The organism is Runella aurantiaca (assembly GCF_003339505.1).
GTDB lineage: Bacteria > Bacteroidota > Bacteroidia > Cytophagales > Spirosomataceae > Runella > Runella aurantiaca.
The window spans coordinates 173,015-564,244 of the sequence record NZ_QPIW01000002.1; the positions used below are offsets into that span (position 1 = coordinate 173,015).

General features: G+C 45.9%; 302 protein-coding genes and 2 pseudogenes. 109 read left to right on the top strand and 195 right to left on the bottom strand.

Features of this window, described 5'->3' with window-relative positions:
* Positions 1-95 precede the first annotated feature (95 nt).
* The 3 genes from DVG78_RS03915 to DVG78_RS03925 form a co-directional block, all read right to left on the bottom strand.
* Positions 96-1,211 carry a redoxin domain-containing protein gene (locus DVG78_RS03915; protein ID WP_114459763.1) on the bottom strand — a complete coding sequence of 372 codons (1,116 nt, stop codon included), beginning with the start codon at positions 1,209-1,211 and terminating at the stop codon, positions 96-98.
* A 139-nt stretch (positions 1,212-1,350) separates the two neighbouring features.
* On the bottom strand, positions 1,351-2,649 hold the full coding sequence (locus tag DVG78_RS03920) for a serine hydrolase domain-containing protein (RefSeq protein WP_114459764.1): 1,299 nt from the start codon (positions 2,647-2,649) through the stop codon (positions 1,351-1,353).
* Positions 2,650-2,821: 172 nt separating this feature from the next.
* Positions 2,822-4,372: a S10 family peptidase gene (locus DVG78_RS03925; RefSeq protein ID WP_114459765.1), complete on the bottom strand. Its 1,551-nt coding sequence runs from the start codon at positions 4,370-4,372 to the stop codon at positions 2,822-2,824.
* 118 nt (positions 4,373-4,490) lie between these two features.
* Here DVG78_RS03925 and DVG78_RS03930 point away from each other — a divergent pair, with 118 nt between their 5' ends.
* Entirely contained in the window at positions 4,491-5,495 is a 1,005-nt protein-coding gene (locus DVG78_RS03930; RefSeq protein WP_114459766.1) for a YpdA family putative bacillithiol disulfide reductase, read from the top strand.
* A 96-nt stretch (positions 5,496-5,591) separates the two neighbouring features.
* Here the strand turns inward: DVG78_RS03930 and gmk are convergent, their stop codons facing one another.
* The 11 genes from gmk to DVG78_RS03985 all read right to left on the bottom strand — a co-directional run bounded on the left by gmk (position 5,592) and on the right by DVG78_RS03985 (position 16,717).
* Positions 5,592-6,158, bottom strand: coding sequence for a guanylate kinase (gene gmk / locus DVG78_RS03935; protein ID WP_114459767.1), 567 nt, complete (start codon positions 6,156-6,158; stop codon positions 5,592-5,594).
* A 3-nt stretch (positions 6,159-6,161) separates the two neighbouring features.
* Positions 6,162-6,452, bottom strand: a complete 291-nt coding sequence (locus DVG78_RS03940; RefSeq protein ID WP_229598127.1) for a hypothetical protein — start codon at positions 6,450-6,452, stop codon at positions 6,162-6,164.
* A gap of 138 nt (positions 6,453-6,590) precedes the next feature.
* Positions 6,591-7,220, bottom strand: a complete 630-nt coding sequence (locus tag DVG78_RS03945; protein WP_114067598.1) for a sigma-70 family RNA polymerase sigma factor — start codon at positions 7,218-7,220, stop codon at positions 6,591-6,593.
* Between the two features lie 220 nt (positions 7,221-7,440).
* The gene (locus tag DVG78_RS03950; protein WP_114459768.1) at positions 7,441-7,944 is read right to left on the bottom strand and encodes a hypothetical protein; all 504 of its coding nucleotides are present in this window, start codon (positions 7,942-7,944) and stop codon (positions 7,441-7,443) included.
* The gene (gene mreC / locus DVG78_RS03955; RefSeq protein WP_114459769.1) at positions 7,941-8,789 is read right to left on the bottom strand and encodes a rod shape-determining protein MreC; all 849 of its coding nucleotides are present in this window, start codon (positions 8,787-8,789) and stop codon (positions 7,941-7,943) included. The genes DVG78_RS03950 and mreC overlap by 4 nt, the downstream gene beginning before the upstream one ends.
* Before the next feature lie 93 nt (positions 8,790-8,882).
* Entirely contained in the window at positions 8,883-9,908 is a 1,026-nt protein-coding gene (locus DVG78_RS03960) for a rod shape-determining protein (protein ID WP_013926777.1), read from the bottom strand.
* Between the two features lie 97 nt (positions 9,909-10,005).
* Entirely contained in the window at positions 10,006-11,043 is a 1,038-nt protein-coding gene (locus DVG78_RS03965; protein WP_114459770.1) for a glycosyltransferase family 2 protein, read from the bottom strand.
* Positions 11,044-11,382, bottom strand: coding sequence for a YbaB/EbfC family nucleoid-associated protein (locus tag DVG78_RS03970; RefSeq protein ID WP_114067594.1), 339 nt, complete (start codon positions 11,380-11,382; stop codon positions 11,044-11,046).
* 125 nt (positions 11,383-11,507) lie between these two features.
* A complete protein-coding gene (locus DVG78_RS03975) occupies positions 11,508-13,949 on the bottom strand; it encodes a ribonucleoside-diphosphate reductase subunit alpha (RefSeq protein ID WP_114459771.1) in 2,442 nt (813 codons plus the stop codon).
* Between the two features lie 445 nt (positions 13,950-14,394).
* On the bottom strand, positions 14,395-15,591 hold the full coding sequence (locus DVG78_RS03980; RefSeq protein WP_114459772.1) for a molybdopterin molybdotransferase MoeA: 1,197 nt from the start codon (positions 15,589-15,591) through the stop codon (positions 14,395-14,397).
* Positions 15,592-15,595: 4 nt separating this feature from the next.
* Positions 15,596-16,717: an XdhC family protein gene (locus DVG78_RS03985; protein WP_114459773.1), complete on the bottom strand. Its 1,122-nt coding sequence runs from the start codon at positions 16,715-16,717 to the stop codon at positions 15,596-15,598.
* Positions 16,718-16,847: 130 nt separating this feature from the next.
* On the opposite strand from DVG78_RS03985, the gene DVG78_RS03990 reads away from it, so the two are divergent.
* Both DVG78_RS03990 and DVG78_RS03995 read left to right on the top strand, forming a co-directional pair.
* Positions 16,848-17,435 carry an LOG family protein gene (locus DVG78_RS03990; RefSeq protein WP_114459774.1) on the top strand — a complete coding sequence of 196 codons (588 nt, stop codon included), beginning with the start codon at positions 16,848-16,850 and terminating at the stop codon, positions 17,433-17,435.
* 144 nt (positions 17,436-17,579) lie between these two features.
* Positions 17,580-19,037 (top strand): UDP-N-acetylmuramoyl-L-alanyl-D-glutamate--2,6-diaminopimelate ligase, encoded by a 1,458-nt coding sequence (locus DVG78_RS03995; protein ID WP_114459775.1) that lies wholly within the window; start codon positions 17,580-17,582, stop codon positions 19,035-19,037.
* On the opposite strand, the gene DVG78_RS04000 is transcribed toward DVG78_RS03995, so the two are convergent.
* A complete protein-coding gene (locus tag DVG78_RS04000; protein WP_114459776.1) occupies positions 19,034-19,459 on the bottom strand; it encodes a hypothetical protein in 426 nt (141 codons plus the stop codon). The genes DVG78_RS03995 and DVG78_RS04000 overlap by 4 nt on opposite strands.
* A gap of 522 nt (positions 19,460-19,981) precedes the next feature.
* On the opposite strand from DVG78_RS04000, the gene DVG78_RS04005 reads away from it, so the two are divergent.
* From DVG78_RS04005 to DVG78_RS04015, 3 genes are all read left to right on the top strand, one after another.
* The gene (locus DVG78_RS04005; protein WP_114459777.1) at positions 19,982-22,906 is read left to right on the top strand and encodes an FAD-binding and (Fe-S)-binding domain-containing protein; all 2,925 of its coding nucleotides are present in this window, start codon (positions 19,982-19,984) and stop codon (positions 22,904-22,906) included.
* A gap of 307 nt (positions 22,907-23,213) precedes the next feature.
* Positions 23,214-24,113, top strand: coding sequence for a 1,4-dihydroxy-2-naphthoate polyprenyltransferase (locus tag DVG78_RS04010; protein ID WP_199563189.1), 900 nt, complete (start codon positions 23,214-23,216; stop codon positions 24,111-24,113).
* A gap of 109 nt (positions 24,114-24,222) precedes the next feature.
* On the top strand, positions 24,223-25,563 hold the full coding sequence (locus DVG78_RS04015; RefSeq protein WP_114459778.1) for a tetratricopeptide repeat protein: 1,341 nt from the start codon (positions 24,223-24,225) through the stop codon (positions 25,561-25,563).
* Between the two features lie 83 nt (positions 25,564-25,646).
* On the opposite strand, the gene DVG78_RS04020 is transcribed toward DVG78_RS04015, so the two are convergent.
* Positions 25,647-26,417, bottom strand: coding sequence for an AMP nucleosidase (locus DVG78_RS04020; RefSeq protein WP_114459779.1), 771 nt, complete (start codon positions 26,415-26,417; stop codon positions 25,647-25,649).
* 80 nt (positions 26,418-26,497) lie between these two features.
* Here DVG78_RS04020 and DVG78_RS04025 point away from each other — a divergent pair, with 80 nt between their 5' ends.
* On the top strand, positions 26,498-26,947 hold the full coding sequence (locus tag DVG78_RS04025) for a type I restriction enzyme HsdR N-terminal domain-containing protein (RefSeq protein WP_114459780.1): 450 nt from the start codon (positions 26,498-26,500) through the stop codon (positions 26,945-26,947).
* Between the two features lie 4 nt (positions 26,948-26,951).
* Here the strand turns inward: DVG78_RS04025 and DVG78_RS04030 are convergent, their stop codons facing one another.
* Positions 26,952-28,580: a CotH kinase family protein gene (locus DVG78_RS04030; RefSeq protein WP_158549961.1), complete on the bottom strand. Its 1,629-nt coding sequence runs from the start codon at positions 28,578-28,580 to the stop codon at positions 26,952-26,954.
* A gap of 176 nt (positions 28,581-28,756) precedes the next feature.
* On the opposite strand from DVG78_RS04030, the gene DVG78_RS04035 reads away from it, so the two are divergent.
* The 9 genes and pseudogenes from DVG78_RS04035 to DVG78_RS04075 all read left to right on the top strand — a co-directional run.
* Positions 28,757-29,218, top strand: coding sequence for a QcrA and Rieske domain-containing protein (locus tag DVG78_RS04035; protein ID WP_199563190.1), 462 nt, complete (start codon positions 28,757-28,759; stop codon positions 29,216-29,218).
* 8 nt (positions 29,219-29,226) lie between these two features.
* Positions 29,227-30,276, top strand: a complete 1,050-nt coding sequence (locus DVG78_RS04040) for an AMP-binding protein (RefSeq protein ID WP_114459782.1) — start codon at positions 29,227-29,229, stop codon at positions 30,274-30,276.
* Positions 30,277-30,321: 45 nt separating this feature from the next.
* On the top strand, positions 30,322-31,089 hold the full coding sequence (locus DVG78_RS04045; protein WP_114459783.1) for a hypothetical protein: 768 nt from the start codon (positions 30,322-30,324) through the stop codon (positions 31,087-31,089).
* Between the two features lie 37 nt (positions 31,090-31,126).
* Positions 31,127-32,509: a sensor histidine kinase gene (locus DVG78_RS04050; RefSeq protein WP_114459784.1), complete on the top strand. Its 1,383-nt coding sequence runs from the start codon at positions 31,127-31,129 to the stop codon at positions 32,507-32,509.
* Between the two features lie 30 nt (positions 32,510-32,539).
* Positions 32,540-33,085, top strand: coding sequence for a PH domain-containing protein (locus DVG78_RS04055; RefSeq protein WP_114459785.1), 546 nt, complete (start codon positions 32,540-32,542; stop codon positions 33,083-33,085).
* Positions 33,086-33,166: 81 nt separating this feature from the next.
* Entirely contained in the window at positions 33,167-34,096 is a 930-nt protein-coding gene (locus DVG78_RS04060) for a hydroxypyruvate isomerase family protein (protein ID WP_114067579.1), read from the top strand.
* Between the two features lie 70 nt (positions 34,097-34,166).
* On the top strand, positions 34,167-34,925 hold the full coding sequence (locus DVG78_RS04065; protein ID WP_114459786.1) for a class I SAM-dependent methyltransferase: 759 nt from the start codon (positions 34,167-34,169) through the stop codon (positions 34,923-34,925).
* Positions 34,926-34,969: 44 nt separating this feature from the next.
* Positions 34,970-35,170 (top strand): hypothetical protein, encoded by a 201-nt coding sequence (locus tag DVG78_RS04070; RefSeq protein ID WP_114459787.1) that lies wholly within the window; start codon positions 34,970-34,972, stop codon positions 35,168-35,170.
* Between the two features lie 165 nt (positions 35,171-35,335).
* A pseudogene (locus DVG78_RS04075) lies at positions 35,336-35,599 on the top strand (transposase); the annotation flags it as partial.
* Between the two features lie 88 nt (positions 35,600-35,687).
* Here DVG78_RS04075 and msrB read toward each other — a convergent pair.
* From msrB to DVG78_RS04105, 6 genes are all read right to left on the bottom strand, one after another.
* Positions 35,688-36,092 (bottom strand): peptide-methionine (R)-S-oxide reductase MsrB, encoded by a 405-nt coding sequence (gene msrB, locus DVG78_RS04080; RefSeq protein ID WP_229598128.1) that lies wholly within the window; start codon positions 36,090-36,092, stop codon positions 35,688-35,690.
* 319 nt (positions 36,093-36,411) lie between these two features.
* Positions 36,412-37,026, bottom strand: a complete 615-nt coding sequence (locus tag DVG78_RS04085; RefSeq protein ID WP_114460033.1) for a DUF1684 domain-containing protein — start codon at positions 37,024-37,026, stop codon at positions 36,412-36,414.
* Positions 37,027-37,100: 74 nt separating this feature from the next.
* The gene (locus DVG78_RS04090) at positions 37,101-38,810 is read right to left on the bottom strand and encodes an alpha/beta hydrolase (protein WP_114459789.1); all 1,710 of its coding nucleotides are present in this window, start codon (positions 38,808-38,810) and stop codon (positions 37,101-37,103) included.
* 84 nt (positions 38,811-38,894) lie between these two features.
* Positions 38,895-39,914, bottom strand: coding sequence for a GntR family transcriptional regulator (locus DVG78_RS04095; protein WP_114459790.1), 1,020 nt, complete (start codon positions 39,912-39,914; stop codon positions 38,895-38,897).
* A gap of 21 nt (positions 39,915-39,935) precedes the next feature.
* Positions 39,936-40,742, bottom strand: coding sequence for a tRNA threonylcarbamoyladenosine dehydratase (locus tag DVG78_RS04100; RefSeq protein ID WP_114460034.1), 807 nt, complete (start codon positions 40,740-40,742; stop codon positions 39,936-39,938).
* 70 nt (positions 40,743-40,812) lie between these two features.
* On the bottom strand, positions 40,813-41,478 hold the full coding sequence (locus tag DVG78_RS04105; RefSeq protein WP_158549962.1) for a TatD family hydrolase: 666 nt from the start codon (positions 41,476-41,478) through the stop codon (positions 40,813-40,815).
* A 49-nt stretch (positions 41,479-41,527) separates the two neighbouring features.
* On the opposite strand from DVG78_RS04105, the gene DVG78_RS04110 reads away from it, so the two are divergent.
* On the top strand, positions 41,528-41,986 hold the full coding sequence (locus DVG78_RS04110) for a GNAT family N-acetyltransferase (RefSeq protein WP_114459792.1): 459 nt from the start codon (positions 41,528-41,530) through the stop codon (positions 41,984-41,986).
* Here DVG78_RS04110 and DVG78_RS04115 read toward each other — a convergent pair.
* The 10 genes from DVG78_RS04115 to DVG78_RS04160 all read right to left on the bottom strand — a co-directional run bounded on the left by DVG78_RS04115 (position 41,983) and on the right by DVG78_RS04160 (position 52,897).
* Entirely contained in the window at positions 41,983-43,290 is a 1,308-nt protein-coding gene (locus DVG78_RS04115) for a cation:dicarboxylate symporter family transporter (RefSeq protein ID WP_114459793.1), read from the bottom strand. The genes DVG78_RS04110 and DVG78_RS04115 overlap by 4 nt on opposite strands.
* Before the next feature lie 75 nt (positions 43,291-43,365).
* Positions 43,366-44,043: an AEC family transporter gene (locus DVG78_RS04120; RefSeq protein ID WP_114459794.1), complete on the bottom strand. Its 678-nt coding sequence runs from the start codon at positions 44,041-44,043 to the stop codon at positions 43,366-43,368.
* A gap of 15 nt (positions 44,044-44,058) precedes the next feature.
* Positions 44,059-44,286 (bottom strand): hypothetical protein, encoded by a 228-nt coding sequence (locus tag DVG78_RS04125; RefSeq protein WP_114459795.1) that lies wholly within the window; start codon positions 44,284-44,286, stop codon positions 44,059-44,061.
* 45 nt (positions 44,287-44,331) lie between these two features.
* Positions 44,332-45,345 carry a polysaccharide deacetylase family protein gene (locus DVG78_RS04130; protein WP_114459796.1) on the bottom strand — a complete coding sequence of 338 codons (1,014 nt, stop codon included), beginning with the start codon at positions 45,343-45,345 and terminating at the stop codon, positions 44,332-44,334.
* Positions 45,346-45,352: 7 nt separating this feature from the next.
* Positions 45,353-46,183: an alpha/beta hydrolase gene (locus tag DVG78_RS04135; protein WP_114460035.1), complete on the bottom strand. Its 831-nt coding sequence runs from the start codon at positions 46,181-46,183 to the stop codon at positions 45,353-45,355.
* Between the two features lie 111 nt (positions 46,184-46,294).
* Positions 46,295-47,206, bottom strand: coding sequence for a sugar phosphate isomerase/epimerase family protein (locus tag DVG78_RS04140; RefSeq protein ID WP_114459797.1), 912 nt, complete (start codon positions 47,204-47,206; stop codon positions 46,295-46,297).
* A gap of 258 nt (positions 47,207-47,464) precedes the next feature.
* Positions 47,465-47,791, bottom strand: a complete 327-nt coding sequence (locus DVG78_RS04145; RefSeq protein ID WP_114459798.1) for a DUF5615 family PIN-like protein — start codon at positions 47,789-47,791, stop codon at positions 47,465-47,467.
* Positions 47,775-48,005, bottom strand: coding sequence for a DUF433 domain-containing protein (locus tag DVG78_RS04150; RefSeq protein ID WP_114459799.1), 231 nt, complete (start codon positions 48,003-48,005; stop codon positions 47,775-47,777). The genes DVG78_RS04145 and DVG78_RS04150 overlap by 17 nt, the downstream gene beginning before the upstream one ends.
* A 148-nt stretch (positions 48,006-48,153) precedes the next feature.
* Positions 48,154-49,668 carry a DUF1501 domain-containing protein gene (locus tag DVG78_RS04155; protein ID WP_114459800.1) on the bottom strand — a complete coding sequence of 505 codons (1,515 nt, stop codon included), beginning with the start codon at positions 49,666-49,668 and terminating at the stop codon, positions 48,154-48,156.
* 16 nt (positions 49,669-49,684) lie between these two features.
* Positions 49,685-52,897: a DUF1553 domain-containing protein gene (locus DVG78_RS04160; protein ID WP_114459801.1), complete on the bottom strand. Its 3,213-nt coding sequence runs from the start codon at positions 52,895-52,897 to the stop codon at positions 49,685-49,687.
* A gap of 200 nt (positions 52,898-53,097) precedes the next feature.
* Here DVG78_RS04160 and DVG78_RS04165 point away from each other — a divergent pair, with 200 nt between their 5' ends.
* Both DVG78_RS04165 and DVG78_RS04175 read left to right on the top strand, forming a co-directional pair.
* Positions 53,098-53,979 carry a helix-turn-helix domain-containing protein gene (locus tag DVG78_RS04165; protein ID WP_114459802.1) on the top strand — a complete coding sequence of 294 codons (882 nt, stop codon included), beginning with the start codon at positions 53,098-53,100 and terminating at the stop codon, positions 53,977-53,979.
* 797 nt (positions 53,980-54,776) lie between these two features.
* The gene (locus DVG78_RS04175; protein WP_114459804.1) at positions 54,777-55,031 is read left to right on the top strand and encodes a transposase; all 255 of its coding nucleotides are present in this window, start codon (positions 54,777-54,779) and stop codon (positions 55,029-55,031) included.
* An 857-nt stretch (positions 55,032-55,888) separates the two neighbouring features.
* Here DVG78_RS04175 and DVG78_RS04180 read toward each other — a convergent pair.
* The 7 genes from DVG78_RS04180 to DVG78_RS04210 form a co-directional block, all read right to left on the bottom strand.
* On the bottom strand, positions 55,889-59,365 hold the full coding sequence (locus DVG78_RS04180) for an efflux RND transporter permease subunit (RefSeq protein ID WP_114459805.1): 3,477 nt from the start codon (positions 59,363-59,365) through the stop codon (positions 55,889-55,891).
* 7 nt (positions 59,366-59,372) lie between these two features.
* Positions 59,373-60,509, bottom strand: coding sequence for an efflux RND transporter periplasmic adaptor subunit (locus tag DVG78_RS04185; RefSeq protein ID WP_114459806.1), 1,137 nt, complete (start codon positions 60,507-60,509; stop codon positions 59,373-59,375).
* Positions 60,510-60,578: 69 nt separating this feature from the next.
* Positions 60,579-61,940, bottom strand: coding sequence for a TolC family protein (locus DVG78_RS04190; protein ID WP_114459807.1), 1,362 nt, complete (start codon positions 61,938-61,940; stop codon positions 60,579-60,581).
* A gap of 64 nt (positions 61,941-62,004) precedes the next feature.
* Positions 62,005-62,655, bottom strand: coding sequence for a TetR/AcrR family transcriptional regulator (locus tag DVG78_RS04195; protein ID WP_114459808.1), 651 nt, complete (start codon positions 62,653-62,655; stop codon positions 62,005-62,007).
* 421 nt (positions 62,656-63,076) lie between these two features.
* Positions 63,077-63,547 carry a MarR family winged helix-turn-helix transcriptional regulator gene (locus tag DVG78_RS04200; protein ID WP_114070280.1) on the bottom strand — a complete coding sequence of 157 codons (471 nt, stop codon included), beginning with the start codon at positions 63,545-63,547 and terminating at the stop codon, positions 63,077-63,079.
* A 138-nt stretch (positions 63,548-63,685) separates the two neighbouring features.
* Positions 63,686-64,387 (bottom strand): DUF2306 domain-containing protein, encoded by a 702-nt coding sequence (locus tag DVG78_RS04205; RefSeq protein WP_114460036.1) that lies wholly within the window; start codon positions 64,385-64,387, stop codon positions 63,686-63,688.
* Positions 64,388-64,532: 145 nt separating this feature from the next.
* On the bottom strand, positions 64,533-65,627 hold the full coding sequence (locus tag DVG78_RS04210; RefSeq protein ID WP_114459809.1) for an aminotransferase class I/II-fold pyridoxal phosphate-dependent enzyme: 1,095 nt from the start codon (positions 65,625-65,627) through the stop codon (positions 64,533-64,535).
* A gap of 353 nt (positions 65,628-65,980) precedes the next feature.
* On the opposite strand from DVG78_RS04210, the gene DVG78_RS04215 reads away from it, so the two are divergent.
* From DVG78_RS04215 to DVG78_RS04225, 3 genes are all read left to right on the top strand, one after another.
* Positions 65,981-67,213: a sulfite oxidase gene (locus tag DVG78_RS04215; RefSeq protein WP_114460037.1), complete on the top strand. Its 1,233-nt coding sequence runs from the start codon at positions 65,981-65,983 to the stop codon at positions 67,211-67,213.
* Positions 67,214-67,331: 118 nt separating this feature from the next.
* Complete coding sequence (locus tag DVG78_RS04220; RefSeq protein ID WP_114459810.1) at positions 67,332-67,727, top strand: hypothetical protein; 396 nt, start codon at positions 67,332-67,334, stop codon at positions 67,725-67,727.
* A gap of 67 nt (positions 67,728-67,794) precedes the next feature.
* Entirely contained in the window at positions 67,795-68,943 is a 1,149-nt protein-coding gene (locus DVG78_RS04225; RefSeq protein ID WP_114459811.1) for a cysteine desulfurase family protein, read from the top strand.
* A 31-nt stretch (positions 68,944-68,974) separates the two neighbouring features.
* Here the strand turns inward: DVG78_RS04225 and DVG78_RS04230 are convergent, their stop codons facing one another.
* From DVG78_RS04230 to DVG78_RS04305, 16 genes are all read right to left on the bottom strand, one after another.
* Positions 68,975-69,283, bottom strand: a complete 309-nt coding sequence (locus DVG78_RS04230) for a helix-turn-helix domain-containing protein (RefSeq protein WP_199563191.1) — start codon at positions 69,281-69,283, stop codon at positions 68,975-68,977.
* Between the two features lie 6 nt (positions 69,284-69,289).
* Entirely contained in the window at positions 69,290-69,787 is a 498-nt protein-coding gene (locus DVG78_RS04235; protein WP_114459812.1) for a hypothetical protein, read from the bottom strand.
* A 340-nt stretch (positions 69,788-70,127) separates the two neighbouring features.
* Positions 70,128-70,343 (bottom strand): hypothetical protein, encoded by a 216-nt coding sequence (locus DVG78_RS04240; RefSeq protein ID WP_114459813.1) that lies wholly within the window; start codon positions 70,341-70,343, stop codon positions 70,128-70,130.
* Between the two features lie 168 nt (positions 70,344-70,511).
* A complete protein-coding gene (locus tag DVG78_RS04245) occupies positions 70,512-71,120 on the bottom strand; it encodes a Uma2 family endonuclease (protein WP_158549963.1) in 609 nt (202 codons plus the stop codon).
* A 273-nt stretch (positions 71,121-71,393) separates the two neighbouring features.
* Positions 71,394-72,380, bottom strand: coding sequence for an HNH endonuclease (locus DVG78_RS04250; protein ID WP_114459815.1), 987 nt, complete (start codon positions 72,378-72,380; stop codon positions 71,394-71,396).
* Positions 72,381-72,405: 25 nt separating this feature from the next.
* Complete coding sequence (locus DVG78_RS04255; RefSeq protein ID WP_114459816.1) at positions 72,406-73,410, bottom strand: 4-hydroxyproline epimerase; 1,005 nt, start codon at positions 73,408-73,410, stop codon at positions 72,406-72,408.
* A 58-nt stretch (positions 73,411-73,468) separates the two neighbouring features.
* A complete protein-coding gene (locus DVG78_RS04260; protein ID WP_114459817.1) occupies positions 73,469-73,885 on the bottom strand; it encodes a DUF1801 domain-containing protein in 417 nt (138 codons plus the stop codon).
* 367 nt (positions 73,886-74,252) lie between these two features.
* The gene (locus tag DVG78_RS04265; RefSeq protein WP_114459818.1) at positions 74,253-75,146 is read right to left on the bottom strand and encodes an RluA family pseudouridine synthase; all 894 of its coding nucleotides are present in this window, start codon (positions 75,144-75,146) and stop codon (positions 74,253-74,255) included.
* Positions 75,147-75,348: 202 nt separating this feature from the next.
* Entirely contained in the window at positions 75,349-78,951 is a 3,603-nt protein-coding gene (locus DVG78_RS04270) for a family 78 glycoside hydrolase catalytic domain (protein WP_114459819.1), read from the bottom strand.
* Between the two features lie 17 nt (positions 78,952-78,968).
* Positions 78,969-80,426, bottom strand: a complete 1,458-nt coding sequence (locus DVG78_RS04275) for a sulfatase family protein (protein ID WP_229598129.1) — start codon at positions 80,424-80,426, stop codon at positions 78,969-78,971.
* A gap of 135 nt (positions 80,427-80,561) precedes the next feature.
* Complete coding sequence (locus tag DVG78_RS04280) at positions 80,562-82,040, bottom strand: RagB/SusD family nutrient uptake outer membrane protein (RefSeq protein WP_114459820.1); 1,479 nt, start codon at positions 82,038-82,040, stop codon at positions 80,562-80,564.
* A 15-nt stretch (positions 82,041-82,055) separates the two neighbouring features.
* Complete coding sequence (locus tag DVG78_RS04285) at positions 82,056-85,523, bottom strand: TonB-dependent receptor (RefSeq protein ID WP_114460039.1); 3,468 nt, start codon at positions 85,521-85,523, stop codon at positions 82,056-82,058.
* A 162-nt stretch (positions 85,524-85,685) separates the two neighbouring features.
* Entirely contained in the window at positions 85,686-86,696 is a 1,011-nt protein-coding gene (locus tag DVG78_RS04290) for a FecR family protein (RefSeq protein ID WP_114459821.1), read from the bottom strand.
* Positions 86,697-86,728: 32 nt separating this feature from the next.
* On the bottom strand, positions 86,729-87,286 hold the full coding sequence (locus DVG78_RS04295) for an RNA polymerase sigma factor (protein WP_114459822.1): 558 nt from the start codon (positions 87,284-87,286) through the stop codon (positions 86,729-86,731).
* Positions 87,287-87,483: 197 nt separating this feature from the next.
* Positions 87,484-90,327 carry a family 78 glycoside hydrolase catalytic domain gene (locus tag DVG78_RS04300; RefSeq protein ID WP_114460040.1) on the bottom strand — a complete coding sequence of 948 codons (2,844 nt, stop codon included), beginning with the start codon at positions 90,325-90,327 and terminating at the stop codon, positions 87,484-87,486.
* Between the two features lie 192 nt (positions 90,328-90,519).
* Complete coding sequence (locus tag DVG78_RS04305; RefSeq protein WP_114459823.1) at positions 90,520-91,632, bottom strand: fatty acid desaturase family protein; 1,113 nt, start codon at positions 91,630-91,632, stop codon at positions 90,520-90,522.
* Between the two features lie 733 nt (positions 91,633-92,365).
* Between DVG78_RS04305 and DVG78_RS04310 the strand changes: the two genes are divergently transcribed.
* The gene (locus DVG78_RS04310; protein ID WP_114459824.1) at positions 92,366-92,623 is read left to right on the top strand and encodes a hypothetical protein; all 258 of its coding nucleotides are present in this window, start codon (positions 92,366-92,368) and stop codon (positions 92,621-92,623) included.
* A 215-nt stretch (positions 92,624-92,838) separates the two neighbouring features.
* Here DVG78_RS04310 and DVG78_RS04315 read toward each other — a convergent pair whose 3' ends face one another.
* Both DVG78_RS04315 and DVG78_RS04320 read right to left on the bottom strand, forming a co-directional pair.
* Entirely contained in the window at positions 92,839-93,588 is a 750-nt protein-coding gene (locus tag DVG78_RS04315; RefSeq protein ID WP_114459825.1) for a glucosamine-6-phosphate deaminase, read from the bottom strand.
* Positions 93,589-93,628: 40 nt separating this feature from the next.
* Positions 93,629-95,071, bottom strand: a complete 1,443-nt coding sequence (locus DVG78_RS04320) for a Gfo/Idh/MocA family protein (RefSeq protein ID WP_114459826.1) — start codon at positions 95,069-95,071, stop codon at positions 93,629-93,631.
* A gap of 155 nt (positions 95,072-95,226) precedes the next feature.
* On the opposite strand from DVG78_RS04320, the gene mutS reads away from it, so the two are divergent.
* Genes mutS through DVG78_RS04335 form a run of 3 tightly spaced genes read left to right on the top strand, consistent with a single transcriptional unit; the run spans position 95,227 to position 99,580 of the window.
* Complete coding sequence (mutS, locus tag DVG78_RS04325) at positions 95,227-97,947, top strand: DNA mismatch repair protein MutS (protein WP_114459827.1); 2,721 nt, start codon at positions 95,227-95,229, stop codon at positions 97,945-97,947.
* A gap of 47 nt (positions 97,948-97,994) precedes the next feature.
* The gene (locus DVG78_RS04330; protein WP_114459828.1) at positions 97,995-98,963 is read left to right on the top strand and encodes an AAA family ATPase; all 969 of its coding nucleotides are present in this window, start codon (positions 97,995-97,997) and stop codon (positions 98,961-98,963) included.
* Positions 98,963-99,580, top strand: a complete 618-nt coding sequence (locus DVG78_RS04335; RefSeq protein ID WP_114459829.1) for a DUF3226 domain-containing protein — start codon at positions 98,963-98,965, stop codon at positions 99,578-99,580. Before DVG78_RS04330 ends, DVG78_RS04335 begins: the two co-directional genes overlap by 1 nt.
* 9 nt (positions 99,581-99,589) lie before the next feature.
* Here the strand turns inward: DVG78_RS04335 and DVG78_RS04340 are convergent, their stop codons facing one another.
* From DVG78_RS04340 to DVG78_RS04355, 4 genes are all read right to left on the bottom strand, one after another.
* Positions 99,590-99,781 (bottom strand): C1orf53 family protein, encoded by a 192-nt coding sequence (locus tag DVG78_RS04340; RefSeq protein WP_114459830.1) that lies wholly within the window; start codon positions 99,779-99,781, stop codon positions 99,590-99,592.
* Between the two features lie 161 nt (positions 99,782-99,942).
* Positions 99,943-101,190, bottom strand: a complete 1,248-nt coding sequence (locus tag DVG78_RS04345) for an MFS transporter (protein WP_114459831.1) — start codon at positions 101,188-101,190, stop codon at positions 99,943-99,945.
* Positions 101,191-101,265: 75 nt separating this feature from the next.
* On the bottom strand, positions 101,266-102,417 hold the full coding sequence (locus DVG78_RS04350) for a LacI family DNA-binding transcriptional regulator (protein ID WP_114459832.1): 1,152 nt from the start codon (positions 102,415-102,417) through the stop codon (positions 101,266-101,268).
* A gap of 164 nt (positions 102,418-102,581) precedes the next feature.
* Entirely contained in the window at positions 102,582-103,454 is an 873-nt protein-coding gene (locus DVG78_RS04355; protein WP_114459833.1) for an AraC family transcriptional regulator, read from the bottom strand.
* A gap of 188 nt (positions 103,455-103,642) precedes the next feature.
* On the opposite strand from DVG78_RS04355, the gene DVG78_RS04360 reads away from it, so the two are divergent.
* The 18 genes from DVG78_RS04360 to DVG78_RS04445 all read left to right on the top strand — a co-directional run bounded on the left by DVG78_RS04360 (position 103,643) and on the right by DVG78_RS04445 (position 134,707).
* On the top strand, positions 103,643-106,771 hold the full coding sequence (locus DVG78_RS04360) for a SusC/RagA family TonB-linked outer membrane protein (protein ID WP_114459834.1): 3,129 nt from the start codon (positions 103,643-103,645) through the stop codon (positions 106,769-106,771).
* 40 nt (positions 106,772-106,811) lie between these two features.
* Positions 106,812-108,341: a RagB/SusD family nutrient uptake outer membrane protein gene (locus tag DVG78_RS04365; protein ID WP_114459835.1), complete on the top strand. Its 1,530-nt coding sequence runs from the start codon at positions 106,812-106,814 to the stop codon at positions 108,339-108,341.
* 253 nt (positions 108,342-108,594) lie between these two features.
* Positions 108,595-110,883 carry a glycosyl hydrolase family 95 catalytic domain-containing protein gene (locus tag DVG78_RS04370; protein ID WP_114460041.1) on the top strand — a complete coding sequence of 763 codons (2,289 nt, stop codon included), beginning with the start codon at positions 108,595-108,597 and terminating at the stop codon, positions 110,881-110,883.
* Positions 110,884-110,934: 51 nt separating this feature from the next.
* Positions 110,935-112,608: an alpha-L-fucosidase gene (locus DVG78_RS04375; RefSeq protein WP_114459836.1), complete on the top strand. Its 1,674-nt coding sequence runs from the start codon at positions 110,935-110,937 to the stop codon at positions 112,606-112,608.
* An 87-nt stretch (positions 112,609-112,695) separates the two neighbouring features.
* A complete protein-coding gene (locus DVG78_RS04380) occupies positions 112,696-114,207 on the top strand; it encodes a sulfatase (RefSeq protein WP_114459837.1) in 1,512 nt (503 codons plus the stop codon).
* 54 nt (positions 114,208-114,261) lie between these two features.
* Positions 114,262-115,659: an alpha-L-fucosidase gene (locus DVG78_RS04385; RefSeq protein WP_114459838.1), complete on the top strand. Its 1,398-nt coding sequence runs from the start codon at positions 114,262-114,264 to the stop codon at positions 115,657-115,659.
* A gap of 34 nt (positions 115,660-115,693) precedes the next feature.
* Entirely contained in the window at positions 115,694-116,920 is a 1,227-nt protein-coding gene (locus DVG78_RS04390; RefSeq protein ID WP_114459839.1) for an enolase C-terminal domain-like protein, read from the top strand.
* A gap of 12 nt (positions 116,921-116,932) precedes the next feature.
* A complete protein-coding gene (locus tag DVG78_RS04395) occupies positions 116,933-117,697 on the top strand; it encodes an SDR family NAD(P)-dependent oxidoreductase (RefSeq protein ID WP_114459840.1) in 765 nt (254 codons plus the stop codon).
* A gap of 5 nt (positions 117,698-117,702) precedes the next feature.
* Positions 117,703-118,059, top strand: coding sequence for an L-rhamnose mutarotase (locus tag DVG78_RS04400; RefSeq protein WP_114459841.1), 357 nt, complete (start codon positions 117,703-117,705; stop codon positions 118,057-118,059).
* On the top strand, positions 118,056-119,291 hold the full coding sequence (gene fucP / locus DVG78_RS04405; protein ID WP_229598130.1) for an L-fucose:H+ symporter permease: 1,236 nt from the start codon (positions 118,056-118,058) through the stop codon (positions 119,289-119,291). The genes DVG78_RS04400 and fucP overlap by 4 nt, the downstream gene beginning before the upstream one ends.
* Positions 119,292-119,307: 16 nt before the next feature.
* Positions 119,308-121,026 (top strand): alpha-L-fucosidase, encoded by a 1,719-nt coding sequence (locus DVG78_RS04410; protein ID WP_114459843.1) that lies wholly within the window; start codon positions 119,308-119,310, stop codon positions 121,024-121,026.
* Positions 121,027-121,446: 420 nt separating this feature from the next.
* Positions 121,447-124,464, top strand: coding sequence for a SusC/RagA family TonB-linked outer membrane protein (locus tag DVG78_RS04415; RefSeq protein ID WP_114459844.1), 3,018 nt, complete (start codon positions 121,447-121,449; stop codon positions 124,462-124,464).
* 26 nt (positions 124,465-124,490) lie between these two features.
* Positions 124,491-125,978, top strand: a complete 1,488-nt coding sequence (locus tag DVG78_RS04420; protein WP_114459845.1) for a RagB/SusD family nutrient uptake outer membrane protein — start codon at positions 124,491-124,493, stop codon at positions 125,976-125,978.
* Positions 125,979-126,053: 75 nt separating this feature from the next.
* The gene (locus tag DVG78_RS04425; protein ID WP_199563192.1) at positions 126,054-127,214 is read left to right on the top strand and encodes a hypothetical protein; all 1,161 of its coding nucleotides are present in this window, start codon (positions 126,054-126,056) and stop codon (positions 127,212-127,214) included.
* A 1-nt stretch (position 127,215) separates the two neighbouring features.
* Complete coding sequence (locus DVG78_RS04430; protein ID WP_114459846.1) at positions 127,216-129,018, top strand: FAD-dependent oxidoreductase; 1,803 nt, start codon at positions 127,216-127,218, stop codon at positions 129,016-129,018.
* Positions 129,019-129,128: 110 nt separating this feature from the next.
* Positions 129,129-130,118, top strand: coding sequence for an FAD:protein FMN transferase (locus tag DVG78_RS04435; RefSeq protein ID WP_114459847.1), 990 nt, complete (start codon positions 129,129-129,131; stop codon positions 130,116-130,118).
* A 41-nt stretch (positions 130,119-130,159) separates the two neighbouring features.
* Positions 130,160-132,067 carry a cellulase N-terminal Ig-like domain-containing protein gene (locus DVG78_RS04440; RefSeq protein ID WP_114460042.1) on the top strand — a complete coding sequence of 636 codons (1,908 nt, stop codon included), beginning with the start codon at positions 130,160-130,162 and terminating at the stop codon, positions 132,065-132,067.
* A gap of 129 nt (positions 132,068-132,196) precedes the next feature.
* Positions 132,197-134,707 (top strand): glycoside hydrolase family protein, encoded by a 2,511-nt coding sequence (locus DVG78_RS04445; RefSeq protein ID WP_114460043.1) that lies wholly within the window; start codon positions 132,197-132,199, stop codon positions 134,705-134,707.
* Between the two features lie 11 nt (positions 134,708-134,718).
* Here the strand turns inward: DVG78_RS04445 and DVG78_RS30000 are convergent, their stop codons facing one another.
* Both DVG78_RS30000 and DVG78_RS30005 read right to left on the bottom strand, forming a co-directional pair.
* Positions 134,719-134,856 carry a hypothetical protein gene (locus DVG78_RS30000; RefSeq protein ID WP_158549964.1) on the bottom strand — a complete coding sequence of 46 codons (138 nt, stop codon included), beginning with the start codon at positions 134,854-134,856 and terminating at the stop codon, positions 134,719-134,721.
* Between the two features lie 122 nt (positions 134,857-134,978).
* A complete protein-coding gene (locus DVG78_RS30005; protein WP_158549965.1) occupies positions 134,979-135,125 on the bottom strand; it encodes a hypothetical protein in 147 nt (48 codons plus the stop codon).
* A 134-nt stretch (positions 135,126-135,259) separates the two neighbouring features.
* Between DVG78_RS30005 and DVG78_RS04450 the strand changes: the two genes are divergently transcribed.
* The 7 genes from DVG78_RS04450 to proB all read left to right on the top strand — a co-directional run bounded on the left by DVG78_RS04450 (position 135,260) and on the right by proB (position 148,266).
* Positions 135,260-136,975: a sodium:solute symporter family protein gene (locus DVG78_RS04450; RefSeq protein WP_114459848.1), complete on the top strand. Its 1,716-nt coding sequence runs from the start codon at positions 135,260-135,262 to the stop codon at positions 136,973-136,975.
* A gap of 131 nt (positions 136,976-137,106) precedes the next feature.
* Complete coding sequence (locus DVG78_RS04455; RefSeq protein ID WP_114459849.1) at positions 137,107-139,116, top strand: glycoside hydrolase family 2 protein; 2,010 nt, start codon at positions 137,107-137,109, stop codon at positions 139,114-139,116.
* A 197-nt stretch (positions 139,117-139,313) separates the two neighbouring features.
* Positions 139,314-141,626 (top strand): FAD-dependent oxidoreductase, encoded by a 2,313-nt coding sequence (locus DVG78_RS04460; RefSeq protein ID WP_114459850.1) that lies wholly within the window; start codon positions 139,314-139,316, stop codon positions 141,624-141,626.
* A gap of 138 nt (positions 141,627-141,764) precedes the next feature.
* Positions 141,765-142,367 (top strand): peptidylprolyl isomerase, encoded by a 603-nt coding sequence (locus DVG78_RS04465; RefSeq protein WP_229598131.1) that lies wholly within the window; start codon positions 141,765-141,767, stop codon positions 142,365-142,367.
* A gap of 85 nt (positions 142,368-142,452) precedes the next feature.
* Positions 142,453-145,620, top strand: a complete 3,168-nt coding sequence (locus DVG78_RS04470; RefSeq protein ID WP_114459851.1) for a SusC/RagA family TonB-linked outer membrane protein — start codon at positions 142,453-142,455, stop codon at positions 145,618-145,620.
* Between the two features lie 33 nt (positions 145,621-145,653).
* Positions 145,654-147,066, top strand: a complete 1,413-nt coding sequence (locus DVG78_RS04475; protein ID WP_114459852.1) for a SusD/RagB family nutrient-binding outer membrane lipoprotein — start codon at positions 145,654-145,656, stop codon at positions 147,064-147,066.
* 168 nt (positions 147,067-147,234) lie between these two features.
* Positions 147,235-148,266 (top strand): glutamate 5-kinase, encoded by a 1,032-nt coding sequence (proB, locus tag DVG78_RS04480; RefSeq protein WP_114459853.1) that lies wholly within the window; start codon positions 147,235-147,237, stop codon positions 148,264-148,266.
* 118 nt (positions 148,267-148,384) lie between these two features.
* Here proB and DVG78_RS04485 read toward each other — a convergent pair whose 3' ends face one another.
* Entirely contained in the window at positions 148,385-148,816 is a 432-nt protein-coding gene (locus DVG78_RS04485) for an Hsp20/alpha crystallin family protein (protein WP_114459854.1), read from the bottom strand.
* 525 nt (positions 148,817-149,341) lie between these two features.
* Between DVG78_RS04485 and DVG78_RS04490 the strand changes: the two genes are divergently transcribed.
* The gene (locus DVG78_RS04490) at positions 149,342-149,851 is read left to right on the top strand and encodes an RDD family protein (protein WP_114459855.1); all 510 of its coding nucleotides are present in this window, start codon (positions 149,342-149,344) and stop codon (positions 149,849-149,851) included.
* Positions 149,852-149,945: 94 nt separating this feature from the next.
* Entirely contained in the window at positions 149,946-150,956 is a 1,011-nt protein-coding gene (locus tag DVG78_RS04495; protein ID WP_114459856.1) for a threonine aldolase family protein, read from the top strand.
* Between the two features lie 365 nt (positions 150,957-151,321).
* Here the strand turns inward: DVG78_RS04495 and DVG78_RS04500 are convergent, their stop codons facing one another.
* Positions 151,322-152,638 (bottom strand): hypothetical protein, encoded by a 1,317-nt coding sequence (locus tag DVG78_RS04500; RefSeq protein ID WP_114459857.1) that lies wholly within the window; start codon positions 152,636-152,638, stop codon positions 151,322-151,324.
* Between the two features lie 295 nt (positions 152,639-152,933).
* Between DVG78_RS04500 and DVG78_RS04505 the strand changes: the two genes are divergently transcribed.
* A complete protein-coding gene (locus DVG78_RS04505) occupies positions 152,934-153,527 on the top strand; it encodes a DUF502 domain-containing protein (RefSeq protein WP_114460045.1) in 594 nt (197 codons plus the stop codon).
* Positions 153,528-153,556: 29 nt separating this feature from the next.
* On the opposite strand, the gene DVG78_RS04510 is transcribed toward DVG78_RS04505, so the two are convergent.
* From DVG78_RS04510 to DVG78_RS04525, 4 genes are all read right to left on the bottom strand, one after another.
* Complete coding sequence (locus DVG78_RS04510; protein ID WP_114459858.1) at positions 153,557-154,771, bottom strand: MraY family glycosyltransferase; 1,215 nt, start codon at positions 154,769-154,771, stop codon at positions 153,557-153,559.
* Positions 154,772-154,872: 101 nt separating this feature from the next.
* The gene (locus tag DVG78_RS04515) at positions 154,873-155,637 is read right to left on the bottom strand and encodes a glycosyltransferase family 2 protein (protein ID WP_114459859.1); all 765 of its coding nucleotides are present in this window, start codon (positions 155,635-155,637) and stop codon (positions 154,873-154,875) included.
* Positions 155,638-155,718: 81 nt separating this feature from the next.
* The gene (locus DVG78_RS04520; protein ID WP_114459860.1) at positions 155,719-156,294 is read right to left on the bottom strand and encodes a WcaF family extracellular polysaccharide biosynthesis acetyltransferase; all 576 of its coding nucleotides are present in this window, start codon (positions 156,292-156,294) and stop codon (positions 155,719-155,721) included.
* Positions 156,236-157,171: a glycosyltransferase family 2 protein gene (locus tag DVG78_RS04525; protein WP_114459861.1), complete on the bottom strand. Its 936-nt coding sequence runs from the start codon at positions 157,169-157,171 to the stop codon at positions 156,236-156,238. The genes DVG78_RS04520 and DVG78_RS04525 overlap by 59 nt, the downstream gene beginning before the upstream one ends.
* 170 nt (positions 157,172-157,341) lie before the next feature.
* On the opposite strand from DVG78_RS04525, the gene DVG78_RS04530 reads away from it, so the two are divergent.
* Both DVG78_RS04530 and DVG78_RS04535 read left to right on the top strand, forming a co-directional pair.
* A complete protein-coding gene (locus DVG78_RS04530; RefSeq protein WP_114459862.1) occupies positions 157,342-158,577 on the top strand; it encodes a 3-phosphoshikimate 1-carboxyvinyltransferase in 1,236 nt (411 codons plus the stop codon).
* A gap of 18 nt (positions 158,578-158,595) precedes the next feature.
* Complete coding sequence (locus DVG78_RS04535) at positions 158,596-160,362, top strand: ABC transporter ATP-binding protein (protein ID WP_114460046.1); 1,767 nt, start codon at positions 158,596-158,598, stop codon at positions 160,360-160,362.
* A gap of 70 nt (positions 160,363-160,432) precedes the next feature.
* Here DVG78_RS04535 and DVG78_RS04540 read toward each other — a convergent pair whose 3' ends face one another.
* The 8 genes from DVG78_RS04540 to DVG78_RS04575 form a co-directional block, all read right to left on the bottom strand.
* Positions 160,433-161,275, bottom strand: a complete 843-nt coding sequence (locus tag DVG78_RS04540) for an endonuclease/exonuclease/phosphatase family protein (protein ID WP_114459863.1) — start codon at positions 161,273-161,275, stop codon at positions 160,433-160,435.
* Between the two features lie 33 nt (positions 161,276-161,308).
* Positions 161,309-163,081 carry a RagB/SusD family nutrient uptake outer membrane protein gene (locus DVG78_RS04545; RefSeq protein ID WP_114459864.1) on the bottom strand — a complete coding sequence of 591 codons (1,773 nt, stop codon included), beginning with the start codon at positions 163,079-163,081 and terminating at the stop codon, positions 161,309-161,311.
* Between the two features lie 21 nt (positions 163,082-163,102).
* The gene (locus DVG78_RS04550) at positions 163,103-166,630 is read right to left on the bottom strand and encodes a TonB-dependent receptor (RefSeq protein ID WP_310589112.1); all 3,528 of its coding nucleotides are present in this window, start codon (positions 166,628-166,630) and stop codon (positions 163,103-163,105) included.
* Positions 166,631-166,856: 226 nt separating this feature from the next.
* Positions 166,857-167,918, bottom strand: coding sequence for a FecR family protein (locus DVG78_RS04555; RefSeq protein ID WP_114459866.1), 1,062 nt, complete (start codon positions 167,916-167,918; stop codon positions 166,857-166,859).
* Between the two features lie 102 nt (positions 167,919-168,020).
* Positions 168,021-168,638 (bottom strand): RNA polymerase sigma factor, encoded by a 618-nt coding sequence (locus DVG78_RS04560; protein ID WP_114459867.1) that lies wholly within the window; start codon positions 168,636-168,638, stop codon positions 168,021-168,023.
* Between the two features lie 241 nt (positions 168,639-168,879).
* Complete coding sequence (locus DVG78_RS04565) at positions 168,880-170,337, bottom strand: M20 family peptidase (RefSeq protein ID WP_114459868.1); 1,458 nt, start codon at positions 170,335-170,337, stop codon at positions 168,880-168,882.
* A 171-nt stretch (positions 170,338-170,508) separates the two neighbouring features.
* Positions 170,509-171,003, bottom strand: a complete 495-nt coding sequence (locus tag DVG78_RS04570) for a dihydrofolate reductase (RefSeq protein ID WP_114459869.1) — start codon at positions 171,001-171,003, stop codon at positions 170,509-170,511.
* A gap of 37 nt (positions 171,004-171,040) precedes the next feature.
* The gene (locus tag DVG78_RS04575; protein WP_114459870.1) at positions 171,041-171,622 is read right to left on the bottom strand and encodes a Uma2 family endonuclease; all 582 of its coding nucleotides are present in this window, start codon (positions 171,620-171,622) and stop codon (positions 171,041-171,043) included.
* A 64-nt stretch (positions 171,623-171,686) separates the two neighbouring features.
* Between DVG78_RS04575 and DVG78_RS04580 the strand changes: the two genes are divergently transcribed.
* Together DVG78_RS04580 and DVG78_RS04585 are read left to right on the top strand one after the other, a co-directional pair.
* A complete protein-coding gene (locus DVG78_RS04580) occupies positions 171,687-172,493 on the top strand; it encodes an FkbM family methyltransferase (protein ID WP_114459871.1) in 807 nt (268 codons plus the stop codon).
* Positions 172,490-173,734 carry a glycosyltransferase gene (locus tag DVG78_RS04585; RefSeq protein WP_114459872.1) on the top strand — a complete coding sequence of 415 codons (1,245 nt, stop codon included), beginning with the start codon at positions 172,490-172,492 and terminating at the stop codon, positions 173,732-173,734. Before DVG78_RS04580 ends, DVG78_RS04585 begins: the two co-directional genes overlap by 4 nt.
* A 159-nt stretch (positions 173,735-173,893) precedes the next feature.
* Here the strand turns inward: DVG78_RS04585 and DVG78_RS04590 are convergent, their stop codons facing one another.
* Positions 173,894-174,703, bottom strand: coding sequence for an SDR family oxidoreductase (locus DVG78_RS04590; protein WP_114459873.1), 810 nt, complete (start codon positions 174,701-174,703; stop codon positions 173,894-173,896).
* Positions 174,704-174,793: 90 nt separating this feature from the next.
* On the opposite strand from DVG78_RS04590, the gene DVG78_RS04595 reads away from it, so the two are divergent.
* A complete protein-coding gene (locus DVG78_RS04595) occupies positions 174,794-175,777 on the top strand; it encodes a hypothetical protein (RefSeq protein ID WP_114459874.1) in 984 nt (327 codons plus the stop codon).
* Here DVG78_RS04595 and DVG78_RS04600 read toward each other — a convergent pair.
* Together DVG78_RS04600 and DVG78_RS04605 are read right to left on the bottom strand one after the other, a co-directional pair.
* The gene (locus tag DVG78_RS04600; protein ID WP_114459875.1) at positions 175,767-176,639 is read right to left on the bottom strand and encodes a CPBP family intramembrane glutamic endopeptidase; all 873 of its coding nucleotides are present in this window, start codon (positions 176,637-176,639) and stop codon (positions 175,767-175,769) included. The two genes, DVG78_RS04595 and DVG78_RS04600, sit on opposite strands and share 11 nt — an antisense overlap.
* A 609-nt stretch (positions 176,640-177,248) precedes the next feature.
* Positions 177,249-178,238, bottom strand: a complete 990-nt coding sequence (locus tag DVG78_RS04605; RefSeq protein WP_114459876.1) for an aldo/keto reductase — start codon at positions 178,236-178,238, stop codon at positions 177,249-177,251.
* Positions 178,239-178,277: 39 nt separating this feature from the next.
* On the opposite strand from DVG78_RS04605, the gene DVG78_RS04610 reads away from it, so the two are divergent.
* Positions 178,278-178,778 carry a DUF1003 domain-containing protein gene (locus DVG78_RS04610; protein ID WP_114459877.1) on the top strand — a complete coding sequence of 167 codons (501 nt, stop codon included), beginning with the start codon at positions 178,278-178,280 and terminating at the stop codon, positions 178,776-178,778.
* 56 nt (positions 178,779-178,834) lie between these two features.
* Here DVG78_RS04610 and acs read toward each other — a convergent pair whose 3' ends face one another.
* From acs to DVG78_RS04655, 9 genes are all read right to left on the bottom strand, one after another.
* Positions 178,835-180,724, bottom strand: coding sequence for an acetate--CoA ligase (gene acs / locus DVG78_RS04615; protein WP_114459878.1), 1,890 nt, complete (start codon positions 180,722-180,724; stop codon positions 178,835-178,837).
* Between the two features lie 142 nt (positions 180,725-180,866).
* Positions 180,867-182,795 carry a propionyl-CoA synthetase gene (locus DVG78_RS04620; protein ID WP_114459879.1) on the bottom strand — a complete coding sequence of 643 codons (1,929 nt, stop codon included), beginning with the start codon at positions 182,793-182,795 and terminating at the stop codon, positions 180,867-180,869.
* Positions 182,796-182,819: 24 nt separating this feature from the next.
* Positions 182,820-183,203, bottom strand: a complete 384-nt coding sequence (locus tag DVG78_RS04625; protein ID WP_114067296.1) for a response regulator transcription factor — start codon at positions 183,201-183,203, stop codon at positions 182,820-182,822.
* Positions 183,204-183,311: 108 nt separating this feature from the next.
* Positions 183,312-186,008 carry a sodium:solute symporter family transporter gene (locus tag DVG78_RS04630; RefSeq protein ID WP_114459880.1) on the bottom strand — a complete coding sequence of 899 codons (2,697 nt, stop codon included), beginning with the start codon at positions 186,006-186,008 and terminating at the stop codon, positions 183,312-183,314.
* Positions 186,001-186,204, bottom strand: a complete 204-nt coding sequence (locus DVG78_RS04635) for a hypothetical protein (RefSeq protein ID WP_114459881.1) — start codon at positions 186,202-186,204, stop codon at positions 186,001-186,003. The genes DVG78_RS04630 and DVG78_RS04635 overlap by 8 nt, the downstream gene beginning before the upstream one ends.
* A 103-nt stretch (positions 186,205-186,307) precedes the next feature.
* Complete coding sequence (locus DVG78_RS04640; RefSeq protein ID WP_114067293.1) at positions 186,308-186,532, bottom strand: DUF6814 family protein; 225 nt, start codon at positions 186,530-186,532, stop codon at positions 186,308-186,310.
* A gap of 72 nt (positions 186,533-186,604) precedes the next feature.
* Entirely contained in the window at positions 186,605-188,203 is a 1,599-nt protein-coding gene (locus DVG78_RS04645; protein WP_114459882.1) for an MFS transporter, read from the bottom strand.
* Positions 188,204-188,276: 73 nt separating this feature from the next.
* Positions 188,277-189,653 carry a porin gene (locus DVG78_RS04650; RefSeq protein WP_114459883.1) on the bottom strand — a complete coding sequence of 459 codons (1,377 nt, stop codon included), beginning with the start codon at positions 189,651-189,653 and terminating at the stop codon, positions 188,277-188,279.
* Between the two features lie 409 nt (positions 189,654-190,062).
* A complete protein-coding gene (locus tag DVG78_RS04655; protein ID WP_114067290.1) occupies positions 190,063-190,485 on the bottom strand; it encodes an IS1/IS1595 family N-terminal zinc-binding domain-containing protein in 423 nt (140 codons plus the stop codon).
* A 251-nt stretch (positions 190,486-190,736) separates the two neighbouring features.
* On the opposite strand from DVG78_RS04655, the gene DVG78_RS04660 reads away from it, so the two are divergent.
* Positions 190,737-191,153 carry a GNAT family N-acetyltransferase gene (locus DVG78_RS04660; protein ID WP_114459884.1) on the top strand — a complete coding sequence of 139 codons (417 nt, stop codon included), beginning with the start codon at positions 190,737-190,739 and terminating at the stop codon, positions 191,151-191,153.
* 110 nt (positions 191,154-191,263) lie between these two features.
* Here DVG78_RS04660 and DVG78_RS04665 read toward each other — a convergent pair whose 3' ends face one another.
* From DVG78_RS04665 to DVG78_RS04700, 8 genes are all read right to left on the bottom strand, one after another.
* Complete coding sequence (locus tag DVG78_RS04665) at positions 191,264-191,791, bottom strand: YciE/YciF ferroxidase family protein (RefSeq protein ID WP_114460047.1); 528 nt, start codon at positions 191,789-191,791, stop codon at positions 191,264-191,266.
* 294 nt (positions 191,792-192,085) lie between these two features.
* Complete coding sequence (gene accC, locus DVG78_RS04670; protein ID WP_114459885.1) at positions 192,086-193,429, bottom strand: acetyl-CoA carboxylase biotin carboxylase subunit; 1,344 nt, start codon at positions 193,427-193,429, stop codon at positions 192,086-192,088.
* Between the two features lie 121 nt (positions 193,430-193,550).
* The gene (gene accB / locus DVG78_RS04675) at positions 193,551-194,024 is read right to left on the bottom strand and encodes an acetyl-CoA carboxylase biotin carboxyl carrier protein (RefSeq protein WP_114460048.1); all 474 of its coding nucleotides are present in this window, start codon (positions 194,022-194,024) and stop codon (positions 193,551-193,553) included.
* Positions 194,025-194,100: 76 nt separating this feature from the next.
* Positions 194,101-194,664, bottom strand: coding sequence for an elongation factor P (efp, locus tag DVG78_RS04680; protein ID WP_114459886.1), 564 nt, complete (start codon positions 194,662-194,664; stop codon positions 194,101-194,103).
* A 134-nt stretch (positions 194,665-194,798) separates the two neighbouring features.
* Positions 194,799-195,788, bottom strand: a complete 990-nt coding sequence (locus DVG78_RS04685) for a beta-ketoacyl-ACP synthase III (protein ID WP_114459887.1) — start codon at positions 195,786-195,788, stop codon at positions 194,799-194,801.
* A gap of 100 nt (positions 195,789-195,888) precedes the next feature.
* Positions 195,889-196,827: a phosphate acyltransferase PlsX gene (gene plsX, locus DVG78_RS04690; protein ID WP_114459888.1), complete on the bottom strand. Its 939-nt coding sequence runs from the start codon at positions 196,825-196,827 to the stop codon at positions 195,889-195,891.
* Between the two features lie 150 nt (positions 196,828-196,977).
* On the bottom strand, positions 196,978-197,169 hold the full coding sequence (gene rpmF / locus DVG78_RS04695; RefSeq protein WP_114067282.1) for a 50S ribosomal protein L32: 192 nt from the start codon (positions 197,167-197,169) through the stop codon (positions 196,978-196,980).
* 52 nt (positions 197,170-197,221) lie between these two features.
* Positions 197,222-197,824 (bottom strand): YceD family protein, encoded by a 603-nt coding sequence (locus DVG78_RS04700; protein ID WP_114459889.1) that lies wholly within the window; start codon positions 197,822-197,824, stop codon positions 197,222-197,224.
* Between the two features lie 245 nt (positions 197,825-198,069).
* Between DVG78_RS04700 and DVG78_RS04710 the strand changes: the two genes are divergently transcribed.
* Entirely contained in the window at positions 198,070-198,753 is a 684-nt protein-coding gene (locus DVG78_RS04710; protein WP_114459891.1) for a hypothetical protein, read from the top strand.
* Positions 198,754-198,823: 70 nt separating this feature from the next.
* Here the strand turns inward: DVG78_RS04710 and DVG78_RS04715 are convergent, their stop codons facing one another.
* Positions 198,824-200,287: an MFS transporter gene (locus DVG78_RS04715; protein ID WP_114459892.1), complete on the bottom strand. Its 1,464-nt coding sequence runs from the start codon at positions 200,285-200,287 to the stop codon at positions 198,824-198,826.
* A gap of 219 nt (positions 200,288-200,506) precedes the next feature.
* Between DVG78_RS04715 and DVG78_RS04720 the strand changes: the two genes are divergently transcribed.
* A complete protein-coding gene (locus DVG78_RS04720; RefSeq protein WP_114459893.1) occupies positions 200,507-200,929 on the top strand; it encodes a DUF2141 domain-containing protein in 423 nt (140 codons plus the stop codon).
* A 46-nt stretch (positions 200,930-200,975) separates the two neighbouring features.
* On the opposite strand, the gene DVG78_RS04725 is transcribed toward DVG78_RS04720, so the two are convergent.
* The 5 genes from DVG78_RS04725 to DVG78_RS04745 all read right to left on the bottom strand — a co-directional run bounded on the left by DVG78_RS04725 (position 200,976) and on the right by DVG78_RS04745 (position 209,021).
* A complete protein-coding gene (locus tag DVG78_RS04725; RefSeq protein WP_114460049.1) occupies positions 200,976-203,120 on the bottom strand; it encodes a chitobiase/beta-hexosaminidase C-terminal domain-containing protein in 2,145 nt (714 codons plus the stop codon).
* A 107-nt stretch (positions 203,121-203,227) separates the two neighbouring features.
* Positions 203,228-204,484 (bottom strand): ApeA N-terminal domain 1-containing protein, encoded by a 1,257-nt coding sequence (locus DVG78_RS04730; RefSeq protein ID WP_114459894.1) that lies wholly within the window; start codon positions 204,482-204,484, stop codon positions 203,228-203,230.
* Between the two features lie 10 nt (positions 204,485-204,494).
* The gene (locus tag DVG78_RS04735) at positions 204,495-205,949 is read right to left on the bottom strand and encodes a DUF1501 domain-containing protein (RefSeq protein WP_114459895.1); all 1,455 of its coding nucleotides are present in this window, start codon (positions 205,947-205,949) and stop codon (positions 204,495-204,497) included.
* A gap of 49 nt (positions 205,950-205,998) precedes the next feature.
* Positions 205,999-208,368 carry a PSD1 and planctomycete cytochrome C domain-containing protein gene (locus tag DVG78_RS04740; protein WP_229598132.1) on the bottom strand — a complete coding sequence of 790 codons (2,370 nt, stop codon included), beginning with the start codon at positions 208,366-208,368 and terminating at the stop codon, positions 205,999-206,001.
* A 77-nt stretch (positions 208,369-208,445) separates the two neighbouring features.
* The gene (locus DVG78_RS04745; RefSeq protein WP_158549966.1) at positions 208,446-209,021 is read right to left on the bottom strand and encodes a Uma2 family endonuclease; all 576 of its coding nucleotides are present in this window, start codon (positions 209,019-209,021) and stop codon (positions 208,446-208,448) included.
* Between the two features lie 121 nt (positions 209,022-209,142).
* Here DVG78_RS04745 and DVG78_RS04750 point away from each other — a divergent pair, with 121 nt between their 5' ends.
* The 3 genes from DVG78_RS04750 to DVG78_RS04760 are packed head-to-tail and all read left to right on the top strand — an operon-like array spanning position 209,143 to position 211,550.
* Positions 209,143-209,376 (top strand): DUF433 domain-containing protein, encoded by a 234-nt coding sequence (locus tag DVG78_RS04750; protein WP_114067273.1) that lies wholly within the window; start codon positions 209,143-209,145, stop codon positions 209,374-209,376.
* On the top strand, positions 209,373-209,726 hold the full coding sequence (locus DVG78_RS04755; protein WP_114459897.1) for a DUF5615 family PIN-like protein: 354 nt from the start codon (positions 209,373-209,375) through the stop codon (positions 209,724-209,726). Before DVG78_RS04750 ends, DVG78_RS04755 begins: the two co-directional genes overlap by 4 nt.
* On the top strand, positions 209,727-211,550 hold the full coding sequence (locus DVG78_RS04760) for an ABC transporter ATP-binding protein (RefSeq protein WP_114459898.1): 1,824 nt from the start codon (positions 209,727-209,729) through the stop codon (positions 211,548-211,550).
* A 221-nt stretch (positions 211,551-211,771) separates the two neighbouring features.
* Here the strand turns inward: DVG78_RS04760 and DVG78_RS04765 are convergent, their stop codons facing one another.
* From DVG78_RS04765 to DVG78_RS04790, 6 genes are all read right to left on the bottom strand, one after another.
* Positions 211,772-214,240 carry a DUF5686 and carboxypeptidase regulatory-like domain-containing protein gene (locus DVG78_RS04765; protein WP_114459899.1) on the bottom strand — a complete coding sequence of 823 codons (2,469 nt, stop codon included), beginning with the start codon at positions 214,238-214,240 and terminating at the stop codon, positions 211,772-211,774.
* Between the two features lie 144 nt (positions 214,241-214,384).
* Complete coding sequence (locus DVG78_RS04770; protein ID WP_114459900.1) at positions 214,385-215,062, bottom strand: zinc metalloprotease; 678 nt, start codon at positions 215,060-215,062, stop codon at positions 214,385-214,387.
* 75 nt (positions 215,063-215,137) lie between these two features.
* Positions 215,138-215,827 carry a pirin family protein gene (locus DVG78_RS04775; RefSeq protein WP_114460051.1) on the bottom strand — a complete coding sequence of 230 codons (690 nt, stop codon included), beginning with the start codon at positions 215,825-215,827 and terminating at the stop codon, positions 215,138-215,140.
* 47 nt (positions 215,828-215,874) lie between these two features.
* Positions 215,875-216,606 (bottom strand): dioxygenase family protein, encoded by a 732-nt coding sequence (locus DVG78_RS04780; RefSeq protein WP_114459901.1) that lies wholly within the window; start codon positions 216,604-216,606, stop codon positions 215,875-215,877.
* 281 nt (positions 216,607-216,887) lie between these two features.
* Complete coding sequence (locus DVG78_RS04785) at positions 216,888-217,589, bottom strand: LytR/AlgR family response regulator transcription factor (RefSeq protein ID WP_199563193.1); 702 nt, start codon at positions 217,587-217,589, stop codon at positions 216,888-216,890.
* 5 nt (positions 217,590-217,594) lie between these two features.
* Entirely contained in the window at positions 217,595-218,704 is a 1,110-nt protein-coding gene (locus DVG78_RS04790; protein ID WP_114459903.1) for a sensor histidine kinase, read from the bottom strand.
* Positions 218,705-218,883: 179 nt separating this feature from the next.
* Here DVG78_RS04790 and DVG78_RS04795 point away from each other — a divergent pair, with 179 nt between their 5' ends.
* The 4 genes from DVG78_RS04795 (at position 218,884) to DVG78_RS04810 (ending at position 222,272) form a co-directional block, all read left to right on the top strand.
* Positions 218,884-219,456 (top strand): helix-turn-helix domain-containing protein, encoded by a 573-nt coding sequence (locus DVG78_RS04795; protein WP_114067265.1) that lies wholly within the window; start codon positions 218,884-218,886, stop codon positions 219,454-219,456.
* 84 nt (positions 219,457-219,540) lie between these two features.
* A complete protein-coding gene (locus DVG78_RS04800) occupies positions 219,541-219,789 on the top strand; it encodes a GlsB/YeaQ/YmgE family stress response membrane protein (RefSeq protein WP_114459904.1) in 249 nt (82 codons plus the stop codon).
* 138 nt (positions 219,790-219,927) lie between these two features.
* Positions 219,928-220,866 carry a M20/M25/M40 family metallo-hydrolase gene (locus DVG78_RS04805; protein ID WP_114459905.1) on the top strand — a complete coding sequence of 313 codons (939 nt, stop codon included), beginning with the start codon at positions 219,928-219,930 and terminating at the stop codon, positions 220,864-220,866.
* 110 nt (positions 220,867-220,976) lie between these two features.
* A complete protein-coding gene (locus DVG78_RS04810) occupies positions 220,977-222,272 on the top strand; it encodes a PQQ-dependent sugar dehydrogenase (protein ID WP_114459906.1) in 1,296 nt (431 codons plus the stop codon).
* 168 nt (positions 222,273-222,440) lie between these two features.
* Here DVG78_RS04810 and aac(6') read toward each other — a convergent pair whose 3' ends face one another.
* From aac(6') to DVG78_RS30190, 7 genes are all read right to left on the bottom strand, one after another.
* Entirely contained in the window at positions 222,441-222,878 is a 438-nt protein-coding gene (aac(6'), locus tag DVG78_RS04815) for an aminoglycoside 6'-N-acetyltransferase (RefSeq protein ID WP_114459907.1), read from the bottom strand.
* A gap of 700 nt (positions 222,879-223,578) precedes the next feature.
* Positions 223,579-223,998: a DUF6326 family protein gene (locus tag DVG78_RS04820; protein WP_114459908.1), complete on the bottom strand. Its 420-nt coding sequence runs from the start codon at positions 223,996-223,998 to the stop codon at positions 223,579-223,581.
* A 10-nt stretch (positions 223,999-224,008) separates the two neighbouring features.
* Positions 224,009-224,632: a hypothetical protein gene (locus DVG78_RS04825; protein ID WP_114459909.1), complete on the bottom strand. Its 624-nt coding sequence runs from the start codon at positions 224,630-224,632 to the stop codon at positions 224,009-224,011.
* A 204-nt stretch (positions 224,633-224,836) separates the two neighbouring features.
* Positions 224,837-225,454: a hypothetical protein gene (locus tag DVG78_RS04830; protein WP_114459910.1), complete on the bottom strand. Its 618-nt coding sequence runs from the start codon at positions 225,452-225,454 to the stop codon at positions 224,837-224,839.
* Between the two features lie 84 nt (positions 225,455-225,538).
* Entirely contained in the window at positions 225,539-226,117 is a 579-nt protein-coding gene (locus DVG78_RS04835; RefSeq protein ID WP_114460052.1) for a Crp/Fnr family transcriptional regulator, read from the bottom strand.
* Positions 226,118-226,306: 189 nt separating this feature from the next.
* Entirely contained in the window at positions 226,307-226,540 is a 234-nt protein-coding gene (locus DVG78_RS30185) for a hypothetical protein (protein ID WP_199563194.1), read from the bottom strand.
* A gap of 18 nt (positions 226,541-226,558) precedes the next feature.
* Positions 226,559-226,861: a hypothetical protein gene (locus tag DVG78_RS30190; RefSeq protein ID WP_199563195.1), complete on the bottom strand. Its 303-nt coding sequence runs from the start codon at positions 226,859-226,861 to the stop codon at positions 226,559-226,561.
* A 339-nt stretch (positions 226,862-227,200) separates the two neighbouring features.
* On the opposite strand from DVG78_RS30190, the gene DVG78_RS04845 reads away from it, so the two are divergent.
* Entirely contained in the window at positions 227,201-229,084 is a 1,884-nt protein-coding gene (locus tag DVG78_RS04845; protein ID WP_114459911.1) for a sialidase/neuraminidase family protein, read from the top strand.
* A gap of 142 nt (positions 229,085-229,226) precedes the next feature.
* On the opposite strand, the gene DVG78_RS04850 is transcribed toward DVG78_RS04845, so the two are convergent.
* A complete protein-coding gene (locus tag DVG78_RS04850; protein WP_229598133.1) occupies positions 229,227-231,917 on the bottom strand; it encodes a permease prefix domain 2-containing transporter in 2,691 nt (896 codons plus the stop codon).
* Between the two features lie 8 nt (positions 231,918-231,925).
* A complete protein-coding gene (locus DVG78_RS04855) occupies positions 231,926-232,297 on the bottom strand; it encodes a PadR family transcriptional regulator (protein ID WP_114459912.1) in 372 nt (123 codons plus the stop codon).
* A gap of 276 nt (positions 232,298-232,573) precedes the next feature.
* Here DVG78_RS04855 and DVG78_RS04860 point away from each other — a divergent pair, with 276 nt between their 5' ends.
* Both DVG78_RS04860 and DVG78_RS30010 read left to right on the top strand, forming a co-directional pair.
* Positions 232,574-234,022, top strand: coding sequence for a Gfo/Idh/MocA family protein (locus DVG78_RS04860; protein WP_114459913.1), 1,449 nt, complete (start codon positions 232,574-232,576; stop codon positions 234,020-234,022).
* Between the two features lie 252 nt (positions 234,023-234,274).
* Positions 234,275-234,442 (top strand): hypothetical protein, encoded by a 168-nt coding sequence (locus DVG78_RS30010; protein WP_158549967.1) that lies wholly within the window; start codon positions 234,275-234,277, stop codon positions 234,440-234,442.
* Between the two features lie 11 nt (positions 234,443-234,453).
* Here the strand turns inward: DVG78_RS30010 and DVG78_RS30610 are convergent, their stop codons facing one another.
* From DVG78_RS30610 to DVG78_RS04885, 5 genes are all read right to left on the bottom strand, one after another.
* Entirely contained in the window at positions 234,454-234,693 is a 240-nt protein-coding gene (locus tag DVG78_RS30610) for an integrase core domain-containing protein (RefSeq protein WP_147276992.1), read from the bottom strand.
* 31 nt (positions 234,694-234,724) lie between these two features.
* Positions 234,725-235,309 (bottom strand): DDE-type integrase/transposase/recombinase, encoded by a 585-nt coding sequence (locus DVG78_RS04870; protein WP_114459915.1) that lies wholly within the window; start codon positions 235,307-235,309, stop codon positions 234,725-234,727.
* Positions 235,306-235,590, bottom strand: a complete 285-nt coding sequence (locus DVG78_RS04875; RefSeq protein ID WP_114459916.1) for a transposase — start codon at positions 235,588-235,590, stop codon at positions 235,306-235,308. Before DVG78_RS04875 ends, DVG78_RS04870 begins: the two co-directional genes overlap by 4 nt.
* 163 nt (positions 235,591-235,753) lie before the next feature.
* Positions 235,754-237,973: a ligand-binding sensor domain-containing protein gene (locus DVG78_RS04880; protein ID WP_114459917.1), complete on the bottom strand. Its 2,220-nt coding sequence runs from the start codon at positions 237,971-237,973 to the stop codon at positions 235,754-235,756.
* A gap of 65 nt (positions 237,974-238,038) precedes the next feature.
* Positions 238,039-240,285: a ligand-binding sensor domain-containing protein gene (locus DVG78_RS04885; RefSeq protein WP_229598134.1), complete on the bottom strand. Its 2,247-nt coding sequence runs from the start codon at positions 240,283-240,285 to the stop codon at positions 238,039-238,041.
* 352 nt (positions 240,286-240,637) lie between these two features.
* Here DVG78_RS04885 and DVG78_RS04890 point away from each other — a divergent pair, with 352 nt between their 5' ends.
* From DVG78_RS04890 to DVG78_RS04920, 7 genes are all read left to right on the top strand, one after another.
* Complete coding sequence (locus DVG78_RS04890) at positions 240,638-241,180, top strand: RNA polymerase sigma factor (RefSeq protein WP_114459919.1); 543 nt, start codon at positions 240,638-240,640, stop codon at positions 241,178-241,180.
* A 293-nt stretch (positions 241,181-241,473) separates the two neighbouring features.
* Positions 241,474-244,755 (top strand): SusC/RagA family TonB-linked outer membrane protein, encoded by a 3,282-nt coding sequence (locus DVG78_RS04895; protein WP_114459920.1) that lies wholly within the window; start codon positions 241,474-241,476, stop codon positions 244,753-244,755.
* Between the two features lie 29 nt (positions 244,756-244,784).
* Positions 244,785-246,473 (top strand): SusD/RagB family nutrient-binding outer membrane lipoprotein, encoded by a 1,689-nt coding sequence (locus DVG78_RS04900; protein WP_199563196.1) that lies wholly within the window; start codon positions 244,785-244,787, stop codon positions 246,471-246,473.
* 347 nt (positions 246,474-246,820) lie between these two features.
* Positions 246,821-250,234 (top strand): SusC/RagA family TonB-linked outer membrane protein, encoded by a 3,414-nt coding sequence (locus DVG78_RS04905; protein ID WP_114459922.1) that lies wholly within the window; start codon positions 246,821-246,823, stop codon positions 250,232-250,234.
* A 22-nt stretch (positions 250,235-250,256) separates the two neighbouring features.
* Complete coding sequence (locus tag DVG78_RS04910) at positions 250,257-251,894, top strand: SusD/RagB family nutrient-binding outer membrane lipoprotein (RefSeq protein ID WP_114459923.1); 1,638 nt, start codon at positions 250,257-250,259, stop codon at positions 251,892-251,894.
* 86 nt (positions 251,895-251,980) lie between these two features.
* Complete coding sequence (locus DVG78_RS04915) at positions 251,981-253,225, top strand: hypothetical protein (RefSeq protein WP_114459924.1); 1,245 nt, start codon at positions 251,981-251,983, stop codon at positions 253,223-253,225.
* Positions 253,226-253,368: 143 nt separating this feature from the next.
* The gene (locus tag DVG78_RS04920) at positions 253,369-254,715 is read left to right on the top strand and encodes a PhoPQ-activated pathogenicity-related family protein (protein ID WP_114460054.1); all 1,347 of its coding nucleotides are present in this window, start codon (positions 253,369-253,371) and stop codon (positions 254,713-254,715) included.
* A 106-nt stretch (positions 254,716-254,821) separates the two neighbouring features.
* Here the strand turns inward: DVG78_RS04920 and DVG78_RS04925 are convergent, their stop codons facing one another.
* Positions 254,822-255,523, bottom strand: a complete 702-nt coding sequence (locus DVG78_RS04925) for a hypothetical protein (protein WP_114459925.1) — start codon at positions 255,521-255,523, stop codon at positions 254,822-254,824.
* Between the two features lie 174 nt (positions 255,524-255,697).
* Between DVG78_RS04925 and DVG78_RS04930 the strand changes: the two genes are divergently transcribed.
* The 5 genes from DVG78_RS04930 (at position 255,698) to DVG78_RS04950 (ending at position 261,875) form a co-directional block, all read left to right on the top strand.
* Positions 255,698-256,555, top strand: coding sequence for a glycerophosphodiester phosphodiesterase family protein (locus DVG78_RS04930; RefSeq protein WP_199563197.1), 858 nt, complete (start codon positions 255,698-255,700; stop codon positions 256,553-256,555).
* Positions 256,556-256,684: 129 nt separating this feature from the next.
* Positions 256,685-256,879 (top strand): hypothetical protein, encoded by a 195-nt coding sequence (locus tag DVG78_RS04935; RefSeq protein WP_114067239.1) that lies wholly within the window; start codon positions 256,685-256,687, stop codon positions 256,877-256,879.
* An 84-nt stretch (positions 256,880-256,963) separates the two neighbouring features.
* Complete coding sequence (locus tag DVG78_RS04940; protein ID WP_114459926.1) at positions 256,964-258,604, top strand: glycerophosphodiester phosphodiesterase family protein; 1,641 nt, start codon at positions 256,964-256,966, stop codon at positions 258,602-258,604.
* A 91-nt stretch (positions 258,605-258,695) separates the two neighbouring features.
* On the top strand, positions 258,696-260,465 hold the full coding sequence (locus DVG78_RS04945) for a purple acid phosphatase family protein (protein WP_114459927.1): 1,770 nt from the start codon (positions 258,696-258,698) through the stop codon (positions 260,463-260,465).
* 81 nt (positions 260,466-260,546) lie between these two features.
* Entirely contained in the window at positions 260,547-261,875 is a 1,329-nt protein-coding gene (locus DVG78_RS04950; RefSeq protein WP_114459928.1) for a DEAD/DEAH box helicase, read from the top strand.
* A 368-nt stretch (positions 261,876-262,243) separates the two neighbouring features.
* Here the strand turns inward: DVG78_RS04950 and DVG78_RS04955 are convergent, their stop codons facing one another.
* The 6 genes from DVG78_RS04955 to DVG78_RS04980 all read right to left on the bottom strand — a co-directional run bounded on the left by DVG78_RS04955 (position 262,244) and on the right by DVG78_RS04980 (position 267,591).
* A complete protein-coding gene (locus DVG78_RS04955) occupies positions 262,244-262,531 on the bottom strand; it encodes a hypothetical protein (protein WP_114459929.1) in 288 nt (95 codons plus the stop codon).
* 144 nt (positions 262,532-262,675) lie between these two features.
* Positions 262,676-262,927, bottom strand: coding sequence for a hypothetical protein (locus DVG78_RS04960; protein WP_114459930.1), 252 nt, complete (start codon positions 262,925-262,927; stop codon positions 262,676-262,678).
* A 232-nt stretch (positions 262,928-263,159) separates the two neighbouring features.
* The gene (locus DVG78_RS04965) at positions 263,160-263,915 is read right to left on the bottom strand and encodes a WGR domain-containing protein (RefSeq protein ID WP_114459931.1); all 756 of its coding nucleotides are present in this window, start codon (positions 263,913-263,915) and stop codon (positions 263,160-263,162) included.
* 175 nt (positions 263,916-264,090) lie between these two features.
* Entirely contained in the window at positions 264,091-265,476 is a 1,386-nt protein-coding gene (locus DVG78_RS04970; protein ID WP_114459932.1) for a purple acid phosphatase family protein, read from the bottom strand.
* Between the two features lie 195 nt (positions 265,477-265,671).
* The gene (locus tag DVG78_RS04975; RefSeq protein WP_114459933.1) at positions 265,672-266,652 is read right to left on the bottom strand and encodes a Gfo/Idh/MocA family protein; all 981 of its coding nucleotides are present in this window, start codon (positions 266,650-266,652) and stop codon (positions 265,672-265,674) included.
* 114 nt (positions 266,653-266,766) lie between these two features.
* The gene (locus DVG78_RS04980; protein ID WP_114459934.1) at positions 266,767-267,591 is read right to left on the bottom strand and encodes an HpcH/HpaI aldolase family protein; all 825 of its coding nucleotides are present in this window, start codon (positions 267,589-267,591) and stop codon (positions 266,767-266,769) included.
* 211 nt (positions 267,592-267,802) lie between these two features.
* Between DVG78_RS04980 and DVG78_RS04985 the strand changes: the two genes are divergently transcribed.
* The 3 genes from DVG78_RS04985 (at position 267,803) to DVG78_RS04995 (ending at position 272,324) form a co-directional block, all read left to right on the top strand.
* Positions 267,803-269,404 carry a sodium:solute symporter family protein gene (locus DVG78_RS04985; protein ID WP_114459935.1) on the top strand — a complete coding sequence of 534 codons (1,602 nt, stop codon included), beginning with the start codon at positions 267,803-267,805 and terminating at the stop codon, positions 269,402-269,404.
* Between the two features lie 132 nt (positions 269,405-269,536).
* On the top strand, positions 269,537-270,508 hold the full coding sequence (locus DVG78_RS04990) for a glycosyltransferase family 2 protein (RefSeq protein WP_114460056.1): 972 nt from the start codon (positions 269,537-269,539) through the stop codon (positions 270,506-270,508).
* Positions 270,509-270,950: 442 nt separating this feature from the next.
* On the top strand, positions 270,951-272,324 hold the full coding sequence (locus tag DVG78_RS04995) for an amidohydrolase family protein (RefSeq protein ID WP_114459936.1): 1,374 nt from the start codon (positions 270,951-270,953) through the stop codon (positions 272,322-272,324).
* A 14-nt stretch (positions 272,325-272,338) separates the two neighbouring features.
* Here the strand turns inward: DVG78_RS04995 and DVG78_RS05000 are convergent, their stop codons facing one another.
* From DVG78_RS05000 to DVG78_RS05010, 3 genes are all read right to left on the bottom strand, one after another.
* On the bottom strand, positions 272,339-274,894 hold the full coding sequence (locus DVG78_RS05000; RefSeq protein WP_114459937.1) for a M1 family metallopeptidase: 2,556 nt from the start codon (positions 274,892-274,894) through the stop codon (positions 272,339-272,341).
* Positions 274,895-275,124: 230 nt separating this feature from the next.
* Positions 275,125-275,703 (bottom strand): Crp/Fnr family transcriptional regulator, encoded by a 579-nt coding sequence (locus DVG78_RS05005; protein ID WP_114459938.1) that lies wholly within the window; start codon positions 275,701-275,703, stop codon positions 275,125-275,127.
* A 58-nt stretch (positions 275,704-275,761) separates the two neighbouring features.
* Complete coding sequence (locus tag DVG78_RS05010) at positions 275,762-276,337, bottom strand: Crp/Fnr family transcriptional regulator (RefSeq protein ID WP_114459939.1); 576 nt, start codon at positions 276,335-276,337, stop codon at positions 275,762-275,764.
* A 378-nt stretch (positions 276,338-276,715) separates the two neighbouring features.
* On the opposite strand from DVG78_RS05010, the gene DVG78_RS05015 reads away from it, so the two are divergent.
* A complete protein-coding gene (locus tag DVG78_RS05015) occupies positions 276,716-277,756 on the top strand; it encodes an alpha/beta fold hydrolase (RefSeq protein ID WP_158549968.1) in 1,041 nt (346 codons plus the stop codon).
* 79 nt (positions 277,757-277,835) lie between these two features.
* On the opposite strand, the gene DVG78_RS05020 is transcribed toward DVG78_RS05015, so the two are convergent.
* From DVG78_RS05020 to DVG78_RS05050, 7 genes are all read right to left on the bottom strand, one after another.
* A complete protein-coding gene (locus DVG78_RS05020; protein ID WP_114459941.1) occupies positions 277,836-278,846 on the bottom strand; it encodes an aspartate-semialdehyde dehydrogenase in 1,011 nt (336 codons plus the stop codon).
* A gap of 331 nt (positions 278,847-279,177) precedes the next feature.
* Complete coding sequence (locus DVG78_RS05025) at positions 279,178-279,756, bottom strand: 5-formyltetrahydrofolate cyclo-ligase (protein ID WP_114459942.1); 579 nt, start codon at positions 279,754-279,756, stop codon at positions 279,178-279,180.
* A gap of 4 nt (positions 279,757-279,760) precedes the next feature.
* Positions 279,761-281,230, bottom strand: coding sequence for a peptide MFS transporter (locus DVG78_RS05030; protein ID WP_114459943.1), 1,470 nt, complete (start codon positions 281,228-281,230; stop codon positions 279,761-279,763).
* Between the two features lie 156 nt (positions 281,231-281,386).
* Positions 281,387-282,838: a TolC family protein gene (locus tag DVG78_RS05035; protein ID WP_114459944.1), complete on the bottom strand. Its 1,452-nt coding sequence runs from the start codon at positions 282,836-282,838 to the stop codon at positions 281,387-281,389.
* Positions 282,831-285,983, bottom strand: a complete 3,153-nt coding sequence (locus DVG78_RS05040) for an efflux RND transporter permease subunit (protein WP_114459945.1) — start codon at positions 285,981-285,983, stop codon at positions 282,831-282,833. Before DVG78_RS05040 ends, DVG78_RS05035 begins: the two co-directional genes overlap by 8 nt.
* A 45-nt stretch (positions 285,984-286,028) precedes the next feature.
* Positions 286,029-287,150, bottom strand: coding sequence for an efflux RND transporter periplasmic adaptor subunit (locus DVG78_RS05045; protein ID WP_114459946.1), 1,122 nt, complete (start codon positions 287,148-287,150; stop codon positions 286,029-286,031).
* Between the two features lie 114 nt (positions 287,151-287,264).
* Complete coding sequence (locus DVG78_RS05050) at positions 287,265-287,609, bottom strand: hypothetical protein (RefSeq protein ID WP_147276993.1); 345 nt, start codon at positions 287,607-287,609, stop codon at positions 287,265-287,267.
* A 373-nt stretch (positions 287,610-287,982) separates the two neighbouring features.
* On the opposite strand from DVG78_RS05050, the gene pckA reads away from it, so the two are divergent.
* Positions 287,983-289,593, top strand: coding sequence for a phosphoenolpyruvate carboxykinase (ATP) (pckA, locus tag DVG78_RS05055; protein ID WP_374755709.1), 1,611 nt, complete (start codon positions 287,983-287,985; stop codon positions 289,591-289,593).
* Positions 289,594-289,788: 195 nt separating this feature from the next.
* Positions 289,789-290,679 carry a S1 family peptidase gene (locus tag DVG78_RS05060; RefSeq protein ID WP_114459948.1) on the top strand — a complete coding sequence of 297 codons (891 nt, stop codon included), beginning with the start codon at positions 289,789-289,791 and terminating at the stop codon, positions 290,677-290,679.
* A gap of 6 nt (positions 290,680-290,685) precedes the next feature.
* On the opposite strand, the gene DVG78_RS05065 is transcribed toward DVG78_RS05060, so the two are convergent.
* Positions 290,686-291,489, bottom strand: a complete 804-nt coding sequence (locus DVG78_RS05065; protein ID WP_114459949.1) for an SDR family oxidoreductase — start codon at positions 291,487-291,489, stop codon at positions 290,686-290,688.
* A gap of 91 nt (positions 291,490-291,580) precedes the next feature.
* The gene (locus tag DVG78_RS05070) at positions 291,581-292,585 is read right to left on the bottom strand and encodes a helix-turn-helix transcriptional regulator (RefSeq protein ID WP_114459950.1); all 1,005 of its coding nucleotides are present in this window, start codon (positions 292,583-292,585) and stop codon (positions 291,581-291,583) included.
* 202 nt (positions 292,586-292,787) lie between these two features.
* Between DVG78_RS05070 and DVG78_RS05075 the strand changes: the two genes are divergently transcribed.
* Complete coding sequence (locus tag DVG78_RS05075; protein WP_114459951.1) at positions 292,788-294,203, top strand: aldehyde dehydrogenase family protein; 1,416 nt, start codon at positions 292,788-292,790, stop codon at positions 294,201-294,203.
* 326 nt (positions 294,204-294,529) lie between these two features.
* Here the strand turns inward: DVG78_RS05075 and DVG78_RS05080 are convergent, their stop codons facing one another.
* Positions 294,530-296,773 (bottom strand): tetratricopeptide repeat protein, encoded by a 2,244-nt coding sequence (locus tag DVG78_RS05080; protein ID WP_147276994.1) that lies wholly within the window; start codon positions 296,771-296,773, stop codon positions 294,530-294,532.
* Positions 296,774-297,060: 287 nt separating this feature from the next.
* Here DVG78_RS05080 and DVG78_RS05085 point away from each other — a divergent pair, with 287 nt between their 5' ends.
* Positions 297,061-299,184, top strand: coding sequence for an outer membrane protein assembly factor BamB family protein (locus DVG78_RS05085; RefSeq protein ID WP_114459953.1), 2,124 nt, complete (start codon positions 297,061-297,063; stop codon positions 299,182-299,184).
* Positions 299,185-299,281: 97 nt separating this feature from the next.
* Here DVG78_RS05085 and DVG78_RS05090 read toward each other — a convergent pair whose 3' ends face one another.
* Positions 299,282-300,055, bottom strand: coding sequence for an NIPSNAP family protein (locus DVG78_RS05090; RefSeq protein WP_114459954.1), 774 nt, complete (start codon positions 300,053-300,055; stop codon positions 299,282-299,284).
* A 66-nt stretch (positions 300,056-300,121) separates the two neighbouring features.
* The gene (locus tag DVG78_RS05095) at positions 300,122-301,165 is read right to left on the bottom strand and encodes a serine hydrolase domain-containing protein (RefSeq protein WP_114459955.1); all 1,044 of its coding nucleotides are present in this window, start codon (positions 301,163-301,165) and stop codon (positions 300,122-300,124) included.
* A gap of 259 nt (positions 301,166-301,424) precedes the next feature.
* Between DVG78_RS05095 and DVG78_RS05100 the strand changes: the two genes are divergently transcribed.
* Complete coding sequence (locus tag DVG78_RS05100; RefSeq protein WP_158549969.1) at positions 301,425-302,900, top strand: carbohydrate-binding domain-containing protein; 1,476 nt, start codon at positions 301,425-301,427, stop codon at positions 302,898-302,900.
* A 96-nt stretch (positions 302,901-302,996) separates the two neighbouring features.
* On the opposite strand, the pseudogene DVG78_RS05105 reads toward DVG78_RS05100, so the two are convergent.
* From DVG78_RS05105 to DVG78_RS05160, 12 genes and pseudogenes are all read right to left on the bottom strand, one after another.
* Positions 302,997-303,749, bottom strand: a pseudogene (locus DVG78_RS05105) (SDR family NAD(P)-dependent oxidoreductase).
* Positions 303,750-303,772: 23 nt separating this feature from the next.
* A complete protein-coding gene (gene ppsA / locus DVG78_RS05110) occupies positions 303,773-306,145 on the bottom strand; it encodes a phosphoenolpyruvate synthase (protein ID WP_114459957.1) in 2,373 nt (790 codons plus the stop codon).
* Positions 306,146-306,160: 15 nt separating this feature from the next.
* The gene (locus DVG78_RS05115) at positions 306,161-306,547 is read right to left on the bottom strand and encodes a hypothetical protein (protein WP_114459958.1); all 387 of its coding nucleotides are present in this window, start codon (positions 306,545-306,547) and stop codon (positions 306,161-306,163) included.
* 269 nt (positions 306,548-306,816) lie between these two features.
* Positions 306,817-307,689, bottom strand: a complete 873-nt coding sequence (locus DVG78_RS05120; RefSeq protein WP_114459959.1) for an alpha/beta hydrolase — start codon at positions 307,687-307,689, stop codon at positions 306,817-306,819.
* A gap of 122 nt (positions 307,690-307,811) precedes the next feature.
* Positions 307,812-308,264, bottom strand: a complete 453-nt coding sequence (locus DVG78_RS05125) for a DUF4440 domain-containing protein (RefSeq protein ID WP_147276995.1) — start codon at positions 308,262-308,264, stop codon at positions 307,812-307,814.
* Positions 308,265-308,465: 201 nt separating this feature from the next.
* Entirely contained in the window at positions 308,466-309,977 is a 1,512-nt protein-coding gene (locus DVG78_RS05130; RefSeq protein WP_114459961.1) for a choice-of-anchor I family protein, read from the bottom strand.
* 135 nt (positions 309,978-310,112) lie between these two features.
* Positions 310,113-310,679, bottom strand: a complete 567-nt coding sequence (locus DVG78_RS05135; protein ID WP_114459962.1) for a DUF4256 domain-containing protein — start codon at positions 310,677-310,679, stop codon at positions 310,113-310,115.
* Between the two features lie 23 nt (positions 310,680-310,702).
* Positions 310,703-311,086, bottom strand: coding sequence for a DoxX family protein (locus tag DVG78_RS05140; protein WP_114459963.1), 384 nt, complete (start codon positions 311,084-311,086; stop codon positions 310,703-310,705).
* Positions 311,087-311,092: 6 nt separating this feature from the next.
* On the bottom strand, positions 311,093-311,572 hold the full coding sequence (locus DVG78_RS05145; RefSeq protein ID WP_114459964.1) for an SRPBCC domain-containing protein: 480 nt from the start codon (positions 311,570-311,572) through the stop codon (positions 311,093-311,095).
* A gap of 6 nt (positions 311,573-311,578) precedes the next feature.
* Positions 311,579-311,902, bottom strand: coding sequence for an ArsR/SmtB family transcription factor (locus tag DVG78_RS05150; RefSeq protein WP_114459965.1), 324 nt, complete (start codon positions 311,900-311,902; stop codon positions 311,579-311,581).
* A 176-nt stretch (positions 311,903-312,078) separates the two neighbouring features.
* Complete coding sequence (locus DVG78_RS05155; protein WP_114459966.1) at positions 312,079-313,695, bottom strand: restriction endonuclease; 1,617 nt, start codon at positions 313,693-313,695, stop codon at positions 312,079-312,081.
* 160 nt (positions 313,696-313,855) lie between these two features.
* The gene (locus DVG78_RS05160) at positions 313,856-315,163 is read right to left on the bottom strand and encodes a hypothetical protein (RefSeq protein ID WP_114459967.1); all 1,308 of its coding nucleotides are present in this window, start codon (positions 315,161-315,163) and stop codon (positions 313,856-313,858) included.
* Between the two features lie 240 nt (positions 315,164-315,403).
* Here DVG78_RS05160 and DVG78_RS05165 point away from each other — a divergent pair, with 240 nt between their 5' ends.
* Together DVG78_RS05165 and DVG78_RS05170 are read left to right on the top strand one after the other, a co-directional pair.
* Entirely contained in the window at positions 315,404-316,600 is a 1,197-nt protein-coding gene (locus DVG78_RS05165) for a DegT/DnrJ/EryC1/StrS family aminotransferase (protein ID WP_114459968.1), read from the top strand.
* Between the two features lie 115 nt (positions 316,601-316,715).
* Entirely contained in the window at positions 316,716-319,388 is a 2,673-nt protein-coding gene (locus tag DVG78_RS05170; protein WP_114460058.1) for a glycoside hydrolase family 2 protein, read from the top strand.
* Positions 319,389-319,467: 79 nt separating this feature from the next.
* Here the strand turns inward: DVG78_RS05170 and DVG78_RS05175 are convergent, their stop codons facing one another.
* Complete coding sequence (locus tag DVG78_RS05175) at positions 319,468-322,035, bottom strand: glycoside hydrolase family 20 protein (RefSeq protein ID WP_158549970.1); 2,568 nt, start codon at positions 322,033-322,035, stop codon at positions 319,468-319,470.
* 258 nt (positions 322,036-322,293) lie between these two features.
* Here DVG78_RS05175 and DVG78_RS05180 point away from each other — a divergent pair, with 258 nt between their 5' ends.
* The 5 genes from DVG78_RS05180 (at position 322,294) to DVG78_RS05205 (ending at position 326,984) form a co-directional block, all read left to right on the top strand.
* Entirely contained in the window at positions 322,294-324,636 is a 2,343-nt protein-coding gene (locus tag DVG78_RS05180; protein WP_114459970.1) for a hypothetical protein, read from the top strand.
* A gap of 3 nt (positions 324,637-324,639) precedes the next feature.
* Positions 324,640-325,548, top strand: a complete 909-nt coding sequence (locus DVG78_RS05185) for a dihydrodipicolinate synthase family protein (protein WP_114459971.1) — start codon at positions 324,640-324,642, stop codon at positions 325,546-325,548.
* Positions 325,549-325,605: 57 nt separating this feature from the next.
* Entirely contained in the window at positions 325,606-325,839 is a 234-nt protein-coding gene (locus tag DVG78_RS05190; protein WP_114459972.1) for a hypothetical protein, read from the top strand.
* 319 nt (positions 325,840-326,158) lie between these two features.
* Positions 326,159-326,464 carry a hypothetical protein gene (locus DVG78_RS05200; RefSeq protein ID WP_114459974.1) on the top strand — a complete coding sequence of 102 codons (306 nt, stop codon included), beginning with the start codon at positions 326,159-326,161 and terminating at the stop codon, positions 326,462-326,464.
* Between the two features lie 31 nt (positions 326,465-326,495).
* Positions 326,496-326,984 (top strand): hypothetical protein, encoded by a 489-nt coding sequence (locus DVG78_RS05205; RefSeq protein ID WP_114459975.1) that lies wholly within the window; start codon positions 326,496-326,498, stop codon positions 326,982-326,984.
* 74 nt (positions 326,985-327,058) lie between these two features.
* Here DVG78_RS05205 and DVG78_RS05210 read toward each other — a convergent pair whose 3' ends face one another.
* The 7 genes from DVG78_RS05210 to DVG78_RS05240 all read right to left on the bottom strand — a co-directional run bounded on the left by DVG78_RS05210 (position 327,059) and on the right by DVG78_RS05240 (position 337,117).
* Positions 327,059-329,221, bottom strand: coding sequence for a polysaccharide lyase family 8 super-sandwich domain-containing protein (locus tag DVG78_RS05210; RefSeq protein WP_114459976.1), 2,163 nt, complete (start codon positions 329,219-329,221; stop codon positions 327,059-327,061).
* Between the two features lie 176 nt (positions 329,222-329,397).
* A complete protein-coding gene (locus DVG78_RS05215) occupies positions 329,398-331,125 on the bottom strand; it encodes a tetratricopeptide repeat protein (RefSeq protein WP_114459977.1) in 1,728 nt (575 codons plus the stop codon).
* Positions 331,126-331,241: 116 nt separating this feature from the next.
* Positions 331,242-332,294 carry a type II asparaginase gene (locus DVG78_RS05220; protein ID WP_114459978.1) on the bottom strand — a complete coding sequence of 351 codons (1,053 nt, stop codon included), beginning with the start codon at positions 332,292-332,294 and terminating at the stop codon, positions 331,242-331,244.
* 27 nt (positions 332,295-332,321) lie between these two features.
* On the bottom strand, positions 332,322-334,517 hold the full coding sequence (locus DVG78_RS05225; RefSeq protein WP_114459979.1) for a S9 family peptidase: 2,196 nt from the start codon (positions 334,515-334,517) through the stop codon (positions 332,322-332,324).
* 242 nt (positions 334,518-334,759) lie between these two features.
* Positions 334,760-335,125 carry a SusR-related protein gene (locus DVG78_RS05230; RefSeq protein WP_147276996.1) on the bottom strand — a complete coding sequence of 122 codons (366 nt, stop codon included), beginning with the start codon at positions 335,123-335,125 and terminating at the stop codon, positions 334,760-334,762.
* 45 nt (positions 335,126-335,170) lie between these two features.
* Positions 335,171-335,896: a hypothetical protein gene (locus tag DVG78_RS05235; protein WP_114459981.1), complete on the bottom strand. Its 726-nt coding sequence runs from the start codon at positions 335,894-335,896 to the stop codon at positions 335,171-335,173.
* A 63-nt stretch (positions 335,897-335,959) separates the two neighbouring features.
* Positions 335,960-337,117, bottom strand: a complete 1,158-nt coding sequence (locus DVG78_RS05240; RefSeq protein ID WP_114459982.1) for a DmpA family aminopeptidase — start codon at positions 337,115-337,117, stop codon at positions 335,960-335,962.
* A 285-nt stretch (positions 337,118-337,402) separates the two neighbouring features.
* Here DVG78_RS05240 and DVG78_RS05245 point away from each other — a divergent pair, with 285 nt between their 5' ends.
* Positions 337,403-338,611, top strand: a complete 1,209-nt coding sequence (locus tag DVG78_RS05245; RefSeq protein ID WP_147276997.1) for a neutral zinc metallopeptidase — start codon at positions 337,403-337,405, stop codon at positions 338,609-338,611.
* A gap of 445 nt (positions 338,612-339,056) precedes the next feature.
* On the opposite strand, the gene DVG78_RS05250 is transcribed toward DVG78_RS05245, so the two are convergent.
* Together DVG78_RS05250 and DVG78_RS05255 are read right to left on the bottom strand one after the other, a co-directional pair.
* Positions 339,057-339,500, bottom strand: coding sequence for a WG repeat-containing protein (locus DVG78_RS05250; protein ID WP_114459984.1), 444 nt, complete (start codon positions 339,498-339,500; stop codon positions 339,057-339,059).
* Positions 339,501-339,531: 31 nt separating this feature from the next.
* On the bottom strand, positions 339,532-340,047 hold the full coding sequence (locus DVG78_RS05255; RefSeq protein ID WP_114459985.1) for a nuclear transport factor 2 family protein: 516 nt from the start codon (positions 340,045-340,047) through the stop codon (positions 339,532-339,534).
* Between the two features lie 84 nt (positions 340,048-340,131).
* On the opposite strand from DVG78_RS05255, the gene DVG78_RS05260 reads away from it, so the two are divergent.
* Positions 340,132-341,271, top strand: a complete 1,140-nt coding sequence (locus tag DVG78_RS05260; RefSeq protein WP_114459986.1) for an ATP-binding protein — start codon at positions 340,132-340,134, stop codon at positions 341,269-341,271.
* A 151-nt stretch (positions 341,272-341,422) separates the two neighbouring features.
* Here the strand turns inward: DVG78_RS05260 and DVG78_RS05265 are convergent, their stop codons facing one another.
* The 9 genes from DVG78_RS05265 to DVG78_RS05305 form a co-directional block, all read right to left on the bottom strand.
* Complete coding sequence (locus DVG78_RS05265; RefSeq protein ID WP_114459987.1) at positions 341,423-342,331, bottom strand: dioxygenase family protein; 909 nt, start codon at positions 342,329-342,331, stop codon at positions 341,423-341,425.
* Between the two features lie 48 nt (positions 342,332-342,379).
* The gene (locus DVG78_RS30620) at positions 342,380-342,505 is read right to left on the bottom strand and encodes a DUF418 domain-containing protein (protein ID WP_114460059.1); all 126 of its coding nucleotides are present in this window, start codon (positions 342,503-342,505) and stop codon (positions 342,380-342,382) included.
* A 38-nt stretch (positions 342,506-342,543) separates the two neighbouring features.
* Positions 342,544-344,901: a zinc-dependent metalloprotease family protein gene (locus tag DVG78_RS05275; RefSeq protein ID WP_114459988.1), complete on the bottom strand. Its 2,358-nt coding sequence runs from the start codon at positions 344,899-344,901 to the stop codon at positions 342,544-342,546.
* Positions 344,902-345,058: 157 nt separating this feature from the next.
* On the bottom strand, positions 345,059-350,047 hold the full coding sequence (locus DVG78_RS05280; protein ID WP_114459989.1) for a LamG-like jellyroll fold domain-containing protein: 4,989 nt from the start codon (positions 350,045-350,047) through the stop codon (positions 345,059-345,061).
* Between the two features lie 46 nt (positions 350,048-350,093).
* Positions 350,094-352,865, bottom strand: coding sequence for an FG-GAP-like repeat-containing protein (locus DVG78_RS05285; RefSeq protein ID WP_114459990.1), 2,772 nt, complete (start codon positions 352,863-352,865; stop codon positions 350,094-350,096).
* Positions 352,862-353,392: a nuclear transport factor 2-like protein gene (locus DVG78_RS05290; RefSeq protein ID WP_114459991.1), complete on the bottom strand. Its 531-nt coding sequence runs from the start codon at positions 353,390-353,392 to the stop codon at positions 352,862-352,864. The genes DVG78_RS05285 and DVG78_RS05290 overlap by 4 nt, the downstream gene beginning before the upstream one ends.
* 51 nt (positions 353,393-353,443) lie before the next feature.
* The gene (locus tag DVG78_RS05295; RefSeq protein WP_158549971.1) at positions 353,444-353,764 is read right to left on the bottom strand and encodes a LytTR family DNA-binding domain-containing protein; all 321 of its coding nucleotides are present in this window, start codon (positions 353,762-353,764) and stop codon (positions 353,444-353,446) included.
* Between the two features lie 261 nt (positions 353,765-354,025).
* A complete protein-coding gene (locus tag DVG78_RS05300) occupies positions 354,026-355,957 on the bottom strand; it encodes a FlgO family outer membrane protein (protein ID WP_114459993.1) in 1,932 nt (643 codons plus the stop codon).
* 237 nt (positions 355,958-356,194) lie between these two features.
* Entirely contained in the window at positions 356,195-357,526 is a 1,332-nt protein-coding gene (locus DVG78_RS05305) for a DUF418 domain-containing protein (RefSeq protein WP_229598135.1), read from the bottom strand.
* A gap of 360 nt (positions 357,527-357,886) precedes the next feature.
* On the opposite strand from DVG78_RS05305, the gene DVG78_RS05310 reads away from it, so the two are divergent.
* The 3 genes from DVG78_RS05310 to DVG78_RS05320 all read left to right on the top strand — a co-directional run bounded on the left by DVG78_RS05310 (position 357,887) and on the right by DVG78_RS05320 (position 361,288).
* Positions 357,887-358,453 (top strand): RICIN domain-containing protein, encoded by a 567-nt coding sequence (locus DVG78_RS05310; RefSeq protein ID WP_114459994.1) that lies wholly within the window; start codon positions 357,887-357,889, stop codon positions 358,451-358,453.
* Between the two features lie 598 nt (positions 358,454-359,051).
* Positions 359,052-360,593: a tetratricopeptide repeat-containing sensor histidine kinase gene (locus DVG78_RS05315; protein ID WP_158549972.1), complete on the top strand. Its 1,542-nt coding sequence runs from the start codon at positions 359,052-359,054 to the stop codon at positions 360,591-360,593.
* Positions 360,594-360,595: 2 nt separating this feature from the next.
* Entirely contained in the window at positions 360,596-361,288 is a 693-nt protein-coding gene (locus tag DVG78_RS05320) for a LytR/AlgR family response regulator transcription factor (protein WP_114459996.1), read from the top strand.
* Positions 361,289-361,397: 109 nt separating this feature from the next.
* On the opposite strand, the gene DVG78_RS05325 is transcribed toward DVG78_RS05320, so the two are convergent.
* From DVG78_RS05325 to DVG78_RS05410, 18 genes are all read right to left on the bottom strand, one after another.
* The gene (locus DVG78_RS05325) at positions 361,398-363,062 is read right to left on the bottom strand and encodes a sulfatase (RefSeq protein WP_229598136.1); all 1,665 of its coding nucleotides are present in this window, start codon (positions 363,060-363,062) and stop codon (positions 361,398-361,400) included.
* Positions 363,063-363,121: 59 nt separating this feature from the next.
* Positions 363,122-363,316 carry a RagB/SusD family nutrient uptake outer membrane protein gene (locus DVG78_RS30625; RefSeq protein WP_114459997.1) on the bottom strand — a complete coding sequence of 65 codons (195 nt, stop codon included), beginning with the start codon at positions 363,314-363,316 and terminating at the stop codon, positions 363,122-363,124.
* Complete coding sequence (locus DVG78_RS05335; protein WP_114459998.1) at positions 363,280-363,420, bottom strand: sulfatase-like hydrolase/transferase; 141 nt, start codon at positions 363,418-363,420, stop codon at positions 363,280-363,282. Before DVG78_RS05335 ends, DVG78_RS30625 begins: the two co-directional genes overlap by 37 nt.
* A 502-nt stretch (positions 363,421-363,922) precedes the next feature.
* A complete protein-coding gene (locus tag DVG78_RS05340; protein WP_114459999.1) occupies positions 363,923-364,444 on the bottom strand; it encodes a YybH family protein in 522 nt (173 codons plus the stop codon).
* 88 nt (positions 364,445-364,532) lie between these two features.
* The gene (locus tag DVG78_RS05345; RefSeq protein ID WP_114460000.1) at positions 364,533-365,423 is read right to left on the bottom strand and encodes a dioxygenase family protein; all 891 of its coding nucleotides are present in this window, start codon (positions 365,421-365,423) and stop codon (positions 364,533-364,535) included.
* A 54-nt stretch (positions 365,424-365,477) separates the two neighbouring features.
* Positions 365,478-367,907 (bottom strand): outer membrane beta-barrel family protein, encoded by a 2,430-nt coding sequence (locus DVG78_RS05350; protein ID WP_114460001.1) that lies wholly within the window; start codon positions 367,905-367,907, stop codon positions 365,478-365,480.
* Between the two features lie 62 nt (positions 367,908-367,969).
* Positions 367,970-370,399 (bottom strand): TonB-dependent receptor, encoded by a 2,430-nt coding sequence (locus DVG78_RS05355; protein WP_114460002.1) that lies wholly within the window; start codon positions 370,397-370,399, stop codon positions 367,970-367,972.
* Between the two features lie 201 nt (positions 370,400-370,600).
* Entirely contained in the window at positions 370,601-371,407 is an 807-nt protein-coding gene (locus tag DVG78_RS05360) for a hypothetical protein (protein WP_114460003.1), read from the bottom strand.
* Between the two features lie 266 nt (positions 371,408-371,673).
* Entirely contained in the window at positions 371,674-372,396 is a 723-nt protein-coding gene (locus DVG78_RS05365; protein WP_147276998.1) for a hypothetical protein, read from the bottom strand.
* Positions 372,397-372,536: 140 nt separating this feature from the next.
* The gene (locus DVG78_RS05370) at positions 372,537-373,007 is read right to left on the bottom strand and encodes a YybH family protein (RefSeq protein ID WP_147276999.1); all 471 of its coding nucleotides are present in this window, start codon (positions 373,005-373,007) and stop codon (positions 372,537-372,539) included.
* A 100-nt stretch (positions 373,008-373,107) separates the two neighbouring features.
* Positions 373,108-376,671 carry a choice-of-anchor Q domain-containing protein gene (locus DVG78_RS05375; RefSeq protein ID WP_158549973.1) on the bottom strand — a complete coding sequence of 1,188 codons (3,564 nt, stop codon included), beginning with the start codon at positions 376,669-376,671 and terminating at the stop codon, positions 373,108-373,110.
* A gap of 500 nt (positions 376,672-377,171) precedes the next feature.
* Positions 377,172-379,115 carry a helix-turn-helix domain-containing protein gene (locus DVG78_RS05380; RefSeq protein ID WP_114460007.1) on the bottom strand — a complete coding sequence of 648 codons (1,944 nt, stop codon included), beginning with the start codon at positions 379,113-379,115 and terminating at the stop codon, positions 377,172-377,174.
* 145 nt (positions 379,116-379,260) lie between these two features.
* Positions 379,261-380,541, bottom strand: coding sequence for an HlyD family secretion protein (locus tag DVG78_RS05385; protein WP_114460008.1), 1,281 nt, complete (start codon positions 380,539-380,541; stop codon positions 379,261-379,263).
* Positions 380,542-380,634: 93 nt separating this feature from the next.
* Positions 380,635-382,833: a peptidase domain-containing ABC transporter gene (locus DVG78_RS05390; RefSeq protein WP_114460009.1), complete on the bottom strand. Its 2,199-nt coding sequence runs from the start codon at positions 382,831-382,833 to the stop codon at positions 380,635-380,637.
* A 491-nt stretch (positions 382,834-383,324) separates the two neighbouring features.
* A complete protein-coding gene (locus tag DVG78_RS05395) occupies positions 383,325-383,933 on the bottom strand; it encodes a Crp/Fnr family transcriptional regulator (RefSeq protein WP_114460010.1) in 609 nt (202 codons plus the stop codon).
* Positions 383,934-384,097: 164 nt separating this feature from the next.
* On the bottom strand, positions 384,098-385,684 hold the full coding sequence (locus DVG78_RS05400) for a 3-keto-alpha-glucoside-1,2-lyase-like domain-containing protein (protein ID WP_114460011.1): 1,587 nt from the start codon (positions 385,682-385,684) through the stop codon (positions 384,098-384,100).
* 2 nt (positions 385,685-385,686) lie between these two features.
* Positions 385,687-387,306: a M28 family metallopeptidase gene (locus DVG78_RS05405; RefSeq protein WP_114460012.1), complete on the bottom strand. Its 1,620-nt coding sequence runs from the start codon at positions 387,304-387,306 to the stop codon at positions 385,687-385,689.
* Positions 387,307-387,477: 171 nt separating this feature from the next.
* On the bottom strand, positions 387,478-388,281 hold the full coding sequence (locus tag DVG78_RS05410; RefSeq protein WP_114460013.1) for a hypothetical protein: 804 nt from the start codon (positions 388,279-388,281) through the stop codon (positions 387,478-387,480).
* Between the two features lie 244 nt (positions 388,282-388,525).
* Between DVG78_RS05410 and DVG78_RS05415 the strand changes: the two genes are divergently transcribed.
* The 3 genes from DVG78_RS05415 to DVG78_RS05425 all read left to right on the top strand — a co-directional run bounded on the left by DVG78_RS05415 (position 388,526) and on the right by DVG78_RS05425 (position 390,503).
* Positions 388,526-388,864: a hypothetical protein gene (locus DVG78_RS05415; RefSeq protein ID WP_114460014.1), complete on the top strand. Its 339-nt coding sequence runs from the start codon at positions 388,526-388,528 to the stop codon at positions 388,862-388,864.
* Between the two features lie 48 nt (positions 388,865-388,912).
* Positions 388,913-389,311: a hypothetical protein gene (locus DVG78_RS05420; RefSeq protein ID WP_114460015.1), complete on the top strand. Its 399-nt coding sequence runs from the start codon at positions 388,913-388,915 to the stop codon at positions 389,309-389,311.
* A gap of 82 nt (positions 389,312-389,393) precedes the next feature.
* A complete protein-coding gene (locus DVG78_RS05425) occupies positions 389,394-390,503 on the top strand; it encodes an acyltransferase family protein (protein WP_199563199.1) in 1,110 nt (369 codons plus the stop codon).
* Positions 390,504-391,230: the final 727 nt, after the last annotated feature.

The following is a 391,230-nucleotide window of genomic DNA, read 5'->3' on the forward strand; positions in this document are numbered from 1 at the left end:
ATTATTTGAAGAATGATTTGTTTTTTTGGTTTTCAAAATACGCTCTACAAACAAAATCCCCAACGTATTTGGCGTAGGGGATTTTGTTTCTTTGTTCAATAAAATCGCCCTATCGTCGGGCTTTCTACAATCTTCTTTCGGACTTCGAGGGCATTGATTGCTCCCTGTTTGGTATAAATAACTTTGCCGCCAGGCTCAATGATGAGGGTATAAGGCAAGGCTCCTTGCCATTTTGGGTCGACGATTTCGATAAACTGATACACGTCCATGCCGTCCAAAATATAATTGACGTTGGAGGCTTGTTTGGCTTTGAGGAATTTTAGGGCTTTTTCGCGTTGGGCGGGCTTGTCGGTGGTGATGCTCACAAACTCAAAATCGCGCCCTCGGTACATTCGGTTCATGGTCACAAACTCAGGAAATTCTACCACGCAAGGCCCGCACCACGTGGCCCAAACGTTGATGACGCGGAGCTTGTCGGTGTCGTTTTTTAATAGTTTGCGTAGTCCGTCGGGGTTGATGGTTTCGAGTTTTACTTCTTCTTTGGCCCATTCGGCTTTGCCCCGCTCAATCCAATCCGATTTTTCTTTCCATTTGATGGAGCAGCCAAATGATTTGGTTTTGGGGACTGCCACGGGCTTTCCTGCGAGTAAGGCTTCCACGGCGTCGCGGGCATTATTAACCTTGGGTGTTTCGGTGGGTTTCTCAACGTCGTCAAAACGACCCGTGTATTGTAGCTTACGATTTTGGTCAAAAATGAAAACGTGAGGAGTAGCCACGGCGCCGTATGCCAATGACGTAATCTGCGTAGCACCGTCGTAGAGGTAAGGGAAATTATATTTTTTGTCTTTGTACCGAATCTTCATCTCTTCAAATGTATCGCTCAAATCGGTGTAGCCCAGCTCATCCAAACGCACCGCCGACGGGTCGTTGGTAGAGATAGCTACCACTTTTATGCCTTGGGCTTTGTAATCACTGGTGAGGCGAATAATGCGGTCTTCGTAGGCTTGAGCGGTAGGGCAATGATTGCAAGTAAAAACAACAACCAGTACTTTCGCCTTGCTGAAACTCGCCAAACTGTACGTTTTTCCGTCGGTGCCTGGGAGCTTAAAATCGGGAGCTTGCGCGCCAATCTCCAGCGTTTTGGGGTCGATGGCGTAAGAACTCAGCGTAAACCATACAACTGATAAAAGAAAGATGAACGTCGTTTTCATTGCTTTTTTGGGTTTACTGATTGATTTACAAAATTGGCTCATTGCTTAAGATAGAAGTTAGGCGCAGGAGGTATAATGTTAGATTGACTTACCTTAAATTTTACAACAGACCTCTTACTTCGGCACTATTCGTCAACGATTAATCATCAATGGATTGGTAAATCATTTGCCGAAACAGATTATTGAGATTATCACTGCTACTTTGGGTTTGTTTCATAATCACACCGATGATTTTTTCTTTGGGGTCGGCAAAATAGTTGGTGTTGAAGTACCCGCCCCATTCAAAGGTGCCTTCGCTGCCTTTAGCTCCTTTTTCGGCCCCTGCTTTGTTTAGCAAACCAAACGCCAATCCGTAAGAAGAGTTGGCTTTGTCGCCGCCCAACAGTTCGCCTACCTGATTGCTGAGAATGGTTTCGATGGTTTTACGACTTAAAAAACGTTTGCCACTTACTTCGCCACCGTTGAGATACATCAACAAAAAAGTTGCGTAATCTTTGGCGGTACTCGATAACCCTGCCCCGCCCGAAAAGAAGGCCTTGGCACCTTTTACGGGGTATTCGGTGTCATAAAAAGTGTTTGGATAACGCACCCATTGGCCGTTTTGGGGTTTTTGAATAACCACTAAGCGAGACGCCTTGGCTTCTGGTAAATAAAAATAAGTGTCATTCATGCCCAACGGGTCAAACAATCTTTTGCGCAAAAACTCATCAAAAGGCATTCCCGACATGATTTCGATAAAATACCCCAACACGTCTAAACCTTCCGAATAAACGTATTTTTCGCCGGGGTGATGGTGCAAAGGCAGTTTTGCGAGCTTCTTGATGTTGTCGCCGATTTTGACGGGTTGGGTCGTAAACAAATCTACGATACCTGCTTTATGATACATGGCCTTGAACCGCTCATCGCCGTCAATGACGCCGTAGCCAAGTCCAGAGGTGTGGGTCAGCAAATGACGAACCGTGATTTCAGACTTGACGGGTTCGGTGGTGTAGGTGCTATCCAAAAACTTAAAATTTTTCAGCACCGTTTGATTCTTAAATTCAGGAATATATTTGGAAATCGGGTCGTCCAATTGAAATTTCCCTTCTTCCCAGAGCATCATCACGGCCGTAGAAGTGATGGCTTTGGTCATAGAAGCGATGCGAAAAATATCGTCGCGCTTAAGCGCACGGTTGGATTCATTGTCGGCCATGCCGAAGGCTTTATGGTAAACAATCTTGCCGTTGCGAACCACAATCGCGGCTACGCCTGGCACCGTTCCTTGCGTGACGGCATTTTGCAAAATACCATCCATACGGCTGAGGCGCTCGGAGGAGATACCCACGGTTTCGGGGGCGGCATCGCCCAAGGCGGGCGAGTTTTTGATGGATTTAGTTTGAGCAGTGGCCTGTGCAAAGCCAATAAAAAGAAATGGAAAAAAGAGTAAAGGGGACTTCATAGTGAATACTGAATAGGTACAACACTATCAAGTAATTACGGGTCAAATTTTACTGATTATGTGGATAAAAGTAGGGATAGTGTGGATAACTATGCAAAACAAAAGAGGCGTGAATTACGCGCCTCTTTTGTAGAATGGTAGGGGCAGGGCTTGCCTCTGCCCAATAGATAGATTAATACTTAGCGGGCTGTCCCGGTTTAGGTAAAGATTGTTTGATAAACTGACGAATGTCTTCGTTGCCCGTTTGAAGGTCTTCCTTGCGGAGGTACATCATGTGGCCGCTGCGGTAGCCTTTCCAGCTCATGCGGTCTTTGAGTTTGCCGCTTGGGTCCATTTGCCACATATTGTACTTGGCGTTGAAGTAATCGCAAGCCCCGTCATAATAGCCCGATTGTACCATTACGTGCAGGTATGGGTTTTGAGCCATGGCCTGACGCAGGTTTTCGGCCGATTGGTCGCCGCTACGATCCCACGGATTCACGGGGCCAAACATGTAGTATTTCATGTCCGTTTTGTAATTCAACTCATTGCGTAAATAGATGTTGATGGCGGGCGTGAAGGAATGTAGCCACGACGTCAGCTCTGAATTAAAATCTGGTCTATCGCCTACATCTTGTCGGTCGATTCCTTTATACCGTGAGTCCAACCGGCCAACGGTAAATCCTTTGTCGCGCAATAGTTCTTTCCAGAAATAACTCGTGGGTACGTCAAAATTACTCTGTAAAATTACTTTTTCGGAAATGCCCGAATACCGCGCCATTTTGGCGGCAATCTCTTTTCGTTTGGCATCTTCCAAAAATCCGCCTTTGCTAATGGCTGGTAGCAACTCATTGATGGTGAAGTTTTCTACTTCTGGCAGCATGTCGGTCAAATCTTTTTGCTGCAAATCAGGACTCAATGCTTTGTGGTACCAAGCGGTAGCGGCATAATACGGTAGTCGCAGCGCGGATTCTGACACTTCGCCGCGTTCGATGCCGAGCGTGGTAGGAGAGACCAGAATCACCCCATTGAGGTACATCCATTGCGAGCTTTGGAGTTCGAGTGCTAATCCAGATACGCGCGTGGTGCCGTAGCTTTCGCCGATGAGGTATTTGGGTGATGCCCAGCGGTTATTGCGGGTTACGAAAGTCCCAATCCATTCGGCGAGGTACTTAATGTCAGCACGAACGCCAAAGAATTTTGAACCGGGAACATCCTTGCTCGTAGGCCGTGAATAACCAGTGTTGACGGGGTTTACAAATACAATATCCGCCACATCCAAAATAGAATAAGGATTTTCTTTGATGCCGTAAGGTTGGACGGGGTAACCTTCATCGTCGATGTTGAGCAATCTCGGGCCAGTGTAGGCAATGTGCATCCAAACGGCCGCCGAACCGGGGCCACCATTGAATGAAATGACCAAAGGCCGCGTGGTGCGGTCTTTGACGTCAGACCTTTCGTAGAAAGTATAAAACAAACCCGCAATGGCTTTGCCGTCTTCGTCCCACACGGGCATGGTGCCGGTGGTGGCTCGGTAAGGAATCTTTTGGCCTTTGATGGTCGTTTCGTGGTCAGTGGCCACGAAAGAATCTGGGTTGAACGTAAGGTTGTTGGATGATTTTTCTTCTTTGGCAGGGGCTGCGGCTGGAGCATTGGTGGGAGCCGGGGCCGAAGGGCGTTGTTGAGCGTTAGTAAGAATACAGCTACACGATAAAACAATGGCAAGGAGCAACGGGTTTTTCATACAGGAATTTAGTTTTGAAGTGAATTTTTCGGGGGAAATAAGGTGTTATGAAATGGAACGGTTTGGACTTAGCGCATTAGTGATGCAATAATACGAACATTTATCATTTTCTTCTTTTATGCAAGTACACGACGTATTGATTATAGGCGCAGGACCGTGCGGATTGGCCGTGGGAATTGAAGCCGCCAAAGCAGGGTTGAGCCATCTCATTTTAGAAAAAGGTAGCATTACGGAGTCGATCAGGCGCTACCCCAAACGGATGCGGTTTTTCTCAACCGCCGAAAATATTGAAATTGGAGGGATTCCCTTTCCTATTTCTGAAGTAAAAGCCAACCGCAGTGAAGCGTTACAATATTACCGTAAGGTCGCGGGTTATTATCACCTGAATTTTAAACTTTTTACGGAAGTTACTCAGGTCGTAAAACAAGACGATTTGTTTGAAGTGCAAACTGTAAAGGGCGAAACCTATCACGCTCGTAAAGTAATTATTGCGACTGGTTATTTTGATTTTCCGCGTCATTTGGGAATTCCTGGGGAAAATTTGCCGCATGTTACTCCTTATTATGACGAACCTTTCTTATATTCGTTCTCCAAAGTTGTTATTGTGGGCGCGGCCAATTCGGCGGTGGAAGCGGCCCTAGAATTGTACCGTCACGATGTCGACGTCACGATTGTACATCGAGGGGAGGATTTTCGCCCAACGGTCAAATATTGGCTCGTGCCGGACGTAAAAAATCGGGTACGGGAAGGTAAAATAAAAACGCGGTTCAACAGCCTCACCACAGCCATTGAGCCCAAGCGCGTTCAAATCGAAAATGTGGAGACGGGAGAATCCGAATGGATTGATGCTGATTTTGTGTTGATGTTGATTGGTTATGTTCCAGATGGCGCCTTGCTTCAACGTTGTGGTATAGAACTAACCCAGCCGAGTATGGTGCCCGTTTATGACCCTGAAACGTTTGAAACCAATGTGGCGGGTCTTTATTTATGCGGTACGGTGGTGGCAGGAATCCATACCGAAAAAGTATTCATTGAGAATGGCAGAGAACATGCAGCGGCGATTATTGACCACATTGCGGGACGTAAAATCCGTCAGGTAAAAGAATTAATTGAAAGAATATAAGTGAAGTTTATTTGTTTGCAACAACACCCCTATTAGTCAGTAACAGGAAAAGCCGGATACTCATCCGGCTTTTCCTGTTATAATCGTTGTTATATTTTATCCTAGAAAGTTTTCTACCAGTTCTTCCGCTTTCGTTAGAGCAGCTTCAAGGTTATCGTTAACCAAAATTACGTCAAAACGGTCTTGAAATGACATTTCAAATTTTACTTTAAAGAGCCGCTTAGAAAGGCTGTCTTCGGTTTCGGTGCCGCGCATCATGAGGCGCTCCTTGATTGCTTCTTCGCTGGGGGCTTTTACAAAAATGGCAAGGGCACGTTCACCAAAGTATTCTTTGAGTTTGAGTCCTCCTTTTACATCCACGTCAAAAATTACGTGTTTTCCTGCGGCCCACAAACGTTCAATTTCTGATTTTAAGGTTCCGTAATAGCCACCGGGATACACTTCTTCCCATTCCACAAACTCATTGTTATCAATGCGTTGTTTAAAATCATCGGGTGTAAGAAAGTAATAATCTTTTCCGTGTACTTCATTCCTACCACGGCGGTCGCGGGTGCAGGCCGAAATCGAAAAACCCAAGTTGTTGTACTTTGAGAGTAAGTGTCGTACGATGGTCGTTTTACCAGAACCAGACGGGGCAGAGAAGATGATGAGCTTTCCTTCCAAAACTTAGGCGGTGATGTTTAATTTTGCTTTGATTGCCTGTACGAGATTATCGGGGCAGAGTCGTTTATCGACCTTCGCCTGAAGGGATTCTTTCACGCACTTTTCGAGGTGGTACATTTTGATGCAGTGAAGGCAATCATCCATGTTTTCCCTGAAGTGTTCCTTCTCGGCTTCTGAAGCTTCTCCATCCAAAACAGCCTGAATTTTTTTCAGACACTCTGCGTGGTGTTCGCAGTACTGTTTTTGAGGCTTCCTCGTTTCATTGTTCTCACTAGCGGAGGCTGACGAATGCATATCCAATAACATTGCAAAGGTTCAATTTTTTCTTTGAATCTTACTATTAAGTTGTCTTTACTTAGAATGAATTTTCATCAAAAAAAGTTCAAAGACATAGCTTGAAAAAATTGGATATTACTCAATGCCGTCCTTAAATCAATCCTCATCGGTGTCGTATCCCATTGAGGAAGCGTACACTTTGAGCTTGTCTTTAAGGAGATTCCGTGCGCGGTGTAAACGAGAACGAACAGTGCCAATCGGAATATCCAGAATCTTAGCCATTTCTTCGTACGTAAATCCTTCAATGTCGCAAAGGATAATGACGGTACGAAAATCGACGGGCAATGAGTTGAGCGCGGTGGCTACTTCATCGCCAATCATGTCTTGAACAGTTTCGACGCGTAAGTCGGTAGTGTGATCGACTTCGGCAGCTTCTTCCGAGTTGTAGGTTGTTTCTACTTCTTGGTAATCTACCTTCGACGGCTCTTTGCTCCGCTTACGATAATCGTTAATAAAACTGTTTTTCAGGATTCTGAACAACCACGCTTTTGCATTAGTTCCCCGCTCAAAGGAAGAAATAAAACGGAAAGCTTTTAAATAGGTATCCTGGACGAGATCGTTGGCGTCATCTTCGTCCATTGTTAGCCTAAAGGCAAAGTTATACATGGAGTTTATGTGGGGCATAAACTCACGATTGAATATATCGTTCTTCTCAGCGTCATTGTAAGACGTTTCTGAGGAGGCTAGGGGTATTTCTTCGATTTCTTCTGACATAATGACTGACATGGCTGCCGTAAATTTACGAATTTTAGCAAACGACCCACCTTCCGCGCAACTCTTCTTTCACCAATCAACAAAAACCCCTCATGAAAGGTTATTTTTTTAGGATTAGCTGTAGAACAACTTGCCCATAATTAGCTGATATAATATACGACAAAAATTATTCCAACGAAAATAAATAATTCAATTTTTAGACAAAATGTCAGAAGTGGGGAGGTATTTTCTCCTAACGGGAAAAAAGCTGCGTGAGCAAAATAGTCAGGGTAGTAAATAAAATACTGCAAACTATCTTTAAAAGGGTGTAAGGCAGTAAGCTGAGGCTACCTGCTTCTACAAAGAACAAAAGTAGGTGGTGAACCGAAACCAGTATGAGGGTATAAGACAAAAAGGCAGGCAGGCCAATCCCCTTCAATGAAAGCTCCAGGCGCCCTTCTGAGAGTTTTTGAGCAAACTGATAGCGAATGATTATCGGGCGTAGATAGGCCACAAAAACGGCAGTGGCCGCATGGAGGCCGAGGGTATTATCAAACGAATCAACGGCTACACCAGTTGCAAAACCGATGAGTAGCAGGCCCGTTAGGTTAATTTCTTGGGGTAAAAACAGGATTGCGCCTACGTAAATAAAACAAAATGCATAGTCAAACAATACCAAGTGGCGGGCTACAAATATATGTAGCAGCACGTACACTAACCATCTTAAGGCACTGCGGACTATTTCGTTTGGATTCATTTACGTTTATTAATAAGGCTTTCCTGAAGGGATTGTTGTTGTTCTGAAAGCTTGTTATCTACCAAATATACATAGGAGACTTTGGAGAAGTCAGTCGCTAGTTGTAAGTCAATCTCAAAAAATGCTTGGTCGGGAGCCACTTTAAAGCTTTTGACATATCCTACGGGTACGCCAGGCGGAAATACGGCGTTGTAGTCAGAGGTGACGGCGGTATCTCGTTTACTGATGGGTTTATAGCGTGAAATATCCTTCAACTGGATGATGGAAGGATTACTGTTGTTTTCCCATTCTGCATTCCCATTTTCACCGCTTCGCAGGAGTTTTGTTGAAATCATGTATTGCGAATGCAAAATGGACGTAATGACCGAAAAGTGTTCGTTACAAGATTTTACTTTTCCTACAATGCCCGTCGATGAAATTACCCCCATACCTACTTTGACTCCGTCGGCGTAACCTTTGTCGATGGTCAGGTAATTGTCGGCGCGGTGGGTGCTGTTGTCGATTACTTTGGCAATCGTTACAAACTTATACCGGGAAGCAAAGGCTGAATCGGCTTTATAGCCCACGGGAGCATTGCTGGGATTGAGTTGTTGCATTGCCGTTACGCGTTCATTCAAGCGTCGGTTTTCTTCGGCCAATGCTTCGTTTACTTGCCTGAGGTTGGTGTATTCTCGTAGGGTGTTTGAAGCTTCTAACGCCCTTGCATTTAGCGAGTTAGCGGTGTTGAAGTATTCTACACTCCAATAGTTATTGTTATTGACGAGCAACCAAAAACTAAACACCTCAAGCAAAACAAAGAGGATAAAGTTTCGATTACGGGCAATAAACTCAAAGAGTTGGAGCATTGTTTACGCAGGAGTGAGAATGTAGAAGCGAGGAGTGAGAATGGAAAAAACTCACCGCAGCAGCGGCCGCTCCTCACTCCTCGCTCCTAACTTCTATTGAATTAATACCGACTTATACAATTCTAGGTTTTTCAGGATTTCACCCGTACCCTTCACAACTGCCTTGAGGGGGTCGTCGGCAACGTGGATTGGCAGCTTTGTTTTAGTGGCCAATCGTTTGTCGAGGCCGTGCAAAAGCGCACCGCCGCCGGTCAGGTGAATACCATTGGTGTAAATATCGGCTGAAAGTTCCGGAGGGGAAATTTCAAGGGCTTTCATCACGGCTTCTTCGATTTTGGAAATCGACTTATCCAACGCATACGCAATTTCGCTGTAAGTAACTTTGATTTCTTTCGGAATACCAGTCATCAAATCGCGGCCCCGAATTTCAAAGTCAGCAGGAGGATTATCCAGTTCGGGTAAGGCCGAACCTACTTCAATTTTGATTTGTTCCGCCGAACGCTCACCAATCAACAGGTTGTGTTCACGGCGCATATAATCAACAATGTCTTTGGTGAAAACATCGCCAGCAATGCGAATGGATTGCTCACACACAATACCTGAAAGGGCAATAACGGCAATTTCGGTTGTTCCACCGCCAATATCCACAATCATGGTACCGTTGGGCTGTGTAATATCGATACCGATACCAATTGACGCCGCAATGGGTTCATGCACCATATAAACTTCCTTCGCGCCTGCGTGTTCTGCCGAGTCTTTTACGGCTCGTTTTTCTACTTCTGTAATACCCGATGGAATACAAATGACCATTCGGTGTGAAGGCGTGAAGAAGCGATTGTTGGGCGTAATCATCTTGATCATCCCACGAATCATTAATTCCGCAGCGGTAAAGTCGGCAATAACACCGTCTTTTAACGGGCGTATGGTTTTTATATTTTCATTGGTCTTTTCGTGCATTTGCATTGCTTTGTGACCAATCGCCAACACCTTCCCGTTATTCTTGTCCAAAGCAATGATAGATGGCTCATCCACAACGATTTTGTCTTTGTGAATAATCAGCGTGTTCGCTGTTCCTAAATCTATTGCAATCTCGCTCGTTAAAAAATCAAATAATGCCATGTTGTTTGCTTTCGCAGATTGACTAAAATTTAATGAGCCGCAAAATTAAAGTATTTTATCGGCTTTTTGACAGAATACAAAGCAAGTATTTTTTTGATTAAAGCCTTGAAAATGAGTCGAAGGTTTTGCACCCTTTTACAAAATACGCCCAAATGATGCTCTTAGAAGAGATTGGGAGTGTTTGATGGCCTTTTGTTTGGGCGATTTTCTGCTGAATTCGACGGCGTTTTTGGGGAAGTTCACCCAAAATCCACCTATAAAATGCAAAATGAGCTCTTACAATGGCCCATATATCTTGCCATTGACCATGCGGCAAATAACGAATTGACGAAACCCCATCTAAAATAAGCCTCAAAAAGAGGATAAACCAGATACGATTGGCTGGCAAATTCTTATAAAGCATGGCCAAGCTGTTGCGATAATTGAGGAAGGTCTTGAAAGGGCTCGAAGGAGGAAGGGTGCCGCCACCTACGTGATAAACCACCGATTGCGGACAGCAATATACGTGATAGCCTGCCGAATGTAGCCGCCAACAAAGGTCAATTTCTTCCATGTGGGCAAAAAAATCCTCGTCAAATCCGCCCATTTCATGAAAAAGCTTGGACCGAATCGCCAAAGCCGCGCCCGACGCCCAGAAGATAGGGACAGTGGTGTCGTACTGGCCCGTGTCGGTCTCGTTGTGGTAAAATATACGGCCGCGACAGTACGTGTACCCCAGCCAGTCGATATAGCCTCCTGCGGCCCCTGCGTACTCAAATTGCGTTTTGTCATGATGGGCCAAGAGTTTGGGTTGGCAGGCCGCAATTTGAGGATTTTGGTCTAGCAGATTGACGAGGGGAGTGAGCCAGTGAGGTGTGACTTCAACATCAGAATTGAGAAGGACATAATACTCAGCAGAGATGTTTTTCAGAGCGCGATTGTAGCCGCCTGCATATCCGTAGTTTTTGGGTAAAATAACCGTTTTTACGGTCGGAAAATTTTGTTCAACCCAACCCACCGAACCATCGGTAGAGGCGCTGTCGGCAACATAAATTGCGGCGGATTCGGTATATTTAACAACAGACGGGAGAAACTTCTCCAAGAAGTTTCTCCCGTTATAATTAAGAATGACGAGGGCTACTTTGTCGATTGGCATTTACTTCATAAACTTACTCAAATCCAATCCCGGGATATTGGGCAAAACGCCTTCCGTAGATTGCTGAATGTGAACTTTGATTTGGTCCTCGATATTTTCTAAAGCCCGATTAATAGCCGCAGTAATCAAATCCTGCAACATTTCGCGGTCTTCTGGCTTCATCAAATCGGGGTCGATGGTAAGGCTTACGACTTGTTTGCGCCCGTTGACCGTTGCTTTTACGAGACCTGCGCCCGTTTCGGCCGACTCGGTCAATTGCCCAAGACCTTCTTGGGCCTCTTTCATTTTGGCTTGGAATTCTTTGACTTTTCCAAGCATTCCCATCATATCTCCAAACATAACTTTTGGGGGCTAAAACGTGTATTTTTTAGGGCGCAAAGATATATAAAAATAACAGCAGGCAATCAATTGTGTACAAAGATACAACGATTGATTGCCTGCTGTTGGGATGTTATTAATAAGAATTATTTCTCGTCTTCTTTCTGCTCAGGCTTATCAAGCACATACTGACTTTCGGCCTGACTGTCGCGGGCGGCTGCCTGAGGGGCATTGTCCTGAGCGTATTTTTCATAGTTCAGTTCTTTCTCCTCAACGGCAGTAGTGACTGGCTCCAGAACGGCTTCGGCGTTTTTCTCCACCGTAATCTTAACCGCGTCAACGGCGGCTTGCGTACGGAGGTAGTACATTCCCGTTTTGAGTCCTTTTTTCCACGCATAAAAGTGCATGGAAGTCAGTTTGCCGTAGTTGGCATTGTCCATGAAAATATTGAGCGACTGCGACTGGCAGATGTAAGCACCTCGGTCGGCGGCCATATCTACGATGGTCTTTTGTTTGATTTCCCAAGCTGTTTTATACAGTTCTTTGAGGTTGGTAGGTACTTCTTCAATTTTCTGTACCGAACCGTTGTGGGCCATGAGTTTGTTTTTCATGGAATCGTTCCACAAACCTTCTTTTACGAGGTCTTTCAAAAGGTATTTGTTGACAACGATAAATTCTCCCGACAATACCCGACGAACGTAAAGATTGGAAGTAAATGGCTCAAAACACTCGTTGTTGCCCAAGATTTGGCTGGTCGAAGCCGTTGGCATCGGAGCCAAAAGCAGAGAGTTGCGTACGCCAAATTTAACCACTTCTTTACGCAATTTGTCCCAATTCCAGCGTCCGCTTTTTGGCGTGACATTCCACATATCAAATTGGAAAATACCCTGTGAAATCGGCGAACCTTTCCATGTTTCGTAAGGCCCCTGCGTTTTGGCCAATTCCATGGAGGCGACTAGGGCACCGTGATAGATGGTTTCGTGAATGTCTTCGTTGAGGCGACGTGCTTCTTCTGATTCGAAAGGCATGCGCATCATCAAAAATGCATCAGCAAGACCCTGAATACCAATACCGATAGGGCGGTGGCGCTTGTTGCTACGCTCGGCTTCCGGCACTGGATAGTAGTTGAGGTCAATGATTTTATTGAGGTTTTTCGTCACTACTTTTGTAATGTCGAACAACTTCTCGTGGTTAAAATGCAAAAATCCGTCTTCTCCTTGTTCCACAAATTTTGGCAACGAGATAGAGGCAAGGTTACAGACCGCCACTTCGTCGGGAGAGGTATATTCCATGATTTCGGTACACAAGTTCGACGACTTAATGGTACCCAAATTCTTCTGGTTTGACTTACGGTTGGCGTGGTCTTTGTAAAGCATGTATGGTGTTCCCGTTTCGATTTGGGACTCCATAATGGCAAACCACAAATCCTGCGCTTTGATGGTTTTGCGGGCTTTACCTTCACGTTCGTATTTTTCGTACAATTGCTCAAATTCGTCGCCGTAAGTATCTGCCAATCCTGGGCACTCATGCGGACAAAGCAACGACCATGTATCATTGGCTTCGACGCGCTTCATGAACAAGTCAGGAATCCACATGGCATAGAACAAATCGCGGGCGCGCAGTTCTTCTTTTCCGTGGTTTCTTTTCAGGTCCAAAAACTCAAAAATATCGGCGTGCCAAGGCTCCAAATAAATGGCAAAAGAACCTTTGCGTTTTCCGCCTCCTTGGTCTACATAACGAGCCGTATCATTGAACACCCGGAGCATCGGCACAATACCGTTTGAAGTACCGTTGGTGCCTTTGATGTAGCTTCCCGTAGCGCGGATATTGTGAATGCTCAACCCAATACCACCTGCCGATTGTGAAATCAACGCGCATTGTTTGAGGGTATCGTAAATGCCATCAATGCTGTCGTCTTTCATGGTAAGTAAGAAGCAGCTCGACATTTGGGGCTTAGGAGTACCTGCGTTGAACAGGGTCGGGGTGGCGTGCGTAAACCAACGTTCCGAAAGGAGGTTGTAGGTTTCAATGACGGAGTCAATATCCTCCAAGTGAATCCCTACCGCCACGCGCATGAGCATGTGTTGGGGCCGTTCGGCAATCTTGCCGTTCACTTTCAACAAGTATGATTTTTCGAGGGTTTTGTACCCAAAATAATCGTAACCATAGTCGCGGTCGTAGATGATGGTTGAATCCAGTAAGGCGGCATGTTTACGAATAATATCGTGTGCTTCTTTTGAAATAAGCGATGCGTTTTCTCCCGTTTTTGGGTCTGTGTACGTGTAAAGCTGCTTCATGGTCGCCGAAAATGATTTCAGCGTGTTTTTGTGAAGGTTTGAAATAGCAATACGGGCTGCCAGAATAGCGTAATCGGGGTGTTTAGTGGTCATAGAAGCGGCCGTTTCGGCGGCTAAAACATCCAACTGTGCGGTTGTGACGCCATCAAAAATGCCTCCTACTACTTTCTTGGCTACTTCAATCGGCTGAACATAAAGTGCGTCTAAGCCGTAGCACAATTTTTCGATGCGAGAGGTGATTTTGTCAAACTTGACCGATTCCCGGCGGCCATCACGTTTTATAACATACATAGACTTAAGAAATTATATGGGGTTAGCGATACCTTAGTTTGTGTTCTTTCTGAAAAATATAGTGCTTATTCGAGGGAGGCGATAGTTGTTTCCCACATTTCTCAAAACGTTAGGTAAAGTCTGCGAAAATACGAATCTTTCCCGGCTCTCCACAACTCGACTTATCTCGTAGGCCGAGGAGAAATTTGAAAAATATAATCGTTATGTCACATTAAGAAATCGTTAACAAATTTGCTATTAGCGGGTTACGCTAAGCGCGGGGACTTGAGGTTCGTTGAATATTTATACGAAAAATTTTTCGAATATTTTTACCCCAAACTTTTCAATCAAGAATCTGATAAATGGAAGAATTGTTTACAATTGTAAACAAAGATTTTGTCCCTTCAAAATTTTCAGGCTACTTTTTTTGAAATAGTTATCAAGCGGTATCTGTTAAAAATCATATTCAATATCCATATCGCCATATTGGGAGTATTTCTCCTTTTTTAAATTCATTTTTTTCTTTGGGGAGCTCCAAAAATCCTTGATTATCAATAAGATTTGCGAAATCGCCAGAGCCGTGACCCGTTAGGGGACGAGCCATCAACGTTGCTCCTTCCTGAAACAATTGTACCTGGAGGAAGTAGGTAAGGGGTGAATTATATACGTAATCGTCACTTAGTGCAGCATAGATATTATCCATTGCCGGAATCCCCAATGACTTGCGTAGCCACGGAATAAAATACCGACGAGCGCAGACAAAAGAAGAGACGGGGTTGCCAGGCAGAGCAAAAACGACGTTGTTGTTTTTGCGGCCAAACCAAAACGGTTTGCCGGGCTGTTGGCTGAGTTTATGAAAATATTTTTCGACCCCTTCGGTTTGCAGTGCTTTAGGAATAAAGTCCTTTTTGCCCTGCGACACTCCCCCGCACAAAATCAGCACGTCGTACTGGGTAAGGGCGTTTTGGATGGCCTGTTGGGTAGCCGACAAATCGTCGGGAATATGAACAAAATCAACGTTGATGCGGTAGTCTTTCAAAAGGGTGGCTATGCAATGCACGTTTGAACTGCGAATTTGGTGGGGCAGGGGTATTTGCTCTACCGCAACCAGTTCGTCTCCCGAAGTAATAATGACCACCGAAGGCAACTTTTTGACCGGAACATGGACCGCCCCGACGCTGGCGGCAATCGCGATTTCGGGTGGACCCAAAAGCGTGTGAGGTTGGATAATAGCAGTGCCCGCTCGGCGGTCTTCGCCTTGATAATGCACGTTTTGTCCTTCTCTAACGTCAGCGTTGAGATGAACAATGCCGTCTTTAATGGTAAAATCTTCGTACCGAATCACTAAGTCGGTGTTGATGGGCAACATTGCACCCGTCATTACCTCAATGCAAGCGTTGGAGTCCGAAAGTGTATGCTGTGTTTCGCCAGCGGTTTGGGTGCTTTCAATTAGGAAAGTCCGTTGCCCATTGGCATAACTTTGCCATTGAATAGCAATACCGTCCATCGTGACGCGGTCAAACGGCGGAAAGTCGCGGTCGGCTACGAGCGGCTCTGCCAACACCCGCTGGTGAGCGTCGGTAAAGGGCACGTATTCCGTACCGTAATCAATGCTGTTTTCTAAAATGATGCGGGTGGCTTCCGTAACGGTGGTTAATTCCATAAAATCAGTCTCTTTCGTGAATGGGGGTTGTGCGTAGGCGCAAAGCCGCGCCAGTACGGTCGGAGAAAACGGCCCGGATTTCGGCGACAATGGACAGGGCAATTTCTTCGGGCGAAATGGCACCTATGTCCAAACCGACAGGGGCGTGGATGCGTTCCATATCGGTTTCTGAAATCTCAATTCCTTCTTGGGCCAGTTCGTCAAATATCTTTTCAGAACGTACGCGTGGCCCCAGCATTCCGACGTACGCGGCGGCCGTTTTCAGGACTTTGGGTAAATTGTATTTATCGGTTTTGAAATCATGCGACATCAAAATGATGGCAGTATGCTCATCGATGAGAATCGAATCAAACTCGGCAGGAGTAACAATGGCATCGGCCACGGAACTGAGCTTCTGCATGATTTTCTGCGGATTGGCCACCACCGTGGCCCGCCACCCGATTTCTTTGACCAGTCGTGCCAACGGCAGCACGTCGTATTGGTGCCCCATCAAAACAAGGTGAACTTCGGGAGGGAGAATTTCAATGAATATTTCTATTTCTCGTCCGTCGGTAAGGCTAAAGGTAGCGGGTCGTGAGCGGCCTTTTTGAGCAAAATTATGAATCGTTTTTTCAATGGTTTGCTGTAAGTCATTGTTCCCAAACACATTCAGGCTTGCTGGCCCAGTATAGCGAACCATGGTTCCCGCGCGCAAATCATTGTATTCATCCTCCAAACCAATGATGGTCAGTAAAATATGCGTTTGACGGCGTTCGGCCATGCAGCTTTTCAGGATTTCAACGGGATTGTTGGGGTTTCCGATTTCTAAAGGCGAAAGCAGTACGTCGATGACGCCATTGCAGCCCAATCCCACGCCGATTTGGTGTTGGTCGTCTTCGGTGGTATCGTAGGTGACCAAACTCGGCCGAGATTTGGCCATGGCCAGCCGGGCGCGTTTGAGGGCGTCGCCCTCCAAACAGCCGCCGCTGATACCGCCCACCCACACGCCATCGTCCATGACCAGCATTCGTGCGCCCGTGCGGCGGTAAGAAGAGCCTTCAACGCGCACCACGGTTGCGATGGCCGCTTTGGTTTTTTTAGGATTTAAGTGATCGTAGGCGTTAATGATTGCTTTCAGCTCTTTCATGCTTTTGTATAAATCTATCTTGTCAGATTCACAACAAAAATAGTTTTTTCGTTCCTTTCAGCAATGACCTCCGTTAGTATTGGTCAAATTCGTTCCCGATATTTGCGCTCAAAAGCATATTCTTTCAAACATGAAATCAATCGTTGTGTATTGTGGTTCCAACGCGGGCAAGCGTCCCGAATATCTCCAATTGGCTGCGGAAGTAGGTCTGGCCATGGCCAAACGGGGCATTAATTTAGTGTACGGCGGCGGCAACCTCGGCCTGATGCGGGCCGTGGCCGACGGCACGTTGGCGGGTGGCGCACAGGTAACGGGCATTATTCCTAATTTTTTGGCAGAATTGGAAGTAGCCCACCAAACGCTGACCGAAATTCATTTTGTGGATACCATGCACGAGCGCAAAGCCAAGATGGTGTCGTTGTCGGATGGCGTTATTAATTTGCCGGGGGGCTACGGAACCCTCGACGAAATGTTTGAGATTTTGGCCTGGGCTCAGTTAAAAATTTTTCATGGGCCGGTAGGCGTCCTTAATTACAACGGTTTTTACAACAACTTGTTGGCGCACCTAGAGGTGATGGTAGAAGAAGGTTTTCTTAAACCTGAAAACCGCGATTTACTGATTGTGGCCGACAATATTGAGGATTTATTGGATAAAATGCAGGCCTTTGTGCGCAAAGAAAGTAAGTTGGAGCTGAAGAATATTCAGCGGGAGAAGTGAGGAGACAGAAGTGAGAATCCAGTAGCGAGGAGTGACGGGCCGCCCCGTGCCGCAAGTTAAGTTAGTGCGGTTGGTTTCTCAAAACCAACCCAGAGGATTCTCAAATCCTCGTTTTTTTTAAAACCATAAAGAACGCAGTTAAACATGTCAAAGACGCTTCAGGAAATATTGGCGGGTGTTCCAGTCATTTCAGTGATTGGAAATACTGGTATCGAACCAACGGGTATTGAGTTTGATTCGCGGCGCGTAGTAGCGGGGTCGTTGTTTGTGGCTCAAAAAGGCACACAGGTAGATGGACATCAGTTTATTCCAAAAGTGATTGAAATGGGAGCGGCGGCGATTTTGTGTGAAGACTTACCCGCTGATTTGGCCGATGGAATCACGTACATTCATGTGGCAGATTCTGCCCGTACGATGGGCCTTTTGGCGGCCAATTTTTACGATAATCCTTCGTCAAAACTCCAGTTGGTGGGCGTAACGGGTACCAATGGTAAAACTTCGACCGTGACGCTTTTGTTCAAGCTATTTCGGCAATTGGGCTATCGTGTGGGGCTGCTTTCAACGGTGCAAAACCAAATTGACGATGACGTTATTCCGTCCACGCACACCACGCCCGACTCGGTCAAAATCAATGAGTTATTGGCCGAAATGGTACGGCGTGGCTGTACGCATTGTTTTATGGAAGTGAGCTCTCACGCCGTGGCGCAGGAGCGCATTGCGGGTTTACTTTTTTCGGGCGGTATTTTTACCAACATCACTCATGATCACCTTGATTTTCATAAAACGTTTGACAATTACATCAAAGCCAAAAAAGGCTTCTTTGACCAGCTGCCCAAACACGCTTTTGCGCTCGTCAATATCGACGACCGCCGTGGCGGGGTAATGGTGCAAAATACCGCCGCCCGCAAAGAAACTTATTCACTCCAAACCATCGCAACTTTCAAAGGAAAGCTGCTTTCCGATAGCCTTTTTGGTCTTCAAATGGAAATCGATGGCAAAGAAGTTTGGTTTAAATTGATTGGTAAATTCAACGCTTACAACCTGTTGGGGGTGTACGGTGCGGCGTTGCTGTTGGGGGAGGACGAAGAGCAGGTTCTTACGGCTTTATCGGCAATTACACCGCCGCCGGGCCGTTTTGAGCAAGTCGTCAGCGCGGATGCCATCGTAGGAATTGTGGATTATGCCCACACGTCCGATGCCCTTCAAAATGTATTGGAAACCATCAATGAACTTCGGGAGGGCGACCAGCAGGTGATTACTGTCGTAGGCTGTGGCGGAAATCGTGATGCTACTAAGCGTCCCGAAATGGCGCGTATTGCGGGAGAATTGAGCACCCGCGTGATTCTTACGTCCGACAATCCGCGCAACGAAGAGCCGATGGAGATTTTGGCGCAGATGGAAGTAGGAATCTCGCCCGTAGATTATAAAAAAATGAAAGTCATCGAAGATCGCCGCGCGGCCATTCGTTATGCGGTATCGTTGGCGCAGCCGCACGACATCATTTTGGTAGCAGGCAAGGGCCACGAAACCTACCAAGAGGTTAAGGGCGTAAAGCACCATTTTGATGATAGGGAGGAGTTGAGGGAGGCATTTGAGGGTTAATCTCTTTCAAACATAAAAGAACTACCCCACCAATCAATAACTAATTGTTTTCTTGAAAGTTCTGAAATAACGCCAAACCTAGGGGTTTTTGGGTCAATAAATGGAATACACCCTGGTTTACCAAATTGAAGATAAATTCGGTTTTTTACTAAGTCATATCTTTCAGCTTTGTTGCACCAGCCTCCATCAAATGGGAAACGTAGATAAAAATTATCTGAGTTTTTATATTGTATGGTACCATTGAGACGAAACTGAATGATGAATTTCTGGTTGTTTTCGGGCCTCCAGCTACTGTCAGGATGAGGTTTGAATTCAGTTAGTTTCCAAGAACCAGTTAGCCAAATTGGGCTAATAGAGTGATTTTCCAGATTACATCCTATCAAAATCAATATACACAGAAAAGTAAAGACAGTCTTTTTCATAGATAAGGAGCTAAGATGATAACAAAAAAGAGATTACTTCATTCTTATGCAAAGGCTTGTTTTAGAACGCTCTGTAAGGTGCTAAAAGTATACTCATAAAAACCGAATACCTATTTGAAAACTCACTTTGCAAATAGCCTATAACGATTTTGGCTCATATGGGGGTAGGAGTCTCACTAAGAAATTTTGATTCCTTTTGTTGCCGAATTAGCGGATAAGCGGTATGCGTATTTTTGCCAAAAAATAGGCGTAATTATCGGTTTTCCGATAATTTATCAGAAATCCTGATAAAAGCGAAAAATTACAAAGCTATTTTTCAAACCTAAAACTATTTCAAAGGCTTCGGCGTTTATGTGTTATATCTGTTCTTGTAAAAGCTTCGATCTTCTAAAGTCGGAGCTTTTGTTTTTTATTCTTCCCCTACTGATGGCATTTCAATTGCCTACGTTTAAAATCAAATTAGCATAACAAAAACAGAGGTCGTAAATTTGTGCTTTCGCTGAAGATTTCGAAAGCTCACCAATGACTCACCTACCACTTTCTGAATTAGCTCAACGCCTCAAAGGCGAACTTCATTACGACAGCACGATGCGTACGCTTTATGCCACTGATGCATCGGCGTACCGTGAAATGCCGCACGCCGTGGCTATTCCCCAAGATATCGAAGACCTCAAAACGCTGATTTCCTTTGCGCGCAAACATCGCACGTCGCTCATTCCGCGCACCGCTGGAACGTCGTTGGCGGGGCAAGTTGTAGGGAACGGCATCGTGGTCGATGTGTCGCGGACGTTTACCAAAATACTGGAAATCAACCCAGAAGAACGTTGGGTTCGCGTGCAGCCGGGCGTGATTAGGGACGAACTCAACATGGCGCTTAAGCCTTATGGCCTGTATTTTGGTCCCGAAACCTCTACCGCCAACCGCGCCATGATTGGCGGGATGGTGGGCAATAACTCCTGCGGCTCCAATTCAGTGGTTTATGGCTCTACCCGCGAACATTTATTGGAAGTGAAGGCATTGCTGGCCGATGGGAGCGAAGTCGTTTTTAACTCTTTGGCTTCTCAAGCGTTACCTAAAGAAGGACTTGAAGGGGCTATTTATGCTAAAACCTTCGATATTCTCTCGAATCCTGAAAATCAAGCGGAAATCCGAAAGAATTTCCCCAAAAAATCCGTTGAGCGCCGAAATACTGGCTATGCCTTGGATATGCTGTTGGATTGTCAGCCGTTTACGGAAGATGGTCCAGCGTTTAACATGTGTCGTTTGATTGCAGGGTCGGAAGGAACGCTTTGCTTTTTGACCGAAATAAAGCTCAACATTATTCCGCCACCGCCCAAAGCCCAGGGCTTGGTGTGTGCGCATTTTAATACCATCGACGAAGCCTTGCGCTCTACCATTACGGCGCTCAAATACAAGCCTCAGGCGGTAGAGTTGATTGATAACTATATTCTGGAATGCGCGGCTGAGAATCCCGAACAGAGCAAAAATGCCTTCTTTGTGAAGCGGAAGACCAATGGTTCGTTTCCCATTATTTTAGTGGTAGATGTCTCGCAAAATACCAAAGAAGAAGTAGAAGCCGTTGCTGCCGAATTGATTGCGGATTTTGAAAAAGAAGGCATCGGGTTTCATTATCCGTTGCTTCATGCCGACGATACCAAGAAAATCTGGACGCTTCGCAAAGCGGGTTTGGGGCTTTTGGCCAACTTGCCCGGCGACGAAAAAGCCGTTGCGGTCATCGAAGATACGGCCGTAGACGTGTACGACCAACCCGCGTATATTCGTGATTTTAACGAGATTCTGCACAAAAATGGCATGTCGGCGGTGCATTATGCCCACGCGGGCTCGGGTGAAATTCACCTGCGACCCATCATTAATCTCAAGACCAAAGAGGGCCACGCGCAGTTTCGGATGATTGCGGAGGAGATTGCGACCTTGGTTAAAAAATACGACGGTTCGCTGTCGGGCGAGCATGGCGATGGGCGTTTGCGGGGGGAGTTTATTCCGCAGATGGTGGGCCCCAAAAACTACGAGTTGTTTAAAGAAATCAAACATACGTGGGACCCTTACAATATCTTTAACCCGAACAAAATTGTAGAAACGCCGCCGATGGATACGTTTCTGCGCTACGAGGCGGGGCAGCAAACGCCAGAGTTTAAGACCTATTTCCGTTATCCCGACCAAAATGTATTACAACACGCCGAGCAGTGTAATGGCTCAGGCGACTGCCGTAAAACGCAGCTCAGCGGTGGGACCATGTGCCCGAGCTTTATGGCAACCCGCAACGAGAAAGATACCACGCGAGCCAGAGCGAACGTGCTGCGCGAATTTTTGACGCGTTCCGACAAAGCCAACCGCTTTGACCATAAAGAAATCAAAGAGGTATATGACCTCTGTTTGGCCTGCAAAGGTTGCAAAGGCGAGTGCCCGTCAAACGTAGATGTGGCGAAGCTAAAAATGGAGTTTTTGCAGCAATATTATGATATCAACGGCGTGCCGATGCGGTCATGGCTGGTGGGGAATTTCTCCAAAATGACGGGTATTGCCAGTTACATTCCGTGGGCGTATAATTTGATTTTTAAGAATGCTCCGTTGCGCCGTATTGCCAATCAAGTGGTTGGTTTTCATCCTGATAGAACCATGCCATTGTTGCATGATACAACCCTGAAGTCATGGTTCAAAGAACACGTTGCAGAGACGCAACCTCTTTCGTCGCTAAAACGACGGGTTTATCTTTTCTGCGACGAGTTTACGAATTATAACGATGTTGAAATCGGTAAAAAAGCCATTCAGCTCTTGGAAAAGCTGGGCTATGAAGTTATCATTCCCGACCATGCGCCAAGCGCGCGCCCTCAGTTGTCGAAAGGTTTATTGAAAGATGCCAAAAAGATTGCGGAGCAAAATGTGCGCCTGCTTAAGGATTTAATCACCGAGCAAACGCCACTGGTGGGCATTGAACCTTCGGCCATTTTGACCTTCCGGGATGAGTATCCTGACTTGGTCAGCGAAGAACTGATTGAGGCGGCGAAGCAATTGGCCCAAAATGCATTGCAGTTTGATGAGTTCATGGCGCGCGAGATGGACGCAAAAAGAATAAGCAGCAAGCAGTTTACAGCCGACAGTAAAAAGATAAAGCTACACGGGCATTGTCAACAGAAGGCGATTGCCTCAATGGTACCGACAAAAAAGATGCTTTCGTTGCCCAAAAATTACGAAGTAACCCTTATTCCAAGTGGTTGCTGCGGCATGGCGGGAAGTTTTGGCTACGAAAAAGAGCATTACGATTTGTCCATGAAAATCGGAGAATTGGTATTATTCCCGACGGTTCGCAATCAACCCGAAGAAGTGATTATTGCCGCGCCCGGAACGAGCTGCCGCCACCAGATTCACGATGGTACAGGGCGAACAGCGCTACATCCTGTGGAGATTTTGTGGGAAGCATTGGCATAAAAAAATGTCGGCAAGGTTTTAAACGGGAGTGCCGAAACCTTGCCGACATTTGCGGAATAAAAACAAAAAATGGCAAACCGAGAATCTCACCGCTACGACCACCTACCCTTGCTTCGGTCAAGACCTGGGGGATTCAGCAGGAGCTGGTAGTTCCGATTTGCCGCTGCAAAATTAGGAAATTGTAAACAACGCACCAAAAAGTGCGGGGGAATTGTTAATAGTTAATTGTTAAACGTTTGACAATTAAGAGTTTAAAATTGAATAAAAACCCCTCGTTGAGGGCAAAAGACTAAAAAGAGTGCATTAAATGATAAAACCTTGGATTGAAGCGGCACGTTTGCGGACGCTGCCTTTAGCGTTATCGAGTATATTGATGGGCTGTTTTTTGGCGGCAGCGCACGAAAAATTCAGTTGGACCATTGCCATTTTGGCCGTGGTAACCACGATTTGTTTGCAGGTACTTTCAAATTTTGCCAACGATTACGGCGATACCGTCAACGGAAAAGACACCGAAGCCCGGCAAGGTCCGCAGCGAACGGTGCAATCAGGAGCAATCTCGGTAGATGCCATGCGAACTGCCATCATCGTTTTCTCCGTAATTTCTCTGGTGAGTGGAATCGGGCTGTTGTATGAAGCCCTCAAAGATGCTACTTGGCAAACGTTTGCGGCTTTTTTGGGATTGGGTGTTTTAGCCATTATTGCGGCAATCACCTACACGGCGGGCAAGCGCCCCTACGGATACGCTGGCCTGGGAGATGTGTCGGTACTGATTTTCTTTGGATGGGTGGGGGTATTGGGCGTTTACTATTTACATACCAAAACGTTCGATTGGATGTTGTTTTTGCCGGCTACGAGTTGTGGCTTGTTTGCCGTGGGAGTCTTAAATATCAATAACATCCGTGATATTGAATCAGATACGTTGACAGGTAAGCGCTCGGTACCCGTCAGGCTGGGGCGGGAGCGGGCGATTGTCTATCATTGGTTGTTGTTGGGGGGAGGAATGTTATGCAGTGTTTTGTATATATTTTTCCATTTCGAGGCCCTTCCTCAATGGCTTTTTTTGTTGAGCTTCCCCTTATTTATTCGTAACGGTTTAGCGGTAAGTCGCTTAAAAAATCCGCGCGAATTAGACCCTTATTTAAAACAAATGGCGCTCTCTACTCTGTTGTTTGTCGTGCTTTTCGGAGTAGGGTATTGGGTCGGTTAGTATGTCTTTTACTGGAAAATAATTTTGATGCCAAGTTGGCAAGACGTTTAAAATTAGGTAGTTTTGACGGCTGAATCCCTGTTCACCTTCTAATTTCACCCCTTTTACGATGAAAAAAAATCCTATTTTGTTATTTGTTTTTTCCCTGTTTCTGGTATTCCCAACTCTTGTAAAAGCCCAAAAAACTGCAGCCGAGTTTTTTGAAGAAGGAGTGACAAAAAGTAAAGCGGGAGATTTTATGTCGGCATTGCAGGCGTTCAATCAGGCGATTTCCATGAGTCCAGAAAATGCCCCCAGCTATTACAATCGCGCTATGGCAAAAGCCAACCTAAAAGACAACCGAGGCGCCATTTTGGATTTTGATCGTTCGATTGAGCTTAACCCTAAATATTCAGACGCTTATTTGTATCGGGGAATCAGCAAGGCAAAGCAAGATGACTTTCGTTCGGCTATTCAGGATTTTTCGAGGTCTATTGAATTAAATCCTGATGACTCTCAGGGATATTATCAGCGAGGAATCAACCGGTCGCGCCTTGAAAATTACCGGGGTGCTTTGCAAGATTTGAACCGCACGGTGGAATTGGAGCCCAACAACGCGGGTGCATTGTACGCCAGAGGAAACGTAAAATTGAAACTCGAAGATTTTACCAGCGCACTAACGGATTTTTCGCGGGTGATTGACCTCACGCCCAAGAGCCCGTCGGCTTTTGCAGGTCGGGGATATGCTCGGATTAAACTGAATGATTTTAATGGCTCCGTCGCGGATTATTCAAAAGCCATTGAGTTGAAACCAGATGAAGCTGAGTCGTTTTATAACCGAGGATTTTCGCGGAGTAAATTAGAAAAATATGAAGAAGCCATTGCCGATTTTGACCAATCTATCACGCTCGATCCTCAAAATTACCGTGCCTACTATGGCCGTGGATTTTGTAAAAGTAAACTGGGAAACCAACGCGATGCTATCAGCGATTTAAACAAAGCGGTTGAGCTTAACAATACACCGACGGACTCGAAAGTAGTGTATGCTGGACGAATTACGCGCGCTATTTTGGATGAATTGCGGGGTGTGGTGCAAGAGCGCAACAAAATCAATGAATTGTCGACAGAACGTTCGGAAGCGCTTTTTGCGAGAGCGGTAGGTAAAAACAAACAAGGAGATGGCAAAGGTGCCATCGTTGACTTAAACCGCGCCATTGAATTAAATCCTACTTACTACGAAGCGTATTTTACGCGGGGAATGGTAAAATCGGCGATGGGCGACCAACGCGGTGCCGTTTTGGATTGTTCAAGTGCTTTGAAACTTAACCCCAAATACGCCGAAGCCTATTATGTACGCGGCCTAATCAAGCATAGCCTTGGCGATGAAAATAGCGGCTGCATGGACCTCTCGAAAGCGGGCGAATTGGGCTACACGCAAGCCTATAAAGTAATCAGCGATTATTGTAATTAATAGCAAAGCTTACGGTTTATATAACAAAAGCGCAATCGGAGTCCCCGATTGCGCTTTTGTTATGAATGGGTCGAACGAATTTTTTACTCAAACCGTAAGTGTTTCACTGATTCACCCGAACTGGCCAATTCAATGAGAGAATCAATACCGATTTGCAGATGGCGTTCCACAAATGTCGAGGTTACTTTTTTGTCGCTTTCTTCGGTTTTTACCCCTTCTGGAACCAATGGATTATCAGAAACTAGCAGCAATGCTCCGTGAGGTATCTGATTGACAAAACCGACCGTAAAGATGGTGGCGGTTTCCATGTCAATGGCCATGGTACGGATTTCGCGCAGATAATCTTTAAACACTTCGTCGTGTTCCCAAATGCGGCGGTTGGTGGTGTAAACCGTGCCCGTCCAATAGTCCAATTCGTGTTGTTTTATTACGGAGGAAACGGCGCGTTGTAAGCGAAACGAAGGTAGCGCCGGGATTTCAGGACGCATGTAATCGTTGCTGGTGCCTTCGCCGCGAATGGCCGCAATGGGGAGCACTAAATCCCCGATTTGCGTCTTTTTCAGGCCACCACATTTCCCTAAAAATAATACGGCTTTGGGCGAAACCGCCGACAGCAAATCCATGACCGTGGCGGCCATGGCGCTACCCATTCCGAAATTGATGATGGTGATATTGTTGGCTGTGGCGGTTTGCATGGCGCGGCCCTGACCCTGTATTTCTACGTTGTATTTGTCGGCAAACATCTGGACGTAGTTGATAAAATTGGTCAACAGGATGTATTCTCCAAACGATTCAAGCGGAGTGCCTGTGTAGCGGGGTAGCCAATTTTCTACGATTTCTTCTTTGGTTTTCATTAGTTTTGTCGTTGATTTCCGGGAGGAATAGGTTAAAAAAAAGATTTGTAAGAATCAATGTCTTACAAATCCCGCAAAATATGGTACAATTAAATTTGCCCGCCTTTGAGTACAAAGTTACAAAAATCGGCGAAAAACCCTACATTTTCGACATCATACGGCGCAAATACGTGGTGATTACGCCCGAAGAATGGGTGCGCCAACACGTCTTGCACTGGCTGATGGGCGAGCATCGTTTTCCAAAAGCCCTCATTCGGACTGAAAGTGGGTTAACCTATCACCAATTGGCCAAACGCACCGATATTTTAATCTATGACCGCGAAGGGATCCCTTTTTTATTGGTGGAATGCAAAGCTCCGCACATCTCGCTCAACGACGTGGTTTTTGAACAGGCGATCCGCTACAATTCCATTTTGAAAGCCCGCTACGTATTGATAAGCAACGGAATGGATTATTTTGTTTTTGAAGTAAAAGACGGGCAGGCTTTTGTGTTGGATGCCATTCCTTCTTATGCGACGGGCATCGAATAACCGTTTATCGTTTCATCAGCTTTTTCTGAACCACTTCTCGGGGCGTATGGATGCGTAAAATGTACGTGCCCGAAGGCCCCGTTACGGGTAACGAAATTTCGTTGTTGGCATGTTCAAGAAAATGAAGTTTGGTATCCAGCAACCGACCGTTTATGTCAAATACTTCCGTCAATATCTCCATCGGTCGTGGGGTTTTTAGCACCAATCGAGCTTGTTCTGAAAAAGGATTTGGGGCTAATTCTACGCTGATTTCGGTAGCCGTCGGGCTAGGGTCGATAGACGTCAGCGTACCGGGCATGGAGGCATCCAGCCACGCTAGTCGGGCTGAAAGCCAGTTTTTTAGTTGATTGATTTCGCCCTGCCAAGTGGTAGGGACAGGCTTGGGGTTGGGCCAAACATATACCCCCAAAACGGGCCACCGCTGAAAATTACGCTGTTGGGAGGATTGTAAAGTAGTGGCTAGTGAGTCGATGTAAGCATTTAGTCGTTCGGTTTTCCATGGGCCTGCGCGCATCCGTTTGTATTCACCGTAAAGGGTATTGACAAAATAAGGGTCTTCCAACATGCGTTTCCACTGAAAAGGCATTAGCCAATTGTCGTCTGGGCAAATATCGCCGTAAAGATAGGCCCAACCGTAAGTTTGGTTGCCCTGGCAATAATCTACGTTGGCAAACGCCAAGTCGTAATCCCAAGCTGGACCCGCTTTGATTTTCCCTTTTTTACTGTCGCGTTCTTTGTGAAAAAAACTGCTGATTCGGTACCCGTCTACGTTTTTGGAAGCTTCATTGATCAGAAATATCTGCGCAAAGGAAAGTGGGTCAAAATAACGCCGATAGCCATTGACGGAATCCCGAAATGTGGCACCGTTGAGGGCTGCTTCGGCGGTGGTGACGTAGTTTCGAAGATAGAGCCGTTGTTCACCCGTCATATCGTCAAACTTCGGGTACTCGTACAAATACAGTGTACGTTGTCCACGACTTGCTTTCAACGGCGGGATTTGAGAGTACCAACCCGCACTTCCTCCCGTGCCGGTGGTTTTGTCGATTTTAAAGATGTAGCCACCCGTTAGGGCATCGCCGCTGTTGTCGGTGGTCGACATTTTGGTGATTCCGAGCCGCCCGTTGCTGCGTTTTATCTTTTCCATCAATACATAAATACCTTCATAACGACCGTTTACGACCAGTTCTACGTAGTGGGTTCGGCTGGCGTACATTCCCAAATCATTAGCCATTTTCATTGCCAACACATTGTGAATAAGGCTTTTCTCGTTGTAAGACGCAAACAAAATCCAATCTTCGTTTTTGGGCATTCCCAACAGCGCCACTTCTTTGTTTTCGCCTTGGGCGTCGCGGAGTTCAAATCCATACGATTTTTTTGGGAACATCTGCGACGAGGAACCACGAAATTCAATACCAGCAAAGCCGTCGTACACGTTGGGGGCGTCGGTGAGGGAGGTGATTTTGTCGGGACCGTTGTAGATGATTTTTATCTTGACGGTTGTTTTGGGTTCATCCACAATGGTTCGTCCTTCCGTCTCAATCACCACAATCGGTAAGTTGGTAGAATAAAAACCTTGGGCATAAATACTGCCTTGAAACAACAGCCAACCGCACAATCCAATCAATTTTTTCATTTTTACAATCTTTTTTGCCCCCTTACGTTTCCATAGGTAATTAGTGAATAAATGTAAGAAAACAACCTTTTGTTTGTTGAAACAGCATCGTTTTTGTTTAAAATAAGTTACTGTTAAACGCATTTAAACAGAGAATGTTTAATTTGAAAACGTGAATGTATAAAACTCATTAACAAATGATTACGCAGCAAAAAACGACGGTAATGGACCGGAAAGAATTTTTTAAACTGGTTGGGGTAAGCGTAGGCGCCATTGTATTACAACAATGTTTGTCGGGGTGCAGTACTGGAGGAACCGATGATCCCAAACCAGGTGATGAAACGCCGACGAGTGATTTTACGCTGAATGTCAACGACCCGAATTATACCGCCCTCCGTACCGCTGGTGGATTTATTCGCTACAAGGGAATCATCATTGCGCGTACCTTGCAGGGAGCCGTCATTGCGGTCTCTCAGGCGTGTACCCACGAAGGAACTCCCGTAAATTATGTAAGTTCAAATAGTACCTTTGTGTGCCCAAATCACGGGTCGGTTTTTACGGATAGAGGGACGGTACAGACTGGCCCCGCCACAAAGCCGCTTACTTCGTATAAAACCTCCTTTGATACCTCTACGGGCGGGATTGAGGTCTTTGTTTAAATGTAAGAATGCATTACGAAATTCATCCCACAAAAATTCTGCACACTCCCGCGCCTAGTGACCCGTATTTTCGGCAGGCGTGGGAGTTTTGTCGTAATTGGGCGTTGGGAGAAACAAAGTTTGTTCTTCATACATCGGGGTCTACTGGGCAGCCCAAGCCCATTACGCTCACGCGCGCTCAAATGCAGGCCAGTGCCCGCATGACTGCGCAAGCACTGGGCTTGCAGGAAGGATATACAGCGCTCGTTTGCTTAAACGTGGCCTACATTGCAGGCACAATGATGCTCGTGCGGGGCATGGAAATTGGCCTGACGATGTACCTTGTGCCACCGTCTTCGCAGCCGTTTGAGGCGTTGCCCGAAGAAATCAACGTTGATTTTGCGGCATTTGTGCCGCTTCAAATCCAAACCCTATTGGAGAGTCAACCGTCACGCCTTGATTCATTGAGGGTGATTTTGGTCGGTGGGGCGGCGATTAGCGGGGCTTTATTGACCAAAATCAAAACCGTGCGCGCTTCGGTATTTAGCACCTACGGAATGACGGAAACCGTGTCGCACGTGGCTTTACAACGCCTAAACGGGGCTAGTGAAGCGGATAAATCGTACCAGTTGTTGAGGGGAATAGAAGCCGAGATTGATGAACGTAACTGTTTACGAATCAGTGGTGATGTGACGAACGGGGAATGGGTGCAAACCAATGATGTGGTCGTATTTACGGGTGAGCGGCAGTTTCAAATTGTAGGTCGAGCCGATAACATCATCAATAGCGGCGGCGTAAAAATTCAGTTGGAGAAGGTAGAAAGGGCGTTTGAACAGGTATGGAATCGCGCAGAGCGGTATTTTGCGTGGTGGAAGCCCGATGAGCGTTTGGGCCAACGATTGATTTTGGTGCTTGAAACCGCGGAAGTGGTGGACGTAGAAGCCTTAAAAAAAGCGTTAACCTCTCTCTTAAGCCCTTACGAAATCCCCAAGGAGCTGATTAGGGTGGAAAAATTTCGCGAAACTCCCACGGGAAAAGTAGATAAACGGGCTACCTTTGCAAGTACCCAATCGTTGTAAAGACTTGAAAAAGCGACGATTATTCACTCAATCAATCCCTGAAAAATGTCATTGTTTCGTCAGCTCATCCTTCATTTTGAAACCTCGGCTCAACTGCCGCCGCCTTATTCATACCAATATGCCTTAACGCTTACTCCCGTGGCGGAGCTTTTACAGGTCGATTTGAAATTAACGTACACACACCGCGACGAACTGGATGCCGATGAGATTGAAGCCGAGGGATTTACGGACAACGATGATTATCATTGGAAAGGGGAGTTGGACAAAGTATGGCGCGGCGAGTTGGAAAAATTGTTGGCTAAAACCCGCCTCTCGGGAGGAATCATGCTCGACGATGAGCAGGATTTTTTGACCTTGGAGTGGCAAATCGAAAAACTCCAGAGGGGCCAGCCCGAAAACCTGAGCGACTGGCATTATTTTGCGCAGGAGCTGTTGCAGGCCATCTTCGAAACGTCGGGCAAAGAGCGCGCTTTTGAATTACACATTCTGGACGTGACCGCGCAGGGAACGGTGGAAGCCATTGTAACGGCTTCTTTCCGGACGCGTAGTGCGCAGATAAAACGCGTGGTGGATGGTGGCAAATCATCGCTCCGGTTTTATCCGTGGCAAGAATTGCCGCATTTGATGGAGGTGCTTTATGCGCCCAATTGGCTCACTGATAACGCCGCTGCCCAGAAGCCTAAACGCAATGGGCTGTATTTTAATCCAGGTGATGAATTGTGGTATGAGTACAATAAACAGGTGGTGGAGCCTGGAAAAGGAGCTTCGACTTTGCCTAAATTAAAAAACCTGATTGGCAAATTATTGAGTTAACCCCTCACTGCCCAACATTCTTTCGGCTGTATTTTTTATGAAAATCCGGACCAAAATAGCGCTTCAGTTTACGGCCATCATCGCGTTGATTTTGGCTACATTCTCAGCGTCGTTTTATTACATTGCCCAACAAAACCGCAAAGATGAGTTTTTTGCGCGGCTGCGCGACCGGGCTTTGACGGATGCCAATTTGCTCATAAAAGTAGGGCCAATCAATACAAAATTGCTGAAACTCATTGATCAAGAAACGCTTTCTAAGCTATACGCCGAGAAAGTGTTGATGTTTAATGCCGACAATAAAGTTCTTTATGCCAGCTACAAGGCGGATAGTTTGGAAATTTATTACTTCTACAATCCTGAATTGTTGAAACTTGTACGTGAGCGGACGTACGTCGAAACCACCCGCGACAGCCTCGATGTGGTGGGCGTGATGTATACAGATGAAGAAAAAGGGGAGTTTGTGGTGATGGCTTCGGCGCAGGATTACATGGGCAAAATTCAGCTCGAAAAACTCCGAGAATCATTGGTCTATAGTTTTTTGTTTGGGGTGCTGATTACCATTGTGTTGGGATTCATTTTTGCGGGGCAGTCGCTCAAGCCTATTTCGGCGATGAACAAGGAAATCAGTACAATCACGGCCTATAACCTTCGAAAACCGCTCAATGAAGGGAATCGACAAGACGAGATTGCCCAATTGGCCATTAATTTTAACCAAATGCTGGAGCGACTCGAAGAGTCGTTTGACTTACAGCGAAGTTTTGTGTCCAATGCCTCGCATGAATTGCGGACACCGCTGGCAGGATTGAAATCCGAAATTCAGGTCTCATTGGAAGAAGAGCGCACGCCCGACGAATACCGTAAAGTGCTGCGCTCGGTGCTGAATGATACCCAACGGCTCATTCAGTTGACCAATGGACTGCTCCAATTGGCGCAATCGGAAAAAAAAGAGCGTTCTATCAGTTTTCAGGAAGTGAGGCTTGATGAGCTGATTTTTGAAACGCAGGAGGAGTTATTGAGCCTTCATAATGATTATCAGATAAACATTGATTTTGACGATATACCTGATTTAGAGCAAGATATTACTGTTTTGGGCAATGGTCCTCTCCTCAAAACGGTCTTCAGTAACCTGATTGACAATGCCTGTAAATATTCCTCCGAAAAACGGGCGGAAGTGCGCATTGGTTTCAACGATAAAAGTTGTTCTGTTCGGGTGATAGACAAGGGAATCGGGATTCCTGACGATGAAAAACAGCGCATTTTTGAGCCGCTTTACCGCGCCAAAAACGCCACTGCTTTTCGGGGGTACGGGATAGGACTGTCGGTTTGCCGGCGGATTGTGGATATGCATCGGGGGTCGATTCGGTTGCAGAGTGAGTTGGATAAAGGCAGTACTTTTGAGGTAGTATTACCGCACGTTTAGCAATAAACTAATTTACTAACCCCTATACTTGTGGAAACTTCTGACAAATCTGTGTTCAAAGCTCAATTCAATGAGCTCGTTAAGCCCTACATGGTGCTTTACGTAGGCTCACTTTTTTTCGTTACTTTTATCGGGATTATTCTACTGCCATTTTGGTTTTTGGGCGTCGGCCAGTGGTGGAGCCGCCACTACTACGACAAGCTGGAATGTGAACTCACCGAAACCGCCATTCGCTTCAAAAAAGGGATTTTGGTACAGGTGGAGAAAACCATTCCGTTGGAAAATATTCAGGATGTGACCTTTGTAGAAGGGCCGTTGTTGAAGTATTTTCATTTGTGTATCCTCAAATTTGAAACGGCTGGTCAAAGCGCAGGTCAGGCCAATGATATGCAACTGGTGGGTATTCTCAACGCACAGGAACTGCGTAACTTGATTTTATCGCAACGCCAAATACGAATGCAGGCCAAAAACACGGCCCCTGCCAATCCCGTTTCCGACAACGCAGTCGTGCTTCAGGAAATCAAAGAATTGTTGGCTGATATTAAAGGCATTATGCAGAGCCAACGCGTTCAATAATTTGTTTCGATTAGAAAAACGCCCTCTATTGCTTTTGCAGTCAAATCGTTTATTCACTCAAACTTCCCAAACGACACAACTATGTTTCGTCGCGACTTTGTAAAATCTGCCCTTACGGCTACGGGAGCCACGTTGGCGGGTGGCACTGCTGCCGCTTTCAATACGGCTGCTCCCAAGGCAAAAAATAACTTTAAATTGGCGTATGCTCCCCACTTTGGGATGTTTAGCAACAGCGCTGGCAAAGACCCCATCGACCAGCTCAAATTCATGGCCGACAATGGCTTCATGGCCTTGGAAGACAACGGCATGATGGGAAAACCCGTAGAACTACAAACCAAAATTGGTGAAACACTGGCCAAATTGGGCATGACAATGGGCGTTTTCGTGGTAGATAAAGGAGGAAATTCTCAGAATACCTTGGCGGCGGGTAAGCAAGCGCACGTTGATATTTTTCTGGATGGTTGCAAACGCGCCGTAGAAACCGCCAAGCGTTGCAATGCCAAATGGATGACGGTTGTACCCGGCGATTTTGAGCGCAATCTCCCCATCGGTATCCAAACTGGCCATGTGATTGACGCTTTGCGTCGCGGGGCGGATATTTTGGCCCCGCACGGATTGACAATGGTGTTGGAGCCGTTGAGCGACAGCCCTAATTTATTCCTGCAAACATCTGACCAGACCTACGAAATTTGCCGCGCCGTCAATAGCCCCGCGTGTAAGATTCTGTTTGACATCTACCACATGCAGAAAACAGAAGGGCACATTATTCCGCACATCGACTGGTGTTGGAGCGAAATCGGGTACTTTCAAATCGGTGACAACCCGGGCCGTAAAGAGCCAACTACGGGAGAAATCAATTATAAAAACGTGTTTAAGCACATTTATACCAAAATGAAGGCCAATAACCAAAACTTCATTTTCGGGATGGAACACGGCAACTCAAAGCCCGGCAAAGAAGGCGAAGAAGCGCTAATCAAAGCATATATTGAGTCGGATAGTTTTACGATATGATTTGCTAACTTTGCGGTCTATACTTCAACGATGGCGAGGCTTTAAACCTCGCCATCGTTAATTTTACTGCATGAAATCACTTCTCAAAAATATTATTGGCCCGACAGGTCGCAAAAAACTTAGGGCCGTTCAGGCTTCTACTCGGGCTGTCATTTATGGATTAGGTAATGAGGTCGAATGTCCGATTTGCGGCAGTACTTATAGTCAATTTCTCCCCTTCAACCGCCCCAATGCGCTGTGCTATACTTGCAAGTCGCTCGAACGGCATCGGTTGGTGTATTTGTACCTGAAAAATAAAACGGATTTTTTTGAGGGGCCCAAAAAAGTGCTGCACTTTGCGCCCGAAAAGTGCCTCCACGACGTCATTCGACAATACTCCAATATCGACTACCAAACCGCCGATTTGATGACGACCTACATCGACGCCATCGGTGTCATGCCCGACCACGTCATGTCGGTGACCGACATCAAATTTCCCGACAATACCTTCGACGTCGTTATCTGCAACCACGTTTTTGAGCTCGTACCCGACGATGCGCTCGGAATGCGTGAGATTTACCGTGTGCTCAAACCCAACGGTTACGCCGTTATTCAGGGAGCGGTTAACAATCACCTTCCCAAAACCATCGAAACCCAAGACCTCAGCCCCGAAGAGCGCAAACGCATTGCGGGGGCGCACCAACACGTACGCCGCTACGGCCTCGACTACCGCCATCGCCTCGCCATTGCGGGCTTCGGCGTAGAAGTAAGCGATTACGTCAAAGAACTTGACTACAAACGCTACGGACTCATGGCCGATGAGGAAGTGTATGTGTGTTGGAAGAAGTAAATTTCAGTATAAACGGTTAATTTGAATAACTTATTGACTTTAAAATGAGCGTGTTTGCTTCTGATGTTAATTCCAAACCCGGTGCAGAGTCTTCATTATTTTTTTGCTTAATAAATAGTGCGTTGGGCAATGTTTTTCTGCTCCCCGACCTGCCTGACGATGTGGTGGCGGCGTACAAAGACCTAACTCTCAAACAGGTTATTTCTATTCCTCTTGATGATACCAGTGTGTTTGTATACGATTAGATGAGGCTCGGTGAAAAACAGAAAATCTACCTTGCTATGCTGATTTTTTAGGCATTTTAACTAAAACGTGTACCTGTCATACCCCTGTAGCTAAGAGACCACTTTTGTAGTAGAAAGCTATCAAAATAGTTTAAACTTTCTAATCAAAAAACAAAGAAAAGCAGCAGATTCAGCGAAACACAACGCAGAGCGATTGTAGATTCCCCAAAGAGTAAAACGGTGGAATTGATTTGTCAGGAACATCAAATTAGTCCTGGGACTTTTTACAAGTGGAAGGAGAGTTTCGGTATCCAAAATAATGAAGATAAAAAACGTCTGAGAGGACTGGAAAAAGCGAACGAACAGCTCAAAAAAATGTTCGTAGAATTAGAGTTGGAAAAGCGAGTCATCAGCGATGCCTTGGAAATCCGAGGCGCATCAGGCTTATAATTTTGATGGACCTCAAAAAACTGATTGACAACTTAAACGTTTAGCAATTCATCTCATCACTTACTTTTCCTACCTTTTCACCTTTTTTCTAATGCTTCTCCACAAACTTCAACGCCAGCGAATTCATACAGTATCGATGCCGCGTGGGTGCAGGGCCATCGTAAAACAAATGCCCCAAATGCCCGCCGCAGCGCCGACAACGCACTTCTATGCGTTCTTCCCGTTCTGAAAAGTCTTTCCGAAAAAGCAGCCGATTCGATTCTACAGGTTGCCAAAAACTCGGCCAGCCCGTGCCACTGTCGTATTTATGGTCCGAACTGAAAAGGAGGTTTCCGCAGGCGGCACAATGGTAATGACCCGTACCTTTAAAATCCCAATACTCGTTGGTATAAGGCATTTCGGTGGAAGATTCACGCGTAACTGTGTAAACACCATCGGTCAAGACGTCCTCCCAAATGCTGTTGGGTAAGCGCAGCTCCGTCGTATCTGTCAACGAAAAATAGTGATTGTGTTTTTTTACCCCGCCTTTGCAGCTTATAAAAAGCACAAAGATTCCAACAAGCCAACATCGGCAATCCATCCTCATTATCATATCAACGGTCTTTGGTATGCCACTTATTTTCCAAAGAATTTGCGTGATAGGCTTCTACGCCTTTAGCTATCAGGAAACGAATCATTACATAAACAACACATACCAAGGGGCTGTGTTGTTAGGGACGCTTAAAATCTACCCCCTTTGTTAAAGTCGTAACTTACTGAATGTCAATATTTTAAATTTGTCATTTTATATTTTTCAGTTTTCTTAACTGCCTCTAACGCTCTCTCCCATAGTTCTTCTCCCCCGCTTCTAGCCGTACCGTTAGGTGATTTTCTCGGGGAGGAATCGGGCAGCTGTATCCATCAGAATATGCACAATACGGATTATAGGCTTTGTTAAAATCAATCGTCACGTGGCCATTTTGAAAATCTCTCAGCCGAAAATCAAGGTAGCGCCCGCCGCCGTAGGTTTCTTTGCCCGAGGTTCCATCCCGAAAAGGAATGAACACATAATCCCTGTAATCAGGCATTTTCATCAGGGCAGGGCTTCGATATACCGACAACTGATACGTTTTGTTGTTTACCTCAAAACTCACAATCCCAAACTTCACATAAGCCGTTCTTTTGCCATCGCTCGTTGCCATCGTGAAGGGCTCGGCATCGGGCGTAAGTTCAAAATGGGCTTGGATTTTAAACTTAGGGTTGGCTTCATAAAACCGCAGAAAGGATAAATCTTCCTGTTTGAGCGGTGAGCCTGCACTCTTTAAGAAATCCTGACGGTAGTTTTCGCGGTGCTTTTCCAAGCTATCGGCATACGTACTGACCTGCTGGGCCATTGCACAGTAACTGACCATTACCCAAAACACCAACCAATGAACCACTGTTTTCATAAGGATTTTTGGCTTTTCTTTAGTATTAAATTTGAGTGGGTTTGCATCGCAAAACACAATCCCACTCACGCAAATCAATACCGCCAGCTCTTCAAATCAGCACCCGCAGGAGCACCCGCTTCAATGCGTTTGAGGATTTTGGGGATATACATTGTATTGTACCGCAGGCGCGTCACGTGGTTAGGCTGATTGGGGTCGCCGTTCCAGCAATGCTCAAAGCGGTCGCCGTATTTTACCTCACCGTCGTAATGCGGATTTTTGGTGGTTTTTAGATAATCTTCCATGAGATAAACAGCGTTATTGAGGTAATAGTTGTCCATATCACCGCAGTAAATGTGGATTTTACCCTGCAATTTCTTCCCAACCGTAGCCCACTGACGTTTCAGAATGTGCATTAAATCGTAGTTTTCTGACCAATATTTCGCCACTGAATGGTCGATTTTGCCCGTTGCCTTGTCCCAAATCGGTTTCGGATACCCATTTTCACCCACGGGTGAGTAAGTAGCCTGCCAAATATCCCATTGGTCGCCAGAGCGTGAATTGTCGCCGATGGCCAGTTCGCGTTGGTTGATTTCTTCAATGGTACATTTGACCTGACCGAGGTAATTACGCATTCCGGGCCGGGGCGTTTTTTTGAAATCCCCAGGCAAAAAATAGGCGTTTTCGTCTTTGTAAATATCGACCACCGTGTAGGCCTCAAACGTAATTGGGTCGGGGCAGGCGGCAAAACAGCCGTTGTATTCATCGGGATAAAATACCTGCGCCGCCAGCGCTTCCCAGCCACCCGTACTTCCACCGTACAGAAACCGCGCCCAACCTTGGCCTATTCCGCGAAACCGTTTTTCAATTTCGGGAATCAACTCGTACGTAATAGCATCACCGTATGGGCCCATATTGGCCGAATTGACCGCGTAAGAGTCGTCGTAATACGGCGTAGCGTGCTGAATCTCAATGATAAGCATACGCGGAAAATCCTTGCTCGTCCATTGCTTATACAAATTATAGGCCTCCTGCCATACAAATTTTTTATAGCCATAAACGCCAAAGCGCGCCACATAATCAGTCGTGTCCATATCGGCAGGTGGCGGCGTTTCTTTGAAACCATCAAAGTCGGCGGGAAAGTGGCCGTGATTGATGCAGAGCGGATATTTGGCTTCGGGATGCTCATCAAACCCATGCGGCAAGAGCACGTGCGCTCCCAGATACATAGGCCGCCCCCAAAACTCCGTCAGCATTTTACTCTGAATCTTGATGTGTTTGATGTATTTGGTGTCTTTGGGCTCAACAATGGGTGGATTTTCCTGATCAAGCACGATTTTTACCACCTGCTTGGCTTTGGGGTCAAACTTGATTTTGAATGGTTTTGAGTACAAGTTTCCGGGAGCCGTGCGGTAGTTTTGGCCTTCTCCACGGTCCATCGGTAGCTTTACGGTGTAGCCCGTTTTGAGTTTAAAGGTCTCGTATTTGTGCAAAAGTGCCTGTACCCAATACTCGCCCGCAGGAAAATCTGCGAGGGATTTGACGGGATACCCAAAAGCCGAAGCACCCATTAAGGTAGGTTTTGCAGCCTGCCAACCGTCCACATTTTGACCGAATAATTGCTGCGAATTGGCATCGTCGCTTACTTGAAAGCGCGGCTCCGATTTGTTGTCTTTTGCCAAAAACAACATCAGACGGCCATCAAATGAAGCGCCTTTGGCCGTTGGGAAAGTAATAGAAAACTGGGTTTGGGCGGAGGCAAAGGTAGCCCAACAAGCACATACGAACAGTAGAAGACGATGCATATTGATAAGTTGTAAGTTGATGATTACTCAATTTTACAACTTATTCGGCACTTTTTGAATGATTTAACCCATAAAATCTTTCCCTTACAATGAGCCTCGACGAATCAACCCAAAGGGGTTTTTGATTTGGGCGGTGTTGCCCTCCAAAATCAACTCCGCCGCCGAGCGGCCCATTTGTTCGTGGTCGGTAGAAATCACCGTGATGCCATCCGCCAGTACTTCTTTGAGCGGCGTATCATTGAAGGCCATGACGCCCACATCTTTGCCCAATATAAGGCCCTGCTGCTTTGCTTTTTTGACCAACTCGGCCAAATCCGAATCTTCCAATACCGCATAGGCGCGGCCTTTTAGTTCGGTTTCAGAAGAGGCACTTTCGATGGTTCGGCCGTTTTTATGAAAGTGGGCGCAAAAATTACGAAATCCACGCACAATTTCGGGTGGATATTTGACATCTTTGGGAAACACTAAAACCAACTCCTTGTACTTGTCTAACAAATCCTGACCCGACTCTAGAGCTCCGTACAAATCATTGGTAAAGTCCTGATAAATGCTGGAATGTGCCTCCGTCAGCTCAGGAATTTCCTTATCCAACAGCACCAATTCGTTGGCAGGAATTTGGCGTAAAGTATCAACAATGGACGAGATATTGACGTCATTGTAAAAGTGAGGCATAACAACGTACGAATGATAATGCCCCACGCTGTCTCTAACAATATCCCTAAAAATACGAAGACTGCCGTGGTGAATGTGCAACGTAACAGTAGCCCGCTCCCCCAATGTAGCCACAAAAGACTCATAAATAGCCTTTTTGTAGGCACTTAGCTTATTCATTACCAACAAAACCCGAATTTGTTTCGGTTTTTCATTGAGGATATAATATCCCTTTCCGCGTACCGAATCAATGATACCTAGGGCTTTGAGTTCTTTGTAGGCTTTTTCGACGGTATCACGGGCCAAGTAATATTCTTCACTCAATTCATTGATTGAAGGTAATTGTTGATGACGCTTTAGAGAACCTCTTTCAACCCCGTCGATAACAGATTTTACAATCTGCTTGTACTTAGGGGTTTTAGCGTCGTGATTCAAGTGAAGGGTAAATGACATACGCCGGTACTTTTTTCAAATTTAGTCTTTTTGTGGCTTCTTCAGCTTCTTTCGTTGTTGTTTTTTCTTGATTTCTTTCAGCGGATTTTTGTGCAACTCCACTTTTTGACCAAGTAATTCACGAATAACGACTGAGGCACAAACACTTCCGAAGGTAGCCGGGATGTACGAAATGGTACCGTAGGCCGAACGTTTAAAATTATTGCCGTCGGTCAGCATGAGCGAATCTTTCTGTATTTTCTCCGTCGAAAACACCACTTTGATTCCTGACTCAATGCCGTATTTTTTTAATCGCTTGCGCACATAATGCGCCAACATACACTCGTAAGTGTCAAATAAATCGGCGACTTTGAGCTGCGTGGGGTCGTACTTTCCACCCGCCCCCATGGAGCTAATCAACGGATAATTATAATTCAATGACGTTGACAGGAGTGTCAACTTGGGCGTAATGCTATCGATACAATCCATGACATAATCATACGGCCCCGTCTCCATAATTTCGCGTACCTTTTCGGGGGTCAAAAACTCTTTCACAACCCGTAGTTTTAATTCAGGATTGATGGCCAAGAGACGCTCAGCCATGAGGTCGGCTTTAGGCAATCCGTGCGTAGTGGCAAGCGCGGGCAATTGGCGGTTTCGGTTGGAAGGGTCTACCACATCGCCATCCACGATGGTCATGGCCCCCACCCCCGAACGGGCAATAAATTCGGCCGCAAAAGAGCCTACTCCGCCCAGTCCAACCACCAGCACATGGGCTCGTTGAAGTTGGGTCAATCCTTCATCTCCCACCAACAAATGCGTGCGTGAAAGCCATGACAAATCAGCCATTTTTTTAAGTAAAATGAATGGGTTAGTAAATAAAGAACCGGCATTTTCCAATAAAAAGGCTAATTATTCTCTACTGGTTGAACACCGTTGCAAAGTTAGTCCAAATTTGATTTTTTAACGCAGAAATTGGGATTTCTAACTGCACAGCCGCCGCTTCGTATATCTTTTCAATGGGCGTATCACGGTCATCATTCTCCAAAAACAAACGTGTTAAAGGGATGGTTTTCAATACCTTTGCGGCATTTGATTCTGGTTTGAGCAAGGCTACCCCGAGCGAAAAGTAAAAACCATGCGCTAATAATTGCTGCATGATTTCGGGCTTATTATTAAATCCGTGGACAATCAACGGCACTGAAGGTTTTATCTGTTTTTTCCATTGTAAAAGCTCGTTAAACGCCCGTACGCAGTGAATGACAACGGGTTTTTGTAGTTGTTCGGCCAACGTTACCTGAGCCTTAAAAATCGTCAATTGCGTCTCTAAAGGAAGCAAAATCCCTCTATCAAGGCCGCATTCACCAATGGCAAGCACGTTTTTATGACCTGCCACCTGCTCAACCACCGTCAGTTGGCTTTGCCAATCTTCAGGATGGGTATACCACGGGTGGATTCCCACAGAAAGCCAGTTGTTTTCGACCTCTCCAAACCGCCCAATGTCTTGTATGAGCAGATTATAAATGCTTTTCTCGTCTGGCGTGGGTGGAAAATTGTGGGTATGAAAATTGAGAAATTGTGTCAACTTTGCAAAAATTTCAGAATAGCCTCTAAGTTATTAAACTTCGTCCTATATGAGTACCGTTGCGTTCCAATGCCTTCCTTTCGACAGCCTGAGTCTCCGCCAATTGTATGATGTGTTGGCGCTGCGAATTGACGTTTTTATAGTTGAACAAAATTGCCCTTTCCACGACGCCGACAAAAAGGACTTTGTCGCGCATCATTGTTTAGGTTACGACGAAGACGGAGAGTTGGTCGCCTATACGCGCCTGTTTGATGTCAACCTGTCGTTTGAAGGCTACACTTCCATCGGTCGCGTGGCCACTTCCAATAAAGTACGCGGACAAGGTATTGGTCAAAAACTAATGTCTTATTCTATCCAACAATGTGAGCAACTCTACGGCCACCACCCCATCAAAATCGGCGCGCAAAAGTATCTTTTGAAGTTTTACGAATCGTTTGGTTTTCAATCTACTGGCGAAGATTACCTAGAAGATGGCATTCCACACACCATTATGATACGGGAAGCCTAATCTAAATTATCAGTTTTGATATCTTCAAAGCGTTCCACGTGCCCAAAAGCATAGTTCATTTTTTTGCGGTCAAACTCTTTTTCGTTGTTGGCAATCCAAATCGTAGCCACGCCGTTTCCGATAAAATTGGTGATAGCCCGGGCTTCCGACATAAATCGGTCTACCCCCAACAGCAACGCCAAACCTTCTACCGGAATCACTTTGATGGCCGACAATGTACTGGCCAATACAATAAAACCGCTCCCCGTTACGCCCGCCGCCCCTTTAGAAGTAATCATCAGAATACCGATGATGGTCAAAATCTGCCCAAGGTCAAGGTGAACGTTAAACACTTGCGCCAGAAAAATCACCGCCATAGAAAGATAAATGGTAGTTCCGTCCAAATTGAACGAATAGCCCGCAGGAACAACTAGTCCAACCACCGATTTTGAGCAACCCATGCGCTCCAATTTTTCCATGAGCGAGGGCAATCCTGCCTCCGACGATGATGTGCCGAGCACAATCAACAGCTCTTCCCGGATGTAGCGCAAAAACTTGAAAATGCTGACCTTGTAATAACGCAACACAAAGTAAAGCACCACAAACACAAACAGGGCCATGGTGACGTATACCGTTAGCATGAGTTTGGCAAGTGGCAACAAGGTTTTGATGCCATACTTGCTGATCGTAAATGCCATACCCCCAAAGGCACCGATGGGCGCCAACAACATGACTTTGTGCAATCCCCAAAAAATGGTTTTGGAAACAGGCGTTAGAAACTCAACGACTTTGTGCCGAATCGAACGACCGCTGATGACGATTCCCGACACGATGGCTACCACTAATACCTGCAACGTAACATTGTCCCAAAAGAACTTCCACCAACTAAACGCTACCGCACTTTTGGTGTATTTTGAAATATCGCCCCCTTGAATAGCCTCGGTCATTACGCCGTCGCCCGGACGAATGATATTGGCTACCAATACCCCAACGATGAGTGCAATGGTAGTCACGACTTCAAAATAGAGCAACGCTTTCGCCCCTACTTTACCCACTTTTTTGAGGTCACCCATGCTGATGATGCCGAGCGTAATGGTCACAAAAATGATGGGGTTGATAAAAAGTTTGACAATACTGATGAAAAGACTACTTAAAAACTCGCTAAAAGTAGTTTTGATTTCAAATTCCGAAATCCATAAGTTGAATTTGATGGGTTTTTCCAAAATGGGTTGCAGTGCCACCGAAGGATAATAATGCCCCAGTAATACCCCCAACGTGATGGCGGTTAAGACCCAGAAAGTAAGATTAGTAAAGAGTTTTTTCATCAGAATTAGGAAGGCTTATATTTCTTCTAAAATGAACAATGGTTTGACAACAATTTTGAACAGAAAGGGCGTTTTTCAAAAATAGCCAATCCACTCCAATATCCAAGCCAATATACTTACCGTAACCAACGACAACGGAATACCGACTCCCACCATTTGAGCAGCCAGCGCAGGATTGAGGCGATAGTTGGACGCAATAATGGCGATGGTATTCATGGGTCCCAACGCCGCTCCCAATACGCACATTTCGGCGATGATGCCCCGTTGTTTGAGAATTATCACAAAAAGCAATGTTATCAGCAGCGGAGCCAAAATCAGTTTATAACCCAGCCCCCAGCCAAGCGCTCGCCAATGAATGTTTTTATCCCGAAAATCAATCTGCATTCCAATCGAAATCAATGCCAACATGCTGAAAGGCGCAGCGAGTTTTTTCAATAAACCAGTTACAATATCTGGCAAACTCAAGCCTGACAAATTGATAATCAGAGCGATACAGAAAGCAATAAACGTAGGAAATCGCAGCACATCAAGGAGGAATGTCCATTTTTTTGTTTGGGCATTGGCATAGTAGGATGCCGTAACAATCCCCACCGTACTGCACACCAAAAACGACCCTGCCTGACTCATCAGCACTCCGATTTTCATGCCTTCTTCGCCGTACAACAAGTCAAAAATCGGAAAACCAACAAACGATACGCTTGGGATTCCTGCCGTCAGGATAAGCACCGCTTGGCTGTGAGGGTGAAACTTCACAAACTTTTTTAAGAGTTAAAAAAATAGCAACGAGCCTCCAAAAGAAATCCAAGGCATCAAAATCGGCAAGGCATAATTGGCATTAAATCGGGTCGTGGAGGTGTAAAGCAATGTAGCAGCGGGCAAACAAACGTACAAAAGCAGGTTGTTAATGACCAATGGAGCATCTTTGCGCAAAACAGGGACTTTTTTGAGCAAGGTTCCTAGTACGAGGCAAAGCAGCAGAAAAAGAATATTTGTCATTTTAAAACCCTTGGTCCCGACATTTCTTAAAATTTAAACAAACCGCTAACGAAACAGAAACTTATAGCCTGACACAATCGCGTGCAAATGCGGCGCATGGGCAATGGGCGGAAAAGCAAAACGCGGCAACGTAAGATGGGGCGTGGAAAGTGAATGATGTTGGACATTCATCAACGCCGTCTGATACCCCGCCTCTTTTGCGGCGCTCACCGTAGTGTTGTCAATTTCGGCCATGCTTCCGTACGGATACACCAAAATATCAATCGATACATTCAGTTGCATTTCGAGGCGTTTTTTTGATTCGGCCAACTCATATCGCTTTTCTTCCGCCGACAAAAATTTCAGCACGCGGTGCGTCATGGTGTGCGAAGCAATGCGGTGACCGCGTTTTGTTAAATCCTGTATTTGCCCCCAATTCATGAATTGATAGCGAAGCGGGTCGTGCATCACTTGGGCATAAGGCCAACCGTTCTTTACGCAAATCTCTCGTACAAGTCCGTAAACATCCGCGATTTGATGTTGGTAAATGTATTTTTTTAACTCCCGGGTGAGGTTATTAAGATTTCGCAAATCTTGCATCACATAAAAAGGCTTTTGGTATTGATTGAGTGGCAAAAAAAAATCCTGACCTTGAGCTTGTTGAAACAACAAAAACAGATGGTCGCGCCAAATGTGCGGGAGTTCACCATCAATCATGGCAGGACAAATCGCAAAGAGCGCAGAGAGCTGGTGTTTTTCAAGAATTGGCGCGAGAATTTCGTAGTTATTCAACATCCCATCGTCGACGGTCAAAAACAGCCCATGCGCTTGCGGATTTTCCAATTCCTGAATGGGCAAGACCCGAAAATGCTTTTTCAGAAAAGTCAATTGCTTATCAAATACCGCCGCCGTAACGTCTACATTATACGTATCAAACGCTGGTAAACTACTTACAGACAGTACATTATGATAGGAAACAATGCCCCGCTTTCGCCCCGCCAACGCATGATATACTTGGCTCAACCCCGTATAATAAGAAGCAGTGAGCCAACTATCGCGGACAAAATGTTTGAAGGCCATACCGACGCTATTTGCTTTTTTGTTTATCAAAATACTGCTTCATAAACAGCAATTGATAACTCACCGCGCTGTTCCAATAGGGCCAGTTGTGCCCGCCCGGGCGGGAAATATAATCGTGGGGAATATTGCGCTCCGCTAGTTTCTCGTGGAGATTGTTATTGACCCGATAGAAGAAATCCTCGCTGCCACAATCGATGATGAGCGCCAACGAGTTGGGCGTCAATAAATGCAGCATATTGATTACCGTATTCTTTTCCCAGTTTTCGGGGGCTTCGGCATATTTCCCCAATCGTTTGGCCATGTCCCAATTATTAGGAAAAGGCCGAATATCGACGCCACCGCTCATGCTGCCCGCCACGCCGAATACATCCTGATGTTTCAGCGCCAAATACAACGCCCCGTGGCCGCCCATGCTCAAGCCCGTAATGCCCCGCCCCGCGCGGCTTTTGATGGTTTTGTATTTACCATCAACCCAAGACACCAACTCGTTGGAAACGTAGGTTTCGTAGCGCATCGTCGGGTCAAGGGGGCTATCCCAATACCAACTTGAAAATCCACCGTCGGGACAGACAATGATGGCTTGATACAAATCGGCCGCCTCACGCATAAAAGGGGCTTTTTTGACCCATCCGTTGTAGCTATCGCCGTAGCCATGCAGCAAATACACCACTGGAAACTCCCTACTCCCGTCGTAGGTATCAGGGGTGATAACGACGGCCTTGATGCTTTTTTTCATGGACGCGCTGTACGTTTCCACGGTGTCAATTTTTACGGCCCAAACCGCCTGACTCAACAAACAGGCCAGGCCCACTATTACTATTTTTCTAAAAAAGGTCATACCAAACAAGGGTTTGTCGGCAAAGTTCAACGATTGTATTTATTTAGACAAGAAAAGCCTTTTCAAGTTATAGAAACTTAAAAAGGCTAACGGGCAACTATCTCCAAAATATTACACTTCCGACATCTGCTGTTTCAACACTTCGATGCTCTTTTTGGCTTCGTTGTCAAAATCTTTCCAGCGGCACTCGATAGATAGTCCGCCTTTATATTTTATTTTTTTCAATGCTTTGAAATATTCCCTAAAATCATCGCCAACCACGCCCGGTGCCGTACGGTTTTGCTTTTCAGCAATGTGGCAATGGGTGATGTATTTACCGTATTTGACAATTTGTTCGGGCCCTTCGTTGTCTTTCATCATGTGGTAAATATCGCACAACAGCCGAAAACGCGGATGATTGACGGCCTCGATGATTTCGACGCCTTCGGCCAAGCTATTAACAAAATTGGTTTCACTGCGGTTGAGCGGCTCAATGGCCAGCGTAACACCATGTTTTTCGGCCAAAAGAGCCATTTTTTTGCTCAACTCGATATGTTGCTGCTTGGCTTTTTCGCGGTCAAATCCTTCGGGAATGAACCGTGAACCACCGCTGCCAAACACAATATTGGCCGAGCCGCACTCTTTGGCGCGTTTCAAGGCCAGGTCAGCGCGTTGTAGAATGGCGTCGTGATGCGTATCATTTCCCACAGATTTGAGCGTTCCTGGAAAGAAACTTACGTACGACCTAACGGGAAAACGCTCGGTCTGAAGGGCGGCGGCGTTTTTTTGGTATTGCTCATCCCCACCTTTATCAGGAATCAGGAATCGCCCGACGTTTTCTTCGATAAACGAATAGCCCAAACTTTTCATCAGCGGCGTTTTGTCGTATGAGGTACAGATACCCAAAGGCAAGGATAATGCCCTGTGCGTATCACCCAAAAAAGCCGCTTCGGCCCAAGTTCCAGACGTGACAATTCCCGCCACGGTTCCAGTGGCTATTTTCAGAAAGTTTCTTCTTGAATTCTTATTTTCGAATGATTCCATCGGATAAAAAGGAGATTTTCATTCAGAAGCACATTTGCCCCCTTTTTTTACTATTCAATGGCCGAAAAACGCGTTATTTTTAATCAGGAAGTGCCTTTTCTCCCTCGTTAGTATTATCAACAAACTTATGTTAAAAACTCCCTTTTGGGGCTGAGTTTACAGGCTTTTGCGCTAAAAATTGAGGCGAAGGTAGATAATTGGTTATAACACCCAACTAGGGCAGAAGTGACTTTGCTCGTTTATTTACAACGAAGCCGTTTACCTTACTACATAAACCTGATTTTCAAGCGATTGCCCGAGCACAATTACAAGAGAAGGATAAATTACTTTTAAACTTGGCAGTACATTCTTATAAATATCTATCACAATAACAGGTAACGCAAGGACAGATAAGTTTTGTTGATAGGGTAAATTTTTATCCACGCAAATGAAAGCATCAAATCCATAATCTGCGGCTAGTTTTAGGAGTTTGCCGTTTTTAACACCGTTCCACTCCATGTCTCGTACCGTTAATACTTCATAGACGTTTGTATCAAAACAAAACTTGAAACGCACATCAATATTCTCATCAAGCAGCAGCTTCATAATGGCGGGTAAAGGTATTTAAAAGACTGGATGCCAATTCAATAACAGCTTCGGCTTGCCCACGACTCACGCTTGGATAACCCTCCAAAAAATCATCTAAAGAGCTAACTTCTAAATAATCGAACAACGTTTTTATCGCTACTCTTGTCCCTCGAAATACAGGTGTACCACCCAATATTTCAGCATCCACTACAATCACATCTCTCTGATTCATAGTCTACGTAATTGCTTAGTTTCTTTAACAAATATATACAATATACCCATTGATAGCATTAATATAAATTTGGTGCAAGATAAGTAGTTGGGGATAACGCCCAACTACGGCCTCAACATTTGGCTTTCCCCGACGGGAAACATAAATTTTACGCCAAAATCCCCTTCACCAATTTTCCGTGTACATCCGTCAAACGAAACCGTCGACCTTGGAATTTATAGGTAAGTCGCTCGTGATCAACGCCCAGCAAGTGCATCAACGTCGCGTGAAAATCATGCACATGAACGGGGTCTTTGATGATATTATAACTAAAGTCATCGGTTTCGCCATAACTGACTCCCGCCTTCACTCCTGCCCCTGCCATCCACATCGTAAAGCAGCGCGGGTGGTGGTCGCGGCCGTAATTATCGGCAGTAAGCTTGCCTTGTGAATACACCGTGCGGCCAAATTCTCCGCCCCAAATCACCAACGTATCATCCAACATACCGCGACGTTTGAGGTCGATAATCAGCGCTGCCGTAGCTTGGTCCACCTGTTTGCACTGATTGGCAATATTTTTGGGCAAACCGCCGTGCTGATCCCAACCTTGGTGGTAGAGTTGCACAAATTTGACGTCTTTTTCGAGCAGTTTTCGCGCCAAAATACAATTGGCCGCGTACGTGCCCGAATCACGGCTGTCGGGGCCGTACAGGTTAAAAACCTCGTCCGATTCACCCGATAAATCCATCACTTCGGGCACCGAAGTCTGCATCCGATACGCCATTTCGTACTGCGCAATTCGGGCATCCACTTCGGGGTCACCGTAAGCTTCGTTTTGGAGTTGGTTGAGTTTGGTCAAATAATCCAGCATCTCCTTGCGGTCGTTGCCTTCGTAGCCTTCGGGGTTATTGAGAAACAAAACAGGGTCTTTTCCCGACCGAAACTGCACCCCCTGATGTTTGGAAGGCAAAAAACCATTGCCCCACAAGCGCGCATACAACGGCTGGTCACGAGGGGCATTTTTAGAAACCAAGACAATAAAAGTCGGTAAATTTTGGTTGTCCGACCCAAGACCATAACTCACCCACGAGCCAATCGACGGGCGCCCGGGAAGTTGATTGCCCGTTTGAAAAAAGGTAATCGCAGGGTCGTGATTAATCGCCTCAGAATGAATGGATTTTACCAAACATAGTTCATCTACCACCTGCGCGGTGTAAGGTAATAGTTCACTTATCCACGTTTGATTTTTACCATGTTGATTGAATTTATAAATAGACGGAACCACCGGCAAAGCACTTTGGTTGGCGCTCATTCCCGTAAGCCGCTGCCCTTTTCGCACCGAATCAGGCAGGTTTTGGCCCGCCATTTCGTAAAGTTTGGGTTTATAATCAAACGTCTCAAACTGCGACGGGCCACCCGCCATAAAAAGGTACACCACCCGTTTGGCTTTAGGGGCAATGTGCGGTAATGCTTTCAGAATTTCTTCCTCCAGATTGGCCGAACTTTCTTCTTTGATCCCCGGTGAAGCGCCAAACAAATGCCTTGTACCAAACAGTGAGCCCACCGCCAATGCCCCCAACCCCAATGAGGTTTTGGTCAAGAAATGCCGCCGGTCAAGCCGCTTATTTAACTCCTGAAAATCAGGCGTATGTAGTCTAAATTCGTCGTCGTGATGATGTGACATGATGGTAGTCGGGCGGTTATCTCTTCGTTAAACTTGCGTCTGAATTCAATATTGTACTCGCAACTACGGCATTGGCCGCAATAAGCGACGCGTCCAATGTCGCATCTGCTTTGTATTGTCCCGCTTGAAGCCACCCGTTGGTTTTTAACTGGTTTTGGCTAAATTTTTGCAGCTGAGCCTTTTGCAAACCCGCCAGCAATTCTACTTCCTTCGGCGACGGCCTGCGTCCAGTCAGTTTTCGATAAACCGCCACAATCGCCTGTTTAACATCGTTGGTTTTGGCCATTTGTTCCCCCAACACTTTGGAGGCTTCCACAAACGTCGGGTCATTGAGCGTGACCAAGGCTTGCAAAGGGGTATTGGTTTTTTGACGACGCACCACACAAAAACTGCGCGACGTGGCGTCAAATGTCGAAAGGGTGGGGTTCGGAACGGCGCGTTTTGCCAGTATGTACAAACTCCGGCGGTACACCGCAGCGCCCGAATCAGGCACGTAATTGGCGCTATTGATGAGCCATAATCCCTCTGGCTGGTACGGTTTCACGCTGCGGCCACCAATTTCAGGATTCAACAATCCACTCGCCATCAATGCGTTGTCCCGAATCATTTCGGCGGTGAGGCGATAAGAAGGCCCGTGCGACAACCAACGATTTTCGGGGTCTTTTTCACGGGCTTGTTTGGTCGTTTGGGAGGCTTGACGGTAAGTAGCCGACATCACGATGAGTTTGTTCAACTCCTTCACATCCCATCCACTTTCTCTGAACGTAACCGCTAAAAAATCCAACAAGCCCAAATGACTCGGCAGTTCTCCCTGATTTCCAAAGTCTTCAGTGGTTTTTACCAAACCCGTTCCGAAGAAATTTTGCCACAAACGATTCACCGCTACCCGCGCCGTGAGGGGATGGTCTTCGTGCGTGAGCCACTGCGCTAATCCGTAGCGATTTTTGGGCAAATCTTTGGGGAAAGCTAAAATCGTTTCAGGCGTATTGGGGAAAACTTCTTCTCCAAATGCATCATAATTACCCCGCAAAAGAACGTGCGCTTTCTTCGGTCTTGGCGACTCCTGCATCACCATCAATTCTTTCACTTTGTCGGTCGAATCGGCCAAGGTTGAGCGCAATTGCTGCAATTTTTGACGCGCCATGAGGGTATTCGGCTCAATGGCTGATAAATAATATTCCTTTAAATCAGCCAATTCAACCACCGAAAGCTGCGCTTTGGTTTTTGTGGCGAGGGCCTTCCAATTGGCTTTTTGGGCCAACTGTTTCAATTCAAACGGTGTCAAAACGCGGTCGTAAAACGTAATATCGTCCACTTTTCCGTCGGTAAATCCCCATCCGCGCCACCATCCGCCTACCTGAATCCCCGACTGCTCCCGCGACCGAAACAAGATGTCTTTTTTGAGTTGGTCCATCGTCGTTTCCATCACTAATTCACTGCCATCCAAGTACAACCGAAGCCCCTGCGCTTGCGCTGAGCCATCATACGTAATGGTCAACTGAATCCATTTATCACGCACAACCGGTTGCGTTGATACGCGCGTAATGGCATTTGACGGCCCAACGTGCGCCATATTGAGTTCAAACTTGTTGTCTTTCAAATACAAATGCCAGCCCCTAAAATTATACAATCGCTCGGCTTGGCTTTTGTGAATAATGACCCCTTCTTTCAGATTTTTGGGGATATTTACCCAAAGGCCTACGCTGAAGGGTTGTGATTTTCGGTAAGCGCCTACACAATCCAAATCCAGCCACACGTCCCCATTAAGGGTCAAGGCTTTAGCGGCTCCTCGGTCGGCAAAAGCGGGCGTTTCCTCGCCCGATTCACGCAACATTCGGCCCAGTTGTTTGGGGTTAAGGCTGTTTTTTAAGTCATTTTCAAAAGCAAAATGGGCCACCAAACCCGTTTGTGGAATCGTTTGTTTGGCCAATTTTTGATGACCGTTTGTCACCAGCCATTGGTCAAAACTTCCTCCGGCCTTTGTTTTGGTTTGGGCTACGACGGCTTCCTGCTGTTTGATTTGGGTATTGATAAATGCTAGCACTTTTTCCTGCTCCGAAGTCGGTAGCAACAACGTGGGTGAAGGCATGGCATCGTCCCAAGAAATCTGCCCCGCTTCCTTCACATTGTTGAAAAAGCTGAACAATTCGTAATAATTCTTCTGTGAAATAGGGTCATATTTATGGTCGTGGCACTTGGCACAGCCCACCGAAAGCCCCAAAAACGCGTCGCCAAACGTATTGGTGCGGTCTACCACATATTCTGTCTGAAACTCCTCTTCAATGATACCACCCTCCAGGTTTTGCTGGTGATTGCGGTTGAAAGCCGTGGCAATCCGCATTTCCTTCGTGGGCTGGGGCATCAAGTCGCCTGCCAACTGCCAATGGATAAACTTATCGTAAGGCATATTTTTGTTGAACGCCCCAATGACCCAATCGCGGTAAGGCGACATATCGCGCAGGCGGTCCACGGTATAGCCGTGGGAATCGGCAAAACGAGCTAAATCCAACCAATCTACCGCCATTTTTTCGCCATAATGCGGCGATTTCAACAAGCGGTCTACCTGTTTTTCGTAGGCATTAGGGGAATTATCTTTCAAAAAGGCGTCGATTTCGGCCAACGTAGGCGGCAACCCTGTCAAATCGAGCGAAAGACGCCGAAGCAAGGTTTCTTTATCGGCCATTTTAGCGGGCGATAATTTTTCCTCTTCGAGTTTTTTAAGGATAAAATTATCTACCGGATTAATGACCCAATCTTCGTTTTCTACGTCGGGAACGTCGGGTTTTTCGGCCGCCACAAACGCCCAATGAGGTTTGTATTCGGCCCCGTCGTTGATCCATTTGACCAATACGGCCTTCTCCTGCGCCGTGAGTTGCAGGTGCGAATTGGGCGTGGGCATCATGTACTCGGGGTCCGTCGAAAGAATGCGGTGAAACACTTCGCTGTCTTCCAAATCCCCGGGGTCGATGGCTACTTTGTTGGGATTCTCGGGAAGATTTGCAAACGCAAAGTCGGCAATATCGAGCCGCAAACCCGCTTTTTGCTTGGCTTTGTCGGGACCGTGGCAGGCAAAGCATTTGTCGGACAAAATAGGTTTGACGTGCAAGTTATAATCCAATTCGTCGGGCAATTCTTTGTACGCCGCCGCCACGTCGTCGGGGAGGTCGGGTGAGCATCCAATCACTGACAAGCACACAATCCCAAAAAGCAGCAAATAATATCGAGGCATGAGGACTTCTAATTTTAGGCTGACAAATTTAAAGTTTAATTATTTATTCGAATTATACAAACAAGACTAAGATTTGCACAAATCCGACTTTTAACGCTTATTTTTATGATTGAATTTATGGAACACTGACTTTTATGCTTATCCTCATTGACGCGCGCTAACAACACAATTATTCTTAACAATCTTATAACCAGTGTTCTATGTTTACGCACAAATTTGCCTTTAACTCCACTTTTTCTTTACTCAACGTGGATTATGTACAGTTGAACAAAAGCTGGAACTATAAGCACATTATCAGTCCTTTTTACCGATTATATCTGATTGATGAAGGTCATGGAACGCTCTCCAATACCACGCAAAACGTTACGCTTGAGGGCCATTTTTTATACCTGATTCCGAGTTTTACGCCGTGCAGTTATTATTGTCCTAGTTATCTGAGCCAATACTATTTGCATATTTTAGAAGCAACCTCCGATGAGGTTTCCCTTTTTATGAGCAACCGAAAAATATTTAAAATTCCCGCCACGAGCGACGATTTTAGGCATTTCAAACGCCTGATTACGTTAAACCCTGAGCGGGGTTTATTCAAATCCACCGACCCAAAAGAGTACGAAAAACGACCCATCATTCAGGAATTTCAGGAGCTCAACAACCGTGTATCGCTGTCGGCTTACGTCGAAACGCAGGGCATTATCTTGCAATTACTCTCCCGTTTTATCGGTACCGAAGACTTTCGTTCTGATTCCGAAACCACGCTCTCCTATAAAGTCTCGGAGACGATACGCTATATTCAACACAACCTTCAAACCCACTTAACCGTGGCGTTTTTGGCCGAAAGAGTCCACCAAAACACTGATTATTTTTCCCGAATCTTCAAAGAAAGTACGGGCGAGCGCCCAGCCACCTACATTCAACTCAAACGCATCGAACGCGCTCAATTTCTGATGATTACCACCGATTTAACGTTCAATGACATTGCCACCGAGACGGGTTTCGAAAGCCTGGCGTACTTCTCCAGAACTTTTAAAAAAGTAACGGGCCAGACGCCCAGTGTGTACAGGAAGAACAATAGGAGGGTGTGACGAATGATTTCTAAATAATAACTCTTAAATTCGTGTCTAATATTTGGATTAACTAATAATTCAACAGACTACAATGAGCAGGGCTTTCTTATAAAAGCATTTCTTGTTTCATGAATTGAATTAGTGTGTGGAATTTATCTGCGAAATTATCAATTTGCGCTGCCATATTTTTTGGTTTTGCCCTCCGTAACAAGTTTATTGTAAGTGTTCTTAAACCACTTATGAGGCGGGTAATAGGTTGATTCTTAGTTCTTAACTCGTCTTCGGCTAAAGTCACGTCTCGCAGATAATGCAGCACCTCGATGCGCCAATGTTGACGAATAGCATCAAATAACTCATTGGCTTGTGTTTGGTTAACGGGTTGGCGATTGCTTAGAAAAAACTTACCTCTTCAGTTAATTGGCTGTCACCCAGACTTTACCGAGTTCGTTTTACTTGAATTAACGTAATTATACCTGCTTGCATCCATCGAGGAGCTAAAGCCGAAGAATTAAGCTTAAAACAGGAGTAAGTGCGCTGTTCAAGCCGGCCATGCCCCCGCTGGATTGCATCAATTCGTTGATAATTCGCTTTATTAACTAAGCTACTACAAATGCAATAACGGTAAAGATGGGTCTGGTTTGCTTTCAGTCCAACCACATAGACACCAAGAGCTCCATGAATACCATTAGTGTCAATGGTACAAGCGGGGTTGCCCGTGCCATGAAGTGCATCCAGTGTCACCTTCTGATTGCATAGTCCATGGTCATTAAGGAGTGAACTTGCTACATTTGATCATATACTTAAATTTGACTCTTATGAAAAGACGTGTTTTTGATGAAACTTTTAGACAAATGGCTGTGGAGTTGTCTTACACAAAAGGCGCCGTTCGTGAAGCAGTTGAAGAACTGGGCATTGATTCGGGCAGAATCAGTAAATGGCGACAACGAGATAACCAACCTGCACCCTCAGGTAAATCACAGACTGAGCTTACTGATGAACAAAAACAAATTCAGCAACTTCAAAAACAACTCAAAGAGGCTCAAACAAATCTAAAGGCCGATGCCGCGTGATATATTAAAAAAGGCGGTCGGCATCTTTTCCAAAGGCGACCGCTGGCGGGCCGTGGGAGATATTCCGATTTATAGAGGAACACGCCAGCCAGTTTCCCGTTGAAAGGATGTGTAAAGTGCTGAAAGTAAGTGTAAGTAGCTATTACTATTGGTTCAAACTACCACTTGGAGTCCGACAACTTAAGACTCAACAGTTGCTAAATTCGGCAGGTTTATAATGAAAGTCAATGCCGCTATGGTAGTCCGCGTATTGCCGTTGACCTTAACAAATCGTGAGTAAAAGTATTTCGTAATCGAGTAGCCAGACTGATGCATAAAGCGAACATAAAGAGCATCATGTATAAAAAATACCGAGTGAAAACAACAGACTCAAATCATGATTGTCCAATAGCTAATAATCTGTTAAACAGGAACTTTTCGGCCGAAAAGCTTGGAAAGAAATGGGTGTCTGACATCACTTATATCCGAACTGGCAAAGGGTAGTTATACTTGACTGCTATTCTGGATTTAGCCGATGGAAAGGTGGCCGGTTGGGCCTTAAGTGATACGCTGAGCGCAGTGGATACCAGTATAGCGGCCTGGCAAATGGCCCTTAAAAATAGGCCATTAAATGGTGAACTACTTTTACACTGCGCCAGCAGCCCGGTCTGATCGGGGTGTTCAATATGCCTGCATCGAGTTTCGCGATCAATTTAAGGACTTACCCGTCTTGCCAAGTATGATGTGGCCGCCTTTAGATTATATAAACGAAAGTATGTTTTTTATATAATATCAAATTCCAATGTGTTTGTCACTAAAAAAGCCGCCCCAACTGGGACGGCTTTTTTTGCCAAGCATCTCTAAACCTTTAAAATTAACTATACTTCTAAGTTCTTTTCCTGCTTTGATTTGGCACCGTTGCCGTTGGCAGATGCTTTTCCATCTACTCCATTGACAACTGGCGCCAAAACGTGACGGTCTTTGCGGCCGAAACGGTCTTTCAAACGCTCAACGATATAATACATGGCAGGAACCATCACCAAGGTTAAGACGGTACTAAACGACAACCCGAAGATAATCGTGAACGCCAGCGAGCCCCAGAATACGGCACTGAATCCACCGATAAAAAACTGCGGGTCAAACTCCGTGAAGAGCGTCACAAAGTTGATATTCATTCCGATGGCAAGCGGCACCAGACCCAAGATACAGGCCGAGGCCGTCAGCAATACGGGCGTAAGACGCGCCGCTCCTGCTTCAATAAGCGCCTGACGTACAGACATTCCTCGTCCGCGTAACTCTTCGGTGAATTCAATCAACAGGATTCCGTTTTTGATTACGATACCCGCCAAGGCAAAAATACCCACACCCGTCATGATGATGGACATGGTTTTGCCCGTAATCATAAATCCTAACAATACCCCAATCAAGCTAAACAATACCGTAAAGAAAATAATGAACGGCTTGCTCATGGAGTTGAATTGCGTTACTAAAATCAAGAATATCAACAGGATAGCTCCTAAGAATGCCACGCTCAAAAACTGCATGGACTTCATTTGTTCTTCCTGCTCTCCGCCCAAGCGTACGTTGTAGCCCTGAGGAATCTCAATGCCATTAACTACTTCCTGAATTTGGGAGTTTACGTCGTTGGCGTTGAATCCGCCCAGTACGTCGGACGAAAGCGTTACTACGCGTTCTTGATTTTTACGATTAATGCCGCTGTAAGTGGTCGAGTAACGAATATTGGTCAACGTGCTCAATGGAACCTGACGCAATACTCCGCCGAGGTTCATGTCGCGGTACACGATGTTCATGCTCAACAACTTTTCAATCTGACCACGGTCGTTTTCTTTTAAACGTACCATGATGGGATAATCGTCTTTGTCGTCGCGGAATTTAGAGACTTCGGTTCCAAACAATGCCCCACGAATTTGCAGCGCGATTTGTGCCGTGCTGATGCCTTCACGAGCGGCTTGTTCGCGGTCGATATCAATCACGATTTCAGGTTTATTCAACACCAAGTCAGACTTCAGTTCTTCAATCCCAGGAACACCTGCTTTGATGATGGCATTTTTTACGTTGGCCGTCAAATTGACCAATTTATCAAAATCTTCACCCGCAATTTCAATCGTAACGGGTTTACCCGTTGGCGGACCGTTGCTTTCTGGCTCGGCCGTTACCTGCGCACCAGGAATTCCTTTTACGCGTTCACGTACTTTGGCCAAAATATCGGCGGTTGAGATTCCGTAATGAATACGTTCTTCCACACTTTTGAAAGCCACCGTGATTTTCCCTTTGTTGGGCACCACCGTACGGTCGGGGTTGAAAGGATCACCAGCATTGATACCAATGTTGGTAATCACCGAAGCCACAATCGGGCTGTTTTTGCCAATAACGCCATATACGCGGTCTTCGAGTGTTTTCATTACTTCGTTGGTCTTGGCGGCGTCTGTACCTTGCGGCATAACGCAATAAACATACACAAAGTCAGGATCTCCCGAAGGGAAAAAGACCGATTTGGGCTGAACAATGCCCGTCAGGATGATAGTGCCAACAAACATCGCAATCACTCCCGCAAACAGCACATACGGCCGAGCACCCGTAATGACCCACGAAATAAGTTTACGATAGCCGTTTTTCAGACGTGGAAACACATTTTCCTGAAAAGGAACAATGATGTGCGGGGTCAGAATATAATGGTTGAAAACGTACAAAATCGTAATCAGCGCGAATAGGTTACCGATACCAAAGTTGATAAAATAACCCACTACCGATAGCCCTATCAATACCAATAACGGCTTCAGGATAGAACGGAATGACTTGTCTTCGTTGGCGTGCTCTTCTACGCGTTTCAGCGATGAAGACGCAAATACTGGGTTCATGACGTAAGCCACAAACAACGACGCAAAAAGCGTGATGATAAGTGTCAGCGGTAAGAATTTCATGAATTCACCCACAATCCCCGGCCAAAACAAGAGCGGTAAGAATGGCGCAATCGTCGTCAGTGTTCCCGTCAATACAGGCACAAATACCTCACCCGCCGCAAATGAAATCGCTTGATTTCGACTGAGTTTCTTGTCGTCATTGTATACGCGGTGGGCGTTTTCGATGACGACAATGGCGTCATCCACCACAATCCCGAGGCCGAGTAAGAAAGCAAAAAGTACGATGGTGTTCAACGTAAACGTGATACCCGTAGCCGAAGCAATCACGGGGAACAGCACGAAAGCAACCAATGTAGAAAGCGGAACCGAAAGCCCCACAAAGATGGCATCCTGAACTCCCATGAAAAACATCAGGACTAATACCACGAAGATAAAGCCCAAGATTACGGTGTTCAACAGATCGTTCAACTCCACTTTGGTACGCTCAGAGCTATCGTTGGTCAGGCTTACTTTCAATCCTTCGGGGAACTTGGTATCCTCGTATTTTTTCAGAATGGTCTTAATCTCATCCGCCGCTGAAATCAAGTTTTCGCCCCCGCGCTTGATGACGTTGAGGGTAATTACCGTTTTTCCATCCAAACGCGCGTAGCTTTGTCTTTCGGCGAAACCGTCTTTTACTTCGGCGATTTCACTCAGTTTGAGTGTTGCGCCGGTCGACGAACGAATGATGATGTTGTTCAGTTGATTTACATCTTTAAACTCACCCACCACGCGGAGGTTGCGGCGTACATTGTCAACATTAAGCTCACCGCCCGATACGTTGATGTTTTCGCCCTGAATGGCGTTCTGAATTTCGAAGAATGAAACCCCCGCAGCCTGCATTTTGTACAGGTCGAGGTTGATTTGAATCTCGCGGTCGAGTGCCCCAACGATGTCTACGCGGGTGATTTCGGGCAGGGATTCTATTTCATCTTTCAACTGTTCGGCGTAATCTTTCAGTTTTTTCAACGAATAATTACCCGCCAAGTTGATGTTCATGATCGGAAACTCCGAGAAGTTTACCTCCTGCACCGAAGGGTCCTGCTTACGGTCGGTAGGCAGGTCGACCAGCGCTTTATCTACGGCGTCGGATACGCGCTGTTTGGCGGCTTGGGCCGTGATTCCCGTCGTAAATTCAACCGTGATGAGTGAAAAATCTTGAATCGAATTTGATTTAATTTTCGTCACCCCACTCGCGGCTTTCAATTGCTTTTCGATGGGTTTTGTGATAATCGTTTCAATGTCCGAAGGGCTGGCGCCGGGGTAAATCGTCGAAACGATGACCGTGGGCACGGCGATTTCGGGAAACTGCTCTTTGGGCATCGTGAAGTACACGAACAAACCCGCCAGTGAAATAATGGCCGTGAAGAGATATACCGTGGTCTTATTCTCTAAGCACCAACGGGTAATTGCAAAGTCTTTTAGGGTTGTCATAAGCGTATTAATAACTGATTACCTGTCCGTCTACCAAATCCTGATAACCTTCCGTTACAATCAAATCTCCCGCGCGGAGTCCTTCCGTGATTTCGATTTCGCCGTTGTAAGATACTCCCGTTTTAATCTTGCGCGACTTCGCTACTTTCTTGTTTCCTTCCATTTCTGCCACGTACACTACATCACCAAACTCAGTGCTTTGGATATAATTTTGCTTGATAACCAAGGCGTTGGATTTATTGATGTCGGCAATGTTCAGAATCGAAAGCATATTAGGCTTGATGTCGCTGGTGGTCGGAATGGTGGCCTCAATTTTGAATGTACGATTGGCTGGGTTGACCAATTTGCTGATAAACGTAACGCGGGCGTTGATTTCACGACCAATGTCGGGTAGATTTACTTTTACGGCATCGCCCATTTTGATGTTGCTCAAGTAGCTGTCGGGCACGTTGGCCGTTGCTTTCAGGCTGCCCAAGTTGACGATGCTCGCCAACGGCATTCCCGGCGCGGCAATTTCACCCGTTTTGACCATTACTCTTTCTACCGCTCCGCTGATGGGCGCGTATACGTTATAGAGGTCAATTTGCGTATTCAGTACCGCGAGGTTTTTCTCCAACGACTCTTTGTTGTTTTTTGCCTGCAAATACTGAATTTCCGTTCCGATTTTCTGATCCCAGAGGGCCTTTTGTTTATCATAAACGGTATTCACCAATTCCATTTGCTGTTTCAAGGCCGCGATTTGGTCACGCAGAATGGCATTGTCAATTTTAGCCAATAATTGCCCTGCTTTTACGGTTTGGCCTTCTTTTACGTAGACCGTGGTGTACGTACCAGCCATTCTTGGGGTAGCAGTAGCGGTGTTTTTGGTTTCGACCGTTCCCTGAATTTCAATGAAGCTTTTGAAACTGCGTGGTTCGAGCGTGGTGGTCACGACCGGCATCACCTTTTCGGCGGCTTTCATGGTTGGGTCAGCGGCTTTGAGTTCGGTTTCGAGCGCCGTGATTTTTTCCGTTAACGTTTTGGCATCGGCTTTGAGTTTGGCCAAGGCTTCTTTTTTCTCCGCTAACGTATTCGGTTTCTTTTCGCCTCCGCAGGCAGTTACGAATAAAGTGGCTGCTAATAAGAAAATGTATTGTGCTTTCATAAAATGTGTTGTTAGATTTCAGGTTGGATAGTGGACCGCGAGGTGAGCCTTGGTCCACTGCCCACTGTCTTAATAGTTTAATTTCCCTTTGGCTTTGTCCAAATCTACTTTTGCTAAAAGCAATTCGTAGAGTGAGGCAAAATAGTTGGTTTGAGATTCTTTCAGGGCCGATTCGGCATTGATTACTTCAATATTAGAGCCTGTTCCCGATTGGTATTTGATTTTAGACACCCGCACTACTTCCTGCGCCAAATCAAGGTTGCGCTTTTGGGTTTTGAGGGTTTCGAGGCCGTTGATGATGGTGATGTTGGCGCTACGAATCTGCAAATCAATGGATTGCTCCACCAAACTCAGGCTTTGCTTCACTTTATCGACCGTAAATTTGGCCTGTTGAATCTTGTATTTCTTGGCAAAACCGTCGAAAACGGGAATGTTGACACTCAAGCCGATGTTGGCGTTGTTGAACCACGGCGAACCCCAAACTTCCCCAAAACCATTTCTACCCGTGTTGTACCCGTAGCCCGCAAAAGCCGAAACGGTAGGATAATAACCTCTTTTGTTGTTCTCAACGTCCATTTCTGACAGTAGCAGGTTGCTTTTCAGAATAGAATAATCAACACGCTGGTCATACTTAAAGTCGTTGGCATCGCTGGCTTTTACTTCTGCCGCAATCTTTTCTACGTCTGTTTCGTTGATGCGGTCGGTCAGTTGGATGGCTTCGTCGAGTTTCATGCCCATCTGAAACTTGAGCATATAATAACTCAAATCCACCATGTTCTGCACCTTGGATCGTTCGGTTTTGAGATTGTTGAGCGATACTTCCAAACGGTCTACGTCCAGTTTTTCGACAAATCCTTTTTTGTTCATTTCCCCCATTTCGCGGGTGAGGCTATCCAGACGCTGAATGTTCAAATCCAGTAGTTTGGCGCGCTCTTCGGCCACCAATACGCCATAATACGCCTTCGAAACGCTTTCGGCAATCTGGATTTTAGATTGGGTTACGTTCTTAACGGCCAATTCCCGATACGCCTGCGCAGCTTTCAAACCCAATAACCATTGGGCGTTGAAAATCATTTGGTTGAGTTGCAGCGCCGCATTCCCCGAGTATTTTACGCCAAACTGAACGGGTACTGGAGGTGCGCCTTCTGGAGCTTGGGGGTCAAAAAAGATAGCTGGTAAAAAAACACGTTGGATGATGAGGTTGTCCATGAGGCTTAACGATGCACTCACTTGCGGTAAACCCACCGACCGAATTTCTCCAATCCGCGACTCCGCGCTTTGGGCGTCGGTTTGCGAATTCTTGACGTTGATGTTGTGCGTCACTCCGTATTGAATGGCCTCCTGAAGTGAATAACGCGTTTGGCTGTAGGTCGGAAAAAGCGGCAGTATGCATAGCACCAGCCATTTCCATTTGCGTTGAATTGATTGCATAGAGTGTGATTGAATGAATAGTTTGGTGGCCGTTTCCGACCGATACGAGTTAAAAAATGGGCTGTTAATAGGTACTTTTGGTGTTCAGCAGTGCTGATAGAGATATAGAGACGGAAAGTTGTGTTTTTGTGTATTCTTCATATAATTCAAGTCCTTCGGGGGTAACAATTCCTCGTAAGAAATGATCGAGTAATTCCAACTGAGTGTCCAACGGATTGAACTGTCCTACGGGGAAAATATAAGGGTCTAAGCCCATTTCAACCTGTTCGAGGCGTAATCTGGCAATGACTTCGGCGTTGACATTGGAGCGATACAACCCCATTTCAATGCCTTTTTTGATGTTTCTCCGAATCAAATCAAGCACAAACTCTTTTTTATACTGCGAAAACAAATCCCAAGCCTGCGGGTAATACTTCTTGATGTCAAAAATGGCCGATGGATTCAATCCCGACATGGTTTGTCGCATCATTTCGGCACCCATCACTGCCTCTGCAATTGGGTTGGGGGCTTCATTGTGGATTTTTTCGGCAATGAAGTGGTCGCATTCAAAATGGTGTTTTACCCCCGCACATACCATTGAATTTTTATCTTCAAAATGTTGGTAGATGGTCTTTTTTGAAATACCCAATTCACGGGCAATATCATCCATCGTAACACTTTTGACGCCGAACCTAAAAAATAGTTCCTGCGCTTTTTCAAGGATTCTTTCTCTCACTATGGTTTTTCACTTTTTAAAGATAGAAACTTTGGAAACTCTATAAAGGTTCATAGTTTCCAAAGTTTTTTATCAAATATTTTTGAGTTCCATGAGAGCGAAACAGGTATTTAAGGCGTTTTTTTTGTAATACAAATTAAATAGTCGGCACTGACAACCCTATGTCAGCAGGGTTGGAGAAAATGAAAATTAAATCGGAATGACTAGAGTATGTCCAATAATCCGTTCAATTTTGTATTATTTAAAGAATAAGTTTTATTAAAACGTATAGATGTCTATCGGCAGAATCTACCAATGGGAATGTAATGTTACGAGAAGGCAAAAGTAAAAACCCAACTCACACGTGGCTAGAAAAAAAGCGCGAAGTGGGTGAAAATGCTGACAAAAGGGAAGATTCAGGGGATAAAAAAAAGAGCAGCGTTTAAATTTCGTCGTTAAGGAAGTTTTCGGCTTTGATTTTGTTGTTTTCCTCTTCCACCAATCGGTTGATTTCCTTGATAACGTCAAAGAAGATGACCAATTTGTCGAGGGGAATTTGGTCACGCAGCATGGTATTGAAAGCTATCACGCCCTCGCGGGCCATTTCGCGTCTTCGTTTTCCCTCTTCGGTCAAAAAGACTTTTACAAAACGTTTGTCTACATCGTCGGTTTCGCGCCGAATCCAACCGCGCTCTTCGAGGGCTTTGAGCGTACGCGTGAGGCTGCGCGGCTCCATGCCGATAGACGGCCCAATGCGGGTGGCTGGGGTGCCGTTTTCCATGTCGATATTCAGCAATACATACCCAATCGCCATCGTCATACCATACCGCCGAGAGGCGTAAGTATTGTACATCCTGGAAATGGCGTGCCAAGCCCATTTGATGTGAAAGTCGACGGTTTTTTCCTTGCGCATTACCTGTTGATTTGATGTCATTTGTAAAACTTCCCAAGTTTTGGAAGAATCCATCTGCCAAAGTCGGGAAGTTTAATATCAGTGTCAGATAGGCAAAGATATACGTTAAAATTGATTATGGTATGTCAGCATACCACATTATTGAACAGACATTTTGAATTTTACCAAATAAAAACGGACGACTCTGCCGATAAGCAGCCCGCCAATCAGGCCGGGCATAATCCAAGTAGCAATATAAATCCCTGCGGGGGCATCAGGAAAAACGTAACGTATATTCACCAGCGCAAAGGCCGTGAAGGTAGCGATGTACGAGCCGCCCATGCGCTCAATGTGGACAAACAACCACTCCCGATTGCCGTATTTGGCGGCGTGAGGAAGGAGGTATTTCTTGAAATCGTAACGGGCATTAGAGCCGCTGAAAATCCCGAAAACTAAAAATAATACCCCGATGGATTCAAATTGGCCCTTCATCAACAACGTAGAGAGGTGATACACGCCATACACAATCATGGCTACGGAGGTAGCCACCATCAATCCCGATATACCCCAATCGTACCACCTCACGGACTCTTCGTCGCGTTGTTGGAGCGAACGCCGCCCCGTAAAGCACAAATAGAAGCTGAAAACTGCAATGCCTGTTAAGAACAAACGCCCGTCGGTAAGGGGAGAAATGAGCACCAAGCCAACCGCCGAAATGGCCACGAAGACCATTGACCAATAATAAATAAGGCCTGTTTTGTTGTGTAAACGGCTCCCTTTTTTGGATAACATAGGAACAAGCCCCACGGCAAGGGCCAGAAATCCGATGGCAACGTGGGTGATGATAAAAAATGTTTTCATGGCAGTTTTATGTTTGATTGAAGGATGGTTTAAGGCCGAACAACGAAACAAATATCTGCGGAAGCCCTTGGGCAAACAGCTCTTTTCCGACGGAGTAACCATCGAAGGGAGTGAAGCGAAGGAAGACAAGGGCAAACGGAAATGTCTAAAGGTACAGGGCGGCGAAGTCGCGGCAGGCCGCGCTGAGTTTTTGAATGTCGTCGGGCGTATGCCAAGCACTCAATACGACGCGGGTATTGGCTTTGTCGGTGGGTTTGGGGTAAGAAAAACTGTAGATAAAGATGCCGCGTTCCAATAAAAAAGGGTACAACTCGTCGCGCCCGCTGTAAAAAACGGGGTAATTGTCCGTAAAACTCAACAAGTTTAAGTCCCGAATGGAATCGGTAAATTGGCGGATATTGGCCTGTAAGCGCTCATAAGCGTCTTGATAAATGGTCTCGGCTTGGACGTATGCGTAAAGATGGTCGGGGGCTACGGGCGAACAGCCCCCAAAGTAGGCGGAATAACGGATACGGTGCAGGCTCGCGGGGTCCGAAAAAATAACGCCACCGGGCAATCCCATGGCTTTAGCTAGCGAAGCCGTGACAATCAAACGCACGTTTTTTCTTTTAGGAATACGTTCCCAAACGCCACGGCCTCCAGTGCCCGTTACGCCCAAACCGTGTGAATCATCCACCAATAAAACTACTTCGCGGTCTTCAGGAATAGATTTAATCCATTCAAAATCGTATAGTTTTCCGCGAAGCGCATCGACGGAGTTGGTGACGAGGGCTATTTGGTGACGGTTCGCCGCGCGATTCGTAGTGTGGAGGGTTGTGAGGGTATTCTCAATCCAGTGTTCAAATGTTTCCTTGGCAATATCCACTTGGGGCAGGTGCCAAACCGCAGGATGGACATCGGGCGAATAACTAAATTCGTAACCTTCGAGCATCAGTTGCCGAATGGCCGCCTGTCCCGCCAACATCCCTGATGATAGCGTGAGTGCGGCATCAGCACCCGCCCAAGAAGCTAGTTTTTGTTCCGCCTGTTGGTAAATAGTCAGTTGTAAATTGCCGTTACGAGAGCTACCGTACACACTTCCGTACTGATGCAAACCTTCCTGAATAAGGTCTTGAAAAGCGGGATTGTGCGGTAGCCCCAAATAGGCCGTGCCGCTAAAATACAGGTATTCTTGGCCGTCAATATCGATACTGCGACCGGGTAAATGGGCTATCTGGTGGAAATGGGTGGGGGTTGGCAAGGGATAAAAAGATTAAAACCGAAAAGCTGAAAAATGTAAAACCGAAAAACATTAAACCGAAAAACTGAAAAAAGTAAAACCGTAAAGTCGGGAATTTTAAAACTGAAAAGATAAAAATGGAATAATTCTTAAATCCTAAACTCGTCCTTCGAATCGGGCAATTTTTTTGTTCAAACATACAGAGAATCTTTCAATTTATGCCTTCTGTCATAAGCCCAATAGGAAGGAATAACGGGTTTCATGCTTTCACCCCAAAATCAGGGCAAAAGAACTTTTCAATTATACATTTTTTGTAGCATCTTTGAAAAATGAAATCATCCACCAATCCCATAGATTATAAAATAGATAGGAAAATGAGCAAAACGCTGCACGACCGTCGCGGTTTTTTAAAGAAAAGTGCCTTGACAACGTTGGCAGGGCTAGTGGGAACCGAAATCGTTTTTGCCGAAAATATGCCCCAAAATCACGTTCCGCTGGCATTTGATGAGGGAATGGCGGGCAAGCATCCCGATATGATCGTGCTGAGTGATAAGCCTTGGAACGTTGAAACGCCACCTCATTTGTTGGATGATGCGGTGACGCCCATTGAACGTATGTTTATCCGTAACAACGGCCTCGCACCCGAAGAAAAGATTGACCCCAAAACTTGGAGCCTGACCATCAAAGGTGAGTCGGTCAAAGCCCCGAAAACGTATAGCCTGAGCGAGCTGAAAACCAAATTCAAGACCTACACCTATCAGCTGGTGCTCGAATGTGGCGGCAACGGGCGCTCCGGATTTGTACCCCAAACCTCTGGCAATCAGTGGGACCAAGGCGCGGTAAGCTGCGCCGAATGGACGGGTGTGCGCCTGAAAGATATCCTCAACGATGTGGGCCTGAAAGACGATGCCGTCTATATCGGGTATTACGGCAAAGACTTACATCCCAGCCGTGACGCAAGCAAGGTGGTGATTTCGCGTGGCGTGCCCATCAAAAAAGCCTTGGAAGACGAAACCCTCGTGGCTTGGGCGGTCAACGGACAAGACCTGCCGCTGATGCACGGCTTTCCGCTGCGATTGGTCATTGGCGGCTGGCCGGCTTCGGTATCGGGTAAGTGGCTGCATACGATTGCGATTCGCAACAAAGAGCACGACGGAGCCAAAATGGACGGACAGAGTTACCGCGTACCGCGTCAGCCGATTTCGCCGGGGGAAAAACTGGCCGAGACCCCCGAAAACTTCCGCATCATTGAGTCCATGCCCGTCAAATCGCTGATAACATATCCTAAATCAGGCGCTATGCTCGACTTGGGCAAAACCCTTTCGCTGCGCGGCCACGCATGGGCGGGCGATGTTGGCATCAAGGAAGTGCAAGTTTCTGTGGATTACGGGGCTACTTGGCAAAAAGCCAACGTGCAGCCTCCCAAAAACCGCTTGGCGTGGCAGCGTTGGTCGGCGCAGATTCAGCTTCCCAAAAAGGGCTATTATGAAGTATGGGCCCGCGCCACAGATGCCAACGGGGTAGCACAGCCGATGGTGATTCCTGCCTGGAATCCTGGAGGATACCTCAACAACGCCTGCCATCGAATTGCCGTAAAAGCGGTTTAGTTAACCGAAAAATGTAAAACAGAAAAATGTAAAATGAAAAAGTAATGATAAAAGGTGTTCTATATTCGTACCTCGTAATTCGCTCATTCATTACTTGAATTATTCGTCATTCGTCAATATGATAAAGAACCTATTGTTAGTAATCTGCGCCGTTGGCCTGTTTGTGGCGGCGATGCAGCGGGAACATACATACGGTGTAAACCCCTCCTCGACGCAAGGATTGGCCGACAGCGTAGATGCCGAAACGGGCTTGGCGCTCGACCCTAACTTTACGATTGTGAAAGCCCAATGCACGGGTTGCCACTCGCCGAAGTTGATCTTACAGCACCGCTTCACCCGCGACGAATGGTTGAGCAAAATTCGCTGGATGCAGCGCAATCATAAGCTGTGGGATTTGGGCGAAACTGAAAAAACGGTACTGGATTATCTTGCCAAGCATTACGCCCCCAATCAAGCGGCCTACTCGCGTAGGGAGGCGTTGCGCAATGTGAAGTGGTATAAATTGGAGAAATAAAGCGTTGATTTGCAGGTGTTATTGCAACGGTAGGTGATATCGATGAAAAAGGAGAGTACGGAAGAACATGATTTATTTAGACAACAACGCTACGACCCGAATAGACCCACGAGTGTTGGAAACAATGATGCCGTTTCTGACCGATAACTTTGCCAATGCGGCTAGTACGCACGCTTTTGGGGTAGGTGCAAGCGAAGCCGTCAAAACTGCCCGTCAACAGTTGGCTGATTTGATAGGGGCCCAAACCCACGAAATCGTGTTTACTTCGGGGGCAACGGAGGCCATCAACTTGGCTATCAAAGGCGTAGCCGAACAATACCAAGCCAAAGGCAAACACATTGTCACGCTACAAACAGAACATTCTGCGGTCTTGGATGTTTGCAAACACCTTGAAACCAAAGGCTTTGAGGTGTCTTATTTGCCAGTACAGCCCAATGGTTTACTCGACCTTGATTTGCTCAAAAATACGCTTCGCAAAGACACGGTTTTGGTGTCGATGATGGCCGTAAATAATGAAATTGGCGTCGTTCAACCTTTAAAAGAAATAGGGCGATTGACTCGTGAAGTTGGCGCGCTGTTTATGACCGATGGCACACAAGCTGTGGGTAAAATGCCGCTGAATGTAGATGAATTGGGTATTGATTTGATGCCTATGTCGGCACATAAATTTTACGGGCCCAAAGGCGTGGGTGCGTTGTTTGTACGGCAGCGACGACCGAATCGCGTCAAACTGGAAGCGCTCCTGCACGGCGGTGGGCACGAAGGCGGCAAACGCTCGGGCACGCTCAACGTGACGGGCATCGTGGGCATGGGCAGGGCGGCAGAACTCGCCCAAAAACAACTGCAATCCGACGCCGAACGCGTAGGGAAACTGCGTGATACGCTCGAAAATGAATTGCTCCAAATTTCGGGAACGCGCATCAACGGCAACCGTGAAAACCGCCTTTACAACGTCACCAATGTACTTTTTGAAGGTTGCGACTCCGACGCGCTCATCATGGGTTTGGAAAACATCGCCGTGTCCAACGGCTCGGCTTGTACTTCGGCCTCTATTGACCCTTCCCACGTTTTGATGGCCTTGGGTATGACCGAAACCGAGGCTTTTTCGTGCATTCGGTTCAGTTTAGGGCGTTTCAATACCGCCGACGAAATCCCGCAGGTGGTAGAAGCGGTAAAGAAAGTCGTGGGGGAGTTGCGGGCGATGAGTGGGGGGTAATAAGAAACTCTCACCTTCTTTCCAAAAGGAATCAGGCAGCCAGAGCTGACTGTGGGGTTTCAACGACAAATAAAGATTCCCCCAAAACACTTTCAATCTTAGCCAATGATCTCAAGGTAAAATTGTGGGTGCCACTTAGCCATTTGCTGATTTCAGGCTCAGTTTTGCCCAGCATCTGCGCCAAATCTTTCTGTTTAAGCCCTTTTTCTTCCAATATGCGTACAATCCGAGTAGCTATTGCCATCGAAAAGTCCACAAACAAGAGCTGTTCTTTAGGCGTCTCCGCCAATAGCTCAGATAGCAGATTGTCAATGTTTTCCTGTTCAAATTGCTTTTTCATACGTTTCTATAGTATAATTTCAAAATTATCGTCTTGTTCTAACTCTTTGTAAAACAGACGTATGTATCCATCTATGATAGCTTCGTCTACTTTCCGGGCCAACCGATTGGCCAGTGTAAAATGCTTCGCGCACAATGGGCAGTCCTGAGCTTTTTGGGTGGTTTTACGGTCACCGTTCAAAAGTATCACTACCGAATCACTCAATCGAATACAGTACAGCCTTACTCCATAATCTTCAATATCAACGTATTGAAAATGAGGCGGAGGCAATGCCGAAGCTGCATTTTCGTGCCGAAAAAAGTGTTTCAATGCGCCGTATTTAGTGCCGATATTTTGAATTATGCGAATGAGTTCACCCAGTTGTCCCAAAGTTTGTTGCTGTGATTTCATTCGTACCAAAAAATCAGCAAACTCGCTGCGGGTGTTTTCTTCGAGCCGGATACTGTAAAAGGTTACTTTCGATAAACGTAAATCCGGGAGTTCGACTAGTTGTGCGTACTTCAACTTAACTTATAAATTAAGTTCAAAGATAAGCATGTTTCAAAACTTCACAAATAACTTTCCAAAAATTATACGGGATTAGCCTATCCTCCTTTGTCACGTAGAGAGCGTCTGGTATCGTTGTGGTAGAAGGCGGCAGGGGGTATAAACGCATCATGTGGAGGTTCGTACCAAAGGCTTTTGGGATAAGCGCAAACCAAAAAGAAGATTGTTATTTCATAGCTTGAACCACTTTTACTGGTCTTTAAGGCTTTCAATAAGGTTCAGAAGTTCGCCTTTCAGTGAAGGAAATTTTTTGATGAGCCTTTTGGCTTGCCTTTGAAAAGGTGAAATGGGTAGTATCTCAAAGCTCATTTAAAAAATCGCTTAGACTAGGTTTGGGTAATTTACCCTTACGTATCCGTTTGACTTCTTCAAATGCTTCGAGCAATTCTTCGCGGTGTAGTTGCTTTGATGTATTGGGCAAATCCAACTTTTTGCGGATGCTTTCCCACTCCTTAATAGGGATAAATACCCCTGTAATATACCCCGTATGGTCGGATAAATAGGGCAAGTTCATGGTACTGGCGTTTTTTGAATGAGTGGTTTCTGTAACGAAGATATATAAAAGCTGATTCTTTCACCAAACCTCCCTCTTGTGTTAAGCCGTAAAGGGTTGAAATCGTTATGGGGGAATACTAGCTTGCGGGATAAACGCAAAGAGCTACGAAATGCCGAAAATTTTAACCTAAATGCCTATTTCTAATCCTCTATAAAGTCTTTTTAAAGGCAAAGGACATTCTTGAATAGCATATAAAATAGCCGTGGCATCGTCGCCGTCGTAGTCACGAACTATCCAGGTATTGTCGGTTTGTTTGGTATAAACCGACACATGTTTAGTGTCTTGGTGTACCAGTACATATTCCTTAAAACTTGGAATCGTACGGTAATATTCATATTTGATGGTTCGGTCGTACTCTTTAGTCGAGTCAGACAACACCTCCACAATGAGTAAGGGATTGGTGATGGTATCCTTACGATTTTGATAAAATTCGGGTTTTTCACAAATGACCACCGCGTCGGGATACACAAACTTGTTGTATTGCTCAATCCTTATTTTGGTGTCACTGTTACTTACAATAAACGCTAATTCATTGCCTTCAACAAAACTATCAATAATAGTGGCTGCTTTTTGAGCTAACCGATTGTGGGGTAGTTGTCCTCCAGCCATTTTTTTGATTAAGCCATTATGGTATTCGTGTTTGTGAATAGATTTATCCTCCGCCCTGAAATAGTCCTCAATAGACACTTTTGGGGTGGGTAGCAGTACTTTTCGACGAATAGGCTTTGTCAGCATGGTTTCCTGATAAGTAGAATCAATTCTCTCACTAATGATAGGGTAAAGATAAATAGAAAAGCACAAAACCCAATAGAGGATAATTGGTGCATCAGCAGAAAATGAGTGCAAAACCCCTCCGCCAAGCCCCATCAAAGGGTCATAAAGTATTCTCCATTGTCACGCTGTGAGCGTCTGAATTTTTGTGGGAAAAGAGTCATGCGTTATAAACGCATAGGTCAGAGGTTCGTCCCGAAGGCTTTTGGAATAAACTTAAACTAACGGGAAGCTTAACTACCTCTTAAACACATTTTTCCGATGCCATTCAAAATTAGCCAACGACGGCCAAAAAACCTTGTCATTTGGCAAGACGATTGTTTTGCCTTCTATTTTTGAAAAACTGTATTCACTTTGAGTGTTTTCTTTAAATGATTGTGAAAGAATGACTTCATAATTCTCATTGACAGAAATTAAGCCTCGGTCAAAAGCGCGATGGAGATTAGGGCAAAGGGCAATGCCATTGTTTAGGGAGTTGTTGAAATCTTTTGAAAAAGGTACAATATGGCAAGCGTCAACCATTGTAATCGTAAACAAAGCCGAAACCCGAAGTTCTGAAATACAACAGGATTCATTGTAAACCTTTACCACTTCTCGCCTGAAAACCGTTCCGCGATTATAAACTTCGATTTGATATGTTTCGGGGTCAAGACGTTTTTTGAGGTTTAGCAACTTGGTTTTGTATTCAGCGGAAGGTTCATAAACTTCGTTCCTTAAATCATCTAAATATCCATCTTCTTGATTTTCAATTGGCTGCGTAGATTTTTGAGGGAAGTACGTTTTTAAAACCATTTGTTTCAGCACATCACGGCTTTCTTTAATCAAAAACAAAGAGGCCAAATTTGGGTCAATTTCAGCATAAGCAACTGCGGCACTCAAATTGCCAAAACTTCGCATGGAGCCTGGGTTTTCAATCCAAATTTCACAACCAACATTAGGAACTAACTGCCACCAATTACCTTTTTCTCCCGACAGGTGATAAAATGGTAAAGCAAAACGTTGGTCATGGTCGGTGTCAACAAGTTGATTCCAAAAAACTGAAAATGAGTGTGTTAGTTCTGGAGTGATGAAGATTTTATTTTTAGAGATTCTGCCTAATTCATATTCATGAATAATGGCAAGAAGTAAAATGGGTTTGTGTGGAGCACCGCCTTTTTTTGAATCACGACGAAGGTGCGTGAAGGCGTGAATGAAATACTCAATTACCCGATTTACTTCCTGCATTATTTTTTCAGTAAGATGTTTTTCTCTATATCACCTGAAACCCATAGGCATACGGATCATCGTCGGGGTCGATGGTGATGGTGTTGAGACCATACACTTTGGCCCAACCTTCCACGCCCGGAATGATGGCGTCGTGGGGGCCTACTTTGGCATAATCTTCGACCGTACCGATGAACTTGCTGCCGATGATACTTTCGTGGATGAACTGGTCGCCTTTTTTCAATTTGCCTTGGGCGGCCCACTGCGCCATGCGCGCCGAGGTGCCCGTGCCGCAGGGCGAGCGGTCAATGGCCTTGTCGCCGTAGAAGACGGCATTGCGGGCCGAAGAGGTAGGGTCAATGACCGCACCCGTCCATTCGATGTGGCTGAGGCCGTTGATGGTGGGGTCGTTGGGGTGAACAAAGGTGTATTTTTCGTTGATGCGTTGGCGCAATACCCGCGCCCAGCCGATGAGTTGCTCGGCTTTGTAATGCTCCAAGCCGGGGAAATTCTCCTGCACATCCACGATGGCGTAGAAATTGCCTCCGTAGGCCACGTCCATTTTGAGCGTGCCGAGGTCGGGGCATTCGGCTTCGATGCCTTCGGCGGCAAGGTAGGAAGGTACGTTGACGAGCTTGACGGATTTGACTTTGTTGCCTTCCTGAACATAACTAATAAGTACCAAACCCGCTGGCGCTTCCATGCGTACAATGCCGGGCGTTTTGGGGCGAATGAGACCATGCTCAATGGCGATGGTGATGGTGCCGATGGTACCGTGGCCGCACATGGGCAGGCAGCCGCTGGTTTCGATAAACAGCACCGCTACGTCGTTTTCGGGGTCGTGGGGCGGGTACAAAATACTGCCCGACATCATGTCGTGGCCGCGCGGCTCAAACATTAGACCTTTGCGAATCCAGTCGTATTCGCGCAGAAAATGCTGGCGTTTTTCGCTCATGTTTTTGCCTTCAAGAATAGGGCCGCCGCCAGCTACGACGCGCACGGGATTGCCGCAGGTGTGGGCATCAATGCAGAAAAAAGTTTTGGATGACACGGGAAAGTATAAATGACGATGTACAATGGTTTATTTTACGATTTTGCGTCAAAACAGGCTAAGCTAATGCTTTTGGGCCTATTTGAACCGACTTTTGAATGATTTCCTCCAGTACCAGAAGGTTGACGTCCGACAATTTGTTGATGTACAGACACGACACGCTGGTTTTGTGTTTGCCCAACCGCTTGAGGTCCTCTTCCAGGTGGTTGATGCCGCAGGTCAGGTAAAGCGTTAGGTTTTGTTTGCGGGGAGAAAAACCCACCAAAAACCAGTCTCCTTCACGACCAGTGGCGTATTTGTAGTGAGTGTCGCCAAAACCGATAATGCTTTCGCCCCACATTCTGGGTTTGCTTCCAGTAGCGCGTTGCATGATTTCTGCAACGATGCGGCTGTCTGTGCGCTGCTGCTCGCGGTCGATGCCGTCAATAAACGCGTCTACGCTTTGGTTGGTAGGTTGGGTTTTGTTTTCAGCCATGAGGTAGGGGGAGTTGAGAGAACCTACCACAAAGTTAAAGAACCCCACCTAAATCCTCCCGTGTAGGGAGGACTTTATTTTAAAACTTCACGGTACCGAACAGGCCCGTGACGGCGTACCATGCCCCAGCCTGTAGGGAGGACTTTATTTTTCAACTGAGTTGAAAGGGCCTAAAAAAAACATCCCCGACACAGGATGCTGGGGATGGTGGCTGACGTTACAAAGTGCTTTTGCTTTTGCCTTCTTTCTTGGCTTTTTTATCAGCTTTTTTTTCTTTGGTGGTTTTTTCTGGCTCTTTTTTCTTTTCCTTGCCGGGTTTATCTTTTGCCATATCGGTAGTTGTTTAAGGGTGAGTAAATAAAGTTAATTATCGGGGAAATAATTCCAAAAACTTTTTTGGAATGGTAGTTTCAAAACGAAGTTTTTCGTGAGTTATTGGATGAACAAAAGCTAAAATCCAAGCGTGTAGGCCCAAGCGCGCAATGGGGTTCGTGACGGCCCCGTATTTTTTGTCACCAACGATAGAATGCCCCAAGTCTTGTAAATGTACCCGAATCTGATTTTTGCGCCCCGTTTCGAGGTTTACTTTTAACAACGAAAAATCGGCGTTTTGTTTCAACACTTCATAATGCGTGATGGCTAATTGCCCCTGAGCGGGGTTTTGACTCGAATACATAATGAGCGCCTTGCTCTCGTTCAGATACGACGTGATGGTGCCCGAAGGCTCTTTGAAAGGCTTTTCGGCCACGGCAATGTAAGTGCGCTCTTTGGTGGTAGGCTCCCAACTTTCCTGCAACAATGCCTTTACCCTTTCGGTTTTGGCAAACACCATCACGCCCGACGTCTCGCGGTCGAGGCGGTGAACGATGAAGATTTTGTTGGCGGGATTCTGCTTCTTGACGTGTGCGCTCAGTGTGTTATAGGCAGTTTGGGAATCTTTATTATTGGCAGAGATGGAAAGGAGCCCTTCCTGTTTTTCAATGACAATCAAATGCGCATCTTCAAACAAAATCGTTAGGCCGCGATACACGCTTTCCTTGGAACCTTGGGTCCAGCGTACTTCAACGCGCTGATTGGGCTGCAACGAATAATTATACTTTGTTTGAACCCGGCCTTCGACCAAAATATGCCGGTCGCGCAGCAGCGTTTTGATGTTGTTGCGGTTTTTATGGGGAAGTTTTGCCAACAGAAAAGCCATCAATTCGGCAGTTTCGGTGACGGTCAATAGGAGCGGCGGTTTCGAGGGTCTTTCTTTGGGCATGTTGGGATAACTTTGTCACTTCTCAATGCTTACAAATAGAATTGTTGAGAAAGTGACAAAGTTATCGGAATTTTTGAGAAAGACAGTTTGTCGAGTAACCCCTCGGACTTTCAGCGTGATTTCAGTTTCTCAAAACCGAAATAGATAACAGCGTTAGCGTTTTGGGAATGTGCTTTTGGTTTTGAGAAACCAAAAGCACTACTCAAAACGTATTGACATTTAACACAACAGTATTGATGCCCGGCGAGAGTCGGAGGGTACCGAAGGAGGTATTTGCTTTGGTTCCGTTGAGCAAAATTGTATCTTCGGGAGAGTACTTTAATGTCAACTCTGCCGATACATTGGCGGGTAATTCAAAGGTGTATTCCTGAAGAACCCTGCTTTTGCGCTGATACGATGCCTTGATAAGTCCCTTCATGGTGGGTACGGTGATTTCGGTAGCAGAAAGCGTGCCTAATTGCGGTTTGATGTTCATGATGCTTCCACCCGCTGTTTTGGGTTGAATACCCCACATATTGCGGGCTACAATATTGGCGGGGGCTGCGCCCCAAGCGTGGTTCCAGTCGAGGTTGGGTTTGTATTTGGTGTCCCAAGCCTCCAGCGTCATGGTTGAGCCGATTTTGATCATGTTCCACCAGCTTCGGTCGTGGGTGGCGGTCATGAGTTGCAAGGCATAATCGGCCTCGTTGGCGTTGTAGAGGGCTTCCAGTAAATATTGCGAGCCATACACGCTGCATGCCATGCCCCGGGATTTGATAAACTTGGCGACTGATTTCTTGTGGCTATCGGGTGTAATGTCAAACGCCAATGCCATCATGTTGGCGTGCAGCGAGGAGTGTTCGGTGCCTTCGCCGTCAACGTACGCCCCCGTTTTTGGGTTAAATAATTTTTCGTTGATGGCATTTTTGGCTTTTATCGCCAAGGTCTGAAATTGTCGCTCATCCTCTGATTTGTGGAGAATACGCGCAAATTCGGCCATGATTTCCATGTTTTTGTAAAAGAAACAGTTCACCATGGTGTTGATGGGCGTAAAAACATAGCCGTCGCGTTCGCCCTCGGCCGTGGCCAATTTCCAACCCGTATCCTTTTGGGCCGGTGGCCAATCGACGATGTCTTTCAGCTGAATTTTAGGGTCTTTAAAGCCCAGTTTTTGCATGAATTCAGGCGTATTTTTGGGCGACGACGAGCTTATCAACCCATCCTCTCGGGCGAGTTCCATGAGGGTTTTGTACTTCAGAGGTTCGTAGTATTTGGCAATGAGCTCGGTATCGCCCGTGTACATGTAATCTTGGTAAAACATCAGCGCCACGTGGAGTTGCCATTCGGTAGGCCAGGTGGGGTGCTCCATAAAATACTCGATGGTTTTGCGGGCAATGCCGTATTCGCGGTCGGTGGCGTAGTGGCTCAGCTGATTGAGGTACGCATCGGCTTCGTACGGGATGCGCTCACGGTCGCCGTCGAGGTAAAATCCTGAAAATGAACTGGCTTTGATGGTGTATTTGCACAGCTCCCAGACCTGATTGAGGGTGGTGTCTGAGCTTTTGAAACGGCTTTGGTCTTCTTCAAAATAACTGAAATACGCCAATTGCGTTAGGTCGTTGGCAGTCAGATTTTCGGTGACATTGTCTATTTCGCAGTACCGAAACGGCAATAAGACGGGAAACGAATCGGGCATTACCACCGCGCCGGCGCTTGATTTGGTGTTTCTTTCGTCGGGTTTGATGTTGAGTCGGTAGGTTTTTTTGCTTTTGGATACCTCCAATTTTACCTCTTGGTACCGAATACTGCCCATGGGTTTGCGGTTTATTTTCCCGTTTTCGAGCTGTTCTCCCAGTCTTACGATGAGGGTTTGGTTCTTTTTGGCGGTGTAATTGAGTTCCAGATTGGCAAAGGCCGCTTTCCCAAAATCAATGAAGTAACTGCCCGGGGCCGTTTTGACGAATTTCGTCGGCTTCTTTTTATCTACCTGAAAAATATTGGTTGTTGAAATTGAATTGTCTGGTGGCCCCACCCGAAACGACTGCGGTTCAGAATAATCGCCCGTGCGATTGTCGGTGTCCCAAATCCTCACTTTCCAAAAGTACTGCACGCCCGTTTGTAGGGGTTTGCCTTGGTAAGCCACATTGGAAGAATGGTTTCCGCGCACTTGTCCCGTGTTCCACACATCGCCGATGTTGTTGTCGATGTTGGCTTTGGAAGAAGCGACCAATAGTTGGTACGACGACTGAAAAACGGCTTCTTTGGGTACCACCCAACCAAATTCGGGCGTAGTATCTTTCAGCAAAACGGTGGCGGGTTGGCGGATAAACTCCACCATCAAGCCCGTCGGTTGGCAGGCATTAGCATCTCGGTGTTGCCGAATGAGTTGTTCGGTTTTTTGCCGCAGGTTGTTCAACACATCTCGGTATTTTTCGTCCCGAACCAAGTTGGTGATTTCGTTGGGGTCGGCTTTGAGGTTGTAGAGTTCTTCGAGGGTTTTGTCGTTGACATAACGAAAATATTTCCACTCGTTGATGCGTACGCCTTCGCTGGGCGGAATGTTTTCAAACTCCCACAAATGTTCAATCAGCACTGTATCGCGCTGCATATTTTGGGCCGTTTGGGCAACCAACGGGAATAAACTTTTTCCGTGATAATTCTTCGGTCGATTTACCCCTGCCATGTCTAAAATCGTGGCAGGCACGTCAATGTTCAACGCCATTTCGTCGCTGTCTAGGTGCTTCCCCTGCCTTGGGTCGTAAATAATCAGCGGAACCCGAATGGAATTGTCGTACATCAGCCACTTGTCGGCCAACTGTCTTTCGCCCAGCATGTAGCCGTTGTCGCCCATCAAAATGATGATGGTATTTTTATCGAGGTTTTTCTTTTTCAGTTCTTCCCGAATTTTGGCAATTTCCAAATCAATCCCCGCAATCATTCGGTAATAGCCCTTGACCATGCGTTGGTATTTTTCGGGCGTATCAAACCGCCACGTCCAGCGCAGGCGACTGAAACCCGCTTTTACTTTTTCAGGTTGTGCGTTAAAGTACTTGTCTTCACCCAAAAGTGGCGGAGCAATGGTTTCATTTTCAAGCCAATGCGCTGTTTGTTCATCGTAAAAATACTGGTCAGGAGCACCGTCATGCGCATGAGGAGCCGAGAAACTCAGCGATAAACAAAAGGGCTTGTCGGTGGGGGCGCTTTCAATAAAATCAATGGCTTTTTGGCCCGTATAGCGGGTTAGGTGGACGGTATCTTTGCCCAAGGTCTTGAAGAAATAGCCCCGTTTGTCGGTGTATCGGTTGTTGCGGTCGTAGTCTTCATACACGTGGAATAATTGGTCTTTTCGGGCATAATTTACCCCAAATTTGCCGTAAAAACCTGTGTAATAGCCCGCCTCTTTCAGTACTTTGGGGTAGGCATTTTCCATGTATTCCTGCTTGATATTGCCAGTCTGAAACGTGTAGCGGTGGGCGCGTTCCTGCATGGCACTCAAAATACTGGCCCTACTGGCGGCACAGATGGGGGTGGTTACCAGTGCTTTCTTAAAATAAACCCCCGTTTGGGCCAATTTATCCATTTCGGGGGTGTGCGCGTACTTATTTCCAGTGTAGCCTAATGCACCCGCTCGGTGGTCGTCGGTCAGGATAAAGATGATGTTGGGCTTGTTGGCGGTGTTTTGGCCTACTGCTTGGTTGAAAAGTGGGAGGAGTGAAGTAAGAAAAAATAGGAGACGTAGGCAATTATCGTGCGCTTTCCGGCTGGAGGCCTTGTAATAGTCGTCGCTCGCGGGACGCGAGCGACTGCGGGAGCTGTTTTGGGACATGACTAAATCGTTTTGGGTTACTCAATAATCGGTTTTCCTTCGTAATTTACTTTTCTGTAAGGCACCGTTTCTGTCTCATCTACTAAGTAATTCCACTGCTTGACATACTCCATGCCGGGCTTAAATTCGTCTTTTCGTTTGCGCAGCTCACCTTTTAAGTCAGCATCCAGTTGAGTCTGAACTTTTTTGTACTCGGCTTTTCCGATTAAATTATTGAGTTGAAGCGGGTCTTTCAGGTTGTCGAACAACAGCCATGGGCCATTCAGGTCGCGGGTGTAGGTGTATTGGTGCGTGAACAAGCCCCGGTATTCTTTGCCGCCCATTTTCCGGGTCCATTGCCCGAAAGGCTGAGTGCAGGAAATCAGCGTATGTTTGACGTTGTCCTTTTTTGTTCCTTTCAACACCCCCGAAAAATCAATGCCTTCCACCGATGCCGGAACGGGAATATTGCACAGGCCCAACAGCGTAGGCATGATGTCGGGGGAGTTTAGCAACGCCTCGGAGGTTTTACCCGTTTTACCAAACAATTTAGGGTAATGAAGCAAAAAAGGTACCTTGATGCTTTCGGCGTAAGGCTGCTGTTTGTTCCATGAACCGTGAGCACCCAATAAATCGCCGTGGTCGGACGAAAACACAATGATGGTATTGTCTTCGATGCCCAAATCTATGAGCGTCTGCCACATTTTTCCGATACAGTCATCAATGGCGGCAATGTGTGAATAATAGCCACGAAGGTCGTTTTTGACCTTTTCGCGTTTCTCCACAGGCACATTTTCGTTGATGATGATGTCTTTGTTTTCAAACATTTTACGGTATTTTTCGGGAGCCGTTTGGTACGGGTCGTGCGGGCTACCGATGGAAATAAACACCATAAAAGGGTTGGTTTCTTTTGACTTAGCGGTCATATAATTACACACATCGTCGGTCTGCGCAATAACATCGTAGCCTTTCCACACCAGTTTTTTATTGGAATCGCCGGCGTAGTAGGCCGAATTGTTGTAATCGTGGGTGCATTCCAAGGCTTTCCAGTACCCAAATCCCTGCTGGCGCGTCGGTGGGATGTAGGTATTTCGGCCGTGCCCGTCGATGTGCCACTTGCCCACAAATCCCGTGGTGTAGCCGTGTTTTTTGTAGACTTTCGCAATTGTCGTGGCGTTGGTGTCCAATAACACATCGTTCATAAAAACGCCGTTGGTGAGTGGGTACTGCCCGGTCATGAGCGAAGCGCGGTGGGGCGTACAAACGGGCGTGCCCGATACGGCATTTTTGACGTTCACGCTTTGGCGTGCCAATCGGTCGAGATTGGGAGCATACACGTTTTTGTCGCCTGCATAACCCGTGGCCTGCGCCCGCCATTGATCCACCAAAATATAGAGAATGTTGGGTTTTTTGGCGGTGTTTTGTGACAAAAGGGTTTGGTTGCTTGTGAGGACAATCAAGGCAATAAAAAACAGATTTATGCTTATTTTTTTCATAAATAGTTTCAGGTAACAGTTAATAAAAAGTAAATCTTCAAATGGAGATTACACAGAGGACCAAAGAGTTTAAAATTGAGAACCACAGAGAAAATATTGATTTTATTTATAATTTCTGTGGTTGTTTGTGATTCGTCAATATCCTGGATTCTGGGTTAACTTATTGATGGAAACCTCATTGACAGGAATCGGCGCAAGTAGTTTATTGGGGGTCAAAGTATAGCCTTCTGGATAAAGAAATGTCTTTTTGGCTTTTTCACGAATGCCGTGGGCGGTCATTACTTCAACGGCCTTGCCGGTACGCTTGAGGTCGTACCAACGTTGGTTCTCAAAACAAAACTCTACCTGACGCTCTTTGGCGATGAGCGTTTTCAGAGCTTCTTTGCCTAGCGCAGCCACCGGGGCGGTGAGACCTGCTCTGGTTCGCACTTGCTGAACGTAAGGAATGGCTTCGCCCGTACGGCTTAGTTCATTGAGCGCTTCGGCGTACATTAACAAGACATCCGAGTAACGTAACACAGGAAAATTGTCACCACAACGGTCGTCAGGCGCAGAAATAGGCGCTTTGTATTTGGCACAATAGGCGATAGGACGCACGACGTTATCCCAATCTAAGCCATTCCAAAAGCCAATCGAAACGGCTTTGCGGGTATCTCCTGCCTCAAAAGCGTTGATCAAATCGTCGGTAGGTTGATTCCACCCCGCTCCTACGATGTTGATATTGGGGCGATTCGTCACGGCTCCTCCCGAAGTATGAGGGGCAAACAGAAAGATGAATCGGTTGGCGAGTTCAGCACTGTTTTCTGAATACTGAACCGCAAATATGGTTTCTTTAAAGTCCTTTTTAGAAGGGTTGAAAACATCAGCGTAATTGGGTAAAAGGGCGTATTTACCCGAATTAATGACGGTTTTCAAGGTTTGTTCGGCTTCGGCATATTTACCAAGGGTAAGATACACTTTGCCCAACAGCGACAGGGCCGACATTTCGTTGGCCCGGCCTGCTTCTTCCACATCCTTGGCTTTGGCAAAACGCTCGGCCGCCTGTTTTAAATCATTGATAATACTATCATAGACCTGCGCTTCCGTTGAGCGTTTGATGTCCACTGCTTCTTGCGAAGTGGTGGGGGCTAAAACCAAAGGCACGCCGCCAAACTGTCGAACAAGATTAAAATAGTATAACGACCGTAAAAAGAGGGCTTCGCTGGCACAACGTTCTTTGAAAGACAATTTAGACCAATTGACACCTTCCCGGTCCAATTCACTCAGCAATTTATTGCAACGCGTAATCCCGTTGTATGAGAGGTTCCAAAAGTTAGCAAAAGCAATATTGTCACCCACCAAAATGAATTGGTCAATGACTCCCCTTGAGGCTTCTCCAGTTCGGACGTTGTTTTGAAAACTTGCATTGTCGGAGATTAACTCTGCCAAAATCCAGTGGTTATTTTTTTCATTATCCCGCAACGGAACGTAACAGCCGTTGGCCAAGAGGGTATATTCTACCTCTGTTTGGTAAAAATTCCCTTCGTTAAGGGTTGATTTTGGATACAGTTCCAGAAACTTGTTGGTGCAGCCCGTCAAAAGAGACAGCGTCAGCACATATATGATTTTTTTCATGTTGAAAGTCGTTTTTTAGAAGGATAAATTCAGACCCACTGAAGTAGTCCGCGAAAGTGGATAGGAGGAAATATCAAAACCCGGAGAGAGCGTATTGTTAATGTCTCGGGACTGTGCTTCGGGATTGGCGCCTGTATAGTTGGTAAACATGGCCAAGTTTTGTACCGTAAAATAAAAACGGCAACTGTTGATAAAACCCGTTTTTTTGACCAAGCCCTCGGGCAGCGAATACCCCAACGAAAGGTTAGAGACGCGCAGGAAAGAAGCATCTTCTACCCAGCGGCTGTTGACCCGGTGGCCCCAACTCGGCGTTAATTTAGGCACGCCGTATAGTGTTCCGTCGCCAGGGTTTTCGGCACTTCTCCAACGGTTTACAAACTCTTTATTTACGTTGAAAAAACCTTGCAGGTTATCGGTTGACTGCCGCAATCCGTTCATTACTTGGCCTCCCTTTTGGCCGTTCATGATGACTCCCAAGGTAAATCTTTTATAAGAGAAGTTGTTTGAGAAGCCAAAAATGAAGTCGGGATGAGGATTGCCGAGCATGGTATAGTCCAAAAAGTCGTTGATAACACCGTCGCCGTTGATATCCTTGTATTTAGAATTACCTTCATATACCTGTGCGGTTTTGATGATATTGGGATTGGCGATGTCTTCGGCGGTATAAACGCCGTCGGCAATAAACCCGAAAAATTGACCGATGGGCTTTCCTACCACCGTAATGTGCGTTGGATTGTTGTCGTTGTTGCCTGACAAAATCCGGTCCCCGTTTTCATTGAGAGAAAGTACTTTGTTACGATTGAAGGCGACATTTAAATTAAAATCCCAGTTTAACGCTCCTTTTATCGGGGTTCCTCCGAGTGAAATTTCGATGCCTCGATTTCGTACATTTCCTTTGTTAACAATCTGCGAGTTGAAACCCGTAATGGCGGGGATGACGTCGTTGAGCAGCATGTTTTTACTTTCTTTGTTGTACAAATCCACAATCAACGAAAGGCGGTTGTTGAAAAATTCAGCATCCAACCCCACATCAATCTGTTGGGATTCTTCCCACGTCAAAAAAGGATTGGATAACCCGACAAAAGATGCCGAAACCTGGGTGTTTCCGAAGACATACGCGCCGGGGTTGATGGCGGCTAAGTGTGAATAATTCCCAATGTTGTTATTGCCGCTTCTACCATAACTGGCCCTTAACTTCAGGTTGTTCAGTACTTTGTTGTCTTTCAAAAAATCTTCTTCTGAAATACGCCAAGCGGCAGCGATAGAAGGGAAGGTAGCATACCTGTTTTTTGCGCCAAAACGAGAAGAACCATCGGAACGGAAAGTGGCCGTGAATAAATATTTATCGTCGAAAGAATAATTGAGTCGTCCGAGGTAAGAAATAATGCTCCATTCCTGTTGATTTTCTCCCCAAGTTCCGATGGCCTGTGCCGCGTTGATGGTCTGAATCAGGTCGTTAGGGTAAGGGCTGGCGTTGAGGTTGATGGCATTGGAGCGATCTTTCTGCGTAGTATAACCTAACAGGGCGTTCAGCCGATGTTTCTGAAACGTTTTGTTATAAGTAAGTGTGTTTTCGAGCAACCAGTTGAAACTGTCGCCCCGCGAATTGCTCGAGCGCCCCGTTCCGGCTACGGGTGGAATATTGGACGCACCTACGGTACTCGGCGTGAATTGGTTGAATTTGGAAGTGGCCCAAATTGTATTGAGCGACGATTTGGCTCTTAAGTCGGGCGTAATCTCCCATTCCAAATAGGCCGAACCGAGATTCTGAAATTGCTGCTGTAATTGGGTCGTTTCTCTCAACACAAAAAGGGGATTGGCAAAACTCCACGCTGAGTGGTATTTGCTTTGCGGAGAGCGAATATAGGGGATAAGCTGCCCGTTGGCATCGTACGGACTCATGACTGGGTTTGCCCAGTTGGCTACCCCAATCACGTCTTCACGACTTGAGTTGGTATTGGTCCGATTTTGATTGATAAGCGTGGGTTGCAGCGATACTCCTACGGTAACCTGCTTGCTCAAATTGGACTCAATTCCCAGATTGGCACTGAACCGCTCGACGCCCGTGTACCGCAAAACGCCTTCCTGTTTGTAATAGCCCAGACTGAAATTCATGCGGGAATCTTGCGTACCTTTTTGAATACTGACGGTATGGTCTTGAATCGGGGCAGTTTGTAATAATAAATCATACCAATCGGTGCCATCACCTACCAGCGAACTTGGATTTTGATATTCAACGGGGTAGTCGTTGATGGTAGCCGCCCTGTTTTCAGCACGTCGAACGGCAATGTCAATTTTATTGCGCTGCAAATCAGCAAATTCCTGCTGATTCATCAAGTTAGGTCTGCCTTTTTGGGGAACTTGCTGGACTCCTCTCATGGAAGATACGTTGACTTGAAGGCGGTTGTATTGGCCTTTTTTGGTCGTAATCATGATTACCCCGTTAGCGCCGCGCGAGCCGTAAATGGCCGTAGAGGAAGCATCTTTCAAGATGGAGATGGACTCAATGTCATTGGGATTAATGAGCAGAAGAGGGTTAAAATTTTGATTCAATCCTGCGGCATAAGGCATTCCATCCACCACGTACAAGGGCTCATTTCCCGCACCCAGTGAGCCACTTCCCCGGATTCTGACGGAAGTACCCCCACCTGGCGCGCCCGATAGTTGCTGTATTTGAACACCGGCTACCTGCCCAATCATTTTTTGATCAATGGTCGATACGGGCAAGTCTTTAATGGTGGTTTGATTAATGGTGGCGACCGAGCCTGTCACATCCTTGGCGCGTTGGGTACCATAACCCACCACCACTACCTCGCCCAATGCCTTGGTATCCGTTTTCAGACTGATATTGATTTGGGTACGGCTTCCCACCACAATTTCCTGCGGTTCGTAGCCTACAAAACTGAATACCAATACGGCGTTATTGTCAGGTACGGCGAGCGAAAACTCTCCGTTGGCGTTGGTGGATGTACCTTTCTGGGTTCCTTTCAACAAAATACTCACGCCCGGCAGCCCTTCGTTTTTCTCAGCGTCGGTTACTTTGCCTTTGATGACCTGTTCCTGAGGTTCGATGGCGTTTGGGACGGGAACGTATATTTCGTCGATGGAGGCTGATTTTTCGGGTAGTTTTTTGCGTAATAAAATGCGCGTTCCGACCACTTCGTACGAAATATTGAGGGGTGTAAGCAACTCTCGCAATACTTCGGAAAGCTTGTTGGTCATACTCAATGACACTTTTTGGTCGGACCGGATAGCATTGGGACTGTAGACAAACTTGATATTTGCCTGTTTCTCAATCGTACTAAAAACCCGCTTGATTTCGACCGATTCGATTTTGAGCGAAACGGAGGTGTTGAGCACTTCTTGGGCTTTTGTGTCGCGGGCACTGGCTAATCCGCAAAAAGCGACCAGCAGCAGAAATTGGGTAACCGTCATTCTCATCGCTTTGAGTAAGAACGCTTTGGTTCGTACATTTTTTTGCATAATTTTAACATGTTTTTGGTTTGAAAAGGGCAAAAACTCCCCCGCAAGGCCGTGTTTCATGCACGCATGAATCATTGCCAACCGAACGTCCATTCGGCTGCGGGTCACTCCAAGCCGATAATGCTCGCAACATTGTCGGCTTTTTTGGTACTCACTCCTAATTTACTTACACCCTTCCCCAATAATAAAAATGCTCGTGCCGCGTTGCTCAAAAGAGGCATTGACCGATTTACAAATCAAATCAAGCTGCGTACGCAGGGGAAGTTCATTCAAATCGGCCGTGAATACGCATTGGTTCAGCATCTGGTTTTCTATGATAATCTGAAGTCCATAGGCATTTTCCAGTTTTTTAAGCACGTTGGGTAATGGGGTTTCATCAAAAATAAAGGTGGTGGGATGCGTCGGAGGCTGAATCACAACGGGTTTTTCTATGATGCTCGGGGTCAGTTTTCGAGAAATTTTGTCAAAGATGATTTTCTGATTGGGCGTTAAAATGAGACCGTTACGTTGTTGGGTCGGTTTGGAAGAGTTTTCGTAGACCGATACGCGTCCTGTGGCCACCAACACTTCAATAGATTGGGCATCTTCGTAGGATTTGACCGTAAAACTGGTTCCTAAAACCTCCGTCACCAGCTCGCCGGCATGAACGACAAAGGGCTTGGTAGGGTCACGTTTGACGTTGAAAAAAGCTTCCCCTTTTAAAAATACACTGCGGCTTTGCTTACCAAAATGCTCCGGATAGGTCACACTGCTGTTGGCTTTCAAAATCACCACGCTCCCGTCTTCCAAGTGGATTTGTCGCGGATTGGTTGCCGTATTTTTGACCTCAATGCCGTGAGGAGTTTGGAGGGTGTGAGTGATAGGACTTTTGTTAAAGTTAGTTTGCTGAGAAAGAAACCATCCACCGCCCAAAACGATGGCAACGGAAGCTGCAACCGCCCATTGAAACCACGGCGTTTTATGGAGAGGTCTTATGGTTGCTTCCTCAAAAACGGCCTCTGTGATGCGTTGCCAAAGGCGTTTTTTGACGCTCACCTGTTCGGGCTCACTCAGGAGTAATACGTTGGTTTTGAGCGTATTTTCCTGCCATTCATGTACCAGTTTTTCTTCTTCGGGGCTGCAATCGCCCGCGAGGTATTTTTCCAGTAATTGATTAAATTCGTATTGGTTCATCGGTTAGTTTATTATGAAGAAATGGGTGGATATTAATTGTCAGAATGATAGGCTTTCAGCTGCTCTTTTAAGACTTTGAGCGATTTGGTGATGTGATATTCCACCGCTTTTTCCGACAGATTTAACTGCTGTGCAATGGCTTTGACGGATTGGTTTTCAAATCGGCTCATCTTGAATATCTCGACACTTTTTTCGGGCAATTTCTTCATTGCTTCTTCCACAGCTTTCGATAAATCGGCAAACTGAACGCTTTCATCGGTGACGTAGGATTGGTGTATTTCGTTGAAAATCAGATACTCTTGAAATTTTCGCTGCGTAATCTGCGACTTGACGTAGTTGGTGGCCAGATACTTGATTGATACCACCAAATAAGCACTCAGATGTCGGATGATGCTCTCTTGGCGCTTATGCCAAATCCGCTCAAACAGGTCTTGCACCAATTCTTCGGCTTCTTCACGGGTTCCCGTTTCGTGGTATGCAATGCCCAATAGCTTATACCAATAGCGGTTATAGATTTCTTCGAAAGCGGCTTGGTCGTCACTTTTTAGAAAATCAACCAATTGCTCATCTGTCAGGTTGCGGTGCTTCATCTTAAAATACGGTCGTACATGTATAGTCAATTAGCTAACCAAAATCCCTAAATGATTTTAAAAATTCTTTAAATAATTTCATATTTTTATTGAAAACAGGGATTTTCTAACCAAAAAAGCGCCTTCGTTCAATCAAAGGCGCTTTGGTGAAAAAGATAAAGGTGTGTCAGGATTCTCAAATCCTGACGCACACTTGATTAAAATCCCGATAATGCCGATTTTTTATAACTGAGAACGTATTTTCCCGAACCTACCACCACCGTGTTCCGCTCACGGCGATTTATCCATTTGGACTTTACGGCCGTGGCGATAAGGGCTTTTCCATTAAAAATAATGTTGTTTGTTGGCGTTGGCGGCAGACAAATGGTTGCAGTTGTGTTGACTGGCACCTCAAGAGTCATCGTAATGATGTCTCCCTTTTTTTGCCAAGCCGAAGTTATCGTGCCGTTGATGGAACGGTGTGCGGCTTTTAATGAATTGATATTGGTATTCATAAGTTCGGGTTGAATAACGAAGTTTTTGAAGCCAGGCGAGGTCTCTTTGATGCCCGCCATGTTTTCAAACATCCATTCACAAATTGACCCGAACGCGTAGTGGTTGAACGAATTCATGCCTGCTGGAAAGCCGCCTTCACGCGTAAAACTGTTCCAACGTTCCCAAATCGTATTGGCCCCGTTGGCAATTTCAAAACCCCACGACGGATATTCTTTTTGAAACAACAATTTGTAGGCTGTTTCACTGTTTCCCGTGGTCGAAAGTGCGGGCAGCATGGGCCGAACGCCCAAGAAGCCGGTGGTCAGTTTATTGTCGTTTTTTACTACCAATTCGTTCAGCCATTTGGCAGCTTTCAGCGTATGGGTACTGTCCAAAAGATTCATAAAAATGGCGTTGGCGTAGGCCGTTTGGGTGTGGCCTTCAAAACCCATTTCTCCGTCAACGTAGCCTTTTCCATTGCCGTAGGCGGCAGCGTTGCAGATAAATTTGCCTTCGGCGTTGGTATAATGTTTGAGGAATGCCGCTTTCACTTTGGCGAATACTTCTTTGAAATGAGCGGCTTCTTTTTCGTCAGCGATGGCGGTGGCCATTTCCTGCATCAAGCTGGCCGAATACGCGTAATACATCGTAGCCAGCATATCGGGTGGTGTTTTTTTGCCCACGCTCAGCCAATCGCCAAACCCGCCTTTAGGGTCCACTTCGGCAAAGGCTGTTTCTTTGAACACGTACTCGCCTTTGCTTTTTGTTTCCAGAAACTGCATAAATTTCTTCATCTCGGTCCAATGTGCTTTGATGATTTTGGTATCACCATACGACCTGAAAATTTGGTACGGATAAATAATCCCCGCTTCCATCCAACCCGGCGAATAGGTATCCGTAACGCGTACCGACGGAGCCGGCGCGTAGACGGGATAGGCGCCATTGGCGAGTTGGGCATCGTTCAAATCCACCACCCATTTGGTGCCAAAGGCTGCAATATCGTTGTTGAGCGTCGCACTTTTGACGTAGGCCTGCGCATCGCCCGTCCAGCCCAAACGCTCGTCGCGTTGCGGACAGTCGGTCGGAACTTCCAGATAATTAGACTGTTGTGTCCAGATGATGTTGTGATACAGTTGGTTGACAAAAGCGTTGTCCGTTTCAAATGTCCCCGCTTTGGGCGTCGCCGACGACAACACAATGCCCAGAATATCCTGCATTCCCGGCGCATATTTCAAGCCTTCGATTTGCACATACTGAAAACCGTGATAGGTAAAATGCGGCTCGTAGATTTCGCCGTTGGGGTCGCCTTTGGCAATGTACAGGTCGGTCCCCCGCGCTTTGCGCAGGTTTTCGGTCATGAGTTTGCCGTCGGGATAGAGCATTTCACCAAATCTGAAAAGAATAGAATCGCCTTTGGCGGCTTTGAAGCGGATGCGAATCAGACCCGCGAAGTTTTGACCCATATCGACTAAATAGGCATTGGGGCCCATTTGCTTAAGGGTTTTTGGCGTTAGCCTGGCCACTTCCCGCACCGGGTCACCGGGATAAACTTGGAGTAGGCGGTCGGTTTTCTCCGCAACGGTCATGACTTTTTTCCACGCCGCCTCATTGTAGCCGGGTTGATTCCAGCCCGTCAGTTCTTTGTTGGCGTCGTAGACTTCCCCGTTCAAAATGTCGGATTCTACGATGGGGCCGTAATTTGCTTTCCACGTATTGTTGGTAGCAATTATTTCCTTTTGGCCGTTGGTATATTCAATTTCCAATTGTGCTTTCAGGGCCGGTACGTCGCCGTAAAAGTTTTTTACGACGGGATTTCTGACCAATAATGCGTAGCCCAAATACCCGGCATACCAACCGTACGAAATCATGGAACCCAAGGCATTTTTGCCGGGGTGCAGTTCTTTAGTTACGTCAAAGGTTTGATAATAAAGACGTTTGTTGTAATCGGTCCAGCCGGGAGTGAGGTAATCTCTCCCGATTTTCTTGCCATTTATTTGAAATTCATACAAACCCAAAGCTGTCACGTACAACCTTGCTTTTTTTACAACACCTTTTATTTCGACGTCTTTTCTTAGATAGGGAGCTGGCGGCAAATGATATTCTTTGCCTTTGCCTAACTGATTCAGATTGAGCCCGATGAAGTCGGCTTCCCAGTCGGTTTTTTGGAGCAGTCCCATTTCCCACATAGCGGGAGCACTCCACGGCCCAGGCTGGTTTTTCTTGTCCCAACTGCGGACTTTCCAGTAACAAATTTGTCGTGATTCCAACGCTTTGCCCCCGTATTCGATTTGCGAAGTAGCGTCGCCAGCCACTTTTTTCGTATCCCAAAAGTCTGCTTTTCCTTCCTCAAGTTGGGTAATAGAAGACGCCACCAGAATTTGATAGCCTGTTTGGTATTGACTATTTACCGCAGAGGTCAATTCCCAACTCAAACGTGGATGAGCCACGTCGGTGACGGGGTTGATTTTGTATTCAGAACGCAGGTAAGTGGCTTTTAAATCGCTTTGGGCAGATACGTAAAGAGAGAAAAAAAAGAACAATAATTGGAGATAAAGCTTCTGAATCATACCAGTTTTGGGGATGTTAGGATGTGTAGTATGAGGCAAATAACCGTGAAATGCCCGCAAAAACTATCCTTTACCAACCTACCTTTTATCCAAAAAAATCATTTTTTGTTCCTGTTGATAGCCTGACTCAGCAGAAAACAAAAAAATCCCCAGCAATACGCTGGGGATTGGATAAATAGTAAGCGTCGTTTTTTAGCCAATCGCCTCATTGAGGTCTGGTAAACCGCCAAAGCGTTTCAGCGTATCTACGTGCGATTGTAGCGCGCTCCAAAACGTTGGATTTTCCATGTAAACCAGCCCAAAATCTTCGGCTGTTTGTTTGACGATAGGTGCGATATTGGGATAATGGACGTGGCAGATTTTGGGGAAAAGGTGGTGCTCAATCTGGAAATTCAAACCACCTACGTACCACGACAGCCACTTATTGCGTGGCGAAAAATTGACCGTTGTTTCTAGCTGGTGAATGGCCCAATCTTTGTTCACAATACCTGTCTCGGGAATCATCGGGTGGGATGTTCCTTCTACGGTATGCGCCAACTGAAAAATAATCGTCAACACCTGTCCAGCAGTGAAGTGCATGACCAGAAAACCAATGATAACTTCTGAAAAAGGAATTGAAAAAACCACCACTGGGAGCACCAAAAAGATGGTGAGATAGGTCGATTTGACAACAATCAAATTAAGCAGCGTCATGGCGTTTTGGGCTTTGGTCTGCTTATTGACGCCGTTGCGGATGTACGAAACAAATTGGATAAAATCTTTCAAAAGTACCCAATACAGGGTGAGAATTCCGTAGAAAAAGAAAGCATAGATCCATTGAAAGCGGTGTACTTTTTTGATTTCAGCGTGGGGAGAAAGTTTGACAATACCACGGTCGCGGATGTCTTCGTCCATCGGTACAATATTGGTGTACGTGTGGTGAAGTACGTTGTGTTGTAATTTCCAATTCAGAACGCCTGCTCCGGCCAAGTAGATAGAATAACCCAGCCATTTGTTGACCCATGTACGGTCAGAATAGGCACCGTGATTGGCATCGTGCATGATGCTCATTCCAATGCCCGATATACCAAATCCCATAATAATCCAGAGCGGTATGCTTGCGGCGAGTGAAGGCTGAAAAGCGAGAATACAGATAAAAGGAAGAATGTAGGCGCTCAATAAAACGACCGTTTTGACGATCATCGTTCGGTTGGCGTGCTTTGGGATATTGTTTTCCTTAAAATAGGCGTCTACTCTTTTTTTTAGGGTTGGGAAAAATTGACTTTTTTCTTGGGCAACAAATTTTACGTTTTCTTTAAGTTTCATTAAAATTAAAGGTTAGATAGGCTAAATGTACGAAGCGAAAAATCAAGAAAAGAGGAACTTTTACGTCCCATTTCTGTTCAGAGAACCGCTTCATCTTAAAAAATAAAAAAGTTGGATTTATAATTATAGATTCAGAAAAAAAATATGGTACAAAACCATAATGACTATCAAATTTACTTAGCAATTCTGTAGTTAGGTGTTACAAATATACTGAAAGTCATGCAGATTGGTAGTAAAAGAATTTTTCTGAACAAAGCAGCAGGACAAACAAAGCTTAGAACTCTCAAATCGCCACTTTATTTCCGCAAATAAGTTTTGGGCAATGCTCAGTTGGGCTTGCGTTTGTCTAGTTTTCACCATATATAACGTACAAAACAATGTTTAATTACAGATTTTCAATTTAATTGGGGGTGTCTGCCATCTTTGTTATATGCTGCAAATATGCTTGTGTGTGTATATCCCAAAATGAACGCTTAATAAATAATAAACAGATTGTACTTCTTTTTGTTTGTGCAATCCAGCCTTTCGTTTATTATTGTAAAAAAACCTGCCAGATCTTTGATCGTCAGGACTCAACGTTAGAGGTGAAATTTCACAACTGTTTCTGCTTGACGCGGTTATAATGTGCCTGTTCATGTCTACAAAAGAGCTGTAATGGTGGAGTCGCCGCATAGAACCCCGCCTATACAGCATATAAAAACGGAATCGTAGTTGAACAGATTTTAATTTTAGTATGGAAAATGAACCAGTATGGATACTGATTACAGAATTGTTGGAGAGCGGATGGGAATATTCTGTTGAGCTTGGCAGGATAGGAAATAAAGATACATGGATACTCAAAAACAAGGAAAAAGAAGTGGTCGCTTATCAAATAGCTGAACCAGAAAAAGCCCCGTTTTATAATGTGTACTGCTTAGTGGAATACGAATCTGAAAATGGAAAGGAATCATCAAGCCCTGAGATAATCGCTTTTTTGTTAAAGGGGAGCTAAATCAGGATAGGAGTAGTTGCTCAACTTTTTCGCCTGATTTTCCAACATCCATCCTGCTTTGTTTGGGTTCAAGGCTGTAAGGGAAAATTTAGTAAAATCAATTGGCAGCCATAGCTATTTGGCAGCCAATTGATTATGTGAAGAATTATTCGGTAAGTTATAAACTGAATTGAGATTGTTTTGGCGGTTATGGGTGTTTTCCCACCAACTATCACCTACCTACTGACCTTGCTCGAAAGCAAACTCGCCGAAAGTTCATCCAAATACAAACTGCAATTGGGGTGTTTTTGTAAAATACTCGCAGGGTAGAGGTTGCTTACTTCATGTTCCAAACAATCTTTGACGGCCTGCGCCTTTCGTAAATCAGGTACGGAGCAAATGAGGTGCGCGGTTTTCATGATTTGTTTTACCGACATACTGATGGCCTGTTTGGGTACATCGTCCAAAGTCGGAAACCATCCTTCATTCATCTGCTGACGGCGGCAGGGCTCATCAAGATTCACGACGATGTACGGATTTTCGGTGTCAAAATCAGCCGGAGGGTCGTTGAAAGCCAAGTGCCCGTTTTCACCGATGCCGACCAACGCCACGTCGATGGGAAATTGCGCGATCAACGCGCCCAATCGTGCGCATTCTTCTTCGGGATCTCCTTCACCGTCAATCAAATGGCTCGCTTTCAGCGGTGGCACCTGTTCCAAGAAACGCTCTTTCAAGTATTTTCGAAAACTAGCGGGATGCGATAGCGGCAGGCCGATGTATTCGTCCAAGTGAAACATCGTGACTTGACTCCAATCAATGGCCGTGTCGGCAATAAGCGCCTGTAACGTACCGAACTGACTCGCACCAGTAGCTAAAATAACGTTGGCAAATCCTTTTGCGGCAATGGCGTTACGGACCAATTCGGCGGCTTTTTGTCCGGAAATTTCGCCTAAATCAGCGGCGTTTTTAGAAAGATGGATGTTCATAAATAAGAAAAAACGAAAAAAGAAGTAAGGAGATAGTTATTTATAGTGAACGTTCTTTGATCTTGGTATTGCCGCCTTTGGTCATGGAAATATCGACGGGCGCGTTATTTTTCCATGAACCGCCCGTGAAATCAGGCACATCGATAGACGTTGAACGGTTGGCCACCGACCACTCGCTCAGGGGCGCAATGGCGCTCCACGAAGCGGCGTCGTAGACGTCTTGGTCGAGCGGTAGACCATTGCGGAGGCAGTCGATGAGCCGCCAGTCCATCAAAAAGTCCATGCCGCCGTGGCCGCCCACTTTCTTGGCCAGATCACCGATGCGTTTGATGATTTCGGGCTGATATTTTTCTTCCAGTTTTTTGTATTCTTCTTCCGAAATCCAGTCGTGTCCCGTGGAGATTTTACCCGGCAGCGGATATTTGAGCGCCGTGGCTTTGGTGCCACTCACCAAATGAATGCGCGAATACGGCCGTGGCGAGGTTACGTCGTGCTGCACCATGATGGTTTTGCCTTTTTGGGTTCGAATCGTGGTCGTGTTCATGTTGCCGCGAAACGACGCATTGGCAAATTGCTTAAAATCGGCATCCGTGGCAGCCAATGCGTGCGCCCTCGGTGCCAGCATAAAATCATTGCTCGCCATCGAAACCAAGTAGTCCATTTTATCACCGCGATTGATGTTCAAAACCTGACAAATGGGCCCCAATCCGTGTGTCGGGTAAAGGTTGCCATTGCGTTGATTTTCTTTCAGTCGCCAAAGGTCGTAGCGTTTGCTTTTGTCGAAAAACGAATCGTAAATGTCGTGAATATAAGCTCCTTCTACGTGAACTATTTCCCCGAAAAACCCCTGACGCGCCATGTTGAGGGTGAGTAGTTCGAAAAAATCATAACAGCAGTTTTCGAGCATCATGCAGTGTTTTCGCGTCCGCTCGGAGGTTTCGACGAGTTTCCAACAGTCTTCCATCGTAGTAGCGGCGGGAATTTCTACGGCCACGTGTTTGCCTTGTTCCATGGCGTAGAGGGCCATCGGGGCGTGGAGGTTCCAGGGCGTGCAGATGTAGACCAAGTCAATGTCATTGCGCTCGCAAAGTTTTTTCCATTCGTTTTCGTTGCCCGAATACAGCGTTGGATTGTGGGGCGTATTTTCCAGTTTCTTTTTGGCTTCTTGTGCTTTTTCGGGCCGGATATCACAAAGGGCTTTCACCTCCACATTTTCGAGGTACACGATGCGGTTGAGCGCCCCAGAACCGCGATTCCCCATACCAATATATCCAATCCTGACGGTCTCGATTTTGGGCGCACCATACCCACTCATGTTAAATTTTTGCGTGTGAGGTTTGAGCGCTTGTTGTTGAATAGGATTGAGGGAAGAAACTGGCTTGGCCGTGGCACAGGCTTGTGTAATGCCCGCAGAGAGCAGGCCAAGGCCCATGGTTCCCGTTAGTTTTAAAAAATCGCGGCGTTCGTCCGATGATTTATGCATAATCTTTCGCAGGTTTAGGCTTTAAGGTTGAAGCAATGAGGGAAAAAGAATGAAAAAACTATCACTTGTTATAAGAGGCAATGAGTAATAAGTATTACTCAAAACTGCGATATTTTGGCTATTTTTGCCCTCTATTTTTTATTTAATATTGACGCATGGCCCGTACTGGAAAAACCTCAACAGAACCCCTTAAACCCAAAGAAACCCCGCTTAACCGCCAATATAATCAGATAAAATCACGCTATCCGGGAGCTATGTTGCTCTTTAGGGTGGGGGATTTTTATGAAACCTTCGGGGAAGATGCCATCCGCGCCAGCCGAATCTTGGGCATTGTGCTTACCCGCCGCAACAACGGCGGCGCGCAGGAAGAATTGGCGGGTTTTCCGCATCACTCGTTGGATACCTACCTTCCAAAACTCGTACGAGCGGGCGAGCGCGTGGCTATTTGTGATCAGTTGGAAGACCCCGCCGTGGCGAAAGGCATCGTGCGGCGTGGGGTAACTGAGCTGGTAACGCCAGGGGTTTCATTCAATGATAATGTGCTGGATACCAGACGGAATAATTATTTGGCTTCGGTTCATTTTGGCAAACAAAACACCTTCGGAATTGCCTTTTTGGATATTTCGACGGGGGAGTTTTTGACCACTCAGGGCAACAAGGAATACATCGAAAAGTTGCTGCAAAGTTTTGCGCCGTCGGAGGTGTTGTACTGTAAAAAATACCGTCAGGAATTCGGAGAACTGTTTGGGGATAAATTCCACACTTTTTGCCTCGAAGATTGGGCGTATACGCACGAGTTCGGCTACGAAATTCTCATCAAGCATTTTCAAACCACTTCGCTCAAAGGATTTGGCGTCGAAACCCTCACCGATGGCATCATTGCGGCGGGCGTGATTTTGCGGTATTTGGCCGATACCGAGCACAAAGACGTCAAGCACATCACGCGGCTGACCCGCCTCGACGAAGAAAAATACGTGTGGCTCGACCGCTTTACCATTCGTAACCTAGAATTGGTCTATCCTCAACAGGAAGGCGGCGTGCCGTTGATTCAGATACTGGACCAAACCGTGACGCCCATGGGCGCGCGATTGTTGCGGAAGTGGCTGGTGCTGCCGCTGAAAGATAAAGCGCCGATTGAAGAGCGCCTCCAAACGGTGGAGTTTTTTCTCCAAAACGAAGAATTATTGGACGAAATCACTTTGCATTTAAAGCAAATAGGTGACCTCGAACGCCTCATTTCAAAGGTGGCGGTTCGACGCATCAACCCACGGGAACTGCTGCAACTGAAGAAGTCTTTGAGTCACATCGCGCCAGTGAAAGAATTGCTGCAGAAGGCGTGGAGCGGAGAGGTAAAAGGAAAGGGCACAAAAGGAGAAGAATCACCAGACGGTAACGAATCCGAAACTCCGTTGTCGGTCTCTCCGTCTTCTTCTCTGACACCGTTACGCAAATACGCCGACCAGCTCAATCCCTGTGAGTTTTTGTTGGAAAAAATTGAGACTGAACTCCGCGAAGACCCGCCCGTGGTGACCAATCAGGGCGGTATGATTAAGAGTGGCATTGATGCTGATTTGGACGTTTTGCACAAACTGGCGTTTTCAGGCAAAGATTATCTGATACAGATTCAAAACCGCGAGATTGAACGGACGGGCATTACTTCCCTCAAAATCGCCTACAATAAGGTGTTCGGCTACTACCTCGAAGTGACCAACTCCCACAAAAACCGCGTGCCGCCCGAGTGGATTCGGAAGCAAACCCTCGTGAATGCCGAGCGCTATATTACGCCCGAACTCAAAGAGTACGAAGATAAAATTCTGAGTGCCGAAGATAAAATCTTTGCCATCGAGCAGCGTATTTTCAATGATTTGGTGATGATGGCCAACGATTACGTGGCGGCGGTACAGCAGGATGCCCGCGTGGTATCGGTGTTGGATGCGTTGGCGTCTTTTGCGCGGGTAGCCCGCAAAAACAATTACAATAAACCCAAAATTACAGAAGATAAGTCGCTGAAAATCAAAGAAGGACGCCATGCTGTGATTGAACAGCAACTGCCGTTGGGCGAAAGCTACGTGCCCAACGACCTGTACCTTGACGACGAAACGCAGCAGATTATTATCATCACGGGCCCCAACATGGCGGGAAAATCGGCGTTGCTGCGCCAGACCGCGCTCATTGTGTTGATGGCCCAAATGGGTAGTTTTGTGCCCGCCGCCGAGGCCGAAATCGGGTTGGTAGATAAGATTTTTACGCGCGTGGGAGCCTCCGACAACCTGAGCCGTGGGGAGAGTACGTTCATGGTCGAGATGACCGAAACGGCGAGTATTCTTAACAACCTCAGCGAGCGGAGCCTCGTGCTGATGGACGAAATCGGGCGCGGAACGAGTACGTACGACGGCGTCAGCATCGCGTGGAGCATTGCGGAGTTTTTGCACAACCATCCGCGCCACCGCGCCAAAACGTTGTTTGCGACGCACTACCACGAACTGAACCAATTGGCCGACGATTTTCCGCGCATCAAAAACTTTAACGTGGCGGTAAAGGAAGTGGGCAACAAAGTGATTTTTCTGCGGAAATTGAAAGAGGGCGGTAGCGAGCACAGCTTCGGGATTCACGTGGCGCAGATGGCCGGGATGCCGCAGGAGATTGTGCTGCGCTCCAACGATATTTTGCACAGCCTCGAAAAGAGCCACCAACGGGCCGAAACCAATAAAGCCGTGAAAGAAATGCCCAAAGTAAACTACCAAATGACCCTATTTGAGCCGCAAGACCCCAAAATAGAAGAGCTAAAAACCAAGCTCAAAGCCTTGGATATCAATACCCTTTCGCCGATTGAAGCCTTACTGAAACTGAACGAATTGCGGCGGCTGGTGGAGTAAGAACAGAATAGGTATTTTTTCTTAACTTTGAAAAAAAGCATCACTTTATGCTACAGAGTATTGAAATAGAAAATTTTCGTTGTTTTGAGAAAACCGCCATCAGCGGCTTTGAGCAGATTAACCTCATCACGGGCAAAAACAACTCGGGAAAAACGGCGTTGTTGGAGGCGCTGTATTTGGCATTAACGACAGATAGTAAAAACTTAACTGAAAATACCAGACAATCTGAAAAAGATACAGAAAAAGAAAAGAATCTATACTTTAATCAAAATGATCGAAAGAAAATAGAGATAGTATCTTACTTTCTTGGTGGGGAGGGGATTTTGTATCAATTTCATCGTTCTAGTTCTAGAACTTTATTTAATAAAATGATAAGAAATAGCGATGGAAGCCGAAGTTTAAACCAAGATTTTCATGCAGAGTTCTTCACCGCATTTATTTTTGATAAAAGTAGACAATTGCCTAATAACCAAGAATTAACTTATCTCTTAGACTCAATTGACAAAAAAGGCGATAAATTCAGAGTTATAGAAGCACTGAAAATTATTGATAAAAGCCTAAGTGACATCAGAACGTTTGCCTCTTTTCCTGAAGTTTTATATCTCCTCAAAGATGGTTTTTCAGAGTATCAGCCTGTTTATTATTTAGGGGATGCCGTTCAGAAAATTGTTCGTTACGTTATAAATATTCTTAGTAGTTACCCCAATAAAGAGGCAGTAAATGTGCTCCTCATCGACGAAATTGAAAACGGCATTCACTACACTGCGCAGGCCGAAGTGTGGCGGATGCTGATAAAGTTATGCAAGTATTATAACATTCAGTTGTTTGCCACTACCCACAGTTTAGAAATGATCAAGGCGTTTCAGCAGGTATGTTCAGAAGAGGAGTTTACGGGGATGGGAGGATATTTTGAACTGGGAAGACAAGCAAAAAGTCAACAGATCATCGCAGTGAAACACGATTTAGAAACCTTAGAGTACGAACTTGCTTCGGGAGATACCATACGCGGCGAATAATGAGAAAAGTAGTTATAGTGGAAGGCAAACAAGATGCCGCTTTTATAAAAGTGTTAGCCCCTGATTTAGAAGTCCGCGAAATTGAGTTGAAAGAGTTGGGAGGTGGTGGTAAAGATCATAAGGATACACTGCGCAAAGTTTTAAAAGCTTTACAAAACGATAGTCAATTTAATCCGATTGATAAGATTGGGATTTTATTGGATTTAGACCCGTCAGACTTCACAGTCAAAAGTCGCCTTGCGTTTGTCAATGAAGGTATTGAAACCGTCTTCGGTGTAAAACTGGAAAGTGTTAATACTTTCCAGCAAGCCACGAACCTCCAACTGGCGTGCCATTTTATTCAACCGAACTTAGATGTGTTGCTCAGAAAAATTGCCGCAAAGCCTTCTCCAAGAGCCAATTGTCTGCACTCATGTTTAGAAAGTCAGGAAAATGCGAAACAAAAGGAAAGAGAAAAGGCGTGGCCGTTGTATTACATGAGGTGGGATATCTGCGGTACGGCTGAGCGTAAAAATGGCGCTAAATATGTAAACTTTTCTCATACGAATACCAAAGGCGCATGGAACTTAGCATCCCCCGTTTTGGGAGAGCTGAAAGCATTTCTATCTCTTTTCTGAAAATTTAGTTCACTTCTCTCCCTTCCGAAATCCATAGGGGCAGTGCCGACAGCCGTTTTTGCAGCAATAGCCGCGTTTGAGGTGATAAGCCGCCGTAAACACTAAAAAACCGTTGGGGTCGGTATAATAGTCCTCTTCTTCTAAGCCGTGGCGCTTAAAAGTGGTTTTTTTGTGAGTAAGGGAGGAACGCTGATTGCTCAAAGCAATGATTGTCTTTGGTATGATGGGGGATAAACAGCAAATGATGCAGGATTGTTTTACATCTTGTTTGCTTATTATCTTTTATTGGCAATATTAAATCAAATAAGTGTTTGGTTATTAGATAATTGACCGATAAATAAGTTGCAAAAATAGTTTATTGTTTAGGTTAATTTTATGCCAAACAACTCTTTGGAACGTAGCCATACCCAGGTCACAATAACCATCGTAAGCCCACCGCCGATCAAAACGGAAGGAACCGTCCCGAACACTTTGGCCGCTACACCCGATTCAAACGCCCCTATTTCGTTGGAAGAACTGATGAAAACGCTGTTGACCGAAAGCACGCGTCCGCGCATGTGGTCGGGAGGAACCACCTGCAAAATCGTCTGACGAATCACTACGCTGATGGCATCAAATGCGCCCGTTAGGAAAAGCATAAACACCGACAGCCAGAAATTGGTGGAAATGGCAAACACCAAGGTGGCCACCCCAAAACCAGCTACTGCAATGAGCATATTTCGCCATGCGTTGCGGGTGGGAGTGTAATAGGCCGTGGCAAAAATGGTTAATACGGCCCCCACAGAAGGCGCGGCCCGCATGATACCGAGTCCTTCGGCGCCTACCTTCAGAATATCTTCGGCAAAAACGGGTAAAATGGCAATCACCCCGCCAAAAAGTACCGCCGCTAAATCAAGCGAGGTGGCGTAAAATAGAATCTTTTTTTCGTACACAAACTTGATGCCTTCTTTGATGCTTTGCCACACGTTTATTTCAGGGCCTGCCACTTCGGGAATCGGTTTTTTCTTGATTAAGGCTAACAGGATTTGACTGACGATAAATAGCCCCACTACCACCCACAGGGTGTTGGTCAAGCCAATGTAAGCGTACAAAAATCCCGCAATGCCCGGCCCGGCGATAGCACCCGTTTGCCAAAAAGTACTGCTCCAAGTGGCCGCGTTTGAGTACACTTCGCGGGGCGTCAAAAAAGCCTTCATGGAAGAAGATGCAGGAGAATAAAATCCTTTGGCAAAACCGATAGCGGCCAAAATTCCGTAGACGGTCAGGAGTAAAGATGTCGTTGAGTACTCAGCGCGGTGCGCTGGATACATGACCCAAATCAACGCCAACGAGCAGCAAAGTATCACGCTTTGGCTGATTTGCATGATGGTACGTTTGTCTTTTCGGTCGGCGTAATGCCCTCCAAATAAGGCAATTGAGATATAAGGGAGCGCTTCGGCCAAACCGATAAAACCCAGCGAAAGGGGGTCATGGGTGAGTTTGTAGAGTTCGTAGCCAATGACTACCTCCTGAATCATGATGGCAGCGGTAATCATGCTGTTGGCAGAAATCAATCGGACAAACTCGGGATACCGCAACGCGGCATAGGGGTCGTTGGTGGAAGTTTTCAAAGTGTTCTAAACTATGTGCGCTGTGTCACTGTGGTTGCATAGAATTTAACCCCATTCATTTAGAGAAAGTTGCCTTTATGACCTTAAATTGACAGAAGAATTTCGGATAATCAATTTGGTGTCGAGCGTATGTGTCACATTATGAGGTGATTCCATTTGTTCTAACAACAGCCGTGCTGCCTGTCGTCCCATCTCCCAAACGGGCTGCTCCACGGTGGTAAGTGACGGTTCAATGATGGCCGAAATGGGGTCATTGCTAAAACCTACAATGCCTAATTCCTGCGGAATTTTAATGCCCCGACTCTTGGCTACGAGCATAATTTCGATGGCGGTGGGGTCATTTATGGCAAATATCGCGTCGGGCGGTTGGGACAAACTCAGTAGATAATTGGCGTAAATCCGGGCTTTTTCTTCCGACAAATCATAATGAATAATGAGTTCATTTTCTACTGGAAAACCGTGCTTTTGTAAGGCATCTAAGTAGCCCTGCATCCGCAATCGACTGACCAGTAACGAAACCGGCCCAGCCAAGTGCGCAATGCGCCGGTAGCCTTGTTCGATCAAATGTTCTACCGCTTGAAAAGCCCCGTTGTAATCGTCGACGATAACTTGGGGGGTATCCAATTCGGGACAAACGCGGTTAAAAAACACCAATGGCACCTCCTTCCGCAGTACGGTTCTAAAGTGGTCGAAGTTATTGGTTTGTGCCGTTACCGAAACCAACAACCCATCCACACGGCTGCTCATCAGTGCTTTGACGTTGGCTACTTCGGTTTCGTAAGATTCATCCGACTGACAAATCATGACGTTATAACCGGCTTTTGACAGTATTTCCTGTGCCCCCATAATGATGGTAGGAAAGAAATAATGCCGAAACTCAGGCACCAAAATACCAATGATATTGGTCCGACTTTTCAGCAGTGCATTGGCCAACGGATTGGGTTGGTACTCTAATTGTTGCGCTAAATCAAGAATTATTTTACGCGTACCTGCATGAATATCGGTATGCCCGCGTAAGGCACGAGAAACGGTCGATTTTGAAATGCCCAACTGCCCAGCAATGTCCATGATTGTAACCTGATGGTGGCGCTTGTTGTCGGGAGGATTATGCGGCTCAGGCAATGTAAAATGATAATTACACGACTTGCAAAAGTACCGTTGTTTTCCTCGGACAATACCCGATTTTTGGACAAATTCAATCTGTTGGCATTTTGTGCATTTGATCATAACAAGGATACTGTTTTTTTAAAACTATCGGGAACATTTAGAAGGTGGAATTCGAGCCGTGAGAAAACGTTGTCGATTTGGTTCTATTACAATAAGAGCATCCCCTTAAAAACGGCCGGATTGATAAGGTTGATCTTTGCGGTTGGAGTTCATGCAAAGGCAATTTAAGGTAAAGTACTCATTTGAGCTCGAAACTCCCTTGGTGTGATTCGGTGTATTTTTCTGAACGAACGGTTGAAATAGGAAATGTTGCTGTAACCACTCTCAAAAGCCACCTGTGTAATCGGCAAATCGGTCTGCTGCAAAAGCTGACAGGCAAAGCCAATTCTTACTTCATTGATAAAGTCAGAAAAAGTACGGTGAGTAAGCGTCTTAAAAAAGCGACAAAAGGAGTGAAGTTGCAGGCCTGCTACCGAAGCGGCTTTCTCTAAGGTAATTTCTGTCCGAAAATTTTGTTGGATAAAATCCATTAATTGTGCCACCCGCCCCTGCGCGTCGTTGGAATAAGCCGACAATAAGGAGGCGTCGTTTAACCACACCAATTCTTCGGAATCTAACAGCAAGTCGAGAATCTGAATAAAAGAAGCCAACAGGGACACATTCTTTTGGTGAATCATATTTTGCAGAAGGTTTGTCATTACCTCTTTTTTTACCCCTACAATACTTAGCCCCCTTGTCGATTGTTGAAAGAAAGATTTCAGTGATTGGGTGTCTACAAAAAATTTCAAATGGTCTACGATCTTGGCGGGGTTTATATAAAGCGCCACTGATACATCTGGGTTGTCAACATCGTTCGGTTTGGGTTTTGAATACCAAACGTGGGGAACCCGTGGCCCCACAAAAGTCAAATCTCCTGTTTCAAAATGTTCGATAGAATCCCCTACGATGCGGGTTCCTGCCCCGGATCTAATGTACACCAATTGACATTCATCGTGAAAATGAAAATCGGTTGCAAAGGCCGGACGAATGATTTCTTTGACCACAAATGGGGTTTGGGAAGTGGCAAAGTCGGGCAAAAGTGCGAAAGTAGGCTTCATGTTTTTGAGACAATTATCAGTTGTGCAAATATAGTACATAAATATATCAACCCATTGTAGGCTTTTTCACTCGACAAGGCCTTGTTTTGCGGATATATTATGCATAATATAACTATTAAACATTTTTTTTATACTATGCAAAGAATAATATCTGTACAAAATTAACCCGTATTAACCTTATCCAATCCATGAAATGTCTTTACCGGTTTAATTCTACGTCAGATGGGGGTTTATATACCACCATCGGCGATTCAAACAGCACGCTCAGATGTACTGCTAAATCAGCACGTACTACAACGTTACTCCTGCTGGTCAGCCTTTGGCTGTTGTTGGGAGGTCAGGGGGTATTTGCCCAAAACCGCCCGGTTTCAGGCACCGTATTTGACTCAGGAGGTGCGCCTTTGCCCGGAGCAAGTGTTCAGATAAAGGGTACTGCCGTAGGAGCCATAACAGACGTAAATGGAAAATACAACGTTCAGGCATCGAGTGGGTCCACTTTGGTATTCAGTTATATTGGTTACACGGCACAGGAGGTGTTGGTGGGGAGCAAAACGTCCATTGATGTTAATTTAGTACCAGCGGCTGAATCACTTTCGGAGGTGGTTGTGGTGGGTTATGGCGTTCAGCAAAAAGCCAATTTGTCGGGTTCGGTCTCAACGGTATCGGGCAAAGAGCTCACGGAGCGGCCCGTACCCAACGTGCAAAACCTTTTGCAAGGTAGGATTGCGGGCTTGGATATTATTCAGTCTACAGGAGAGCCGGGTCGGGACGATGCTTCTTACCAATTAAGAGGATTTGGTTCATTTGGCGCTTCAAATGCCCCTTTGATTCTGGTCGATGGAATCATCGCCTCCATCAAAAACCTTTCACCGCAAGACATTGAGAGTGTTACGGTGTTGAAAGATGCGGCCTCAGCCTCTATCTACGGTGCTCGTGCGGCCAACGGGGTGGTTTTGATTACGACAAAAAAAGGTAAAGCAGGCAAATCAGAAATAGAATATGCCGCAAGCTACGGGATGAGTGAAGCTACGAGAGTGCCTGAACTTATTACTAATTCTCCCATGTACATGGAAATGTACAACTCGGCCAGAGCTCGAAGTGGACAGGCCCCCCTTTATACACAGGCGCAAATTGATTTGTACAAAAGTAATCCCAATAGTGATAAATACCCCAATTTCAATTGGTTAGACTATGTGCTGGACAAAGGGCCCATCGTAAATCACCATTTGGGATTTAGCGGAGGCAATGAAAAAACCTTATACAACATCTCGTTCAACTATTTGAATCAGGATGCCATTACGAAAGGCTACAAATACAAGCGTTACAACGGACTGATTGACTTTTCGAGTCAGGTGCATAAAAGAGTTCGAGTAGGTACCAACATTAACCTTTCCTTTCAGGATGCCAAAGCACCGTGGCTTACCAACGACAACCTTCTTTTGTTGGCCTATGCTACTGCACCCACGTACGCTCCCTTTTTGCCGGATGGCAGCGGAAGAGTAACCAACCGAGATTTTGCGACCAACGGTGGGGTCAATCGAAGTGTAGAAGAAGTATATGCTACGGGTGGCCAATTTACAAAGACCTATAACGTGAACGCGCAGGCTTATGCCGAAGTTGAGATTTTGAAAGGGCTTAAATGGCTAAACAAAGCTGGGTTTACTTTCTTTAATGACCAATACAAAAACCGACAGTTTGGCTCGCCGTCGTACGCTTATCAGCCAGATGCTGCGGGCAACTATGTGCAGGTGGCCAATGGAAACCCAACCTTTTTCGGACTCCAACAAAACGAAAGCCGCAACATCACCAAGACCTATTTCAGTACCTTAAATTACACCAAACAAATTGGAACGGAGCATAATTTAGGGGTTTTGGCAGGCTATGAGCAGCAGAATAATTTTACAGAAAACATTTTGGGCAATCGGTTTGACTTTCCAAATACAAGCATCATGGTGTTGGATGGTAGCGGGGCGGTCAATCAGGCCACTGGCGGAGGTGCTTCGGAATGGGCCTTGCAATCGTTTTTTGGACGGGCCAACTATGACTACAAAGGCAAGTATTTTCTGGAGGGCAATATCCGCCGTGACGGTTCCTCACGTGTGGCACCCGATTATCGCTTTGGGATATTCGGTGGAGGCTCCGCCGCTTGGAGAATATCAGAAGAGGGATTCATCAAAAATTCGCTGTCTTGGGTGGATAATCTAAAATTGAGGGCTTCATATGGTACTTTGGGAAATCAGGAAATCGGGAATTATCCGTATCAGGATGTTTTAAGCCTTACAGCATATCCCTTTAGCGGGCTTAGTTCTGGCGCGGCCGTTACGCGATTGGTAACGAAAGATTTGAAATGGGAAAAAACGTCGATGCTGGATTTTGGTCTGGACATTGATATTTTTAAAGGGCTCTTTGGCGCTACGCTCGACTGGTACAAGCGCAACACCACCGATATTCTTTCTCAACGCGCCGATTTGCCCAATAGCGTAGGTTTGGCCGCTCCTATTGTCAATGCGGGAGCCATGGAAAACAAAGGATTTGAAGTTGAGCTTAGACACAGAAAACGTTTCGGTGATTTCAACTACGGCGCCAGTGTACTTTTTCACAGATACAGAAATAAAGTAACCAAAATCCTTGCTCCAACCTTAGGAACAATCGAAGTCGGCCAACCTTACAACAATTTCTTTGTCTATGAATGGGCAGGTGTGTTCCAAAGTCAGGAAGAAATTAATACGTCTCCTAAGCAACCCAACTCTGGAACGCTCAAGCCGGGTGATTTGAAAATAAGAGATATAGATGGCAACGGCACCGTGGGGCCGGAAGATCGAATTCGTATCAGCCGATTTCCCAATTACAACTACTCCTTTAATCTGAATGCCGGTTGGAAAGGCTTTAGCGTAAGCGCATTTTTTCAGGGTGTGCAGGGAATCAATACGCAAGTATCAGGCTGGGGATACGAGCCCTTCCAGCAAGGTTCGGCACCTCCAGTCAAATTCCTCAATGCGTGGTCTCCTACCAATCCAAGCAATACCGTACCTGCTACTTACCTGACGGGTTATGCGGGGGTATCGGGATATAGCTCTACCTATTTTATTCAGGATGCGTCCTATTTGCGCCTAAAGAACCTGTACCTCTCTTATACCCTTAATGAGCAAATTTTAAGTAAAATTAAATTGAAGGGTTTAACCGTTTATTTATCAGGCGATAACCTAATCACTTGGACGAAATACGAAGGAAATGACCCCGAGCGCGCCGGCTCTGGTAGATTTGCTCAATTCCCACAGTTGAAAATCTATACCGCTGGCCTAAGCATTAAGTTCTAAAAACAGGAGTCAAATTCACTTTCACTAAACTGTTACAAAAATGAAATTCAAAAATAAATACATAGCTTCTGCATTGCTGGGAATAATGGTACTCACTACCCATACTTCCTGCGATAAAGACTTCTTGGATAAAAATCCACTCAATGCTATTTCAGGCCCTACTTTCTGGAAAACAGAAACGGATGTTCAAATGTCGCTTACGGCCGTATATCGGACATTACAAAATAATTTTTACGGCGCCCGCAAGCCTTTTTTAGATGCCTATTCTGACAATGCCTTAGACCGACATACTTTTTTTGGCTTTGGCAATTACACCATTGGGGTTATCAATCCTTCCAATGTCAATGCTGCCTTATACAATGTACCCTATTCGGGAATTGCTCAGTGTAATTATTTTCTGGACAACGTTGATGGTGTAGCCGCTGTATCTCAAGCAAGCAAAGATAACTATAAGGCTGAGGTACGTTTTATTCGGGCCATGTATTATTTTGATTTGGTACAGTTCTTTGGCGATGTAGTGGTTTATAAAACAGCCCCCAAAACCGCCGAAGAAGCCAAAATTGCCAAAACCCCCAAAGCCGATGTGTTGGCCTTTGTGGTGGAAGAATTGGATTTTGCCATCTCAAAATTACCGGCCACCGCTTACTCAGGTCGTGCGGTAAAGGCATCGGCCCAAATGGTAAAAGCCCGGGTAAGGATGTATCAACAAAACTGGGCAGATGCGGCAGCGATTACCAAAGACATTATTGATTCCGGCAAATTTTCAATCTATCAGGGTGGATACGCCAATCTTTTTCTAACGACAACCCAGCAGAATAACCCAGAAATCATTTTTTCTACCAAATTTCTTGCCCCCAACAATCCACAGGGAGGAGAAGGGATGCTCGTGGAACTTGGTTGGTACGGAGCCATTGCCCCGTATCGCAACCTCGTAGATGACTATGAAATGGCCAATGGCAAGCCAATTACGGAGGCAGGCTCTGGTTACGATGCTGCCAACCCTTACGACAACAGAGACCCAAGGCTAAAAATGACCATTTTAGTGCCCGGCGATTCTCACAAAAATCCAGACGGCTCTACCTTTGCCGTTACAGATCCGTTGCTGACCGGTTTTAATCAAAAGAAGTACATGGATACTTCTAAATTGCCTTGGGATAGATCGAAAATTACAGTTACCGACATGAACGTGGTACATACACGCTATGCCGAAGTGCTGTTGGCGTATGCCGAGGCTAAAAACGAAGTTTCAGGCCCAGATGCCACCATCTACGACGCCCTTGATAAAATACGTACCCGCACTAGCGTAAACCTCCCTGCTGTGGACAGAACCAAATACAATTCAAAAGACTTGCTGAGAGAATTTATCCGTCACGAAAGACGCATTGAACTGGCGTTGGAAGGACATCGCTATTTTGATTTGAAACGTTGGGGCGTAATGGCGGCAAAATTATCGGTCCTCAAAAATCCTGCGGGGGTAACGCTATCTTTTGGAGAAAAAAATAATGTGCTTCCCTTTCCCCAAAACGAATTGGATAGAAACAAGAGCTTGGTACAGAATGCTGGCTATTAAAAGCGTGCACCTCAGTTGAAATGAGCGTTGGTGTTGCTGATTTTGGAAGAAGCACCAACGCTTTTATAAATCTTTTTATTTCTTGTAATATCCTGAAAGTAAAGTAAATAGCTCTATTTGGCTTTCCTTGCTGATTTGTCCTGCCGACTCCCATCGGTTTCCTCTCTACGATTAACACCTTTACGGAGTGTTACGACGGATTTTGCCTTTGGTCTACCCAATCCACTACCCACCACATCACCAACGGAACAACATGATGAAGTCAATTATACTAATCTCACTGCAAATACTTCTGTTTTTTAGCGCGTTTGGTCAAATCCAACGCAATCGCATAGGGCTTCAATCTGAAAAAATACCTGTTCGCTGGGACGAAGGTCTGCCCCTCGGTAATGGCCTCATTGGCGAACTGATTTGGCAAAAAGAAGATAAACTGCGTTTTTCGCTCGACCACGCCGAACTCTGGGATATGCGCCCCATGCAGGAACTGCACACCCCCGGCTTTAACTATAAGTGGGTCAAAGAACAGGTGCTTGCCGACAACTACGCAGCCGTTCAAAAAATAGGCGACAAGCCTTACGACCGAGAGCCCGCCCCCAGCAAAATACCCGGTGCAGCCCTTGAGTTTGAGGTCAAAGATTGGGGCGTTGTAAAACAGACCACGCTGAATATTGAGACAGCAGAAGCAACCATCAGTTGGCAAAATGGCGTAAAAATGACCTCGTTCGTTCATGCCAAACAAAACATTGGCTATTTTAGATTTGAGAATCTTAATGATTTGACTCTAAAATTGTTAGCACCGAAGTACGAAGGTAGCTCTGACAATACCGTCGGTGGCCCCGTAGCCGGCGACGACTTGGCAAGGCTTGGGTATAAGCAAGGTGAAGTGACCCAAAGTGGCCAGTCCTATCGCTATATTCAGCAGGGATGGGGAGGATTCTATTATGAAGTGTATGTAAAATGGAAGGAAATTAATCCTAAAACAATTGAGGGACAGTGGGCTATCTCTGCCCATTACCCCAACAAGCCCCAACAGGAAGCCCAAAAAATAGTGGCTTCGGCTCCCAGTTACAGCGCGGCATGGCAGTCGCATCAGAGTTGGTGGACAAACTTTTGGGCAAAATCGTCCGTGTCATTACCCGATCCAATACTCGAAAAACAATATTATCTTGAGCTGTACAAATTTGGAAGCGCCGCCCGAAGCAATACGCCCCCTATTTCATTGCAGGCGGTTTGGACGGCCGACAACGGGCGCATTCCCCCTTGGAAGGGTGACTTTCATCACGATTTAAACACGCAACTCAGCTATTGGCCCGCTTACAGCGCCAATCATTTGGAAGAGGCCATGGGCTATCTCAATCACCTGGATCAAAACCGAGAACAATATAAAAAATATACGCAGTGGTACTTTGGCTCTAACGGTCTCAATGTACCCGGTGTAACCACACTTTTGGGCGAGGAAATGGGCGGTTGGATTCAATATTCGCTTTCGCCCACGGTATCGGCATGGTTGGCGCAACATTATTATTTGCACTGGCGGTACAGCATGGATAAAGATTTCTTGAAAACACGCGCTTATCCATGGTTTAAAGAAGTAGCCCAACACCTCGAAGAAATTACGTACATCGATAAAAATGGCTACCGTCAGTTGCCTTTAAGTTCGAGTCCTGAAATTAATGACAATAAAAAGTCAGCTTGGTTTTTAGAAAATACCAACTACGATTTGGCTCTGATGCGGTTTTTGTTTGCGAAGGCAAACGAACTGGCACTTGAACTGAATCACCCAACCGAAGCCGAGCATTATTCTAAAATTCTGAAGCAATTTCAAGCCTATCATTTATCTGAAAATCAAGAGCTTAATTTTTCAAAAGACCTGCCATATAACCAATCCCATCGCCATTTTTCGCATCTGATGGCCATTCATCCTCTCGGTGAAATTCGTTGGGAAAACGGAGCAAAAGACCAGGGAATTATTACAAATTCACTCAAATTACTGGATAAAGTCGGCCCCGCTTGGTGGTGCGGCTATTCGTATGCGTGGGAGGGGAATCTGAAAGCCCGCGCCAAAGACGGCGAAGGGGCGGCAGCAGCCTTGACCGATTTTGCTACCGCCTTTTGCTCCACTAACTCCTTTCACCTCAACGGTGACCAAACCAAGTCGGGCAAATCGAATATGACGTATCGGCCCTTTACGCTGGAGGGCAACTTTGCCTACGCCGCTGGTATTCAGGAGATGCTCTTACAAAGTTATGCCGGACAAATTGAGGTTTTTCCGGCCATTCCCCAAAAATGGCAGCAAGCCTCGTTCAAAGATTTACGGGCCGAAGGGGCATTTTTGGTAAGTGCCCAAAAAACGAATGGCTTGGTTTCGAGCATTGAAATAAAAGCCGAAAAAGGCGGAAAAGCAAAAGTCAAATTGCCTTTTAAAACCCATTCGATTGAATTCAACAAAGGAGTAAAGGTGATTTCACAAAATACCGAGTTTATGGAGCTGGCATTTGAAAAAAATGGTAGCATAAAAATCAAAAATGAGGCTAAAAAGTAAGTTTTTAACCCACTTTTCAGCTTTGTTAACTTATCCATTATTTTTTTACCAATGAAGAAAATCTTTCTTATCGTTTGTCTATTTGTTCATGTACATTTATCGGGTCAACAATTGGCCAAACCCTCTGATATTCAGTACAAATGGCAGGAGCAGGGGCGTATTATGTTCGTGCATTTCGGGGTGGCCACCTGGCTCGGCAAAGAGTACGACGAGACGGGAGAGTTTGACATTTCGAGAATTAATCCTACCAAACTCGACACCGATCAATGGTGTAGCGTGGCCAAGTCGTGGGGAGCAAAAGAAATCATTTTTGTGGCCAAACATGCCGGCAGTTTTTGCTGGTGGCCCACCTACACCACCGAGTATTGTGTCAGAAATATTCCTTGGAAAAACGGCAAAGGCGACGTCATCAAAGATTTGGCAAATTCTTGCAAAAAGGCAGGTTTGAACCTCGGAATTTATATTTATCCTGGCGATATCAAATGGGGCGCGGGGCTCGGAAGCGGGGGGATTACCAAAGACCCTTCAAAACAGGAAGCCTACAATAAAATTTTCAGACAACAACTCACCGAGGTTTTGGCAAATTATGGCGAGATGCTCGAAGTTTGGTTTGACGGTTCTTGTAAGGTACCGGTCAGCGATATTTTACAAAAATACGCCTCAAAAGCGGTCATCTTCCAAGGCTCAGATGCCACCATCCGTTGGCCCGGTACCGAAAGCGGCATTCTGCATTATCCCGTCTGGAATTCCCTCAAAGGGGAGGTCTTAAAGTCGGGAGTAGCGACCCAATACGATGATGACCCCGACGGGGATGTTTGGGCTCCGCTAGAAGCCGATGTCACTTTGTACAACCATAATTGGTTTTGGGCGCCAAAAAATGAAGCCAAACGCAGAACGGTGGACGAATTGATGAATATTTATTATAAATCGGTTGGGCATGGAGGTACTTTATTGCTTAATTCCAACCCCGACACAACTGGCCTGATACCAGCAGGAGATGTAAAAAGATACGCTGAATTTGGGACAGAAATCAGCCGAAGATTTAAACAGCCTTTGGCCGAAGTGAAAAACAAAACCTCCAACGAAGTAGCATTGGTGCTTACAAAACCCACGAAAATCAACCATGTCATTTTGAAAGAAGACTACCGACAGGGGCACAGAATCAGAAAATACGAACTATGGGGATTGATAAAAAACAAGTGGGAAAAATTGACCGACGGCAGCTCGGTAGGGGTAACAAAAATAGATTATTTCGACGATGTTGAACTTACGGCCATAAAGTTGAAAGTCACCGAACACAAAGGTACGCCCCTCATAAGGAGCATGGAAGCCTATGACGTTACTGATTTTGAACTTCCAAAATCGGAGAAAGAAGCCAAAGAGTACACGATTTTGGAGGAATGGGACACGAAAAATTTCGTTAACGGCAAAGGTCAAATGAGCATTGACTTAGGAAAGTTTATCACCGCACCGGGCCAATACGAAGTAGTTTTTACCAATGCAGTCAGCGTGACGGGTATGTACGTTGAAAAAGCCGAAATCATTTTTGATAAAGACCCCAATACGCTTCAAGAATTTATTCAAAGGAAGCCCAAACAAAACGTGTTTTTTATCAATCGTACCGGCCAAATTGATAAAGGCACAAGCTCAATCCTGAACGTGTTGATGAGTTCAGACAATAGGTCGTTTCAGAATAAAGGTTTTGTGAAAATTAGAAAACGTTGACGAATGCTGTTATTTTAAAGGGCAATAGTATACTAAAAATGGTTTAGTATTGGCGGTATTTTGTCCTCTATTTTAAACAATAAATTGATGTTAAGACTATTAATAATTCTCGGAATGGCTGCTTGCAGTCACTTCGTCATGGCGCAACAACAGCCGAATATCATCATCTTTCTGGTGGATGATATGGGTTGGCAAGATACATCCGTGCCCTTTTGGAAAGACAAAACGCCCATTAATCAGCGCTTCAATACCCCCAACATGGAACGACTTGCCCGTAAGGGTATGAAGTTTACCAATGCCTACGCCAACCCCGTTTGTACGCCTACTCGCGTAAGTCTCATGACGGGCATGAATGTAGCACGTCACAATGTCACCAACTGGACAAACACCCAAAAAGACACCCCCACCGATTACCCCGACAGCCTTCTGAATCCCCCGGGCTGGAACCACAACGGCATGAGTCCCGTGGCGGGTATTGCCAAGACCGTTCATGCTACGCCTTTACCCCAATTGCTACGGCAAGCAGGTTATTTCACGCTCCATTGTGGCAAGGCCCACTTTGCCTCTTACGGAACCCCCGCGGCAAATCCATTAGCGATTGGTTTTGAGAAAAACATTGCCGGCACAGCCGCAGGACATCCAAGCAGCTTTTTGGGCGAAAAAAATTTCAGACGTACCCCTAACGACACCACTTGGGGAGTACGCGATTTAGAAAAGTACCACGGAAAAGACATATTTCTGACCGAAGCACTTACCCAAGAAGCGATTGCCGCCCTGAAAGAAAATCAGGTGAGTAAGAAACCCTTTTTTCTGTACATGTCGCATTATGCCGTTCATTTGCCATTTGACAAAGACGCTCGTTTTTACCAAAAATACCTTGACCAGGGCTTGACCGATACCGAGGCAAGGTATTCGGCTTTGGTGGAAGGAATGGACAAGAGTTTGGGCGATCTCATGGATTATTTGGAAACAAATAACTTGGATAAAAACACGTATATTTTATTTGTTTCTGACAACGGTGGGTATAGCCTTCAGTTACGTAGTGGGGAAGTACACAGCCAAAATCTACCCTTAAAGCAGGGGAAAGGCTCTCTGTATGAGGGAGGTGTGCGTGTACCTATGCTGGTGTCGGGGCCGAAGGTTGAGAAAAACAGCATTTCTAGTCAGTACGTATCCATTGACGATTTCTTCCCCACCGTATTGGGTATGGCGGGCGTGGTCAAATACACTACACTCCAAACCGTAGATGGCCAAAATATTGTGCCATTTTTTGAAAACAAGAACAAACGCGACGACAAAAAAATCCTCCTGTGGCACTATCCCAACAACTGGACCAACGTAAATTTTAAAGGCACGTCGTGGGGGAGTGCCATGCGCCAAGGTGACTGGAAATTGGTCTATTTACATAAAAACCAAACCTTAGAATTATACAATTTGAAGGATGATGTTGGTGAACAGAATGACTTAGCAAAAGCCCAGCCCACAAAGCTGAAACAAATGGCCCGATTGTTTACCGATGAACTCAAAAAACGGAATGCGCATCTCCCTACTTTCAAAGCCACGGGGCAAACTATTCCGTATCCTGACGAAGTAAAGTGATGACAATATAATCGGTTCATTACTGCGCCAATGTTTTCAATCAATCACGAGCCAATGAAAAATATCCTCCTTTTTCTTCTCACTATTTTGGGTTTAACAACGAAAGTTTGGGCTCAAAATAACGACTTTCCAAAACCTACGCTTTCCCAGATGGCTTGGCATGAAGCGGAAATCGGGGCGCTTATTAGTTATGATTTACACGTTTTTGATGGAAAAAATTACAACCAAGCCTATAATCGCATCACGCCCATTGAGGACATAAATATTTTTAATCCAACCCAATTGGATACCGACCAATGGGTCAAAGCCGTGAAAGCAATGGGCGGGAAATTTGCCGTCCTGACCGCCACTCACGAAACAGGCTTTGCACTTTATCAAAGCGACGTCAATCCCTATTGTATGAAAGCCCTGAAATTTCAAGCGGGCAAGGGAGATATCGTGCGTGATTTTGTCAATTCCTGTCGGAAATACGGCATTGCACCGGGTATTTACCTCGGTATTCGGTGGAATTCGTATTTGGGCGTCCATGATTTTAGGATTGAAGGCGAAAGCCAATTTGTTAAAAATCGACAAATAGCCTACAAAAAAATGTGCGAAGGCATGGTCAAAGAACTCTGCACGCGCTACGGCGATTTGTTTATGATTTGGTTTGATGGCGGTGCCGACGACCCCACCAAATATGGGGCTGATGTATTGCCCATTGTTGAAAAATACCAGCCCAAATGTCTGTTTTATCACAATGCGCAGCGGGCCGATTTTCGTTGGGGGGGCTCTGAATCCGGCACGGTGCCTTACCCATGTTGGGCTACTTTTCCGTTCCCTTTTTCACATTCTGCGCAGAAAGAAATCGTTTTTAAAGGCGATTTCAAACTCTTGAAAGAGGGCGATAAAGACGGAAAATATTGGATGCCCGCCATGTCAGACGCGCCTTTGCGTGGTTTTAAAGGTCGCCACGAATGGTTTTGGGAACCCAATGATGACGCGCATATTTTTCCATTAAAAAACTTGATGGATATGTACGAGCGGTCGGTGGGGCACAATTCGACCTTAATCGTAGGGCTTACGCCCGATGATAGGGGCTTACTTCCTGATGCTGATGTAAGACGCCTGACCGAATGGGGTGATGAAATCAAAAGCCGTTTTTCGAATCCCCTCAAAACTACAAGCGGCGAAGGCACTGTTTTTGAGTTGAAATTTGACAAAAAACAGGCGGTCAATTATTTCGTTTTGCAAGAGGACATTACGCAAGGCGAGCGGGTGAGGGCTTTTAAAATGGAGGTAGAAATGAATAAAAAATGGAAAACCATCGCCGAAGGAACCAACATTGGCTACAAACATATTCGACCCGTTGACCTGATTGAAGGCGCAAAATTTCGCCTCACAATTACGCAAAGCACGGCACCGCCACGATTAAAAAACGTTGATATTTTCAATGTTATGACCAAGCAGTAATCGCACTTTATCTGTATGAAATTAACCTAATTCCATGTACATTCATTCTGTTGAAGTCCTTGATAAACGTTTTAAAATGGGCGAAGGAGCGGGTTCAGATGCAACTCACACCAACCCTCAGTATTCTTATGCCGTTTGTGTGTTAAAAACGGATACTGCTGTGCAAGGAATAGGGTTGGCTTTTACGCTGGGGGCGGGCAATGACTTAGTGTGTAAAGCCATTCAATATTTATCCGTAAAATTAGTAGGAACGGAAATCGAAGAGTTGATGGCCGATTTTGGTACAACTTACCGTACATTGGCCGACGAGCCTTCGTTGCGGTGGTTGGGGCCGCACAAAGGCGTGGTTCATTTGGCGTTGGCGGCTATTGTCAATGCTTGTTTTGACCTGTGGGCCAAAGCCCGACAAGTGCCGCTTTGGAAACTGCTTCTGGATTTGTCGCCCGAAGCACTGGTCAATACGCTGGATTTGAGTTACTTAGAAGATGAGCTCACCCGCGAGCAAGCCATTCAATTACTCACGGAGCAATACAAAACAAGAGAATGCAGAAATGCTGTACTGACAACCGGCTACAAAGGCTACGATACATCGGTGGGTTGGTTTAATTTTTCTGACGCGCTTATTGTTGAAAAAACCAAGCAAGCCTTGGACAAAGGCTTTACGGCCTTTAAGCTCAAAGTCGGTTCTGACGACCCCCTGCGTGACCTGCGACGCGCGGCTTTGATTCGACAAACGGCGGGCGATGCCGCCACGATCATGCTGGATGCCAACCAAAAATGGAACGTACCGCAAGCATTGGATATTTGTCAACGGCTGGGCAGCATCAACCCTTATTGGATTGAAGAACCCACGCACCCCGACGATGTATTTGGGCATCGGGCTATTGCTCAAGCCATTGCCCCGTTTAAAGTGGCCACGGGCGAACACATCCCTAATAAGGTGATTTTTAAGAACTTCCTGCAAGCCAAGGCCATGGATTTTTGTCAGGTAGATGTTGTACGCGTAGGGGGTGTCTCTGAGTTTCTGGCCATTAGTTTATTATCAAAAAAGTTTAATGTGCCTGTGCTGCCCCACGTAGGAGATATGGGGCAAATACACCAACATTTGGTGCTTTTTAATCACATCGGTATGGGGCATGAAAATCTGTTTTTAGAGCATATTCCGCACTTGCGACCTTATTTTATGCATCCTGCCAACATCGTTGGAGGCTATTATCAAGTGCCGCAGGAAGCAGGCAGCAGCAGCGATTTGAAAATCTAATTCCCCAAAAACATGACCCTATTGACCCATAAAGTGATTTTTCTCACGGGCGGTGCTTCGGGCATTGGCGAAGCCTGTGCTGATGCGTACGTAAAAGCGGGCGCCCGGGTTTTGGTGATGGATAAAGATGAAGTTTCTTTGAATCAACTCATCAGCCGTTTAGGTAATGAACACGCCGGCTTTGTGGGTGATGTGCAAAAGGAAGCAGACGTAAAATTGGCCATTGAAACGGCCATTGCTCGGTTTGATAAAATAGATGTCATTCACAACAATGCAGGCATTGCCCACCCCTCAAAACCACTCGACCAAACCACCGAAAACGAATGGGATAACCTATTTTCCATCAATCTAAAAAGCGTGTATTGGACTACCCGTTACGGCATCGAAGCCTTAAAAATGACCAAAGGTTGCATTTTAAACACCTCCAGCATGGTGGGGAGCATCGGGCAGGAAAACCACGCGGCTTACGTCGCTACCAAAGGTGGTATGAGTGCCCTAACCAAAGCGATGGCCTTGGATTATGCGCCGTTGGGGATTAGGGTCAACGCCATTTGCCCTGCCGGCGTATGGACACCGATGCTGCGTGAATGGGCCACGCAGCAGCCTAATCCGGAGGCTATTGAAAATTATCTGGACAATATTCACGCTTTGGGGTACTGTCCCGAAGGTGATGTTATTGCGGATGTGGCGGTGTTTTTGGTCTCTGAGGCCGCCCGGTTCATAACGGGTTGTATCATGCCGGTTAGCGGAGGGGCGGAATTGGGCTATAAAAAGTAAATGATATGAAAACACAAAGAACCTGTTTGGCCCTTGATTTGAAAGATGATGATGAACTCATTGCCCAATACGAACATTTCCATCAACCGGAGCATATCTGGCCCGAAATCCCCCAAGGAATTAGGGCGGGTGGGGTGGTAGATATGCAAATCTATCGCATCGGGACGCGGCTGTTTATGATTGTCGAAACCGAAGAAAGCATTGACCTGAATACGGCTTTTGAAGCCATTGGTAAAATGCCTTTGCAAGCCAAATGGGCGACTTTTATGGAGGGATTTCAACAACGATTGACCGAAGCCAAACCCCACGAACACTGGGCTGAAATGAAACCTGTTTTTATGTTAAATGATTGTCTGAAGTGAAAAACCGAAACCAATTTCTGATACCGCTTTTGGTCGTCATGAGCCTGATGTTTATTTGGAATTTGAGTCGAAACATCAACGATGTGCTCATTCCGCATCTCAAAAGAGCGTGTCAATTGACTGATTTTCAGTCATCTTTGGTGCAGTCTGCCTTTTTTGGCGGATATTTTTTGTTGGCTTTGCCCGTGGGTCAATACATCCGACGGTTTGGGTATCGGGCGGGAATGATTACGGGGCTTTTGATGGCAGCGGTGGGGGCATTTTTGTTTTTTCCGGCGGCCGAAACGCGCTTTTACCCCCTGTTTTTGGCCGCTTTGTTTATCATGGCTGCGGGTTTTACTTTCTTGGAAGTGACGGCTACGCCCTACCTCTCCATTTTGGGTGACCCCGAAAAAGCCTCAAGTCGGCTCAGTTTAGCGGCGGCGGTAGGCTCTATTGGTGCCACCATTGGCCCATACGTTGGAGCAGTGTTTTTACTTCATGCCACCGATACTTCCGAAGCTACCGTTCAGCAATTCAGCCCCGGTCAATTGGCAGATTATCTCAACGCCGAAGCCCAATTGGTCAAAATACCCTACCTGAGTTTGGGGGCTTTGTTTGTGGTATTGGGGGCGATGTTATTTTTTATCAAAATGCCTGATATTCAGGAAGAAGGCGAAGAGAATATTCGATTAAAAACCATTTTTAAATATACGCATACGGTGCTTGGAGCACTGGGTGTATTTTGTTATTTGGGGGCCGAGGTGGGTATTGTCAGTTTTTTAATTCGTTATGCCAAGTCATTAGAAATTAATGAATTAGGCGAACAGAAAGCCGCTTTGTTTATCACTCTCTTTATGGCTTTGGTATTGGTCGGACGGTTGGCAGGGGCTTATTTTTTACAAAAAGTAAATCCTTCCAAAATGTTGGCAGCCTGTGCTTTGGGGGCTATGGGGTTGGTGGCGCTCGCCATGTTCAGTACGGGGTATCTTTCGATTTTGTCGCTTTCGGTAGTGGGGCTTTTTACGTCGGTCATGTACCCCATCTTGTTTACGTTGAGCATCAAAAATTTGGGTGCTTACACCAAAACAGGTTCATCGTTGATTATCATGAGCATTGTAGGTGGGGCCATTGTACCACCGCTCATGGGGCTCATCTCTGATATACACAGCATTCGCTTTGCCTTTGTGCTGCCCGTTTTGTGTTACGCTTACATTTTGTATTACGCCCAAAAAGGCCATATTATCAAGTAGTTAAACTCTATTTTCAATGAAAAAGCTATCTATAATTCTTTTGTTTGGCCTGATTGCTTTTCAGGGAATTGGCCAAACGAACAGTTCAAAACAGCAGCGTTTGCAATGGTGGCAAGAGGCGAAAATGGGCCTGTTCATCCACTGGGGGCCTGTTTCGTTGATTGGGAAAGAAATTAGTTGGTCGCGCAATGGCTACGGCAAAAGCAAGTACGATTCGTTGTATTTGAGATTTAACCCCAAGCAATTCAACGCCAAAGAATGGGTTAAGTTGGCCAAAGCAGGAGGAATGAAGTACTTGGTTTTGACTTCAAAACACCACGATGGTTTTTGCCTATTTGATACCAAAACCACGCCTTACAACATCATGAATAGCCCTTTTGGGCGGGATGTTTGCAAAGAGCTTGCTCAAGCTGCCCACGAAGCAGGGATGCCCATTGGCTGGTATTTTTCGGTAGCTGACTGGAAAGACCCCGATTGTCGCAACCCCAAAACGAATGATATTTTTGCCGATCGAGTGGAGCAGCAAGTACGTGAATTGTTGACCAACTATGGCAAAATCAGTTTGTTATGGATAGATTATGAAGGCTCACCAAGCCCGATTCATCCCAAAAGAGTGTTTGATCTGGCGCGTACTTTGCAGCCTGAAATCATCATCAACAATCGGCTCGAACCCTTCAATCCCGACGAATCGCACGCAAGGGTAGGGGCTTATGCCGACTATGCTACACCCGAAGGTTTTGTGGCTGGCTACGGTGCCGTGCCTTGGGAAACCTGCACCAACATGGGGCATCAGTGGGCGTGGCGATTCAACGATACGCCGCGAAGTTTGAAAGAATCGCTGCATACGTTGCTGCGTTGTGTGGGTGGAAACGGCAATCTTTTGTTCAACATCGGGCCCGACAGTTCGGGTGTTTTTCCACCCAATTTTGTGGCCCGTGCCACCGAGATGGGCAATTGGCTGAACAAAAACGCGGAAGCCGTTTACGAAACGAAAGGGGGAATTTATACCCCCTCAAAAGACTACGTCAGCTCATACCGAGGCAATACACTGTATTTGCATTTGTTGAACAATACAGGCGATGAAATCAAGCTCCCGCCTATGGCTGCTAAGGTAAAAAAAGCGTCTTTGTTGAATGGAAACGCTATTTCGTTTACGCAAACCAAGGCAGATGTTACCTTGAAAATACCCCAAAATGGGCGCGACTCCATCGCCACCATTGTAACGATTACGCTGGATAAACCCGCCTCTAAACTTGGCCAAATTATTCCTTTTACCACCACTAATTCATTGGCTTACGGCAAAAAAGCGACGGCTTCGAGCTCGATGGGGGCTTTTTTGCACGACCCTACGGCGGCTTTTGATGACAACCCCGCTACCCACTGGAAAATGGGCCGGCGTACTGATGTGGATTTTGAGCGCTATTACGGGCAGGATGTTCATTATCAATCAGAAAAAGCGTTTGATTTATTTCAAAACAAGGGTTGGATTGAAGTTGATTTGGGAACACTGCAAACCATCAAACAGCTTAAAGTGAGCGAAGCGGTTTATCAAAAGTCTCAAATTAAACGCTTTGAAATTCAGTACGAAAGAGACGGACAATGGCTGACGGTGGCGCAGGATGAAAAAATGGGCAATTGGAGCAAAGATATCAGCCCGGTGGTGGCGCAAAAGTTTCGGTTGGTGATTTTAGATTCTCACGGTTTTGCCGGAATTCGGGAGTTCCAGTTGTTTTAATCGTGGAGCATTGAAAGCAATATTATAAAGCCGGTTAATGATCAAATTGTTGATCCGTTTCGCAGCGCTTTTACCAAGTTGGTAAAAGCGCTGCGATTTTTTGTTATGGGGTATGTTTAAATTATAAAATTGTACTATTCCTGTATTTTTAATTATTCCTATGTTTTATATATAAAAATAATAGAACAAATAGAAATTGTAAAAGGAAATCACTTCTGCAAGTTATCGTTGCTATCGTTACCAGTTTCGGGAAAGTTCCCGATAGTTTTTGTGGGTAAAATTCAATTTTTTCTGTTGATTATTTAAAAACTGCCCCTACTTTCCCTCAAAATTCTGTTGGAAGCATCTTTAAAGGCTTTTACAATGCGGATTTCCAAACCCTCGATAATTGTATATTTTTTATTTTAAACCTCTAATCTAATGCTGGGAAAATTACGAGTATGGATACTGGCGTTTGGTCTCATGACCAACGCGTATGCCCAAGATCTGAACATAAGGGGTAAGATCACCGATGGTGCCGGAGCTTCTCTGCCGGGCGTTAATGTTACCGTGAAAGGCACACAAAAGGGCGCAGTTTCAGACGGTGACGGCAACTACCAACTCAACGGTGTGCCGTCGAAAGCAACGTTGGTCTTTTCGTTTATTGGGTATTTAAAGCAGGAAATTGATATTAATAACCGCAGCGTTATTGATGTGTCGCTCCAAGCCGATGTCAAGGCGCTCAATGAAGTGGTGGTAGTGGGATATGGAACCCAGCGAAAAATTGAAACAACGGGTTCTATCGCTTCAGTGAAAGCCTCTGATTTGGTCCAAACGCCCGTAGCCAACGTAGCGCAGGGCTTGCAGGCGCGGGTATCGGGGATTCAGATCAACCAAAACTCGGGCGCTCCCGGCGGAAACGTCAGCGTTCGGATTCGGGGAACGAACTCCATCAACGGAGCTTCGGAACCATTGTATGTGGTAGACGGAATTCAGATTTCCAACGGCGGCGGTATCAACGATGTCAGCCCGCTTTCGACCATCAACCCCAACGATATTGAAAGTGTAGAAGTCTTGAAAGATGCTTCTGCGTCAGCGATTTACGGCGCAAGAGCTGCCAACGGCGTGGTGTTGATTACGACCAAACGCGGTCGCAGCGGTGGCACGCGGGTGACATTCGACAGTTACTATGGTACCCAAAAAGTATCCAAAACGCTACCCACGCTCAACGCCGCTGAATTTGCCCAATTGGAAAACGAAGTGTTTAAAAACAGCTATTACAAAGACCCGGCTTCCTTGGGCGAAGGTGTCAACTGGCAAAATATCATTTTCCGTCAGGCTCCGATTCAAAATCATCAATTGTCCATCAACGGCGGCAACGACAAAACCCAATTGGCAATGTCGGCCAACTACTTCAATCAGGATGGTATCATTATCAATTCCAATTTTAAACGCTATTCGTACCGCCTGAATTTGGACCACAAGATCAGCAACCGCGTAAAAGTGGGAACCAGTATTTTGGGCAGTTATTCGGTCAACTCAGGCGTACAAACCGGCTCAGCAAGCCAAGGCGATGCCGATGTGGTGACGGGTAGTATTTTGGGGGCGGCCATCGGCGCACCGCCGAATTTGAAACCCTACCGCCCCGACGGCAGTGTATTTCCGTTCGGCGAGCAGGAAGACGGCCGCTACCGCGAGGTAACCAATCCGTTGGGAATCGCTTCGGTGCTCAACCAAACGGCTTTAAAACGGACATTGGTAAACCTCTACGGCGAAGCCACTATTTTGAAAGGCTTAACCTATCGTGCTTCGTTCAATGCTGATTTACAGAACAATATCGCTGATCGGTATTCGCCTCGCTCCATAATCAGCGTCAAAGATTTGAATGATAATTCGGGTTCGGGCTCTAAGTCCAATTCCAACTTTTTGGGCCTTTTGCACGAAAGCATTTTGACCTATTCTCAAACCATTGCCGAAACGCACAGCCTGAAATTTACAGGCGTATTTGCCTCACAGGCGGAATTTGCCAACGCAAACTCCATTGGTGCGTCGGGCTTCCCCAACGATGCTACCCAGAACGAAGCACTTCAATTAGCCCTCAACCGCACCGTTAGCAGTAGCCGAAGCAAACAGCGTTTGGATTCATACATGGGACGGGTTAATTATGGTTACAAAGACAAATATTTTCTGGATTTGACCGCTCGGGTCGATGGTTCGAGCCGCTTCGGAGCCAACAATAAATACGGCTTTTTCCCTGCGGTTTCGGCGGCATGGCGCTTGATTGAAGAACCATTTTTGAAAAATGTTTCGTGGTTGTCTGACCTTAAATTGCGGGCGAGCTACGGAATCACGGGAAATGCCGGCGGTATTTCACCGTACCAGTCTTTGAGTACAGTAGCGGCAACGGGAAGCGACTATATTTTTAACAATGCGTACGTAACGGGTATCAACCCGACGGGCATTGCCAACCCAGATTTGCGTTGGGAAAAATCAACCCAAACCAACATTGGTCTGGACGTGAGCTTACTCAATAACCGCTTTAGCCTGATTGTGGATGTGTATGATAAAGTAACCAAAGACTTGTTGTATATCAAGACTTTACCGCTTTCTTCGGGTTATGGCAGCATTACCGGAAACTACGCTTCATTGGAGAACAAAGGAATCGAATTTGCCGCCAATGCCCGTATTTTAGACGGCCCGTTAAAATGGAACGTTTCGGCTAACCTGACCCGCAATCGTAACAAAGTGCTTGATTTGGATGGCGGAACCACGCAGGAGCGTTTTATTACGAGCTATACCATTTTGAAAGTAGGCGAACCGTTGGGTTTGATAAAATCGTACATTTTTGACGGAATCAACCAAACCGGTGAGGCTATTTTACCGGGCTACGACGGTCGTTTGGGCGGTCATAAAATCAAAGACCTCAATGGTGACGGCACCATTACCTCGGCCGACCAAACGATTACGGGAAATCCCAATCCTAATTTCATCTTCGGGTTTTCGACCAATGTTTCTTACAAAGGCTTCGATTTGAGTGCATTTCTTTCGGGTTCGCAGGGCAATGATATTTACAACCTAAGCCGCCTGTCATTTGAGAACCCACTCGGACAACGTAATTTGTTGAAAGGTGTAGTGAATCGTTGGACACCGACCAACCCGAGCAATCAGTACGTAAGCCCCGCACAGGGCGGACGTTTGCCGGTGAGTAATTATTACGTAGAAGACGGCTCATACATTCGCTGCAAAAACATTACGCTTGGATACACGCTTCCAGCCATTAAAGGCGTACAGAATATCCGGGTGTATGTTTCAGGAAACAACCTATTTACCGTCACCAACTACAGCGGATTTGACCCTGAGGTAAACACCTTTGCGGGTTCAAATACCGTCATTGGGGTAGATAACTTTGTGTATCCGCAGGCGCGCTCCTTCTTGGGCGGTATTCAGGTAACGTTTTAAGCTAAAACCCTTCAAAGAAAATTAAGATGAAAAGATATAATAAACTCATTGGCTTGTGCTCGGCGCTGTTGGTGCTTACAACAAGTTGTGATTTGGAAGAAACGATTTACTCTTCCATCTATACTGAAGCTTTTTATAAAACGGCCGCTGATGCCGAAAAAGGACTCGTGGCCGTGTATGACCCTCTCGGTGATATGGGCGCGGGTCCGGCGCTGACGATTGTGTCGGATTTTAGCGCTGACCAGTGTTATCCACGGGCAGTGGTGGGGCGCAATACGCTGACTCTCTTTGCCTACGATGCCAATTATACCACACAGCGCACCGCGGGTCGCACCAATGAATCTCCTCAACAAATCTGGGCTTCGAGCTACGATGGTATCGAAAAAGCCAACTGGATCATTGAAAAAGTACCCGCGGCCATCATGGATGAAACGCGCAAAAAGCAAATCATCGGGGAAGCGTATTTTATGCGGGCGTTTTATCATTGGACGCTCACCAAAAACTTTGGGGATGTGCCTGTTAAAACAAAACCAAGTACTTCCGAAGCTGAAGCTATGATTGGAAAAAGCCTCAAAGCAGATGTTTATAAGCAGATTTACAGTGATTTAGATATGGCGTTGGCGGCAGGTTTGCTGTCTTATCCCGCCATTGAGAAGGGCCGCCCTTCCAAAGAAGTGGTAAATGCTTTGTACGCCAAAGCGGCTTTGTACAACGAAGATTGGCAAAAAGCCCTGCAAAAAGCGCAGGAAGTCATCAGTTCGGGTAAATATTCGCTCATGCCGGATGTACGCGATGTGTATCGTTACGATAAAGAAGATGCGGCTCGTGTCGAAAATATGTGGGCGTTTGAAGTGGCTCCGGTCTCGCCCGGGCGTGGGCACCAATTGACTGGCCTTTGCGGCCCTCCCGGCAACGCCGGTGTCGATTATGCTCGCACGTCGTTTGGATCAATGTTTGCGTACCAAACCTTTTTCGATTCATTTGACCCCGCCGATAAACGTCGTCAACTGTTGGATACGACCTACGTTAACAGAAGCGGAGCCGTTGTGCCTCAACGCAGTATTACGCCCATTACCACGCAAGGTGTATTGATAAAAAAATACCAAGATCCTAATACGATTGTGGGTCAAATTCCCAATATTCCCATTTTCCGCTTGCCAGATATGTACCTGATCGCGGCCGAAGCCGAAGCTCGTTTAAACGGAGCTACTGCTGTTGCTTATGGTTTTGTAAATGCCATTCGGAAGCGGGCAGGGTTACCGGATCTTAAAGCAGGACTTAGTAAAGATGCCTTTATTGATGCCGTGTTGCAGGAACGTTCGTGGGAGTTTTTTGCCGAGGGTGACCGTTGGTATGATTTGACGCGGACGGGCAAATTTGTCACTGAAGTGCCGAAAGCAGTCAACAACGTCTATCCAACGCGCACGCCTACGGCCAAAAATAAGTATTTTCCGATTCCGCTCGACGAAATCAATGCCAATCCTAAGTTGGAACAAAACCCTGATTGGAAGTAAAATAATAACGTCGGCGAGGTTTGGAATGGGAGCGCCCAGCTCTCGCCGACGTTAGCAAACTGATTGGAAGCAATTGTGCAGAAACCTAAACACATAAAATATTGCCTTTCGTTTCCTGCGCTTTTAAAGAAAGCCTGCTGGAATATTGGTACTCTGTGTTTCTTTTTGTTGGTAACAACTACCGCTTTTGCCCAAACCCCAACGAAGACGAAAGAGTATACGGTGACCATCAACGATACCACCGAATACACCTTGCAATTGGCGTTGGATGAGGCCGGGCAGTCGCTGTATTACTTCAGCAACCTGTTTACGCCGGTATGTCTGACGGGCGAATGCAAACCGGTATACATTAACTTTTACTGGGATTTACTGGGCAACTATACCCGTTTCGATTTTCCGAAAGGCGCGGTGTTGACCCGCATGGATCACAAGCCGTTTAAGCCCGAAGATTACGAAAAGTTACAGGATATTTTGGCCAATACGCACTCGTTGCTGAAAGATGTTTCGATGGAAGACTTGGTCGGAAAAGGCACGGAAAACCTGGCCGATTCCGTCGATGCCAAGGCGGGTGCCACGCTCAAAACCGTCAAAAATGAAGTGATTGACGGAGCGGTGTATACCTGCTATACGCTCTGGCACATCGCCCACGGAAAGGTAGTGACGGAGATGAACCGAATTACTGAATTCTTTAAAACGGACGCACTATTGCACCGATTTCTGAACGATAATAATCATTACTACCAGTATTGGGCAATGGAACGGGTAATGAATGCGGAGGGTACGGTTTTGGCTGATTTTCAATCGGATATACAACAAGTTATTCGAGGAAAAAACATCTTTACCGCCCGCTTTGCGTTGCAAAAAGTCAATAAGGCATTTTTTGCCGACAAGGCGCGACAGCAATGGTTATGGGAAACATACCAATCGGCAGGGTATCCGTTGCAGCTTGTTATTCTGAAAAAGATGGCGACGTTGTCGCTCACGAATTGGATGACGGAACAGGCGGCCCAACAGTTAGCGACCATAAATAGGGAGCAGTCCATTCTGTTGTTGAAAGCGCTGGAGGCTCAACCAAAACTGTCGGAACAAACGCTGCTGACGCTGGCCGGTCAGCTGACCAATGAAAACTGTGCCGCAGAGGTCTATCGGCTGTTGGAAGCACAACGGCCCAAAAACCGAGCGGTACAACAAAAAATGACTCATTATAAACAAACATTCCACCCAAACGACAAATAACATGAAACCGCTGCTCCGAACGCTCCTTTTACTGTTTATATCGCTGAAATTATCGGCACAGGATCACGTTTTTCTGGAAACGGAGTCCTTTACCGATAAAGGTGGCTGGGTCATTGACCAACAATCGTTTGTGGTCATGGGCTCTTCGTACCTCATGGCCCACGGCATGGGCCGTCCGGTGAAAGATGCCGCCACAACCGTTCCCTTTCCCAAAAAAGGAAAATACCGGGTTTGGGTGCGCACCAAAGATTGGGCACCGTTTCCGAAAGGACCGGGCAAATTTCAGGTCGTATTGAATGGAAAACCGCTCAACCAAGTCTTTGGTGAAAGCGGTTCAGACGTGTGGAAATGGTATCCCGGCGGTGAAATTGACGTCCAAAACGAGCAAATGAGCGTGGCATTGCACGATTTGACGGGTTTCAACGGTCGCTGCGACGCGATTCTTTTTACGAATTCAGCTACGTTTAGTCCTCCTGAAAAACTCGACGCCATGACTGCTTTTCGTAAGCAGCAATTGAAACTGGCCGATACACCTACTGAAGCCAATAACTTTGATTTAGTAGTTATTGGTGGTGGAATTGCCGGAACCTGTGCGGCCATCTCAGCTTCACGTATGGGCCTTAAAGTGGCGCTGATTCAAGACCGCCCGGTACTGGGAGGAAACAACAGTTCAGAAATTCGGGTGCATTTGATGGGCGATGTGGACAAAAATCATTACCCAAAACTCGGCCGCATTGTGCGGGAAATGGACAACGGTGACCCCGGAAACGGAAACCCGGACGCCAAAGAATACGGCGATGCCCGCAAAACGGCCATTGTGAAAGGAGAGCGTAATATCTCGCTGTTTTTGAATACCCATGTGTATAAAGTGGAAAAAAGCGGGGATAAAATTGTAGCGGTTGTTGGCCGTGATATTGCCACCAATAAAGAAACCCGCTTTACGGGCACGTTCTTTTCCGATTGCACCGGCGACGGAACCATCGGCGATTTGGCGGGTGCTGAGTTCAGAATGGGCCGTGAAAGCAAAGCCGAAACAGGCGAATCGTTGGCCGCCGACAAAGCTGATAATTTTACTTTAGGAACCTCCAACCTTTGGGCTTCGCTAGAGCGCGACACCGTGTCGTCGTTTCCCGAAACCCCTTGGGCAATACAGTTTTCCGACGAATACCACATCGATGATTCTAAAGCCGACTGGCAGTGGGAAACTGGTTTTGGTAATTTCAACACCATTACTGATGCCGAAAAAATACGTGACCATAACCTGCGCGCCATCTTCGGCAACTGGTCGTACCTGAAAAAGAACAAACCCGCCAAATACGCCAAGCGCGAACTGGCGTGGGTGGCCTACATCGGTGGCAAGCGCGAATCGCGCCGGTTGATGGGCGACCACGTGCTGAACCAAATGGATATTCAGGAAGGCAAACAATATCCGGATGGTACCGTAACCGCTACTTGGACCATTGACCTCCATTTTCCCGACGAGCGCAACAAAAAATATTTTGAAGGGCAGGAGTTTTTTGCCGGCACAAAGCACATTAAAGTAGCTCCTTATACGATTCCGTACCGTTGTTTGTATTCCAAAAACATCAGTAATCTGTTCATGGCAGGGCGAAACATCAGCACCACGCACGTTGCCTTTGGCAGTACGCGGGTGATGCGTACCTGTGGCATGATGGGCGAAGTGGTGGGCTTTGCCGCTTACCTGACCAAAAAATACAACACCTCACCCCGGGGAGTGTACCAGGAGTATCTGCCCGAATTGATGGCGATCATTAAAGACGAAACGCTACCGGGCAAGCCCTAAAACATAGATAAAGCTGCTGAACTCATTGGAAAGTGGCTCGCAAAAACTTTCCAAGTTTACAATAGAGAATCAGTTCTAAACTTGGGAAGTTTCAGTATAAATTACCACATATGAAAGCGCCGTTCCTCCTTTTACTTGTCTTCATTCCTGCTTTTGGGCAGGGGCAGGTGGGTGCGTCTTCGGGGGAGCAGATGATGAGTCTGACGGGAGAGGCACAGGGGACAACCTATCATATCAAATACCGCGACGAACGAAAACGTTCGTTTCAAAAAGAAATGGATTCGTTGCTGGCCGACATTGACAAATCCCTGTCAATCTATCGACCCGACTCCGAGATTTCGCAGTTCAATCGCTCGATGAGTCATCGGTTCATGTCGCCGCATTTTTATGCCGTACTTAAAAAATCAGCAGAGGTATTTCGAGATACAAAAGGGGCGTTTGACCCAACCGTGTTGCCGTTGGTGGAAGCCTACGGGTTCGGGCCGACAAAACGACCGAAAGGAGCGTTTGTAAATGTGGATTCGCTGTTGCAGTATGTTGGTTTTCAGTATATAAGCTTTGATTCGGTTTCGGTGGTAAAACAAAAAGCAAACATTCGATTAGACTTTAATTCCATCGCGCAGGGCTATAGTGTGGACCAAGTGGCGGCCTTGTTGGAAGCACAAAATATTCATCAGTATATGGTGGAAATTGGCGGAGAAGTTCGAACAAAAGGCCAAAAAAACGACGGGCAGCCGTGGGCCATCGGCATCGAAAACCCGCTGCATCCTGCCAAATTGCAAACAAAGTTGACGCTCACTAACCGAGCCATGACTACGGCGGGTAATTACCGAAATCGGTACGAGGCCAACGGGCAGGTATTCAGTCACATTATTAACCCCAAAACGGGCGAAATGGAGCAAAGTTCTCTCCTCAGCGTCACCGTTTTTGCGGAAGATGCCATTACCGCCGATGGCTACGATACTGCTTTTTTTGTGATGGGATTGGAAGCAGTAAAACAGTTTTTAATTACCCGAAAAGATATGGATGTGTATATCCTTTATAGTGATGATGCCGGCCGTTTGAAAACATTCTCAACCAACGGTTTAAAGAATTTGTAATCAATCAGCCGATGAGTCTGGTTGTACTAAATGATAATTCAATGCGCGTATTTTTTATTTTACTCACTTGCTGTATAACGTCATTCGCTCAACAGGAAAAAGTGCCGGTGCTGGTCAACCAAGCCGGCTATAATCTGGGCGAATCCAAACGCTTTGTGTGCGTGGGGGCAAAAGACGGGGCTAAGTTTAAGATTATTAATAACACGACGAATCAACTCGTATTTGAAGGTGAAATCCTTAATCAGGAAGGCTGGTTTACGCGCTTCAATCCTGTCTCTAAAGATGAGTTTCGGGTGGAAGTAGACGGAGTTGGGACTTCTGTTCCCTTTTGGATTGCCGACCATTTGCTTGAAAAAATAGCGTCAAAACTGGGCTATCAATTCTTTATTGATGTACGAGGTTCCGAAGACCCCATCAATGCCAATTTGCCCAAAGTCTACGGCGGCGGGCCTTCGCGGGATGGCGGGGCGTATGGGTTGGAAACCATTTTTGAATGCCTGCAATACGCGTCCAATCCTGCCCTTTATGACCGTTGGAAAACCGAATTTGGTGACAAGAACGTACCTGATTTGATAGAATTGATCCTTTGGCATGCCGAGTTTGCCTACGCTCACGTGGCCTACCAAGGCCCTGTGGCCAATCGTCACGGTTCACTCGGCTACGAAGGACAGCCTCGGATGCAGTACGATTATTGGAATTTGTTGGACCAACTTTCGGTGGTATGTGCGGCCTACCATGATTTTTTGAAGCCGTATTTGCCCCGCGAAAAATACCTAAAATACCGCCAAGTGTGTAATGAAAAATGGATGGTCTATGACCGTCATAAAGTGGTGCGCTACTGGACGTACAGCACTAAATGGGTGGATGCCGGTTTTCAGGAATTCAACGAAATGGGCAATGCCTACGGGCAGTCGGTTTTCAGCAATTTATTCATGTATTTGTGCGAAAAAAATGAGCCCGACGGCAAGCCCCAACAATACCTAAAATGGGCGCAGGAAAGTGCCGCAGATATTATCCAACATTGGGATTTTAATAATCCCCGCCATATGTGGTGGATTCGGAATGCCGAGCACATTACGCCGCAGGCGTTGGCGTATTTTCTGTTGGTCTTGCCCGAACACGCGCCCAAAGGAACCAAAGAAAAATTAAGCGCCTGGGCTACGCACATGCACCAAAAGACCAATAATTTTTGGAAATACCGCGTCCATAGCGAAACGGAGTGGGCGCATCCCAAAACCAAAGAATTGGGCGGAGCACCTGCGTTGGGCGGTTCGATGTTTGCCGTAGCCTATTTGTTAAATGATACCCGACTGCGTGATCTAGGCTGGGCGCAGGTAGATTTTGTATTTGGTGTCAATCCCGTAGGAGCACATTTGAGCAACAAAAGCAAAGACCGCCTCGACATCGGCGGCTATTGGGAAGGTGTGGAGCATGGTTGGCCCGCCGCGCACCCCAACGGTTATGGAATGTTGGGTAAAGTGCGCGGCACACTCGACGGTTCACCGTTGGACAAAGATTTTCAGAAAACAAAAACGGCAACAACGGGTGGCAACGAAAGTCAGGATTTGATTGGAAAAGATGCCTATGCCACCGAAGGCTGGTGCGTATCCAACCGAGGCTGGCAGGCGACGCTGACGTTCTCCACACTCGGCAGTCAACAGGTGAAAATTTTGAGTCGGGATGGAAAAGAACTCAAACAGGCCAAAGCCGGCGAAACGGTTGTTATTGAATTAAAAGCCGCTCTGAATATGGATTGGAATCAGGTGGAGAAAGGGCAAGTCTTCTTGGCGGTTAATGGAAAACCGACCTCTGCCTTAGAAGTAATCGAAACGGGAGAAAATACGGGTATTTTTCGGGCATCGTATACCATTCCTGCGGTATCTCGTTCGCTGCAAGTAGCGTACGGAGCGATGGGATTTGCCCAGAAAGCGGAAGTAATTGTAAAATAATATAGTAGCCTCGAAATGGTCTGCCGCGCAAAGGCAAAAACATTTGTAAAAAGATGAATTTTTTGCCGTTGCCTGTGTCCCACAGGTGACAATTGTCTCATAAAGAATTAACACGTAATGAAAGAAGCAATGTCCAGACTAAGACACAACCTATTCATACTGACCCTTTTGATAGGGTGGAGCAACAGTTGGGCGCAAAAACCTTTGGTGTTGGAAAGTCCGTCCGTAAAAATGCGGTGGGAAAACAGCGCGCAGGGTTGGCAGCTCAAAGCCCTATCGGTCAAAAAAGGTCAAACTTGGACGAATCTAAAAACGCCTTCGGGCGAAAATACGTTGCTCTATGCCGCCGAAAAACCCTCGGATAAACCCGAGCAAATCGTTAAAAGCATTACGGGCGAAGAGTTTCCCGGCCCAAAATATCATTACCAAACCAAATGGTGGGCCGAAAGCATCAGCCCTGTTTCGTTGAATACGGCAGGAAAAGCGTTTCACTTTTTTGCGAAAAACGGCCAACAAACGGCCGCAAATAAGCTGACTTTTAATCACGAAACGGAGAACGCCAAAGTGACGACCGAGTGGGGTTTTGATTCTAAATTCCCCACTGATATTATCGTTAAACAAACCCTAACGCCTAAAACAGCCGGCTACTTTTCATTGGCTACTCCCACAATTGCGCCTGTCAGTGAAGCAGATATGGCTTGGGCGTCGGTGCCCGGCTATTTTCAGGGAAATTATATGCAACCCAATTTTGCCTTGGCTTACGCTTATGGACATGGCGTTCCTGCCCTGCCTGCCGTCTATCGGGAGCGCTCGGCGAGCACGTTAAGTCCGTTGGTTACGACCAAAAGCGGCATTACGATTTCGGTCATTCCTGACCCCGTGCTGTGCCGCGACCCGTGGGAAAAAGACCAAAACACGCACCAAAACTGGAACGTTGGGCTGTCGCACAAAAACCGCAGATCGCAGCTTTCGCCCACGCTCTATTATCCTGTGTTGGGTGAGCCCAAATCTGCGCTGAAAGCGGGTGAGGTGATAACGTATTCGTTTCGTTATAGTCTGATCGACGGCGATTGGTTCAAGGCCATCAACCATGCCGCGTACAATATTTATCAACTCAAAGAAGCCCTCTCGCTGCGTCAAAGCAAGCAATCACTGACTGACCGCATCCAAAAAATGCACCATTACCTGACCGACCCCAAAACGTCGCTTTGGAATATTGAGGAGTACAAAGGCTTGAAAATAGGGGCGCAGTCGTATCTGGGCGGTGTGGTCGGTTCTAACAAAGACGCCATGAAAAATTCTGATTATGGTGCGATGTGGATGTTGGCTAAGGCTACCAACGACAGTTTATTGATAAAAAATGTCTTGCCTTACGCGCTGAATTTCAAGTTTACGCAGCAAATCTCCGACGAAGGTTTTTTCAAAGGTGCCTTGGCGGGTCAATATTATTTGGCCAAATCAAAACGCTTTACCGAAGAGTGGGGCGAGGTGGTGGAACCTATTGCTGTGACGTATTATACGATGTTGGACATTGGTAATATTTTACTCTTTGAACCCAACAATCAACCCCTCAAAGAGCGGTTGCGGGCGGGAGCGGAATGGTTGTTGAAAAACCAAAAAGCCAACGGAAGTTGGGCTGTCGCCTACGACCGCAAAACCGAGCAGGAAGCCTTCAAAGATATTCAGGACGTGCGTCCAACGTTTTACGGTTTGCTGGTGGCGTATCGTATTCTCAAAGACCCCAAATACTTGATTGCTGCCCGAAAAGGAGCCGATTGGTTTGTGAAAAATGCGGTGGAAACGGGCGGTTTTTTGGGTGTCTGCGGGGATGCCCGTTATGCGCCCGATTTTGCCACGGCGCAGTCGGCGCAGGCGCTGCTGGATTTGTACGATTTGACCAATGATTCAAGGTACAAAAACGCCGCCATTACGGCCGCCAAGGTTTATACCGCCTCCATTTATACGCATCCTATTCCGAACCACAGCCTCAAAACCGTCAACGGGACGCAACGTGAAGATTGGGAAATTTCGCAGGCGGGTTTGAGTTTTGAACACGGTGGTATTTTTGGTTCTTCCAACACCCACGGACCGATTCAACTGGCTAGTCATGCGGGGCTGTTTATTCGGATGCATCAACTGACGAAAGAGCCCATTTTTGCCGATATGGCGCGGTCGGTGGCGTGGGGACGTGATGCCTTTGTGGACGCCAAAACGAGCGTGGCTTCGTATTATTGGAACGCCATGAATCGCGGGGCCGGGCCGTATCCGCACCATGCGTGGTGGCAAGTTGGTTGGCTTACCGATTACCTGATGGCCGAAGCCGAACTGCGTTCCAATGGGCAGGTGAAGTTTCCGCGCGGATTTGTGACGCCCAAAGTGGGACCGCACCAAAGCTACGGTTTTGCCTCCGGGACGATCAATGGTGAAAAAGTCAATCTTATTGTGAATGAGGAAATAGTAAAAGTGGACAACCCAACGATTGATTACATTTTGGCAGAATCAGAAAAGAAGGATAGACTCTTTGTAGTATTGCTCAATAATCGCGCGCAAGCTGCTGATTTTCAGGTGACTGTGAAAGGAAAGCTAATGGAAAAACAGCTTCTGGCCGTTGGTTTTGAGGTGATAACGATTGAGAAATGAGCAGAAAAATGTTATTTTTTTCTGCCCGGCAAAGGTGTTTTTTTTAACAACTCATTGGCCTGTTCCAATTTAGGTGCAGTCGCAATTTTAAGAGTTTGGTGGATTTTTCCCCATTCTTTATCGTCAAGAGTTGGCTTGGTTGTTTTCATAAAGCTTAAATTTTATGGGATTGCTTTTGAATAATTCCATTTAGTCCAATGCTTTCAAATAGGTAAATTTAATAGAGTAAGCAGATCAGAAATGAGCCTCAACAACCTAAAGGGCGAGTAAACTATTTCCGCTTTAACACAGACAAGTCTGTTTTAGTCAAGATTTCGTTAGCCTTTGCCAGTTTATCAGAAAATGGAATCTTTCCATCTTTTGATTTAAGAGCAGTCATCGCTCTTTTTTCAATTTTGGAAATGGTCTTGACTTTCATAGAAGGAGAATTTTAAAATAAAGTTAAAGAATTATTTTTCCACTCGTCAGGATTAGTAATGGCAGCAGCAACCGTCCTGACGCTGTCTGATTGGGAGTAAGTATATATTTTTTACAAAACTAAGTAAAACCGTTTTGAACTCAACCATTGATACCGCCGTCATCTTCATCTTCTCGGCCTTTGTGCTGGCCATTGGGATGATGTTTGCCCGAACGGGGCGAAACCTTAAATCCTTTTTTGCAGGAGGCGAGGCCGTGCCCTGGTTCATTGGCGGATTGTCGCTTTTTATGTCTTTTTTCTCGGCCGGAACCTTCGTGGCGTGGGGTTCTATTGCGTATAAACACGGTTGGGTAGCCGTGACGATTCAATGGACCATGTGTCTTGGAGCTATTGTGACGGGGCTGTTTTTGGCACCGCGTTGGCGGGCGACGGGCAATCTGACGGCGGCGGAATTTATCCGTGAACGCCTTGGCGAACGCGTTCAGAAAACCTATATCGGCATTTTTACGCTGGTTTCGGTTTTTATCAAAGGCTCGGTATTGTATCCCGTTGCCAAACTGGTGAGTATTTCACTGGGGTTCCCGTTGGTCGAATCGACCATTGTGTTGGGACTGTTTATGATTGCCTACACCGCCGTGGGTGGGTTGTGGGCCGTGATGGTCACCGATATTCTACAATTCGTCATTCTGACGGCGGCGGTGTTTATTCTGCTGCCGCTTTCTTTGGATAAAGTCGGTGGTTTTGACAAGTTTACGCAATCCGTTCCCGACGATTTTTTTAACTTACTTCACGGAGAATATACCTTGGGTTTTGTGATGGCTTTTGTGTTGTATCACATTGCCTACATTGGCGGCAACTGGACCTTTGTACAACGCTACACCAGCGTCGACAGCACCAAATCGGCTCGGAAAGTGGCCTTTCTTTTTGCGGCTTTGTACCTCGTCAGTCCCATGATTTGGATGCTGCCGCCCATGATCTATCGTGCGCTCAATCCCGGTTTGGTGGGTTTGGATACCGAAAATGCCTACCTGCTGATTTGTAAAGCTGTATTGCCGCCGGGCTTGTTGGGACTGATGCTCACGGGCATGTATTTCTCCACGTCGGCCAGCGCCAATACCACGCTCAATGTCGTTTCTGCGGTTTTTACCAATGACATTTATAAAGGATTCATTAATCCGCAAGCATCTGATAAACAGTTGATTAAAATAGCCCGCCTTTCGTCTTGGGGTTTTGGTTTGGGCATGATCGTTATTGCTTTATTAGTCCCGGCAGCGGGTGGAATTGTGGAAGTGGTGTTGAGTATTTCGGCGATTTCGGGTGGGCCGTTGTTAGCACCGCCGCTTTGGGCGCTGTTCTCCAAACGAATCAACGGGAAGACTACTTTTTTGATTACTGTGATTGGTTTAACGGTCAATTTGTTCTTTAAAGTATTGTCGCCGTGGTTATTGGATTTCAAATTGAGTCGGGCGTTAGAAACCATCATTGGCATCGGTTTGCCTTTGGTGTTGTTGCTTGCTTATGAATTATACGCCCGTTCCAAAGGGCTGATTTCTGAAGAATATGAACAATACTTAGCCACCAAAGCCACGCGCAAAGCCGCTAAATTGGCCGAAACAGAAGAAGAAGCCATCGAAATCAAACGTCAAAACCGTTTCGGAATGCGGGTCATTGCCGGTGCCTTGGTTTTTGTCGCGGTTATGTTGTTGGGATTGAGTGCTTTTGCCACATCGGGAGGCATGGTAACGGCAGGAATTGCGGTCGTGATTCTTTTGGGAGCAATTATTCCGTGGTACGCCGCGCAAAAAATAGACCTATCGAAGCAAAGTGCTGTATCTGTGGACATAAAATAGAATTTCCCTGAATTGAATTGCTCCGCCCTGAATTGCTCCGCCCTGAATTGCTCCGCCCTTTAGGGCGGTGAAAGAAGAAAATAAACTGTAAAGAGTAGGCTTTAGCCCTGACAATCAATTAAAAAACCTCTATGAAATTAAGTGCTTTATTCTTTCTTGTTTCTATTACTGCTTTTGGACAATACACCCTTCGGCAGTCGGAGGCTATTCCGCTGCACGGACAGTGGTCGTTTGCCATGGATACCCGCGAAGTGGGTGCGGCAAGAGGTTGGTATAAAGATAGTTACAATGTGAACGGTTTGGACAAAGTAACCGTACCCCATTGCTTTTCGGTTGACCCGCGTTATCAATTTTATACGGGAACGGTGTGGTATCGGAAGTCATTCCCTTGGCAACCTCAGGCGGGAAAGCGGGTCATTTTACATTTTGACGCAGCTTATTATAAATCGGAAGTTTGGCTCAACAACCAAAAAGTAGGCACGCACGAAGGCGGCTATACGCCTTTCGATTTTGATATTACCGACTTCCTGAAATCAGGTGATAACGTTTTGGCTATTTCTATTAACAACGATACGTGGCAAACCGGCTCCATTCCGGGCGCGAAAGACAATGGAAATGCCAACGACCCATTTCCGGGTTGGATCAACTACGGAGGTCTGATTCGGCCTGTGTATTTGACCACGGAATCGGAAGTCTATTTGGAAAATCTGAAAGTGGAAGCTATGCCTGATTTGGCCAAAGGCACAGCCCATGTGCGCCTCAAAGCCCGCGTTCGCAATGCATCGAAACAGGATGTTACGCCCAAATTGACAACGGTGATTTCATTGGAAAATCAACCCTTAAAATTGATTTGGAAAACATCTTCATCGTCTATTGCCGCCGGACAAACGGCGATTTTGGAAGCAGAAGCTTCGCTGAAGACAACCGAAGTGAAATTATGGAATCTCGACGAACCTACCTTATATCAACTTCAGGCTTCTATCAACGGTGATACGCTGTCGACGAATTTCGGCATTCGGAAAGTGGAAGTACAGAATGCACAATTGTTACTCAATGGTCAACCGATTCGTTTGGCGGGCGGAAATCGAGTCGTTGATTATCCCGGATTAGGCTCTCTTGAGCCGGATTGGTTGGTCGAGAAAGACTTTCGACTAATGAAAGAAGCGGGAATGGAATTTCACCGCCTGACCCACTATACTCCGAGTGAGACTTTTTACGATTTAGCCGACCGCTACGGAATGCTCATCATTACCGAGCCGGGAAACTGGCAACTTACGCCTGCCCAAATGGACAATGACACCATTCGCCGCAAATTTCAGCAGCAGTTTCGGGAAATGATGGAGCGCGACTGGAATCACCCGAGCGTGATTGCGTACAGTGTGGGCAATGAGTATTTGTCTGAGACCCCATCGGGTCAACGTTGGACCAAAGACATGATGATTTATGGACGTAGTCTTGACCCTACACGTTTGTACACCTTTGCGTCCATGCGCCTCAATATCTTGCCCGCGAAACCCGAAGACGAAGCAACCCAATACTGTGATTTTGTTTCCACCAACACCTACGGAAATCACGCCAAAGTATTTGACCATATTCACGCGCTGTATCCAGATAAACCTATTTTGATCAGCGAGTGGGGAACCCGCGCCGATAATGCGGCAGGCGAAGTGGGTCAAGTGTCTCATTTAGAAAGTGTAATAGCTGAAATTAGAAAGCGACCTTACATTGTCGGCGCTTCGTGGTGGTCGTATAATGATTACCAAAGTAGGCACGTAGGAACGGCCGCCAATGGCTATCGGCCGTGGGGATTGGTGGGACCCGAACGTAATCAACGACCATTGTATGCCGCCCATCGCCGCGAAATGTCGCCTGTTACACTCGAAAAAGTAAGCTATCAGGCAGGTGGTCAGGGGCAACATCAATTGGTGATTCGAGTAAAAGCCCGGAATGATTTTCCTGCGTATGCCATTAAAAAATACGTGCTTAAAACCGACGGAAATACGGTCGTAATTCCTGATTTACAGCCTGGTCAAAGCATGGAAATCAAGGTTCCTGTACGTGGGTTTGAGAAAAATATAACATTGGAAATACTGAAACCTACAGGCTTTTCGGTGGTTACCGAAACGTTTGAATTGAAATAAGCAGACTTTCCAAGTCTTTGAGACGGGCTGCTCAAGCGGGGGCGCCCAGACTTGGAAAGTCTAAACAGCAATTTGAATTGAAATAAGCAGACTTTCCAAGTCTTTGAGATGGGGCTGCCTAAGCGGGGGCGCCCAGACTTGGAAAGTCTAAACAGCATAAAGAATACGATTAATACGAATTTTTGAAAGAAATTGGGATGATTAAAGCAGAAGCAACAGGCAAAAGATTGCCTAAAAGTGTCACATTAACCGCTGATTTAGCAGTGGTAGGAGGCGGCTTGGCAGGATTGTGCGGAGCCATTACAGCGGCCCGGGGAGGGATAAAAGTGGTGCTCGTTACCGACCGCCCCGTGTTGGGAGGAAACTCATCAAGCGAAGTACGATTATGGGTGTTGGGAGCTACCTCGCACATGGGTAACAATAACCGTTGGGCGCGGGAAGGGGGCGTGATTGATGAGTTATTGGTCGAAAATATGTACCGAAACCCTGACAGCAATCCGCTAATCTTTGATACCATTTTGCTCGAAAAAGTTGTTTCTGAGCCCAATATTACGCTGCTGCTCAATACATCGGTTTATGATTTGGATAAATCTTCGCCCGATACCATCTCAAAAGTCTACGCTTTCTGCTCCCAAAATTCCACCCAATATGAGCTTGTCGCCCCGCTTTTTTGTGATGCGTCGGGGGATGGGATTTTAGGATTTTTGTCGGGGGCTGCTTTTCGGATGGGCGCGGAATCGAAGGAGGAGTTTGGGGAGAAATTTGCGCCATCCAAAGAGTACGGCGAATTGTTGGGACACAGCCTTTATTTTTACTCTAAAGATGTTGGCAAACCCATCAACTTTGTGCCGCCGAGTTTTGCGCATGATGTCACCCAAAAAGTACCTAAATTCCGCTCGTTCAACACGCAGGAGTTTGGCTGCAAACTCTGGTGGATCGAGTACGGCGGGCGTTTGGATACCGTTCACGAGACCGAAACCATTAAGTGGGAATTGTGGAAAGTAGTCTATGGAGTATGGAATTACATCAAAAACTCGGGCAATTTTCCCGAAGCGGCAAACCTTACTCTGGAGTGGGTGGGGCATATTCCCGGCAAACGCGAGAGTCGACGATTTGAAGGTGATTATATGCTGATCCAGCAGGATATTGTGGAGCAACGTGCTCATTATGATGATGTTGCCTTTGGTGGTTGGTCTATTGATCTGCATCCGTCAGATGGTGTTTTTTCGGAAATCGGTCAATCCAGTTGTAATCAGTGGCACAGCAAAGGCTTGTACGGAATTCCGTACCGGTGCTTTTATTCCAAAAATATCAATAACCTGTTCATTGCGGGGCGTATCATTTCGGCGAGCCACGTGGCGTTTGGTTCGTCGCGGGTAATGGCCACAAGCGCCCACGGCGGACAGGTGGTGGGCATGGCGGCGAAAGTATGCATTGAAAAAGGACTGCTGCCGCGTCAACTCTCAGAGAAGCAGCACATTACGTATCTCCAGCAGGAATTGCTTAAAACGGGGCAGCATATTCCTGCCCTGCGTTTACAGGATGCCCAAGATTTGGTTCAAAAAGCCACTGTTTCGGCGAGCAGTGAGTTAGCTTTAGAAGAATTACTGCCTTCAGGAGAGCCGCAACGATTGGCGTTTTCGGTCGCGCAGATGCTGCCGATAGCCAACCTCGCCGACGTTAAATTTAAAACCATCCTTCACCCCTACGCCGATGAACCCACCGAGCTGGAAATAGAACTGCGGATTTCGAGTAAGGCCACTAACCATACGCCAGATATTATCCTTGAAAAACGGACTATTTCGCTGCAAAAGGGCCGTAATTGCGTGCATTTGGAGTTTGATATTGTTGATGCACTGACGGGAAATCAAGACTTAGAAAGTTTGGGGTATGCTTTTCTGGTGATTCAAAAAAATGAAAAAGTAAGAATTCACTATTCAGACCAACGTATCACGGGTATTTTGTCGGTATTCAACACGATCAATGAAGCGGTTTCCAACTATGGCAAACAAGAACCCGTTGAAGATATTGGCGTAGATACTTTTGAATTTTGGTGTCCGCAACGCCGTCCGGCGGGAAAAAATTTGGCGCTGAAAGTTGAACCAGCATTTTCTGCTTTTCAAGCAGAAAATATACGCAACGGACTCCAACGACCCACCGGCCAACCCAATGCCTGGGTGGCGGATTATACCGATAAAAATCCTTCTTTGCTTTTAGAATGGGCTGAAAAACAGCATATTTCAGAAATCGTTTTGCATTTTGATACGGATTTTGATCATCCCATGGAAACCGTATTGATGGCACACCCTGAAAATGAAATGCCGTTTTGCGTAAAAAATGTGCGGATTTTGAACGATAAAAACGAAGTGGTTGCCCAAATTAAAAACAATCACCAAAGTCAGCGGACGATTGTATTGGAGCACGCCATCGTGACCCAATCGCTTACCATCGAGGTAGAGCATCCTTCGGTCAATGTTCCAGCGGCGTTGATGGAGGTTCGTTGTTATTAGGTATTAGGCATGTATTTTTAAATTTTTTGCATAATTTCATAAACAACTTTAAATTTTTAGAGGTTTGATAGCAAGTGCTTGACTTAATGGGATATAACATATATATTGGTCTTCCATTCAGCCAAAATAACCTCCCTTGTGAAGAAACCTCTATTTGTTTTCGCCCTTATTTTTAGTTCGTTTTCGTTGATTTTTGCCCAGAAAGTTCAAATTGAAACCTCGATGGGTAAGATTGTCGTTGAACTTTACGCCGATAAAGCCCCGATTACGGTGGCTAATTTTCTGCGCTATGTGGATGAAAAACGCTACGACGGAGGTAAGTTTTACCGCGTCGTACGTATGGATAATCAGTCTACCAGCCCCGTCAAAATTGAAGTAATCCAAGGAGGACTTCAAAGTGATTCTACTAAAATGCTGCCGCCCATCCCGCAGGAAACAACCAACAAAACGGGTATTCTGCACGTGGATGGAGCTATTTCGATGGCGCGTGGGAAGCCCGAAAGCGGAGCTTCCGAATTTTTTATTTGCATTAATGCCCAGCCTGAACTTGACTTTGGAGGTAAGCGAAACCCCGATGGTCAGGGGTTTGCTGCTTTTGGAAAGGTAGTGAAAGGTATGAAGGTGGTTCGCAAAATTCAGAAGGGAGAAACGGGCCAACCTGGACCGACCAACGCTTTCTCTAATCCCATGCAATTACTGAAAAATCCCGTCGTAATTACCGCTGTGCGGCGCGTAAAATAGACTAAAGGTGTCCTAAAATCAGCTCGGGATACCTTTTTTTCGTCGATTACCCATTTTCTGTACACCATAAAAACCAAATCTCCTCATGAAAAGAAGGTTACTTCTGTTAATGTTGTTAGGCATGTCTATGCTCGGACGAGCGCAGACCAAAACGATTTCGGGGAAAGTTACCTCGCCCGAAAATGAAGGCGTCCCTGGCGTCAATGTTTTAATCAAGGGAACCAATGTAGGGACGGCAACCAAGGCTGACGGTACCTACCAAATTAGCGTTCCCGACAAATCGGGTACGTTGGTGTTTTCGTTTATCGGTTACAAAACGGCGGATGTTGAAATTGGAAACCAGTCTACAATAAATATTCAATTGGAGGCTGATTTGGTCAATTTGAACGAAGTAGTTGTAACAGCCAATGCCATTGTGCGTGAGAAAAAAGAACTGGGCTATGCTGTTTCAACCATCGGCGGCGCTGAACTCGTCAAAGCGCGCGACCCAAATGTGCTCAATTCAATGGCGGGCCGGATTGCGGGGGTGCGCATTTCGCAGCAGTCGGGTACGGTGGGTGGTTCTAGCCGCGTTATGATTCGCGGTGCCAACTCCATTTCAAGCTCCAGCGAGCCGCTATTTGTGGTAGATGGAATCCCGATTTCAAACTCTTCTTTTAACAACTCCGAAACCGACGTGGTGACGGGTGGGGTAGACGTAGGTAACCGGGCGGGAGATTTAAACCCCGACGACATTGAAACCATGAACGTGCTGAAAGGGGCGGCGGCGTCGGCTTTGTACGGCTCGCGGGCCCGCAATGGTGTGATTGTGATTACGACCAAACGCGGTAAGCAAGGAGCGAAAAAAATGAACGTGACGGTCAACTCATCTTATCGTACCGATAATGTTTTACGGGTTCCTGACCTTCAAACGGAATACGCCCAGGGAAATTTAGGAGTTTACAACGCGCAATCGGGTAATGGCTGGGGGCCAAAGATTTCTAGCGTGACGGGACCCGTGAGGGATTACAAAGGCGAAACGGTGCAGGGTTTGCAGGCGTATCCGCAAAACTGGAAAAATTTCTTTGTGACAGGTCATACCATGATTAACAGCGTTTCGCTGGACGGTGCTACCGACCAAGGAGATTATCGTATCGGTTACACCAACTTACGTCAAACGGGTACGGTGCCCGGTTCTGAACTCAACCGCAATACATTTGCCATCAATGCAGGCAAAAAAATTTCGGATAAACTGACCTCACGCGCGTGGGTGAACTACGTACGTACCACCAGCGACGGACGCCCTCAGCAAGGCTCAAATACGACCAACATCATCGCTACGATTTTGGCAGGTTTGCCCGTGACGGTAGATATTAACGAATTGAGAGATAATCTTTTCGCACCTTCGACGCAGGCGGTTCCCGTAGGTTGGACGGGCGATTTGGCACGCTCTATTGACCTCAATGGTGTTCAGAATAACCCTTATTTTGTAACGGCGTTCAACCGTTTTTCCAATACTGTTGACCGTGTATACGGTGGAACTAGCCTCAGCTATGATGTGACGCCTTGGTTTAACGTAACGGGGCGCGTGGGTACGGACTTCTTTACCGAAAACCGCCGCGCTGTAACGCGCAAAGGAACACGCGGACGCTTAAACGGACAGTTTGAAACCAACGATATTTTTGAACGCGAACTCCAAACGGATATTTTGGGAACGATTTCGCGCAAAATCAATACCAACTGGACTTTCAAGGGCATCGTTGGGCATCAGTTTAACCAACGTACCATTCGCCGTTCGCGTTTGTTGTCGGAAGGTTTAAACATTGACCAACTTTATACTTTTGCCAACGCCCAATCCAACGTGCCGTCCAACTTCTTCAGTCGGCGCGATATTTTTGGAGTGTATGGCGACTTTAGCTTTGATTACAAAAACTATTTGTTTCTGAACGTAACGGGTAGAAATGACTGGTCTTCAACGCTTCCTGTTAATAACAACTCGTATTTTTATCCATCGGCTAGCGTCTCTTTTGTGTTGACTGAAGCATTCCCGAATTTAGGAATTGTTAAAAATGACATTTTGAGTTATGCCAAACTGCGCGCCAACTACGCCAATGTAGGTTCGGACGAAGACCCGTACCAATTATCGTTTACGTACAACCCACTTACGCAGGCCAGCGATATTTATACCTTCAATATTCTGTATCCTATCGGCGGGGCATCGGCTTTCGGAGCCACCAATATTTTGCCGCCTACCAACCTCAAACCACAGCAGCAAACTTCGTATGAATTCGGGGCGGAGTTGAAGTTTTTTGGCGGACGTTTGGGCTTGGATATGACCTACTACAAAACCCTCAACTACGACCAAATTATCTCCATTGCCATTCCCCAAACGACGGGTTACTCGGCCAGACGTTTGAACGTGGGCGAGATTTCCAACACAGGTTTGGAGGCGATGCTGACCGTTACGCCGTTCAAAACCCGTTCTGGCTTTCGTTGGGATGCGGCCTTTAACTTCAACCGAAACATCAACCGCGTAGAATCCTTAGCGCCCGGTCTGACCGAATTTATCACCACTTCGGGCGACGGATTCGGGATTTTTGTGGTGGCTCGTCCTGGCGAAACGTTTAGTATTCAGGGCGTAGGTTGGTTGCGTGACCCGCAGGGAAATATCATCATCAACCCCACAACGGGCTTACGTACGCCTGGCCCACGTAAGGTATTTGGCTCCATTTATCCTGATTGGACGTTGGGTATCAACAACTCGTTCTCTTACAAAGGCATTGATTTTAACTTTCTGGTGGATGTGCGCAAGGGCGGTGTAATCAACTCACAAACGGTAAGTATTGTGCGCGGCAGTGGCTTAGCCGCCGAAACGGCCGTCGACAATCGGACTCCTTTCATTGACCCTGGTGTGATTCGTAACGCCGACGGTACCTTCCGTCCGAACGATAAACCAGTGGCGAGTATCCAACAATACTGGAGCCAATTGGATAATTCTGTAAGTCCCGAAAATAACATTTTCGACGGTTCTTACACTAAGTTACGCGAGGTACGCATTGCGTATAATTTGCCTAAATCGTGGATTAGCAAAACACCTTTCGGTAGTATTGCGTTAGGTATAGAAGGGCGTAATCTTTGGATTATCAGTTCGAAAGTGCCGCACATTGACCCCGAAGCCAACGTATTGGGAACGGGCCTCATCGGAGAAGGACTGGAGCGCGGAAGTATCCCGAGCAGTCGCACTGTGGGTGGTAACTTACGATTTACATTTTAATAAAAATATTCACTTATATCAACTACAACCAACATGAAAAAGCTGATTTTAGCCGCATTGCTGGCCATTTCCACAACGGCTTGTTTCAAAGACAGCAACATCAACGTCGACCCCAACCGCTCTACATCGGTTGACCCCGCGTTGTTGTTTTCGGGAGCTTCTACGCAATTTTCGCTTTTGCGCGTGGCCGAACTCACTTGGCCCATTGCCCTGATGAATCAGATGTGGGCCTCTGGCGGCCGCTGGGGCCTTTCGCAGTCGCAGTATGACCAGACTCGTATCCGTAGTGCTTGGGGACGTACGTATACCGACGTTCTCAAAAACCTGAATGTGGCCATTGAAATTGCTCAAAACACCCAGCCTGTCAATAAAAATGCCTTGGCTCAGTGTAAAATATTGATGGCGTTTGCCTATTCGCAAACCTCTTTATTGTGGGGCGATATTCCGTTTACAGAAGCCGCAAACGGCAAAGTAGACTTTCCTAAATTTGACAAACAACAGGATGTGTTGAACGGCACTGTTGCCCTACTCGATGAAGCTATCGGTATGATTGATTTGAACGCAAAAGGCATCATCGCTCCCAATGACTTGTATTACGGCGGCGACATGGTCAAGTGGCGTAAATTTGCCAACTCGCTGAAAATGAGAATTTTATTTTCAATGGTCGATTCTGATCCTACCAAAGGTGCAGCCATTGGTCAGTTGGTTGCTGGAGGAAATATGATTTCTTCCAGTGCCGATGCCATGTTGTATAAGTATTTCAATCAGCCTGGTCGTCAGAACCCACGCTTTTCGTTTACGGCTATTTTTAGGGGTGGCGTACAGTCGGATTGGTATTGCTCCAAGCCCGTTTATGACTTGCTGGTGTCGCTCAAAGATCCACGGATTCCGTATTTTTATCAGCCTGGTACGGATGCGGCTCCCAATGAGTTTATTGCACTGGGACCGGTTGAAGTTTATACCACCAAGTCTGCTTTGGTCAATATGAACTTGCTGAAACCCGACCTTCCTGAAGTATCGTTTTCGTATTCAGAGCAATTGTTGTTTGAAGCGGAAGCCATTGCCCGGGGATTTGCACCCGGAGGCTTTGAGGCTGCTACCACCAAGATGCGGGCGGGCGTGCGCGAATCAATGTTGGCGCTGGGAGTCACTGCGGCCCAAACAGATGCCTATGTAGCGGGCTTGCCTGCTCTGACGGCTGCCAATTACAAAACCGTTTTGGCGCAACAGCAATACTTAGACTTGTTTATGCGGCCGATTGAAGGCTGGGTGCAGCACCGTCGTTCGGGAGCCATTGGACAGGAAGTACCTGCCATGACTACTCCAACGGGAGCACCCGTAGCGGGTTTGATACGCCGCCTGCTTTACCGCAGCGAAGAGGTCAATTCTAATCCTAATACGCCATCGGGATTGACGCTGGACACGCCGCAGTGGTTTGATAAATAGAGGTTTTTCCTGATGAGTTCAGTTCAAAAGCGAGCGGCGAAAGTCGCTCGCTTTTTGTGTAATGAGTGGATTCAATGTGTCGTTCTCAACAAATGGTTTTGCGATTCCTGAACGCTAAATTTGGGTAACCCTTTCTGGTTCGTAACTTTGCCGCAAAGATTACGATTCATGTCAAAACCCATCTTAGTTATAAAATTTGGAAGTGCGGCCATTACCAAAGCCAACGGAGAGCTGAATCAATTGGTGATGGTGGAGATTGCGCGGCAGGTGGCGCAGTTGTATTCGGAGTATCATTTGGTCATTGTATCGTCGGGGGCGGTGGCGGCAGGAAAGCAGTATATCCGTAATTATGCGGGCGAAATAGCCCAGCGAAAAGCGGCAGCGGCCATTGGTAACCTGTTGTTACTCAATAAATACGCGCAGTTTTTTGCTCCTTATGAGATTCCTGTGGCCCAGAGCCTCTGCGAGCGAGGGCATTTTGCCAACCGTGACCAGTTTTTACAAATGAAAGAAACCTTTCAGGAGTTGTGGGACAACGGCATTATCCCAATTGTGAATGAAAACGACGTGGTCAGCAGCCGCGAATTAAAGTTTTCTGATAATGACGAACTGGCAACGCTCATTGCGGTAGGTTTCGGCGCCGATACGTTGATGCTGTGTACATCAGTAGGTGGATTGTTGGACAATACCGGTAAAGTTATCCCGAGAGTTTCGCAGGTGAATGATGTTTTTAAGTACGTCAGAACGGATAAGTCTAGCGTAGGTTTGGGCGGTATGACCTCCAAACTTACCTTCGCCAAACTCGCTATGCGTATGGGTATTCGGACGATTATCTTCGGAATGAACGAATCAGATGGTATTTTAAGGGCATTGCGAGAAGAAACTGGAACCGTATTTGTTTCTCAGGAAAATGTGCTTTCGGCCCGCAATCGCTGGCTTGGAAGCGGTAGTTTGGTGGCGGGGCGTATCCTGATCGACGCGGGGGCTGCGTTGGCCCTTCAAAACCGAAAGAGCCTTTTAGCCGTCGGAATCACGGAAGTAGAAGGAGATTTTGAAGCTGGTGAAGCGGTTGAAATTGTGGATGAAGAAGGTACGTCGGTGGCGGTGGCCAAAGCAAAAGAATCTTCAACCTCGATTGCTCAAAACCTGAAAACCCAAAACTTTGAAGTAGCCAATGCAAATGATATTGTGCTGCTTTAAGTGCGGTGGTGATGGTTTCTCAAAACCATCACCACTCTAAAAAATACATCAACACTCTAAAGAGAAAAGCCCCGCTTCTTACATGAGGAGCGGGGCTTTTCTCTTTTGTTCTTCTTGATTAGCCGATTTCGATGATACGTGGCGATTTTTTCGCTTCGTCTTTCTTAGGAAGTTCGATTTTCAATACTCCGTCGGTGTAAGCGGCGTTGATTTGCTCACCGTTGATGGTGTTTGGCAAGGTAAAAGCCCGGCGGAAACTTGTGTAGCTAAATTCTTTGCGGGTGTATTTCTCAGTACTTTCTTCGTTTTTCTGCTCTTGTTGGGCCGAAATCGTCAACACGTTGTTTTCTAAGTTGATTTTAAAATCTTCTTTTTTGAGACCGGGAGCGGCTACTTCTAGTCGAAAGCCACCCTCGTGTTCTACGATATTAACGGCTGGTACGCCATAGTTGCTCAAGGTAGCAGGGGCAAAAATGTCATTGAGGTCTTTGCCAAATACACTTCCAAATAAGTTGGGGAAATTGCCGTTTGTTTTTACTAAAGTTGCCATGATTGTTATTTTTTAGTGTTTTAAGTTTTCTGATTCATTTCGCTGAAGCGACGGTTCTATATCTTCAACTTTTGTACCACCTACAAAAAAAATAATTGACTTATATAATCTATTTTTATTCAAATGTCTGATATTCAGTCGATTGATTTTTTTTTTAGTTTTTTGAGGATTTTATGTAAATGACAAAATGTCTTAATATATTAAATTTAGATTGTTTTGTAATGACAAAATGGCTGTTTTTGAAGTTTGATAGAATATGAACTGCAACCGAAGGGCGAGATAACCAAGAATGGAAGTGGCTGGGAGGGTTTCTGAAAGTGTTTGAAAAGGACGAAAGGTATTTGCCTAAAGGAAAGTAAATGCTGACGAAAATTGTCAAGCAGTTGTAGGCGGCCTTTTTGGTATTAAAAAGAGAAAGAAACTTGAATACATCAGGGAAAGAATGGGCTAAAATGTTTGGTTTTTTGCCTGAAAATCATAGGTTTGTATCACCTATTCGTTCGAAACCTTTTAATCTTTTTTAACATGGAAAATGTAATTACTCAGGTAGGAGAACCTACCAACTATGCGAGTTTTGGTCGCCGGCTTGTCGCCTTGATTATCGATGGAATCATCATTGGAGTTGCTCAATCCTTCATTATTGTACCGATTATGATTTCTTTGGGTCTGGGGGTAGCGTCCAAGATTGAGACGGATTCGCTCGAAACAATGGAGCCTGGCGAAGCGATGGGCATTTTTTCGGCAATGATGGGAGCGGGCTTGATGATTCAGCTCGTGAGCTGGGGCATCAGCGGCGTTTATTTTGTGCTAATGGAGTCGTCAGAAAAACAGGCTACTCTGGGTAAAATAGCGATGGGCCTCAAAGTAACGGATCTCAACGGAAATCGTATTACTCCGACTACGGCAATAATCCGTTTTGTTGGGCGCATTGTTTCGGGGATGATCATGCTGATTGGGTACATCATGGCGGCTTTTACCGCCAAAAAACAGGCCTTGCACGATATGATTGCCAGCACATTGGTGTTGAAAAGTTGATTGTTCTCAGTTTATTCCAATAACAAAAGGCGGAGAAGTCCGCCTTTTGTTATTTTTGCATCGCTCAAATTTTTAAACTAACCAATCCCCCATAATGTCTATCGACCTTCGTTCTGATACCTTAACTAAACCTACTCAACCTATGCTTGAAGCCATGTTTTCGGCTTCTGTCGGCGACGATGTTTTTGGCGATGACCCAACGGTCAATGCGTTGGAAGAAAAAGTGGCTCGACTGTTTGGAATGGAAGCGGCCTTGTTTTGTGCTTCGGGAACCATGACCAATCAGTTGGCGATTCGGGTGCATACGCGTCCGGGTAGTGAAGTAATTTGTGACAAAAATTCTCATATCTACCTGTATGAAGGAGGAGGAATAGCGCTGAATTCGTTTAGTTCGGTTAAGTTATTGGAAGGCGACCGTGGTCGTATCAACGCGCAGCAGGTACGAGATGCCGTCAACAATCCCGACGATGTTCATGCGGCTGTATCGAGGCTCGTTTCGCTCGAAAATACGATGAACAAAGGCGGCGGATGCTATTATAATTTGCAGGATATTCAGGCCATTCGTCTGGTTTGCAACGAGCATGGTCTAGGCTTGCATCTTGACGGCGCTAGACTATTCAACGCTTTGGTCGAAACGGGTGAATCCCCCGTGGAGTACGGCCGTGTGTTTGATAGCATCAGCATTTGTCTTTCCAAAGGGCTGGGTTGCCCGGTTGGGTCGTTGTTGTTGGGGACGAAGGATTTTGTAAAACAGGCGCGCCGATTTCGAAAAGTAATGGGGGGAGGCTGGCGACAGGCGGGTTATTTAGCTGCTGCGGGTATTTATGCCCTTGATTACCACGTGGAGCGTCTGCGCGAAGATCACGCCCGGGCCCGAGCCATTGGGCAGATGCTTCAACAACTCCCCGAAGTAGAAGAGATTTTTCCCATTGATACCAATATTGTCATCTTTCGTTTGCCAGAAACCATCCTTGCCGTTGATTACGTGGCGCAATTGGCGCAAAAAGGAATTCGAGCCGTTACGTTTGGCAAACATTTAGTGCGCTTTGTGACGCACATGGATTTTACGGACCAACAGTTAGAAGAATTGGGGAAAAGATTGTAAAAAATTATCAAACGGTCTTAAAACACGTATTTCTACGCTATAACACGTTCTTAAAAATTGGCACTTTTGTTGCTGTAATTTTTTTGCAAAACCAAGTAAACCTTTTGCCTCTTTTAGGCGTCTTATTAATAGGTACAAAAGTGTGACTTGTACCCAGATATAAAGTCCTAAATCAGCATTAAATGTTCATTTTACTCATTTCTAAATCATTCATAAAGCCGTGAAAAAAGTAGTAAAACTCTTGTCTGTGGCATTGGCAGTAGGTGCAGCGGTATACACCGTTAAAAAACTGCAAGCAAAAAAAGCATAAGCTGAGGCGTTGCCGTTGTCATGCTTTTTGGTTTCTGAAGAGCCCCGTTGATACCTCAATAGGGCTCTTTTTCTATGTTATGCGCATTCTTTTTTGCGGTAACTGGATGATTTTCAATAAAAGTATCCATTTCGGCAACGTTGCCTAAAATAACGCCTGCTTTTTCGGAAAGCGACATTGATTCAACAAAGTACCCCATTTCCTGTTGTATTTTGCTCAGCAAATAGTATGCGTGGCCTGCTTCCACGCTTTTATTTAGCTCAGTTTTGCTCCAATGCTCAAGTGCATGGTGGAGGTTTTGGACCGCTGCTGTGTAAAATTGACGACCTCTGTAATACTGAATAATACCCAGTAGATAATAATAAAACGGAGAGAGCGATTTCTGGGAAGTCGACTCATCGGTGCTGGAACGATACTCGGGGTTTAAGTGGTAAAAGTGGGGATTAATGATACAATTGCCCAAATGATATGAAATCAAAGGGGATAAATCAAACGTGTGGCGGGGAGCGTTTTCTTCAATCAATTCCAAAAAGTCACGGTTAAGCTGTTGGGCCATTTCGTTCTTATCCATTGCCCCTGCGGTTTTCATTAAGTTGCATTTAAGGTCCAGCATATAGCGGAGCATTTCTGGGCTGGGCTTTACCAATCCTTTTAGATATTGGTCTATTTTCCACGCAAAATTCCAAAGTTTTGCGGTCAGGGTGACGGTCAAAATTTTGTTACTGTCGTACACAAACACCGTGTTAAAGGCTTTTACAAACGACTCGGTAGCAATCTCCTGAATGGCAAAATCTGCCAGTTTTTCCAGTTGCTCCAGCTGCTTTTTTTGAAACTTAGCGTACTTATTCGCTTCCACCGCCGATAGGTTTCCGACCGCGAAGTATTGTTCAATCTTTTCAATGTCAAACGTGAGCGAACGGGCCGTGTTTTCGGCATTTCGTATCAACAATTTTTGTTTTTCGGTTTCCTCAAAAAGCTGTTGGATGCGTTCGCGGGCAATGATTGCCAACCAATTTTCGTCGCCATTGGGCGGCTCTCCCATCCATTTTTTGAAGTCCTCGTACGTTTCGAAATCAGCAAAATCGACGTCCTTCCCAATCATACCGCATACTTTATTGAGCGTCGACTCATCGAAACTGCAACTCCACGGGGAGCGGCGCATTTTACAGTAAACCTTTTTCAGGCTTTCTACACCAGGCACTTCCCAATCGGCCCCTTGCTCACCCTTTTTGCGAAGGTGTTTTGCAAACCACGCGGCCTGTTCCTCCCCAGTGGGCCGGGCAGAAGGATGACCACCAATGGCCAAATCGCAATACTTAGCCATTGCTCCCATGTAGTAGGGAGAATGTATTTTATTTTTGGTACGCGGCATATGGGTAATTAAATTAGAATGACACCATACAACAGGTCGCGTTTACCGGAAGACAAGTAAATTGGAAGGGGTAATATTCAAATGTAAACATCTCATTAAATCGGGTAATTATAAAGAAATATCTTTTTCTTTTTTTTAGAGTTTTATCCATTTTTCGACCCAATTAGGAGATTGCTGGCATTTGAGAGAAGGAACTTACTTAAAATATTCGCAGTTGACAAGAACAAACGCCTTGCCGATTTGTTGATGCAGTAACAAGAATATGGCAAGTGTAAAACTATTATTATGCCGTAAAATGCTACAAAATCGTATCGTTAAACGTATTCTGGCCTACTTTGGCCGTGGGCTTATATTGGTAGCGCCGACCTACTTTACATTCGTAATTATCAAAGAAGGGATTGGGTATTTAGACAGTATTCTTCCCATTTATATCGATACAAGCGACAAACAGACCCTTTATTTGCCTGGTTTGGGGTTGTTGATTATCCTTTCAAGTATCGTTTTTTTGGGATTTATTTTCTCGCGTTTTGTGCCGCAGTCATTTTTTTCTTTTGGCCAAAGCATTTTGAAGCAGATGCCGTTGGTGAGTCTTATCTATTATTCCTTCAAAGACCTCATCACAGCTTTTGTGGGCGACAAACGAAAATTTAATCAACCTGTTCTGGTAACAGTTAATCAACAGTCAAATCTAAAAAAACTGGGTTTTATTACCCAAACGGATTTGTCTAATCTGCAATTGGAAGGCTATATGGCAGTTTATTGCCCTCATTCTTATGCTTTTTCTGGAGAACTTTTTATTGTTTCGGCGGAGCATATTCAAGTACTTGAAGGCCTCTCAAGTGCCGATGTGATGAAGATGATTATATCGGGCGGGGTATCTATCAAATAACAGAAGAGAGGCTTACGGCCTCTCTTCTGTTATAATCCTTTAATGAATCTCTTTGCCCACGAGTAGCGTTGACTGCGTAAATCCTGTGGTTTCCATACATCGGCCCAGGATACTTGCCTCTTCATTTTTACCGCTCGCATTTTCAATACATACCCTATAAGCAGATATAAAAAGAAAAGACCTACCAGTACAAAGAAAGCCTGGGTGTTTGTAATGTACTTAAAAGTCAAAAAATAGCCAATCACGTTGACAATAGTCATGCTCCAAAGCGTAATGGAAGTTTGGAAATGGCTCAGGCCATTATCCAATAAAACGTGGTGCATGTGATTGCGGTCGGCCTTAAACGGAGAACGTCGGTTAAGTATACGTACCAGAAACACCCGCAGTGTATCAAATATCGGAACAATCAAAAGGACAACCGCCAAAATAGGTGCGTTGAAAAATGCGCTGCTGTCATGGATATAAGTGACGTTGAGCCGGATGAATTTTACGGCAAAAAAGGCTAACAAAAAACCGACAATAAGTGAGCCTGTATCACCCATAAAAATCTTGCTGGTTTTGGAGAAATTGAACCGGAGGAAACCCAGCAAAGCCCCCGACATTGAGAACGCCATACAGGCCATTGAAAAATGGTGGTTAAGCAAAAACCACGTCCCGAAACTCAATCCTGCAATAAAAGCAATCCCGCCCGCCAAGCCGTCGACCCCGTCAATGAGGTTAATGGCGTTGATAAGGGCAATGAATATAAAGATTGTAAAAGGAATGCTGATTAAGTCAGGAATCTGATGAATCCCGAAAATCCCGAAGAAATTGTCCACTTTCAGCCCCCCCAAAAGAATAAGCGTTGAAACGGCTAATACCTGAAGCAACAATTTTTTGTTGGGGTCGAGCACCAAAATGTCGTCTTTTAGACCCAGAAAGAACAGAATCGTGAGCCCTACCACGGCCAAACTTGTCAGGTAAGAATCGGTGTTTTCATTGGTATGTGGCCAAAGAAAGTGCGCAATCAGTAGGGAGGCGTAAATGGCTATCCCGCCAAATTCGGGGGTTTCTTGCTGGTGAGCGCTCCGGAAATTGGGCTTCTTTTTAAGCTCCAATAAACCGCTGATGTTAATGATGACGGGGATAGACGTAACGGATACGGCACAGGCAATCAAAAAAGATATAAGGCACTGATACACTTCGTGTTGAAGTATATTTTGATACTGTGTTCGGAGTACATCTATAAGTATATCTGCATTCATAAATTCAATTTCAGCTTACTTCGCCTTCATAACTTGAAAGCAAAAATTATAAAAATAAGATTACCGAACAAAAATCAACGACGAAAATAGGGGGCAATTTATTATTCGGTATATTTTGGCTTGTAAACAAACTGTAAAACTTTTCGGAGGGGTTTTAACCACAGCGTAAACCAATAAGGCTTAATTCCGTTGAGGGTCCATGCCATCCGGTCGCTTGTGTTTGCTTTTAAACGATTATCAAGCGACTTGTTGCTTACGCCACCTGTTCGCATCACGGTTGTGATTTGAGGTAGGTAAGCCACGCTTATTCCGTGTTTGTACATCATCCTCAGCATGAGCTCGTAATCAGCCGCGCTTCCAAGGTCCAAACGATACGTCCCGAATTTCCTATAGGACGAACTTCGAAGGAAAAAAGTTGGATGAGGCGGCATCCATCCGAACAAAAAATTACTCCTTTGGTAGTTACCAGATTTCCAGTAGCGCGTTACTCGGCCTGTGTCATGGGCATCTACGTAAATCAAATCGCCGTAGATTGCCTCTGCGTTTGTTTCTTTCAGCTTGTCAACAATATGCTCAATGACAAAAGAGTCATGATAAAAGTCGTCGGCATTTAAGATACCGATTACCTCGCCGGTTGCTAGATCGATGCCTTTGTTCATGGCATCATAAATTCCAGCATCTTTTTCGGATAAGAATACAGCAATTTTCGTGCCGTAACTTTTAACAATTTCTGGTGTCGTATCGGTTGATTTTCCGTCGATTATGATGTATTCGATGTCTTTGTAAGACTGATTTAGCACCGAATCAATACAACTTCGTATGGTTTTTTCTCCGTTAAAGACGACCGTTATAATGCTTACTTTCAAAGTTTCAAAATGTTAACTGTTCTCCTTCTTTTTAATTCATCACTGTAAATGGAGAAGCTATATTCGTTACGGATGCTGTAATTATTCAGTTATTTTTCGTTCTCTTATCCATTGTGCGGGGTTGCCCTGATACACTCCGTAGGCTTCCAAATCTTTGACTGCAACCGAATTTACGGCCAATACCGCGTGCGAATGGCAAACTACATTGGGACACACCATCGCTTTGGCACCAATCCAAACGCCGTCTTCAATGACGATTTTACCCACGCTTAAATCAAAAGTACTGCGGGTGTAGTCATGATTCCCAGTAAGGAGCATGGCGCCTTGCGACAAACATACGTTATCCCCCAGCGATACTTCCGTCAGGTTGTCAATCCAAACCTCTTCTCCTATCCAGACGTAGTTGCCTACGTTAAGTAACCATGGGTATTTGATATTTACTTTTGGCTTAATCATGACTCCAGTGCCTATTTTTGCACCAAAGACTCTCAAAATGAGGCGTTTTAGCGAAACTGGTAGGAGCAAATGCGAATTCAAAAAAATGGCGTTTGTAATAAACCAAAGCACATTTTTTATGAAAGGAGGCTGCTTGTACCAACTATTGTCGTACTTCGACAGGTCGGTTTTGAACCGCTGATAAGTCTTTTCCGTATTCATTTCGGAAAAATTCGATGATGTCTTGTTTGTCTTTCCCAACTCGATGATATACTTCATATATTTTGGCATCAACCAAAAAGCGATACCAAAGCCCTTGTAAGAAGTGCCAAATCAGGCCTTTTTTGCCGTCAAGGAAACCCAACTTTACAAAATAACGATACAAAAAATAGGCAAAAGGACGTGTGAAAAGGGGTAAAGAAGCGTATTTCAACTTAAGGAAACGCTTACGTTGATCTTGCGTTCCTAAAAGTTTAGGTATAACGCGATTGGCTTCCGTAAAATTGTATTTTATATCCAATAAATCAATTACTTCACGAATGGCATAATTATTGTGCTTCTGCGTCCACCACGTCAAGTTGTTGAGATTGTGATCAACAATGTCATTTTTGAATTGGACAGTGGTGCCTTCTGAAAGTTTAATGTGCTCATCCATCCAGAGTTCTTCACAGATTCCTTTGTCTCTTCGCCAAAGCCTCAAAAGCCAAATCGGATAGTAACCGCCGCGTCTTATCCATTGGTTCATAAACATGACCCGGCGTTTCACATAGATACCCGTTGTGTCATTGTTCAAAGCGGCAAGCGATTCCTTTATCTCTTGGCCCAGCTCAGGGGTAACGTACTCGTCGGCGTCCATGCGCATCAGCCAATCGGTCTTAAAAGGGGTGTGATGGATGCCAAAATTGAATTGAACCGCATACGTAACCCAAGGGTTATGCATTACATTTGCCCCTAACGATTCGGCGATGGCTACGGTACGATCCGTTGAGCCAGAATCTACGATGAAGATTTTATCCGTAAAGTGCAGCAAACTCTGAATACATCTTTCAATGTGTTTTTCTTCGTTGTGCGTCAGAATAATAACCGAAACATCATTCATAAGCTATGAATAAATCAAGCTGCAAATTGTATTTTTTTATGTTGAAAAGCAAAAAAATGCCCTTAACTTTGTAAAATTATTATATTAATCGACGAAATGCTTTGCACTTTTGATAATAAAGTATGCTACTTATTTCAGTCCAATGTCCTTCGTCCAACGTTTCTTATTTCATGAACTCAGTTATTGTAAACCCACCTACTCAACCCATTCGTACCGCAATCCGGCTGGCTTCTTCTAAAAGCGAGAGCAACCGGGCATTGATCATTAATGCGCTGACGCAGTTTAAAGGCCAATTGGAGAATATTTCTTCTGCTCGTGATACCCAAACCATGATGCGCCTTTTACAATCGTCAGATGTCGTAGCCGACGTGCTCGATGCGGGTACGACCATGCGTTTTTTGACGGCGTATTTTGCCGTTACGAATCAACACAAAACCATGACGGGAACGCCGCGCATGTGTGAGCGCCCGATTGGAATATTAGTAGATGCGTTGCGTATTTTGGGGGCAAATATTACGTATAAACAAAACGAAGGATATCCTCCTACTGAGCTTAACGGTTTTCAATATTCGGGCCAAAATCACTTGACGATTCGGGGGGATGTAAGCAGTCAGTATATTTCGGCTTTGTTGATGATTGGACCGATGTTGCCCGACGGCATTACACTTGAATTGACGGGAGAAATTGGTTCGCGGCCTTATATTGAAATGACACTCCAACAAATGCGGGCCTTTGGCGTGAACCACGAAGCCAACTGGGAAGCTAAAACCATTCGCGTACCTGCTCAACACTACACCCCAACGCACTATGCCATTGAATCCGATTGGTCGGGGGCGAGTTATTGGTACAGTTTGGTGGCGTTGGCCAAAGATGCGGAGGTAGAATTATTGGGCCTTAAAGAAAACTCCTTGCAGGGCGACAGCGCCATTGTGCAAATTATGGCGCACATGGGCGTAAAAAGTGTCTTTACCACGCGCGGCGTTTTACTGACTAAAATTCCTGCTGAAAAAGCTTTTGCGTGGGATTTTACCGATTGTCCAGATTTGGCCCAAACCGTGGCGGCCTGTGCAGCAGTGGCGGGAATTGAGGTAACTATGACGGGCATTGAAAGCCTGAAAATCAAGGAAACAGACCGTGTAGGTGCGCTTCAGGCAGAATTGCCCAAAATTGGCGGTGAGTTGGTTGAATTGGAGCAAAACACCAAATACATCGTTAGAAGAAAGGCCGAAACGATTGCTATTCCTTCTTCAACACCCGTGATTGAGACGTACGATGACCACCGCATGGCCATGGCTTTTGCACCCGTGGGTATGGTTTTTGCCGTTGAAATCTCCGAACCGCACGTGGTGGCCAAATCGTATCCGAGTTTTTGGGATGATTTGAAAAAAGTGACGACAATCGCCTGAGGCTGATTATTGCAACCCATGCAAAACCCGTATATTTCCTTGCTTCGTATTGCCTGGCGCTATGCCCGCCAGCAAAAAGGGCGTTATTTGCTTGTATATGGGCTGTTTGTTTTGGCAAATATCGTGTATGCCCTCAATCCGCTGCTTTATGGGTGGTTTATTGAAGCCATTCAAAAAGAAGGTACGGGCGTGATTGACCACGTGTGGATGTATGCTGGTGGATATTTGTTTTTGATGCTGCTGGAATGGGCTTTTCATGGCCCTGCCCGCGTGATGGAGCGTGAATTGGCTTTCAACCTCAGCCGCAATTTTTTGGATGAACTCTATCATCAAGCCCTGCATCTGCCGGTACGTTGGCATCAAGACCACCACAGCGGTGCTACCATCAACCGTATCCGAAAAGCTTACGAAGCGTTGAGAGATTTCTTTCAAAATGGCTTTATGTTTTTTCATGCCTTTGCCAAGTTTATTTTTTCGTTTGGTGCCATTCTATATTTTTCGCCTTTTTACGGGGGCATTGGCGTGTTGATTGGTGTATTGACGGTCTGGATTATTTTCAAATTTGACAAACCGTTTATCAAGGCACTCGACGAAACCAACGAGAAAGAACACGTCGTTTCTTCCACGCTTTTTGACAGTCTTTCCAATATCATTACGGTGATTACGCTTCGGCTCGAAAAACGAATGCAAAACAGCTTGATGGGCAAAGTAGCCGAGATTTTTCCGCCTTTTCGTCGTACGGTGGTTATCAATGAGTGGAAATGGTTTGTTGCTAGTGTGTTGATTGGAATTATCTACGTGGTAGTCGCCGTGGGCTATGTGTATGAGAATTATGTACCCAATACGGTGTTTTTGGTCGGTGGGTTGGTGACTTTGTTAGGGTATGTCAATCAGTTTACGAGTGTGTTTCAGGATGTGGCTTGGCAGTATACCGAAATCACTCGGTACAACACAGACGTGCAAACGGCCCGTGCCATTGGGGAGTCGTATTCCCAACAGCACCGGGCTGAGTCGGATGAAATCCTGCCGGCTGCTTGGCAAACGATTCAGATTCAACACCTAAACTTTTCGCACCAAGAGGTGTACGATACCGAAAAAGCCCACAGTTTGCATAATCTCTCGTTGACCGTTAAGCGTGGACAGCGGGTGGCATTTATTGGAGAAAGCGGTAGCGGCAAGAGTACATTGTTGGCGTTGCTACGAGGATTGTATCAGGCCGAAAATGGGCTAAAAGTCAGCATTGATGGGAAAGATTTTACGGGGTTGGGAATTATTAACGACACCGTAACACTCTTTCCGCAAGAACCTGAAATATTTGAAAATACGATTGAATACAACATTACGCTTGGGTTGCCTTTTGAAGAAACCGACATCATGGCGGTTTGCGCCACGGCGCATTTCGCGGAAGTGATTGCGCAATTGCCCAACGGACTGCAATCAAACATTCAGGAAAAAGGGGTGAATTTATCGGGTGGACAAAAACAGCGTTTGGCTTTAGCGCGGGGCGTATTGGCCGCCCGAAGTAGTGACATTGTGCTTTTGGATGAGCCAACGAGCAGCGTTGACCCCAAAACAGAGGTGCAGATTTATGACCGTTTGTTTGAAGAATTTAGCGGCAAGGCGGTTCTCTCCACGCTTCATCGCCTACATCTTTTGACCAAATTTGACTACGTATATATTCTTCAAAACGGCCGAATTGCCGACCAAGGAACGTTTGAGTACCTCCGCCAAAACAGCGCTATTTTTCAGGATTTGTGGAAACATCAGGAGAAAATACAAGGGTAAATCGTCTGTAGAAACCATAAAAATGCCCCCTAGTAATTTCCTTAGGGGGCATTTTAAACAAAAAAACTTCTTAGTTAATTACAACCTTTGCCACAACGGGCTGGTGGTCAGAAGGATATCGTTGCTCTTTCGCGTCGGTCAAGACGCCGTATTTTAAGACAGATATTTGCTTACTTGCAAAGATGTAGTCAATTCGGTTTTTCATCGGTGCATCAAACTTGAAGGAGTTAAATGTGCCTTCGGGGCCATAAGGGGCCATGGCTGATACCTTTTTTGCATCGCTGAGCAGCGTTTGCATTTCGATAATTTGCTCCGTTTCGGGGGTGGAATTAAAATCACCGACGCAAATCGTGGGTGCATCTTTGGCAATTTCCTTCATTTTTTGCACCATCAATTTTCCCGACTGGCGGCGGGCTTCAACGCCTTGGTGGTCAAAGTGAACGCTGAAAAAGTAAAACTCCTTCTTCGTCGTGGCATCTTTGAATTTTACCCACGAACAAATACGATTGCAGCAGGTGGCATCCCATCCTTTGGAAGGTTTATCAGGGGTTTGGCTTAACCAGAAATTGCCCGATTGTAATACTTTAAAACGGTCTTTTTTGTAGAAAATAGCCGAGTGTTCGCCAGCCTTTTGACCGTCATCGCGGCCAGCGCCAAAAAACGTAAATTCTTGCAATTCGGCAATGTCGTCCAACTGCCCGCGCAAGCCTTCCTGCGTGCCAAAAATATCAAATTCGTGGTAGCGAATCAGCGCTTTTACTTCTTCTTTGCGGTTAGGCCAAGCATTGACGCCGTCGTTGGGGGTGTTATACCTTACATTGTACGTGGCCACCACAATCGGGGTGTTTTTTTGTGAATAAACGTTTTGGACAAAGAGTGCAAACAGCACCCCTAAAAACAGACTTTTGTTCATTTGTGAAAGAATAGTGGTTTGAAATTGAGTGGATTACCAACCGGGATTTTGTCCTAAGGTTGGATTTAATAGTCTATCCGCTTCCGGAATGGGATAAAGATAGTATTTTTCATTCCATTTTCGAGGAATATTGGTCAACCAAGTGAGTTCTCCGTAGGTGTCGTTTTTCAAGCGCTGAGGGTTGGCCACGCCGTTTATGGTTTCTGCCACATTAATATACGTTACACCCGACAATTGAGTGGTAGGTCTTATTTTATAAAAAACGACGTCATTTTTCCCGTCTTCGTTCAGATCCAAGGGTTTGTCGAGGGCGGGTACGTAGAAACCGTTCCAGATTTGCTCCATTAATTCGCCGCGTTTCCAACGGATAATATCATGGAATCGGAAGCCCTCAAATACTAGCTCAATGCCTCGTTCGCGCCGTACTTCGAGTAGAGTAGCATCCGTAATTTCGGGGAAGTAATGGCCTTGAAGATATGCGTCAACGACGGTTGGTTTGGCGCTGAAACCACCCGTTATGCCTGCTCGTTTGCGTAGGGCTCCTACGGTTTTTGCCCAATCGGCATCGGTCAGGGTTTTAAGCTCTGCTTTTGCTTCGGCATAGTTGAGTAGTATTTCGGCGTAGCGCATGAGGCAGATGGAGTTTTCGTTGCGGCTTCCACCATCAAAATACGTATCATCCAGCGACCACTTGATGGGCATATACCCTGTGTACGTATACGAAAACACAGGCGGGGCAGGCTCCGCCGTTCCGCCGTTGATGCGGGTATAATTTCCCACCCGAATGGTTTGTTGCAGGCGTTTATCCCGACCTTTTACCTCTTCCATAAACGGGAGGACTTCGTGTCCTGCGCGGCTGGTAAAAGGTGTTCCGTCTATATTTAGGTAGGTATTTACGAAGGTACGATTCAAACTCACCCGCGCTCCGTAGGTGGCGCTGGTCCACCACCAGTTGGCGTCATTGAAGATGCTCAGGGCGGGGTCTACGATCGTAGCAAGCATGATTTCGGACGTAACAGGGGTTTTGCTCGTAAATAATTGACGGTAGGATTTTTCAGAACCACCTACTTCGTTGAGGCTGAAACCACCCTCTTTCATTACTTTATCGGCTGCATCGGCTGCTTCGGTGAGCCATTTTTCGGCGGTATCCATCAGGGTGTACGAGGTTTGGTACTTTCTGAAAGTTCCTTCAAAGAGACACACGCGTGATTTAAAACCATAAACCACGTATTTGGTAATCACGCTGCGGGTGTTGTCGTTGGTGGTGCGGATGTTTTCGCAGGCGTAGTTCAAATCGGCCAATACCGAGTCCATAACCATAGTGCGAGGGGCGCGGCCACCAAACAAGTCTCCATCTGAAACATCCAAGGGTTTATTAATCCACGGAACAGCACCAAAACGAACCACTTTGTCGTAGTAGAACCACGCTCTAAAAAAACGTGCGATTCCGTTGTAATGTTTACGCACGTCGACGGGGATGGAAGGGTTGGTATTGTTGGCAATAAAGTAATTGATGTTGCGCAATGCCGTCCACGACCAGCCTGTACTTTGGCGGGGGCCATAGGCTCCTTCGCGCAAAAAATCGGGCACTTGGGTGCGCACGCTGTAATCGGACATGGCGTCGCCTTTGTGAATTTCGCTGGCGCTGGGCAAGTTATCGTAAAAAGAAGCCGTGTATAATTCTAGGCCTTTTTCGCTGCTAAAAACGGCATCTTTGGTGGCTGTTGCCTCAGGCACCTGGTCTAATTCGCTGCAACCAGTGAGGCAAAACAGTGTCAATAAAAATCCTATCGTATATGTTTTCATTTGTGCAAGGCTGATTTTAACTTAGAATGTCGCTGATAGGCCGATGGTAATACTTTTCAAAATCGGATAGTTGTATCCGTTGCCGCTGTTTCCATTGGTGACCACGTTGTCGGACTGACCGAGGTTTTCTACGTCCAAATCGCGGGTGAGTTTGTAGAGTGGCGACCAGGTTGCGAGATTCTCGCCCGAAACAAAAAGTTTAGTCGTGCTCATTCCCCACTTTTTAATGAGCACGCGGGGCAAATTATAACCTATCTGAAGATTTTTCATTCGGAGATAGGCCGCGTTCTGAAGGTATTTAGTTTGGGCCTGATACAACTCCCCGGCGCTGTTTTGCGTTACGTACCCCCGGTAGCGCGGCAAGTAGGCATTGGGGTTTTGGGGCGACCAAATATTTCCCGTGTGCCATTCTGGCAACTTATTGTACGGACGGTTGTATTGTCCCCAAAAAATAGCGGCTTCGGGGCCGGGCCACCAATCCTGTTGCCCAATGCCTTGAAAAAAGGTCGAAAAAAAGAAGTTATGCCAGTTGGCACTGAGGATGATTCCGTAGGTGTAACGAGGCGTCGAATTACCGATGATACTGCGGTCGCCGGGGCTTGCTACGGTATTGTCGCCGTTGTCAATCTGGCCATCGCCGTTCAAATCTCTAAATTTTATGTCACCGGGCAGCCATTGTCCCGTGTTAGAGGCTTTAAACAAGGTTTGTTTGGCGGAGTTCTCCACGTCGCCGAGGGAGGTAAAGTACCCGTCGGTGGTATAGCCCCAAATTTCACCGATGGTTTGCCCCGCATAGTAGTCACTGAGTTTCTTGTTGGGATTGTTAAATTTGTCGATGGTAGAGGTATAATCAGCCATCGTAAGGCGCACTTCGTAGTCGAAAGGCTTACCACCTGCTTGAAATTTATCCCGCCACGACAAAACGCCCTCCCAGCCTTTGGTGGTGAGGTCGGCGTAGTTACCTTTGGGAATATCGGTCCCAAAAACCGCGGGTAGCGTCATTCCCACCGTAAACATATTGGTTGTTTTGCGAATGTACGCATCGGCGTTCAGAATCAGGCGATTGCTAAACATTCCTAAGTCAATTCCCACATCTTGCGTGGTGGAGGTTTCCCAAGTGAGGCCATCGGGAATGACGCTGGGTTGCCCTGTTTTTTGGGGACGGACTCCGTTTAAAATTCGGTTGGATTGCGAAATGGAAAATTGCTCCTGAAACGCATAAGAGCCAATGCTTCCGTTGCCGAGCGAGCCGTAGGAACCTCTGATTTTAAGGTCGCTGATAAATTTTGGCAAAATCTTCCAGAAGGATTCGTTGGATAGGCGCCAACCCGCTGAAACAGAGGGAAAAAATGCATAGCGTTCGTTGGATGGAAATTTGGACGAGCCATCGTAGCGACCGTTGAGTTCCAACAAGTATTTGTCTTTAAATGAATAATTGAACCGGTAAAAACCACCCACAACCGCCCATTTTTCCCAGCCGCCGCTCGTATTGACCGACTGTCCCAAGGCAAGGTTTATGTCGTTTGCATCTTCGTAAATCAGTCCATTACGTATGGTTTCGAGGCGGCGAAAAGTTGACAATTCGTAGTTATACCCCACCAACGCTTTTAGATAATGATTTTGACTGATTTTAGGCTCGTATTCCGCGTATAGGTTGGTAGCCGTGTAGAGTGTTTCACGGTAAATATTCTGCAAATCGTTGGTGCTTGTGCCTACGTATTCAATCACCCCAGGTTTACGGCTATAGGGTACGGGCACCCGCCTCCGATATTCGTTGTCGTCGGTATTCTGAAACGTAAAATTCCCTTTTATCCTGAACTGGTCATTGAAAAATTGGCTGGTAAAATCGGTCGTGTTTCTAAACACGCGTTTGTCCATGTCGATGCCGTTTTTGCCGTACCAAAAATCACCTACCGTATACGCCGCCGAATACGAAAGGGTTCCGTCAGGGTTAAACATCGGTGCCATCATGTGGCCTTCGTCGGCGATGTTGCGCCAGATGCTCCCGCCCTCACCTACGTTGAGCGGGTTATGGTATTTCATGGAAGAAAAATCGGCGTTATTAGTCACTTTCAACCACGGAAATGGCTGAATCGACCCTTTGGCCCGTACGCTCATGAGGCGGTAGTCGTCGGAATTGTAACGAAATAGGCCGCTTTGCGTATAATAACGACCTGTTACGTAAAAATCCGCTTTGCCACTGCTGCCCGATACCGAAAGGTTGTGCTCAGTGGCACTGTTATTTTCTTTGTATAATTCTTTGTACCAATCGGTATTTTCGTAGTAGACGTACTCGCCCGTGGCGGGGTCAATGTCCGTTTTGGTCAGGGTGGGGTCATTGTTCCTGCGTTCGAGTTCGGTCAGGTAGGCGGGAGAGAAGCGAAGTGTTTTATTTACGTTTTGTGGGGTCTGGGAATAATCATTCCAAGCCATCCAGCTTTCATTAAACATCTTTGCAAACTCATAGCCATTGGTCACGAATTTAGGGAGCGTGGTGGGGCTTTTGATGGAATGGTTGAGCGAATAGCTAATCACGGTCTTATCTTTTTGGGGGCTTTTGGTGGTAATCAGTACCACGCCAAACGCCCCTCGCGCCCCATAGATAGCCGCCGATGCCGCATCTTTCAGGACCGTTACGCTGGCTACATCGTTGGGATTGAGGCGGCTAGGGTCGCCTTCTACACCGTCAATCAAAATCAGGGCGTTTCCTCCCTGCCCAATGGAAGTAGTGCCGCGAATATTATACAATGGGGATTGAATGGGTTTGCCGTCGGCCATGCGCAGGTTTAGATTGGGAATTACACCCTGTAAACCTTGGGTCAGGTTGGGCAACGAACGGTTTTCGAGTACTTCGCTCGTCACTTGGTCAACGGCACCCGTGAGGTGTGCTTTCTTTTGGGTTCCGTAGCCTACAACTATGACTTCTGAAAGTAATTTGGAATCAGAATCCATCATAATCTCGAGATTGGTTCGATTGCCCACCATTATTTCCCGACGAAGGTAGCCAACGTAACTTAATACCAAAACCGTTTGTGAGGCAGGTGCAGAGAGGGTAAAGTGGCCGTTGACGTCGGTGGAAGTTCCTTTGACCGTTCCTTTGACCAAAATATTTACGCCCGGCAGTCCTTCGCCGTTTTCTCCTTTGACCGTTCCAGAGATGAGGGTTTCGGTGGCCGTACTTTTGGTGCGTTTAGGAAGTTCTAAGGGCGAAACAGTGATTCTTTGCGGTTTTTTGGTGAGCACGATTTGTTTTCGACTCACAATCTCATAGTTGATTTGGAGGGGCGAAAAAAGTTGTTCAAACACATTCTCCAGCTTTTCGTCTTTTACCGTCAGGTTGACCGTGGGTACTTTTTTAAGTATTTCGGAGCGATACGAAAAACGAACTTTTGCCTGTTTCTCGATTTTATTGAGCACTTGGCGCAAGGATTGGTTCTCAACCTTCAACGAGAATCGTTGGTTGAGGACATCCTGGGCTGCGGCTCGTCGGGTGTAGCCAACGCTCATCAACAGCAGCACGAAAACGAGTTGAGCAGTAGTAATTTTCAAGGCTACGTACAACCAATGATTAGTTGGAAAAAAAATTCATATTTTTGTTTGTTTTGTTCGATGTGGAAAACGCGGACACGACAAAAAAGCCCTGCTTCAACCGTATTGCAGACGGTTGAGGGCTTACTGTTTTTGGTCGGTGAACTGGTCCTTCACCGGCCATTTTGCTTTTAAAAAGAGGAGTGGATATAAAAATCTATTCAATAAAACGAAACTGAATGCAAGGTTATTGGCATCCGTTGGATTTAATGACAATCTGGGCTTCAATGGTTTCGTACTCGGCACCGATAGTACGGCAGAGTAAACGCAGACGCTCATAAAATACTTCGTCAGAAAAACTTATTGTAACAAAGCATTTTTTCAGCACTTCTTCATCGTACACCAGTTCTACCCCGTATTGTTGCTCTAAGTCACGCAATACGCTCACTGCCGAACGGTCGGTGTAAACCAATTCTTTCTGGTCGGCGATAATTTTGGTGGGATTTTCTACCAGCGATTTTACCAAAATCTCACCGTTTCTGACAAACGTTGCCTGTTGGTTGGCGGCGAGTAAAACCGTGTTTTTAAGGTCGTTAGATAGGTTTTTTCGCGACGATACCGCCACCTTGCCTTCCCGTACCGACACGTTTACGTTGGGTTTTCCCACAAAGGCCTGCACGGTAAAACTCGTACCTACTACTTGAGTCACCGTTTCGGCGGCGTATACCAAAAAAGGATGTTCGGGGTCACGTTTTACTTCAAAGTAAGCTTCTCCATCTAGGTATACTTCGCGTAGGTTTTCGAATTTTTTCGCAAAACTCAGACGACTTTTTGGGGCCAACTGTACCGAACTTCCGTCGGGAAGGCGAAGGTGCTGGATCTGATTTTGGGTGTTGATTCGTTCTTCCAGTTGATTGGTTGCGGTGGCAACGATGGTATCGTACGAAATGGGCTGTTGACGTTGCTGCCACCAAATCCATCCCGCGGCCATGACCAAAATGACGGCGGCTGCGGCAGCCCACCATCCTTTCAATGAACGAACGACTGGGGTGTGGGTTTTCTCCGATGTGTGAGCTTCTACAAACTGCCACATCTCGGAAAGTTGGGAATCGGAAGGAAAAAACTGAGGGCTTTCGGCGATGGCTTTGACCAAAGCTTGGGCCCTCAGTATATGGGGTTGTTGGTGTGGATAAGTCTGGCGATAATTTTCCCAAAAGGTATCCGACTCCGGCGTTGGGGCTTGTACCCAATTTCTGAAGTCCGGATGTTCGGCAAAATCACGCGCAGAAAATTCGGAAAGGGGCTTCATAAATAATAAATCGAATGGCGTGTAAACAGTAAACGTTTACCCCTCATGAAGAAAAAGCAGGAAACTTTATCGGTAACTCACTTTTTCTGATTTTTTTTGAAATTATTTAACCGAGAATTGAAAGACGTAATACAGCAGTACGTGAAGCAATGCATCGGGGAGGTTTCGGCGCAAACGCTGAATGGCCCGTGTGATTAAATTTCGGGCCGATTGGTCGTTGATTTGCAGTATTTCCGCGATTTGATCATATTCCAACCCATCATAAAAGCGTAGTTGGAGCGCTTCGTATTCCCGCGCCGAGAGCTGTTCAAGCTGAGATTTTAACCACTTCACATTCGCATCAAACGTTTCTTCCGTAATGGTCATTTCTTCGATAGAAGGCCACAGGTGCGTATCAGGAATCTCATGGTCTTGTAAAGAATTTAGATCGGTACGCCACTCATTTTGGTAAGAACGGTGAATCTTGCGCCGCAGCGCCCGATACAGATAAAATCGAATCGAAGTGGTGGCACTCAACCGCTCGCGCGTGTCCCATATTTCCACAAAAAGCTCTTGCACAGCATCTTGAGAGATTTGCGGGTCGTGGGTCAGCTTGTAGGCATAGTTATAAAGTACTTTCACAAACCGTTCGTAGATTTCGGCAAAGGCCTTTCTGTCCCCTCCTCTAAAGCAATCCCAAGCGAAGGCTTCATCAAAACTTGGCAACGATTTTGAAATCATTTCAATCAAAGGATTTATACCGCAAAAGTAATCGAATTGCGTTGATTTAACATTGAGGCAATATTACGTGTAAATTAAGTTTAAAATTACCAAAAAAGTGAGTGACATTGACCAGTTTGACATTAAAAAATGGTTGGAATATAGAAATAAATCAGGAAACAACTGAATTTTACCTTGCTTGATGAAGGACTAAAATGTAGGAAGTTCAAAAATAAGCCCCGTTATTTGGGGCCGCTTCAACTTAACTTCCTTTTACCAATTCAACATAAAATTTTACCACATTTTTAAAATCAGTTATGCTGATGCGCTCGTTGGTGCCGTGGGGACGTTTAAGGTCTTCTTCGTTCATGCGAACGGGCATAAAACGGTAGATATTTGAACACACGTTGCGGTAAAAACGCGCATCTGTAGCACCTACCACCAGATAGGGGGCTACAATCACTTCTGGGAAACAGCTTTTGATGGTTCGGTGCAACGCCCGAAATCCAAGGGTAGCGGTATCAGAAACGGGGGAAGGCTCGGAGTCAAACTGTTTGAGCGTTTCAATAGTAATGCGCTCGTTATCAATGGTTTTTTTGACATACTCGGCTACGCCTTTTACAGAGTCACCGGGCAAAATCCGAAAATTTATTTTGGCGATGACCTCCACAGGAAGCACGTTGTCTTTGACACCTGCGTGAATGACAGTGGGGGCAATACTGGTGCGGACCATGGCGTTACCAGCGTTGGTTTTAGCAAGAATATTGACAATCACTGGCTTGAGTAGCCAACGATTTGCCATGGCTAATTTGGTGCCGAAGGGCATTTCGGGGGCGAGGTAATCCTGTAAATAACTGGCCGCACCTTCCAAACGCGCGGGAAAAGGATTTTTCTGAAGCTTGTCAATCGCTTCGGCCATCATGCCGATACTGGTTTGGGGTGGTGGCATGGACGAATGGCCTCCGTCGCCCACCGAGGTTAATTGAAGTGTGGTATAGCCTTTTTCGGCGATGCCAATGAGCGCAATAGGAGTGGTGATGCCCGACACACCATCGGTTTTGATGGTTCCGCCTTCATCCATGACGTACTCTAACTGTACTTTTCTGGTTTCAAGCAGCGCCGCAATTTGGCGTGCCCCGTAGCGCCCCGAAACCTCTTCGTCGTGGCCGAAGGCGAGATAAAAGGAGCGCTCAGGTTGGTAGTTTTGCTTCAATAAATACTCAATTGCTTCCAAAACCCCGATAACCGTTACTTTGTCGTCCAACGTACCACGACCGTAAATAAAACCTTCGGTAATATCTCCCGCAAAAGGTGGGTGTTTCCACATTTTTTCGGTGCCTTGTACTACGGGGACTACATCGTAGTGGCCCATCAGCAGGGCAGGTTTGAGGGCAGGATTCTTTCCTTTCCACTCAAACAATAAAGCGTAGCCGTTAATCCGTTCGCGTTTGAGGCGGGCGTGGGTGAGGGGGTAAGTTTGTTCGAGAAAACCAATGAATTTTTCGAACTGTGTACTGTCCATGAGCGACAAATCTTCGTACGAAACGGTACGAATTTTAACGGCATCTGACAGGTGCGAAAGGGCAGAATCGCTGATGGCTAGGGTGGGTGCGGGTGCTATGCCAGCCATTTGTTTGGAAGAAATGCGGAAGGTGTTGAACAACAACACGCCAATCAATAAAACAAGGCCAATGGCAATGACTCGGAGTGCGTTTTTCATCGGGGAGTGCGTCGGTTATGAAAGCGTCTTGCAAAATCAAAAATATCCCTGATTTTAGCAAGAAGCTTGCTCAGGTACGGAGGCTCGTTTTCTGCATCCATCTGGCGGTTTAGATGCTAGCTGTGTCCGACGGTTCCAAACCGTCAGACACTACTGCTTTCACAGACTCTATCAGCCTTGGCGTACCAATTCTACAAAATCAAACGCAATGGCGTGCTTTTCGTCGGTTGCATGACTTACCCTACTTACTTCCCGCCACTCTTCTTTATTAGGAATATTGAGATAGGCATCTCCTTCAAACTCCGCTTTTACTTCCGTCAGATAAATTTTGTTGGCTACGGGCAATGTCATTTTGTATACTTCTGCCCCGCCGATGACGAAGGCTTCGTCGGTGCCTGTTTGGCGTGCGGCTTCAATGGCTTCGTTGACTGAGTTGACAATAATTACACCTTCAAATTGCCATTCTCGATTTCGTGTAATGACGATAGATGTCCGGTTGGGAAGGGGTTTTCCGATGGAGTCAAATGTTTTGCGCCCCATGATGATGGGGTGGCCTGTGGTGAGGCGTTTGAATTGCTTCAAATCGTCGGGCAAATGCCAGATGAGCTGATTATCACGCCCGATAACGCCATTTTGGGCCGCTGCTACGATAAGAGAAATAAGCATGGAGGAGCAGTTTTTGCCAAAGGTCGTGTTTTTACAACTATATTTCTAAAATGTTGTTCAATACAACTTCAAAATCAATTAATACATTACCACCGTCTAATGCTTCCGAAAAGGCTTTGGTTTCTACTGGTTGGTTTGGGCGATAAATATAGGTTTGTTGCTCACTCATGGAGATCAACCAACCCAATCGTACGCCGTTATTAATCCATTTCGTCATTTTTTGTTTCAAATCTTCTACATTGTCCGTGTCTGATTCCAGTTCTAACACGAAGTCAGGGGCCATGTGTGGAAATGATTTCTTTTCGGCGGTCGACAATTGTTCCCAGCGTTCTTTCCGAATCCAAGCAACATCGGGAGCACGCATTGATTTATCTGGTAGAAAAAATCCTCCGTTGGAGTCAATTACTTTTCCTGCTTTGGTGCGGCGGTTCCAAATGACAAATTCACCGTTTAATTCACTGTTGTTTGAGCTTGTCAGGAGGTGGGTAGGGGACATATTTATAAAAATTTGGCCATTCTCATCCCGTTCAACTTGAAGGTCGGGATTGGATAAACAGAATGTGACCAACTCGTCGTCGGTAAACTGGTCGCGGGCTGGTAGGTTTAACGGAATCACCATGAGTGCACCTGTGGATTGTAGAATACTTGAACAAAGATACAGAATGATTCCTTAATTTTGCTCCATGCTTGCTTTTCGATATTTACTCAAACACCCGTTTCACATCCTCCGAAATCCAGCCGGTAGGGAGTTGTTGGGGCTATTTTGGCGCTATGGCGACCGCCCGCGCTACCAACCGACCAAGGTTAAATTTGGACGTTATCAACTGGAAGTACCCGATGCGTTTTCGTGGACGTGGCAATACGAAGAAATCTACGTCGAAGCGTTTTACAAATTCAACACTTCAGCGTCTGCACCCGTGATTTATGATTGTGGGGCCAACGTCGGTATGAGCGTTATTTATTTCAAAGAACTCTACCCGCAGGCCCGCATCAAAGCTTACGAAGCAGAGTCAGTAATTGCCAATTATTTGACCCAAAACCTGAAGACTAACGGCATTAATGACGTAGAAATCGTCCAAAAAGCGGTTTGGAAAGACAACGCTGGCGTGTGGTTTGGCGAAGGACAGGCCGACGATGCCTCTATTTACGGACAAGGCACCAAAAAGTTGATTCCTTCGGTGCGCTTGCGCGACGAGTTGGCGGCAGAAACCCACGTTGATTTTCTAAAAATTGACATTGAAGGAGCCGAAATTGATGTTTTGCCCGATTGTGCCGATGTGCTCGACCGCGTGCAACATTTGTTTGTAGAGTTTCACGCTTATATCGGCCAACCGCAAGCCTTGGCGAAGGTCATCGAAGTGATTGAAAAAGCAGGATTTCGGTATTATATTGACACCAATCAGCACCGTAAAGCTCCTTTTGTAAATCATCGTTATCGCAACAACGATGTCATGGATTTACAGTTAAATATATCGGCGTGGCGGGTATGAAAGTCGTTCATCTGAGTACCTATCATACCTTTGGTGGGGCTGCGATTGCGGCGCTTCGGCTACACCATGCCTTGCGCGGCATTGGGGTAGAATCGTCGGTATTGGTGCAGGAAGCTAAACGCGAGGAAGATGGTGTGCAGGGATTTGCGTCTGGTTTTATTGAAAAAAAAATGGCGTTTGCACGGTTTGCGGCGGAACGCGCCTATTTTTTGTTTCAAGAAAAAGACAAAAGCGTTCGCTTTCATTTTTCACCCTTGTGGGCTGGCGTTGACGTATTTGCTCATCCGCTCGTGCGCGAAGCCGATGTGATTCATTTGCACTGGATTAACTTCGGTTTTTTGTCGTTACATTCATTAGAAAAACTGTTTGCGCTCGGTAAACCCGTAGTCTGGACAATGCACGATATGTCGACCTTTACGGGTGGTTGTCATTACAGTCGTGAATGTGACCGCTACCTTACGCATTGTGGATTTTGTCCTTATTTACGAAAGCCAAGCGCCACGGATTTATCATCTCGCGTGTTTGAGCAAAAGAAAAACCTGTTTTCAAATGCTCCGCTGACGCTCGTTTCGCCCAGTCGATGGTTGGCAGAATTGGGCACGCGTGCCGCGCTGACCAAACACTTGACTTCGCTCGCGATTCCCAATCCCATTGATACATCCGTTTTTAAGCCTGCTTCGTCTTCGGAAATTGACCTGAATCCCGCCAAGAAATGGATTCTTTTTGCGGGCGTCAATACCCAAGACCCACGCAAGGGTTTTGCCTACTTTAAAGAAGCAACGCAGTTATTAAAAGACCGACTTGCAGACTGGGGTATTGTCGTTTTTGGCAAAACCGAACCCGATGCCCTCACCGATATGGGCTTGGAAGTAAAGTCGTTGGGAAGCCTGCCAGCACACGAAGTCGTCAAGGTGTATCAGGCCGCCGATGTGATGGTGGTTCCTTCGTTGGAAGATAATTATCCCAACACTGTCATCGAAGCCATGGCTTGTGGTACGCCCGTGGTGGGTTTTGATTCGGGCGGAATTTTCGAACAAATCGAGCACAAAAAAACGGGCTATGTTGCCAAGTTGTATTCTTCTGAAGACTTAGCCAAGGGTATTCGGTTTGTGTTGGAAGAGGCTGATTATGAGCAATTAAAGTTAAATAATCTCCAGGTTATTGGGCAGCGGAATAGCTTCGGGGTGGTGGCCAATGCGTACTTATCCCTCTATCAAAAGCTGACAGAAGTACCTATATAGCGAGTAGAGGCGGTAGGCCTGAGAGCGCAGTTTTGAGAAACTGCTTTCACGCAATCTCGCGATTTTAAAAAATGCTTCCACACACCAGCGGTTTTGAGAAACCGCCTCCACGTGCGAGCGGTTTCTCAAAACCGCGAGATTCCCCTAAATCGAAATCGGTTATTGTTCAACGGCTTTGATGCTGTAATTTTTGGTCAACTTCCACAATAGGCTGGGAGCAAAGCGCTTGAGATAAGTGCCAAGCGTTTCCTTAAAGCCCGCAATGATAATCTCGTGTTTTCCTGCTTTGAGTGCATTTACCATTTTGCGGGCGCACACATCTGCGGGAATTCCTTTGGCTTGATTTTGGTCCATTTTGCCAAAAGGTTTGCCGTCTTTACCGATGGCATTGAGCGAAATATTGGTTTTGATATAACCCGGGCAAGCCACCGTTACCACGATGCCATCGCGCCAAACTTCTCCACGCAACGAATCAAAAAAACCCTGAATGGCGTGTTTGGAGGCACAATAAAATGTCCGGAATGAGGTGCCGATTTTGCCGCTCACGCTGCTCGTGACCAAAATGCCGCCCGATTTTTGAGCAATCATGTATGGAAGCACTTCGCGGGTGAGGAGAACTACGCTGGTGAAATTGGTATCCATCAATTTTTGAAAATCGGCGGGCGCAATGTCCAGAAATTTTTCCCGTTGGCTGATACCCGCGTTGGGAACCAGTACGTCTATTCTCCCAAAGTGTTGAAGAACGGTGTCGGTTTTTGCCCCAAATTCTTCGGGCTTCAACATGTCAATCGGCAAGATTAGAACGGAAGTATCGGGCAGGTTTAGGCTTTTTTTTACGCGCTCCAATTCGTCCTGCCGGCGGGCAGAGAGCACCAATTTTGCGCCTTGTTTGGCAAATTCATGGGCTAATGCCTCGCCAATACCCGACGAGGCACCCGTTATCCAAACTATTTTATCGGTTAGGTTCATTAAAATCTAAATTCAGAATGAAAAGATGATTGTATTTCTTCCGCAATATTGCCCATTTTTGCGCGTTAATTCCACCAAATACACGACATTATGTTTTTTCGCGCCTGCTTTTTACTTTCTGCTACGCTGCTTATTTCTACTTCTCTTTCTGCTCAGCATTTTGCGCTGAGTCGGCTTTTTTATCCTAATGCTACCCTACGTGCCGACTATATGCCCGAAGCCAACATGGGCAATAATCAGCGCTACGGTCTTTCGCGGACGTCGTTCAACGGCATTATTCCGCTGCGGAGTGAGGTGGATGTGTCTTTTAGCTTGCGTAAAAAGTTTGATTTGCGCGCGCGCCATTTTTTGATGCTGGCCAATGTATCTCAACTCAAACCTACCCAAAATGGCATCATTACCCCCGATAACGGTTACAAAACAGCGTCGGTGGGAGTGCTTATGCTTCAGGCCAGCCTGCGCGACCGACTCTGGATTTATGGCGGAGGGTTGGGCGTGACGGAGTCCAACGAAACGTTTTTTACGCCCCAGCCTTTTTTCTGGGGAGGGGCTGCCCGAATGCGAATTTTAGGGATACATACTCAGATTGCCTACGGAACGGCCGTCATTTATAACCAAAAATTTCGTTTGATTCCCGTTTTTGGTCTCAACAAACGCCTTGGCAAACAGTGGCGTGTGTCGGCGTTATTGCCTTTTCGGTTGGATGTCAACCGCCGTTTTAATGAATGGTTCAACATTGATATGATTGGTGCCTTTGACGGATATAGCGGAGGTTTTCAGCAGGTCATGAATGCTGAAAAAATGTTTCGTCGCAGCAATTATCAGCACGTTAAGCTCTCGGTGGCGGCCAATGCGCATTTGTTCACCGTGTTCAACGTGTCGTTGGAAGCGGGATTAGGAACATTTCGCCAGCTGCGCACTTTTAACTCTGCCCACGAAAATTTGATTACCCAAAAACCCAACATTGCGCCCTTTATCGGGGCAAGCGTACGTTACATTACCAGTAAATCAAAAATGTCTAATCAATTTACCAAGAAATTGGGCTTAGGTGGAGAAAGCGGCATTAACTGGTAGGCTTGGCGGTCACCTGAAGTCCAACGAATTTTTTTGAGAGCAGTACATAAAGCGCCATTACTACCACCCATTGGGTAACCATGAGCGGAAAGTTTAGCTCGGTAGTCATCCAAACGGTGGAGCTAGGTACTGAGCTGCTTGGATAGCCCACCAACAAAAAGGCGTACACATTGTTGGCCAAGTGAATGCCCAAGGGCAATTCAAGTGATTTGTCGATGACGCCCAACAGCGCAAAAAATAAACCTACGCCGATGTAATATACCATCGCGAGGCCCAACGAGCCTACGGCCTCAATCTCGTCGTTGAAACTGTGGGCAAGGCCAAAAACCGTGGATGTAATAATAATTCCTGCCCAAAGATTCCATGAGCCAATTCCCTGCAAAAGGTACCCTCTGAAAAAAAGCTCTTCAAAAGAAGTTTGAAGCGGAAGCAAGACAATAGCCACGACCAATGAGGGTAAAAAGTCCTTCAAATTGAGTGAAAACTGGTATTTGTCAGGAAACAGCAAGTACGTAGCGGTTTCTACTACCGCTGAGCAAACCATCCAAAGCCCAGCAGACTTTAGTACGCGAGGCCAATTGACTACTCCAGTAGGCGTAATCATGGTAAGTGGATTGCGTTTGTGAAGGTGTTTTACACACAGCCACAGAACCACCAGCGAAGCCACAAAGCCCAACAACATCAGGGATGTAATAAGATAAACGGGCAATGCCTGAGGGTCGTCTTTCCACGTGACCATGGCCCAAGCACCTGGAATTGAGCCAAGAAGGTTAGCGATAAATACTAAGATAAACACAGCGACGTACACACCAAATTCGTTACGCCCCTGCCGAGCGGCATGAATGAAGGGGTTGATTTGCATAGGGTAAAGTTCTTATGAAGTCCGAAATAAGCACATTTTCTTCACTAATTGATAGGAGTGAGAGGAATTACACCTATTGGAATAAGAAAAATAGCTTGTCGGATGCAGTTTTCGGCCTATTAAGCTACCCCAATTGGCAAAGTGACCACAATCCATAGGGTTGTTGAGCATCAAAAAACCCCCTTATTGCTTTTACACAAAAAGGGGGTAGTCACTATTTGAAGGTTGATGAAATGTGTTTCAAAAATTGAACAAAACAAATAAAATCTGCTTTGTTTTTGATTGAATGTTCAAAGCTAATGCAAAATTTAATGTATCTACAAATAATTTTAAAAAAATATGCTTAATTGAGTATTTTTCTTGATAAAATTATATATTATCCATAATTAGTCGCTATTTTGTTCAAGTAATTATTGGCTTGAAAAATTAAATGAAAAAATTAAAAATCAGAAAATTTGAAATTTGTTTTCTGACTTTGTGCTATACAAAAAGAAAAAAATGGCAAAAATTGATAGATGTATAGAATTTTACTCAAAAAATAAACTTAGCTACGTTGAGCACTATTTTGGTATAATTTTGAGAAATAGACTACTTAGTCATAACTATACTCTATGCCGTCAGCACTTTCATCATTGCCTCTGGGTAACGCAGGCCCGCTACGGCTTCTTTGGGGCTGATGCGTTCGAGTTCAGCCAATTCCTCCTTGGAAAGCGTAATGGTGAGTGCTCCTAGATTCTCTTTTAGGTAAGAAACCCGTTTGGTGCCAGGAATAGGTACAATATTTTCGCCCTGTGCCAGTACCCACGCCAGCGCTAACTGAGAGGGAGTAATGCCGCGCTCTTCGGCCCACCGTTTGAGTAAATCAACGATGGCAAGGTTTTTGGCAAAATTTTCGCCCATAAATCGTGGCGAATTCCGTCGGAAATCATCAGGAGACAAATCTTCAAATTTTTGAAATTGTCCCGTTAAAAAACCTCGCCCCAGTGGACTGTAAGCAACCAAAGTAATGCCCAGTTCCTTGCAGGTAGGAATAACGGATTCTTCAATGTCGCGGCTCCAAAGTGAGTATTCTGACTGAACGGCCGAGATGGGATGTACCGCATGGGCGCGTTTGATGGTTTGTGCCGAAACCTCCGAAAGCCCTATGTACCGTACTTTGCCCGCTTTTACAAGCTCGCTCATGGCACCCACCGTTTCTTCAATGGGCGTATTTTGGTCCAAACGATGCAAATAATATAAATCAATGGTATCAATACCCAGGCGCTTGAGGCTGGCGTCACAACTTGCTTGTACGTATTCTGGACGTCCGCTAAAACCTCGCTTGGCGGGGTCGTTGAGGTCGCGTATGATGCCAAATTTGGTGGCTAGCACTACCTCGTCGCGGCGTTGGCGCACCACTTTTCCAACGAGTTCTTCGTTTTTAAATGGCCCGTAGGCGTCGGCAGTGTCCAGAAAATTTATACCTTCGTCGAGGGCCGTATGGAGGGTCTTGAGTGACTCGGTATCGTCGGTAGCACCGTAAAACTCAGACATTCCCATGCAGCCTAAACCGATGGCCGAGAGCGAAATCGTACTGTTTCCTAAAGGGCGTTTTTGCATTGTTTTGCGGCGTTTGTGTGTTATTCAAAACCAATAAAAATGGAAACAAGTTTAAACAATCAAAAAATAAAACACCTCGAAACCATTCTCCAAAAAGACTTAGGACGACTATCGGATGAAGAGATGAAAATCTTGGTTTCCATGAGTATCAGCCGTATTTTGGTGGATAATTCGGTGGATGATGCCCGACAAAAAACCACTTTTGGCGAACGGACAGCGGATAAAATAGCGGAATTTGGCGGTAGCTGGACGTTTATCATTTCGTTTGGTCTGTTTATCGCCGTCTGGATAAGCGTCAATGTGTGGTTGTTGCTCAACAAGGGTTTTGACCCGTACCCGTTTATTTTACTCAACCTTATTTTGTCTTGTTTGGCCGCTTTGCAGGCCCCAGTCATCATGATGAGCCAGAATCGTCAGGAGCAAAAGGACCGTGAACGTGCCAAAAGTGATTACGAAATCAACCTCCGCGCCGAGTTGGAAATTCGGCTTTTGCACGAAAAACTAGACTATGTGATTCATAAACTGGAGACGAAAAAATGAGGAAGGCTGCCCCTGAATGAGGCAGCCTTCTTGAAAGATTAGCGGATAAACTTATATTACATCGCGCCTGCTTTAATATCATCCACAACTGTGGGGTCCAGAAGCGTGGTCGTGTCGCCTAGATTAGAGGTGTCTCCTTCGGCGATTTTGCGCAGAATCCGGCGCATGATTTTTCCCGAGCGTGTTTTGGGTAATCCTCTGACAAACTGGATTTTATCTGGTTTGGCAATGGGCCCAATGATGCGAGTCACGGTCGCTAAAATATCCCGGCGCGAAAGATCTTCGTCGTCGAGGGTATTTTCACAAATGACAAACGCATAAATACCCTGCCCTTTGATGTCGTGCGGATAGCCCACCACGGCACTTTCGATGACGTCGGCGTGCATGTTGATGGCGTTTTCTACTTCGGCGGTTCCGATGCGGTGCCCCGATACGTTAAGCACATCATCCACGCGGCCCGTGATGCGGTAGTAGCCGTCTTCGTCGCGGAGGCAACCGTCGCCCGTAAAGTATAGGTTTGGATAGGTCGAAAAGTATGTCTGCCGACAGCGCTCGTGGTCGCCCCAAGTGGTGCGGATGATAGATGGCCACGGATATTTGATACAAAGATTTCCGCTCACGCCGTTTCCTTCTATTTCTTTGCCACTTTCATCGACCAATATCGGTTGTACACCTGGCAGTGGCAGTGTCGCGTAGGTTGGCTTGGTTTTGGTCACGCCCGCAATGGGCGAAATCAAAATGCCGCCCGTTTCGGTTTGCCACCAAGTATCGACAATCGGGCATTTACCTTTACCAATGTGTTCGTTGTACCAGTTCCATGCTTCTTCGTTGATGGGTTCACCCACCGAGCCCAGCACTTTGAGCGAACTAAGGTCTTTGCCTTCGACGTATTTCAGGCCAAAGCCCATCAACGACCGAATGGCCGTGGGGGCGGTATAAAGAATGTCTACTTTGTGCCGGTCAACAATATCCCAAAAACGTCCCGCATCGGGATAGGTCGGAATGCCCTCAAACATCAAAGAAGTGGCTCCACTCAGCAGCGGGCCGTATACGATGTAGCTGTGCCCCGTAATCCAGCCCACATCCGCGGTACAGAAAAATACTTGGTCTTTTTCGTATTGGAATACATTTTGGAACGTATACGCCGAATACACCATGTAGCCGCCAGTGGTGTGTACAACGCCCTTGGGCTTGCCCGTTGAGCCTGATGTATAGAGAATAAACAAAGGGTCTTCTGAATCCATCACCTCGGGCCGGCAGTCAGATGTGACTTGCTTCATTTCACTTTCCCACCATACGTCACGGCCTTTGATCATCGAAATGGGTGTGCGGGTATGGGTCAGTACGATAACTTTTTGAACCGAAGGACACGCAATCAGGGCGTCGTCAACGGTATCTTTCATGGGGATATTTTTATTGCCACGCGCCGCACCGTCGGAGGTAACAATGACCTTACAGTTAGAATCAATGATGCGGTCGGTCAAAGACTGGGCCGAAAACCCACCGAATACGACCGAGTGAACGGCACCGATGCGCGCACAGGCCAAGATGGCGATGGCCGCTTCTGGCACCATTGGCAGGTAAATACACACGCGGTCGCCTTTGGCAACGCCGTTGCGCTTGAGCACGTTGGCAAAACGACACACTTGGTCGTGCAGCATTTTGTACGTGAGCGTAACGCTGGGTTCAGAAGGGTCGTTGGGTTCCCAAATGATGGCGGGATGATTGCCCAGTTCGCGCAAATGACGGTCGAGGGCGTTTTCGGTGATGTTTGTTTTTCCACCTACAAACCACTTGATGTCGGGGGTGCTAAAATTCCATTCGAGCACTTTTTTCCACGGCTTATGCCATTTGAATTCCTGAGCTACTTCGGCCCAGAATCCTTCGGGGTCTTCTACACTGTGCTGATAGGCGGTTTGGTACTCTTCAAATGTACGGATACGCATGATATCTGAATGTGTTTTGGTAAAAGTTAACGTGGTTAGGAAGGTTGTTGATGAATGCGGGTCTAAAAATAACAAAACATTTTCCCGTTTGAGTGAAATCGCTGTCCTAAAATTGCTAAAAAGGTATAGAAAGTGATGAAAATCAGATGACTGCAAATTCTCCGAATCCTTTGCCAATTTTTCGGTTCTGTAATTTTTCGGCTATTTCTCCCAGAATTGCAGGGTCGTCAATTGTAGAAGGAACGTTGTAAGATTCGCCGTCGGCGATTTGGCGCATCACTTTTCGCAGGATTTTTCCCGAACGGGTTTTGGGCAAACGTTTTACAATTAACGCACTTTTGAAGTACGCCACAGCCCCAATTTGTTCTCGAATTAGCGTCACCAATTGCGTTTCAATCGTCGGCTCGTCGATGGCCATTCCATCTTTGAGCACCACAAACGCCACGGGGCGCTGTCCGCGCATCTCGTCCTGAATTCCCACCACGGCACATTCCGCCACTGCTGGGTGCGAAGCCACAAATTCTTCCATTTCACCCGTAGAAAGGCGGTGCCCCGCCACGTTGATGACATCGTCTACGCGGCCCATGATGTACACGTAGCCGTCGTCGTCTTTGTAGCCGCCGTCGCCCGAAAAATAATAACCCGCGAATTTTGAAAGATACGATTCATGAAAGCGGGCATCGTCGTTCCAGAGCGTGGGGAGGCAGCCGGGAGGCAGTGGAAGTTTGAGGCAAACGTATCCTTCGTGATTGGCTTCCAACGGCTGCCCGTCTTCGTCCAGAATCTGCACATCAAATCCACAAACAGGTTTGGTAGCGGAGCCGGGTTTGACGGGCAAAAGCTCCACGCCCGTCATGTTGGCAATCATCGGCCAGCCAGACTCTGTTTGCCACCAATGATCAATGATGGGCTTGTTGGTTATTTCCTGCAACCATTTGAGGGTAGAAGGGTCGCAGCGCTCTCCGGCCACGAAGAGCTGTTGGAGGCCGCTAAGGTCGTATTTTTGGAGAAATTCAGCCTGTGGGTCTTCTTTCCGGATAGCACGAAACGCCGTGGGCGCGGTGAAAAATACTTTTACCTGATGTTCTGAAATAATGCGCCAAAAGGTGCCCGCATCGGGGGTTCTAACTGGTTTTCCTTCAAACAAAATGGTGGTACAACCCTGAATAAGTGGGGCATAGATAATGTATGAATGACCAACTGCCCAGCCCAAATCAGAAGCGGCCCAATACACATCTCCCGGCTGAATGTTGTACACATACTGCATCGAAAATTTCATGGCGACGGCGTGGCCCCCGTTGTCGCGAACGATTCCTTTGGGCTTGCCTGTGGTACCCGACGTGTACAAAACGTACAGCGGGTCGAGGGCGTCAACGGGCACGCAATCAACGGGTTTGGCCTTCGCAACGGCGGTGCTAAAATCAACGTCGCGCCCCGCGTGCATAAGAGCGTGAATCTGGGGACGCTGTAAAATTAAACAGTGAGGTGGTTTAAATTGAGCAAGGTGAATGGCGTCGTCGAGCAACGGTTTGTACGGAATCACCCGCTCAAACTCAATACCGCACGAAGCCGAAATAACGACCTTAGGGCGGGTATCGTCAATGCGTATGGCCAGTTCGTGCGGGGCAAATCCTCCGAAAACTACCGAATGAACCGCCCCCAAACGGGCGCAAGCCAGCATCGTAAAAGCTGCTTCGGGTACCATCGGCATATAAATCACGACACAATCGCCTTTTTCGACGCCCAATTGACGCAATGCTCCTGCCAATTTTGCCACTTCCGATTGAAGTTGGGCGTAGGTGTATTTTTGAACGGTTTTGGTCACGGGAGAATCATAAATAAGCGCCACCTGCTCCGACCGGCCGTGCTCTACGTGATAATCCACGGCCAAGTAGCAGGTGTTTAGTGTTCCCCCTTCAAACCACCGATAAAACCCCTTTTCGTTCATCGTTAATGTCTGAACGGGTGCATTATACCACGCAATTTTGGTGGCCTGTTCGGCCCAAAAATCCATAGGACTAGCAAGGCTGGCTTCGTAAAAGCCTGCATACGAGGGGGTTGGTGATTTCATAAGTAATGAAATTTAAAAGGGAAGCTACACGGCGCTCATCGTAAGTGCGTTTACTTTGGCCACCATGTCGCGGGTTGAAAACGGTTTAGGTATGTATAAATCGGCGCCAAGATCATATCCTTTTTGCAGGTCAGTTTCGCGGCTTTTTGAACTCATAAAGATGACCTTGGCATGTTGATATTCTGGTGAGCTTTTGATAAAACGGCACACCTCATACCCGTCGACTTTGGGCATCATAATGTCTAATAAAACAACGTCTGGAATTTCAGTGCGAACGATATCAACGGCTTCTTCGCCGTCGCGGGCAATAAAAACTTTGTATCCTTCCTTTTTCATCAGGAATTCCAGCGACATCAAAATATTGGGCTCGTCGTCTACTATTACTATTTTTATATGTTGGCGTGTCATATAGGCAGTATGTTCGTAGGGTGACCTAGGAGTTTTGAGTGAATAACGTTGTAAAATAGAAAATTTATTCTCTTAAAATAAAATTGTGATCGCAAAGAGATATAGATACTACACTGGTATTTCAAAAGTAAACAGCGCTCCTGCATCTATTGTACTCTGCACATGAATGCTTCCTTGATGCAGTTCAATGATTTTTTTGGAGATGGCCAGCCCCAGTCCGCTGCCTTTGGGCTTGCGGGCAAGCGGGGCATTTCCTTGGTAAAATTTATCAAAAATCAGGGCAATATGCTCCGCACTGATGCCGGGCCCATTGTCTTTGACACTGATAGAAAGGTAATTGCCTTCTGCCATTGCCCTTACTTCGATTAGCCCGTTTTGGGCGGGACAAAATTTGATGGCGTTGGATAACAAATTGATGAGCACTTGCATCAATCGGTCAAAATCTCCGTTTATCGTGGGTAGTTTGCCCGCGTAAGAAGTTTGAATGATAATGTTTTTTTCGGTGGCCAACGCCATAATGGAATTGATAGATTCGTCGATGAGGGTTTCTGGTTGAAATGTTTCTTTGGTCAATTGGTATTTTCCAGTTTCAAACCGTTCCAAATCAAGCACTTGGTTGATAAGCCGGGTCAGGCGGTCTGATTCTTTGATGATGGTACTCAGAAAATGCTTTTGCTGTTCTTCGTCCATGTCGGGATTGTCGTGGACAATTTCCGACAGCGCCCGAATAGAGGTCATGGGCGTCCGGATTTCGTGCGTAACCGTCGACAGAAAATCATCTTTTTCGCGGTCGGCCTGTTGCAGGCGCTCATTGGCTTCTTTGAGCTGACCCGTGAGTTGCTCCAGTTCGCGCGATTTGCGCGTCAGCTCTTCGTTCACAATGCGCAGTTCTTGCGACGTTTTTAAAATATCAATCACTTCATTCACCGTTACGGGTTCTTCCTTCGCCACCGACGCCACCACCACCCGCGCCGAAGCAGCCCCAATGGCACCGCTGAGCATTTTTTCAGCATAATTGACCAACTGCGGGTCGGCATATTTGGCAGAAAGGGCAAGTTTATTGCGTTTGACGTAGAGCGTTACGGCCCGTTGGGCGCGCATTTCCCCGAAAAATTTACTTAAAAGATTCGTTATGTCAGTCACCAATGCTTTTCCTCGCCAAGCCACCGAACGTTCGTAAGACGTATCGTATTTGAAAATATCCACAAACAACGCGGCTTGGTTGTGCTCTACGGCACTTTGGGAGAAATTTAGCGCTCCCAAAACGTAGAATGAAACGTTAAAAAGCAACGACCAAAAGACGCCGTGCGAAAGGCTGTCCATCCCCTCAAGTCCCATAAGTGCTTCTGGCCTAAGCCAATGAATGTGCGCGGGTCCATGCGCCAAAAAGTCGGAAGAGATAAGGCCATTTGAGGCCATTGAGGGAATAATCAGGGTATAAAACCAAACAGTTGTTCCCGCCAAAATTCCGCTCATCGCTCCGGTCAGATTGGCCCGTTTCCAACAGATTCCACCCAAAGCAGCGGGCGCAAACTGCGCCACCGCCGCAAACGAAACCATGCCGACCGATACCAACGAATACTTGTCACTGACGTTTTTGTAGTAAGCATAGGCTAGCAAAATAATGACGGCAATAAATAAACGACGGGCGGTAATGACAAAACTCCCAATCGAAGAACCCATGCGTTCTTGCCATCCCCGACGGCTCACCAAAAAAGGCATGAGTAAATTATTGCTGAACATCACCGTCAAGGCGGTACATTCCACGATAATCATGCTCGTAGCCGCCGAAAATCCGCCCAAATAAGTCAGAAAAGCCAAACCTTGTTGCTTAAAATGCAGTGGTATGGCCAGCAAATAGGTGTCAGATTTGATGGCTTCATCGGTGAAAAGTAATTTTCCGCTGAGGGCAATAGGTAAGACAAAAATATTGATAATCAGCAGGTAAAGCGGGAATAACCATTGTGCTTTTTTGAGGTGATTTTCGTCGATATTTTCCACCACCGTTACCTGAAATTGACGAGGTAAAAACAGAATAGCAATGGCGGCCAGAAAGCAATGCCAGAACCAATTCCCGGTTTGATTTTCGGGTAAAGTAAATAGTTTACGAAGTTCGGGGACTTTCACGGCGCGGGTGACGATGTCGTCGAAGCCGTTGAAAATGCCGAAGGTAATGAAAAGCCCAACCGCTAAAAACGCAAATAACTTGACCAAAGACTCAAAGGCAATGGCCGCAACGAGGCCTTCGTGGCGTTCGTTGGCTTCTAGTTTTCGGGTTCCGAATAGAATCGCAAACACAATCAGCGTCAGGGCGATGTAAAACGATTGGTCGCTCAAAAATGATTGATTGGGCGAGGTGTCATTGCCCGACAGAATCAGAAAGCTGCTTGTAATGGCTTTGAGTTGAATGGAAATGTAGGGGATGATGCCCAGTAAACACACCACGGCCACAATTACGCCTAAGGCGCGACTTTTGCCATAACGGGCGGAGATAAAATCGGCAATGCTGGTGATTCTCTGGACTTTACAAATGCGAATAATCTTCCTGAAAATAATCCACCAAAGCGGAATCACGAGCGTAGGGCCGATATAAACGCTTAGAAAATCTGGCCCCGATTCGGCCGCCCGACCCACGCTGCCATAAAATGTCCAAGCGGTGCAGTAAACGGCCAATGAAAGAGCATACACGTAAGGATTATTCACCCAACTGCGTTTGTGGGATGAGCGGCGCTCGGCCAGGTCGGCAATCACAAACAAGAGCAACAGGTACAATAAAGACCAACAAATAATCCAAAAACTACTCATCTTCTGCTTTAGATTGACGAAGTAACCACGCCGTAGCCCCAATAATCAGTAACCATGCCCCAAACAGAAAACCGTAAAATACGGGGATACTCCCAATGAATGTAGGCTTGTTGAAAATCGAAAGAAAGGGGGTATTGAAGAGGACAATAGCCACTACACACAACGCCACCAATGAAATTTTACGATTTGTATTCATAAGAAGGGATAAAGTGAAGGTGCCTGCTAAGCGTTGCCGTTATAAAATGATTGCCGAAGAGCGATACTACTTCGACAATCATTCAAACTACTAAACCCTAAACCTAACTTTTACTGTCGTATTCGCCTTTGAGGGCGTAAATTCCAAAAGTAGCCAGGCTCCCTACAATAAGAGGACACAAGATAAAGGTATAAATTCCCGCAGGAATCAAGTCTTCGGGTTTGCCCGTGCCAAATTTGGGGATGGCCTGATTGATTAATAAATAATACCCTGCGGCGGCACCCACGGCCAACCAGATAATGCCTGCTAGTCTTTTTATCGTATTCATTGTCTTTGTTGTTGCTAAATCAGTTGAAAAAATAGGGGTAATGAACGTTTTGTTACTCATTGATTTGGTGAACTAGTCATTCACGTTGCGGTCTTTACCGTTGATGTACAGTAATCCAATGACAAAACAGATTCCTGCAATGACAATCGGATACCAAAGTCCTTCGAGGTAAGGAGCCGCGTTGGGCAATGCTTCACCTGCTTCTTTGGCGATGTCGTTGGCTTTGCCAGCTGAGGCAACCAAAGCGGTAGCGATGGTAGGTAACAGTCCACCAAATACACCGTTTCCGATGTGGTACGGCAATGACATGGACGTGTAGCGAATGCGGGTCGGAAACATCTCAACGAGGAAGGCTGCGATAGGGCCGTAGACCATTGTTACGAAAATCACCTGAATAAAGACTAGCCAAATCAGCGTCCATTTGTCGCTGTCATTGATGGTGACGAGTTTCTTGATTTCGGGTTTTACGGGGGCTGCGGAGGCGTCGGCTAAGATTTTTTCAATCTTCGATTCTTCGAATTGGGTGCCGTCCGTATATTCTTTTTTGGTAGTGGTGACAATGAGCGAATCTTTGGTTTCAACCCCGTCTTTTTTGTCCAGCGTACGGGTTATCCCTACCGTTGTTTTTTCGACTACTTCTGTTTTGTTTTGGATGTTGGTGGTCTGGTACATTTTTTCGTAAATCGGACGGTACGATAATATGGCAATCAACATACCGGCCAGCATGATGCCTTTGCGGCCAATCTTATCAGACAACCAACCGAATAACACAAAGAATGGCGTGCCCAACATCAGCGCGTAGGTCATCAGCGCGTTGGATTGCTGAAGGTCAATGGTCATTACTTTTTGGAGAAAGCTCAACGCGTAAAATTGCCCCGTGTACCACACAACTCCCTGACCCATAGTGGCTCCCAATAAAGCTAACAACACAAATTTGAAGTTGTAACGGTTGCCAAATGATTCTTTTAACGGGTTGGTGGAGGTTTTTCCTTCGGCTTTTGCTTTGGCAAACAACGGCGATTCGTGCATGTTTTTACGAATCAGAACTGAAACGTATACCATGATGATGGAAACCAAAAACGGTACGCGCCAGCCCCATTCGGCAAATGCCTCTTTCGACATGCTGTTTTGGGTCAATTGAATCACAATCAGCGATACAAACAACCCTGCCGTAGCTGTGATTTGAATCCATGAAGTCCAGAACCCACGCTTGTCGGCGGGAGAGTGCTCGGCCACATAAGTAGCGGCGCCGCCGTATTCGCCGCCGAGGGCTAATCCTTGCAAAAGACGCAGTAAAAGCACTAGGGTAGGGGCCAAGAAACCGATGGTTTCGTAGCTGGGAATCAAGCCAATCATAAACGTAGCGCCGCCCATCAGCAGCAACGTTACCATGAAGGTATATTTTCGGCCAATGAGGTCACCCAAGCGGCCAAAGAAAATGGCTCCGAATGGACGAACCACAAAGCCTGCGGCAAAAGTGGCTAAGGTAGAAAGAAAGGCCGCGGTGGGGTTGCCGTCTGGAAAAAACTTGGTGGCAATAATTGTCGCCAAGCTTCCAAAGATGTAGAAATCGTACCACTCAATCATCGTACCGACCGACGATGCCGCAATGATGGCCGCTAAGCTTTGTTTTTTCTGCGCTTTAGAATTTGTTGTTGCAGATTCTGACATTAGTGTAGGAAAGTTAGGTGTTATAATTAGAGAAAATATAAGGGTTTCGGAGGAGGGTTTTACTTAACTAAACTCAAAGATACGTTTGGAATTGAACGATAAACTCGCCTTTGTTGCCATCTATTACATCTTTGGCGGTGTAGATGGGGCGAGTTGAGTACTGTAAAGTAATTTTTGCGTGGTGCCCGTCGATGAAAAAGTTGCTGCCAAGGTCAAAGTAGCTGCCTGTTTTACTGAGGGCTTCAAACTTCTTAGAGGTATAAGCGGCAAATGGCTGAACGCGGATTTTGGGTTTATCGCTGGTTTTGGGCAATAAAATTCCCGCCTGTGTATAGAAAATTGAACCCGTTCCTATCATTGGGCGGGCGTTTCCTGCGCCTGCTAATGCTTTTTTATCGCTAAACTTAGGGTCAATCGTGCCAATATTCATGATGCCGAGGTTGCGGAGGTAGTTGGGACCAAAATTGTAATTAAAATAGCCGCTGTACATCGTAATGGCCGCATTTTTCTCTTTTCTGCCGATAGGCATATCCAGAAATGCATCCAATGCAAACAAGTTTATTGAATGTTTTTGTACAATTCCATTTTTCAGGCTTTGTGTTCCTTCTTTTTGAGAATAAAACCCTGCTCCCACGTTAAACACCTTTTTGGTGCCTACGTAGGTGCCCACTTTGAAAGGAAGGGTATTTGATTCCCGGTCAAAAAATTCATATTCTAAATAGCCTGCCAGCGCGGCTTTACTCTGGCCATTGTTGTCAACGGCGAGGCCTTCGGTGGCCGTTCCGTTGGTGGCAAACGGTTTGTTTAATGCCAAACGATACTCAAACTTTCCCGCTTTTCCTTTGGCAAAGATGCCATATTGGCGGGCAAATTGATCGCTGTTTTCAATAAGTGCCCAGTTGAATATGGGCGCATCAACGGCCAAATAATTAAGGGTGCTCGACATGGTCATTCTTGAAACCCCCATTACGTAGTGGAGTCCAGCCCCGATATTCATCGTAAATTTGTTGGGTTTCTTTGTCTCGGCATTGATGGCGGGGATGACGGTGTATTCACTCCAAAAATCATGGAAAAATAGCCCTGGTTTTTTGCCAGCACCATACCCACCCGTTCCAGAAGTGCCCGCGGCACCGCCATTGAGAAAAGACTGATTGTTGACACCAAAATGAGCCAATACCATAAATCGGGCGCTGACTTGGGCCATGGCTAACATCCGTAAGCGCCGACCACCCACATCAAACGTTTTATCTTGGGGTGTTCCGTTGACCAATGTACCGGGATTGTTCTGTACAGACCTAGCCCATATCTGACTCCAAGTAATCAAACGCACGTATTTAGTGCCTTCAGGATTGATATTAAATTTCATTCCTGAACCATAATCCGTAGAGCCTTGGGCAAAGCTATGGGCGTAGCTTGCAGCAAAAATCAATACTAAAGATAACTTTTTCATTGTCGGTTAAGAGGAGGAGGTTTCGAAAAATTCGGACTGCTTTGCAATCGAAGCCCCGGCGCCTTGGGCTGCAATCGTGATTCAAAACACCATAAAATACAATAAATAAAAAAAATATTGATATAGCTTTGGTCAATTAGTGTAGGTAAAGGCTAATAAAACACCCGATTTGCCTTATTTTATATTAATAATGGTGCCCAAGTCTGAATATTCTGTGGTAATTGAAGAAAAAAGCAGAATATTATAGGGTATTTTGGTGCAGATTGAAGTATAAAGGGGCACAAAATAGGAATAGGCACCCCGAAAAGTGCCTATAGTAATTTAGCAAAAGTATATTATATTAGCAATAAATAGGAGAAATAGGGGAGAATGCAACGTAGCGTTTGACTAAAATGAACTCTTCCGAGTCTTAATCTTTAAAACGTTCCCATTTAATCATCATAAATTTATCCCCCAATTCGGTCACAATCATACCCGTTCCTTCGAGGTTTTTGCGGTCGGCATAAAACTCCGCCAATTCCTTATGACTCATCACTTTGTATGTGGCATGATGCGTGATTCGGTCGGGCATTTTGATTTGGTATTTTTTGACCCAGTTCATGACCGACACGTGACTGACCCCCAACAAACGCTCGATTTCGCGGAAACTCACCCCTTCAATATACAGCTGAAGGGCTTTGATGACGTAATATGAACTAATGCCTTTGCCGAGTTTGTCGACGGTAAAATTGTAGTCGCATTTTTTGCACCGAAACCGTTGGCGGTTTTTAATAATTCCGTTTTTGACAGTTTCTAGGCTATCGCATTTGGGGCATTTCAAGGTTGCAGCCATTGATGAGAGAAGGTTTAGTCGGGTGAAAAAAGGTATTTCGCTATAGTAATTTACCAAATCTAAATTGCCCCGTTCTATGAAAAAATGCTTTTGATCATTTTTGGGGTGGATGTGCTAATTTTGGATAGATAGCCTTTGGGCTTGGTGATATTCGGGGCAAAAGAACAGTTTTTTGTAGCTTTATGCTGAAAATTGCCGAAAAGTGTGGATAATTGTTGCCTGTTCTGTTGGAGCCTAAAATAAGACCTTACATGTCATTTTCAATCAATTATCAAGTAGAAAATCAGTTGCCCGTTGAGGAATTTATAGCAGTGCTCAATCGCTCAACCTTAGGGGAGCGTCGCCCCGTAGAGGATACTGAGCGGATAGCAGATATGCTCAAAAATGCCAATTTGTTGGTGACGGCGCGCGACAATGGCGTGCTCATTGGCGTATCGAGGGCCATTACTGACTTTGCTTTTTGTACCTATCTGTCAGATTTGGCGGTGGACGAAGCGTATCAAAAACAGGGCATCGGCAAGGAATTGATTCGGCAAACTAAACTGGCCGCGCCCCGTGCCAAACTCATTCTGCTATCGGCTCCCAAAGCGGTTGAGTATTATCCAAAAATCGGCATGAAACACCATCCGCATTGTTATTTTATAGATACCGTAGAAGAACTAAAATGATGCCTTATGCTGAGCAAATCTGAGTAGTATAAATGGGTTTAACTTAGCAAAAAAGCAAAAGGTGAACCCTTCTTCTTTTTTGCTAAGTTCTTCAATAAGAATCTGTTAAGTTATTTTTCGGACATGGCTTCTTCGTTGACAAATGACATTGCCACTTGTGTTAGCTCATCGTCGGCCGAGTGTTCTTCGTCCAACGTAGCCTGTAAAAGCGCCTGCACTTCCGTATGACCCATAATAGCGGCCAAAGTACGCAAGGTACCGTAAGTTGAGATTTCGTAATGCTCAACTTTTTGGGCTGCCAAAATCAGGCCGCAATCCCGCACCATGGTTCCGTCTTCTGTATCGTCAATGATTTCGTTGGCTTCTCTGATTAGTCCTTTAAGGGCTTCACAGGTTTTGGTTTCAGGTTTTTCGTCCAATGATTCAAAAACCATTTTCAAACGTTCTACGTGGGTTTGCGTAACGGCCAAGTGACCTTCAAATGCCTTCCTAAGTTCGGTTGAAGTACTGGCTTCGGCCATTTTTGGTAGGGCTTTCAGCAAATGATTTTCGGCCCAATAAATGTCTTTGATTTCTTCCAAAAACAATTGATGAAGCGGCGATTGCTTCATCTCTTCGGTGATTTGTTGCTTTTTCATAACCTTGTTTGTTAAAGTTAAATGATAAGTTATGACCGAAATGATAAAAAAATCATGCGAATTCAAAGACAGGGTTTCTTGGGAAATAACAACCTCAAATTGTGCATTAGTCCAAGAAAGAGCTTCCCAAAAAGGCACACTTTTGGGAAAGCTGAAACAAAAAAAGCGAGCTTTTGAAAGCCCGCTTCTGAAGAAATGTCGAGAAATGAAAAACTGATTTACAGCTTGATGTAGACTGTATTCTCCTTATTTTACATTTATCAGTTTTACATTTTTCGGTTATTCATTTATACTTTACAATCCCCCAAAATCAAAGGACTCTAAGTATTTGGTCGTAAATATCCCTGATTTAAATCCGGGGTCGTCCATGAGGCGAATATGGAAAGGAATCGTGGTTTTTATGCCTTCAATGACGCATTCCTGCAAAGCCCGTTTCATGCGGGTCATCACTTCTTCACGTGATTGACCGCTTACGATAATCTTCGCAATCATGGAGTCATAATTGGGAGGAATGGTGTAGCCGGCATACACGTGGCTATCGATACGAACGCCGTGACCGCCCGGGAAGTGCAATTGCGTAATCTTGCCGGGGCTTGGGCGGAATCCGTTGGCGGGGTCTTCTGCGTTGATACGGCACTCCATTGCGTAGCGCTGTGGGGTGTAGTTTTGTCCCGAAATCGGCTCACCAGCTGCCACTTTGATTTGTTCCTTGATGAGGTCAAAGTTGGTTACTTCTTCCGTAATCGGGTGTTCTACTTGAATCCGGGTATTCATTTCCATGAAGTAGAATTCACCGTATTTGTCGACCAAAAATTCAATGGTTCCTGCACCTTCGTAATTGATGGCCGAAGCGCCTTTGATGGCGGCTTGCCCCATGCGCTCCCGAAGTTCGGGTGTAACGACGGGAGAAGGTGTTTCTTCAACCAGTTTTTGGTGGCGACGCTGAATCGAGCAATCGCGCTCCGAAAGGTGGCATACTTTGCCGTATTGGTCGCCTACCACTTGAATTTCAATGTGGCGGGGTTCTTCTACAAATTTTTCGAGGTAAAGGCCGTCGTTGCCGAAAGCCGCGCCTGATTCCATTTTGGCGTCATCCCACGCTTTCTGAAACTCACTTTCTTCTTTGATGATGCGCATTCCGCGTCCACCGCCCCCCGCGGTTGCTTTCACAATGACGGGGTAGCCAATTCCTTTGGCCAATTCTTTGCCTTGTTCTACCGAGTCAAGTAGCCCTTCTGATCCTGGAATCACGGGCACGCCCGCAGCTCTCATGGTTGCTTTAGCGGTAGCTTTGTCACCCATGAAATTAATCTGCTCGGCCGTGGCTCCGATGAATTTGATACCGTAATCGGCACAAATCCGAGAAAACTCCGCATTCTCCGACAAAAACCCGTAGCCGGGGTGAATGGCGTCGGCGTTGGTGATTTCGGCGGCCGAAATGATGTTTGGAATATTCAGGTAGGACTGACGGCTCGCAGGAGGTCCAATACAAACCGCTTCGTCGGCAAAACGTACGTGCAGACTTTCACGGTCGGCTGTTGAGTACACCGCCACGGTCTGAATTCCCATTTCGCGGCAGGTACGAATCACCCGTAAGGCGATTTCCCCGCGATTGGCAATAAGTATTTTTTTAAACATATTTTTGAGTCATTGAGTAGTCATTGGTAATCAGGGGATTGGCCTAGAATCAGGTAGCTTTTCAATCAAAACTTGATTGTTCCCGATATTTCACGACCAAAACTTGATTAACTCCGACGATTTAAATGGGTTCTACCAAGAACAAAGGCTGGTCGTATTCAACGGGAGTTGCATTTTCAACCAATACTTTCACGATCCGGCCCGACACTTCCGACTCGATTTCGTTGAAGAGTTTCATGGCTTCAACGATGCAAACTACTTTGCCCGTCGTAACGTCGTCGCCGATTTCTACAAATGAAGGTTTGTCTGGGCCACCTGAGCGGTAGAAAGTACCAATCATTGGTGATTTAATGGTCAGGTACTTTGAATCATCGGCCTTGGGAGCAGCAGGGGCGGCGGCAGGCTGGGCGGCAGGAGCCGCGGTCTGAGGAGCCGCTACGGGCGCTGCTGCCACGGGAGCAGGGGCGGCCGTTACGTACGTAGCTGCCGCATTTTTCTTTACACTTACCTTAAATTCTCCAGTTTCGATATTGACTTCATCCAAGCCAGAATTAGCGATGAAGTCCAACAATTTTTGAATGTCTTTGATTTCCATTTTTTTAGTGGTTATTACGCAGTCGTCACTATTTTTTAGCGCCATGCCATCCATGATGGGCTACAATCAGTAGGAATTATTTTACGCGTTCTACATAATCGTAAGTGCGGGTATCGATGCGGAGTTTGTCTCCTTCTTCGATAAACATAGGCACCATAATACGGGCTCCTGTTTCAACTTCAACGGCCTTGCGGGGGTTATTGGCAGTATCCCCTTTGATGCCTGGCTCGGCGTAGGTGACGACAAGTTCCACAAAAGAGGGTAATTCGCAGGTGAGCGGAGTTTCGTTTTCGGTATTAATGAGTACTTCAACGACTTGGCCTTCTTTCAGCAAATCAGCCGCTGTAAGAAGTTTTTCTGAGATAGAGATTTGGTCAAATGTTTCATTGTCCATGAAATTATAACCAGTTTCATCTTTGTACAAGTACTGGAAAGAGCGGCGTTCTACACGAACTGGATAAATAGCTACTCCTGAGTTGAAGGTGTTGTCCAACACTTTTCCAGTGGTAAGGCTTTTGATTTTCGTGCGTACGAAAGCCGCGCCTTTGCCAGGTTTTACGTGTTGAAATTCAATCACTTGGAATAAATCGTTGTTGAAGTTAATGACCAATCCATTACGGATGTCTGCGGTTGTTGCCATACTTTTTTGAGTTACAGTTTTCGGTTGAGTAGTTGATTGGTAAAGCGACTAAAACTACATTAAGAACCCTTAAAACTGACGATTATTTGCAAAATATAGGTTGATAAAAAAATATTAAAGAGCTGCTGGAAAGCTTAGTAGCCCCATTTGACATACACTGAGCCCCACGTGAACCCGCCCCCAAAAGCGGCCAAAATCAGGTTGTCGCCTTTGTTGAGTTGAGATTCGTAATCCCACAAACAAAGCGGGATGGTAGCGGCGGTGGTGTTGCCGTATTTTTGAATATTAAGCATTACTTTGTCCATTCCTACTTTCATCCGATTGGCGGTGGCAGAAATGATACGTTTGTTGGCCTGATGCGGTACTAGCCACGCCACATCGTCGCCCGTGAGGTGATTGCGCTCCATGATTTCAGCGGCAACGTCGGCCATATTGGTGACGGCAAATTTAAATACCGAAGGACCATCTTGGTACGCATAGTGCCAGCGTTTATCGATGGTTTCGTGGGTGGGTGGGTAGCGGCTTCCTCCTGCTTTTTGGTTCAGGAAGGGCTGTCCAGCCCCGTCGGAGCGAATAATACTGTCGATAATTCCAAAGCCTTCAGTGTTGGGTTCGAGCATTACAGCCCCCGCGCCATCACCGAAAAGTACGCAGGTAGTACGGTCGGTGTAGTCGACGATGGCCGACATTTTATCGGCGCCTACTATGATAACCTTCTTATATTTTCCTGTTTCGATAAACTGAGAGCCCACCGTCAGGGCGTACACAAAGCCTGAACAGGCCGCCTGAATATCAAAACTCCCGATGGATTTGATACCGACCATGTCGCAGATAAGATTGGCGGTGCTTGGAAAGATAAAGTCGGGCGTTGTGGTTGCGCAGATCAGTAAATCAACTTCTTCTGGGGCAGTGTGGGTCTTTGCCAAAAGACCTTTAACTGCTTCAGCTGCCATGTGAGAAGTGCCTAGGCCTTCTCCTTTGAGGATGTGACGTTCTTTGATACCTGTGCGGGCGGTTATCCATTCGTCATTGGTATCAACCATTTTTTCCAATTCTGCATTGGTCAAAATGTAGTCGGGTACGTATCCTTGTATCCCCGTAATAGCAGCTCGAATTTGACTCATTTTTTACTTCGTAAAAGTTATTAGTTATCTGGGTCTCGGTTATCCATAAGTCCGTTTTTTCAATTCGGACCACGGCGAACTGGTAACAGCTAACGCAGTTTTAACTTAGGGCTTTTGCAATCTGAACGTAGGCGTGTGATTCCACTTGTTTGCGCGCCCAGGTAATCATATTTTTGATGGCGATGGCCGAGGATATTCCGTGTGCAATCATTACGTTGCCGTTGACTCCGATGATGGAGCTGCCGCCGACTGATTCATAATTCATTTTATCAATAAAATCATCCTGAATACCGCGCTCCTTGGCTACATCGTAGAAAGATTCGGCCAACTTGAAAAGGGCATTTCCCGTAAATCCGTCGGTGACGATGACGTCGGCTTTGTCGTCAAACATATCGCCGCCTTCCATGTTGCCCACAAAATGAATTCGGGTATTGTCTTTTAAAAGTTGGTGAGCGGCCTGCGCTACTACCGAGCCTTTTTGTTCTTCTTCTCCGATATTCATTAAAGCCACGCGTGGGCGTTCAATCTGGAAAGTTTGCTGGGCGAAGATAGAGCCTATTACGCCAAATTGCTCCAATACTTCTGGTTTGCAGTCGGCATTGGCACCAATATCGAGCATGACGGCGTGTCCGCCTTTTTTCTGAGGAACAAATCCTACAATGGCTGGGCGGATGATTCCCTCAATTGCTTTGATACTGAAGAGTGCACCTACGTGCATGGCACCCGTGTTGCCTGCTCCGCAAAAAATATCTAATTGTTTGTCTTTTAATAACTTAAATCCAATTGAGATACTGGAATGGGGCTTCTGAGAGAGCGCTTTTGTGGGATGCTCCCCCATTTCTACGACTTCTTCGGCATGGACAACTTCAATTTGGTTACCCTGATAATTATACTTTTCCAGTAAAGCATTGATTACATCCTGCTTACCAATCAATACAATATGGATATCCGGGGGTAATTGGGATGCTGCATTGACGGCTCCTTCTATTATAGCATCGGGGGCAAAATCCCCTCCCATTGCGTCTATTCCTATTTTCATTATTCTTTAGAGGTATTGGGTATCAAGAAGGTATCGTTATACTCAAAATGAGGCTGTAAAAATAGCAGATAACCGATACTAAAAAAGCATTTCACAACAACTTTATCTATAAGTTGCCATAAAATGCTTTCACATACAGAGAGTTATGAATTAGACTTGCTTGTAGCCTTCTACCACAACTTTGCCTTTGTAAACCAAATTTCCTTCAAATACGTGCGCACGGTGCATCAAATGTACTTCGCCCGTTGTTGGGTCAGTTGAAAGTGCTTTACCCTGGATTGCGTCGTGTGTACGGCGTTTGTCGCGGCGAGTGCTTGAATGTCTTCGTTTGGGATGTGCCATTGCCTTATGTCTTTATTGTTTGTTCGTTATCTATAGTTACTCTAAAAAATGCTTATTCTTTTCCTTTTAACTTTTGCAAAGCGGCCCAACGCGGGTCTATTGCTTCGTTGTCGGGGGTATCAGCGGCTTTTGTTTCGCTTTCTTCTCCCGACTGGTACACCAAAATCCCCTCTTCTTCATCTTCGGTGTCTTCATTTCTGAAGCGCGGGTGAAGTTTTTTCATGGGCAATGAAAGCGCGATGAAATCAAAAATGTACTGAGCAACGTTGATTTTAACCGTTTCGTGACGGATAAGCTCAATGTCTTCGGCCAGTATTTCATCGTGGTCTCCAAATTTTAAAATGAGCTTTTCGGTTAAATCAATCGGCTCTTCAAAAACTTCGAGACTGCGGTCACACACCAACTCAACGACTCCTGCAATGCTAAAATTAAGAATCAGCATCGTAGTAGACTTGTCGATGGTCAAATGTGTTGTAAAATGACCATTTTCAATTAATTCTTGCTCCAGTGCCTCGAAAAATTCGTGACCTGATTCAAAATTATAGACATACTGCTTGTCTTTTAAACCGTAAATGCCTATGTCGTACTGTGTTAGCGCTTTCACTTCTCTATCAAAATGGGCTGCAAAGTTAGGAGTATTTATTAAAAATCGCAAATCTAAAAAAGTTTATATTCGATTTTAATGTCGACAAAGCGAAAAACGCGGTTTTAGGGCTCAAGAGGCCCCAAGACTGGAAAATATTTTTCAAAGGGAGTCTATAAAACTGCTTTACCGTCGAGAATAGAATTTGGAACGTTCGTCCTTTTTTTTGCCCATTTATCCTCAATTCCGTCACCATTTGACCAGTAGCTTGCATCTTGTTTACGAAAATCATTCTTAACCATAAAAAATCAACAGCCATGAAAACAATCATTTTTGCCATCGCCTTTTTGACTTCCGTAGCTGCCATTGCCCAGGACGGCGTTGAAGATTCAGCCAAAGAAAAATCGTCGAAGATTTATTACACGCAGGGAGGAAACGGTGCTCTTTTGTCGTTTTCGCAAGTAACCCGCAACGGTAAAGAAGTGGGAAGTATTCCGCGTTTTACGCTGTTTTTTAACTTAGGCACCAATGCCAATCTGGACTTGGGAAATCATTTCGGGGTTTTTGGTGGATTGAACCTGACCAATATCGGAATGATTACGGAAGAAGAGATTGTAGGAACGGTTAAAACCGATAAGTTTAAAACCAAACAGCGGGTGTATGCGGTGGGAATTCCGGTGGGGATTAAAATCGGAGATTTGCGTAATTTCTACGTGTATGGGGGAGCCGAAGCGGGTTTTGCCATCAATTACAAACAAAAAGACTTTATCAACGGCGAGAAGGTCGATAAATTTAACGAATGGTTCAGCAATCGTACCAACGCGTTTATGCCTGCCGTTTTTGTCGGATTTCAGGCTAAAAATGGATTTGGGTTAAAAGTGCAGTATTACTTAAATGACTTCCTGAATCAGGGCTTTTCGGAAGGAGGCGCAAAGCCCTACGCTGGTACAGAATCTCAGATTTTCTTCCTGACGTTGGGGTATAATTTCAGCAAGAAATAGTTGGCAGTCTACAGTAGGCAGTAAAAAATTGCATAAATTTTACTGCCTACTGTAGACTGCCAACTGCCTACTATTTTGCTTCTTTCACCAAAAAACAAGAAGCAGCGGCAAACAGCATACAAACACCTGCCAACACAAGGGCGTTGCGAGGGTCATCGCCTAATAACGTTTTATAGAAAAGCGGTACAGTAAGCATTCCGATAAACTGCGGAACGCAGATGAACCCGTTGAATATGCCCATATATACCCCCATTTTTTCTTGTGGGACGGCTTCGGCCAGCATCAGATATGGCATTGACATAATGGAACCCCACATGAACCCAATGATGGTCATACCTGCCAAATAAATCATCTTATCGTTAGAAATCAGCGTCATAAAAAAACCCGCTGCGCCGAGGCACATAAACAGCGCGTGGGTGGCACGGTTGCTTCCGACGGCTTTGGCAATCCGGGGGATAAAAAATGAAACGATCGCGCACGAAATGCTGAACATGGCGAAACAAAGCCCGCCCCATTTGGTCCCTTCTTCAAAACCTGTTGGATTTGAAACGGCATCGGGCGCGTTGAACGCGTATTTGGCCGTAGCCAATGAAAGGTATTGCCACATCAGCGGTAGGCCATACCACGTAAAAAACTTTACCCACCACAATTGACGCATTACCGTAGGCATGGTTGAAAGTGGAGCCAAAATTTCTTTGAATACGGGCAACATCAACACCAAGTACCCGCCAATTAAAATACCTAAGCCCCATTTGAGGCCGTTGGCCAAGCCGCCCGAAAAGTAAGCAAAGCCAAAGGCCAAAACTGCGGCTCCCACGGCTAAGGCTAAATGCCAAAAGGAAATGGATTTTTTTTCTTCTTCCGAGAAAACGTGCGCTTTTTTATAATCATCGTTTTCGGGAGGGTATTCTTTGGTGGTACGCATTGTCCAAAATACCGCCAATAAAATAGAAGCCGCACCTATATAAAATGGATAGCGAACCGAGTTGGGGATACCGTTGGCCAGTTGGTCGTCGGATAGAACCATTGAGATGCCCAAAAGCGGCAAAATATAAGGCATCAGGTTGGCAAGGGTTTGTCCAAAACCCACAAAGAAGGATTGGACCGCAAATCCAACAGGACGCTGTTTTTCGTTGAGCATATCACCCACAAAAGCCCGGAAAGGTTCCATGGCAGAATTGAGGCCCGCGTCGAGAATCCACATCAGGCCCGCTGCCATCCAAACCGCCGAAGAATTGGGCATCAGAATCATGGCAATGCTACCCAAAAGCGCTCCAGCAAGGATAAATGGCCTACGTCGCCCCCAAGTAGGGGACCAACTGCGGTCGGAAACGGCCCCAATGATGGGCTGGAGCAATAAGCCTGTAAGCGGTCCAGCAAGCCAAAGGCCAGGGATAGACGCTTCGTCGGCTCCGAGGTAGCGGAAAATAGGACTCATATTGGCTTGTTGTAAGCCGAAGCCATATTGAATCCCTAAAAACCCGAAACTCATGTTCCAGATTTGCCAAAAGGTTAATTTGGGTTTTTCGTTCATTACATAGGTTAAGTTAAATCGAAAGCAGTGATGCAATTATAGGCATTTCGTCATTAATTGCAAATCTTATGACTTACATTTAAGCGAGAAAAATTTGGATGAAAGTAATAAAAATAAGCAGTCGCTAGTTGTTACTTAGGGGTTGTGTTATTTTCGCTTGTCTATAGCCTTTAGTAATCGTATACAGTATTCTCTTTCAGCTATTACTCAGTCTTGTTTATGAAGTTTTTGCTCTTAATATCTTTGTTCTCGCTTTTTTTGACGGCCGAAGAAACCGCCCTCACCATTGAAATAACCAACATTCGCCACCCGAAAGGCACTTTGCGGTTGGGCGTATTTCGCGCAGGAAATACGTTTGGAAGTACGTACACAAAGCCTGATTTTGGGCAAATGGTGGCGGTATCGGGCAAGGGAGAGACCCGTACCGTGATGAATTTACCGCCCGGGCGTTATGCGCTGGCGTTGTATCATGATATGAATGATAATTGGAAATTAGACAAAAACTTCGTGGGTTATCCCAAAGAGCCTTTTGGTTTTAGTAATAACTATCGTCCAGTATTTACGGGTCCTAATTTTGAAGATTGCGCCTTTGAAGTGAAAGGCAACGGAACTTCACACCTTAAAATAAAGCTGCTGAATTAGGCGGTTTTTTACTGGACAGAAACCTTGGTGGTCGTGATTGTTCTTTTCAATTGAAAAATACCTCGTCCACAAAGACCCACGCGGGTTGTCCTTTGCCCGGATGCCATGCGGGAAGTTTTGCTACTGGCCGTGCCACAATTTTAATGACGCTGTATTTACCTTCTTTCAATTGGCTCTGGATAGCTTCTATGCGAGCTGACTGGTCTTTGGTCGGTTGTTCGGGTAAAATTTTCTGCAACAGGGTCAAATGGGCTTTGTCGCTGCCGCCCCATACTTCGACCGAAGCCGGCGGGAAAATAAAGCCGCCGATGTTTTTGCCGATACTCAGCGTCACTGCTTTGACTCCCGTAGGTTGGGCAAACGTAAACAGTGCTTCAAAAGGTTTTTCACGGTAGCCAAGCCAAGCAGGATTCTTAAAATCGCTGGCTTCGCCTTTTTTCTGATTGATGAGGGTATTGCTGCCTTCGCCTTGGTACTGAGGGTTGGGTTCGTTTAATAATTCAACAAGGGTAGGGCGATAGGTTCCTTTGAAAAACGTGTACTCGACCACGTCGCTGGCGTACCAGTTGTCTTTGGTTGCGCGGGCTTTCACCACGGTATAGCCGGTGAGGGCAATCGGTTTTTTGTATACCGATGAGGCGGTAGAATCAGGGACGGAGCCATCAATCGTATACCGAATCGTGACGCCTTTGAGGGGATGTTTGAAGGTAACGGGCGTTTGCTCGGCCAACACAAACTTCTCATTGACTAACATTGGAGGATTGAGCTTTAACTTTTCAGATTCTTTGGGAACATAGCCCAATTCAAAGCGAATCTTAGGGTGTTGTTTTTTCAATTCGACCAGTTCTTTCTCCGAAATGGGCGTATTCCAGATAAACACTTCCTGAAGATTGGGCAGATTCCCGATGTCTTTGAATGACTCTTTAGTCACTTTTGTACCTGACAATGACAAGGATTTTAAGCCCGTCAGCGTCTTAAATGCCGACAGTGTTTTGCCCGTAATGTCTGAATTATTCAAGTTCAGTTTTTCTAACTTTTCAAATTTGGCAATGGTCGCCAAATCCGCGTCTTTGATGGGCATGTTTGATAAATTCAGCACCACCAATTGTTGTTTGATGTCCGACAACTCGCCCAACTGCTCCGGTTTATACGCCTGACGCACAAAGAAATCAGCCTGCAAAGCGGGTGAATTGTGCGCCAGAGGAAACACCACCCGGAAGGGATTGTTGAGTTTTTCGAGGGTAGATTCAGACGCCGGTTCAAAAGTGTAAACCGCTACATTTTCCGTTTTCCTTTCTCCTTTTTCCAAAAATGCTTTTATTGGGTCGTTGGCTGCCAAGGCTTTGATGGGCTTTTTGACATCGGCTCCGCTCTGCACCCAGGCCGTCAGCAAACCGATTTCTTGCGGGGTCAGCTGGGCTTTTCCTCGGGGAGGCATGTGCTTTTTATCGTCGAGCGGCAGGTTCGCGCGTTGGATAATGTGGCTGTTGAGGGCGTCGCCGGCTACCCATATCGGGCCGTTTTTGCCGCCTTTCAGTAAGCCCGCCACGGTGGTCATGAGCAGTTCGCCTTTGGTCTTTTGCTCATTATGGCATTGAAAGCATTTGGCCTTCAAAATGGGTTGGACGGCGGCTTCAAACACTGGGGTGTCGTCGGTGATGGTAAGGGGTGCGTCGCCATCTTTGGCGGGAAATAGATAATCTTCGCCGTGCGTGAGGCTGGCCCCAAAATGCCCCGTTACGGCCAAAACAACCGCACTAAGCGCCAAAACTGCGTTAAATATTGCTTTTCGTTCAATGGATTGTTGATGCAATAAAACCAAGCCATACGCCAGAAAACTCAGGCCGATTCCCGTGTATTTGTGCCAATTGAGCAAGTCGGCGGTGTAGCCTTCTTCGCGTGATAAAAAGAATCCCATCAACGCAGTTAAGGAAGCAGTTAAGGCAGTCAATGACAGGATAAAGCCCAACAATTTGTTAAAATTTGCCCCTTCAAATTCATTTCTGAATATCCACAGCAATCCCGTCAAGATCAATAAGCCAATGGGCAAATGGAGCAGCATGGGGTGCATTCGGCCCACGGGTTGCAACCACGTCGGAAGGATGACTTTGTCCTGAAATACCAATAAAAACACCAATAAGGCGTGAATGGCCGAAAGTAAGTAAGAGGTTAGGTTTTGAAAACGAGGCATTTTTGGAAAAAGTGTCGGTTTAGGCAGTCGCTCGCGTCCCGCGAGCGACTGCATTTTAAATTTCACTGACTTGCAACGGTGAATCAGCACAGGCACTACTGTGTTGGCTAAAAGAAATTGAAAATAAATCGTTTCTCAACTTTGGTAAAAACTTGGTTAATTTCGCCATCAGAAAACCCTAACTCTTTTAGGATATGACATAAAATTATAGCCTCCATTTTTCGCATTAATTTTACCAAATCAGAGGTACTTACTATATCATTTGCATATTTTATTTTGTTTAGATGCATTTGATAATGCCTATTATTTTTAGCCACTTTCCACCATTTTTTATAATCTCCTATTATTTCACCAAATTTAGAGATGTGCATAAACGGTTGAACAAGAGGTGATATGACATTTTCAGGCGTGTCTTTTTCTAACCTCCAATGATATAGTCCCTCCAAAGCAATATACGACTCTCGGAAATGATAATCATATATGGGTTTTGCTGTGTAAGTTGTATAGAGCAGGTTGATTACTTCTGGCATTTCTTCGCATATATGAAGCCATTTTTCAATAACTTCACCGAGCCTATTTTCTAAATCTTCCAATTCAAATAGAACATATCCCTTTGACGGTGGTCCAAAAGAATTTCTGGAATATAGTCTTCCTATATTATAAACGCTCTTTAAATCTGAACGTTCTATTCTTAGTTGCTCATAAACACATTTACCTCCCAAGACAACTGAAAAAAATACCCTTAAAAAATTTATTTTCTTCATTAAAGTCTCGTAAGGAATCAAAGATTTATCCTTTGAGATAATATTAAACCAGAGCTGTTTGCTGGCATTAAAATCATTGATTGAATGATGTAAATTAAATCCAGTAGAAATACGTCCTTCCAATAAATCATTTATTGAAAATGTTATTGCCTCAGAGGAGTATTGAATAGTAGTACTTAGTAGAGTGTTTTTATCTGAAACATCTTTAACTTCATAGGCTTTCAATTGCCGAAACCATTCATTTATATTGCTGAGTTTTACTCCTAACTCACTAAATTGAAAATCCTCTTCATTTTCAAGACAGAACTGCCCTGCCACTATCGTATCAGATTTTAATCTATAATAACTGATGCCATTGGGCTGATTTTGGGTACTATTGTATAGTGTTGCTCTATATAATGTAAAACCTTCACCATTAGCAGAGCCTCTTATTGCTTGATAAGTTTTGTGCTTTTCAAATTCTTTATGTTGTTCATTCTGAAAAATCTCTAAAATTCCTCCTTCAGATTTTGAAAATGTGAGACGGCCGGGCCATTTGGTTTCAGAATGTTCTGGAATCCACCAAAATCCCAAAACGTCAATCTCTAATTCTTCATTCATATCTCAAGCGTTATGCAATCAGCCCCGGAATTACTTTTCCGGCTACATCCGTCAGGCGGTAGCGGCGGCCTAAGTGTTTGTAGGTCAGCTTTTCGTGGTTCAGTCCCATGAGGTGCATGACGGTGGCGTGGAAATCGTTGATGTGTACCGGGTCGCGAACGATATTGTACCCAAAATCGTCGGTTTCGCCATAAACGGTGCCCGGTTTGACGCCGCCGCCGGCCATAAAGGTGCAATAGGCGCGGGGATGATGATCGCGGCCGTAATTGTCTTTGGTAGCCGTGCCTTGGCTGTAGTTGGTACGGCCAAATTCTCCGCCCCAAATGACCAAGGTTTCGTCGAGCAGGCCGCGTTGTTTCAAATCGGTAATCAACGCCGCCGAAGCGCGGTCGGTATCTTTGGCCTGAAGGGGCATTTCCCCCACCATGTTGCCGTGTTGATCCCATCCCTGATGGTATAACTGCACAAACCGAACTCCTGCTTCCGACAGCTTGCGGGCCAAAAGGCAGTTTGCGGCAAAAGTGCCCGGCACCAGACATTCCGGACCGTACATTTTGATGATGTGGTCGGGCTCTTTGCTGAGGTCGGTGAGTTCAGGCACGGCCGTTTGCATGCGGTAGGCCATTTCGTATTGCTGCACTTTGGCCTTGATTTCGGGGTCGCCAAAATCGTCGTAAGCCATGTTATTCAATTCAGAAAGGTTGTCCAGCATCTTACGTCGGGCTGAGCGGTCGGTGCCGGCGGGGTCGTTGAGGTATAAAATGGGTTCTTCACCGCTGCTGAATACCACGCCCTGGTGGGTAGAATCCAGAAACCCGTTGGTCCAAAGTTTGGAATAAACGCCCTGTCCATTGCCTTTGCCGCGCGAAAGCAACACCGAGAATGCAGGAAGGTTTTTGTTTTCGCTGCCCAGTCCGTAGCTTGCCCATGCGCCCATGCTTGGGCGGTTGCCCTGTTGGGCGCCTGTTTGCATGAACGTGAGGGCCGGGTCGTGGTTGATGGCCTCGGTGTTCATGGTTTTAATCATGCAGAGGTCGTCGGCGATGTTGGAGATGTTGGGAAACAACTCACTCATCCACATGCCCGATTGTCCGTATTGTGCAAACTGAAAATGCGAACCTACCAACGGGAATTTGGCCTGATTGGCGGTCATGCCCGTGAGGCGTTGGCCCATGCGAATGGAAGCGGGGAGCTCTTGGCCAGCCATTTTGTTGAGCATGGGTTTGTATTCAAAACTTTCGTATTGCGATGGTGCGCCGTTTTGGAATAGGTAAATCACGCGTTTGGCTTTGGGTGCAAAGTGCGGAATACCCAAGGGCAAGGCGTCGGAGTCGTCGCCCGAGCCTTTGAACAAATCGGGAACGAGCAGTGAGCCGAGGGCTACGCTGCCGATGCCGGCGGTCATTTTACCCAAAAAATGCCGGCGATTTATGTTAAAGCGGTTTTCTAAAAATTCGTTTTTCATTGTAACCACATAGGGGGATAGGAAACATAGGTTTTTGTCGAAAAACCCCTTATTTCATGATAACTTCTTCCAAATTATACACCATCAAAATCGTTTGCATCAGTGCCGCTACCGACGGTCGGTCGGGAATGCGGGCCTGAGGTGCTTCACCTACGCTTAGCAATTTGGCGGCTTTTTGCGGGGCTTTGGCGAGCGCGGCTTTTTCTTCGTCAAAATACTTTCGTATCACATCCAACTCCTTGGATTTGGCTTGACGGCAGACGATTTGGCGGAATGCTTTACTGATTTTATCGTCAACTGAAGATTTTTCCAACGTCAGTTTTTCGGCCAAAACCCTTGCGGATTCCAACACGGTGGGGTCGTTGAGCATCAGAAGTGCTTGGAGCGGCGTGTTGGTGCGGGAGCGTTTGACTTCACATTGGTCGCGGTTGCTGGCGTCAAAAATCAACATGTTCGGCGGCGGAACCGTACGTTTGATAAAGACGTACATACCTCGTCGGTAGAGGCTGTCGCCGTGGTCTTGGACGTAGGTTTTCAGGATGCCCCGCCCGGAAGTTGCTGATTCCCACAACCCTTTCGGTTGGTACGTTTTGACGCTCGGACCACCGATTTCAGGATTCAGTAAGCCACTGCTGGCCAGCACTAAATCGCGCACAAACTCAGCGGGTAGGCGCATTCTGGGGGCACGGGCGAGGAAAACATTCTCGGGGTCTTTGGATAAATGGTCTTTGGTGATGGCAGACGATTGTCGATACGTGGCCGAGAGTACGATTTGTTTGACCAATCGCTTGATGTCCCAGCCGTGGGTCCGGAAATCAACCGCCAGCCAATCCAATAATTGCGGATGGGAAGGAAGCTCGCCCTGCATTCCAAAATCGCCAACTGTTTTGACAATTCCCCGTCCGAAAAACTCCTGCCACATCCGGTTCACAAACACACGGGCGGTCAGGGGATTTTTAGGGTCCAGCATCCATTGGGCCAGTCCGAGGCGGTTTTGAGGGTATTTTTTAGGATCAAAAGGAAGAATAAAATTAGGCATATTGGCCGTGACAACATCGCCGAGTTGGTCATAATTCCCACGGTTCAAAATGTGCGTAGGGCGCAGGGTATCTTTGTCCTGCATCACCATGACCAATACCGCTGCCGTGTCGGTTTTATTCACAAATTTCAGAATGTCTTTGACATCTTTTGTCGTAATTTTCATGTTTGGCGGGTCGGCAAAATTGGCGTCAATGGTGCCGAAAAGCCCTTTTTCGGGGACTTGGTTGAAAAATGCAAAGGCACTGTAATAATCTTTTTGCAAAATAGGATCGTACTTGTGGTCGTGGCATTTGGCGCATTCGTAGGTGAGCGCCAAAAACGTTTTTCCGTAAGTGTTGGTCCGGTCGGTCACGTACTCAATGCGATATTCCTCGTCGATTACACCGCCTTCCTGCGTTATTTTGTGGTTGCGGTTAAAGCCCGTGGCCAGCATCATTTCCTTGGCTGCGGGGTCATCGGCTTTTTTGCCCTGTTGTTTGACCAACAGGTCACCTGCCAATTGCCACGTTACAAATTTATCGTATCCATAGTTTTGGTTGAAAGCATGAATGACCCAATCGCGCCACGGCCACATTGTGCGGAGACCGTCATCCTGATAGCCGTGGGAGTCGGCATAACGAGCGGCATCGAGCCACGGGAGTGCCATTTTTTCACCGTAGTGCTTACTTTTCAGCAATCCATCCACCACTTTTTCGTAGGCGTTTTCGGATTTATCTTTCAAAAAACGCTCTTGTAATTCAAATGAAGGGGGCAGGCCCGTAATGTCAAGCGCTACGCGTTTGAGCAGGCGTTCTTTATCGGCTTCTTCGTTGGGAGAGAGGCCGTTCTCGTCCATTTTGGCCAGCGTAAAACGGTCAATTTCGTTTTTAGGCCAAGCTTCATCGCTTACTTCGGGGAGCTTGGGCGTGGTGGGGGCGATAAACGCCCAGTGAGGCTTGTACTTGGCTCCTTGTTTTATCCATTTTTCGATAAGGGCAATTTCGTGCTCGGTCAGCTTGAGGTTAGATTCCACCGGCGGCATCAGTTCGGCCGTGTCCTTGGTCGTAATCCGGAGCCAAACGGCCGAATTATCCAAGTCGCCGGGCACGATGGCGTGTTGCTTTGGATTGTCTTTCAGTGCGGCATAGGCCGCAGCTTCCGTATCAAGACGCAGATCGGCCTCGCGTTTGTTGGCGTCGGGGCCGTGGCATTTAAAGCAACGGTCAGAAAGAATCGGCCGAATGTGGTAATTGTAGTCCACCTCGTCAGGAATGGACGCCGCTGCCGCGCCCCCCCGATTGAGAAAGCAAGCCGTTGTGACGCACGCTAACGCAACCACAATACCGATTAAAAGCCTGTTTTTGAGCAAATAAGACTTTGCCGAGGAAAATATTTTCACGTTAAGGATCGGAACAGTTTATAATAAGTACAAATATATTTTAAAAAATATTAAAAACTAATTTCTACTCCTTGACGTCAAATAATTTCTGCAAACACTACTTTATGATAAATTTCGGAAAGGTCAATCACACAGTCGCCAATCTGAATAGCGGTATCATTTTCACTGTAAGTATGGCTCAGCCACTCGGCTTCGCTCAGTTTTTTGATCACTTCTACTTTCTTCTTTTTTGAGGAAACCAGTACGTATTCACGGAAAGAAGGGCTGGTTTTGTAACAATCAAATTTTTCGAGGCGGTCGTAACTTTCGGTGGAATCTGACAACACTTCGACATTAATCTCGGGATTTTCGAGCGCACCTAAGCCGTTGGGTGCTTTTTCGTACACAGGGTTTTTGCAAACAATGACCAAATCGGGAAAGACGTATTTTTGACAACCTTCTATTTTTATGAGTTGGTGGCTTGTTAAAACGAGACATTCTCCTGAACGAAGACAATTTTCAAGTGCGGCAGAAAGTGTGACACATATTCTGTTGTGGGCAGGTTGCGCGCCTGCCATGGCTACTACTTCACCCGAGTGGTATTCGAGTTTAATGTCTGATTTCTGAAGTAAATCAAAGTATTCTGCCACAGTTACCGACGTTGATGTTTGCATAGCTTCGTCTTTTTTACCGAAAATACAAGATTTCGGGTAGTTGACAAAGGCGGAAAGCATTTTCGAGAAAGTCCAACTCCCCGCGTTTTTTACTAACTTTGCCTTTTAATTTTAAAGACACATGGAAACAACTCTTTTGAGTCGTATTACGCTAAATCCAAATGTAGGTCACGGAAAGCCTACCATCAGGAATACGCGTTACTTAGTAGAGGGTCTTTTGGAATACCTTGCCGCCGGCGATAGTATTGACGAGGTCTTAGAGTCCTTTCCCGATTTAGAAAAAGAGGACTTATTGGCTTGCCTTCAATATGCATTGGCTACTTTGAAAGTTCAGGGGGCAAATTTAGCGGCATGAAATTTCTCATCGACGCTCAACTTCCGCCTGCCTTAAAATTTGTCTTTTCGAGCCGTGGTTATGAGGCATGTCATACGCTTGATTTACCTCTTAAAAATGATACTCCTGATCAAGAAATAGTAGCATTGGCTGAACGGGAAGGGTACATAGTAATTACAAAAGACAAAGATTTCTACAATTCGTTTGTTTTAAAGCATCAGCCTGAAAAGCTTATTTTGGTACGAGTCGGAAATATTCGAATAAAAGACTTAAAGGCTATTTTTGAAAATAACTTTGATAAACTTCTGCACCTTCTCAACCATAAAGACCTCGTCATTGTTGGGATTGATAAAATTGACATACACATTTAGATGAAAATTTATTGGCGCATTTTACAGTACGCGCGTCCGTTGAGCCGATACGTGGGGCCGTACTTTATTACTTCATTATTGGGTAGCTTGTTTGGGGTGCTCAATTTTACGTTGATTCAGCCTTTGTTGGATGTTCTTTTCGGAAAAGCAAAAATCCCTGAGCAGTTGGTTTTTCCGTCGTTTCGATTCGATGCGGCTTACCTTGTGGATTTGTTTCAGTACTATTTCGGACATGCCATTCAGGATTACGGCAAATACGGCGCGTTGCAGTTTGTGTGCGGAGCCATCATGATCTGTGTGTTGTTGTCCAACGTCTTCAAGTATTTTTCCATTCGTATCATCGAAAATTTCAAAGCCTATACCGTGTCGCAATTGCGGCAGGCGGTTTTTGATAACGCTATTCGGCTGAGCTTATCGTTCTTTTCCAATGAGCGTAAAGGTGATCTTATTTCTCGGGTAACTACTGACGTTCAGGAAATTGAGAACTCGCTGGGGCGGGCGTTCAGTGCGTTGTTTAAAGAGTTCTTTACGCTGATCTTCTATTTCGTAACGCTGTTTGCTATGTCGGTCAAGCTGACCTTTTTTACGCTCATCGTGATTCCGCTGTCGGGCATTATCATCGGCACGTTGGCAAAAAAACTCAAAGAATCGGCGTCGGAAGTGCAGCAGCGGTTGAGCAATATCATCAGCGTGTTGGATGAAACCTTCGGCGGCATTCGGGTCGTGAAGGGTTTTAATGCCGAAAAGGTCATTCAAAAACGCTTTGCCACCGAAAATCAAGGCTATCGTCATTCCTTATTACGGATGGTTTTTCGGCAGGAATTGGCCCCACCCATGTCGGAATTTATGGGCGTGGCTGTAGTGGCGGGCATTTTATTGTACGGAGGCTCGATGGTGCTATCGGACAATTTTGAGCTGTCGGCGTCTACTTTTGTGACGTATATCATCATCTTTTCGCAGGTCTTGCGACCCGCCAAAGAAATCTCCAACGCTGTCAGCGGAATTCAGCGCGGGGTAGCATCGGGAGAGCGTATTATGCGCCTCATTGATACCCCCGTTGACGTAAAAGATGCGCCGAATGCCGTACAGGTGAAAACTTTTAACCACGTCATTGAATTTCAAAATGTCTTTTTTGAATATGAAAAAGGCATTCCTGTTTTGCAAAATATTTCGTTTACGATTGAAAAAGGCAAAACCGTGGCCTTGGTGGGCTCTTCGGGCGGCGGAAAATCGACGGTGGCCGATATGGTGCCGCGTTTTTATGACCCTACTGAAGGAAAAATTTTAATAGACGGTGCTGACCTGCGCGACGTGACTACAAAATCCCTGCGCGACCAAATGGGCATCGTGACGCAGGAATCCATTTTGTTTAACGACACCATTTTTAATAACATCGCATTTGGAACTGACGCTTCGGAAGAACAGGTGATTGCCGCCGCTAAAATCGCCAATGCGCATCAGTTTATTGTGGAACAAAATGATGGTTATCAGACCGTTATCGGCGACCGTGGTACAAAACTATCGGGTGGGCAGCGCCAGCGCCTGAGCATTGCCCGAGCGATTCTGAAAAACCCGCCGATATTGATTTTGGACGAAGCCACTTCGGCATTGGATACCGAGTCCGAAAAATTGGTACAGGAAGCCTTGACCAATTTGATGAAAAACCGCACAACGCTCGTGATTGCGCACCGCCTCAGCACGATTCAACATGCCGATGAGATTTTGGTATTGAGCGGCGGAAAAATCATCGAACGCGGCACGCACGACGATTTGTTGACGGATGAAAAAGGTTTTTATCGAAAGTTGAGCCTGATGCAAAGCTAGTAGGGGCAGGCCCGCAGCGGCGGCCGCTCGCGTCTACCCGTTGGCGTCTGCCTGTTTTGAGAACCGCAAAACAGAAAAATAATAAATGTAAAATGTAGGGGTAGGCCGCTTGCGTCTGTCTGGTTACCGCGTCTGCCCGTTTTGGGAACCGCAAAACAGAAAAATATAAAATGTTAAATGTAGGGGCAGGCCCGACAGAGAAAACCGTCAGACGATTTTCTTCAAAAACTCCACGTATTCTTACTGTGGTTGTAAGGCTCTAAAGAAAACTTGAAACCATTTCTGACGCCGAAATCGTTGGATTGGCCAATAACATAATACGCACCGAGACGTATCCGTTCGCGGCCTATTTTGAAGACCCGGTTCAATCCAAAAAATACTTCTGAATATTGGTATTTTCGTTCGGGAACGTACAAAAACCCAGCACCCGCTACTTCTCTGATTTTGGTTTTATTGAATAACGGTATTTTGCTCGTCAAAAAACCGTTGAATTGATGCACGTAATGCGATTCAAAATACCAGTTGAATACGGGGAATGTCTTGGGAATCAGTTGGTAGGTAAGCATGGCGGGCGAGAAAAAATAGTTGTCGCCGCCCCGCATATACTTGTAATCCATCACCGCTAAGCTGGTGGTATCCAGAAACTTTCCAACGTTGAGGCGGTATTCGGAAGTGCCGATAATGCCCACATTGAAAGTTTGTCGGACGGAGGCTGACAAGTGAGTAAATACGTTGTTGTTTTGCCCTTTAATGGGCCAGGCACGGTCTATATTAACGCTGAAAGTGGGGTATTTCGAGCCCAGAATTACTTTTTCGTTGGGTTCTCTCAAATACAATTGCCGAGGGGTATATTCGATGCCGATGTTGGTTCGGTAGACGTGGCTAGTGGGGAAAGGTTGCGGAGTATTGTTACTGAAAATTCTATCGCCCAAAGACCCAAATTTAAAATCTGCCAAATCGCTGCGGTTTTCATAATATAGTTGCGTGTTGAGATAAAAGCCGTTAAAAAGCTCAGTGCGGTGGCGAATCTCCGCAAATTTATTCTGATAAAAATTGCTGCGTCGAGCTATATCGCTCAGGGTGGCAGCGCCGTTGATGACATTAAAACCCGACCCGACCGCGAAGTAGATGTTTGATACTTTTAGCGGATTGTAAAAATAATTCAGGTTGATATAGCCTTTAAGGTCTTGATTTTTAAAGCCATAGGTAAGATTTGTGTTTATCCATACCTGCTTTCGGTTTTCATGACGCTTGTAGTAGCCCAAACCATAGCGAATACGCCAGCCACCAATGGCCAAAGGGTCAATAAGCCCTAAAATCGGGTCAAAATACCAATTGTTTTTCTTCTCACGGTTGATGTGCCCCATACCCAAATACAGGATTTTTGGGAAGGTGATACGGTTGTAAATCTTGTCGATAGAATCCAAATACGCTTTTGACGTATGCAGAATTTCCAGTCGTTCTTTTTCCTTGATAACCCGTTGCTCGTCTTTTGTGAGTGGATGCGGCCTGATTTTTTCCCAGAAGACAGAATCTCTTTTGTAGGCATTGTCGGTGGTTACGCCTACTTCATCTCCAAAAAAACGTTTGGGCAGGCTCAAATCAAATTCGTAATTGGAGTGAATGACTTCGGTCTTGCCAGATTTTTTCGTTCCGCCTTCTTTCACTTTCCACGTGTAGGTAATTTTTGAGGTAACCCACCGATTTTGAATGTTTTCAAATTCCTGCTTCACCCCAAATTCATCATAACGCAACAGTCCGCGTTTGGTTAATTTCAAATCTACATTTCGCAGTACCCATTGATCTTCCAGCACTTCTATTGTACCCTCATATAGCGCGTTGCCCAACGCTCGGGGCGTGACTTTGATTTGGTAAATCTTATCCTGCCCCACAAAATAATACTTGAGCAACTGAAATTTGTAACTCAGAAAGGTAAGGTCGCTCAGCGGTGATGTAATCTCATTATCGCCTATTTTGGCGATTTTTTGGTGGTTTTGATAAAAATTAAACTCTCCGTCGGTAACTGATTTGAAAAAAAGGGTGCTTTGGTCACCTATTTTCTTCACGGCTTCACGCTCTTCTTTTTGCTGACCCGTGTTGCTTTGGTGTCTGATGAGTTGGCATTCAAAAATGTTGAGGTTGGGAATGCTGTCTTTTTTGGTGGGTGCTTTGTCGCTTAGTTGAAGCTGTTCGCTTGGATTGGGCGGCAAATCTTCGTCTTTCTTTTTTACAACTTTCTTTTCAACGACTTCCACACTTTTGATGTATGCCTTGGCTTTGTAATTTTGGTATTGGTTTAAAACAGCTTCCTTGTTTTCAAGCACTTTTTTAATGACCTCATACGACTCATCTTTTCGCTTGACCTTCACAATCACCTCTTCCAACTGTTTATGGTCAATTTTCAGGAAAATATTTTTCACCAGATCTTTACTCGCCACCACTTCAAACATCTCCGTTTGATAAGCCATGGAAGAAACTGAAATGCGGTTCAGACCTTCCAATAGTTTGATCTCGTATTTTCCTTGTGCATTGGTTACGGTGCCCGTATTGGTATTTACTACGCGAATGGAAGCGCCCGCCAACGGCTCGTTGTTTTCTGAATACACGTAACCCCGCAGGGTATAGTACTCTTGAGAAAAGGATAAAAAAGGCAGCAGAAAAAGGCTGGTCAGCAGTAGTTTGTTTTTCAAAAGGCTGTAGTTAAAGTGTTTATCGTACGATTTGCACCTTTTGAAAAAACGTCGGAAAGGGAGTTTTTATTTTCTTATTGGATTATTTGATGCTTGCATCTAGTATGTACAGGCAATGAGGCAGAAAAGCTGAGTGCTGAATCTTTAAAAAATGATATTCAGTGGGTCACCATTTTCTGTAAAAAGCACGTTGCTCAAATGCCCGATTTCGGCGTAGCCGTTGCTGTCAAACGCCAAACCTTCAAAAATGGCTTCAATTTCATAGGCATGCACTCGGCGATGGAACGGTTTGAGCGTGCCGCCGTACTCACCAGCCGCTACGCCAGGATTCCATTGTAAATGGGCATCGACAATCGTGCCGCGCGGAGCCATAATGCCGGGGTTGCCCAAGCCTCTGAAATCAAAACGCTCGGGATGGTCAAGTCCTAGGGCGTGACCGAATTCGTGGGCGGCGGTGGTAGAGTCCCCCAAATTGTCGGACGTAATCCAGTGCCCAACGTTGTCGCCTAAACCAAAGCCCATGAACGAACGTGTAACGTGATTCTGGGCTTCGAGGCGAATGAAATTATAACGAAAATTGGTATTTTTTATGGCTAACTGAATCACTTCTTCAAAACTAACCACTTCATAATCAATGCGTATGTGGACTTCGTAGGGCTCGCCGTCGAGGTTGGCGCTGGCCTTGGGTTCGTGGTACATGTCACGAATTTCGGTGGCTATTTTTTTTGCTAACTCTTCCGTGGCTTGGGTGCCGTAGAAAATAAGTTTGGCAGAAATGGTAACGATTTTACTTTGTTCGTTTCGGATTGCTAAAGCGGCCATTTTATGGATTTTAAGAGCAATTCTTAAACGAAAAAAAGCCCTGAACCATATAAGGCATCAAAGGAAATCTAATATTTAGGCAAGTGATACTTCCAATAAAAGGAGAATGGCGTCGTTGGAAAGGGCCTCAAAATCAACCGTGTCTACTCCTTGCAGGGCAAGTCCGTCGCGGGGGTGAAGCAGGCGGTTTTGCACCTCAAAAGCGCCCTCAATAACAAACACAAAAATCCCATGCGTATCGGGATGTTGTACTTCATAAATCCCTTCTTCCCGCCCGCCGAATCGACCAATGTAGGCCCTTGTTTGGGTGGAAATAAGAGGGAGTAATTGATTTTTTTGTTGGAAATCAAACGAGTTTTGGATTAAACTGGCCGTAAATTCTTGCTCATTTCCTGTGAGCCAAATCTGTAAAAAATTGACCAATTCGTCAGGATATGGGTTGGTGATTTCGTACTCCATGCCCTTGGCCGCGGAGAGAATTTGTACCTGCCCCGCTTCTACAAAACCAGTATCGCCTAAGCTATTGCGGTATTCGATGGCGCCTACCAGCGGCAGCAAAATAACCTCCGTATTTTCATCCACCTGCATTTTAAGGCTTTTTTCGGCAGCGAGGGTGTCGTCATTAAAAACCCTCAATCGGCCAAACGGCTGACGGTGTTCGTTATGGTATGCCCCAAAATTGAAGCCATGAAAACTCCGAAACCAATCGGTTTGCGAACAGCCGCGTTGGTCGGCCAAAAAAATCGTTGCTTCAATTTGGGTCATTCCTATCAGAGGTTTTTTTCTTGAACAATATCGTGCTGGCAAAATCATTAGGCACTGACCACTATGGTATGCGTTAAAGCGTATCCATTGGCTACACTGCCTGTTATGGTCGACATTTCATTGGCAAATCCGTCACTGAAAACGTTGTCTCTTTCGTTGGTGGTATCGGCCTTTCCTTTGGTATAAAAATTGGTTGCGGTGGTAAATACCGTGTCACAAACTGAAGCGGGAAAGGCGATTTGTGTAACCAGCAGCGATTTGCCAGCGGCGTTGTAGATGTGAACGTGAATATGCACCGCACGGCCCGAATACCAACCTGGGAAAATCGTGGTGAAGCCCACATTGCCGCTCGCGTCGGTTGTTTGGCGACCCCTTAAAAAATGAACTGCCGTGTAATTGGTACTCTGCATTCCCGTACCGCCGTACTCTGAATAATTGCCGGCGGCATCGCAATGCCAAATATCTACCAAAGCACCTTCGAGGGCTTTACAGTCATTGGCTTTGTTTCTGATGGTAATCGTTGCGGTCATCGGAACGCCCGTACGGTCGGAGCGAATGTCTTTCATTACCAGGGAACTTGGGGTTTTGGTGGGAAATGGCCCTGCGGTCTCGGAAGGAGTAACGTCGCAAGTGCCGCCCGTGGTGCCATTGGTAGACCCCGTAGTGGTGGTAGTGGTAGTAGGGTCAACGTCCGTTTTGCTACAAGCACCCACCAACGGCGTGACGGCGGCAATTCCCAAAAATGACAAACTTTTTTTTAAAAAATCCTTGCGTTCCATGTTCTTATAAATTTTTATAGAGGGGGAGATTGTTTACATCTCTTTATACGTTGAAACCTGCGCTTTCGTTGTGGTAAAGTTTGTATTTGAGGTGAATAGAATGTTTTCTGCGGTAAACGTGAGGGTAAAGTTTAACCCCTAAATCTCTGATAGAAGGGGTTTTGGGGATGCTGGAGTTAATTAACAACCCATACGCCATAACCCAAACAAACGTGTAGAAGTGATGGAAATTTGCGAAAAAAACCGAATGAGGGGAGAAAAATCGGAGGATTAGGCTTCGGTCATTTTGAGCCTTTAAACAACCGAAAAAACTCTTTCTCGTAGCTATTGCCAATCGGAATCTCTTCGCCTGCCAGCGTAATGAGTCTATTACGGACATTTTCAACGCGACGAAAAGGCACAATAAACGAGCGATGTACCCGAATAAAATCCTGCACTGGTAGCTTCTCCATGATTCCTTTCATGGTCATACGCGCTACGACGGGTTTGCTGCCTTCAAGGTGGATTTTGAGGTAATCGTCCAGTCCTTCGATAAAAACGATGTCGGTAAAAGCGATTTTATAAACGCTATAATCCGCTTTGATAAACAGATATTTGGGCGGCTCGGGTGCTTCTGACTTTTGGAGAAACTGCTGATAGTCTTTGGCTTTATGAACCGCTTGTACAAAACGCTCGAACGTAAAAGGCTTCAATAAATAGTCAATGGCGCTCAGATTAAATCCCTCCACGGCGTATTCGGCGTAGGCCGTCGTAAAAATCACCATCGCATCTTGCGGAATGGCCTTGTAGAACTCAATGCCCGACATGGAAGGCATGTTGATGTCCAAAAAAAGCAAATCGACATGGTTTGCGGAGAGGTAATCAAAGGCTTCGTCGGTGCGGGAAAATGTTTTTTGAAGGTCAATAAAATTCACTTGACCGCAGAAATGCGTAATCACGCGGAGGGCAGGTGGCTCGTCGTCTAAGGCAATAGCTTTGAGCATGTTGCTTATAATTCAATGGTTAAATCTACCGTAAAACTTTCGGGAACATCCGTAATGGTCAGCAAATGTTTGGCAGGATACATCAGTTGCAGTCGCGTTTGGGTATTCTCAATACCGATGCCGCTGGAAGTTTCTTCATCGTAAAACACCCGTACTTTTTTGTTGAACGTACGTAAATGTAAACGATTTTCGGCAATAGAAAGCTGAATGTGTACCAGTGATTTTTCCTGCGGATTGACGCCGTATTTGAATGCATTTTCGATGAATGAAATCAAAATCAACGGCGCAATTTGCTGGCCGTTGGGCTTACCCGTGATGCTAAAATCAACGGTTACGGTATCGTCTAGCCGCAATTGTTGCAAGGCTACGTAGTTTTCAACGTACGAAAATTCCTTGACCAGCGGTACCCAATCGGCATCGGCTTCTCGCATGACGTACCGCATCAGCGACGAAAGTTTGACCACAGCATCGGCGGTTTTGGACGACTGCTCAATGGCCAGTGAGTAGATGGTATTGAGCGTGTTGAATAAAAAATGCGGATTGATTTGGGCCTTCAAAAATGACAATTCGGTGTTGAGCTTCTGGCGTTCGGTTTCCCGTAAACGGTCGTTGATACGTAACGAAAGCGAAACAAACACCCCCACCAAAAACAAAAACAGCGCATGACTCAGCTCAAAGCCAAAAGGCGGTTTTTCTTGCGTAGCCCTCGGGGGAGGCGGGGGCATTTGCGGGCCTTGAGCGTCAAATTTAGGCGGAAGTTGGTGGGCTGTTTTAAGTTCCGAAGGCGGTGGGCCAGCAGGGGCGGTGTGTTGAGGGATTAAATACTGGCGGTCTACCGAGACGAGCATTAACACTACCACCCCAAAGCAAAAAAGTGTACTTCCTGCATAAAAAACGTACTTTTTGGCAAAATAGAGCTTAGGAATCAGGACGTAATAATTCAGGTAAAAGACCCCCAACATGAATAGATAAGCCAGCAGGTTGGTCTGTTCGTGAGGATTGTGCGCGATTTCGGCAATCTGAGAAAAGCCTTTTGGCACAAAAATATAGGGCAAGGCCAAAAACGATACACCGCACAAAAGATGAATCGCAATGGTCCAATAGGTTCTGTTCATTGGCAGGGATAATTTGGGTTGAAAGGTAAAAAACAAAGCCCTTGGCGCGAAATTTTTGAGGTGATAAAGTAGAATCCGTAGGTGAAACGGCTTGTATCACCGAAAAAACACGGAGATTTGGGCGCTGGAAGACAATCCCTTGCTAAACTTATCTAATATTCAACTTTATATTCACTCGTATGGCCAACGAAGTAATTATTCAAATTAGCAGCAAACTTAAAGACTATCGCAAGTCCAAAGGGATTACCATTCAACAGCTGGCCGACCGTGCGCAGGTAAGCAAAGGCCTGATTTCTCAAATCGAAAACAACCGGACCATTCCCTCGTTATTGGTGCTTATCAATTTGATTCGTTCGCTGGGCGTGGATTTGAACGATTTTTTTGCCGACGTTGAGCAGGCCTCCGAAAGCAAAGTGGTGGTGAAACGCAACGAAGATTATCAGAAGTTTGAAAAGGAACAATCGAAGGGGTTTGTCTACAAACGGGTAATGACCCGCACTATTCAGAGCTTGCCCACCGACATCGTTTTATTGGAATTAGCCCCCAAAGCTACACGCTCTTTTATGGTCAAAACTAACGCATTTGAATATAAATACATCATCAGCGGATACGTAGAATATACCGTTGGCGACCAAAAATACACCCTGCAAGCGGGAGATTCCATCTTCTTTGATGCCAACCTACCGCATAAACCAACCAACATCGGCGATACTACCGCTACCATGTTGGTCATGTATTTTTTCAAGGAATAGCGCAGATACCGATTTTATTTTGTTGCTTGTGGTTACTCATCAATCAAAAGGCATTGATGTTGTCTACACTCAAACGCTGTTCCAATGAATAATTTGATTTATGTACTGATTGTGGGTGCCATCGCTGGCTGGATAGCTGGTGAAATCAAGCGTGGTTTCGGCTATGGTTTGTTCGGAAATATCATTGTCGGTATCCTCGGCGCATTTGTCGGAAATTGGCTTTTTGCCCAATTGGGAGTTTCGTTGGGTGCTGGTCTCGTCGGCGTAATTCTAACCGCCGTTGTGGGGGCTTTGGTCTTACTTTTTGTGGTAGGACTCGTCAAGCGACGATAGTACACAGAAAAAAATATGTTGTAAATAGCCGGCAACTGCCGGCTATTTGTATGTGTGATGGGTCTTAAAATGAAAAGAGTTGCTTTAATAGTGCGGAGTTCACTTTATCTTTGCCGACGTTATTTACCCATTTACTTCATGAAACACGCATTCTTTTTATCCTTGTTTTTTGCTTCAGTTCTCCTTTTCGGGCAAACTCCCCGAATCGATGCCAACCGTGTGGCCAAGCATATCAATTATTTAGCCTCCGATAAAATGAAGGGGCGCGGAACGGGCAGCAAAGAAAACGCCAAAGCGGCCAAGTACATCATCAAACAATTCAAAAAACTTGATTTAACCCCCTTGGGCACAGACGGCTACCGTCAGCCTTTTACGGCAAAACTTAGGCGTATAGTCGTGCCCGACAGCATTCGTCCCGCCAACAACGTCATCGGTTTTTTGGACAACGGTGCTCCTTATACCATCGTCATTGGTGCGCATTACGACCACTTGGGCACGGGAACGCAGGGTAGCTCGCGGGATAAAGCGCCGCAGGGAAAAATCCATAACGGTGCCGACGACAACGCCTCGGGCGTGGCAGGGCTGCTGGAATTGGCCCGCTATTATGCCCAAAACGAAGTCAAAGAACCCTACAACTTCCTGTTTATTGCCTTTGGAGCCGAAGAACTGGGCTTGGTTGGGTCGCGGTATTTTGTGAATAATCCGACCTTGCCGTTGGATAAAATCCATTTCATGAGCAACATGGACATGATTGGTCGCTACAACGCCGACCGGGGCGTGGGCATCGGCGGCTATGGCACAAGCGATGCGTGGCCAGAAGTATTTAAAGAAGTGAAAGGAAGCGTTAAATTCTTTACCGACCGTTCAGGGAGCGGCGGAGCCGACCACGCGCCTTTTTACGCCAAAAAAGTACCCGTTTTGTTCTTCCACACGGGCGGCCACGACGACTACCACATGCCTACCGACGACCCCGAAAAAATTGACATTCCTTCTGCCGTCGGGATTCTGGATATTCATATTCAGCTGATTGAAAACGCAATGAAGTTGCCCAAGTTGGGGTACACCGAAGTGAAGTAGGTTTCAACGTCGGCGAGGACTGCGCGTCTGCGGTTCTAAACCTCGCCGACGTTATAATTTATACACAACTTGCTTTATACCAAAGTAATCTAACTTCAACCTAATTTACGATAATGCATCCATTTCTAAAAACGCTCTCCGTTGCTGCCGCGTTGGTAACGGTAAGCGGTTTGGCCGCCTACAAAAGTGACGACGCCACGGCTCCCAACGCTAAAAAAACAACCACGGGCATCATTCCTGCCACCGATATTAAAATGCCTGCTGGCTTTTCCGCCACCATTTTGGCCGAAGATTTGGAAACGCCGCGTCACTTGACGGTTTCGAAAGGCGGTGATATTTACGTAAAAATCAACAAACTCAAAGACGGCAAGGCCATCTATCGCCTGCGTGATACCAACGGCGACGGTGCCATTGACGAAAAAGTGGGTTTCGGAGATTACAAAGGCTCGGGTATTTTTATTCGCGGGGGCTATCTGTATGCTTCTTCCAATACGGGTGTTTACCGATACAAACTCAATGAAAAAGAAGAAGTGATTGATATGAACAATCCTGAGCAGATTGTGAAAGGATTGGTGAGCAAGGGCCGCGATGAAGCCAAAAATATTGCGGTCGATAACAACGGCTACGTGTACGTAAATGTAGGCTCTTACGACGAAACCTGCAAAGAAGCGGGCACCAACAAAGGCAAAATGCCGTGCCCATTGCTGGATTCGGTGGGCGGCATCTGGCGTTTCAAAGCCGATCAATTAAATCAGCAGTATTCCGACGGCATTCGCTACGCTACAGGCCTGAAAAACGTGGTAGGATTAGACTGGAATTCAGGCACTAATTCATTGTTTGTGATGATGCACGGACGGGGCAAGTTCCACGACGTATTTCCGCAATACTATACCCCGCAAGACAGCGAAAAACTCCCCGCCGAAACCATGTACGAAGTCCACGAAGGCGATGATGCCGGTTGGCCGTACGTGTACTATGATCCGTTCCAAAAGAAAAAAATCCTTTGCCCCGAATACGGCGGAGACGGTAAAAAAACGGGCGGCGAAAAAGCCATCAATCCCGTCGCTGATTTTCCAGCGCACATGGGCCCCAACGCCGTGCTTTTTTATACGGGAAAAATGTTTCCTGCCCGCTACAAAAACGGTACGTTTATCGCTTTCCACGGCCAAGCTCCTAGCCTCAAAAAAGGCTACATGGTGGCGTTTGTGCCTTTCAAAAATGGTAAACCTTCGGGTCCTTGGGAGATTTTTGCCGACAATTTTGCGGGTACCGACCTCGCCAAACCCACGGGCCCTATTCAACACCGCCCCACGGGCCTCGCCCAAGGTCCTGATGGCTCGTTGTACGTCACCGATGATTTGAACGGAACCCTGTACCGCATTGCCTACAAGGCTCCCAAGAAATAGCGTTGGTTTTATCCTACAAAAAAGCGCACGTCAGCAATGGCGTGCGCTTTTTTTGTGCCTTTGCGGGTATTCTCAGCCGCAATCAATAGGGGCTTGCAAAATCAAGGCGGGCTGTTGGTGGAAGAACACCAACAGCGGCATAAACTCACCCGCAATAGAGGCCAGGGGCTACAATGCTTTGATAAAACACACGATACGCTCGGCCTCGGTAAACCCTATTTTTTGATGAAACTCGATACTTGTCGAATTTTCCACGGGAGTATCAGACGCCATTTGGGTGAGCCCTTTTTGCTTGGCCCAGGTCTCCGAAATCGCCATTAGTTGTTTGGCAACGCCCTGCTTTTGATACTTCGGCTTTACATATATGCCCTCCACGTAGGCCACGGGCAGGTCGTCGGCACCTTCCACATACTCATGCCGAATGCTGACGTGCACAAAACCGATGTACTCCTCCTGCTCCCGAGCAACGTAGCAAATGTCATTTTCTGACTCAATCAGCTCCGCAAACTGTTCGTACTCTTCCTCAAATACGCATTCGGGCCAGAGTTTCAACGCGAGTTCAGTCAGGGCTTGGCAGTTGTGGGTTGAAAGGGCTTCGATGTGCATAAAAACGTTTCAAGTTTTGGTTAGGGTGCTGGGGAGTTTTTGGTGGGTGTTTCGGTATTAGTACTCGTAAAGAAGGGGTAGGGGCTAAGAGGGATAACGCCCCAATTTTACAAAACCTTGGTGTTCTATCTGTCTTTATTATTTGTTAAAGACAATTTTGTTAATCCAATGCTATATCACTTAAAATTATATTTCTTGGTTCTTAACATGTTTGCTACCCTTAACTCTATATACACTAGCCACCCTATGATAAGAATTTCAGCCAAAAAATAGGCTAATCCTATGCGCGTTAAGCTGTTGTAATAAGCATATAAAACGGTCGTCGTCAAAATGCAATACAAAAAATTACTAATACCTATTATTCTTAAATAGGGTGTCCAACAATCTTTAAGCAAGAAATAACACGACATAGAATAAACACAATAAACCAGACCAATTTCTGACAAGTATGTCAAAATGTTGGCTGGCATGCCAAAGTAATTGTAGTAATGCCTTAAAACAAAAAACAAGACAAATGTTGTCAATGCTGCACCCAAACCGTCAAGTAGAAAAAGCGTCCTTGGTTTCCTTGAAAAGTAATCTATTGTGCTTTTGATACTAATTTCCATTTAGTTTTCTCTATGAAAGATTGCGTCAATCGTCTTTTTTGGGTCAATATTTAACATTACTGACATCCATAAAATTTTTCGTTAGTGGATTTTCATGTTTCAATACGAGGCCATTTCCATGCATAACGGATAATTAACCAAAGAAGAACGACTTCTATAACCGCGCCAAACACCATGTGCATCCAAGCTTCTCCTGCCAAATTAAACAATGTAAAAGGAATATACACCGTGGCAATAATGATATTTACCCAGCGATTTACTTTAGCCGGCAGGGCAACAGAAAGGAAAATCATCAGTGCTGGAATTGTCACAGAGGCGAGTGCTGCCAAGAGAAATCCTTGTGTAATATCAAATACAAACACCCTCCCTTTCAGAATATTTTCTATCTTACTCGGCATATATAAGGCAAAATAATCAACATAGATATAGAGAAACATAAAACTTGCCCACAGCGTGGCAAGTTTTAGTTTCACACTGACTTTGATATCTTCCAGTGAGTTTTGGGTATTCATGAATTATCAATTAAAAATTAACTCCGAAATGTAGCCCGGGTTCAGGTGTCCATTTTGGCCACTTGTCATCTTTTTCTTTAAATCCATTAGGCATTTCAGTGAAGTAAGGACGACCAGCAATACCAAGAGATGGTTCTATGAAAACCCTATCCTTAAAGAGTTTAATGTGATAGCCAATTCGATAAGTGTTGAATATAATGAAACCCTTGCCCACCTTATCACCGTTTTCATTCTTATATTTTTGCCACATGGGCGTTACATGTACTGCTGCGTAAAGACCTTTCCAAAAATACCTTTGATAAGCTAAACCAATTCCATATTCTCTTATATAACCAGGATATTTCTCTTCAGGTGTTCCGTATGCCTCATTATAAAAGGGGTTAATACCAAGTGGCCAAGCATGTTTCCAAGTTATTAGTTCAAGAGAAATAACATCTTTTCCTGTAATACGATAACCTAAATTCAGCTGAGCAAAGCCCGGAGGGTTTACTTGATCAAAATTGCCCAGTAAAAATAAAGTGCTACCAACGAACCACCGTTTGTAAGTGCTGTCTGTTTTAGCATATTGTGCATTCACCTGTAAACTGCTTGCCAACACTAAGGCAAGTCCAATCCATAAAATTTTCTTTTGCATGTCTGTTTTAATTGATGTTAAACGATACTGCAAAAGTAGATTGGCAATAGACTTAAAATCGTTCACTTAAGTTAAGAAATGAAGTTACTCTTAGCTTTTTTTCAAGATTCTTGCTCCTAGTCTGCGGCTTAATGACGGAGGTTTAATACCCCAGATAGCCCGCTAATTGGCATTGTGGAGATGTTAAAATTGACGGTACAATTACTAAAAGTTAAACCCAAAATCAAGCCCCGGTTGAATAAAGTAGTTATTCCACCGTTGTTCTACGGCTTTAAAAGATGCTGGAACATTGGTTCTTACAGGCCAATAACTGATTCCGATAGCTGGTTCAAAAAAGAAGCGATTTTTAAAAAACTTAAACTGATAACCCAAATAGAAGTCTAGGTACAAGGTGTATCCATTGCCGATCTTTTTCTTATTCTCATCCAAATATTTTTCAAAAGCATTCAAGGCATAAACGGATGTATAGACTCCTTTCCACCAAAACCGCTGGTAACCTATTTGAGGAGCAAGTATACGTGCATGTCCAGGATAGTTTAGTCCGGGGGCGTCAAATGATGGCCCAAAAGGAATACCTAGTGGCCAAGCATAAATTGATCTTTTAAATCTAAATTGAACAACATCTTTGGGGGTTATTCTATATCCAGCATTTAATTGAATATACTCAGGATTGTTTGTTTTATCTAAATTTCCAAACATCAAGAATGAACTCCCAATAAACCACTTTTTATAGGTGCTGTCTTTTTTGGCAATTTGTGCATTCACCTGTAAACTACCTGCCAATACTAAGGCAAGTCCAATCCCTAAAATTTTCTTTTGCATGTCTTTTTAATTGATGTTAAACGATACTGCAAAAGTAGATTGGCGAGATACTATAACTCGTTCACTTAAGTTAAGAAATACGTTTTAGCTCTTTTTTTCAAGAATTCTTGCTCTTAGCCTGCTCAGTGATTGTGGCTTAATGCCTAAATAACTCGCTAACTGGTGCTGTGGCACCCGTTGAATAAGGTCTGGGCGTGATTGCAATAAATTCAAATATCGTTGTTCCGGTGAAGAAGTCTTAAACTCGTCAAAATCTATTCGTTGTTTAGCTAAAAGTTCTTCCGACAAGACTCTGCACATTATTTCAAACTTTGGAAATTTACTGTTTATTTCTACTTCCATATCAGAATTTGAAACTGTAAGTATCGTATCTTCTACACAACTTACATAATATTCGGACGGAGTTTTGTTTATTACACAAGGTGGTGTAAAAGCTTCCATTTCTGTGTAGAAAGCAGTAGTTTTTTCTTCACCATCCAAAATATAATATGTTCGAATACAGCCTTTCAGCACAAAGTAACTTTCTTTTGATTTTTGTCCTTCTTTGAGTAAAATCGTCCCTTTCTTTACCGAGTGAAATAGGTCTAACGAAATGAGTGCGTTCTGCTCATCTTCTGTCAGAGAAACGTATTTTGAGATAAAGTCAAATAGTATGTTTTTCATTGTTTCGTTGCTGTTAATGGGTGTGTTATAATGTCTGATAACGGTTTTCGGCTTGGCGATGTGGCGGATTTTTAGCATCCCGAAAGCATTCGGGATGCAATAGAATTCCTGCTGTTGAACCTTGCACAGATGTTTGATGTAAGCATCGCACCAGCGACCCGGTTCAGCCGCCATATAGCCAAACCGATGTTAGCTGATGTTTTTTCTTCCCTTTTCGTCAAGTTTTATAATTAAGTCGTAAAAGTCTTGGTATTGGTCTTGAAATTCTTCTGCCGTTTCGTGGTCCCACAGTACTATTGGGTAATTGTTGTCACCTTGATTTCTATTTGTGTCAAAACAAAGCAGTCCCCAATCACTCCAATTTATAAATGGAATATATCCTTTGTCGATAAGAAATTCTCTTGGAAAACCGTCAAAAATCATTTCGGTTAAACTTGCTCTCTAAGTATTGACAGGATGTTCACAAAATGAAGCTTCAAAAATTTGAAGTTCATAGAAATGTTTATGTTTTAAAAATGCTTTATAGTCGTCAGGAAAAATGTGTCTAATTCGACCTTCGATTTCTTCAATTTCACTATCAGTTACTTTGCTATCAATTGGAAGCCAAATTCGCCACTCTTCATTTTTATCTTGATTTGGGTCTGACATTTCAGTTTCAATTTGTCCTGGCAACTTGTTAAGTTCGATGTCAACCCATTTTTTTAAATAGGTGTCAATTATATTTTTTATTTTCTGTTCTTTCATTGCGGTGTCGTTCTAAAATATCAGCTAACTCTCCAATATGCGAAAGTTTTACGACCCGCCGCAGCGGTCGTACTTTTTGTGTTTATTTAAACTTTATTGAGCTTTTATTATATTATTTGCGGTTGTTTTTTTGTGCTATCAGTATTCAAATATAGCGAACTACCCAGAAAAAATAGTACAAACTTCCCCAATTCCTCCCGAAAGCTACCAGTTTTTACACCTTTCAGCAAGTCGTGTCATAAAATTGTTACCAAGCGGTAGTTTGCCTAAAAAAGAGGTGGCACTAGCCCAAAAACGCCTTGTTGCAGTATTCATTTCAAGAAAATCCTGTTGAAAAAGATGATGAACAAAGCGTATTGGTACGGCATGGCCTTGGTTTTTGGCAGTGGAATAGGGGTAGCCCAAACGGGCAGCATCCACGAACCCGTGCGGTACGTGGGCGGCGAAAGCGTAGACCCTCAGGTGCATGAGGGGCGGTTGCGGTACGCGGTAGGCGTGGAAAGTCGCCAAACGCTCCGCGTCAATCGTACGCACCCCGAGCTGGCCGATGGCTTTGGATGGACCTATAATCACGCCTCCAACCTGTGTTATTGGAACGATACCTTCTATCAGCAATACCTCAGCAACCCCGTAGATGAGCACATTGCGCCGGGGCAAACGCTGATCGTGACCTCCAAAGATGGGCGTACTTGGAGCAAACCCACGGTGGTGTTTCCGCCGTACGTGGCCCCCAAGGGCGTTAAAATTCCCAAAGGGTCGGATGGCTACATGATGCACCAACGCATGGGTTTTTATACCGCACCCAACGGGCGGCTGTTGGTATTGGCTTTTTACGCCCACACCGAAGAGCCGTTTAAGGAAGGCGGCATCGGGCGCGTGGTGCGCGAGGCCTACAAAGACGGCACCTATGGTCCCATTTATTTTATCCGTTACAGCAGTCACACTACCGTCGACGGCATGAAGTGGAACGAGAAGAACACGAGCTATCCGTTTTACCAAAAATCCACCGACAAAGGCTTTTTGGAGGCCTGTAATGCACTTTTGGCCGACAAGCTCATGACCTTGCAATGGCGCGAAGAAGACCTTGGGCTGGACGGGTTTTATAAAAATAATCTCGACAAATCGCTTGATATTCAGGCGTTATCGTACTACCACCGCAAAGACGGCAAAGTGGTGGCGCTGTGGAAACGCTCCAAAGCGGCGTTATCAGACGACGAGGGCCTAACTTTTTCTACGCCCGTCAAAGTGCCGACGCTGACCATGGCGGGTGGCAAGCAGTGGGGGCAGCGCACCGACGACGGGCGCTACGCCATCGCGTACAATCCCATCGAAATGGACGAGCACCGTTTTCCGCTCACGGTCATCACGGGCGACGATGGCGCTATTTTTGACAATATGCTGCTCGTGCAGGGCGAAGTGCCGCCGCGTCGGTTTTTTGGGCGTTGGAAAGACTTTGGCCCCTGCTACGTGCGCGGCATCGAAGAAGGCAACGGCAATCCTCCCGGCAATGATCTGTGGCTGTCGTACAGCATGAACAAAGAAGATATTTGGGTCAGCCGCGTGCCTACGCCCGTGCGCTATGCGGTCAAAGGCAACATCAACGACGGTTTTGACGCGCTCGACCTCAACGGCAGCGTGCCAGATTGGAACGTATACGCTCCCCAGTGGGCCCCCGTTACGGTGGTCAACACGCCCAAATCCACGGGAAAATGCCTCGAATTGTCGGACAAAGACCCGCATGATTACGCCCGCGCCATTCGGGTATTTGAAGAAGGCACGCAAATTGAATGTTCGTTGAAAGTACAACCCGCCCAAAACCAAAACGGCTCGCTCGAAATCGACCTCACCGACCGCTATGGCAACCGCCCCGTTCGGGTGCGGTTTGACGAAAAAGGAAACATCATCGTCGCCGACGGAGGCACGGAGAAAATCGTGCAGACCTACCAGCCAGCGCAGTGGTACGAACTGACGTTTACGGTCAATGCAACGTTGGCGGGAAGTTTTGATTTGAGCATCAACGGCAAAAAAGTGTTAGAAAAAGCAGCCTTGGCCGAAGCCGTCAAATCGGTGGAGCGCCTGTCGTTGCGCACGGGCCCTTACCGCAATTTACCCAACCGTAAGTCACCCAACGAAGACCCGCACCCACCGCTCGCTGGCGCCGACGAACCCGTAACACAGGCGGTTTTTTACGTGGACGATGTTTCAATAAAAGCAATAAAATAAAACCAGTAACGTCGGCGAGGTTCAAAACCTCGCCGACGTTGCATTGTCTTACTCTGATAACATCCGAATAACGCCGGTAAGCAATTCCATTGTGGGCTTGAAGCCGCAGACGCGCAGTCCTTGCCGACGTTAAAAATTTGTATTATTCTGATTTTAAAGACTTTATCGGATTGACCAAGGCGGCTTTTATAGTTTGAAAGCTGACGGTGGCCAACGCAATGAGAATAGCGGCAAAACCAACCGCCACGAAGACCCACACGCTGATTTCTACGCGCACAGAATAATTGTCCAACCATGATTTCATGCCAAACCACGCCAACGGAATGGCAATGGCGAGAGAAATTAGCACCAGTTTGACAAAGTCCTGCGAAAGCACAATGATAAGATTGGGAATGCCCGCGCCCATTACTTTTCGAATACCAATTTCTTTGGTGCGCTGTTCGATGATCATGAGCGCAACAGCAAATAGCCCCATACAGGACAATAAAATGGCAATACTGGCCGCAAGGCTCAAAACCCGCGTGAGCATTTCTTCGTTTTGGTACCATGCGTCGATGTTTTCGTTCAGAAACGAACCCATGAATTCCGACTGCGGAGCCACCTCTTTCCATACGCTTTTGAGGCGGTCCATTGACTGAACCAAGCTCGATGGAGCTACCCGCACAAACACGTAGCGAATGGGGGCGTTGGAGGATAGGTGCATCGAAATCGGGCGACTTTTTTCCGCAACTGAATACAAATGGAAATCAGGGACAACACCGATGATTTGCGATTTGGTATGGGAGCTGTCGCTGTCGTCGCCGAACAATAAACCGACGGGATTGGTCTCGCCCATGGCTTTGGCCATGCTTTCGGTGATGATGACCTTGTTTACTGAATCTGACGGATACGCACGGCTAAACTCTCTCCCCGCCGTTGGTTTGATGTTCAGGGTTTTGAAATAATCATAATCAATCAGCAACCAATCCGATTCAACGGCTCTTCCTTTGTAGGTAAAACCAATCGTAGACCTTGAACTAACGCGGTCTTTGCCACGACCCAGATTGACGTCCGTTCCCGTGACTGCCAGTACCGAAGGGTCGTTGGCGAGCTGGTTGCGTAGGCGTCCGAGTGTTTGTCGGCCATTGACTTGATTGCCGACGGGAATACTGATTACCTGCTCTTTGTCAAAGCCCAGCGGGCGGGTGCGCAGGAAATCTACTTGCTGTGAGGCAATGATGGTGCAGCAAGCCAACAAGGTTGACATAGAAAACTGGCTAACGATAAGTGAGTTACGTAAAATCCCAGGGCGCTTAATCGAAACTTTTCCTTTCAACACTTCCACGGGATTGAAGCGGGTCATTTGCCAAGCCGGATAGCCCCCTGCCACCAAGGTAACGAGTAGAAACAGACCGAAAATAAGCGCGATAAAGCCCGGTTGAAGGAGGTAATCAAGGGTAAGTCGGGCGTCAAATCGGGCATTGAATTCGGGTAAAAGCGTATACGCCAAGGTGATACCTACGCCAAAACTAACAAAACAAATGAGCGTGGATTCACTCCAAATTTGGATAAAAAGCTGATTTTTGAGCGCGCCCAACGACTTGCGTACGCCTACTTCTTTGGCGCGGGTAAACGACCGTGCAATGCTCAGGTTGATAAAGTTCATACACGCAATCAACATGATAAAGAAGCCGATGCCCATCAAGATGTACACGATGGCAATTGGAGTACCTTTTGAACCTGCTATTTCACGGTCAAAGTGAACCTTCGAAAGTTGCTGTAGCCGCACGGCAAACAGGTCGCCGAGCGCGTCGGGTTTGGCGCCTTTTTTGGTTAGTTCTTTGAGTTGAGCAGGAAAGTATTTTTTGGTAAATGCTTTCAAACGATTTTCAAAAGCAGCTTGACTGACATGAGCGGGGAGTTTTACAAAAGCGGAATGGGAGTCATTGCTCCAATTGTCTTTACTGCCTTGATAACCTGGCGCGTTTTCGATGCGAATTAACGCATCGTATTGAATAGTCGAATTGTGAGGAGCATTACCCGCTATACCCGTCACGAGGTATTGCTTCCGGTCGCTATCGTTGCCGAGAAAGATGATTTTACCCATTGGGTCTTGGGTTCCAAAGGCGGTTTTGGCCATGTTTTCGCTCAGTACCACGCTGTTTATGTCACGGAGGGCTGTTTCTCGGTTGCCTTTGAGGAGTGGAAATGAGAAAATTTTGAAGAAATCGGGGTCGGTCATGGTGGCCAACTTGTCGAAATACTTCCCGTTGACTTCAATCAAACTCTTGCGGCCAGTCATGATGCGGGCTGCTTCCAACTCGGGGAAGTCGGCTTTCAGGGCGGGGACCAGCGGTAAAGGCATCGAATTCGTCTTGGTGTTTTTTTCGGGATCACTGGTGAAAAAGTACGTTCGAAAAATCCGTTCACCATCGGCATGAAAGGAATCAAACGTCAATTGCAAATAAGCGGTCAGGAATAAAAACACACAAATACAGAACGCCACCGAAAGGCCAACCACGTTAATGGCGGCGTAGCCTTTGCTTTTCCAAAGGTTACGAAATGCGATTTTGAAATAATTGCGCAACATGGTCATGGATAGTAAATAAGGGGATGAATAAGGGGACGGTTTGCGTTTTAAAACAGACGGGCGCATATACGTGAGAACATCCCGCCAATACAGATTTCGGGCTTGGCGCTCGCCTAGTCGACTGACTCTCAAGTGGAAGCGTTCGTGCAAGTCGCCCATCACCTCTTCGCGTAGGTGAGGCGCACAGCACCATTCCATCCATTGGTCGAGCCACTTGGGCGGAGCAGGCGGGGTTGCGGACTGATTGGGATTATGGCTTTTCATAGTACTCATCAGGTTAAATGAATATCGGGGTTAGCAGTGTCGAAAGACTCGCTGGGGCGCAAGGTTTGGGGCAGGATTTTATCCCACAAATTATTCCGTACGGAGCGAACCTCCGTTAAAATCCGGCTGCCCAATGCCGTCACCGTAAACAAGCGTTTTCGGCGTCCTCCACGCTCGGCGGTGGCCTCCCCCAAGCCAGAAGCAACGTAGCCTTTTTGCTCAAGCCGTTGCAAGGCGGCGTGAACGCCCCCAGTACTGACGGGGCGGCCTGTTTGTTGTTCAAGTTCTTCGGCAATCATCACAGAATATGCGTTGGGCGATAGCGCGGCCACTGCCAACAAGACCACTTCTTCAAATTCACCTAAATCACTGCGTCGCATGTGTCGAAAATTAGGGTCTTTAGGTTTACGTTTATATTATCTATTTCTGTATATAAAATACCTTGCCAAACGCCACACTACGCCTTTTTAGCTTAAAATGGCCTGTTTTGTTCAATAAATAGGTTTTTCATTGTCCAAAAACGGACAGTGTCTGTACGGGCATGGACAATGTCCGTGGCAATAATTTTTTTTTTAAAAGACAGGTACGATTCCCTTGTTATTCAGTAGTATACCGTCAACGCTCCGTTCCTAAACCTCAAAATTTTATTTGTTATCATGGAAGAACAAAAAATCAAGCTTGATTCCAATAGCCGCCGCGACTTCATCAAAGCCTCTTCTCTGGCGGCCACGTCGTTTTTTATTGTTCCACGCCACGTACTGGGCAAAGGTTTCGTTGCGCCGAGCGACAAACTCAACATTGCTGGCATTGGGGTAGGGGGCAAAGGGAAAAGCGATTTAGCGTCGTTTGCGGCCAGTCCTAACGTCAACATCGTAGCCCTTTGCGACGTAGACGACCGGCAGGCGGTGGAGTCTCGCACCAAATTCCCGAAAGCCACTTACTACAAAGATTTTCGGGAAATGTTGGCCAAAGAAAACAAAAACATCGACGCCTGTTCTATTTCTACGCCCGATAACACCCACGCCGTAGCCACCCTCGCCGCGATGCAGTTGGGCAAACATGTATACACGCAAAAACCCCTCACGCACGACATCTACGAAGCGCGGATTTTGGGACAGGCCGCCAAAAAATACAAGGTCGTGACCCAAATGGGCAACCAAGGTGGCTCGGGCAACGGCGTGCGCCGCATGAAAGAAATCTACGATTCGGGCATCATTGGCGATGTACATAAAGTATTGGCTTGGACCAACCGGCCCGTGTGGCCGCAAGCCGTACCGACCGATAAAACCTTTGAGATTCCGAAAGAATTGGATTATGATTTGTGGCTCGGACCCGCCAAAAAAGTGCCTTACAATGAGGCGTATTTGCCTTGGAACTGGCGTGGCTGGTGGCCCTATGGTACGGGTGCCTTGGGCGATATGGCTTGCCATATTATGGACCCGATTTATCGAATTTTACCGATTGATTATCCAATTTCGGTAGAATGCAGCTTGGCCGGTACGTGGACATTTACTCTGCGACCTCAAGATGACAATCCCGATTGGACGCCGTTCTCATCTTCCATTCACTTGGACTATCCCCGCAAAGATGGCAAAGGCAACATCAAAGTAAGCTGGTACGACGGTGGTATTTTGCCCGAACTGCCCGAAGAATTATTGCCCGGAGAGAGCTTCGGTAACTCCGACGGCGGGGTATTGTTCATTGGTTCTAAGGGAAAACTGATGGCCGATTGCTACGGTGCCAAACCGCGTTTGTTGCCACTCAAGGCCAACGAAACGCTTAATATTCCCGAAACCATCGCCCGCGTTCCCGACGAAAACCACTATTTGCAGTGGGTCAACGCCTGTATCGCCGGCCACGGCAAAGGCGTGACGAGTTCGCCGTTTGAGTACGCGGCACCGTTTACCGAAAGTATTTTGATTGGAAACTTGGCGCTCCGCAGTTGGATGCTCCGCGACAACCCAACCGCCAAACGCACCGTGGATAAATACAACGGCCGCAAGAAGTTGTACTACGATGCCCCCAACATGAGAATCACCAACTATGAGCCAGCCAATCAATTCGTGAAGCGCGAGTACCGCGAAGGCTGGAGCTTGAACCTCTAATTACTATCCCTAACTATACCTTTTGCCGGGGCGGTTTCCAACGTTGGAAACTGCCCTTTTTTATGACTCTGCGGGTGCAATATGTCTTGGCAGGTGTTTTTCACCTGCAAAATGGAAGGGAAGAAATTGGCAGGGAGGATACCACCAAGGGTAAATAATTGTTATTTTTGGTAAAAAATGGATGCTATGGAATTGATTGTTAAGCCAAGAAACTAGGAGGAATTGCGTTTTGTGCAATCGGTCCTGAATCGGATGAAAATCAAAAACGAATTGCGCGAAACTGACGTAAAAAAACGTCGAAAGCAGGAGTTTCTTGATTCGCTAGAAGGCCGAGTCGAACAACTCAATAAAGCCATAAAGGGAGAAGTGAAATTAAGAACGTTTGAAATACTCCCCTTTGACTGGACAGCCAGTGAGTAATATTAATTTTATTAAGATGATTTTTCCCCCAAGAACCGATCATTAGGGACGTATCCTGTGCCAGTATGTTTACGTTGACAGTTATAAAATTCCACATACGCTTTTACGCCTCTATACAAATCTGCCCCGCCATTTGGAGGGTTTAAATATACATATTCGTGTTTGAGTGACCTCCAAAATCGTTCGATAAAAATGTTATCAAGTGCTCTACCCTTACCATCCATTGATACTTTTATACCCTTATCTAACAATGAACTAACAAAGGATGGGCTGGTAAATTGACTACGGCACCGGCCGCCCGGCTTGATCCGTATTAAATATTTCGGGTTGTCCTTCAGTACGGATAGTATCCAAAAGTATCTCCCGGCACCATTCCATACTCATTGTATTGGATATACTCCATCCAACAATCCTTCGGCTATAAACATCAATAATGGCAAACATGTACATAAATCCACGAAACATCGGGATGTAGGTGATATCAGCTTGCCATACCTGATTAGGACATTCTATTTTCAACCCCTTCAACAGATATGGATATTTATAGTCAGTTGCTTTTGCCTTACTTAGGTTGCGCTTCGGATAAATTGTACGTAAGTTCATGAGTTGGTAAAGCCTTCTGACACGCTTGACGCCTACGCGGTATCCCAAACCACATAGATAATCAGTCATACGTTCCACTCCATAAAATGGGCATTCCAGGAATTTTTCATCTACTACTTTCATCAGGCGTTGATTTAACAACGATTCCCCTTTTGGTTTAAAATAGTAGCTACTCCGCTGTAAACCAATCAATTCACACTGACCTAAAACACTTAACGCCTTATATTCAGGGCAAACAAGTCCACGTTTCTCAATGACACTCATTTCCCCAAGATTTTTTTTAAGAAGTCCACTTGCACCTGAAGTTCCCCGATCTTAGCGTATAATTCTTTCTCCTTAGGGTTTTCCGCTTCGTTTTCTGATGGGATCTCCTTACTGAACACTAACTCCGCATTCGCCATAAATGCCCGTTTCCAAGCTGCTATTTGCGTAGGATGGATTTGATACTTAGAAGCAAGTTCATGAACTGTGTTTGCTTCCTTAATCGCTTCAATAGCTACTTTTGCTTTGAAGTTCGCGCTGAATTTTCTACGTTCCTTTTTCATAGTCAACTACTAAATTAAAAAATTTAAGTAGCTGTCCAGATATTAGGGAGTATTATAGTGCGAGAAGCAGGCCCTTACAGGGTGATAAAATAGAGGTAATGAAAAAGGGTTGCAACTGCCTATGAAATAGGCGATTGCAACCCTTTTACTACGTATAGAAAATTTACTTCTTCGGAGCGCTGATGACGTTTAGGTAGCGGCCCATCCAGTAGGGCAGGAGCCAAATATCGCCGGCGCTGTGCTCGGAGGTGCCGTTGCTGCCCGTGCGGTCGAGGTTGAACATGTTGCCGTTGTGGCGCTGTACGGGGCGCTCGTCGGGTGGGAGCACTTCTTTGAGCGTTTGGTTGCGGAAATTGGGCGCTAATTTTTCCACGTCTTTGCGGTGGCTGTTGGAGATGGCCCAGTCGATGAGGTCGAGGGGGTGCTCTCTTAGGTACCAAGCGGCTTCGTTGAGGTCAAATTCTGACGTGCCCGTCAAGGCCGTGAAAATGTTCCAAGCACCTTCTTTTTCAGGGCGTTCGATTTGCCAGTGGTCGATGATGGCCTCTTTGTATTTGGCTTTGAGCGTGTCGTTGAAGGCATAACGGTACAGTCCCCAATAGCTCACAAAATACATTTCGTCGTCGGAGTGGTTCCAGCCGTCGGAGAGCAGTTTGCTGAGGTCGTCGGCTTCGCCGGGCGCGGGGCCGATTTCCTTCATGGGGCGCATGAGGTTTTCCAAATACCCGTGCTTTTGCATTAGCTCAAGCGCTTTTTCTTTGTAGATTTCTTTCTTGGTGAAATGATAGGCGGTTTGCAGCATCGCCGTGATATTGGACGAGGTGATTTTACGGTCACCCACGTTTTTTGGCATGGCATTGACGTATTCTGGACTCCAACGGCCCCAAGTGGTCGGTTTGCCGTCGTAGTCAATGAGGTAATAATTGTTCTTTACGATGTGGCCCATCAGGGTGTCAATCAGTGTAATGGCGCGGCTTTTCATGTCGGGGTCGTCGATTAGCTCGGCCATGGCTCCGAACGCAAAAATGTGCCCCACGGCTTCGTCGCTGCTGGTGGTGGCTTTCCAATCCCATTCGGGGTCGGTGGCGTGTTGCCAGCGCTCAGGGTCGGCAAGTTGGGAAATGTAACCGCTCCGCTCAAACGACCGCGACGGAAACCCAGGAACGGGGTTGATGGTGTAGAGGCGCTCCATGGCGTCGAGTGCTTCGCGGCAATTTTGGAGGGCATCTTGGTCTTTGGTCACGGCGTAGCGGAAAATCTCTCCGCCCAAATACATCGAAGTCCACAAGCCGTCGTTGTCGGAGTCGGCGAGGTAGCCAGAAGCGATGTTGCCTTTTTCCATGTTGTCCAATGAGGCATTAAAACCGTTGCGAATGTGGCGGCTGCGTACCTGCTCTTCGTAATACAAGGCTTTTTCTTCCAAGGTCATTTGTTTGAAACAAATCTGTCCCAAACCCGCCGTGGTCAACACCAGCACGGATTTGTTGGGGCCTTCGGCAATATGAACAACGCTGTTGCTCGGCAACCAACGCTCACCGTTGTAGTAATCAAATTTTCCGTCGGAGCGGAGCGCAAAAGCGCCGTTGGTGGTGCCAAACCACACTTTATCGCCGATGGCGTCCACGGCCGTAATTTCGGTCCACGGAAGTTTTTTACGGATTTCACCTACTTGTTTTTTGGTGGCGATGTCCCATTCGATGTAGCCGTCGGTGGTGCCGATGAAGAGCTTTTTACCATCGTCGGTGATGTCAAAGGCCGTGAAAGCTGCGCCCTGAAAAGCGTTGGTCAGTTGAGTACCCGCCAAGGTGTGCAACGATTTTTTGCCCAAGATCCAAAACGCATCGGCGTCGGCTTGGTAGCGAATCGAAACCACTTCGTCGCCGCCTAAATCGCCCTTCCAGAGCGAGGTCGAATCTTTGAGGAGTTGCAGTGATTTGCCGTCTGAAACCAAAAAAGTAAAGGCTTTACCACCTGCAAAAATTCGGGAGGCAGGAAGGGCGTGCTTAGAAAATAGCTTGCCAGCCCAGGCATTGCTCAACACGGTTTTGTCGTCCAAAAACACGAATTGATTTTCGTACACGCTCAATGCGGCGATTTTTTTGTCTTTCAAAGGACGATAGGTGCCGTCGGCTTGGAGTTTGCCGTGGTACAAAAACTGCCCGTCGTAGGGCTGAAACAGGCCTGCACTCGACAGGATTTTCACCACGCCGTTGCGGTCGCTGAACGCCGAAAGCAACGTGCCGTTGGTGGGTTCAGAATAAAATTTGACGCTGTAATCTTGCCAAAAGGGCACGTCTTCGTAGACGGGTTGGGTGGTGGTGTTTTTGCTGCACGAAAGGAATAATCCAAGACAACACAGCAATAGAAAGGTGGTTGAACGCATTTTGAGTGAATTACGAGTTATGAAATAGGATTGATAAATGTTAACTGATAAATGGGAAATGAAACTTATCGTATCATGTCAAGATAGCGGCCCATCCAGTAGGGCAACTGCCAGAAAACGGGTTCGCGTTCGCGGTGCGGGTCGCCTCCGGCGGCGGTCCACGGGTTTTTGTCCCACCGTACGGTCATACGGAGGCTGGCTGGTTGAAGAATGTTGACCTGTTGGTCTTCCAACACGGGCGTCCGTACAATTTTCAGGTCTTCGCGTTGGGTGTGGTCGATGTGCCAGTCGATGAGGTCGAGCGGGGTATCGACCAGAAAATCAACGGAATTGGCGAGCTCCACTTTTTGATTTCTTGAATAGCAATAAATAAAATTGATGAGTGGATTTTGGTCGGCTTTGCGTTTTTCAAACCATTCATCCATGTGTTTTTGGTAGAAGGCCAACCGCTGCGGGTCTTTTTCGCATTTCAATAAAATTGGATAAATGTACGCCTGCAACACCACATCAAAATAGATAAACCACGCGGGATTTTGGTGCACTATCTGCGCCATATTTTCCAGATAATGCTCCTTTTCGATGAGCCGCAGGTACTCACTTTGGTATTTGTCGTCGTTGGTCATGTAATGCGCCAATTTCAGAAAACCCAACAGTTCCATCGAGTTTTGATTTTTATCGGGGGCCCATTCTGGGTCACGGTTGAGTTGGTCGGGCGACCAAACCGACCAGCGCGTGGGCTTGCCGTCAATATCCACAAAGTTGTAATTGTGTTTGATGAGGTAATCCATGATGCGCGCCACGTGCTTGCGCACGACGGCTTTTTCGGCGTCGTCGGCCACCAGTTCGTAGTAAAAATAATAGCCAAACATGTGTCCGCACATTTCGTCGCTGCTAGTATCGCCTTTCCAGAGCCATTTGCCATCTTTGGACTTCCGCCAACGCACCTCCACGGGCTTGAAGCGCGGCTCTTTGACCAATTCGTCGGCCAATTCCTGGGGCGAAAAGCTACGGTTTTTGTCGTGAAGCACGCCTTTCCAATCAACAGGAACGATTGATCGGGCAAAAAAACCTTCGGTATCGGTCACTTCCTGCAATAATTTCAGAAATCCAAAGGCCTTTCGGGCATTGTCTTTGGCGTCGGGACTTTTGGTAACGGCGTACCGAAAACACTCCATGGCGAGGTAGTTGCCCGTGTATTCACCGTCGTTGTCGTCGTCTTCGGGCTGCCAGGTGGTGAGGTCGCCCGCTTTTTCTAAGCGGCATTGGCCCGCAATCCACGGGGCGCGGATGTGGCGTTTGAGGAGTACATCGTGGAAGTAATCGTTTTTTTGCGCCAAAGTCATTTTTTGGCGTTTGATAACACTCACCCCTTTCTTGGTTGCAATCCAAGCGTTGCCGTTTTGGTCAAAATCAATGTCAACCACGTGGTCGTCGAGGAGCCACCGGCGCGTAAACCGCAATGAGTGGGTGCCGTTTGGGTAATAGCGAACCACGCCTTTCTCGGTGCCGACCCACATCGTACCGTCGGGCGCGGCTTTGACGCAGGTGGCGTACACGGTGGGGAGGCCTTCGGCGGGGGTGATGGTTCGTATTTTTTTTTCGTCTTGGAGAATGGTTACTCCCCCCAAGCCTCCTGCCCAAATTCGTTGCTGAGTATCCGATGCGCTACCTTTTATATATGCGCTCAAAAGCTCATTTCTATTCCTTAAAATTCTGGTTTTTTCTACCTTATTAATATTATATAATCCAACGTCGCTGGCGAGCCATAAATTTCCTTTGGCATCGGTCATGGCATGGCGAACCGAACGGGGGATTTCCCAGTCTTTTTTTACAAACCGCTGCCCGTCAAATTGCCAAATTCCTTTGGGCCCGATGGCCACCAATCCGTCCTGCGTGGGGCAGAGGGCAGAGATGGGCGCTTCTACGCCCGAGAGGCGTTCGAGTTTTTGGTTACGTGACCGATAGACTCCTTCCCAAGTACCCACCCACGCTACATTGTCGGCGTCGACGGCGACGGAGAAAGCGGGCCCGTTTGGCCCCTCGGTCGGGAGGGGGCTCCAAGCGGATTGGTTGGCGTTTTTTACAAATACCCCCGCTGCGGTGGCAATCCATACGTTGGCGTTTTTGTCGACGGCAATACTGCGGACCTCGTTGGGTGCGGAAGCCGACGGATGGACGGGGTACGCTTCATGAAACTCCTGCCAAAATGCCGTGTCTTGATAAGAAGACAGCGGACTGACTTGACCGCTGACGTAGTTAATAGACGGTAAAAACAGGAGGATTAAGATACTTTTTTTGAGGAACGATTTCATTTTTGGCTGGGTGTCATGCACAGATATTACTTCGTTCGACTGGGTGCAGGCTATTGAGAAGTTGTCAATTTTAGCGAATAGGGGAATTTTTGTTTTTTGGGAGCGGTGAGGCAAGGCGATAGGCCTCAGTTATGAACGAATTGTTATGGCTAAATGATAGTTTTACAATGGTTTATAGGCTTTTATTAAGGATATATTACTTCTTTGATATTTTGCGCGATTTGAGGATATATTTACGCAATTTGAGACGGTTTCCCCAAAATAAGGGTGTAATTTTACTTTCACAATTCTAAGAATAAGTAGTCCTTTTACAATCTATCCCCAGTTTTAACCTTTCCCAAAAAACTACACCATGGCCTGTATCAGCGAATATACCCTGCGTAAAGTAATCCAAGGTGATCAGACTGCCTTTGCGGAGTTGTACAACCACTACAAAACCCCTGCGATTAAGTTTTGCGTTTCGCTCGTAAAAGATGAAGAGGAAGCAGAAAACATGCTGCATGAGGTCTTCATAAAGATTTGGGAAAAAAGAACCCAGATAAATCCAGAGCTCAACTTCAACTCCTATTTGTTTACGTGTTTGCGTAATTTGGCCTTTGACCATTTCAAAAAAATGGAAAAAAGCCATTTTATTCGTCAGCAGTACATGGAACGAATGGAGGATAGACACATCGACGAGATTGAAACCGAAGAGGCCAAGATTGTGCGCCTACGTTCGGCCATTGATTCGTTGTCAGAAAAGCGAAAAATCATTCTGAAGCTGAATGTGGAGGAAGGTAAATCTTATCAAGAAATTGCGGAGTTGATGCGTATTTCAAAAAATACCGTCAAAAATCAGTTGGTTAAAGCCAAGCAATTTCTGCGCGAGCGAGTAGACATGGCGGCTGTACTTTAATTGACCCATTCAATAAAGTTTGCACGGGTATAAAACCCGTAAATTCATACTGATATTGCCCTATTTTCAAAGATTTGTACCCCTACTTTTACTGCCTTATTCCTGTTACTAAATCCATCGTCTCCGAGATGGCTCACTATGTCTGTGTTTTATTTTTATACTGCTGAATTTGAATCACCTACTTATATATTTACCCGTACGTAACAAAAAAATAATCTTACTACGAATAGTACATCGCATAGGACAACCTGTATTTATGAGTACCATTTAATTCCTTAAACAATTGACAAAAGATGAACTGCAACTTTATTCTTAAACAAACGCTAAGGCGTTTGCTGCTTATGACAATGGTTGTGGGGACTTGTTTTGTGACGTCTTGGGCGCAGGTCCGGACTATCACTGGCAAAATCACCACCAGCGAAGACGGTACCGGAATGCCCGGCGTCAACATCGTTCTGAAAGGTTCGCAAAAAGGAACTAGCAGTAATGCAACCGGAAATTACTCTATCGAAGTAAACGGGGCAAATCCTGTGCTCGTGTTTTCGTTTGTGGGTTATGATGCTGCTGAAGTGGCAGTAGGCAACCGCAATGTAGTGGATGTCTCATTGACCCCCGGCACCGAAAACCTCAACGAAGTTGTGGTAACGGCGTTAGGTATCAAGCGAGAAAAACGCGCATTGGGTTATTCGGTGGGCGAGGTGTCGGGAAAAGACATCGTTAATGTACCCCAAGAAAACGTGCTGAATGCGCTCTCTGGACGCGTAGCGGGGGTAACCATCAACCAAACCAGTGGCGTAGGCTCCTCGGTAAGTATCATTATTCGTGGTGCTAAGTCATTGAGCAACGACAATCAGCCGTTGTTTGTGATTGACGGAGTACCGGTTGCCAACAACCTGAACAACCTTCGTTCTATGGGCGACCGTAACAACGTGGATTATGGTAACGCCATTTCTGACATTAACCCCGACGATGTAGAAAGTGTTTCGGTGTTGAAAGGCCCTAGCGCCGCCGCCCTTTACGGCTCTCGTGCTGGTAACGGGGTGATTTTGATTACCACTAAATCTGGTAAAAAAGGCAAAGGCCTCGGCGTATCGTTTTCGACGAGCAACGTGTTTGAAACGCCTTACCGCTACCTTGACTTGCACTACAAATACGGCAACGGCGACCGCAATGCTCGTTTGGATGAAACTTCAGCCTACTGGGGTGGCCCTGAACTGGACAAAGGCCTGACCGCCGTTCAGTGGAACAGCCCATTGGATGCCAACGGCAATAAAGTGCCAACGGAGTTGAAGTCGTACAAAGACAACATGAAGAACTTCCTGCAAACGGGAATCACTTCTACCAACAACATCGCGATTTCGGGTTCAAATGATAAGACTACCTACCGGGTATCGTACAACATGATGACCAACAAAGGTCTCATTCCTAACTCGGATTTGAATCGTCATTCGTTGTCAGCCGCCGCTACTTACGACATCACCAACAAAGTTAAATTGACGACCAATTTGAACTTTGTACGCTCGCAGTCTGACAACCGCCCTTCTACCGCCAACCGTGGTGCCAACCCGTTGGAAGCCGTTTATCAGTGGTCGCACGTTGACATTAGACAATTGAAAGATTACTGGTTACCAGGCAACGAGCAAATCAAGCAGCTTTCGCCAACCAACGGTGACAACCCTTATTTCTTGGCGTATGGTATCAACAATGCCTTCAACCGTGACCGTATCTACGGAAACATGAAATTAGATTACTCGATTACGTCAAACCTGTCGGCTTTTGCGCGTATTTCACACGATATGTTTGTGGAAGACCGCGAAACCAGCATTCCTTGGAGCTACAGCCGTGGTCGCAACGGTGGCTATTATAAGCAGGGAATCGGTCGTAAAGAAACCAACGCTGACTTCCTTTTGACGTACAAAAAGAACATCAAGTCGTTTGATTTGAGCGTGTCGGGTGGTGGTAACTACATGGTTCAGAATTACAATGAAGATTATATGGGCGGCAGTATCCTGACCGTACCAGGGCTTTATAGAATCTCCAACATTCCGTTGGCATCGTTGCAAGTAAGCAACGGCACCAACCAAAAAGCCATCTACAGCTTGTACGGAATGGCTTCTTTGGGCTACAAAAATATGCTCTATTTGGACTTGACCGCCCGCAACGACTGGTCGAGCACGCTCCCTGCCGAAAACCGCTCGTATTTCTACCCATCGGCTTCAATGAGCTGGTTGGCAAACTACACGTTCAACTTGCCTAAGTCAATTTCATTGCTGAAATTCAGAGCTGGTTGGGCGCAGGTGGGTAACGACGCCAGCCCGTACCAATTGGTGCCTACACTGGGCACAGGTTCATGGGGAAGTTTGATTACTACGGGTGTTCCAAGCACACTTTTAAACTCACAGCTGAAGCCTGAAATCGCCACTTCTACCGAGTTTGGAGTTGACTTAGGGTTCTTCGAAAACCGTCTGCGTTTTGAAGGTACTTACTACTACGTAGAGAATAAAAACCAGATTTTGGGTATCACCACCCCGTCTTCTTCGGGTTTTGGTAGCAAGCTAATCAACGCAGGTTTGTTGGCCAGCAAAGGTTGGGAAATCAACTTGGGCGGTAGCCCGATTCGCGACAAGAACGGCTGGAATCTTGACCTTAACGTGAACTTTACCCGCAACCGTACGGTCATTAAAGAGTTGACCGACGGAATGGATTTCTATCAACTTTGGGATGACAACAACGGGGGCGCGTTTACGTTCGTAGGTGAAGAAATCGGAAATATCTACAGCCGTGGTTATGCTACCGTCAAAGATGCTTCTTCTCCTTACTACCGTTGGCCAATTTTGAATAACAACGGAGAGTGGATTGCGGTAAACGACCGTACTGCCCGCGAAAAAGTAGGTAACTTCAACCCACGTTTTATCATGGGTATGCAAGCCACGCTTTCATACAAGCGTTTCTCGTTGGCGGCCAGCTTTGATACCCGTATCGGCGGTAACTTCCAATCGTATACTTATCGCTACGGAGAGTCTGACTGGAAATCTCAACGCCAATTGGATCAGTTGATTCCCGGCGGTTTGTATTCAGAGGCTGAATTGGTAGCCCTTTTGAAATCAGATCCTGAGAAATACATCATTCCTGAAAACGGTAACTTCCCACGCGTGGGTGGTCACACCAAAGCAACGGGCGGTATGGGCGCTGACGGTGATGGCGGATTTATTCCCGGTGTAATTCTTCAGTCTGACGGCACATACAAAGAGCATTTGGGCGGTGCAGGTACCAACATTTATCCCATCACTGATACCTACCCTTGGAGCTTTAACAAGCAAATCACGTTTGATGCTTCGTTCATCAAGCTGAGAGAATTGTCGTTCTCATACAACATTCCAAACATCGGCGCTTTCCGCAACGCCAGCATCTCGGTATTCACCAGAAACATCATGGTGTGGACGGCTTCTAAAATTGGAATTGACCCCGAAAGAGCGTTCCAAGCCGATGGCGGTCGCTTCCGTCAGGGAATCGAATTGCAAAACGTGATGCCTTGGACCATTCCGGTCGGATTTAAATTAAACTTCAATTTGTAACCAATAACATTTAAATCACTACGATCAACATGTTAAAGAAAATATCAAAATCGGTTTTGGTTCTCGTAGTCATGCTGGTAGCTTCGTGTAGCGACCGCCTGTCTGAAATCAACGAGAACCCCAACGGGATTGACCCAGCTACTGCCAATCCCAACTTAATGATGCCCGAAGTAATGAACAACGCCGCCCGGTCTTATCTGGAACTTGGCTACGGTGATGTGGCAGGGGTAGCCCAACATATCCAGCACGACGGTTGGTTCAGCGGGATTAACCACTACGATTGGGGCCCGCAAGACTGGAGCGGCTGGTACAATATGTTGCGCAACAACGAATTTTTGTACAAGCGTTCGACCGAACTCAACTACAAATTTCACCAGGGTGTGGCCTTGACCATGCGTTCGTTCATCTTTGGTGTAATCACTGATTTGTGGGGAGATGCCCCTTATACCTCTGCGGTAAAAGGCGACCAGTCAAATGAGTTTTTGAAGCCCGCATTTGATAGCCAAGAGGTGATTTACAAAGGAATCATCGCCGACTTGAAAACGGCTTCGGCACTTTTTGCGACCAAAGATGCCACAGGCTATACCGCAGGCTACGATATTTTCTACGCAGGAAATCCAACGTCATGGCAGAAATTTGCCAACACGCTTTTGTTGCGGTATTACATGCGGGTTTCTGACAAAATGCCCGCTGAAGCCAAAGCTGGTATTGAAGCCATCTACGCGTCGGGAGTTTATATAAAAACACCCGCCGAAGATGCCGTCATGAACTACATCGGAGCTACTTCTGGCAACTCATGGCCCGGTGCAGTGGCTTTCGATCAGGAGCAGTCCAACTTCAGACGCAAAAAACCCGCTCAAACCTTGCTTAACAGCTTGATGACCAACAGCGACCCTCGCCTCAAAGTATGGTTTGCCCCAGTATATGTACGTTGGGTAGCGGATCCAACCCTTGCTACGCCTGTTGATGAGTTTATCAGAAAAGACGGCGTGATTATGCAAGGAACCCGTTATTTGACAGATGTTGTATTTAATGCTGAAGTGAAGAAAGGCATTAAGTTTACGCGTCATTACAATCCTAAATTATACACTGGGACTTTGGACACCAACGAATACGTAGGCGTGCCACCGGGCTTGAGACAACCTGATTATTATAACAATAACCCAACGCCGGGCCAAACTGTCCAAAACCAACACGTTTCTCAGTTGGCGGATGCTTATCGCGGAAGCAGCGGTGGATTGTTGAAAGCGCGTTTGGCTTCATCGGCTGAGACGGCCTTCATTTTGGCCGAAGCCGCACAAAAAGGATGGGCCGTAGGAACCGCCGCTACACACTACAACGCAGGGGTGAAAAACTCCCTCGAAACATGGGGTGTGGGTGCTCAATACGATGCTTATATCGCTAAGCCGGGTGTAGCCTACAACAATACGTTGGAGCGCATCATGGAGCAAAAATGGATTGCCAGCTGGACTGCTGCTACCGAAGCATGGTTTGATTATCGCAGAACAGGCCTTCCAGCATTCAAAGCGGGTCAGGCGTCGGCTGAGCCAGTACTGCCCGTCCGGTTCAACTACGGCGACAATGAAGTAAACTTCAACCGCACCAATGCCGATGCGGCTATCAATAAACTTGAGACTACAAAACACTCAGGTTTGAGAGGAAAAAATAGCCAATGGTCAAAACCTTGGATAGTACAAGGAACCAATAAACCTTGGTAGACAAAGAAGCAGATTAGTTAAAAATGTACAATTGGTAGTATGCTGAGAGGCGGGGGAAAATTCCTCCGCCTTTCGTTTTTTTTAGGATGTTTTTGAGAAAGGTTTTGGTATAAGGTTTTTCCGTTATTGGGGTTTCTCTTTCAAGGGTTTGGTGGTAATTTTTTGATAATCAATGTGTTAATTTAGGATCTTTTTTGTAAAAAATTTAACAAGATTACCGTAATATTATAATATTTTTAAATTATCGTTAAATAGTACATTTTTTCGAAATAATTCTTCATGCAGAGTAGTCTGTTTAATTGGTTTGTGGGTATTGGAGTATAGAACTTCTTTAACCGATAATAACCATGATTATTAGCTCTACTTTTCTACAACGTACGTTGAGGTGTTTGCTTAGTTTAACGGTGGTTGCAGGGTTATGCTTTTCTACGGCGATGGCGCAAAGCCGAACTGTAACTGGCAAAATCACATCCAGTGAAGACGGTACCGGTATGCCCGGGGTAAATATTATTGTGAAGGGAACCCAAAAAGGAACCAGTACCAACGGTGCAGGCACGTACTCGATTGAGGTGTCGGGTAACAATCCAGTCCTGATTTTTTCCTTTGTAGGCTTTACCGCTCAGGAGGTAGCCATTGGAGCCAGAAGTATCGTGGATGTTTCATTGACACCCAGTGCCGAAAACCTCAGAGAGGTGGTCGTAACGGCCTTGGGCATCAAGCGGGAAGAAAAATCGCTGGGATATTCGGTGGGTAAAATTGACAGCAAAGAACTGAACCGGGTAGCGCAAGAAAACGTCTTGAATGCAATGGCTGGCAAGGTGGCTGGGGTTACGGTAAGTTCTACGGGCGGCACTGGGTCGTCGGTTAGTATGATTATTCGGGGGGCTACTTCATTGGGTAGCGACAATCAGCCGCTGTTTGTCGTTGACGGGGTGCCGCTGGCCAATACCCTCAACAATATAAGTCAGGTAGGAAATGACAACCGCGCTGATTTTGGTAACTCCATTTCCAGCCTAAATCCCGACGATATTGAGAGCGTTTCGATTTTGAAAGGACCCAGTGCAGCTGCCCTTTACGGCTCGCGTGCGGGGCACGGTGTGGTGTTGATTACGACAAAAAACGGGTCTAAAGCCAAAAAAATGACCGTTTCCATTACGTCAAATACTGTTTTTGATAAACCGTTTAAGTTCTTGAAATGGCAAACTCAGTTTGGCCCCGGCCAATTTTCGGCCATTCCACCCTCAATAAGCGGAACTCCGCTGAGCAACCCCTTTGGGGGGCTTATTCAGGAAAACGTGGGGGCTACCTACGGCGCGGCATTGGATAAAGGCTACGAAGAAGTGCAGTGGAACAGCCCGCTCGACGCGAGTGGAAAACCGATTAAAATGCCGTTGGTTTCGCATCCTAACAACGTCCGAAATTTTGTACAGACTGGTATTACTACTACCAACGGCGTGTCGGTGGCCAACAGTAACGATAATTATAGCTATCGTTTATCGTATTCAAACATGCAGAACCGGGGCATCATCCCCAACTCTGATTTGTTCAGAAACACCATCAACTTGAACACGTCGGTGAAGGTGAATGAAAAACTCAGAATCAGTACGAATCTTGACCTGAGCCGTTCCAATTCCAACAATCGGCCCGCTGGTAACCGTGGAACCAACCCCCTGCAATGGGCGTACGCCGTTTCGCCCCACACCGACATCAAAGACCTCGAAAACTATTGGTTGCCGGGTCAGGAAGGACTTCAGCAACGCTCGCAGTTCAAAGGAATTTACAATAACCCCTACTTCTTGGCTAACGAAGTTAACAACAGCTTTACCCGCGACCGGGTATTTGGAAACATCCGGGCTGACTGGCAAATCTCGCCATCTTTTAGCTTGATGGGGCGTTATGCCGTTGATACGTATAATGAAAACCGTGAATTGAAAATAGCCAACAGCTACACCAACGACCCGCGTGGTGCTTATGGCCTCATCAATATTGCCAATTTGGAAACCAACGCCGACTTTTTGGCGACCTACAAAAAAGACATCAAAGACTTCAGCCTGTCGCTTTCGGCGGGTGGAAACTCCCGTTATCAGCGGGGCTCAAACGTCACCAACGCCACCAAGGGAGGCACTGGCTTGATTGTACCGGGGGTGTTTAACATTCAAAACATAGCACCCGCCAACTTAGATTATAACAGCAGCCGTTTCCAACGTGCCATGTACAGCGTGTACGGATTGGCCAATTTTGGGTACAAAGACATGATTTTTCTGGACGTAACGGCCCGTAACGATTGGTCGAGTACGTTGCCTGCCGCCAACCGCTCGTATTTCTATCCTTCGGCTTCGTTGAGCTTATTGGTGAACGAAATGTTGCCTTTGACGAGTCAAATCAGCATGTTGAAATTAAGAACAGGTTTTGCGCAGGTAGGAAATGACGCCAATCCGTATCAGTTGCTAGGTTCGTTGGGCAACGCGGGTACGTGGGACGGGATTCCGCGTTTGTCAACGCCGGGAACGCTCCTGATTGCTGATTTAAAGCCTGAAATCGTGACCTCGTACGAAAGTGGGATTGACTTAAACTTGTTCAAAAACCGTCTGCGCTTCTCGGGTACGTATTATATGGTTGAAAACCGTAACCAAATCCTGAGCACTAAGTTGCCGCCTTCGTCGGGTTATTCATCCAAAAACATCAACGCTGGTTTGCTGGTCAGCAAAGGCTTTGAGTTGAGCCTCGGCGGAACCATCGTGGACAAAAATAACTGGAGATGGGATTTGACCACCAACTGGACGCGCAACCGCACCACCATCAAATCGCTTTCGGATGATTTGCCCTACTATACCTTGTGGCAAGATGCCAAAGGAGGGGCGTGGACGTACGTGGGCGAACAAATCGGAGATATTTATGACGCCAAAATCGTGACGGTCGAAAACAAAGAATCGCCGTATTTTGGGTATCCAATTCTGGACCAAACGGGTAAGTGGCAGTCGATTGACGCCATTAATACCAAAAACAAAATCGGTAACTTCAACCCTAAATTTATCATGGGGTTGCAAACGTCGATTTCGTACAAAGGCTTTAGCTTGAGCATGTCGTTTGACTGGAGAAATGGCGGAGATTTTGTTTCTCAAACCTACCGCTATGGCGAAGAAAACGGACAGTCGCAGTTGTTTTTGGACAAACTCATCAATCCTAACGGTTTGACGGGTCAAGCATTGCGTGATTATTTGGTGGCAAATCAGGATGAACTCATTCGGATTAACGGAAATTATTTCCCGCTGGTGGGTGGCCCAACGCCTGATTACGGCGGCTATCCGTTCAAATACGGTCCATACACCTTGCCGCACGGTGGGGTGTTCATTCCGGGTGTGATTGCCACGGGCTACGATGCCAACGGAAACCCCACTGGTTTCAAAGAAAACCTCGGTGGAGCGGGCACCACCATCCTGCCATTTGCGGGCAGCACGGCTTGGTCGTTTACCCGGGCATTTTTGTACGATGCTTCTTTCTTGAAACTGAGAGAAATTACACTGGGCTACGACCTACCCCAAAACTGGCTGCGGAAAGTGGGCGTTCAGAGTGCCAACTTCTCGGTTTACAGTCGTAATATTATCCTGTGGACGGCCGCTAAAATCAACATTGACCCCGAAAATGCATTCCAGCCAGAAGCGGGGATTCAGGGTGGTAGCCAATTCAAACAAGGGATTGAACGCTACAACGTCAACCCTTGGGTGATTCCGGTCGGATTCAAATTAGGCTTAACTTTTTAAGAAAACATAAACGGATAAAGTGATGAAATTCAACACACTCAAATTTACCTGCTTCGCGGTTTTGTTTTCCTGTACGGTGTTTTCCTGCAAAGACTTAACCGAACTGAACATCAACCCCAACGGAGTAGACCCCGACAACGCCAACCCAAATTTGGTGCTGTCGACGGTATTGACCGAAACGGGAAAGGCATTCGTCAACTTAGGGTATCAAGACATCGCTGGCGTCATGCAGCACACCCAAAAAGACGGCTGGAGCGGTGGCCACAATGACTATGATTGGGGCGGCAGCCAGAGTTGGGCAGGGTATTATGACATCTTGCGCAACAACCAATACGTGTACGACCGTGGCGTAGCCATCAAGTCTGAGTTGCACCAAGGCATTGCTTTGGTCGTAAAATCCATGATGTTTGGGTTAATCACCGATCTTTGGGGCGATGCTCCCTACTCTGCAGCGTTGAAAGGCGCTGTGGGTGGTGGTGAAAATACATTCCCTGCCTATGACTCACAGGAAGCCATTTATACGGGTATTTTAGCCGATTTGGACAAAGCCAATACGTTGCTTTCCAAAAATGCAACGGAATACACCGCTACCGTCGGCACCGCCGATGTGTATTATCAGGGTGCTCCCGCCAAATGGCGGAAATTGGCCAATTCGCTCGCATTGCGTTATTACATGCGTATCTCTGCCAAAAAACCAGATGTAGCCAAGGCGGGTATTGAAAAAATCGTGTCCAATGCCACGCAATATCCCATTATTACGGCCATCGCCGATGATGCCGCCATGCCTTTTGCGGGCAACAGCAATGATGATTCGTGGCCAGCCAACGCCATTTATGATGCCAGCGAAAGTAATTATCGCCGGATTAAAATGGCCGCTACTTTTGTGGACAGACTGCTGGTGCTGAAAGATCCGCGTTTGGGTATTTGGGCCAATAAGGTTAAAATTCAAATCGTTGTTGACCCTGCTCTTCCAAAAGGAACGGATAAAATAGAAGGTAATAAACGCTTTCTGGCGCCCGACAAAGTGGCGGGCAAAGAATACAATACCAACGAATACGTGGGACTGCCAACGGCGATGTTGGGCGGGCCAACCTATAACCTTAGCCCCACGGCTGAGCAGGGAGCCAACAATCCGCACGTATCGTGGTTGAGTGATATTTATCGTCAGGCCAAAGGGCCGTTGCTTAAATCACGCCTGATGTCGGCGGCGGAAGTGCGCTTTATTTTGGCCGAAGCCGCCTTGAAAGGATGGGCAGCTGGCGATGCCAAAACCCACTACGAAGCAGGCATAAAAGCCTCGTTGGATACCTGGGGTGTAGGCAGTAGCTACGCGGCCTACATCGCGGGAGCGGATGCTAAATTTGACGGTACGTTGAAGCAAATCATTGAGCAAAAATGGATTGCGAGCTGGACGGCCGCGCAGGAAGCGTGGTTTGACTACCGCCGCACGGGTTTTCCTGAACTGAAAACGGGTAATCAATCAAAGCGCAGTGTGTTGCCGGTGCGTTTTTATTACATGCTTGACGAACGTAATTTGAATAAAACAAATGCCGAATCGGCCATGAGTAAATTGGAAACAACGCCTTACTCAACCGTTGACGGCAAAAACAGTCCTTGGTCCAAACCGTGGGTCATCCAGGGTACGGGCAAACCGTGGTAATTTTTTGGGTTAGTTGAACAAAAAAGTGGTGGAGCATATCCACCCTTTTTTTGCCCTTTACACAAATAAAAATAGAAAGTATTCGCATGAGAAAAATTGGTTATTTACTGCTCCTTTTATTGTATTATAATGCTGGTGCGCAGGAGTTTAAAGCTGCCGCAGCATTGCGTGTCATTACTCCTAATCCACTCTTGCCCGTATCGGGTGGCATCGGGACGCCCAAACCAGCGACCGAGAAAAAAGGTGATTTGTTTGCCCGGGTGTTGGTGCTTGAAAAAGGCAGCACCCGCGTGGCCATTGTGAGTGTAGATAATCTGGGCTGGTCGTCTATTTTGGGCAACCGTTCAAGGGCGTTAATCAAAGGCATTCCTCCCGAAAATGTTCTGATTGGCTGTACACATACCCACAGTGGGCCAGATGCGTACGGATTTCCTGACCAAACGGGTAAAACTTCGGCCGACTTGAATTATTTGGAAGACTGCGTAAAAAAAATCGCCGAGGCGGTCAATGAAGCCGTTGCCAAATTGGAGCCAGCTACGCTGAAAGTAGCCGTGGGAGAAGCCAAGGGAAAGATTGCCTACAATTATTACGCCGCCGATTTGTACGACCCTCGCTGTGGCGTTATCCAGGCGATTTCTAAGTCAGGAAAACCCATTGCCACCTTGGTCAATTACGCCATTCACCCCGAAGTACTAGGCGCGGGGCGGGGTATTTTAAGCCCCGACTTGTGTGGACCATTATACGACCGCATTGAGTCTAAAGGCGGTGGTATGGCCATTTTTGTCAATGGTGCGCAGGGGGGCATGGTCACGGCCGATACCCGCCGCGAGGCCAACACCGAAGCCAATACGTGGGAAGAATGTATCCGTATCGGAGAGCTGCTCGGCGACGAAGCCCTGAGGATTGTCAGTACCGCGCCAACGGTATCAAATCCGTCGGTGTATTGCACGGTACGAACCATCGAGTTTCCCGTTGACTCCGACATGATGAAGTACATTCTCAAAAATTCGCCCCTCAAACACCCCAACGCCAAACCCGATGCCGTGAGTACGCAGGTAAATCTGCTGAACATCGGGCCGGCGCAGATTTTGACCATTCCGGGAGAGGCGTTGCCCAACATCGGTTTTTATCTCAAACGACACATGAATACCAAATTGCCGTTTTTGTTTGGACTCACCAACGACGCGTTTGGGTATATGCTCACCAAAGTAGATTTTAACAGTTTCAAACGTTACGATTATATAAGTCGCACCAGCCTCGGCGAAATGACGGGTGAAATTTACATCGAACAGGCGCTCAAGTTGGTCAAAGAAAGCCCGAAGCCTGAATAAAAAACCGTTAATTGTTAACCATTGTATGTCACGCAGGTGGGTCGGGTTGCGCACAACCCGACGTGTGTTATGTAAACCAAACCCCAATGTATGCTCAAGCCCTTAACACGTTAATCAAGCAATTCCCTCAAATGAAAACAGAAATGAACAAATCCCTTTTTAGTTTAGTACTTAGTCTTTGCATTGGCATTTCTCAACTCTATGCACAGCAGGCCATTACCCCCGAAACAGCCCTGAAAAGTTACGTCAACAATGGCGATAAAACCTTTTCGTGGGAGTTGAAAGACTCGTTTACAGAAGGAGGCGTAACGGGTTATAATTTATTGCTTACGTCCCAGACATGGCGGGGAATTGCGTGGCGGCATCAACTCACCGTTATGGTTCCCAAAGAAAACCTGCACGATGGCGCAATGCTTTTCATCACGGGTGGGTCCAACAAACAAGAACAACCCAATTGGAGCAAAAGTGACAAACTGTGGCCTTCGCTGATGGGAATCGCGGCCAAAAACAAAGCCATTGTGGTCTTGCTGAAACAAGCGCCCAATCAGCCTTTATACGGCAATCTGACCGAAGATGCCCTGATTTCGTACACCTTGCATAACTTCAAAAAAGACGGAGATTATTCGTGGCCGTTGTTGTTTCCGATGGTGAAAAGCGCCGTAAAAGCGATGGATGCCGTGCAAGAGTTCTCAAAACAAACCCTCAAACACGATGTTAGTAACTTTGTGGTAACGGGCGCTTCCAAACGTGGCTGGACTACGTGGCTCTCGGCTGCCATTGATGACAAACGGGTGAAAGCCATCGGTCCGATGGTGATTGACATGCTCAATATGCCCGCTACGCTCGACTATCAGTTGAAATCCTACGGCGCATACAGCGAGCAAATCGAAGATTATGTAAAACTGGAAATCCCACAAACGGCCAATACGCCCCAAGGCAACGCCATTACGACCATGATTGACCCCTACTCGTACCGTGCAAAATTGACCGTTCCGAAGTTGATTTTTATCGGAACCAATGACGAGTACTGGACCGTTGATGCCATCAAACATTACTACGACCAGATTCCAGGCAAAAATATGATTCACTACGTGCCCAACGCGGGCCACGACTTAGGCGGAGGAAAACAGGCCTTGGAAGCATTGAGTGCATTTTTTGGAACGACCATCAACGACCGCAATTATCCTACGCCTACGTGGAAAGTAAGCCCTAAGAAAAAAGGAGCGCAAGTTTCTATCAAAACCGACCGCAACGATTTGGTAGACGCCGTTGTGTGGACCGCTACTTCGTCGGATAAAGATTTCAGGAATGAAAAGTGGACGAGCCATAGTTTGGGCGTTGCCAATACCTCAAAAATAAAGTTGCAGGAAGCCTACGCCGGCAGCGGTTACAAAGCGTTTTACGTGGATTTAAAATACAAAGATGCCAACGGCGGTACCTACACCGTCAGTACCCGCATGTTTTTGACCGATTCAAAAGGTATATTGTAACAAACAGCGTAACCCCATTGTTGCACAAACCCCGGCTCAATGGTCGGGGTTTGCGTTTGTAAAGATGGCCCGAAGGGGTTGCTCAAAAATTACTTTTGGCTCCTTTCTAAATATACACTTCCTTGTAAATGGGGGTCGTGAGGGGCTTGAAGGTACGGAGTTTGAGGAGCGGTTTTTTGCCAATGTTGAAGCTTCGTTTCTTGTCAGGCGTATTTTTCTTGTTTTCTTCTTCCAAAAACGCCCCGCTCGTGTGCTCGGCAGCTCCCGTTGAGAGATTAAAATCGTAGGTGTTGAATTGATTGGTGTTCATGGAAGAAAATGTAGCCGTAGCACCAATCAAAAACCAGTCGTTGTTCTGAAAACGCCAGCGGTAGTCATAGCCCCAACGGTCGGCGCTTCCGCCGTAAAACTGCACCAATAGCGTACCCCTTTCGATGGTCAATCCCGCCAGCGGGTCGCCCATCACGCCTCCTTCATTGGAAAGCAAGATGGACTCGTTGCTTTGAACGGATAAGGCATAGCTACCGTTGGCCTGTCGCAGAGCAATCAACAGAATACGAGGCTTTTGTGGGTAATCTTCTTCTTTGAGATTGGGAACCTCTTTGTCGGCTTCCACTACGGCGGCGATGTCAGGCGCGTTGTCTTTGTTGAGATCGCCTTCGGCTTTTTCCACAATGTGCCAGCCTTTGGGCACAAACGATTCTATTTTTGAGCCAGTTGGGGGTAAAACTGGGTATTTGTAACGGTTTTGGGCGGAAGTTAGGTGTACAGCGAAGAGTAAAATAATGAACAGAAAAAGGCGAGTCATTGGAGCTAAAATTAAGTGCGTAATGTATTGATGGTCAAAATTAATGAACAGGTTTGGATTCTTAATCAATCGTTTTTTTTACGGTACGCCGCCAGACAATTATCAAAATAACCTGCGCTCAAATTAGTCTTTTTACACAAGCCAGCGGTATTATCTGATAAATAAGTAACCCTCATGAATCACAGAATTATTGTTGCCTTTGTAGGTGCGGCCCTTTTTATGGGCACGGCTGCCACCATGACGGCGCGGCGCGCCAAAGAAATCAAAAAAGACTTCCTAACGACCACTTCCAATACCGTGTTGGTGGCATCGCACCGCGCCGTCCATCATGTTTACCCCGAAAACTCCATCCCCGCCGTCAAGGAAGCGATACGACTGGGCATTGACATCATCGAAATTGACGTCAAAGTAACCTCCGACGGTGTGCCCGTGTTGATGCATGATGGTAAGATTGACCGCACCACCAACGGCAAAGGAAACCCCGAAACCATGACCTTGGCGCAGTTGCAAACCTATAATTTGGTGGTAAAAGGCGCAAAAACCGAAGAGAAAATTCCCACGCTTGAGGAGGTACTACGTTTGGCAAAAGGACGTGTTTTGGTGGATTTGGATTTGAAAACCGACAAATTAGGCCCCATCATTGAAGTGGTAAAGAAGACCAAAACCGAAGATATTGTCTTTTATTTCGACAGTGACTACAACGCCCTCCATTTTGTGGACAAGGTCGATAAAAAATACATGCTTATGCCCCGGGCGCATTCGCAAGCCATGGCTGATTCGGCCATTACGCTCTTCAAACCCGAAGTAGTACACATTGATTTTTCGTTTTATACGCCCGAAGTGGTCAGCCTTATCAAGAAGCGCGGAGCACGCGTGTGGATTAATGCGTTGGGGCCCATAGATATATTGCTGCGGACCGAAAAGCGTGACGAAGCACTCGACAAATTGTTGAAACACGGGGCCAACGTTATTCAAACAGATGAGCCTGAATTGTTGTTAAAGCTATTGAAAGAGAAAGGTTTACATATTTGAAGGAAGGTTGTTTATTCATAAACGACGTTTTTGTCCAATCAAATAATTGAAAACTTAAATTTAACACATTTTGAGTAGCCTTTTATGATTGGAACAAAGTATATAGACATATAACAAGCCAAAAAAATAATGGAAACCAACCGTCCTGACTATTTGATTGGTAGGCTGATGCGCAACGAGATTTCACAAGTTGAACTCGAAGAATTTTTGGCTGGTATTGGGGAAAATGAAATGTCGCCCGCTTATTCGGAAGTGTTGGAGCGTTACTTCATGCAATTGCTTTCCGAGAACGAACACGCAAAAAGCGTGCAACAAGAAAAGTAGATTTTTCCGACTGTATCCCCCCCTTTTTTAACGTAATAAACCTCTTCTATAAGCGCTGGGCGTATCTCGCGACAGGATAGTTATATGACAAAACACCTCTCTAAGTTTCTGCTGTTTTTAATAATAGCAACGGCATTCTTCGGAAGTTATGCCCAAATTCCGCTGCCAGTTTCTAAGCATAAGTTTGTGGTCATTGCCCACCGTGGCAACCACGTGAATGTGCCAGAAAACTCCCTTGCCGCTTACGAAGAAGCCATTAAAAGCGGGGCAGATTATGTAGAAGTTGATATTCGGACGAGCAAAGACGGGGTGTTGGTCATTCATCATGACGGAACCCTTGACCGTATGACTACCACAACGGGTGAGGTCAAAGCCAAGACATTTGCCGAACTGAGCCAACTTCAGCTCAAAAGCCCCAAGGCGGAGGATGCCACCGTTTACCGAATTCCGACTTTTCGGGAAGTGTTGAAGTTGTGCAAAAATCGGATTAATATTTACCTAGATTTTAAAGACGCCAATGTGGCCGAAACCTGGAAACAAATTCAGGAGGAGGGCATGGAAAAGCAGATTGTGGTGTATCTCAACAAAGTGCCCTACTACAAACAATGGCGCAGCATAGCCCCGCAGATGCCCCTGATGACCAGCTTGTTGGATGATGTCAAGAACCCCCAACAGCTGAAATTCTTTTTGGGACAGGTAAAAGTAGAGGTGCTGGATAACATCGCCGAGCAAGCAATGGTGCAAACCGCGCAGGAAGAAGGTGTGGCCGTTTGGCTCGATGTTCAAAGCTCTTCTGAAGGCAAAGATGCGTGGGATTCGGCGCTGAGCAAGGGAGTGCAGGGTGTCCAAACCGACCATCCCGAAGCGTTGGTCAGTTACCTAAAAACCAATAATTGGCGCGATGGAGTGGCCAAAAATGCGGTCATTGTTCCCAAAAAACCCGCGTATCAATCCCTGTTGGACGTGCCCTACGCGCAAGGGGAAGGCAAAGAAAATATGCTGGACGCCTACATCCCCGAAAATCATACGCCCGATACCAAAGTGCTGGTCTACATCCACGGCGGCTCGTGGAGTCGGGGGGATAAAAGCGAATTTCCGAAACAACTCATTGATGAATTGGTGGGTGTAAAAAAGTACATCGTGGTTTCGATGAATTATCGTTTGGTCAAAGACGGAAAAAATCTGTTTCCTGCCCAAATCGAAGACGTTAAAAAAGCCATTGCCTTTCTGTCGGCTCAATCCAAAAGATACCGTTTCAACGGCAACGAATTTGCCCTCATGGGCGGCAGCGCGGGGGCGCATTTGGCCCTGCTCTATGCCTACGCCCATGACCCCAACAAACAAGTAAAAACCGTATTGAACCTCTGGGGGCCTACCGACCTGACCGACAAATCTGTGCGGGCCGATGGCACTGATGCCAACAATACCGTTATTCGGTTTTTGGGCGAGGCCGACCCTAAAGCACAAATTTGTGTAGATGCCAGCCCGCTGCTGCACCTGACCAAAGAAAGCGGCGTGCCCACCATTTCATTTCACGGGGTAGAAGACCCTTTGGTCCACGTAAGTCAGGCCGAAAATCTACACAAAAAACTCCAATCATTAGGAATCCTGACCCAACTGGAATTGTACCCCAACGAAAAGCACGGCATGAGCGCCTCGGCGGCGGTCGATGTTTTTGGAAAAATGGTACAGTGGCTCGAAAAACAATATCCTGTTATTAGATAAACATAATATACTCAAACTCCCACCAAGCCGCAGAGGTGCAAAGTAGTTGATGTACTTAAATGCTTTGCTCTTTGGCACGAATCAATCCACCATGAAACTTTTTGCTTTTTTTACATCCATTTTTCTGAGTGTTTTTTTGATTTTTGGTACCGCTGCCACTACCGATTCCACGGTTCATAAAGTGATGGACAATGTGGTCACGCGGTTGTATCAAAAACTGACACCTGCCCAACTTGATACTATTTCTGAAGCCTACATTCTGCCTTTTTTAACGAATGAAGAAAAACAAACCCTCGCTACTCGTTACTGGACTTTTGACGTAAATGTGCCCGTGGTCGTATCTCTCATGCGCGACCAAGCGCAGAAAGTGCCGCCGTTTTGGTTGGTAAAAAGTGGGTTTAAAAAAACAAACATGCAGGTAAAAAATGAAGAATATGCCTACGAAGTCTGGCAAAAAAAGTTTCCGAAGGGTAAAGTTGCGCTGGGCATCAACGGATTTGACAAGCATCGCCCCGTGTATTTTGTGGGCGTAGGAACGCAGAAAAAAAGCGATAAACTGACTATCTCAAACGTTTTTCCCGCCAACCAACACATCGAAGAATTTAAAGTTGGAGCCTTTACATACCATGATTGGGATGAGCTCACGCTCACGGAAGTGCCACCGGCATTGCAGGGGCAGCAATTGTTGACCACCATTCGCGGACGCGCCCGGGAAGCCCATTTAGTGAAAGCCTTCCGGCAGACCGACCATCCTGCCGTTAACAAACCTGATCAGTTGCTGCTTTCGTGGAGCGCCGACCCTTCTACCACCATTGATGTGCAGTGGCGTACGCAGGCGGCGGTGAAAACAGGAAAAGTACAGTACTGGAAAAAAAACTCGACCGATATGCTGACCGCCAAAGCATTGCCGTTTCAGATGGAAGACCGCCTGCTACGCAACGATCGTTATATTCAGCGTTTTACGGCCAAACTAACCCAACTTACGCCTGCTACTGCGTATGCGTATCGGGTGGGTTCTCTGAGTACGGGTTGGTCAGAAGTGGCTGATTTTAGGACCGAAGCGGCCCAGCCAGAGGCGTTTTCGTTTGTGTGGTTTGGCGATACGCACAAATCGCCCGATTGGGGGCGAATGGCGCGTCAAACGCTCGAACGTCACCCCGAAATTTCCTTTTATTCGGTCATCGGCGACTTAGTCAGTACGGGCCTTGACCGCAATGAGTGGGATGAGTTTTTTCATCATTCAGGAAAGGTTTTTAGCCAAAAACCCTTCATGCCCATTCCTGGCAACCATGACAGCCAAGACGGGCTAGGCGCGGCAATGTACCAAAACCTGTTCAGCTTGCCCACCAACGGCCCCGATAAAGTGCCTTCTGAACGGACCTACGCTTTCAATTACCAAAATGCCTTGTTTATCATGCTCGATGGCACGTCGCCCATCAATGCGCAAACGGCTTGGATTGAAAAGCAGCTTTCGCAAAGCAAGGCAAAATGGAAGTTTGTGATGCTGCACTTCCCGCCCTATAATTTTGAAGAAGATTATGCGCAAATCCGCAAAGAATGGGGCGTGTTGTTTGACCGTTACCACGTTGATATGGTCATGAGTGGGCATGTACATTACTACATGCGCAGCAAACCCATGTTCGCCGAAAAACCCGTGGATTCTCCCGCTAAAGGCACGATTTATACCATTTCTATCAGTATTCCGAGCCAACACAAAAACTGGCCTGAAGAGCCCTACGCAGCGGCACGTTTTCAGAGCGGGCCCGTGTACCAGCACATCCGAATTGATAACAACAAATTGACCCTGCACTGTTTGGACGAGTACGGAAAAGTGAAGGATGAATTTACGATTGTGAAATAAAAAGGACACCCTGATTTAAGCTCGTTCATGTAAAATTCGCTGAATCCCTGTACCTTTAGTCTTTATTTTAACGAATTAGGTATGACTTTCGACGAATTAAATCTCAATAAACCACTGCTCAATGCCATCAATGACCTAGGTTTTACGACGCCTACGGCCATTCAGCAAAAGGTATTTTCGGTGGTGATGTCGGGGCAAGACGTGTACGGGATTGCACAAACAGGCACGGGAAAAACCTTGGCGTATCTGTTGCCTTGCCTTCGGCAATTTCAGTTTTCAAAAGAAAAAAATCCGCAGGTAGTTATTTTGGTGCCCACGCGAGAGCTGGTGGTGCAGGTGGTGGAATCGGTCAAGAAATTGACTCCTTACATGAGTGTAGTTACGGTGGGAGTGTACGGAGGCGTGAACATGAAGCCACAAGTGGCGGAGGTCTCGCAGGGCGTGGATGTGCTGGTAGCTACGCCTGGGCGTTTGGTTGATATGCTGTCGAGTGGGGTAATCAAGCCCAAAGCCGTGAAAAAACTGGTGCTGGATGAAGCCGACGAAATGCTCAATCTGGGCTTCCGGGCGCAGTTGAAACTCATCTTGGATACCTTGCCAGAAAAACGTCAAAACCTCTTGTTTTCGGCCACCATCACCGACGAAGTGGAGCAGTTGATGCAGGAATATTTTCACCATCCCGTCAAAGTGGAGGCCACCCCAGCAGGTACGCCGTTGGAGAATATCTACCAAATGGCTTACCAAGTGCCCAATTTCTACACCAAAGTAAATCTGCTAGAACTGCTTCTTGGCCACGACCCCGACATGGTCAAAGTGCTGGTTTTTGCGGCAACCAAAACCTTGGCTAATCAATTGTTTGAACAACTAGAAAAGCAATTTGGCGATACGGTCAGCGTGATTCACTCCAATAAAGCCCAAATGCAGCGTTTTGAGGCCGTTAATCGCTTTCAGAGTGGCGCTTGTCGCGTGCTCATTGCCACCGACGTCATTGCGCGCGGATTGGATGTCTCGGAAGTATCGCACGTTATCAATTTTGATTTACCCGAACTTCCCGAAACCTACATTCACCGCATTGGGCGTACGGGCCGGGTGGATAAAAAAGGCATCGCCATCAGTTTTATCATGGAAAAAGAGAAGGAGCAGCAGGAGGCCATTGAAGCCCTGATGAAGCAGCCGATTCCGATGCGTCCGTTGCCTAAATTACTCGAAATTTCGGACGAACTGACCCCCGAAGAAAGAGACACGGGTTATACGAAAATCATCAGCGTAAAAATTGTCAAAAGTGATACATTTGGTGGGGCTTTTCACGAAAAAACCGAAAAGAACCAAAAGGTAAACGTTCGCCGCAATCACGCCAAAGAAATGATGAAAAAGTACGGTAAGCCGATTCGGAAAACCCGAAAATCATAATAAAGCCGTTTAAACTTTAGAAAAAAATCCCAAGTAAGTGCGAATTTGAACGATCCGCCACAAGGTATTTTTATCAAACAGTTGGAGTGGGTTTTCCTAAGGGGTGTTGAGATTTTTTACTCAATGCTCAGATTCAGGTCCCACTCTAAATTTTTACCAAAGCTTGGAAAATTACCAGCATATAAACCTAAAGGGCGAAGCGGCTCAAAATAACTCTTTTATTCAATCGTCTAGGAACTAGCATAGCCTTATAACCTATTGAATAACAGGATTTAGAAACGATAAATAGCTCGTAGGATACAAACTGAGGGAAGACATTCAGTATTTGGAAAGGTAGTCAGTAGCTTTTAGTATATGAATTCAGCGTGTTACTCTAAGTTTCTTTTTTTGATTTCGTCATTGATTGATTTTTGCTGAGACGTTATAACCCCGTTGCCGACAATAAAAAACAGAATAAATGGGATCAATGGCTTGTAATAAAAAGTGCCTTTTCCGCCGGTGGCAGCGTCTTTGCCAACGGAATATCCAAACATCACGCACAGTACCAATAATGCGACAATGCCAGTGGCTACGATAAAAGTATGGGTACTTTTCAGTAATTTTTTTCGCTTGAGTAACTCATTGTCGGTGAGAGAGGCTACTTTTTCAGGTTTCATTTATTTTAGTATGTGTCAAAAGTGGGGATTATTTGATTACTGATTGTAAAACAAAAAACATTAAATACCCTTTATTCACTTCGGAACACACTGAATCAAGGGATATTCAAAAAAGCTGTCAAACTATTTCAGCAGTATAGAGATTTAATTATTCTGTTCCCTCCTTTTAATTTCTTTGTCTAAAGCTTGGATGCTAATGAACATAGGTAAAAATGCTCCAATAGCCCCAAGTGTCGCAAGTTGGGCCCAGTTTTTAGTTGTGATTGCTACATAAACGATAACAATGACAGCTACGGTCATAAGACCCGTAAAAACAGCTACTATTTTTTGGTATTTAGCTTTTGTAGCTTTGAGTTCTTCAAGGCTCTTGTTTTCGAATGGGTTGTTTTTTTTCATTTGGATGAAATTATTGATGATAAGGGGTCTAACGGTTTTTTGGTTGAATAACAGGAGAAAGCATAGTTAGTAGCTTTTGGCGCACTCACCGTGTTGCAAACACTTTGAGTATTTTTAGTTCGCAGTCTCCCTACGGAAGACTACGCACAACTTGGGGGAGATTGCGCAGAAATTGGGGCCTTGGGTATACCCTGGGCAATGATGCTCATGCAGAAGCTTGAAAAGTACTGATTCATTTTAAACTTTCTATGATGCTCAATAACTTCTTTAATTGAATAATTCTGGTTTCTCTATAGTCTTCTCTAAAATGAGAGAGACAAACAGGCATTAGCTGTCTCTTTAGCGCTATTTCAGTCAAATAGAGGGTGTCTGTATCTATTTTTCCTTTCAGCACAAGTTGGCTAAAGGCAGTTGAAATGATTGTAGTATCTATATGTATCGGAATTTGGATTGGGTCTTTACTCAGAATTTCATGAATCCTTGATTGTTCTATCTCCTCTAAATTCAATTTAGTAAAATCTTTTCCGTACCATTCTGTCAACAAATTACTCATGAATTCAATACTTTTACCTCTTGGATTTTCTTGAGACCAATCTCTGTAATTCCAAAAAGTATCATTACCGTCATCACTTCCAAATGGTCCTGTTTCTTCGATACAACTCCAAATGAACGTTTCATTTAATAACTTCTTGGCTAATGGATGAGCCTTTATTTCATTTTGCTCCTCAAATTCTTGAATTTCAGCCAAAACAGTTGCTTCAAGAAACCTGCTTGAAGTTGCTTTTTCAATATATCCCTTCTTGGTCTTGTCGTTGATTAGTTTCTGAATTTCTTTTTGACAAGCATTTTTAGATTCAAACTCTTCTAATTTAAATCTACCAATGGTATCTATCTTGCCCCAGAAAGTACGAAATCCATTATTCCAAAATTGAATTTCCCAAAATTTGTTTGATTCAGCGTCTTGTTTGATAAAATACCTTTCTGTCATTTCAATCCATATTCAATTTAATATATTCGCGACACGTGCCCAATTCAGATGAAAAGCTCGTCCTTGGCCAAAACTCCGTACAAAACTACCAATTTGACGAGTTTACGAAAGTAAAAAACGAAAAAGGCAAAAGCAATCGGGCTGCCCCAATTGCTTTTGCCTTCAACAAAAAACCTTATTTCTTCCCCTCTTTCCGGGCTTTGTATTCCTTAAATCGGTTTTCGTATTCCTTGATTTGCTCGGGCGTGAATCGGTTGAGGTAGCTTTCGGGCAGGGCCAAGCGCTCGGGTGCCAACGTAGGCGCTTTGTCGATGAGCGTATTGCGGCCGTTGGCACTTTTGGTCAAATCAAACACATCATACAGCTCTCCCGTCACGGTGTACGACTTATACGAAAGCTTGTTGCCATCTACCGTAATAAGCTGGTACAATTGCGTGTTGGAACCCGCCCGGTCCATCCAATCTTGCAAGCCAATGGTGTACATTTTAGGCCCGCTGACCGATACCACATAAATAGGCCCATCGGGGAATTTGCGTGTTTTGCCCAACGGCATGTTCAGACCACGTCCGTAGGTGTGGTCATGCCCCTGCAATACCAAATCGACGTTGTATTTTTTGTAAATAGGCTCCATTTTCAGGCGCCATTCGTCGTTATTGCGTCCGTTGGCGGTTGAATAAATGGGGTGGTGATGCACCGCAACGGTCCATTTGTTGGGGTTGTTGCTCAATACGCCCACGAGCCATTCGGCTTGCGCATCCATTACGGTCGAGTCCAATAATGCGCCTTGCGAGTCCAAAGAAATAAAACGAACGCCTTGGTAGTCAATATAGTATGCCGTTTCCTTGAGTTTGTCGGGGCCATTTTCGGGCAGCACAAACGACGGCCGCCAGTGCATCGATACGCGACGAGCGCCTGCATCATCTTTAAAATATTCGTGGTTGCCGGGCGTAGCCAGCGTAGGCACCATGCCCGTAATCCAGCCGCCCGCCTCAAACCACTCACCCCACTGCCAGTCGGCGTTGGAGTTATTGATTAAATCGCCCGCGTGAAGCATAAACTGCACCGAGGGAAAGGCCGAATACGCCCCGCGAATGGCCCGCGACCACAGCGAACGAAGGTCGTTTTGGGCATCGCCAAAGTAGAGGAACGAAAACGGGGCAGGTTGGTCTTTGGCGGTTTTGAAATGAAACCATTCGCTCCATTCGTCACCCGCACCTACGCGGTAGCTGTATTTGGTGTCGGGTTTGAGGTCTTTGAAGTGGACCGAATGGTATAAAATCTGTTTACCTTCAATGAGTACTTTTTCGGTAACGGCTGGAACGATGGTTGCTTTTTTGACAAAATCAGGGCTCGCATCGGCTTCATGAATGGCCCCAACCGCTCCCACCACCGATGAGTCGGTGCGCCAATTGACGGATTGAGAAGTGGCGGGGTTGCCTTGCCAGCCCAAAATAAGGCGGTCGGGAAAACGCGTAGGCGTGTAAGGCTTATGGGTTTGGGCCTTGCCGACAAAAGCAATCAGCCCGCAGGCAAGCATAAAACTAAGAGAAAGACTTTTCATAGGGGTTGGTTATTAGAAACGTGATGGGCCGAAATTGTACGGGTTTAAAAACCAAACTTACTTCATAGGCCGCTGATTTTATAATTTCGTTTATTATCAAATGCTTAATTCACAAATCGGGTGCTTTTGGACGAAAAAATGCGCAGTAAGGCCCCAACTTGGGGTGACCCCAGTACCCTTGCAATGAATGGTGGGTTAGGGGTGCGTAATTTGGTCCATGATGGCATTGGCACGGGCGCCCGTTTCGCCCGTGCTTGGGCATGGGCCTTTACCGCGCAATTGCTGCACAATGGTCTCAATCAAAGGTTGTTGGACGTGTTCAGGATAAGGAATCAAGTACTCGTCGGTGCCATCGGCAGTTTCTACTTTGATGGTAAACCGTTCAAAAAAAGAAAACGTAATTTTCCCTTTAGAACCGATGAGTTGAGATTCGTCGAGGCGTTGCTCTGGGTTGAGCGTATAGCACCAGCTTCCTGTGCCCAACACCCCCGATTCAAACTCAAAATTGGCAACAGTGATGTCGTCGGCTTCGTATAACCCCGCCTGATTTCGAGAAATACCCTGCGCTGATTTAACGGGGCCGAGCACGTATTCCAGAAAATCAAACTGATGAGACGCTAAGTCATGAAAGTGACCACCGCCCGAAATAGCGGGGTCTACACGCCAGCGCGGACGCGCGCCTTTGCCAATTTCTTCGGCGTAGGGATTATAATGGATTTGCACCGTTACCAACCGAATATCACCGATAACTTTTTGGTCGATGAGTTCTTTGAGTTTTACAAAATAAGGCAACGTACGACGGTAATATGCCACAAAAAGCGGCACGCCCGTTTCGCGACTGACCTGATTCATGGCTTCGCATTCGGCGGCGTTGCGCGCCATGGGTTTTTCCACATATACGGCTTTGCCTGCCTTCATGGCTCGGGTGGCGTAGTCAAGGTGCACGTCGGGCGGCGTGGCGATGTAGATGGCGTTGACCTCAGGGTCGTTGATTAAGTCATCAACGTTGGTGTACCACTTAGGTACGCCGTGGCGTTGTGCGTAATCAGCGGCTTTTTCGGCGCTACGGCCCATGACGGCCACCAACGACGAGTGAGGTATTTTGCTGAACGCCGGGCCGCTCTTCTTTTCGGTTACGTTTCCGCAGCCAATCATCCCCCATTTGATTTGTTCCATGTTTGTCTAATGCTCAATTTGTAGAAACTGCTTATTTTTAATTACATGTCTATAAAGGCCAAAAAAAGGGAAGATTACCAGTTCGGACAATTGTTTTTATGCATTTACAAATTCCTAGACCGTCAGGGAGGTGGCAGTATCTGCGTTTGGGCTATCTCCTGCGGCCTGTTTGATGATACTCAAATCATGTTGTAAGCGTTGGCTGAAAAGCGCCACGTCAAAGCTGTGTACCACCATGTTGGCTCCTTCTTTCATCCATTTGATTTGGCGCTCGGGCTCCAGCGAAAAGTGAATACCAATCGAAAGCCCTTTGGCGCGGGTTTGATGAATAATATTCCGGACGGCCGCTTCAAAGTCGGGGTGGTCGTACTGCTCAGGCAGGCCCAAACTCACCGACAAATCGTGCGGACCGATAAACACCGCATCCAATCCAGGTACCGACAAAAGGGCGTCGAGCCGCTCCAGCGCGGGTACGCTTTCGATGTTGGCAATGCAAAGATTGGCGGCGTTGTGGTTGGAGATGTATTGTTTTAATTCAGGCGTCATTTCTTCGGCACTCGTCAGGTAATGCTGTAATTTTTCTCCCTTAAGTGGTCGCAATTTAACGGCCCCTACCAACTCCTGAATTTGGGTCGTTGATTCCAAATAAGGCGCTACCACGCCCAATGCTCCGCCGTCGATTACCTGACAAGCCAAAAAAGGATTGGGCTCAGGAATCCGCACGATGGGCGTAATGCCCAGTGCCCTGAAGATTTGACACATTTTGGCCAATTCGGCGCGGTCGAGTGGGATGTGCTCGGTGTCAATAAACACAAAATCAACGCCAGTACGCTTGATGGCGGCGGGCCACATGGGTGCGGTAGACGTAATGCACGTTCCGTACACATTTTGACCATTTTTTAATTTTTGGAGTAGCGTGGGAGTAATTGAGGTGCTCATGAGTCTTCCTGAATTGGATAGAAACAGTACTTGCCTTTGGACGAATGAGGCTATTTATTGTGTGCAGTATTTTAAGTTATAAATAGTCTTAATCGAATAAAAAAAGGTATTAATGATTGCGTGACTGAAAAACGGATTTTCGGAACACCACTAACTGGATTTACAATTAACGAATAACAAATAATCGTGCTTTAGCACCCAGACCCCAATCATGAAGAACCTTCCCCTTATTGATGTCGCCATCATTTTAATGTATTTAGCCGGAATGGTGGGCGTTGGTGTGTATTTTTCCCGCAAAAACAGCCGCGAAAGCAGCAACAACGCCGAGCAGTTTACCACCGCCTCGGGGCAGATTCCGGGCTGGGCCATCGGTATGTCGATTTATGCGACTTTTCTTAGCAGCAATACCTTTTTGGGCGTGCCAGGCAAGGCCTTCGGGAGCAACTGGAACTCCTTCGTGTTTAGCCTTTCTATGCCTTTGGCGGCGTGGGTAGCTACTAAGTTTTTCATTCCTTTTTACCGAAATACGGGTGAAGTATCGGCCTACACCAATCTCGAAAATCGTTTTGGGCCGTGGGCGCGGTCTTATGCGGTAGTGTGTTTTTTGTTGACGCAGCTTGCCCGTATGGGGTCCATTTTCTTCGGAATTGCTCTTAGTTTACAAGCCCTGACGGGCTACCCGATGGCCACGATTATGGTGGTGGTAGGGATTTGTATTATTCTTTATACGGTCATGGGAGGCATGGAAGCCGTGATTTGGACTGAAGTAGTCCAAGGAGTGATTAAGACGGCGGGTGCGGTGATTATTTTGTGGTTGGTGGTCGATGGTATGTCGGGAGGCGTGGGAAAAATCATCGACATCGGGCAGGCCGACAATAAATTTAGTCTCGGCAGCTACGCGCCAGATTTTTCCCAACCTACTTTTTGGGTCATATTACTTTACGGGTTCTTTATGAACCTCAACAACTTTGGGATGGACCAAAACTACGTGCAGCGCTACCACACCACCACGTCCATCAAAGAGGCGGCCAAGTCGGTGTGGCTATGCGTGTACTTGTATGTGCCTATTTCATTGATATTCTTTGTGTTAGGTTCCGCTTTGTACGCGTATTATCAGGCAAATCCAGAAATGATGGAGGCGGTGAGATTGCAAGCCGCCGCCGATAAGTTGCCTGGTGGAACGCAAGAAGCCATCCAACAATTGGCCGCTACGCTCAAGCCGAGCGATTTTGGCGACAAGGTGATGCCGCACTTTATGGTGACAAAAGTTCCGGCAGGTTTGTTGGGGCTGATTGTTGCTGCGATTTTGTCGGCGGCCATGAGCACCATCAGTTCAGGCATGAACGCTTCGGCCACGGTGTTTTCGGTCGATATTTATCAGCGATACATTAAGTCAAATCTGACCGATAAGCAGTCACTCAGATTACTATACGTTGCCACCACGGTTTTTGGTCTTATGGGCATGGTTACGGGCATTTCCATGATTGGCGTCAAGAGTATTTTGGATGTGTGGTGGGTGCTTTCAGGGATTTTTGCGGGCGGTATGTTGGGGCTGTTTTTGTTGGGAATCATCTCGCGTCAGACCCGCAACGTGGAAGCCCTTACGGCAACCATGATTGGTTTACTCGTCATTCTCTGGATGACCTTTTCGGCCCAAATCCCCGATTCTTTGGCCTATTTGCGGAGTGCGTTTCATCCCAATATGATTATCGTCGTGGGTACGCTCACCATCTTTTTGGTAGGTATTCTTTTGACAAAAATTCGGGGTAAAGTGCCCGAAAATGCCGAAGAACAGACCGTTACTGGGGCATAATTGCAATTTTGAAGGGCTTTGGCACGTTTGTTGATTTTGGGTTCTATGCAACACCCTAATCCTCAAAATCCAATGGAAGCACCAAAAGAATTTGTAGCTTTGCTGCGCGATACGCAATTGATTTTGGATACTATGCCTGGCGAAGCCCTTGATATATCAGTCGTTATTCCACTCTTCAACGAGGAGGAATCGTTACCCGAATTGACCGCTTGGATTGGGCGGATCATGGAGGCGCATCAGTTTAGTTATGAGGTACTGCTGGTCGATGACGGCAGTACCGACGATTCGTGGAAAGTGATTCAGAAACTGGCCGTTAGCGACCCACACATCAAAGGGGTGCGCTTCAACCGAAATTATGGCAAAACGCCTGCCCTGCAAACGGGTTTTCAGCTCGTGCGCGGCAGCGTGGTCATCACGATGGATGCCGACTTGCAGGACAGTCCCGACGAAATCCCCGAGTTGTACCGCATGATTACGGAAGATGGTTTTGACTTGGTGTCGGGTTGGAAACAAAAACGCTACGATCCAATTTCAAAAACCCTGCCCACCAAGCTCTTTAATGCCGTAACCCGCAGTATATCAGGGGTTCATTTGCATGATTTTAACTGCGGACTGAAAGCCTACAAGCAGCGGGTGGTCAAAAACATCACGCTTTATGGCGAAATGCACCGCTATATTCCGGTGGTGGCTAAGTGGAACGGTTTCCGCAAGATCGGGGAGAAAGTAGTACAGCACCAGGCGCGCAAATACGGCAGCACCAAATTTGGGTTGGAGCGCTTTGTGAATGGTTTTCTGGATTTGCTTTCGATTACGTTTGTGCATCGTTTCAGCAAAGCGCCCATGCACTTTTTCGGGCTGTGGGGTACGCTATCATTTTTGCTTGGTTTTGTCATTACGTGTGGTTTAATCATCAAAAAACTCTACCTTATTTTTACCCATGAGCCTTTCCGCAACGTGACCGAAAATCCGCTGTTTTATATGGCCTTGGTCGCCATAGTCATCGGATTTCAGCTATTTTTAGCGGGATTTTTGGGAGAAATGATGGTCAAACAACATACCGTCAAACAGGCCGATTATTTGGTCGTGGAGAAGATAGGGGTTTAAATCCCAGAAATATATTCATAGAACAGGGTATTCTTATAAAATAAGCTTGTGTGGTGTCTTGAGTGCTGTCAGATTCTCAAAACCGAACGGCGCGAGGTTTTGAGAAACCTTATCTGTCGGTTAGAAGTAACCGACAGCACTGCCCAGTTTCTGATTTTCAAAAGTAAACCCTGATTCATAGCAAAAGCGTCCAATGGGTCGCCTGTTGGGCGCTTTTTTATTTGTTACTCTTTCCTTATAAAAATCAGTACCGCTCGAATCCCCCTTAATTTTAAGGAATATCCAATGACTCACAAAGAATCTTGTTTTACTTTTTGATGTCAGCCATTTTTTCAACAAATTGCCATAGCATCAGTCATGAAATGAACATCATTCCTTGATAGATGGCCCCGCCCCAATAGGAATTTTGATTACTACGCACAAATCCTAACCATCTACTTGTATGCGCACCTCCTTTTTCCTCCTGTTTATTGTCTCGCTTTTGGCTTCCCGCACCACAATGATAGCGCAGGAACTGGTCAATAATAGTGAACGCGAAATCGTCTTCAAATCCGTGAACGTCATTCCAATGGATAAAGAACAAGTCATTGAAAATCAAACGGTTATTGTCAAAAACGGTCGAATAACGGCATTGGGCGACGCGGCAAAGGTGAAAGTCAGTAAAGGTGCCTTGGTCATTGATGCAAAAGGAAAATACCTAACCCCTGGTTGGGCTGAAATCCACGCGCACGTTCCCCAAACGGACGATTTTGAACCCATGAAAGAGGTGCTGATGCTTTATCTTGCGAATGGAATCACCACAATTCGAGGGATGCTCGGTCACCAAAAACACCTTGAATTACGAAGTAAAATCAACAATGGAAGTATTCTTGGGCCTCATTTTTACACAACGGGTCCCTCATTTAACGGACAGACCGTAAAAACTGCCGAACGAGGTGCAGAAATGGTACGCGAGCAGAAAGCTGCTGGGTATGATTTTCTAAAATTACACCCAGGGCTCACAAGAGAAACTTTTCCCGCTATCGCCAAAACTGCCAAGGAGGTTGGTATTCCCTTTGTGGGACACGTTTCCTTTAATGTTGGCGTTTGGCGAGCTATTGATGCAAAGTATTCGACTATTGATCATTTGGATGGTTTTATCGAAGCCCTCACCCCAGGAATTGATACGTTGGTCGAACAAGAAGCGGGTCTGTTTGGAGCTTGGATTGCGGATCGGGCCGATGTTTCTCTCATTCCAAAACTAATAGAGGGCCTACGCAACAACCACATACGGGTTGTGCCTACGCAGGCGTTGGCTGAGCGGTGGCAGTCGCCACTTTCTGCGGAGGCGTTTACCAATGCCCCAGAAATGAAATACATGAAGCCCGAACAGGTGAAGGGTTGGGCAAATACGAAAAACACCTATAACAGCAACCCTAACTTCTCAAAAGCGCGCGCCGAAAAATTGATACAAATTCGCCGAAAGCTGCTCTACGAATGTCAGAAAAATGGGGTGGAGATTTTGTTAGGCTCCGATGCTCCCCAAATATTCAATGTACCGGGTTTCTCTATTCACCACGAAATGAAATACCTCGTAGATGCTGGACTGACGCCGTATGAAACTTTGCGTACTGGAACTGTCAACGTAGCTTCTTATTTGAACAAACCAGATTCGGGCATTATCAAGACTGGAAATGTATCAGATTTGGTCTTGCTCAATGGCAATCCCCTGCAAGACATCAATCAGACCCGACAGATTGAAGGTGTGATGATTGGTACAAACTGGCTTTCAAAAGCCTATCTCGAAAAAGAGTTGAAAAAGTTAGAAAAAAAGTAAGCTAAATGATTTTCTCAAAAATCCCCCACCTGTCCGTACATATTCTTCAATTGCGGGTCGCGCTCGGCGTTACGAATGTCTTTTCGCATAGCCTTTACCCCTTCGATATCGGTCAATAATCCCAGTACCTGATAGGCCCCGAACCGTACAAAATAGGCGGGGTGATTGCGGGCCGTGGTTTCGAGCATGGGCAGGGCTTTGCGCTGTACGTCGGCATTGGAGCGGATGAGGTATTTGCCAAAAACCTGTAAGAAATTATAGATTTCGGCCGATTTTAACTTGCTCATTTTTTGCATAAACCATTCATACTGGTCAGGTTTGGCCAAGCCAGCGTAGTAATTGGCCACGGCGGTCACAATCTCGCTGTTAGGGGCATTTTCGAACCGAAGCGCCACGTCAGCAGCATCATCAGGCTTGCCAATCAGGTACGCATCCAAGGCCGCCGACACTACTTGGTAAGAACTGTCGTTGAGTGCTTCGCGAAAGAGTGGGTCGTTGGAATTGTCGCCAAACGAGCCCAACGTAATCACGGCTTCCATACGTACACGTGGGTGGGCATCCACGCGGGCTTTGCTTTGGATGATTCGCTCCACTTCGTTGAATTGCAGCCCGTCGTATTCGGAGAAATTAGAGATGGCCAATTGACGAATCTTCCAGAATTTATCATTCATGGCGCTCATCATCACGTGGCGTACGGTTGAGTCAATCATCTGTCCTTCCAAGCGCGTGATGGCTTCGTAGCGTGCCAGATATTTGTCGCAATGACCGTATTGAAAAATCAATTCAGGTTTCGTTTTTTCGTAGTCTACCTCACCCAACAATTGTTTTTCGACGTCAAAATCCACCAAATCGGGACGTTGTGCAGCGGGAAACTCAAAGGTTTGACGCGCCCGGTTGACCACAATTTCATGGGTATTTTTCTGGCCGTTGACCCACACATCTACTTTGAGCGGTAGGCGGTAAATGGGCGTATAGGTCGAATCCTGCAATTGACTTACTTTCAGCGTTACTTTTCCATCGTTCCAGGTTTTCTCCACCTTGAGGTTGGCGTGACCCGGCGATAAAAACCATTGGTTAAAAAACCAGTTTAGGTCTTCCCCCGTCACGTCTTCAAAGGCTTCGCGCAGGTCGTTGATTTCGGCGGTTCCGTATCCGTGGCGGATAAGGTAGTTGCGAGAAGCCGTAAAAAAGGCCTCGTCGCCTACATATTTGCGAAGCATGTGCAACACCCGCCCGCCTTTGGCGTAAGAGTGATTGTCAAACATGTCTTCCATGTCGGTATAGTTGTACCGAATCAGCGGCTCCTGCTTTTGTTCCGACTCGCCGAGGTATTGTTGCAACTCGCCGTGCCCCCACAAATCGGCTTCTTCCGCGCCTTTTTTGTGTTCATTCCAGAGGTATTCTGAATAGTTGGCGTAGGCTTCGTTGAGCGGCAAATGCACCCACGATTCGCAGGTGACGAGATTACCAAACCAATGGTGCATCAGTTCGTGCGCAATCACATCGTCGGAGTTACCGTCGAGCAGGGCACGGGAATCGTTCTGTACATTTTCTGCATGAACGGTCATGGATGTATTTTCCATGGCACCCGCAACAAAATCACGGACGGCGATTTGGGCGTACTTTTCCCACTGAAATTCTACCCCGAATTTTTCCTCAAAAAACTGAATCATTTCGCGCGTTCGGCCAAAAATTGCTTTGGCATAAGGAGCGTATTGAGGCTCTACATAATAACTCAGTTCTAACCCTGGGCGAATGGTATCGCGTGCTACGGCAAAATCTCCCACCACAAACGCCGCCAGATAAGGTGCGTGTGGCAAGCGCTGCACCCAACGATCGGTGCGGGTAGTGCTGTCAGGATTAAGTTGAGATTCGACCAGTTTGCCATTTGAAAGGGTCTTAAAACGGTTTTCGACAGTCAATCGAAAATCTTGCGTCATTTTTTCGTTGGGGCTGTCGACCGTGGGCATCCAGCAGGAGTTATATTCCGTTTCCCCCTGTGTCCAGATTTGCTGCGGTTTGCCTTCGTCCATGCCGTCGGCGTTGATAAAATAAAGCCCTTTATCCCCTTTTGGCCCTGCCACCCCGACGGGCAGTTCGTTGGGTTTGGCCACATAATCAATCAATACATGTAAAGTATCAAAGCGGCTATAGGTGCGCCGAAGTTTGATAGTAAGCAGACGTTTGTCGTAGGTATATTCGAGAGGGTCATTGATGTATTCAGTAACGACTTGTTTGGTCGTTGAATCTATCCTCATGAGCGTATCAAGCTGAAATATCCCTTTAATATCGAAGCCCTTAGCGTCTAATTCCAGCGTTTTTTGGGGATAAAAATAAGGCTTAAATGTAATAGTGGCCGAGCCGAGTGCATGCTGACGGAGCCAGTCAAAGCGCATATTCAACTGGGTGTGCAAAATATCATTTTTAAGTGCGCGGGTAGGGCGATATGGTCCTTTTTTAGCCGCCCAAAGGGGAGCTTTACGAAGGGTGTCGGTGGGAGTATAACCTTTGGCAAACGAGTGATGAGTGACAAAAAGGAAAATGAAAAGTATAGAGAGATTTTTTACCATTAGCTTCAACCTTTGTGCTTATAATCTTGATAATCAAAACAAAATACCTGCAAAATCGTTTGCGGGTTGCAATTAAGAATAACGCAAAGTTCGGAAACCTATTGGGAAGCACGAAATAAAATTAATAAAAAAAGGCGTCAGATGGTTTGAACGGTACGCCGGTGGGCCCCTCACTCAAACCGTTACATGCTTTGTGATGTTTGTTTATACCCTCAAATGGCGGAGAGAAATTAAGGCTTTTTCGTCAGCCGCTTCCTGATCCTGCTTAAGGATTCGGGCTTTACACCGATGTAGCTTGCTAATTGATACTGCGGAATGCGTTGGATGAGGTCGGGGCGAGATTCCAATAGCCGTAAGTACCGCTGTTCGGGGCTGTCGGTCAAGTAATTCAAGATGGTTTGTTGGTAGTCGGCAAAAGTGTTTTCTACTATTTTTCGAGCAAGGGACTCTAATCGGGGAAATTGATTAAATATTATCTGTGCCGAATCATCATTGCCCAATAGCAAAACCGAATCTTCTTCACACACCCAATAATAGGGAGAGGGGTTGTCTCCCTCAAGATTATTGAGCGCCATTACCCATTGCTCCTCGGTGAAAAATGCCGTTGTTTTTTCTTCACCTTCTGTCAAATTATACTGCCTGATGAGTCCTTTAAGTACAAAAAAGGTTTCTTTGGAAAACTGCCCCTCATGTACTAAAACCGTGCCTTTGGCGTAATTTTTTACCACGGCACTGTTCTTAATGGCGCTTGCTTCGTCCTCCGAAAGAAGCGCTATTTTTGAGAAATAGTGTACGATTTTTTCTCTCATGAGTTTTGTTTTATTGAGCAGTGATTTTCAGTTTAAAACTACATGTAAATCAAATGACTTACTTCTTCGTAATCCTTTTTCTGATTCGGCTCAATGATTCGGGCGTTATACCCAGATAACTCGCCAGTTGGTGCTGTGGTACTCTTTGCAATAAATCAGGGCGATTTTGCAGTAGATTCAAATAACGTTTCTCGGGCGATGAAGTCACAAAACTGGCGAAATCTTCTTGGGTTTGCCCAAAATCCTGCTCTATCATAGAGCGGGTAAGGGTTTCTAATTTCGGATATTTGGCATACATTTCCTGCTCTTCGGTGGGGTCACCCACGATACAGGTAACAGGCTCTGAACAAACAAAATAATATTTTGAAGGCTTTAGCTCAGTGAGGCTCGGTATCGACATAACGGTTTGATATTCAGTAAAAAAACCAATTGATTTCTCTAAGCCATCCTCCAAACTGTATTGTCTTACAAGTCCTTCAATGATATAGTAGCACTTGGTGTGAACCTGCCCCTCGTGTATCAAAACCGTACCTTTTTCAAACGATTTAATGTCAAGCTGTTCCATTACTTCGGCCAGTTCATTATGGCTCAAAGAGGATATTTCGGCGAAGTAATTGATTAGTTTTTGTCGCATAAAGTTACCAAAAAATACTTTCTAAAGATAAATACATAGGATGGTCTCTTTTCAGGAATTTATTTGAAAATAATAATAATCAGGATAAAAGGCAGATAATTTATCCATTTGTCTTTTGCCTTGGTTGTCGTTTTGGTTACATAGTAAGTCAGTGGTGGCATTTGATGAGTATCGAATTTTAGATGAAAAGAAACGGCTCTAAAAAAACACCAGCATTGGCTTTTGTAAAAAAGGGAATGAAAGTGAAAAACAAATTTTGCTTCTTAACCAAAGTCAATGAACGCCCGAAAAACGACCGGTAATTTTGCAGGGTCAAATTCTGAAAAGTGCATCGAAAAGCTATTTAGAATAGTTACTCACTCAAAAATTACCAAAAAAATGAAAAAACTATTAAAAGTGATTTTGCTGATGGGGCTATTTGCCTGCGAAGAAAAAAATACCACCAAAGCGGCCGAAAGCATTGCTGAGGCGAAGTATTTGGACATCAACGGCACCAAACAATTTGTCATGATTCGGGGTAAAAATGACCGTAATCCGGTTTTGTTACATTTGCACGGCGGGCCGGGGGTGTCGGAACTTGGTGGACTCAGAAAGTACAACAAAGACCTTGAAAAAGACTTTGTGGTGGTCTATTGGGACCAACGCAATGCGGGAAAATCGTACGTTGAAAACTTTCCGAAAGCTGAAATTAAAGTAAGTAAATACATTGAAGATGTGAATGTGTTGGCAAAATATCTCAAAAACAGGCTCAACGTAAAGAAACTGTTTTTGGTGGGACATTCGTGGGGATCGCGCTTGGGAATGTACGCCGTTCAGAAATACCCCGAGCATTTCAGTGCGTTTGTTGGTACGGGGCAGGAAGTAGCTGCTGCCGATGGCGAACTGCAATCGTATCAATATACAATGGCGAAGGCAAAAGAGTTTAAGATTGATTCGCTTGTTCAGCAACTCGAATTTATCGGCGAACCCAAAGGTGGCGATTTCAGAACAATGTATGCCTTTCCGGATGCTTTTTCATTACAGAAATACATTCTTTTGGAGTTGAACCGAAAAATATATGATGGGTTTACGATAGAAAAATTATACGCTAATTTTCAGGAATCAGATGAATACACCGCCAAAGAAAAAGAAACGTATTTGACAGGTGCCAATTTTGCCAATGAACACATCGTAAATGATGCTGATTATAACAACTTTGACCTCAGAAAACAGGTTTCGGAAGTAAAAATACCCGTTTTCTTCATTGCAGGTAAGTTCGATTATGTCAATCCAACGCCTTTGGCAAAGCAATATTTTGACTTACTAAAAGCACCCCAAAAAGAATTTATTCTCTACGATAAATCCGGCCACGACCCCGCCTGGGAAGAAGCTCAACGCTTTAATGCTGAGTTGGTCAGGATCTACAAAGCGGTGAAGTAATAAAAGAAGTTGTTTATCAGGCACAAAAAAGGCGTCAGTCAAACCGACTGACGCCTGCGCTTTTGAAGCTGCTTTATTACTATACCAATTCGGCTACTTCCACCAAGTTGTGTTTGGCTAAATACTCGGCAATCTGCACGGCGTTGGTAGCGGCACCTTTGCGGAGGTTATCGGCCACAATCCACAAATTGAGCGTTTTGGGTTGCGATTCGTCGCGACGGATACGACCGACAAACGTCTCATCTTTCCCGTGTGCCGTCAATGGCATCGGATAAATTTTATTTTTTGGATCATCCTGAATCACAACGCCTTCGGCTTGGCCTAAGATGTCGTAGATTTCGCTCAGTTCAAACTCATTTTCAAATTCGATATTGACCGCTTCTGAGTGGCCTCCAATGGTAGGAATGCGCACCGTCGTAGCAGTTACGGCGATGTTGTCGTCCATCATGATTTTCTTGGTCTCATTGGTCATTTTCATTTCCTCTTTGGTGTAGCCGTTGTCCAAAAATACGTCGATGTGCGGCAGTACGTTGAGGTCGATTGGGTGCGGGTACACTTTCGCTACGCTAGTATCGCCCGTACGCTCGGCAAACAGCTGATCTACGGCGGCTTTACCCGTTCCGGTTACGGACTGATACGTCGAAACCACCACGCGCTTGATGCCATAACGCTTGTGCAGTGGGTTCAACACAACCACCATTTGAATGGTCGAACAGTTGGGGTTGGCAATGATTTTATCTTCTTTGGTCAGGGTATACGCGTTGATTTCGGGAACAACCAATTTTTTGGTTGGATCCATGCGCCATGCCGAGGAGTTATCGACCACCGTAATGCCCGCTTCCGCAAATTTAGGAGCCAATTCCAAAGAAGTGCCGCCGCCTGCCGAGAAGATGGCAATCGCAGGTTTTGCAGCAATGGCATCTTCAAAGCTTACGATGGTGTATTGTTTACCCTTGAACGTCACCTGTTTACCTACCGACCTTTCGGATGCGACGGGGATCAATTCTGTGACGGGGAAGTTGCGCTCTTCGAGTACTTTGAGGATTTCGCTGCCTACCAAACCGGTAGCGCCTACTACTGCGATTTTCATTGGTTTGCTTTTGTTTGAGTTAAATTAAAGTTGACAATGGTACATAAAAAAATCGTCACCGTGAAGGTTAAGAATCAGGACAAACACGCTGGCATGGTGGGGTCAATATCCCATCAGGCTCCGCGTGTCTATTTAGATTTCTTTGTGTTCACAGTGACGATAAAAATGTGGGTGCAAAATAAAGGTAAACTTTAAAACTAACCAAGAAAAAAATATCTTTTTTGCAAAAAAGGGCTTTGTTGGTTGTCAAAATGATAAAAAGAAGGGTGAGATTTTGAAAAAATGCTTCTCCGATAAAACACACAAAGTCGCAGATAGGCAAAGTTACAGCTTACCACTGCCAAATTTGCGTAGGGGTAATGCAATAATCCATCTGGACATCAAACGAATCAATGTCGTCGATTTTGAGGATAGGGTCAAACAGCGAAAGGCCCACTTTGATGACATTGGGGCGGCATTGGGCCAAAAAACGGTCATAAAAACCTCGGCCGTAACCTACGCGGTAGCCATTGCGGTCAAAAGTCATCAGTGGTAAAATGACCAAGTCAATACCCGTAACGGCATACTGCAAATTGCAGGTGGGGTCGGGCTCCAGAATGCCCCATTTATTGAGTTGGAGCTTCATGTCGGGAAGCCATTGATAATGCTCCATTTCGCTCGTTTCGGGCAATGCCCGGGGAACAACCACCTGATTATGAAGGTATTTTTCCTGAATAGTATAAATAATGGGAAACGTATCTACCTCATTTTGACGGCGGATGGGCAGATAAATATGAATGGCCTTGAGGTTTTCAATGGCAAAAAAAGAAAAAAAGAGCCGCGCAATGGCCTGACTTCCCTCGGCCACCTCTGCGGTTGTCAATGTTTGACGGCGCTTTCCGAAGAGTTTGCGCAGCTCCTTTTTTTTCATCTTTTTATTTGATTCCGCCCATCCAATCTTTGAGTGGGCGTTGAAGAATAAGCGTTACACTGCCCACGGCCAAACAGAACCATACAATGCTCATAAACATTTCGGGCATTTGCTGTACGTTCTCTTCGTCAAAGCCGCCCGCAAATAAACCCGCAAATAAATTGCCCAAAGCCGCCGCCACAAACCAGATGCCCATGAGTTGGCTTAGGTATTTTTTAGGGGCTAATTTGGTGTATGCACTCAAGCCTACGGGACTCAGACACAATTCACCCAAGGTATGAAACAAATAGGTTGAAATGAGCACGAGCGCCGAGGCTTTTACGCCGGTGAGGGCAATTTTGGCCCCCCAAACCATGATGTAGTACCCTAGACCCAGTAAAAATAAGCCAATCGCAAACTTCACTAATAACGGAGGATTCAGCTTTTTCTTTTCTAACAATACCCATAATCCGCCCAAAACGGGGGCAAAAACCAGAATATAGAAAGGATTAAAATTTTGGAACCAACTGGAAGGCATCCCGAAAGGAAGGTCTGAATAGCGGTCGGCAAAAATTTGGAGCGACGAACCCTGTTGTTCAAATCCCGCCCAAAATAGTACGGCTCCCCAGAACAAGATAAACAGAATTACGATGCGCTTCATCTCGATTTTGGAAAGGTCGGACGCAAACAGCAGGTTGGCAAAATAAATAATCACAATGGCAACCGCAATGATGCCCATAGACGTAGCCACGCCCGATTTGCTGCTCCACGAAAACGTACCGTTGAATTGAAGAATGAGCACAAAAGCCACCAAAAGGGCCGCAAATACCCAAGAAAGTGGGTTGGTTTTTTCATCGCCTTTTTTAACTTCAGAGACTTTAGGGTGCATTCCTTTATCTTGAAGGTAGGGTTCGGCAAAAATACGGTACACCACCAAGCCCAAAAACATCGCTACGGCGGCGGCACCAAAGCCGTAATGCCAGCCTATTTTCTGACCTAAATAGCCCACAATGGTGATACCCAAAAAAGAGCCTAAATTGATACCCATGTAAAAAATGGAAAAAGCGGCATCTCTAATGGCGCCGCCTCCTGGGTATAGCTCACTCACAATCGAGCTGATGTTTGGTTTCAATAAACCCGTTCCGATGGCTACCAATCCCAAACCCGTAAAAAATACCGCTTCGGAAGAAGGAAATGCCAGTACAATGTGGCCCAGCATGATGGCGATACCACCGTACCAAATGGCTTTACGCTGTCCTAAAATATTGTCGGCCAACCAACCGCCTGGCAGCGACAGGAGATAAACTGAAAATGTGTATAATCCATAAATGGCCCCGCCCTCTCCTTCATTGAGCCCCATTCCTCCGCTGGTTTTATCCAGTAAAAAAAGCAGGAGGATGGCCCGCATTCCGTAGTAGGAAAAACGCTCCCACATTTCGGTAAAGAATAATACAAATAAGCCTTTCGGGTGCCCAAATACTGTTTTTTCAGCCATAAAACGGTTGGTTTAGCTTGTTGAAATGAATAGGTTATAAACGTCAATAAATGATTTGTGGTAACCGAACAAAGTACATTTGAAATGCTTAACTCTGTCGGTTACCACAAAAATATAAAAAAAGCCCTATTTGTTGAGTTTTGGCCGATAAGTTGCTTATTTCCAGCCTCCCCCCAAAGACCGATAAAGGTGAATGAGGGAATAATATTGCCGCTTGCGAACGTCAATCAGCTCTATTCTAGATTGCAGCGCATTTTTACGGTTCAAAATAACTTCCAAATACGTAGCCCGGCCCGTCGAAAATAATTCGGAAGCCGTCTGGATGGATTTTGCCAATACATCGGCTTCTGAGGTTTTGAGGGCGTGCAGTTTCTCCAGATTATTGATGAGCACCAGTTGGTTATACACTTCAAAATAGCCGTTCAACATACTCCGTTGGTAATTGTAGAGCGCTTCCACCTGCGCCGCGCGCGCGGTTTTGAGTTCGGCTTTCAGCGCACTTTTGTTGAACAACGGGGCCGTCAGGCCACCGATGATGTTGTACGCAATAGATTGCGGTGTGATTAAAAACTCAGGACGAAACGACTGCAAGCCCAACACCGCCGTCACGTTTAAGGACGGATAAAAGGCGGCTTTGGCAATGTATACGTTGGCTTTGGTGGCCGTTAATTCGTATTCTGCCTGCTTCACATCGGGCCGATTTTTGAGCAATTCTGCCGGAACACCCGCCCTGACGAGCCCTGGCAAAGGAGTCGTAAACCGCGATTTATTTCGGCGTATAGGCTGCGGATAGCGCCCTAGCAGGAAGTTAATTCGGTTTTCTATTTCTACAATTCGTTGGGACACTTCCACTTCAATGCTTTTAGAATTAAGCACTTGCGCTTCAAACTGCTTTACCGCCAATTCGTTGGCGCGGCCCGCATCTTTCTGAATTTGGATGATACTCAACTCATTGTTTTGCAAGGTGATGGTTTCGCGAATGAGGTCTAATTCATTCTCAAACGCCAGCAGTTCATAATACAACAGCGCAATGTCGGCCACAAGGTTGGTAAGCACAAAATTACGGCCTTCGACCGTCGATAAATAGCGCGCCAAGGCCGCTTCTTTGCGCGTGCGTAATTTCCCCCAAATGTCAATCTCCCAAGAGCTTTGCAAGTTGATGTTGAAATCGGGCAGGTATTCGGGGATATTTTGTTTTTCGGAAATATTATTGGAGAAATTGGTGTCGTAATTTCCAATTCCATCCATGGTGTATTTTCCAAACCGACGTTGTCCTGTCGAACCTCCACCTGATACAAAAGGGAGCGTCAATCCTTTGGCTTGCTCTACCTGCGCCCGGCCCATTTCGATGCGCTGAAATGCGATTTGGACATCAATGTTGTTTTGCAGGGCGGTATCAATCAGCGCCGTGAGCGTCGTGTCTGAGAAATAATTCCTCCAATGAATATCGGCCGAATTGCCCTCTTTTTGCGCAACTGGATACGCTTCTGGCATGGGTTTGAGCGTGGGCAGTTGTTCTGGTGTTTTTAATAATTTACACCCTGTAAGTAAAAAAAACAGGGCTGAAACAACAACGGTGGTTTTATATTTATAGGGTAGGTTACGCATCAATTTCCTGATTTAAGTAAATCTCTTTCTTTTTCTTGGGGGTGGAAAAACGCTCGGAAAGGGTCGCAAAAATGACGTACAGCCCCGGAATGATGATTACCCCGAAGATGGTTCCGAAAAGCATTCCTCCTGCGGCGGCGGTTCCGATGGTACGGTTACCAATTGCGCCCGCTCCCGAAGCCATCATGAGTGGAATCAACCCTGCAATAAAAGCAAAGGACGTCATCAAAATAGGCCGCAAACGAGACGCAGCCCCTTCGATGGCCGCCTGCAAGGGCTTCATGCCTTCGTCGCGTTTGAGAATGGCAAATTCTACAATCAGAATGGCGTTTTTTCCCAGCAAACCAATCAGCATTACCAGCGCTACCTGCGCGTAAATGTTGTTTTGCAAACCTAAAATGGCCAAGAAGAAAAACGCCCCAAATATCCCCGTAGGCAGCGACAAAAGCACTGGCAGCGGCAACAAAAAGCTTTCGTATTGGGCCGCAAGTAGCAAATACACAAACACCAAACAGATGATGAAAATGTAAATGGCTTGGTCGCCCGACAGGATTTCGTCACGCGTCATACCCGACCACTCGTAGGTGTAGCCCTTGGGTAGCTTTTGAGCCGCCACCTCTTGTATGGCTTTGATGGCGTCGCCACTACTGAAGCCCGGAGCGGCATCTCCGTTGATCATGGCCGCCGTAAACATATTATAGCGCGTAAGCTGTTCGGGGCCATACACACGCTCCATTCTGACAAAAGCCGAGTAAGGCACCATTTCGCCTTCCGTATTTTTGACGTACAATTTGAGCAGGTCGTCGGGTTGCATACGGTACTCGGGCGATGCCTGAACCATGACCTTGTACATTTGCCCAAAGCGAATAAAATTGGTGGCGTAAAAACTACCAATAAGCGATTGCAGGTTGTTCATGGCGTTGTCCACTGAAACACCTTTTTGGGCGGCTTTTTCGTTGTCAACGTGAATCAAATACTGCGGAAAACTCGCATCATAACTCGTAAAGGCATTGACCACTTCGGGGCGTTTGTTGAGTTCTTCAATAAACGACTTTGTTACTTTTTCCATCGCCTGCAAGTTGCCACTTCCCGTACGGTCTTGAAGACGAAACTCAAACCCACTTGCGTTTCCGTAACCGGGTACGGCAGGAGGAGGAAAAAACTGAATATCAGCGTCTTTGATGTGTTTGGTTTTTTCGGATAACAACGCAATAACATCATCTACCGATTCCTTTCGATTTTCCCAGGGTTTAAGGTTCATCATCCCCATCCCAAACGATGCCCCCGCGCCGTCGGTCATTAAACTAAAGCCCGACAAAGTCGAAATAGACTCTACGGCATCGAGTTTTAGGCTCACTTTTTCAATTTCGTCTACTACGGCCTCGGTCCGTTCGAGGGTAGCCCCCGAAGGAGTCGTGATATTGGCATAAATCGTTCCTTGGTCTTCCGTTGGGATAAAACCCGAAGGCAGAAACAGGTTAGTACCCCACGTAGCCGCAATGAAGAAAACGAGCATCGCGAAGGTCACCACGCGGCGATTGGCAATGGTATTGATAAGCGATTTATAACGGTCTGACACGCCGTTGTACCAATTATTGAAGCCATCAAAGAAACGAGTGAGCAACGTGGCTTTTTGTCCGTGGTGGCTTTTGAGCATGATGGCACAAAGCGCAGGCGTAAGCGTAAGCGCATTGACTCCCGAAATCACAATCGAAATGGCCATCGTAATCGAGAATTGACGATAGAAAACCCCCGACGGGCCGTCCATGAAAGCTACGGGCACAAATACGGCGGTCATAACGAACGTAATGGCCACAATGGCCCCGCTGATTTCGTTCATGGCTTCGATGGTCGCCTCTTTGGCGTTGAGGCCTTTTTCTTCCATTTTGGCGTGAACGGCTTCAACAACGACAATGGCGTTGTCGACCACAATCCCGATGGCCAATACCAAGGCAAACAATGTAAGGAGGTTGATCGAAAACCCGAACATCTGCATAAAGAAAAACGTACCAATAAGCGAGACGGGTACCGCCAAGGCGGGAATCAACGTAGAACGGAAGTCTTGAAGGAAGATAAACACCACCAACGCCACCAAAATAAAGGCTTCAATCAAGGTTTTGATTACTTCGTGGATGGAGGCATCCAAAAAGCGCGATACGTCGTAGCTAATGGTGTATTTCATGCCTGGAGGAAATGACTTCTGTAAATCCGTCATTTTGGCTTTCACGTTGGCAATCACTTGACTCGCGTTGGAGCCGGGGCGTTGTTTGAGCAAAATCGCCGCCGAAGGACGGCCGTTTTCTTTCGACAACACGTTATAGTTCAACGAACCAAATTCAATATCGGCAATGTCTTTGAGGCGTAAAATATCGCCGCTGGGATTCGCCTTAATGATGATGTTTTCGTATTGTGTTTGGTCAGTAAATTTCCCCGTATAGCGAAGTACGTACTGCAACGACTGCGACTTTCGCCCCGAGCTTTCCCCGATTTTTCCGGGGGCTGCTTCTACGTTTTGGTTGCGGAGCGCCGTGATGACATCGTCGGCCGAAACGTTATAGACCGTCATGCGGTCGGGTTTGAGCCACACGCGCATGGAGTACTCGCGTTGCCCCATGATGTTGGCAAAACCCACTCCATCGACACGCTTTAACTCAGCTACGACGTTGATGTCGGCAAAGTTGTACAAAAACTCTTCGTTGGCGGTGGTATCTTCGCTCAAGAGGTTAATGTACATCAACATACTGTTGACCTCTTTTTCGGTCGAAACCCCCGCTTTGATTACCTCCTCGGGCAATTCGTCGAGCACCGTCGCTACCCGCGTTTGAACGTTTACGGAGGCCAAATCAGGGTCGGTGCCAACTTTAAAATAGACCTGAATGATACTGGTACCGTCGTTACCAGATACCGACGTCATGTAGGTCATACCCGGCACTCCATTGATGGCCCGTTCGAGTGGCGTTACCACGGCCTTAGAGCAGGCTTCCGCGTTCGCTCCCGTATATTTGGTAGTTACCGTAACGGCAGGAGGGGCAATGTCGGGGTATTGGGTTACGGGCAATTGAGTCATGGCCAAAAGCCCCAGTAACGTAATAATCAAAGAAATAACGATAGACAGGACGGGCCTGTGAATGAATGTGTTAAACATGCTAAAATTCCTTTAGGGTGAGACAACATTGAATAAACAGACCAGTTATTGCTGCTCCAATTGCGCGATAATCTGCCTTAAAGGAACCATTTGAGGCTCAACCTGCATCCCTACTTTCATATCCTGAATGCCTTCATAAATGATTTTATCGTTCTTGCTCAAGCCCGATTCAAGGATGTATAAGTGCGGAATGCGCAACTTCGGAACAAAACTGCGCATCTGCACTTTGTTCTGACCGTCAAGCACATAGACGTAGACTTTATCCTGAATTTCAAACGTAGATTTTTGGGGAATCACCAAGGCTTGATTGACTTTTTTCAAAATGCGGACTTTGCCGCTAGAGCCGTGCTTGAGGATGCGCTCTGGATTGGCAAAACGCGCCCGGAAAGCAATGCTACCCGTGGCGTTGTCAAATTCTCCTTCGATGGTTTCGACGTAGCCTTTGTGCAAATGCTCTTCGTTGTTGGCCAAAATGAGCGATACTTCATTGCGGTTGGTTTCCTCTTTGTTGCCAGAGGCAAATTCTAGGTATTCTTTTTCCGACACGTTGAAGTAAGCGTAGACTTCGTTGTTGTCAGAAATAGTGGTCAACAGCGTACCCTCGTCAATCAAACTGCCTATTTTGTTGGGGATACGGTCAATGATGCCGTCAAAGGGGGCTTTTATTTCAGAATATGATAGCTTAAGTCGGGCGCTTTGCTCTTCAGATTCGGCCTCTTCTATGCGGGCCAGCAGCGCGTCCAATTTGGCTTTGGCCATGTCGAGTTCGGTTTTGGAAACTACATTTTTATCGACCAACTTTTTGACGTTTTGTAGGTCCAGTTCGGCCGTTTTTGCTTCGGCAATGGCGCTTTTTAAGCCCGCTGTTGCGTGCAAGAGGGCGCCTTTATATTCTTGGTTGCTGATGCGAAAGAGCACTTGCCCTTTTCTAACAGTTTTGCCTTCGTCAACGTGGATACTTTCGATGTATCCTTTGACCCGGGCGCGGATTTCAACGTTTTTTATGGAATGGATATCAGATACATAATCCTGATTATACACTGTGTCAATCGCCACGGGCTGGGTAACTTGAAATTTTTCGCGGGTGTTTTGGGTTCCTTGGTTGGGCGTGGAACATGCCATCATGGACATACCCACAATCGTTAAACATACGAATGGTTTCCTCATTGTAATAATGGTTATTAAACAGAAATGGATAATATAAAAGAACGGACTGAACACCCATAACGGCAGATGTTCGGCATTTAACAAAAAAGAAGCACTTTGAACTAAAGTGTAAAATTAAGCCTGATTCGGTGGGGGTGAATTAGGCTCACTGTAATGCGGTATGAAGTTGTCTAAATAATGGCCAAAATTGCGTGAAAGCCCCTCAGGGTTTCCGCGTTGGATAAATTCCAAATCTAGCGGTGGCCAAATAAGACAAATACTGAATTCTTCTAAAAAATTACTTTCCTCATTTTTATCACTGACAGGAACGTCCTGATGGAAAACCGAAGGATTGAAAATGTTGCCAGCAATCCACTCAAATAGGCTGTTGGCTTGGTGAGAAGTAGAACTTGCCTGATAGAAAAAACCTCTCTCAGAAAAACCCGTCGGACTGACAGTATCCATAGATACGTGAATCATTTGCAAAAGTAATACCCAGCAAATGAACCTTCTTATGATATGTATGCCTTTCGATGGTTTCATATTTGTAAGACAAATATATAGATAAAAGGTTTGTTATCACGCAGATTATGTTAAAAAAATCCAAAAACACTACGTTATAAAGTCCGGTGATTAAGAGTATTGGGCTAAAATTGGGTTTTATATCCCCGAAAATTTATAAAGTCTGATTCAAATCATTCCTACCGCCAGATTAAATTGGTAGGTTGTTGGAGCAATACCAAATTAGCAAAATAAATTGTAAAAATCACCGATGAATATTTTTGTAATTTGGCTTCATTGCTAACTTTGTGAAGTCGCAAAATGACGTACACCTCCTCAAACAATAATGCTCATGAATGCTTTAATGGACAATGCTGAAGTCAAAAAAGACATGGTACAAAACCTGTTAGGACTGGGACAGGTTAAAAAATTCAATTTTAATTTACCCCCAGCGGCGTTGGTTGAACACGCCATTCTCAACGGCGAAGGTGCGTTGGCCGATACGGGTGCGTTGATGGTTGATACTGGAAAATTTACGGGGCGTTCACCAAACGACCGCTACATTGTGAGCGATGATAAAACCCTTCAGGCCGTTTGGTGGAGTGACATAAACATTCCTTTTGATGCCCAAAAATTTGACGCACTGCACCGCAAAATGTTGGATTTTTTGGAGGATAAAACCGTGTACGTGCGTCAGGCCCATGCTTGTGCTCATGACAACTACCGCCTCGGTATCACAGTGGTCAATACGTGGGCTTGGCATAACCTGTTTTGTTACAACCTGTTTATGCGCCCCGAAGAGCAGGCCCTGCTAAATCCAAACGCTGATTTTACCATTATCAATATTCCCGAATTTCAGGCCGACCCACTCACTGATGGTACCCGCAGCGAAAATTTTGCCATTCTAAATCTCAGCAAAAACATCATTCTAATTGGCGGAACGGGCTACGCGGGCGAAATGAAAAAAGGGATTTTTTCGGTGCTCAACTTCAAACTACCCCACGAACGCGGAGTGCTTTCGATGCACTGCTCGGCCAACGTGGGTAAGAAAGGTGATACGGCGATTTTCTTCGGGCTGTCGGGAACGGGGAAAACGACCCTTTCGGCCGACCCGAATCGCTCCCTCATTGGTGACGATGAGCACGGTTGGGCCGACGAAACTGTGTTTAATTTTGAAGGAGGATGCTACGCTAAAGTGGTTGACCTGACCCGCGAAAAAGAGCCCGAAATTTACGACGCCATTCGCTTCGGAACGATTGTTGAAAACACCCGTTTTGTGGAAGGTCAGCGCACCATCAACTATGCCGACCGGTCGGTGACGCAAAATACCCGGACGGCGTATCCCATCCATTATATTCCCAACATCATGCGTCCTTCGCGCGGTGATGCACCCCAAAACATTTTCTTCTTGGCAGCGGATGCCTTTGGCGTTTTACCTCCGATTTCCCGATTAACCGCTGGACAAGCCATGTATCATTTTATTTCGGGCTACACGGCCAAAGTAGCAGGCACCGAAATGGGCGTAAAAGAGCCTCAGGCTACGTTTTCGGCCTGCTTTGGAGCCGCATTTTTGCCGTTGCATCCTACGCGCTACGCAGATTTGTTGGGTAAAAAAATCAACCAACACCAAGTGAATGTATGGTTGATTAACACTGGCTGGTCGGGAGGAGGATACGGCGTGGGCAGTCGGATGAAACTGTCTTACACCCGGGCCATGATTACGGCGGCCCTTAACGGTGATTTAGACCAAGTGAGTTATACAAAACATCCGATTTTTGGCATTGAAATGCCCGATTCGTGCCTGAATGTGCCAAGTGAGCTGTTGCATCCACGCAATACGTGGGAAGACCCCGAAGCTTACGACCACATGGCGTTGCACCTGGCGGGTTTGTTCAGGGATAATTTCAGTAGATACGAAGATTTTGCCAGTCCGCAGATTTTAGCTGGTGGGCCGATTGGCTAAGGAGTACTCATTATCTTTTGTTTAGCCTACGGAGTAATCTGTGGGCTTTTTTTGTATAAAAAACCCTGAAATTAAGCACTTTGATGGTGGTTGCCCGACTTTCGATTTTTGTCTTTTTTTTTCTGGTACAGGAATTGCTATTAATCTTCCCAAAAGTTGTGGAACTTTCGCAAAAATCTAACCAACCCTTCAAGAATGTTTGTCGAAGCCATTGAGCGCGTCAGCGAGTTTACCCGACCTATTCACATCATTACCCGTTTGTATCACCAATCCGACATTTTGCCCGGGGCGGCAACGATGTTTTTTGTCAACGAAAACGGCTATGCCGTTACGTGTCGGCACGTGGCTGAGATTATTGTCAACGCGGCGGCGATTCAGCAAAATTATACGCTGTTTGCGGCCGAATTGCGCAAGTATCAGCGCGACCCTCAGTTACGCCTGCACCAAAAACGACTCGAACAAAAGCATGGCATGGCTTTGGGAACAATCATTACCCAAAAACTGGACTTCATCAATTGCTTTGACAGTCTGACTCATATTGACGTAACCTATCACCAAAAATACGATTTGGCCCTGCTGCGTTTTCGCACCGATGGTAAGTCGTACTACGGCCGCCCTGCCGAATTTCTGTCAGATGCTCAGGCCGTAAAACCTGGCAAAACACTTTGTCGTTTGGGGTATCCTTTTTCAGAATTTAACAATTTTCGGTACAATGCCGACCTTGATGATATTGAGTGGACTGGTGCGGCACCGCACGTGACGCCCGCCTTTCCTATTGATGGCATTGTGACTCGCTTCATCGGCGACGAGACGGGCCAAGCCTACGCCATTGAAATGAGTACGCCCGGGCTGGTGGGTCAAAGTGGCGGGCCCATGTTTGATTCTGACGGAGTGGTGTACGGAATGCAGCAATCAACGCGGCATCTTCATTTAGGTTTTGACATGGTCAACCGCGACGTATGGATTGGTACGCAACGCGCCAAAGTGTCTAATCACCCTTTTCTGCACGTGGGGGTGTGCATCAGCGGAACCATCATTAAGGATTTCTTGCGTCAGCACGGAGTGAAGTTTTACCAGAAAAAATAGGGGGCTTTATTTTAAACCATAATTTCCTCGGAGCAGGTATTCAAAGAATCGGCTCGGCAAAAAACGTTTGAGCCAGAGTGAAAACCGCTGCAAAAATGGCCCAGCGATGTAGTGGATTTTGGGCGAAGAACTATTGATGGCCTGCTCAATGATTTTGGCGATGTAAAGTGGGTCTTCGGCCTTGCTCACTTCGTCGTTAACAATGGTATTCATGGTTTCGACGAAGGAACGATAAGGTGACGCTGGTGAAGGCATGGCCACAAGGCGGGCGGCGTTGATGTTAGTACGGACGTCGCCCGGTAAAATACTACACGCCCGAATGCCAAAGGGTTTCAATTCGATGTTCAGCGTTTCGGTCAGGATTTCGACGGCGGCTTTGCTGGCGCTGTAAATACCCCGAAAGGGTAAGCCCATTCGCCCCGCAATAGATGCTACGTTGATAATCAGTCCATTGCCTTGAAGCCTCATGACTGGAAGCGCCGCGCGGCACATCCGGAGTAGTCCATAAACATTGGTGTTAAAAACCTGTTCAATGAGCGCATCGGGGGTTTCTTCCAGCGCCCCAATGATTCCCAGCCCTGCGTTGTTGATGAGCACATCGAGGCGCTGTTCACGTTGGAGCAGTTGCGCGATGGCCGCCTGAATGGAGGTCTCATCATTCACATCCAGCAGGATGGTTTGAAATGGAACAATTTCGGTAAAAGGTTTTCGGCTGGTGCCGTACACGCGATGCCCTAACTGCGTTAAATATTCCGCCGTTGCGCGGCCAATTCCAGTAGAAGCACCCGTAATTAAAATAACTTTGGACATTTTTTGGGTATATCGTTAACGGTTAATTGGTTAAAGGTATTAATGCGTTTTTTCTTAACGTGCAATCTTTAACGGCAACCAGTTAACTGCCTTACTTTTTAATTTGATTTAACTCTTCCTGCATTTGGTTGACCAGATGCCTAAGGTGGTCCAAAGATACGGTAGGCTCGGGCAAAACCGTACTGAAAAACGCTTTAATTTCCCACACTTCCAACACATCTTTTAGAGGAACTTCAAAGGTCGGAATGGTATTTTTGTCGGAACTGAGCAAGAGTGTGCCTTTGATTTTGACCTGATTATATACCCTACGACACACTACGCCCAGATTTCGGGCCACCAATAAATAGGTTTTACCGTCGGCAATGTCGTACCAATTACCGATAAATTGCCCAATTAAAAAGGCATTCGGATATGTAAAATCATCTCCGGCTTCAAAGGCCCGGTATGCGCCATTTGGTAGGAGCGGCCACTGAAAAACGGGCAAACGTTTGATAAAATCGTTGTTGTTGTGCTTTTCAATGTACTCTTTCCACTGGCTTTGGCGCACGTAAGGAATCAGCTGAGGCGACGTTTTTTCGTACTCGGCGGTTGGCATTTGTACCATCGTAGCCCCGTTGCTGTTGTCGTATTGGTTATTGAAAGCAGGCGGCTGATATGCGGGAGACGGCGGCTGAACTGGAGCAACGGGTTTGGGCGGCTCAATCACAGATGCAACTGGCACAGACGGCGGCGCCGGAATGGATTGCGGACGAGGAACGGCGGCAGGAGGTGTATAGTATTGTTCAAAAATGCTCGATAATGTCTGTGGTTCTACCCCTACTTTAGGCTCCGACACAAGTGGAGTAACGGCGGGCTTGTCTATCGGGAGTAGATTGGGGGTTTCACGGATTTTGCGCAGGTCTTTTTTTAGCAAATCGTCCACCGACACGTTGAAAAGTTTTGACATTAACTTCAACACATCAATGTTAGGATTGGCGCGCTGCTCCTCATACGCGCCTACCGAAGCCCGCTTAATGCCCAAACGACGGGCAAACTGATCCTGCGTCATTCCGTGTAGTTTGCGCAGGTATTTCATATTATCACTGACAATACTCATGGCAATTTTGATAAAAATTTTAGTAAAAGTAGGGAATTTTCAGTTTTACTAAAAATACATCTACAATCTCCTTGAAAATTGTATTTTTGAGGAGAAATAATAAAATAAAAGTTAGACACAGGTTAAAAGTGTCAGGGTAGAAATTGAGGCAGAACGAACAACTTTATTTTTTATAACTCATTAATAATTAACGTATTCCAATATGTCAGTCGCTGAATCAACCTTAACCCGTGACCTACAACGCGTTTTTGACGCCCAACGTAAAAATGCCGTCAACGTGGCATTAACAAACGCAGATGAGCGGGCCGAAAAACTAAAAGTACTGTTGGACTACCTCATGGCCCACCTGCCCGACGTAGAGAAAGCGATGTATGACGATTTTCGCAAACCTGCCGTAGAAGTGCTATTGGGAGAGGTCTATACGATTACGTCAGAGATAAAATTTGCCCGCAAAAACCTAAAAAACTGGATGAAACCCCAACGCGTTCCTACGCCGTTGGGTATGATAGGTACTTCCAATTACATCAAACACGAGCCCAAAGGCAATGTGTTGATTATTTCACCCTGGAATTATCCGTTGGCATTGGCCATCAAACCCCTCATTTCGGCCATTGCGGCAGGCAACGTAGCCATGATGAAGCCTTCAGAGCTTACGCCCCATACTTCGCGTTTTCTTAAAAAAATGATCAGCGATTTGTTTGCCGAAGAAGAAGTTGCCGTTTTTGAGGGAGATGCCGAGGTGGCCACCGAGCTACTGAAACTGCCTTTCAATCATATTTTCTTTACGGGCGCGCCCACAATTGGCAAAATAGTCATGCGAGCCGCCGCCGACCATCTAGCCTCCGTAACACTAGAGCTGGGAGGAAAATCCCCCAATATTATTGACGAAACCGCCGACATCCAAAAAGCTGCCGAAATGACGGCGTGGAGCAAAGGCCTAAACAATGGTCAAACTTGCATCGCGGTAGATTATGTGATGATTCATGCTTCCAAAAAAGACGAGTTCATCACTTCGTATCGGGCTGCACTCCAAAAAATGTACAGTGAAGGCGCGGAAAAATCAGACAGTTATGCGCGCATAGTCAACAATCGGCACTTCAACCGCCTGAAAGGCTATCTGGACGATGCCATCGCTAAAGGAGCCTCGGTGGTGGTGGGCGGAAAAACGCTGGCCGAGCAAAACTACGTGGAGCCTACTTTGCTAACCAACGTCGGCGACGAGATGAAAATCATGCAAGACGAAATCTTTGGCCCGCTGTTACCCGTGTTGACTTATCAAAACAAAGAAGAGGTAATTGCGTACGTGAATGGCAAAGAAAAACCGCTTGCGCTCTACATTCATAGTACGGATTCAAAAAACATTGATTATTTCCTGAACAACACCACGGCGGGCGATACGGTCATCAACGACGTGATGATTCAGTTCGGCAATGCGGAGTTGCCCTTCGGTGGGGTCAACAACAGTGGCATTGGGAAGTCCAATGGGTATTTTGGTTTTCAGGAATTCAGCAACCTGCGGGGCGTGTCTAAACGTCAATTTGGTACCATGAAGTTTCTGTACCCGCCTTATACGGCCAATGTCAGAAAAATCATGGATTTATTTGTGAAGTATTTTTAAATTTACAATGCCGACAAAATCAAGAAAGCGCCCTGAGTTTAAAGATTTATCAACATTTACAAAAGTTAAAGTTACCGACAGCTAAGTGGGTTTTTGGTTAAATGATGGCGTGAAGTTTGGATACCATTTGAATGGTCGGATTTACTGAAAAATGCTTCGCCTATTGAAAGACAAAATTTCAAAGTGAGTGGTTATAATGTGTTTTGGGAAGCTATTAATTAAATCATTGTAATAGAAAATATCCTTTATGGTGAAAAACTTTAGCTTTATCTATATTATATGGCTGCAAAGCTTTTGTTTTTTGCCTAATCACTGATCAGTTTCCCCTACATCTTCGGGCAGCTTGTCTTGCCTCGGCTCCTGCGCGAAGCAGGCCGGAAGCGAATTTGGTTTTTAGTGACTAAATACCCTCCTTTTCCTCTTTTAAAGACATCCCCGCCGCCGTCCATGGGGATAAAATCCATGGAGGGCAAAAACGCAAAATCATCAAGGGGCTGCGCCTGGACGTCAAAAAGTGGGTCGCCGGGAAAGTGATAAGTTTCAAAATCGTAATCAAACAAAAAAATCGTCACAAATCCGTCTGGGCTGTATTTGAGGCTGATGTCGTTGGTGGGCATGAGCTTAAAGGCCTGCTTCAAATCAGCGCGACGCACAAACACATCCTTAAAGTGGTCGTGGTACAGTTTGGCGCGGTTATAGAGATAAATGACGTTGGCGGTATCGTAACTGATGGCAATGTCGAGGTAATGCCCAGAAAAATCCCGCCGGGCTTCTTTCGCAAACAGCACGCCCATGTTGCTGATGGCATTGGGACTCAGGTAGCGTTGATAATTCTCAATGGCGGGTGTTTCTTCGTTTCGATTTTTGTACACATTGCCGATATTGACATAGTACGGTCTTTTTGTGGAGTCAACTTCTAGCGCTTTATCAAAGTCCTGCATCGACAGCGTTGAAAATTTGGCCTCATCTTTGTGGTTGCGCTCATGGCGCTCTCTTAGCGACATATACGACTGAACGATGCCCCGGTTGTTGTAGAGCATGGCGAGTTTTCGTTGCCGTAGTAGGCTGTCGTACAATACTTTTGCGCGGTCGATTTCATCTTTGTTTAAGAGCGAAATCGCCAAGCCGTTGCTCGCATTTACGTTGCTCGGGTCCATGCGGTGCGCCTGCGAAAAGTCATCCATCGCATCGTCGTATTCGCGGCATTTGAGGTAAATATTTCCCCGATTTACGAGCATCCGTACACTTACTTCATCATTAGCCTGAATGGCCCTTTCGAGCCATTTTAGGGAAGAAAGAAAATATCCCTCAATGCGTAAATATTCACTCATGGCCAAACACGGGAGTAGCCCATTGCCCGCGAGCCGAACGGCCGTTTGCACATCGTCTTTGGCGAGTTTTGATTGTTCGGTGTACAAACGGCAAAAAGCACGTGCCGCAAAAAAATCAGCGTGATTGCGGTTTTTTACACTCAGAATCTCGCCTGCTTGCTCAAAACAGCAGACCGCTTCTCCAAAATTTCGTAAGCGATAATTGACCATTCCTAATCCCAGCCAAGCACTTTTTTGGGTTGAGTCCAGGTCGAGCGCGCGTTCAAAAGCCTTCTGTGCTTGTCGTTGGCCGTTGGTGCCTACATACGCATTGCCGAGGCTCAACCACGCTTCGGCCGATGATTCATTGTGGCGGCAGGCCGCATCGTATTCCAACACGGCAAGTTGGTATTTACGCTGTCGATAGAGCGCGTGGCCAAGCCCCAAATGGGCAGAAAAACGATAATAAGGGTCTTTTAATTCTAAATATTCGCGGTACAATACCTCCGCCTGTTCATATTCCTGCTGGGCAAGGTGGGTGTTCCCGCGCTGAACCAACAATCTCGGCCCCGTAGCTCTTCGTCCCGTTTTGAGGGTAAATTTTTCGGCTTTTTGGTAGAGTTTTTCGGCATTTTTGTAATCACCCAACCGAAAAAAAATGTTGGCGTACAGTTCGTGAAATTCGGCGGCTTTGGCAAATCCAATCCGTTTGGTGTGCTCTTGCGCTCCCGATAGATTATTGAGACGGTACTCGGCCAAGGCCATATTGAACAACAGCGTGTCGGTGGGTTGGGCCAACGCCCAAGTAGCCAAGCTTTTATTAATTTCTCCTTTTTGCGCTTCCCAAACCCCTTTGTTGTGCAGATACCGCCGCCCAACACCCGTTTGTGTCATTATTTCTAAGGCATCATTGTAGTTTTTGAGCAAACCTGTTATGAGTGAGAGATTGTACAATAAGGTATCATTGACGGAGGAATGTTCCTGCGCTTGCAAGAAGAGTGATTGGGACGTCTGAAGTTTAAGTTGATAAGCCTGTTGAATACCTGCATTATTCAGTTGACGAAAGCGTTTATCCGTCATTTTCGGCGCTTTGGCGGGGAGAGGTGCGGGGCTATGTCGAGGGATAATTGCGACCCCAGCGGTGGGCTTTAAAGGCATAGAAATACTCGTGTCAGTCGAATCAACTTCCATTGCCAATGCAGGCAATACCGAAGTCAGTATCAACAAGAACAATCCTTGAAAAAGCCCTTTTAGAGTCATAACGGACCAATATTTTGGGTAGCTATCAATACAATCTTTCACACGAACCGTGCCATTTAGACTACTTTTCTTAAAACAAAATATTGGGTTTGGAAGAGAGAAATTATATACCAATAAAAACAATGGTACAGAGACTGTTGGTAAAAATACCAGTTAAGGCTTATAAAACAAATATAGGCAGGGAAGAATATTGCTGGCTTTTATTATTTGGCAAGCGTCTTTTATAGATTTGTTACGTGAAAAAATGGCCAAATGCTACTTATAGAGTCAGTTAAAAATTGTTCTCTATGAAATTAAGTTCTTTGTCTAAAATCACGATTGCCAGCGCGGCCCTTCTCGTTTCGGCGTGGTATTCTGGCGCTGATGATAAAAACCGATACACGGGTTGGAGTGAATTTTTGGGCGGTCCCGAGCGAACGCATTATTCGAGCCTCACCCAAATTACGACCGAAAACGTCAAAGGTTTACAGGTCGCGTGGGAGTATCATTCAGGCGATACTACGGGGCAAATTCAGTGCAATCCCATCATGGTCGATGGCATCCTGTACGGCACTACGGCCTCTGTGCAGGTATTTGCGCTGGATGCCGCAACGGGAAAAGAACTTTGGAAATACAAAGACTCCAAAGACCCTCAATGGTTTAATACCAACCGGGGCGTGACCTACTGGGAAGACGGCAACGACAAACGTATCTTTTTCAGCGCGGGGCAGTGGCTCTACGCACTGGAAGCAAAAACGGGAAGACCTATTGAATCTTTCGGCGAAAACGGTCGGATGGACTTACACAATGGTTTGCCAGCATCGGCAAAAGATAAATTTATCTGTTCTAATACCCCAGGTACTATTTTTAAAGATTTGATTATCATGCCCGTACGCCTGTCAGAAGGCCCTGATGCGGCTCCAGGCCACATTCGGGCTTTTAACGTACGCACCGGCAAACTGGCATGGACCTTCCGGACCATTCCACATCCTGGCGAAGTGGGCTACGAAACTTGGGGGAAAAATAACTACAAAAATGAAGACGTAGGCGCAGCCAACAACTGGGCTGGTATGGCCGTAGACCGCGACCGGGGCATTCTTTTTGTGCCCACTGGCTCGGCGGGGTATGATTTCTACGGCGGCAATCGGCCCGGCCAAAACTTGTTTGCCAATTGTTTGTTGGCACTCGATGCCGCTACTGGCAAGCGACTTTGGCATTTTCAATTTGTGCACCACGACGTATGGGACCGCGATTTGCCTTCGGCTCCCACGCTTGTGACGGTCAATCGAGACGGGAAAAAGATTGATGCCGTGGCGCAGATTACCAAGTCAGGTTTTGTGTTTGTCTTTGACCGAGTGACGGGAAAATCGCTCTTCCCCATCAAAGAAATTCCAGTGCCCACCAATGGAGTGCCCGGCGAAAAACCTTGGCCTACCCAGCCCGTACCGCTCAAGCCGGCGCCTTTTTCGCGGCAAACGCTGACTATGGACGAAATTAATCCTTTCGCCGCCAATCGGGATGAATTGGCCGCTATGCTACGCAGTGTACGTCATCGCAATCAGTTTGAGCAACCAAGCAAAGAAGGAACGTTGATTTTTCCCGGCTACGACGGTGGTGGGGAGTGGGGCGGAGCGGGCTACGACCCCGAAACGGGCATCTTGTACGTAAATTCGAATGAAATGCCTTGGATTATGACGATTGTGGACAAACCAAAAATGGATAAGTTGGCGATGCTCCCCACGGGCGAACGCGCCTACGTGCAGTACTGCACCGCCTGCCACGGTGCCGACCGCAAAGGAAATCCCAAGAGTGGGTATCCGTCGTTGGTAGACATTAATACCCGTCGCGACCGGGCCTACATTCACACGTTGGTCAGCAATGGAAAAGGAATGATGCCGGGATTTTCGTACCTAAAACCCGCCGAAAAAGACGCGCTGATTGCCTTTTTGTTTGGAGAAGAGAAAAAAGAAGCTGGCAGCGCGGCAGTAGTAGATAAGTTTTCGAGTGTGCCTTACAAAACCACGGGTTACAATAAATTTTTGGATAAAGACGGCTACCCCGGCATCAATCCACCTTGGGGGCAGTTGAGCGCCATCAACCTCAATACGGGTGAATACGCTTGGAAAATCACGTTAGGAGAGTTTAAAGAGCTGACGGCGAAAGGAATAGCCCCGACGGGTTGCGAAAACTACGGTGGCCCAGTCATTACGGCGGGCGGTGTGTTATTTATTGCCGCCACCAAAGACGGAATGTTTAGGGCGTTTAACAAAAAAACGGGGCAGCTATTGTTTGAAACCAAACTCCCAGCGGCGGGTTTTGCCACGCCAAGCACCTATCAGGCCAACGGAAAACAGTACGTGGTCATTGCCTGCGGTGGCACCAAGCTCGGCACGCCCAAAGGCGACAGTTACGTAGCCTTCGCGTTGCCATAGATTATACATTTTTTTGTCAAGAAAATTAATACAGAACGGGTGGTTTTGCAAGCGTTAGCTGCAAAACCACCCGTTTTTCGTGTTCCCCCAATGGGTCTTAAATCTGCGAATAGGCCGTGGGTTCCAGAAAGATACGCGCAATTCTCGAAACGCTATTGGCGTATTCGGGCGCTTGCGAAAGCTGCTTCCAGTCGGGGTCAGCGCTAAACTGCGCCCAGTTGGCGTTGCGCTCTTCCATGTTTTTAAAGGTTAGCATATAGGTCAGACATGGCATACGCGGCCCGATAAGGACTTCGCCAAAGAAGACAATATTGAGTTTGACTTTGTTAAAAATAGCAATTTCTCCTTCGTTAAACATCTTGATTTTGCGACGGGCGGCGTCTTCGTTGTAGCTTTCGTAGGTTCGGAGTTCCATGATACGCGGTTCTTTGGCGGGCGTAGCCAATTTGGGCATCCCGTCAAAGGCAACCATCAGGGAACTACTCATTCGGTCAAACGTAGCTTTATCGACGGGAGTTTTTAGGTACGCATCGGCGGCGCTGAGGTAGTCGGCATCGGTTTTCAGTTGACCGTGAATCTGGAAATATTGCTCCTGCGTAGCGTAGGCAATCAGCACGTGCAATTTAGCGGGGTCGTCCTTGCTCATTTCCTTAAACACCCCCACTTTACTGGCTCCCATGCGGTTGAGCGCAGGCATCAAGGCGGTTTGTATGTAGGCTTCCAAACGACCCATGCCGCCCATTTTAGTCTCGTACGACCGCAATTCGTAGACTTCTTTATCGTTTTTTTTAACTGATTGAGCAGCTAATTTTGGCGAAACGGCCCCGAGCCCAAGCAAGGAGGAGGCCGCCATAAACTTTCTTCTTTTCATTCGTATGTGATAGGTTATTGCTTAGAAAAGCCACAATAACCCATGAACTACGGTTATACGCACGGATTATTTTTCAATAATGGCCCGAATTTTTGCGCGTAGTTGCAAACTGGTCGCGTTGCTCAGTTTTTGTTCCGTTTTCGTAAAAATAATCCCTACGACATTGTTCTTGGAATCCTGCCAGGGATGCGTCCCGAAAAGCCCCGGGCTGCTGGTTTCGAAGACATTTCCTGAAGTGTTGACCACATCCAGCCAATTGCCGATTCCGTAACGGACCACGGGAGTCGGAAAATTGGAATAGGGATTGGAAGGATAAGGCGTACCTTCAATGACCGCACCCCTTGTTTGGTCGTTGAGCATTTCGGCGACGGACTTTTCACTCAAAATACGTTTTCCATTAAAAGTGCCTTTGTTGGCAATCATTTCCAAAAAGTTCAAGTAACTGTGGGCCGACGTCCACACCCCTCCCGCAATGAGGGGATTTTTGGCACCTGTGAGTAAGTAAGAAGCGGACATTTCGCAGGGGATGGCAACTTTTTCGTTAAATAAAGTTTGCCATAATTTACCAGACACTACTTCGGCAATGCGGCCCGCGATGTGCATTCCTACGCTACCGTAGTTGAAAGTAGTACCTGGCCGATGGAGTAAAGGGGTGTAAGTGGCCAATGAATCCACCGCTTCGGCCAAGGTCAGATTGGCACGATATTCGTAATTTTGGGGTGAATCTCCAGGAAATCCCGACGTGTGCGAAAACAACTGTCGGATGGTAATATGCCCTTTTTTATACTGCGTGAAAATAGGAAGAAAACTACCGACGGTATCATCAAGGGCTAATTTTTTGTCATCTACCAACGACATTATCACCGCACCTGAGAGCCATTTAGACGCTGAAGCAATGAGCCGATTGTCGTGTGCGCTCAGGTTAACTTCTTTTTGGTAAATCAGCTTTCCGTTCTGGGCTACCAGCACCACAATATTATTTTGGTAGGCCGCGAGGTTTTCTTCGATAAACGTGTCGACCGTTGAAAAGTCGTACTGTTTGGAAGGTGTTTCGGATGTTTTGCAGGCACATAAGGCAAGGAGTAGAAAGTAAAAGATGGATTTTTTCATGGCATGGTGAAGCGTTAACGTTCAAAATATACACGGAGATTAGATAGTGCCTGTCGGCTTTGGTTTAACTACACGTACTTAATTTGGGCACTTGCATCGTTAATTAGAATACAAACGGTGTAGTTTCGCTCTCACTTCTTCCTTCATTTTCATGTGTAGTGACTTTTTTTGCAACACTGTAAACTTCCTGTGCGTAACGTCTGATAATAAATCAAGTTAGATTTTACGAATACTACCGACACCCAAAAGAATGAAAAGAATGAAAAGAATGAATAAGAAAAACCTGCCTTTATGGATGATGTTGACCATAATCGCATCGCTGTTGATTGCCTGTAAAGATGGCTCGGACGTATTGCCTTCCGAAGACGAAGACAGTATTGAAGTGCATGAAGCGGATAGCGATTACACATGGAACAGTACTGATGTGATTCCTATTGTGCTGAACGGAACCTCAATTACGGCCAATAATGCGGGTGTTAGCGTAGCGGGGGCAGTTGCTACCATCAAAGCGGCGGGAACTTACAGCATCAGCGGCACCTTGACCAACGGCCAAATTGTGGTGAACAATGAAGACAAGGGTGTAGTGAGGATTATCCTTAACGGTGTGGACATTACGAGTTCAAACAGCGCCGCGATTTATATAAAAAAAGCGGGAAAGGCACTTGTCGTTCTGGCCGACAACACCCAAAATAAACTCACCGACGGGGCCACTTACGTTTATGACATACCCGCCGACGAAGAGCCGAACGCGGCCTTGTTCAGCAAGGCAGATTTGACCATTTTTGGTAATGGCGCGCTGACCGTAACTGGCAAATTCAACGACGGCATTGCGAGCAAAGACGGTCTTATCATCAAAAGTGGAACCCTCAACGTAACGGCCGCTGATGACGGCATCCGAGGAAAAGATTATCTCATCATCAAAGACGGGGCAATCAACGTGACGGCAAAAACCGATGGGCTCAAATCCAACAATGACGAAAATACGGCATTGGGCTATATTATTATTGAGAAGGGAACCATGACAATCTCAGCGGGCGACGACGGGATTCATGCCGAAAGCAAGTTGACAATTAACGGAGGAAACATCAACATTACTAAGTCTTACGAAGGAATCGAGAGTAAAATCATCACCGTCAACGACGGCACTATTCACATCGTATCTAGCGACGATGGCCTCAATGCGGCGGGTGGAAGCAGTGAATCAGCAACAGCCTCGGGTAGTTATTATTTTTACATGAATGGCGGCTACATCTGGATGGATGCCAACGGCGACGGCGTGGATGTAAACGGCACAGCCGAAATGACGGGGGGTGTTATAATCGTCAACGGAACCACGGCCAACAACAATGCTGCCGTAGATTATGATCGCTCTTTCAAGATTACGGGAGGGTATCTGTTGGCGGTGGGTAGCTCTGGAATGGCGCAAATTCCAGGTACAAGCTCGACGCAAAATTCAGTGTTGATTACCCTTACTACGGCGCAGCAGGCGGGCTCTTTGGTACATATTCAGGACAGTGAAGGCAAAGATATTCTAACCTTCAAATCCACCAAAAAATACCAATCTGTGGCGTTTTCCTCCCCCGAACTCAAAAAAGACACCTCCTACGACGTCTTTTTGGGAGGAAGCTCAACGGGCACAGTCACCGACGGCCTGTACAAAGATGGTATCTATACCTCGGGTACGAAAGCGGGTACAGTAAGCATTACGAGTGTGGCAACTAAGGTAAAATTGTAGCTTGTACTGGGTAAAAAGCACTCAGAATGAAAGAAATTCCTATTAATAGCCCAAAAACGAAGGCGGATTTAAACATCCGCCTTCATCAATAAATATCTATCGGGCAATCAACCCGCCGTCGAGCACCAACTCGGCACCCGTCATAAAAGAAGACTCGTCGGAGGCAATGAACAATGCGCCGTAGGCGAGTTCTTTCGGGTCGGCGAGGCGTCCCTATGGCGAGGTGTTTTTGATGAGTTCTTCGGCGCCGGGTACGTGCGTAAAGAAATCGGTCATGGGGGTCAGTACACCGCCCGGGTGTAGGGAGTTTACGCGAATGTTATCTTTAGCATATTCAATGGCCATATCTTTGGTCAACAGCCGAAGCCCACCTTTGGAGGCCGTATAGGCTGGCCCGTTACCGCCCACGTTGCCCGCAATGGACGCCACGTTTATGATACTTCCGCCGCCGTTTTGTTTCATGGCTGGTACCACCGCTTTCACACCCAGAAAAGGCCCTGTTAGGTTGATAGCAATGATTTTGTCCCAACTGGCTTTCTCGGTATTGTCGGTGGTTGCTCCTGCGGGATAGACGCCCGCGTTGTTGACCAAAATATCAATTTTTCCGTATAATTCAACGGCTTTGTCGGCCACTTTTTTCCAATCTGCTTCCGATGTTACATCGTGGGCAATGCATTCAATGGTTAACCCTGCCTTTTGGGCTTCGGTGACCCATTGTTGCATTTTTTCAAACTGAACATCGGTGGCTAGTACTTTGGCCCCCTCTTGGGCAAACAGCTTGGCTTCGGATTCTCCCATGCCTCCTGCGGCTCCCGTAATGATGGCAACTTTGTTTTGTAAACGGCTCATATTCTTTTGGTTAAAATGGTGTACTAAAGTGTTTTTTCGGCGATAACAATGTTTTCAATTCCTTTCAGTAGCGCATCGGGCGTGAACGAAATACTGTCGATTCCTTCTTTTACCAGAAATTGGGCAAAGGCTGGATAGTCGCTTGGGGCTTGTCCGCAGAGGCCAATTTTAGTGCCTGATTGTTTGGCCGACTGAATCACCATCGCCAACATTTCTTTCACGGCGGCGTTGTTTTCATCAAACAATCCGCTGATGATGGACGAGTCGCGGTCGATGCCAAGGGTAAGTTGGGTGAGGTCGTTGGAGCCGATGGAAAATCCGTCAAAAATTTCGGCAAACTGTTTCGCCAAAATCACATTGCTCGGAATTTCGGCCATGACGTAGACTTCCAAACCGTTTTTGGTTCGTTCCAACCCAAAGCTTTTCATCACCTCCAAGACTTTGCGGCCTTCGTCTACGGTACGACAAAAAGGAATCATCACCTTCACGTTGGTGAGGCCCATTTCGTCCCGAACGATGCGGATGGCCTCGCATTCCATGCCAAATCCTTCGCGGTAACGTTCATGATAATACCTCGATGCGCCCCGGAAACCCAACATTGGGTTTTCTTCTTTGGGTTCATAAAGCGCCCCGCCAATCAGTTGACTATATTCGTTGGTTTTGAAATCACTCATCCGGATGATGACATCCTTGGGATAAAAGGCCGCCGCCACCGTGGCCACGGCCTCGGAGAGTTTTTCAATAAAGTATTTCTTTTTGTCGTGATAATGCCGCGTGATGGCTTCAATCGCCTTTTTGTCGTTGCTTTCGGGCAGGGTGTCGTATAGCACGAGTGCCATCGGGTGAATCCGAATGGCGTTGGCAATGATAAACTCCATGCGCAGCAAACCCACGCCCTCATTGGGATAAAACGAGAGTCGGAAAGCGTTGTCGGGGTCGGCCAAAATAAACATCGGCTTGGTGCGGGTCTGGGTATCGTTGCCAAAATTGATTTCGTGCTCTTCCCATTCCAATTTACCGTCATACACCCGCCCTTCATCTCCTTCAATGCAAGAAACGGTGATGATTTGGCCATCTTTGAGTTTTTGGGTCGCATCCATCGTGCCCACTACCGCGTGAATACCCAATTCACGCGCCACAATCGACGCGTGACTGGTGCGCCCTCCTTTGTTGGTCACGATGCTGACCGCTTTTTTGAGAAGTGCGTTCCAGTCGGGATTGGTAATGTCGGCCACAATAATGTCACCTTGTTGGACTTTCCCCGCATCTGCCAGCGAGTCCACTATGCTCACCCGACCGCTTACAATGGAGCGCCCCACGGCCTTGCCTTTACAGATGGGCAACGCGCTCGAATGAATTTTATATTCTTTGATGCCAATGCCTTTGGCCTGTTTTTGGGTTTGTACGGTCTCGGGGCGAGCCTGCACAATAAACAGCTCTCCCGTCAGCCCGTCTTTGGCCCATTCGATGTCCATGGGCATTCCGTAGTGTTGTTCGATTTGAGAACACCAGCGCCCAAGCTGCTCGACATCCGTGTCCGAAAGGCAGTATACGTCTCGCTTTTCGCGGGGTGTGGCAATGTTGATAATTGGCCGCTCGGTGCCCGTCGAATACACCATCATGTTTTCTTTGGCTCCCATGCGGTGCTGGATAATGCTCCGTTGCCCCGCTTGAATGGCGGGTTTGAACAGGTAAAATTCGTCGGGGTTCACGGCTCCTTGCACGACGTTTTCGCCCAGTCCCCAAGCACCGGTGAGGTAAATTACGTTGGTAAAACCCGTCTCGGGGTCCAGCGTAAAAGCCACGCCCGCCGAGCCTTTGTCCGACCGAATCATCTGCTGCACCCCCACCGAAAGCGCCACTTTCAAGTGCTCAAATCCGTTGTCGATACGGTATTTGATGGCGCGGTTGTTGAACAGCGAAACGTAACATTTTATCACTGCGTTCAACAGGTTGTCTTCGCCTTCGACGTTCAAAAAAGAATCGTGCTGCCCTGCGAAACTAGCCGTTGGCAGATCTTCGGCGGTGGCACTGCTCCTTACGGCCACCGAAATAGGCGCATTGTTCGCCAAAAGGTGATAGGCAAGCAGCGTTTCCTGCTTTACGACTTCTGGAAGCACCCCGCTACCAATCAAATCACGGCATTTTTGACCGATTTCGGGGAGGTTAGAGAGGGTGTTGATATCCAGTTCCGCAAGCCATTCGGTGAGTGGTTCCACAAATCTATTTTCATGCAGAAACAACCGAAAAGCATCGGCGGTCAGCGCAAATCCATCGGGGATTTGGATGCCCTGCGGTGAAAGAGTGCTGAGCATTTCGCCCAACGAAGCATTTTTGCCACCCACCGACGGCAGGTCAGTGAGCTTTATATCCCTGAAATTGACGGAGTAATTCATAACACGTTGATTGCATTACATTCGGTCGGCTAAAAAGCGATTAAACTCCGCTTTTAGATCGGCATAGATTTCTTTGAAGGTGGTGATTTTAGCGTGGGTGGCTTGGTGGTCGCCAAAAAGGTGGCGGTCTATCGCCACGGGGTTTTCTTTGGCATAATTGGCCAGCCATTGCTCATGAATAACCGCTTCGTGATTGAGCGTGTCCAATTGCTCTTGTTGAATAATGAATTGATTTTGGAAATGTTCAACCTGTATTTTTACCTCTTGGGCGGTGTTTTCAGCAGCGATTTCTTCCAGTCTTTTGTTGAAAATGCTCAATTCGTCTGCGTAAAATTTCGCCTCCGTCAGCCATGTTTGATGTTCAGCGTGCAATTCGTCGATGTGTTTTTTCTGTGTTTCCATGTTCTACCAAAGGAGTTAAATTCCTTGGAGTAAGGTCATGAATTCGGAGGCAGCAAGGAATGACAATTGTCAGGTTTTAAGCTGATATTTTATAGAAAATACATGTTTTTGTATTGATAAACAGATGGTTATATGTTTTTGTATTGAAGCGATGGGCGACCTATCATTCTCTGTACCATCTTGAGAGAGGCTCCTCTATGGCGCAAAAAAAAGGCGGTGAAAAACACCGCCACTGGCACAAACCCAAAAACTGACTTCTTGCTCTTAAATCAATATTGATGAAACGCATCGGATACAAACGATAGCACCGTGGGTAAGGCTTTGCGCCAATACGTCCAAGTATGCCCGCCGTCGTGAATGCGGAATTCGTGCGGAATTTCTTTCTTTCGCATCGCTATGTGTACCAAAGAGTTACCCTCAAAAAGAAAATCATCATCGCCACAATCTATGTACCAGCGCACCGCCTTTTTTTGGTCGTCGGGTACATTTTTGATTAATTCCAACACACTCTGACGCTTGTAGTACGCTTCCATTTCGGCATCGGTGTAAGTCACATCGGGCTTCGTTCGTTTTAACTGGGCTTTTACATCCTCCAAAGTAAGCGGCCCCGTAGCTGCGCTGAGCGGGCAGGCCGACGAGAACAACTCTGGATGATGCAGCGCGTAGGTAAACGAGCCGCCGCCGCCCATAGATAAACCCGCCACCGCTCTAAACCGTTTTTCGGTCTTAATCCGGTAGGTTTTCTCCACGTAAGGCATCAATTCCTGAAAGAAAAAATCCTCGTAACGCCATTCATTTTTGGGGTCGTTGGCGTAGCCACGGGTGCCCGTGTTGGCATCGGGCATAACGATTATCATGGGCGTAGCGGTGCCATCACTGAATGCTTTTTCGGCAATATGCTGTACTTCACCAAATTGCACCCAGCCCGTTTGGTCGTCGCCAGCGCCGTGGAGGAGGTACAGTACGGGATACGTACGCTGCGAGGTCTCATAATTGGGTGGTAGATAAATGGCAAATTTTCGATCGCTTTTCAGGATTTTACTCGGCACACTCAGATTATCAAATACTTTGCCCGATTGAGCTATCAGCAGTTGAGTGGCCACGAACAGCGCTACAACGGTAAAAAGAAATGGTTTTTGCATGGTATTTCAGAGATTTCGGAGGTTTAAAAACCAAATAGCAGATTTGGAATGTACGTCTAAAAGGAAAACAAGGGTAGATTTTTACTTCCCTGATTTCCACCGAAAAAGACTCAAAAACCAGTTTATTTGGGCATCGGGGTAGAGTGCATTTGAGTCAGCCACCAGCGGCGGTTTTTCTTAACCAAAATGGCACTTTCTAGCCATTTGACGGTTCTTTTTTCGTTGGTCTCGGCATGGGTTAGCGAGGCGGTATTGTAATACCCCACCCACGCAATGTCTTTTTTGACGTTGATCCGAATGAAGTTAAAGGCATTGGTTCTTACCCACACCCGCTTCTGCGCCTGCCGTTTGGCCACGAAGTTACGCAAGGTATCAGTTGTCCAGAGATACCCCACTTCGTAGAGTTCAAACTCGGGCGTGCAGTTGCGCTCCATGTATTTGAGGTCATTTTGGGAGAACAGCTCAAAAAAATCGGCAATGACATTTTTAATGGCCACGGTGTCTTTCGCCAACTCCTGAGCGAAACTACTCAAGGGCAGATATCCTAAAAGGCAAACAAGGAGAATTTTTTTCATGGGTTTGTCGAAGTAAGCAGGCAATTAACCGATTTTACGGCGTTTGGGCAAGGAAAATTAGCAAAACGGCTTAATAACCTTCTTAAGTAGAATGTAGACCTCATTGATAAAACACAAAATTTGTAAAAGCTTCGGTAATGCTAAAATGACATAGGCTGCCCCGCATAGCAGGACAGCCTATTTTTGTATTAAGGATAAATTTTACTGAGGCATGTACACTTTGATGACGCCATCGTTCTCGCTGCTGACCACAAACAAACTCTTTTTAACGGGGCTGTTTTGGGCGGGAATAAACAAAACGCCTTCTGGAGCATCGCCGCTTTTGAGTATTTGTAAAAATACCGGCAGAGTGGGGTTAGTTACGTCGTAGATTGCCACCGCATCTGCTCTTTCCATACCCACAAAAGCAATCTTACGACCGCCTACCGTACCAACCGCGATGCCTTCGGGTTCTACGCCTTTATCGTCGCTTCGACCGTCATCGTATACACCTGCAGTTACGGCGCGTTTTTCGAGGTCGTTTTTACTGTCGAATACCAAGCTACCATTGGCACCATTCCAAACACTAAACGAACGGGCACCTAAGGAGTAAAGTGCTTCGAGTTCGCCATCCCCGTCGGTGTTTCCGAGGGTTGTGGTGATGTTTAGGCGGCCCAATTGCGTCGCTTGTTTCAGCGTGACAGCCGTGGGGAACACGGCAGGGTCAAGCGTAACGGCATTGGCGCTTATCCTGCGTATCTCCGAGAATCCGGTGTATTCGCGGGCATCTCCTTCATTGGCGGTAAATAAATAAGGGGTTCCGCCAGTTTCTACTACGGCAATTGCGTCGGGTTGATACATGCCAAATACGGGCCATTTCTTAAACGCTACGGCATTGTCCTGATCACTTACGTCGATGGCGTTTTCGTCCAAATTGTAATTTTTGAAGCCTAACGGAAAAATGTCAGTGATGGTTTTTGACGCGAGATTGATTTTGGCAATGGCATTGTTTTCCTGCAAGGTCACCCACGCCGTTTTTGAATCTTCAGAAACGGTAATGTATTCAGGCTCAATATCTTTAACGATGTCGGCGCCAGGGCCGTATAGCCGAAAACCCTTAGCCATCAATGCGGAGAGTTGGGGGGCAAAAGCCGCAAAATCAAGCGTAACAACCGAATAGTTGTTGTCTACCGAAATGATAGAAACAGTACCAGCGGGGTCGACGGTGTAAGCGTCGTTTGGCTCGCCTTCATTGGCAGTAAGAATAAATCGCCCGTCGGGTGAGTAAGTTATCATATCGGGCAATGCTCCCACGGGAATCACCTTTAATTCTTTGTAATCTATGGTGTTGAAGATAACCACTTTCCCGTTTTCTTGCTTATTGAGGGATTCAATGGCTGCTGCCAGTTGACCTTTGTATACACTTACGCTGTTGACCGCTCCGCCGTAAGGGGCCATGCTGATGCTCCCGATTACTTTCATCGCCGCAGGATTGCTAAAATCAATCACGTCGATTTTGTTGATGGGGTTATTCCCCGCTACGTTATTGTTGACCACAAAGAGCCGACCCGTGACGGGGTCGTAGGCGCTGATTTCAGCCGCGCCAATATCGCCAATGTCGATACTACCTATTTCGGCAAAAGTAGAGGGGTTTTCGTTGGCGGGGTCAAGACGGTGATCGTCGCAACTGATGATGACGAATAACAGCGCGAGAGAGAGTAATATTTTTTGCATAGCGTTTTATTTGCAAAAGTACCCTCCCGGTATTACGCGGATATGAATAAACCATTAAGTGATGGTTAAATGTAAGAAGGACGTTTTGTACTATTGGGCTATTTTGCAAAAAACAACCAAAGACTTTTAAATGGCTCAAACCCTTAGCGAGCCACGAAACCCTCGGGCAGCGTAGTAAGATTCGGCACCGTTGTGATACAAAAAGACGGTGTCGTAGCGACGGTCGCAAAAGAGGGCACCACCGCGCTTTCTAATTTCGGCGGGCGTTTGTACCCAGCTTGAGGTTTTCAGATCAAAATTCCCCAATTGCTGCAACTGTCGGTATTGTTCTTCCGTTAAAAGCGCAATGCCCATGTCGGCGGCCATCTCAACGGCACTGTTTTCAGGTTTATGTTCTTTCCGTGACTCCAGTGCTTCATGGTCATAACATACACTTCTGCGACCTTTAGGACTTTCTGCTGCGCAATCATAAAAAATAAACTCGTCGGTCTTTGCATCATAGCCCACCACATCGGGTTCGCCACCGCTGATTTCCATTTCATCAAGCGACCACAGTTTTTCGGGGTTGGCTTCCAGCTTTGCCAGTACGTTAGTCCATTCCAACTCCTGGTGTCGGTTTTTGTTTTTCTCAAAGCGCGCCTTCAATACGCTGAGTAGTTCTTCCCGTTGGTCCGACGACAACTCCTTTTTAGTGTTATTCATGGTTTTTTAAGTTTATTGACTATTTATTGAGCAACAAAATTGGTTTTTCTATCGGCGGGTCTGAAATACCACGATACCGCCGTCAGGATTAGTAACAATAACGGGCCGAACAGCTCTTTTGGGGAATCACCCAACAAAATATGTGAAAATACCGCTCCCGACATGGCAAAGAAAAAGCCTGCATACGCCCATTCTTTCACTAACGGAAATTTGGGAATAAGCACAGCTACCACTCCCAATAGTTTCCAAATACCTAGCAGGGTTAGGAAATACACAGGATAGCCCAAATGAGCAAACATATCCACTTCTTCTTTCATTTTTAATAACTGTACAATTCCAGTGGATAGCATTCCCAAGGCCAACCAGACAGTAGCTATCCAGTAAATGATTTTATTCCGTTTTGTCATAATGGATTATTTTAATGGGTTTAGAATGTCCTGTATTCGGTTATGAGCCATGTTGATGCCTTGCGCAAAGGGTAACTTGAGCATTTGGTCTCGGTCGGCCACGGAGCGATAAAGGATATGCATAGTGAGTTTGCTGGTGGCATCGGTGAGTTTTTCAAATTCCAAAAACTCCAACTGAATGGGAAATCGGTATGCCGAAGCGGGGGTATTTTCCATTTCAAACGTCCGGGTGATTTTCTCGGTTGGCACAAATTCATGGATTACGCCGTTGAAACCGTGTTTGTTTCCCTTCGGGTCGGTGGTTTCAAATTGATAACTGCCGTGCTTTTTGTTCTCCAATTTCAGCACCTTCGTTCCCATCCACTGCTCCACAATGTTGGGCTCTTCGTAGGCTTTAAACAATAATTCTAGGGGCAAATCAAATTCCCTCGTAATCGTCAAGTCCTGTTTGCCGTCTTCGGCGTGGATTTTTGTTTTTTGTTCCATGCTGTTTTATTTTTCTGTTTTGTAATTTTTCATAATCGCTTCCAATTTGTTAAATCGGTCGTCCCACATTTGGCGGAAGGGCTCAATAAAATCATCTACTTCTTTCATTTTCAGCGCATTGAGGTGGTAGTAGATTTCCCTGCCGTTTTGTTGTTGTTGCAGCAATTCACACTCGGTGAGTATTTGTAGGTGTTTGGAAACCGTCGGGCGGGCGGTGTCAAAGTTGGCCGCGATGGCCCCCGCCGTCATAGCTTGCGAAGCCACCAGCAGCAGAATAGCCCTCCGTGTGGGGTCGGCGATGGCTTGAAATACGTCTCGTCGTAAGTTCATCGTGTAGTCATTTGACTACAAATATATACGTAGCTATTTGACTACGCAATTTTTTTTGAGATTTTTTTTAGGGGGGAAACCTCGGAGTATTCCTCACCCTTGGTCTACGGGGACACAGGTCAAGGGGGGGGCTTTCAATGAGAAAACTAGAGAAAATAAGGATAAATACGGATGAATTAAATAGGATCTGGCATAATAATTTCGGCTTCTACACCGATTTGAGCCAATAAATACAATAATCCACTTCCATCAATTAATTCTATGGGTTTATCCTTTGAAAATGTATATGCATCAGCACCATACCAACTTGTTGAGACTAAAATCCCTTTAGTAGCACCTTCATTTATCATTGTACCATACAAGTCTCTAACTGCTGAAACTCCGACTAAGTTTTTATACCTCTTCGCTTGAATAACAATTTTTCCACCAAGAACAGGGCGTAAATCAAAAGCAACAGCATCAATACCTCCGTCTTTCGATGACCTCGTTTGTTTTGTTTCAAGTCCCATTTTTGAAAATAGGTTTGTAACAAGGTTTTCAAATTCAAATGGGTTTAAATCCATTAAATTGGGTCTATTGCTGAGAGAAGAAACTATATCTTGTTCTGTAACATATCTTTTATCTACCATTGAAAACTCTTTAATAGGTTTAACTGGAAAAAGTCCACTTAGTGAGGGAGATATTTTGGCGGATAAACTCTGAATACATTGTATAGGCTCAACTCTTGAAAGATTTATGTTAGCAAATTCATCTTTAGAAACAGATATGCTTAAAAGAATTGGAAAAATAGTTTTTCCATTAGCTTTATCTATAGTCTCAACAAATCCGTTAAAAATTACTACTGAAATAAACCCTCCTTGATCAGCCTCTATCACCTCATGTATGGTTCTAATCGCCAAGCTTGTAACCAGGTTTTTATAACAATTATCAATATCAGCTTTCTTTCTAAACTTTTCCTCAATAACATCTTTTGTTTTGATATATTTGTACTCCAAAACATTAGGAATTATATCAATATTGGGCAATTTAAATTCTATTAAAAGCTCTCCTGCATCTTTATTGTATGCTAATTTGAAGTCTCGGTCCCAATCAAAAAGGTAATCAGAGTTTTCAAGAACAATACTGACATAAGCTGAAACCGATTCTTCATCTCCTGATAAATAAGAGGCTTTAAAATCATCTACATCTTGACATTTCCTTTGAAAATCTAAGTCGTACTTTTTTTTAATCTCCTGCAATTCTCTTTTGTATAATTCTATTTCATTCTTTCTTTTACTTACTTCTGATTTCCATTTTTCATATGCTGCTTTAAAATTTGATTCTGCTTCCTCAATTTTATCAATCCAAATTTGTTTTGAAGATTTAAATAAATATCCCCATATAGGCATTTTTCCAACAGAATTAATAAACGTTTCTTCTTCTGGTTCATTTGGAAAAACAAGCATACCTTCAGGTATTTCTTCAGATGGAGCCTTATATTTTGGTTTTAGAGTTTCAAAATTAATTGTATCATCTATTCTTAGAGTTTCATTAATAATCCCAGAATTCAAATAGAAAAATTTTTCATTATCCTCATTAGTTAATTCTAAGGCTTCTTCGATTCTTAATTCTAAATATTCTTGTTTTGCTCTTTTGGCATTTTCTTTCTCAAATTTAACGTATTCTCTTTCTAGCTGTTTTTGATGCCTTGCTCTGGCGGAAGCCTCTCTACGTTGAGCAGCTTCATATCTTCGTGAAGCCCTTGCTCCTGCTCTTGCCGCTGAAACCAATACCCTAGTAAAACTACGAGCCATAAAAAAGTATTGAAAGGTTAATTATTTTGATATTGTTGTAAATAGTAAACTAAATGACGTGGGCTTCTACTCAACAAAATCAAAAAACTTATCCAACGACAAAACCCCACAAAAAAGGCGTCGGTTTTCCAACGCTTTTTTTGTTTTTTAAGACTATTTATCACTTCGCTTCCTCCACTGGCGGCGGTACACCAAAGCGCTTTTGGGCGCCTTTCAACTCGTCGTGGGAGTTGATGAGGATGAGCGTCAGGAGCGCAAAAACGACCAGCAAAATGCCGAAATTGACGCCCCATTTCTTGGGCGCAAGTGGTTTGGCGCTAAACTCGGGTTGGGCTTTTCCAATCAACAGGGCCACGATGACCCAATTGACGATGTAGAGATACTGCTCAATGCGGTAACCACTCATAAAAGCACCCGTCACCAACAGGCTGAACATCACATACAGCCCCCAATGACCGAGGAAAAGGGTATAAATTTCGTTGGCGCTGTAAGCAAGCGGATTAGGTTTGTTTTGATAAAAACGCACCCACCAAAAGGCCGTAAACGCCACCACCAAACCAATCGAAGTCCATTGTACTCCCACCAGTACGGGGCTGTCTTCGGCCAAAGCCAACTTACTAAAAATACCCTGAAGGCGCTCTAAGTCAAAGGATTGATCCCAGACAATAAATGGAATCACCAACACCACCATCAGCAACGGAAACCAAACCTTAGATTTGGGTTGGGCATCGTCGGTCTTTTCCCATTGAGAAGTCAGCGTGCCGTAAGTCATGCCGAGTCCGCCGAAAAAGCCTAACGAATATTCCATTACGTTCCAGAAATTGAACTTAATGCCCGAAATATGGCCAAGTACTTGCAGAAAATTTCCAAAACCAAAGCCAAAGCCGCCGCCCAATCCTGTAAACACGGCCACGCGCAAGGCTGAATAATGCTTATTTCGGACCAGATACCACGTCAAAGCCACGGCCGAGCCAAAGCAAGCCGCCCACATTTCGGAGCGCGGTGGGGTCATGCGCCATTCAAATTCTTCAATCATAAAGAAGTAAAAAACAATCGCCCCAACCACCATTTCAATGATTACTTCGTGCCATTTGACGGGCTTAGCAGCTGAATTTTCCAACGCTAATCCAAACAAACCACCTCCTACAAAACCGTACAAACCTCCAATCACAAACAGCATCAGCAAGCCGTAATAGACGTTTACAAGCTCAATTCCGCGCCCGTAGCCCACCACGATTCCATAACTCGCCAAGCCGCCCAAGCCCCAGCCAATAGCCCCTGCAAGGGTAGCGGCAAAGGCTTTGGCGTACCAATCGGCACGTTTGGCCACGAGCAAAACGCTCAACGAACCAATGGCCCCCGCCCAAGCAGCGCCGTGTTCGTGACCGAATTGTCCGCGAATGGCCCAGGCCGTCCCGAGCGCCATTCCTACCATGAGCATCGCAAAATAGAGTTGTTTGTTTTTCATCTTGAAAGAAGGTATTTTAAAGGTTTAGTGTCGTTTGTAGTTTATACAGTTTTATCGAAAAAAAAGGCTACTTTAAGGTGTATTTTGGGTCACACAGTTGCACAAAGTTTTTCTCTGTGTAACTCAGTTTCTCTGCGGCAGGCGCTCCTGTGGTTAATCAAAAGGCGCTGAGTAAAAGAATAGCCCAAAACGCCCCCAAAACAGTATTATAGCTTATACTAAGAAACCCATTATAATAAAGTGGAAATAGCCGAAAAAACCGTCAAGAAGATCTTTTCTTGGCCCATATTTGATGAAACCGAAGTAGAAGCCGTGGCCGAAGTGGTCAGGAGTGGCAAATGGGGAAATCCCGATTGCGGCGATTTGGTCGAGGCGTTTGAGAAAGAATTTGCCGTGTATTGCGGCAGTAAGTACGCCGTTAGCTGCGTCAACGGCTCGGTGTCGTTGCGGTTGGCGCTGATTGCCTGCGGCGTAAAGCCCGGCGATGAAGTCATCGTACCGCCTTATACGTTCATTGCCACGGCCTCCACGGTCATCGAAGCCAACTGCGTGCCCGTTTTTGTTGACTTGGACCCCGATACGTACAACATTAGCCCCCAAGCCATCGAGGCCGCCATTACGCCGCGCACCAAAGTTATTATTCCCGTGCATTTCGGTGGACAGGCCTGCGACATGGAAGCCATCATGGACATTGCCAAACGTCACAATCTGCGCGTCATTGAAGATGCCGCCCACGCGCACGGAGCTGAATACAAAGGCAAAAAACTAGGCTCCATCGGCGATGTGGGCAGTTTTAGTTTTCAATCTTCCAAAAACCTCACGGCGGGCGAAGGTGGAATTGTGGTGACCGACGATGATGAACTCTACGCCATGATGAACTCCCTGCGCAACGTGGGGCGCATCGAAGGCGGACAATGGTACGACCACTATAATCCAGGTTGTAATTACCGCATTACGCAAATGCAGGCGGTATTGCTCTCCGCTCAACTCAAACGCTTGGAGGCGCAGACCCTCACACGAAACGAAAATGGGCTATATTTGAACCAATTGTTGGACCAAATCGACGGTGTTACCCCGTTAAAACGCGATTCAGACATCACCCTGCACTGCTACCATATTTATATTTTCAAATATGACAAAACGTACTTTGGCGGACTGAGCAAAACCGAATTTGTGGAGCGTTTGGCGGCAGAGGGCGTGCCATGTTTCCGAGGCTACCCGCATCCGTTGTACAAACAGCCGTTGTTTCAAAACAAGAATTTTATGTGCTACGCCATTCCTGACGATGTAGACTATACGCAGGTCCATTGTCCCGTGGCGGAGCGCGCGTGCAGCGACGAAGCCGTGTGGATTTTGCAACACGCGATGTTGGGAACCAAAGAAGATATGGAGTCCTTCGCGGAAGCCATCCGAAAAGTTCAAAGTGAAGTTATTTAATAATTTTACTGCAATGGACGCAATAGAATTTCGCAATAGACGCAATTTTTTCTCTTTGCGCCTATTGCGGTTAACCATTGTGCCCATTGCGGTTAAGGAAATATTGCGAACTATTATGAATAAAAATTGCAAAATTCTTCTTGCCTCTTTAGTTAATCTATTATTTCTCACAAGCTGTGGGTCAAAAATCACCATTGAAGACCGCGCCCTCCGCGACGGTTGGATGATTGCCTCCTCCAAAGAAGTAACAGGCGATGCCAAAGCCCTCTCGGAGAAAATCAACGCTTCCGACAAATGGTACAAAGCCACGTTGCCCACCACCGTTTTGGGTGCTTTGGTTGACGCGGGCGAGTACAAGGATGTGTTTGTAGGAAAGAACCTGGAAAAAGTGCCGCGTGCCCGTTTTGAAAACAACTGGTGGTTCAGAAATACCTTTACCGTTGAAGACTTTGATGCGCAAAAAGAACAATTGCGATTGTTGGTAGAAGGCATCAATTACCGCGCAAATTTTTGGGTAAACGGAAAGCAAATCGCCACGCAGGATACGCTGTTTGGCGCATTTCGTCAGTTTGATCTGGACATTACTCAAGCGGCCAAAAAGGGAGAAAATACGCTTTTGGTGGAGATTTTTCCGCCCAAAGTTCGAGATTTTTACATGGGTTACGTCGATTGGGCACCCACACCTCCCGATCATTTCATGGGTATTTACCGCGACATTCGCCTTAAACGTTCGGGTAAAGTATCGCTTAATGCGCCGTTTGTAGCCCCCGATGTAGATACGAAAGACCTAGCCAAAGCGAGCGTAACCGTCAGTACCGAAGTACATAACCACGGCAGCGAAGCCAAAACGGTAGAAGTTTCGGGCAAAATAGAAGACATTACGTTTAAGAAAACCGTCCAATTGGCCCCCAACGAGCGGCAGGAAGTGAAGTTTACACCGCAGGAATTTGCGCAATTGAACCTCAAAAACCCACGCCTTTGGTGGCCGAATGGCTTGGGAGAACCCGCGATGTATAAACTCGAATTGGAGGTCAAAGAGCAAGGAACGGTGCAAGACAGCCAATCCACAAAATTTGGCGTACGAAAAATTGAAACCGCACTCAACGACAAAGGCGTACGCGGCTACAAGGTCAACGGCCGCGACGTACTCATCAAAAGCGGGGGTTGGGTAGACGATTTGTTTTTGCGGTTCATGCCCGAAAAAGACGCAGCGCAATTGCGTTACGTCAAAGAAATGAACCTCAATTCGCTGCGTTTTGAGGGGATTTGGGGCAACAATCATCACCTCTATGACCTCTGCGACGAAAACGGAATTCTGCTCATGGTCGGTTGGAGTTGTCAGTGGGAATGGCCAGATTATCTGGGCATGGAGCTGAAAATAAAACCCGGCGATGAAAACTTACCTATCAATGAAGGCGTGGATCTGTACGCGGTAAAACTCACGCCGCAGGAAGAGATTTTGCTTTCCAACTATTTCCGCGACCAAGTGAAATGGCTGCGCAATCACCCAAGCATCTTCACGTGGGCGGGCGGCAGCGATGCCATGCCGAAGCCTTCGTTGGAAAAAATGTACCAAGAGACCCTGAAAAAATATGACCCCACGCGGGAGTTTTTGGTATCGTCGGGGGCATTTGTGAGCACGATTTCGGGCTCGTCGGGTATGAAAATGAACGGGCCGTACGAATACGTGCCGCCGGTGTATTGGTATGAAGATAAAAAATTGGGCGGTGCTTATGGCTTCAATTCCGAAGTGGGCCCCGGCCCGCAGATTCCGCCCGTAGAAAGCATCAAAAAGATGATTCCTGAAGCGGATTTGTGGCCTGCCGACAACAAAATGTGGAATTATCATTCGGGACGTAAAGACTTCAATACGATGGGGGTATACCTCAAAGCCCTCAACAACAAATACGGCACACCGACCAATTTGGACGATTTGGCGATGAAAGCGCAGTTGATGAACTACGAAGCGATTCGTCCCATGTTTGAGGCGCATATTATCAATCGCCCTACGGCTACGGGCGTAGTGCAGTGGATGCTCAATTCGCCGTGGCCAGAGTTTTATTGGCAGTTGTACGATTATTACCTGATGCCGACGGGCGCGTATTACGGCACCAAAAAAGCCGCTCAACCGCTCAACGTGGTGTATGATTATTTCAATCGTACTCTTCATGTGAGTAACGACACCCGTGCCGCCATCAAAGGCTATCAGGCGGAAGTGAAGCTGTTGGACCAAAATTCAAAAGTGATTTTTGAGCAAAAACAAACGTTTGATGTAGCAGAAAATACCGTTCAGAAATGGCTGCAACTTCCTGCATTACAGGGTAAAAATCAAGTCTTTTTCCTATCGTTGAAACTCAAAAATGCGGCCGGTGAAGTCGTGGCCGATAACTTCTATTGGCTGCCTACGAAGACCGATGAGCTGGACTGGAAACAGTATTTTTGGTTTTATACACCCCAAAAACAATACGCGGATTTTACGGCATTGAATACATTACCCAAAGTAAAACTCCAAACTGAAAAGGCCATCAAAGAGCAGGGCGACGAGTACGAAGTGGCCGTAAAACTGACCAATCCTTCGGATAAAGTGGCGTTTTTCATCGAACTGGAATTGGCCAAAGATGCCAAAGGCGCGGCGATTTTGCCCGTTTTTTGGACGGATAACTACGTGTCATTGTTGCCGGGTGAAACCAAAACCGTCAGTGTGAAATGCTACAAAAAAGATGCTGATAATAAAGCTCCAGCGGTGCGAGTGAAGGGGTATAATTTGGAAGAGATTTTGGCTTTGTAAGCCAGTATTATTTGTCATGCTGAAAGCATCTATGGCGTAGAATGAGCGCTTTTTAGATGCTTTCAGCATGACAAAATACCTATTTCGCATTCTCTACCCAATGATGAAACGCCTCCACATTCGGAGCTCCTTCTTCGGCGAAATGCGTGATGCCTTCTCTTTTTACAATGGTATTGAATTTTAAATAGGTACCATCCACCCGCGAAAACGTTGGGTTTTTGCGGCATTTTAAGTACAACAACGGCAGCGAAGCCATTTCAACACGACGTAAAATTTCATCATTGTCCGCTACTTTTTCGGCCTCTTTGAAGAGCTTGGAGGCCTGTTGGACAAAATCGCCCGCGAAAATGACATCATCAGGTTTGAGTCCCAAATGAATGTGCGTGTCGGGGGTAATTCTTCCCTGAAGCAAATCATAATATTGGCGAATGTACTTACCCGCGCGGCCGTAGTAGCCAACCATAAAATCATCCACCACTTCGTTGGCGTTGCACTCCGGATTCCAGAGTAACTTGGAAATCAGGTAGGCCTTCAACTCCGCAAATTCTCCGCCGCGACTCTGGTAAGCCGCCTGCTCCATGATACCGATGGCGTTGTTTTCCTGAAAGGTCTTGATGTTGGGTTGCAGTACCTTGAAATTAGGATACGGCATGATGTAATGCCCAAAATTGACCACATAATCCCAGATGTACATGTGCGGGGCCAAGGTCGACCAGCCTTTGAGGTCTTGCAAAAACGATTGATTTTCGGGGCAAGATTTGAAATCATGCGCAAAACAGCACTCAATGCTGCAAAGCCGCACCACGACATTGTTGCGCGGACGAATGCTTTTGGGCGGCGTGCGGGTGTATTGATAGGCCAACGTTCCGATAAATTTATTTGGAAACTCCTTTTCCACGGCCTCGGCTACTTGATTTACAAACCAAATATTGATGCCCGATTCGCCGCCTTCACGCTGCACAATTGCCTGACATTTATCGCATTGGCACGGGTTGTACCAGTCGTTTTGCGATACATCATAGATCAGGTAGTCGGGACTTTCGCGCATCCGTTTTTTGATGCGGTCGGTGATGATTTGCAACACATCTGGATTGGAAAGGCACAATTGTGCGCGGTCGTGGGTACGTTTGCCTTCAATCAAACTGTAATATTCCGGGTGCTTACCGAAAAACTCCGCAGGCGGCATGAGCGGATAAAAGGTGTGCACCGACCAATATGCCTCCACGCCGCCGGGCTGTTGCCGCTGATTCATCGCACCGTTCATCTTGTTGCGTGCCGCCCACGTCGGGTCAAAGGCTTCGTAATAAAAATCATTGCGCACCCGTACGCCCGGCGCTTCCGAATGGTCAAAATGGGTGAAGACCAACTCGTCTCTTTTGGGAATGACCTGCACCGTGGGCGTATAAAACCGACAACCCAATTCGTTTTCCAGAAAAGTCATCACGCCGTACATGGTGCCGCGTTGACTGCCGCCGTAAATCAAAATATCCTGTCCTGTGTTGCAATAACGAAACGATTCGTCAAGTTCGGCAGGTGGGGTAGCATCGGTTTTTGTTTTGATAAACTCATTAAAACCTAGCACAATTTGTGGTCCGTCGAAAGGTTGATTTAAAGACTGAATCGGCAATTCTGCCCCGCTGATTTCTTTCAGCCACCGCTGCAATTCCTGCGCGGCCCACTGCTCGGAAGCGGAGGCCGTGGCAGCCAACGCAATGCGATAACTTGATTTTTTATGAGAAAACAGCGTGTAATTAATGCGCTTTCCTGCCTCAAATGGGATGAGTTGCATCAATTTTTCTCCGTTTTTCAGTTGAATGTCAACCTGCGCCGTAAACGGCTGTAAATGACTGATTTTTAAATTAAGCGGATGGGTAAAGTCGCGACCTCTCTGTTCGGCTAGCACCACCTTTTTTTGGTTGTCACGGATGGAATACTGAATACTTTGGATCAATTCATTCAGCACCGTGGTCGATAACTCAGAAGCCAATTCGGCTTCGCCGTTTTCCTTGGTGGTCACTTTGAAAATGCCCCCGTTCGCAGTCAGTTTTTGGGTCGAAAAGGGGAACAATCGAACGCAGAACTCCCACCGATTGCCCCGCTCTTCTACTTTGAGAAGCAATGTGTTAGTGCCTTTTTTGAGGGTAACGGGGATGACGTCATCATCGACGGTCAGGCCGCGCGCGCCGGGTGCATCCCACACTTCTACCCCGTTGACCCACAATCGTCCGCCGTCGTTGGTGCCCAGCGTTACAAACCAAATGCCCGCTTCGGGAGCCTGCACTTCGGTGTAGGCGTAGGCACAAATGTTGTCTTCCTGCGAAATGGTTTTGTTCAAATCAATGATGGAATCCGAAGTGGTATGCTGCTGCCATTTGGCGGTGCCGTTGGGGTGTTTGACCGCGTCGCCTGCCTTGATTTTTGGATTTTTTTCACCGCCGATTTTGCCTAAAAAGTCGTTGTTAAATCCCACCAAATGGTCCCATTGTTGAAACGCATCCTTGGGTTTTTCCAACGAAAACGGCCCACACAACAGCCACGTCTGGAGCCATTTCCCTGCTGCGATGGGTTGAGGAGTAACTTTTTGGGCGGAGCTTTTTCCCGTAAAGAAGAATGTGAAAAAACAGAGGTATAGAGTAAATTTTTTCATGGTAGAAGGTTTAGGAAGAGGGATATATGAAGTACCTTTTTTAGGGAGAAAAAGGCTATTGTCCATCTTGTCATGCCGACGACAGGACCGGGCCGCCGTCCTTTAGTCCCTTTTTTATTTATTGTGCTTCATTGATAGGGTTTTAGGCCCTTACAGGGTGACAAAGCGAGGTGACAAAAGAGGGCTTTTGATATTCTTCAATAGCCCAAACCTTTACCGTATGAGTAATACAACAACATTCATTTGATTTACAAACCCATGTTTTCTAAAAATACTTTTTATCTCTTTAGCCTCCTTCTTTGCAGCGTACTGACGCTGAACGCGCAACCTATTTCCCTCAAAAATGCGACGATAATCGTTGCGCCGTCGGTGCCATCGCCTATGAAGGAAACCGCCGCGCGGATGTTGACGGAAGAAATTGCAAAGCGCACAAATATAACGCTTAAAACAGCAACTGCTTGGCCTAAAACAAATGCCATTACGGTGGCGCTTGTACTTTCCGGTGACCGTGAATTGTTGGGGAAAACCATTCCTGTTCGAGACGATAAAAGTGGGGCAGAATACCGGGCAGAAGGCTTTCGGGTGGTGAGTGAAGCCAACGAAAAAGGCGGGGTTGTGTGGATCATCGGGGCCGATGCGCGCGGGGTTTTGTTTGGAACAGGTTGGTTATTGCGGAAACTTCAGTTGGCAAACGGCGTGGCGCAGTTGGACACTAAAGTGGATTTTGCTTCCTCGCCAGCGTATCCCATTCGGGGGCATCAGTTGGGGTATCGCCATACCGCCAACTCGTACGATGCGTGGAGTGTGGCGCAGTATGAACAGTATTTCAGGGAGTTAGCCATTTTTGGTGCCAATGCCGTGGAAGGAATTCCGTTTCACGAAGATGAAAAACCCAATCCGCATTTTAAGATTCCTGCCTCAGAAATGCGTATAAAAATGGGGGAATTATGCCAACTGTATGACATGGATTATTGGGTTTGGACACCTGTTACATTTGAGTTGACCGACAAAGAAAAACGCGCCGCCGAACTCAAACTGCACGAAGAATTTTATAAAAACTGTCCGCGCCTTGACCATATTTTTGTACCCGGCGGTGACCCTGGCGACAACCATCCGAGCGAGGTGATGCCGTTTTTGAAAGACCTATACCAAATTCTCACCAAATACCATCCCAAAGCTAAAGTCTGGATTTCGTTGCAGGGTTTCAGCGTGGAGCAGGTGGATTATTTTTATCGGTATTTGGCCGAAAATAATCCTGATTGGTTGCAGGGCGTAGTCTCAGGGCCGAGCAGTCCGCCGATGGCGGAGACGCGCTTTCGTTTACCGAAAAAATACCAACACCGGGAGTATCCCGACATCACGCACAATGTCCGTTGTGAGTTTCCAGTGCGGGGTTGGGACCAAGCTTATGCACTGACATTAGGGCGTGAAGCGTCCAATCCGCGTCCGTATGCCTTTGCCGAAATCCATCAGACTTATGCACCGTTTACCGACGGGTTTGTCTCTTATTCCGACGGTTGTCACGACGATATTAATAAAGTAATTTGGAGTATGCGCGGCTGGAATCCGCAGACGGATGTGCGAGAAATTTTGACCGATTATACGAATTTCTTTTTTGGGAAAACCGTTACGGAATCCGCCGCCGACGGGATTGCGGCGCTTGAAAATAACTGGAAAGGGCCGCTCGTTCAAAACGGCGGCGTAGAGGCGACGTTTGCATTTTGGAAAAATCTCGAAACCACGAATCCAGCCTTAAAAGGCAACTGGCGCTGGCAGATGCTGTTGCTGCGGGCCTATTATGATACCTATACAAAACGCAGATTGACCTACGAGCAATCACTTGAAAAACAGGCAAATGCGCTATTGTTGGAAGCTCCAAAAGTTGGTGTGGAAAAGGCCATGCAAGCGGCGTTGGAAACGGTGAACAAAGCTGATAAAGTAAATATTGCACCCGAATTGCGTCAGAAAATTGAGCAGCTGTGTGCCGATTTATTTGCTTCGATTGGCTTACAAACGAGCGTACAGAAGCATCAAGCCAAAAGTCACGAGCGCGGGGCTGTATTGGATTTAGTAGATTACCCGCTCAATAACCGTTGGTGGCTAGCCGATGAATTCAAGAAAATCAATGCATTGCCTTCCAACGAAGCCAAATTGCAACGACTCAAAACAATCAGTACGTGGGAAAACCCCGGCCCGGGAAGTTTTTACGATGATGTTTCGAGCGTGGCCAAAGGCCCACGCGTCAAGACGTTTTCCGACGATGCGACGGACGTGGCGTGGTGGCAGGACGGTTTCAGTCGGACGCGGCTTTCGTCGCAGTTATTTCAGAAATGTCCTGAATTGGTCTATGACAATCTGCAACCGGGTGCGCGCTACATTATCCGAGTGGTAGGCGAAGGTGAAGCTTTGTTGCGGGTAGATAACCATCGCCTGCAACCGACTGTTTATAATCGCGAAACCGAGAGTGTGAAAGAGTGGATCGTGCCGCTTTCGCTGACGCAGGATGGGAAATTGCACGTGACGTTTGATGAGCCGGAAGAGTCGCATTTGAACTGGCGCAAGCAGTCTAAGATTTCGGATGTTTGGTTGTTGAAACAGTAAGATATGAAAGAACTCTTGCCGGTTTCGGGCATTATTACCGTTTTGAATACACCTTTTGACGGGCAAAATCGTGTCGATGAAGCTTCGCTTCGACGTAATGTACAGTATGGTTTGGCATCAGGCGTAGCGGGTTTTTTGGTGCCAGCAATGGCTTCGGAGGTGTATTCATTGGAAATAGCGGAGCGGTTGCGCATGGTGGAAATCGTGACGGAGGAAGTGGCGGGACGTGTTCCGATCTTTGCAGGCGCGGGTGAACGCAACGCTGCCCGACAACAGGAAATGGTACGGCACTACGTACAAATGGGTTGCCGACATGTATTGTTTCAAATTCCGTTTGAGAACGAAACCCAATTCAAAAAGCAATTTTATGACTTGGCTGCCATCGGTCCCGAAATCATCATGTTGCAGGATTGGGATGCCAACGGTGTGGGCCTCTCGGATGCGCTCATTGTAGAACTTTTCAAGGAAGTAGACGCTTTTCGCAGTCTGAAAATAGAGACTGTCCCTGCGGGTGTGAAGTACAGTCGTATATTGGAATTGACTGATGGAAAGCTGCATTTGAGCGGTGGCTGGGCCGTGACGCAGATGATAGAGGGCCTGAAACGCGGCGTTCACGCGTTTATGCCCACGGGCATGCACTTGATTTATACGACGATTTATAAGTATTTCAAAATGGGAGAAATCGAAAAAGCCGAAGCCTTGTTTTATCGGTTGCTCCCCGTGTTGAGTTTCTCCAACCAACACCTCGATATTTCGATTCATTTCTTCAAACGTCTTCTGCACCGCCAAGGGATTTACAGCACGCCCAATACGCGGGCGGCGCTTTTGCCGTTTGATGCCGTTCATGAGCAGATGGCAGAGGCGCTGATTGAGCGAGTGATGACGATGGAAGCGGAATTGAGGGAAGGGTAATTGGTATTTGTAAAGAACTTTTTTGTTATCTTTGGTAAAGAATAAAATAACAAAAGTATGTCAACTTTAGAATTGAAAGCGGAGATTCATAAGAAAATTGATGCCCTGGATAACGTTGCCGAACTGATTGACCTGAATCTGTCTTTAGATTGGTTTATGCAGCAAAAGTTGACAGATGAGGAAAAAACAGTCTTAGAAAGATTAAATCAGGCCAAAAAAAGCGCGGATGAAGGGACAGGGATTTTGCACGATGACGTAATGAAAGAAGCAAAGCAATGGCTAAAAAGGTAATTTGGCAATCCAACGCAAAAGAAGATTTTAGGGAGATTGTCAATTACCTACTGGAAACATGGCCTTCTGATGTAGCTGAGAAATTTATGGATCAGTTGATAAAGTTCAGGACTTAATTCAACTTCACCCAAGTTTAGGCATGAGAGTAGGGCGATTACGTTCAGTCCGGAAAATTGCCGTCCCTCCTTATTATTCGTTGTACTATACTTCATTGAACGAAGAAATTTGGATTCTCAATATTTTGGATAATCGTCAAAATCCTGAAAAAATCTGATAGGCTAAATTTTCCTTCTTTATATGTCAGTAATTTTATGATTCTATGGCATTAGACTTTTATAGGCTTGATAACAATGAATACCTGTTTAAACTCGAAGGCAAGGAGTTAGCTGATTTAGCTGAAATATTTAACATGTTCACTCAATGGACGGGACTTTTCATCGACCCATACGGAGACATAAAATTGCCTTTAGAAAATCAGGAAATATTAATCAGGGTTATTGATGAATACATTACCTCGACGGATCTTAATAAAGACAAAGCTAAGACAAGTTCAATTTTGGGATTTAAAGGACTTCTTCTGTATTTCACTAAAAACAAAGTTGATTTGCAATTGAAGGAGGATTGAATATTTAGGTTAATAAAAGCAAGGGGGGAAGATGGAAAACACCCTCAACGGCGCTAATTCCCTTTCACAAGTACGTTTTACCTATATGTCAAAAGAGATTTCACAAAGCGAAATAAAAATGCCAATTATGGTATTTTTGGATACGGATATGTTTATAAAAAATGACGAAAAATTTATTGTTAGAAAATCATCTGTACCTTTTTACAACAGTAATCATGTAACTATCATTGACAGTGCAGGAAAAATGTTCAACGTTGATAGTATCGAACTAATAGGGACAATGATTTGGTGGCACTTTTTTAAGAACGGTTTTTATGATTATTACAATGCCTACATTAGAGTAAAAGATGTTCGAGAAATCAGCCTTAAAGAGTTTAAGGGAAAAATATTATTGTTCATTGAGCAAAATCCTAGATATGGGTGGAGCAGGGTTGCAAAAATAAGTCAAATTAAGAATTCTGTTAATTACGCCACCTCATTCCAGCAACTTATAAGTTATTTTAAATACTTTGAAGCCTAAGTTAGTTTCCCCGTCAAGTCCCTTCTAATAAAAAATTGAGGGTGGAAAACACCCTCAACAGCGCTAAAAACCTTCTACAATTTAACACTCACACTTTTACCCGCATAGACCCCCTGCGGCAAGTCCACCACCAATAAGGTCGTATTTTGTTTGCTGTCTGAGACGGAAAAATAGCCTTCTCCTTTGGCGGTGTAAATGCCCGACACGGTGAGGGTCATGCGGCTTAATTTGCGGGAAGGATCGGCGAGGGTGAGTTCTTTCAGTCGATTGCCGTTCATTTTGAGCATTGCCATACCTTGGCTGTCCATTTTTAGTTTTGAACCTTTGGCAATTTCCACTTCGCCGTTCTTGTAAAAAGCCAATTGAATAATTCCTAAGTTTGTGTGCTTTACGGCCTGTAAATCAGGGGTATTGGAAAGAATTTCGATGGAGCGATTCGCGCTGCCGGCTAGTTGTTGCTCCGACACATTGGGCACCACAATGTATTGGTAAGAAGCGCCGTTGGGTTTGTTGCCGTGATTGAACCACAATTTAAACACGTCCTCTTTGACCTCCTCTTTGCTGATGTTTTTCTGGTCCGTAATGTCCGACCAACGCCCCGTTTCTGGCTGATTGGACAGGTTGATGGTGGTGGGCTCGGGGAAAATGTACCCTACTTTGTCGTGGTAAACCCATTTCACCTTTTCGGCCACTCGGTTGCCTTGCGGGAGGGTCTTTTTGGTGCCGTCCTGCATGATGGTTACGTCGCTTCGCATCAATACCTGATTGATGGTGGTGGCAACGGGCAGATCGGGTTTTGATTTGATGTCGGTGCCGAGACAAACGTACTCTTCGTCGAAAAAGAACCACGATTTTTTGGCTTCGGTCATATCGTGCGGGCTTTTGAAATCAAAGGCTACGGCTCCGTACAAACCATCGGTCACGGCCCCTACAAAGTTCGTCAACCCTTCTTTCTGAATGTCTTCTGGACCGTATAATCTGGCCTTTTGCATGATGGTGGTGCCCGATATTTTTTGCCAATCATACACTGCCCAAATGTTGTGGTATTCGTCGCCTTTGAGCATCAGGTAGTTGGTGCCGTCGGCGCGATGATGGGTGGTTTTGCCTGGGCCGTTGTAGGGCTCTTCCATGTTGCGGTTGCGGGTAGAAAACATCCGGACGGTAGTATAAAACCCGGGCCGCTGAAACACAAAATGCTCGGTTTGCCAGAAGAATTTGGCGAACGATTGCGATGGTTTCGCTTCTCCTTTTCGAAGTCGAATGATTTCTTCCAACTCTTTTTTACGGTAATCGGTACTGACCAAAACCCGTTCGATTTCGAGGGTGCTTTGCGGCTGAAAAGAAGCTACTTTCTGTGAAATGCTGCGGTTTTTTACGCTGATGTCTTCGTATACTCCGTACACCATTTGTTTGTAAATTCCGTCCAAATAATAATCCACGAGCTGGTTTATTTTTTCTTTGGAAAACTGATACTTGGTGCCAGCCACATAAAACGACCACTCGCCGTACGCGTTGGCGTATTTGCCGTAGCCGTACGAGGAGGTATTATTGACGCGGTCGACGCGGTGGTGAAAACTGTAATCGTGCTGAATGCCGCGCTCGCCCGTCGCAAATTTCATTTCTCCTTCAATGATTTTGATGATGTTGTCAAACTCCTTTGCATCATTTCTGAAGAGTAAATTTTTGGCCAGAATCCCCGCAATCACGATTCGGTCGCCGCTTTGACGGGCACCCGACGCGCTCATATTGGCGCGGCCAATCATGGGTTGAGCTTTTTCTACCAAGTCTTTGGGCAATTCATCGCCGATGACCAGCATCAGATTCCCCAAGTTAGTGGGCGTCGTGATTTGATTGTCGTGCCAGTTGTCACCCACAAAATCATATTTTACCCAATACTCCAATCCTTTCGTTATCAGGTCTTTTACTTTTTTGTTTTGATAAAAAGCGGAGGTTTTGGTTTTATAGGCTTTGGCCAAATACACCAAATCGCGGGTGTGGCCTCCGTGCGGAAAGCTCGCGGTTCGGCTGAGGTCAGCGTAGTTGATTCCCTGAAAACTGCCGTCGTCGTTCATTTTGGCGATGATGGCTTCGATGGCCTTGTCATTGACGTTGCTGCTCATCAATTCGGTGACGATTCGCCCTTTGATGGTTTCTAAATCTTTATTTTGGGCGTGGCAGAAAGTGGCAAATGCGCTACCAAACAGGACCATCAATAATGTCTTGATACTTCGTTTCATGGTGGATAAACTGGAGGATTAGGGTTTCATTGGCCATGGGAGAACGGCCCTTCTGATAAAAAAGAAGGCTACATAAAGAACTTACTTGACCAGCTTAAAAACCGCAGCCCGAGTTCTCCGAAAAAGTGTCTATAATCCGTTTTTGAGCATCTCCACTGCCAAGAGACAATCTGTCATTATTTTTTCTTCACTATGGCATAAATGCCTTTATCGCCATACTTGCTGGCTTCTTTTAGCTTGATTTCTAAGTCCTTGATTTTGTCAGTGTCGTTTTTCTGAACATACACATTGAGCATAGCATGATAAACGTAGGCACTATTGGGAAATCTTTTGAGCAGTGAAGTGTAAGTTTCAAGGGCTTTATCCCATTGGGTTGCTTTTTCGTGCGTTCGGGCGAGGCTCATGGCCACAGGACGCGCATACAGCGGAGGTTCGCCGTAGCCTAACTCAAGTTCTTGTTTTTGGGCTTTTTCCAGTAGCTTTATCGCCTGCGTATAATTGCCCTCCTCGCTTTTGAGGCAACCTTGCAGTTCCAAAGAGGCCGTATTCAGCGGGTTTTGTAGCCATTTGCTTAGGGTGCTGTCTTTTCCCGCTTGTTTTTCGTTGCGCCACAAAAAAGCGTCTAAACTGTTGGAGAGCTGGGTGGCTTCATTGAGTTTGCCTTTTGCAAGGGCATCCATGCCTTTGCAAAAGAGCAACAAGCCATTTCTAAAATCCATGTTTGACACACTATACACGGTGTCTTTGTCGAGAATTTTTTCCAACTGCGCCGCGGCCTTGTCCCAATATCCAAACGCCATTTCCATTTTGGCGGGTGCCAATGTGCCTTGCTGAAAAAACGTACCGTCGTAGGCTTTTTTTCGCTCTTTGGTCACGGGCATACTTTTCAGTTTTTCGGCATAATACAACGCTTCATTGTGTCTACCGTCGTGGACGCAATTATTAATTAAGTAATTGATATTGTGGATGTAATTCCAGTTGTCCACTTCCTGAATGCCCTCGTTTTTCATGTAAGCCGAATCCACTTTTACCGCCGCTACAAACGAATCGTGGGCTTTTTTGTAATCGCCTACTCGGTTGTAAATATGCCCTGGCATGTGGACAATGTGGCCTGATGTGGGGGCGAGCGAGGTCAATAAATCGGCACTTTTCAGGGCTTTTTCAGGGCAACAATGCTCCATCTGATGAATCCAATAGTGATGAAAGGCGTGGTTGTTGGGGTCGGCTCGTTGTATATCTCGTAGCAGGTATTCACTGTAAATCATGCCATCGTTGGGATTTAAATCAGTGTCAAAACCGCTCATTTTACCTAAGGCCAAAAACAACTTAGCATCAATATCTTCGGGAAATTTATGGACAATCATCTCGTACTTTTTGAGCATTTCTGGATAGGCTTTTTCTTTGAGCGAATCGTCCAAAAGCGCCAGTTGGGCATACAGCTTTTCGTGTTCGTTGGCGGTTTTAAGTAGCTTTTTCAATTGTTTTACGGCATTTTTTTTCTGACCTGCCAGTACGCTGTCTTCCTCGGGGCCAGGGGTTTGGAGTAGTCCCCAATACGGCATTACGGCGGTAGAATCCTGCCGAATGGCTTCTTTGAAGGCGCGGTAGGCCTCAAAATCCCAAAAATCGTGCAATAGGTTAAGTCCTTGATTGAAATACTGTTGTGCTTTTTCGGATTTGGTCTCAATCTTCATTTTTGAGCCCCCGATTCCTGTCATCAACTTGGGGGCTGGGAGGTTATGAATATAAAAGTTTTGTTTTCGTGATGCCTGCATGTGGGCGAGGTGATTATGGCTGTTTTTGGTATCGTCCACGTGGTGGTCGTGCTGGGCGTAGGCATTTGTGTTGGCGGTGAGGCCACAGCTAACGGCGAAGGAAAGAAGGAGCAGGGTAGCGTTTCTCATATACTTGAATTCAAGATCTAAATACAACTTAAACAATTGTTTTACAATGAGTTAAATAAACCTTTTTCACTCTGGACACTGCCTACTGAATACTACTTATGTTCAGCTTTGTTGCTTCAATAATTCAGAAATATTTCCTGTATTTTTTCTCGGTCTTTCGTTCTGGTGAGTGCCAACATCAATAAAATCCGGGCTTTTTGAGGATTATGGTCAAGGGCCGCTACCGTGTTCATTTTAACGTCGTTAAACTCATCTTCGGTGGCAATTGTGGTATTGCCTGAAACTACTCGGGAGGAACGCACGATGATGGTTTTTTTTGACTTTGCCTTTTGAATAGCCTCCTGAACGGCTTGATTGTAATGGCCGTTTCCGACACCGCCAATCACAATGCCGTCTATGTTTTCGTTGAGCAGTGCATTTAAGGGTACAGCAGAGGCATCTACATACATGGAAACAATTTCCACTCTGGGTAAAGTGGAAATTGTACTGAGGTCAAAAAAAGGTTTTGGGCCAGTGGAGATGGGCTGGTTGTGGTAGTTCACCTGACCATCATGTATTTTGCCGATTGGGCCAGTATTGGGTGAATCAAACGCATTGACATCAAGCGTATTGATCTTTGTTACGTTTTTTGCGTCATAAATTCGTTCATTAAAGCTCAGTATCACCCCTTTGCCTTGGCTTTGGGGAGCAGCCGCCACCAAAATAGCATCGTAGAGGTTTTTGGGGCCATCTGTGCTGATGGTGGTCGAAGGACGCATGGAGCCAGTAAGCACCACTGGTTTGGCTGAACCAGTGGTGAGGCTTAAAAAATAGGCGGTTTCTTCCTGCGTATCGGTGCCGTGCGTTATGACAATACCATCCGCTTCATTTTTAGTGACTATTTCATTGATTCGTTTTGCCAATTTCAACCAAATCTCAATCGTGATTTTGTAACTGCCGACAGAGGCTATTTGCTCGCCCTGTACATCTACCAACTTATTGATGGAGGGAATGGCAACCAACAAATCCTGAATGGGTATTTTCCCCGCTTCATAAGCGGCTCGGTCTGGATTGGCCCCTTTTCCGGCAATGGTTCCTCCAGTGGCCAAGATGATTACTTTTGGCTTTTGGGCATTTGCCTTCAAATGAAGCAAACAGAGCGTGAATAGAAGGAAGAACGCATTTTTCATCGTAAAACAGTCACGGGGTTTAGTGGGCTACTCATCATTCTTTTCCTTCGCTCTTGGGTCGGGCGTTATTTTGATCTGATACTCTTTGGGAGGAACTGCCTGCATAAGGTGTTGTATAAAATAGTCCCACCGCTTACGCATCATATAATAAGTGTTGTCTCCGTAGCCGTGGCGCGCATTGGGGAAAATAAGAAAATCAAAGTCTTTGTTGGCTTTAATCAACGCATCCGCCACCAAATAAGAATTGTAAGGAGGAACGTTATCGTCCATGCCGCCATGCACCAGCAATAATTTTCCTTTTAAATTTGGGGCGTATACCTGATTCGCCTGTTGTTCATAGTTAGAAACGCCCATTTCGCCTTTTGTTTCCAATCCGATGTATCGTTCGCCCCAGTCATCTTCGTAGTTTCTGTTTTCATGATTGCCCGATTCCGAAATACCAACTTTAAAGAAATCAGGGTATTTGAACATCGCGGAAGCCGTCGCATATCCTCCTCCGGAATGTCCCCAAATACCGACGCTGTTCAAATTCAAATACGTATATTTTTCGGCCAGTTGTCGTAGTCCCGCTATTTGGTCGGGCAAAGTGTTTTCACCCATATTGCCGTAGCAGGCATCATGAAAAGATTTGGAGCGGTTGGGGTTACAACTGCCTTCCAAAACCACCACCACGAAGCCCAATTCGGCCAACGCCTGATTATCTCTGGTGGCTCCTAAAAAGCTCCACGAGCCCACGCTACCGCCCTGCGGGCCAGGATAGATATACACAATCACAGGGTATTTTTCGGAAGGATTTAGGTTGGAGGGAGTAAACATCTGGCCATACAAATCCCATTTATTGTCGGCTGATTTTACGCTAAAAGGAGTGGGCGGCGTCCAGCCAATGGCTTTTAAACGGGTTATATCGGTCTTCTCTAAGGTAGTAATCAATGCACCTTTTATATCGCGTACTTCGGTCACGGGCGGTACGTTTGATTGTGAATAGGTATCGGTAAAATATTTTCCGTCGGGCGAAAAACTAATCGTGTGGTGGCCATTACCGGGGGTAAGCAACGTTACATTTTTTCCACTGAAATCCACCCGGTATACGTAAGAGAAATAGGGATTTTGTTTGGCTTCTTTTCCTTTCGCTTCAAAATAAATGACCCGTTGCGCAGCATCTATTTTCAGAATACGAGTGACCACAAAATTACCGTCAGTGATTTGGTTTTTAACTTTTCCAGTCGTGGCGTCGTAGAGGTATAAATGCCCCCAATCGGACCTTTCCGAATACCAGATAAGTTCATTGGTCTTCGGCAGAAACTTCCAGTTGACGGCACCCTGTCCAGATTCGTATTGGGTGTTTACTTTTTCCTCAAAAATAGCCTTTACCTCCCCGGTTTCGGCATTGGCAATTTGTAGTCTAGCCTGTTTGTGATCTCGGCTCGTGGATACAAAAGCCAGTTGCTTGCCGTCATCGCTCCAGTCCGCATCATCCATTTCGCCATTGTGCGATATATCATCGCCCCGGGTGCTGCGTCGGTCGTCGGCATTTAAGGCCAGGCGAATCACCTTGGGCGAGTCGGTCACTTCAATAATGACTCGATGAATTTTGATGACGGCCGAGTCGGTCGGCAAGGGATATTTCCATTCTTCCAATTCGGGCGCTCCCACCGTTGTTTTTACCAAATACATATTTTTGGTATGTCGTTGGTCTTGCTGATAAGTGGCAATTTTTTTAGAATCAGGCGACCATTTTACAATGGCTTTGGCCGAATGTCGCCAGCCGGCATTATCGGTGGCGTAGCCAAAATCCTTGACGCCATCGGTGGTGAGGGCCGTTTCTTTGCCGGTACTTAGGTCTTTTGCCCACAAATTCCAATTGCGGATAAAGACAACCTTTTTGCCGTCAGGCGACAGCGATTCTATGTTGGAAATTTTGGGCGGAGTGGGCGCGGCAGCTGTGCCTTCCAACAATTCTTTTTTTGAATTTGCCGTACTTTTTTTGCCATCAGCGGGATTGTATAACACGTATTTTGATTCATTGGCCGTCAAAATACGGTACCAAAGTCGGCCATCGGACAACCACTGCGGCTGTATCTGATTGTCAATATACTTGGTTGCATTGGGGATGAGCATAGTGGCGGCACGATCGTAATCGGCCGCTGTAAAAGTCTTTTGGGCTTGAGCATTGGCTGAAATCGTAAAAAACAACAGCCACGCGATGAGATATTTTTTTTGCATCAAAAAAGAATTTTAAGACTTAAAAATGGATAAATATGCGTTGAAAAATGGGAGGACAGAATTCTATGCATTTTACAAAAACAAAGAAAACAATACTAATTGATGGTAGGAAAAGAAAGTGAGTATTTTAGGGGGGTACTATTCTAAAGCCAAGAAGCATTGGGAAAGTGTAACAATACCCTTCGTTTAAAGAGGGAGCTTCATAGTAAACGTCGTTCCTTCTCCCTCCACACTCTCCACCTCTATGGTCCGGTTTCTCCTAACAAATTATTTTCCTTCGCCATTTGGAGCGCCTTGAATTGCATAGCCAATGATTTAGGAATATTTCCTAAATCAAGCATTACACGCCCATAATTAGTGGTATTACGAATCATGCCTTTTGGAAATTTGATTTTCTCAGCCAATGCCATTCTTTTTTCTCCAAAAAATACGGCAGAGTCGGGTTTTGAGGGGCGGTAACCATTACATAATTGTGCCATGATCAGCACACGGCTTGTATCTGTTTTGGCAATCGCCAATTCGTATTTTAAGCTGTCTATTCTTTGTCGGTTTTGGGCAAAGCCAAAACTACTTATGAGGGCGAGAAGGAAGGCCAGGGTTTTCATCATCCATTGGTTTTGAGAGATAATTTAATAGTAAATTCCGACCCCTCATTAAACCGCATGAAACCACTCACAGAATGATTGCCAGAAAGGGTATTTATAAAAGTTAAGTACTGAAAAATGGTAGAATAGTAAGACAAGCAGGGCAAGGGGAAAGACATTCCACCGTTTATTAGAACGTACATCCCAAATACATAAACCCAGCAGCATCAGGTCGGCCATTAGAAACCCGATGACGGGAACAACGGGCATTCTGTCAATGGTGGGTACATAGGCAATTAACGAAGGAATGTAATTGCCAATAATACGGTCGGTGATGGGCGTAAACATCGGAAACGCCGTACAAATCATGTAGCGGGCGTGGATGTTGGCTTTGCGTTTATGATAAATGGCCAATCCATAAAAAATCAAATATGCGATTAACGCATTGACCACCAACGCCACAAAAAAATAACCTGTGCTTCCAAGCTGTTCAAACTTTGATAAACTGTATTTGAGTAAGTCCAGGGTGGTAAGTACCAATATCGGTACCAGCAGATACGAGAATTTTCCGAGTGTTCTATGAAGTCGCACTTTTTTAGTCCGTATCAAATACGGCTGAATGATCAGTATAACAAGCCACAGGATAAGGGCCATGCCGTGGGTGTGCATACGGTAGTTTTCTTGGTCAAAAATTCTGGTAAAATAGGAGTTCCAGAAACCCACAATCGCACACAAAAAGAAGACGATAAAGAAAATAATGATGTAGCGGTAATTAATGGATTGGGTTGGTTTCATTGTTCGTGATTTTTAAGATTTAGGCATCATAATCCATTGCATAAATCTCGACCAGAAGTTAATTTATTTTACTCTGTTATACTTTTTCAATACATCAATCACCTTTTTATGTGGCAGGGCATAGGCTTTATTGCCGTTGATACCTTCCATTGTTTCGGCGGCCACCATGGCGTTGATGATGGCTTCTTCGGTAGCCTGCACAGTGGCTTCAAATAAAGGATTGATTAAATCGTTGGGCAATTGGTCTACTTTTGTGAAAATCTCACGCTGAAATGCTGCGGGATTGGCGGTCGAAAACGCAATAAAAATATCGCCCGAGCCATTTTCACCCCGACCGCCCACTTTGCCTACGCCAATAGGAACCCGCGCCGAGATTCTTTTTAACTGATGCGGCAGCAGTGGCGCATCAGTTGCCACCACAACAATGATGGAGCCATCGCCGGGTTGGTAGGAAGGAGGAGCTTTGAACTGGTAGTTTAAAGTATCTTTCAACTCCTGTCCTACGGATACGCCTGCAATGGTGAAGTTTTTTTTGTCACCAAAGTTGGATTGAACCAATACGCCTACCGTATAGGTGGAGTCTTTAATTTTGACAATTCTGGAAGAGCTACCCGTTCCTCCTTTAAAACCCAGACACATCATACCCGTACCACCGCCTACATTGCCTTCTTGTATTACGCCTGACTTGGCGGTATTTAAAGCTTCGAAGGCATGTTTTTCTTCGACATGAAATCCATAAATATCATTTAAAAAGCCGTCGTAAGTCTCGGCTACGACGGGATAGGTGTACCAAAAATCTTCTTTATACCAACCCGTTTTTACATACCATTTCAAGACAGCATCTCGTACTACACCCACGCTATTCGTGTTGGTTATCATTATCGGTCCTTCTAAAAAACCTGATTCGGTGATCCAAGTAGTACCGGTCATTTCACCGTTGCCATTCAATGAATACCAGTTGGCAAATACGGGTTTATTGTTTCTTCCTCTTGGCAATATAGCCGTAACGCCCGTTCTGACAGGTCCTCTGCCGCGTATATTTTTACCTTGACCAGAAATAATGGTGCTATAGCCCACTTCCACGCCTTTTACATCCGTGATGGCATTGAATTTTCCCGTTGTACCTTCAAAAGGAATTCCGATTTCTCTGGCGCGGGGTTGTTGGGCGTAGCTGAAGTATTGACTCAATAAGGAGACCATAAAGAACAAAATGATTTTCATGATTTATGATTAGATAAATATAGTAGGACGGGTTAGTTGTTATTGGACTTTTGGCACAAAACAATTCAAGAATCTGACACATAAAAAACCAAGCCTCTTGGTTGGCTCCAGCAACTGCTTTGCGTTTGTTGAAAGTAAAAAACGGTTTGCGAATATTTATCCCTTTGTGGTTATTATGTATCCATATGTTTTATTTGTCACTTTAAAATGCTTAAATAAAATCAAGAAGACGATTATAATGTTTTTTTGGTATATTAGCAAATCATAAACCTTTACTACAAACACATGAAAAAGCTACTAGTACTTTCAATGGTCTCGCTCTTTTTATTGGCAGGATGCGAAAGAGAATCCTCCTTAAATGTTACTGAAAACAACACTACGCAGGAAGCTAATTTATCATTGGCAAAAGAAAGATTAAATGCCTTAATTAAAGAAGGCAAATTGGTTCCTAAGTTTGGTTCGGCTTTAGCAAAAACGGCCCCCGGAGCTTCAAATGCGCGGGCTGGAGTTCAATCATCTATTTGGTCAAAAACCGCTGATTATACTTATTACCAATCTTTGGTACAAAGGGCAATTAATCCTGATGACTATGAGTGCGGACCGACCGAAATTGATGGATATATTCCACCGCTTATTGTGGGTTGGACAAGTAGTGATTTTTTCTTTTACAATAACTTCGGTGATTTTGCTTTTTTGGAAGCGTATTTTCTAGACAATACCGATGGTGGAGATTCTTTTGGTACGAATGGTCAATTTACCAACGTGACCAACCGTGTTTTTAAAGATTTAAAGCGATTCTGGAACATACCCACTGATATTCAGATTGCGGACGCCCACGGAACCATTTATAACAATGTGCCTCTGGTAGTAGCGATGATTAAGGAATTTTTTACGTATGGTGGAGGGCCTGTTCCTGACGATATCGCCTTAGATTTAGCATTGACATTGCAAGCGGTATTTGGCTCCCCTAAATTTCATTATTTTAACAATCCTTTGTTGACGTTTAATGCCTTTGCTTCGACTGCTGAGCCGGCTTACGGTCTTCCCAAAAAAATTGTAATGGGCGATGGTATTCAACAGGCGTATGCTGATCTGGGCTACAGCGATGTGGCCACACAGGCCATATTGGCTCACGAGTATGGCCACCATGTGCAGTTTGCTCAAAATGTGGATTTTGGCAATAGTCCTGAAGGTACCAGAAGAACGGAATTAATGGCCGATGCCTTCGCTGCTTATTTTCTCACCCACAAACGTGGAGCTGCTTTAAATTGGCAAAGAGTTCAAGAATTTTTGGGTGTTTTTTATTCAATAGGAGACTGTGCATTTGACAATGATGGACATCATGGTACGCCAAATCAAAGAATGAAAGCGGCTGAATTTGGGTATGAACTTGCCAATCAGGCCCAAAAACAAGGCCAGATATTAACAAGTGAAGCGTTTATTGCTCTATTTGATGCCGAACTACCCGCTCTTGTTGCACCTGATGCCGATTAATTAATCCTTCTATCCTTCAGAGTAGATTCCTAAATCTGCTCTGAAGGATAATTAATATAGACACTATTTCGATGATTTAATTATCGTATCTGCCAACCTTAGAAGTTAAAGGGAGTTTAATAAAACACATCCGCCCAAAACCTCCCAAAAGCCAACCAAGCCGCTGAATTGCGGGCGTTATACATAAAAACAAAGAAAAAAAATACCAAAGTAACTATGGCATCGGGTTTCCAATCTTTCTTTTTTTAGATGTCATACACCCATAAAATAGCTGCAATACCGACACTCATGTACATTTCGTACATCACTTCCGATGCAAAATATTCATAAAATACTCTGCATTATGCCCAAAATGAATGATTTTGGTATTGATGACTTCTAGCTGGTTGATTCCTTTTTCGGTTGACATTTATTCGTATTTATTGTTATCACCCTTTTAAAACGGCTATTTTTTTGCCCCACTTTTATCCACGTATTCCCAGGCATCGCTCACCCAGCTACGGTTTTCGCCCTCTTTGACGGTTTGGCATTGGTTACTTACTTTGGCTTTGCCGTTTTCAAATGGATAGGCGCAGTCAAACTGCGGCTCAATGACAATGGCGTAGGTATTGGCGTCTGCATAGCCAATTTTGCCGTTTTTTACCACCCTTATCAACCCCTCCGACGGGTAATCGGGGCCGTTGTCGTAAATGAATACTGCGTAGAGGGCCATTTTTTTATTGTCCATGATGACCCATTTGCCATCGTTGATTTGGGTCATAGTTAGTAGAGTAGCAGCAGCAGCCTTGGTCTGTTTTTCCTTGTTATCGGTGGTTGAAGTACAAGCGGCACCCGTGAGTAATACCCCAACAAGGAGCAGTAATAGGGTTTGGTGAGGGGTGTTTTTCATAAATTGATTTATTATTTTGAAAAGGAAATGATTACTTCAAAGCATCCCATTCTTCTCGGGTAGCTTTGGCTTTCTGGTATTCCATCAAACATAGCCACTTGCCATCACGCTTTACCAGCAATGCTTCTAAATGTGTATAACTCTCGGCAATGAGCTTGCCCGTGCTATCGTGGGAGGTGAAATAGAAAATCCCTGTTTCGTGTGCCGTAGTTTCGCCACCTATTCTTTGTGAAAAACGAAACGAGACATTGTCCATCTGCTTACCCTGTTTGGTATTCGTAAAACCTTGCTTCCAGCGGGCCAATGCCTCGGTCATTGGATAGGATTGTTTATTTTTTCCTGTGGTCGTTACCAAGACGGCATTTGGGTGGCAAGTAGCTTTGTAACCTTCAAAATCACCTTCTTTTACCGTTCGGGATATTTCCTTCCAATAACTCTTGTCTATTTCGGCTATTCGCAGAGCGTCTGTATTAGATTGGCTTAGCACTTTTGTGGTTGCTGCACAGGCAAGAAGCAGGGTTGCCAGAAAAAGGATGTTTTTTTTCATTATTAATATAGGTTAAAAGTAATTGATTTATTGCATTACTAAGTTGTAATACATAAATTTATGATAAATTTTATGTATTACAGTATGAAAATTAACAGAACTATTCGACACCAAGTTGAAAACAGAATGGTCCCTGGCAAAGTAGTCGTACTTTTAGGGCCTCGACAAGTAGGTAAAACCACCTTGCTCAAAGAGGTTCTTGCCAAAGAGTCCGCTCCGTTTCTATTCGTTTCTGGCGAAGACCGAGCCGTTCAAACTTGGCTGGGTAGTCAAAGCATCGAAACACTTCGGCAAAACATCGGCAAACACCAACTACTTGTGGTGGACGAAGCCCAACATGTACCCAATATCGGTTTGAATCTCAAACTGCTCATTGACCATCTTCCACACCTTCGGATTTTGGCAACGGGTTCTTCTTCCTTCGACCTCTCAAATCAGACTGGCGAACCCTTAGTCGGACGGAAATGGGAGTTTGAATTGTACCCAATCGCTCAACTCGAACTTGCCGCTACCGAAGCACCCTTTCAGACCGAAGAATTGCTATCGCAACGCCTCATTTATGGCAGCTACCCCGAAATCATCACGACTGTTGGGCTTTCGGACAAGCGAGAACTACTCAACGGCATTGTCAATGGCTACCTTTACAAAGACCTGTTGATGTTTGAAGAAATCAGGAAGTCCAAAAAAATTGTTGAAATCCTGAGCCTCTTGGCATTTCAAATCGGAAGCCTCGTATCAGTGCATGAACTCAGCCAAGCGACGGGGATGAATACCCGCACGATGGAAAAATACCTCGATTTATTGGAAAAAGTCTTTGTCATCAAGCGGCTTGGTGGTTATTCAAGAAACCTGCGAAAAGAAATATCCAAAGGCTCGAAATACTATTTTTGGGACAATGGTATCCGCAACGCCATCATCAATAATTTCAATGAACTCAACTTGCGGAACGATGTCGGTGCTTTGTGGGAAAACTACCTCATCATAGAGCGACTCAAAAAACAAGGCTACACGAAACTGTTTTCTAATAACTACTTTTGGCGTACCTACGACCAAAAAGAGGTAGATTTCGTAGAGGAGCGAGACGGGCGACTCTACGGATTTGAGTTCAAATGGACTTCCAAATCAAGCCTAAAACCACCTTCGCTTTGGCTCGAAACCTACCCAGAGGCCACTTTTGAGGTTATTCATCCTGCTAACTACCTTTCGTTTATTGCAGGTTTATGAGTGTTTTTTTGTTCGAGTGTTATGAGGTGGAAACACCAGACAATTTAGTAATAGACATCAAACTTACCCATTTGTAGCTTTTTCGGATGCAATAAAAGGTTGTAGTTTTTTGTGGTAGTATCGGGCGTGGGCGACCCGATAGTTCTCTCCGTCACTTCCCTTTTACCGATACGGTTGTCTCCATTTCTCCTTTCTCATTGGTAAAATTTTCCATCATTTTTATGGCACCAGAAGGCATAACTTCAAAAGCAAAAGAGAGTTGATACTTGGGTGGCACCCCCGATATCGTGAAAGTGTTGTTGGTGATGTATTCTAAATTCATCCCGAAAGGCATACCATTTGCTTTATCGCCTTTTATCCATAATTGTTTGTCTTTTTTGATAAGTTCGGTTTTTTTATTTGCATCTTTTTCATTCACATAAATGCCAATCAAACGGTCAAGTGCCGCAGGTTCTGCGGCGAGTTTTTTAGCCATACTGACGTCAAAAGATACTTTTTTGCTTCCATCTTTCAGATTTTGGACTTCCAGAATCCTTCTTTTGGCGGTTGGAGAAGCCGAACTACTATCCTTTTCAAGCCAAGGGTCGCCCGTGAAATAAAGTTGTGTCACCAATGGCTGATAGCCTTCGGCAGAAATCATCATGTGAAAATGCGCTGGTCGGTAGTTGTTGCCCTCACCGTAAGGAACTGGCAAAATGGTTTTGAAAGAGTAATTACCTCCATTATCGGAATAGAGCGTACCTCGATATTTAAAATCAGCCGATTCGTTGTCATATACGCCGTTGCCGTTGCAATGCCAAAGTTCTATTTTGGCGTTTTTGTAAGGTGTGATGCAATCGTCGTGTTTGATTTTGCCAAATAATTCAATCGGGGCGCCTTTTTCGCCTTTAATGACGAGGCTGCTCCGAATTGGGCTGTCGGGACGGTAAAATGGGCCTAAAATATCGGAGGTTGTTTCGCAGTCGCCCACGTAGCGGTCGTCTTCTAAACGTACAAAGCCAGTAGTCGATACCGCAATGGCTGATAAAGCCGAGGTTTTCAAAAATGTTCTTCTTTTCATTGTTGTTAAGTGTTTTATTGTAAAAAATGGAAAAATTTTGAGAGATTTTTACCTTTTAAACGGCTGCAATTTCCAATACGTCAAACTCCGCCAGAGCCATTCCACAGGGCCATAATTAAAATTTTCTACCGGTTTGAACAGTTCCTGTTGAATTGACCAAGAACACAGTCTGATTCAAATCACTCGAAATTGGGGTTGTGTTCATTACTTGGTCAATCCATTTTACGAATTCCGATTCCTGCAAATGACATTTCTGTACTTGCCAAATTTGAGGTTACGGTGATATTTATGGTTCCACTCGGCGATGAAGTAATTATCTTACCAAAGGTTGGCAGAGGTTTGGGTGAAGAAACCTGATCATTAACCAACAAAATATTTGAACTGGCATTTTGAGTAAATGAAACTGGATTCCCGCTCCCTTCAATCGTTACGCTTTGATTCATAGGACCGAAAACTCCCACTCCAAAAACAAATACAACATATTTTGTATTCGCCTGCAATCCGCTCCAATTAAAAGTAGCAGTTCCTCTTGCATAAGTTACTCCTGTAAGACCTGAAAGCGACCGGGCATGTTGGGGTAAACTAAAAGTACTCGATGTAAAACCACAACCGCCAATCCCACAATTAGTGGCATTCATAGAGAGGTCAATACCTGTCGGAGTACCGTCATCCAAAGGGATATTTGTCAGTGACTGGTTTCGTATGTCGGAAATTCTGACCCAATTGGTAGGTGAAGTTGTCGAACTTGTTGCATCAAAATCAATCCCGATGATAGGTGGAATTTGTGCATCTGCCACACTCACTGAAACTGGTTGCCCGTTCATTCCGAGCGGATAATTTACTAAATCATCACTTGCAGAAATAGAATGTTGAATTAGTCCACTATGCGTTCCTTCAGAACGATTGTCAGATTTGCCTCTTACAATGATGGTTCGAGGGGTTGTATTGTTTAAAACAATGGTTCGACTTGAACTGAAATTTGTACCATCCAAACTGATTTCTGTTTGATTATCAGCCGTAAGATTTAGTAAAACCGCACCCGAGGGGGTTGTGAGAAGCCTCACTGAATAGGTATCGGTTTGTCCGTTTTCGCTGACTAAAGTATTTTCAGCGGTAACAGAAATGCCAATTCCGGCGATACTTGTATTTGGGGTAATCGTAAAATTAGAACTGTTGATGGCGAAAAAATAATTATCAACCGCTTGAACCTTAATTCTGGCTTGAGTGGTATTGATATTTGGCATTGTTACGACCTGAGAGCCATCATTTGCTGTACTATTTGTTATGACTATCGGGTAGGTAAAACCACCATCAGTAGAAAGGCTGATTTTTACGTTAGAAGCATTTATGGGGGCTAAATTTGTTCCGTTTACATTCCAAGTGATGGCTTGATTAGTCCCACCGGTATAAGTAACCGCGGTATTTTGACTGGTTATGGTAAAAGGGCCTCCATTGTTCACAACAGTAATTCTTATATCATCTGAGTGGGTACCGCTTTGATTTACCATCGTACCGTTATAATTAAATTGATGACTATCGTTTACCGTTAATCTAAAATTCAAATCCCTTGCCAAAGTAGGCATATCCTCTTCAGTAGTAGAGAAGGTGTTGGCGATTATGCTGCTTATTTTGGGATACGTTCTCGAAGGAACTAAAGACGGCACTAATCTCGAAAACAATGCTCCTTGCGTTTTTTTCGGTGCGGGTAAGTTTTGCATGGTACTGCCATCTAATTGATCCCACACGTAAGTTAAAACATCCCCAACATCAGGATCAGAAGCAGTGGCAAAAAGGGTAAAAGGGGTATTGACAGGAATCGCTCGGTCCGGGCCTGCATTCACGGTCGGTACGGTATTTCCGGTTGGTATGTTTTTACCTACGGTCGGTACCGTATTCAATAAATACTTGGCTAACTGATGATAAGAATTAGAATGTGCATACGGGTCGGTGTTTCCGCCATGAACAGACCTACCTGCATTTTCTGGTTCATAGTTTGTTGAATTTCCGTTATTGATTGTATGTGCCTGCGAAAACTGATGCCCGATTTCATGCCGCGAAACAGGAATATCAAACCCACTAGAATAGCCTGCTTTAAACCATCCCGCGCATCCTCCCCCATAACTACTGCTGAGAATAACATGACTTATGTCGTAATTGGCAGCACCGATGGCATTATCAATAACTGATTCCTGATTATTTAAGATATTTGCGGCATTGATACATCCTCCTCCCCACATAGGTGGCCACGGGTCTGTTGCGGCTTTGGGATAGATGATTGACAATAAGAGATTATCAGGCACAAGTTCGAAGCGAACACTGTATTCTCTTCCGTACATATTATTAATTTCCGCAATCCAAAGTTTCATTATACGTAAAACTTCTGCTTTTTTTTCGGTATCATTTGCCCCCGGCACTGATTGGGTAAATTCTCCGTTGACAGAAACGGCCAATCTTAGTACACGTAAGCTACTGCCTCTTGCTAAATTTGTTCCAATGAACGGAGAAGGGACATTTTGAGCAGTGAGAAACAACGGAATGAGGAGCAATAAAAACGTAAGTTTGATTTTCATAGATGGGATGTACGGAACGCTGTACCGTTTGGGGTTAAGAGATAAAATTGGATTGGGAGAAACAATAAGCTGGACCAACCCACAAATCCTAAAATCAATCAAAGGCGAAAAGCACTGAAAACTGTGTGGGGGTGGCGGGTTTATTTACCGAAGGGAATCAATTACACCCGCCGACCGCCGCAGAAAACACCGCCCCGTTGTCGGCCCTGAACCCATTGGTTAGCTCAATAGATTTGGCGCGGTAAGTCACGTTGGCCGTGCCCGTTATTTTGTTAGTCGCCGTTATTTTTCCGTTGACGCTCGACGCCGTTTTTAGAATCGCCCCCGTAGCGTAATCATCGGCGGGGCTGGCGAGGGTGACGGCGGCGGCGTTGGAGCCTACGCTTACCACGACACTTGCCGAACTGACACAACCGTAGCCGTTGGTCATGGTGGCCGTGTAAGTATCCGTCGTGGTGGCTACAATGGCGGGTGAAGTGGCTCCGCTCGGCGACCACTGTACTGCATTTAAAGGAGAGACGGTTTGCCAAGTGAGACCGTTTACAAATGTTCCGGTATTGCCATTACTGGTGGCGTCTGCGGTCGTGTTACCGGTGCCTTCGTCAAATTTGTAATAGGCCACCAATCCGGCACTGTTGCCGGGTATGGTATTGGTCATGTTATTGAAAATTTGAGCTTGGGTTCTCACCACATTCCATATCCGAAGTTCGTCCATAGTGCCGTTGAAATGATTACACTGGCAAGAAGTAGGTTGCTGTCGGCCAATGTTCAAGGGCTGATTATCTTGTAAAATCGTAGTGGTTGCTGTTCCGGAGGCGACTCCGTTGATGAAAAAGGTCAGCGCACCGGCATTGAACGTAATGGCTACGTGTGTCCAAGTGTTTTCGGGCACTATACCCGTTGAATATTTCCACGTGCCTGTACTTAACTCGTAGAAACCCAATTTATTTCCATTCCCATTGGCATTCAACGACCATAAATAGTTGTAATTTCCTTTATCTACAATGGTTGAATTAATGCCTGAATAATTGACCCAAGCTTCCATCGTAAAACTGGTGGTCAGGTTTAAGCTGGTGCTGTGCGGAACGGTAACGTATTGGCTATTGGTTTTTGCAAAACGTAGCGCCCTGTTAGGGCCTGTTGCGTTTAGTGGGGAAGCTACTTGCCAAGTGGGACCGTTTACAAATGTTCCGGTATTGCCGTTACTGGTGGCATCTGCGGTCGTGTTACCGGTGCCTTCGTCAAATTTGTAATAGGCCACCAATCCGGCACTGTTGCCGGGTATGGTATTGGTCATGTTATTGAAAATTTGAGCTTGGGTTCTCACCACATTCCATATCCGAAGTTCGTCCATAGTGCCGTTGAAATGATTACACTGGCAAGAAGTAGGTTGCTGTCGGCCAATGTTCAAGGGCTGATTATCTTGTAAAATCGTAGTGGTTGCTGTTCCGGAGGCGACTCCGTTGATGAAAAAGGTCAGCGCACCGGCATTGAACGTAATGGCTACGTGTGTCCAAGTGTTTTCGGGCACTATACCCGTTGAATATTTCCACGTGCCTGTACTTAACTCGTAGAAACCCAATTTATTTCCATTCCCATTGGCATTCAACGACCATAAATAGTTGTAATTTCCTTTATCTACAATGGTCGAATTAATGCCTGAATAGTTGACCCAAGCTTCCATCGTAAAACTGGTGGTCAGGTTTAAGCTGGTACTGTGCGGAACGGTAACGTATTGGCTATTGGTTTTTACAAAATTCAGCGCATTGTTAGGGCCTACATTTGAATTGAGGGTAACTGAACCACCACTACAAAAGGCCGTCGGTCCGCTGGCGGTGACGGTGGGGGCGGCGGGTTTGGGATTGACCGTTACCGTAAAATCAGTAAAAGGACTTTGACAGCCTTCTTGGGTTTCAACGCGGACTTTGTAGGCCGTTGTCGCTGTTAGATTGGGCAAGGTTAAGGTTGAGCCAACGTTCACCACATTCGTCCCCGTCGCATCAAACCACCGCACCGTATTACCGGGAGAATTGACCGTTATTGAGGTACTTTCGTTGGAACAGACTGCGGTATTTACCACAACAGGCGCCGCGGGTGTGGACGAGGCATTTATCGTCACTTCACCCGTTTTGTATTCGCCGTCGGTATTTCTTACGACGACGTAATACGTGGTTGTGCCGACGGGCGGCGTGACGGTGGCGTTACTCAACGCTTCGGCATCGTAGGTACTGAGGTCGCTACCACCAATGCGGCTCTGTCCCCACGACCGCGCCGAACCATCGTTGTAAAGCGTTAAAACGGTGGACAAAATGCCCGTTATACTGAGGGGTGTTGCCGTGGTTGTCGGCGGCACGTCAGTTGCTGCGCCATCGCCCCAAACGACGGTTGAGCCATTTGTAAGTAGCGCGTAGCTTGTATTCCAACCCGCAAGCACTTGTTTGACAGGCGCGGCAAAAGTTGGTATGTTTATTTCGCCGTAACGGTTGTAGCCCCAACCTTGCACTTGTCCGTTACTCAAAAGGGCTAAACCGTGGTACAATCCGATTGAAACCGCCGAAACTGGTGCGGCAAAAGTCGGCGGCTCGTTGAGGGCTGGGAAAATACTTGGCGAGGGAGAGGGTGCGCCCCAAACTTTTACCGTTCCATCAACGGACAGCGCGGCGTTGTTTTCGCTTGTCGAATTTAAGTCTTTGATGCGACTTGGGAAAGCGGGAAAATTCAATTGTCCTCGACTGTTATTGCCCCAACCAACAAGCGAACCATTCATCAACAAAGCTAAACTGTTGTTGAGACCCGCGCTTAGTTTAATCGGAGGCGCGGCAAACGTTGGTATGTTGATTTGGCCGTTACCATTGTCACCCCACCCAACGACCGAGCCGTTGGTCAACAACGCTAGACCGTAGTTGCCATTGGCCGCAATTTGTTTAATGGGCCCGGCGAACACCGGAAAAGTTAACTTCCCATAAGCGTTATCGCCCCAACCCGTGAGCGTTCCGTTACTCAATAAAACGAAGTGAAAATTATAACCCGATGTCCCTTGAACGGCTTGCGGTTTTTTTGACCACACAACTGAACTGCCACCCGAAGTCGTGATAAGGCTGTTGAGATTGACCGAACCGCCGCATACAGTGAGGCTGCTTGTGTTAACCGTTAAGGAAGGCAACGTCCCAACCACAATATTGCTCGTACTCGCCGTGCAACCGTTGGCATCGGTTACGGTAAGGGCATACGTTCCCGCTGCAAGGCCCGTGAACACACCCGCGTAAGGTTGCGTCCCGACATTAGGTAAAATCGAAGCCGTGTAAGGTTTTGACCCACTGATGCCACTAACGATAATCTGACCGTCTGAAACACCTGAATTGGCCTTTGATACTGAGGGGGCGTCTATACTAAAAGGTGGTTGCGCGGTAAGCGTTGCGCTGAAAGTGACCGAGCAGGTGCCGTTCGTCGTGGGTGTGGCGGTGAAATTATACGTTCCCGCGGGTAGGTTATTGAACGTTCCTGATGGACTTTGTGTACCGACATTGGGCGAAATATTGTAGTTAAACGTGTTGGAATTGCCAATCGGTGTGGCGACAATGCGCCCTATATTACCAGGGCAATTGGTGATTTGAGACGCAGTTGAAAAGGCAAACGGCGTGCTAATCGTCAAATTTTTTGAGACCGTACAGCCGTTTGCATCGGTTGCCGTGAAGGTGTAAGTACCCGACGTTAAGCCCGTAAACGTCCCCGAAACGGCTTGGTTGCCCACATCTGGCGATACCGAAAACGTTTTACCGCCAGTTCCACCCGTTGAAGTCACCACCACTTCAAGCCCGTTGCAAGTGCCTGTCGTATTGGTTGGTGTGCCGATTGTGATGTCTAACCGGTTGGTATAGATGCAGAAATTCACTCTGTTTCTAATCAAATTACCAGGCAAAGTCCCAAATCCGTTAGCGGGGTTTATACCCGCCGCCGCCAAATGACAATAACTCATCACTGTACCGCCGTTAACGGGTGCAGGTCCACGCGGACAGCCGCCTTCGGTGGCACTACAATTGTCAATGGCACCCCCCGGCCAGGTGCAACTGTGCGTATGCCGCGAGCCGAAGTTATGCCCGATTTCGTGCGTAATGACATTCACATTCCACGAATACGTGGGGACATTGACAACTGTTGAAGTGATACTGCCACTTATGGCGGCGCCTTTATTGCACAAACTCTCGAAGCCGTCGGCAATGCCACCGCCCAAATCACGGGCAGAAATCAGGTGCGCCAAATCGCCCGTGTAAGCCGTGCCGACCTGCGCGACAAAAAGGTTGAGGAAGGTTTGGGTATTGTTTGCTGAAACGTAAGGGTCGGTGGTGTCCCAGATTTTGAGTTGGGAGATTTGAACCGGGATGTTTTCGTTGGCGTACATCACCGCGACTTGTCCAAATAGAGCGTTGACAAAATTGGTCGCCGTGGTCATATTCGAGCCTTGCGCGGTGAAAATGCTGTTGTCGGCCTCAAAATAGATTTGAACGGGACGCGCCGAGCAACCCGAATTGGTCGAACTCGGCGCAACCATCGCTTGGTCAATCAGATTGGTCACGTCCTCTTTTACGTTGCAATTGAATATCGGTTTCTCTACTAATTCGTTGTCATTATAAAAAATGTAATTCGACTCGTTCTTCAATTTGGCCAGTACGTAAGTTCCTTTCTGGTTAGCAATGAAGCCGCTCAATTCGCCATTTATCAACGCCAACGATGCAATGGAGTTATCGTCGCCTTTAATGATGCCTTTATAAAAAATCCCTCTGTCAACGCTAACCGTTTGGTTTTGGGCATCCATGACTTTGTACGATTCGCCAAAAATTTCCATTGGAATGAGTTCCAGCGTCAGGGTATTCTTGGCTGAGATAGGTATGGAAAATTCCATAAAAGATGGATTCTCCCGCGCGAGTTGAGCCAAAACGGTTTCACTGGCCGCAAACTGCACGGCGGTATGGTTGGCTACAAAGGGCTGGTTAGCAAGCACCGACAGCGTCGTTGCCGTATTGAAAGCCTGTACCGTTCGGGGTTGGGCACTTCTCCGCGCCGCGATTACGTCTTTCAACACTTGTTTCTGAGCGAATAGACTCGACGAGACGAGGCATAGACAGAGGAGTATGGAAAACTTTTTCATAAGAACTGTTTACTAAGTTGTAGAATGAACACAAGGCGGCCACCCATCAATTACACCCCCCCACCGCCGCACTAAACACCGCCCCGTTGTCGGCCCTGAACCCATTGGTTAGCTCAATAGACTTCGCGCGGTAATTCACATTGGCTGTACCCGTCACTTTGTTGGTGGCCGTTATTTTTCCGTTCATGCTCGATGCCGTTTTTAGAATCGCCCCCGTAGCGTAATCATCGGCGGGGCTGGCGAGGTTGACGGCGGCGGCGTTGGAACCTGCACTTACGACGATACTCGACGGATTGGGACAACCATACACGTTTGTAAGCGTGGCTGAATAGGTCCCCGCAGTGGTGGCTACGATGCTTGGAGTAGTGGCGCCATTCGACCAGAGTACCGCGTTCACGGGCGATGTGGTGGGCACTTGCCAGGTCGGATTGTTCACCAATGTACCGTTATTGCCATTTCCAGTGGCATCAGCCGTGGTGGTGCCAGTGCCTTCGTCAAATTTGTAATAAGCAACCAAACCGTAGATACCAATTGGCACCGACTGATTCAACCAATAGAGCATTTCGCCTTCGGCTCTTGCATAGTTCCATATCCGTAGCTCGTCCATTGCACCGTTGAAATGATTACACGCACAAAAAGTAGGTTGCTGTCTACCGATGTTCAGCGGTTGATTATCTTGTGCAATAGTTACACCCGTATGAACTCCTGAAGATACTCCATTGATGTAAAATGTAAGTGTACCATTATCGAAACTAATCGCCACGTGCGTCCATGTATTTTCGGGAACACTTCCTGTCGAATACACCCACGTTCCAGTGCTTAGGGTAAAGAAGCCCATTTTGTTGGCGTTTCCATTGGCGTTTAATGACCACAAATGGCTATAATTTCCCTTATCCAATATGGTTGAGTTTACCCCCGAATAATTTACCCAGGCCTCCATCATAAAAGCAGTTCCGAAATTGAAGCTGGTACTGTGGGGGACGGTGACGTACTGGCTACTGGTTTTCACAAAATTCAGGGCGTTGTTGTTGCCAATGTTAGAATTGAGCGTTACCGAACCGCCGCTGCAAATGGTAGTGGGGCCATTTGCGGTAACGTTCAATGCGTTTGGTATGGGATTGACTAATACAAAAACATTCACAAACGAACTTACCGAAGCTCCCTGCTCGCATCGAACCTTGTAAATGGTAGGGATAGGGGTAGAAAGTACTGGGGTGATGTATGGAGAGCCTGCCGATAGAAAAGCATTGGTATAGAAATTGTACCAATTGGGCGTACCTACGTTACATGTTGCGGACAACGAAGCCGTTGAGCCTGCACAAATGGTTGGATTAGACGTGCCGGTCGGAACAGAAGCAACGCTGAATGCATACCGAAGAACTGATACAACATTCGAGGTCTCTGTAGTGACCGATAAGTCAGGTCTATTATCGCCATCTAAATCTCCAATGCACACATAGCGTGGACCAGTGGCAGTTGTAAAATCGACTTTGGCAGCAAAAGAATTTGAGTTTATATCTCCAATCGTGGCCGTATTTCGATAGATAGAAACCGAATTTGTTCCAAGGTTAACAGATAATAAATCCAATTTTCCATCTCCATCAATATCAGCCAAATTTGTTGCCGAACAAGCTGTACCTGTCGCTATGTCAAATTTTGCAGCGAAAGAGTTTGCATCAATGGTGCCATTGGTTATCGTATTTCTAAGAATAGACATCGAATTTCCTGTAAAATTGGCAGCGGCAATGTCAATTTTATTATCGCCATCAATATCACCAATACTAAACCCGAACGGCAATGCACCCACGGCGAAATCTACCTTAGCGGCAAAAGAATTGGTATTTATTGTGCCGGGAGTACTCGTATTTTTGAAAACCGAAATGTTGCTGAGACCATTGTTACATACAACAATGTCCAATTTTCCATCACCATCAAAATCTCCACTACCAATATAGTTTGAACTATTACCCGGAGTCAAAGCGAAATCTACCCTTGCTTCAAAAGAAATACTCCCGTATGTAGAAGTATTTCTCAAAACCGACATCACGTTACCAGAATGTGCAATGGCTAATTCGGGTTTTCCATCGACATCAAAATCAGCAATATTGACCGAACGAGGCCCAGTACCGGTAGTGAAATCAATTTTGGTGGCAAAACTGATAGTTCCAATTGTTGATGTATTTCTGTAAACTGAAAGATTATTGCTGTTAAAATTGGTAACGACAACTTCGGGTTTTCCATCGCCATCAATATCCCCAATGGCTAAACCTCGGGGATTGGTATTAGTTGAATAATCTACCTTTTCCGCAAACGAGCCTGTATTGATAGAGCCCACAGTGGCAGTATTCCGCAAAACCGACATCGTATTTGCACTAAAATTCACCGTTACTAAATCAGACTTTCCATCACCATCCAAATCGCCCATGGCCATATTTAAGGCCTCGGTAGATGCTGCAAAATCAACCTTTGTCTCAAAACTGGAAGCGGCGATGCTTCCACCCGCGTAGGTGACATTGAACGGTTTGGCACTACTGCCCGTCAGGCCGGTGGTTAGGTTGAGTACCGTTATCGGCTGGAAAGTAGCCCCCGCCGGTACGGTTACGGTCAAGCTGGTAGTAGAGGCGGCGGTAACAGCAGCTCTGGTAGCCCCAAAATAGACCGTGTTCTGGATGGGCATGGCGTCAAAATAGATACCGCTGATGGTTACGCTCGTACCTACTGCACCGCTCGCGGGAGCGAAGGTAGTGATGGTGGGCTTTTGGGCTTGTAATGAAACAACGTTGAGTAAAGTCAGTAAGACGCAAAATAGAGTTTTCATAATGATAAAATGGATTTATGCGATACAAGGGTGATGAGCGTTTGGTCGTAGTTGCTATCTATGTGGTCAATGAGTTTTTCTTGGTTAAAATGAAGGCAAAAATTCATTTTAACGGCAGTATTTTTGTGTTTCAATACCATTTCATTCGTAAGGTCTATGACTACTTTTGTACCTAAACGCTTGGTTGTTTTTTCTGCTGTATGCGTTTCTACGGGTAGGTAGGTAGCATTCACAATTCTCATAGATTGTATGCCGGCGGTTATCTGATAGCTTTTCCAATAATTGATTACGGCCATTTTACCCATCAATTTTGTACCATCGGGCAACTCGTATTCTACGCTGTCGGCCAGCATCTCGGCAAAAGCATCTAATTCAAACCCGGCTAAATAATCCAGCGATTTTTCGGCAAGGATCGCGTAAACGGGCGAGGCAATCTCGTAGTCTGCTTTGTCTTTTTTGGTGGAATCGCAAGCTCCCAGCCCCAAAACCACAGCCATTATTTTGACAAATCCAAGTCTTGCTTTCATAGTTGTTTTGTTAAAAAACGCGAATGCCTTTTTACAACTGCTATCATCTACTCACAAATTCATCAAACTACTGCGCCTTCTTCGGGCTACTTTGGCTGCGGTGCCGTCGGCCATAAAAACTACCTTCTGCTGATCACAAAAGCCCGTTACAAACGCCCGATTGACGATGCACCGCTTATGAATCCTGATAAACTGACTCGGCAAAAACAGGCCGTAGTTGCCAATGGTCTTGGTAGAAACATGGGTTTGGCCATTTTGTAGCACAAAAACCGTATAGTTTCCAGAGCCCTCGAGGCGCACCACGTCTTGCCACGCAAAGGGCAGGCTGTGGTTGTAGGCGTAATAACAGGCAGGAATTTGAATAGCGTTCATAGTAAAGTTAGAATCAATCTCTTCCATTGACTTCACAAAGGTAAAGCACCCCCTCCGGCAGGGCTTGGTATATTGTTCCAAAAACTATGTGTATTGTTGCACGAGGCTCAAAAACTATGTTTATTGTTGCAAAAACTATGTTTTTCACTTTTTTGGCAAACAAGTCGTTCAGTTTGTGAGGTTGAAACCCACAAAAACGGGCGGCTCTTTGTTGGTTGGAGCAACGACAAAAAGCAGCAGCAGAATAAGAAAAGCGGGGAGCTATGGGGTAGAAAAAGCGGGGTTGAGCAATCCTAGTTTTTGCAAAATGGCGTTGAAGCGAGCGTCGTTGTGCAGAAAAACAAACAAAGGCGACACTTTCAAATAATTGGGCGAATCGCTTTTCTCGGCGGCCAATTGAAGGTATTTCAAACAGTTGTCCCGGGCGCCCAAACCGGCATATACAGTGGCAAAATACTTGTAATTGTCGGGAATGGGGGGCAGGCTTTTCAAGTACAACTCTGCCTCAGACTGCTGCCCCAATTTGGCTTTTGTATAGGCAATCAATGTCTTGTAATAAATCCTGGCACTCAGTTGGTCGCACTGCAAAAACTCTGCCAGCGCGGCTTTGTATTCTTGGCGTTTGAGGTAGTAAAATGCCTTTGCGTTATGAAACAAATGGGTTTCGTTAAAAACAAGCTGACCGTCTTCGATGGCTTTCTCGGCGGTGGCCAATTGCCCCGCATAAGCGCAGCCAATGATGTGCCCGCTGTAGATGGTGCTGGAGAGTGGGTCGAGCGAAACTGCCTTGGTGCTGTATTTAATGGCTTCTTCCATTTGCCCGATTGACCGGAGCGTCAGGCTGTACCAATAGGTGATGAGGGCATCATTGGGGCTGAATTTTAGCGCAATGTGCAGCGTTGTCATTGCCTGTTCCCACTTATTTTGAACCTTGTAAATAAGGCCCAATACTGCATAAGCCCTGCCGTTTTCGGCATCAAGCCTGATGGCGGTCAGCGCGTTTTTTTCAGCCATTTTATAGGCCGTTTCTACTTCCATAAACTGGTCTTCGCCCATCAAAAAGTAAGCAATGGCCTTGTCTGCGTAGGCATCAGCAAAACCAGCATCAAGCTCAATGGCCTTGTCAAATTTGGTGATGCCTGCCTCCGTTTTTTCTTTGGTGCGGGTTTGCAGCAACTGCCTGCCTTGCAGGTATTGATTGTAAGCGGGCAGGCTTTGGGTGGGGGTTTTGTCTAATTTATGGGTCAATTTTTGGTTCAATTCTCCCGCCACTTCCTTCGAGACGGTGTTCATGTAGCTAAAAATATTCTTGGTATCGCCTTCAAATTTTTTGGTCCAAACCACCCTGTCGTCTTTTGCCCTGACCAGTTCAACCGTAATCCTGACTTGGTTCTCAATTTGTAGTACTGTGCCATTCAGAAGATAATTCACCCGCAGTTCTTGGGCAATTTGTGGAATGGTTTTTGGGGTATTGGCGTATTTGTTGGAAGAAGTGGTAGAGATAATTTTGAGTTCGTTGAAAGATGCCAACGAACTGTGGATTTGCTCCATTACGCCCTCACTGAAATAAGATTTTTGGGCTTCGCCCAAGTTTTTGAAGGGCAAAATGGCCACCGAGTTTTCGGGAATTGCTGTTAGCTCGCTGTTACTTTTGAAAATTTGCGAGTGAGCCATGAAATAATAACCGATGCCAATAACGACAAAAAGCACCACAAGAGCGTACATTTTGCTGAAATCAGGCGTTGAAGCGGCCGAAATGTCAACAGGATTGCGGGCAAAAGCGGCAGGCGGCTCTTGAACCCGCGCAGGTTCGGGCAGGTATTCGACTTCATTTTTCGGCTTCTGAACGCTATTTTTTTGTTCTTCAACACGCTTCTTAAAATCCCTGGGACTGATATTAAATTCTTCAATAAAATACTTGCTGAAATTGGCGTGGCTACTGATACCAACGGCATCGGTAATTTCCGAAATGCGTAAATTGGTGGTACTGAGGAGAATTTTTGCTTTTTCCAGTCTTTTTTTACGAATGTAGAGCGTCGTCGAAAGTTGGGTTTCTTCAATCAACATGCGGTGCAGTTGCGAGCGGCTCACTCCTAATTCTTGGCAAACAGCATTGAGTGCAAAATCCGGGTTGTCCAGATTTGCTTCTATGAGGTTGTCCAGTTTTTTAAGAATAGTAGGTTCAGGATTCATTCAACCACTTTTATCCCGTTGCAACAACTTGCAAAAGCAACAAACCTACACAAAATAGGTTTTATATTTTTCCTGTTTGATTACAAAAATCAGGGCAAATACACGAATTTTTTTTGAAATACACCCATAGATGCAACTGATTCTGCATGGGTACACCACCTAATCATAGTTGAAGGCATCCATCCTAGCAACTATATACCATTTATTACTGCATCGTAAGGAGTTGTGTTTTTTGTGTTATGACCGCTTCATCGGCTGCATTTTCCAATACGTCAAACTCCGCCACAGCCATTCCAGCGGGCCAAAACGAAAATGCCGCAGCCATATTGGGTTGATAATCAACTGAAAAGCCCAAATTGCAAAGGCCACGAAGTAAATTTGATAGAATTCCAGTTCGGCAAAATAGTTGAGACCGTAGCCAAAAAAGAACAGCGTACATATCACCGAGTGTGAGATATAATTGGTGAAAGCCATGCGGCCTACGGCCACCAAGCGGTTCATCAAGCCCTGCACCACGCCCGATTGGTAGAGCAAAATCAGCGAAGCGGCATGACCCATCACCAACAGAATACGCTGAAAAGGATAAATCAAATTGACCCAGTTGATGGGCACTTGCTCCATGCGGGCGAGGTTGGCTTCGAGTGTAGAGAAGTGATGAAAAGCGTAATAATTGGCGTAAATCACCAGCGGCAAGCCAAGGCCATATCCGATTTTGATAACCGTCCAATAATCTTTGTTTGACCACGCGCCCGTCAGAAAACCCCATTTGAAAAGTGCCAACCCCAACAGCATCAGCGCCAACGAATCCCAGACTTCAAAGGGCAGATATTTGGTCTGAATGTCAAAAGCAATGGGGCGCAAATAACCAGCCACGGTACTGTAGTCCGACTTCATCTTTTTGGTATTTGTCTTGGCATCTTCACGGTTGGGAATCATGGTTTTTTCGATTTCCCGCCATTCGGTCAATGCCTTGTTTTGGGTTGCGGTCAACGTTTGATTCTGACTTTTGGCTTTGGAGGCTTCCACATAAGCAATTCGTTTTTCGCGGATGTCTTGGTACTGAATCGTGCCTGCCACAAAACTAACCACTGCTACAATGGGTACCGCCCATACCAAGTATTTGGGCGGTACATTACGAAAAAGATACAAAATCATGCCGCAAACGGCATAGAGATAAAGAATCTCCCCAATCCAAAGAATCAAGTGGGAGTGTATCAATCCAAACAACAGCAACCAAAACATCCGACGGTAATAGAGGGCATGAACCGAAATGTCTTTGGTGCCTTTGTTGGCAATAAACAGCAACACGCCCGCCCCAAACACCATCCCGAACATGGCCCTCATTTTGCCCTCAAAAAAAATACCGATGAATTGATAGAGCCAAAAGTTTGGGTTGTCGGGGTCATTTTTGAAGACTTCAAACGAATAATCTGCCATTGAAAAGCCTGGAATATTCATTAATAAAATGCCGAGTAACGCAAATCCTCGCAGCATATCAATAATGGCAATGCGGCTGGATTCAGCAACAGGGGCAACGGCTGTTGTTTCAGAAGAAATGAGTTGTTCCATTGGTTTTTGAGAGGGTTTAAGTAGGGTAATATATGGGCTTCTTTCTTACGGGTTACACAACAAAGATAAAAAGCGGGTTTCTGAAAGGCTTCTCTTATTGTTCCAAAGACTTTGTTTATTGTTCCAAAAACTTTGTCTATTGTTCCAAAGTGTGAGTTTCTATGTATTAACTACCTCTTAGCGCTGGGTATGATGACGAATTTAAGGGAAGCAAAATCTTCATTCTATCCCTAAAATCGGGCTTCTATCCCAGAAATTTTGGAGGCTCTGAATGGCAAAATAGCTTTGGTACATTATCAAAAAGCAGGAAGCCGAAAATGCTGATTCAGAGTAGGCAACAAATAGTAAATCTTTACCTAAATGAAAACTTTAAAAACCCTTGGAATGATTCTGTTCATTGGCCTTACATTAACATCTTATGCCCAAGAGCGGGGGCGTTCTTTTAGCCCTAATTATCAAGGCTATTATTATTTACGGACGGCATTCACGGGCGACGCCCTATCTCTTGAAAGTAATGGTTCAGCGAGTAATGTTATGAGTGGTGCCTCCTTCATGTCTTCTCAAAAAGGTGCGACTGGAACAATGTGGAAATTGGTGCCAGATGCTAAAAATAAAGGTTGGTATCGCTTGAAATCGCAAGATCAGGGCGAAGGCAGATGTTTGGAAGCTAATACTGCCGGGGGAGAGAAAGATGGTCGGTCTTTTATGGATAATTGTCAAGATGTAACCGGTCAACTATGGCGATTAGATTTAGTGAGTGCCAACAACGGAGACCACCTCTATAGATTACGTACAATGCTACACGGTAATAACTTCTCTCTGGAAGGCAATAAGCCCGAAAATAAGTCTGTATATTCTGGCAATGCGTTTATGGATAAAACTCAAAATGTTTCGGGCCAAATGTGGAGATTAGTACCAGTGCAATAAATAAACAATCAATGTCTCTACGTAACACAACGTGTTTAATTTATAGTATTGATACATGCCCCTGTGAATGTAAAGGATTCTAACTGTAGCAGTTATTCATGTCTTATACTATTTTCTCAATACCAGCTACTGTTATCAATTGAAAATCTCAACATTTTCTTTACAAAAAAACAATGCTGTGAAGGAGTTTTATGGTCTGAAAGGTTAATAAATAGAATCCTGCAACAAAGCAGGAAGATTTATTAAAAAACGCATAAATTCACCTTTATTTTCAATCAATTTGATAGTAAAGGTGAATTTATGCTTTCCTATTATCCAAGCAGTTATGCCCAACAGCCGTCTTAAAATATCAATTTTATTTTTCATCACGGCTTTGGCTACCTCTGGCTTTGGTCAACCACTTAGTTTGCCCACGAAAGAGGTCGATAGACTGAAACAAAATCTGACGGTTTTTAAAGAAGACACCAATCGAGTTGTCAACTTATGGCGTTTGGCAAGGTACCATACCATGACCGAGCCGCGTCAGGCGGTGCTGTATGCCACCGAGGCCATCACACTCGCCCGAAAACTCAATTATACCTACGGCGAATTGATCTCAATGCAGGCGTTGAGTTTTGTATCAACCATTACAGGCGACTGGCAAAATGGGATGCAAACGGCTTATGAAGGTTTGAAAATAAGTCAAACCAAATACCCCAAATTAGAAATCGTATTTTATAATTTGATAGCACTCGTTTATGAAAAACAACAAGATAGTAAACAGCGGCTGGAATGGCTATTGAAAGCCTATCATCACCCCGAAATCAATTCCTTACCCAACAACGGCAAATGGCTGATTTACCATAACATTGGTGAGGTTTACGAAAACCTAAATGAATATGATTCTGCAATGAAATATTCGGAAATAATAGATATTAATTGCCGAAAACTAAATATTCCCATAGAGGTATCGTATGCCAATGCAATAATGGGCAGAGTGGAAAAAAAACGAAAAAACTATGCAGAAGCATTGCAATACTTAAAAATCGCAATGAGTTTTTCGAACAAATTTGGTAATCCTTTTTTAGAATCAGAACAATCGGTTGATTTGGCCAGCGTTTTTCATGCAATCCATCAACCAGACTCCGCTATTTTTTATGCCGAAAAGGCCTTAGATGGGGGTAGAAAATTTAAAAATTTAGTACTGACAGCAAGTGCCGCAAAACTTTTAGCTGAGATATATGAACATAAAAATCCCTCAAAGGCCATCAGTTATTTAAAAATTTTGAATGCTACTAATGATAGCCTTTATACCGCTACAAGAATTATTCAGACACAAAATATTGTAAACACGATACAACAACGTGAGCGAGATTTAAAAGAAGCAAAAAAAGATTACGATAACTCAATAAGGCAGAATGCACTCATCGGATTTCTCATTTCTTTAGGCTTACTGACATTGATTTTGATACGAAACAACCGTCAGAAACAAAAAGGTGTGGCTATTTTGAAGGATAAAAACAGAGAAATAAGCCTTCAAAAAGATGAAATTGAAAAAACAATGGAGCAGAAGCAAATGCTACTTTCTGAGTTGCAACACCGAGTAAAAAATAATTTACAGTACGTTATCAGCATCTTAGAAATCCAGAAAGAATCTGTTAATTATAGCAATATTGACGACTTGATTAAGAGCAACCAAAATCGGATTCATTCGATTGCTCTGCTTCATAAAAAATTAAATTTAACCGATAGTGTCAATGACGTTGATTTGAAAAGATACATAACAGATCTCTCCGAACTCGTCAAAGATTCGTATGATAATAAATTTAAAAATGTGAATTTGTTTATTACTTGTACAATCGAAACTTTTCCTATCTCGAAGGCTTTGCCTTTAGGTCTGATAATCGTCGAATTGGTCAGTAATAGCATGAAACACGCCTTCAAAAACCAGCAAAATGGTATCATCAATATCGAAATTACGTATGACGCACATTCAAAGAAGAATTGCCTATACTACATTGACAATGGCGAAGGTTTTGATTTTGTAAATGTAGAGACCAAAGGGCTGGGCGTAGAAATAATGAAAGGTCTGATTGATCAACTCAATGGTAAAATAGAAACATCCCTCAAAAAAGGCTTTGAACTGAAAATCTATTTTTAAAGATGAATTCAAAGGTAATATTGGTCGTAGAAGATGATTTTTTGAATAGAAGACTAACCAAAAAAATTCTTCAAGAAAATGGTTATCAGGTTTTAGAAGCAAAAAATGCCGATGAAGCCTTGAAGATTCTCCATAAAGAATTGGTTGACCTTGCCATTCTCGACATCAACCTTGGTGATGGCGAAATGGACGGTATCAGCTTGGGAAATCTCATTCAAAACAAACAAAAAGTACCATTTATTTATCTCACGGCCTACGAAAACGCTAAAGTTATTAGCGAAGCCGTAGCAACTTCGCCCTATTCATACCTGACAAAACCATTCAAAAACAGCGACTTGGTTGCCTCTGTCGAATTGGCAATTATCAAATCATCCAAAGAAGACAAACCAAAGCCTACAATTTTGGTAAAAGATGGTGAGTACAAGGTTGCCTTGCCAATAGAAGATATCAACTATATCACATCAGAAGGCAACTATTTACTGTTTCACACCGATAAAAAAACCTATAAATGCCGCTCGACCATTGAGCAGATTCTTAAAGTTCTGCCGTCATTATCATTTGTACAAATTCATCGAGCTTTTATTGTCAATAAAAACAAAGTTGAAAAGTTCAATTCTAAAAGTGTGATAGTAGGCAATGTAGAAATTCCGTTGTCGAAAAAAGACTTCCCCAATAATTTTTCGACCATGAGTTAACACTTTCAAAATCTGAGATGATAGCCGCTACCTTATTTTGGCACAAAAGGAAAAATAATATGTTTAGTCCTAGATTTTAGAGGTAATAATATCGTTAAATCAAGTCTTATTAATCTTTGGTCGTTTTACTTTTCCACCAGTTTTGGTTGGGTTGGTAATCTACCCTCAGAAAATTAAGCCTTTCTTTTTCGAGTTTTGGCATCAATACTTCTACATTATTTTGGTGTTTTTTATGGGCCAATTCAAGGTTAAACTCAGGGTCTGGAACGGGATAATTGGCGTTTACGCTTTTCAGCCAATTGAGCAGTTTCGCCTTCAGGTTTTGCGTTTCCTTTTGATTTTTTGCGGCTAAATCGGTTTGTTCGTAGGGGTCTTTGGCTAAATCATACAGCTCGTCATGCCCATCTTCCCAATAGTGAATCAGCTTCAAATTTTTATACCTGATGGTAGAGTTTGGCTGACCTCCTTGATTTCCATAATGCGGATAATGCCAATACAATTCCCTGTCTTTTAATGTTTTATTTTCAAACAAGGGCTTTAAGCTAACGCCGTCTATGTGTTGTTTTGGCAAAAGCGGAATATTGGCAAAATCTAAAAGTGTCGGGAAGAAATCGGCGCCCGTTGCTGGAAAATCAATTTGTTTGACCTGCTTTTTCAACCAGGGGATTTTAATGAAGTAAGGTTCCCTGATGCCCCCCTCCCATTGATAGCCCTTTCCCCCACGCAGCGGTAAATTGGACGTCGAAAAAGCATCCCCCGACGCAACGCCTCCGTTGTCGGATGTGAAAATGATGATGGTATTTTCTTCCAAATTCAACCGTTTCAAAGTATTCAACACTTCACCAACGGCATCGTCCATGCTTTCTACCAAACCGCCATACACGGGATTGTCTTGCACTTGCCGAATCGGCAAATCTATTTCCATCACGTAGCCGTTTTTGGCAAGTCCATTTTTCTCGGCTTTCTCACGGTACTTTTTCCATTTTGCTTCGGTGGTTTGAATGGGTCCATGCACCGCGTAAAATGATAAAAAGGCAAAAAATGGCGTATCTTTTTGTTGCTCGATAAACGCCGAAGTCTCCTTGGCCAGTCTCATTTCGAGGTTTTCACCGTCATTGACGTTGGGCAACGAAGGGTTTTCCCAAGGAGAAAAATACCCACCTTTGGGGCTGCCTACTTCCCAGCCGCCTTTGTTGATGTCAAAACCGTGGTCTTCTGGGTAGCTTCCTTTTTCGCCTAAGTGCCATTTGCCGGCAAAAAAAGTTTTGTACCCGTTGGCTTTCATTACCTCCGGCAAGATTACATCGGCTTTGGATAACTCATGTACGTATTCAGCAGGCAATAACTTCGAGAACCGTTTTTCGGTCCGCCATTCCGTGCCTGATTTTGCCCCAATCCAGTCGGTTATGCCATGCCTCGCCGTAAATTTGCCAGTCATTATGCTTGCTCTCGAAGGGCTACACACCGCACTACACGCATATCCTTGCGTGAAAACAGTGCCTTCATTGGCAATTCTGTCCACATTGGGGGTTTCGTAAAACTTGCTTCCTGTACAGCTTAAATCTTTCAGCCCCAGGTCATCCACGAGGATAAAAACAACATTTGGTTTTTGGGGTGCTTGGCCTTTACTATTTTGCGCTTTTAGATTGGGAAAAGCCAAAAACAACACGATTGTGTATTTTATGAGCATACGCAACGGACTTCTAAAGGCTTTATCCATTTTATTCACCCAAAAATCATTTTCTGAAAGGGATACATTGAGGCTTAAATTCATCTTTTTAAAGCAAGTTTTTACATCAAACAGCATTGAATCGTCTTTTATTTTGAAAAAAATTAGAACCATTCAGCATGTTGCACTAAAGCAGGGTTTACGTCAAGCTCCCGCTGCTGTATGGGCCATACATTGTGTCGGGGAGCGGCAAATATACGGTTTTGAATGGATGGAGCTTGTACCTTATCCACCTTAATATAATTATATCCGGCCCTTTCTTTCAATATACCCCAACGTTTGAAGTCATAAAAACGCAAACCTTCAAAGAAGCCCTAAGGTGCCATTTGCCCACGAGCATACTCTGGTAGCCCGAACGCTCCAGCACATCGGCCATTGTTTCTTCAGTGAGAGGCGAGCCCATTGTGCTAGACGATTACATTAGGGTTTTGAGCTTGGGATTCGACTGATTTTACCCCTTTTTTGGAAACAAAGGCCGCCATTGTGAGAACGAAGGCAGTTGAGAATAGGAATACTATTTTTTGGATGGTCATTGTTTTTAGGGAGAGGCGGTCTTCAATATTTCTTAAGTAGAATCATAAGTAAGAAACATAATCAATTTGAGGTTTTACAATCACCTAATGATTATTGAATTTCTCTGATTTCTAAACGTAGGTCAACAGAAAGCCACTCCACCCCTTGGTTGGTGTCAAAAAAGTGTGAAGCTTTTTAATTTAAGCCAAAAATCAAGTAGAAGAAGTATTCTAACATCTATGATTTTTGTAGAATACCTAGTAAGCCCGATTTAATAGACAATATAATCGGGGCAATAGGGTAAAGGGGTTTGAAGATTTCCTGTGGTATTTTGCTCAAACAATCGGTTTTACTGAGAAAGCCAAACACCTCCTCAGTAAAACCTTAGATGATTACTTCGTTTTTACGTCATCGTTGTAAATATCTCGTACGCACAGGTATTTACCGTCACGTTTTTCCCAGATTGCCATGTACTTACCCGTAGAAATCACCTTTCCAGAGGCATCTTTGACCGTTGATTTGCCCACTTCCGTAACGGTATTTTCGTCGCCAAATACATCCATAACTTCATAGGCACTCGTAGAACCTTTGGCTTTTTTGGCAAAGTTTGTCTCAATGTCCTTTTGAAGGGCCGCTTTGCCTACTACCATTGGCGCGTTATTGGACAAACTCGCGGCATCGTCGGCATAAAAAGCCACGAGTGCCTTTGCGTCACGGGCGTTGTCGGCGGCGGCCCAGGCTGTTTCTAAGGCTTGTATTTCTGTTTTTATGGCCGCCATGTCTGGCTTGGTCACTGCTTGTTCGGTAGTCTCCGCAGCGGACTTGGTTGTAGTGTCGGTAGTAGGCGAATTACACCCGATGGTTAATAAAGCAACGGCTAAAGTTGCAGGTAGGAAAAAGTTACTGTTTTTCATTGTTTTGAGTTATTTATTTTTTGCCTGTGCTGACCGGTCGCTTCGGCAATACGATTTCGACAGCTCCGTTTTTGGTATTAATTTTCGGCTACTCTTTCCAATATTCCACCGTGCCTTTTCGATTGTTTTGGGACATAAAGTTCAATGTACATTTGACACCCCCCGACCCCAATAGCTCAAAGGTGTAGGTTTCAAACGTTCCTTTGTGCATCCCTACGTAGTCAAACGTATTGTTTCCGATGTAGCGAAATTGCCTACCAAATACTTCGTTTTTTAGCCAAAGCGCGTTATTCTTTTTGAAAAACTCTTTGCTTTTGGTTTTATCTTCTTTGCTCACATAAGTGCCTAATAATCTATCAATTGCCATTGGGTCAGCCATCATAATTTTTGCCATCGACACGTCGTAAAACACCTTCTTTGCGTTGCCTGAATCAGATACTTTCAGGACTCTTTTTTTGGCAAAATCGGAGTTGGCGTAAGCGTCTTTCTCAATGTGCTTGTCGCCATTGAAGTAGAGCTGCGTCACCAACGGTTGGTAACCTTCGGCGGTAATCATCATGTGGTAATGGGCAGGTCTGATTTGGCCCCCACCCGCATCATAGGCAACGGGCAAAATCGTTTGGAAGGAATAATTGCCGTTTTCGTCAGAAAAAGTGGTACCACGGTATTTGAACTCCGAAGTAGCGTTGTCGTAAACCCCATTTCCATCGCAATGCCACAGTTCAATTTTGGCGTTTTTGTAGGGAGTTGTGCAGTCTTGGTGCTTGATTTTACCGACCAATTCCACCAATTCTCCTTTTTCTCCTTTGATGACCAAATTGCTGCGAACGGGGCTGTCGGGCCGATAAAAAGGCCCTAAAATGTCGGAGGTAGTTTCGCAATCCCCCACGTATCGGTCGCCTTCTGGACGAACAAAACCAGTGGCTGACACCGCAATAGCTGATAAAGCTGTGCTCTTCAAAAATGTTCTTCTTTTCATGATAGAGGTAGTTAAAATAGGGTAAAGGAATGTTTGTAGGTCATGGGTAAAGAGTTACTGTACCCGCGACCTTTCTTCTGCTTCTGCTTTTTTGGCTGCCGCTTTCATTTTCTGGTTGCCAAAGTTTTGCGACCAAGCGACTTTAAATTTAGGCTGGGTAAATTGTATCCTCATATTAATATACTGCTGTTGTTCGGGCAAATCCAAGTTGATCCGATAGACCGATGAGTTGAAAATATTGTCGTAACCGATGCTGAGTTTACCGCCATTCTTACCCATCTTGCTTTGTAAACCGACATTCAATTCACCAAAAGCTTTCCTTTTAAAGATTCCCAACAAGCCACCGGAATTGTAATTTCCTGATATTTCAAAAGTGATTTTTTTGGATAAACTGAAGGTCTGTACGCTGTATAAAGTCAAGTAAGGGAATTTTACAGTGATTAGAGCCCCATTGTTATAACCACTCACTTGACTAAAAACGCCCGCAAGGTTAGTGTACATGTTCCACCATTTGGCGGGGCTGTAAGGCTGCCCTATTGTCAGCGAATAGGTTTTCAGGCTTTTCTGATTTTCAGCTACGTAGTAGAGTTTGTTGCTGCCCGGTTTTATCTGTGCCTGAAAAGCGGCAATTGGATTCGATGTATAGCTATATTGAAGACTGAACAAGGTACTTTTGACGCGATAATCGGTTTTTAAGTTGTCTGAAATAGCAGGTTGCAAAGCCGCATTTCCTGATAAAAAAGTATTTGGGTCCAGAAAAAGGATAAACGGGGCCAAATCATTGAAAGTTGGGCGAGTGATGCGGCGGCTGTAGGAGAAGCTGAGGGTTTTGTTTTTATTATAATCATGCGATACAAACAGGCTTGGGAATAACCGCCCGTATTGGCGGTCGACGATATTGGGTATTTCTTCCGAACCCAAATTCGACTGCGTGTATTCATAGCGTAAACCACTTTTTACGGTCGTTTTCTCACCCCATTTGGTTTCATAAGAAATATAAGCCGCACCGATACTTTCTTTCAGCGTGTATTTAGCCGTGAAATCGGGGTCGGATACCCATCTATTGAGAAGGAAGGTTTCAACCCCCACGTTGTTGTTGAAATGAGACATCACGGCTTTTATGCCCATTTCCAATTTGCCTTTTTTGCCGAAATCGCGGACATAATCCATTTTCACAACCCCAAAATTGATAGGCGTAATTTTGCTGGTGTGCATTGGTTGCTCAAAAAGTAAATTGTTTTTGCCATCCAGCCACTTGTTGTCATAATGGACAGATTGTTCGTTGTAGTAATGTAGGTAATCGGCAGTAAGCGACAACACCTCGTTTTCCCGTAAAACATGTCGAATATTAAAATTTAAGCCAATATGCTTCAACCGATTGACATTATTGATTTTGAGTTGAACGAGGGTGTCCACCACCTTATTACGAGAAAATTGTGAGTTATTCAATCCATTCTTCATCTCAAATTTATTGGCTAAGGCCGACACGCCCACACCGATTGTCGTTTTGGTATTTAATTGATAATCAAGCCCAAGACGCAAATTTTGGTTGTTTGTCTTTTGTGGACGGAAGGTCGAGGTCTCTGTTTCAACTAAATTATTCCCCAACAAAATGCGCCGATATGTCCAAATGGTTTGCTCTTGTCCAAAATGTACATAGTCATACGCAGCATAAAGTGTTACTTTTTTGTGTCGGTAATTCAGGTTTATACTGCCATTTCCAACGCCGCCTTTGCCATACCCTGCCGTAAGCGCATACGAGCCATTGAAGCCTTCATTTTGATTTTTTTTCAGGACAATATTGATGTACCCAGCATTGCCTTCGGCGTCTAAATTGGAGGGCGGCGTGGACATCAATTCGATTTTTTCAATGTTACCTGCGCTCATGCCGCTCAACATTTGTACCGCAGCATCGGCAGTCATGTAGTTGAGTTTGCCATTGATCATGACCACTATACCACTCTTGCCAGAAAGAGAAATTGTGTTGTCTTGGCGATTTACCATCACGCCTGGAGAGCGCTCAAGAACATCCAGCGCGGTGCTGCCTGCCGATGTAATCGAACTTTCAACGTTTATCACAAGGCGGTCAATTTTTTGCTCAAATAGCGGCTTTTTGGCAATGACTTCAACGGTGTTTAATTCCATATTTTCTGATAAAGCAATCACTCCCAAGTCCATCGTTGGGGACTGCGAAATCAGCTGAAAGAAAGCTGTATTTTTTTTAGAAAAACCCAGCATGCTCACTTCACAGAAATAAGCACCTTCTTTGATATTTTGAATCGTGAATGAACCGTCTTCTTTGGCAACATCTCCTTTTACAAAAGAAGAATCTTTGGCACTTAAGACTAAAATATTGGCAAAGGGCAGCGGTTTCCCCACATTATCGGCAACTTTGCCTAAAATTTGCGTTTGTCCTAGAGTAGGTTGGCTTATAGACAACAAAACTAATACAGCCCAAATATTATATTTAATCAAGATTTTCATCCTTTAAGCTTTTATATGAGGTACGTAGGGGGGGAAATATTCTACTCCAGTGAAAAAAACTGCTACTCCACGCGCGCTTTCTCTTCTGCTTCTGCTCTTTTGGCCGCTGCTTTCATCTTTTGATTGCCAAAGTTTTGCGACCAAGCCACTTTGAATTTAGGCTGGGTAAATTGCATTCTCGTTTCAAAATACTGCTGCTGTTCGGGCAAATTCAAATTAATTCGGTAGATTGATGAATTGAAAATATTGTCATAGCCGATGCTGAGTTTACCGCCATTCTTACCCATTTTCTTTTGTAAACCGACATTCAATTCACCAAACGCTTTCATTTTAGAGATGCCCCACAACCCACCGGAATTGTAATAACCTGATACTTCCAAAGTGACTTTTTTGGTCAAACTAAACGTCTGTACGTTGTATAGAGTCACATTCGGGAATTTGACCGTTACCAAATATCCGTTGTTATAAGCATTTACGACGCTGAATACTCCCGCAAGATTGGTGTACGTTGTCCACCATTTAACGGGGCTATAAGGCTGCCCGATGGTCAACGAATACGTTTGCAAGTTTTTTTGATTTTCCGCCACGTAATAGAGTTTGTTGCTGCCGGGTTTTATGCGCGCCTGAAAACCCGCAATGGGGTTCGACGTGTAGCTATATTGCAAACTAAACAAGGTGCTTTTGAAACGATAATCGGCTTTTAAGTTGTCGGAGAGGGCAGGTTGCAAGGCCGCATTGCCCGACAAAAAAGTATTTGGGTCAATAAAAAAGGTAAACGGTGCCAAATCCTTGAACGTAGGGCGCGTAATGCGGCGACTATACGAAAAGCTCAATGTTTTATTTTTATTGTAATCATGCGTCAAAAACAGGCTTGGAAATAATCGCCCGTATTTTCGGTCAACGATATTGGGCGTTTCTTCCGAACCCAAATTCGATTGCGTGTATTCAAAACGCAGCCCCCCCTTCACCGTGGTTTTCGGGCCCCATTTTGTTTCATACGAAGTATATGCGGCACCGATACTCTCTTTCAAACTGTATTTTGCCGTGAAATCAGGGTCGGCTTTCCACGCATTAAACATGAGGGTTTCAACGCCTACATTGTTCTTAAATTGAGACATTACGGCCTTCACTCCCATCTCCAACTTCCCTTTTTTGCCGAAATCTCGGCTATAATCCATTTTCACAATCCCAAAATTGATGGGTGTGATTTTGATACTTCGTACTGTTTGATTGAATAGTAAATTGTTTTTACCATCAAACCACGTATTGTTATAATTTACGGGTTGGTCGTTGTCATAATGCAAATAATCGACCCCAAATGACAGCACTTCATTTTCACGCATTGTGCGCTGAACCCCAAAACTTGCCCCTACGTGTTTCCAAAGATTCACTTCGTTGATTTTGAGACGAATCAGGGTATCCACCACGTTGTTTCGTGAAAGGGTTGATTCATTCAGCGTGTTGTTCATGGCGTATTTTTTAGAAAAAGCCGATACCGCAACGCTCACCGTTGTCTTGGTATCCATCTGATAATCAAGCCCAATACGCACATTGTGGTTGTTATCGCTGGGGTGGCGCAAGGCAGAAGTCTCGGTTTCTAGCAAATTATTTCCCAACACAATGCGTCGATACGTCCGACTGTTTTGCTCCTGACCCAAATGCACGTAGTCGTAGGAGCCATAAACCGTTATTTTTTTGTGTCTATAATTCAGGTTGAAGCTACTATTTCCAACGGCGCCTCTGCCATAACCCGCCGTAAGTGCATACGAGCCACTGAAGCCTTCATTTTGATTTTTTTTCAGGAGAATATTGATGTACCCTGCATTGCCTTCGGCGTCTAAATTGGAAGGCGGTGTAGACAATAATTCGATTTTCTCAATGCTCCCAGCACTCATGCCGCTCAACATTTGTACGGCGGCATCGGAGCTCATATAATTAAGCTTACCATTGATCATAACCACCACGCCACTCTTGCCAGAAAGCGAAATTGTGTTGTCTTGGCGATTGACCATCACGCCCGGAGAGCGCTCAAGAACATCCAGCGCGGTGCTGCCTGCCGATGTAATCGAACTTTCAACATTTATCACAAGGCGGTCAATTTTTTGCTCAAATAGCGGCTTTTTGGCAACGATTTCAACGGTGTTCAATTCCGTATTTTCTGTTAAAGCAACCACTCCCAAATCCATCGTCGGGGACTGCGGAATCAGTTGAAAGAACGTTGTATTTTTTTTAGAAAAACCCAGCATGCTCACTTCACAGAAATAAGCACCTTCTTTGATATTTTGAATCGTGAATGAACCGTCTTCTTTGGCAACATCTCCTTTTACAAAAGAAGAATCTTTGGCACTTAAGACTAAAATATTGGCAAAGGGCAGCGGTTTCCCCACATTATCGGAAACTTTGCCTAAAATTTGCATTTGTGCAGCAACAGATTGGCTTATAAAAACCACAACCGATACAATGCAAATGACTGAACGAATAGAGGATTTCATTTTTGTAAGGGTTTCAAGAAGTGAATGATAAAATTCTGTACACTCCTCAGAGGAGAAATTCAAACTGAACCCTTCGAAACCAACGACGGCTTTTATCTTTTTCGTTGGCCCGATTACGTATTGTAGTAAGCTTGGGCATCATTTGTAAATCAAAATTTGACAACAAATAATGCCCTTTCAAAAAACTTGACAGTCAGCTGATTATCGTGCCGAATCTAGCAATTCCCACAACTCCTGATTTACCATACTCCTCGCGTCAAAAATCTTTTTTTCGTAGGCTTTGGCGGTCATACCAGGATGCACTTTTGCTAAGATTTTTTGAAAATCGGAAGCCGCCGCCATGTCTTCCCACTTGTTGTAAAAATCAGAAGTGACGTAATTAAACGGTTGCCCTTCTCCGCCCAACACGCGGCTGTAAAGCCCCCATGCCGAGCGTCCACCTGTTTTCATCATTTCGACGTGCATCGGTTTCACCAACTTGGTTTCCATGTTGTAATACTCCTCCGCTTTTTCGTCTTTTACTTTCATGAAATTGATCATTTGATACTTGGCGAATGTGGTGGCCTTGGGGTCGGCGGCTACGAAATCAACGCCGTAATACACATTGCTTTGGGTCAGATTCCGCAGTTTTCCAGTTTCGTTCGCAATGGCAAGTTGTTCTTTGGTCAACAATTTCTCGACATCACTAGCGAGCAAATTCCCGTACGGGTTTTCCAACTTTTTCCATCCCTGAACCACCGTTACGGTGACATAATCATAGGGTCGGTCGGTGCCACTTGGCATCCGGACGGCATACAAGCTCCACGAAGTAATCAGGCCGAGTTTGATGCGCTCCTGATGAATACGCTTCCAGACCTCACGTTCGGCTTTGAGGTATTGGTCATCCATCCCGGGAGTTGCTTTCATCGTTTCGACGATAAAAAAGGAAGGCTCGGGGTTCTGGGCCAGAAGCGAAAGGGTGCTCAATACAAGGGCAACGAAGAGCACGAAATGTTTAACATTTTTCATTTGTAAAGGAGGATTTAGGGTAAAACGATAGACTTAAAAGCAGACTCAAAGATAGCTTGCTTAACATAGACGACTTTAGTGTATTGTTGCAGAAACTTAGTGTATTGTTGCAAAAAGTTAGTCTATTGTTCCATCGACTCAAAAACGCCCTATAATCTTCCCTGTTCTAATTATTTTTCTCTCTGATTATCAATATTTTGAGCTGTACTGAAAAGCCTATTTTTTGCACATTTTTCAATTCCAAAAAATCTTAAAAAAGACATGTTTTAGAGAGATTCTGCGCCCATGATAAGCGTCATAAACTGCTCCCACCAAACCATGTCCTGCGCAATAAAATAGAGCCCTTGGCTGATGGAATAAATGACGAGGCAAATCTCCAGCGTTTTGGTGTTGCGTCCGGCCTTGTTGTCGAGCCACAGAAGATAGGTTAATAGAATGATAATCAGTACAAACGCGAAGGTTTCGACGGGTATTCCAAAAGGGAAGATAGAGATGCCTACCACCATAAACCAAATCCGATCTATGGTAGGCCCCAGCACGGTCAAAGCAGCCGCCAGCATGTAACGGGCATGCACATACGTGCTTTTGCGATTGAGAATGGCCAAGGTATAGAATAAGCCCAGCCAAAAAAGATAAAACATGGGCAAAGCTTGGTATTTGGCCGACAGGTGCAGTAATTCTTCCTGCGTGTATTTAGGTATTCCCTTGACGGCCTCTTTCGCAATCAAGTCCATGTACACGAAATAGCCGTGTTTTGTCATCAAAAAAGCTGAAATCAAGAGAAGTGGCACAAGCACATAACTGACTTTCCCAACCCTCCGATGCCAGGCCTTTTTTTTGTATTTAATCAAAAATGGCTGAACGATAAGCATTACAACCCACGCGGTCATCAGTCCAAAATGAACGTGGATAATTGTGGCCTTGGGTTCAAAAAACACCGAAAAATAGGTGTGATAAAAACCACCGAAAACCAATAGGATTATGATCAAAAACCAATAACCGAGGTTGGGGTACAGGGGGTAGGCTTTAGGGGTTGTTTTCACCAAATGGATTTGATTAATTGTTCAATTCCCAACATTTTACCTCACACTGATTCCTCGTTTGTGAAATGAAAAATTATCAGCGCATGTTACTTGCTATCATCGTTGTACATCTCTCTGATGCACAAATACTCTCGGCCGCGTTTTTCAAAAAGTGCCATGTATTTGCCACTGCCGACCACTTTCCCCATCGAGTCTTTCATGGTGGTTTTGCCCACTTCCAACACTTGCTTTCCTTCCGAAAACACCTCGATGGTTTCAAAAGAATGGGTCAATTTTTGGCTAAGGTTTTGCTTTTCCTGAAACTGCCGGATGGCATCTTTCCCAACCAGCATGGGCGAATCATCGGGCATTGACACCGCATCGTCGGCATAGAAAGCCATGAGTTCGGGGATATTTTTGGTATTAACGGCAATGGCCCAATTGTTTTCTAGGGTTTCAATATCGGTACGGATTTGGGCTAAGTCAGGCTGGGCGTTTTCATCCGTATTTTCACCCTGCAAAGCAGTACAAGCACTGAACATAACAAATATACACCCGATTTGAAGAAGAGATTTCATTTTGTCAAACTTTTTAAAAACAACCCACTCATAGACAACCAATTAAACATTAAAGTATTCTCCGAAAGCGCTTTTGCTTCCGGAGAATACAATGCTTTTTTTACAACTTATTGACCTTCACAACCGCTTCGTGGTTTTGGCTGTCGCGGCAGCGAATCAGGTACAGTCCGTCGGGCAGCTGCTTCAAATCAAAGGAGAGTTGGTTGGCTCCTTCGTTCATCTGCTCGGCCTTTTGCACCAATGGGCGACCAATCAAATCTACCACTTCAATCCGTGCTAATCCCTTGCTGACGTTGCGCAAATCAACCGTTACCAAACCTGCGGTCGGATTAGGATACACCTGCATCATCAGGGCCGTTGGGCGCATTGCTTCGTCGGACTCCACGCCGATGCGGGCATTGCTTGGGGTACCGCAAGGCGTGATACCGCAGGCGCCCAGCGTGGCACCGTTGGCTAAAAGAGCAGGTACGGCCGTCGGCGCTACGCAGAGCGCCTTGCCTCCAAAACAAACTAACACTTTTTCGACGGCATTGGAATTGCCGCAATGTACGTCAATCACTTCTACCGTTACCTCATCAGTGGAGGTACAGCCGTTGGCGTCGGTCACCGTAACGGTGTAGGTGGTTGTAACCGTAGGACACACTTCTACCGTAGCACCCGCTAGATTTCCGGGCGACCAATTGTACGTAAACCCTCCCGCGGCACCCGTGGCCGAGGCGGTCAGATTGGTACAATTGCTGCCGTAGCCATTGTACACAAATTTGCAGCTACCCGCATCCACCGAAGGAGGAGTCTTCAGGGTAATTACCACGGGGTTGCTGGCGTAGGTCGTTGTGCACGTAGGAAAAGCCTGCGAACGTACTTTGATGGCGTAATTGCCAGCGGCAAGGCCGCCGAAAGTGGCACTGCTTTGCCAAGTGCTCCCGTTGTCGATGCTGTACTCCAACGTGCCGCTACCCGTGGCGTTGACCACAATGGCCCCCGTAGGAGTGGTGCAGGTGGATTGCGTAACAGTAGGTGCATTGATGGTAATGGCGGGGCAAACAGCATTGCCAGTTACGGCAAAATCATACACCGCTTCGTCGCAATCATTGTTGTTGACGGTGATGGTGGCATTCTGGACGCCCGTTGCGGTGGGCGAAAAGGTAACCGTGAAAGTAGCCGAACCGCCTGCCGCAATTGGACTGGCAGGAGATAAAGCACCTACCGTAAACAGCGCGTTGTTGGAAACAATGCTGCTGATGTTGAGGGGAGTACTGCCCGTATTTTGAATTGTAAAGGTTTGTACTCCATTGCTGCTCACATTTCCAAAATCGGTTCCTTTGGCCGCCGTAGGCGTATTGTCGCCATCGGGGATATTAGTGAGAGGAGAACCTCCCTGAAGATTAATTTCCTGCAAGACGCCTTGGTACTCATAAGCTCCCAAATCCACGATACCGTTATTGAAGACACGGGGATTACCGTCGAGGTCGGTGATGATGCCGCTGGGGATGAGGGTATTATCACCCACGTTGATGGCGGGGGAGCAGGGTCTTAGGCGGAGGTTGCCCGCTGTGCCGAGACCTACAGGTGGTTGACTGACAAAGAGCGGGTCTCGGGTGCCATCGAATACACCCGAGCCTAAGTTAAGCCCTTTGACCAAGGTGTTGGTGTAGGTAGGGTTGCTGGGGAAATCATTATCAGGTTGATTAAACACTTCGGTGCTGTTGCCCCAGAGGATGCAATTCCTGAGGGTTGAGTTGCAGGAACCGTTATTGTACATCCCGCCGCCGTTGTAAGTAGCCATATTCCCTGAGAAGCTACAGTTGGTCAGGGTTGGGCTGCTGTAAAATTCATTGTACATCCCCCCGGCACCTGAAGCCAGATTTCCCGAAAAGCTACAATTGGTCAGGGTTGGGCTGCTGGAAGAAAAATTGGCCATCCCCCCGCCTGCATTCGCCTGATTTCCCGAAAAGCTACAGTGGGTCAACGTGGGGCTGGAAATATTGTTGTACATCCCCCCGCCGTCGGACGCCTGATTCCCCGAGAAGCTGCAGTGGGTTACCGAGGGGCTGGAAGAAAAATTGCACATCCCCCCGCCGTAGCCATTCAGAGCCGTTCCATTGGCTAAGCCGCCCGTGATGGTAAAGCCATCCAGCACGGCGCTGTTGTTCAGTCCGTTGTTGTTATTAAAAATCACGTTGTAGCTATTGCCATTGTCGAGGGCGTTGTTTTTATCAATGTCGCCGCTGAGAATAGTCGGGTTGGCTGCCCAGTTGCGTTGAGAGAGCATGGTTTCATTTCCATTACCAGAGAATCCGCCGTAGATAGCCACGCCGTTTTTCATTGTGAAGCTGGCGGCACGGTCGTTGTTGGCAAAGCTCCCGCCTTCGTCGGGGTAGTAAGTGCCTTTGGCTACCCAGATTTGGGTAACGCTGGAGCAACTGAGCTGCAAAGCTTCTTGGAGGGTTTTGAAGGCCGTAGCCCAGCTTGTGCCATCACCACTGCTGGCTACGGCTTGGTTGACGTACAAGGTGGTAGGTAGCGAGCCCTGAAACTCGTACGCTCCCATGTCAGTCGTACCCACCCGAGCATTGCCGAGTATATCCGTAGTGGGTGCGCCTGCGTCGGTACCTGTATTAATGGCGGGCGAGCAACCACTTAAACGTAGACCATCATCTGCTGTCATCCATTGGTTGTCTACCCCATCGGGGTCGGCGGCGTTGACAAAGAGGGGGTTTACGTTCAGATTTCCTGTACCCGCATAGCCACCCTGCACAATGGAGTACGTAACGATGGGGGTGCTACTTAAGACGTTGACAATCTCACTGCTGTTGCCCCAGAGGATGCAGTTGGTCACCACTGGGTTGGCGAAGCGGTTGTACATCGCGCCGCCATTGGGTGCCGTATTGCCCGAGAAAGTGACATTGCTGAGGCTGGGCGAAGAGGTGACGTTAAACATCCCGCCGCCGTTAATGGTAGCACTATTCCCCGAAAAAGTAACATTACTAAGGCTGGCGCGGGCAGTGGAAGCTTCGCTAAACATCCCGCCACCGAATTCAGCGCTATTCCCCGAAAAAGTGACATTGCTGAGGCTGGGAGTGGAGTTGTGATTAAACATCCCGCCGCCGTATTGAGCGCTATTCCCCGAAAAAGTAATATTGCTAAGGCTGGGAGAGGACTCAAAGTTAAGCATCCCACCGCCCCAAGAGGTGGGCGCATTCCCACCCGTGATGGTAAAACCGTCGAGTACGGCGGTGCTGGTCAGAGAGTTACTGTAGTTACGAATGACTTGGAGGCTGTTATTGCTCGCATCGTTGTCTTGTTGAATCTCCCCGCTCAAAATGGTGGTATTGGCCGTTAAGTTGCGTTCAGAAAGCATGGTTTCGGTTCCATTGCCTGAGAAGCCCCCGTAAATGGCCACGCCGTTTTTCATTGTGAAGCTGGCGGCACGGTCATCATTGGCAAAGGAGCCGCCTTCATCGGGGTAGTAGATGCCTTGGGCTACCCAGATTTGGTCGCCGTTTTGCGCCGCCGTCAAGGCTGCGTGTAGGTTGTTGTAAGCATTGGGCCAAGAAAGGCCGTCGCTCGTACCACCCACTACACTGGCGTTGACGTAACGAACCACGCCCCAACTTTGTACGGATGTACAGATGATTAGGCAGAGGAAGAAGAATTTTCTCATTGAATCAAAAACAGTAGGGTAAAAGACCTTCATAAATAGATAGGATTGGGAAAATAATAGAGAGTTTTTCATACGAAACGCGTGTTAAAAAAAGTAGGGTAAAGTGTAATTGTAAACGTGTAAAAAGTGGAAAATCCCAAGCGTGAAAACGCATCCACGAAAGCCGCTAAGGGCTGGCATTTCGAGCACCGAATCAAGAAGGCATGGCAGTAATAAGCACAGGTGGGCACCTGCTAAAACAGCAAAGAGTTTTCATCCAATTTTGGTTTAAGGGTTTAGAGAATAGCCGTTATGCCATTGTTTTGGCAAAGCTAAGGAGCTATAAATTGAAGCTGTTTGTCTATTTGGGCAATTAGTTAGTCTATCGTTCCAGACTTAGTTTATTGTTCCAAAAACTTAGTTTATTGTTCCAAAACCCTTTTTGAAGGGCAAAAGGGGCACTAAACCGATCAATAAAAAGTCGGCAATGAGATAAAAAAAAACAGCGGTCAGTCTTAGGCTTATTGAGGCAGTGATTTAGAATCCATTAAGTCAAACTTGCGAAGGATGGCCTCAAAACGGGGGTCTTGTCGGTGAATTTTGAACGTTGGGTTTACCAGAATATCGGAGTGTATGACGCCCAAATCGGCCGCTTTTTGTAAGTAAACCATGCTGCTGTCTTTCTCCCCCATGCCTGCGTACACCATCGACTTAGAAAGGTAATCTTGCGGGTGATTTCCCAACGATTTTAGATACGACACCGACGAAGTTTTATTGCCTTGACGGGCTTCGCAATAGTAGATGAGCGTGCTGAAATATTTCATATTTGGATTCAACTCCTGCACTTTTTTGAATTCTTTCAGCGCCTGCGCGTAGTTGTCCCGAATCAAATAATAGTAACCCCTCGCCATGTAATACACAAAGGAATCATCGAAAATCAACTGGCCGTCTTTGATGCTTTTTTCGGCCAAATCGTACTGTCCAGCGTAGGCACAATTCAAGACATGCCCACCCAAAATAACGGGGTACAACGGGTCGATGGCCATGGCTTTGGCGCTGTATTGGAGCGCCTCCTCTGGGCGGCCCATCGAGCGCATCAACAAGCTGTACCAATAAATGGTTTGGGCGTCGTTGGGGCGGTATTTCAAGGCAATGGTGTACGATGTCTTGGCTTGCTGCCACTTAAACTGATCACGGTACACATTCCCCAAGGTGGCGTAAGCCGTGGCATTTTGTGCATCCAACTGAATCGCTTTTAGCGCGTTTTGTTCGGCGACATTGCCGCTAGCCACCATATCGGCATAGCCCATATTTCCCCTGAGATGACTGGCAATCGCTTTGTAAGCGTAGGCTTCCGCAAAATCGGGGTCGAGCGCCAGCGCACGTTCAAACTTGAGGATGCTCGCGGCCAATTTTTCTTGGGTACGCTCAATCATGAGCAAGCGTCCCTGCAAAAATTCGTTGTAAGCCTCGGCGTTTTTTGTCGGAACTCGGTCCAATTTATTCGCCAATTCGGGCGTAATCTTTTGGTTAAGTTCTAAGGCAAGTTCTTTGACGACTTCGTTCATCAGGTTGAAAAAATTCTTCAAATCTCCTTCCTGATTTTTGGTCCAAACCGTGATACCATCTTGGGTACGGACCAATTCTAGCGCCACTTGCGCCTTGTTGTTCTTTTCATCGACGCGTCCCTGCAAAATATACGCCACCTGAAGTTCGGCCCCAATCTGCCGAACCGTCTTTCCGCTGTCTTTGTATTCGTTGGAAGACCGCCGAGCAATCACTTTAAGGTTTTCAATGAGCGACAGTGAACGGTGGATTTCTTCCATTACCCCTTCGGCCAGCGATTCGCCGTTAGCATCGCTTTTGAAGGGTAAAATGGCAACGGAGTTATCAAAAAGTTCGTTGTAATTAGCCACGCCGAACGCATTGGTCGAGCGTGAACTCCCCTGACTTTTCCAAAAATACACCCCAATCACAAACCATATCGCCAAAAAAATGCCGCCCCATATGTACCGATACGTTTTGTCTGAACGATGCACCGAAACGCCCTGAACCATGGGCCCGCTCACCGTAAAGGTGCTGCTCGCTGGGGCAGAGATATTTTTTTGCTTTCTGAATTCGGTCGGACTAACCGCAAATTCTTCAAAGAAGTACTTACTAAAATTTTGGGGGCTGTCTATTCCGATCAAATCCGCAATTTCGGCAATGCGCCGATCGGTCGTTGCCAGTAGCTCTTTTGCTTTGTGCAATCTTATTTTTCGGATGTACAGCGTGGTCGAAAGTTGAGTTTGGTCTTTGATAATCCGGTGCAGGTGCGTCCGGCTGATACCCAATTCTTTATAGACCTGATCTAATGAAAACGTAGGATTATCAAGGTTTTCCTCAACAATTCGGGTTAATTTCTCAATGATTACATTTTCTGGTACACTCATACGACCAACTTGGGAATCAAATACTAAGGCCATGTTTGGGTATAAAGTTAAGGTCTTTAATGATATTTTTGGAATATTTTATTGGACAATAAATATCCTTGATTAAAGATTATTCTGTTAGCCTGTATTTTGGATTTCTGAGCTGGCTAACCGTCGCGGTACACCTACCGAAAATACCTTACATCAATACCTTTCGAAAACCATAGAAGGCACGTTCAATCAGGCGAAGGTCGGCGGTTACGATTTCTGCCGTACCCGCCATTTCTGACTTACAAACAAAGGTCTGGTTGTAGGTGCTTTTCAGCCCTTTAGGTAGCGCCACCATGACGCGGTAATAGCGCACATTCAGCGAAGGCGCAAGGCTCAGCACTCGCCCTTCGAGCATCCCAAATTCCTGATAGGGATAGTCGTCTAGTTTGATGATGACTTTTTGACCCACCTCGGCCTTTCCCATGCCATGAACAGGGATGTCCATCGTGGCAATAAACTGTATTTTTGTTGGCATCACGGCAAAGAGCGTATCCGAAACACTGAGGTGCTGGTTTTCAGTTAAGTTCTTCAAAAAGACCAGCTTACCATCGGCGGGAGCCGTAATGAGGTAGTTTTGTTGCCAGTTGCGCAGGCTGTTTTCAATGTTATGAACACTGCGTTCGATGTTGTCGAGATAAAGACGTTTTCTTTCCAAAAAAGTCTGATCAAACACCCGCAACTCTGCTTCCAATTCATTGATTTTTAAATTATTATCAAGGGTGTTTTTAAGAAATTCTTCACGCTCTCGTTGTTTTTTCAAATGTTTATTCTTGCTCGCGATGTACTCAAATTTACTGTAAATCCCTTCGTTAAACAGCTTTTCGTCGCTGAGAAAATGCTCTTTTTCATTAGCAAATTCCTCTTCATTGAGCATTTTCTGACGCTCGTTGACGGCGGCTAATGCACGAAGTTGCTCCGCTTGTTGTTGCATCGTTTGCCCCTGCGCCGATTGGTAAGTATCTGACTGAATGCGTTTGAAATCTCGGTAATTTTGGCGAAGTGCGTTAAAATCTTCCTGTAAATCTCCCCAGACAAAGTTGTTGCTTGGAAACACAATTTCGCGTTGGGGATTTTGTAAAAAAGCCTGCGCATCGCTGATTAATTGCTGCATGGTGGGGATATTTTCTAGCCGCGTTGTATTTTCCGTTTCGGCCAAAACATCTCCTTTTTTTACCATCATTTCGTCCTTGGCCAACAGCCGTACCATGCGTCCACCCATGGGCACTACCACCCGAATGGGCGGCACCTGCGTGGTGACAATGGCGTTTCCTTTCAACACTTCGGGGTATTTAATGACCCACGTACCAACAAAAAACAATAGTACAATTCCTGACATCACCCCCGCTCCCGTACGAATCACCCAACTGGGTGTTTCGCTCAAAATACTGAGCATTTCTTCTCCTAACTGATTATCTGAGTACTTTTTCATGATTGCGTTTACGTTATTGGATTGACTAAAATCGACGATTGAATTGTTTTGAGGGTCATTCTCTACTTCGGTCAGAGGCAAGCCCTGCCCCTACTAGGCCGCGGCTTCTAACTGTGTGGTGAGCAGTTCATAATAGCGCCCCTCCAAGGCAAGAAGCTCTTCATGGGTACCTTTTTCTTTAATTTGCCCTTCTTCAATGACCACAATTTGATCGGCATTGCGAATCGTGCTGAGGCGGTGTGCCACTACCACTACGGTGCGACCATTGAAAAATTCGTCCAGATTTTTCATTATTATCTGTTGATTCTGAACGTCTAAAGCGCTAGTACCTTCGTCAAAAAACAAGAATTCGGGGTCTTTGTAAACTGCACGGGCAATGAGTATACGTTGCTTCTGTCCTTGGCTGATACTGCCGTGTTCGCTGCCGATGGTGGTATGATAACCCAGCGGCGTGGACTCAATCCACTCGTGGATATTTGCCACCCGAGCGGCATTGTGCAAACGCTCCATGTCGGGGTCGTTATCGCCAAGGGCGATGTTGTTCAGAATCGAATCCGAAAATATCACCCCGTCCGACATCACCACTCCACATTCGCTCCGCCAAGCCCGTGTTGAAATATTGTTGAGACTGAGTTTTCCGAGCGACAATTCCCCAGAAGTGGGTGCGTAATGTTTCATCAACAATTTGAGGAGAGTGGTTTTGCCGCTGCCACTCGAACCCACGATGGCCGTTGTTTTGCCCGCAGGAATGTAGAGCCGAATATCCCTGAGGGTACTATTTTTGGCATTTGGATAGTGGAAATTCACATTACGCAAAACCAAGGGCTGTTTCTCCGACAACTGTGTCACTTTTGTAAAATCATCACCTTCTTCTTCGGGCATTTGATGCACCGCGTTGATGCGCTCGGTGCTGATGCGGGCATCCTGAATCTGCTGAAGGTAGGCAAAAAGCTGTTCGGTGGGGCCGTTGGTTTGACCCAACATTTGCTGCACGGCTAGCATGGCTCCCAGCGAAAGGTCGCCGTCAAGAACGGCCTTTGCCGACAAAAACGTGATAATCAACACCTTAGTTTCGTTGATGAGTAAGCCGCCGATTTGCTGAACCTGCGAGAGCTTAAGCAGTTTGATATTTTGTCGAAAAAGCTTGGCCCGAATCTGCTCCCAATCCCAGCGTTTGAGCATTTCAGCGTTGGCCAGCTTAATGTCGGGCATTCCCTGAACGAGTTGAACCAGTTTATTTTGTTCTTGTTCGGCCATTTTTGCCCGCATGAAATCATGCTCGCGGCGTTTTTTCATGAAAATCGAAATCCAACTGATATAGAGCAGCGTAGCTCCCAGAAAAATGCCGAAGATGGTCAAGTCGTAGAGGGCAAAAATAAGGGTGTAAATGACCAGATTCAGTACCGAAAACAAGATGGCAATCAGGTGCGTGGAAAGAAAAGTTTCGATGCGTTTTTGGTCTTCGATGCGCTGCATCACCTCTCCCACGGCTTTTTCGTTGAAATAACTGATGGGCAAACGCATGATTTTGGCAATAAAATCGGTTAATAACGACACCCCAACGCGGGTACTGACGTAGAGCAAAAGCCAACCTCGAATGGCTTCGAGCGAGTTTCGCCCCACCATCAGCATCAATTGCCCCGCCAGAAAAATGTAGATAAAGTTTAGGTTATGGTTCATTACCCCCACATCCACAATGGACTGGGTAAGAAAAGGAAAAATGAGTTTGAGAATGGTTCCGACAATCATGCCCAACCACAACTGCCACATCAATTTGGGGTATTTTTTTAAATAGACCGCCAAAGAACGTAATCCCTGCGGCTTGACGTCGGTGGGCGCTTCGGCATCCTGAAAAAACGCGGGCGTAGGGTCGAGCAACAATACGGTTCCTTCTTCCGCACCTGCTGGTAGCCAATGTTTACAAAATTCATCGGCCGATACCGTCAGCGGAGTTTTGTCGGTACCAATAGAAACCTGATTCTGAACGATGTTGGAAACTACCACAAACCCGTGATTATCCCATTTTACAATGCAGGGCAGCGGAATTTCCCGTTTGAGGGTTGAAAAAGAAATACTGATACAACGGGCTCTGAAACCAATGGACTCGGCGGTTTCGGCAAGGTCTCTCAGGGTTTTACTTCCATGTTTGGAAGCACTTTTGCTACGAAGTTCAACGGGTGAAATCACCTTCCCGTAGTGGCGTGCTACGCTTCGTAAACATTTCAGGGCAGCGTCATGATGCTCCTTTTGACCAAGATGGGCATAGAGGCCCAATGAATGATTGGTTATCATAATGGGAAAATGGAGAAAATGGTTGTTGGTTACGAAAAAGCAGCAATCGGAGAATGGAGGCGAAGTCGAGCTGAATCGCCGCCATTCACGTGGACAAGACGGTACAATCAGCGTATGAGTTTATCAACAGCAGAGGACAGCGCTGTGATGTTGAACTCCGGCGTTTTGCTGCATCAGCAGAAAACAGGACAATGAGGCGAAGGACATGCCGGACCCTATGGATTTATTTTTTTAATGCATCAACCGATAAGCCGATTCGTGCACAAAAAGGAAAAGGTGATGCGGAGTAAAGGGTATAATTTGGGGCTGACAACGAGCCGGGTTGTTGGTAATTTAGGGTCTAATTTTTAGAACCCATTCAGTTGCATACGAGGATGCAGGGGGCAGAAATTTTAAAAGTCTTTCATACTCTGTGTCATTTTGTTGAGTCAAAAGTGACACAAAACCAAGAACTGACAAATAACTTTAGACAAGAAGCGACTTAACTTAGGTTAAGTATTTTTTTTGCTCGAAATCCGCCGACGCAACCGACTCAGAGAGGCCGGTTCGATGCCAAGATAAGACGCAATATGGTGCAGGGGTATCCGCTGAAATATCTGTGAGTGTTTTTTTAAGAGGTGTAAATAGCGCTCTTCGGGCGTAAAAGCTTTGACTTCGGTCAGGCGGTGAATCACGCTAAATACGTACCTTCTCATGCGTTCTTCGTGCCAATGTTTTAAGGAAGGGAACTGCTCTTTGAGTTTTTCAAATTCAGCAATTGAGATAGACAGAATCTCACAGTCTTCGATGGCCTGACAATACAGCCGGCTGGGTTTGCCCGTAATCATGCTTTCTAAGTCACCAATCCACCAATCTTCAAATGAAAAATAGAGGATATGTTCTTCGCCTTTTTCGTTGATGGTATAGGTGCGCGTACTGCCTTTGCTGAGGTACGAATTAAAGGCATTGATTTGGCCGGGTTTTACATAAAAGAAATTTCGAGGCAGAAACTCCCTTCTGAAATGAGAAAGCACCAATTCAAACTCGTCTTCTTTCAACCCAATTTCTTTCAAAAAAATATCAACAAACGCAGGAGAAAGTTCAGAACGGTAGATTTGCATAGTACACTAACGAGTTTTTGAGTTATGAATGTTGGGCCGCCGCACCATTTACCCTTTTGGGACATACAACTCAAATATACGAGTTATGTTCAATATTGTGCAAAACCACCGTGTTTTGGGTGCTTCCGTGCAATACATTTCATTGATTAGTAACGATTTAATGCCTATAACTCCCGAATCCGAATGTTTCGAAAAGCCGCTTCGTCGCCGTGGTCTTGGAGAAGAATATGCCCAGGGGCAGTTCCGAAATCCTTTACGTCTTTAAACTTGCTTTCGGCTTTGGCTTTCATAAATTCAGGGCTGCCGATGGTATACTCGACCACTTTGACGCCATTGAGCCAGTGCGTTACGCGCGTACCTTCCACCCTGATACGGCCTTTGTTCCACTCACCGATGGGTTTTAATTGGCGCGAAACGGGTGCAAACAACTCGTACAATCCTGCGGTACGGCGTTTGTCGTTGGTATCGTTGGCAATGTCCTTGTTGCCGGCATCGTCGATGAGCTGATATTCACAGCCCAAGATGGCCCCGTCTGGGTATTTTTTGGCGAAATATTTCAATCCTGTATTTGCTCCCAAGGCCAGTTTAAATTCAAACTCCAAGTCAAACTGCGCAAACATCTTTTTGGTAATAATGTCGCCACCCCGCACTACGGCTTTGCTTTCGCCTTTCCCTTGATTAACCACCAGAATTTTATTATCAATGGCCCAACCTGTCTTGGGAAATTGGTCCGATTTGGCCGAAACCCACTGCTCAGTAGAGGTGCCGTTAAAAAGTGGAATCCAATCGTTTGGGAAGTAGACATTCACCTCGGGGTGCATCGTATACATCCGGTACTGCTTGCCGTCATGTACCAGTAACCCGCTGGATTTATCGTTGCCGATGATGGGGTTATTTTCATATTTTTTCCAGTGAATCAAATCCTTAGAAACCGCCACGTTCATCGACCATTCGCGCCAATCTTTAAAGGCGGAGGCGTGATAATAGCCGTAGTACAGTCCTTTGTATTTGATAATTTGATTCATGGCTACGGCATATTGGTCGTAGGTTTCGGGCCCCATTTTCAACACGGGTTCGTCTTGCACGTTCGTCCAGATTTTCAGGTCTTTGGAAGTAGCCAGCCAAATACCCAAGTCGCCGCGTTCATAAAAAAGATACCACGTACCCTTTTCTTGCCAAATCGCAGGAGTGCCGTACGCCCCTTTGGAAATTGGGTTTCCGTTGGTGAGCCGAACATCCAGCGCGCCCTTTTCCTGCCAATGAATGCGGTCGGTGGAGGTGAGCAAATGCGCTACGTCGTTTCTGCCTTCGGCAAACATATAATATAAGCCGTCGGACTTAATGACCGACATATCTTCGACCCAATCCAAATCATAAATGGGATTCGACGAATGGCGCGTCCACGTGAGTCCGTCGGGAGAAGTGGCGTAGCCCAAATGCATGACGGCATTTTTTTCCTTTTTGTAGCCCGTGTACCACAAATGGTAGGTGTTTCCTTCGCGTAAAATGTAGCCGCGTTCCCTGATTTTTTCGTCCCAAGTGCCGGGCTTACCCGTTCCTGCAAAAACAGGATTTTGGGCGTAGGATTTGAAATTGACAATTTCACCCGGAAATTCATCAGATGCCGTTGGTAGTGTTCTCACTGCCAACGTTTTATTGCCATTGGCAGTGTTCTCATCGCCAGCCTCGTTAGGCGAATAACCAAGGGTAAAAGCCACCATGAGTGGCGTTAAAAGCGTTACTATTTTCATGGTTATTTCATCATTTTATCGCGAGCGGCCTTGAATTCAGAGCCTTTTTTCCATCCCGGAAAAGTGCTTTCGTTGCTGATGCGGTGCCCCACTTCGTACAACAGTTTCATGTCTTCGACGATACCCGTCAAATCCCATTTCCCGTCATACTCGTCGGTGGGCATGTGGTAGCGGTAGAGATTAAACTGCTCTTTTTGGGCTTTGCCCCAATCTTCGCCGTGCTGACGGGAAATCACGCCGTTTTCGATGTACAACGACGGTACACCTACTTTGGCAAAATTAAAATGGTCGGAACGAAAGTACCACCCTCCCGACGGATTGGGCTCACCGCGCGTGAATCGGTCTTGCTTTTTGGCCGCGGCCTCAATGTAATCATCCAAATCTGACTGACCTTTTCCGACCACAATCACGTCTTTGGTTCGACCAAAAGGCTGCAAAACGTCCATGTTGATGTCGGCCACGGTTTTGTCAAGCGGGAAGATGGGATGTGTACAATAATATTCTGAGCCTAACAAACCCTGCTCTTCGGCCGTTACGACCATAAACACAATTGAGCGGGCGGGTTTCTTTTTGAGTTTGGTAAAAGCCGTCGCTATTTCCAATACCGCCGCGGTGCCTGAGGCGTCATCGGCGGCTCCGTTGTAGATAGAATCTCCGTTAATCGGCTCGCCCTTGCCGAGGTGATCCCAGTGGGCGGTGTACACCACGTACTCGTTGGCGCGGGTTGTGCCCGACAGCACCGCCATCACGTTATGAGAGGTGGATTTTTTGGTTTCATTGTCAATGGTCAACAAAGTTTTTACGCCCAGCGGCACGGGTTTAAACCCTTTTTTGCTGGCTTCGTGCATTACATCGGGCTTAACCCCTGCGAGTTGGAAGAGTTTTTTGGCCGATTCCAGCGTAATCCAACCTTCCATCGCGGCCCGTGAGCGGTTGTCGTCGGCAGCTTGGAGGTAGAGTTTTGATTTTGACCAGCCGCTTCGCACCACCGACCAGCCATAACTCGCCGGGCCCGTATCGTGAATGATGAGCACGCCAGCCGCGCCTTGGCGAGCCGCCTCTTCAAATTTGTACGTCCACCGACCGTAATAGGTCATCGTATTTCCTTTAAACAAGTTGTCGTCTACAATCCCTGGGTCGTTGACCAACACCAATACGGTTTTACCTTTGACGTCCAGCCCAGCGTAGTCGTTCCAACCGTATTCGGGCGCTACAATGCCATAACCCGCAAACACCATTTCGGAGTTTTCGACCTTTACTTGGTCTTGCACGCGGCGCGTAGCGGCCACGAAATCCGTCAGGTAGTTGAGAGAAATCTCCCCACTTTTGCCTTTCATGACCAAAGGCCCCGCGGGTTTGGACAAAATATCTACCATAGGCACCTCTTGAAAATAGCTCTTGCCATTGCCGGGTTTTAGGCCTAATTTTTCAAATTCGGTTTTTAAGTAGTTGATGGTTTTGGTTTCGCCAACGCTGAACGGCTTACGGCCTTCAAAGGCGTCGGAAGCCAGTACTTGAATATGCTTTGCAAATGCCTTGCCGTCGACGAGCGCATCGTCGGCGGTGTGGCTTACCAAAAAGACACTGCTCAAAAGGAGACAGAAAAAAATCAATTTGTTCATGGGATGATTACGGGGTCAGTGAATCACCAAAGATAGGAAGATAGGCCCCATAAATTCAAGAATGTAAAACGTATCTACCCAAATCATTTTTTTCGCTCACCCCAAAAAAAGCCTCCTCTCGATACCCAGAAGGTGACAAGATGAGGCAATACACTTAAAATCAGCCCTGAATCAATACTCCAATTTCAACGTCCACTCTGAGCCTCCTTGGTTGATGGTGCGCTGGGTGAGAATCCCTTTGGCGTCGTATTGGTAGCGGAACGTAGTCGATTGTTTGAGGCCTGTCGAAGCCGCCGTGCTGATTTGTTTGCCAGGGTTATTGACTTGAAATTTTACCCAAGGTACGTACGGGAAAAACGATAGTTGGTCGAAGGGGTTGGCTGCGCTGTCAAAGTCACTGTAATCAAGCGTTTCGTACAAAGAATATTTGCCTTCCATGAAGAGAAAATAATCTACATGCACGCAATTTCCTTTGGTATCGTAGGTGTATTTCCATTTGGTTTTGGCGGGCGCATCCGACATTTGGCGGTCATCGGGCACAACCTCCTCCCGCTCACTGACGCGGCCTTTAGCATCAAAAAGAAAATAAGTCGTAGAAATCAGGCGATTAGAGGCTCGGCTTTCGACCCGTTCCAACGTGCCGTTTGTGTAAAAATAACGGTGGTCGCCGGCCTGCGAGCGCACTGTAGTGAGCTGTCCAGCGGTGTTGTACTCAAAATTATTTTCGATGCGTTTGATTTGACTCGGGTCTGATTGAACATACTGCCATTGCGAAACGTGTCGGGTAATGCGCCCGCTGCTGTCGTAATCAAATGACTGATAATCAATCTCCGTAGCGCTCGCCTTGCGTAATTTTAAAGCATTCGTTTCGGTTTCGTCGGGAGGCTTGGGGAGGTCATCATTGCTTTTGCAGGCAGTCATCATCAACGCTACCACAACGACTGGAGTCGTCATTTTTAACAAATGTGCTTTCATAAAATAGTGGCTGTTTCTAATAAAACGGATACTGAATTCCGACCCAAAATTGCTTTATTTATCATTAAATTACGAAACTATCTCTCTTGAATTGTGGGAAATAAGCGATGAAATGTCGAAAAAAGTAGCTATGCTGTGCAATGAGTCGCAGGTACAGAAACACTGCTTTTTTAGCAAATAGCTAACGAACATTAGCACGCTTTCAGCATCATTTTTTATCTTAAACTCATAATTGCTATTTGTTATGAATTTAACCAAGATTTTGATTGCAACCTTCCTGTTTCTTTTGGGTTCTTTTGGCCATTGGTACATCATGTATTGGCAGTTTAAATCTCCCAAATGGATTTCCTCTATCTATCCTTATTTGCTGGGGATTGCCTGTACTTGGCTGTGGATCAAAGCCTCGGAGTACGGCGTAAAAGGCTTTAACGGCTCCATGTGGTCCAATCGGTTTTTGTTTTTCGTAACGGGCGTTTTTGTGGGCTCGTTCCTTTACCCGATTCATTTTGGGCAGACCTTCAACCTAAAAGTCGCCATTCAGCTTTTGTTGGCGCTGGCCATTATTGTCGTTTCTATTCTCTAAACCCTCATTAAGCTTTTGATATATTTAATTTTAACCCAAAAAACACCCATGAAACGTACTTCCATTTCGCTGTTATCTTTCTTTCTATCAGTTCTTTTTCTGTTTTCTTGCGGCGGTGATGCCGCCGAACTGGAACGCCTGCAAAAAGAAAACTTGGAACTAAAAGCACAATTGCAGGAATTGAACGCCGCACAATCTGCCAAGAAAGTAAGGTACATTTTGAAAATACGATTGAAACAGGCAAATTTCTCGCTTAGCATCAAAAAGCACATCAAAAACGCCGTCAACGCCATTGATTTTGAACTTCCAGTCGACAAGGATTTCTACGACAGTGTATCGAAAGGCACCGAAATTGTGGATAAATTCCGCTTTGGTTCTTTCGTATTATACGGCAGTTTTGGCGACTGGGAAATGACCGTCAAAGACAAAGAAATTCGAGAAATGTAGCAGATTAGGGCGGTAAACAATAGTAAAAAAAGCCGCAAACGGAGTTATAGGAAGTAGATACCTAAACCTACAACCTGACACAATGAATTCAGCTTCTTCTTCAAGCCGCCTAGCCTCGCTTGATGCGCTTCGTGGCTTTGATATGCTCATGATTTCTGGCGGTGGTGCCTTTCTTTTTTTGATGGGCGGCAAAACCAACATTGGTTTTATTGATGCCATTGCGGCGCAATTTCACCACCCCGATTGGGACGGATTCACCTTCTACGATTTTATCTTTCCGCTGTTTTTGTTCATGGCGGGCGTGTCCCTTTCCATCAGTCTCAAAAACGGCGTCGCCAAGGGTATTCCCCAATCCAAACTCTTGGAAAAGGTATTTAAGCGAATGCTCATTTTATTTTTTCTGGGAATATTAGACAAAAACGCCCCCGTTGATTTTTTTGACCCCGCCCATATTCGCTACGGAACTGTGCTCGGGCGCATCGGAATTGCCACTTTTTTGGTAGCTATTTTATACCTAAATACTGGCTGGAAAACGCATCTTGTCGTCGCATTCTCCATTCTTGGGCTATATTACGCGGCATTGATGCTGATTTCGGTTGGTGATTACGGCGGTGGCGACCTTAGCTTTGAGGGAAATTTGGTGGGGTGGATTGACCGATCTTTCATGCCCGGACGCCTCAAGCAAACCACCTACGACGAGCTGGCCATGACTACCCAACTCTCGGCTACCTGCTTGACTATTTTTGGCAGTTTGGCGGGCAAAGTACTATTGGACAAAACCACCGCCAACATCAAATTGATTCGGCTCATTGGCATGGGGGCCATTGGCATCGTGGCGGGTTTGGCGTGGGCTACGGTTTTTCCGCTCAACAAACACTTGTGGTCTAGCTCCTTTATTCTGCTGACGGCTGGCATGGCTTGTCTTTTGGTCGCCCTTTTTTATTGGGTAATGGATGTGTTAAAATTTACCAAATGGGCCTTTTTCTTCAAGGTTATCGGCATGAACTCGTTGGTGATTTACATGGCCTGTCGCTTTGTCGATTTCGGCGAGTCGTCGCGACTGCTCTTTGCGGGATTGTACGGCCACGCTCCCGAAAAATGGCATGAAGTATTCAACGCTCTGGGCGGGCTGATCTTGGTGTGGCTGGTGCTGTACGTGATGTATCGCCACAAGATTTTTGTGAAGGTGTAAAGCGTATTTTAACACGCCAGTGGTTTTATCCCCATACATTACAAAAGCACAAGTATCAATAACAAAAAGAGGGTGGTGAAAACACTACCCTCGGCAAGAACCCAAATTTCGTAACCGTATCGTCATAACCTTCCACCCGTGGATTGGAGTTTTTTTCTGGGTTAAGAAGGTGTTTTGGGCGCTTATTTACTCCCCACGCTAAAGTATGGAGTTGCGGGAGAGGATGGCCTAGGTGCTTAGGTTGGTACGGACACCAAACTTTGGCAAGTAGCCCTTTGGCCACTGCTCCCACGCTTTTTGTGCTGGCAATGGCAAAGCCAAATTCACCTACTACCTCGCCTCGGTCTTGTGCAGAGCCATTGACAAATTTATCAATACTACTATTTATAGCGTTACCAAAATCAAAAACAGCTCCAAATTCATTCTGCCATCGAATCTGTATAAATTTGCTTGAACTCTAACCCTGTAAAGCCCAAATATTCATAAAGGGATTTAAATTCATCTTCATCGCCTTTAATTCCCGAATAGGTCAATATCTCTATTTTACTCGTTTCTGGAATTTTAAATAGTGAAGATTCCGAAAAACGATTAGTATGAAAATACTAAAGCCGAAGATATTTTGTAACTATCTGATTATAGGATATTTGGATGTCAATCCATCGAATCATTATTTCAATATATTCAGTGCATAAGCGTATAAAATTATCATTTGCGTTTTTGAGACCTC

What these genes read in the sequence shown, in the direction of transcription:
- DVG78_RS03915 (WP_114459763.1), bottom strand. Translation starts at nt 1,211, where the DNA reads ATGAAAACGACGTTCATCTTTCTTTTATCAGTTGTATGGTTTACGCTG.
- DVG78_RS03920 (WP_114459764.1), bottom strand. Translation starts at nt 2,649, where the DNA reads ATGAAGTCCCCTTTACTCTTTTTTCCATTTCTTTTTATTGGCTTTGCA.
- DVG78_RS03925 (WP_114459765.1), bottom strand. Translation starts at nt 4,372, where the DNA reads ATGAAAAACCCGTTGCTCCTTGCCATTGTTTTATCGTGTAGCTGTATT.
- DVG78_RS03930 (WP_114459766.1), top strand. Translation starts at nt 4,491, where the DNA reads ATGCAAGTACACGACGTATTGATTATAGGCGCAGGACCGTGCGGATTG.
- DVG78_RS03940 (WP_229598127.1), bottom strand. Translation starts at nt 6,452, where the DNA reads ATGCATTCGTCAGCCTCCGCTAGTGAGAACAATGAAACGAGGAAGCCT.
- DVG78_RS03945 (WP_114067598.1), bottom strand. Translation starts at nt 7,220, where the DNA reads ATGTCAGTCATTATGTCAGAAGAAATCGAAGAAATACCCCTAGCCTCC.
- DVG78_RS03950 (WP_114459768.1), bottom strand. Translation starts at nt 7,944, where the DNA reads ATGAATCCAAACGAAATAGTCCGCAGTGCCTTAAGATGGTTAGTGTAC.
- mreC (WP_114459769.1), bottom strand. Translation starts at nt 8,789, where the DNA reads ATGCTCCAACTCTTTGAGTTTATTGCCCGTAATCGAAACTTTATCCTC.
- DVG78_RS03960 (WP_013926777.1), bottom strand. Translation starts at nt 9,908, where the DNA reads ATGGCATTATTTGATTTTTTAACGAGCGAGATTGCAATAGATTTAGGA.
- DVG78_RS03965 (WP_114459770.1), bottom strand. Translation starts at nt 11,043, where the DNA reads ATGCCAATCGACAAAGTAGCCCTCGTCATTCTTAATTATAACGGGAGA.
- DVG78_RS03970 (WP_114067594.1), bottom strand. Translation starts at nt 11,382, where the DNA reads ATGTTTGGAGATATGATGGGAATGCTTGGAAAAGTCAAAGAATTCCAA.
- DVG78_RS03975 (WP_114459771.1), bottom strand. Translation starts at nt 13,949, where the DNA reads ATGTATGTTATAAAACGTGATGGCCGCCGGGAATCGGTCAAGTTTGAC.
- DVG78_RS03980 (WP_114459772.1), bottom strand. Translation starts at nt 15,591, where the DNA reads ATGGAATTAACCACCGTTACGGAAGCCACCCGCATCATTTTAGAAAAC.
- DVG78_RS03985 (WP_114459773.1), bottom strand. Translation starts at nt 16,717, where the DNA reads ATGAAAGAGCTGAAAGCAATCATTAACGCCTACGATCACTTAAATCCT.
- DVG78_RS03990 (WP_114459774.1), top strand. Translation starts at nt 16,848, where the DNA reads ATGAAATCAATCGTTGTGTATTGTGGTTCCAACGCGGGCAAGCGTCCC.
- DVG78_RS03995 (WP_114459775.1), top strand. Translation starts at nt 17,580, where the DNA reads ATGTCAAAGACGCTTCAGGAAATATTGGCGGGTGTTCCAGTCATTTCA.
- DVG78_RS04000 (WP_114459776.1), bottom strand. Translation starts at nt 19,459, where the DNA reads ATGAAAAAGACTGTCTTTACTTTTCTGTGTATATTGATTTTGATAGGA.
- DVG78_RS04005 (WP_114459777.1), top strand. Translation starts at nt 19,982, where the DNA reads ATGACTCACCTACCACTTTCTGAATTAGCTCAACGCCTCAAAGGCGAA.
- DVG78_RS04010 (WP_199563189.1), top strand. Translation starts at nt 23,214, where the DNA reads ATGATAAAACCTTGGATTGAAGCGGCACGTTTGCGGACGCTGCCTTTA.
- DVG78_RS04015 (WP_114459778.1), top strand. Translation starts at nt 24,223, where the DNA reads ATGAAAAAAAATCCTATTTTGTTATTTGTTTTTTCCCTGTTTCTGGTA.
- DVG78_RS04020 (WP_114459779.1), bottom strand. Translation starts at nt 26,417, where the DNA reads ATGAAAACCAAAGAAGAAATCGTAGAAAATTGGCTACCCCGCTACACA.
- DVG78_RS04025 (WP_114459780.1), top strand. Translation starts at nt 26,498, where the DNA reads ATGGTACAATTAAATTTGCCCGCCTTTGAGTACAAAGTTACAAAAATC.
- DVG78_RS04030 (WP_158549961.1), bottom strand. Translation starts at nt 28,580, where the DNA reads ATGAAAAAATTGATTGGATTGTGCGGTTGGCTGTTGTTTCAAGGCAGT.
- DVG78_RS04035 (WP_199563190.1), top strand. Translation starts at nt 28,757, where the DNA reads ATGATTACGCAGCAAAAAACGACGGTAATGGACCGGAAAGAATTTTTT.
- DVG78_RS04040 (WP_114459782.1), top strand. Translation starts at nt 29,227, where the DNA reads ATGCATTACGAAATTCATCCCACAAAAATTCTGCACACTCCCGCGCCT.
- DVG78_RS04045 (WP_114459783.1), top strand. Translation starts at nt 30,322, where the DNA reads ATGTCATTGTTTCGTCAGCTCATCCTTCATTTTGAAACCTCGGCTCAA.
- DVG78_RS04050 (WP_114459784.1), top strand. Translation starts at nt 31,127, where the DNA reads ATGAAAATCCGGACCAAAATAGCGCTTCAGTTTACGGCCATCATCGCG.
- DVG78_RS04060 (WP_114067579.1), top strand. Translation starts at nt 33,167, where the DNA reads ATGTTTCGTCGCGACTTTGTAAAATCTGCCCTTACGGCTACGGGAGCC.
- DVG78_RS04065 (WP_114459786.1), top strand. Translation starts at nt 34,167, where the DNA reads ATGAAATCACTTCTCAAAAATATTATTGGCCCGACAGGTCGCAAAAAA.
- DVG78_RS04070 (WP_114459787.1), top strand. Translation starts at nt 34,970, where the DNA reads ATGAGCGTGTTTGCTTCTGATGTTAATTCCAAACCCGGTGCAGAGTCT.
- DVG78_RS04085 (WP_114460033.1), bottom strand. Translation starts at nt 37,026, where the DNA reads ATGAAAACAGTGGTTCATTGGTTGGTGTTTTGGGTAATGGTCAGTTAC.
- DVG78_RS04090 (WP_114459789.1), bottom strand. Translation starts at nt 38,810, where the DNA reads ATGCATCGTCTTCTACTGTTCGTATGTGCTTGTTGGGCTACCTTTGCC.
- DVG78_RS04095 (WP_114459790.1), bottom strand. Translation starts at nt 39,914, where the DNA reads ATGTCATTTACCCTTCACTTGAATCACGACGCTAAAACCCCTAAGTAC.
- DVG78_RS04100 (WP_114460034.1), bottom strand. Translation starts at nt 40,742, where the DNA reads ATGGCTGATTTGTCATGGCTTTCACGCACGCATTTGTTGGTGGGAGAT.
- DVG78_RS04110 (WP_114459792.1), top strand. Translation starts at nt 41,528, where the DNA reads ATGAGTACCGTTGCGTTCCAATGCCTTCCTTTCGACAGCCTGAGTCTC.
- DVG78_RS04115 (WP_114459793.1), bottom strand. Translation starts at nt 43,290, where the DNA reads ATGAAAAAACTCTTTACTAATCTTACTTTCTGGGTCTTAACCGCCATC.
- DVG78_RS04125 (WP_114459795.1), bottom strand. Translation starts at nt 44,286, where the DNA reads ATGACAAATATTCTTTTTCTGCTGCTTTGCCTCGTACTAGGAACCTTG.
- DVG78_RS04130 (WP_114459796.1), bottom strand. Translation starts at nt 45,345, where the DNA reads ATGGCCTTCAAACATTTTGTCCGCGATAGTTGGCTCACTGCTTCTTAT.
- DVG78_RS04135 (WP_114460035.1), bottom strand. Translation starts at nt 46,183, where the DNA reads ATGACCTTTTTTAGAAAAATAGTAATAGTGGGCCTGGCCTGTTTGTTG.
- DVG78_RS04140 (WP_114459797.1), bottom strand. Translation starts at nt 47,206, where the DNA reads ATGGAATCATTCGAAAATAAGAATTCAAGAAGAAACTTTCTGAAAATA.
- DVG78_RS04145 (WP_114459798.1), bottom strand. Translation starts at nt 47,791, where the DNA reads ATGAAGCTGCTGCTTGATGAGAATATTGATGTGCGTTTCAAGTTTTGT.
- DVG78_RS04150 (WP_114459799.1), bottom strand. Translation starts at nt 48,005, where the DNA reads ATGAATCAGAGAGATGTGATTGTAGTGGATGCTGAAATATTGGGTGGT.
- DVG78_RS04155 (WP_114459800.1), bottom strand. Translation starts at nt 49,668, where the DNA reads ATGTCACATCATCACGACGACGAATTTAGACTACATACGCCTGATTTT.
- DVG78_RS04160 (WP_114459801.1), bottom strand. Translation starts at nt 52,897, where the DNA reads ATGCCTCGATATTATTTGCTGCTTTTTGGGATTGTGTGCTTGTCAGTG.
- DVG78_RS04165 (WP_114459802.1), top strand. Translation starts at nt 53,098, where the DNA reads ATGTTTACGCACAAATTTGCCTTTAACTCCACTTTTTCTTTACTCAAC.
- DVG78_RS04175 (WP_114459804.1), top strand. Translation starts at nt 54,777, where the DNA reads ATGAAAAGACGTGTTTTTGATGAAACTTTTAGACAAATGGCTGTGGAG.
- DVG78_RS04180 (WP_114459805.1), bottom strand. Translation starts at nt 59,365, where the DNA reads ATGACAACCCTAAAAGACTTTGCAATTACCCGTTGGTGCTTAGAGAAT.
- DVG78_RS04185 (WP_114459806.1), bottom strand. Translation starts at nt 60,509, where the DNA reads ATGAAAGCACAATACATTTTCTTATTAGCAGCCACTTTATTCGTAACT.
- DVG78_RS04190 (WP_114459807.1), bottom strand. Translation starts at nt 61,940, where the DNA reads ATGCAATCAATTCAACGCAAATGGAAATGGCTGGTGCTATGCATACTG.
- DVG78_RS04200 (WP_114070280.1), bottom strand. Translation starts at nt 63,547, where the DNA reads ATGCGCAAGGAAAAAACCGTCGACTTTCACATCAAATGGGCTTGGCAC.
- DVG78_RS04205 (WP_114460036.1), bottom strand. Translation starts at nt 64,387, where the DNA reads ATGAAAACATTTTTTATCATCACCCACGTTGCCATCGGATTTCTGGCC.
- DVG78_RS04215 (WP_114460037.1), top strand. Translation starts at nt 65,981, where the DNA reads ATGAGCAAAACGCTGCACGACCGTCGCGGTTTTTTAAAGAAAAGTGCC.
- DVG78_RS04220 (WP_114459810.1), top strand. Translation starts at nt 67,332, where the DNA reads ATGATAAAGAACCTATTGTTAGTAATCTGCGCCGTTGGCCTGTTTGTG.
- DVG78_RS04225 (WP_114459811.1), top strand. Translation starts at nt 67,795, where the DNA reads ATGATTTATTTAGACAACAACGCTACGACCCGAATAGACCCACGAGTG.
- DVG78_RS04230 (WP_199563191.1), bottom strand. Translation starts at nt 69,283, where the DNA reads ATGAAAAAGCAATTTGAACAGGAAAACATTGACAATCTGCTATCTGAG.
- DVG78_RS04240 (WP_114459813.1), bottom strand. Translation starts at nt 70,343, where the DNA reads ATGAACTTGCCCTATTTATCCGACCATACGGGGTATATTACAGGGGTA.
- DVG78_RS04245 (WP_158549963.1), bottom strand. Translation starts at nt 71,120, where the DNA reads ATGCTGACAAAGCCTATTCGTCGAAAAGTACTGCTACCCACCCCAAAA.
- DVG78_RS04250 (WP_114459815.1), bottom strand. Translation starts at nt 72,380, where the DNA reads ATGCAGGAAGTAAATCGGGTAATTGAGTATTTCATTCACGCCTTCACG.
- DVG78_RS04260 (WP_114459817.1), bottom strand. Translation starts at nt 73,885, where the DNA reads ATGGCTGAAAACAAAACCCAACCTACCAACCAAAGCGTAGACGCGTTT.
- DVG78_RS04265 (WP_114459818.1), bottom strand. Translation starts at nt 75,146, where the DNA reads ATGCCCAAAGAAAGACCCTCGAAACCGCCGCTCCTATTGACCGTCACC.
- DVG78_RS04270 (WP_114459819.1), bottom strand. Translation starts at nt 78,951, where the DNA reads ATGTCCCAAAACAGCTCCCGCAGTCGCTCGCGTCCCGCGAGCGACGAC.
- DVG78_RS04275 (WP_229598129.1), bottom strand. Translation starts at nt 80,426, where the DNA reads ATGAAAAAAATAAGCATAAATCTGTTTTTTATTGCCTTGATTGTCCTC.
- DVG78_RS04280 (WP_114459820.1), bottom strand. Translation starts at nt 82,040, where the DNA reads ATGAAAAAAATCATATATGTGCTGACGCTGTCTCTTTTGACGGGCTGC.
- DVG78_RS04285 (WP_114460039.1), bottom strand. Translation starts at nt 85,523, where the DNA reads ATGCAAAAAAATGTACGAACCAAAGCGTTCTTACTCAAAGCGATGAGA.
- DVG78_RS04290 (WP_114459821.1), bottom strand. Translation starts at nt 86,696, where the DNA reads ATGAACCAATACGAATTTAATCAATTACTGGAAAAATACCTCGCGGGC.
- DVG78_RS04295 (WP_114459822.1), bottom strand. Translation starts at nt 87,286, where the DNA reads ATGAAGCACCGCAACCTGACAGATGAGCAATTGGTTGATTTTCTAAAA.
- DVG78_RS04300 (WP_114460040.1), bottom strand. Translation starts at nt 90,327, where the DNA reads ATGATTCAGAAGCTTTATCTCCAATTATTGTTCTTTTTTTTCTCTCTT.
- DVG78_RS04305 (WP_114459823.1), bottom strand. Translation starts at nt 91,632, where the DNA reads ATGAAACTTAAAGAAAACGTAAAATTTGTTGCCCAAGAAAAAAGTCAA.
- DVG78_RS04310 (WP_114459824.1), top strand. Translation starts at nt 92,366, where the DNA reads ATGGAAAATGAACCAGTATGGATACTGATTACAGAATTGTTGGAGAGC.
- DVG78_RS04315 (WP_114459825.1), bottom strand. Translation starts at nt 93,588, where the DNA reads ATGAACATCCATCTTTCTAAAAACGCCGCTGATTTAGGCGAAATTTCC.
- DVG78_RS04320 (WP_114459826.1), bottom strand. Translation starts at nt 95,071, where the DNA reads ATGCATAAATCATCGGACGAACGCCGCGATTTTTTAAAACTAACGGGA.
- mutS (WP_114459827.1), top strand. Translation starts at nt 95,227, where the DNA reads ATGGCCCGTACTGGAAAAACCTCAACAGAACCCCTTAAACCCAAAGAA.
- DVG78_RS04330 (WP_114459828.1), top strand. Translation starts at nt 97,995, where the DNA reads ATGCTACAGAGTATTGAAATAGAAAATTTTCGTTGTTTTGAGAAAACC.
- DVG78_RS04335 (WP_114459829.1), top strand. Translation starts at nt 98,963, where the DNA reads ATGAGAAAAGTAGTTATAGTGGAAGGCAAACAAGATGCCGCTTTTATA.
- DVG78_RS04350 (WP_114459832.1), bottom strand. Translation starts at nt 102,417, where the DNA reads ATGATCAAATGCACAAAATGCCAACAGATTGAATTTGTCCAAAAATCG.
- DVG78_RS04355 (WP_114459833.1), bottom strand. Translation starts at nt 103,454, where the DNA reads ATGAAGCCTACTTTCGCACTTTTGCCCGACTTTGCCACTTCCCAAACC.
- DVG78_RS04360 (WP_114459834.1), top strand. Translation starts at nt 103,643, where the DNA reads ATGAAATGTCTTTACCGGTTTAATTCTACGTCAGATGGGGGTTTATAT.
- DVG78_RS04365 (WP_114459835.1), top strand. Translation starts at nt 106,812, where the DNA reads ATGAAATTCAAAAATAAATACATAGCTTCTGCATTGCTGGGAATAATG.
- DVG78_RS04370 (WP_114460041.1), top strand. Translation starts at nt 108,595, where the DNA reads ATGATGAAGTCAATTATACTAATCTCACTGCAAATACTTCTGTTTTTT.
- DVG78_RS04375 (WP_114459836.1), top strand. Translation starts at nt 110,935, where the DNA reads ATGAAGAAAATCTTTCTTATCGTTTGTCTATTTGTTCATGTACATTTA.
- DVG78_RS04380 (WP_114459837.1), top strand. Translation starts at nt 112,696, where the DNA reads ATGTTAAGACTATTAATAATTCTCGGAATGGCTGCTTGCAGTCACTTC.
- DVG78_RS04385 (WP_114459838.1), top strand. Translation starts at nt 114,262, where the DNA reads ATGAAAAATATCCTCCTTTTTCTTCTCACTATTTTGGGTTTAACAACG.
- DVG78_RS04390 (WP_114459839.1), top strand. Translation starts at nt 115,694, where the DNA reads ATGTACATTCATTCTGTTGAAGTCCTTGATAAACGTTTTAAAATGGGC.
- DVG78_RS04395 (WP_114459840.1), top strand. Translation starts at nt 116,933, where the DNA reads ATGACCCTATTGACCCATAAAGTGATTTTTCTCACGGGCGGTGCTTCG.
- DVG78_RS04400 (WP_114459841.1), top strand. Translation starts at nt 117,703, where the DNA reads ATGAAAACACAAAGAACCTGTTTGGCCCTTGATTTGAAAGATGATGAT.
- DVG78_RS04410 (WP_114459843.1), top strand. Translation starts at nt 119,308, where the DNA reads ATGAAAAAGCTATCTATAATTCTTTTGTTTGGCCTGATTGCTTTTCAG.
- DVG78_RS04415 (WP_114459844.1), top strand. Translation starts at nt 121,447, where the DNA reads ATGCTGGGAAAATTACGAGTATGGATACTGGCGTTTGGTCTCATGACC.
- DVG78_RS04420 (WP_114459845.1), top strand. Translation starts at nt 124,491, where the DNA reads ATGAAAAGATATAATAAACTCATTGGCTTGTGCTCGGCGCTGTTGGTG.
- DVG78_RS04430 (WP_114459846.1), top strand. Translation starts at nt 127,216, where the DNA reads ATGAAACCGCTGCTCCGAACGCTCCTTTTACTGTTTATATCGCTGAAA.
- DVG78_RS04435 (WP_114459847.1), top strand. Translation starts at nt 129,129, where the DNA reads ATGAAAGCGCCGTTCCTCCTTTTACTTGTCTTCATTCCTGCTTTTGGG.
- DVG78_RS04440 (WP_114460042.1), top strand. Translation starts at nt 130,160, where the DNA reads ATGCGCGTATTTTTTATTTTACTCACTTGCTGTATAACGTCATTCGCT.
- DVG78_RS04445 (WP_114460043.1), top strand. Translation starts at nt 132,197, where the DNA reads ATGTCCAGACTAAGACACAACCTATTCATACTGACCCTTTTGATAGGG.
- DVG78_RS30000 (WP_158549964.1), bottom strand. Translation starts at nt 134,856, where the DNA reads ATGAAAACAACCAAGCCAACTCTTGACGATAAAGAATGGGGAAAAATC.
- DVG78_RS30005 (WP_158549965.1), bottom strand. Translation starts at nt 135,125, where the DNA reads ATGAAAGTCAAGACCATTTCCAAAATTGAAAAAAGAGCGATGACTGCT.
- DVG78_RS04455 (WP_114459849.1), top strand. Translation starts at nt 137,107, where the DNA reads ATGAAATTAAGTGCTTTATTCTTTCTTGTTTCTATTACTGCTTTTGGA.
- DVG78_RS04460 (WP_114459850.1), top strand. Translation starts at nt 139,314, where the DNA reads ATGATTAAAGCAGAAGCAACAGGCAAAAGATTGCCTAAAAGTGTCACA.
- DVG78_RS04470 (WP_114459851.1), top strand. Translation starts at nt 142,453, where the DNA reads ATGAAAAGAAGGTTACTTCTGTTAATGTTGTTAGGCATGTCTATGCTC.
- DVG78_RS04475 (WP_114459852.1), top strand. Translation starts at nt 145,654, where the DNA reads ATGAAAAAGCTGATTTTAGCCGCATTGCTGGCCATTTCCACAACGGCT.
- proB (WP_114459853.1), top strand. Translation starts at nt 147,235, where the DNA reads ATGTCAAAACCCATCTTAGTTATAAAATTTGGAAGTGCGGCCATTACC.
- DVG78_RS04485 (WP_114459854.1), bottom strand. Translation starts at nt 148,816, where the DNA reads ATGGCAACTTTAGTAAAAACAAACGGCAATTTCCCCAACTTATTTGGA.
- DVG78_RS04490 (WP_114459855.1), top strand. Translation starts at nt 149,342, where the DNA reads ATGGAAAATGTAATTACTCAGGTAGGAGAACCTACCAACTATGCGAGT.
- DVG78_RS04495 (WP_114459856.1), top strand. Translation starts at nt 149,946, where the DNA reads ATGTCTATCGACCTTCGTTCTGATACCTTAACTAAACCTACTCAACCT.
- DVG78_RS04500 (WP_114459857.1), bottom strand. Translation starts at nt 152,638, where the DNA reads ATGCCGCGTACCAAAAATAAAATACATTCTCCCTACTACATGGGAGCA.
- DVG78_RS04505 (WP_114460045.1), top strand. Translation starts at nt 152,934, where the DNA reads ATGCTACAAAATCGTATCGTTAAACGTATTCTGGCCTACTTTGGCCGT.
- DVG78_RS04510 (WP_114459858.1), bottom strand. Translation starts at nt 154,771, where the DNA reads ATGAATGCAGATATACTTATAGATGTACTCCGAACACAGTATCAAAAT.
- DVG78_RS04520 (WP_114459860.1), bottom strand. Translation starts at nt 156,294, where the DNA reads ATGAATACGGAAAAGACTTATCAGCGGTTCAAAACCGACCTGTCGAAG.
- DVG78_RS04525 (WP_114459861.1), bottom strand. Translation starts at nt 157,171, where the DNA reads ATGAATGATGTTTCGGTTATTATTCTGACGCACAACGAAGAAAAACAC.
- DVG78_RS04530 (WP_114459862.1), top strand. Translation starts at nt 157,342, where the DNA reads ATGAACTCAGTTATTGTAAACCCACCTACTCAACCCATTCGTACCGCA.
- DVG78_RS04535 (WP_114460046.1), top strand. Translation starts at nt 158,596, where the DNA reads ATGCAAAACCCGTATATTTCCTTGCTTCGTATTGCCTGGCGCTATGCC.
- DVG78_RS04540 (WP_114459863.1), bottom strand. Translation starts at nt 161,275, where the DNA reads ATGAACAAAAGTCTGTTTTTAGGGGTGCTGTTTGCACTCTTTGTCCAA.
- DVG78_RS04545 (WP_114459864.1), bottom strand. Translation starts at nt 163,081, where the DNA reads ATGAAAACATATACGATAGGATTTTTATTGACACTGTTTTGCCTCACT.
- DVG78_RS04555 (WP_114459866.1), bottom strand. Translation starts at nt 167,918, where the DNA reads ATGAAGCCCCTTTCCGAATTTTCTGCGCGTGATTTTGCCGAACATCCG.
- DVG78_RS04560 (WP_114459867.1), bottom strand. Translation starts at nt 168,638, where the DNA reads ATGATTTCAAAATCGTTGCCAAGTTTTGATGAAGCCTTCGCTTGGGAT.
- DVG78_RS04565 (WP_114459868.1), bottom strand. Translation starts at nt 170,337, where the DNA reads ATGAAAAACGCACTCCGAGTCATTGCCATTGGCCTTGTTTTATTGATT.
- DVG78_RS04570 (WP_114459869.1), bottom strand. Translation starts at nt 171,003, where the DNA reads ATGCTTATTTCTCTTATCGTAGCAGCGGCCCAAAATGGCGTTATCGGG.
- DVG78_RS04575 (WP_114459870.1), bottom strand. Translation starts at nt 171,622, where the DNA reads ATGGTGATTCCGTTAAACCTACCAGCCCGCGACCAGTTTACCGACGAC.
- DVG78_RS04580 (WP_114459871.1), top strand. Translation starts at nt 171,687, where the DNA reads ATGCTTGCTTTTCGATATTTACTCAAACACCCGTTTCACATCCTCCGA.
- DVG78_RS04585 (WP_114459872.1), top strand. Translation starts at nt 172,490, where the DNA reads ATGAAAGTCGTTCATCTGAGTACCTATCATACCTTTGGTGGGGCTGCG.
- DVG78_RS04590 (WP_114459873.1), bottom strand. Translation starts at nt 174,703, where the DNA reads ATGAACCTAACCGATAAAATAGTTTGGATAACGGGTGCCTCGTCGGGT.
- DVG78_RS04595 (WP_114459874.1), top strand. Translation starts at nt 174,794, where the DNA reads ATGTTTTTTCGCGCCTGCTTTTTACTTTCTGCTACGCTGCTTATTTCT.
- DVG78_RS04600 (WP_114459875.1), bottom strand. Translation starts at nt 176,639, where the DNA reads ATGCAAATCAACCCCTTCATTCATGCCGCTCGGCAGGGGCGTAACGAA.
- DVG78_RS04605 (WP_114459876.1), bottom strand. Translation starts at nt 178,238, where the DNA reads ATGCAAAAACGCCCTTTAGGAAACAGTACGATTTCGCTCTCGGCCATC.
- DVG78_RS04610 (WP_114459877.1), top strand. Translation starts at nt 178,278, where the DNA reads ATGGAAACAAGTTTAAACAATCAAAAAATAAAACACCTCGAAACCATT.
- acs (WP_114459878.1), bottom strand. Translation starts at nt 180,724, where the DNA reads ATGCGTATCCGTACATTTGAAGAGTACCAAACCGCCTATCAGCACAGT.
- DVG78_RS04620 (WP_114459879.1), bottom strand. Translation starts at nt 182,795, where the DNA reads ATGAAATCACCAACCCCCTCGTATGCAGGCTTTTACGAAGCCAGCCTT.
- DVG78_RS04625 (WP_114067296.1), bottom strand. Translation starts at nt 183,203, where the DNA reads ATGACACGCCAACATATAAAAATAGTAATAGTAGACGACGAGCCCAAT.
- DVG78_RS04630 (WP_114459880.1), bottom strand. Translation starts at nt 186,008, where the DNA reads ATGAGTAGTTTTTGGATTATTTGTTGGTCTTTATTGTACCTGTTGCTC.
- DVG78_RS04635 (WP_114459881.1), bottom strand. Translation starts at nt 186,204, where the DNA reads ATGAATACAAATCGTAAAATTTCATTGGTGGCGTTGTGTGTAGTGGCT.
- DVG78_RS04640 (WP_114067293.1), bottom strand. Translation starts at nt 186,532, where the DNA reads ATGAATACGATAAAAAGACTAGCAGGCATTATCTGGTTGGCCGTGGGT.
- DVG78_RS04645 (WP_114459882.1), bottom strand. Translation starts at nt 188,203, where the DNA reads ATGTCAGAATCTGCAACAACAAATTCTAAAGCGCAGAAAAAACAAAGC.
- DVG78_RS04650 (WP_114459883.1), bottom strand. Translation starts at nt 189,653, where the DNA reads ATGAAAAAGTTATCTTTAGTATTGATTTTTGCTGCAAGCTACGCCCAT.
- DVG78_RS04655 (WP_114067290.1), bottom strand. Translation starts at nt 190,485, where the DNA reads ATGGCTGCAACCTTGAAATGCCCCAAATGCGATAGCCTAGAAACTGTC.
- DVG78_RS04660 (WP_114459884.1), top strand. Translation starts at nt 190,737, where the DNA reads ATGTCATTTTCAATCAATTATCAAGTAGAAAATCAGTTGCCCGTTGAG.
- DVG78_RS04665 (WP_114460047.1), bottom strand. Translation starts at nt 191,791, where the DNA reads ATGAAAAAGCAACAAATCACCGAAGAGATGAAGCAATCGCCGCTTCAT.
- accC (WP_114459885.1), bottom strand. Translation starts at nt 193,429, where the DNA reads ATGTTTAAAAAAATACTTATTGCCAATCGCGGGGAAATCGCCTTACGG.
- accB (WP_114460048.1), bottom strand. Translation starts at nt 194,024, where the DNA reads ATGGAAATCAAAGACATTCAAAAATTGTTGGACTTCATCGCTAATTCT.
- efp (WP_114459886.1), bottom strand. Translation starts at nt 194,664, where the DNA reads ATGGCAACAACCGCAGACATCCGTAATGGATTGGTCATTAACTTCAAC.
- DVG78_RS04685 (WP_114459887.1), bottom strand. Translation starts at nt 195,788, where the DNA reads ATGAGTCAAATTCGAGCTGCTATTACGGGGATACAAGGATACGTACCC.
- plsX (WP_114459888.1), bottom strand. Translation starts at nt 196,827, where the DNA reads ATGAAAATAGGAATAGACGCAATGGGAGGGGATTTTGCCCCCGATGCT.
- rpmF (WP_114067282.1), bottom strand. Translation starts at nt 197,169, where the DNA reads ATGGCACATCCCAAACGAAGACATTCAAGCACTCGCCGCGACAAACGC.
- DVG78_RS04710 (WP_114459891.1), top strand. Translation starts at nt 198,070, where the DNA reads ATGAAAACAATCATTTTTGCCATCGCCTTTTTGACTTCCGTAGCTGCC.
- DVG78_RS04715 (WP_114459892.1), bottom strand. Translation starts at nt 200,287, where the DNA reads ATGAACGAAAAACCCAAATTAACCTTTTGGCAAATCTGGAACATGAGT.
- DVG78_RS04720 (WP_114459893.1), top strand. Translation starts at nt 200,507, where the DNA reads ATGAAGTTTTTGCTCTTAATATCTTTGTTCTCGCTTTTTTTGACGGCC.
- DVG78_RS04725 (WP_114460049.1), bottom strand. Translation starts at nt 203,120, where the DNA reads ATGCCTCGTTTTCAAAACCTAACCTCTTACTTACTTTCGGCCATTCAC.
- DVG78_RS04730 (WP_114459894.1), bottom strand. Translation starts at nt 204,484, where the DNA reads ATGAATGAAGAATTAGAGATTGACGTTTTGGGATTTTGGTGGATTCCA.
- DVG78_RS04735 (WP_114459895.1), bottom strand. Translation starts at nt 205,949, where the DNA reads ATGAAAAACGAATTTTTAGAAAACCGCTTTAACATAAATCGCCGGCAT.
- DVG78_RS04745 (WP_158549966.1), bottom strand. Translation starts at nt 209,021, where the DNA reads ATGCAAACATCAACGTCGGTAACTGTGGCAGAATACTTTGATTTACTT.
- DVG78_RS04750 (WP_114067273.1), top strand. Translation starts at nt 209,143, where the DNA reads ATGGAAACAACTCTTTTGAGTCGTATTACGCTAAATCCAAATGTAGGT.
- DVG78_RS04755 (WP_114459897.1), top strand. Translation starts at nt 209,373, where the DNA reads ATGAAATTTCTCATCGACGCTCAACTTCCGCCTGCCTTAAAATTTGTC.
- DVG78_RS04760 (WP_114459898.1), top strand. Translation starts at nt 209,727, where the DNA reads ATGAAAATTTATTGGCGCATTTTACAGTACGCGCGTCCGTTGAGCCGA.
- DVG78_RS04770 (WP_114459900.1), bottom strand. Translation starts at nt 215,062, where the DNA reads ATGGCCGCTTTAGCAATCCGAAACGAACAAAGTAAAATCGTTACCATT.
- DVG78_RS04775 (WP_114460051.1), bottom strand. Translation starts at nt 215,827, where the DNA reads ATGACCCAAATTGAAGCAACGATTTTTTTGGCCGACCAACGCGGCTGT.
- DVG78_RS04780 (WP_114459901.1), bottom strand. Translation starts at nt 216,606, where the DNA reads ATGGAACGCAAGGATTTTTTAAAAAAAAGTTTGTCATTTTTGGGAATT.
- DVG78_RS04785 (WP_199563193.1), bottom strand. Translation starts at nt 217,589, where the DNA reads ATGCTCAAAGCTATTGCCTTAGACGACGAGCCACCTGCCCTCCGCGTG.
- DVG78_RS04790 (WP_114459903.1), bottom strand. Translation starts at nt 218,704, where the DNA reads ATGAACAGAACCTATTGGACCATTGCGATTCATCTTTTGTGCGGTGTA.
- DVG78_RS04795 (WP_114067265.1), top strand. Translation starts at nt 218,884, where the DNA reads ATGGCCAACGAAGTAATTATTCAAATTAGCAGCAAACTTAAAGACTAT.
- DVG78_RS04800 (WP_114459904.1), top strand. Translation starts at nt 219,541, where the DNA reads ATGAATAATTTGATTTATGTACTGATTGTGGGTGCCATCGCTGGCTGG.
- DVG78_RS04805 (WP_114459905.1), top strand. Translation starts at nt 219,928, where the DNA reads ATGAAACACGCATTCTTTTTATCCTTGTTTTTTGCTTCAGTTCTCCTT.
- DVG78_RS04820 (WP_114459908.1), bottom strand. Translation starts at nt 223,998, where the DNA reads ATGAATACCCAAAACTCACTGGAAGATATCAAAGTCAGTGTGAAACTA.
- DVG78_RS04825 (WP_114459909.1), bottom strand. Translation starts at nt 224,632, where the DNA reads ATGCAAAAGAAAATTTTATGGATTGGACTTGCCTTAGTGTTGGCAAGC.
- DVG78_RS04830 (WP_114459910.1), bottom strand. Translation starts at nt 225,454, where the DNA reads ATGCAAAAGAAAATTTTAGGGATTGGACTTGCCTTAGTATTGGCAGGT.
- DVG78_RS04835 (WP_114460052.1), bottom strand. Translation starts at nt 226,117, where the DNA reads ATGAAAAACATACTATTTGACTTTATCTCAAAATACGTTTCTCTGACA.
- DVG78_RS30185 (WP_199563194.1), bottom strand. Translation starts at nt 226,540, where the DNA reads ATGATTTTTGACGGTTTTCCAAGAGAATTTCTTATCGACAAAGGATAT.
- DVG78_RS30190 (WP_199563195.1), bottom strand. Translation starts at nt 226,861, where the DNA reads ATGAAAGAACAGAAAATAAAAAATATAATTGACACCTATTTAAAAAAA.
- DVG78_RS04845 (WP_114459911.1), top strand. Translation starts at nt 227,201, where the DNA reads ATGATGAACAAAGCGTATTGGTACGGCATGGCCTTGGTTTTTGGCAGT.
- DVG78_RS04850 (WP_229598133.1), bottom strand. Translation starts at nt 231,917, where the DNA reads ATGAAAAGCCATAATCCCAATCAGTCCGCAACCCCGCCTGCTCCGCCC.
- DVG78_RS04855 (WP_114459912.1), bottom strand. Translation starts at nt 232,297, where the DNA reads ATGCGACGCAGTGATTTAGGTGAATTTGAAGAAGTGGTCTTGTTGGCA.
- DVG78_RS04860 (WP_114459913.1), top strand. Translation starts at nt 232,574, where the DNA reads ATGGAAGAACAAAAAATCAAGCTTGATTCCAATAGCCGCCGCGACTTC.
- DVG78_RS30010 (WP_158549967.1), top strand. Translation starts at nt 234,275, where the DNA reads ATGAAAATCAAAAACGAATTGCGCGAAACTGACGTAAAAAAACGTCGA.
- DVG78_RS04870 (WP_114459915.1), bottom strand. Translation starts at nt 235,309, where the DNA reads ATGAGTGTCATTGAGAAACGTGGACTTGTTTGCCCTGAATATAAGGCG.
- DVG78_RS04875 (WP_114459916.1), bottom strand. Translation starts at nt 235,590, where the DNA reads ATGAAAAAGGAACGTAGAAAATTCAGCGCGAACTTCAAAGCAAAAGTA.
- DVG78_RS04880 (WP_114459917.1), bottom strand. Translation starts at nt 237,973, where the DNA reads ATGCGTTCAACCACCTTTCTATTGCTGTGTTGTCTTGGATTATTCCTT.
- DVG78_RS04885 (WP_229598134.1), bottom strand. Translation starts at nt 240,285, where the DNA reads ATGAAATCGTTCCTCAAAAAAAGTATCTTAATCCTCCTGTTTTTACCG.
- DVG78_RS04890 (WP_114459919.1), top strand. Translation starts at nt 240,638, where the DNA reads ATGGCCTGTATCAGCGAATATACCCTGCGTAAAGTAATCCAAGGTGAT.
- DVG78_RS04895 (WP_114459920.1), top strand. Translation starts at nt 241,474, where the DNA reads ATGAACTGCAACTTTATTCTTAAACAAACGCTAAGGCGTTTGCTGCTT.
- DVG78_RS04900 (WP_199563196.1), top strand. Translation starts at nt 244,785, where the DNA reads ATGTTAAAGAAAATATCAAAATCGGTTTTGGTTCTCGTAGTCATGCTG.
- DVG78_RS04905 (WP_114459922.1), top strand. Translation starts at nt 246,821, where the DNA reads ATGATTATTAGCTCTACTTTTCTACAACGTACGTTGAGGTGTTTGCTT.
- DVG78_RS04910 (WP_114459923.1), top strand. Translation starts at nt 250,257, where the DNA reads ATGAAATTCAACACACTCAAATTTACCTGCTTCGCGGTTTTGTTTTCC.
- DVG78_RS04915 (WP_114459924.1), top strand. Translation starts at nt 251,981, where the DNA reads ATGAGAAAAATTGGTTATTTACTGCTCCTTTTATTGTATTATAATGCT.
- DVG78_RS04920 (WP_114460054.1), top strand. Translation starts at nt 253,369, where the DNA reads ATGAACAAATCCCTTTTTAGTTTAGTACTTAGTCTTTGCATTGGCATT.
- DVG78_RS04925 (WP_114459925.1), bottom strand. Translation starts at nt 255,523, where the DNA reads ATGACTCGCCTTTTTCTGTTCATTATTTTACTCTTCGCTGTACACCTA.
- DVG78_RS04930 (WP_199563197.1), top strand. Translation starts at nt 255,698, where the DNA reads ATGAATCACAGAATTATTGTTGCCTTTGTAGGTGCGGCCCTTTTTATG.
- DVG78_RS04935 (WP_114067239.1), top strand. Translation starts at nt 256,685, where the DNA reads ATGGAAACCAACCGTCCTGACTATTTGATTGGTAGGCTGATGCGCAAC.
- DVG78_RS04940 (WP_114459926.1), top strand. Translation starts at nt 256,964, where the DNA reads ATGACAAAACACCTCTCTAAGTTTCTGCTGTTTTTAATAATAGCAACG.
- DVG78_RS04945 (WP_114459927.1), top strand. Translation starts at nt 258,696, where the DNA reads ATGAAACTTTTTGCTTTTTTTACATCCATTTTTCTGAGTGTTTTTTTG.
- DVG78_RS04950 (WP_114459928.1), top strand. Translation starts at nt 260,547, where the DNA reads ATGACTTTCGACGAATTAAATCTCAATAAACCACTGCTCAATGCCATC.
- DVG78_RS04955 (WP_114459929.1), bottom strand. Translation starts at nt 262,531, where the DNA reads ATGAAACCTGAAAAAGTAGCCTCTCTCACCGACAATGAGTTACTCAAG.
- DVG78_RS04960 (WP_114459930.1), bottom strand. Translation starts at nt 262,927, where the DNA reads ATGAAAAAAAACAACCCATTCGAAAACAAGAGCCTTGAAGAACTCAAA.
- DVG78_RS04965 (WP_114459931.1), bottom strand. Translation starts at nt 263,915, where the DNA reads ATGACAGAAAGGTATTTTATCAAACAAGACGCTGAATCAAACAAATTT.
- DVG78_RS04970 (WP_114459932.1), bottom strand. Translation starts at nt 265,476, where the DNA reads ATGAAAAGTCTTTCTCTTAGTTTTATGCTTGCCTGCGGGCTGATTGCT.
- DVG78_RS04975 (WP_114459933.1), bottom strand. Translation starts at nt 266,652, where the DNA reads ATGGAACAAATCAAATGGGGGATGATTGGCTGCGGAAACGTAACCGAA.
- DVG78_RS04980 (WP_114459934.1), bottom strand. Translation starts at nt 267,591, where the DNA reads ATGAGCACCTCAATTACTCCCACGCTACTCCAAAAATTAAAAAATGGT.
- DVG78_RS04985 (WP_114459935.1), top strand. Translation starts at nt 267,803, where the DNA reads ATGAAGAACCTTCCCCTTATTGATGTCGCCATCATTTTAATGTATTTA.
- DVG78_RS04990 (WP_114460056.1), top strand. Translation starts at nt 269,537, where the DNA reads ATGCCTGGCGAAGCCCTTGATATATCAGTCGTTATTCCACTCTTCAAC.
- DVG78_RS04995 (WP_114459936.1), top strand. Translation starts at nt 270,951, where the DNA reads ATGCGCACCTCCTTTTTCCTCCTGTTTATTGTCTCGCTTTTGGCTTCC.
- DVG78_RS05000 (WP_114459937.1), bottom strand. Translation starts at nt 274,894, where the DNA reads ATGGTAAAAAATCTCTCTATACTTTTCATTTTCCTTTTTGTCACTCAT.
- DVG78_RS05005 (WP_114459938.1), bottom strand. Translation starts at nt 275,703, where the DNA reads ATGAGAGAAAAAATCGTACACTATTTCTCAAAAATAGCGCTTCTTTCG.
- DVG78_RS05010 (WP_114459939.1), bottom strand. Translation starts at nt 276,337, where the DNA reads ATGCGACAAAAACTAATCAATTACTTCGCCGAAATATCCTCTTTGAGC.
- DVG78_RS05015 (WP_158549968.1), top strand. Translation starts at nt 276,716, where the DNA reads ATGAAAAAACTATTAAAAGTGATTTTGCTGATGGGGCTATTTGCCTGC.
- DVG78_RS05020 (WP_114459941.1), bottom strand. Translation starts at nt 278,846, where the DNA reads ATGAAAATCGCAGTAGTAGGCGCTACCGGTTTGGTAGGCAGCGAAATC.
- DVG78_RS05025 (WP_114459942.1), bottom strand. Translation starts at nt 279,756, where the DNA reads ATGAAAAAAAAGGAGCTGCGCAAACTCTTCGGAAAGCGCCGTCAAACA.
- DVG78_RS05030 (WP_114459943.1), bottom strand. Translation starts at nt 281,230, where the DNA reads ATGGCTGAAAAAACAGTATTTGGGCACCCGAAAGGCTTATTTGTATTA.
- DVG78_RS05035 (WP_114459944.1), bottom strand. Translation starts at nt 282,838, where the DNA reads ATGCGTAACCTACCCTATAAATATAAAACCACCGTTGTTGTTTCAGCC.
- DVG78_RS05040 (WP_114459945.1), bottom strand. Translation starts at nt 285,983, where the DNA reads ATGTTTAACACATTCATTCACAGGCCCGTCCTGTCTATCGTTATTTCT.
- DVG78_RS05045 (WP_114459946.1), bottom strand. Translation starts at nt 287,150, where the DNA reads ATGAGGAAACCATTCGTATGTTTAACGATTGTGGGTATGTCCATGATG.
- DVG78_RS05050 (WP_147276993.1), bottom strand. Translation starts at nt 287,609, where the DNA reads ATGATTCACGTATCTATGGATACTGTCAGTCCGACGGGTTTTTCTGAG.
- pckA (WP_374755709.1), top strand. Translation starts at nt 287,983, where the DNA reads ATGAATGCTTTAATGGACAATGCTGAAGTCAAAAAAGACATGGTACAA.
- DVG78_RS05060 (WP_114459948.1), top strand. Translation starts at nt 289,789, where the DNA reads ATGTTTGTCGAAGCCATTGAGCGCGTCAGCGAGTTTACCCGACCTATT.
- DVG78_RS05065 (WP_114459949.1), bottom strand. Translation starts at nt 291,489, where the DNA reads ATGTCCAAAGTTATTTTAATTACGGGTGCTTCTACTGGAATTGGCCGC.
- DVG78_RS05070 (WP_114459950.1), bottom strand. Translation starts at nt 292,585, where the DNA reads ATGAGTATTGTCAGTGATAATATGAAATACCTGCGCAAACTACACGGA.
- DVG78_RS05075 (WP_114459951.1), top strand. Translation starts at nt 292,788, where the DNA reads ATGTCAGTCGCTGAATCAACCTTAACCCGTGACCTACAACGCGTTTTT.
- DVG78_RS05080 (WP_147276994.1), bottom strand. Translation starts at nt 296,773, where the DNA reads ATGACTCTAAAAGGGCTTTTTCAAGGATTGTTCTTGTTGATACTGACT.
- DVG78_RS05085 (WP_114459953.1), top strand. Translation starts at nt 297,061, where the DNA reads ATGAAATTAAGTTCTTTGTCTAAAATCACGATTGCCAGCGCGGCCCTT.
- DVG78_RS05090 (WP_114459954.1), bottom strand. Translation starts at nt 300,055, where the DNA reads ATGAAAAGAAGAAAGTTTATGGCGGCCTCCTCCTTGCTTGGGCTCGGG.
- DVG78_RS05095 (WP_114459955.1), bottom strand. Translation starts at nt 301,165, where the DNA reads ATGAAAAAATCCATCTTTTACTTTCTACTCCTTGCCTTATGTGCCTGC.
- DVG78_RS05100 (WP_158549969.1), top strand. Translation starts at nt 301,425, where the DNA reads ATGAAAAGAATGAATAAGAAAAACCTGCCTTTATGGATGATGTTGACC.
- ppsA (WP_114459957.1), bottom strand. Translation starts at nt 306,145, where the DNA reads ATGAATTACTCCGTCAATTTCAGGGATATAAAGCTCACTGACCTGCCG.
- DVG78_RS05115 (WP_114459958.1), bottom strand. Translation starts at nt 306,547, where the DNA reads ATGGAAACACAGAAAAAACACATCGACGAATTGCACGCTGAACATCAA.
- DVG78_RS05120 (WP_114459959.1), bottom strand. Translation starts at nt 307,689, where the DNA reads ATGCAAAAACCATTTCTTTTTACCGTTGTAGCGCTGTTCGTGGCCACT.
- DVG78_RS05125 (WP_147276995.1), bottom strand. Translation starts at nt 308,264, where the DNA reads ATGAAAAAAATTCTCCTTGTTTGCCTTTTAGGATATCTGCCCTTGAGT.
- DVG78_RS05130 (WP_114459961.1), bottom strand. Translation starts at nt 309,977, where the DNA reads ATGCAAAAAATATTACTCTCTCTCGCGCTGTTATTCGTCATCATCAGT.
- DVG78_RS05135 (WP_114459962.1), bottom strand. Translation starts at nt 310,679, where the DNA reads ATGAATAACACTAAAAAGGAGTTGTCGTCGGACCAACGGGAAGAACTA.
- DVG78_RS05140 (WP_114459963.1), bottom strand. Translation starts at nt 311,086, where the DNA reads ATGACAAAACGGAATAAAATCATTTACTGGATAGCTACTGTCTGGTTG.
- DVG78_RS05145 (WP_114459964.1), bottom strand. Translation starts at nt 311,572, where the DNA reads ATGGAACAAAAAACAAAAATCCACGCCGAAGACGGCAAACAGGACTTG.
- DVG78_RS05150 (WP_114459965.1), bottom strand. Translation starts at nt 311,902, where the DNA reads ATGAACTTACGACGAGACGTATTTCAAGCCATCGCCGACCCCACACGG.
- DVG78_RS05155 (WP_114459966.1), bottom strand. Translation starts at nt 313,695, where the DNA reads ATGGCTCGTAGTTTTACTAGGGTATTGGTTTCAGCGGCAAGAGCAGGA.
- DVG78_RS05160 (WP_114459967.1), bottom strand. Translation starts at nt 315,163, where the DNA reads ATGAAAAACAAACAACTCTATTTTGCGATGCTCATGGTAGGAATGGCG.
- DVG78_RS05170 (WP_114460058.1), top strand. Translation starts at nt 316,716, where the DNA reads ATGAATAAAAATTGCAAAATTCTTCTTGCCTCTTTAGTTAATCTATTA.
- DVG78_RS05175 (WP_158549970.1), bottom strand. Translation starts at nt 322,035, where the DNA reads ATGAAAAAATTTACTCTATACCTCTGTTTTTTCACATTCTTCTTTACG.
- DVG78_RS05180 (WP_114459970.1), top strand. Translation starts at nt 322,294, where the DNA reads ATGTTTTCTAAAAATACTTTTTATCTCTTTAGCCTCCTTCTTTGCAGC.
- DVG78_RS05185 (WP_114459971.1), top strand. Translation starts at nt 324,640, where the DNA reads ATGAAAGAACTCTTGCCGGTTTCGGGCATTATTACCGTTTTGAATACA.
- DVG78_RS05190 (WP_114459972.1), top strand. Translation starts at nt 325,606, where the DNA reads ATGTCAACTTTAGAATTGAAAGCGGAGATTCATAAGAAAATTGATGCC.
- DVG78_RS05200 (WP_114459974.1), top strand. Translation starts at nt 326,159, where the DNA reads ATGGCATTAGACTTTTATAGGCTTGATAACAATGAATACCTGTTTAAA.
- DVG78_RS05205 (WP_114459975.1), top strand. Translation starts at nt 326,496, where the DNA reads ATGGAAAACACCCTCAACGGCGCTAATTCCCTTTCACAAGTACGTTTT.
- DVG78_RS05210 (WP_114459976.1), bottom strand. Translation starts at nt 329,221, where the DNA reads ATGAAACGAAGTATCAAGACATTATTGATGGTCCTGTTTGGTAGCGCA.
- DVG78_RS05215 (WP_114459977.1), bottom strand. Translation starts at nt 331,125, where the DNA reads ATGAGAAACGCTACCCTGCTCCTTCTTTCCTTCGCCGTTAGCTGTGGC.
- DVG78_RS05220 (WP_114459978.1), bottom strand. Translation starts at nt 332,294, where the DNA reads ATGAAAAATGCGTTCTTCCTTCTATTCACGCTCTGTTTGCTTCATTTG.
- DVG78_RS05225 (WP_114459979.1), bottom strand. Translation starts at nt 334,517, where the DNA reads ATGCAAAAAAAATATCTCATCGCGTGGCTGTTGTTTTTTACGATTTCA.
- DVG78_RS05230 (WP_147276996.1), bottom strand. Translation starts at nt 335,125, where the DNA reads ATGATGAAAACCCTGGCCTTCCTTCTCGCCCTCATAAGTAGTTTTGGC.
- DVG78_RS05235 (WP_114459981.1), bottom strand. Translation starts at nt 335,896, where the DNA reads ATGAAACCAACCCAATCCATTAATTACCGCTACATCATTATTTTCTTT.
- DVG78_RS05240 (WP_114459982.1), bottom strand. Translation starts at nt 337,117, where the DNA reads ATGAAAATCATTTTGTTCTTTATGGTCTCCTTATTGAGTCAATACTTC.
- DVG78_RS05245 (WP_147276997.1), top strand. Translation starts at nt 337,403, where the DNA reads ATGAAAAAGCTACTAGTACTTTCAATGGTCTCGCTCTTTTTATTGGCA.
- DVG78_RS05250 (WP_114459984.1), bottom strand. Translation starts at nt 339,500, where the DNA reads ATGAAAAACACCCCTCACCAAACCCTATTACTGCTCCTTGTTGGGGTA.
- DVG78_RS05255 (WP_114459985.1), bottom strand. Translation starts at nt 340,047, where the DNA reads ATGAAAAAAAACATCCTTTTTCTGGCAACCCTGCTTCTTGCCTGTGCA.
- DVG78_RS05260 (WP_114459986.1), top strand. Translation starts at nt 340,132, where the DNA reads ATGAAAATTAACAGAACTATTCGACACCAAGTTGAAAACAGAATGGTC.
- DVG78_RS05265 (WP_114459987.1), bottom strand. Translation starts at nt 342,331, where the DNA reads ATGAAAAGAAGAACATTTTTGAAAACCTCGGCTTTATCAGCCATTGCG.
- DVG78_RS05275 (WP_114459988.1), bottom strand. Translation starts at nt 344,901, where the DNA reads ATGAAAATCAAACTTACGTTTTTATTGCTCCTCATTCCGTTGTTTCTC.
- DVG78_RS05280 (WP_114459989.1), bottom strand. Translation starts at nt 350,047, where the DNA reads ATGAAAAAGTTTTCCATACTCCTCTGTCTATGCCTCGTCTCGTCGAGT.
- DVG78_RS05285 (WP_114459990.1), bottom strand. Translation starts at nt 352,865, where the DNA reads ATGAAAACTCTATTTTGCGTCTTACTGACTTTACTCAACGTTGTTTCA.
- DVG78_RS05290 (WP_114459991.1), bottom strand. Translation starts at nt 353,392, where the DNA reads ATGAAAGCAAGACTTGGATTTGTCAAAATAATGGCTGTGGTTTTGGGG.
- DVG78_RS05295 (WP_158549971.1), bottom strand. Translation starts at nt 353,764, where the DNA reads ATGAACGCTATTCAAATTCCTGCCTGTTATTACGCCTACAACCACAGC.
- DVG78_RS05300 (WP_114459993.1), bottom strand. Translation starts at nt 355,957, where the DNA reads ATGAATCCTGAACCTACTATTCTTAAAAAACTGGACAACCTCATAGAA.
- DVG78_RS05305 (WP_229598135.1), bottom strand. Translation starts at nt 357,526, where the DNA reads ATGGAACAACTCATTTCTTCTGAAACAACAGCCGTTGCCCCTGTTGCT.
- DVG78_RS05310 (WP_114459994.1), top strand. Translation starts at nt 357,887, where the DNA reads ATGAAAACTTTAAAAACCCTTGGAATGATTCTGTTCATTGGCCTTACA.
- DVG78_RS05315 (WP_158549972.1), top strand. Translation starts at nt 359,052, where the DNA reads ATGCAGGCGTTGAGTTTTGTATCAACCATTACAGGCGACTGGCAAAAT.
- DVG78_RS05320 (WP_114459996.1), top strand. Translation starts at nt 360,596, where the DNA reads ATGAATTCAAAGGTAATATTGGTCGTAGAAGATGATTTTTTGAATAGA.
- DVG78_RS05325 (WP_229598136.1), bottom strand. Translation starts at nt 363,062, where the DNA reads ATGAATTTAAGCCTCAATGTATCCCTTTCAGAAAATGATTTTTGGGTG.
- DVG78_RS05335 (WP_114459998.1), bottom strand. Translation starts at nt 363,420, where the DNA reads ATGGGCTCGCCTCTCACTGAAGAAACAATGGCCGATGTGCTGGAGCGT.
- DVG78_RS05340 (WP_114459999.1), bottom strand. Translation starts at nt 364,444, where the DNA reads ATGAAAAACAGTAACTTTTTCCTACCTGCAACTTTAGCCGTTGCTTTA.
- DVG78_RS05345 (WP_114460000.1), bottom strand. Translation starts at nt 365,423, where the DNA reads ATGAAAAGAAGAACATTTTTGAAGAGCACAGCTTTATCAGCTATTGCG.
- DVG78_RS05350 (WP_114460001.1), bottom strand. Translation starts at nt 367,907, where the DNA reads ATGAAAATCTTGATTAAATATAATATTTGGGCTGTATTAGTTTTGTTG.
- DVG78_RS05355 (WP_114460002.1), bottom strand. Translation starts at nt 370,399, where the DNA reads ATGAAATCCTCTATTCGTTCAGTCATTTGCATTGTATCGGTTGTGGTT.
- DVG78_RS05360 (WP_114460003.1), bottom strand. Translation starts at nt 371,407, where the DNA reads ATGAAAAATGTTAAACATTTCGTGCTCTTCGTTGCCCTTGTATTGAGC.
- DVG78_RS05370 (WP_147276999.1), bottom strand. Translation starts at nt 373,007, where the DNA reads ATGAAATCTCTTCTTCAAATCGGGTGTATATTTGTTATGTTCAGTGCT.
- DVG78_RS05375 (WP_158549973.1), bottom strand. Translation starts at nt 376,671, where the DNA reads ATGAGAAAATTCTTCTTCCTCTGCCTAATCATCTGTACATCCGTACAA.
- DVG78_RS05380 (WP_114460007.1), bottom strand. Translation starts at nt 379,115, where the DNA reads ATGGCCTTAGTATTTGATTCCCAAGTTGGTCGTATGAGTGTACCAGAA.
- DVG78_RS05385 (WP_114460008.1), bottom strand. Translation starts at nt 380,541, where the DNA reads ATGAAAAAGTACTCAGATAATCAGTTAGGAGAAGAAATGCTCAGTATT.
- DVG78_RS05390 (WP_114460009.1), bottom strand. Translation starts at nt 382,833, where the DNA reads ATGATAACCAATCATTCATTGGGCCTCTATGCCCATCTTGGTCAAAAG.
- DVG78_RS05395 (WP_114460010.1), bottom strand. Translation starts at nt 383,933, where the DNA reads ATGCAAATCTACCGTTCTGAACTTTCTCCTGCGTTTGTTGATATTTTT.
- DVG78_RS05400 (WP_114460011.1), bottom strand. Translation starts at nt 385,684, where the DNA reads ATGAAAATAGTAACGCTTTTAACGCCACTCATGGTGGCTTTTACCCTT.
- DVG78_RS05405 (WP_114460012.1), bottom strand. Translation starts at nt 387,306, where the DNA reads ATGAACAAATTGATTTTTTTCTGTCTCCTTTTGAGCAGTGTCTTTTTG.
- DVG78_RS05410 (WP_114460013.1), bottom strand. Translation starts at nt 388,281, where the DNA reads ATGAAAGCACATTTGTTAAAAATGACGACTCCAGTCGTTGTGGTAGCG.
- DVG78_RS05415 (WP_114460014.1), top strand. Translation starts at nt 388,526, where the DNA reads ATGAATTTAACCAAGATTTTGATTGCAACCTTCCTGTTTCTTTTGGGT.
- DVG78_RS05420 (WP_114460015.1), top strand. Translation starts at nt 388,913, where the DNA reads ATGAAACGTACTTCCATTTCGCTGTTATCTTTCTTTCTATCAGTTCTT.
- DVG78_RS05425 (WP_199563199.1), top strand. Translation starts at nt 389,394, where the DNA reads ATGAATTCAGCTTCTTCTTCAAGCCGCCTAGCCTCGCTTGATGCGCTT.